The sequence below is a fragment of the Perlucidibaca aquatica genome (assembly GCF_001676655.1).
GTDB classification, from domain to species: domain Bacteria; phylum Pseudomonadota; class Gammaproteobacteria; order Pseudomonadales; family Moraxellaceae; genus Perlucidibaca; species Perlucidibaca aquatica.
Genome location: NZ_LZDB01000002.1, coordinates 1,084,061 through 1,545,433 on the forward strand (window position 1 = coordinate 1,084,061; position 461,373 = coordinate 1,545,433).

424 protein-coding genes, 6 tRNA genes, 3 pseudogenes and 1 riboswitch (2 of these 434 only partly in view) are annotated in these 461,373 nt (G+C 55.9%); of the genes and pseudogenes, 150 read left to right on the plus strand and 283 right to left on the minus strand.

All coding sequences use genetic code 11. The features are described from left to right. The 19 genes from A8710_RS08830 to rpsB all read right to left on the minus strand — a co-directional run. Positions 1-667, minus strand: partial view of an ATP-binding protein gene (locus A8710_RS08830; RefSeq protein ID WP_068859774.1) — the 5' end (the start) only. Its footprint begins 1,961 nt before the window's first position; the window shows 667 of its 2,628 coding nt (coding positions 1-667); the start codon lies at positions 665-667; the stop codon falls past the left edge of the window. 107 nt (positions 668-774) lie between these two features. Further along, positions 775-2,136: a tRNA lysidine(34) synthetase TilS gene (tilS, locus tag A8710_RS08835; protein ID WP_068859776.1), complete on the minus strand. Its 1,362-nt coding sequence runs from the start codon at positions 2,134-2,136 to the stop codon at positions 775-777. After that, entirely contained in the window at positions 2,133-3,095 is a 963-nt protein-coding gene (locus A8710_RS08840) for an acetyl-CoA carboxylase carboxyltransferase subunit alpha (protein WP_068859778.1), read from the minus strand. Before A8710_RS08840 ends, tilS begins: the two co-directional genes overlap by 4 nt. A gap of 79 nt (positions 3,096-3,174) precedes the next feature. Beyond that, on the minus strand, positions 3,175-6,636 hold the full coding sequence (dnaE, locus tag A8710_RS08845; RefSeq protein WP_068859780.1) for a DNA polymerase III subunit alpha: 3,462 nt from the start codon (positions 6,634-6,636) through the stop codon (positions 3,175-3,177). After that, positions 6,633-7,265: a ribonuclease HII gene (gene rnhB, locus A8710_RS08850; RefSeq protein WP_068859782.1), complete on the minus strand. Its 633-nt coding sequence runs from the start codon at positions 7,263-7,265 to the stop codon at positions 6,633-6,635. The genes dnaE and rnhB overlap by 4 nt, the downstream gene beginning before the upstream one ends. After that, entirely contained in the window at positions 7,262-8,446 is a 1,185-nt protein-coding gene (lpxB, locus tag A8710_RS08855; RefSeq protein WP_068859784.1) for a lipid-A-disaccharide synthase, read from the minus strand. Before lpxB ends, rnhB begins: the two co-directional genes overlap by 4 nt. A gap of 8 nt (positions 8,447-8,454) precedes the next feature. Further along, positions 8,455-9,231, minus strand: a complete 777-nt coding sequence (gene lpxA, locus A8710_RS08860; RefSeq protein WP_068859786.1) for an acyl-ACP--UDP-N-acetylglucosamine O-acyltransferase — start codon at positions 9,229-9,231, stop codon at positions 8,455-8,457. Beyond that, positions 9,228-9,665, minus strand: a complete 438-nt coding sequence (gene fabZ / locus A8710_RS08865; RefSeq protein WP_068859788.1) for a 3-hydroxyacyl-ACP dehydratase FabZ — start codon at positions 9,663-9,665, stop codon at positions 9,228-9,230. The genes lpxA and fabZ overlap by 4 nt, the downstream gene beginning before the upstream one ends. Position 9,666: 1 nt before the next feature. Beyond that, the gene (gene lpxD / locus A8710_RS08870) at positions 9,667-10,689 is read right to left on the minus strand and encodes a UDP-3-O-(3-hydroxymyristoyl)glucosamine N-acyltransferase (protein WP_068859790.1); all 1,023 of its coding nucleotides are present in this window, start codon (positions 10,687-10,689) and stop codon (positions 9,667-9,669) included. 24 nt (positions 10,690-10,713) lie between these two features. Further along, entirely contained in the window at positions 10,714-11,235 is a 522-nt protein-coding gene (locus A8710_RS08875; protein ID WP_068859793.1) for an OmpH family outer membrane protein, read from the minus strand. A 4-nt stretch (positions 11,236-11,239) separates the two neighbouring features. Then, the gene (gene bamA / locus A8710_RS08880) at positions 11,240-13,585 is read right to left on the minus strand and encodes an outer membrane protein assembly factor BamA (protein WP_068859794.1); all 2,346 of its coding nucleotides are present in this window, start codon (positions 13,583-13,585) and stop codon (positions 11,240-11,242) included. Positions 13,586-13,603: 18 nt separating this feature from the next. Continuing rightward, positions 13,604-14,965, minus strand: coding sequence for an RIP metalloprotease RseP (gene rseP, locus A8710_RS08885; RefSeq protein WP_068859796.1), 1,362 nt, complete (start codon positions 14,963-14,965; stop codon positions 13,604-13,606). 1 nt (position 14,966) lies between these two features. Then, the gene (ispC, locus tag A8710_RS08890) at positions 14,967-16,166 is read right to left on the minus strand and encodes a 1-deoxy-D-xylulose-5-phosphate reductoisomerase (protein ID WP_068859798.1); all 1,200 of its coding nucleotides are present in this window, start codon (positions 16,164-16,166) and stop codon (positions 14,967-14,969) included. Between the two features lie 6 nt (positions 16,167-16,172). After that, positions 16,173-17,000: a phosphatidate cytidylyltransferase gene (locus tag A8710_RS08895; RefSeq protein ID WP_068859800.1), complete on the minus strand. Its 828-nt coding sequence runs from the start codon at positions 16,998-17,000 to the stop codon at positions 16,173-16,175. Continuing rightward, positions 16,993-17,769, minus strand: a complete 777-nt coding sequence (gene uppS / locus A8710_RS08900; RefSeq protein ID WP_068859802.1) for a polyprenyl diphosphate synthase — start codon at positions 17,767-17,769, stop codon at positions 16,993-16,995. The genes A8710_RS08895 and uppS overlap by 8 nt, the downstream gene beginning before the upstream one ends. Positions 17,770-17,775: 6 nt before the next feature. Then, positions 17,776-18,330 (minus strand): ribosome recycling factor, encoded by a 555-nt coding sequence (frr, locus tag A8710_RS08905; protein WP_068859804.1) that lies wholly within the window; start codon positions 18,328-18,330, stop codon positions 17,776-17,778. 36 nt (positions 18,331-18,366) lie between these two features. Next, positions 18,367-19,089 (minus strand): UMP kinase, encoded by a 723-nt coding sequence (pyrH, locus tag A8710_RS08910; protein WP_068859806.1) that lies wholly within the window; start codon positions 19,087-19,089, stop codon positions 18,367-18,369. Positions 19,090-19,190: 101 nt separating this feature from the next. Then, positions 19,191-20,069 carry a translation elongation factor Ts gene (gene tsf, locus A8710_RS08915; RefSeq protein WP_068859808.1) on the minus strand — a complete coding sequence of 293 codons (879 nt, stop codon included), beginning with the start codon at positions 20,067-20,069 and terminating at the stop codon, positions 19,191-19,193. A gap of 182 nt (positions 20,070-20,251) precedes the next feature. Next, positions 20,252-20,995, minus strand: coding sequence for a 30S ribosomal protein S2 (gene rpsB, locus A8710_RS08920; protein WP_068859810.1), 744 nt, complete (start codon positions 20,993-20,995; stop codon positions 20,252-20,254). A 209-nt stretch (positions 20,996-21,204) separates the two neighbouring features. On the opposite strand from rpsB, the gene map reads away from it, so the two are divergent. Genes map through A8710_RS08955 form a run of 7 tightly spaced genes read left to right on the plus strand, consistent with a single transcriptional unit; the run spans position 21,205 to position 29,604 of the window. Beyond that, positions 21,205-21,999 carry a type I methionyl aminopeptidase gene (gene map / locus A8710_RS08925; RefSeq protein ID WP_068859812.1) on the plus strand — a complete coding sequence of 265 codons (795 nt, stop codon included), beginning with the start codon at positions 21,205-21,207 and terminating at the stop codon, positions 21,997-21,999. Further along, a complete protein-coding gene (locus A8710_RS08930) occupies positions 21,996-24,602 on the plus strand; it encodes a [protein-PII] uridylyltransferase (RefSeq protein ID WP_094078684.1) in 2,607 nt (868 codons plus the stop codon). Before map ends, A8710_RS08930 begins: the two co-directional genes overlap by 4 nt. After that, entirely contained in the window at positions 24,602-25,798 is a 1,197-nt protein-coding gene (gene dapC, locus A8710_RS08935) for a succinyldiaminopimelate transaminase (RefSeq protein ID WP_068859814.1), read from the plus strand. The genes A8710_RS08930 and dapC overlap by 1 nt, the downstream gene beginning before the upstream one ends. 42 nt (positions 25,799-25,840) lie before the next feature. Beyond that, positions 25,841-26,665, plus strand: a complete 825-nt coding sequence (dapD, locus tag A8710_RS08940; RefSeq protein ID WP_068859816.1) for a 2,3,4,5-tetrahydropyridine-2,6-dicarboxylate N-succinyltransferase — start codon at positions 25,841-25,843, stop codon at positions 26,663-26,665. Positions 26,666-26,693: 28 nt separating this feature from the next. Further along, positions 26,694-27,608: a sulfate adenylyltransferase subunit CysD gene (gene cysD, locus A8710_RS08945; RefSeq protein WP_068859818.1), complete on the plus strand. Its 915-nt coding sequence runs from the start codon at positions 26,694-26,696 to the stop codon at positions 27,606-27,608. After that, entirely contained in the window at positions 27,608-29,266 is a 1,659-nt protein-coding gene (gene cysN / locus A8710_RS08950) for a sulfate adenylyltransferase subunit CysN (protein WP_068859820.1), read from the plus strand. The genes cysD and cysN overlap by 1 nt, the downstream gene beginning before the upstream one ends. Next, the gene (locus A8710_RS08955) at positions 29,266-29,604 is read left to right on the plus strand and encodes an ArsC/Spx/MgsR family protein (RefSeq protein ID WP_068859822.1); all 339 of its coding nucleotides are present in this window, start codon (positions 29,266-29,268) and stop codon (positions 29,602-29,604) included. The genes cysN and A8710_RS08955 overlap by 1 nt, the downstream gene beginning before the upstream one ends. Positions 29,605-29,613: 9 nt before the next feature. Here the strand turns inward: A8710_RS08955 and A8710_RS08960 are convergent, their stop codons facing one another. Then, a complete protein-coding gene (locus A8710_RS08960; RefSeq protein WP_068859823.1) occupies positions 29,614-30,126 on the minus strand; it encodes a TIGR00645 family protein in 513 nt (170 codons plus the stop codon). Positions 30,127-30,209: 83 nt separating this feature from the next. Here A8710_RS08960 and A8710_RS08965 point away from each other — a divergent pair, with 83 nt between their 5' ends. Then, positions 30,210-30,914 carry an SIMPL domain-containing protein gene (locus A8710_RS08965; RefSeq protein ID WP_068859825.1) on the plus strand — a complete coding sequence of 235 codons (705 nt, stop codon included), beginning with the start codon at positions 30,210-30,212 and terminating at the stop codon, positions 30,912-30,914. 22 nt (positions 30,915-30,936) lie between these two features. Here the strand turns inward: A8710_RS08965 and A8710_RS08970 are convergent, their stop codons facing one another. The 8 genes from A8710_RS08970 to A8710_RS09005 form a co-directional block, all read right to left on the minus strand. After that, the gene (locus A8710_RS08970; RefSeq protein ID WP_068859827.1) at positions 30,937-31,398 is read right to left on the minus strand and encodes a DUF6882 domain-containing protein; all 462 of its coding nucleotides are present in this window, start codon (positions 31,396-31,398) and stop codon (positions 30,937-30,939) included. Beyond that, entirely contained in the window at positions 31,395-32,129 is a 735-nt protein-coding gene (gene pdxJ / locus A8710_RS08975) for a pyridoxine 5'-phosphate synthase (protein WP_068859829.1), read from the minus strand. Before pdxJ ends, A8710_RS08970 begins: the two co-directional genes overlap by 4 nt. After that, positions 32,126-32,857 (minus strand): DNA repair protein RecO, encoded by a 732-nt coding sequence (gene recO, locus A8710_RS08980; RefSeq protein ID WP_068859831.1) that lies wholly within the window; start codon positions 32,855-32,857, stop codon positions 32,126-32,128. The genes pdxJ and recO overlap by 4 nt, the downstream gene beginning before the upstream one ends. Positions 32,858-32,883: 26 nt before the next feature. After that, positions 32,884-33,843 (minus strand): GTPase Era, encoded by a 960-nt coding sequence (gene era / locus A8710_RS08985; protein ID WP_082968763.1) that lies wholly within the window; start codon positions 33,841-33,843, stop codon positions 32,884-32,886. After that, positions 33,830-34,555 (minus strand): ribonuclease III, encoded by a 726-nt coding sequence (gene rnc, locus A8710_RS08990; RefSeq protein WP_068859833.1) that lies wholly within the window; start codon positions 34,553-34,555, stop codon positions 33,830-33,832. Before rnc ends, era begins: the two co-directional genes overlap by 14 nt. Then, the gene (lepB, locus tag A8710_RS08995) at positions 34,552-35,379 is read right to left on the minus strand and encodes a signal peptidase I (protein WP_068859835.1); all 828 of its coding nucleotides are present in this window, start codon (positions 35,377-35,379) and stop codon (positions 34,552-34,554) included. Before lepB ends, rnc begins: the two co-directional genes overlap by 4 nt. A 31-nt stretch (positions 35,380-35,410) precedes the next feature. Then, entirely contained in the window at positions 35,411-37,198 is a 1,788-nt protein-coding gene (lepA, locus tag A8710_RS09000; protein ID WP_406609603.1) for a translation elongation factor 4, read from the minus strand. Positions 37,199-37,305: 107 nt separating this feature from the next. After that, positions 37,306-38,718, minus strand: a complete 1,413-nt coding sequence (locus tag A8710_RS09005; protein ID WP_068859839.1) for a DegQ family serine endoprotease — start codon at positions 38,716-38,718, stop codon at positions 37,306-37,308. Between the two features lie 210 nt (positions 38,719-38,928). Between A8710_RS09005 and nadB the strand changes: the two genes are divergently transcribed. Continuing rightward, positions 38,929-40,578, plus strand: a complete 1,650-nt coding sequence (nadB, locus tag A8710_RS09010) for an L-aspartate oxidase (RefSeq protein ID WP_068859841.1) — start codon at positions 38,929-38,931, stop codon at positions 40,576-40,578. On the opposite strand, the gene A8710_RS12580 is transcribed toward nadB, so the two are convergent. Continuing rightward, positions 40,470-40,913: a YgfX family protein gene (locus A8710_RS12580; RefSeq protein WP_406609595.1), complete on the minus strand. Its 444-nt coding sequence runs from the start codon at positions 40,911-40,913 to the stop codon at positions 40,470-40,472. The two genes, nadB and A8710_RS12580, sit on opposite strands and share 109 nt — an antisense overlap. Before the next feature lie 40 nt (positions 40,914-40,953). Beyond that, the gene (locus tag A8710_RS09015; RefSeq protein ID WP_068859843.1) at positions 40,954-41,211 is read right to left on the minus strand and encodes an FAD assembly factor SdhE; all 258 of its coding nucleotides are present in this window, start codon (positions 41,209-41,211) and stop codon (positions 40,954-40,956) included. Positions 41,212-41,310: 99 nt separating this feature from the next. On the opposite strand from A8710_RS09015, the gene ygfZ reads away from it, so the two are divergent. After that, positions 41,311-42,282 carry a CAF17-like 4Fe-4S cluster assembly/insertion protein YgfZ gene (gene ygfZ, locus A8710_RS09020; RefSeq protein ID WP_068859845.1) on the plus strand — a complete coding sequence of 324 codons (972 nt, stop codon included), beginning with the start codon at positions 41,311-41,313 and terminating at the stop codon, positions 42,280-42,282. Here the strand turns inward: ygfZ and A8710_RS09025 are convergent. From A8710_RS09025 to A8710_RS09060, 8 genes are all read right to left on the minus strand, one after another. Next, complete coding sequence (locus tag A8710_RS09025; RefSeq protein WP_068859847.1) at positions 42,265-43,413, minus strand: enoyl-CoA hydratase/isomerase family protein; 1,149 nt, start codon at positions 43,411-43,413, stop codon at positions 42,265-42,267. The two genes, ygfZ and A8710_RS09025, sit on opposite strands and share 18 nt — an antisense overlap. Before the next feature lie 12 nt (positions 43,414-43,425). Beyond that, positions 43,426-44,106: a uracil-DNA glycosylase gene (gene ung / locus A8710_RS09030; protein WP_068859849.1), complete on the minus strand. Its 681-nt coding sequence runs from the start codon at positions 44,104-44,106 to the stop codon at positions 43,426-43,428. Positions 44,107-44,111: 5 nt separating this feature from the next. Continuing rightward, on the minus strand, positions 44,112-44,768 hold the full coding sequence (locus A8710_RS09035) for a TetR/AcrR family transcriptional regulator (RefSeq protein WP_157686374.1): 657 nt from the start codon (positions 44,766-44,768) through the stop codon (positions 44,112-44,114). A gap of 107 nt (positions 44,769-44,875) precedes the next feature. After that, positions 44,876-46,039 (minus strand): OmpA family protein, encoded by a 1,164-nt coding sequence (locus A8710_RS09040; protein ID WP_068859853.1) that lies wholly within the window; start codon positions 46,037-46,039, stop codon positions 44,876-44,878. 125 nt (positions 46,040-46,164) lie between these two features. Continuing rightward, positions 46,165-46,971 carry a MerR family transcriptional regulator gene (locus tag A8710_RS09045; protein WP_068859855.1) on the minus strand — a complete coding sequence of 269 codons (807 nt, stop codon included), beginning with the start codon at positions 46,969-46,971 and terminating at the stop codon, positions 46,165-46,167. Between the two features lie 40 nt (positions 46,972-47,011). Continuing rightward, positions 47,012-47,275, minus strand: coding sequence for a YkgJ family cysteine cluster protein (locus A8710_RS09050; protein WP_082968764.1), 264 nt, complete (start codon positions 47,273-47,275; stop codon positions 47,012-47,014). Positions 47,276-47,369: 94 nt separating this feature from the next. Next, positions 47,370-49,544, minus strand: a complete 2,175-nt coding sequence (locus A8710_RS09055) for a 3-hydroxyacyl-CoA dehydrogenase NAD-binding domain-containing protein (RefSeq protein ID WP_068859859.1) — start codon at positions 49,542-49,544, stop codon at positions 47,370-47,372. Between the two features lie 50 nt (positions 49,545-49,594). Next, positions 49,595-50,806, minus strand: a complete 1,212-nt coding sequence (locus A8710_RS09060) for an acetyl-CoA C-acetyltransferase (RefSeq protein ID WP_068859861.1) — start codon at positions 50,804-50,806, stop codon at positions 49,595-49,597. 211 nt (positions 50,807-51,017) lie between these two features. Between A8710_RS09060 and A8710_RS09065 the strand changes: the two genes are divergently transcribed. Further along, complete coding sequence (locus tag A8710_RS09065; RefSeq protein ID WP_068859863.1) at positions 51,018-51,326, plus strand: DUF962 domain-containing protein; 309 nt, start codon at positions 51,018-51,020, stop codon at positions 51,324-51,326. Positions 51,327-51,335: 9 nt separating this feature from the next. Here the strand turns inward: A8710_RS09065 and nqrM are convergent, their stop codons facing one another. The 11 genes from nqrM to yaaA all read right to left on the minus strand — a co-directional run bounded on the left by nqrM (position 51,336) and on the right by yaaA (position 61,263). Further along, the gene (nqrM, locus tag A8710_RS09070) at positions 51,336-51,572 is read right to left on the minus strand and encodes a (Na+)-NQR maturation NqrM (RefSeq protein WP_068859866.1); all 237 of its coding nucleotides are present in this window, start codon (positions 51,570-51,572) and stop codon (positions 51,336-51,338) included. 12 nt (positions 51,573-51,584) lie between these two features. Further along, positions 51,585-52,619, minus strand: a complete 1,035-nt coding sequence (locus tag A8710_RS09075) for an FAD:protein FMN transferase (protein WP_157686376.1) — start codon at positions 52,617-52,619, stop codon at positions 51,585-51,587. Continuing rightward, the gene (gene nqrF, locus A8710_RS09080; protein ID WP_068859870.1) at positions 52,612-53,850 is read right to left on the minus strand and encodes an NADH:ubiquinone reductase (Na(+)-transporting) subunit F; all 1,239 of its coding nucleotides are present in this window, start codon (positions 53,848-53,850) and stop codon (positions 52,612-52,614) included. Before nqrF ends, A8710_RS09075 begins: the two co-directional genes overlap by 8 nt. 15 nt (positions 53,851-53,865) lie before the next feature. Further along, the gene (nqrE, locus tag A8710_RS09085) at positions 53,866-54,483 is read right to left on the minus strand and encodes an NADH:ubiquinone reductase (Na(+)-transporting) subunit E (RefSeq protein WP_068859872.1); all 618 of its coding nucleotides are present in this window, start codon (positions 54,481-54,483) and stop codon (positions 53,866-53,868) included. Positions 54,484-54,495: 12 nt separating this feature from the next. Continuing rightward, positions 54,496-55,170, minus strand: a complete 675-nt coding sequence (locus A8710_RS09090) for an NADH:ubiquinone reductase (Na(+)-transporting) subunit D (RefSeq protein WP_082968765.1) — start codon at positions 55,168-55,170, stop codon at positions 54,496-54,498. Further along, positions 55,170-55,955 carry a Na(+)-translocating NADH-quinone reductase subunit C gene (locus tag A8710_RS09095; RefSeq protein ID WP_068859876.1) on the minus strand — a complete coding sequence of 262 codons (786 nt, stop codon included), beginning with the start codon at positions 55,953-55,955 and terminating at the stop codon, positions 55,170-55,172. The genes A8710_RS09090 and A8710_RS09095 overlap by 1 nt, the downstream gene beginning before the upstream one ends. Continuing rightward, on the minus strand, positions 55,948-57,183 hold the full coding sequence (locus tag A8710_RS09100) for an NADH:ubiquinone reductase (Na(+)-transporting) subunit B (RefSeq protein ID WP_068860726.1): 1,236 nt from the start codon (positions 57,181-57,183) through the stop codon (positions 55,948-55,950). Before A8710_RS09100 ends, A8710_RS09095 begins: the two co-directional genes overlap by 8 nt. Positions 57,184-57,216: 33 nt before the next feature. After that, positions 57,217-58,551 (minus strand): Na(+)-translocating NADH-quinone reductase subunit A, encoded by a 1,335-nt coding sequence (locus tag A8710_RS09105; protein WP_068859878.1) that lies wholly within the window; start codon positions 58,549-58,551, stop codon positions 57,217-57,219. Positions 58,552-58,726: 175 nt separating this feature from the next. Next, positions 58,727-60,175, minus strand: a complete 1,449-nt coding sequence (locus tag A8710_RS09110) for a glyceraldehyde-3-phosphate dehydrogenase (protein WP_264753538.1) — start codon at positions 60,173-60,175, stop codon at positions 58,727-58,729. A 42-nt stretch (positions 60,176-60,217) separates the two neighbouring features. Beyond that, positions 60,218-60,481 (minus strand): DUF1244 domain-containing protein, encoded by a 264-nt coding sequence (locus A8710_RS09115; protein ID WP_068859882.1) that lies wholly within the window; start codon positions 60,479-60,481, stop codon positions 60,218-60,220. Beyond that, positions 60,478-61,263 (minus strand): peroxide stress protein YaaA, encoded by a 786-nt coding sequence (yaaA, locus tag A8710_RS09120; RefSeq protein ID WP_068859883.1) that lies wholly within the window; start codon positions 61,261-61,263, stop codon positions 60,478-60,480. The genes A8710_RS09115 and yaaA overlap by 4 nt, the downstream gene beginning before the upstream one ends. 131 nt (positions 61,264-61,394) lie before the next feature. On the opposite strand from yaaA, the gene A8710_RS09125 reads away from it, so the two are divergent. The 4 genes from A8710_RS09125 to A8710_RS09140 are packed head-to-tail and all read left to right on the plus strand — an operon-like array spanning position 61,395 to position 65,452. Continuing rightward, complete coding sequence (locus A8710_RS09125; RefSeq protein WP_068859885.1) at positions 61,395-62,282, plus strand: MBL fold metallo-hydrolase; 888 nt, start codon at positions 61,395-61,397, stop codon at positions 62,280-62,282. A gap of 30 nt (positions 62,283-62,312) precedes the next feature. After that, positions 62,313-63,686: an ABC1 kinase family protein gene (locus A8710_RS09130; protein ID WP_068859887.1), complete on the plus strand. Its 1,374-nt coding sequence runs from the start codon at positions 62,313-62,315 to the stop codon at positions 63,684-63,686. A 6-nt stretch (positions 63,687-63,692) separates the two neighbouring features. Further along, positions 63,693-64,847, plus strand: a complete 1,155-nt coding sequence (locus tag A8710_RS09135; protein WP_068859889.1) for a GGDEF domain-containing protein — start codon at positions 63,693-63,695, stop codon at positions 64,845-64,847. 20 nt (positions 64,848-64,867) lie between these two features. After that, positions 64,868-65,452: a TMEM175 family protein gene (locus A8710_RS09140; RefSeq protein WP_068859891.1), complete on the plus strand. Its 585-nt coding sequence runs from the start codon at positions 64,868-64,870 to the stop codon at positions 65,450-65,452. Positions 65,453-65,481: 29 nt separating this feature from the next. On the opposite strand, the gene A8710_RS09145 is transcribed toward A8710_RS09140, so the two are convergent. Beyond that, a complete protein-coding gene (locus A8710_RS09145; RefSeq protein WP_264753539.1) occupies positions 65,482-65,982 on the minus strand; it encodes a hypothetical protein in 501 nt (166 codons plus the stop codon). A 154-nt stretch (positions 65,983-66,136) separates the two neighbouring features. Here A8710_RS09145 and A8710_RS09150 point away from each other — a divergent pair, with 154 nt between their 5' ends. Together A8710_RS09150 and A8710_RS09155 are read left to right on the plus strand one after the other, a co-directional pair. After that, positions 66,137-67,294 carry an acyl-CoA dehydrogenase family protein gene (locus tag A8710_RS09150; RefSeq protein ID WP_068859893.1) on the plus strand — a complete coding sequence of 386 codons (1,158 nt, stop codon included), beginning with the start codon at positions 66,137-66,139 and terminating at the stop codon, positions 67,292-67,294. A 179-nt stretch (positions 67,295-67,473) separates the two neighbouring features. Continuing rightward, entirely contained in the window at positions 67,474-69,303 is a 1,830-nt protein-coding gene (locus A8710_RS09155; RefSeq protein WP_068859895.1) for a long-chain-acyl-CoA synthetase, read from the plus strand. Positions 69,304-69,340: 37 nt separating this feature from the next. Here the strand turns inward: A8710_RS09155 and A8710_RS09160 are convergent, their stop codons facing one another. The 3 genes from A8710_RS09160 to A8710_RS09170 all read right to left on the minus strand — a co-directional run bounded on the left by A8710_RS09160 (position 69,341) and on the right by A8710_RS09170 (position 71,754). Then, positions 69,341-70,315, minus strand: a complete 975-nt coding sequence (locus A8710_RS09160; RefSeq protein ID WP_068859897.1) for an alpha/beta fold hydrolase — start codon at positions 70,313-70,315, stop codon at positions 69,341-69,343. 15 nt (positions 70,316-70,330) lie between these two features. Next, entirely contained in the window at positions 70,331-70,984 is a 654-nt protein-coding gene (locus tag A8710_RS09165; protein WP_068859899.1) for a ParA family protein, read from the minus strand. An 89-nt stretch (positions 70,985-71,073) separates the two neighbouring features. After that, entirely contained in the window at positions 71,074-71,754 is a 681-nt protein-coding gene (locus A8710_RS09170; RefSeq protein ID WP_068859901.1) for a glutathione S-transferase family protein, read from the minus strand. Positions 71,755-71,875: 121 nt separating this feature from the next. Between A8710_RS09170 and A8710_RS09175 the strand changes: the two genes are divergently transcribed. Both A8710_RS09175 and A8710_RS09180 read left to right on the plus strand, forming a co-directional pair. Next, a complete protein-coding gene (locus A8710_RS09175; RefSeq protein ID WP_068859903.1) occupies positions 71,876-72,352 on the plus strand; it encodes a PaaI family thioesterase in 477 nt (158 codons plus the stop codon). Further along, on the plus strand, positions 72,349-72,759 hold the full coding sequence (locus tag A8710_RS09180) for a PaaI family thioesterase (protein ID WP_068859905.1): 411 nt from the start codon (positions 72,349-72,351) through the stop codon (positions 72,757-72,759). Before A8710_RS09175 ends, A8710_RS09180 begins: the two co-directional genes overlap by 4 nt. 12 nt (positions 72,760-72,771) lie before the next feature. On the opposite strand, the gene A8710_RS12105 is transcribed toward A8710_RS09180, so the two are convergent. After that, entirely contained in the window at positions 72,772-73,524 is a 753-nt protein-coding gene (locus tag A8710_RS12105) for an endonuclease (protein ID WP_227513006.1), read from the minus strand. Positions 73,525-73,766: 242 nt separating this feature from the next. Here A8710_RS12105 and A8710_RS09190 point away from each other — a divergent pair, with 242 nt between their 5' ends. From A8710_RS09190 to A8710_RS09200, 3 genes are all read left to right on the plus strand, one after another. Further along, a complete protein-coding gene (locus A8710_RS09190; protein ID WP_068859909.1) occupies positions 73,767-74,603 on the plus strand; it encodes a hypothetical protein in 837 nt (278 codons plus the stop codon). Positions 74,604-74,681: 78 nt separating this feature from the next. Continuing rightward, positions 74,682-75,731, plus strand: coding sequence for an HlyD family secretion protein (locus tag A8710_RS09195; RefSeq protein ID WP_068859910.1), 1,050 nt, complete (start codon positions 74,682-74,684; stop codon positions 75,729-75,731). Next, complete coding sequence (locus A8710_RS09200; RefSeq protein ID WP_082968769.1) at positions 75,731-77,314, plus strand: DHA2 family efflux MFS transporter permease subunit; 1,584 nt, start codon at positions 75,731-75,733, stop codon at positions 77,312-77,314. The genes A8710_RS09195 and A8710_RS09200 overlap by 1 nt, the downstream gene beginning before the upstream one ends. Positions 77,315-77,318: 4 nt before the next feature. On the opposite strand, the gene A8710_RS09205 is transcribed toward A8710_RS09200, so the two are convergent. After that, the gene (locus A8710_RS09205; RefSeq protein WP_068859912.1) at positions 77,319-77,984 is read right to left on the minus strand and encodes an enoyl-CoA hydratase/isomerase family protein; all 666 of its coding nucleotides are present in this window, start codon (positions 77,982-77,984) and stop codon (positions 77,319-77,321) included. A 66-nt stretch (positions 77,985-78,050) separates the two neighbouring features. Between A8710_RS09205 and A8710_RS12530 the strand changes: the two are divergent. Continuing rightward, positions 78,051-78,212: pseudogene (locus A8710_RS12530) on the plus strand (GIY-YIG nuclease family protein); the annotation flags it as partial. Between the two features lie 16 nt (positions 78,213-78,228). On the opposite strand, the gene A8710_RS12535 reads toward A8710_RS12530, so the two are convergent. From A8710_RS12535 to A8710_RS09220, 3 genes are all read right to left on the minus strand, one after another. Next, positions 78,229-78,924: a TetR/AcrR family transcriptional regulator gene (locus A8710_RS12535; protein WP_068859913.1), complete on the minus strand. Its 696-nt coding sequence runs from the start codon at positions 78,922-78,924 to the stop codon at positions 78,229-78,231. Positions 78,925-79,003: 79 nt separating this feature from the next. Further along, positions 79,004-79,843, minus strand: coding sequence for an SDR family NAD(P)-dependent oxidoreductase (locus A8710_RS09215; protein WP_068859914.1), 840 nt, complete (start codon positions 79,841-79,843; stop codon positions 79,004-79,006). 78 nt (positions 79,844-79,921) lie between these two features. Then, positions 79,922-80,335 (minus strand): DoxX family protein, encoded by a 414-nt coding sequence (locus A8710_RS09220; RefSeq protein ID WP_068859916.1) that lies wholly within the window; start codon positions 80,333-80,335, stop codon positions 79,922-79,924. Between the two features lie 116 nt (positions 80,336-80,451). On the opposite strand from A8710_RS09220, the gene A8710_RS09225 reads away from it, so the two are divergent. After that, positions 80,452-81,348, plus strand: coding sequence for a LysR family transcriptional regulator (locus A8710_RS09225; RefSeq protein ID WP_068859918.1), 897 nt, complete (start codon positions 80,452-80,454; stop codon positions 81,346-81,348). Between the two features lie 44 nt (positions 81,349-81,392). Here the strand turns inward: A8710_RS09225 and A8710_RS09230 are convergent, their stop codons facing one another. Continuing rightward, positions 81,393-82,166: an SDR family NAD(P)-dependent oxidoreductase gene (locus A8710_RS09230; RefSeq protein WP_068859920.1), complete on the minus strand. Its 774-nt coding sequence runs from the start codon at positions 82,164-82,166 to the stop codon at positions 81,393-81,395. Positions 82,167-82,560: 394 nt separating this feature from the next. On the opposite strand from A8710_RS09230, the gene A8710_RS09235 reads away from it, so the two are divergent. Next, entirely contained in the window at positions 82,561-84,432 is a 1,872-nt protein-coding gene (locus tag A8710_RS09235) for a DEAD/DEAH box helicase (protein WP_068859921.1), read from the plus strand. Here the strand turns inward: A8710_RS09235 and A8710_RS09240 are convergent. The 4 genes from A8710_RS09240 to A8710_RS09255 form a co-directional block, all read right to left on the minus strand. Beyond that, complete coding sequence (locus A8710_RS09240) at positions 84,335-85,705, minus strand: WS/DGAT/MGAT family O-acyltransferase (protein ID WP_068859923.1); 1,371 nt, start codon at positions 85,703-85,705, stop codon at positions 84,335-84,337. The two genes, A8710_RS09235 and A8710_RS09240, sit on opposite strands and share 98 nt — an antisense overlap. 88 nt (positions 85,706-85,793) lie before the next feature. After that, the gene (locus A8710_RS09245; RefSeq protein ID WP_068859924.1) at positions 85,794-87,410 is read right to left on the minus strand and encodes a zinc-dependent metalloprotease family protein; all 1,617 of its coding nucleotides are present in this window, start codon (positions 87,408-87,410) and stop codon (positions 85,794-85,796) included. A 90-nt stretch (positions 87,411-87,500) separates the two neighbouring features. Continuing rightward, positions 87,501-89,165, minus strand: coding sequence for a hypothetical protein (locus A8710_RS09250; protein WP_068859926.1), 1,665 nt, complete (start codon positions 89,163-89,165; stop codon positions 87,501-87,503). Positions 89,166-89,296: 131 nt separating this feature from the next. Beyond that, positions 89,297-89,815: a YqiA/YcfP family alpha/beta fold hydrolase gene (locus tag A8710_RS09255; RefSeq protein WP_068859928.1), complete on the minus strand. Its 519-nt coding sequence runs from the start codon at positions 89,813-89,815 to the stop codon at positions 89,297-89,299. Positions 89,816-89,903: 88 nt separating this feature from the next. Here A8710_RS09255 and A8710_RS09260 point away from each other — a divergent pair, with 88 nt between their 5' ends. Next, positions 89,904-90,131, plus strand: a complete 228-nt coding sequence (locus A8710_RS09260; protein ID WP_068859930.1) for a hypothetical protein — start codon at positions 89,904-89,906, stop codon at positions 90,129-90,131. 213 nt (positions 90,132-90,344) lie between these two features. Here A8710_RS09260 and A8710_RS09265 read toward each other — a convergent pair whose 3' ends face one another. The 10 genes from A8710_RS09265 to A8710_RS09305 form a co-directional block, all read right to left on the minus strand. Beyond that, positions 90,345-91,286: a nucleotidyl transferase AbiEii/AbiGii toxin family protein gene (locus A8710_RS09265; protein ID WP_198341646.1), complete on the minus strand. Its 942-nt coding sequence runs from the start codon at positions 91,284-91,286 to the stop codon at positions 90,345-90,347. Further along, positions 91,273-91,872 (minus strand): hypothetical protein, encoded by a 600-nt coding sequence (locus tag A8710_RS09270; protein ID WP_068859933.1) that lies wholly within the window; start codon positions 91,870-91,872, stop codon positions 91,273-91,275. The genes A8710_RS09265 and A8710_RS09270 overlap by 14 nt, the downstream gene beginning before the upstream one ends. A gap of 225 nt (positions 91,873-92,097) precedes the next feature. Further along, complete coding sequence (locus A8710_RS12115) at positions 92,098-92,208, minus strand: JAB domain-containing protein (RefSeq protein WP_082968770.1); 111 nt, start codon at positions 92,206-92,208, stop codon at positions 92,098-92,100. Then, the gene (locus A8710_RS12490; protein ID WP_264753530.1) at positions 92,205-92,339 is read right to left on the minus strand and encodes a hypothetical protein; all 135 of its coding nucleotides are present in this window, start codon (positions 92,337-92,339) and stop codon (positions 92,205-92,207) included. The genes A8710_RS12115 and A8710_RS12490 overlap by 4 nt, the downstream gene beginning before the upstream one ends. A gap of 112 nt (positions 92,340-92,451) precedes the next feature. Then, complete coding sequence (locus A8710_RS09275) at positions 92,452-93,459, minus strand: ketopantoate reductase family protein (RefSeq protein WP_068859934.1); 1,008 nt, start codon at positions 93,457-93,459, stop codon at positions 92,452-92,454. A 281-nt stretch (positions 93,460-93,740) separates the two neighbouring features. Continuing rightward, positions 93,741-94,700 carry a ThuA domain-containing protein gene (locus A8710_RS09285; RefSeq protein WP_082968771.1) on the minus strand — a complete coding sequence of 320 codons (960 nt, stop codon included), beginning with the start codon at positions 94,698-94,700 and terminating at the stop codon, positions 93,741-93,743. Further along, complete coding sequence (locus tag A8710_RS09290; protein WP_068859940.1) at positions 94,700-96,406, minus strand: GMC family oxidoreductase; 1,707 nt, start codon at positions 96,404-96,406, stop codon at positions 94,700-94,702. Before A8710_RS09290 ends, A8710_RS09285 begins: the two co-directional genes overlap by 1 nt. Beyond that, positions 96,399-97,448 carry a gluconate 2-dehydrogenase subunit 3 family protein gene (locus A8710_RS09295; protein WP_094078685.1) on the minus strand — a complete coding sequence of 350 codons (1,050 nt, stop codon included), beginning with the start codon at positions 97,446-97,448 and terminating at the stop codon, positions 96,399-96,401. Before A8710_RS09295 ends, A8710_RS09290 begins: the two co-directional genes overlap by 8 nt. Before the next feature lie 39 nt (positions 97,449-97,487). Then, the gene (locus A8710_RS09300) at positions 97,488-97,871 is read right to left on the minus strand and encodes a hypothetical protein (RefSeq protein ID WP_068859944.1); all 384 of its coding nucleotides are present in this window, start codon (positions 97,869-97,871) and stop codon (positions 97,488-97,490) included. A 34-nt stretch (positions 97,872-97,905) separates the two neighbouring features. Next, positions 97,906-100,869 carry a parallel beta-helix domain-containing protein gene (locus A8710_RS09305; protein ID WP_068859946.1) on the minus strand — a complete coding sequence of 988 codons (2,964 nt, stop codon included), beginning with the start codon at positions 100,867-100,869 and terminating at the stop codon, positions 97,906-97,908. Between the two features lie 134 nt (positions 100,870-101,003). Here A8710_RS09305 and A8710_RS09310 point away from each other — a divergent pair, with 134 nt between their 5' ends. Beyond that, positions 101,004-101,942 (plus strand): LysR family transcriptional regulator, encoded by a 939-nt coding sequence (locus A8710_RS09310; RefSeq protein WP_068859950.1) that lies wholly within the window; start codon positions 101,004-101,006, stop codon positions 101,940-101,942. On the opposite strand, the gene A8710_RS12495 is transcribed toward A8710_RS09310, so the two are convergent. Further along, positions 101,932-102,054 carry a hypothetical protein gene (locus tag A8710_RS12495; protein WP_264753531.1) on the minus strand — a complete coding sequence of 41 codons (123 nt, stop codon included), beginning with the start codon at positions 102,052-102,054 and terminating at the stop codon, positions 101,932-101,934. The genes A8710_RS09310 and A8710_RS12495 overlap by 11 nt on opposite strands. A 144-nt stretch (positions 102,055-102,198) precedes the next feature. Here A8710_RS12495 and A8710_RS09315 point away from each other — a divergent pair, with 144 nt between their 5' ends. Next, positions 102,199-104,601 (plus strand): neutral/alkaline non-lysosomal ceramidase N-terminal domain-containing protein, encoded by a 2,403-nt coding sequence (locus tag A8710_RS09315; protein WP_068859952.1) that lies wholly within the window; start codon positions 102,199-102,201, stop codon positions 104,599-104,601. 282 nt (positions 104,602-104,883) lie between these two features. Here the strand turns inward: A8710_RS09315 and A8710_RS09320 are convergent, their stop codons facing one another. The 7 genes from A8710_RS09320 to A8710_RS09350 form a co-directional block, all read right to left on the minus strand. Beyond that, on the minus strand, positions 104,884-105,558 hold the full coding sequence (locus A8710_RS09320) for a TetR/AcrR family transcriptional regulator (RefSeq protein WP_068859953.1): 675 nt from the start codon (positions 105,556-105,558) through the stop codon (positions 104,884-104,886). Positions 105,559-105,734: 176 nt separating this feature from the next. Beyond that, on the minus strand, positions 105,735-106,529 hold the full coding sequence (locus A8710_RS09325; protein ID WP_068859956.1) for an SDR family NAD(P)-dependent oxidoreductase: 795 nt from the start codon (positions 106,527-106,529) through the stop codon (positions 105,735-105,737). 30 nt (positions 106,530-106,559) lie between these two features. Then, positions 106,560-107,210 carry a carboxymuconolactone decarboxylase family protein gene (locus tag A8710_RS09330; protein ID WP_068859958.1) on the minus strand — a complete coding sequence of 217 codons (651 nt, stop codon included), beginning with the start codon at positions 107,208-107,210 and terminating at the stop codon, positions 106,560-106,562. Continuing rightward, entirely contained in the window at positions 107,207-108,091 is an 885-nt protein-coding gene (locus A8710_RS09335; protein WP_068859960.1) for an SDR family NAD(P)-dependent oxidoreductase, read from the minus strand. Before A8710_RS09335 ends, A8710_RS09330 begins: the two co-directional genes overlap by 4 nt. Before the next feature lie 131 nt (positions 108,092-108,222). Continuing rightward, positions 108,223-110,718, minus strand: a complete 2,496-nt coding sequence (locus A8710_RS09340) for a CoA transferase (RefSeq protein WP_068859961.1) — start codon at positions 110,716-110,718, stop codon at positions 108,223-108,225. 210 nt (positions 110,719-110,928) lie between these two features. Further along, positions 110,929-111,390 carry a hypothetical protein gene (locus A8710_RS09345; RefSeq protein ID WP_157686378.1) on the minus strand — a complete coding sequence of 154 codons (462 nt, stop codon included), beginning with the start codon at positions 111,388-111,390 and terminating at the stop codon, positions 110,929-110,931. A 285-nt stretch (positions 111,391-111,675) separates the two neighbouring features. Then, a tRNA-Ser gene (locus A8710_RS09350) sits at positions 111,676-111,766 on the minus strand. A gap of 172 nt (positions 111,767-111,938) precedes the next feature. On the opposite strand from A8710_RS09350, the gene A8710_RS09355 reads away from it, so the two are divergent. The 5 genes from A8710_RS09355 to A8710_RS09375 all read left to right on the plus strand — a co-directional run bounded on the left by A8710_RS09355 (position 111,939) and on the right by A8710_RS09375 (position 118,616). After that, positions 111,939-113,828 (plus strand): potassium transporter Kup, encoded by a 1,890-nt coding sequence (locus A8710_RS09355; RefSeq protein ID WP_068859965.1) that lies wholly within the window; start codon positions 111,939-111,941, stop codon positions 113,826-113,828. A 23-nt stretch (positions 113,829-113,851) separates the two neighbouring features. After that, complete coding sequence (gene modA, locus A8710_RS09360; protein WP_157686380.1) at positions 113,852-114,622, plus strand: molybdate ABC transporter substrate-binding protein; 771 nt, start codon at positions 113,852-113,854, stop codon at positions 114,620-114,622. Positions 114,623-114,630: 8 nt separating this feature from the next. Continuing rightward, positions 114,631-115,317, plus strand: coding sequence for a molybdate ABC transporter permease subunit (gene modB, locus A8710_RS09365; RefSeq protein ID WP_068860732.1), 687 nt, complete (start codon positions 114,631-114,633; stop codon positions 115,315-115,317). 99 nt (positions 115,318-115,416) lie between these two features. Further along, positions 115,417-117,255, plus strand: coding sequence for a long-chain-acyl-CoA synthetase (locus A8710_RS09370; protein WP_068859969.1), 1,839 nt, complete (start codon positions 115,417-115,419; stop codon positions 117,253-117,255). Then, positions 117,252-118,616, plus strand: coding sequence for a WS/DGAT/MGAT family O-acyltransferase (locus tag A8710_RS09375; protein WP_068859971.1), 1,365 nt, complete (start codon positions 117,252-117,254; stop codon positions 118,614-118,616). The genes A8710_RS09370 and A8710_RS09375 overlap by 4 nt, the downstream gene beginning before the upstream one ends. An 11-nt stretch (positions 118,617-118,627) precedes the next feature. Here A8710_RS09375 and A8710_RS09380 read toward each other — a convergent pair whose 3' ends face one another. Both A8710_RS09380 and A8710_RS12270 read right to left on the minus strand, forming a co-directional pair. Continuing rightward, entirely contained in the window at positions 118,628-120,454 is a 1,827-nt protein-coding gene (locus tag A8710_RS09380) for an ABC transporter ATP-binding protein (protein WP_068859974.1), read from the minus strand. 91 nt (positions 120,455-120,545) lie between these two features. Beyond that, a complete protein-coding gene (locus A8710_RS12270) occupies positions 120,546-120,704 on the minus strand; it encodes a hypothetical protein (RefSeq protein ID WP_157686382.1) in 159 nt (52 codons plus the stop codon). Positions 120,705-120,824: 120 nt separating this feature from the next. Between A8710_RS12270 and A8710_RS09385 the strand changes: the two genes are divergently transcribed. The 4 genes from A8710_RS09385 to A8710_RS09395 all read left to right on the plus strand — a co-directional run bounded on the left by A8710_RS09385 (position 120,825) and on the right by A8710_RS09395 (position 123,749). Next, positions 120,825-121,325 carry a YgjP-like metallopeptidase domain-containing protein gene (locus A8710_RS09385; protein ID WP_068859976.1) on the plus strand — a complete coding sequence of 167 codons (501 nt, stop codon included), beginning with the start codon at positions 120,825-120,827 and terminating at the stop codon, positions 121,323-121,325. An 87-nt stretch (positions 121,326-121,412) separates the two neighbouring features. Further along, complete coding sequence (locus tag A8710_RS12345) at positions 121,413-122,000, plus strand: ferredoxin reductase (RefSeq protein WP_198341647.1); 588 nt, start codon at positions 121,413-121,415, stop codon at positions 121,998-122,000. A 48-nt stretch (positions 122,001-122,048) separates the two neighbouring features. Next, positions 122,049-122,528: a flavin reductase family protein gene (locus A8710_RS12350; RefSeq protein ID WP_198341648.1), complete on the plus strand. Its 480-nt coding sequence runs from the start codon at positions 122,049-122,051 to the stop codon at positions 122,526-122,528. A gap of 12 nt (positions 122,529-122,540) precedes the next feature. Further along, positions 122,541-123,749 carry a fatty acid desaturase family protein gene (locus tag A8710_RS09395; protein WP_068859978.1) on the plus strand — a complete coding sequence of 403 codons (1,209 nt, stop codon included), beginning with the start codon at positions 122,541-122,543 and terminating at the stop codon, positions 123,747-123,749. A gap of 70 nt (positions 123,750-123,819) precedes the next feature. Here A8710_RS09395 and dcm read toward each other — a convergent pair whose 3' ends face one another. Continuing rightward, a complete protein-coding gene (gene dcm, locus A8710_RS09400) occupies positions 123,820-125,106 on the minus strand; it encodes a DNA (cytosine-5-)-methyltransferase (RefSeq protein WP_068859980.1) in 1,287 nt (428 codons plus the stop codon). 236 nt (positions 125,107-125,342) lie between these two features. Between dcm and A8710_RS09405 the strand changes: the two genes are divergently transcribed. Further along, positions 125,343-126,650, plus strand: coding sequence for an MvaI/BcnI family restriction endonuclease (locus A8710_RS09405; protein WP_068859982.1), 1,308 nt, complete (start codon positions 125,343-125,345; stop codon positions 126,648-126,650). Between the two features lie 67 nt (positions 126,651-126,717). Here A8710_RS09405 and A8710_RS09410 read toward each other — a convergent pair whose 3' ends face one another. Continuing rightward, positions 126,718-127,644: a metal-dependent hydrolase gene (locus A8710_RS09410; RefSeq protein WP_198341650.1), complete on the minus strand. Its 927-nt coding sequence runs from the start codon at positions 127,642-127,644 to the stop codon at positions 126,718-126,720. Positions 127,645-127,753: 109 nt separating this feature from the next. On the opposite strand from A8710_RS09410, the gene A8710_RS09415 reads away from it, so the two are divergent. Together A8710_RS09415 and A8710_RS09420 are read left to right on the plus strand one after the other, a co-directional pair. Next, the gene (locus A8710_RS09415) at positions 127,754-128,791 is read left to right on the plus strand and encodes an AraC family transcriptional regulator (RefSeq protein WP_068860735.1); all 1,038 of its coding nucleotides are present in this window, start codon (positions 127,754-127,756) and stop codon (positions 128,789-128,791) included. Between the two features lie 68 nt (positions 128,792-128,859). Next, entirely contained in the window at positions 128,860-129,672 is an 813-nt protein-coding gene (locus tag A8710_RS09420) for a hypothetical protein (protein ID WP_082968775.1), read from the plus strand. Between the two features lie 87 nt (positions 129,673-129,759). On the opposite strand, the gene A8710_RS09425 is transcribed toward A8710_RS09420, so the two are convergent. The 18 genes from A8710_RS09425 to A8710_RS09510 all read right to left on the minus strand — a co-directional run bounded on the left by A8710_RS09425 (position 129,760) and on the right by A8710_RS09510 (position 144,734). Beyond that, the gene (locus A8710_RS09425; RefSeq protein WP_068859984.1) at positions 129,760-130,689 is read right to left on the minus strand and encodes an electron transfer flavoprotein subunit alpha/FixB family protein; all 930 of its coding nucleotides are present in this window, start codon (positions 130,687-130,689) and stop codon (positions 129,760-129,762) included. A gap of 2 nt (positions 130,690-130,691) precedes the next feature. Then, positions 130,692-131,438, minus strand: a complete 747-nt coding sequence (locus A8710_RS09430) for an electron transfer flavoprotein subunit beta/FixA family protein (RefSeq protein ID WP_068859986.1) — start codon at positions 131,436-131,438, stop codon at positions 130,692-130,694. A 176-nt stretch (positions 131,439-131,614) separates the two neighbouring features. Continuing rightward, on the minus strand, positions 131,615-132,244 hold the full coding sequence (locus tag A8710_RS09435; protein ID WP_198341690.1) for a TetR/AcrR family transcriptional regulator: 630 nt from the start codon (positions 132,242-132,244) through the stop codon (positions 131,615-131,617). Positions 132,245-132,301: 57 nt separating this feature from the next. After that, positions 132,302-133,096: a TatD family hydrolase gene (locus A8710_RS09440; protein ID WP_068859988.1), complete on the minus strand. Its 795-nt coding sequence runs from the start codon at positions 133,094-133,096 to the stop codon at positions 132,302-132,304. Further along, positions 133,086-134,108: a DNA polymerase III subunit delta' gene (gene holB / locus A8710_RS09445; protein WP_068859989.1), complete on the minus strand. Its 1,023-nt coding sequence runs from the start codon at positions 134,106-134,108 to the stop codon at positions 133,086-133,088. Before holB ends, A8710_RS09440 begins: the two co-directional genes overlap by 11 nt. After that, a complete protein-coding gene (tmk, locus tag A8710_RS09450; protein ID WP_082968776.1) occupies positions 134,105-134,755 on the minus strand; it encodes a dTMP kinase in 651 nt (216 codons plus the stop codon). Before tmk ends, holB begins: the two co-directional genes overlap by 4 nt. A 7-nt stretch (positions 134,756-134,762) precedes the next feature. After that, a complete protein-coding gene (mltG, locus tag A8710_RS09455) occupies positions 134,763-135,779 on the minus strand; it encodes an endolytic transglycosylase MltG (protein WP_082968777.1) in 1,017 nt (338 codons plus the stop codon). Beyond that, entirely contained in the window at positions 135,776-136,591 is an 816-nt protein-coding gene (gene pabC / locus A8710_RS09460; RefSeq protein WP_068860743.1) for an aminodeoxychorismate lyase, read from the minus strand. Before pabC ends, mltG begins: the two co-directional genes overlap by 4 nt. A gap of 17 nt (positions 136,592-136,608) precedes the next feature. Continuing rightward, complete coding sequence (fabF, locus tag A8710_RS09465; protein ID WP_068859990.1) at positions 136,609-137,847, minus strand: beta-ketoacyl-ACP synthase II; 1,239 nt, start codon at positions 137,845-137,847, stop codon at positions 136,609-136,611. Between the two features lie 148 nt (positions 137,848-137,995). Then, entirely contained in the window at positions 137,996-138,235 is a 240-nt protein-coding gene (gene acpP / locus A8710_RS09470; RefSeq protein WP_022956365.1) for an acyl carrier protein, read from the minus strand. Positions 138,236-138,371: 136 nt separating this feature from the next. Then, on the minus strand, positions 138,372-139,121 hold the full coding sequence (gene fabG, locus A8710_RS09475) for a 3-oxoacyl-ACP reductase FabG (protein ID WP_068859992.1): 750 nt from the start codon (positions 139,119-139,121) through the stop codon (positions 138,372-138,374). 27 nt (positions 139,122-139,148) lie between these two features. Then, entirely contained in the window at positions 139,149-140,081 is a 933-nt protein-coding gene (gene fabD, locus A8710_RS09480; protein ID WP_068859994.1) for an ACP S-malonyltransferase, read from the minus strand. Positions 140,082-140,148: 67 nt separating this feature from the next. Further along, a complete protein-coding gene (gene plsX, locus A8710_RS09485) occupies positions 140,149-141,204 on the minus strand; it encodes a phosphate acyltransferase PlsX (RefSeq protein WP_068859996.1) in 1,056 nt (351 codons plus the stop codon). Between the two features lie 8 nt (positions 141,205-141,212). Beyond that, on the minus strand, positions 141,213-141,395 hold the full coding sequence (rpmF, locus tag A8710_RS09490; protein ID WP_068859998.1) for a 50S ribosomal protein L32: 183 nt from the start codon (positions 141,393-141,395) through the stop codon (positions 141,213-141,215). A 57-nt stretch (positions 141,396-141,452) separates the two neighbouring features. Continuing rightward, positions 141,453-141,983, minus strand: a complete 531-nt coding sequence (locus A8710_RS09495; RefSeq protein WP_157686384.1) for a YceD family protein — start codon at positions 141,981-141,983, stop codon at positions 141,453-141,455. A 113-nt stretch (positions 141,984-142,096) separates the two neighbouring features. Beyond that, the gene (gene sppA / locus A8710_RS09500; RefSeq protein WP_068860001.1) at positions 142,097-143,074 is read right to left on the minus strand and encodes a signal peptide peptidase SppA; all 978 of its coding nucleotides are present in this window, start codon (positions 143,072-143,074) and stop codon (positions 142,097-142,099) included. A gap of 36 nt (positions 143,075-143,110) precedes the next feature. Continuing rightward, positions 143,111-143,779 (minus strand): HAD family hydrolase, encoded by a 669-nt coding sequence (locus A8710_RS09505; protein WP_227513007.1) that lies wholly within the window; start codon positions 143,777-143,779, stop codon positions 143,111-143,113. After that, the gene (locus tag A8710_RS09510; RefSeq protein WP_068860002.1) at positions 143,772-144,734 is read right to left on the minus strand and encodes an RluA family pseudouridine synthase; all 963 of its coding nucleotides are present in this window, start codon (positions 144,732-144,734) and stop codon (positions 143,772-143,774) included. The genes A8710_RS09505 and A8710_RS09510 overlap by 8 nt, the downstream gene beginning before the upstream one ends. A gap of 518 nt (positions 144,735-145,252) precedes the next feature. On the opposite strand from A8710_RS09510, the gene A8710_RS09515 reads away from it, so the two are divergent. Continuing rightward, complete coding sequence (locus A8710_RS09515) at positions 145,253-148,177, plus strand: Rne/Rng family ribonuclease (protein ID WP_198341652.1); 2,925 nt, start codon at positions 145,253-145,255, stop codon at positions 148,175-148,177. Between the two features lie 89 nt (positions 148,178-148,266). Here the strand turns inward: A8710_RS09515 and A8710_RS09520 are convergent. The 13 genes and pseudogenes from A8710_RS09520 to A8710_RS09575 form a co-directional block, all read right to left on the minus strand. After that, positions 148,267-148,548: pseudogene (locus A8710_RS09520) on the minus strand (helix-turn-helix domain-containing protein). Continuing rightward, positions 148,538-148,774, minus strand: coding sequence for a hypothetical protein (locus tag A8710_RS12355; RefSeq protein ID WP_198341698.1), 237 nt, complete (start codon positions 148,772-148,774; stop codon positions 148,538-148,540). The pseudogene A8710_RS09520 and the gene A8710_RS12355 overlap by 11 nt, the downstream one beginning before the upstream one ends. Positions 148,775-148,858: 84 nt before the next feature. Next, the gene (locus tag A8710_RS12585) at positions 148,859-149,026 is read right to left on the minus strand and encodes a TRIC cation channel family protein (protein WP_227513008.1); all 168 of its coding nucleotides are present in this window, start codon (positions 149,024-149,026) and stop codon (positions 148,859-148,861) included. Beyond that, a complete protein-coding gene (locus A8710_RS12145) occupies positions 148,956-149,192 on the minus strand; it encodes a TRIC cation channel family protein (RefSeq protein WP_157686386.1) in 237 nt (78 codons plus the stop codon). The genes A8710_RS12585 and A8710_RS12145 overlap by 71 nt, the downstream gene beginning before the upstream one ends. 55 nt (positions 149,193-149,247) lie before the next feature. Further along, positions 149,248-150,279, minus strand: a complete 1,032-nt coding sequence (gene murB, locus A8710_RS09535) for a UDP-N-acetylmuramate dehydrogenase (RefSeq protein WP_227513009.1) — start codon at positions 150,277-150,279, stop codon at positions 149,248-149,250. Next, positions 150,269-150,784 (minus strand): low molecular weight protein-tyrosine-phosphatase, encoded by a 516-nt coding sequence (locus tag A8710_RS09540; protein WP_068860006.1) that lies wholly within the window; start codon positions 150,782-150,784, stop codon positions 150,269-150,271. The genes murB and A8710_RS09540 overlap by 11 nt, the downstream gene beginning before the upstream one ends. An 8-nt stretch (positions 150,785-150,792) precedes the next feature. Beyond that, entirely contained in the window at positions 150,793-151,578 is a 786-nt protein-coding gene (gene kdsB, locus A8710_RS09545) for a 3-deoxy-manno-octulosonate cytidylyltransferase (RefSeq protein ID WP_068860008.1), read from the minus strand. A 10-nt stretch (positions 151,579-151,588) separates the two neighbouring features. After that, positions 151,589-151,789 (minus strand): Trm112 family protein, encoded by a 201-nt coding sequence (locus tag A8710_RS09550; protein WP_068860749.1) that lies wholly within the window; start codon positions 151,787-151,789, stop codon positions 151,589-151,591. After that, entirely contained in the window at positions 151,782-152,816 is a 1,035-nt protein-coding gene (gene lpxK, locus A8710_RS09555; protein ID WP_068860010.1) for a tetraacyldisaccharide 4'-kinase, read from the minus strand. Before lpxK ends, A8710_RS09550 begins: the two co-directional genes overlap by 8 nt. Continuing rightward, complete coding sequence (gene msbA / locus A8710_RS09560) at positions 152,806-154,593, minus strand: lipid A export permease/ATP-binding protein MsbA (protein ID WP_227513010.1); 1,788 nt, start codon at positions 154,591-154,593, stop codon at positions 152,806-152,808. The genes lpxK and msbA overlap by 11 nt, the downstream gene beginning before the upstream one ends. A gap of 9 nt (positions 154,594-154,602) precedes the next feature. Further along, positions 154,603-155,028 carry an ExbD/TolR family protein gene (locus A8710_RS09565; RefSeq protein WP_068860012.1) on the minus strand — a complete coding sequence of 142 codons (426 nt, stop codon included), beginning with the start codon at positions 155,026-155,028 and terminating at the stop codon, positions 154,603-154,605. Further along, the gene (locus A8710_RS09570; RefSeq protein WP_068860014.1) at positions 155,025-155,657 is read right to left on the minus strand and encodes a MotA/TolQ/ExbB proton channel family protein; all 633 of its coding nucleotides are present in this window, start codon (positions 155,655-155,657) and stop codon (positions 155,025-155,027) included. Before A8710_RS09570 ends, A8710_RS09565 begins: the two co-directional genes overlap by 4 nt. Positions 155,658-155,701: 44 nt before the next feature. Further along, positions 155,702-158,065, minus strand: a complete 2,364-nt coding sequence (locus tag A8710_RS09575; protein WP_068860016.1) for a DNA internalization-related competence protein ComEC/Rec2 — start codon at positions 158,063-158,065, stop codon at positions 155,702-155,704. Positions 158,066-158,180: 115 nt separating this feature from the next. Here A8710_RS09575 and A8710_RS09580 point away from each other — a divergent pair, with 115 nt between their 5' ends. Next, positions 158,181-158,738, plus strand: a complete 558-nt coding sequence (locus tag A8710_RS09580) for a DUF2062 domain-containing protein (protein ID WP_068860018.1) — start codon at positions 158,181-158,183, stop codon at positions 158,736-158,738. Positions 158,739-158,741: 3 nt separating this feature from the next. Here the strand turns inward: A8710_RS09580 and A8710_RS09585 are convergent, their stop codons facing one another. Continuing rightward, positions 158,742-159,428, minus strand: a complete 687-nt coding sequence (locus A8710_RS09585) for an ABC transporter ATP-binding protein (protein WP_068860020.1) — start codon at positions 159,426-159,428, stop codon at positions 158,742-158,744. Continuing rightward, positions 159,421-160,656, minus strand: a complete 1,236-nt coding sequence (locus tag A8710_RS09590; protein WP_068860022.1) for a lipoprotein-releasing ABC transporter permease subunit — start codon at positions 160,654-160,656, stop codon at positions 159,421-159,423. The genes A8710_RS09585 and A8710_RS09590 overlap by 8 nt, the downstream gene beginning before the upstream one ends. 109 nt (positions 160,657-160,765) lie before the next feature. On the opposite strand from A8710_RS09590, the gene A8710_RS09595 reads away from it, so the two are divergent. Continuing rightward, positions 160,766-161,488 carry a glycerophosphodiester phosphodiesterase gene (locus tag A8710_RS09595; protein ID WP_068860023.1) on the plus strand — a complete coding sequence of 241 codons (723 nt, stop codon included), beginning with the start codon at positions 160,766-160,768 and terminating at the stop codon, positions 161,486-161,488. Between the two features lie 12 nt (positions 161,489-161,500). On the opposite strand, the gene A8710_RS09600 is transcribed toward A8710_RS09595, so the two are convergent. The 7 genes from A8710_RS09600 to A8710_RS09630 form a co-directional block, all read right to left on the minus strand. Beyond that, a complete protein-coding gene (locus tag A8710_RS09600) occupies positions 161,501-162,364 on the minus strand; it encodes a M48 family metallopeptidase (protein WP_082968779.1) in 864 nt (287 codons plus the stop codon). 48 nt (positions 162,365-162,412) lie between these two features. Then, positions 162,413-163,990 (minus strand): glycerol-3-phosphate dehydrogenase/oxidase, encoded by a 1,578-nt coding sequence (locus A8710_RS09605; protein WP_068860025.1) that lies wholly within the window; start codon positions 163,988-163,990, stop codon positions 162,413-162,415. 100 nt (positions 163,991-164,090) lie between these two features. Next, positions 164,091-164,903 (minus strand): glutamate racemase, encoded by an 813-nt coding sequence (gene murI, locus A8710_RS09610; RefSeq protein WP_068860027.1) that lies wholly within the window; start codon positions 164,901-164,903, stop codon positions 164,091-164,093. Positions 164,904-164,995: 92 nt separating this feature from the next. Next, positions 164,996-165,071, minus strand: a tRNA-Gly gene (locus A8710_RS09615). Between the two features lie 135 nt (positions 165,072-165,206). After that, positions 165,207-165,767, minus strand: a complete 561-nt coding sequence (gene pgsA, locus A8710_RS09620) for a CDP-diacylglycerol--glycerol-3-phosphate 3-phosphatidyltransferase (RefSeq protein ID WP_068860029.1) — start codon at positions 165,765-165,767, stop codon at positions 165,207-165,209. A 42-nt stretch (positions 165,768-165,809) separates the two neighbouring features. Beyond that, positions 165,810-167,657 (minus strand): excinuclease ABC subunit UvrC, encoded by a 1,848-nt coding sequence (gene uvrC / locus A8710_RS09625; RefSeq protein ID WP_068860756.1) that lies wholly within the window; start codon positions 167,655-167,657, stop codon positions 165,810-165,812. Between the two features lie 44 nt (positions 167,658-167,701). After that, a complete protein-coding gene (locus A8710_RS09630; protein WP_068860030.1) occupies positions 167,702-168,340 on the minus strand; it encodes a response regulator in 639 nt (212 codons plus the stop codon). A 119-nt stretch (positions 168,341-168,459) separates the two neighbouring features. On the opposite strand from A8710_RS09630, the gene pbpG reads away from it, so the two are divergent. Next, positions 168,460-169,650, plus strand: a complete 1,191-nt coding sequence (pbpG, locus tag A8710_RS09635; RefSeq protein ID WP_198341654.1) for a D-alanyl-D-alanine endopeptidase — start codon at positions 168,460-168,462, stop codon at positions 169,648-169,650. Here pbpG and A8710_RS09640 read toward each other — a convergent pair. Together A8710_RS09640 and recQ are read right to left on the minus strand one after the other, a co-directional pair. Continuing rightward, positions 169,637-170,245: a M48 family metallopeptidase gene (locus A8710_RS09640; RefSeq protein ID WP_068860032.1), complete on the minus strand. Its 609-nt coding sequence runs from the start codon at positions 170,243-170,245 to the stop codon at positions 169,637-169,639. The genes pbpG and A8710_RS09640 overlap by 14 nt on opposite strands. Before the next feature lie 2 nt (positions 170,246-170,247). Continuing rightward, positions 170,248-172,068, minus strand: coding sequence for a DNA helicase RecQ (gene recQ, locus A8710_RS09645; protein ID WP_082968841.1), 1,821 nt, complete (start codon positions 172,066-172,068; stop codon positions 170,248-170,250). A gap of 86 nt (positions 172,069-172,154) precedes the next feature. On the opposite strand from recQ, the gene A8710_RS09650 reads away from it, so the two are divergent. Continuing rightward, on the plus strand, positions 172,155-172,721 hold the full coding sequence (locus A8710_RS09650; protein ID WP_068860035.1) for a YecA/YgfB family protein: 567 nt from the start codon (positions 172,155-172,157) through the stop codon (positions 172,719-172,721). A 59-nt stretch (positions 172,722-172,780) separates the two neighbouring features. On the opposite strand, the gene trhO is transcribed toward A8710_RS09650, so the two are convergent. Beyond that, positions 172,781-173,695 (minus strand): oxygen-dependent tRNA uridine(34) hydroxylase TrhO, encoded by a 915-nt coding sequence (gene trhO, locus A8710_RS09655; protein ID WP_068860036.1) that lies wholly within the window; start codon positions 173,693-173,695, stop codon positions 172,781-172,783. Further along, positions 173,688-173,999, minus strand: a complete 312-nt coding sequence (locus A8710_RS09660) for a BolA family protein (RefSeq protein ID WP_068860037.1) — start codon at positions 173,997-173,999, stop codon at positions 173,688-173,690. Before A8710_RS09660 ends, trhO begins: the two co-directional genes overlap by 8 nt. Positions 174,000-174,135: 136 nt before the next feature. Between A8710_RS09660 and A8710_RS09665 the strand changes: the two genes are divergently transcribed. Next, positions 174,136-175,116: a fatty acid desaturase family protein gene (locus A8710_RS09665; RefSeq protein ID WP_068860039.1), complete on the plus strand. Its 981-nt coding sequence runs from the start codon at positions 174,136-174,138 to the stop codon at positions 175,114-175,116. Here A8710_RS09665 and A8710_RS09670 read toward each other — a convergent pair. Then, a complete protein-coding gene (locus A8710_RS09670) occupies positions 175,064-176,473 on the minus strand; it encodes a sodium:solute symporter family protein (RefSeq protein WP_068860041.1) in 1,410 nt (469 codons plus the stop codon). The two genes, A8710_RS09665 and A8710_RS09670, sit on opposite strands and share 53 nt — an antisense overlap. Positions 176,474-176,517: 44 nt before the next feature. Further along, on the minus strand, positions 176,518-177,687 hold the full coding sequence (locus A8710_RS09675) for a 4-phosphoerythronate dehydrogenase (protein WP_082968781.1): 1,170 nt from the start codon (positions 177,685-177,687) through the stop codon (positions 176,518-176,520). A gap of 87 nt (positions 177,688-177,774) precedes the next feature. On the opposite strand from A8710_RS09675, the gene A8710_RS09680 reads away from it, so the two are divergent. After that, the gene (locus tag A8710_RS09680) at positions 177,775-178,641 is read left to right on the plus strand and encodes an NUDIX hydrolase (RefSeq protein ID WP_068860043.1); all 867 of its coding nucleotides are present in this window, start codon (positions 177,775-177,777) and stop codon (positions 178,639-178,641) included. Continuing rightward, positions 178,638-180,032, plus strand: coding sequence for an MATE family efflux transporter (locus tag A8710_RS09685; protein ID WP_068860045.1), 1,395 nt, complete (start codon positions 178,638-178,640; stop codon positions 180,030-180,032). Before A8710_RS09680 ends, A8710_RS09685 begins: the two co-directional genes overlap by 4 nt. Here A8710_RS09685 and A8710_RS09690 read toward each other — a convergent pair. From A8710_RS09690 to A8710_RS09705, 4 genes are all read right to left on the minus strand, one after another. Continuing rightward, positions 180,014-180,190, minus strand: coding sequence for a sulfurtransferase TusA family protein (locus tag A8710_RS09690; RefSeq protein ID WP_264753540.1), 177 nt, complete (start codon positions 180,188-180,190; stop codon positions 180,014-180,016). The two genes, A8710_RS09685 and A8710_RS09690, sit on opposite strands and share 19 nt — an antisense overlap. 71 nt (positions 180,191-180,261) lie before the next feature. Continuing rightward, the gene (locus A8710_RS09695) at positions 180,262-181,509 is read right to left on the minus strand and encodes an MFS transporter (RefSeq protein ID WP_068860049.1); all 1,248 of its coding nucleotides are present in this window, start codon (positions 181,507-181,509) and stop codon (positions 180,262-180,264) included. Positions 181,510-181,521: 12 nt separating this feature from the next. Continuing rightward, positions 181,522-182,379 (minus strand): formyltetrahydrofolate deformylase, encoded by an 858-nt coding sequence (purU, locus tag A8710_RS09700; RefSeq protein ID WP_094078687.1) that lies wholly within the window; start codon positions 182,377-182,379, stop codon positions 181,522-181,524. Next, entirely contained in the window at positions 182,376-183,404 is a 1,029-nt protein-coding gene (locus tag A8710_RS09705) for an AraC family transcriptional regulator (protein WP_198341655.1), read from the minus strand. Before A8710_RS09705 ends, purU begins: the two co-directional genes overlap by 4 nt. A gap of 143 nt (positions 183,405-183,547) precedes the next feature. Here A8710_RS09705 and A8710_RS09710 point away from each other — a divergent pair, with 143 nt between their 5' ends. Both A8710_RS09710 and A8710_RS09715 read left to right on the plus strand, forming a co-directional pair. Then, the gene (locus A8710_RS09710) at positions 183,548-183,982 is read left to right on the plus strand and encodes an HIT domain-containing protein (protein ID WP_068860053.1); all 435 of its coding nucleotides are present in this window, start codon (positions 183,548-183,550) and stop codon (positions 183,980-183,982) included. A 7-nt stretch (positions 183,983-183,989) separates the two neighbouring features. After that, positions 183,990-184,745 carry a TSUP family transporter gene (locus A8710_RS09715; protein WP_068860055.1) on the plus strand — a complete coding sequence of 252 codons (756 nt, stop codon included), beginning with the start codon at positions 183,990-183,992 and terminating at the stop codon, positions 184,743-184,745. On the opposite strand, the gene A8710_RS09720 is transcribed toward A8710_RS09715, so the two are convergent. After that, entirely contained in the window at positions 184,742-185,263 is a 522-nt protein-coding gene (locus A8710_RS09720; RefSeq protein WP_068860764.1) for a TrmH family RNA methyltransferase, read from the minus strand. The genes A8710_RS09715 and A8710_RS09720 overlap by 4 nt on opposite strands. A gap of 83 nt (positions 185,264-185,346) precedes the next feature. After that, positions 185,347-186,369: a helix-turn-helix domain-containing protein gene (locus A8710_RS09725; protein ID WP_068860056.1), complete on the minus strand. Its 1,023-nt coding sequence runs from the start codon at positions 186,367-186,369 to the stop codon at positions 185,347-185,349. Positions 186,370-186,475: 106 nt separating this feature from the next. Between A8710_RS09725 and A8710_RS09730 the strand changes: the two genes are divergently transcribed. Further along, the gene (locus tag A8710_RS09730; RefSeq protein ID WP_068860057.1) at positions 186,476-186,865 is read left to right on the plus strand and encodes a DUF4345 domain-containing protein; all 390 of its coding nucleotides are present in this window, start codon (positions 186,476-186,478) and stop codon (positions 186,863-186,865) included. A gap of 12 nt (positions 186,866-186,877) precedes the next feature. Next, a complete protein-coding gene (locus tag A8710_RS09735) occupies positions 186,878-187,807 on the plus strand; it encodes a sterol desaturase family protein (RefSeq protein ID WP_068860058.1) in 930 nt (309 codons plus the stop codon). 24 nt (positions 187,808-187,831) lie between these two features. On the opposite strand, the gene A8710_RS09740 is transcribed toward A8710_RS09735, so the two are convergent. Both A8710_RS09740 and A8710_RS09745 read right to left on the minus strand, forming a co-directional pair. Further along, positions 187,832-188,587, minus strand: coding sequence for a class II aldolase/adducin family protein (locus tag A8710_RS09740; RefSeq protein WP_068860059.1), 756 nt, complete (start codon positions 188,585-188,587; stop codon positions 187,832-187,834). Positions 188,588-188,612: 25 nt separating this feature from the next. Further along, positions 188,613-189,482: a lysophospholipid acyltransferase family protein gene (locus A8710_RS09745; protein WP_082968784.1), complete on the minus strand. Its 870-nt coding sequence runs from the start codon at positions 189,480-189,482 to the stop codon at positions 188,613-188,615. Between the two features lie 296 nt (positions 189,483-189,778). On the opposite strand from A8710_RS09745, the gene A8710_RS09750 reads away from it, so the two are divergent. Then, positions 189,779-190,765 carry a putative solute-binding protein gene (locus A8710_RS09750; RefSeq protein ID WP_068860061.1) on the plus strand — a complete coding sequence of 329 codons (987 nt, stop codon included), beginning with the start codon at positions 189,779-189,781 and terminating at the stop codon, positions 190,763-190,765. Between the two features lie 35 nt (positions 190,766-190,800). On the opposite strand, the gene mmsB is transcribed toward A8710_RS09750, so the two are convergent. The 3 genes from mmsB to A8710_RS09765 are packed head-to-tail and all read right to left on the minus strand — an operon-like array spanning position 190,801 to position 194,452. Then, a complete protein-coding gene (gene mmsB / locus A8710_RS09755) occupies positions 190,801-191,709 on the minus strand; it encodes a 3-hydroxyisobutyrate dehydrogenase (RefSeq protein WP_068860063.1) in 909 nt (302 codons plus the stop codon). A 51-nt stretch (positions 191,710-191,760) separates the two neighbouring features. Beyond that, a complete protein-coding gene (locus A8710_RS09760; protein ID WP_068860065.1) occupies positions 191,761-192,921 on the minus strand; it encodes an acyl-CoA dehydrogenase family protein in 1,161 nt (386 codons plus the stop codon). Positions 192,922-192,952: 31 nt separating this feature from the next. Next, positions 192,953-194,452: a CoA-acylating methylmalonate-semialdehyde dehydrogenase gene (locus tag A8710_RS09765; protein WP_068860067.1), complete on the minus strand. Its 1,500-nt coding sequence runs from the start codon at positions 194,450-194,452 to the stop codon at positions 192,953-192,955. 82 nt (positions 194,453-194,534) lie between these two features. Between A8710_RS09765 and A8710_RS09770 the strand changes: the two genes are divergently transcribed. From A8710_RS09770 to A8710_RS09790, 5 genes are all read left to right on the plus strand, one after another. Continuing rightward, the gene (locus tag A8710_RS09770) at positions 194,535-195,467 is read left to right on the plus strand and encodes a LysR family transcriptional regulator (RefSeq protein ID WP_068860069.1); all 933 of its coding nucleotides are present in this window, start codon (positions 194,535-194,537) and stop codon (positions 195,465-195,467) included. 140 nt (positions 195,468-195,607) lie between these two features. Beyond that, positions 195,608-197,389, plus strand: coding sequence for a hypothetical protein (locus A8710_RS09775; RefSeq protein ID WP_068860070.1), 1,782 nt, complete (start codon positions 195,608-195,610; stop codon positions 197,387-197,389). Positions 197,390-197,525: 136 nt separating this feature from the next. Beyond that, positions 197,526-198,644, plus strand: coding sequence for an S-(hydroxymethyl)glutathione dehydrogenase/class III alcohol dehydrogenase (locus A8710_RS09780; protein WP_068860071.1), 1,119 nt, complete (start codon positions 197,526-197,528; stop codon positions 198,642-198,644). 7 nt (positions 198,645-198,651) lie between these two features. Then, complete coding sequence (gene fghA, locus A8710_RS09785; RefSeq protein WP_094078705.1) at positions 198,652-199,485, plus strand: S-formylglutathione hydrolase; 834 nt, start codon at positions 198,652-198,654, stop codon at positions 199,483-199,485. A gap of 62 nt (positions 199,486-199,547) precedes the next feature. Next, positions 199,548-201,203, plus strand: a complete 1,656-nt coding sequence (locus A8710_RS09790) for a DUF4394 domain-containing protein (RefSeq protein WP_068860074.1) — start codon at positions 199,548-199,550, stop codon at positions 201,201-201,203. Between the two features lie 81 nt (positions 201,204-201,284). On the opposite strand, the gene A8710_RS09795 is transcribed toward A8710_RS09790, so the two are convergent. From A8710_RS09795 to A8710_RS09810, 4 genes are read right to left on the minus strand one after another with little or no spacing between them, the layout of a single operon-like run. Further along, the gene (locus A8710_RS09795; RefSeq protein ID WP_068860076.1) at positions 201,285-202,352 is read right to left on the minus strand and encodes a mechanosensitive ion channel family protein; all 1,068 of its coding nucleotides are present in this window, start codon (positions 202,350-202,352) and stop codon (positions 201,285-201,287) included. Positions 202,353-202,396: 44 nt separating this feature from the next. Next, positions 202,397-203,251, minus strand: coding sequence for an alpha/beta fold hydrolase (locus A8710_RS09800; RefSeq protein ID WP_068860078.1), 855 nt, complete (start codon positions 203,249-203,251; stop codon positions 202,397-202,399). Then, complete coding sequence (locus tag A8710_RS09805) at positions 203,248-204,150, minus strand: acyltransferase (RefSeq protein WP_406609605.1); 903 nt, start codon at positions 204,148-204,150, stop codon at positions 203,248-203,250. Before A8710_RS09805 ends, A8710_RS09800 begins: the two co-directional genes overlap by 4 nt. Positions 204,151-204,177: 27 nt before the next feature. Then, positions 204,178-205,374 carry an L-dopachrome tautomerase-related protein gene (locus A8710_RS09810; protein ID WP_068860082.1) on the minus strand — a complete coding sequence of 399 codons (1,197 nt, stop codon included), beginning with the start codon at positions 205,372-205,374 and terminating at the stop codon, positions 204,178-204,180. A gap of 171 nt (positions 205,375-205,545) precedes the next feature. Here A8710_RS09810 and A8710_RS09815 point away from each other — a divergent pair, with 171 nt between their 5' ends. After that, a complete protein-coding gene (locus A8710_RS09815; RefSeq protein WP_068860084.1) occupies positions 205,546-206,328 on the plus strand; it encodes an SDR family oxidoreductase in 783 nt (260 codons plus the stop codon). Here A8710_RS09815 and A8710_RS09820 read toward each other — a convergent pair. The 10 genes from A8710_RS09820 to A8710_RS09865 form a co-directional block, all read right to left on the minus strand. Further along, a complete protein-coding gene (locus A8710_RS09820) occupies positions 206,305-207,219 on the minus strand; it encodes a CDGSH iron-sulfur domain-containing protein (RefSeq protein ID WP_082968785.1) in 915 nt (304 codons plus the stop codon). The two genes, A8710_RS09815 and A8710_RS09820, sit on opposite strands and share 24 nt — an antisense overlap. 171 nt (positions 207,220-207,390) lie before the next feature. Then, positions 207,391-207,467 (minus strand) — tRNA-Arg (locus A8710_RS09825). A gap of 92 nt (positions 207,468-207,559) precedes the next feature. After that, positions 207,560-207,650 (minus strand) — tRNA-Ser (locus A8710_RS09830). A 67-nt stretch (positions 207,651-207,717) separates the two neighbouring features. Beyond that, positions 207,718-208,245, minus strand: a complete 528-nt coding sequence (locus tag A8710_RS09835) for a chalcone isomerase family protein (protein WP_068860088.1) — start codon at positions 208,243-208,245, stop codon at positions 207,718-207,720. 110 nt (positions 208,246-208,355) lie between these two features. Continuing rightward, on the minus strand, positions 208,356-208,568 hold the full coding sequence (gene csrA / locus A8710_RS09840; RefSeq protein ID WP_068860090.1) for a carbon storage regulator CsrA: 213 nt from the start codon (positions 208,566-208,568) through the stop codon (positions 208,356-208,358). Between the two features lie 155 nt (positions 208,569-208,723). Beyond that, complete coding sequence (locus A8710_RS09845) at positions 208,724-209,950, minus strand: aspartate kinase (protein ID WP_068860092.1); 1,227 nt, start codon at positions 209,948-209,950, stop codon at positions 208,724-208,726. A gap of 59 nt (positions 209,951-210,009) precedes the next feature. After that, positions 210,010-212,643: an alanine--tRNA ligase gene (gene alaS / locus A8710_RS09850; RefSeq protein WP_068860094.1), complete on the minus strand. Its 2,634-nt coding sequence runs from the start codon at positions 212,641-212,643 to the stop codon at positions 210,010-210,012. A 123-nt stretch (positions 212,644-212,766) separates the two neighbouring features. Next, the gene (locus tag A8710_RS09855) at positions 212,767-213,354 is read right to left on the minus strand and encodes a regulatory protein RecX (RefSeq protein ID WP_068860097.1); all 588 of its coding nucleotides are present in this window, start codon (positions 213,352-213,354) and stop codon (positions 212,767-212,769) included. Beyond that, complete coding sequence (gene recA / locus A8710_RS09860; RefSeq protein WP_068860098.1) at positions 213,320-214,369, minus strand: recombinase RecA; 1,050 nt, start codon at positions 214,367-214,369, stop codon at positions 213,320-213,322. Before recA ends, A8710_RS09855 begins: the two co-directional genes overlap by 35 nt. A gap of 91 nt (positions 214,370-214,460) precedes the next feature. Then, positions 214,461-214,961, minus strand: coding sequence for a CinA family protein (locus tag A8710_RS09865; RefSeq protein ID WP_068860101.1), 501 nt, complete (start codon positions 214,959-214,961; stop codon positions 214,461-214,463). A gap of 137 nt (positions 214,962-215,098) precedes the next feature. On the opposite strand from A8710_RS09865, the gene A8710_RS09870 reads away from it, so the two are divergent. From A8710_RS09870 to fdxA, 7 genes are all read left to right on the plus strand, one after another. Then, positions 215,099-216,256, plus strand: coding sequence for an iron-containing alcohol dehydrogenase (locus A8710_RS09870; RefSeq protein ID WP_068860103.1), 1,158 nt, complete (start codon positions 215,099-215,101; stop codon positions 216,254-216,256). Continuing rightward, entirely contained in the window at positions 216,256-217,410 is a 1,155-nt protein-coding gene (locus tag A8710_RS09875; RefSeq protein WP_068860105.1) for an iron-containing alcohol dehydrogenase, read from the plus strand. The genes A8710_RS09870 and A8710_RS09875 overlap by 1 nt, the downstream gene beginning before the upstream one ends. Positions 217,411-217,424: 14 nt before the next feature. Continuing rightward, positions 217,425-217,892 (plus strand): acyl-CoA thioesterase, encoded by a 468-nt coding sequence (locus A8710_RS09880; protein ID WP_068860107.1) that lies wholly within the window; start codon positions 217,425-217,427, stop codon positions 217,890-217,892. Further along, entirely contained in the window at positions 217,889-219,340 is a 1,452-nt protein-coding gene (locus A8710_RS09885) for an NAD-dependent succinate-semialdehyde dehydrogenase (RefSeq protein ID WP_068860109.1), read from the plus strand. The genes A8710_RS09880 and A8710_RS09885 overlap by 4 nt, the downstream gene beginning before the upstream one ends. Positions 219,341-219,494: 154 nt before the next feature. Then, on the plus strand, positions 219,495-221,666 hold the full coding sequence (gene katG / locus A8710_RS09890; protein WP_068860111.1) for a catalase/peroxidase HPI: 2,172 nt from the start codon (positions 219,495-219,497) through the stop codon (positions 221,664-221,666). A 184-nt stretch (positions 221,667-221,850) separates the two neighbouring features. Beyond that, entirely contained in the window at positions 221,851-224,448 is a 2,598-nt protein-coding gene (gene mutS, locus A8710_RS09895; protein WP_068860112.1) for a DNA mismatch repair protein MutS, read from the plus strand. 76 nt (positions 224,449-224,524) lie between these two features. After that, positions 224,525-224,848: a ferredoxin FdxA gene (gene fdxA, locus A8710_RS09900; protein WP_068860113.1), complete on the plus strand. Its 324-nt coding sequence runs from the start codon at positions 224,525-224,527 to the stop codon at positions 224,846-224,848. A 668-nt stretch (positions 224,849-225,516) separates the two neighbouring features. Here the strand turns inward: fdxA and A8710_RS09905 are convergent. Together A8710_RS09905 and A8710_RS09910 are read right to left on the minus strand one after the other, a co-directional pair. Beyond that, entirely contained in the window at positions 225,517-227,130 is a 1,614-nt protein-coding gene (locus A8710_RS09905) for an ATP-binding protein (protein WP_068860114.1), read from the minus strand. 2 nt (positions 227,131-227,132) lie between these two features. Next, complete coding sequence (locus A8710_RS09910; RefSeq protein ID WP_068860116.1) at positions 227,133-227,843, minus strand: response regulator; 711 nt, start codon at positions 227,841-227,843, stop codon at positions 227,133-227,135. Between the two features lie 535 nt (positions 227,844-228,378). On the opposite strand from A8710_RS09910, the gene A8710_RS09915 reads away from it, so the two are divergent. The 7 genes from A8710_RS09915 (at position 228,379) to A8710_RS09945 (ending at position 239,138) form a co-directional block, all read left to right on the plus strand. Then, positions 228,379-231,246, plus strand: a complete 2,868-nt coding sequence (locus tag A8710_RS09915) for a ribonucleoside-diphosphate reductase subunit alpha (RefSeq protein WP_068860118.1) — start codon at positions 228,379-228,381, stop codon at positions 231,244-231,246. A 24-nt stretch (positions 231,247-231,270) separates the two neighbouring features. After that, a complete protein-coding gene (locus A8710_RS09920) occupies positions 231,271-232,599 on the plus strand; it encodes a ribonucleotide-diphosphate reductase subunit beta (RefSeq protein WP_068860120.1) in 1,329 nt (442 codons plus the stop codon). 5 nt (positions 232,600-232,604) lie between these two features. Beyond that, positions 232,605-232,913, plus strand: a complete 309-nt coding sequence (locus A8710_RS09925) for a hypothetical protein (protein WP_157686388.1) — start codon at positions 232,605-232,607, stop codon at positions 232,911-232,913. Between the two features lie 165 nt (positions 232,914-233,078). Beyond that, complete coding sequence (locus tag A8710_RS09930) at positions 233,079-233,957, plus strand: SMP-30/gluconolactonase/LRE family protein (RefSeq protein ID WP_157686390.1); 879 nt, start codon at positions 233,079-233,081, stop codon at positions 233,955-233,957. A gap of 281 nt (positions 233,958-234,238) precedes the next feature. Next, positions 234,239-235,201, plus strand: coding sequence for an efflux RND transporter periplasmic adaptor subunit (locus A8710_RS09935; protein ID WP_157686392.1), 963 nt, complete (start codon positions 234,239-234,241; stop codon positions 235,199-235,201). A gap of 12 nt (positions 235,202-235,213) precedes the next feature. Beyond that, positions 235,214-238,273 (plus strand): efflux RND transporter permease subunit, encoded by a 3,060-nt coding sequence (locus A8710_RS09940; RefSeq protein ID WP_068860129.1) that lies wholly within the window; start codon positions 235,214-235,216, stop codon positions 238,271-238,273. Positions 238,274-238,334: 61 nt separating this feature from the next. Next, the gene (locus A8710_RS09945) at positions 238,335-239,138 is read left to right on the plus strand and encodes a tRNA threonylcarbamoyladenosine dehydratase (protein WP_227513011.1); all 804 of its coding nucleotides are present in this window, start codon (positions 238,335-238,337) and stop codon (positions 239,136-239,138) included. 80 nt (positions 239,139-239,218) lie between these two features. Here the strand turns inward: A8710_RS09945 and A8710_RS09950 are convergent, their stop codons facing one another. The 17 genes from A8710_RS09950 to rpsP form a co-directional block, all read right to left on the minus strand. Next, entirely contained in the window at positions 239,219-240,610 is a 1,392-nt protein-coding gene (locus A8710_RS09950; RefSeq protein WP_068860133.1) for an NAD(P)(+) transhydrogenase (Re/Si-specific) subunit beta, read from the minus strand. 12 nt (positions 240,611-240,622) lie between these two features. Continuing rightward, positions 240,623-240,985, minus strand: coding sequence for a proton-translocating transhydrogenase family protein (locus tag A8710_RS09955; protein WP_082968788.1), 363 nt, complete (start codon positions 240,983-240,985; stop codon positions 240,623-240,625). 14 nt (positions 240,986-240,999) lie between these two features. Then, a complete protein-coding gene (locus tag A8710_RS09960; RefSeq protein ID WP_068860135.1) occupies positions 241,000-242,130 on the minus strand; it encodes a Re/Si-specific NAD(P)(+) transhydrogenase subunit alpha in 1,131 nt (376 codons plus the stop codon). Positions 242,131-242,390: 260 nt separating this feature from the next. Continuing rightward, positions 242,391-242,675: a hypothetical protein gene (locus A8710_RS09965; RefSeq protein WP_157686394.1), complete on the minus strand. Its 285-nt coding sequence runs from the start codon at positions 242,673-242,675 to the stop codon at positions 242,391-242,393. 105 nt (positions 242,676-242,780) lie between these two features. After that, complete coding sequence (locus A8710_RS09970; RefSeq protein WP_068860138.1) at positions 242,781-246,302, minus strand: thrombospondin type 3 repeat-containing protein; 3,522 nt, start codon at positions 246,300-246,302, stop codon at positions 242,781-242,783. Positions 246,303-246,318: 16 nt separating this feature from the next. Continuing rightward, the gene (locus A8710_RS09975) at positions 246,319-247,446 is read right to left on the minus strand and encodes an OmpA family protein (protein ID WP_157686396.1); all 1,128 of its coding nucleotides are present in this window, start codon (positions 247,444-247,446) and stop codon (positions 246,319-246,321) included. Between the two features lie 147 nt (positions 247,447-247,593). Beyond that, on the minus strand, positions 247,594-249,126 hold the full coding sequence (gene lysS / locus A8710_RS09980; protein ID WP_068860142.1) for a lysine--tRNA ligase: 1,533 nt from the start codon (positions 249,124-249,126) through the stop codon (positions 247,594-247,596). Between the two features lie 12 nt (positions 249,127-249,138). Next, positions 249,139-250,234 (minus strand): peptide chain release factor 2 gene (prfB, locus tag A8710_RS09985; protein WP_157686398.1). Its coding sequence is split into 2 segments (ribosomal slippage): positions 249,139-250,170 and positions 250,172-250,234, totalling 1,095 coding nucleotides; the frame shifts between segments, so codons are not numbered across the junction. Between the two features lie 77 nt (positions 250,235-250,311). Next, positions 250,312-252,063, minus strand: coding sequence for a single-stranded-DNA-specific exonuclease RecJ (recJ, locus tag A8710_RS09990; RefSeq protein ID WP_068860146.1), 1,752 nt, complete (start codon positions 252,061-252,063; stop codon positions 250,312-250,314). Between the two features lie 74 nt (positions 252,064-252,137). Beyond that, positions 252,138-253,289 (minus strand): threonine synthase, encoded by a 1,152-nt coding sequence (gene thrC, locus A8710_RS09995; protein WP_068860148.1) that lies wholly within the window; start codon positions 253,287-253,289, stop codon positions 252,138-252,140. After that, positions 253,286-254,599, minus strand: a complete 1,314-nt coding sequence (locus A8710_RS10000; RefSeq protein WP_068860150.1) for a homoserine dehydrogenase — start codon at positions 254,597-254,599, stop codon at positions 253,286-253,288. The genes thrC and A8710_RS10000 overlap by 4 nt, the downstream gene beginning before the upstream one ends. Positions 254,600-254,702: 103 nt before the next feature. Next, the gene (locus A8710_RS10005; protein ID WP_068860153.1) at positions 254,703-255,440 is read right to left on the minus strand and encodes a DsbC family protein; all 738 of its coding nucleotides are present in this window, start codon (positions 255,438-255,440) and stop codon (positions 254,703-254,705) included. An 81-nt stretch (positions 255,441-255,521) separates the two neighbouring features. Continuing rightward, a complete protein-coding gene (gene xerD / locus A8710_RS10010; protein WP_406609606.1) occupies positions 255,522-256,430 on the minus strand; it encodes a site-specific tyrosine recombinase XerD in 909 nt (302 codons plus the stop codon). 147 nt (positions 256,431-256,577) lie between these two features. After that, positions 256,578-256,949, minus strand: coding sequence for a 50S ribosomal protein L19 (gene rplS, locus A8710_RS10015; RefSeq protein WP_068860157.1), 372 nt, complete (start codon positions 256,947-256,949; stop codon positions 256,578-256,580). 156 nt (positions 256,950-257,105) lie between these two features. Then, positions 257,106-257,855, minus strand: a complete 750-nt coding sequence (gene trmD, locus A8710_RS10020) for a tRNA (guanosine(37)-N1)-methyltransferase TrmD (RefSeq protein WP_068860770.1) — start codon at positions 257,853-257,855, stop codon at positions 257,106-257,108. A gap of 42 nt (positions 257,856-257,897) precedes the next feature. Then, positions 257,898-258,437 (minus strand): ribosome maturation factor RimM, encoded by a 540-nt coding sequence (gene rimM / locus A8710_RS10025; RefSeq protein ID WP_068860159.1) that lies wholly within the window; start codon positions 258,435-258,437, stop codon positions 257,898-257,900. A 2-nt stretch (positions 258,438-258,439) separates the two neighbouring features. Beyond that, positions 258,440-258,688, minus strand: a complete 249-nt coding sequence (gene rpsP / locus A8710_RS10030; protein WP_068860161.1) for a 30S ribosomal protein S16 — start codon at positions 258,686-258,688, stop codon at positions 258,440-258,442. A 121-nt stretch (positions 258,689-258,809) separates the two neighbouring features. Between rpsP and A8710_RS10035 the strand changes: the two genes are divergently transcribed. Continuing rightward, a complete protein-coding gene (locus tag A8710_RS10035) occupies positions 258,810-259,703 on the plus strand; it encodes a DMT family transporter (RefSeq protein ID WP_068860163.1) in 894 nt (297 codons plus the stop codon). Here the strand turns inward: A8710_RS10035 and A8710_RS10040 are convergent. The 7 genes and pseudogenes from A8710_RS10040 to ffh form a co-directional block, all read right to left on the minus strand. Further along, complete coding sequence (locus tag A8710_RS10040; RefSeq protein ID WP_068860165.1) at positions 259,633-261,267, minus strand: ArnT family glycosyltransferase; 1,635 nt, start codon at positions 261,265-261,267, stop codon at positions 259,633-259,635. The genes A8710_RS10035 and A8710_RS10040 overlap by 71 nt on opposite strands. Further along, positions 261,264-262,211 carry a lysylphosphatidylglycerol synthase transmembrane domain-containing protein gene (locus A8710_RS10045; RefSeq protein WP_082968790.1) on the minus strand — a complete coding sequence of 316 codons (948 nt, stop codon included), beginning with the start codon at positions 262,209-262,211 and terminating at the stop codon, positions 261,264-261,266. Before A8710_RS10045 ends, A8710_RS10040 begins: the two co-directional genes overlap by 4 nt. After that, on the minus strand, positions 262,211-263,065 hold the full coding sequence (locus A8710_RS10050) for a decaprenyl-phosphate phosphoribosyltransferase (protein ID WP_198341656.1): 855 nt from the start codon (positions 263,063-263,065) through the stop codon (positions 262,211-262,213). The genes A8710_RS10045 and A8710_RS10050 overlap by 1 nt, the downstream gene beginning before the upstream one ends. Before the next feature lie 24 nt (positions 263,066-263,089). After that, positions 263,090-263,698 carry an HAD-IB family hydrolase gene (locus A8710_RS10055; RefSeq protein WP_082968791.1) on the minus strand — a complete coding sequence of 203 codons (609 nt, stop codon included), beginning with the start codon at positions 263,696-263,698 and terminating at the stop codon, positions 263,090-263,092. Continuing rightward, complete coding sequence (locus A8710_RS10060; RefSeq protein WP_068860171.1) at positions 263,695-264,429, minus strand: SDR family oxidoreductase; 735 nt, start codon at positions 264,427-264,429, stop codon at positions 263,695-263,697. Before A8710_RS10060 ends, A8710_RS10055 begins: the two co-directional genes overlap by 4 nt. Further along, a complete protein-coding gene (locus A8710_RS10065) occupies positions 264,429-265,751 on the minus strand; it encodes an FAD-binding oxidoreductase (protein ID WP_068860173.1) in 1,323 nt (440 codons plus the stop codon). The genes A8710_RS10060 and A8710_RS10065 overlap by 1 nt, the downstream gene beginning before the upstream one ends. Before the next feature lie 129 nt (positions 265,752-265,880). Further along, positions 265,881-267,257 (minus strand): annotated as a pseudogene (gene ffh, locus A8710_RS10070) (signal recognition particle protein); the annotation flags it as partial. 133 nt (positions 267,258-267,390) lie between these two features. On the opposite strand from ffh, the gene A8710_RS10075 reads away from it, so the two are divergent. Continuing rightward, positions 267,391-268,203, plus strand: coding sequence for a cytochrome C assembly family protein (locus tag A8710_RS10075; RefSeq protein ID WP_068860177.1), 813 nt, complete (start codon positions 267,391-267,393; stop codon positions 268,201-268,203). Positions 268,204-268,240: 37 nt separating this feature from the next. Next, positions 268,241-269,104 (plus strand): transporter associated domain-containing protein, encoded by an 864-nt coding sequence (locus A8710_RS10080; RefSeq protein ID WP_068860179.1) that lies wholly within the window; start codon positions 268,241-268,243, stop codon positions 269,102-269,104. Here the strand turns inward: A8710_RS10080 and purT are convergent. The 4 genes from purT to A8710_RS10100 form a co-directional block, all read right to left on the minus strand. After that, positions 269,094-270,308, minus strand: a complete 1,215-nt coding sequence (gene purT / locus A8710_RS10085) for a formate-dependent phosphoribosylglycinamide formyltransferase (RefSeq protein ID WP_068860181.1) — start codon at positions 270,306-270,308, stop codon at positions 269,094-269,096. The two genes, A8710_RS10080 and purT, sit on opposite strands and share 11 nt — an antisense overlap. Further along, on the minus strand, positions 270,305-270,514 hold the full coding sequence (locus tag A8710_RS10090) for a DUF1289 domain-containing protein (RefSeq protein WP_068860183.1): 210 nt from the start codon (positions 270,512-270,514) through the stop codon (positions 270,305-270,307). Before A8710_RS10090 ends, purT begins: the two co-directional genes overlap by 4 nt. Positions 270,515-270,597: 83 nt before the next feature. Further along, positions 270,598-271,119: a gamma carbonic anhydrase family protein gene (locus A8710_RS10095; protein ID WP_068860185.1), complete on the minus strand. Its 522-nt coding sequence runs from the start codon at positions 271,117-271,119 to the stop codon at positions 270,598-270,600. Positions 271,120-271,145: 26 nt separating this feature from the next. Beyond that, entirely contained in the window at positions 271,146-271,760 is a 615-nt protein-coding gene (locus tag A8710_RS10100) for a CoA pyrophosphatase (RefSeq protein ID WP_068860187.1), read from the minus strand. A 58-nt stretch (positions 271,761-271,818) separates the two neighbouring features. On the opposite strand from A8710_RS10100, the gene A8710_RS10105 reads away from it, so the two are divergent. The 3 genes from A8710_RS10105 (at position 271,819) to A8710_RS10115 (ending at position 275,018) form a co-directional block, all read left to right on the plus strand. Further along, positions 271,819-272,355 (plus strand): NUDIX hydrolase, encoded by a 537-nt coding sequence (locus tag A8710_RS10105; protein ID WP_068860189.1) that lies wholly within the window; start codon positions 271,819-271,821, stop codon positions 272,353-272,355. Between the two features lie 118 nt (positions 272,356-272,473). Further along, positions 272,474-273,781: an acyl-CoA dehydrogenase family protein gene (locus A8710_RS10110; RefSeq protein ID WP_068860191.1), complete on the plus strand. Its 1,308-nt coding sequence runs from the start codon at positions 272,474-272,476 to the stop codon at positions 273,779-273,781. Positions 273,782-273,812: 31 nt separating this feature from the next. After that, positions 273,813-275,018, plus strand: a complete 1,206-nt coding sequence (locus tag A8710_RS10115; protein WP_068860193.1) for an acyl-CoA dehydrogenase family protein — start codon at positions 273,813-273,815, stop codon at positions 275,016-275,018. A gap of 65 nt (positions 275,019-275,083) precedes the next feature. On the opposite strand, the gene A8710_RS10120 is transcribed toward A8710_RS10115, so the two are convergent. Continuing rightward, positions 275,084-276,808, minus strand: coding sequence for a neutral/alkaline non-lysosomal ceramidase N-terminal domain-containing protein (locus tag A8710_RS10120; RefSeq protein WP_068860195.1), 1,725 nt, complete (start codon positions 276,806-276,808; stop codon positions 275,084-275,086). Between the two features lie 55 nt (positions 276,809-276,863). Beyond that, on the minus strand, positions 276,864-278,261 hold the full coding sequence (locus A8710_RS10125) for a flavin-containing monooxygenase (RefSeq protein ID WP_068860197.1): 1,398 nt from the start codon (positions 278,259-278,261) through the stop codon (positions 276,864-276,866). Positions 278,262-278,378: 117 nt separating this feature from the next. Between A8710_RS10125 and A8710_RS10130 the strand changes: the two genes are divergently transcribed. The 3 genes from A8710_RS10130 (at position 278,379) to A8710_RS10140 (ending at position 280,720) form a co-directional block, all read left to right on the plus strand. Then, entirely contained in the window at positions 278,379-279,431 is a 1,053-nt protein-coding gene (locus A8710_RS10130) for an AraC family transcriptional regulator (RefSeq protein ID WP_068860199.1), read from the plus strand. Continuing rightward, positions 279,428-280,132, plus strand: coding sequence for a Crp/Fnr family transcriptional regulator (locus A8710_RS10135; protein ID WP_068860201.1), 705 nt, complete (start codon positions 279,428-279,430; stop codon positions 280,130-280,132). Before A8710_RS10130 ends, A8710_RS10135 begins: the two co-directional genes overlap by 4 nt. Before the next feature lie 93 nt (positions 280,133-280,225). After that, positions 280,226-280,720 (plus strand): Mpo1 family 2-hydroxy fatty acid dioxygenase, encoded by a 495-nt coding sequence (locus tag A8710_RS10140; RefSeq protein ID WP_068860203.1) that lies wholly within the window; start codon positions 280,226-280,228, stop codon positions 280,718-280,720. On the opposite strand, the gene A8710_RS10145 is transcribed toward A8710_RS10140, so the two are convergent. The 3 genes from A8710_RS10145 to purL all read right to left on the minus strand — a co-directional run bounded on the left by A8710_RS10145 (position 280,717) and on the right by purL (position 286,095). Then, entirely contained in the window at positions 280,717-281,742 is a 1,026-nt protein-coding gene (locus A8710_RS10145; RefSeq protein WP_068860205.1) for an AraC family transcriptional regulator, read from the minus strand. The two genes, A8710_RS10140 and A8710_RS10145, sit on opposite strands and share 4 nt — an antisense overlap. A 102-nt stretch (positions 281,743-281,844) precedes the next feature. After that, positions 281,845-282,159, minus strand: a complete 315-nt coding sequence (locus A8710_RS10150; RefSeq protein WP_068860774.1) for a Nif3-like dinuclear metal center hexameric protein — start codon at positions 282,157-282,159, stop codon at positions 281,845-281,847. A gap of 27 nt (positions 282,160-282,186) precedes the next feature. Continuing rightward, on the minus strand, positions 282,187-286,095 hold the full coding sequence (gene purL / locus A8710_RS10155) for a phosphoribosylformylglycinamidine synthase (protein ID WP_068860207.1): 3,909 nt from the start codon (positions 286,093-286,095) through the stop codon (positions 282,187-282,189). 279 nt (positions 286,096-286,374) lie between these two features. Here purL and mltF point away from each other — a divergent pair, with 279 nt between their 5' ends. From mltF to A8710_RS10180, 5 genes are all read left to right on the plus strand, one after another. Continuing rightward, complete coding sequence (gene mltF, locus A8710_RS10160; RefSeq protein ID WP_068860209.1) at positions 286,375-287,802, plus strand: membrane-bound lytic murein transglycosylase MltF; 1,428 nt, start codon at positions 286,375-286,377, stop codon at positions 287,800-287,802. A 33-nt stretch (positions 287,803-287,835) separates the two neighbouring features. Beyond that, the gene (locus tag A8710_RS10165) at positions 287,836-289,281 is read left to right on the plus strand and encodes an alanine/glycine:cation symporter family protein (RefSeq protein ID WP_068860211.1); all 1,446 of its coding nucleotides are present in this window, start codon (positions 287,836-287,838) and stop codon (positions 289,279-289,281) included. 103 nt (positions 289,282-289,384) lie between these two features. Further along, positions 289,385-290,518 carry a succinyl-diaminopimelate desuccinylase gene (dapE, locus tag A8710_RS10170; protein ID WP_068860213.1) on the plus strand — a complete coding sequence of 378 codons (1,134 nt, stop codon included), beginning with the start codon at positions 289,385-289,387 and terminating at the stop codon, positions 290,516-290,518. A 188-nt stretch (positions 290,519-290,706) separates the two neighbouring features. Further along, complete coding sequence (locus tag A8710_RS10175) at positions 290,707-291,591, plus strand: sigma-70 family RNA polymerase sigma factor (protein ID WP_068860215.1); 885 nt, start codon at positions 290,707-290,709, stop codon at positions 291,589-291,591. Positions 291,592-291,621: 30 nt separating this feature from the next. Continuing rightward, positions 291,622-291,698, plus strand: a tRNA-Arg gene (locus A8710_RS10180). A gap of 5 nt (positions 291,699-291,703) precedes the next feature. On the opposite strand, the gene A8710_RS10185 is transcribed toward A8710_RS10180, so the two are convergent. From A8710_RS10185 to A8710_RS10230, 10 genes are all read right to left on the minus strand, one after another. Then, on the minus strand, positions 291,704-292,378 hold the full coding sequence (locus A8710_RS10185) for a protein-L-isoaspartate(D-aspartate) O-methyltransferase (protein ID WP_068860216.1): 675 nt from the start codon (positions 292,376-292,378) through the stop codon (positions 291,704-291,706). Positions 292,379-292,428: 50 nt separating this feature from the next. Continuing rightward, complete coding sequence (surE, locus tag A8710_RS10190) at positions 292,429-293,199, minus strand: 5'/3'-nucleotidase SurE (RefSeq protein ID WP_068860218.1); 771 nt, start codon at positions 293,197-293,199, stop codon at positions 292,429-292,431. Continuing rightward, positions 293,180-294,271, minus strand: a complete 1,092-nt coding sequence (gene truD / locus A8710_RS10195) for a tRNA pseudouridine(13) synthase TruD (protein WP_068860220.1) — start codon at positions 294,269-294,271, stop codon at positions 293,180-293,182. The genes surE and truD overlap by 20 nt, the downstream gene beginning before the upstream one ends. After that, a complete protein-coding gene (ispF, locus tag A8710_RS10200; RefSeq protein ID WP_068860222.1) occupies positions 294,264-294,761 on the minus strand; it encodes a 2-C-methyl-D-erythritol 2,4-cyclodiphosphate synthase in 498 nt (165 codons plus the stop codon). Before ispF ends, truD begins: the two co-directional genes overlap by 8 nt. Beyond that, positions 294,758-295,465 (minus strand): 2-C-methyl-D-erythritol 4-phosphate cytidylyltransferase, encoded by a 708-nt coding sequence (gene ispD / locus A8710_RS10205; protein ID WP_068860224.1) that lies wholly within the window; start codon positions 295,463-295,465, stop codon positions 294,758-294,760. Before ispD ends, ispF begins: the two co-directional genes overlap by 4 nt. Beyond that, on the minus strand, positions 295,465-295,932 hold the full coding sequence (gene ftsB, locus A8710_RS10210; protein WP_068860226.1) for a cell division protein FtsB: 468 nt from the start codon (positions 295,930-295,932) through the stop codon (positions 295,465-295,467). The genes ispD and ftsB overlap by 1 nt, the downstream gene beginning before the upstream one ends. Before the next feature lie 2 nt (positions 295,933-295,934). Then, positions 295,935-297,230 (minus strand): phosphopyruvate hydratase, encoded by a 1,296-nt coding sequence (eno, locus tag A8710_RS10215; protein ID WP_068860227.1) that lies wholly within the window; start codon positions 297,228-297,230, stop codon positions 295,935-295,937. Positions 297,231-297,286: 56 nt separating this feature from the next. Continuing rightward, the gene (kdsA, locus tag A8710_RS10220) at positions 297,287-298,150 is read right to left on the minus strand and encodes a 3-deoxy-8-phosphooctulonate synthase (RefSeq protein WP_068860230.1); all 864 of its coding nucleotides are present in this window, start codon (positions 298,148-298,150) and stop codon (positions 297,287-297,289) included. Between the two features lie 40 nt (positions 298,151-298,190). Further along, positions 298,191-299,822: a CTP synthase gene (locus tag A8710_RS10225; protein WP_068860233.1), complete on the minus strand. Its 1,632-nt coding sequence runs from the start codon at positions 299,820-299,822 to the stop codon at positions 298,191-298,193. 203 nt (positions 299,823-300,025) lie between these two features. Then, positions 300,026-301,387: an OprO/OprP family phosphate-selective porin gene (locus A8710_RS10230; protein ID WP_068860235.1), complete on the minus strand. Its 1,362-nt coding sequence runs from the start codon at positions 301,385-301,387 to the stop codon at positions 300,026-300,028. 333 nt (positions 301,388-301,720) lie between these two features. Between A8710_RS10230 and A8710_RS10235 the strand changes: the two genes are divergently transcribed. Next, a complete protein-coding gene (locus tag A8710_RS10235) occupies positions 301,721-302,404 on the plus strand; it encodes an outer membrane protein (RefSeq protein ID WP_068860238.1) in 684 nt (227 codons plus the stop codon). 42 nt (positions 302,405-302,446) lie between these two features. Here A8710_RS10235 and A8710_RS10240 read toward each other — a convergent pair whose 3' ends face one another. From A8710_RS10240 to A8710_RS10280, 9 genes are all read right to left on the minus strand, one after another. Continuing rightward, the gene (locus A8710_RS10240; RefSeq protein ID WP_068860242.1) at positions 302,447-303,658 is read right to left on the minus strand and encodes a molybdopterin molybdotransferase MoeA; all 1,212 of its coding nucleotides are present in this window, start codon (positions 303,656-303,658) and stop codon (positions 302,447-302,449) included. Between the two features lies 1 nt (position 303,659). After that, complete coding sequence (moaB, locus tag A8710_RS10245) at positions 303,660-304,196, minus strand: molybdenum cofactor biosynthesis protein B (RefSeq protein ID WP_068860244.1); 537 nt, start codon at positions 304,194-304,196, stop codon at positions 303,660-303,662. A gap of 30 nt (positions 304,197-304,226) precedes the next feature. Further along, the gene (gene moaA, locus A8710_RS10250) at positions 304,227-305,231 is read right to left on the minus strand and encodes a GTP 3',8-cyclase MoaA (protein ID WP_198341657.1); all 1,005 of its coding nucleotides are present in this window, start codon (positions 305,229-305,231) and stop codon (positions 304,227-304,229) included. Next, positions 305,228-306,085 (minus strand): nucleoside triphosphate pyrophosphohydrolase, encoded by an 858-nt coding sequence (gene mazG / locus A8710_RS10255; protein WP_082968794.1) that lies wholly within the window; start codon positions 306,083-306,085, stop codon positions 305,228-305,230. The genes moaA and mazG overlap by 4 nt, the downstream gene beginning before the upstream one ends. Next, entirely contained in the window at positions 306,082-308,358 is a 2,277-nt protein-coding gene (gene relA / locus A8710_RS10260) for a GTP diphosphokinase (RefSeq protein ID WP_068860248.1), read from the minus strand. Before relA ends, mazG begins: the two co-directional genes overlap by 4 nt. 28 nt (positions 308,359-308,386) lie before the next feature. Then, complete coding sequence (rlmD, locus tag A8710_RS10265; protein WP_068860250.1) at positions 308,387-309,766, minus strand: 23S rRNA (uracil(1939)-C(5))-methyltransferase RlmD; 1,380 nt, start codon at positions 309,764-309,766, stop codon at positions 308,387-308,389. Between the two features lie 51 nt (positions 309,767-309,817). Beyond that, complete coding sequence (locus A8710_RS10270) at positions 309,818-310,645, minus strand: 3'-5' exonuclease (RefSeq protein ID WP_068860252.1); 828 nt, start codon at positions 310,643-310,645, stop codon at positions 309,818-309,820. Continuing rightward, positions 310,642-311,562, minus strand: a complete 921-nt coding sequence (cysM, locus tag A8710_RS10275) for a cysteine synthase CysM (RefSeq protein ID WP_068860254.1) — start codon at positions 311,560-311,562, stop codon at positions 310,642-310,644. Before cysM ends, A8710_RS10270 begins: the two co-directional genes overlap by 4 nt. A gap of 105 nt (positions 311,563-311,667) precedes the next feature. Next, positions 311,668-313,536 carry an alpha/beta hydrolase gene (locus A8710_RS10280; protein ID WP_198341658.1) on the minus strand — a complete coding sequence of 623 codons (1,869 nt, stop codon included), beginning with the start codon at positions 313,534-313,536 and terminating at the stop codon, positions 311,668-311,670. 215 nt (positions 313,537-313,751) lie between these two features. Here A8710_RS10280 and A8710_RS10285 point away from each other — a divergent pair, with 215 nt between their 5' ends. Beyond that, positions 313,752-316,010, plus strand: coding sequence for an ATP-binding protein (locus A8710_RS10285; RefSeq protein WP_068860257.1), 2,259 nt, complete (start codon positions 313,752-313,754; stop codon positions 316,008-316,010). A gap of 1 nt (position 316,011) precedes the next feature. Here A8710_RS10285 and A8710_RS10290 read toward each other — a convergent pair whose 3' ends face one another. Together A8710_RS10290 and A8710_RS10295 are read right to left on the minus strand one after the other, a co-directional pair. Continuing rightward, positions 316,012-316,779 carry a 3-hydroxyacyl-CoA dehydrogenase gene (locus tag A8710_RS10290; protein ID WP_068860259.1) on the minus strand — a complete coding sequence of 256 codons (768 nt, stop codon included), beginning with the start codon at positions 316,777-316,779 and terminating at the stop codon, positions 316,012-316,014. Between the two features lie 101 nt (positions 316,780-316,880). After that, positions 316,881-318,224 (minus strand): deoxyguanosinetriphosphate triphosphohydrolase, encoded by a 1,344-nt coding sequence (locus A8710_RS10295; RefSeq protein WP_068860778.1) that lies wholly within the window; start codon positions 318,222-318,224, stop codon positions 316,881-316,883. A gap of 104 nt (positions 318,225-318,328) precedes the next feature. Here A8710_RS10295 and can point away from each other — a divergent pair, with 104 nt between their 5' ends. Beyond that, positions 318,329-318,967 (plus strand): carbonate dehydratase, encoded by a 639-nt coding sequence (gene can, locus A8710_RS10300; protein WP_068860261.1) that lies wholly within the window; start codon positions 318,329-318,331, stop codon positions 318,965-318,967. A 27-nt stretch (positions 318,968-318,994) separates the two neighbouring features. Here can and A8710_RS10305 read toward each other — a convergent pair whose 3' ends face one another. Together A8710_RS10305 and A8710_RS10310 are read right to left on the minus strand one after the other, a co-directional pair. Continuing rightward, on the minus strand, positions 318,995-319,657 hold the full coding sequence (locus A8710_RS10305; RefSeq protein ID WP_198341659.1) for an OmpA family protein: 663 nt from the start codon (positions 319,655-319,657) through the stop codon (positions 318,995-318,997). 84 nt (positions 319,658-319,741) lie between these two features. Continuing rightward, a complete protein-coding gene (locus A8710_RS10310; RefSeq protein WP_068860263.1) occupies positions 319,742-320,119 on the minus strand; it encodes a SirB2 family protein in 378 nt (125 codons plus the stop codon). Between the two features lie 145 nt (positions 320,120-320,264). Between A8710_RS10310 and A8710_RS10315 the strand changes: the two genes are divergently transcribed. Continuing rightward, on the plus strand, positions 320,265-320,759 hold the full coding sequence (locus A8710_RS10315) for a DUF1289 domain-containing protein (protein ID WP_082968795.1): 495 nt from the start codon (positions 320,265-320,267) through the stop codon (positions 320,757-320,759). Here the strand turns inward: A8710_RS10315 and A8710_RS10320 are convergent. The 4 genes from A8710_RS10320 to A8710_RS10335 all read right to left on the minus strand — a co-directional run bounded on the left by A8710_RS10320 (position 320,738) and on the right by A8710_RS10335 (position 323,876). After that, positions 320,738-320,822, minus strand: a tRNA-Leu gene (locus A8710_RS10320). The two genes, A8710_RS10315 and A8710_RS10320, sit on opposite strands and share 22 nt — an antisense overlap. Before the next feature lie 79 nt (positions 320,823-320,901). Then, the gene (locus tag A8710_RS10325; RefSeq protein ID WP_068860265.1) at positions 320,902-322,140 is read right to left on the minus strand and encodes an NADH:flavin oxidoreductase/NADH oxidase family protein; all 1,239 of its coding nucleotides are present in this window, start codon (positions 322,138-322,140) and stop codon (positions 320,902-320,904) included. Positions 322,141-322,209: 69 nt separating this feature from the next. After that, the gene (locus tag A8710_RS10330) at positions 322,210-323,055 is read right to left on the minus strand and encodes a lysophospholipid acyltransferase family protein (protein ID WP_082968796.1); all 846 of its coding nucleotides are present in this window, start codon (positions 323,053-323,055) and stop codon (positions 322,210-322,212) included. An 11-nt stretch (positions 323,056-323,066) separates the two neighbouring features. Next, positions 323,067-323,876 (minus strand): GNAT family N-acetyltransferase, encoded by an 810-nt coding sequence (locus A8710_RS10335; protein WP_157686399.1) that lies wholly within the window; start codon positions 323,874-323,876, stop codon positions 323,067-323,069. A gap of 125 nt (positions 323,877-324,001) precedes the next feature. On the opposite strand from A8710_RS10335, the gene A8710_RS10340 reads away from it, so the two are divergent. After that, positions 324,002-324,799: a sulfite exporter TauE/SafE family protein gene (locus A8710_RS10340; RefSeq protein WP_068860267.1), complete on the plus strand. Its 798-nt coding sequence runs from the start codon at positions 324,002-324,004 to the stop codon at positions 324,797-324,799. Between the two features lie 11 nt (positions 324,800-324,810). On the opposite strand, the gene ppc is transcribed toward A8710_RS10340, so the two are convergent. Next, the gene (ppc, locus tag A8710_RS10345; RefSeq protein WP_068860269.1) at positions 324,811-327,501 is read right to left on the minus strand and encodes a phosphoenolpyruvate carboxylase; all 2,691 of its coding nucleotides are present in this window, start codon (positions 327,499-327,501) and stop codon (positions 324,811-324,813) included. Positions 327,502-327,603: 102 nt separating this feature from the next. On the opposite strand from ppc, the gene A8710_RS10350 reads away from it, so the two are divergent. From A8710_RS10350 to A8710_RS10365, 4 genes are all read left to right on the plus strand, one after another. Continuing rightward, positions 327,604-328,710 (plus strand): GGDEF domain-containing protein, encoded by a 1,107-nt coding sequence (locus A8710_RS10350; RefSeq protein WP_068860271.1) that lies wholly within the window; start codon positions 327,604-327,606, stop codon positions 328,708-328,710. A 174-nt stretch (positions 328,711-328,884) separates the two neighbouring features. Continuing rightward, complete coding sequence (locus A8710_RS10355) at positions 328,885-329,100, plus strand: hypothetical protein (RefSeq protein ID WP_198341660.1); 216 nt, start codon at positions 328,885-328,887, stop codon at positions 329,098-329,100. Positions 329,101-329,175: 75 nt separating this feature from the next. Continuing rightward, positions 329,176-329,673 carry a YchJ family protein gene (locus A8710_RS10360; protein ID WP_068860273.1) on the plus strand — a complete coding sequence of 166 codons (498 nt, stop codon included), beginning with the start codon at positions 329,176-329,178 and terminating at the stop codon, positions 329,671-329,673. 30 nt (positions 329,674-329,703) lie between these two features. Next, on the plus strand, positions 329,704-330,885 hold the full coding sequence (locus A8710_RS10365) for an acetyl-CoA C-acyltransferase (RefSeq protein ID WP_068860275.1): 1,182 nt from the start codon (positions 329,704-329,706) through the stop codon (positions 330,883-330,885). Between the two features lie 20 nt (positions 330,886-330,905). On the opposite strand, the gene A8710_RS10370 is transcribed toward A8710_RS10365, so the two are convergent. The 7 genes from A8710_RS10370 to A8710_RS10400 all read right to left on the minus strand — a co-directional run bounded on the left by A8710_RS10370 (position 330,906) and on the right by A8710_RS10400 (position 337,787). Next, complete coding sequence (locus A8710_RS10370) at positions 330,906-331,796, minus strand: patatin-like phospholipase family protein (RefSeq protein ID WP_068860277.1); 891 nt, start codon at positions 331,794-331,796, stop codon at positions 330,906-330,908. A gap of 8 nt (positions 331,797-331,804) precedes the next feature. Continuing rightward, positions 331,805-332,656 (minus strand): TatD family hydrolase, encoded by an 852-nt coding sequence (locus A8710_RS10375; protein WP_068860279.1) that lies wholly within the window; start codon positions 332,654-332,656, stop codon positions 331,805-331,807. Then, on the minus strand, positions 332,656-333,432 hold the full coding sequence (locus tag A8710_RS10380; protein ID WP_068860280.1) for an RsiV family protein: 777 nt from the start codon (positions 333,430-333,432) through the stop codon (positions 332,656-332,658). Before A8710_RS10380 ends, A8710_RS10375 begins: the two co-directional genes overlap by 1 nt. Next, on the minus strand, positions 333,432-335,021 hold the full coding sequence (locus A8710_RS10385) for a peptide chain release factor 3 (protein WP_068860282.1): 1,590 nt from the start codon (positions 335,019-335,021) through the stop codon (positions 333,432-333,434). Before A8710_RS10385 ends, A8710_RS10380 begins: the two co-directional genes overlap by 1 nt. A 68-nt stretch (positions 335,022-335,089) precedes the next feature. Continuing rightward, entirely contained in the window at positions 335,090-335,539 is a 450-nt protein-coding gene (gene rimI, locus A8710_RS10390) for a ribosomal protein S18-alanine N-acetyltransferase (protein ID WP_068860283.1), read from the minus strand. Then, the gene (locus A8710_RS10395) at positions 335,536-336,243 is read right to left on the minus strand and encodes a hypothetical protein (RefSeq protein ID WP_068860285.1); all 708 of its coding nucleotides are present in this window, start codon (positions 336,241-336,243) and stop codon (positions 335,536-335,538) included. The genes rimI and A8710_RS10395 overlap by 4 nt, the downstream gene beginning before the upstream one ends. Next, positions 336,243-337,787, minus strand: a complete 1,545-nt coding sequence (locus A8710_RS10400) for a 2-isopropylmalate synthase (protein ID WP_068860287.1) — start codon at positions 337,785-337,787, stop codon at positions 336,243-336,245. Before A8710_RS10400 ends, A8710_RS10395 begins: the two co-directional genes overlap by 1 nt. A gap of 159 nt (positions 337,788-337,946) precedes the next feature. On the opposite strand from A8710_RS10400, the gene A8710_RS10405 reads away from it, so the two are divergent. After that, the gene (locus A8710_RS10405) at positions 337,947-338,654 is read left to right on the plus strand and encodes a hypothetical protein (RefSeq protein ID WP_068860289.1); all 708 of its coding nucleotides are present in this window, start codon (positions 337,947-337,949) and stop codon (positions 338,652-338,654) included. A 29-nt stretch (positions 338,655-338,683) separates the two neighbouring features. Here A8710_RS10405 and A8710_RS10410 read toward each other — a convergent pair whose 3' ends face one another. The 3 genes from A8710_RS10410 to A8710_RS10420 form a co-directional block, all read right to left on the minus strand. Continuing rightward, positions 338,684-339,385, minus strand: a complete 702-nt coding sequence (locus A8710_RS10410) for a hypothetical protein (RefSeq protein WP_157686400.1) — start codon at positions 339,383-339,385, stop codon at positions 338,684-338,686. A 196-nt stretch (positions 339,386-339,581) separates the two neighbouring features. Then, complete coding sequence (gene groL / locus A8710_RS10415; protein WP_068860293.1) at positions 339,582-341,216, minus strand: chaperonin GroEL; 1,635 nt, start codon at positions 341,214-341,216, stop codon at positions 339,582-339,584. Between the two features lie 63 nt (positions 341,217-341,279). Next, positions 341,280-341,570 (minus strand): co-chaperone GroES, encoded by a 291-nt coding sequence (locus tag A8710_RS10420; RefSeq protein WP_068860295.1) that lies wholly within the window; start codon positions 341,568-341,570, stop codon positions 341,280-341,282. Between the two features lie 186 nt (positions 341,571-341,756). On the opposite strand from A8710_RS10420, the gene A8710_RS10425 reads away from it, so the two are divergent. From A8710_RS10425 to A8710_RS10440, 4 genes are all read left to right on the plus strand, one after another. Next, positions 341,757-343,034, plus strand: a complete 1,278-nt coding sequence (locus A8710_RS10425) for an AmpG family muropeptide MFS transporter (RefSeq protein WP_068860297.1) — start codon at positions 341,757-341,759, stop codon at positions 343,032-343,034. A gap of 135 nt (positions 343,035-343,169) precedes the next feature. After that, the gene (locus tag A8710_RS10430) at positions 343,170-344,444 is read left to right on the plus strand and encodes an OmpP1/FadL family transporter (protein WP_068860299.1); all 1,275 of its coding nucleotides are present in this window, start codon (positions 343,170-343,172) and stop codon (positions 344,442-344,444) included. 172 nt (positions 344,445-344,616) lie between these two features. Then, positions 344,617-346,245, plus strand: coding sequence for a 3-(methylthio)propionyl-CoA ligase (locus A8710_RS10435; protein ID WP_068860301.1), 1,629 nt, complete (start codon positions 344,617-344,619; stop codon positions 346,243-346,245). A 73-nt stretch (positions 346,246-346,318) separates the two neighbouring features. Next, positions 346,319-346,636, plus strand: a complete 318-nt coding sequence (locus tag A8710_RS10440) for a septal ring lytic transglycosylase RlpA family protein (RefSeq protein WP_068860303.1) — start codon at positions 346,319-346,321, stop codon at positions 346,634-346,636. A gap of 94 nt (positions 346,637-346,730) precedes the next feature. On the opposite strand, the gene A8710_RS10445 is transcribed toward A8710_RS10440, so the two are convergent. Genes A8710_RS10445 through A8710_RS10460 form a run of 4 tightly spaced genes read right to left on the minus strand, consistent with a single transcriptional unit; the run spans position 346,731 to position 353,465 of the window. Beyond that, positions 346,731-349,067: an efflux RND transporter permease subunit gene (locus A8710_RS10445; protein WP_198341661.1), complete on the minus strand. Its 2,337-nt coding sequence runs from the start codon at positions 349,065-349,067 to the stop codon at positions 346,731-346,733. A 15-nt stretch (positions 349,068-349,082) separates the two neighbouring features. Further along, positions 349,083-350,030 (minus strand): WD40/YVTN/BNR-like repeat-containing protein, encoded by a 948-nt coding sequence (locus A8710_RS10450; RefSeq protein ID WP_068860305.1) that lies wholly within the window; start codon positions 350,028-350,030, stop codon positions 349,083-349,085. A gap of 26 nt (positions 350,031-350,056) precedes the next feature. Further along, positions 350,057-351,412 (minus strand): DUF1329 domain-containing protein, encoded by a 1,356-nt coding sequence (locus A8710_RS10455; RefSeq protein ID WP_068860307.1) that lies wholly within the window; start codon positions 351,410-351,412, stop codon positions 350,057-350,059. A gap of 22 nt (positions 351,413-351,434) precedes the next feature. After that, entirely contained in the window at positions 351,435-353,465 is a 2,031-nt protein-coding gene (locus A8710_RS10460) for a DUF1302 family protein (protein ID WP_082968800.1), read from the minus strand. 195 nt (positions 353,466-353,660) lie between these two features. Continuing rightward, positions 353,661-353,864, plus strand: a riboswitch (cobalamin riboswitch). 115 nt (positions 353,865-353,979) lie between these two features. Between A8710_RS10460 and A8710_RS10465 the strand changes: the two genes are divergently transcribed. Both A8710_RS10465 and A8710_RS10470 read left to right on the plus strand, forming a co-directional pair. Further along, the gene (locus A8710_RS10465; RefSeq protein WP_068860311.1) at positions 353,980-355,800 is read left to right on the plus strand and encodes a TonB-dependent receptor domain-containing protein; all 1,821 of its coding nucleotides are present in this window, start codon (positions 353,980-353,982) and stop codon (positions 355,798-355,800) included. A gap of 14 nt (positions 355,801-355,814) precedes the next feature. Next, the gene (locus tag A8710_RS10470; protein WP_068860313.1) at positions 355,815-356,366 is read left to right on the plus strand and encodes a cob(I)yrinic acid a,c-diamide adenosyltransferase; all 552 of its coding nucleotides are present in this window, start codon (positions 355,815-355,817) and stop codon (positions 356,364-356,366) included. A 7-nt stretch (positions 356,367-356,373) separates the two neighbouring features. Here A8710_RS10470 and A8710_RS10475 read toward each other — a convergent pair whose 3' ends face one another. Next, positions 356,374-356,940: a C40 family peptidase gene (locus tag A8710_RS10475; RefSeq protein ID WP_082968845.1), complete on the minus strand. Its 567-nt coding sequence runs from the start codon at positions 356,938-356,940 to the stop codon at positions 356,374-356,376. A gap of 141 nt (positions 356,941-357,081) precedes the next feature. On the opposite strand from A8710_RS10475, the gene A8710_RS10480 reads away from it, so the two are divergent. Then, positions 357,082-358,131 (plus strand): hypothetical protein, encoded by a 1,050-nt coding sequence (locus A8710_RS10480; RefSeq protein ID WP_068860318.1) that lies wholly within the window; start codon positions 357,082-357,084, stop codon positions 358,129-358,131. Next, positions 358,128-358,772, plus strand: coding sequence for a pyridoxamine 5'-phosphate oxidase (pdxH, locus tag A8710_RS10485; protein WP_068860320.1), 645 nt, complete (start codon positions 358,128-358,130; stop codon positions 358,770-358,772). The genes A8710_RS10480 and pdxH overlap by 4 nt, the downstream gene beginning before the upstream one ends. Here the strand turns inward: pdxH and A8710_RS10490 are convergent. After that, positions 358,769-359,527 (minus strand): Nif3-like dinuclear metal center hexameric protein, encoded by a 759-nt coding sequence (locus tag A8710_RS10490; protein WP_068860322.1) that lies wholly within the window; start codon positions 359,525-359,527, stop codon positions 358,769-358,771. The genes pdxH and A8710_RS10490 overlap by 4 nt on opposite strands. A 101-nt stretch (positions 359,528-359,628) precedes the next feature. Here A8710_RS10490 and A8710_RS10495 point away from each other — a divergent pair, with 101 nt between their 5' ends. After that, complete coding sequence (locus tag A8710_RS10495) at positions 359,629-360,756, plus strand: trypsin-like peptidase domain-containing protein (protein ID WP_068860324.1); 1,128 nt, start codon at positions 359,629-359,631, stop codon at positions 360,754-360,756. Between the two features lie 4 nt (positions 360,757-360,760). Here A8710_RS10495 and hisC read toward each other — a convergent pair whose 3' ends face one another. From hisC to A8710_RS10545, 10 genes are all read right to left on the minus strand, one after another. Further along, complete coding sequence (gene hisC, locus A8710_RS10500; protein WP_068860326.1) at positions 360,761-361,834, minus strand: histidinol-phosphate transaminase; 1,074 nt, start codon at positions 361,832-361,834, stop codon at positions 360,761-360,763. Next, positions 361,831-363,153 carry a histidinol dehydrogenase gene (hisD, locus tag A8710_RS10505; RefSeq protein ID WP_068860328.1) on the minus strand — a complete coding sequence of 441 codons (1,323 nt, stop codon included), beginning with the start codon at positions 363,151-363,153 and terminating at the stop codon, positions 361,831-361,833. Before hisD ends, hisC begins: the two co-directional genes overlap by 4 nt. 66 nt (positions 363,154-363,219) lie before the next feature. Continuing rightward, entirely contained in the window at positions 363,220-363,864 is a 645-nt protein-coding gene (gene hisG / locus A8710_RS10510; RefSeq protein WP_068860330.1) for an ATP phosphoribosyltransferase, read from the minus strand. Further along, entirely contained in the window at positions 363,861-365,135 is a 1,275-nt protein-coding gene (gene murA, locus A8710_RS10515) for a UDP-N-acetylglucosamine 1-carboxyvinyltransferase (RefSeq protein WP_068860332.1), read from the minus strand. Before murA ends, hisG begins: the two co-directional genes overlap by 4 nt. A gap of 28 nt (positions 365,136-365,163) precedes the next feature. Then, positions 365,164-365,415: a BolA family protein gene (locus A8710_RS10520; RefSeq protein WP_068860334.1), complete on the minus strand. Its 252-nt coding sequence runs from the start codon at positions 365,413-365,415 to the stop codon at positions 365,164-365,166. A 12-nt stretch (positions 365,416-365,427) separates the two neighbouring features. Then, positions 365,428-365,733, minus strand: a complete 306-nt coding sequence (locus A8710_RS10525) for an STAS domain-containing protein (protein WP_068860336.1) — start codon at positions 365,731-365,733, stop codon at positions 365,428-365,430. Further along, on the minus strand, positions 365,730-366,407 hold the full coding sequence (locus A8710_RS10530; protein WP_068860338.1) for an MlaC/ttg2D family ABC transporter substrate-binding protein: 678 nt from the start codon (positions 366,405-366,407) through the stop codon (positions 365,730-365,732). Before A8710_RS10530 ends, A8710_RS10525 begins: the two co-directional genes overlap by 4 nt. A gap of 28 nt (positions 366,408-366,435) precedes the next feature. Then, a complete protein-coding gene (gene mlaD / locus A8710_RS10535; protein ID WP_068860340.1) occupies positions 366,436-366,945 on the minus strand; it encodes an outer membrane lipid asymmetry maintenance protein MlaD in 510 nt (169 codons plus the stop codon). Continuing rightward, positions 366,945-367,727, minus strand: a complete 783-nt coding sequence (gene mlaE, locus A8710_RS10540; RefSeq protein ID WP_068860342.1) for a lipid asymmetry maintenance ABC transporter permease subunit MlaE — start codon at positions 367,725-367,727, stop codon at positions 366,945-366,947. The genes mlaD and mlaE overlap by 1 nt, the downstream gene beginning before the upstream one ends. 1 nt (position 367,728) lies before the next feature. Further along, positions 367,729-368,532 (minus strand): ATP-binding cassette domain-containing protein, encoded by an 804-nt coding sequence (locus A8710_RS10545; protein WP_068860790.1) that lies wholly within the window; start codon positions 368,530-368,532, stop codon positions 367,729-367,731. 152 nt (positions 368,533-368,684) lie between these two features. On the opposite strand from A8710_RS10545, the gene A8710_RS10550 reads away from it, so the two are divergent. The 10 genes from A8710_RS10550 to yjgA all read left to right on the plus strand — a co-directional run bounded on the left by A8710_RS10550 (position 368,685) and on the right by yjgA (position 375,896). After that, positions 368,685-369,656 carry a KpsF/GutQ family sugar-phosphate isomerase gene (locus tag A8710_RS10550; protein ID WP_068860344.1) on the plus strand — a complete coding sequence of 324 codons (972 nt, stop codon included), beginning with the start codon at positions 368,685-368,687 and terminating at the stop codon, positions 369,654-369,656. Next, the gene (kdsC, locus tag A8710_RS10555; protein ID WP_068860346.1) at positions 369,656-370,189 is read left to right on the plus strand and encodes a 3-deoxy-manno-octulosonate-8-phosphatase KdsC; all 534 of its coding nucleotides are present in this window, start codon (positions 369,656-369,658) and stop codon (positions 370,187-370,189) included. Before A8710_RS10550 ends, kdsC begins: the two co-directional genes overlap by 1 nt. Before the next feature lie 2 nt (positions 370,190-370,191). Further along, positions 370,192-370,749 carry an LPS export ABC transporter periplasmic protein LptC gene (gene lptC, locus A8710_RS10560; protein ID WP_068860348.1) on the plus strand — a complete coding sequence of 186 codons (558 nt, stop codon included), beginning with the start codon at positions 370,192-370,194 and terminating at the stop codon, positions 370,747-370,749. Next, complete coding sequence (gene lptA, locus A8710_RS10565; protein ID WP_082968802.1) at positions 370,733-371,293, plus strand: lipopolysaccharide transport periplasmic protein LptA; 561 nt, start codon at positions 370,733-370,735, stop codon at positions 371,291-371,293. Before lptC ends, lptA begins: the two co-directional genes overlap by 17 nt. Next, positions 371,290-372,015 carry an LPS export ABC transporter ATP-binding protein gene (lptB, locus tag A8710_RS10570; protein WP_068860352.1) on the plus strand — a complete coding sequence of 242 codons (726 nt, stop codon included), beginning with the start codon at positions 371,290-371,292 and terminating at the stop codon, positions 372,013-372,015. The genes lptA and lptB overlap by 4 nt, the downstream gene beginning before the upstream one ends. Next, the gene (locus A8710_RS10575) at positions 372,015-373,484 is read left to right on the plus strand and encodes an RNA polymerase factor sigma-54 (protein ID WP_068860354.1); all 1,470 of its coding nucleotides are present in this window, start codon (positions 372,015-372,017) and stop codon (positions 373,482-373,484) included. The genes lptB and A8710_RS10575 overlap by 1 nt, the downstream gene beginning before the upstream one ends. A 213-nt stretch (positions 373,485-373,697) precedes the next feature. Further along, positions 373,698-373,985: a ribosome hibernation-promoting factor, HPF/YfiA family gene (gene hpf / locus A8710_RS10580; protein ID WP_068860356.1), complete on the plus strand. Its 288-nt coding sequence runs from the start codon at positions 373,698-373,700 to the stop codon at positions 373,983-373,985. Between the two features lie 170 nt (positions 373,986-374,155). Beyond that, positions 374,156-375,031 (plus strand): RNase adapter RapZ, encoded by an 876-nt coding sequence (rapZ, locus tag A8710_RS10585; protein ID WP_068860358.1) that lies wholly within the window; start codon positions 374,156-374,158, stop codon positions 375,029-375,031. After that, positions 375,024-375,299 carry an HPr family phosphocarrier protein gene (locus A8710_RS10590; RefSeq protein WP_068860360.1) on the plus strand — a complete coding sequence of 92 codons (276 nt, stop codon included), beginning with the start codon at positions 375,024-375,026 and terminating at the stop codon, positions 375,297-375,299. The genes rapZ and A8710_RS10590 overlap by 8 nt, the downstream gene beginning before the upstream one ends. 60 nt (positions 375,300-375,359) lie before the next feature. Continuing rightward, positions 375,360-375,896, plus strand: a complete 537-nt coding sequence (gene yjgA, locus A8710_RS10595) for a ribosome biogenesis factor YjgA (protein WP_068860362.1) — start codon at positions 375,360-375,362, stop codon at positions 375,894-375,896. 16 nt (positions 375,897-375,912) lie between these two features. Here yjgA and A8710_RS10600 read toward each other — a convergent pair whose 3' ends face one another. From A8710_RS10600 to A8710_RS10630, 7 genes are all read right to left on the minus strand, one after another. Next, a complete protein-coding gene (locus tag A8710_RS10600) occupies positions 375,913-376,737 on the minus strand; it encodes a carbon-nitrogen hydrolase family protein (protein ID WP_068860364.1) in 825 nt (274 codons plus the stop codon). Then, the gene (locus A8710_RS10605; protein WP_068860366.1) at positions 376,734-380,441 is read right to left on the minus strand and encodes a YhdP family phospholipid transporter; all 3,708 of its coding nucleotides are present in this window, start codon (positions 380,439-380,441) and stop codon (positions 376,734-376,736) included. Before A8710_RS10605 ends, A8710_RS10600 begins: the two co-directional genes overlap by 4 nt. An 18-nt stretch (positions 380,442-380,459) precedes the next feature. Next, on the minus strand, positions 380,460-381,935 hold the full coding sequence (gene rng / locus A8710_RS10610) for a ribonuclease G (RefSeq protein ID WP_068860368.1): 1,476 nt from the start codon (positions 381,933-381,935) through the stop codon (positions 380,460-380,462). Positions 381,936-381,943: 8 nt separating this feature from the next. Next, entirely contained in the window at positions 381,944-382,531 is a 588-nt protein-coding gene (locus A8710_RS10615) for a Maf family protein (protein ID WP_068860370.1), read from the minus strand. Positions 382,532-382,533: 2 nt separating this feature from the next. Continuing rightward, on the minus strand, positions 382,534-383,007 hold the full coding sequence (gene mreD / locus A8710_RS10620) for a rod shape-determining protein MreD (RefSeq protein WP_157686402.1): 474 nt from the start codon (positions 383,005-383,007) through the stop codon (positions 382,534-382,536). Continuing rightward, positions 383,000-383,884, minus strand: coding sequence for a rod shape-determining protein MreC (gene mreC, locus A8710_RS10625; protein ID WP_157686403.1), 885 nt, complete (start codon positions 383,882-383,884; stop codon positions 383,000-383,002). Before mreC ends, mreD begins: the two co-directional genes overlap by 8 nt. Before the next feature lie 168 nt (positions 383,885-384,052). Next, positions 384,053-385,090 (minus strand): rod shape-determining protein, encoded by a 1,038-nt coding sequence (locus A8710_RS10630; RefSeq protein ID WP_068860795.1) that lies wholly within the window; start codon positions 385,088-385,090, stop codon positions 384,053-384,055. Positions 385,091-385,301: 211 nt separating this feature from the next. Here A8710_RS10630 and gatC point away from each other — a divergent pair, with 211 nt between their 5' ends. Genes gatC through A8710_RS10650 form a run of 4 tightly spaced genes read left to right on the plus strand, consistent with a single transcriptional unit; the run spans position 385,302 to position 389,312 of the window. After that, positions 385,302-385,589, plus strand: a complete 288-nt coding sequence (gene gatC / locus A8710_RS10635; protein ID WP_068860374.1) for an Asp-tRNA(Asn)/Glu-tRNA(Gln) amidotransferase subunit GatC — start codon at positions 385,302-385,304, stop codon at positions 385,587-385,589. A 25-nt stretch (positions 385,590-385,614) separates the two neighbouring features. Beyond that, positions 385,615-387,081 carry an Asp-tRNA(Asn)/Glu-tRNA(Gln) amidotransferase subunit GatA gene (gatA, locus tag A8710_RS10640; protein WP_068860796.1) on the plus strand — a complete coding sequence of 489 codons (1,467 nt, stop codon included), beginning with the start codon at positions 385,615-385,617 and terminating at the stop codon, positions 387,079-387,081. A gap of 13 nt (positions 387,082-387,094) precedes the next feature. Further along, complete coding sequence (gene gatB, locus A8710_RS10645; RefSeq protein WP_068860376.1) at positions 387,095-388,549, plus strand: Asp-tRNA(Asn)/Glu-tRNA(Gln) amidotransferase subunit GatB; 1,455 nt, start codon at positions 387,095-387,097, stop codon at positions 388,547-388,549. A 4-nt stretch (positions 388,550-388,553) separates the two neighbouring features. Further along, positions 388,554-389,312 carry a hypothetical protein gene (locus tag A8710_RS10650; protein WP_068860378.1) on the plus strand — a complete coding sequence of 253 codons (759 nt, stop codon included), beginning with the start codon at positions 388,554-388,556 and terminating at the stop codon, positions 389,310-389,312. 3 nt (positions 389,313-389,315) lie between these two features. Here the strand turns inward: A8710_RS10650 and A8710_RS10655 are convergent, their stop codons facing one another. The 8 genes from A8710_RS10655 to bioB form a co-directional block, all read right to left on the minus strand. Then, positions 389,316-397,742, minus strand: coding sequence for a Calx-beta domain-containing protein (locus A8710_RS10655; RefSeq protein ID WP_068860380.1), 8,427 nt, complete (start codon positions 397,740-397,742; stop codon positions 389,316-389,318). Positions 397,743-397,893: 151 nt separating this feature from the next. Next, positions 397,894-399,672 carry an acyl-CoA dehydrogenase C-terminal domain-containing protein gene (locus A8710_RS10660; protein ID WP_068860382.1) on the minus strand — a complete coding sequence of 593 codons (1,779 nt, stop codon included), beginning with the start codon at positions 399,670-399,672 and terminating at the stop codon, positions 397,894-397,896. A 119-nt stretch (positions 399,673-399,791) separates the two neighbouring features. After that, positions 399,792-401,579, minus strand: coding sequence for an acyl-CoA dehydrogenase C-terminal domain-containing protein (locus A8710_RS10665; RefSeq protein ID WP_068860384.1), 1,788 nt, complete (start codon positions 401,577-401,579; stop codon positions 399,792-399,794). 236 nt (positions 401,580-401,815) lie between these two features. Next, positions 401,816-402,511: a dethiobiotin synthase gene (gene bioD / locus A8710_RS10670; protein ID WP_068860386.1), complete on the minus strand. Its 696-nt coding sequence runs from the start codon at positions 402,509-402,511 to the stop codon at positions 401,816-401,818. 33 nt (positions 402,512-402,544) lie between these two features. Continuing rightward, positions 402,545-403,324: a methyltransferase domain-containing protein gene (locus A8710_RS10675; protein WP_068860388.1), complete on the minus strand. Its 780-nt coding sequence runs from the start codon at positions 403,322-403,324 to the stop codon at positions 402,545-402,547. Positions 403,325-403,351: 27 nt separating this feature from the next. Continuing rightward, complete coding sequence (gene bioH, locus A8710_RS10680) at positions 403,352-404,167, minus strand: pimeloyl-ACP methyl ester esterase BioH (protein ID WP_082968805.1); 816 nt, start codon at positions 404,165-404,167, stop codon at positions 403,352-403,354. After that, on the minus strand, positions 404,164-405,366 hold the full coding sequence (gene bioF / locus A8710_RS10685; RefSeq protein WP_227513012.1) for an 8-amino-7-oxononanoate synthase: 1,203 nt from the start codon (positions 405,364-405,366) through the stop codon (positions 404,164-404,166). The genes bioH and bioF overlap by 4 nt, the downstream gene beginning before the upstream one ends. A 7-nt stretch (positions 405,367-405,373) precedes the next feature. Then, positions 405,374-406,432: a biotin synthase BioB gene (bioB, locus tag A8710_RS10690; RefSeq protein ID WP_198341662.1), complete on the minus strand. Its 1,059-nt coding sequence runs from the start codon at positions 406,430-406,432 to the stop codon at positions 405,374-405,376. A gap of 3 nt (positions 406,433-406,435) precedes the next feature. On the opposite strand from bioB, the gene A8710_RS10695 reads away from it, so the two are divergent. The 3 genes from A8710_RS10695 to A8710_RS10705 all read left to right on the plus strand — a co-directional run bounded on the left by A8710_RS10695 (position 406,436) and on the right by A8710_RS10705 (position 409,277). Next, on the plus strand, positions 406,436-407,194 hold the full coding sequence (locus tag A8710_RS10695) for a ComF family protein (RefSeq protein WP_082968806.1): 759 nt from the start codon (positions 406,436-406,438) through the stop codon (positions 407,192-407,194). Between the two features lie 113 nt (positions 407,195-407,307). Further along, a complete protein-coding gene (gene corA / locus A8710_RS10700) occupies positions 407,308-408,258 on the plus strand; it encodes a magnesium/cobalt transporter CorA (RefSeq protein WP_068860392.1) in 951 nt (316 codons plus the stop codon). Beyond that, on the plus strand, positions 408,255-409,277 hold the full coding sequence (locus tag A8710_RS10705) for a M14 family zinc carboxypeptidase (RefSeq protein ID WP_068860394.1): 1,023 nt from the start codon (positions 408,255-408,257) through the stop codon (positions 409,275-409,277). Before corA ends, A8710_RS10705 begins: the two co-directional genes overlap by 4 nt. 6 nt (positions 409,278-409,283) lie before the next feature. Here the strand turns inward: A8710_RS10705 and A8710_RS10710 are convergent, their stop codons facing one another. The 6 genes from A8710_RS10710 to A8710_RS10735 are packed head-to-tail and all read right to left on the minus strand — an operon-like array spanning position 409,284 to position 417,570. Further along, positions 409,284-410,321, minus strand: a complete 1,038-nt coding sequence (locus A8710_RS10710) for an MBL fold metallo-hydrolase (RefSeq protein ID WP_068860396.1) — start codon at positions 410,319-410,321, stop codon at positions 409,284-409,286. After that, positions 410,311-413,385: an efflux RND transporter permease subunit gene (locus A8710_RS10715; RefSeq protein WP_068860398.1), complete on the minus strand. Its 3,075-nt coding sequence runs from the start codon at positions 413,383-413,385 to the stop codon at positions 410,311-410,313. Before A8710_RS10715 ends, A8710_RS10710 begins: the two co-directional genes overlap by 11 nt. Positions 413,386-413,388: 3 nt before the next feature. After that, positions 413,389-414,495 (minus strand): efflux RND transporter periplasmic adaptor subunit, encoded by a 1,107-nt coding sequence (locus A8710_RS10720; protein WP_068860399.1) that lies wholly within the window; start codon positions 414,493-414,495, stop codon positions 413,389-413,391. A gap of 52 nt (positions 414,496-414,547) precedes the next feature. Beyond that, on the minus strand, positions 414,548-414,985 hold the full coding sequence (locus A8710_RS10725) for a copper chaperone PCu(A)C (protein WP_068860401.1): 438 nt from the start codon (positions 414,983-414,985) through the stop codon (positions 414,548-414,550). Between the two features lie 33 nt (positions 414,986-415,018). Next, positions 415,019-415,624 carry an SCO family protein gene (locus A8710_RS10730; protein ID WP_068860403.1) on the minus strand — a complete coding sequence of 202 codons (606 nt, stop codon included), beginning with the start codon at positions 415,622-415,624 and terminating at the stop codon, positions 415,019-415,021. A 2-nt stretch (positions 415,625-415,626) separates the two neighbouring features. Continuing rightward, positions 415,627-417,570, minus strand: coding sequence for a lytic transglycosylase domain-containing protein (locus tag A8710_RS10735; protein WP_082968808.1), 1,944 nt, complete (start codon positions 417,568-417,570; stop codon positions 415,627-415,629). Positions 417,571-417,689: 119 nt separating this feature from the next. Here A8710_RS10735 and miaB point away from each other — a divergent pair, with 119 nt between their 5' ends. After that, entirely contained in the window at positions 417,690-419,096 is a 1,407-nt protein-coding gene (gene miaB / locus A8710_RS10740; protein ID WP_068860407.1) for a tRNA (N6-isopentenyl adenosine(37)-C2)-methylthiotransferase MiaB, read from the plus strand. Here the strand turns inward: miaB and A8710_RS10745 are convergent. Then, positions 419,049-419,435, minus strand: a complete 387-nt coding sequence (locus A8710_RS10745) for a type II toxin-antitoxin system HicB family antitoxin (protein ID WP_068860409.1) — start codon at positions 419,433-419,435, stop codon at positions 419,049-419,051. The genes miaB and A8710_RS10745 overlap by 48 nt on opposite strands. After that, positions 419,432-419,683 carry a type II toxin-antitoxin system HicA family toxin gene (locus tag A8710_RS10750; protein WP_068860411.1) on the minus strand — a complete coding sequence of 84 codons (252 nt, stop codon included), beginning with the start codon at positions 419,681-419,683 and terminating at the stop codon, positions 419,432-419,434. The genes A8710_RS10745 and A8710_RS10750 overlap by 4 nt, the downstream gene beginning before the upstream one ends. Positions 419,684-419,826: 143 nt before the next feature. Here A8710_RS10750 and A8710_RS10755 point away from each other — a divergent pair, with 143 nt between their 5' ends. The 3 genes from A8710_RS10755 to A8710_RS10765 all read left to right on the plus strand — a co-directional run bounded on the left by A8710_RS10755 (position 419,827) and on the right by A8710_RS10765 (position 422,030). Then, a complete protein-coding gene (locus tag A8710_RS10755; protein WP_068860413.1) occupies positions 419,827-420,612 on the plus strand; it encodes an alpha/beta fold hydrolase in 786 nt (261 codons plus the stop codon). A 332-nt stretch (positions 420,613-420,944) separates the two neighbouring features. Then, complete coding sequence (locus tag A8710_RS10760) at positions 420,945-421,370, plus strand: hypothetical protein (protein ID WP_068860415.1); 426 nt, start codon at positions 420,945-420,947, stop codon at positions 421,368-421,370. Between the two features lie 18 nt (positions 421,371-421,388). Beyond that, positions 421,389-422,030, plus strand: coding sequence for a hypothetical protein (locus tag A8710_RS10765; protein ID WP_068860417.1), 642 nt, complete (start codon positions 421,389-421,391; stop codon positions 422,028-422,030). Positions 422,031-422,205: 175 nt separating this feature from the next. On the opposite strand, the gene A8710_RS10770 is transcribed toward A8710_RS10765, so the two are convergent. From A8710_RS10770 to A8710_RS10795, 6 genes are all read right to left on the minus strand, one after another. Beyond that, a complete protein-coding gene (locus A8710_RS10770; protein ID WP_068860424.1) occupies positions 422,206-422,835 on the minus strand; it encodes a HEPN domain-containing protein in 630 nt (209 codons plus the stop codon). Positions 422,836-422,837: 2 nt separating this feature from the next. Then, positions 422,838-423,866 carry a DUF262 domain-containing protein gene (locus tag A8710_RS10775; protein ID WP_082968810.1) on the minus strand — a complete coding sequence of 343 codons (1,029 nt, stop codon included), beginning with the start codon at positions 423,864-423,866 and terminating at the stop codon, positions 422,838-422,840. Between the two features lie 401 nt (positions 423,867-424,267). Then, positions 424,268-424,477, minus strand: a complete 210-nt coding sequence (locus A8710_RS10780) for a tautomerase family protein (protein WP_068860428.1) — start codon at positions 424,475-424,477, stop codon at positions 424,268-424,270. A gap of 11 nt (positions 424,478-424,488) precedes the next feature. Beyond that, positions 424,489-425,412 carry a glutathione S-transferase family protein gene (locus A8710_RS10785; RefSeq protein WP_068860429.1) on the minus strand — a complete coding sequence of 308 codons (924 nt, stop codon included), beginning with the start codon at positions 425,410-425,412 and terminating at the stop codon, positions 424,489-424,491. Positions 425,413-425,427: 15 nt separating this feature from the next. Then, complete coding sequence (locus A8710_RS10790) at positions 425,428-426,219, minus strand: TrmH family RNA methyltransferase (protein ID WP_068860431.1); 792 nt, start codon at positions 426,217-426,219, stop codon at positions 425,428-425,430. A gap of 32 nt (positions 426,220-426,251) precedes the next feature. Then, a complete protein-coding gene (locus A8710_RS10795; RefSeq protein WP_094078688.1) occupies positions 426,252-427,241 on the minus strand; it encodes an alpha/beta hydrolase in 990 nt (329 codons plus the stop codon). A 161-nt stretch (positions 427,242-427,402) separates the two neighbouring features. Between A8710_RS10795 and A8710_RS10800 the strand changes: the two genes are divergently transcribed. From A8710_RS10800 to lnt, 4 genes are read left to right on the plus strand one after another with little or no spacing between them, the layout of a single operon-like run. Then, positions 427,403-428,449 carry a PhoH family protein gene (locus A8710_RS10800; RefSeq protein WP_068860433.1) on the plus strand — a complete coding sequence of 349 codons (1,047 nt, stop codon included), beginning with the start codon at positions 427,403-427,405 and terminating at the stop codon, positions 428,447-428,449. Further along, the gene (ybeY, locus tag A8710_RS10805) at positions 428,446-428,985 is read left to right on the plus strand and encodes an rRNA maturation RNase YbeY (RefSeq protein ID WP_082968811.1); all 540 of its coding nucleotides are present in this window, start codon (positions 428,446-428,448) and stop codon (positions 428,983-428,985) included. The genes A8710_RS10800 and ybeY overlap by 4 nt, the downstream gene beginning before the upstream one ends. After that, entirely contained in the window at positions 428,985-429,815 is an 831-nt protein-coding gene (locus A8710_RS10810) for an HlyC/CorC family transporter (protein WP_068860435.1), read from the plus strand. The genes ybeY and A8710_RS10810 overlap by 1 nt, the downstream gene beginning before the upstream one ends. 21 nt (positions 429,816-429,836) lie before the next feature. After that, the gene (gene lnt / locus A8710_RS10815) at positions 429,837-431,351 is read left to right on the plus strand and encodes an apolipoprotein N-acyltransferase (protein ID WP_068860437.1); all 1,515 of its coding nucleotides are present in this window, start codon (positions 429,837-429,839) and stop codon (positions 431,349-431,351) included. Here the strand turns inward: lnt and A8710_RS10820 are convergent. Continuing rightward, a complete protein-coding gene (locus tag A8710_RS10820; RefSeq protein ID WP_068860439.1) occupies positions 431,331-432,326 on the minus strand; it encodes a CobW family GTP-binding protein in 996 nt (331 codons plus the stop codon). The genes lnt and A8710_RS10820 overlap by 21 nt on opposite strands. A gap of 109 nt (positions 432,327-432,435) precedes the next feature. Between A8710_RS10820 and A8710_RS10825 the strand changes: the two genes are divergently transcribed. Then, positions 432,436-433,377, plus strand: a complete 942-nt coding sequence (locus A8710_RS10825; RefSeq protein ID WP_068860441.1) for a TIGR01777 family oxidoreductase — start codon at positions 432,436-432,438, stop codon at positions 433,375-433,377. Positions 433,378-433,386: 9 nt separating this feature from the next. On the opposite strand, the gene zigA is transcribed toward A8710_RS10825, so the two are convergent. Next, positions 433,387-434,607: a zinc metallochaperone GTPase ZigA gene (zigA, locus tag A8710_RS10830; protein ID WP_068860443.1), complete on the minus strand. Its 1,221-nt coding sequence runs from the start codon at positions 434,605-434,607 to the stop codon at positions 433,387-433,389. Positions 434,608-434,857: 250 nt separating this feature from the next. Here zigA and A8710_RS10835 point away from each other — a divergent pair, with 250 nt between their 5' ends. Genes A8710_RS10835 through A8710_RS10850 form a run of 4 tightly spaced genes read left to right on the plus strand, consistent with a single transcriptional unit; the run spans position 434,858 to position 439,252 of the window. After that, positions 434,858-436,090, plus strand: coding sequence for a TolC family protein (locus A8710_RS10835; protein ID WP_198341663.1), 1,233 nt, complete (start codon positions 434,858-434,860; stop codon positions 436,088-436,090). Beyond that, positions 436,087-437,289, plus strand: a complete 1,203-nt coding sequence (locus tag A8710_RS10840) for an efflux RND transporter periplasmic adaptor subunit (protein WP_068860447.1) — start codon at positions 436,087-436,089, stop codon at positions 437,287-437,289. The genes A8710_RS10835 and A8710_RS10840 overlap by 4 nt, the downstream gene beginning before the upstream one ends. Then, on the plus strand, positions 437,289-438,035 hold the full coding sequence (locus A8710_RS10845) for an ABC transporter ATP-binding protein (RefSeq protein ID WP_068860449.1): 747 nt from the start codon (positions 437,289-437,291) through the stop codon (positions 438,033-438,035). The genes A8710_RS10840 and A8710_RS10845 overlap by 1 nt, the downstream gene beginning before the upstream one ends. After that, positions 438,032-439,252, plus strand: a complete 1,221-nt coding sequence (locus A8710_RS10850) for an ABC transporter permease (RefSeq protein WP_068860451.1) — start codon at positions 438,032-438,034, stop codon at positions 439,250-439,252. Before A8710_RS10845 ends, A8710_RS10850 begins: the two co-directional genes overlap by 4 nt. A gap of 19 nt (positions 439,253-439,271) precedes the next feature. On the opposite strand, the gene A8710_RS10855 is transcribed toward A8710_RS10850, so the two are convergent. After that, complete coding sequence (locus A8710_RS10855; protein ID WP_068860453.1) at positions 439,272-440,036, minus strand: YdcF family protein; 765 nt, start codon at positions 440,034-440,036, stop codon at positions 439,272-439,274. Positions 440,037-440,111: 75 nt separating this feature from the next. Here A8710_RS10855 and relB point away from each other — a divergent pair, with 75 nt between their 5' ends. The 6 genes from relB to A8710_RS10885 all read left to right on the plus strand — a co-directional run bounded on the left by relB (position 440,112) and on the right by A8710_RS10885 (position 445,738). After that, complete coding sequence (gene relB / locus A8710_RS10860) at positions 440,112-440,312, plus strand: type II toxin-antitoxin system RelB family antitoxin (RefSeq protein ID WP_068860454.1); 201 nt, start codon at positions 440,112-440,114, stop codon at positions 440,310-440,312. Continuing rightward, a complete protein-coding gene (locus A8710_RS10865) occupies positions 440,290-440,574 on the plus strand; it encodes a type II toxin-antitoxin system RelE/ParE family toxin (RefSeq protein ID WP_094078690.1) in 285 nt (94 codons plus the stop codon). Before relB ends, A8710_RS10865 begins: the two co-directional genes overlap by 23 nt. A 152-nt stretch (positions 440,575-440,726) precedes the next feature. Then, positions 440,727-443,342 carry a leucine--tRNA ligase gene (leuS, locus tag A8710_RS10870; protein ID WP_068860461.1) on the plus strand — a complete coding sequence of 872 codons (2,616 nt, stop codon included), beginning with the start codon at positions 440,727-440,729 and terminating at the stop codon, positions 443,340-443,342. Between the two features lie 29 nt (positions 443,343-443,371). Beyond that, positions 443,372-443,902: an LPS-assembly lipoprotein LptE gene (locus tag A8710_RS10875; RefSeq protein WP_068860462.1), complete on the plus strand. Its 531-nt coding sequence runs from the start codon at positions 443,372-443,374 to the stop codon at positions 443,900-443,902. Further along, entirely contained in the window at positions 443,899-444,921 is a 1,023-nt protein-coding gene (gene holA / locus A8710_RS10880; protein ID WP_068860464.1) for a DNA polymerase III subunit delta, read from the plus strand. Before A8710_RS10875 ends, holA begins: the two co-directional genes overlap by 4 nt. Positions 444,922-444,937: 16 nt before the next feature. Continuing rightward, the gene (locus tag A8710_RS10885; protein ID WP_068860466.1) at positions 444,938-445,738 is read left to right on the plus strand and encodes an acyl-CoA thioesterase; all 801 of its coding nucleotides are present in this window, start codon (positions 444,938-444,940) and stop codon (positions 445,736-445,738) included. On the opposite strand, the gene A8710_RS10890 is transcribed toward A8710_RS10885, so the two are convergent. Together A8710_RS10890 and A8710_RS10895 are read right to left on the minus strand one after the other, a co-directional pair. Next, complete coding sequence (locus tag A8710_RS10890) at positions 445,707-446,216, minus strand: hypothetical protein (RefSeq protein ID WP_068860468.1); 510 nt, start codon at positions 446,214-446,216, stop codon at positions 445,707-445,709. The two genes, A8710_RS10885 and A8710_RS10890, sit on opposite strands and share 32 nt — an antisense overlap. Next, the gene (locus A8710_RS10895; RefSeq protein WP_068860470.1) at positions 446,216-447,331 is read right to left on the minus strand and encodes an META domain-containing protein; all 1,116 of its coding nucleotides are present in this window, start codon (positions 447,329-447,331) and stop codon (positions 446,216-446,218) included. Before A8710_RS10895 ends, A8710_RS10890 begins: the two co-directional genes overlap by 1 nt. 162 nt (positions 447,332-447,493) lie before the next feature. Here A8710_RS10895 and A8710_RS10900 point away from each other — a divergent pair, with 162 nt between their 5' ends. The 8 genes from A8710_RS10900 to A8710_RS12540 are packed head-to-tail and all read left to right on the plus strand — an operon-like array spanning position 447,494 to position 455,364. Continuing rightward, positions 447,494-448,750 carry a glutamate-5-semialdehyde dehydrogenase gene (locus A8710_RS10900; RefSeq protein ID WP_068860472.1) on the plus strand — a complete coding sequence of 419 codons (1,257 nt, stop codon included), beginning with the start codon at positions 447,494-447,496 and terminating at the stop codon, positions 448,748-448,750. A 27-nt stretch (positions 448,751-448,777) separates the two neighbouring features. Beyond that, positions 448,778-449,437 (plus strand): nicotinate-nucleotide adenylyltransferase, encoded by a 660-nt coding sequence (gene nadD, locus A8710_RS10905; RefSeq protein WP_068860473.1) that lies wholly within the window; start codon positions 448,778-448,780, stop codon positions 449,435-449,437. Then, entirely contained in the window at positions 449,434-449,805 is a 372-nt protein-coding gene (gene rsfS / locus A8710_RS10910; protein ID WP_068860475.1) for a ribosome silencing factor, read from the plus strand. Before nadD ends, rsfS begins: the two co-directional genes overlap by 4 nt. Continuing rightward, positions 449,805-450,272 (plus strand): 23S rRNA (pseudouridine(1915)-N(3))-methyltransferase RlmH, encoded by a 468-nt coding sequence (rlmH, locus tag A8710_RS10915; protein ID WP_068860477.1) that lies wholly within the window; start codon positions 449,805-449,807, stop codon positions 450,270-450,272. Before rsfS ends, rlmH begins: the two co-directional genes overlap by 1 nt. Before the next feature lie 33 nt (positions 450,273-450,305). Next, on the plus strand, positions 450,306-452,204 hold the full coding sequence (mrdA, locus tag A8710_RS10920; RefSeq protein WP_068860479.1) for a penicillin-binding protein 2: 1,899 nt from the start codon (positions 450,306-450,308) through the stop codon (positions 452,202-452,204). Further along, the gene (rodA, locus tag A8710_RS10925; RefSeq protein WP_068860481.1) at positions 452,204-453,352 is read left to right on the plus strand and encodes a rod shape-determining protein RodA; all 1,149 of its coding nucleotides are present in this window, start codon (positions 452,204-452,206) and stop codon (positions 453,350-453,352) included. The genes mrdA and rodA overlap by 1 nt, the downstream gene beginning before the upstream one ends. 12 nt (positions 453,353-453,364) lie before the next feature. Beyond that, a complete protein-coding gene (gene mltB / locus A8710_RS10930; protein WP_068860483.1) occupies positions 453,365-454,402 on the plus strand; it encodes a lytic murein transglycosylase B in 1,038 nt (345 codons plus the stop codon). A 17-nt stretch (positions 454,403-454,419) separates the two neighbouring features. After that, positions 454,420-455,364, plus strand: coding sequence for a septal ring lytic transglycosylase RlpA family protein (locus A8710_RS12540; RefSeq protein ID WP_068860484.1), 945 nt, complete (start codon positions 454,420-454,422; stop codon positions 455,362-455,364). A gap of 9 nt (positions 455,365-455,373) precedes the next feature. Here the strand turns inward: A8710_RS12540 and A8710_RS10940 are convergent, their stop codons facing one another. The 4 genes in view from A8710_RS10940 to A8710_RS10955 are tightly spaced (at most 52 nt apart) and all read right to left on the minus strand, a layout consistent with a single transcriptional unit that may run on beyond the window. Beyond that, on the minus strand, positions 455,374-456,174 hold the full coding sequence (locus tag A8710_RS10940; protein ID WP_068860485.1) for a crotonase/enoyl-CoA hydratase family protein: 801 nt from the start codon (positions 456,172-456,174) through the stop codon (positions 455,374-455,376). A 52-nt stretch (positions 456,175-456,226) separates the two neighbouring features. Then, positions 456,227-456,553: a nitrite reductase small subunit NirD gene (nirD, locus tag A8710_RS10945; protein WP_082968813.1), complete on the minus strand. Its 327-nt coding sequence runs from the start codon at positions 456,551-456,553 to the stop codon at positions 456,227-456,229. Positions 456,554-456,573: 20 nt separating this feature from the next. Then, positions 456,574-459,123: a nitrite reductase large subunit NirB gene (nirB, locus tag A8710_RS10950; protein ID WP_068860487.1), complete on the minus strand. Its 2,550-nt coding sequence runs from the start codon at positions 459,121-459,123 to the stop codon at positions 456,574-456,576. Then, positions 459,120-461,373: the 3' portion of a nitrate reductase gene (locus tag A8710_RS10955; protein WP_082968814.1), read on the minus strand. Its footprint extends 488 nt past the window's final position; 2,254 of the gene's 2,742 nt are visible here — the last part of the coding sequence; its start codon lies beyond the right edge, outside the window — the gene reads right to left on this strand; the stop codon is at positions 459,120-459,122. The genes nirB and A8710_RS10955 overlap by 4 nt, the downstream gene beginning before the upstream one ends.

The following is a 461,373-nucleotide window of genomic DNA, read 5'->3' on the forward strand; positions in this document are numbered from 1 at the left end:
CTGCAAGACTGGTTTGCAAAAACACCACAACAACAATGGCACTGGCGGTGACTAATGGTACACCCACCGTCGTGAGTCGCGATCGCCAAATGTCTCTGGGCTGAGCAAAAAAGATAAACATCAAAGGTGCAGCGATCAAGACACCGATGGAGTCGCCTATCCACCATGTCCACATACTAAAGGCGAGTTGCTGATGATCCATGAGGCCGGCGAAGTACAGCACTAACGGACCTAAGCTCGCGCTAATTAAACAAGACAGGGGCCCGCCAATGAGCAAGGTCCTGAATATGGCGTGTTCATCCACAAGCGCATTCGGAAAGCCCACAAATCGGCGGATTAAGTAACTAGCAATACTGCATTGCAAGGTTGTGCCCAGGGCTATGCCTGATGCCACCACTACGTGACTGCTATTGAGGTCCGCAAGACTGCTTACGGCGATGGTGAGGTTAAGAACCGTTGAGCCTAAAAAGACGCCCCATAACAGCGGGTAACCCCAAATGAGTACAGCTGCTAGGGAAATACCGACAGGGGGAAATATCGCAGTGGCAAATCCTGGCGGTATGGCTAGAAGAAGAGACAAACGGCCAATAACGAGGTAAGCCGAAGCCAGCAATAGAACGGCAACCAGCGTTCGAAGACTCCCCTGATTAAAGGCTGCTTTCAACATGCCCACCTTCTATGGCGTTAGCAAACGGAATGAGGTTATTAGCTTTTGATTATGCGGAATGCCACTGACCAGCCTAGGCTAGATTTGTTGCCTTGAGGTAAGTTTTGTTACGCGACGAGGGCGTGAGATGGCCACACTTGACCGTTAGGCAGGACTACACAAACCAGTATTTCATCGGCCCAAATACAGGCGATAGCTTGTCGCTGCCACGGTGGAATAGCCTGCTCTTGGCACCAGTGCTTAAGCAGGACATGATGCAAGCGACCTGCCGGACGCCAGCGTTCGCCTCCCTGCCTCGGCGCAATGCGCCATTGACTCTGCCAAAGCGGGTGATGCACCGCGAGACTAACGGGCAACCAACGTCGCCCTGCCCAGCTCAGTTCCTGCTGAGGATTAAGCCACCGGATGCCTTCGGGTAATTTGATCAAATCCGCGTCACGAATCAGATAAATTTGCCCATGGAAGCGACGCAATGACTGCGTAGCCCAGTGCAATACCGGATTGGCATCGTGGCGTGCAAGTAGTAGCTCGGCATGGACACGGGGCCAATAGGCCACAGGCAAAGGCCTCACCCCATGTAAGCACAACCATCGACTCAGCACGGCCTGAAGACTGGCCGCATCTAGTGCTAATAAGGCTTCAACAGCTAACGTGTCTTGTGATGGCTGCGTCGTTAACCAAATGTCCGCAAGTGAGTTTAAGGCCTGTGCTTGCTGCGCCACCTGTGCCGCACTGCGCGCCAACAGTGCCGCCGCTTCCGGCCAGCGAGATGTTAAGAGCGGCAAAACCTGGCCGCGCAACAGTGTGCGATCGAAACGTGCATCCTGATTAGCCGGATCTTGCACAGGCTGCAAAGCGGTCAGTGGCAGATGAGGCGCATGGCTATGGCAACACGCGACCGCACGGGGCAACCAGCGTGCGATGGTCTGCCGCGGCAAGGCCAGCCATGGACGCCAGCGGGCAATCTCAACAATCGCGCCTGACGACCAGGCGCTCACCTCCGCCATGCCCGACAATCCCTGCAAGCCCGCACCGCGCATCAGCCGCAATAAAAGCGTTTCCGCTTGATCATCCTGATGATGCGCCAGCAGTAGCGCCTCATGGGGCGCCATGGCTTGAGCCAAGGCGTCATAGCGAGCTTGTCGCGCCGCTGCTTCAACACTGGCCTGTTGAGCAACTCGCACGTGAAGTACTTGGCAGCACACGTTAACGGCAGCGGCTTGCTGAACCGCTTGTTCAGCCCAGCGGTCAGCATCAGCGTGTAAGCCATGATGAACATGCAGCGCGCGCAGGTCATAGCCGAGCTGAGGGGCAAGCTGAGCCGCAGCCAGTAACAAGGCTAAGGAGTCCGGGCCGCCACTCAGCGCTACGACTAGGCTGTTAATGGTGGGCGAATCTTTTCGACGCGCTTGCAAGAAACCTTGCAAGGCATCGAGGGGATGTTGGGATTGGTCGTTGCTCGCGCTCAAGCGATGGGTTGCGTGTTGCCGTAGCTCATCAGTCGCTCGTAGCGTCGATTGAGCAAACTATCGTGATCCAGCGTACGCAGCTTTTTCAGCTGACGCAGCAAGGCTTTACGCAGGTTGTCGGCCATCACATCCATGTCGCGATGAGCACCGCCCAGCGGCTCCTCCACCAGCTCATCAACAAAGCCCAGCGTGCGTAGACGCGTGGCGGTGAGATTCATGGCCTCGGCAGCTTCGGGGGCTTTCGCCGCAGTTTTCCAAAGAATAGAGGCGCAGCCCTCGGGTGAGATCACGGAATAGGTGCTGTATTGCAGCATCATCAGGCTGTCACAGACGCCAATAGCAAGCGCACCGCCGGAGCCACCTTCACCGATGACCGTGGAAATAATCGGCGTTTTCAGGCGCGACATCACCGCCAAATTACGCGCAATGGCCTCACTTTGGCCGCGCTCTTCCGCGTCAATGCCGGGGTAGGCACCGGGCGTGTCGATGAAAGTGAAAATCGGCATGCGGAAGCGCTCGGCCATCTCCATCAAACGCAGGGCCTTGCGATAACCCTCGGGGCGCGGCATACCGAAGTTGCGCTTCACTTTCTCGCGCACTTCGCGACCCTTTTGATGGCCAATGACCATGACCGGCTCGCCGAGAAAACGCGCCGTGCCACAGACCAGCGCGGCATCATCAGCAAAGGCACGATCGCCGTGCAGTTCGTCGAAATCGGTAAAAATGCGCTGAATATAGTCCAGCGTGTAGGGGCGTTTGGGATGGCGCGAGAGTTGCGAGACCTGCCAGGCGCTGAGGTTGGCAAAAATATCTTCCGTTAACTTCAGGCTCTTGGTGCGCAAGCGCGCCACTTCATCCTCAATATTGAGGCTGGTACCAACGCCAACGACGCGCAGGCCTTCAATTTTGGCTTCCAGCTCGGCAATCGGTTGTTCGAAGTCGAGGTAATTCGGATTCATGGTTGAGTCCTAGGGGTAATGGCTCGAGTGTAGCGGCATGTCGGTCTGCAATAAACCCTCATAAACGCAAGTTGCAGGCTCAATACAGCACCTGCACACCGGTGCCGTCCAAGCGCTGGCGCAGGCCGCGCAGCAAGGCATCAGACAAGTTCACGCGCCAGGCGCTACCGCCCTGCAATAGGGCATGAGCGGCAGGATGTTGCACGCGGAAGCGCAGACTGGCGCCGGATTGATCGGGCGCGGCGCGATGCGCCTGCAGCCATTCGGTGAGTTCATGCACGCCACGCAGACCAAGGCTGACCGGCAGCGTCAGCTCCAGACCCTTGCAATACTGATTGCGCGCCTGCGCCAGCGGCAGAATCTGCTTGGCCACGACCTTAAGCGCGCCCGCGTATTCATCCATAGACACCTCGCCTTCGATGACCAGCACGCCCTCGTATTGCAGCAGATGCCGCACCTGCTCCAGCATCTCACCGAAAACGGTGACTTCGACGCGACCGGTGCGGTCATCGAGCGTGAGGAAGGCGCGACTGCCGCGCTGACCCTTGACGATGCGATGCGCCAGCAGCAGGCCGGCAATGGTGGTGTTCTGACCGCGCCGAGTCGGCTGCAGATCGGCCAGACGCACCTGCACGAAGCGGCCCAGCTCGCTCTCGTACTGATCGATAGGATGGCCGGTGAGGTACAGGCCCAAGGTTTCCTTTTCGGCCTGCAGGCGCTCATCGTCGGTCCACGCCAGCGCATCCGACCACTCACCGGCTGGGCCGGCCTCGTGGACATCGCCAAAGAGATCGACCATGCCGATGTCGGCATTGCGCGCTTGCTGCTCGGCGGCGGCCACAGCGGCTTCAATCGAGGCCATGAGAATGGCGCGATGCTCGCCCTGCTCATCGAGCGCACCGGCGCGGATCAACGCTTCCAGCGCACGCTTGTTGAGGCGCTTGAGATCGACGCGACGGCAGAAGTCGAAGAGGTCCGTAAAGGGCCCACTCTCAGCGCGCGACACCAGCACTGACTCGATCGGCCCCTCGCCCACGCCCTTGATCGCGCCGAGGCCGTAGACGACCTGGCCCTGATCATTGGCCTGAAAACGGAAATTCGAATAGTTCACCGCCGGCGGCAGGATCTTCAGACCCATGGCCCGGCACTCTTCAATGAAGGTGACGATCTTGTCGGTGTTGGCCATTTCCGACGACAGCACGGCAGCCATGAATTCGGCGGGATAGTTCACTTTCAGCCACGCCGTCTGGTACGACACCAGCGCATAGGCAGCCGAGTGCGACTTGTTGAAGCCGTAGCCGGCGAACTTTTCCATGAGGTCGAAGATGCCGCCGGCCTGATTGGCATCGACGCCACGGCCGCCGGAGCCTTCCATAAACTTGACGCGCTCCTTGGCCATCTCCTCGGGCTTTTTCTTGCCCATGGCACGACGCAACATATCAGCGCCGCCCAGCGAGTAGCCGGCCAGCACCTGCGCGATCTGCATCACCTGTTCCTGATACAGAATGACGCCGTAGGTGTTCGCCAGCACCGGCTCCAGCTCGGGATGCGGGTAAGCCACATCGGCGCGACCATGCTTGCGGTTGATGAAGTCGTCGACCATGCCGGATTCGAGCGGGCCCGGACGATACAGCGCCACCAGCGCCACCACGTCTTCGAAGCGCGACGGCTTGAGCTTCTTGATCAGCTCCTTCATGCCGCGTGATTCGAGCTGGAACACGGCGGTGGTCTTGCCCTCGGACATGAGCTGGTACGGGCGCGGGTCATCGAGCGGAATGCGTTCGATGTCGATGGGCGCTTCGCCTCGGCGGGCGCGCTTGGCGTTGATGTCTTTCAGCGCCCAGTCGATGATGGTGAGCGTGCGCAGGCCGAGAAAGTCGAACTTGACCAGACCGACGGCCTCGACATCATCCTTGTCGAGCTGGCTGACCCACTTGCCTTCGTCGTCGGTGTAAACCGCCGTGAAGTCGGTGAGCTTGCCCGGTGCAATCAGCACGCCCCCGGCATGTTTGCCCACACCACGGGTGATGCCTTCGAGCTTGAGCGCCATCTCCCAGATTTCCAGCGCATCCTCGTGATCGCTGAGGCCCGGCGTGCTCAGCAGCTCCTCCAGCATCGGCTCCTGCGCCCGCGCCTCCAGCAGCGAAATGCCGGGCGTGAACGGAATCATCTTGGAGATGCGGTCGGCCAGACCGTAGGCTTTGCCGAGCACACGCGCAACATCGCGCACTACGGCCTTGGCCGCCATGGTGCCAAAGGTGATGATTTGCGACACCGCCTGACGGCCGTACTGATTGGCCACATATTCGATGACGCGATCGCGGCCTTCCATGCAGAAGTCGATGTCGAAGTCGGGCATCGACACACGCTCAGGATTCAGGAAGCGTTCGAACAGCAGGTCGTACTTGATCGGGTCCAGGTCGGTAATCAGCAGGGAATACGCCACTAACGAACCGGCACCCGAACCACGGCCCGGCCCCACCGGCACACCGTTCTGCTTGGCCCAGCGGATAAAGTCCATGACGATGAGGAAGTAGCCGGCAAAGCCCATCTGATTGATGATCTGCAGTTCAAAATCCAAACGCGCACGGTATTCGGCCTCAATTGCGGCCATGTCCGGGCGCTTGGGGTCAAACAGCTTGCCCAGCCGGAAAGTCAGGCCTTCATGCGACAACTGGGCAAAGTACTCGGCCATGGTCATGCCCGGCGGCACCGGGAAATCGGGCAGATAGCTCTTGCCCAGCGTCAGCCCGAGGCTGCAACGCCGGGCAATTTCCACCGTGTTCTCGATGGCCTCGGGCAGGTCGGCAAAGAGCTCGATCATCTCTGCCGGCGACTTCAGATACTGCTGGTCGCTGTACTCGCGCGGCCGGCGTGGATCGCCGAGCACATAGCTCTGGGCGATGCAGACACGCACCTCGTGCGCCTCATACTCTTCCTGCGCGATGAAGCGCACATCATTGGTCGCCACCACCGGGCACTGGCAGCGCTCGGCCAGCGCCACAGCCGCATGCAGGTGGTCTTCATCACCTTCTCGGCTGGTACGAATCAGTTCTAAATAGACTCGGGATGGGCACAATGCCAGCCAACTGCGTAACAGGCGATCGGCCTGGGATGCATCGCTGCCAAGCAAGGCCAGACCCACATCGCTGCCGCGGCCGAGCAGAAAAATCAGGCCGTCATGTTGGGCATTAATCCAGCGCCGCTGCACGATAGGTCTACCCTGCTCCTGGCCCTCGACAAACGCGCGCGAAATCAGCGCGATGAGGTTTTTGTAGCCCACCTCATTCATCACCAACGCGGTCACGAGCGAGAGGCTTTCACCGTCCCGGACCACCATGTCGGCACCAAAAATCGGTTTAATGCCTTTGCCCTGCGCGGCTTTATAGAACTTCACCAGACCATAAAAATTACTACGATCTGTCATCGCCATCGCGGGCATGCCAGCGGCAGCGCACGCCTTTACGGCAACATCAATACGCACGATAGAGTCGAGCAAAGAAAACTCGGAATGAACGCGCAGATGCACAAAGGCCGTCATGATTTACTCGAAAGCGAAAGCAGCGCCCTGACAGGCGCGAAGGAGCGACGATGTTCAGGCAATGGCCCTAGGCGTTGCAAGGCCTCGAGATGCGCTGGCGTCGGATAGCCCTTGTGTTTGGCGAATCCATAACCAGGATGTTGAAGTTCCAGTGCCTGCATCTCAGCATCACGCGCCACTTTCGCCAAAATACTGGCCGCACTGATGGCGGGCACTGTGGCATCACCTTTAACCACCGCTTGAGCTGGCATGGGTAAAGGGGGGCAGCGATTGCCGTCAATCAGCACTGAGGTTGGCGTAATCGGCAACGCAGCCACCGCCCGCTGCATGGCCAGCATGGTCGCCTGCAAAATATTGATTTGGTCAATTTCCGCCGGCTCGGCACGGCCCAAGGCCCAGGCCAGCGCCCGCTCACGGATTTGCTCGGCCAGATGCTCACGCTGTGTAGCGCTGAGCTTCTTAGAGTCGTTCAAGCCTGAAATAGGACGTGCTGGGTCCAAGATCACTGCGGCGGTCACGACGGCTCCAACGAGTGGCCCACGCCCTACCTCATCGACGCCGGCCAGTAACAGGGCATTCGGGTCTGGGGCGAAAAAATCGCTTTGCCATTGGCTCGCGTGACGACTCATGGCGCCAGGCGACTCGACAGTAAGCGCGCAATAGCCGCCGCCCCCGTGGCGCTCGCATCCTGCCGCAGGGCAAGGTGCAGTGCGTCATAGGCAGCTAAGGTTGTTCGCACCTTATCCGGCGAGTTAAGCCACTCGGCAGTCTCGCGGGCCAAGTTTTCTGGGGTGGCTTGGTTTTGCAGCAATTCAGGCACTAATCGACGGCCAGCCAGCAGATTAGGCAAACTCACGAAGGGAATTTTCACCAACCATTTCGCGATGAGCCAGGTCAGCCAATGCAAGCGATAGGCGACGACCATGGGCTTTTTCAGAAGCAGGGCTTCCAGCGTGGCGGTGCCCGACGCCAGCACAATCACATCCGCCGCCGACATCACCACGCGCCCCACATCGTTCCCAATCTGCTGATCAAAAATCGTTATGGGTAATGCGTCATGGGCCTCAACGGCGGCGCGAATTTGTTCGCTGCGCTCCGCATTAATGGCCGGAATCAGGAAGTTAAGCGTCGGAAACTGCGCATGCAAAATCTTCGCCGTCGCCAATAGCAGCGGTAGTAGGCTAGCCACTTCCCCACGACGACTACCCGGCAACAACGCCACGGTTGCAGCACGCTCGGATGCCGTCGAAGGCAGCCCGAGACGGACTTGCGCGGCCATCGCATCTGGCACGAGTGGCAAGGTATCCGCCAGTGGGTGCCCAACAAAGACCGCCGGAACGGCGTGTTTGTCGTAGAAGGCTTTTTCAAATGGCAGCAAGCACAACATCAGATCGACGCTGGCGCGAATGCCCTTGACCCGTCCCTGACGCCAAGCCCACACGGATGGGCTGACATAATGGATGGTGGGGATACCCGCGGGTTTGAGTGCGGCGGCGATGCGCAAATTGAAATCGGGGGCATCGATACCAATAAAGGCATCAATTTTTTCTGCTTGCAGGCGCTCGATCAGCTGGTCGCGAACCGCAAAAAGCTCGCGTAAACGCCCTAACACCTCAACCAAACCCATGACCGACAATCGTTCCATGGGCACTAAGGTTTCAGCACCTTCGGCCAGCATTTGTGGGCCAGCGATGCCAATAAATCGGGCATTCGGAAAGTGAACTTTCAGGGCTCGAATGAGCCCTGCACCAAGGAGGTCGCCTGAGGCTTCACCTGCGACGATGCCAAAGACCGGTGTCGCCGACGACATGGTTACGTTTATCGGATGATGCCGCGCGTAGAAGCGCGCAGCGAGTCGATAAACAATTGAACCTCAGGCGCTTTGGATGCCAACTCTGCTAAAGGCGCATAAGCGTCATCTAGATTTAAGCCATCCCGGTAAACCGCTTTGTAGGCCCGGCGCAGTGCGTTAATGGTCTCCGAGGACCAGCCTTTGCGCTTCATGCCCTCGAAGTTCATGCCGCGTGGAATCGCCGGATTGCCACTGGCCATGACATACGCCGGAACATCTTTAAACAACGTCGTGCCACCACCCAGCATGGCATAAGAGCCAATTCGGCAGAATTGATGAATGCCTGAATTGCCCCCAACGATCACGCCATCACCAATCACAACATGACCTGCAATACCGGCATTGTTGGCAATAATGTTGTCATCACCGATCACGACATCATGAGCAATGTGGCTATTCACCATAAGCAAATTGCGTGAGCCAATTTTGGTCAGGCTCTTGTCTTGAATGGTGCCACGATGCAGCGAGCACGCTTCGCGAATGACGTTGTCGTCGCCGATTTCAAGTCGCGTGGGCTCACCCCGATACTTTTTGTCCTGGCAATCTGCACCCACCGAGGCGAATTGATAGATACGGTTGCGCTCGCCAATCCGCGTCGGACCAGAGATCACCACATGAGGGCCAATCCAGGTGTCGGCACCGATCACCACATCGGCACCAATGACAGAATAAGGGCCAATTTCAACACCCTCTGCGATGTCAGCTCGAGGGTCAATAATCGCAGTCGCGTGGATAAGGCTCATATCACTTGTTCCGCAATTAGCAGGTCGGCACTGGCGGCTAGTTCGCCATCAACCAGGGCACGACACGAAAATTTATAAATATGGCGACGACTTCCCGTCATCGTGGCTTCCAACACTAAGCGATCGCCGGGGATGACCTGACGCTTAAATCGCACATTATCAGCGCCTGCAAAAACATAAAGATGGCCGGACTCAGGGCTTTTGTTGTGGGTATAAAAGCCTAAGACCCCGGCAATCTGCGCCATGGCTTCAATCATTAACACGCCAGGCATGATGGGCTTGCCAGGAAAGTGCCCCTGGAAAAAATGCTCGTTAATGGTGATGTTCTTGAAACCCACAATATGCTTGCCAGCTTCCACTTCAGTGACACGGTCAACCAGCAAAAAGGGGTATCGCTGCGGCAGATAATGCATTACCTGCTCAATAGTCATCATGTTAAGTCTTCTCCAAGACGCGAACTCGCTGCGCTAACTCATCTAAACGACGCAGGCGCACCGCCATTTTCTTCCAGTTATCGGTGCTGTCAAAAGCCGTTCCGGACGAATAGGAACCGGGCTCACTAATGGACTTTGTGATCATGGTCATGCCGGTGATTTGCACGCCATCGCAAATTTCAATGTGCCCGACAATGCCAACACCACCCGCTAAAATACAGTGCTTGCCAATCCGGGTGCTGCCCGATACACCACAATTAGCTGCGATAGCGGTATGGGCACCAATAACCACGTTATGGGCAATCTGAACCTGATTATCAATAATCACACCGTTGTGGATTTCTGTGTCTTCTAACGCGCCACGGTCTATCGTGGTGTTCGCGCCAATATCCACGTCATCACCAATTACAACACGACCTATTTGGGCGATTTTCCGCCACACACCGCGTTCATTAGCGAAGCCAAAGCCATCACCACCAACAATCGTACCCGCGTGAATATTGACACGGTCCCCGAGCACACAATCGTGATAGATCACGACATGGCTACGGATACGACAATTTGCACCGATGTGGACGCGAGCATGAATCACCGCACCCGCCTCAATGACTGTGCCCTCGCCGATCACGGCGCCTTCACCAATAACGGCTAACGGCCCGATGCATGCGCTCGCTGGTACTTCAGCACTCTCAGCAACCACTGCACTGGCATGGACGCCCTGAGGTAACGTCGGGGTTCTATCGAAGCGATGAGATAGGGTCGCAAAAGCCACATAGGGATTGGGCAGAAACAGCGCTGGCCCCGCAAAGTCGCCCTTATCTTGGGCTCGCATGAGCACAGCACCCGCTTGAGTCGTAGCCAACAAAGGGCGATAGCGAGGGTTTGCTAAGAAGCTCAGCTGATGCGACTGAGCATTTTGCAAGGTTCCCATGCCCGTAATGAGATGCGCTGGATTCCCTTGCAGCTCAGCTCCTAGCTCATGCGCTAGCTCGCCAAGCGTGATGCTCATGTGAGGAGTAGTCATTGCTGCGAGCTCCGCCTAGCCTACTTATTTGGCTGCGTTCAGACGATCAACAACCCGCTTAGTCAGATCAAGATCCGGATCAACATAGATCACGCCACGACGATCTAAGATGACATCAAAATTGCCCGATTTGCGCATCTCGTCCAGCACGCTTTGCATACTAGGCAAGAGTTTATTTAAGAGGTCCTGCTGAGCATCCTGCGTGCGCTTTTGCACTAGTGTCACCAGCGAATTGAATTCGTTGGCTTTTTGATCCGCTTGCTCACGCAAGGCTTTCTTATCGCGCTCACTCATGGCGGCAGCTTCTTTCACAAACTTCTCTTCCATGGCTTTGATGTCTTTACGCAACTGCTCCAGCTTGTCGCGTTGTGGCTTCATGTCCGTCGCCAATTTTTCCTGAGCGGCTTGCGCTGCATTGGTCGCCAAAATAGCCGCCTCACGGTCTAAAACCGCAATGCGTGTTGGGGCATTGGCAGCCGCCGCCAAAGACATTGCAGACACAGACACTAGGGCAATAGCGCATAAGACATTACGAACGGTTTTCATCAGATCAGAATCCTTGTCCAAGAGAGAACTGGAAGGCTTGAGTATCGTCGCCATCCTGAGTATTTAAGGGCTTTGCCACCGCAAATGTTAATGGCCCGATGGGCGTGATCCAAGACAGGCCTACACCCACGGAGTAACGTAAATTACCCAAGGAAGGCTTGTAGTCTGTGGTGGAGGTTGCCTTCGCATTGGTATCGAAAATATTACCCACATCGAAGAACGCCAAGGTGCGAATTTTGCTCTTGTCCTCGATAAACGGCACGGGGAAGATTAACTCCACACCACCCTCGACTTGCACATTACCGCCAATCGACTCCGACTCCGGCAGCAGGACCGCTGGGTTAGAGAGTGACAGACGCTGGCTGCGCGGGCCCATCGAGTTGTCACGGAAGCCACGGACCGAGCCGAAGCCGCCACCAAAAAAGTTACGGTAGAACGGTAAGCTGCTACCACTGATGGCGTCGCCATAACCCAAACGCGCGTATCCACGTCCAACCCAGTCGCTGCGAACGGGGAAGTAGCGCTGAGCGTTATAGGTCAGCTTATAAAAACTCACATCACTGCCAGGCAGGCCTAACTCCATCGCTACCGATTGTGATGCACCAGCCGTAGGGAAAGTGCCACGGTTCAGGGTATTTCGCGCCCAAGAAGCCGTGCCGGTATAGGTCATCAAGTTATTGCCATTTTCATTGGTGAATTTGAAAACGGCCTCAGACGGATTCACACCCAAACTGATTTTCGTTTGGTCAATACCCGCCGAGAAGCTGATGGTTTCTGTTTCATCAATCGGATAGCTAAAACTGATGTTTGCGCCCAAGGAATCTGTCGAGTAATTGCTGATGTTTAAATCATCGAGCTTGGTCTGACGCAGATAGAAGTTATAGCCACGGCTAATCCCTTCTGGAGTGAAGTAGGGGTCCAAGAAGGACACATTGTAGGCATCACGCACATCCGAGCGGTTTAAACCAATAGAGACGCGGTTACCCGTACCCAAGAAGTTGGTTTGGCTAACATTGGCGCCGAAGACCAGACCCGCATTCTGTGAGTAACCCAAGCTTGCACTGATCGAGCCAGAAGCCTGCTCCGTAACGGCCACATTTAAATCGACTTGGTCCGTGGTGCCTGGCACGCGGGCGTTTTCAACTTTTACATCGCTGAAAAAACCTAGGCGCTGCAAACGAACCTTAGAAAGATCAATTTTCTCTGCCGAAGCTTGTGCCCCTTCGAATTGGCGCATTTCACGACGAAGGACGCTGTCATCCGTTTTTAGATTGCCCGTGAAATTAATTCGGCGTACCGACATGACCCGATTAGCATTGACGTAGAAAACAATTTTTGCGGTTTTCGTTGCGTCATCCAGCTCGGGCACGCCTTGAACATCGGCCAGCAAATAACCATCACGACCTAAACGACGCGTAATGATTTCGTTGGTGAGCGTCACCACTTTTTGTGAGTAAACCTGACCTGGCTGTGCCAATAACAGGTTTTTCAATTCCGATTCAGGTACCGGCAAGTCGCCCGCCAAGCGTACATCACCGACTTTAAAGGGTTCGCCTTCGCTCACGTTAATATCAATATAGACTTGATCTTTGTTTGGCGAGAGCGTGACTTGAGTCGAGTCGACGCTGAATCGTAAGTAGCCACGATCGAGGTAGAAAGAGCGCAGGGTTTCGATGTCTGCTGTTAACTTTTCACGCGAATACTTGTCGTCACCATAAATAAACGACAATAAATGCCTGGATTGGAGCTGTAGCTGCTTAAGCAGTATGGGGTCCTTAAATACCGTATTGCCATTGATGCTAATACGCTTAATGCGAGCCGTATCACCTTCTTTAATGGTAATGCTGATGCCCACTCGGTTACGCGGCAATGGCTTGGCTGTTGCCGTCACTGTTGCGCCGTAACGACCTTGTGCTGCGTACTGGCGCTGCAACTCCAAACGCACCTGATCCAAGGCGGCACGCTTAAACACTTCGCCCTCACTCAGGCCAATGGTTTTCAAACCTTTCAACAAGTCTTCCTTATTGATGGATTGGTTACCGCTCAGCTCAATCGTCGAAATACTCGGACGTTCAACCACGCGCACAATGAGCGCATCGCCGTCCCGCAATGCCTGAACATCCTCAAACTGGCCCGAAGCAAAAAGTGCTCGCACCAAGTCTGCACTACGCTCATCGGTCACCGTTTCGCCGGCGGCAAACGGTAATAAGGCATAAACGCTGGAGGCAGATAAGCGCCCTAAGCCTTCCAAGCGAATGTCTTTAACGACAAAGCTGTCAGCATGTGCAGAGACGCTGGCAATGGCCAGTGCAAGAGGCAATACAGCCAAAGAAGGCCAGTTACGTGTCATGTGAGCAGTCATCCAAAATCAAAACAAGCGACGAATATCGTTCAATATAGCGAGCAGCATGACACTGCCCATCAGAGCGACGCCAACGCGCAAGCCCATCAACTGCACCGCCTCGGGAAGAGGCCGGCGAAATATGGCTTCAATCGCGTAATACAATAAATGACCACCATCCAAAACAGGGATGGGGAGTAAGTTCAGTACGCCCAAGCTCACGCTAAGTAAGGCCATGAACCCCACCAGGGACTCCCAACCAATACTCGCACTGTGACCCGCTACTTTCACAATAGTTATGGGGCCACTGAGTGAATCCATACCAATCAAACCGGATAGCATCTTGTACAGGGAAGTCAGCGACAAGGCTATGATTTGACCTGTTTTATCGAATGCCTGAAGCAGCGCCGCTATCGGTGCGAGAGCCCGGTCGCGTTGATACTCCGGCGGAATATGAATCGGTGCGTCAATCACGCCAACGCCCAAGCGACCGACGGGTTGACCAGAGAACTCGTGCGTCAGGTCGGGAGTCACGGTGAGCACCAGTGGTGAGCCATTGCGAACCAATTCCCAGGTCATGGCGTGATCGGGATGCTGCTGAATTTGCTCGACGACCTGCTGCCAGTCCGACACGGCAACACCATCAATGCGTTCAATGCGGTCGTTAATCGCCAATCCGGCTTTGTCGGCGGGACTGGCTGATTCGACGGCGCCAATGACCGGTGGCATGGGTGGCATCCACGGCACAAAGCCCAGTGCGCGGAAGGGATCTTGGGTGCTGTCGACTAAATATCTATCCACCGTAATAAAGCGTTGCTGCGCTTGCGTGGCACCTTGCGGCAGGACATTGACCGTCAAAGTGGTGCTGTCGCCAATGTATTCAACTAATGCGTAATTGGCTGATTCCCAATCGGGAACTTTGCGGGTGTTAATGCTTAACAGCTCATCCCCAACGTTTAAGCCAGCCATGGCCGCGGGCGAATCCGGCAGGACTTTGCCAACAATGGGACGCAAACTTTGCCCAGGCTGCAAAAACAGTACCCAATACAGAAGCACGGCAAAGATCAGGTTGATCAACGGGCCGGCGGCAACAATCGCCATGCGCTTGCCCACAGATTGCCGGTTAAATGCTTGAGACTTCAGGCTCTCTGGAACGTCCGCTTCGCGTTCATCAAGCATACGAACAAAGCCGCCGAGCGGGATGGCCGCCAGTCGATACTCCGTTCCATCCCGCGCTGTGCGCTGCCACAGGGCCGGCCCAAATCCGATGGAGAAGGTGAGTACTTTCACGCCGCAACGTCTCGCCACCCAAAAATGGCCAAACTCATGGATGGCAATAAGTGGCCCCAAGACGACTATTCCGGCAAGCAGGACATAGAGAAACTGCATATCAGCCCTCTCCTGTTTTAGACAAATAATGTGCCACGATGGCATGTGCTCGCTGGCGTGCCTCAGCATCGGCCGCCAGAATAGTAGCCAATTCCTCTGCGGCTGACACCGGAATTTCATTCAGGACTTGCTCAATCACACGAGCAATCCCCAGGAAATCGAGTTTGCCGGCCAAAAAGGCCGCCACAGCCACTTCATTCGCGGCATTCAACACGGCCGGATGCGTACCGCCCGCCGTCATCGCTTCTTTCGCCAGGCGTAAGCACGGGAATCGCTGCAAATCGGGCGCCTCAAAAGTCAGCGCGGTTAGCTGTGCAAAATTTAAGGCCGGCACGCCCGATGCGATGCGTTCCGGCCATGCCAGCGCATGAGCAATCGGCGTGCGCATATCGGGCTGACCCATCTGCGCCAGCACCGAGCCATCGGCGTAGCACACCATGGAATGAATCACACTCTGCGGATGCACCACCACGTCGATCTGATCAGGTCGCGCTGCGAACAACCAACACGCCTCAATAAACTCTAATCCCTTGTTCATCAGGGTCGCGGAGTCGACAGAAATTTTCTGACCCATGGACCAGTTTGGGTGCTTTACCGCCTGTGCTGGGGTGACTGACTGCAACTGCTCTACGCTAAATTCACGAAAGGGACCGCCAGATGCCGTCAGAAGCAACTTGTCGACACCCACAGCGGTCAGCCCCTGTGCATGGTTAGGTGGCAAGCATTGGAAAATTGCATTGTGCTCTGAGTCGATAGGCAGCAAGGTCGCACCATGCTCGCGAACGGCGCGCATGAACAAAGCACCCGACATGACTAGCGCTTCTTTATTGGCCAGCAAGACCCGTCGACCGGCCTTAACCGCTGCTAACGTGGGCAACAGGCCCGCAGCACCAACAATAGCCGCCATCACGGTGTCCGCTTCCTCAGCGACGCGCGCCAGTGCAGCCTCCCCGACTAAAACCTCAGTGGCGTTAGCGCCGCCTTGCAGTTTTTCACGCAGTAATAATGCGCTCGCGTCATCCGCCACCACGGCATAAACCGGATTAAACGTCAGGCACAACTCGCTCAGTTCAATGACGCGACTAAACGCCGTGAGTGCATACACGCGATAACGTTCGGGGTAGCGCGCCACGACATCCAGCGTACTGCGGCCGATAGAGCCGGTTGCGCCCAATACAGTGAGTGTTTGCAAGGCTGTCATCGGAAATTAGAAGCCGCCCGCCAGCCACCAACCCGCGAGGAATACGGGCGCGGCAGCGGTGATGGAGTCGATGCGATCGAGCGCGCCACCGTGTCCAGGAAAAATCTTACCGGAGTCTTTAATGCCCGCACGACGCTTCACCATGGACTCGAACAAATCCCCGAGTACTGAAGCAAGAACCGTCGTTGCCGAAACCACGGCAAAAAGTAAAAACTGCAGACCCGCTAACTGAAGATTAAACGCCACGACAAGCATAATGATCGACGTGGTCACGAGGCCGCCATAGAGGCCTTCGCGGGTTTTAGCAGGACTCACCGAGGGAGCCAGTTTGACCTTGCCAAAACGGCGACCGGCGAAATACGCACCCGTGTCTGCGCCCCAAACCAGCAGCAGCACATACATTAACCACCAGGGTGATTGGCCGTGCAGCTGCACGAGGCCAGCCCATGTTGGCACCAACAAAAGCAAGCCAATCAACAGCATCAAAAACGGGCGATCCCAGCGTTGAGCATCGCCGGGGTAGCGACGCACCCAAACCAAGGCCACCAACCAAAACAGCGCGGCGCCGGCCATGAGCGGCCCTAAGGCATTGACGCCCGCTGCATCAAAGCTCAGTGCCTGCGGCTTAACCCCATACATGGCTGCTGCCACGAGACCGACAAAGCCAAGGCGAGCAAGCAAGGCCGACACTCGCATCATCGCCGTCCATTCCCAGGCAGCCGCTAAGATAATGGCCGAGGCAAAAAGTGGGAACGCTGAGGCTACACCGCCAAAAACGCACCACAACACCACGGGTAAAAGAAGAAGTGCCGTTATGACGCGTTCTTTAAGCATGAAGGGCCTCGATTTGTTCTGATGTTCGGCCAAAGCGGCGTTGCCGCTGTGAAAACTCGTTTAAGGCAGCTTGCAGCTGATCATGACCAAAGTCTGGCCACAAGGCATCGCTGAAATAATATTCCGCATACGCGGACTGCCATAAAACAAAATTACTAATACGAAGCTCGCCACCCGTGCGAATCATAAGATCCACCGGCGGCACATCCGCCAGTTCGATATGTTCTGCAACCCGTGCCGGCGTAATGTCTTTAGGCGCCAATGTTCCCGCGGCAACCTGCTCAGCAAGACGACGCGCCGCTTGGGCCATGTCCCACTGTCCACCGTAATTGACGGCAATCACCAGCGTCATACGCGTATGCGACTGAGTCAGCGCCTCAGCTTTTAACATGCCGGCTTGAAGCTCTGCCGAGAAGGCACTGCGGTCACCGATAAAGCGCAAACGAATACGCGCCTTGTTCAGTTCCTGAACGCGAACCTCTAGTGCCATGAGAAAGAGCTGCATAAGCGCAGCGACTTCGTCAGGCGGACGACGCCAGTTCTCGCTGGAAAAGGCAAACACCGTGAGCACTTCAATTCGCGCTTTTGCAGCCAGCTCGACCACATTACGCAGCGCCAGCTCACCAGCACGATGACCCTCCGTGCCCGGCAAGCCGCGTACTTTTGCCCACCGATTATTGCCATCCATGATGACCGCCACATGGCGTGGCAAGGCATGGGTACACGCCTCCGCATCTGGCGCTGAACTACTCGGCTGGTCTTGATCCATGGCCCATCAAACCTGCATGAGTTCGGCTTCTTTTGCCGCCAGCAGGCGGTCCGCCTCAGCAACAAAGCGGTCGGTAATTTTCTGGATGTCGTCTGTGCCGCGACGCTCGTCGTCCTCGGAAATCTCTTTTTCCTTGGCCAACTCTTTAATATCGCCAATGACATCGCGACGAATATTACGCAGAGCCACGCGTGCGCCTTCGGTTTCGTTTCTCGCCAACTTCTGCATGTCGCGACGAGTTTGTTCGGTCAACGCCGGCAACGGCACGCGAATCACGTCGGTGGTGACCGGATTTAGGCCGAGATCCGAGTTACGAATGGCTTTATCAATAGCGCCCACCATGTTGCGCTCATACGGCTGCACAATCAGTGTTCGCGAGTCATCCACATTGACGTTAGCCACTTGCATGAGCGGAGTGTCTGTACCGTAGTAAGGCACCATCACGTCTTTCAACATGGACGGGTGAGCACGACCTGTACGCACGCGAGAAAACGCTTGCTCCAGGGCATCCAAGGTTTTTTGCATACGGACTTCACAGTCCTTTTTCAGATCATTGATCATGAAAACTCCAAACAACAATACGGTCGAAAACTAAAATTAACGCGTCACCAACGTGCCTTCAGACTCACCCACCACAAGGTTCAGCAAGGCACCGGTCTTATTCATATTAAAGACACGCAGTGGCATGTTGTGGTCGCGGCACAGGCACATAGCGGTCAAATCCATAACGGCTAGTTGCTTAGTCAGCACTTCATCGAAAGTAATTAAATCGTACTTGGTGGCGCTGGGGTCTTTCACCGGGTCGGCACTGTAGATGCCATCAACCTTCGTTGCCTTGATGACAATATCGGCATTGATCTCAATGCCCCGCAAGCACGCAGCGGTGTCGGTGGTGAAGAATGGATTGCCGGTACCAGCCACAAAAATACAGACATCGCCACTTTGTAAATGTCGAATAGCAGCGCGGCGATCGTAATGATCAACCACACCACTCATGGGGATGGCCGACATTAAGCGAGTTTTGATGTTGTTGCGTTCTAGGGCATCACGCAGGGCTAAGCCGTTCATCACGGTCGCCAGCATGCCCATGTGATCACCAGCCACTCGGTCCAAGCCAGCCTGTTGCAGCGCTGCGCCACGGAACAAATTGCCGCCGCCCACTACAATGCCCACTTGCACACCAATACCGACGAGCTGACCCACCTCCAGCGCCATGCGCTTCAGGACTTTAGGGTCAATGCCAACATCGGCATCTCCAGCTAGTGCCTCACCCGACAATTTCAGCAGAATGCGCTTGTGCGCGAGACGTTGATCAGTCATTAGCAGGGCCTCTTTAAGGGTTTTAGATTGTTGGCAAGCTTACAGCAAAAAGGCCTCATTAAGAGGCCTTTTGCAGACAGTCAGTGATGACTGGCGACGACTTACTTACCGGCAGCAGCAGCCTGCGTAGCGGCCACTTCAGCAGCGAAGTCAACTTCTACTTTTTCAATGCCTTCGCCGACTTCCAGACGCACGAACTTGGTCACTTTTGCACCGGCCTTAGCCAACACAGCGCCCACCTTCTGTTCTGGGTCGATCACAAAGCCTTGCTCAACCAGGGAGACTTCACCACGGAACTTAGCGAGAGCGCCCTGCACCATTTTTTCAACGATGTTGGCTGGCTTGCCGGATTCAGCCGCCTTAGCTTCAGCAATTTCCTGCTCTTTCGCGAGCACTTCAGCAGGAATTTCGTCTGCATTAACAACCAGTGGGTTTGCTGCAGCTACGTGCATAGCCACTTGCTTACCGAGGTCGATGTCGCCACCTTCGAAAGCAACAACCACACCAATTTTCAGGCCGTGAACATAGGTGGCCAGCTGAGCGCCTTCAACCAAAACGGCGCGACGAACTTGGATGTTTTCACCGATCTTCTGTACCAGCAGTACACGAGCCTCTTCAACGGTGATGCCGTCGTAGTTCAGCTCAGCAATCTTGGCTACATCGGTTTCGCGGGCAGCCAGGGCAATGCCGGCAACCTTGTTGGCGAAAGCGGAGAAGTTGGCATCACGAGCCACGAAGTCAGTCTGGCAGTTCACTTCCAGCGCGATAGCCACACCAGCATCGCTAGCCAGAATGATGGCGCCATCAGCGGCGATGTTGCCCGCTTTCTTAGCGGCTTTGGCCTGACCCGACTTACGCAGGTTATCAATAGCCAGCTCGATGTCAGCACCGGCTTCAACCAATGCCTTTTTGCATTCCATCATGCCGAGGCCAGTACGCTCACGGAGTTCTTTTACGAGGGCGGCGGTTACGTCTGCCATGATTAAATCCTCACAGTGTGTTCAATAAAAAAGGCCTCCGCCTGACGGCGTCGACCAAAAAAGGGATGTTTCAGCAGCGCAGAAACATCATCTGAAACAAAAAACCATCTGAAAAAAGGGGCCTAAGCCCCTTTCTTCATCTATCAGCCACTCAAAAGCACGAAACTAAGTGCCTTCGAAAATTACTCAGCAGCGGCAGCGACTTCAACAAAACCGTCAGCTTCGCGACCACCGGTGGTGGCAGCGAATTCACGACCTTCGATGATGGCATCAGCCATCGAACCGACGTAGAGGTGAATAGCGCGAATGGCGTCATCGTTACCAGGGATCACATAATCCACACCCGTTGGGTTGGAGTTAGTATCCACCACACCGATCACGGGGATGCCCAGCTTACGCGCTTCGGCGATTGCAGTGGCTTCGTGATCAACGTCGATAACGAACATGGCATCGGGCAAGCCGCCCATGTCCTTAATGCCGCCCAGCGATTTTTCCAGCTTTTCCATTTCGCGAGTGCGTTCCAGCACTTCACGCTTGGTCAGCTTGGCGAATGTGCCGTCAGCGAGCTGAGCTTCCAGATCTTTCAGACGCTTGATCGACTGGCGAATGGTCTTCCAGTTGGTCAGCATGCCGCCGAGCCAGCGGTGGTTAACGTAGGGCTGACCAGCGCGAGCGGCGTGCTCAGCAATGATCGGCGCTGCCGCGCGCTTGGTGCCAACAAAAAGAACCTTGTTCTTCTGGCTGGACAGACGGTTAACGAAATTCAGGGCATCATTGAGCGCTGGAACAGTGTGTTCCAAGTTGATGATATGGATCTTGTTGCGGGCGCCGAAGATGTACGGGGCCATTTTGGGGTTCCAGAAGCGAGTCTGGTGACCGAAGTGAGCGCCGGCTTGCAGCAGCTCACGCATGGTGACTTGTGCCATGAGAGTTTCTCCAGTTGGGTTATGGCCTCGCAACAGCCCCAATTACCAACTCATTTTTCTCAATGAGCACCCGGTAATCGTGTCGACTGTTGGTCGGATTTAAAAATACACACTTCGTATGTTTGCCGAAATGCGGCGCGCTTTATACCATAGGCGACTTCTAAACCTCAACCACTGCGTGAATTCGCAGGGTTCGTCCGGGACATTGCATGAGCACGCTGATTAAGACCGCTGAAGAAATCGACAAAATGCGCGTGGCTGGCCGCCTCGCCGCTGACGTACTCACCATGATTGGTGAGTACGTCAAAGTCGGTGTCAGCACTGAGACACTGAATCAGATCTGTCACGACTACATCGTCAATGTTCAAGGCGCTATTCCGGCGCCACTGAATTATCGCGGTTTCCCGAAAAGCATCTGCACGTCGGTGAATCAGGTCATCTGTCATGGTATCCCCAGTGACAAGAAAATCTTAAAGGATGGCGACATCATCAATGTCGATGTCACGGTCATTAAGGATGGCTATCACGGTGACACCAGCAAAATGTTCTTTGTTGGGCAACCTTCCATCTTGGCGCAACGACTGGTTCGCGTAACGCAAGAGTGCTTATACAAGTCATTGGCGTTGGTTCGTCCTGGCTGCACGTTGGGCGACATCGGTGCCGTCATTCAGCAACATGCACAAGCGAACCGCTATTCAGTGGTACGTGAATACTGTGGTCATGGCATTGGCAAAGTGTTCCATGAAGAACCACAAATTCTGCATTACGGTAAAGCGGGTGAAGGCATGGCACTGCAAGCAGGCATGACCTTTACCATTGAGCCTATGATCAATGCCGGTTCGCACCACACGAAATTGCTGCCCGATGAATGGACCGTAGTGACCAAAGATCACAAGTTATCCGCGCAGTGGGAGCACACCATTCTCGTCACGGATACGGGCGTCGAAATTCTGACCGCACGCCCCGAAGAAGACTTTACGTTCCTGACCGAGCGTGCCGCATGAACACCTCCCCTTCAGACAAAACCAGTCTGAAAGCAGCGCAGGCTGAACTCATTGAGCGCTTCAAGGAAGGCCGTGACATTCGTCTCTTAGTGCGCGAATGGGCCAATGCCATTGATGATGTCTTGCGCCAAGCCTGGGTCAATCTGGGCTTAGATCAGTTTAATGATCTTGCGCTGTTGGCTGTGGGCGGCTATGGCCGTGCTGAGCTTCATCCGGCATCGGACGTGGATGTGTTGATACTGCATGACGGTGCAGAGCTGCCCACGGGCGCCGAGGAAGCCGTTAGCCAGTTCATCACGCACTTGTGGGACTTGGGGCTGGACATCGGCTCCAGCGTGCGTTCGCTCTCGGACTGCGTGCGGCTGGCGACGGAAGACATCACCATCGCCACCAACATCATGGAATCGCGCACGCTGGTGGGTGACGAGCGCCTGCGTCGCGACATGCAGCGCCTGACCGGACCGGATCGCTTGTGGCCGGGAAAAGCCTTTTTTATTGCCAAGCGCGATGAACAAATTGCGCGGCATGCCAAGCACAACAACACCGAATACAACCTGGAGCCGGACCTCAAAAACGCACCCGGCGGGCTGCGCGACATCCAAACCATTGGCTGGGTCGCCAAGCGCCACTTTGGTGCCGATACGCTGCGTGATTTAGTGGCGCATGGCTTTATAACCGAGGCCGAGTTTGTTGAGCTAGATGAGTGTCAGTGCGTACTTTGGCGCATTCGATTCGCGCTCTACATCGTCAGTGGTCGCAGCGATACGCGTGTGCTTTTCGACTACCAGCGACGCATGGCCGAGCTTTTTGGCTATGGTGATAGCCAGGCTAATCGCGGCGTCGAGCAGCTGATGCAAGACTATTACCGCGCGGCCATGCGCATTTCCATGCTTAATGAAATGCTGCTGCGCTACTTCGACGAAGCCATTCTGGGCGAAGACGAAAGCGCTCCCGTGGTGGCGCTCAACAGCCGTTTTCAATTGCGTAATGGCATCATTGAAGTCACCTCCGAAGACGTGTTTAAGCGCTACCCTTCGGCCCTGCTAGAGATTTTTGTGCTGCTGGGTGATCACCCTGAAGTCACTGAAGTTCGCGCCAGCACCATTCGCCTGATCATGCAGCATGCTGTGCTCATCGATGACAACTTCCGCAACGACATTCGAAATAAGTCCTTGTTTATGGAGCTGTTGCGCTGCCGCACCGCCCTGTTTTCCTCGCTGCGCCGAATGAAGCGTTACGGTATTTTGGGCCGCTACATTCCGGCTTTTGGCGCCATCATCGGCAAAATGCAGTACGACCTCTTCCACATCTACACGGTGGATGCGCACACGCTACTGGTGCTGAAGAACATGCGTCGCTTCCGCTACCCCGAAGTGGAGGAACGCTTTCCGGTCGTCGCCAAAGTCGCCAAGAATCTGCCAAAAATTGAGCTGCTCTACATCGCCGGCTTGTTTCACGACATCGCTAAGGGTCGCGGCGGCGATCACTCTGAGCTGGGTGCAGTGGATGCTCATGACTTCTGCATTGAGCACGGCCTTGGCAAGTGGGATGCCAATTTGGTGGCCTGGCTGACGCAGCAACATTTGGTCATGTCGGTGACGGCGCAGAAGAAAGATGTGTCTGATCCTGATGTCATCAACGAGTTCGCGAAGAAAGTCGGCGACATCGTGCACTTGGACTATCTCTACGCGCTCACCGTGGCCGATATTTGCGCCACCAACCCCACGCTGTGGAACTCCTGGCGCGCCTCGCTATTACGCCAGCTCTACACGCAGACCAAGCGCGCACTGCGTCGCGGCCTGGTGAATCCGATCGACAAGCAGGAGTGGATCATCGAGAACCGCGCCTCGGCGCTGGAGCTGCTCGAAGATCAACAGATCGGCAGCAGCGAAGCCGAAGGCGTGTGGGACAGCCTCGGTGACGACTATTTCCTGCGCGAGTCGGCAAAAGACATCGCCTGGCATACCACGGCGCTGCTGCGTCACGGACCGGATGCCGGGCCACTGGTGCTGGTGCGCGAAAACCATAGCGAGCCCTACGATGGCGCCACGCAGATCTTCGTCTACACCCGCGACCTGCCGAACCTGTTCGCCGCCACCGTGGCCGCGCTGGATCAACTGCACCTGACGGTCATGGATGCGCGCATCATCACCTCGAACAACGGCTTTTCGCTGGACACCTACATCGTGCTCGACGAAAACGGCGACCGCATTGCCGACAGCTCGCGCTTAGCGCATATCGGCAACGAGCTGCGCCAGAGTCTGGCGCGCCCGGATCAGTTCCCGGTACTGGTACAGCGCCGCCTGCCGCGCCAGCTCAAGCATTTCGATGTGCGAACACAAGTGAATTTGAGCAACGATCTGGTGCATCAGCGTACGGTGGTTGAGGTCATTACGCTCGACCGTCCTGGCCTGCTGGCGCGGGTCGGACGCATATTCATGGAGCACGGCGTTAACTTGCAGAACGCGCGTATTGCTACCCTGGGTGAGCGTGCAGAGGACGTGTTCTTTCTCACGGACGCCGCTCAACAACCGCTTTCCGATCCCGAGCTTTGCGAGCGCCTGTGCGCCGCTTTGCGCGATCAACTGGACCAGACCTCCTGATGAATCCTGAATTGTCGCTGCTGCATCCCTACCCGTTCGAAAAGCTCGCGACCTTGTTCAAAGGCCATACTGCTCCAACGCAGCTAAAGCCTATTGCGCTGTCCATCGGCGAGCCCAAGCATGCTTCGCCGGCCTTCGTGGCAGATGCCATCGCCCGCCATATTAGCGGCCTGTCGAACTATCCGACCACGCTGGGCCTGCCGGTGCTGCGCGAAGCTATCGCCCAGTGGCTGACGCAACGCTTCGGCCTGAAAGCAGTGGATGCCGGCACGCAGGTACTGCCGGTCAATGGCACGCGTGAAGCGCTGTTTTCGTTCACGCAGGCGGTGGTTAATCGCAGCGTGAGTGAGCGGCCGCTGGTGCTTATGCCGAATCCGTTCTATCAAATCTATGAAGGCGCCGCCTTGCTCGCCGGCGCCGAACCGGTGTTTCTGCCCTGCACTCCTGCCACCGGTTTACAACCCGACTTTGATGCCGTGCCCGACTCAGTCTGGGCGCGCACGCAGCTGCTGTTCATTTGCACGCCGGGCAACCCCACGGGTGCGCTGCTGAGCATGGCCACGCTGCAAAAGCTGATTGCTCTGAGCGACCGCTTCGGTTTCGTCATCGCCTCCGACGAGTGCTATTCGGAAATTTACTTCGATGAAAGCCTGCCACCCGTGGGCTTATTGCAAGCCTGTGCTGAGCTCGGACGCGATGATTTTAAGAACTGCGTGGTCTTTCACTCTTTATCAAAACGCTCCAACCTGCCCGGCCTGCGCTCCGGTTTTGTCGCGGGCGATGCTGCCGTGCTCAAGCAATATCTGCGTTATCGCACCTATCACGGCTCCGCCATGCCGGTTCAGCATCAATTGGCCTCAACAGAGGTCTGGCAAGATGAGGCCCATGTGAGGGACAATCGCGCCCTTTATCGCGACAAGTTCGCGCGCGTGCTGGCCATACTGAATCCGGTCCTGCCACTGCAGATGCCCGAAGCGGGTTTTTACTTTTGGGCACGCACGCCGGGCTCCGATGAAGATTTCGCCCGCGAGCTGCATGCACAGCAAGCCGTTACCGTGCTGCCCGGCCGCTATCTGGCTCGCACCGGCAGCGATGGCCGCAACCCGGGCGAAGGTCATGTGCGGATGGCGTTGGTTGCCAGTGTGGCGGAGTGTGTTGAGGCCGCCGAAAGAATTCGATCCTTTCTTCAGAAGTGATTCTTGGGAAGTGATTTTTGTTTTGCCTGATTGGAGAGAGTCATGTCGCTTGCCACGTTTATTGAAGACGCCTTTGAGCGCCGCAACGAATTTTCGCCGAAGTCGGCCCCGCAGGATGTGCGCGATGCGGTCAACGAAGCCCTGACGCTGCTCGATAGCGGCGCCGCTCGCGTTGCCGAAAAGATCAATGGCGAATGGCAAGTCAACCAGTGGCTAAAGAAAGCCGTGCTGCTGTCGTTCCGCTTAAATGACAATGTGCCGATTCCTGCCGGTGGCGGCATGCAGTTCTACGACAAGGTGCCGACCAAGTTCGCTGATTGGACGCCGGAGCAATTCGCGGCCAGCGGCATCCGTGTCGTACCGCCTGCAGTGGCCCGTCGCGGCAGCTTTATTGCCCGCAACACCGTGCTGATGCCGTCCTATGTAAACATCGGCGCCTTTGTGGATGAAGGTTCGATGGTCGACACGTGGGCTACCGTCGGTTCCTGCGCGCAAATCGGCAAGAACGTGCATCTCTCGGGTGGCGTTGGCATCGGTGGCGTTCTCGAACCCCTGCAAGCCAACCCCACCATCATTGAAGATAATTGCTTCATTGGTGCGCGTTCGGAAGTGGTTGAAGGCGTTATCATTGGCGAAGGCTCGGTCCTATCCATGGGCGTGTTCATCGGCCAATCAACCCCAATCTACGATCGCGAAACCGGCGAAATCAGCTACGGCCGCGTGCCTGCTGGCTCAGTCGTGGTGGCTGGCTCGCTGCCCCGCGACAATGGCCGCTACAGCCTGACCTGCGCCGTCATCGTAAAGAAGGTCGACGCCCAGACCCGCAGCAAAACCAGCATCAACGAACTGCTCCGCATCGCGGACTGACACTGTTTCTTAAAGAGGACACGCGCGCATGTCGCTCCCCGAACACCGCATGACTCACCTCAAGGCACTTGAGGCTGAGTCCATCCATATCATTCGCGAAGTTGCCGCCGAATTCGACAACCCGGTCATGATGTACTCCATCGGCAAAGATTCGTCTGTGATGCTGCACCTGGCGCGCAAGGCCTTTGCGCCGGGCAAGCCGCCGTTTCCACTGATGCACGTGAACACGACGTGGAAGTTCAAGGAAATGATCAGCTTCCGTGACCGCATCGCACAGGAAGCGGGTATGGAGCTGATTTCGCACACCAATCCCGATGGGCTGGCGGCGAACATTAATCCCTTCGATCACGGCAGCTCGAAATACACCGACATCATGAAGACCCAGGCGCTGAAGCAGGCGCTGGATCAACATGGCTTCGATGCCGCCTTTGGTGGCGCTCGCCGCGATGAAGAAAAGTCACGCGCCAAGGAGCGCGTCTACTCCTTCCGCGACAAGAACCATCGCTGGGACCCGAAAGTACAGCGCCCGGAGCTGTGGAACCTGTACAACGGCCGCATCAACAAGGGCGAGTCGATCCGCGTGTTCCCGCTGTCTAACTGGACCGAGCTGGACATCTGGCAATACATCTACCTCGAAAACATCGAGATTGTTCCGCTGTATTTCTCGGCCGTGCGCCCGGTGGTTGAGCGTGACGGCATGCTGATCATGGTTGATGACGAACGTCTGCCCCTGCGCGAAGGCGAAGTGCCGATGATGAAATCGGTGCGCTTCCGTACCCTCGGCTGCTACCCGCTGACCGGCGCGGTAGAGTCCGACGCCGCCACCTTGCCGGACATCATTCAGGAGATGCTGGTCACCCGCACCTCCGAACGCTCCGGGCGCGCCATCGACCACGATGAATCGGGTTCGATGGAGAAAAAGAAACGCGAAGGATATTTCTAATGATCATCGAACGTATCGACAATATTCAGGACTACCTGCACCAGCATGAACACAAGGACATGCTGCGCTTTATCACTTGCGGCAGCGTAGATGACGGTAAATCCACGCTGATCGGCCGCCTGCTGCACGACTCGAAGATGATCTTCGAAGACCAGCTCGCCGCCATCACCCGTGACAGTGTCAAGCACGGCACCACCGGCGAAGTCGTGGATCTGGCGCTGCTGGTAGACGGCCTGCAGTCCGAGCGCGAACAGGGCATCACCATCGATGTGGCCTACCGCTTCTTCGCCACCGACCTCCGCAAATACATCATTGCCGACACCCCCGGCCATGAGCAGTACACGCGCAACATGGCCACCGGTGCATCCACCGCCGATGTCGCCGTGTTGCTCATCGATGCCCGCTACGGCGTGCAGGTGCAGACCCGTCGTCACAGCTTTATTTGCTCGCTGCTGGGTATTCGCCACTTCGTTATTGCCATCAACAAGATGGACTTGGTTGGCTTCAGCGAAGCGCGCTACAACGAGATTAAGGCTGAATACGAAGCCTTCGTGGCCCAGCTCAATGTGCCGGACGTGCGCTATGTGCCGATGTCGGCCCTGAAGGGCGAGAACGTGGTTCACCAGAGCACGCAAATGCCTTGGTACACCGGTACGCCGCTGCTGGAGCTCATGGACACCCTGCCGATTCAGCGCGTCGTGCCCTTGGGCAAGCTGCGCCTGCCGGTGCAGTACGTGAATCGCCCGAATCTCGACTTCCGTGGCTTCTGCGGCACGCTGGCCGCCGGCAGCGTGAAGCCGGGCATGGCGATTAAGGCCCTGCCGTCTGGCAAGACCTCCACGATCAAATCGATTGTAGTCTGGGAAGGCGAGATCGCTGAAGCCCATGCGGGCCAGGCCATTACCGTCACGCTCAACGACGAAATCGATATCTCGCGCGGTGACATGATCATCGCCGCCGATGACGACCTGACCATGAGCCATGCCTTCCTCGCACACATCGTGTGGATGCATGAGCAGCCACTGACCGTGGGAAAAACCTACGACTTCAAGCTGGGCACCACATTCACCTCGGGTCAGATCACGGAAATCGTGCATCAGATCGACGTCAACACGTTGGCCACCAGCGCCACCGATTCGTTGCCGCTCAACGGCATCGCGCTCTGCCGCGTACAGCTAACGCGTGCCGTCGCATTCGACAGCTACGCACTGAGCAAGGCTACGGGCAACCTCATCGTCATCGACCGCCTCAGCAACATCACGGTGGGTGCCGGTATGGTGCAAGAGCGCGCCAAGACGCTGAGCGACATCGAGCAACTACCCGCCGTCACGGCTGCTGCACGTGCTCGTCGCCTCGGTCATTCCGCATTGAAACTGGTGGTGGAAGCCAGTGGCGCGCGTGAGTTAGCTGAGCTTATTGAGCGCGCGCTCTTCCAAGCGGGCGCATTGCCAGTGGTAGCCAATGCTGACGATCAGGCCATAGAGGCGCTGCAAGCAGCGGGCCTGCTGGTGATTGTGGCGGATGAAGTGGTTGGCGAGCGCAGCCTGCGCATTCGTGGCAGTGCCGAAGCGATTGCACCTGTACAGCTGGCGAAGAGCAATAGTGAAGCGGCTGAGCAGGTGCTGAAGCTGCTGCGTGAAAAAGGACTGATGGGCTAATGCTGCAAATCTGCGGCATCAAAGCCTGCGACAGCATGAAGAAAGCCTTCGCCCGTCTCGATGCGGCGTGCGTTGCTTATGCGTTTCAGGACTTCAAAAAGATGCCGCCGAGCGCTGAGCAGATTTCGTTCTGGTTAGCGCATCTGCCCGCTGATCAGTTAGTGAATCGCCAAGGTACAACGTGGCGCCAGCTCTCTCCAGAAGCGCAAGCTGCGCTGTTGGATAAAGCGGCGCTAACGGCCTTGCTCATAGCCAAGCCCAGCCTGATTAAACGCCCCCTGCTCATACACAATGAGCAGGTGACGGTGGGTCTGAACTCCCCGCTATTGCCTGCGTAATAGCCCCGATTAGTGTGACTTTTTGGACTTGTTAATCATCCAGTCAGTCGCCGCAATAAAACCTGCCGACACCACCAGTACCATGTGAATAATCACTTCCCATTTCAGGGTGTGCTCAGAAATATTGCCGGCATCAATAAAGCTACGCAGCAAATGAATCGACGAGATGGTGATCAGTGCCATGCCCAGCTTGACCTTCAGAACACCGGCATCGACATGCGCGAGCCACTCCGGTTGGTCACGATGATCCTGCACATCTAAACGACTCACGAAAATTTCGTAGCCGCCAATAATCACCATCACCAGCAAGTTAGCGATCATCACCACATCAATGAGCGACAGCACATTGAGCAAGATGTCGTCTTCTTTCAGGATGCCGAGGTTAATCGTGAGATCCCACAGCTTGAGCATGAACTTGTAGGAATAGATGCCCAAGGCCACGATCAAGCCGAGATACATCGGCAACTGCAACCAACGGCTCCAGAAAATAAAACTACCTAACGCTTTCGTTGTATTACTCATGTCATCCTCCAAGACGTTGAAGCGTATTCTACGAAGCAACTGTGCGATCGCACAGGCCTACACGTAAATGGAGTAACGATTTCATGACGCAAAACACGCTTAAAGCCTGTGTACTCGCGATGACACTGCTGAGCACTGCCAATGTAGCCCTAGCCTCAGATCATCAAAGCCCCCGTAACCGCGTCGATTTTCAAACGGAAGTGAGCCAAGTTCTGCCCAATGACCTGATGCGCGCCACGCTCAGCATCGAGTTATCCGATAAAAATCCGGGCCAGCTAGCCCGTGCCTTAACTCAGGCTATGAACGAGAGCCTGGCCAAGGGCCGCAACTTCAATACGGTTAAATTAGCCTCCGGTAATCAACAAAGCTGGCCGGTATATAACGACAAACAAAAATTAGAGAGCTGGCGCGGTCGCGCTGAGCTGAACCTGGAATCTAAAGACTTTAAAGCGGCGGGCGAGTTGCTTAGTCAGCTACAAGACAAGCTGCAACTCCAAGGCTTGAACTTCGTGGTGTCGGAAGAAACCCGTTTGGCTGCTGAGAAAAAACTCACAACGGATGCGATTGCTGCGTTCCGCGAGAAAGCCGATGCCGTTCGCCAAGCCTGGGGCGCGAAGAGCTATAGCCTGGTACAAATGAACCTTGGTAGCAGCGGTGGCGGTGGTGGCTACCCTCGCCCACCCATGATGATGATGAAAATGGCTGATGCCGCACCCGCTGCAGAAATGGCCGGCGGTGATAGTCGTGTTTCAGTCAATGTAAGCGGCAGCATTGAGTTAAAGAACTAAGCGCGGTGGGCTGGAGGAGGCGTTAAATCAATGCCTCTTCCAGCGCCAAAAAAAGCCAGGTGTCACGATTGGGGGCACGATAGCATCCCACGGCATCCAGGGACGCTACAGCCGCCGCAGCCAGCTCCCAGGCCATGGTGTCATCGGCTGTAAATGCCTCACCATCAGCAAAGCAGTCATAGTCTGTTTGTTCGCGCAATGCCTTCAAGCGCTCAGCACGCTCTCGCGCTGTCTGCGGTAACTTGGCATTCGCCCACGCCCACTTCCATGTCTCTTGCGCGCTGGCATACGTACCAATCGGCGTCACACGGAAGCGCAGTTGCTCACGGCCATCTTGCGTGAGAAAGCAGAGCACGGATGAGTCCTGCTCCAATTGCCAGCGACTAAAACGATCTAGGCCAAACTGACTTTGTAGAAGTGCCTGCTTGGCTTGCAGCGCCTGCGCGCAATCGGCAATAAAAACCTCGAATTGCTCTTCGTTCATCGGCTGCGACGCGCCTCCTGCATTAAGTCTTTCATATCACGCACCGCCGTGGCCAAGCCGCTAAACAAGGCGCGTGCAATCAGTGCATGACCAATATTGAGCTCATGAAATTGGGGCAAGGCGGCAATACGCGCGGTGTTGTGAAAATTCAGGCCATGACCTGCGTTCACCACCAATTTACCGTGGGCATATTCTGCAGCCAATCGAATGCGCTCGAACTCATGTTCAATTTCTGCCGGATCTTCAGCGTCCGCATAGGCGCCGGTATGCAGTTCAATCGTGGGGGCTCCGGCACGAATCGCCGCGTCAATTTGTGACGGCTCGGGGTCAATAAACAAGGAAACATCCATGCCCTGCCGCCCCAAACGCTGGCATGCGGCTTGAATGCGAGAGAAGCCGCCCACCACATCAAGGCCGCCCTCCGTGGTGAGTTCTTCGCGCTTTTCCGGCACGAGGCACACATGTTTAGGGCGGATGATTTCAGCGAACGCCAGCATGTCTTCCGTAACAGCCATCTCAAGATTCATGCGTGTTTGCAGCACCTCAGCGAGGATGCGCACATCCCGCTTTTGGATATGGCGGCCATCTTCACGGGGATGCACAGTAATGCCATCAGCACCATGCTCTTCGGCAATGAGCGCAGCGTGCACCGGCTCTGGATATCGCGTCCCGCGCGCCTGACGCAGCGTGGCAATGTGATCAATATTGACGCCGAGGTATAACGGACTCATGGTGTACGCTCCTGTGCTGGCTTAACCATAGCAGCAAATAAATCACGACTTTTTAATGGCTTACCCGCAAGAAGAGGCTCTAGCGCCAAGCGATACAGCCACTTTGCTAAACGCCTGCGGTCGGGTGTATCCAGCGTGTCTGCGGCAACTGCCATGATATCGCCCCCTAAACAAGCGCCCGATTGCCCATCGCGAGCCGGCAGCCAACCCTGCTCGGGATAAAACTGATAATACTGGTCTGCGGCCAAAGGCTGCTGAGTGTCTGCCTGATGCGTCTGGCTGGCGACTTGGCCCATGGTGTCGAGCAGCTGTCGCTCAAAACGGCGCAAGACAGGCTCTATGCCCCTAACCTCCGGCTCGACAAGCTCACTTAACTCGCCAATAGCCCCCGCGTAGGCCACAAAAAGCTCCGGTTGCGGCAATTCACGGGGCAATAGGCGCACCAGCAGTTCATTCAAATACAGTCCGGAAAACAAGGCGGGGCCGACGAGATTCAAGGCCGGACCTGCAGCTTCGTGAGCAAGAATTTGCTTGAGTTCGCCGGTGCCTGCCAACTGCACAAAGTAGGGTTGAAACGGGGTTGGCACGACACGGCCCTTGCTCCGCGCTCCGCGCAACACCGTTCCGACTCGACCCAGCTCAGGCAGTAGCCATTCTGCCAACACGCTGGTTTCGCGATACGCGCGTGCGTGGAGCAAATAGGCAGGCTGCCAAGCTAGTTCACGCATGGCTGCGGAAAGACCTCGGTGGCAACTTAGAGATCACCATAGCCCAAGCTTTTCAGAGCGCGCTCATCATCGGACCAGCCGCCTTTGACCTTGACCCACAGCGACAACATGATCTTGCTGTCGAACAGTTTCACCATATCGAGACGCGCCTCGGTGCCGATCAGCTTCAATCGCTGGCCGCCATCACCAATAACGATTTTCTTCTGACCGTCACGCTCCACCAGAATGCAGGCGGAGATACGCAACAACTTGCCTTCTTTCTTGAACTCTTCAATTTCAACCGTGATCTCGTAAGGAATTTCTTCACCGAGCTGACGCATGATTTTTTCGCGCACCAGCTCGGCCGCGAGAAAACGCTGCGAACGATCCGTGATCTGATCTTCATCGTAGAACGGCGGCGAGAACGGCAGACGTTGGCCCACGGCTTCGTGCAACTTGTCGAGGTTATGGCCCTTCAGTGCCGATACCGGCACCACTTCAACAAAGGGTAGGCGTTGCGACAACTGCTCGATATGCGGCAGCAAGGCGGCCTTGTCTTCGATGGTATCGACCTTGTTAATGACCAGCAGCACCGGCACATTGACCTTTTGCAGCTTGGTCAGCACCAGCTCGTCATCGGGCGACCACTTCAGGCCGTCGACCACGAACAGCACCACATCCACGTCCTTCAGAGCCGAGGTCGCCGCCTTGTTCATGTAGCGGTTAATCGCCTTGCGCTCTTCGCCATGGATGCCGGGCGTATCTACATATATCGCCTGTACCTTGTCACGCGAGACAATACCCAGCATGCGATGACGCGTGGTCTGCGGCTTGCGCGAGGTAATCGCCAGCTTCTGCCCGAGGATGTGATTCAGCAGGGTCGACTTGCCGACATTCGGCCGCCCAACAATGGACACATAGCCACAGCGATAATCGCTGGGCACCGTGTTCGCAGGATCGGCAGCCGAGCCCGAAAAGAATGAGTTGATGATGTCATCGGATGCCATTTTTTTGCCCTGCTCCCAGTTCCAGCACGGCCAGCGCAGCGGCGGCAGCCTGTTGTTCAGCGACGCGTCGGGTGACGCCCTCGCCTTCCGTAATAATGTCTTGATGTGCGGTCAGCGCACTCGCGGCGAGCAGACAACGCACCTGAAAATGTTGCTCGTGCGCCTCGCCGGTGACGCTGACCAGCTCGTAAGTCGGCAGCGCCAGCTTGCGCCCTTGCAGAAGTTCCTGCAGCCGACTCTTGGCGTCCTTGAGGGCATCGCTGGCTTCAATTCGCAGCAAACGCTCGCCATACCAGCGTCGAATATGCGCCTGCATGTCCGGCATCGCCACCCCGTCCAAATGCATGGCGCCGATGATGGCCTCGACCGCGTCGGCCAAGGTCGAATCGCGACGATAGCCGCCACTCTTCAGCTCACCCGAACCCATGATGAGGAACTCACTCAGCTTCCATTCATGCGCCAGAATCACCAAACTTTCTTCACGCACCAGCGTTGCTCGCAAGCGCGACAAACGGCCTTCGTTCTCGTCTGGGAACTGCTGGTATAGACAATCGGCGATGACAAAATTAAGCAGGCCATCGCCCAGAAACTCGAGGCGCTCATTATTGCGCTTACCCGAGATACTGCGATGCGTTAGCGCCAGCTGCAACCAAGCCTCATTTTGGAACTGATAGCCCAAAATGCGCTGGAGGCGCGCTAATGGCTGCGTCACTCAATGCTCCCGTTGCGATCAAAGACCGGTAGGTTCAAGCCCGGCTTTTTGTGCATCCAAATGTAAAACGCCTTACCCACAATCAGGTCCTCGGAAACGGGGCCCCAGAAACGGCTGTCGTTAGAGTTATCGCGATTGTCGCCCATCATGAAATAGTGGCCGGCCGGCACGGTGTAAGACCAATCACCGCCGGTAGGCTCACGCCCAATTTCTTCACGCGTGGTATGAACTGCGCCAAAGATGTTTTCGCGCCAGACCTGTTGCCATGGCTCAATTGCCGGCTCTTGCGACAGTAATTCGCGTTTAGCCTCAACTCCATTAATAAAGAGTACTTCCTGGCGACTTTCAATGAGATCGCCAGGCAGGCCAACCACACGCTTGATGTAGTTCATATTTGGACTGGCCGGAAACTTAAACACCATGACCTCGCCGCGCTTGGGCAGATCAACGGGCAAAATCACGGTGCCCAAGACCGGCAAACGAACGCCATAGGCAAATTTGTTAACGAGCACGTAGTCGCCAATTTCTAGCGACGGCAACATGGACCCTGAAGGAATTGTAAACGGCTCCGCCAAGAATGAGCGCAGCACCCACACAACCGCCAGCACCGGGAAAAAGCTGTGCGCTGTTTCAAACAGCCACGGTTCCCGCAGCAATTTTTGCTCAGCATCCGCCGGCAGCGTCGCACCTTGTGCTGCTGCCGCCGCTTGAGCTGCTTTTAGTCGTCGCTGACGAATTGGTTTCAGCGCAGAGGCATCAAAACCCCACAGCAAGCCCGTTATTAATACGGCTAAGGTCAGCACCAACGAAAAATCAATATCCATGACCGCTCCCGCGCCTGAGGCGTGGACTTAGTTAGACTTTCAAAACCGCCAGGAAGGCTTCCTGTGGAATCTCCACATTGCCGACCTGCTTCATACGTTTTTTACCTTCTTTCTGCTTATCCAGCAGCTTGCGCTTACGGCTGACGTCGCCGCCATAGCACTTGGCCAAAACATCTTTACGCATGGCTTTTACGGTCTGACGCGCGATGACCTGAGCGCCAATAGCCGCCTGAATCGCCACATCAAACATCTGACGGGGAATCAGTTCTTTCATTTTTTCCACAATGATCATGCCGCGATAACGCGCATTCTCGGTATGGCAAATCATAGCCAGCGCATCAACCCGCTCGCCGTTAATTAAAATATCCACGCGGGCCAAGCTGGCAGGCTCAAAGCGGCTGAACGCATAGTCCAAGGAGGCATAGCCACGCGAACATGACTTCAACCGGTCAAAGAAGTCGAGCACGACTTCACCCATAGGCACGTCATAGGTCAGCGCCACTTGTTTGCCATGAAAGAGCATGCTCTTCTGCGTGCCGCGACGCTCCTGACACAGCTTGATGACATCGCCGACATACTCCGGCGGCACCAAAATATGACACTCGGCAATCGGCTCACGGAACTCTTCAACCGAACCGGTGTCCGGCAGCTTCGAGGGGTTGTCGACGTACAGCGTCTCGCCCTTCTTGGTAATGATCTCGTAGATCACGGTCGGTGCCGTGGTCAGCAAGTCGAGGTTGTATTCACGCTCTAAGCGCTCCTGCACGATTTCCATGTGCAGCATGCCGAGGAAGCCGCAGCGGAAGCCGAAGCCCAGAGCGTCAGACGATTCCGGCTCGAAAAACAGCGCCGAGTCATTCAGCGTGAGCTTGGAGAGTGCGTCGCGGAACGGCTCGTAGTCATCCGAAGTGATGGGGAACAGTCCGGCGTAGACCTGCGGCTTGACCTTCTTGAAGCCAGGCAGCATATCCACATCGGGTGTGCCGATCAGGGTCAGCGTATCGCCCACCGGAGCGCCGAAAATGTTTTTGATGCCGGCGATGACAAAGCCGACTTCACCAGCATGGAGACCGTCCGTTTCGCTGTGCTTGGGGTTAAACACACCCACGCTAGATACCAGATGGCTCTGGCCGGTGCTCTTCACCAGAATCTTGTCGCCTTTTTTCACGCGGCCGTGCTTCACGCGCACCAGCGAGACCACGCCGAGGTAGTTGTCGAACCAAGAATCAATGATTAGCGCTTGCAGTGGCGCACTGCGATCCCCGACAGGGGCAGGAATGCGCTGGATCAGCGCTTCCAACACATCAACAACGCCCAAGCCGGTTTTGGCCGAGCACTGAGGCGAATCAATGGCCTCAACGCCAATAATTTCTTCAATTTCTTCGCAGACACGATCGGGGTCTGCCTGCGGCAGGTCGATCTTGTTGAGCACCGGCATCACTTCCAAGCCCTGCTCGATGGCCGTGTAGCAGTTGGCTACGGACTGGGCTTCAACGCCCTGAGCCGCATCCACGACCAACAAGGCCCCTTCACACGCGGCCAGCGAACGGCTGACCTCATACGAGAAGTCGACATGGCCTGGGGTGTCGATGAAATTGAGCTGATAGGTCTCACCATCGATTTTCGAGGTGTAATACAGCGTGACCGAGTGGGCTTTAATGGTAATGCCACGCTCACGCTCAAGATCCATGGAATCAAGCACTTGTGCTTGCATTTCACGATCTTCCAGACCGCCGCAAATCTGAATAAATCGATCGGCCAGCGTCGATTTGCCGTGATCAATATGGGCGATGATAGAGAAATTGCGGATGTTCTTAATTTCGGACACAGCGACTCAGCCAGAATGTTTCTGCAAGGGGCGCATAGTGTAGCCGATTCGCCCCGCCCCGGCGAAAACCTGCGGGGCGGCAGCGAAATTACTTCGATTTATCGCGAGGCATCCTGAGGTTCAAGCTTCAATGCCAGAATTAAGGTGCTGCCCCGACGCAAAATCGCCACGGGTACAGTGACCCCCGCATTGAGCTTACGGGCTGCCGCAACAAACTCACGCGCACTGGTGATGGCTGTGCTGCCCAAACGGGTAATCACATCGCCATTACGCAAGCCGGCATCGGCACCCGAGCCTTCGGCCACCTTAACAACCAAGGCCCCGCCTGCAAGTTTCAGAGAGGCTTTTTCCGACTCCTGCAAATCGCGCAAGGTCAGGCCTAAGCGCGACAAATCCGGGCTAGCCGCTTTGGTAGTTGCTACTTGCTCTTCCGGGATAGGCTGAACTTTCACTTGAAGCTGCAAGGCCTTACGGTCGCGCACAACCATAAGGGGATAGGTCTCACCCACTTTGGCGCGACCAATAGCTTGCGGCAGCTCGGCCGCGAGGTTAATCGCCAGACCATTGAACTGCGTAACCACATCGCCCGATTTCAAACCCGCTTTGCCGGCCGGAGAATCGGCCTCAACGCTGGCAATCAAGGCACCTGCTGGGCGCTCTAAGCCATAAGCATCGGCCAACTCTTTGGTCACTTCCTGAATGGAGACACCCAAGTAGCCACGACTGACCTTGCCCTTATCCTGTAGCTGGGCAACCACTTCCATGGCCACATCAATAGGAATCGCAAACGAAACGCCCATGAAGCCGCCGGAGCGGCTGTAGATTTGCGAGTTCACGCCAACGACCTCGCCGGCCGTATTAAATAAGGGGCCGCCCGAATTACCAGGGTTAATGGCCACATCGGTTTGAATAAATGGCACATAGGCTTCATTGGGCAGGGCACGGGATTTGGCGCTGACAATGCCTGCCGTCGCGGAGTAATCGAAGCCAAATGGTGAACCAATCGCCAGCACGGGATCGCCCACACGAAGCTTGGAAGGATCACCGATTTTCACCACCGGCAAATTAGTGGCAACAATCTTCAGCAGGGCAATGTCGGAACGCGGATCGGTGCCGATGACTTTCGCCTCAACCTCACGACGATCACTCAGGCGCACAGTAACCTTGTCTGCATCATCAATCACATGGTTATTGGTCAGGACATAGCCTTCATTGCCGATGATAAAGCCCGACCCAAAAGACTGCTTGTTTCGTGGTTGCTGAGGCTGTGCTTCCAGACCGTAAAAGCGGCGCAGTAGCTCCTGCATTTCATCCGCGCCAGACTCCGTCGGCTTCGCCTTGGACGTCGCACTGATGTTGACCACGGCCGGACTGGTACGCTCAACGATATCGGCAAATTCAGGCAGGGCCGCCTGCGCACTTTGCGGTACCAGCGTGACCGAGGCAGCCAACAGACAAGCCGCGAAGAGGTTTCGGTTCAATGTAGTCAGTTGCTTGTGTAACAAGGCCATGGATTTTCCCTCGATTCCTTCAAACGAAAAAGCGATCGCTAATGATTAGTCTCGGAACGACAACGCTATGAATACAATTAGGCTGACAGCAATGCTATTCAAGTAGAGATTGTTTTTGTCGTCCACCTGTCAAATCGGGTCAGCGTAATTCAGTCCCATACTATGGCATCATCGCTTTTTCATGACAGCCCTCTGGAACTTCTCCGCGCTATGACTTCATCGTTTGAGCATGATGTGCTCATTATTGGCAGCGGCGCCGCCGGCCTAACGCTAGCCCTGCAACTCGACGCCACGCTGCGCATTGCTGTGCTGTCCAAAGCCGAGCTTACCGAAGCCAGCACCTACTATGCCCAAGGGGGCGTTGCTGCCGTTCTAGACGCAACCGATTCGACCGACAGCCATGTTCAAGACACGCTCATTGCCGGTGCCGGTCTTTGCCATGAGGATAGCGTCAAACTGACGGTAGAAAATGGTCCCGAAGCCATTCGCTGGTTGGTTGATCAGGGCGTCGGTTTCACCCTCGATGAAACCGAGCATCTGCACCTCACCCGCGAGGGCGGCCACTCGCACCGCCGCATCATTCACGCAGACGATGCCACGGGCAGAGCCATTTCCACCACCCTCGTTGAGCGCGTCCGGGAATGCGCTCACATCGACCTCATGGAAAACCGGGTCGCTGTGGAGCTGATCACGACGCAAAAACAAGGCTTAGACGGCGAGAATCGCGTTATCGGGGCCTATGTTTTGAACAAGGACACGGGCGAGGTAGAGGTCTGCCGCGCGCGTTTCGTTGCACTCGCTACCGGCGGTGCTAGCAAGGCTTATCAGTACACCAGCAACCCCGACATTGCCACCGGTGACGGCATTGCCATGGCGTGGCGAGCCGGCTGCCGCGTCGCCAATATGGAATTCAACCAATTCCACCCCACCTGCCTCTATCACCCGCAGGCCAAGTCATACCTCATTACCGAAGCCATGCGCGGGGAAGGCGCCCTACTGAAACTACCGGACGGCACGCGCTTTATGCCGCGCTTCGATGAGCGTGCCGAGCTGGCCCCGCGTGACATCGTGGCTCGCGCCATCGATTTCGAGATGAAGCGCTTAGGCATCCGCTTCGTCTACCTCGATATCTCGCACAAACCAGCGGACTTCATTACCGGCCACTTCCCGAACATTTATCGCAAATGTCTGGAATACGGCATCGACATCACCAAGGAACCAATTCCGGTGGTGCCCGCAGCGCATTTCACCTGCGGCGGTGTGATGGTCAATCACCACAGTGAAACCGATATTGCCAACCTCTATGCCATTGGTGAAACCTCGTTTACCGGCCTGCACGGTGCCAATCGCATGGCCAGTAACTCGCTGCTGGAGTGTTTCGTATTTGCCATGGCGGCGGCCCGTGATATCCGAAGCAAGCTAGCGCACACGGCAGCACCACCCAGCGTGCCCGCCTGGGATGCCACGCAGGTGCGCGATCCCGACGAGGATGTGGTGATTCTGCATAACTGGGATGAATTGCGGCGCTTTATGTGGGACTTTGTCGGCATTGTACGCACCACCAAGCGACTGGAGCGCGCATTGCACCGAGTGCTGCTGTTACAGGCTGAGATTGAGGAGTATTACAGCCACTATCGGGTGTCGAGCAACCTCATTGAATTGCGTAATTTGGTCATGGTCGCCGAGCTCATCATCCGTTGCGCACTCATGCGTAAAGAGTCCCGTGGCCTGCATTACACCTTGGATTATCCTCAACTCAGCGCTGTACTGGCCGACAGTATTTTGTCGCCCGAAGAGCCCTCGCGGCGACGCCAGCGTAATGACACGGAAAATCGGCGCCAGTCCTCTGCGCTAAGCTGATCGGCCCAAATCACCACACGCCAGCGTTGCCCTGTGCGGCGTGTGGTTGGCTCAGCATCAACAGCCAGCGTCATCAACTCCTGCCAACAGAGCACCACAAACCCAGGCGTGAGGCGAACAGGCCCGTACATCTCGGCAAAATGCACGGCTCCGGTGTCCAGCTGCAAACGCCAGCCCTGAGGCGTGTGCTGGAATGTCTGGATCGGCCAGGAAGTTTGCCGGTTACTGAGCTGTATAAACGCTAGCAACGGCCACAACAGAACTAACGCAAACCCAACAGCGACGGGCGGATGACTTTGTAATGCAGTACAGCCTGCAAGCACTGCCAAACCCATGCGCCAGAACGTCAGCCCACGCGATGGCTGTAACCTAAACTCAGCGTGCCAGACGTTGCAAGATACGCGCGACGATGCGCTGATGACCTGCGTCTTCGGGTTGAAGATATTGCATAAGCCACGCCAGAAGATCGACGTCCTCTTCCTCCAAAAAGCGTGCAAATAGCGCTTGCTCCTCAGCATCCAGGCCAAGATAGTGCTCCTCCATGAACGGTTCAAGCAGCACATCGAGCTCTTTCAGGCCCCGTCGGCACTGCCAGCGTAAGCGTTTCTCTTCTTCCGTAAACGGCCGTGTCATGAAATTCTCTACCCCAATCGGTTAAGCACGGCATTATAGAGCTTGTATTTAGCACCGTGATCCCCATTTCACCAATCTATCCGTCGCTAAGGAGCCGTCATGTCCAGTTCGCTTGTGTTTACCTCACCTTCCGTTGAGGTGCTTGCAGCCCAGGCCGCCCTCCAAGCACAAGATGATCTTGTCTTAACGCTGCCTTGGCGCGCCCTTGCGATTGTGGGTCCGGATGCCGAAACCTTTTTACAAGGCCAAGTCACTACAGATATTCGTGAAGTGTCTGCGGCACAGTCTCGCCTTGCCTGCTTACTAAACCTCAAGGGCCGCGCCCAACTCAGTGGCCGCTTACTGGCTTGGCCAGAGGGCTATTTGCTCATCCTGCCAGCTGAACAGTTTGAAGCGGCGCGCTCACGCTTAGCGAAGTACGGCGTGTTTTCGAAAGTCACCCTGAGTGAAATCGCCCTTCGCATACAAGGCGTGCTGGGACGCGGCGCTCAGAATCGCCTCGCCAGCCTAGGCTTGGCGCTACCGGAGTTGCCCGCCATCGATCAAGGTTGCTCAGGTCTCGAACTTCCCATTCGCATCCGACTTCCAGGCCTCACCCGTGGACTGCTGCTAAGCTTGGCATCGGATGCTGCGCCGCTAACCGATACGGCTACGTCCTCCGAAGCGGCTGCGGTCTGCTGGGATTCAGCCAGCATTGTCGCCGGCGAGTGGATCCTGGCAGCAGCAGAAACTGAACTGTTTCAGCCGCAGGAGATGGATTATCACGCGCTTCAGGGCGTGAGCTATCAGAAGGGCTGCTACTTGGGTCAGGAAATTGTGGCGAGACTCTATTTCCGTGGACAACTTAAAACCGAACTGAGTGCATGGCAATGCGAAAGCGGGCAAGAATCGCTGACGGCCGGCATGGGCCTAGTCAGCGAAGATGGCTCACGAGTAGGTGAAGTCATTCGCGCGGTCGCTCAGGGCCATCAGCAGTGGTTAGTGCTGGCGCAAACCAAGCGTGAGCTGGTGGCCAAGCGCCTGGATGCTGACGCCCAATCTGTGTTGAAGCGTCTACCCTTCACGCGCTAATGGATCGCGTGAGCCAAACGTCTCTTCGAGATCGGCCAGCGGCTGCGTCATGCCCGCCGGCATCGCGTAATGTGCGGCCAACCACTGCGGGCTAACATCGGCCAACTGTGCCGGCTGCCAGTGCGGCGACTGGTCTTTATCAATTAAGAGCGCACGAACGCCCTCCGGAAAATCTGGGTGGCGTGCACATTGGCTGGACAATATCCATTCCGTGCGGAAAACCTCTGCGAGGCTTAGCGAGCCCGAGCTCTGCCATTGCTGCCAAATCAACGCAGCACTGGTTGGTGAGCCCGAGCGATAGGCTTGCACCGCTTTAGCTAACCAGGGCTCCTCAGGCAACGCTGAACGCCATGCGGCATCCAGCGCATTAAGATTCTCATGGTCAGTTAATGCCGTAATGGCATCCGCATGTTGCTGCAAGACACCCCCAACCAGTGTCGGCGATGGCAAGTGAGCCAAACAGGTCGATACCAGCGAGAAGGCGCTCTCGGTTGTCCACGCCTGATTGAGCAGTTCACTCAGCAATTGAGGCCATGCTTCGGAGCTCAGTGCATGACTGGCCAAACCTAAAGCCACGGCATCACTGGCTCCAAATTGACACGCCGTGAGCCCCATAAAGAGTCCCACACGCTTGGGTAATCGCGACAGGTAATAGCTTCCACCCACATCCGGAAATAGCCCAATGGTGATTTCCGGCATGGCCATGCGCGTTGTCTCTGTGACCACGCGAAAACTGGCACCCAACAAGAGCCCCATGCCACCCCCCATGACAACACCGGTCCCCCACACCAACAGAGGCTTAGGAAACTCTCGAATGGCATAGTCGAGTCGATACTCACGAGCAAAGAAGTGGGCCGGGTAATCGGCATCACCCTCTCCCGTCCGCGCATGCTGCGTGAGCGCACGCACATCACCGCCGGCACAAAATGCCCGCTCACCTCGACCCCGCAGCAGCACCGCCACCACACGATCATCCGCAGCCCACGCCTCCAGCTGCGGTAGCAGCACATCAACCATGGCGAGTGTCAGCGAATTCAAACTACGTTCGGCATCCAAGGTGGCAACGGCAATAGAGTGGCCAGACGCCGTAGCTAACAACTCAATGTGTACAGGTGCTTCACTGACATGCATTGCAAAGAATCCTTATTCGGGTAATGACCAATCAATTTGGGCTTGATGCTGAAGTTGCAACCAAGCGTTTGCTTGCGAAAAGTGTCGACAACCAAACCAGCCACCGCGATTCGCAGAGAGCGGTGAGGGGTGGGCAGCACTTAAAACCAAATGACGTTGTCGATCAATCAGTCGGCCTTTTTTTTGTGCGTATGCGCCCCAGAGCATAAAAACCAGTCCCGCGTGGCGCTGATTTAACTGTGCAATCAGGGCATCGGTAAATCGTTCCCAACCCAACTTCTGATGCGAACCCGCCTCGCCCGCTCGCACGGTCAAGACACTGTTCAGCAGCAAGACCCCTTGAGACGCCCAATAAGATAAATCGCCCTGGCGTGGCTTGGGCAGCGCGAGATCTGCACTGAGTTCAGAAAAGATATTGCGTAAGGATGGAGGTAAGACCTGCCCACGGGATACCGAAAAACTTAAGCCATGCGCTTGGTTCGGCCCATGATAGGGGTCCTGCCCCAAAATCACGACTCGCACATGCTCAGGTCGGGTCGCGGCTAAGGCGGCAAATACCTGGCATGACGGGGGGTAATGAATAATGCCTGCCTGGCGCTCATGTGCCAGTACTTGCTGCAGCTCAACCGCGTAGGGTTGGCTCCATTCTTCTGCCAGTAACGTCTGCCAAGAATCGGGAAGTGCTAAGACCATCGCCCTCACCAAAGCCCTTTCAGCTGATACGCCACTGCATCCCGAATCCAGTGCGGAGACACCGTGGCACTACCCTCGATAAGCCCTTCGTACTCGATGCGTCGCATCGTTGCCAGCATGGAGCGCGCGGCCTGCTCTGGCTGGCTTACCGGCAAAAGCGCCAACCACGGCAGCATGAGTCCAATCCAACGGCGAATGACTTGCCTAACAGCCACTTGCAGGCGAGGCTCTTGAATGGCGGCGTACCAAAAGGCGTACTCAAGCTCTACCTGAGCGCGATGCTGTTGCAGCCGTACATCTATGTAGTTTGCTGCAACCTCCAGCAAAAGCTCATTACTGAGCGTGTCATCATAGGTTTCGCCCGCACGTTCGGCGGCACGACGTTGCTCTATGAAATCCAGACGCTGCTGTTCAACTTGACGCCAGAACGGAATGGCAAATCGCTCGATCGACTCTTCGGCAAATAATTCAAAGCTTTGGACTAACAAATCCTGAATATCTTTGAAGTAATAGGTCGTGGCCGATAAAGGCACATTGGCTGCCGTAGCGACTGCGCGATGCCTGACCCCACGCACACCATCGCGCAAGATGACATCCCACGTTGCCCGCAAAATGGCGTCACGCCGCACTTCACCGCGTTGTTGGCGCACAACTCCATTCATAGGGCACAACCTGTCTTGCATGAGTGTGTGAGGCGCGAAGCATAGCCTGTCTATTGTCAGAAACAAAAAAGGGCCGATTAGGCCCTTTTTTGATGTCTACCGCACCATTACTTCTGGATGCGGAACTCAACGCGGCGGTTCAACTCACGACCTTCCGCTGTCGCGTTTGTAGCGACAGGACGCGATTCGCCGTAGCCAGCAGCTTCCAGACGCGAAGCGTCGATACCGTAGCCCACGAGGTAGTCACGCACTTCATTGGCACGGCTACGGGAAAGCTTCATGTTGTAAGCGTCGCTGGCAACACTGTCGGTATGACCGGAAATGCTGATACGAGCGGTGCTATCCGAACGCAAGAACGCAACAACGTTTTCCATCAAACGCTGAGCATTTGCAGTCAAACGCGCTGAGTTGTTCTCAAAAGTGATATCGCGAATAGTCAATGTCTGCTCAACCACACAGCCGTTGCCATCCACACGAGCACCCTTCAGGGTGTTAGGGCACTTGTCGCGCTCATTAACCACGCCATCACCATCGTCATCCACGCTAACGGGAACAACTTCTGGAGCGGGAGCGGGAACTTCCTTGATCACAATGCGCTCAACAGGGACTTCCTGAATGACGATCTTTTCAACCGGCACTTCAACCTGAACTTCGCGAATCACAACTTCAGGCTCTTTCGCTGGTGCACTGCCCAGACCCATTTCCAGACCTAAGCCAGCACGGAAATCCGTTTGGCCTTCTTGGAAATCATCATAAACGGCACGGACTTCGCCACGTAAGCGCAGGTTATCGAAACCAAAAATGGATTTGGTGAAACCGAGGCCGACGTTCAAGTACGGGGTTAATTCGTCATCCTTAGTACCAGCGATATCGTTATAGACACCACCGCCACCAACAATCAGGAAAGGTGTGAATTCAGAGCGCTGACCAAACGCGAAGTGGAAATCAACACCACCACCGGTTTGGTAGTTGTCGGTGCCAAACTTACCCGTTTCAATGGTGTCACCGAAAAACTGGCCTTCTACCCACAGGTTGCTGCTCAGACGGTGACCAACACCGGCTTGGTAACCAATGCTCGTGCCATCGGCACCACGCGACTTATCTGCTTCCAGATAGAAAGCACCAAAATTGACGTAATTATCGTAGCTGGTACCGGTTTCTGTTGGTGCTTCAGCATGTGCCGAGAAAGCAGCGCCTGTCATAACAGTGGCCAGCAAAACGGACTTAACCGCAGCGGCTGCTGGCGACAGAGAGAATCGTGATGTACGCATGAGAAAACCTCTTTAACAGAATATGGTTAGTACAGCCATTTTAAACTTGTGTGAAGATTACCGGAATTTACATAGGGTTAAACACCCTGTTGCAATAAACCTACAAAAAAACCGATAGAACGCCACTAATCTTTACGATCTCTTAGGCCGCCGAAAATAGCATCCATTCGCTCACCTAAATGTCGCTGAATCGCTTTTTCCATGGCAATAGCCACTTCAGCAGCCACCGCCATATCGGCCAGAGGACGTAAACGCCACACGACCTCTGCCATTTGCGGCACTTGCTCAACCGTGGGTGTTTGCGTTCCCAGAGGCTCAAACACATGCTTTACGACCAGTTGAACCAGACTATTCGCCACGGCCTCAACGTTGGCTCGCATGCCCCCAAGCAGTTCGAACAATGATGAAATAGGCACGCCCAGCTTCATCAGCTCCAGTCCGGCATTAAACAACCGCGGACTGGGCACACGAAACCGAGGGCCATCAACTTGAATCAAATTTAATTGAACCGCACGCGCAAGAGCCTCAGGTGTCATTTGCCGCCCAAACAGCGACATAATTTCTGAAAGCTCATAGTAAGCCGGCACATCTTCTGACCACGGCGTGGTTAAGGCCTGCTCCAAACCGAGCAATTGGCGAAGGTCGTGGCCTTTTTCCCAAGACTCAATTAATTCGGCAATATTTCCTAAACTATAACCACGAGAAAGCAGCGGACCAATCACGCGCAGTCGGGCCAAGTGTGCAGCGGAGTAAATTCCTGTGCGTCCACGAATTTCAGGGGGTGGAATGAGGCCTTTGTCCTGATATGCACGAACATTACGCACGGTCATCTGTGCGGCCTGAGCCAACTCATCGATCGTATATTCAAGCGCGACTTTATCGGAAGTTCGATTCATCGCAGCAGCCAGGAGTTCCTGGTCGGAAGCCGTCATTACCCACTGTCTCGTTGCATACAGAGAGGCACACTATACCTCAGAGTTTGTCCGGACGGGTTGCGCTTTCCAATGCATCTAACCAACGAATGGCGGCAGCCGACGAATCACCACACATTTCTGGGCTGGCTTGCAGGCTGCGGCAGACGGCAGGTCGTGAAGGCAGCCCAAAGAGCATACATAAGCCCTGCTCCGTGAGCTGAATACAGCGTGTTCCGGCAGGTTTGCCGAGGGGCATTCCTGGAATTGGGGTAGAGATGGAGGGTGCGATACAGCATGCGGCACAGCCCGCGCGACACTCCATGATTACTTCTCCGGAAAAATTCGATTTTAGCGGATATTCAGGACCAATAAAAAAGCTCGGAACCAGTCCGAGCTTTTTTATTCCACCTTCGTAATTACTCGAAGGTTTTTCCAGCTGCTGCCATGTCACGCAACAGTTGTGGCGGCGTGAAACGGTCGCCATGCTTGGCGGCCAGCGCATCGGCACGCTGAACGAACTCAGCAACACCAACGTAGTTGATGTACTGCAGTACACCACCTGTCCACGGAGCCATACCAATACCGAAGATGGAGCCAATGTTGGCATCGGCTACGGAGGTCAACACGCCTTCTTCGAAACAACGGGCCGACTCAATTGATTGGCGGTACAGCAGACGCTCTTTCAGCTCTTCGAATTCCGCCTCATCAATTTGCACCTTCTCGGCTTTCGTGAAGTGCTCTGCCAAACCTGGCCAGATGGTCTTCTTGCCACCCTCTGGATAGTCGTAGAAGCCCTTACCGGTGCGCTTACCGTTGCGGCCAAATTCGTCCATGAGACGATCAATGACGGCTTCGGCAGGATGTGCAACCCATGCAATACCTTCTGCCGCGAGATCTTTGATGGTCTGCACACGAACTTTACGACCCAGCTCCATAGTGACTTCATCGGTCACCGCCAACGGACCTACTGGCATGCCCGCCTGCAAGCCGGCCTGCTCGATGGTCATGGGGTGGTAGCCCTCGCCCAACATGGCGATGCCTTCATAGGTAAAGGTACCGAAGACACGAGAGGTGAAGAAACCACGCGAGTCGTTAACCACGATGGGTGTCTTGCGAATTTGCAGAACAAAATCGAAGGCCTTAGCCAGCGCGGCATCCGAGGTCTTTTCACCACGAATGATCTCAACCAACGGCATTTTGTCGACTGGCGAGAAGAAGTGCAGACCGATGTAGTTCTCTGGCTTCTTCGAGGCTTGCGCCAAGCCCGTGATAGGCAATGTCGATGTGTTCGAGCACATCAGCACATCCGGCAGGGCATTGGTTTCCGCCAATTCGGTAGCTTTGGCTTTGATGGTGCGATCTTCAAACACCGCTTCGATCACCATGTCGCAACCCTTCAGGTCGGCATGATCATTCGTGGTTTGAATCAGCGCCAGTGTGGCTTCCGCTTTAGCTGCATCGAGTCGACCCTTGCTAACGCGCTTGTCGAGCAAGCCCTTGCTATAGGCCTTACCCTTTTCCGCAGCTTCCCGTGTTTGATCCAGCAATACGACTTGGATACCCACGGAGGCCGCTACATAGGCAATACCCTGCCCCATCATGCCAGCGCCGAGAATACCGACTTTAGTCGCCTTCCATGCAGGATAGGTCTCTTTGCACGGACGCGAACCCCCGCCATTGATCTTTTGAAGATCAAAGAAGAACGCCTTAATTTGGTTCTTCGCTTGCTTACCGCAGGCAAGATGGATGAAGTAACGATGCTCAATTTTCAGGGCATTATCAAAATCAACCTGCGCACCCTCAACGACAGCCGACATGATGGCTTTTGGCGCGGGGTAGTTAGCATTCTTGATCTGCTTACGCAGGTTGGCGGGGAATGCTGGCAGGTTCATGGCCAGAGCGGGAGTTGATGGTGTACCGCCTGGCATTTTATAGCCGGACTTATCCCAAGGCTGTTGCGCCGACGGGTTCGCTTTGATCCACGTGCGTGCCTTGGCCAGCATGTCGTCGGTGTCGGTCGCCAGCTCATCAATCAAGCCAGTGGACTGAGCCTTTTCGGCCTTCATGCGCTGACCCTGCATGAGTACATTCATGAGGGCGTTCTGAATGCCGAGCATGCGAGTAACGCGGGTCAGACCACCACCACCCGGCAGCAGGCCGAGGGAGACTTCTGGCAGACCGAACTCGGCTTTAGTACCGCCAATGGCGATGCGGTGATGGGTCGCGAGCGCGATTTCCAATCCGCCGCCCAGCGCCGTGCCATTCATGGCGGCAACTACGGGCTTACCCAAGGTTTCCAACTTGCGTAACTGACCATTAATTTCGATCAGCTCAGCCTTCATCGCGTCTGCGTAGGCTGGTGTGGCTTGGATCAGCAGGCGAAGGTCGCCACCAGCAAAGAAGGTTTTCTTCGCGGAGGTCACGATGACGCCAGCAATGTTCGCTTTTTCAGCGTGCAGACGGGCAACGGCCTCGCCCATCGACTGACGGTACAGCTCGTTCATGGTGTTGGCCGACTGGTTAGGGTCGTCCAGGGTCAGGGTGACGATGTTGTCAGCGTCTTTTTCCCAACGAATGGCGCTCTGGCTCATGGTCTTTTCTCTCAAATCCGATGATGGGGGTCGAATGCGGCAGGCCGCACTCAGACGCGTTCAATGATGGTGGCGATGCCCATGCCGCCGCCGACGCAGAGCGTGCAGAGGGCGCGTTTTAGGCCGCGACGCTCGAGTTCATCGAGCGCAATTTGCACGATCATGCAGCCCGTAGCACCGAGCGGATGGCCCATAGCAATGGAGCCGCCATTCACGTTAGTGATGTCATGCGAGATGCCCATGTCTTTCATGAAGCGCATGGCAACGGCCGCGAAGGCTTCGTTGATTTCCCAGAGATCGATGTCATCCACCGTCAGGCCGGCTTTGGCCATCGCCTTGCGCGCCGCTGGAGCTGGGCCGGTGAGCATGATGGTAGGGTCAGCGCCGCTCACGGCGGTGGCGATAATGCGTGCACGTGGCTTGAGGCCAAGCTTTTTGCCGGTGGCTTCGTTGCCAATCAGCATCAAAGCGGCGCCATCGACGATGCCCGACGAGTTAGCGGCCGTATGCACATGGTCGATCTTCTCAACCCAGTGGTACTTCTGCAGCGCCACAGCATTAAAGCCACCCATCTCGCCCATCATCATGAATGAAGGCTGCAAACCCGCTAGCTTCTCAACGCTGGAGTCCGGCTTGATGAACTCATCTTCCGCCAAAACAACTTGGCCATTAAGGTCTTTCACCGGCACGATCGAACCCTTGAACCAACCCTGAGCACGTGCATTGGCGGCACGCTTGTTGGACTCAACGGCGAAGGCGTCTACATCGGCGCGACTGAAACCCTCCAAGGTGGCGATCAGATCTGCACCAATGCCTTGCGGCACAAAGCCCGTTTCCAAGTTAGTGGCAGGGTCCATGGCCCAGGCACCGCCATCGGAGCCCATGGGAATGCGCGACATGCACTCCACACCACCAACAACCACCAGATCTTCAAAACCCGAGCGGATCTTCATCGCGCCCAGGTTGACGGCTTCCAAACCCGAGGCGCAGAAGCGATTGAGCTGAACGCCAGCCGTTTCATGTGGCCAATGCGCGGCCAGTGCCGCTGTTTTTGCCACGTCCGCACCTTGATCACCCACAGGCGTGACGCAACCCAGAACCACATCATCAACGTGGTGTTTGATGGCTGCGCCGTTACGTTCTTCCAGCGCGTGCATCAGACCGACAATCAGGTCCACGGGCTTTACAGTGTGCAACGAGCCATCCTTCTTGCCTTTACCACGCGGCGTACGCACGGCATCAAAAATCAGGGCTTCCGACATGGTGGAATGTCCTCTACTGGTAAATGAGAAGTTCATGACTTTATAGTCATTTAAGCGAGGCAGACTTTGGCGTGACAGGCCAGATCACGCAATGACATGAGCTATCAAGCGCACTGACGAAAAGGTTCACGACTTGGCAAGCAGAGGCGACTGAGTTACAACGCTGTCGCGTGTTGACGTATTCGATGGAATTATCAGAAGAGGCCCGCCCATGAGCAGCTCCCGCTTTACCAGCTTTCGCGAGTTTTACCCCTACTACCTGCAAGAGCATAGCAACCGCACTTGCCGACGCCTGCATTTCGTGGGTACTACGCTCGTCATTAGCATTGTTGTAACCGCCGTGACGACCGGGCAGTACGCTTGGCTCTGGGCCATTCCCGTTGCGGGATACGGTTTTGCGTGGCTCGGTCATTACGGCTTTGAGAAAAACCGACCTGCCACCTTTAAGCACCCGTTCTATAGCTTACTAGGCGACTTTGCCATGTATCGCGACATTTGCTTAGGTCGGATTAGCTTTTAACGCGGCGCATTATTTGGCGACATCCCGCCCTAGCTGAGCGGCTCGCGAGCTCGTGCTTGTCCCTTCGTTATTCTCACAACGGTTGGGGTCGTCGCCGCAGATAGGGCACTCGCCATCACGCAAACCTAATTTATTTAGCCCGCCGCAGGAGCCCTTAATGGGCTCACGTCCGTTCATCACGCCCACGGCCATACCCACGATCACGAACAAAATAAGTACGAAGCAAACTATGGCCGTGGTCAGCATGCGGAAACCTCGTTATGGCTTAAGAAAAGGCGCAAAGGCCGTAGAGTATCGTGTGTTAAAACCCTGATCACTACGCTCAACAAAATACGCGGCAAGTCCGCGCTTTTCCGCTAAGGCCAAGCCTTTGTCAGGGCCCAAGACATTCAGTGCAGTCGCCCACGCATCGGCCAAGGTGTCATCCCGCGCATCCGGTGACACCACGGTCACCGATACGCCCCGGTGCTGAATTGGACGGCCGGTGGCTGGATCGATGGTATGCGAATAGCGCACCCCATTCTCTTCAAAATAGTTGCGATACGAGCCCGAGGTTGAAATTGCTGCCCCGCTGGGCAAGTTCAGAACTTGCAGGGGACGACCGCTACCATCGGGTTGCTCAATCGCCAGTCGCCACGCTTGACCATCCGGCCGCTTACCTTGGGCACGCAAACTACCGGCGATGCCTACCAGATAGTCCTGAATACCTAAGGCCTCTAGTGTGGCAGCCAAATCATCAACACCCGCACCTTCGCCCACGGAGGATAGGTCCATGGTCACTGCGCGCTGCTTCATCACTCGGTCAGCATTTACCGAAAGAGCCACATTGCGCCAGCCCATACGTGAGCGCGCCTGAGCGATATCCGAATCCGATGGAACTCGGCGCGGCTTACTTTCAGCACCAAATCCCCAGAGGTCTACCAATGGCCCAACGGTGACATCGTAACGACCGTCTGTAGCTTCACTGACTTGAAGTGCTCGCTGTAAGGTTCTGCCCAAGAGTGGGCTCACCGGCTGCCACGTCTGTAATGGCGCGGCATTCAAGCGCATCAACTCGGTGTCTGTTTGATAGGTGGAGAGCACAGCATTGGCTGCATCTAAGCGGGCTTGCATTTGCTTTTGTAGGGCGGTAGCCGTCATGCCATTTGGCAGCTCAGCCACTTGGACCTGCCAACGCATGCTGTAAAAAGCGACGCCAGAAACCGCGATGGGCGGCGGCGGATTACTGCAACCGGCCAACAACGCCAGTATCAGTAAGAAACCCGCACGCAACCCGTGCAACGAATTAACCACCAAAATCATCAAGCAGGATGTTTTCGCGATCTACGCCCAAGTCCTCAAGCATCTTGATGACAGCCGCGTTCATCATGGGTGGACCACACATGTAGAACTCGCAATCTTCGGGCGCAGGATGATCCTTCAGATAGTTCTCATAGAGCACGTTATGAATAAATCCGGTCATGCCCGTCCAATTATCTTCAGGCTGGGGCTCAGATAGCGCGAGATGCCACTGGAAGCTTGGGTTCTCAGCGGCCAGCTGATCGTACTCATCGACGTAGAAGGTTTCACGCAGCGAACGCGCGCCATACCAAAAGCTGATTTTGCGCTTGCTCTTCAAGCGGCGCAGCTGATCGAAAATGTGCGACCGCATGGGTGCCATACCCGCGCCACCGCCAATAAAGATCATTTCGGCTTCGGTATTTTTGGCAAAGAAATCACCAAACGGGCCGAAAACCGTGATCTTGTCACCGGGCTTGAGGGAGAAGACATAGGACGACATCTTGCCAGGCGGAATTTCGTTGAGCTGACGTAGTGGCGGCGTAGCGATACGAATATTGAACTTTAAAAGACCCTTCTCATCCGGGTAGTTCGCCATGGAGTATGCGCGAATGGTGGTTTCGGTGGTCTTGGATTTAACGCTAAACAGATTGAACTTTTCCCAATCAGCGCGGTATTCCGGCTGAATGTCCATGTCTTTGTATTCGCATTCGTAAGGTGGAATTTCCAATTGCACATAACCACCGGCACGGAAATGCACATCCTCACCTTCAGGGAGTTTGAGCGTCAGTTCCTTAATAAACGTAGCCACGTTTTCGTTAGAAATGACTTCGCACTCCCAACGCTTCACGCCAAAGAGCTCTTCATCTAGCTCAATGTCCATATCTTGCTTAACTTGCAGCTGACACCCTAAGCGCCAGCCTTCTTTAATTTCACGCTTGGTGAAATGCGGCTCCTCGGTTGGCAAAATGTCGCCACCACCCGACTTCACTTTGACTCGGCACTGGCCGCAAGAGCCACCACCACCGCAGGCAGACGACAAGAAAATCTTCTGATCGGCCAAGGCACCTAAGAGCTTGCCCCCGCTTTCAATTTGAATGCGTTTTTCGGCATCGCCGTTGATGTCGAGAACCACATTTCCAACGGACACTAATTTGGCACGAGCGCCCAAAATCACTAATACCAAGCTCACCACGATACCGGTGAACATCAGCATACTGAGTAGCAGAATATATTCGGTGGACATGACCTTCCCCTCTCCTTAGAGCTGTATGCCAGAGAACGACATGAAGCCCAGCGACATCAGGCCCACGGTAATAAACGTAATGCCCAAGCCCTTTAGACCGGCAGGCACATCACTGTATTTCAGCTTCTCGCGAATACCCGCCAACAGAGCAATAGCCAGCGCCCAAGAAAAGCCCGCGCCAATGCCAAAGACCACACTTTCTGGCAAGTTGTACTCGCGCTGCTGCATAAACAAAGCACCACCTAAAATGGCACAGTTCACGGTAATCAACGGTAAGAATATGCCCAGCGCGTTATAAAGCGACTGAACATACTTATCGAGAAACATCTCCAAAATTTGCACAAAGGCCGCGATGATGCAGATGTAGACCATGAGCGCGAGAAAGCTCAAATCCACACTGTCGGCGTCGGTCATTCCGGTCCATTCAAGGGCGCCGGCTTTGAGCAAATAGTTAAACGCCAAGTTATTGATCGGCATGGTCAAAGCCATGACCACGACCACGGCGATCCCCAACATGATGGCCGTTTGAATTTTCTTGGATATGGCTAAGAATGTGCACATGCCTAGGAAGAAGGCTAGCGCCATGTTCTCAATAAACACTGAACGCACAAAAAGACTGATGTAATGTTCCATGATGGCGCTCCGTTAATGCGTCTGCTGTGCCTTGGAATTCGGCGCAATGCGGAACTCATCTTTTTCTTGTTGCTCAGGTTTCCAGCTGCGTAATGCCCAAATGATGAAGCCGATCAGGAAAAACGCTGACGGCGGCAGCAACATTAAGCCATTGGGTAAATACCAGCCGCCCTGCGAAATGGGTAGCAGTACCGGCAGCCCAAACCATGTGCCCGCGCCAAAGATTTCGCGAACGGTGCCAACAACCAACAGCAATGCCGAATAACCTAAGCCATTCCCCAAGCCATCCATAAAGCTTCGGCCCGGGGGATTTTTCATGGCATAGGCCTCGAGCCGACCCATGACAATACAGTTGGTAATGATCAAACCAACGAACACCGACATCTGCTTCGCAATGGCTGGCGAAAAGGCCTGCAAAAATTGATCAACAATAATCACCAGCGATGCCACCACCACCATCTGCACGATGATGCGGATCGCATTGGGAATGAAGTCGCGAATCATGGAAACAAACAGGTTGGAAAACGCCGTCACCACCGTCAGGCCGATAGACATGGCCAAGGCTGTTTTCATGTTGGCGGTGACCGCCAACGCCGAGCAAATCCCCAACACCTGAAACACTACGGGATTGGTATTGAGAATGGGCTGAACCAAAATGTCGCGAATGCTTTGCTTATCGGACATCATCAAACTCCTGTCTCGCGAACTTTGGCTAGAAACTTACGGAAACCTAAGTCCCCCAACCAAAATTGGACTAAATGCGTAACACCATTACTGGTCAGCGTGGCGCCCGATAGGGCATCGACTTGATGCACCGCTTCCGGTTTTTCCAAGTTCACGCCCTTGTGTAAAGCCAGCACCGGTGAGCCCTGCTGATCGGCATACACTTGCTTGCCAGACCAACTCGCTTTCCACGCGGGATTATCAACCTCTCCGCCCAAGCCTGGCGTTTCTGCATGCTCGGTAAAGGTAATACCGGCAACGGTATTGGCATCGCTCTTCAGCACGAGATAGCCATACAGCGTTGACCACAGGCCATAGCCGGAGATCGGCAGAACCAAGCGCGAGGCTTTACCATCCGGGCCACGCAGCACATAAACATCGGCTTCCAAAGCGCGCCGCTTAAGACCCGCAATGTCCTGCTCAGGCGTGAGTGCAATGGATCTCTTGGGATCACGCGTGGCTTTACGTTGATCGTAAGGATCATCGAGAGTCAAACGACGATACGCACCGGTATCCAAGTCGACCAAATAACGCTCTAAACGGGCAAACTCGCTTTGGACTTGTGCAGCGCTGCCCTCCCCTTCAGCCAATATACCGACTGCCGACAGGATCTTTCGCTGCTTATCTAACGCACGGTTCACTTCTTGTATCGGCTTTAACAGCGTGACGGCAGCAGCCAGCGCAATCGAACACACGACCGAGAGAACAACGGCGACCGTAATGGTTCGGGCATTGGATTCATTAGACATTTCGTGCTGCCCTCCGCTTAATGTTGGCTTGAATCACGAAATAATCGATGAGTGGCGCGGTCAGGTTGGCGAACAAAATGGCCAGCATCACCCCTTCCGGATACGCCGGATTCACGACACGAATTAACACCGTCATGATTCCAATCACAGCACCAAAAATCCAACGGCCCGTGTGCGTCATGGCCGCAGAAACAGGATCGGTGGCCATAAACACCATGCCGAACGCAAAGCCGCCGAGCACGAAATGCCAATACCAAGGCATCGCAAACATCGGGTTGGTATCTGAGCCCACCGCATTCAGGAGGAGAGACGTCGCCATCATGCCCAGTAAAACGCCTGCCATGATTCGCCAAGAGGCCACACGGGTGGCCAACAAAATAACAGCGCCGATCAGAATGGCGGCGGTGGAAACTTCACCCACCGAACCGGGGATGGCACCGATAAACGCATCGAACCAGGTCAGCGGCTGCAAACCACTTTCGCCAATACGTTGGATATTTTCGTAACCTGACGCACTGGCCTGGCCCAGCGCGGTTGCGCCAGTAAAGCCATCAATGGCCTGGCCCCAGAGACTCGGATTAGCGGCGGTCCACACGGTATCGCCAGAGAGCTGTGCCGGGTAAGCAAAAAACAAGAATGCACGACCTGCGAGCGCCGGGTTGACAAAGTTTTTACCGGTGCCGCCAAAGACTTCCTTCGCCACGACCACGCCAAAGCTGATTCCAAGCGCCACTTGCCATAAAGGAATGGTTGGCGGGCAAATCAAGGCAAAGAGCACGGAGGTGACGAAAAAGCCTTCATTCACTTCATGTCCACGCTTTTGGGCAAACAGCACTTCCCAGAAACCGCCAACCACAAAGGTGACCAAGTAAATAGGCACAAAGTAGGTCGCGCCATAGATCAGACAGTCCCACCAGCTTTGATGGTCAAAGCCTGCCACTAAACTAATCACTGCCACGCGCCAGGCTTCTGTGAGCTGATCTGGGCTGGCCCCTTGGGCATTTGCCAAGAGCAACAACGCTTGATTTCCGACGTTCCACATCCCCAGCAGCATGGCGGGGAACGTCGCGGCCCAGACAATAATCATGATGCGTTTCAGGTCAATAGAGTCCCGCACATGCGCAGCCGCATGAGTGACTTTTTTCGGGCTGTAGAAAAAAGTATCAACGGCTTCAAACAACGCCGCCCAGCTCTCATGCTTTCCGCCTTTCTGAAAGTCAGGCGCCATGTCTTCTAATTTATTTTTTAGCCAGCTCAAGGCTTAGCCCTCCTTTTCAATGCTGGTTAGCACATCGCGCAGAATGGGCCCGTACTCATATTTACCCGGACAGGCATACGTACACAGCGCCAAATCTTCCTCATCCAACTCTAAGCAACCTAAAGCCTGAGCTTGATCGGTATCGCCAATTAACAAGCTACGCAGCAGCTGTGTCGGCAAGATATCCAGAGGCATAACCTGCTCATAAGTGCCAACAGGCACCATGGCTCGTTCCGAGCCGTTGGTACTGGTCGTTAACGGAAACGTTTTTCTTAGGAATTTACCGAGGTACAGATTGAGCACTGAACTGCGATGTGTGCCGGGACGGAAATAGTGCAGCAACTCGCGCTCGCGCCCCTCAGCCAAGGCCGAAACTTGCAAGTGGTAGCGCCCCAAATACGCCTCGGCACCCTGCGCATGACGTCCCGACAAGACTGAGCCCGAAATCACTCGGTTTTCGCCGGGCGCCAACTCACCCGCAGTCAATTCAATTAAGCAAGCGCCCAAACGCGTTTCCACCAAACGTGGACGCTGCACAACTGGGCCCGCTAGGGAGACAACACGGCGAGTGTCTAATCGCCCGGAAACGAATAAACGCCCGATCGCAATCACATCCTGATAGTTCAGGTGCCAAACCGTGCGAGACGCAGAGGCCGGCGATAAAAAATGAATATGGGTGCCGACGAGTCCTGCAGGATGAGGTCCGGCAAATGACTCTACAGCTGCCGGCCCCGTGGCGAATGTCGCCTCGGGTGAACGCACCAGCCATACCTTTTGGGTGAGACGAGACAGGACCGTCAGACCATCGACAAAGGCTTGCTCAGCTTGTGCAATCACCACTGCAGGATCAACCGCCAGTGGGTTGGTATCCATGGCGTTAACAAAAATCGCGGTGGGCTCCGTTCCCGGCACGGGCACCTTACTAAACGGTCGCGTCCGCAGAGCAGCCCATAGACCCGATGCCAGTAGCTGAGATGTCACCTGGCTCGTATCGAGTGTTGCCAGTGCTGCACGATCGTAGGCCGTAAATGCCACGGACTCGGTGTTGCTCTGATCAACATCAATAACCAAGGAAATAAATGCTCGTCGTGCGCCACGATGAATGGCGCGAACTCGCCCGCTGGCGGGTGCGGTAAAAATCACATCGGTATTTTTCTTATCCGAAAACAACGCCTGCCCTGTGATAACGGCATCGCCTTCAGCCACTTTCATGGTGGGTTGCAGGCCGGGAAAATCTGCTCCGAGTACCGCGACGCTGTTGACTTGAGCAATCTCTGTCAGCATTTGAGCTGGCGCACCTGCTATGGGCAGGTCCAGCCCTCGCTTGATTTTAATCATGAGTTATTCCACAGCGAGTCATTGTTTTGTACGACCAACGAAGTACCGCGCGCAAGCCGATTCCTTCGACAGCATATCGTCTGGATTATAGTGAAATGCAGCGTCATGAAAAGCAAAACGGGAGCCGAAGCTCCCGTTTTTAGACCAGCTGCACAACGCCGGAATCAGGCTTGCCTCAGCCCTCAATAGGCAGATGCAGGTAGTGCGTGCCGGACACTTGCTCAGCAATACGCATGACCTGACAGCTATAACCCATCTCGTTGTCGTACCAGACATAGAGGTTAGCGCGATTGCCATTCACGATGGTGGCTTGGGCATCAAAGACACCTGCCGAACGCGACCCGATAAAGTCCGACGACACCACTTCCGTGGAGTTCGTATAGTCGATCTGGTCCTGCAGATTGGAGTGCAGCGAGACCTGACGCAGGAACTCGTTGATCTCTTCCTTGCTCGCGGCCTTTTCCAGCGTCAGGCTAAGAATAGCCATGGACACATTCGGCGTCGGTACGCGAATCGAGTTACCGGTGAGCTTGCCGAGCAATTCCGGCAGCGCCTTGGCCACGGCCTTGGCAGCACCGGTTTCGGTGATGACCATGTTGAGCACGGCGGAACGACCACGGCGATCAGCCTTGTGGTAGTTGTCGATGAGGTTCTGGTCGTTGGTGAACGAGTGCACAGTCTCAACGTGGCCAGACAGAATACCGAAGTGGTCATTCATGACCTTGAGCACCGGCGTGATGGCGTTGGTGGTGCAGGACGCGGCAGACAGAATGGTGTCGGCATCGGTGATGGTGTCGTTATTCACGCCATAGACCAGGTTCTTGATGGTGCCTTTGGCGGGTGCCGTGAGAATCACACGGGTCACACCGGGACAGGTCAGGTGACGGCCAAGACCGGCGTCATCCTTAAGCTTGCCGGTATTGTCGATCAGCAGCGCGTTGCTGATGCCATACGCGGTGTAATCAATCTCTTCCGGCTGCGAGGCGTAAATCACTTTAATGAAGTTGCCGTTGGCGATGATGGCTTCGTTTTCCTCATCGACCGCGATGGTGCCTTCGAACGGACCGTGGATGGAGTCACGACGCAGCAGCGACGCACGCTTCTGCAGATCGCCATCGGTAGTTTTGCGCACAACGATGGCGCGCAGACGCAGACCGCCCAGATTGCCGGCTTTCTCAATCAGCAAACGCGCCAGGATGCGGCCAATACGACCGAAGCCATAAAGCACAACATCGCGTGGCTCGCCCTGCGGCGTTAAACCAATGCCCGGCTGCACAGCAGCGGCAACAAAGGCGCGCAAATCGCTGCCATTGCCGTTTTCACGGTAATCAATGGCGAGCTTGCCGATATCAATCTCACAGGTGCCCACATCCAGCGATGCAATGATTTCAAGGATAGGGAAGGTATCGACCACCGACAGATCACCGGCAATCATACGGACGCGACGGTGGCTCTTGAGGATTTGAATAACCGAACGATTGACCAAGGAGCGACCAAAAACCGTCACCACGACGTTGCGCTCGCGGGCTAGGCGGCCCAGCACCGGAATCATAGACTCGGCAATGGCCTCACGGTTTTTCCAGCGACCAAAGTGGTCGGCTTGCAGGGCTTTAATGGTTTCCACGGACACGGTCAATTCCTCGTAAAGCAAAATTAGGGCGCGAGTTTAAGGCTTTTGGTGGGCTGCCTTCCAGTCCTCATAGGGCATGCCATACACCTGCTGACGAGCGGCAGCATCCGATAAGGCGATTCCTTGCTGCTCGGCTTCCGCTCGAAGCCACTTAGACAGGCAGTTACGACAGAAGCCCGACAAGTTCATCAAATCCATATTTTGCACGTCGGTGCGCGCCTGCAAATGCGCTACCAAACGGCGAAAAGCAGCCGCTTCAAGTTGCTGCTGTTGCTCGGCAGTTAAGGCTTGAAAGCTCATGGCGATACTCCTTCGCGACGTGTAAATACAAGGGTTTGGCCCGAGCTAAGGGCGCTATTAAAGGCATAGCCGTCCACGTCAAAATCGCGCAGATCGTTAGGTTGGCGAACATCGTTTTGTAACAGCCATGCCGCCATACGGCCCCGGGCCTTTTTGGCAAAAAAGCTGATCATTTTGTATTGGCCACTTTTTTCGTCTTTAAACTGTGGCGTGTAAATCGTGGCATTTAATTTTTTTGGCTGAACCGAACGGAAGTATTCATTTGAGGCCAAATTGATTAACACATCATCGCCCTGCTCTGCCAACGCCGCGTTCAATGCCTGCGTAATACGTTCACCCCAAAAATCGTAAAGCTGCTTTCCTCGCGGATTCGGCAGCTCAGTGCCCATTTCAAGTCGATAAGGCAACATCAGGTCCAAGGGCCTTAACAGCCCATACAGCCCCGATAAAATGCGTAAATGCTGTTGTGCACGCGCTAATTCAGCGGCACTCAAACGCGTCACATCCAGACCGGTATAGACATCACCCTTAAAAGCAAACAGCGCCGGTCTCGCCTCAGGCTCGGAAAATTCCTGATGCCAAGTCTGAAAGCGCGCCACATTGAGTGCAGCCAGCTTGTCCGAAAGCGACATCAGTGTAGCCACTTGCGCAGGCGTGTAATCGCGCAAAACTGCCACTAACTCAGCAGAGTCGCTTAGGAAGCCTGGGCGTGAAGTCGCTAAATCAGCAGGTAAGGGCGACTCATAATCCAGGGTTTTGGCAGGCGAAATCACGGTAAGCATGGTGGTATCTCAGCAGGCACATCGATCAAGTCGATAAAATTAGCCGCTAGTATAGAGGCCTGACCTGCGCTGCCAACGCTACGCTGTGATAAAAGCGCAGCATGAATTTCAAATTGCTGTTGAGATAACCCATGACACCCAGCGCTACCGATGTTGCCACTCAGCACGATGTGACTATTTCGCCCGGTGTTGCCGTAGCGCTCAGCCCTCGCGTCACCCGGATAACTGCGCCTAATGCCAGCATGATGACGGGTCCCGGCACCAACAGCTATTTGCTGATTGGCCAAGACAAGGTGGTCTGCGTTGATCCCGGCCCTGCAGACGAGCAACACTTCTCAGCGCTGATGCAGGCAGTCGCCGATAGTGGCAAGCCACTGACCCATATATTGTTAACGCATACCCATCGTGATCATTCGCCGGGGTGCTCCGCGCTGGTCGCTGCAACCGGGGCTCTGGTCTTTGGCATGGCGCCTTTAGCCAGTGATCCCAGCCAAGACCGTGACACTGAGATTAATCACACCCTTCAAGACGGGGATTGCTTTCAGGACTTGGGATGGCCGTTACACGTCATCCACACGCCCGGCCATGTTGAAAACCATCTTTGTTTTCATGCCCCCGAAGATGGCTGGTTAATTACCGGCGACCATCTTATTCAAGGCTCAACTGTGGTCATCATTCCGCCTCATGGCCGCCTTGGAGACTACCTAGCGTCACTGCGTAAGCTACTGCCCTTGCAGCTGACCGCATTATTGCCGGGCCACGGGCGCGTCATGGCAGATGCCAATGCTGTTATTAACGGCACACTGGCGCACCGGCAGCAGCGCGAAGATAAAGTCCTGCGCTGCCTGACGCATAGCCCCCAAGCTCTCGCTGACCTGGTGCTGACGGTGTATGACGATGTTGCACCCTGGCTGCATGGTATCGCCAAGTACAGTCTGCTGGCTCACCTCATTAAGCTCGCCGAAGAAAATCGTGCGACGGAAAGCGCCGAAGGCTGGCAAGCAGTTCAGGTAAACTAGACCGAAGATTTATTGCACAGGAAAGCTTGCATGAGCGATGACCGCTTAACTCGTCTCAAAACAGGTGCGTTTGAGCGCCGCTTCTCCATTGCCAAAGCCTCACTGGTGGCTGGGTCGCGCATGGCCGCATCGGCGGCTGGCTCGCTCTTTGCCGCGCCAGAAGACCGTGCCAGCACTCGCCGTAAAGCCCTTGGCGAACAGGCCGAATACTTAGTGGGAGAGCTCGGCAAACTCAAAGGCAGCGTGGTCAAAATTGGTCAGATGATGGCGTTGTATGGCGAGCACTTTCTGCCGCCCGAGATCACCACGGCGCTGCATAAGCTCAACGACAGCACCACGGCATTAGAGTGGTCCTCGTTGGAACCGTTGGTGCGGGCTCAGCTGGGCAGCCGTTTCAACGAACTCGACATCAATCCCGAGCCGCTAGGCGCTGCCTCACTGGCGCAGGTGCATCGGGCACGCCGTCGCAGTGATGGCGCCGAAATGGTACTGAAAATTCAATACCCGGGCGTGGCTGAAGCCATCGACAGCGACTTAAATTTGGTCACCCAAATGCTGCGGCTAACCCGAGCCGTGCCACAAACACGCGAGTTCGACGAGTGGCTAGAAGAAGTTCGCATGATGATGCATCGCGAAGTGAACTATCCGCTGGAAGCAGAAACCACGCGGCTTTTCCGAGAGTTTCTGAAGGACGACCCGCGTTTTGTGGTGCCGAAAATTTTCCCCGAATACTGTGGTGATCATTTGTTGGTGATGTCGTTTGAGCACGGCGTACCCGTTAACAGCGACGCCGTACTTAGCCTGCCAGCAGCGCGTAAAAATGCGCTTGCTATCGCAGCCTTAGAAATATGCTGCCAGGAAGTGTTCCAGTGGGGCCAGATTCAAACAGACCCCAATTTTGGCAACTACCTCGTGCAAATTTCTGTGGATGCCAACGCCCAACCCGACCGTATTGTGCTGCTGGACTTCGGCGCTGTGCGTGACTTCCCTGCCGACATTCTCGACCTGGCTCGCGGCATGACCCGTGCGGCTTTTCATGCCGATCGTGATGCCATGAAGGCCGCCATGAAAGGCTATCGCTTTTTCGACGGCATGAAGCTCGGCACATTGGAAGGCTTTATTGACCTTGCCTTTCTGGCCTTTGAGCCCTTCGCTGAAAGCAGCAAAGTACCTCGTGAGTTGCTTAACGCCGAGGGCGCTTATTGCTGGGCTAAGAGCAAGCTACATGTTCGCGCGACCTCAGCAGCAGCTCGCTCCGCAGCGACGCGGCATTTCACTGTACCGCCCAAAGAGTTCATGTTCCTTAGCCGAAAACTCATGGGCGCTTACACCTTTATGACGGTCATGGACGCCGAAGTGAAAGCCCGGGATTTGCTGTCTAAGTATGTGATGTCTGGGAGCTAAACCATCATGCTGCTGAACCGGAATCTGCGTCTGCGCCTCGCTGCTGCCTTGGAGTGGAGCGCCGTAGACAAATCGCTCGTTCTGATCGCGCTGCTGATTCCGTTGTATTTTCAGTACATTCTCTGGTCGCTGTATGTGCTGAATCGCACCGATAGAGACGCCTTGATTCATGTCGATGTCGTGCATTTTTTCATGGTCGTGGAAGCCTGGCTGATTCTCGCTGGCATTGGCCTTGCCCTAGTTGGCGTGTTATTGCGTCGCCGCTGGCCCAATTTGCTGCTGTATCAATACGTGACACTACAGTTCTATGCCCTGAGCTTAGTGTTGATGAGCTACTCCATCGGCACCCTGTCGTTCTGCGCTGGCGTGGTGCTGCTGGGCGGCCCTATTTTTGGCTTCATCTTGCATGATCGCCTCCCTGTGTGGCTGGCCTTCATCACAGCATTATTCGCGATTGTTGGGCTGAGCTATGCCAGTGTCTTTGGCTATATTCCTTATGCTCCGGTGCGGATGGTGTCGACTGATCAGGCCAGCGATTTGTTCTGGATGAACAGTACGCTTTTCTTTGCCGCGCCATTTTTGGCTTTCCTCACCTTAATGGCCGATCAAATGCTGGCTTGGTGGCGGGTACGCGAGGAACGCATCCATCAATTGAGTCGAACCGATGCCCTAACCAACCTGCATAATCGCCGCAGTATTCTAGACTTGTTAGACCAAGAGCTTGTCCGCATTCAGCGCAAGCCTATCCCGCTCTCCGTTGTTATTTTGGATCTCGACCACTTCAAAAAAGTGAACGATACCTGGGGCCACCCCATGGGCGACCGTGTCCTGCAAATAGCAGCTCGTGTTCTCCGCGAGACCCTGCGCGAAAGCGACCATGTGGGCCGTTATGGCGGCGAAGAGTTCATGCTGATTTTGCCCGACACGCGCCAGGCTGATGCCCTGATCGTACTTGAGCGTTGCCGCCAGCAGCTTACGGCTGCTGACGTGATAACGGACAACCAAACCCGCTTACAGGTCACGGCTAGCTTCGGCCTAGTCTGTCAGGACAAAATGCCGCTGCTGGCTTCTCAGCAACTGATTCAACATGCCGATGAGGCACTGTATGCGGCCAAGGCCAATGGTCGCAATCGCATCGAAGTACATGCGCTGGTCGCTTAAGACATAGAACGGAAGTCATCATGGGCAAGACACGTCTCGAAGCATTCAGTGATGGGGTTCTGGCCATCATCATCACCATCATGGTGCTGGAGTTGAAAGTACCGCATGGCGCCGATCCGACAGCACTGCTACCGCTGATCCCGGTACTGCTGAGTTATGTTCTGAGCTTCGTCTATGTCGGCATTTACTGGAACAATCACCATCACATGCTGCACGCGACACGGCACGTCAGCGGCGGCGTTTTGTGGGCGAATCTTCACCTACTGTTCTGGCTGTCGCTGATTCCGTTTGCCACCGGCTGGATGGGTGAGAATCATTTTGCCGCCGCGCCGACGGCACTTTACGGCTTCACGCTGATGATGGCGGCCATCGCTTACTGGCTCCTTGAAAGCATCATCATCTTGTCTCAGGGCCGGAACTCAACACTGGCCGCTGCCGTCGGCAAGGATGTCAAAGGCAAGCTATCGATACTGCTCTACCTGATCGCGATTCCTGTCGCCTTTGTCCAGGAATGGATTGCCGGAGGCATCTATGTTTTAGTGGCGTTGATGTGGCTGATCCCCGATCGCCGTATCGAGCGCGCACTGCTCAAGGATAGCGATTAAGCTATCTTCAGATCAGACCAGACGAAGCACTAGAGCAGTCGCTGAAACAACCCTGCCACCAGTACCCCTGCGCCGAGAATTTCAACTACGGCCAACACACCCATAAAACCGTGCAGCAGCCAGCCCGGCAGCGTAAAGCGACCGAGGCGATGCGGCTTTGCCAACTGGTTACGGGTGTCATTGAGCCAGCCGTGAATGAGGTAGGTAAACACGGCCGCAAAGAAGAACAGGATGGGGCCGGTGGTGGCCAGCCAAGTGACACACACCGACCACGGGCTCAGCACAGCCATCGCGGCCATTAATAAAGCGGCAAAGGCATAGAGCAGGGATGCCCGGTGTGCAATGTCTACATAGTAAGGCGCTCTCGCCTGCGGGCTTTTGGCAATCGCTAGGTACTTCCAAAGTCCGGTCAGTAGGCCTGTCATAAATAAAACACCCGCCGAAAGCAGTGCAATACGCACACTGCTTTGGTGGGGTGCTGCCCATGCCAAGGCGTCCACACCAGGAGTCAAAATGGGTTGTAAATGCATATTCACGTTAGCTAACACAGTGCCTCCAAAATAATCCGTTTGAGCTTTTGCAAAAAAGTTCGTCACCGTCTATGTTACGCGTGACTTTACGGTCAGCGCGAATCCGACCGCGCCTTCAAGCATAAATAGCCGGCGTTTTTTAAGGACTTTTATCATGCGATTTACCGAAGAACACGATGCACTGCGTCGCACTGCCCGCCAGTTTGTTGAAAACGATGTCAATCCGCATGTGGATGAGTGGGAAGAAGCCGGTCGCTTCCCCGCTCACACCTTATTTAAAAAGATGGGTGATCTGGGCCTGCTCGGTATCTGTAAGCCCGTTGAGGATGGTGGTTCGGGTCTGGACTACTCCTACAACATGGTGGTGGTCGAAGAATTAGGGCGCATTGGTTGTGGCGGCATTCCCATGGCCATTGGCGTGCAAACAGACATGGCAACCCCGGCCATTGCCCGTTTTGGCTCGACTGAACTGCGCGCTAAATTTCTACGCCCGGCCATTGCTGGCGACATGGTCGCTGCAATCGCGGTGAGTGAAGTCCACGCGGGCTCCGACGTGGCTGCCATCAAAACGCGCGCCGTTAAAGATGGCGATGACTATGTCATTAACGGCTCGAAGATGTGGATCACCAACAGTTTACAGGCCGACTTTTTTTGCTTGCTGGCCAACACCAGCGACGAAGGCCCCTACAACAATAAGTCGCTGATCATCGTGCCGTCGAAAACGCCGGGCATCTCGTTCTCTAAGCCCATCAACAAACTCGGCCAGCGTAGTTCCGATACGGCGCAAGTATTTTTTGATGACGTGCGCGTACCTCAAACCCATGTGATTGGCGGCGAAGGTATGGGCTTTATGATGCAGATGATGCAGTTCCAAGAGGAACGTATTTTCTGTGCGGCCAGCGCGCTAGGCGGGCTGACGAAGTGCATTGAACTCACCACGGACTATGCCCGTTCGCGCATGATCTACGGCAAGCCGCTGCTAGATCAACAAGTGGTGCATTACCGTTTGGCGGAGCTACAAACGGAAATTGAATGCTTACGCGGTCTCGTGCACTCGGTATGTGAGCAACATGTGGCTGGTGAGAATGTCACCATGTTAGCGTCTATGGCCAAATTAAAATCGGGCCGATTAATGCGCGAAGTCACCGACAGTTGTCTGCAGTACTGGGGCGGCCAGGGTTTCACTTGGGATAATCCGTTGGCTCGCGCCTACCGCGATGGCCGTCTCGCCTCCATCGGCGGTGGCGCCGATGAGGTCATGCTCGGCATCATTTGTAAGCTCAACGGCACCTTGCCGAGTAAAAAACGCTAATGATCCACGCGGGTCAGCGTTAATTCTGACTTTGACCCGCGTCACTCGCCTGTCAAGTCTTGCGAGACTTGTGTTGCACAGTTAAGTTACCCACACGCAACAGAGCGCCTACAAGCGCTCTTTTTTTTGTTTGTGCGACCGCTGTGACAGGTCGCCAAGTCTGCCGAGGACACGCCCCAATGGCTCAACATCAAGACGTCATCAGCCCATTTGATTTTCTGCGAAAAATCCCTGCGCTCGCGCTAAAAGCACCCCGTATGGTGCGAGGCCTGATGATGGCCAATAGCACCGACAACACAGAAACCGTGGGTTTAGCTTGGGCCATTGAAAAAGCCACCATGGAAAACCCCCATGGCGTTGCCATTTATTACCGCGACTGCAAAGTGACTTATGCTGAACTCAATCAGTGGTCCAATCGCATTGCACACTACTTCTTAGCCCAAGGCCTGCAAAAAGGCGACGTAGTTATTGTACTGATCGAGAATCGTCCAGAACTGCTCGCTACAGTTGCTGGCTTGGCGAAAATCGGCGTTGTATGCGCCATGGTAAACACGGCACAAACCGGCAAGGTACTCACGCACAGCGTGAACTTGGTTAAACCCAAACGCATTATTGCCGGTGCCGAATGTGTGCAAAACCTGATTGATGTTCAGGGCTCGTTAGACGTCGATACAAAAGATTGCTTCTGGTTGGCCGATGCCGACACTCGCACCGAAGTCGGTACAGCACCCAACGAATGGCACAATCTCGCTATCGAACTGCAGGGCTGCCCTAGCTACAACCCGCCCACCACCAAAAACACCTTCCGCAAAGATGGTCTGTTCTATATCTACACCTCTGGCACCACCGGCCTGCCCAAAGCCGCCGTGTTCAATCACGGCCGCTGGATGAAGGCATACGGCGGCTTTGGCTTCACCTTCAACCTCGGCAAAGACGACGTGCTCTACGCAACGCTGCCCTTCTATCACGCCACGGCCATGGTGGTTTGCTGGGGCTCCGTGTTGGCCGGCAATGCCGGTATCGCATTACGTCGTAAGTTCTCGGCCAGCGAATTCTGGGATGACTGCCGCAAATTCAATGCCACCGCCATCGGCTACGTGGGCGAGCTCTGCCGTTATCTGCTGGAGCGTCCAGCCAGCGCCGCGGATCGTCAGCATCAAGTCCGCAAAATGGTCGGTAACGGCTTGCGTCCCAATATTTGGGGCGGCTTTAAGGACCGCTTCGGCATCGAAGAAGTCGCAGAGCTCTACGCCTCGTCGGAAGGCAATGTGGGCTTTACCAACATCTTTAACTTCGACAACACCGTCGGTTTCTCGCCTATGCCCTACGCACTGGTGAAATACGATAAGGATGCCGAAGCGCCCGTACGCGACAAAAAAGGCCGCATGATTAAAGTGAAGCGCGGTGAGATCGGCCTGCTGATCGGTGAAATTACGGATAAAACACCGTTTGATGGCTACACCGATCAGGGCAAGAACAGCTCCTGCATCTTCACCGATGTCTTCACCGCCGGTGACAAGTACTTCAACACCGGCGACCTCATGCGTGAAATCGGTTTCCGTCATGCCCAGTTCGTTGATCGTACTGGCGACACTTTCCGCTGGAAGGGTGAAAACGTTTCAACCACTGAAGTCGAAAACATCATGACTGCCCACCCTGACCTCGCCGAGGCGGTGGTTTATGGCGTGGAAATCCCTAACACCAACGGACGCGCAGGCATGGCTGCCATCACGCCACACGCCGGCATGACGACGGATTTTGCAGGGCTGTATCAGCACCTGAAGCGTGAATTGCCCGGTTATGCCGTACCGGTGTTTCTGCGCGTAAAAGCCGCCATGGAAACCACGGGCACGTTCAAATATCAAAAGGCTGGTCTGAAAAAGGAAGGGTTTGACCCCAGCCAGTGCAGCGGCGAGGCCGTGTATGTGTTGCTGCCAGGCACTACAGCGTATGCCCCGTTAGACGATGCGATGTTTGCCGACATCTTGGCCGGCAAGTTCCGCTTCTAAAGCCATTCATGCCGCATCGCGACAAGCCACTCCCTGTTTAGGTGGCTTGTCGCCAATGTTGCCGCAGAATTCGCGCCGTTACGCGCGGCACTTCGACCATGGGTAAATGACCAATGCCGTTCAGAATGGTCACGTTCGCATGGGGTATCAGTCGCTGAAAGACATCGCTACAGCTCACATGCAAGACCTTATCGTCCCGTCCCCAGATCACCTGCGTGGGAGCAACCACACTGGAAAACGCTGGCAGCTCTGGGTCAGGGCTCAGCGCCAACAGCTGGCGAAACAAATGCTCATTCACGTGTCGTCGAGAAATTAAATCGCTAGACATCGCAGGGGCCATGAGGGCCGCGAGCCAGCGACTCGACATGGTCATCCTCAATAAATCAAAAACGCCTTTAAGATTATGGGCAATCAAGCCATTGCGCCCTTGCAGCAAACCCAGCTCAAACGGCGTGTGCTCCTTGCCGGCTACCCCAGCAGCATTCATGAGGGTCAGCGAGCGCACGAGATGTGGATAGCGGCCAGCCAATAATCCACTCACCCCGCCACCCATCGAGCTACCGACAACATGCGCAGGCCCTGATACCGCAGCGGCCAGCCAGGTCGCCACGCGACTGACTTGCTCATCCATGCCATAACGCGCATCTGCATGAAACTGGCTTTCCCCCCAACCGGGCAGATCTAGGACAAACACCTGGTAACGCTTTGCCAAGAACGGTAGAAGCGGCAACCAGTTTTCCTTGCTGGCGCCAAAGCCATGCAAGAGAACGACTGACTCTCCGTCTCGATTGCCGCCTTGTAGCCAGACTAAACGATGACCATCCACCCGCATGTGCTGCTGCACCATGCCCGTCACGGTGCCATGTAAGCGATTTAATAAGGGCAATAAACTCCGGGTTCGCCAACTCTGCACGCGCTCTAGCTTCGGAATTCGGCCCTTAGCCAAATACACGGGCGCCACTTCAATAATGAACTCGCGCTCAATACGCTGGGTCAACTCGGTGATGGGCAAACGCGGCACTCCTGGTCAGTCGAGCTTTAGCTGTTGCTTTAACTCTTGGTAAAAAATGGCGAACTCTGCGCTAGCTTTTGCATCGCTCCACTCGAGTACAGATAGTCCACGCCCTAATGCCTCTACATACGCTGTGCGTTGCCCTAAACGGGACTCCAATTCCTTTGCCCGCAATAGCCCAGCGGTATCCGCTAAAAACTGCTCTGTTGCCTTACTCGTCCGTAGGCGATTCCAGACCAGCCGGGCTTTTAAGCGTTTACTGGTGCGCTTTCCTTCGCGAATGGCCTCCATCAGTTGCTCAGTCGCCCAGACATCAGCGGCTGAGGCCGTTAGGGGCATGACGACCAAGTCGCTGTAAGGCAAGACTTCACGCAGGTATTTAAGACTGCGCGGCGGTAGATCTATCACCACCACATCGCATTCACTCTCTAAGCGCTCTGCGGCCAACGCCAACTCATTAACCGATGACGCGGTGAGGACCTCAAAAGCTGGCGTATTGCTTTGTTGAGTCTGACGAATCGCAGCCCAGCGTGCCGAAGTGCCTTGCGGCATATCGGCATCAATTAATCCGGTGTGGAACTCTTGCGACAGAGCGGCAACCAGATTGGTCACCACCGTACTTTTTCCGGCTCCCCCTTTCAGCTGAGCAACGGAAATAAACTTGGCCATGGGTGCTTCTACTCGATATTCATAATGAACTGAGTCTAGTCAAAACCAACCCAGAATACTGTTTCAATTTAATGACAAACGAATCGTTTTTAAGCTTGGGCCTTAAGCCATTGAGCCAAACGTGGGTGCTGCAAAATGGTTGGCCCCATGCGCTGGCTGGTTCGAATAACCTCGGATAGCTGAGTAGCCACTGCGATATCCGCAATGGTTCTGCTTTCACCCACTAACCAGCCCGTGGCGGCTAGAGTGACTTCGATGCGCGCCAAATGACGGTGAAACTCAGCCTCTACATCCTCGCTGGACACACGGCCCAAGCCTTGAAAGTACAGCATCGCTTTCAGAGCTGTTTTTAACATCGGCTTCATCACCATGCGTTCGTAGGTGGGGCGGCCCAACATCGCAACATCTACCGCCGCATTTAAAGCCACCGGGTCATTGACGCGAAAATACACTTCGTAAAAGTACAACAGCTCATCAGACCAGTCTTCCCATAGCTCGACTTGCGCCTTTAGCAGTGCGTTGTCGGGGTAAAGACGCGGCGCATCTGGATAGGCTTCATCTAAATATCGCGCAATACGCGTACTGTCTTGAATGCGTAAGCCATTAATATCCAACACCGGCACTTTGCCGACTTTGCTCAGCCCTTGCACTTTCGCTGCCAGAGCGCCGTTGTAATTAACCGCCTCAAATGCAATGCCCTTATAGCTCAACGCTTTTGCCACTTTTTGACAAAACGGTGAAATCTCCCACTGGTGCAAGACTACGGTCATATCGATTTACTCATGTGAAAATGAAAGCGTTCACTCAAGATTAGTCGAAATCCAATTGATCACGCGAGTACCGAGTCGCGGTAAAATAGCCTGACTTTCGGCAGCCCGCAGCGGAGTTCACATGAGTCTGCCTTTACCGGTTAAAAACCCAGCACTGTTTAATGATATTGCCCACTGGCTTTGCCATATCCCCCACAGTCGAGTATTGCAAATCGAATTCGTTCAAGGAGAACGAGGCAGGGCTACGCTTCGCCTGCCATACCAGGAGCGGCTCGTTGGCGACAGTCGAACCGGTGTGCTGCATGGCGGGGTGATTACGACCCTGATCGATAACACGAGTGCACTCAGCATCTTCTCGTTACTCGATGAGGTTAGCGGCTACCCCACGCTGGATTTACGGATTGATTATCTACGGCCCGCCACACCGGGCCTTGCTGTCTATTGCACGGCTGAGTGCTATCGCATGGGGCGGGAAATTGCCTTTACGCGGGCAACGGCTTATCAGGAAGGTAACACTCAACCCGTAGCCTACGGGGTCGCTACGTTTATGCGACGCCGAAGCTTTAAAGGGGAAGCTGTACAAGGAGTCACGCCATGAGTCAAAGCACTCAATTAAGCCCAGAGGCGTTACTGGACTTCTCCCCATACGCGCGCCTAATTGGCATGAAGCTCACTGTAATGGACGGCGATTTGCGCTTTTTCTTACCGTTCCAACAGGACAATATTGGCAATGACCAACTGCCGGCATTGCATGGCGGCCTGATCGGCGGCTTTATGGAGATGGCCGCCATCATGCATTTGCTGTGGATTCGGGAAAGCCATGCTGTGCCACGAACAGTCGATTTCTCCATTGACTATTTGCGCCCCGGACTTGCCCGCGAACTCTTCGCCAGTTGCAGCGTGACCAAGCATGGCCAACAAATTGCCAATGTTCAGGTCAGTGTTTGGCAGGACACTCCCGAAAAGCCTGTTGCCGTTGCGCGTGCTCATTTTCTCTTGGACTAGCGCGCTCTTAATTTAGCGCGCGCCAACACGAACTGCGGCAAGTACTGAATCACATTGCTGGGCAACAAACGGGTTACTCACACCCGTTTTTTTCGCAATGACCCGATTGCGAATGCACTCTTTCGCATCCACCGGGTCTTGGCGTGACCATGCCGCAAAGAGCTGCTCACGCTGTTTAGACAGCGTTAAGCCATAACGCTGTCTAAAGTAAAAATACGTGCGTGCCGCATTGCCACGAAAGCTGGGGTTTGGCATGAACACATTCGTTTTAAAATCCACTCGCGATGGACAATGTCCATAGCCCACGCCCTGCTCTCTGGCCAACATCCCATACTTTAGATTGCCGCGATCGCCATTCACCTCACCCACCACGGGCACCAGGTTATGAGGATCGCCTTCCATCGCAGCAAAGATAGCGTCCTTGGCACTACAATTTTTGCGCCCGCCTTGCTGCCAGCATTGACGCTGTTGCCCAAACTCGGACGCAGGTACGACGTGCTCCCATTCAATCCGGCTGGCTCTTTCAGCGTTCTTTCGGGGGATGTATCCACAACTCTCCCAATCCACTAACCATTTTTTTCCAGACGCCGTTATTTTGCAGCCACAGTACTCATCTCGATCGCCAGGTTGGTGTACAGACTGCTTCAAAAACTGCTTTGCTTCCCGAAATGTCATGCCATCTGGCTTAGGGTGATTTCCGAATGCAAACACATGAAGGGGCAACAAAAGGACACAAACAGCCAGTGTGACTTTGGACTTTAACAACCTCATTACCGACACCGCCTAAAAGCGGCTAATCTTAGCTTAACTTAATTAAAATCAATGCTTTAAATTTGATCAGACAGTAAGGATTAGTAAAAAATACAACTACCAAAGCCCGCTAAGGGAGGCTCACTATTAACAAAACTACAACGAAAAACCTATCTCTCCATTAACGAATCCATTTTACCCATTAGACTTGCGTGTTAAATTTCGTCGTCAATTACAAAAAGAAACGGAAAACACACATGTTTAGTAAAAAACTGTCAGTTTTGATGTTCTGCGCCCTACTCGCCGGCTGTGCCAGCGATGAAGTTGGCGATACCAATCCCACAACACCCCCTCCCGCAAACGAGCCTGAACCCAGTGGTCCTGCAGTACCAGACCAAATATCTGCATTGCTTGACCCAACTGCCCTTTGTGCCATTCCAACATTAGGCCCAGCGCTCGTTTCAGCTGCTGGCTCTAGCTGCGATGACGCGGGTGGCGGTGGCGGCGGCAGCCCCACGGACATGCTTGACCCAGCTGCATTCTGTGCCATTCCGGGTATTGGCCCGCAGCTAGCCTCCGCAGCCGGCGCAAGCTGTGGCGGCGGTGACGGTGGCAGTGGCGGCGACAGCCCACTGCCGGTCGGTCCTGACCAACTGTGTGCTATTCCAACCCTGGGCCCACAATTGGCAAGTGCATTAGGTGCAACGTGTGGTGGCGGTGGTGGTGGTGGTGGCGGCGCACCTGCACTTCCTGAGCAACTAGACCCCGCAACGCTCTGTGCCGTGCCAGGCATCGGCGCTCCTCTAGCTGAAGCTCTAGGCGCAAGTTGCGGCGGCGGCGGTGGTGGCAGTGGCGTACCAGACATTGCTGCTCTGTGTGCTATTCCAGTGCTTGGCCCAGCGATTGTTGATGGCGCCGGCGGCACCTGTGGTGGTGATAGTGGTGGAGCGCCTGCATTGCCAATCCCAGGTGGCTTGCCTGTTCCCGGCGGCTTACCTTCCCCAGGTGGCCTCCCCATTCCAGACCCTTCAGCATTGTGCGCACTCCCCGTGCTGGGGCCAATTCTGGTGGGTTTAGCGGGATCCAGCTGCTAAGATCCGTTCAGTGCTACGTAAAACGGGGAGCCCATGGGCTCCCCGTTTTTTTATGAGAGAGAACGAGGAAGCCCCCATATGACCGACCAAAACGCTCCAACCTCCAAAGTACGTCAACGTCTGTTTTTGTTGGCAGTGTTACTTTTAGGAGTGGGCTATCTAGGTCATGCCACATGGTTCAATGCTCATTATGTTGAAACGGACAATGCTCAAATTGGTGCAGATATCGCCCCCATCTCATCGCGCATGAGTGGCTTTGTGACACGGATTCTTGTGCGAGAAAATCAACCGGTGAAAACAGGAGATTTACTCGTTACCTTGGACGATCGTGATGCCAAAGCACGTCTGGCCCAAGCTGAGGCCGAGCTAAAATCTGTGATGACACTAACGGGTCAGCAAGGCCAAGCGCTATCACAGCTGCACAGTGTTTCGGCTCAGTCGCAACAATCTCAAGCTGTCATGGCCCAAGTCCGAACAGAGCAAGAGCAAGCTCATCGTGAATGGGAGCGAGCGCGTTCACTATGGCAACAAGGCTTGATTAGCCAACAAGCCGTCGATCAAGCCGAAACTTTGGCGAAAACGACTGCAGCTCGACTTCAGGCCACACGCGCAGGCGCTGCCGCCTCATTGGATCAAGTGAGTGTTTCACGCGCCTCATTACGTGGCGCCGATGCAAAGCTACTCTCGGCTCAGGCCAGCCGCGACTTAGCGGCCAACCAACTCGCTGACACCCGAATCGTCGCGCCTTTTGACGGGGTAATTAGTCGCAAAACCATTGAGCCAGGGCAGTTCATGCAGCCGGGTCAACCCATGATGAACTTAGTTGGGCAAGACCGTGTTTGGCTGGTGGCGAATTTAAAAGAGACCGAATTGACTGATGTGTCCATTGGTAACACGGCAGAATTCACCGTCGACGCCTACCCGGATGCAGTTTGGCAAGGCACCGTAGAGTCCATTAGCCCTGCAACGGGCGCAAAGTTCACCTTACTGCCGCCCGATAACGCCACGGGGAATTTTACCAAAGTGGTTCAACGCATCCCGGTTCGCGTCAGCGTATTGCCAAAGCAACACCCTGGCTTAGCCTTAAGAGCCGGCATGAGTGCTGTTGTCACGATTAAAAAGTCTTAATGACTATGGCGATCGGCGCGCGCGAATTCACTCCAGAGCAGATATACAGCAACCGTCACTGGATTGCGTTTACGGTCACGCTTGCGGCCATGATGGAGCTACTCGACACCTCGATCGTGAATGTTGCCATCTCTCAGATCATGGGCAACTTGGGCGCTACGCTTGAGGAAGTCACTTGGGTTTCCACCGGCTATATCGTAGCGAATGTGATTGTGTTGCCGTTGTCTGGCTGGTTGTCGAACTATTTTGGTCGCCGCAATTACTTCATGGGCTCAATTATTCTGTTTATTGTGGCCTCGTTTTTTTGCGGTAATGCCAGCACCTTAGAGTCATTAGTCTTTTGGCGCATTGTGCAAGGACTAGGGGGTGGCGGCTTAATAGCCACGGCGCAAGCCAGTATTTACGAAGCCTTTCCATCAAAGGAACTGAGTGCCGGCATGGCCATTTTTGGCCTTGGCATCATGGTCGGCCCTACCTTAGGCCCCACCGTGGGTGGCTACATTACCTATCACAGTTCATGGCCATGGATTTTCTACATCAATCTTCCCTTTGGTCTTATTGCGCTACTACTCGCCAACCACTACTTGCCCAACTCCCGCTTTAAGCAGGCGATTCATCGCATTGATTGGGTAGGCATTCTATTGTTGGCTGTGGGCATTGGCGCCTTGCAAATCATGCTTGAGCGCGGTGAACACCAGCAGTGGTTTGATTCAGGTGAGATTCAATGCCTCGCTGCACTCACGATTTTCTCTTTAGTTGGCTTCATCTGGCATGAGCTGCATACAGACCACCCTGTGGTCGACTTTTCGCCGTTAAAAGATCGTCAATTCAGTGCCAGCCTTATTTTCTCCTTTGTGTTGGGAATGGCGCTTTTCGGTACTATTTTTTACCTGCCCTTATATTTGCAGTCGCTATTGAATTACAACGCCTGGGAAACCGGATTAGTCATTCTGCCCGGCGCTATCTCCAGTGGCGTCACCATGGCCGTCATGGGCAAGACCCTGACCAAATTACAGATCGATTTACGCTGGATTGCCATTCTCGGCGTCGTGATTTTTGGTATTTCCATGTACCAGCATCAAACCTTTACCACGGAATCTGGCCATGCTGATTTCTTCTGGCCATTGATTTGGCGTGGTGTTGGTTTAGGCATGCTCTTCGTTCCGCTGAATGCACTGGCCATGGCGCGCATTGCGCCCGAGCAAATTGCTGGGGCAACGGGCTTATATACCCTCATCCGTCAGCTCGGTGGTTCGGTGGGTATCGCTGCAGCCGCAACGCAGTTCACCCATCTACAAGCAACTTTCAAAGCAGACATTAGCCTTTCGGTCAGTGAGTTCTCACAAACTACTCGCGACTATGAATTTCTAATGCAGCAACTATTAGCCAGTAAGGGCATTAATTACGCCGACATACCCGAGACCATGCACCGACTGTTGGACGCCCAAATGACGGCACAAGCCTCCATGATCGCGTTCGAGCACCTATTTTCGCAGTTTAGTTTGGCGTTAGTGTTGGCCCTACCCTTGCTGTACTTCATGCCCACCGCCAAAAACTTAGATCGTTTTGGCGGAGATCATTGAGGGATTAAACGAAGGCTTCAAAGGCGGAGCGCCAGCGGCGCTTTATCACGGCATAGGTGGCGCGATCTTTTCCAGCCAATTGCTGCGCCATTGCCATGGCGCTGGGTAGCACCTCAGACTCGGACACTGCCGCATCAATAACGCCTCGCTGAAGGCACTCCTCGCCCCCCCAAGCCGCGGCCGTAACCGCCATGGTCCACGCCGACTGCGCATTAGGCAGCAACTTCACAATGGCATCCATAATGGGTGTGAAGGGCAACTTAATGTCGACTTCTGGGAAGCAGAAACGCCCTCGATCAGCCCGCATCACCCGAAAGTCACCTGTGGCCGCTAATAGAGCGCCACCCGCATACGCGTGACCGTTGATGGCCATGACCACCGGCACCGGGAACCTCGCCATACGCAATAAGAACGCATCAAGTTTTGGCACAAAGGTATTCAGTAGGTACTCAGGGCCATGACTCGCAAAGATCCCTTCCAAATCAATACCATTACTGAAAAACTTAGGGTCGGCGCTCGTAATGACCAGCGCAGCAGGGCCAGCGCTCGTTTCCACGGTATCGAGGGCTTGGTGCCATTCGGCTAGCGAGGCATCATTGAAACGGTTGTCGCCTTGCGTCATGGTAAGCAGCCAAACAGCTCCTTCGCGACTTAATTGCACAGCACTCATGGGCAGCTCACTTTGTCAGATTTATTGATACACGATAGAAAAACAGTGCCAGCTATAACAGCAGAAGTGACTTGGTATGTCTATGTATTGGCTTGTCAAAATGGGCGTTTGTACACAGGCATCAGCACAGACCCTCAGCGCCGTTTTCAACAACACCTTAGCGGGAAAGGGGCGAAGTTCACTAAGGCCAATCCACCCGTCGCGCTATTGGGATCAGACCGATGCTTGTCGCGTAGTGATGCCCTTAAGCGGGAGTACGCGCTGAAGCAGCTAACAGCGCCTGCAAAGCGGAAACTTGTTGCTCACTGGGCTGAGACTGCGCAACCTCAGGCGGCAGAACTTGCTGCAAATAACCCACCACCGCGATAGATGCCTGTTGAATAATTTCCTCGGATATTTCACCTTGGCGATAATAGCCATACTTCATCAAGGAGAAGGCCAGCTCGGTGATAATAGTGCCCACATCGGGAGCGGCTGTTAAAGCCACGGGCGGGCTTGCTGTGGCATATATTACACGCAACTCATCGCCAATATTTTCAATGGTCACTTCTTGAGCCAAGTAGGTTTCACGACTCATAGGCCAGCCTAAAATCAGGATGCCCGCCACAGGATTTCGGTTGTAATACTGAGACGCTGCCTGCACGAGCAGAAACGTAATTTGACGCCAATGAAAACCCTTTAATGCCGAACCGCCATGTTTAACTTCTTCGGCGACTCGACTTAAATGCTGCTCTGCAATGGCGGCAAAGAGTTGATGTTTATTGGCATAGAATTGGTACAGGCTGGCTCGGGGAACACCAGAAGCCTCCGCAATATCCGGAATAGAAACCTCCTCCGGATTACCTGCTAATAACAGCTGCTCTGCGGTTTGCAAGGCACGAGCAACACGCTCCTGTGTGCGAGCTTGAGCGGGCTTGCGTAGTCTGGGGATTGCTTCCATGTCGTATCTGCTTATGTTTTAAGCATGGATACTGCAATACGAAAGTAGCCTTGGCTAGCCCCATAACCACAATTGTCAGCTACCACGGCACGGATTCATTGGCCCAATCAAAAAATCCCCCGCTGCTTTCCGGTCCACGCGCTCGTAACACCGCTAACAAATCCTGAGCCACACGCTCTTTAGTGAAGAGTTTTTCTGGCACAACATGGGCGCTGAATGGTTTCGAAAGATCTGTATCTGTGGTTCCTGGATGCAACACTAAAACCGTCGCTAAGGGATGTGTTCGGGCCAGTTCAATAGACCACGTTTTGAGGAATTGATTTTGTGCTGTTTTAGCCGCGCGATAGCTGTACCAGCCTCCCAGTTGATTGTCGCCAATCGAGCCGACGCGGGCAGATAACGAGGCAAAGCAAAACGCATGCTGTCGCGAAATTAACGGTAATACGGCTTGTGCGAGCAGAATGGGTGCCCAGGCATTCACGGAAAAGCTGCGCATCACTGCATCCACCCGTATTTGTGACAGGGCCTTCTCAGGACGCAGTGCCGGTTGGCTATCCGTCGCAGGCTCGTGCAACAGACCCGCCGTATTCACTACCGCGCGTAAGGTCGGTGTTAGCGACTTTAGCTGTTGCGTGAGTGTGGCAAATGCTTCGGCATTCGCCATATCCAAGGTCAGCAAGGCAAGTTGCTGTGGATGCTGACGTTGCAATGCCTGTAACGCTTCTGCACGTTGAGGGTGGCGGCAGGCCGCAAGCACGATTAGGGGCTTATGGTTAGGCGAGCCCAGCAATACTTCAGGCTTACTCAGCAGCGCTTCAACCATGGCATAGCCAATGCCGCGCGAAGCGCCGACGACCAGAACAACGTCCGCAGCGTCTGGGCTAATGGGCGATACAAACTCAGGCAGGCGGTGAATCATGGTGGACACTCTCGTCTATTAATTCAACAAGAGTGCCCCACTGAAACGAATTGGCTAGTCTACAAACACTGTCATAGATCAGTCTTTATCTAGCGACGGAGCTCCGGCACCGGTTCGCACAAATGCTAACAAACCACCGGCAATCGCGAGATTTTTCATCAGCATGATTTGATTCGTTTGGTCCGGAGCACCATGAAACATAAACCCGGTGACGACACAAAACCCTGCCAATAAGCCCGCAACGAGGCGCGCTTGTAGACCTAGTAACAACGCGATACCACCGCCGAGCTCAAGAGCAATGACCAACGGTAGAAATGCACCTGGCACATGCATCGCTTCCATATAGGATTGCGTTCCGGCATAGCCGATTAGCTTGCTATAACCCGCGCCAATAAAAATGAGCGATATCAGCGCTCGCGAAAACACGGCAAGCAGCGCATTTAATTGCGGCTGAGCAACGAGGTTACTGATGGTTTGTTTAATTGAAATCATTGCGATGCACCTCTTGGGAAAGTGAGTACAGCCTAAACCCAAATTAGACCCTTGCCGAGTAGGACAATTGGCAATTACTGTTGCCATTAGCGCAACAATAGGGAGTAGGCCTGATCATGAACTTAAATGACCTCAGCGTGTTTATCCGCGTCGTGGAAGATGGCAGCTTTACTGCAGCGGCTGACCGCTTAGGCGTACCGAAATCGACACTCAGTCGAACCTTAAACCGTCTGGAAACTCACCTTGGGGTGCGTTTGTTGCAGCGCACTACCCGCAGCCTCAGCCTCACTGACGCGGGACGGCAGTTTTACGATCGTGTTCGCCACAATCTAAACCAGTTGGCTGATGCCGAACGCGAGTTGAGTGAGTTCCAAGCCAGTCCGCGAGGACACTTGCGCATCACCATGCCGGTTGAACTGGGCATGCGTTTTATGGGGGAGATTACCGCCGAGTTTATGCAGCGATACCCCGAGGTGAGCCTAGAAGCTGATCTTTCTGGGCGTGTCGTGGATCTTGTCGAAGAAGGCGTAGATCTTGGCCTGCGCATTGGCGCATTCAATGATGCCCAGCTCATTGGCCGCCGCTTGGGACAGCTAAATGGTCGATTTTTCGCCAGCCCCCACTACCTCGCTCAGCACCCTGCCCCGACCGATATCAGCGAACTCGCGTCACACAGTTTCGTACTCTTTCGACAGGCTAGAGAAAATACCGTGCCATTAGATGCTGGGCGGGAGCCAGTAAATGTGCGCTTAACTGGTCGACTCAGCGCCAATAACGCGCTGATGCAAATGGATGCCGTCATTGCCGGCTTAGGCATGGGCTTACTGCCCGGGTTTATTACCGATCAAGCGGTGGCCAATGGCCAACTCGTGCCGGTATTGCCGAATGTACGCGTACGCATGGGCGACCTGTGGGCGATGACACCCAGCCGCTTACATATGTCATCGGCATTGCGTGCGTTTATTGATTTTGTCGCCGAGCGCGTGAGCCAGCACCCTTGGTTTAGGGATTGAGCCCCTCAAGATGAGAGGCCCAATCCGGTGCCCAAGCTGTGGACTTAAGCTTTAAAACCAATGCTATGAGCCGAAATCGCATTCACGATAAATCGGGGCGAAAGGCGCACGGTGAAGGCCATAATTTTCATTAATAAGCGATGCACGGAAATACCGCGTTTTGCCTTGAGTGACTCGTAGGCATAGTCCGCCAGTTTGTCGAGCGACGACAACATGGGCCAGCGAAAAGCCGCCGAGGCTTCTGCATTCGCAGCGGAAGCAAAGCCAGTATCCGTGGGGCCAGGGCAGAGGGTAGTCACGCGCACGTTTTTACTACGCAATTCATAGTTCAGCGCATCCGAGAAACTCAGCACATAGGCTTTGGAGGCGTAGTACACGGCAGCACCCGGTCCCGGCATAAAACCAGCAATAGATGCCACATTGAGAATTTGACCGCCACCCTGGGCCGCCATGCGACGCGCAAAGGCATGGGCCAGCGAGGTCAGTGTGGCCACATTCAGCTGAACCATCTGATTTAAGCGCTTGATATCTGCGTCAATAAACGTACCAAATTCACCAAAACCCGCGTTGTTAATGAGCATGTCTACACGACGATCACCCAGTTTTTCAACCAATTCGAGGGCCGCACCTTCGTAACCCAGATCCTGCCCTATCACATCGGCCTGAATGCCATGTCGTTGGTTCAGGTCGTTTGCAATTGCCTGCAACTTGTCGACGCTTCGGGCAACCAAAATGACGTCGTGACCATCGGCGGCAAGCCGCTTGGCCAACTCAAGTCCGATACCGTTTGATGCCCCTGTAATCAATGCTGTGCTCATCGCGCCAGTCTCCTAAGTTATTAGATATCAACGGCTTCCAGCCACTGTATTGGATGGTTATGCCATGGTTTATGCTGTAGTTCAAAACTGGAACAATAGTACCAATACAGCCTATCGGCCACAACGACCACTCATCTGAAGTATGACTTTTGAGCTGGATTTTTACGCGCACTTGAAAATAGCCCTCGCTTTTCATCTCCGACATCCGTATAGTTCGCCCCGCTGCAGACGCAGCCCTTTTGTTGCCCGCCTATTATGTGCTGTCCCGGTTCTTACACCGGCTCGCAGCCTGCTCTGGTCTGGTTGGCGACGATAAATCCGTCAGCCACCGCCGTATCCCGTCGGTTTGCTGTTTACCCATACTCACCGCGGGTTACCCGCGAGGATCAGTCCTGTGTCTTTGACTTTTACAGACCTGGCGTTGCATGACGCCCTTTTAGCCGCCCTTAACGAAGCTGGCTACACCGAACCCACGCCAATTCAGGCGCAAGCTATTCCTATCGCCATGAGCGGTCGCGATCTCATGGCATCGGCTCAGACCGGTACCGGTAAGACCGCAGCCTTCCTGCTGCCTGGCCTCCACCGCTTAACCATGACGCCAGGCGGTAAGGGCAAAGGCCCGCGCATTCTGGTGCTGACCCCAACGCGTGAACTCGCTCGTCAGGTCGAATCCGCTGCCATGGTTTACGGCAAGCGCCTGAAGACCCGTACCGTCAGCATCCTCGGCGGCATGAACTACCAGCAGCAGCAAAAAGCGCTGATGCGCCCAATTGATGTCATGGTTGCCACACCGGGCCGCCTGCTCGATCTGATGAACCGTGGCCAGATCACGCTGGATCGCGTTGAATTGCTGATCCTCGACGAAGCTGACCGCATGCTCGACCTCGGCTTCATCGATGATGTTGAACTGATCGCTGAAAAAGCACCTGCCGAACGCCAAACACTGCTGTTCTCGGCCACGCTGGAAGATCGCATTGCAACCCTGGCAGCGCGTGTCATGCGCAATCCAGAACGCCTGCAGATCAGCTCGCAGCAAGCCAAGCATGAAAACATCACGCAAGGTCTGTATTTCTGCGACGACATGGAACACAAGAAAGCCATTCTGCTCAAGCTGCTGGCTGACCCCGCGGTAAACCAATCCGTTGTGTTCACCGCAACACGCCGCGACGCAGAAGTGCTGTCGATTGAACTGGCCAACTTCGGTCTGTCCACCGCTGCCCTGCACGGTGACATGAAGCAGCCTGCGCGTAACCGCACGCTTCGTGACCTCAAGAACGGCATGGTGAAGTGCTTGGTTGCCACCGACGTTGCCGCTCGCGGCATCGATGTCGTCGGCATTAGCCACGTATTCAACTTCGACCTGCCAATGGTTCTGGAAGATTACGTTCACCGCATCGGCCGTACCGGCCGCGCGGGTCGTACCGGCACCGCCGTGAGCCTGGTGAATCGTCGTGACCGCGGTAAATTACAACGTCTGGCTGCTTACACCGGCAACGCCATTCCAGAATTGACCATCCCAGGCATGGAGCCACGTCCAGCACCAAAGTACCGTGACAATGGCGGCGCTAGCCGTCCTGCCGGTGGTGCCCGTCGCGACAACGGTGGCCGTCCAAGCTATGGCGATCGTCCTGCCTATGGTGACCGTCCAGCCCGTACCGACAGTCGTCCAAGCTACGGTGACCGCCCTGCCTATGGCGATCGTCCAGCACGTACCGACAGCCGCCCAAGCTATGGCGACCGCCCAGCCTATGGCGATCGTCCAGCCCGCACCGACAGCCGCCCAAGCTACGGCGACCGCCCAGCCTATGGCGATCGTCCAGCCCGTACCGACAGCCGCCCAAGCTACGGCGACCGTCCTGCTTACGGTGATCGCCCAGCGCGTACCGATCGTCCAGCCTACGCTGCACGTCCCGTTGTAGTGGATGGTGAATTGAGCGGCAACATTGCCGGTGCCGCGACGCACGAACGCTCAGCGTTTGATCGTCAGGCTCTGCGTGGCGACCGTCCGATGCACCGCAGTGCAGCACCGCGCCCACAAGGTGACCGCCCAAGCTATGGCGACCGCCCAGCTTACGGTGATCGTCCAGCCCGTTCGGCCGCACCTCGCCCACAAGGCGACCGTCCAGCGTATGGCGATCGCCCAGCACGTCCAGCCCGTGCAGAAGGTTTCAGCGCAGACCGCCAGCGACCTCAAGCTCGTGTATTCCGTGCTCCAGATAGCCAAGCAGGCGCTGCATCGAAGGCAAGGTTCGACGACAAGCAGTAAGCCCAAACTCTAGCTGATCAACATAACTCGTCAGGGTTATGTTGAGCGCGACTTGATCCACCGGTATGGATACCGGGTATTGTCCGGTCAAGCGCGCGCCGTTCCAGTACAAGGGCTCCTTCGGGCCCGGCACATTGGAAATGATCACGTTGAAGGCTCGCAGACGGGGCGCCAGCCCCGTCAGCAGATGTAATCCCGCCGGCGCCATCATCAGCGCCGTGTAGTTCAACAGCTCCGCCGAACTCATGCTCTTGTAGCGCGTTTTAGCCTCTTGTACCGAGGCTTTGACGCGCTCCAGGCGCAGCGTCGGGTCTGCAACTTCCGTTCCCAAGTTAGCCAAGATCATCGCGATCTGGTTACCCGTCTCGCTATCATCCGTTCGTAACGACACCGGCACCATGGCAATCAACGGCTTGTCTGGCAACGCTTGCTGACTAATCAAATAGTTACGCAACGCACTTCCGCACACGGCCAACACCACATCATTGAGCGTGCAGCCAAAGACTTTTCCAATCGCCTTAAAGCGCTCCATGGGATAGCTCTGCGCAGCGAAACGGCGTGAGCCGGTAATATCGCTATTAATAATGCTGGCCGGAGCGTTCATAAACGGCACGAAATTAGGGTCGCGTTGAGATTTTCGGGCAACTTTGGCGATCTCTTTCACGACGGCAGGCATGGTAGCGAGCTGCTTACTAAAGCCCGAAGTCATGCGAACTGCGCCGGTGGCTACATCAATCGGGTTGGGCAAACCGGCGGGCTTGCGGCGCGGCGGCATGGCCCAAATAGGTGGCAGGTCACGGGCGTCAATATCTGCAGAGAGTGCGCGACTGCCCATGCGCATCGCTGAAATACCATCAAACAAGCTGTGATGAATTTTGGTGTAGAGCGCGAAACGACGACCCTGAACACCTTCAATGAGATGCACTTCCCACATCGGGCGCTGGCGATCCATGAGGTTACTGTGGGCGGCGGACACATAGGAAAGCAGTTCGCGAATACGCCCCGGCTTGGGTAATGCGCGATGACGAAAGTGATGTTCCAGGTCAAATTGCGTATCGGTTTCCCAGAAATATTGGCCGAAACGGCGTACTAAGCGCTTGTTAAAAGGGTGCTGCGGCTCATTAAACGTGCGAAGGTGCTCCACGAGGTCGCGGATATAACGTGGGCCCGCATCTTCGGGAAAATTAAACAGCTGTAGGCCAGCCACATGCATAGGCTGCTGGCGTTTTTCCATCCATAAGAACAGTTGATCGGCAGGAGAAAGCGGGGTCATGGGTTTGCCATCCGTCTTGTTTAGTAAACATTGTCAGCACACACCGTGCCAAATAATTACCCAAGACTACCCCGCCACTTTCCGCTTGTCAGCGTTTAATCCACTCCTGTGCGGACCACGTTATGGGCAGCCCACTCACCGAATCCACACCCAGCAGCGTGAGCTGAAGTGCATTGAGATCGCCCAAATCAGCAAAAAATGGCCCCTGCGTTAGCTCGGGTGCATCGGCAATCACGGCAGAATAGACAGGAACGGCCGTTATGCCATTTGCCGCCGTTACTTGCAGCGAGGCGTTCGTGACACGAAGTGTGGATGGCGTGAAATCCACCGGCCGCAGCTGCCAGCGTTCACCTTGACGGGTAATTTTCAGCCACTGGCTACGCGAGCCGGCCTCCTGCGTACCCATGCGCGCACTGCCGCCGGCACGATAGTTTAACGCCGCCACATAGCCCCGATCTGAGCTCCACTCCTTGGCACAGTACGACATAAGATCGCCAAACTGAGGCTGCCCCGAGCCATTTAATCGCTGACTAGAAAAGTAGAACTTACGTGTCGTGTCATAGCCTGCACCCCCGCCCAAACGTCCATCGGGATAGAGTCTAGGGTCGGTGTCCGTTGGGCCGCCACACGCCGCATGATTCAGATTGAGCAAATGGCCATACTCATGAGCCACCGTTAACGCTCTGAAATTTAGCCAGTGATTGGCGCCATACGCGGATATCTCGGCAAAGTCATCGGTCGCACTGACCGATTGCGCCAACATAGAGACCCCACCCACATACGCTATCCCCACCACTTGGCCCGTGGCTGAACGGAAAGTAAGGTTATTCGGGAAAACACCGAGGCATTTTGGCGCTGTTCTGGCACTGTTTTGGGCGCCATTGCGTCGCGCACATTCATCGTCCAGCTCCGATAGCACCGCCTGCATGGTCAGGAACGATTCCTGCCCAGGAGTCAGAAAACCTAAAACCGATTGATTTAGCGAAGGCGGTGCAAATGCGGCCTCTGTTTTCAAAGTGAACGCGGTAATGGGATGCAGCCTAACCATCAAATCCGCTAGGTCAGCGTTATTCGTGACGAAGCCGTTCTGCCCTTTATACGTCAGGGGAATTACGCGGATCGTCTCTGTCAACGAGGATTTCACCGGCAGTCGGAGCAAACGATACGTTCGGTCTGCTTCAGCTTCGCTACGGCCTTGATCATCATCAAAGACAACCGCCACTGCACTCCCCGGCTCAATCAGATTTGCCGGAATGGTTGCGTAATACGCAGAGTTTAGGGTTTGCCGATCAACCGCCGTGGGGATTGAGCCGGGACTGGTAAGGGCTATGCGGGTACAGCCTCCGGCGTTCGAGACCAACATATACGCACGCGAAGGTGAAGCAGATGCACTGGTTGTGAGTAAATCCACTCTTGCTAACACAGGTTTGTTTGCAATCAGCTGCGCATTGGTTGCTGACGCATCGAACTCGGCTGTTTGCACCCAGCTCACCCGATCAATGCGTCGACCATCATTACGGGCCGCTGACAGCACTTGAGTAAATGGGCACGTTGCGTTGATTTGTTGAGAACGACCATCGCCGGAAATGGTTTTATCTGACTGTAGCTGACCTTGATTCGCCGCTGGAGAACCGCCGCCGCCTCCGCCTCCACCACAAGCGCTGAGTAACAAACCCAGAAGCACGACAAGGCCGCGTGAATGCATGATGAATCTCAGTATAGTTTTTATTACTGAAGATTCTGGCACAACACGACAGCCCTGAATGCCTATACAACTCGCTAATTTTTGTAACGCTCAACGGGCTGGAATTTCACTGCCAGACCATAACATTAAGCGCTCGCCCGCCTTGAGAACCTCAAGTTGTGTGACCTGACGACTCCCTACATCCACATAATAGGGGCCCTGATTGAGTGCCGGCATGTCGGACACCACCGCTGAATACAGGGGTAGAGTCGTTGGCTGCTGGTCACTGCTCACCGTTAAGGCCAGGTCTGATATTTGCAACGTGCTGGGTGCAAAGGCCACCGGACGAACTCTCCACACCCCATTCAGCTGACTAATCTTCAACCATCGCTCGCTCGCATCTGTCATGCGTGCCGCGGTTTCATTGCTCGCGCTGCGATAACCCATGGCGGCCAAATAGCCTCTGTCGGAGGTCCACTCTTTGCCACAGTAGGACATTAAATCGGCAAATTGAGGCTGGTTATTACCGTCCAAACGCGTGCTTGAAAAGTAAGTATCTCTAGCCTCATCCCATCCAGCACCACCATTCAGGCGGCCATCGCTATATAGCCTAGGGTCAACACCGCCCGCTCCCCCGCAAGCTGCATGATCTAAATTGAGCAGATGACCATACTCATGCGCCAAGGTGAGTGCGCGATAGTTCACCCAGTGACGACTGGCATACGGGCTGGTAATCGTATTGTCGTCTGTGTTTAAAACCTGCTGCGTGAGCATGGTTATGCCGCCGACATAAGCGAGCCCAACCACTTGGCCCGACCCGGAGCTTGGCCTGAACGAGATGGTGTCCGGGAAAAAGGCAATGCACTTTGGCGCCGTTCGGGCTGAGCGCTGGCTGCCGTTGAGTTGTGCACAATAGTCGTCTACCTCATCCAACACGGCGGTCATCACACTAAGTGAGGCCACACCCGAGGAAAGTAAATTATTGACGGTAATGCTTAGGATAGATAACGGCGCGGTGGTCGTGACATTGGCCGCGCTGATGGGATGCATTCGAGTCAGCACTTGACCAATATTGGCACCACTTACCGAGGCTGTGGTGCCGAGAATACGCAAGGGGATCAAGCGCACAGTTTCAGTTTGGGCTGCCGCTACCGCAGGTAAAAAATACCGATACGTCGCGTCCGCTTCGCTAGCCGACCGGCCGCCCGCTTCATCAAACACCACCGATACGCCCATGCCAGGCTTAATTTTGTTGGCAGGAATTGTGGCGACAAACGCATTACTCAACGAGTCTAAGGAGACCGACGTGGGTACATTATTGGGGCCAGCCAGCGGATAGCTCGTGCAACTGCTTGTGCTTGGGTCATAGACCCTCAACTCTTTAATTGCAGGTGCACTTCTCACACTATTGGCCAGAAGATCCACCCGCACTTTCACGGTTTTCCCCCCCGCTAAGCGGGTATCACTTTGGCTAGGGTCTAACGCTACCGTTTGCAGCCAGCGCACCTGCTCAATTCGCAAGCCGTCATTGCGCGGCGAGGCAATCGACTGCGTAAAGGGGCAGTTGGTATTCACCGTGCGCGCCGTTCCATTCGAATTCATCGTCATGGACACCGGAACAGATCCCGAACCTGAGCTTGGTGTTGAAGGAGAGCCTGTACTGCCATCGGCACTAGAGCCACCTCCGCCACCGCCACCGCCACCGCCACCGCCACAGGCCATCAGTACACACGCCAAAGTCAAATAACCAAAACCGTGCTGTTTTTTTAGGCGCATGCTTGCAAATCCTCTCTGGGGCTCCTTTAGCTATCGACCGCTGGGAAGACCAATTGAGCAGGGTTTTGCAGCAAGTTGTTACGCGTTTGTTCTGAGAGTTAGATGCCGTGTAAGCCCGTGTCTGGCCCGTGTCAGTTCAGCACTTTCTGACGCAGCCAATCCGCGAGAAACGATGAAATTAACTCGATACTTTTGTGCAGCGGATGATCATCCTCCGTGACCAATAGCGGGCATTGCCAGGCCTCCGCAGCTCGTAACGAATGAGCTAAGGGCACCACCTCATCATGACGGCCATGGACAATCCGTACCGCGTGACCACGCAATCGCTGCGCGGGTCTTGTCAGGGGATATCCCGGCAAATCAAAGGCCGGGCACAGCAAAAAAACCCCTTCAATACGCAGGCTTGACGGCGCCAGCTCGACAGCTCGGGCAGCAACAAAGCCCCCCAAGCTGGACCCCACCAACCGGATCGTTTCTCCGGCAGGCAGCAGATTCAGTAAGTATTGAGTACGTTGCTCCGGATCGGGCATTCCCCGAAAATCAGGCGCTAACGTACTCCAGCCCAGCGCTTCAGCTACGCGCCGCAGAGCCTGAATTTTCAAGCCATCCGGCCCACTCTCTAAACCGTGCAGAAAAACAACTATCGACATTTGTTACACCTAGTACACAGACCCAAGACGAGATGGTGACAGATCATACCGTCATTGGTTACCTGTCTAATGAAGGGGCAAGCAGAGTATGCAAACAGGAATTCGAGAGCGCTGGCTACTGCTCTGCATTACGCTCTTGGGCAGCGGCATCATTATTGGCAGTGAAGTAAATCGCCTGCCCCCTGAGCCTCAACTGAGTCTGAGTGAGTACTCTGACAGAGCCAATACCATTCCAGATGAGCCAATGGCACTAAAACCGCCGCATGATGCCAGCCAAGTAATCGCTAAAGTCACCCCGGTTTTGGAAACGCTGTAACTCAGCCGTGCTGGCTGGGCAGCTTAATATACTGGCCACAAAAAAGCCGTTTTCTCAGCCCAACTAGGCCAGGAAAACGGCTTTTTTATTTGGGCAATTTAGCGGTGATAAAAGGACTCACTAGCCATTTAAAATCAATAGCTTGAACACATTTATTGCAAATATACCAACAAAAGTTCTTACATCAAGAACTGAGAAATTTTCTGCATTTCCTCAGAGTCTCTGGATGTTCGCCTGTATTCGGCCAATCACCTCGTCGAACAGCGGCTGCCCCTGATAGTAAAGCGCGGCACTTTGCTCATACGCCTGCCGGAAGCGATCTCGCTCCACCGGATCAGCCAGAAGGAACGCCGAATTGTTCGCAATGACCAGCTCATCGCCCTGGCGAAACCGCTGCGCCTTGCGGTCCTCATAGGTGGGCGTACCAATAAATGCCTGAACCTCATCAAGCGCTAATAGGCAGTACAGATCGTAGTAATGGCGCATGAAATTCTTCGGCAGCACCGTGCTGCCCAACTGCATACGGTACTTCGTGGATACCGTCTGCAACTTCTCCACGAATGTGTGCGTGGGTGCGTAGCAAGGAACATCCTGTGCACGATTATCGGTGATGGCCACTCCTGCCCTCGTTGCTGCCTCCCAAGCCCAGGACGATATCGTCATTGGCTGGTTGGGCGTCGTGTCATCAAAGCCGAGCTCGAGCAGAATGCCATCTTTCACACCACCCAAGCTGCCAGCACGGGCCTGATAGATCAGTCGGATGCCCGCGCTGCGCAGCTGTGGCAGATCATCAAATCCGGTATCGCGGATCGCTTGCTCAATACCGGGAATTTGAATGCTTGTGGCGGTCTCTTCGTAAAACGCCCGACGACTCTCCACATGAGCCAGCTTGCTGTGGTTGCGCCCATACTTCACATCTTGGACCGGCTGCGGCTCGATCCGGAGATCAATATCTTCCGAGAAGCGATGTATGACTCCATAGCCTTTCGACAGCGATGTACCGCCTTTCAACTCGAATCGAAAGCCCTGCTGCTGCAAGCCCCAGAGGCAATGCATGATCCAGTAGTCCTTTTCGACCAGAACCGGATCAAGTCCGCGCTCCGCAGCGACCAAGCTGAGCAAGCCTTCAAAGTCGGGATGATCATGCAGCAGCACGGCATGCTCCTTCGAGTCGCTTGCGTGTCGCCAGATTGCCATAGGCACGCAGCGCCTGACTCAAACCATCGCTATTCAGCTGCTTCGCCTTGCTTTCCGCACGTGCCCAGACAGCCGATACATCCTCGGCCAGCTCATCCACATTGTTGAGCAGATCCACAAACAAGAACTCCGTGGACAACATATGCGGAAACCTCGGCTTCACCCGAAAGTCGAACTCACGATTGCCCAGCCTGAATTGCCCATGCCGCTTTCGGTTGTAGACGACCGTGCGGTTGTAGAGCTGCGTCGTACCCAATCCAACCGTGTTGTAGGCCGAGGGAGAGAACAGCAGGAAGTCATCATCCTGCAAGAAGCCGCGAACCAGCTCGTCATCGTCAGGAGGCAGGTCGCCAAAGACAGACTTGCGGGGTGCGTAATAGAGCCCTTGCGCCAACTTCTTTAAGTCTCCCGCTTGCACCAATGCCTGCAGATGCCGATCTACCGCGTTCGACACTGCTGTCAGGTCGGCGCGACGATAGACACGACCCGGCTCCAAAGTTCTTCGTACCTGCTCCAACGCACTGCAGTGAGCTTGATTGGCCATGACGCATGATTTCTCATTGAGGTTTCATGCACTCAGAATAACAGGTTGAACAATGCGCGACCACCACGACAGCAACATCTGGTAATCCCCTCAAAAAACCATTTGCTTTAACTGATCTAGTTTTTCTATCTAATCCCAAATTTCTTAGGAACTCCGAACGAGAAATGTGACGCCGTTTTAAGTCAATTAAAACTAGCTCCTCTGGACTGGTAATCCCCCTTGGGCTCAGATGAGCCCTTCTTCCGCAAAAGACACTGTCTGCCGCCCACCGACCACGATGTGGTCGAACACCCCAACTTCCAGCAGCGCCAGCGCGCCCTTCAGGCGCTTCGTCATATGACGATCCACTGCATATTGATGTCGTTGACCTGACGCGCAGCTTCTAGGATTACCACGGATGGTGCCGGTACGTAGTCACCGTTTGCGTCACGAACGAGGAGTGTGTTTTCAGCCATGAGATTGAACATGGTCTTTCTCCGACCTGCAGGCGGATTGATCGAGAACGGCGTGCTACGGTACATGGAACAGCAAGGCCGCCCCACAACACGGCGCTGTTGCGCAAATACCTCTCAGAAGCAACTACCCCTTTTCCAAACGACTCAGGACACTCGCATCGTGTATGGCGTGCCAATCCGCTTGAACTGGCACCAATTGACCGCGCAGCACCTCAAGAGCCGGCGTAGGCACGCCGTAGTACTTCCCAAGACGAATATAAGAATCTAGCATCAGGAGAGTTTGCTTTCTGACCTTGCTGAAGTGGTAACGCAACTGACTTTCCAGATCGAACGGCAGTAGCTGCCTGATCAAGGGTAAAAGTAGCTTCCAGACCAGTGGCCTCAGCAGAGGCTTGAGCAGACGGACATCAGCGCCAGCATGCTTTTCAGCCACTGCCAGCGCTTCGCGGGAAGCATCCAGGCCCACACCAAAAACTGAGCTGGCCGTAAAGCCGCTCAAGCGCCACGCGTTGAGCTCCAAAGCCGCAATCAGCGGCTGCATCATGGCTGGGGCACCCGCAGCCGCTTTATCAAAATCAGGCACCACTTTCGCAGTCATTCCGCCCGCCTTGAGCGCAGCAACCACAATACCTACACGCTGCGCCTCGCCACCGAACAGGCCTGGTGCCAACGGCGGCAGGTAATAGGCCATGCCCTCAGGACCGGTGCAGCCAGGCAATGGCGAATAATAGCTGATAAAGGTAATCAGTCCCTGCACAACCTGCTCAGCCGGCACATGTGCTCGCACATAGTCGATATCCTCGATATCCGGCTGCAAGCAGATCACCGTGGCCCCACCCACGGATGCAAGAATACGGGTCGCCAGCTCTCCGCGCATGGCATCCGAAGGCAGTGCCAGCCAGACTTGATCCCAGCGCTGAGCGGCGACTGCTGCAGGCTCAGTGAGCAGATTAAAGCCGCGAAAATCCTGCAACTGGGTGCGCCAGCGGCCAAGGCGATACAGCGTAGTGCCGCTGCTCAACGCCTCAGCGTATTGGGCCTTCACAAAGAAACTCACCTCATGGCCACCCTGCGCCAGATACCATGCATAAACCTGCCCGACCGCGCCCGCGCCAACCACCAGAATTTTCATACTTCATGCCCTTTCATATTATTGAGCCGCACGACTATCCGAGCGGACGCACCGAAATACCTAGCAGGTCAGTGACCTTGCCATCTAATGTGCTTGTAGTATCGGGAAGGGGTCGCAGCACCCAAACAGGCCATTGCGCAACAGCGGTGCCCAAAACTCAACAGAAAGCACGCTGTCACTAACAATAAAAGCCCAGTTATTCTTGTTTACATACATAGCAACCGTCCCCAAGAGCTTTTTCATGGCTTTATTATTCTTTGCAATCGCAGTGAGCGTGAACATCAATAATCAAGCACACTGGTTGCACTAAATGATGGCCCTTCGTTTGGCTCAGCTAATGGGCCTATCTCTCGCGGCCTGCAATCCGCTCTTATACGCCGTGTTGCAGTCAAGATGCCGCCCAGCAAATGCTGACGAAAGGCAGGGTCGCTATATAAGGCTTCATCATGTCCTAAAGCGGTATACCAAGAGCGGCCGCCGAAATTATCATGGCACCAACTCATCGGGTGATCATTCATGACGCCTGTTCGGCCGCCTGGAAAATACGGCCCCGGAGGGATATTTGTCGTATTAGGATCGGGGTTATATGTACTTTCGTCGATGCTAAGCAGAACTCGAACCTTGCCGCGTGGGTTTGTCAAGAATGAGTAAAATTCGTCCGTTACACGCCAGCGCGCAGGCAGATGCACGGTGGCAGGGTGCTCTGCCGCTTCGCGAATGAACTCTGCTTCCTGAATGCCAAAAGTTTGCCCCTCATTATTCAACCCAGGAGGCCAGACGGGATGACTCGCGAAATATGCACCAACCAGCTCGCCATAATAAGGCCAGTCATGCTCCGTATCAGATGCCGAGTGAACACCCACATAGCCTCCACCCTTAGAGATATAGCCTTCGAAGGCTTTTTGCTGCTCCTCATTCAGAACATCTCCCGTCGTACTTAGCCAGAGTACGGCCGCATACTTGGCGAGATTGACCGATGTGAAGGCTGTAGGGTCCTCCGTATGATCTACCGTAAAGCCATTTTCAGCTCCCAGTTGCTGTACCGTTTGTACGCCAGTTTCGATGGAGACATGCCGGAAGTCGGTTGTACGAGAGAACACCAGAATACTGAACGAGCCCGCCCTCGCTGATGTTGCTTCCTTTTCATGGCTGCTACCGCAGCCAACAAGGCCGACGGCCATGGGCAGAAAAAGCAGACACAAGACAATGCCTTTGCGGACTTCTAGCATCTTGGATTTCATTAGGTTAGCCCCTGAGCAATTGCACGAGCAATACGCAGAGAGTTGGCGAAAATTGTCAGTGTGGGGTTGAAGCCAGGAAAAGTCGGAAACAGAGAGGCATCGATAACATGCACATTATCGACATCATGCAATCGCCCCCAGCGATCACACACACTCGTTTCAGGGTTATCACCAAAGCGTGCCGTGCCAGCATGGTGAAAGCCTTTATAGGCATCGTCGGAAAGCAAGGGAGCAGGTATCACCGCAGCGCCGGTCGCCCCCGGTGTGGCCTGCAACATAGCCAAGAGTTTTGGAGAGAGATATGCAGCGGCAGCTTTTTCATGCGCATGCGGAGACCATGTCACCCGAGGAACGGGTACGCCGCGCCAATCCCGAATATTGGGGTCCAAGTCAACCCGATTAGCCGCCTGTGCAAGGTCTTCTCCGACAAACTGTATGCCTGCAAGCGTTCTACGCGTGATAGAAACTTGCATCGCTCTTTTGTGCGCTTCGCCAGGTGGAATCCCGAGGCCTGCATAAAAATAGGCCTCTTCCATCAGCGTCATTGATCCCCCTACCTGAATCAACCCTCCCTTGATGTACGGCACACCCAAAGCAGTTACTTCCGGACCTGTGAAGGGCCCCACGAGGTCGTCGATCTCTACGGGCGAACTTTGCATCCGAGAAGACTGCGGATCTCGCACCATCTGAGCACCGCCAATAATAAAGGTATGGAACATCATGTTCCGCCCCACCTGATCTGATCGGTTTCCGAGCCCTGTGGGATGGGCCGAGTTCGCGGACAACAACAATAAGCGCGCCGTCTGAATAGGGCTGGCCGCCAGCAGAATTTTGTCTGCCGTAATACGGCGCTCGATCCCATCACGATCAAAGTAATGCACATCTGTTGCACGCCGGCCATCAGCGGTAGTAGCGATTCGGGAGACCAAAGCCCGTTCAATCACCTTGACTCGCCCAGTAAGCACCGCTGGATTCAGATACGAAACCATGGCATCGCCACGGGCATTGATCGGGCAGCCGAAGGATGAGCACAAACCACACGAGTTACAGGCAGGTCGCCCGTCAAATGCAATGGAATTGACCGCAGACGGATAGGGATATGGGCTCCAGCCCACATTTAAAGCACCTTGAGCCAACAAGCGCGCCGAAAAGGCCGTTGGATTTGGCGGCATCACGAACTGCCCACTACGAGGTGCTTGTGCCAAGGTTTTTGCGGGCATCTTGGTAACATCGCCCTGTACCCCAACCGTACGCTCTACTTCATCGTAAAACGGGGCAAGATCGTCATAGCTTATGGGCCAGTCTGCGACTTGTGCACCATCAACCGGACCGAGGTCAGAAAGCTGCGTGAAGTTATGCTTCCAGAAGCGCGGGAACTTCGCGTTGTAGTGCAAGGATGTGCCGCCAACAGCTGCGCCTAGAGAGACATGTACGCCTTGAGTTGTACGCGCCATGCCTGACTCAGCCTGGCTCTGCGTGCGTCCGGTAATCGGCTCAAGTTGCGGCAGGGGAAACCCAAAGGTACGCACAACTTTGATTTCATCGCTGGAATACAGCGTCTGCAAGTCACGGCTTTCGACTTCCCCAAAGCCAGGGCGCAAGTTGCGGCCGCGCTCCAGAACCGTGACGGACCATCCTTGCCGTGCCAACTCATGTGCAGCAATGCTGCCGGCAGCACCAGAACCAATAATGATTGCCTCAGGCATTTTTATTCTCCCAACGAAGGATTGCGCTGCTGTTCAAATAAGGCTCCAGACTTGCCCGCAGACGCGCAAGTGACCCTTGTGCATCGCCGATCATCCCTGCAGCGCCTTCAGCAGACATCAGCAGTAAAGGCAGAGGCAACGCTGAAAAGTCAATTGGCAAGCTTTTAGGGACGGCTGTGGCCACTGCCTGTTGTTTCTTGGAATTGCGGCCATAAGACGGAGGCAGCAATGTATCGATGAGGAGAGGCGTATCACTGTTGACTACTTGAGCATCGGTGTATCCGCGAGGCTGCACATCACCCTCAAAGTCATTCGAGGTCCAGCCGACCAAGTTCTTATTGCCGCCATACTCTGGTGCTCCGTACATCGCATTCAGCGTTGCCGGGAAAGCCACATCCACCAGTGCTTGAACTTCGTTATCAGTCACATCGAACACAATGAGATCGCGCGCGATAGCAGGCAGGTCTGCAAATGTCCCACCGCCAGCAGCTTGCGCACGCATCTCAAGATGCGCCAATCCTTCGCGAAAAATTTGTTGCAAACCTTTGACGGGCCCATTGACTTCGCGCTCTTGGAGCCCTTGCGACCCTTCAATTACGATACGCCAAGCCAACTCCTCATACGCGTCCAGCGGTATGAAGCGTGCAAAACCATTATCCATTGCGCCGCCACGATCTGAAAATGGCGCCCCAGCATAGATTAAAGGCGGGTCCGTCAGAAAAGCGGCCAAAAAAGCATCGATAGCAACATCACACTCCGCATCTACTGCTCCCGGCCTGTCTCCACCAGGGATTAGCCTATCCACAAAGGCGCGTAATGTTTTCCGTTCATCGGCAGTGAGAAAGCGGCCATAGGGCGTTGGAATAGCCGGGCCGAACATGTCTGCAGCTGCCCGTCCTAATTTACGGGAGGCAGGCAAACAGCCAGAAATAGGTAAAAGCCAAGCGCTTATGAGCACAGCACCAGCAACTTTAAGTACCGTACGGCGCGGAACTATAGGGTTAGCGTTGATGCCGCCAAAATCATCGTGATTTGAATTCATTTTTAGAGTCCGCCAGACGGTAGTCGGCAAATGGGTAAGCTATGCCTTCACGCTCGACTTTTTCTGCCGCAACGCCCGTGCCGTCCAGAGCGCACCAGCAGCGTCATAAATAGCAACGCCGATGAAGGCCAAAGGCAAGCTCCCCTGCGCGACCATGATCAGCCAGGCCAGGGTCAAGCCGCTTCTCACCTGTACCGAGAAGCGCGCAAAATCCGGGTCTTCAATGAGCGCGAAGCGGAGGTAGTAGTAGCCAAATGCAGCCGCTAGAACACCAATAACCCGAAGCAGCAACACGGAGCCTTCAGGCAAGCCAAGCAGCTCGGCATGAAGCTGCGGCAATAACAGCATGCCTACACCGCCCACAAGCTCGGCAATACCAAAATAAAAAATCGTGTGTGCAAAGGTACTGTTGAATCTTGGCATGCGCTTTTCTCCAGGCGGCCCAAAGTCGGGCCTGTTAGTGTTTAGTAGCTGACTTTCTGGCGGCGGTCGTTGGCGTTGTCGGCACCGGAACAGCCGACGGCATCGTGCTGCTTGAGGAGCCGCAATGATTAGCAGCAGGGTCCGCGAAGATACCCACGCTGTTATTGACCCACTGAGTCAATAAAGTAACCGCTTCAGGTTGCATGACGGTGCGCCCTGCAGGCGGCATCCGCTTACCGGGCTCACTTGACGCTACACGACCGACCAAGATGGACTTTGCTGCATCACCTGGCTGGATATCGTAAGGGCCTATCTCTGCGGCTTTGCCAGCGGCGATGGGGGGCTTGCAGATGCCATGGCTTGCACCCATGGGCTCCACAAATGAATCCAGTTTCAGGCCAGAGTTCTGAGCATTACCGGCAACATTATGGCAATGCATGCAATTCACCTCCAGAAAGGCACGCGCACGCTTATGGATATCTGCCGGTGAGTTCGGTGTTTCGCCCGTGCTCCCGGGCACATTGAATTTGGGCATTTTCTCCAGCGTGCCAGGGTCGCCCGGCAAATCCAGCAGGCCCTTCATTTGCATATAGGCCAGCTGATTCATGGTGCCGCTAGCATCCGGATAGGCGTAGTTCTTGTTGAGATTTCGCACTTTGGGGCCAATGGGCGGCGCACCTGCCTCTAGGTCATCGCCGTTGTGGCACAGAATGCAGGCACCCGCATTGGGAATTCCGTATTTCTCAACGCTGCCCTGATAGTGCAAGCGCTTGCCCGTGGCATCGACAGCCGCCGGGTCGCTGTCGTCATAGTTGTATGTTGTCTTTCTGGTAGCCCCTTCAATACGCAGGACGGCCTGGCGACTGCCATCTGCCGATTTGACCCACTCGTAAGCCATGCCTACCCAACGAATGTGGCCATTGCTGCCTTGACGCTTGATCAGCAGACGAGTCTCCACAACCTCTTCATTAGCACCGTCTTTGAAGGTGAATGTCTTGGCAAGAACAGTCCCCACCGGGAATTGCAGCGTCGCGGTCAGGCAGTCAAAAATGTTGAGGGTTTCGCACTTCTTGTGATCTTGAAAGATGGCCTTCTGAGGGCGACCGGAGTCATCGGGCGGCAAGAACAGAAAGCGATACTTCGAGGAGTAATCAGAGAAAAGTGCCGTATTCAGATCATAAGGGATACCAAAGCCGCTAGCGTCTTTGCGCGGCTCCGCAGCATCCTTGAACAGGCCGTATTGCTCCAAGCGTGGACAATTGTAGCTTCGCAGGGCCGCGTAATTAATTTGACCCGGCTTGCCTTTTCCGCACACAGCCGCAATGGTTTGATCGGACGGCCGGGGATCATTGCCTGGATTCGGCGTAAATCTGCCAAGCTGTGGCGTGAACTCGGGCAACAGCTTGGCCTCGACCGTGGGGCAATCCATCGGCTTGGTGGTGCTGACGGGCATCAGGTTGTTGGGATCTGTGATATCCGAGCTGGTGAAGTTAAATCTGACGAAGTCGCTAACCAGCAATCCGTTCAGGCCGCTATTAATGAACTTGTTGTTATTTTCAATGCACATGCCGTTTTGCGGCTTTTTCAGCGTACCGTCTGCCTTGAATTTCCAGGTGTTGTATTTGCAGGTAGGAATCGGGTCGAACTGGTAGAAATTGGGGCGCCCACGCTCATCCAGGCGAGGCTCAGGCCGGGTTGTTTCCTTGGGATTTGGCTTATCCAGCGGGATGCCGTCACGATCAACCGGCATGATGTCGCAGGCACCGCTCGAACCGGGTGAATCCACAGCACCATCCCAGAGAATATGCCCTGAGCGGCCCGCATTTTTCAGCTGCACAATGGCCACCAGTAGCGACGCATTTTCGCCCAGACAAGTCACATCCTGACCGAGTGCCGGCAATCCATAAGGGCCACGACAAGTACTGCGTGACAAATCTACCTTCTGAGGGTCGTAGCCATTGTCTGTAAATTTGTTATTGGCGACATGAATGCCTTCGGGGAAGAAATCATAATTTTTGGTGGGCTCATTAGGGTCAAACAAACCGTAATTCATGATCAGCAAGCCAGCGGTCTTGTTGTCTTTGATGTCGTTATCCACAACCTCGACTTGATCAATGGAGTGAACCACCATGCCAAGGCCGCTAGGGGACTGACCTAAAATGCCAAAGCCGAAATTGGGCACATTGTTACTGTAGGCCTTATTGCGATGAACCTTGTTTTTCTCACCAAACTGCGCCCGACCCGGCAGGTCAAAAATGTAAAACCCGGCGGTATTGTCGTGCGCTATGTTGTCGACAAACTCAGCTCGGTAGGTATTTTCAAACTCGAAGCCGGCCACATTGTGAAAGGCTTCATTTCGACGAGCCAGAATGTCGCTCGATTGGCCAATATAAACACCCGCGTCCGATGAGCCGATAGCAACACTATCCTCAATCAGGATGTGGCGACTGAGCACCGGGTAAATGGCATACGCACCATTTTTCTTCCAAACATTCGGGCTATTGATGAAATTAGGCGATACCGGGTCGGCAACACTCCAGCCCACCTTGATCTTGCGCAAGGTCACATGCTTCGAGCGGAAGACGCGCAGGCCATTGCCAGGGGCATCATAGAGCGTGAGATTTTGCACGGTAATGCCGTCAACATTGTTGATGCTGATGCCATCTTGCGCAGGACTGTCTTTGAACGACAGGATGGTTTTATCCAAGCCTGCGCCTTCGATGGTGATGCCGCGATTACCTGTCATGACCAAGCCCGCATCAAACTCGAAGCTGCCCGCACAGAAGCGAATCGTGTCACCTTCGCGAGCCTCGAAAAACGCAATAAGTGCCTCTTTTTGTGCACTCTCGCCAGGGCAAATGGTGAAGATTTTGGCTGCCCCTTCCTCAGAAGAGAGGTCAGCAGCATCATTCTTGTGGGAAGACTTCGAGCAACCGGCTAACGCACAGGCTAGTGTCAGGGCCAGGCCAACATTCAGCCAGAATCGTGATGTATTCATATGCGAGTCTCAAATACCGTTGTGTCGAGCCTTGTTAGCCCGCTAGGAGGCTTTACTAGGCATTTACAGTGCATAGCTTTTAGTGATAAATCTAATTGATGTTTTTTATCAATAAACATTGATGGCATGAATGCATGAGCCAGCCGACATCCATAGACTTGAATTTGTTCCGTGTCTTTGAGGTCATTTACAGAACAGGTGGTTTGACGACGGCAGCGACGGAGCTGCACATCACGCAGCCTGCTGTCAGCAACGCGCTATCGCGACTGCGGGAAAACTTTGACGACCCCCTGTTTGTGCGGCAAGGCCGCCGAGTCGTCCCTACGCCCCTGGCACATCAGCTGGCTCAGGAAATCTCTGGTGCGGTTCAAGTACTCCATGACAGCGTGCTGAAAGGTCAGGACTTTGATCCCAAAACATCGACCCGCCGTTTCTTGATTGGTATGCGTGATCCCTTCGAGATTGCATTGATGCCGACCTTGATGGCCGAAATTCAGCGGCAGGCCCCGCTCCTAAAAGTGCACAGCAACTACTTTGTCCGTGATCAGATGTCTCGCTTGCTTAGTGCTGGCGATCTTTCTTTGGTGATTGATATCTCACTACCGACCGGGAACGATATTCTCAAATGTCCGTTGGTCGAAGATGTATTTTGCGTGGCGATGCGCCAGGGGCATCCGTTGAGCCTGCAGCCACTGACATTAGATCGCTATCTGGCCGCACGGCATATTACGGTCTCTAACAGCTCCTCCGGGCAGTCATTGGAAAAGTTCATCCTCTCCAGCCAAGGCATCAATCGTGTCATCGCGATGCAGACACAGCACTACTTTGCCGCCTGCCAGATCGTGGCGGAGTCTGATTTAATATTGACGCTATCGAAGGCGGTCGGGCACTGGTCGTCCCAATTTTTTCCGTTGACCATTATGGAGTTGCCGCTGAAATTGCCCGCCATCAAGGTGGCAATGTACTGGCATAAAAGTGCCGACTCAGATCCTGGCCATAAATGGCTGAGACTACATGTCGAGCGCTTGTTAAAGGCTCAATTCAAGGCTGCACATGCTGTGGTTATTGAATAGCAGCAGACGGTATGGATGGCGAGTCAGAGCTGAGCAGGAAGCGTTCGGCTAGCACCTGCATGGCTTCGCGCTTCTCCCCGAAGAAATAACTGAGCAGCGCCAGCCAGATCATTTCGCCGGTCAAACCAAACAGACAGAGAGCCTCCTGCCTTGGGTGCAGCAAAGTAGACAGACACCAAAGGAACTGATAAGTTCCTTTGGTGTCGGCAGGTGCTCGCTCACCTCGATAAAACAATAATATTTGGAATACAGGATTATGCAGTCACTACTATTTCCTCGATTCACGGCACTGGCTGTTGTGCTTGCACTTTCTGGCTGTGGCGGCTCCTCGAGCTCATCCGCGCCTAACAGCGCAGCTGCGAATGAGAGCGCTGAACTTCAACTTGCCACAGAATGCCTCGCCAGCAGCCCTTGGTTAAAGTATGGCGAAGATCTGTTCCAAACTTCTCCTAAGCCGGTACCAAGCGCAGCCGCGACTGGGCCGGTCAGTTCATTTCGTCAATGCCAAGGTAGCACCGAATTCTTGTTTGCCGCTGGCAAAGCCGATATCACCGGGGCCGCCGCCGGTAAAATTATGATGGGCGTAGAAAGCTCCTCCGTGTACACAACGGGTGTTCAGATGCGCCAGTTCGCGCGTACCTTCATTATTGCCTCTCCCTGCAATGGTCGGCGTGTGTTGTTGATGCTGACCGATACCCTCGCGGTGTTTGAGGCACAGCGTCAAGCCGTACTGGATCGCATCGCCGCCGACCCGGTGCTCAGCAAGCTGTATGGTCCAGACAATGTTATGTTGAGCGCTACGCATAACCACTCAGGCCCCGGCGGCCAGTCACACTCTCTCGAATACATCGCACTGCGTGGCGGTCATGACCCGCAAGAATTTAAGGTCACTGTCGACGGCATGTTCCGGTCCATTCAGCAGGCACATAAAAATCTGGTCGCACACCCAGAAAGTGGTCGTATCCGCCTCAATCAGGGCGAACTGCTAGGTGCCAACAAGAATCGTGCACTGCCCGCCTACAGCTTTAATACTGAGGCCGAGCGCAAGCAATATGTCGATGTTGCGGGCAATGAAATCAGCACCAATCGACTGATGACGCTGCTGCGCCTTCAACGCGACAATGGCAAAGAAGTGGGCAGCCTGAATTGGTTCGCAGTACACCCCACATCGGACTATCACCTCAGAAACGGCCAACCGCTACCCAACAGCAGTGACAACAAAGGCTATGCGGAGTATCTGTTTGAGCGCTTTAAAGCATCGCCCGCCGATTCGGCCGAGCCCTTTGTTTCAAGTTTTATGCAGTCAGAGGCGGGGGATGTCTTTTCTTTCTTATATTTCGACAACCCCGAATTGCTAGCCAAGAAAGAAATTCATTTACCACCCAACGAACCGTCTCGACTCACTGTTGCCAACGGGCAGGCACAGCTCAACAAGGCATTGGCGTTATATGCGGGCGCGCAGGACCAATTGAGCGGCCCCGTGGACTACCGTTTTAGCTGGGTGAAAATGGACTCGGTAGAGGTGACCGACCCTGAAATTTTGGCGTCGCTCATGCATCCCACAAAAATGGATGCCAACCCCAAGCGCACCTGTTCAGCAGCGTTGGGCGTATCCTTCGCAACGGGTGGAGATGGCAGAGCACCTGGGGAGCCGGGCGGCACCACACCTGCGGGGATCACTTGCAGTAATCCAGATCTCGTAGCCGGTCTGATTGCCGACCTCAAAAACCTTCCGAACGGCACATTGCCCGGACATACGCTTGCCAATCTCGTCGGCTGTAATCTTAAGGCAGTTCCCGGCCTTAATCTTATGTGCCACGCAGAAAAACCCATTGTGTTACCGATTGGCTCACCGGTGAGTGCCACCCCCAAAATACTGCCGTTTCAACTGATTCGACTGGGTAACTTGGCAATTATTGGCCTGCCCTGGGAAACTACCACCATGGCCGGTCGCCGCCTGCAAAAAACCGTTTTAGACGTGCTTAAGGCCGATGGCGTGGACTATGTTGTGATTTCCAGTTTGACCAACGCCTACACGCAATACCTGACTACCCGCGAGGAGTATGCCCAGCAACAGTATGAAGGGGCCTCAAACGTGTTTGGCCCATGGACACTTGCCGCTGTGCAGCAGGAGTTTCGTCGCCTTGCACTGGATATGCGGGATGCTCGTGCAAACGATGTGGGACCTACTCCTCCACGCACTAAGCCACTGCTGACTCGCATCTTGCCGCTACAGGGCACCGACATAGCGCCGCCTGGCTCATCATTTGGTGCTGTAGTGACCGATGCCAATGCCAGTTACAAGCCCGGCGACACAGCCCGCGCCGTCTTCCAAGCATCGAGCCCGAATGCTGACCTGAAAACCGAGAGCAGCTTCTTGTTCGTTGAACGCAAACGATCAGACGGTACTTGGGCAAAAATTGCGGTAGATGCGGACCCTGAAACGACCTTTAACTGGAAATCAGATACTCCTGAGTCACCGTTTAATCCCAACTTTACTTCTGCTGCCGAAATACTGTGGCGGATTCCACGCAACACTGCGCAGGGAACCTATCGCATCCGCTTTGAGAGCGTGGCTAATCAGGCAGGTCGGTTGTCGCCGTATACGGGGCAGTCACGCGAGTTTGTAGTTGCAGGACCGGTGGCGAGATGCCCTTGATGGTGGCGTCTTAAGGCGCGGGACCTCAGAGGCATTGAGTTAATGGGGTCCCCCCAGTGGCTATACCAGTCACAGGGGATACCCCAGTCAGGATCTTCTGACGGCGGCACACAGCGCTGTAGTCAGGCACTAGCCAGTCAAGCAAGACGGACAGAGGGCCTCTGGCCTTGAGGCCAGCGTTGTAGTCTTCTCAGTTGATGGTGCTATATCGAGCGGGAGCGGGCTGAGTCATGGTGTGTAGGCTACCGATGGCTGCAGTTATGCAACAGCGTCCATTTGAACTCAGTCAGCGCCCTGCACAAACGCACTTTTTGCGAGCATTAATGTCGATAGCGCGCCTGACAGAGCCTCTTTTTGCGAAGCCAGCGAATGAATTCCGGTCGGCGCTTGCAGGGCTTGCAGTAAAAACCCCATGATAAAACCGACAACCGCCTGCGCATGAGCCTCTGTCATCGGGTGCCATTTCGGGTTTGTCGCACTGACTTCACGACAAGTATCCACCATGAGCTCGGCCAGGCTTTTCCGAGCCTCGATATGGTGGCTTAAGGTTGCGCTACTCACCGAGAATGCTTCTGTCACGAAAATACGCACTTTTGACCCCATGCGAATCCAGGTGTCAATCAAGGCGCTAGTGATGCAGAACATGCGCTCTTCATGCGAAGTATCCAACCGAATACTGTTTTCAATGGCCTTTCTCTGCTCATCGATCAGTTCGTCATATATCGCCAGAAAACACGCTTCCTTGTCGGCAAAATATGTATAGAACGTGCGCTTGGCGGTGCCCGCCTGGGTTGTTATATCCTCAATTCGTACTGAGGCATATCCATGTTGGCTCACCAAGTTGGCCATCGCCTCCAATAAACGCGGACGCTGTGAGCTCATCACGGCACCACGACTCTGGCTGCTCCGCTCCTCGGGGAGTTGCAACTGGGCGTTGGCAACAGTCATTTTCGGCATTGCAAAAGCTCTTGAGTAGCAAATAGAAGTTATTTTCAAGCTTACTGCATCCAGTGCTTAACGGAAGCACTTCGCGCTACCAGCCCAAGCAGAACGCAGAACGCAGAACGCAGCGCCATAACCCGTATAGTAATCGATGCAAGAGCCAATGCCATGAATGGCTGAATTTTACAGCCTCACAAAATTCCAGACTTAGCCACCCGCTCAATGATCCAGCGCTGCAGCACTTTCGGCTGCAAACGCCCCAGCGTCACCAGCGCACGATTGGCCAGCCCATTCACATGCATCGGGCGGCCCGTCATGCACGCCACATAGCCTTCCTGCGCGACCTCCTCCGCCGTCATGTTCCGAACCAGCGGCACACTCATGGACTTGCCCCCATCCTTGGCGATCATCTCAGTCTCGGTAAAGCCGGGGCACAGTGCTGTAACCGTCACGCCCCGACCTTTCAGCTCGATGGCCAGCGCCTCGGAAAACGACAGCACGAAGGCCTTGCTGGCGGCGTAGCTGGCTAGATACGGCACCGGCTGGAAAGCCGATGTCGACGCCAGATTGAGCACACGACCCTGCCCGCGTGCCAACATCTCCGGCAAGAAATGATGCGTCAACGCCATGACAGCGCCGATATTGACCTGCAACAGCTGCTGATGACTGGCCAGCGGCGTCTCCCAGTACGGCCCCTCAAACAGCAAGCCGGCGTTGTTGACGAGGATGTCCACGGTCAAACCACGCCGCAGCACCTCGGCATGCAGCGTCTCGGCGGCATCCATCACGCTCAAATCTTGGGCGATGACTTCGGCTTGAATACCATGTTGCGCGCTCAGTTCATCCGCCAGCGCCCGCAATTTGCCGAGGCTGCGCGCCACCAGAATCAGGTCATGGCCGTTGCCGGCAAATTCACGCGCCAGGGCGGCACCAATCCCCGTGGAAGCCCCGGTGATCAGCGCGGTACCGCAAAAGGGTTTGTTCATGCCAGAGACTCCAGTTCTGCCAAGGCAGTTTCAAGGTGATCGAGCATGCGCTGCACACCGGGGATGGATCGGTGCAGCGGCCAGCACGCCCTCTAAGCGCGTATCCAGCGGCAGGCCGGTACTGTTAAGCACACCAGCGAGCATCTCGTAATGACCGATCAGCATCACCACTTCCAGCAACAAACGCGGGCCATAATGTGCTTCCAGCACGGCCCAACTGGCATCGCCAATCATGCGCTCATGATGAAACTCGTCGCAGGCCTGCATCAACGCCTTCAAGTGCGGCTCCCAACCCGGCGCATCGCCCCCCAGAGGAATACGCGCGATATCTTCGGCGCTGACACCAGCACGCAGACCGATGTCCACATGCTGGCCCCACTCGTAACGCGAACGGCAATTCCAGCCCACACGCAAGATGACCAGCTCCGTATCACGGCGATCAATCTGGCCATAGGGCATCATTTGCTTGGCAAACATCAGCCAGTTCCAGAACAGGCGGAAATTACGCATCAACATGAGAAACAGGTTGGATGCCTCCAGCTTGCCGACTTTGTTGATCACGCGCATAAGCACGCGCTGGGCGCGAGTCGAGGTTTCCGGGGTCAGCGGCGCCAGGCGCACGCGGCCCGGTGATTTCCAGCCGCCGGGTGGGGTCAGCTGTTCCAGCAAGGGCGTTGTCATTTTTCTTCTCCTTGGGGGGTATGGGTTGAGTTTGTAGCGACCAAACGCCCCAGTCCGAACTCGCGGCTCAGGCGAGCATCCAGAAAATCTGTGGGTACTAGCTGTTTTGCCAACGGCAACAGCGTGCTGCGACGACCAAAGCGAACAACCGAGCGTGGACGCTCTGCCAAGACCTCGGTGAGCATACGCTCGGCAAAGTCTTCGGCCGACATCGCGCCTTCCTGCGACGCATCGGCACGCGCCAGAATGCCATCAGCCACCGGTGCATAGCGCGAGTCCGCGCGCAGGCCGGCACTGGCAGCCTGCGCCGCAGCAGCGCCGAAATCAGAGCGAATGCCGCCTGGCTGCACGGTGATCATGCGAATGCCGAAGGGTTTCAGCTCCATGCGCAGAGCGTCAGAAAGGGCATGCAAGGCGGCCTTGCTGGCACAGTAAGCCCCGGCAAACGGCGTGGTCACCAGTCCGGAAATGCTGCCGATGTTGACGATGCGACCCTGCCGGCGGGCGATCATGCGCGGTGCCAGCGCCTGGCAAAGCGACACGATGGCAAAAACATTGACCTCGAACTGGGCGCGCAAACGCTCAGGGGCAATTTCCAGCACCGGTGCGATGGCACCAAAGCCGGCGTTGTTGATGAGTACATCCGGACCAGTGCCATCAGCGTTCAAGCGCGCTACCAGCTCCGCAATGTCAGTAGCCGAGGTCACATCCAAACGCTGCGTGCGCAGCCCCAGCGCAGCCAGATCGGCCAGCGCCGCCGTATCGCGATCAGTGGCGTAAACAATGTGACCACGCGCATGCGCATTCAGCGCCAGCGCACGGCCTATGCCGGATGCAGCACCGGTAATGAGAATGACAGAAGTCGTTTTGATTGCAGACATGATGGCAGCGTCTCAGTTTTAGTTGGCAGAAATAATGGAGCAACTAAGCCCCTTCCGAGCCTGCACCTCCAGGGCGGTAGCGATCCAAAGGGATCAACATAGTAGGCTCCAATAAAGGGCAAGCTCTCGCACTAGCTCGGCAGATAACTCTCAAGCCCCTGCCAACTTTCCACCAGCACACCCGCAGACTGTAATCGCGCTATATGTTCAGGACTGCACCCCGCTTCCTGCAGCACACTGATGCTGTGTTGGCCCGGCCGAGGTGCATAATCAAGTCGGCGGCGCTCAGCCTTGTCGAAGCGCAACCAGCTCGCCTCCGGGCAAACATAGGCCTCACCTGCTGGATGTTGATGGTCACTGATACGCCCCGAGTGCTGAACCGGCGCCATCACGCTGCCACAAGGCTCCGCCGTGCTAGCCGTGAGTCGAAGTTCTCTTGCGGACACCACGCGCTGTGCGAGCAGATTCTGCCGGCCCAGCCAGACGATTGCATCGTCAACTGACCGCTTGGCGATATGCCGCGTTAACTCCGCGATAGCGTTTTCGTCAGTGAGTAGCTGATCTGCTATTTTGCGCCGAGGGTCTCGCCCCACATGCACCCAACCATCCCGTGCGCGGTACAAGCGATTAAAGGCACCGACGCCACGAGCGGCAAGACCCGTGGGCGATAACTGATCAAGATTCGATATCTGCGGCAACTGCACCCAACCCGCCGTTCGAACCAGCGAGGTTCGCGTGGTGATATGGCTGTCGCCAGTACTTCGCGCGACCAGCCCAATCAGAACACTGAACGCAGCGGCATAACCCGTAAAGTAGTCGATGCAAGAGGCAATGCCATGAATGGCGGGCGTGTCGTCTCCGCCAAAGCGTTTCATGATGCCCGACAAGGCTTGAATCACCGGGTCATAGGCGGGTCTATCTTCCCAGCCGCCCGGCAGAAAGCCACCAAAAGCGGTTACGGCAGTCACAATGGTTTTGTTATTGATGGCATGAACCTGGTGCGGGGCCACCCCCATGCGCTCTGCTTGCGCCGGCAGTTTGTTGTAGAGCAACACATCGCTTCCAGGAATCAGCGTGTGAATCGCCGCTTGCCCTTCCGGTGTATGCAGGTCTAACGCCAAATCACGCTTCCCAGAGTTCACCTCCATACCCAGCAACAAGGCCATACGAGGCCCCATGCGCGGATTCACCGCACTAATATGAGTCACCTCCGCGCCAAGCTCGGCCAATGTGCGTCCCGCAGAAGGCCCCGCAATCACATTCGCCAAATCTAATACTCGAATGCCTTTCAGTGGCGCAGGCAAGGTCATCAGCTCGTGCTGAGTACCTATTTTTGGCTCAAATTTTCTAGGCTCGGACCATGCATCGCCAGCGCTTTTGGCAGACTTATGGATACTAAAACTATCTTTAGTGGATGAGCGCTGACTTTCAATATCCACCTGAGGTGCAGGCTGAATGGCCCGAACACCCGCAGGATCATCCTTATTAATTAGAACGCCGTAAGCAAGCATCGCGGGCATATTTGCCCACTCTTTTGTACTGCATTGCTTAATTGCAGGAACACCCGCTTTAGCCAGCCGATCAGCCCAATAATGCGCAGAATTCGTCGCAAATCGCTCAGCCAGTAACGCCATAACACGCCGCCATTTTCTGGATGACCCACGGTAAGCATTAATATTATTTTTCGTTGGTGGAATATCCAGCACATTTCCAAAAGCAAACCCTAGCGCGGCCACCTCAACTTTCAGACTCGTTGCCTCAAGCAGCTTTTCAATATGATTGGCGTTATCAATAGCACATAAAAATAACAGCTCACCATCCGCGCATCGGTAGTTTCTAAAAAGCGGCGGCAACATACGATCCACAACGCCATGCACCTGGTTGGCGCACCATTGCGGCAGTGGGATTTTCCCTATCCGGTTTAACAGCTGCCGCGATATGGGCGGGGCGTTGTACCTGGCCGGCTGATCCTTCACTTGATAAATCACGCCGGCAGCTGCCGACATGGCTGCGTCTAAAAGTGGCACTTCGATACGATCGCCCGCGCCATGCTGCTGGCGCGCATAAAGCGCCGCCAATGCAGCAATCGCAGCCCAGAGCCCTGCATATACGGAAGGGAGCGGCAAAGCCGTATACGTTGGGGGCAAGTTAAATGCGGCCCCTCCTACCGAGAGATCGGTAAAGAATCCACAAGCAGCACTAATGGTGCTGTCCCACGCTGGCTGATCTGCACGCGGATCATGTCGGCTATAACCGGGTATCGACAGGTAAATGACGCCAGGATTAATTTTTGCAATAGCGTCATAACCTAGCCCCAGACGATCCATAACACCGGGCCGAAAATTCTCCACGATGATGTCGCAGCTAGCGGCTAGCTCTCGCACCTTACTCAGGTCTGCTGTATTTTTCAGATCGGCTTTCAGCCGTTTTTTACCCCGGCATAGTGCTTTCTGAGTATTTTCATCCCAAACAGGTGCGCCAGGTCTTTCAATCTGAATGACCTCCGCCCCTTGATCGGCTAGAAAAACGCTGGCCAAGGGGCCAGCGATATAGTGGCCAAAATCAAGAACTCGCAAGCCCGACAACGCGCTAGACTTATTAGCGCTCCCATGTTTCAGATCACTCATTGAATTATTCATGGGCAGGACGACACTGGGCCGGACAAATCAAAAGCACTGGAGATGCCATATATTTTTTCCAACGAGAACGTGAATGACTAAACTGCATGCACATACCGGAATCGATAGGTGCCTGATGGTGTATTTGGGGAATATTCAATACCGCCTCTGCCGTGGAATACAGGTCTGCAACCTGTCGCAAATCAATGGTTAAAGGACTTAGCATTGGTGAATTCCGCCTAACACCTGCGCTGGATCTTCCTTGCCAAAGCCACTGGTATTGGCGACCACCCCTGTGATGTCGGTGATCCCAGAGCCGAACCTGAATTGGTTGTTATTACTGAATATCGCGGCTTGCCCTACCGGTGGTATATCTACTTCAAGCCGATTACCCGGCGCATCGATGCCAGCGCCTACAGCCAAATAAGGGCTCTCTGTATAACAGTGCTCCTCTGCTGTACTAGCGGTATTTTTATGTGCGCCCTGAACAACCGATGGGGCGTCTTCTTTGCAGGCAACGAGGCTGCTAGTGGCCGCAATAAGAGCAAACAGCCCTATTTTTTTAATTGTTACTGCCATACGTTTACTCTGCTTCTCATCTGAAAACACACGCAGTGAGGGTGATGACAAGTTGGCTAAATTTTCTCCGTCAGGGTAGCGACGACGAAAGGGAACTGTCAAGTTCCTTCTCGTGTTTTAAACATTTCGCACGTAGAACGTTTTTATTTGCAGATCGCTACAGCTAAATCCATGACATCCTGCAGGCGCTTGGTGATGTGCTCATCCGCTTCACTTGGCTCCGGATGAATGGAGGGATTACCTGATAACGATCCATTATTAACTGTTCATTTAATGAACAAATAATTGAAATATCTTTTTGGGGGGTCGTTTTGGGGGTCGGATTGATTTTTTGAGGCTTTAAAAACAAAAAAGCCCTGAAATATCAGGGCTTTAATGAATTTTATTTGGCGGTGAGAGAGGGATTCGAACCCTCGATACGGGATTACCGTATACACGCTTTCCAGGCGTGCTCCTTCAGCCACTCGGACACCTCACCGTAGCGCTGAAGCATTGCACTTCAGCGGCGCGCAATCCTAGCGGAAGGCGTTCTGCAAGGCAAAGCCTTTTTGCGATCGATGTGCTTGGCTATCTCGCCGTGGGCGGTGTTAAAATCGCTGCCCGCAAACGAGGTCGCTAGCAGTGCAACTGCTCGCACATTGAGGAACTGTATGCACGCTGAGTCATCTGGCTCATCCCGCCTAAAACACCAGGCTGCACTTACAGCAGGCGCGCTTGGGGTTGTTTTTGGCGACATCGGCACCAGCCCTCTCTACGCTTTGAAAGAATGCTTTCACGCTGCTCACGGCCTCGCGCTAAACGAAGCGAATGTGCTGGGCATTCTGTCGATGATTTTTTGGTCCATGACCATCATCGTGTCCATTAAATACATCGCCTTCATTATGCGTGCCGATAACCGCGGCGAAGGCGGCATCATGGCGCTGCTGGCATTGGCGCTACGAGCTCAATACCGTCACCCTTGGCTGCGCCCTTTGCTTATTGGCATTGGCTTGTTTGGCGCGGCACTGTTCTTCGGCGATGGCATGATTACACCCGCCATTTCCGTGTTGTCGGCCGTGGAAGGTTTAAAGGTGGTGTCGCCCGGCCTTGAGCCGTTTGTTTTGCCCATCACCATCGCTGTATTGATTTCCCTGTTTCTGATTCAACGCCATGGCACGGCGTCTATTGGCGCTTTTTTTGGCCCGATCATGATGGTTTGGTTTAGCACGCTGGCTGTGCTTGGCCTCTACAACGTTCAGCACAGCCCAGAAGTGCTACAGCTCGTTAATCCGGCATGGGCCATCAGCTTCGCCCTCGAACACCCCGTTGCCGCCTTTATCGCTATGGGTGCAGTGGTGTTAACCGTGACCGGCGGCGAGGCTTTGTATGCCGACATGGGTCACTTTGGCCGCAAACCCATTCGCCGCGCGTGGTTCTTCTTAGTCTTTCCCGCGCTACTGCTGAACTATGCCGGTCAGGGCGCACTGCTACTGAGCGACCCAACGGCCATTGAAAATCCCTTCTATCGATTAGTGCCCGACTGGGGTCTCTACCCCCTCATCGTGCTATCGACCATGGCTACTGTGATTGCATCGCAGGCCGTCATTTCCGGCGTGTTCTCAATTGCGCGTCAAGCCATGCTGCTGGGCTACCTGCCACGCTTTGAAATTAACCACACCTCCGACCGTGAGATGGGCCAGATCTACATCCCCTTCTTCAATTGGACGCTGCTAGCCACCATTATTCTGCTGGTACTGACCTTCCAATCCTCCAGCAATCTGGCCTCGGCCTACGGCATTGCGGTGACCATGACCATGATCTGCGATGCCTTGCTGCTTCTGGTGGTGGCTCACAAACTGTGGGGCTGGCACCCGGCATTAGCGGCCGCCGTGACCCTGCCCTTTTTGGTCGTCGACTTCATTTTTTTTGCCGCCACCTCGCTGAAAGTTTTCCAAGGCGGTTGGTTCCCCCTACTCATTGGCGCATCGGCCTTTTTCCTGATGTCTACCTGGAAAGCGGGGCGCGAAATTCTCAGTCATCGCTTAAATGCGGAGACCATGCCGCTAAAGCTGTTTGTGAATAGTATTGGTGCCAGCGCGGGCCAAACGGTACCGGGCACGGCGGTGTTTATGACTGGCTCACATCACTACGTGCCGCATGCCCTGCTCCACAATATGAAGCACAACAAAATCATCCATGAGCGTAATGTTCTGCTCACGTTGATTACCCGCGATGTGCCTTTTGTTGACGATAATGAGCGCGTCATCATCGAGCGTATTGCCCATGAGTTTTATCTCGTAACCGCGGCTTATGGCTTTAAAGAGCAGCCCGATGTGCCCGCGTTGTTTGCACTGTGCCAAGCCCAAGGCCTGAAATTCGACATGATGGACACCAGCTTCTTCGTGTCTCGTGAGCGCATCATCGCGCATGGTCGCCACGGCATGTCGCGCTGGCGCGAGAAGATCTTTGTGGCCATGGCGCGCAATGCGGTTTCTGCCACCGACTTTTTCCAAATCCCCACCAACCGGGTGGTGGAAATGGGCACGCAGGTCGAGCTCTGAAACGATTATCTGTGTGCTGTCTGGTGGCATGCCTCTGGTTGCCGCCAGCTCAAGGCAGCGAGGTATTTATCGCTGCTGCGTCCGATCTGGTGTATTGCCTGGACGAGCTAAACACCGCCTTTAAGAAAACCGCCCCGGGTATTCGCCTTCGCAGCACCACCGGTTCATCGGGTAATTTCACCGCACAGATTCGCCATGGTGCACCCTTTGATGTACTGCTTTCCGCCGACGCCCTTTACCCAAAAGCGCTGATTGAAAGTGGAGATGCCGTTGCCACTTCGTGGACACCCTATGCCGTTGGGCGACTTGCGCTATGGACCGCTCGTACTGATTTAGACCTTCAGCAAGGATTGTCCGTTTTAGCTCAGCCGGAGGTGCGGACATTTGCCGTCGCAAGCCCAGACCACGCACCCTATGGACGTGCCGCGCAAGCAGCGCTGACCCAGGCCGGGCTGTGGCAGTCCCTCAGTAAAAAGCGCGTGATGGGCGATAATATTGTGCAAGCCCTGCAGTTTGCACAAACCGGTCATGCCGACGTGGGTGTTCTGGCGCTATCGTTAGTTTTATCCCCAGCGATACGCGATCAAGGTCAGTTTTATTTACTACCGGACGGCAGTTACCCACCCCTGAATCAGGTCGCCGTGGTCACACGCAAAGGTCGGCAAAATGCAGGCGCACACCGCTACGTGAAATGGCTGGTCAGCCCACAGGCCCAAGCCATATTTTCGCGCCATGGCTTTTTAAGCCCCGGCCACGTACCGGCGCCTCCGGCAAGCCCGAAGCCTATGCCATGACAAACCTCTTGGATTTATCCCCTGCGCTTTGGCAGGCCCTGTTCTTAACGCTGGGTTTGGCCACTTGCACCACCCTTATTCTCTTGGTGATTTGCATTCCGTTGGCCAATTGGCTGAACACGCGTCAAGGCCAGTGGGTGCTTTTACTGGAAACCCTGCTAACACTGCCGATTGTGCTGCCACCCACCGTCATCGGTTTTTACCTATTGCTCGCTATGTCGCCCCAGTACGGAATTGGCCAATGGTGGCTCACGCATGTTGGCCAGTCCTTGTCGTTCTCTTTTGTGGGTTTGGTGGTGGGCTCTGTGATTTACAGCTTGCCCTTCGCCTTACAACCCATTCAAAACGGGTTTCGGCAAGTCCCCAAACTCCTGCTAGAGGGTTCAGCGGCACTTGGCGCGAAACCTCGGCAAACCTTCTGGCGCATAGTTCTGCCTTCTGCGCGCGGCGGCGTCATTGCTGGAGCCTCACTCAGCTTTGCTCACACGCTGGGGGAGTTTGGCGTGGTGCTGATGCTGGGTGGCAATATCCCTGGCGAAACCCGCGTAGCCTCCATCGCGTTGTTTGATGAAGTTCAGCAATTGAACTATGCCAGCGCTCACACCTACTCGCTGTTGTTGCTGATCATTTCCTTCACGCTGCTGCTGTTGATTACCTGGCTGCAACGCCAACATTTGCAACGCATCCGCTATTGAGCGGATAGCCACTGCCATCTATCTCGCCAAAGAAGTCAGGCGTCTAATTTGTGGCAAACTGGCTGAACTCCTTCTAAGACTCTTACAGAGAGCTATGCCATGTGCGCATCCTCCACGTCAAACGCCCCTGAAGCACCCAAAAAAGTCGGCCTGCGCGACATTGCACGCGGTGCGCTGCAAGCCCTACCGGATCTCATCACCCTCAACAAAGGTTTGTTTGGACTGGCCACGCTGAAGCCCGATAGCAAGCTCTCCATTGGATTAGTCCTTGAGCGCTGGGCTAAACAAACGCCGCACGCCATTGCCGTGCGCTGGCAAGATCAGCAATGGACTTATGCCGAGTTTAATAGCTGGGCCAATCGTCTTGCCGCCAGCTTTGCCGCACGCGGCGTGGGTTATGGCGACACCGTGGCTATCCTCGCGGAAAATAGCCCGATGCAACTGGCCTGTGTAGCCGCTGCCGTGAAACTGGGTGGCATTGCTGGCATGCTGAACTATAACCAACGTGGTGAAACGCTGAGCCACAGCATCGGGCTAGTGAAGCCAAAAGTGCTGGTACTTAGCGCTGAATGTCGTACGGCGCTGGAATCTACTCCGTGCTTACCCGGTAGCGGCATGACCTTCTTCTGGACCGGTGGTGATACTCATGCTCCAGCGCCCGAAGGCTATATCGATCTTGACCGAGACAGCGGCCGCCAACGCAGCATCAACCCGTCCAGCACGCGCCAAGTCATTGCCCGCCAGCCCTGCTATTACATCTTCACCTCCGGCACCACCGGCATGCCCAAGGCCTCGGTAATGACGCACTACCGCTGGCTAGCCTCTATGGCCGGTGTTGGCAACGCCACCATGCGCCTGAAGTCGGACGACATTTTCTACTGCTGCCTGCCGCTCTATCACAACAATGCACTAACCGTGGCTTGGGGCTGCGTGCTCTCGGCCGGGGCCACGCTGGCGATTGATCGCAAGTTTAGCGCCAGCCAGTTCTGGGATCGCATCCGCCATTACGACGCCACCGCCTTTACCTACATTGGCGAGCTGCTGCGCTACCTGCTCAATCGCGATCCCTGTCCTCGCGATCAGGATCATAGGGTTCGGTTAATCACCGGCAACGGCCTGCGTCCGGAAATCTGGCAGCAGTTCCAGAAGCGTTTCGGCATTGAGCGAATTTATGAGTTTTATGGCGCGAGCGAATCCAACATCGGCTTTATCAATGCCTTTGGTGTGTCTGAAACCGCTGGCTTTTCGCCCCTGCCATTTGCCATCGTGGAGTTTGATGCCGACAGTGACGAGCCGGTGAAAAATGCCAAGGGCCATCTCGTGAAAGTGAAGAAGGGCGGCGTGGGACTGCTCATCAGCGAAGTCAGCGAGCGCCGCCCCTTTGATGGTTACACCGACCCGGCCGCCGGCGAAAAGAAGCTACTGCGCAATGTCTTTAAGCAAGGCGACTGCTACTTCAATACGGGCGACTTGGTGCGCGATCAGGGCCTGCGTCATATCCAATTCGTTGATCGTGTCGGTGATACCTTCCGCTGGAAAGGTGAGAATGTGGCCAGCACCGAAGTCGAAGGTGCGCTAGCGCGCTTTGACAGCATCGAACACGGCGCGGTGTATGGCGTGAACGTGCCGGGTTGCGATGGGCGCGCCGGCATGGCGGCCATCACACTTAAAGCGGGCCACTCGCTGGATGGCTCAGCACTGGCCCAACATCTCACGGGCACCCTGCCCGCCTACGCCGTGCCGCTGTTCATTCGCGTGCAGGCCGCGCAGGAAACCACGGGCACCTTCAAATACCGAAAGGTCGAGCTCAAGCAGGAAGGCTTCGACCCAGAGCGCATCAGCGAACCTCTCTTCGTGCTTGTAGACCGCGCTCGCGGCTATGAGCCACTCACTCACGATGTCCATCAACACATTCAGAACAAGAGCATCAAGTTATGACGCCGCTATCCCCGCAAGACCAAATGTTCCTGCTCGTTGAGCGCCGCAATCAGCCCATGCATGTGGGTAGCCTCATGCTGCTGTCGCCGCCGCCGGATGCCGGACCAAACTACGCGCAGGAGCTAGCGGACTGGGCGCGCTCGTATACCAAAGCACAGCCGCCCTTTAACCAATTGCTGACGTACAAGCTCGGCCTGCCGTTCTGGATTGACGACGCCGAATTCGATCTTGAAGCCCATTTTCACCACATTTCGCTGCCGAAGCCGGGCCGCATCCGTGAGCTGCTGGCGATTGTCTCCAAGCTGCATAGCGGCGTTATGGATCGCGCCAAGCCGCTCTGGGAAATCTATATTATTGATGGCGTGGAGGATGGCCGCGTTGCCGTCTACAGTCGCATCCACCATGCGCTGGTCGATGGCGTGGCGGGTATGCGCATGTTGCAGCGCAGCATGTCGCCGGACCCGTCCGTTCGTGACACCGTGCCGTTCTGGGCCATCCCGCCGCGCAAGCGCGCACCGGCCGACGGTGTTGTGGCGCAGGTCGCGCAGCCGATCTCTAAGGCCGCAAAATTTGCCGGCATCCTGAAAGATCAGGCAGCCACCTGGCCCACCGTGGTTCGCGAAATCTACAAGTCCATTAAAGCGCGCAGCTCGGATGCCGACTATGTGTCGGTGTTTCAAGCCCCGCGCACCATTCTCAACCAGCCCATCAGCGCCTCGCGTCGTTTCGCTGCGCAATCGTGGCATTTGCCGCGCATCAAAGCCGCTGCCAAGCGCCACAACGCCACCCTCAACGACATCGTGCTGGCCATGTGTGCGGCCGCCGTGCGCAAATACTTGCTCGAACTCAACGCCCTGCCCGACAAGCCCCTGGTGGCCATGGTGCCGATGTCACTGCGTAAAGATGACTCCGAGGGCGGCAATCAGGTCGGTGCGGTACTGGCCAACTTGGCGACACATCTTGCCGATCCGCTTGAGCGCCTCGACGCCATCGCGCGCTCGGTGCAGAACAGCAAAGATCGTTTTGCCACCATGAATCAGCTGGAAATCATGAACTATGTCGCCACCGCCATGGCGGTCAGCGGCATCAATATGGCGACCGGCATCGCGCCGACCTGGCAGGCGTTCAACATCGTGGTGTCGAATGTGCCGGGCCCGCGTGAAACGCTGTACTGGAATGGTGCCAAGCTGGAGGGCATCTACCCGGTGTCCATCGCCATGGATGGGCAAGCCACCAACATCACCGTGGTCAGCTATGCCGAGAAGTTCGAGATCGGCATCATCGCCTGCCGTCGCACGCTGCCGCACATGCAGAAGCTGCTGCAGTATCTGGAGGACGGCCTCGTCGAGCTCGAGGCCTGATCCATCTACAGCTAGTCAGCCTCCAAAAAACCACCGGACTGACGCGCCCACAGCTGCGCGTACAGTCCGCCGGCCGCGACCAGCTCGGCATGCGTGCCGATTTCCACGATGCGGCCCTGATCCATCACCACCAGCCTGTCCATCGCGGCAATCGTGGACAGCCGGTGGGCGATGGCAATCACCGTCTTGCCAGCCATGAGTCGATACAGGTTCTCCTGAATCGCCGCCTCCACCTCTGAATCCAGCGCCGAAGTCGCCTCGTCGAGAATCAGGATGGGTGCGTCCTTGAGCATGACGCGGGCAATGGCAATGCGCTGGCGCTGACCGCCGGAGAGCTTGACGCCGCGCTCGCCGACATGGGCATCGAGGCCTTGTCTTTCCTTGGCATCGTGCAAACCGGCAATAAAGCCATCGGCCTGAGCGCGCCTAGCCGCCGCCAGCACCTCCTCGTCGGAAGCGTCGGGTTTGCCGTAGCGAATGTTGTCGCGTACCGAGCGATGCAGCAGCGAGGTATCCTGCGTGACCATGCCGATTTGCGCGCGCAGTGAGTCTTGCGTTACCTGAGCGATGTCTTGCCCGTCGATGCGAATCGCGCCCCCTTCCAGATCGTGGAAACGCAGCAGCAGATTGACCAGCGTCGATTTACCCGCGCCTGAACGCCCGACCAAACCGACCTTTTCACCGGGCCGGATATGCAGCGACAAATCCTCGAACACGCCGGAGGCCTTGCCATAGTGGAAGCGCAAGCGATCAAACACGATGTCGCCAGCCTGAATCATCAGCGCGGGCGCACCCGGCACATCCTCAACACGATGCGGCCGGGCAATCGAGCTGATGCCGTCCTGCACGGTGCCGATATTCTCAAACAGGGCCGACACTTCCCACATGATCCATTGCGACATGCCAGACAATCTCAGCACCAGTCCCAGCGCCACGGCAACGGCTCCCACGGCGATTTGCTTGTCTAACCACAGCGATAACGCCAGCCCGGCCACCGACAACAACAACACGGCATTGAGGCTATACAGCGTGACATTGAGCTGCGTCACCAGTCGCATCTGGCCATGCACACTGACCATGAATTCGCCCATGCCTTCACGGGCAAAAGACGCCTCTCGCTGGGCATGCGAAAACAGCTTCACGGTTTGGATATTGGTATAGCTGTCCACGATTCGGCCCGTCATTAGCGAGCGAGCGTCCGCTTGGCTTTGTGACACTTGGCTCAAACGCGGCACGAAGTAACGCAGCATGAGTAAGTACAGCATCAACCAGGCCAACAGCGGCAGGGCCAAACGCCAATCAGCGCTGGCGATTAAGACCACCGTGCCAATGAAATAGACCACGATGTAATTCAGCACATCAATGAGCTTGATCACGCACTCGCGCACCGCCAGCGCCGTCTGCATCAGCTTGGTGGCGATGCGACCGGCAAACTCGTCCTGATAGAACGCCATGGACTGGCGCAATAAATACCGGTGCACCATCCAGCGGATGCGCATGGGGTAATTGCCCATGAGGGTCTGATGATTGAGCAAAGAATGCATAAAGGTCATGACCGGCAGCGCCAGTACCACCGCCGCCATGCCTATTAGCGGCCAACGCTGCGTGGCCCAGAATGTCTCGCGCGACTGCTGCGACAACCAATTGACGATATCGCCCATAAACCCGAAGAGCCAAACTTCGGCCACAGCAATTAGCGCCATGAGAATGGCCGATGCCGTCAGCCAAGGCCAGGCACCCCGTGTGTAATGCAGACAGAACGCCACCAACGTGCGGGGCGGCTCTTGCGGCTCTTCCGGCGGAAAGGGGTCCAGACGACGTTCAAACCAAGCAAACATCAGCGCTACTCAAAACAGTTAGACGCGCCATCATAACGGAGGCGAACTGGTCGTCACTGCCACAAAATTGAATAATGCCAGTGACTTTACGCTACTGATAATCCCACCAGCCTAAACGAGCCCGTTGCTCCTCCGTCAGCACCTCCATCATGTCCTCTCGATCCAGTTCATCAATGAGTTTAAAAAGTCCTTTCATGAAACAGATGCAAAGGCAGAATTTGGCATCGATAATGCGCGTCAGCGGTAACATGGGGCACCTCACTTGGCCTTAGCCCGTCAATGTTTTGACGGATTTTCAGGGCACTCTGTAAGTGCTGTTGCATAGGCAATGCCAACTTCGTGAAAGCCACCCCAAAGAGGACTTTTTAGCATGTCGAACCCGGACTGGCGCTATCTGAGCGGATACCCAGAACCCTTGCTGGCGAAAGTCGCTGGCCTGATTGAAAGCCGTCAGCTGGGTGACTATCTGATCCGAAAATACCCGGAGCGCCACACCATCCAGTCCGACAAAGCGCTGCATGCCTATGTCACCGAGCTGAAGCAGACGCATCTGCGCAATGCCCCGGCGATTGACCGCACCTGCTACGACAGCAAGCTCGATGTCATTCAGAACGCGCTCGGCCTGCATACGCGGCAATCGCGCAACCATGGCGGCCGCCTGCGCAGCAGCCGCGAAATTCGCATCGCCTCGCTGTTCAAAGCCATGCCGCCGGAGTTTCTCAAGATGATCGTGGTGCACGAACTCGCGCATCTGAAAGAACTCGATCACAACAAGGCCTTCTACCAACTTTGTGAGCATATGGCACCCGGCTACGCCCAGCTCGAATTCGATTTGCGCCTGCACCTGACCTGGCAGGCTCTGCCGAGCTGAAGATCAAGCCGCTAATCGGAAACAAACACCTGCCACGCTAGCGATGTGCTATCAAAATGACCATTAGGTCAGCATGAGACGCGCCGCATGGAACCGAATCAGCAATCCCCGCAAGGCAGCCTGTTCGGACGCCTGAGCTACTTCACCGACATGCTCGCCTGGCCGCTGCGCACCTCGCATTATCTGGAGCTGGTGAATCCGCTGTGGACCACGCATGCGCTGCAGGCGCGTGTGGAAAAGGTCTGGGATGAAACCCGCGATGCCCGCACCCTGACCCTGCGCCCCGGCCTGAACTGGCGTGGCCATCGCGCTGGCCAGCATATCCGCGTCGGCATCCCGGTTGGCGGCATGCACTACACCCGCACCTACACCATCTCGTCGCCACCCGAGCGCGATGACGGCTGTATCACCATCACCGTCAAGGCACATCCAGGCGGCCGCATCTCCTCGCATCTGGTGCGCCAGATCAAAGTCGGCAGCTATCTGCCCATCGGCCTGCCGCAAGGCGACTTCACCCTGCCCGATGCCACCCCGGTACGGCCGCTGTTCATCAGTGCCGGCAGCGGCATCACACCGGTCATGAGCATGCTGCGCAGCCTGATCGCGCGCGACCGCCTGCCGCACAGCGTGCACATCCACTACGCGCCGCATGACTACGATGTGATCTTCGGCTAGGAGCTGACGGCGCTAGCCGAGAAACACCCGCACTACCGGCTCAAGCTCGTGTTCACGCAGGAGCTGGGCGGACAGCCCACCGGCAACAACCGCTTCACCGTCGAGCAGTTGCAGTCGCTGTGCCCGGACTGGCGTCAGCGCGAAGTCTATGCCTGCGGCCCGGCCTCGCTGCTTGCCGCCATCGAAGCCCATTGGGAAAGCGCAGGACTGTCACGGCATGTGCACCTTGAGCGCTTTCGAGCTGCATTCAGCGAAATCCCAGCGGATGCCACCGGCGGCAAGGTCAGCTTCGCCCGCAGCTGCCTCACGGTCGATGCCGACAGCGCCACCAACCTGCTGCGCGTCGCCGAAGACGCCGGCCTGAACCCGACCCACGGCTGTCGCATGGGCATCTGCCATACCTGCGATGCCACGCTGAAATCCGGCTGCGTGCGCGATCTTCGCAACGGCAATGTCATCAACGAAACCGGCCAGCTCATCCAGATCTGCGTCTGCGCCGCCGCCGGCGACTGCGAAATCGACCTCTGAGGGAGCGATGCCATGAAGACTCATACCCTGCCTGTTGCCCTCAACGACGCCGAGCTGGAAGAGTTCGGCCGCGAGATGGACGCCATCCGCGAAGACACGCTCGACGCCCTCGGCGACAAAGATCGCAAGTACATCCTGCGCGTCATCAAGCTGCACCGGAGCATGGACTTCGTGTCGCGCATGATCATCTTCGCCGGCCTGTTCTTTCACCCGCTCTGGCAGCACGCCTGGGCCGGCCAGACCACCATGCTCAGTTTGTTCGGCATCGGCACGCTCATGCTCGGCCTGGCCAAAATCCTGGAAAACATGGAGCTCGGCCACAATGTGCTGCACGCGCAATGGGACTGGATGAAAGACCCGAGTATCCACTCCAGCACCTGGGAATGGGACAACACCTGCCCCTCCGACACCTGGATGAAGTCGCACAACATCGTGCATCACACCTGGACCAATGTCGTCGGCAAGGATCTCGATGTCGGCTACGGCGTGCTGCGCGTCACACCGCTGCAAAAATGGAATCCGCTGTTTCTACCGCAGATGATCTATGTCTTTTTCATCATGATGCTGTTCGAGTGGGCCGTGGCCCTGCACGACGACCATGTTGACGAGTGGATGCGCGGCAAGCGCAGCTTCAGCCAGACCGCCTCGGTGTTCGCCAACATCGGCCGCAAGATGTGGCGCCAAGCGCGCAAGGACTATATCGCCTGGCCGCTGGTTGGCCTGCTGGTCGCCATCCCGATCCGCCTCAGTGGCTACATCCCTGTGCTCGGGCCGACACCAGACATCCTGCCCGAGGTCTTTCTCTATGTGTTGCTGGCCAATGTCGTGGCCAACCTGATCCGCAATGTCTGGGCCTTCACCATCATCTTCTGCGGACACTTCCCGGAAGGCACCTACAACTTCACCGAATCCCAGGTCGAAGATGAAACCCGTGCGCGCTGGTATATCCGGCAGCTGCTCAGCTCCTGCAACATCAAGGGCAGCCGCACCTTTGACCTGTTCGCCGGCAACCTCAGCTATCAGATCGAACACCACCTGTTCCCGGACCTGCCCAGCAGTCGCTACCCGGAAATCTCGCAGCGCGTGCAGGCGCTCTGCTCACGCTACGACCTGCCCTATAACAAAGGCTCGCTGACGCGCCAGTTCGGTACCACGTTGATCAAGCTCACCCGCATGTCGTTTCCTGGGGGGTCGACGGAGCAGAAGATTGCTAGGGCTTGAGAGATAGAGAACAAACTCTTCAGGCCAATTCTTTTAACACCGCTGCAGTTGGGAGTAGCTTTCAGCCAACTTAGGCCGCGACAGCCTCACTCTCCGCTGCCGACATCTGCACCAGCAGATCAGGCTGAACCACATTCAGCTCATGCTCAACGATGTACGGTTGCATGATGCGAGCAACTTCTTGGAAAGCCAGCATGACAACCGAATTGCCAAACTGCTTGTAGGCACGCGTGTCAGAAACCGGAATGCGGAAGCTGTCCGGGAAGCCCATGAGGCGCGCGCACTCTCGGGGCGTCAGCCGGCGCGGGTTCAAGTCATAGCCGCGATCCACGAGGATTTCCGAGCCATCCTTGTAATAGCGTGCAGACAATGTGCGCGACACCGAATCAGGGCCGACTAAGCCGTAACCGAAGCCATTACCCTTCGCTCGATGCTTGGCGGCATAACCCTGCAAGAAGCTCCACAGCTTGTCGCTGAGGATGTACTTGTCATTGACCCGACCTTCCTCGTGATTGAAAAAGCGACTGGCATCCCATTCCAGCATCGGTTCGGTGCCATCCATCTTATGCAGGATGTCCTTAATGCGCTGCGTACCTTTTGCTGGCAGCTGCAAGGCATCCCACGCAAACGGCACCGGCTCACGAAAACCCACCATCACAATGCGCTCACGATGCTGTGGCACAAAGTGCTGACCATCAATGACACGGAAATGTAGTTGATAGCCCAGCTCTTCGGTCAAGACGCGGCGAATGACATCAAAGGTTCGGCCCTTGTCGTGCGACTGGAGATTTTTCACATTCTCCAGCAGAAATGCGCGTGGGCGCTTTTCCTTGATGATGCGAGCGACATCAAAAAACAGCGTCCCTTGGGTTTCATCCGAAAAGCCGTGAGCACGCCCCAGCGAATTCTTTTTGGATACCCCGGCAATCGAAAACGGCTGGCAGGGAAATCCGGCCAACAGCACATCATGATCCGGGATATTTTTTTCGTGAATCTGCGTGATGTCGCCGTTCAGAGGATGCGCATTGCCCGGATAGTTGGCCTGATAGGTGCGCTGCGCATAAGTATCCCATTCGCTGGTGAAGACGCACTCGCCACCTATTGATTCGAAGGCCATCCTCAAGCCCCCGATGCCGGCAAAGAGATCGATGAACTTGAAATCACCGCCGGATTTCTGCTCACCCCACGGCAGCAGCAGTTGCTTCAGGCTCTCGACCAGATAAGGGCGTGGCTCTGTCTCACGCAACTCCCAACGCCGCACCGTACCAACATTAACTTCCAGCGCTTCGGCCAGTTCCTTGTGCTTGTAGTAGCAAAGCGCTTCCTTCAGATAGTGATGGACTAGATCGTTGCTCATATTGCGCTCCAACATATATTTCGCTGGGAAATTTTTCTGCATTCTGCGCGGTTAGTGTCACAAAAACAATCGTGAAATACAAAATAACTGGCCATAAAAACAGTATCTCAGCTTCAAAAACCAGACAAGCGGCAAAGATCAGGATGGGCACTTGACCTCGCGAGGCCGGCTCATATAAATCTGACCAATTGCCAAGGAAATCTCCATCGGCGCTAGATCATCTAGGAATCGTGGACATGCTTCAGGACTTACGTGCACTTCAGGTGCGCTTCGAGCAGCTAGGTGTACGCGAGATTCTGTGCAAGCAACTAGCCGAGAATGACAACAGCAAGCAACAGGTGTACTTGGGCGGAAATTTCGATGTTCTGCAAATGCTCCCGTTCGAGAACATTGAAAGCTGCTTAGGTGGCAAAAAACCCAACTACAAGGCACGCCTCCAATTTTATTGGCTTGACGCCAGCGGTCAGCCCCATCAGGCACCTCATACCCAGCTGATTCTGTATCCACAATATCCAGAGGTCAGGCTCTCTGGCTTTCTTCAAGGCTGTAAGTTCGCGCCAAACGAGCTAATGCGCCCCATTCCCGGAGAGAGTCGGCAATACAATAATGGCCCCGACGGACGGCTGCTATTTCTTGGAGTAGCGCTAGACAGAAAAATTCATGCTTTTCTGGCACCTGCTAGTAGCCTTATTACAGCGGAGTTTCTTGCCAATAACGAAAAAGGAAAGTTTCAGACACAGGGGGTCTTCAAGCTGATTCAGGCTTCGACTACTGACACACGGATATTGCTGCTCAAGTCACTACGGGATATTCACGTGGCAGGCTGGCATGCCTCTATCCGACTGAACTCGCAAGGACTTGCGATACCTTATCTAGCCAAAAACGGTGGTGGCTACACGCTGGAAGCCCTACTAGGGATTATCCCAAATGGACGCTCGGAACCTGATTTCATGGGCTGGGAAATAAAGGGACATAGTTCAGATCGAATAACCTTGATGACTCCTGAGCCAGATGCTGGATTCTACGGAGAGCATGGCGTTCAGGCATTTGTCAGGCGTTTTGGCCGTCCAACTGGAAATGACACGCTTTACTTTACCGGTCTGCACAAAGTGGGACAACGGAACGCAACGACTGGATTAACGCTGATGCTGGATGGCTATAACCCAGTCAAACGAGTTATCACTCATGTCAGTGGTGCAGTACATCTGCTGACGGATAACGGGGTACCTGCTGCAACATGGACATTCGAGAAGCTGCTAGCGAAATGGAATCGGAAGCATGCCCAAGCAGCTTATGTCAGCTATGAATCAAATGGTTCTAGTTCGCCAGAATTTCACTATAAAAGTCCTGTACATCTTGGGCAGGGAACAGACTTCATCCGCTACTTAGAAGCGTTGCATCATGGGGCGGTTGTCTACGATCCCGCCTCCAAAGTCACTGATGAAAGCACTAAGTCGCCAAAAACCAAGGCGCGAAGCCAGTTCCGAATTTCATTCAGCAAACTCGCCAGAATGTATAAAGACTTCAGCTCATATGACCTCTAAAGCCAAAAAAAGCCGCCCTGACTCACATCAGGGCGGCTAACCGTTCCCGCAAAATCTCAGCAGTCGCTCAATGAAGCGACTTGCCTTTCAGCAGATGATTCATCTCGCCATCGGCACCAAACAGCTTCTCGCGCCATTCGGTCACCAACGCCTTAGTGTCGTGGTCGTTCGGGTGGAAGTCCGGACGGAAGAAGTCGAGGAACTTCGGCAGCAGACGCGTCATGCGACCCTGACGACCGAACAGCGCACGCATACCCTTCACGTTGTCACGCACATTAAAGAGCTGACCATCGGCAGCGAGCAAACGACCTGTGGCATAGGTCATCACAGCACCCAGCACCGCCGTGGTGATGACCATGGTGCCGGCACGAACCACATAGCTACCACCGGTCTGCTCATAGACATCCCAGGCCACGGCCTTGTGCTCGGTCTCTTCCAGCGCATGCCACATCCACAGCGGGCGAATGTCTTCATGCGCGCTCATGTGGTGATCGACTTCAGCCAGCAGCTGCTCACCGAGCAAGGCGGTGAAATGCTCCAAGCAAATGGTCGCGGCCAAGTTGAGTCGCGGGTGAATCTTCGCCACCGTATCCAGCAGCAACTTGAGTTGCGCTTCAAGTTCGGCGGCAGGCAGCTGCTTATCGTTAATAAACTGATTGAGCACCTGGTGGCCCTGCGTGTGCAGCGCTTCCTGACCAATAAAGCCGGAAATACCCGCCTTCAAATTTTCATCCGTAATTTGGTCACGGTAATGACGCACCGCTTCCACAAAGAATTGCTCACCTTCCGGCAGCAACACCGAGAATGCCGACCAGAAATAGGTCAGGAACGGGCTGTCGGCATACCAGTAGCCCGCCTTGGACTGATCAAAGTTCATGGCAACGCGGCGTGGTGGAATACCCACCTTAGCACCCAGTGGCTGACGCGGAGCATCCGACAAAGGCATAGTCGTCGCGGCAGCAGTGGTAATAGCAGTGGTGTTCAGTGAAGTCATTTTGCCTCTCCAGATAAATACAAATAGGGCAAGACGAACTCTGCCTTTGACCCGAGGCCAGTAGCAGGTTATTTTGGGACAACTTCTTATCCTTATGTGCCATTCACTGATGTCACGATCTGCTGCTGATACCACCCCAGGCCTACCTGCCGCCTATGCGCTGTTACTGCTCGATGTGCTGAAACGCTGGCAAATACCTGAAGAGACGCTGCTGGCGCCCTATGGTCTTGACCGGCAACAGCTCACTTCGCCAACGACGCGCATTTCGCTAGAAATCATGAATGGCCTTTACGAGCAGGCCTTAGCGCTAACTAATGAGCCGGGCTTGCCGTTCTACATGGGTATGCAAATGAAGCTGTCTAGCCACGGCTTTATCGGTTTTGCTGCCATGACTGCCGATACCGTGGCGCAAGCCCTGGAACTGGTAGAGCGCTTTATTAGTCTGCGCATCATGGGCTTTGCCATACGCGTGGTTCGTGAAGGTGACACCGCACACCTGTACCTTGAAACCGCACTGACCCAGCAACCCTTGCGTGATACGGCGGTGGCGGCGCTCATGGTCGGTTTGGGGCAAATGGCGCAGGTCATTACCGGTGAGACGCTGTTTGGCGAAGCCGACATCGATATCCCGGAAAACCCGCGCTACGAGGAGTTTCGTTATATTTTGCCGGCACAAATCCGGTTTGGTCAGTCTTGCAACCGCATCTCCTTCGATGCCAGCTACCTTGACCTGCCCCTGGTCATGGCCGATGCCGCCTCCATGCAACTGGCGGTAGAGCAATGCGAACGTGAGCTGGTCGCTATCGGCCTGCATAACCGTTTTGTACGCCAAGTGCGTGAGCTGATTTATCGGGAAGATGAAGGCTTTCGCGGCGTCGAAGCAGTGGCGAGCGACTTACACATGTCGGAGCGCACGCTGAAACGCCAGCTGGCGCTCGAAGGCACCACATTCACTGACATTCTCGAAGACTTGCGCCGTCAAAAAGCCATCTTGCTGCTAGACGACCCTCGCCAGAACCAAGAGCGCATTGCCGAACAACTCGGCTACTCCGATGTGGCCAACTTCAATCGCGCTTTTAAGCGCTGGACCGGCACCACACCCGGTCTGTACAGACGCAATCCGTCGGGTATCCCGTCGGGCAGTTAGCCCCGCACCCTGCCCTCGGCGGATTCGCTTGTGTATAACTCCCTAGACACACGAAGAGCGAATGCATCATGGCAGATGAGAAGAAATCCAGCCCGTTGAACCAGGCCTTTGGCCTTGCTGGCTTGGCCGCTGGCACCGCCCGCGACCTCGCTAAACAGGCCCTAGGCTCAACCGTGATAGGCGTTCAGGATGTCGTCGGGAAAGCCTCTCAGGGCACTCGTGATACCGCACTGGCTCTGGCACAACGCTACCTGCGCCACTCCACACTGACCCTGCCTCTACCCGAAGCCCTGCTCAACCAGCAGATTCGCGCTCGCCTGAAAGACAATTCGCACATCGACTACATTCAACTGGACTGTTCACCCGATCGCTTCGATATCAAACTCGACGGCCATTTTCAGCGCATGGTCTACACACTCACGCTGTCCGTCTTGGTTAAAGAGTGCCAGCTCACGGGTGACACGCCCTTCATGCGCTTCCAGCAGCTCGATCAGGCTCTTGATGTGCAATGGCGACAAGCGCCGATGCTGGTGAACTGGGCCACCCGCCATCTTGGCCAGAGCGCATTTCAGCTCGCCAGTAAACTGCCCTTGCCATCGCTCACGCAGCAGATCGTCAGCCATATTCCCGGCTTGCATCGCGAAGGCATCAAACAGTGGCGACTGAATCTGGCCGAGGCCGGCATGATCGATTTTCTCAACAATCGTTCCTGGTTCATGGATAAACTGGTCAGCCTCGGCGATCGCAATATCCTGCCCGGCCTAAACCTGTTGCAGGAAAGTCAGGAGTGGTTGCAGCAGCTGGTCAATCAGATCGAGGTCAAAGAATTGAGCGTGCAGAGTGGCCGACTGGATATGAAAGTGGGGCTGCGCGCTAGCTGAACCCTTGCGCTGCAACACCGTCGCCCATGAAAAAGGCCGCCCCGGTTACCCGGAGCGGCCTTTTCGTCAGCGTAGATTAGTGGTCGATTAGACCAGCTTTTCCAGCTGCGGAACGAGGTCGAACAGATCGCCCACGATGCCGTAGTCGGCAACGGAGAAAATCGGCGCTTCTTCGTCCTTGTTGATCGCAACGATCACCTTGGAGTCTTTCATACCGGCCAAATGCTGGATGGCACCGGAGATGCCCACGGCGATGTAGAGCTGCGGCGCGACGACTTTACCCGTCTGACCGACTTGCATGTCGTTCGGCACGAAGCCGGCGTCAACAGCGGCGCGCGAGGCACCAACGGCAGCACCAAGCTTGTCAGCCAGGGTGTAGAGGATCTTGAAGTTGTCACCGTTGCCCATGCCGCGGCCACCAGAAACAACAATCTTGGCACCGGCCAGCTCTGGACGATCGAGCTTAGCCAGCTCTTCGTTCACGAACGAGGACGTGCCAGCGTTCTGAGCGGAAGCAACGGCCTCGGTCGATGCCGAACCACCGGTAGCAGCAACGGCGTCGAAACCTGTTGGGCGCACGGTGATGACTTTGATGCTGTCCGAGGACTGCACGGTTGCGATGGCGTTGCCCGCATAGATTGGACGCTCGAAGGTGTCAGCCGAGATCACCTTGGAGATTTCCGAAATTTGCGCAACATCCAGCAGTGCAGCGACGCGTGGCAGCGTGTTCTTACCGTTGCTGGTAGCAGGCGCCAAAATGTGGCTGTAGCCCTTGCCCAGCTCGGCTACGAGCAGCGACACGTTTTCAGCGAGCTGATGCGCATAGGCGGCGTTGTCAGCAACCAATACCTTGCTCACGCCAGCGATCTGTGCAGCAGCGGCAGCAGCAGCGCTACAACCGGAGCCAGCAACCAGCACATGGATGTCGCCGCCAATAGCCTTGGCCGCAGCAACCGTGTTCAGCGTGGCGCCCTTAACGGCGGCGTTGTCGTGTTCAGCAATAACAAGAATAGCCATGATCAGATCACCTTCGCTTCGTTCTTCAGCTTTTCGACCAGCTCTTCGATGGTCTTGACCTTGATGCCAGCGGAACGCTCGGCCGGTGCTTCAACCTTAAGAGTCTTCACACGCGGGGAAACATCAACGCCGTAATCCGCCGGGGATTTCACATCCAGGGGCTTCTTTTTAGCTTTCATGATGTTTGGCAGCGAGGCATAGCGCGGTTCGTTCAAGCGCAGGTCGGTGGTGACCACTGCTGGCAGAGCCAGCTCAACAGTCTGCAGACCGCCGTCAACTTCACGCGTTACTTGCGCTTTATTGCCATCGACCTTAACCACGGAGGCGAAGGTGCCTTGAGCGTAACCGGCCAGCGCAGCCAGCATCTGGCCAGTCTGGTTGTTATCACCGTCAATGGCTTGCTTGCCCAGAATGACCAAACCAGGTTGTTCCTGGTCGCAAATGGCTTTCAGCAGCTTGGCAATGGCGAGAGGCTCGGCATCAGCCGTTTCAACCAGAATGCCGCGATCAGCGCCGAGGGCCATGGCCGTACGCAGCTGCTCTTGAGCATTGGTTGGACCCACAGACACCACCACGATTTCAGTGGCAATGCCCTTCTCTTTCAGACGCACGGCTTCTTCGACCGCGATTTCGCAGAACGGGTTCATCGCCATTTTTACGTTGGCGAGTTCAACACCCGTCTTGTCCGCTTTCACGCGAACTTTTACGTTGTAATCGACAACGCGTTTGACAGCTACCAGAACCTTCATGGAATCCTCAGCTTACATTGATGAACGAATAAGAGTTCAGCCAGAGAACTCAGCCAGCACCATTGCACCGGTGGAGTCCCCTAAAAGGCTGGCTATCTTGCCGCCTGAGGCCGTTCCGGTCAATAACCGCACGGCACTTCAAGCCTGACATATATGCCTTTGACGGCGATATCACATTAACTGGACATGCCCAGCACGCGCTTATTGCCCATGCGAACAGCCACATTCAGCAGAAAATCGAGGAAAGGCTCTTGCTCACCGATGAAATCAGCGTAGAAGCTGGACTTCGTTAGAGCCGAAGCTCCGTGCGCCAGCGCCCACGCCGCGGCGATATGGTATTGCGGTGGCACATCGGCCAATTTGCCCGCTTTAATCTGGCCACTCACCATCGCGCAGAGCTTTTCAAAGTTAGCGGCGCGAATGGCGTGCAATTTTTCCATCAGCGCTGGCACGACCTTATCGGCGACGAGCTTGCTTTCTAGGCGATCAAACAGCAGGTATTGGTCTGCATCGCGGACGCGAAAGGTAAAGTATTCGCGGACCAGCGATTGTTTGTCTTGCGAGATATCAATACGGCGAAAAAGATCGGCCAAGACTTCTTCGTAGCGAATCATCAACAACAAATAGATCTCGTTTTTCGTTTCGAAGTGCTTATAAATCGTGCCTTTGCCGATGCCCACTTTGTCCGCAATCATTTCCACGGTGACTTTGTCTTCACCGTACTCAATGAATAACTCTTGCGCACAATCCAGAATGGCTTGCTCACGTTGACGAAACTCACGGGCTTTTTGCGTTGCTCGCGCCAGATCAGTCATTTTTGCTCCTCATTCACCGCCGGATCGGCGATATATCAAGACGGAAGTTTAACTTGCCAGCGCACGTATCGGTAGCGTGTCCAGACGAAACGCGGCCTGATAATTGCGCGTCGTAGCCTCCGCTAGAGCGTCCAAACTCAGCCCCCGCAGCGCCGCAATATAGGCTGCCGTGTCCGCGAGAAACGCCGGCTCATTGGGTTTGCCACGATTGGGGGCGGGCGCCAGATACGGCGCATCGGTTTCAATCAATAAGCGGTCCAGCGGAATACGCTTGGCCACGTCTTTCAGCTCCAATGCTTTCGGGAACGTCACAATGCCCGAAATGGAGATGTAATAACCCAGATCCAAAGCGGCCTTAGCGGTGGCCCAATCTTCGGTAAAACAGTGCATGACCGCCCGCTCGGCACCTTCATGACGCATCTGTGCTAGCACATCGTCCCGCGAATTGCGGGTGTGGATAATCAAGGGCTTGCCGGTGCGCTTGGCCACTTCAATATGGGTTGAGAACAAGGCCTGCTGTGCTTCGCGGGTCGAGACATCGTGGAAGTAATCGAGACCGGTCTCGCCGATGCCAATGACTTTCGGGTGCTGCGCCAGTGCCAGCAGCTCATCTACCGTGGGCTGATGCGAGTGCGTATGGCAGGGGTGCACGCCCACCGTGGCATAGACATCGTCATGGGCTTCCGCAATGGCACGAATCTGATCGAATTTTTCCAGCTCAATGCTGATGCACAGGAAGTGCCCAACACCGCGCGCACGCGCCGCATCCAGCGCCGCATTTAAGGAACCGCCGTGACGATCGAGCTTTAAGCAGTCGAGATGGCAGTGACTATCAACCAGCATGTGAACCTCGTTTTTGACGCGTTTCTCGACCCCAGTGCAACCAAAGGCCTTCCAGAATAGCTTGCGGCTGCACGCTGGTGCCCAGCAGGCGGCGCGCCTCTACCACTTCATACAGCGTATTAAGCAATGCCTGTGCCGAAACGGCGGCCAGTAACGCGGCCATATCCGTACGCAAATCACTGTGACGCGTGGGATAGTCGGCAACCATCGCCCCCGGCACCGCATCGTCGAGCAGGCTTTGCCATGCTAAGGCCTGTTCATTGGCGTCAAGCTTTTGCCAGCGCTGTGCAGCTTGCAGGGGCATTAGCCGAGACTGTGCGACCGCCAGCAAATCCACCAGCAGATCGGCGCGGGCAGAAAACCACGGCTGCGTCTGTAGCGCTGCAGCCGCCAGCGGCGCACCCCGCGCCAGCTCCAATAAAGTTTCCGTCATTTCCGGCGGTTGCACCTGTGTGCTGAGCCACGCCAGTGCCTGTGCCGGCGCGGGCAAAGGCATTGGCAGTAATTGGCAACGACTGCGAACGGTCGGTAACAGGGCGGCGGGCTTGTCGGTCAGCAGCAAAAATAAGGTATCGCGCCCTGGCTCTTCCAAGGTCTTGAGCAAGGCATTGGCGGATGCGGTATTCAAAGCATCCGCCGGCTCGATCACAACAATGCGTTGACCACCCTGGCGATGAGCCGATTGCGTAGCGAACTCCACCACCGTGCGGACCTGGGCAACTTTGATAACTTTGCTGGCCTTAGCGCCCTTTTCATCGTCTTCATCGGGACTGACCCAGAGTAAGTCGGGGTGATGGCCTGTACTCAGTAATTGGCAACTACGGCATACGCGACAAACGCTGTCGGCACTGGGCTGTTCGCATAACCGCCAAGCGGCAAACTGGCGAGCAAAATGGGCCTTACCCAAACCTTGCGGAGCTGCCAGCAATAACGCATGCGGCAGACGCTTCTGCTGACTTAAATGGCAAAGCGATTGCCACAAACCCGCTTGCCAAGGATAGATGGCGCTCATGTGGCGGACCCCGTCATTTCTGCACAGTAAGCGCGCACAATGGCCAGTACATCTGTCTGCACAGCCAGCAAGGGCTGGGCGGCATTGATGCAGCGAATGCGTTGCGAGTCGGCCTCAGCCCGCGCCAAATACCCCACGCGCACTCGCTCAAAAAAATCTACATGCTCTTGTTCAAAACGATCCAAGGCGGCGCGGGCACGTGCGCGCGCCATGCCCTCGGCAACCGGCATATCTAAGAGCAAGGTCAAGCCCGGCTGACGCCCTTGCAGCAACCAACGCTCAAGCACGGCAATATCAGCCACAGGTAAGCCACGGCCTGCACCTTGGTAAGCGTAGGTGGCATCCACAAATCGATCGGACAATACCCAAGCGCCTCGCTTCAGGGCCGGCAGGATCAGGGCGTGCCAGTGCTGGGCGCGTGCCGCAAATAATGTGAGCAGCTCGGCCGAGGGCGTAACAATTTCTTCACGCGGCGTCAGTAATAAACTGCGTAATGCTTCGGCGTAAGCCGTGCCACCCGGCTCCCGAGTCACCACCACCTCATCACCAGTAGCGCGCAAAAAGTCTGCGATGGCAGCGATTTGGGTGGATTTACCCACGCCTTCGCCACCCTCCAGGGTGATAAAGCGGGACATCAAATCAGTCATGAATAGCTCAGCGTTGGTAGCGGTTAACCGCGCGATTATGCTCGGCGAGCGTGGCCGAAAAAATATGGCGGCCATCACCGGTGGCGACAAAAAATAAGGCGTCGCCCTCGGCTGGATGCAGTGCGGCATGAATGGCAGCGCGGCCTGGGTTAGCAATAGGCGTGGGCGGCAACCCAGCACGACGATAGGTATTATACGGAGTGTCTTCGCGCAAATGCGCCCGCGTGATGTCGCCTTTATAGCGCTCACCCACGCCGTAAATCACGGTGGGATCGGTCTGCAAGCGCATCCCGACTTGCAAGCGACGAACAAATACGCCTGCAATCTGCGCCCGTTCTTCGGCCACACCGGTCTCTTTCTCAATAATCGACGCCATGATTAAGGCTTCGTAGGCATTGTTATAGGGCAAGCCAGACTCACGTCCTGCCCACTCTTCCGCGAGAATCCGTTTCTGCCGCTGATACAGCCGTCGCAAAATATCCAGATCGCGCTCACCCTCTTCAATGACATAGGTGTTAGGCGCAAATAAGCCCTCCGGATGCTTCTCCTCCGCCCCAATGGCGGCCAGTATTTCTGCATCGGTCAACGAGCTCATGGCTTGGCGCACATCTTCGCGATCCGCTAACTTTTTACGTAAATCCCTAAAGCGCTCGCCCTCAATAAGCACCAATGGCTGCGTGCCATCGGGTGCTTCGGCCAAGCGCTGAACCAGTTGATCCAGTGTCATGGGCGGGCGTAAGACGAAAACGCCAGACCGCAGCACTTCCTCACCGGGCCGGAGCATGAGCCAGACACGCAAGCTCATCGCAGACGTAATAAAACCTTGCTCTGCCAATTGTTCAGCCACATGGATCCAGCTGCTGCCGCGCGGCACTTTCAGGCGATAGCCCTGAGGGGGTAATTCAAATGATTGCAATACGGTCCGATAAAGCAGGATCGCCAACAACACGAGCACCACCCAAAACAGTCTTAAGCGACGGGGGGTGCGAGGCGCGGGCGTTTTCCGTGATCGGGCAGCATTCATTCAGGGGCAAACCAAGGGGCGATGTGAGCTTGGCATTGTCGGGTGTATTCGCCCACAGGCCAAGCCCGTTCGCGATAAGTGGCAACCGGCCAAATGCCCATCACGCTGTTGGCAAAAAACACTTCATCGGCGGCCAGTAGGTCTGAGGGGGTCAACGTGGCGACTTCCACCGGCAAAGGAGCATCTGCCAGCAATGCCTCACGCAATACACCGGCAACGCCACATTGAGTGACTGGTGGGGTCAGGAGCACGCCTGCGCGAATCATGAACAGGTTAGAAAAAACACCCTCCACAACTTCGCCGGCTTGATTGCATACCACCAATTCCTGGCATTGCGGCTGTGTTGCCAGAGCATCTCGCAATAGAACCTGCTCCAGCCGGTTACTGTGCTTAATGCCTGCCAATGCGGGCTGCGAGGCCAGGGCAAAGGGTGCATCCGCGACCCGAATGCCCCACTGAGTATATTGCGCGGGATACTGGGGCCGCTCATGCCAGCTTAAGGCAAAGCCCGGCGTTATCACGGAGGGAGACTGATAACCGCGCCCCCCTCGCCCACGCGTGACTTGCACACGCAAAATACCTGTCTTGCCAGAGGCAAGCGCGTAAGCGATTCGTTGCGGCCAGCTCGCGAGAAAGGGAATGCCGAGCTGTAAGCAGCCTTGTTGCAAACGCTGTAAATGCCCCGCCAGCAAGACGCCTCGACCCGCTTCTACCCTCAGCGTTTCAAACAAGCCATCACCATAGGCGATGCCACGATCATCTGCCGCCCAATGCGACACGGCCTCATCGCCATACCAAATGCGGGTCGTCATGCTGGCGCTGAGCTGGCTCACAGGCGGCGAAACAGCAGGCTGCCATTCGTCCCGCCAAAGCCAAACGAATTCGACAGCACCACGTTCATCTTCATCGCACGCGCTTTATGCGGCACATAATCGAGGGTACAGGCAGGATCTGGATGGTCTAAATTGATGGTGGGGGGCGCGATTTGGTCACGCAGCGCCAGCACACTGAAAATCGCCTCCACACCGCCAGCAGCACCTAATAAATGCCCCACCATTGATTTCGTCGAGCTCACGGCGAGTTTATCGGCATGAGCGCCAAACACCTGCAGAATAGCTTGCGATTCGGCTACATCACCGGCCGGGGTCGATGTGCCATGGGCATTGATGTAATCCACCTCGTCCGGACGAATACCGGCATTTCGCAAGGCATTGGCCATTGCAGATGCAGCACCGGCACCATTTTCTGGCGGCGCCGTCATGTGAAACGCATCGCCACTCATGCCAAAGCCAATGAGCTCGGCATAAATGCGCGCACCGCGAGCTAGGGCATGTTCATACTCTTCCAACATAAGCACACCGGCCCCATCACCCAGCACAAAGCCATCACGGTCTTTATCAAACGGTCGACTGGCCAGGGTTGGGTCTGAGTTACGGGTCGATAAAGCCCGTGCTGCTCCAAAGCCCCCGAGACCAAGCGGCGTAGAGGCTTTCTCCGTACCGCCAGCGAGCATGGCATCAGCGTCTCCGCTGGCAATTAAGCGCGCGGCCAAACCAATGCTATGCGTTGCCGTGGTGCACGCGGTGGTCACCGAAAAGTTAGGCCCCTTCAGGCCATGGCGGATCGATAACAGACCCGCCGCCATATTGATAATGGAGCCCGGCACAAAAAACGGCGAGATTTTACGCGGCCCGCCTTCCAACAAACTACGATGCCCGTCTTCAATGGTGGTCAGACCACCAATACCTGAGCCCACCGCCACGCCCACACGATCGGCATTCAACTCGGTAATGACCAGTCCTGAATCCAGCAGCGCTTGTTGACCCGCAGCTAAACCGTATTGAATAAACTCATCTACCCGGCGAGCTTCTTTTGCCGGCAAATAGTCTTCCACGACAAAGTCCGTGATGGTGCCGGCAAACTGGGTGGAGAAGGCCGAGGCATCAAAATGATCAATCGGACGAATACCACTTTGGCCCGCCAGAATACCCGCCCATGTTTTTTCAACCGACGAGCCCAAAGCCGTCAACATGCCTAAGCCAGTGACCACTACACGCCGCGACATCATGACAAATCCCCTTGCACCATTTAACCAACTCGCATCATGTTACCAATTCGTGACGACTAGATGACCATGACAACAAGACTGAAATCCACTAGGCATAAAAAAACCGCAGATACGCCAAGCGCACCTGCGGTTTTTTTTACAGCAGCAATTACTGCTTGCTGTGCGCGGTCACGTAATCGATCGCGGTTTGAACTGTGCTGATTTTTTCAGCTTCTTCGTCTGGAATCTCAGTTTCGAACTCTTCTTCCAGTGCCATGACCAGCTCAACGGTATCCAGCGAATCAGCGCCCAGATCGTCGACGAATGAGGCTTCGTTGGTCACTTCTTCCAGCTTAACGCCCAGTTGTTCAGCGACAATTTTCTTGACGCGCTCTTCGATCGTGCTCACGTTTATCTCCTTTGATGTCGGACTGCCGACAAGTCGCCGCAAGTGTATTGAAGCGTCCCGTAGGTGGCAAGCTCCGCCTGCCCAGCAAACCGTAAGTAGTTATTTCAAGTGAATAGGTAATGGATGACTGGCCGGTCTAGGCCATGTACATGCCGCCGTTTACATGCAGTGTCGTGCCTGTGATGTAAGCCGCACGCTCCGATGCCAAAAAAGCCACCGCTTCTGCAATGTCCTGTGGCTGACCCAAACGCCCTGCGGGCACCTGCGTCAACAATTTCTCCCGCTGCGCTTCAGGCAAGGCCTGAGTCATATCGGTTTCGATAAATCCCGGCGCAATGGCATTCACCGTGATGTTACGCGATGCAATTTCAGCGGCTAAAGCCCGCCCAAACCCTTCTAGCCCGGCTTTAGCAGCGGCGTAATTCGCCTGACCGCCATTACCCATGGAACCGACCACCGAACTGATGTTGATGATACGACCCCAGCGCGCCTTGGTCATGCCCTTCAAGCTGGCCTTGGTGACACGGAAAATGGCCGTCAGGTTCGTATTAATCACCGACTGCCATTCCTCTTCCTTCATGCGCAGCATGAGGTTATCTCGCGTGATACCGGCATTGTTAACGACGATAAGCGGCGCACCAAATTCTTCCGAAATTTGCGCTAACACGGCCTCAATGCTGCTCAACTCGGCAACATCCAGCACCACGCCACGACCCGGAATGCCAGCCTCTGCTAATGCCTGCGTAATGCTGGCCGCGCCCGCGTCCGTGGTTGCCGTGCCAATCACGGTAGCACCTTCGCGCCCCAAGGTTAGTGCGATAGCACGCCCAATGCCGCGTGTTGCGCCCGTCACCAGGGCCACCTTATCGTGTAATGACTTTTCCATCAGGCCATCCTTAATTTAATGCTCAGTCTATTCTGTCAGCGCCAAAGCCGCTTTTAGACTTTCGGCGGACTCCACCGAGACGTGCTCGGCCTCTTTAGCGATGCGTTTATTCAGACCCGTCAGTACTTTACCGGGGCCGCTTTCTATAAATCGCGTCACGCCCTGCTCGGCTAACCACTGCACGCTTTGCGACCACAAAACCGGGCTATGCAGCTGCGCGATCAGGGACGCCTGCAAAGCGACGGGGCCCGCCTCAATTCGCGCGGAAACATTCTGTACAACTGGTATGACGGGCGTATGAAAGGTCAGTGACTGTAGATGCGCAGCCAGTTTCTCGGCGGCTGGCAACATCAGCGCGCAATGGGACGGCGCACTCACCGGCAAGGGCAGCGCACGCTTAGCACCGGCTGCCTTACACGCAGCCATGGCGCGATCCACGGCGGCGGCACTCCCCGCAATAACCACTTGCCCTGGAGAATTAAAGTTTACAGCCGACACCACCTCGCCTTGAGCGGCCTCAGCACAGGCGGCTACCACCTGCGCATCTTCGAGCCCGAGAATAGCCGCCATAGCGCCCTGTCCCGCAGGCACGGCGGCTTGCATCAAGCGACCGCGCTCGGCGACTAACTTAACGCCATCGGCTAAGGACAAAACCCCAGCTGCCACTAACGCGGTGTACTCACCCAAGGAATGTCCTGCCACGTATTGAGGCTTGGCCCCGCCCTGCGTCAGCCACGTACGCCAGACCGCAATGCCAGCTGTGAGTAGTAACGGCTGGGTATTTTCCGTCGCATTAATTTCTGCTTCCGGACCCTGCTGAGCTAGCAACCACAAGTCCTTACCCAATGCCGCCGATGCTTCGGCGAAGATCTCTTGAACCGTTGGAAACTCTGCTGCTAAATCTGCCAACATGCCGATGGCTTGCGAACCCTGACCGGGGAAAACCCACGCCGTTGTCATCAAGAAATCCTTGCGAAGTAAATCGGAACAGTACTGAGGTTAGCCTAAAAGCGCGCGAGAAGTCGCCCTAGACCGCCTCAACTGGCGATTCTGTGGCCAATAAAAGCGCCTTTTTGGCGTGTTCAGCTGCGCTGAAGTGGCGCGCAAGCAGCGCAGGAATATCCTTTTCAACTTCTTTAATGGCGACTCGCAACGCTTGAGCGAAAGAGTCAATTTGAGCGCTGCCATGGCTCTTCACTACAATGCCGGTGAGCCCGACCAGGCTGGCACCGTTATAGCGGCCCGGGTCCATTTCCTGCTTTAAACCCTTCCAAATGGGGTAGGCCAACAGTCCCAGCAGCTTCGTTAGCCAGTTGCGATTAATTTGCGCCTTAATCATAGCCGCCATCATTTTCGCCACACCTTCGGAGCTTTTCAGCGCGATATTGCCGACAAAACCATCGCAGACCACCACATCGGCATCGCCGTGAAAAATGCCATCGCCTTCTACATAGCCGATGTAATTTAGGGAAGACGCCCGCAACAGTTCATGCGTGGCTTTAATGAAGTCATTGCCCTTAATTTCTTCTTCACCAATGTTGAGTAAGCCCACGCGAGGTTGGTCATGGCCATCTAAGGCTTGCGCCACGAGTGCGCCCATTTCAGCGAATTGCAACAAGTGGTGCGGCTCAGAGTCGACATTGGCACCCAAGTCGAGCATGTGGACATGGCCCGTTTGTGTCGGCAAGGCGGTCATAATGGCAGGACGATCAATGCCAGCGTGCATTTTCAGCACAAACCGACCGATGGCCATGAGCGCGCCGGTATTGCCCGCAGACACGCAAGCTTGAGCCTGGCCGTCGCGCACGGCATTTATAGCCAGCCGCATCGAGGATTGCTTTTTATTGCGCAAGGCCACAGAGACCTTGTCACTCATGGTGACAAATTCCGTGGTGTGAACGATCTCAATGCGAGCGCGAGGCGTAGAAGCACTGAAGGCGATGAGCGGCACTATTTGTGCTTCATCGCCTACCAGGAGGAGATGCAGGTCAGGCTGTTCAGCCAGAACCTGCAATGCGGCGGGGACAGTAACGGAGGGACCGAAGTCACCGCCCATCACATCCACCGCCACGGTGATACGCATGGCGCGTATCAGGTCTCGTCTTTCGCGCCGAACAGTTGGTGACCACGGTAGAAACCGTCTTTGGTCACGTGGTGACGACGGTGCAATTCACCCGTGGTTTGATCGACGCTGAGGGTCGGGCCATTCAGGGCGTCATGCGAACGACGCATGTCACGACGGGAACGGCTCTTTCGGTTTTGTTGAACGGCCATGGTCTACTCCGGCACTTACACTGGTTGGCTGCGTCACCGCAGTCGGGTTAAATCACATTACTCCGTGTCTGACGGCTTCAAGCCAGCCAACACACGAAACGGGTTTTCTTTTTTCGGCATGGGCTCGTCGTCGGCTTCCGGCAACACTGTCAACGCCGCTTGCGGTTGACAGTCTTCATGGCGCGCCACTAAAGGCAACGACATGATGAGCTCATCTTCTATGAGTTCGAGCAGATCGAGTCGATCGTCCTCAAACACCACATAATCATCGTCTTCGCTGAGCCGATCGGCATACACCTCATCGTTCAGCAGAAACACATTCACATCCGCCTGAAGCGGAACAGTCACCGCGTTCATGCAACGCTGGCAGGTCTGCTCAACCGTTGCCGTGATGACACCGCGCACATTAGGCACACCGCGTGCGTCGCGATGAAACTTTAACTGCACACTGACCTCACCCGCGTCACCTAGGGTGACTTCGCGTAAACGCTTGAACGCTGCCAGCGGCGTACGCAACACCAGCTGTGCAGACTGTTCGGCCATTTTGCCGGGATCAACATAGTGCGGCAACATAGTGTGCGGCAACATAGTTTGCGGCAACAAAGTGTGCGGCAGCAACTGCGGCGAATGGGTCTTTGACATAGGCGCGGGATGATACGGACTCACCCGCGCGCTGTCAAAGGAAAAGCGCTCGTTGCCCGCTACTGTAAACGCGGAGCCTGCGAGGTTTCCGTCACGGATTGCTTGAAGGCCGCCCCAAGAGATTTACCGAGCTGACTGCCCAAGCGGCGCAACACGGAATCCAGTGGATTTTGCACCTCTGTATAGTCAACCAGCGTTTCGTGCTTAACCACATCCCGGGCGACGGAGGCCACAGAGCCCACGGCATCCGCTAGACCCAAGGCAATGGCTTGATCACCGCTCCAGAAGTAACCCGAAAAGAGATCCGGATTATTACTTAACCGCGCACCACGACCGGCTTTCACCGCCGTAATAAAGTGACGGTGAACGGCATCGAGAACACTCTGCACATGCTCACGCTCTACCGGATCCACAGCCCGAGCGGGGCTAAGCAGATTTTTATGCTCGCCAGCGGTCAGCGTGCGATCCTCAACCCCGAGCTTCTGCAGCAAGTTGGGCACACCAAAGCCCGGCATAATCACGCCAATGGAGCCGACCAAACTGGACGGATTTACAAAGATTTTGTCGGCAGCCACGGCAATGTAATACGCCCCAGAAGCGCCGGTATCGCCAATGACAGCGTACACCGGCGTATCGGCATGCAATTTACGCAGGCGGCGAATCTCGCGATACACCTCGTCGGCCTGAACCGGACTGCCGCCAGGGCTATCAATACTCAGCACAATCGCCTTAGCTTCTGTGCTCTCGAATGCGGCGGCGAGCGAGTCGTTAATGCTTTGAGCATTCGCTGGGCTATCGCCAGCAATTTGGCCGTTAATAAACACTACCGCGGTGTGAGGACCGAATGCGCTCGAGGTGCCGGCTTCATCTTTTAAATAGCTGACTGCCAAAGCTGCAATAATGACGAGCAATAATGCGCGACGCAGCCAGCGCCAGCGCGCACTGCGCCGACGATCATCGAGATCCGCCTTAATAAAGGACTCAATGAGCGCCCAGTCTTTAGGCTCTTGATTTCGATTACCCGTCCAATCCGACATGCAAAACCCCTTCTCAATGCTAAAACGTTTAAATGACTATAACGCAGCCAGCGTGGATGCCAGCTCAGACATATCCTGACAAATCGCAATCGGCGAATGCTCTGCAAGCCGCTCTGCGCTATGAACGCCATAGCTCACACCAATGGATGGCATGCCTAAGCGCTGCGCCATTTCTAAGTCATAGTGCGTATCGCCAATCATCACCGCGCGCTCCAAGGGCACTCGCAACTCCAGTAGCAGCTCCTTGAGCATGAGCGGATTGGGCTTGGAGGCCGTTTCATCAGCACAACGTGTGGCACTGAAATACGATGACCAACCGGTGTGCGCCAGGACACGATTCAAGCCCGCTCGACTTTTCCCTGTGGCCACGGCTAATTGACGCCCCGCGCCACTTAGCTGCTGTAACAGTGCCTCTGCACCCGCATAGGGCTGACTATGCCCACCCACGCCCGTAACAAAGTGATGCGCATAGCGGTGACGCAACGCCTCTCGCTCAACTTCGGGAACTTGTGGAAACAATACTTGCATGGCTTCGGGCAGGCCCAGGCCAATAATGTCACGCGCAGCCGCATCACTGGGCTCTGGCACACCTAAATCCAAGGCTGCTAGCTTTACGCTGCGCACAATTTGCGCCAGCGAGTCCATGAGCGTGCCGTCCCAATCAAAAATTACTAAATCAAAGCGAGAACTGTTGCGATCAAGCACGGCGTAACACCTCTAAACCACGTTCAAAGTCTTCATCAACATCCGCATGTAGCGATAACTTTTTTCCCGAGGGCAGGGTCAAGCGCAGATCTCGTGCATGCAAAAACAGTCGCGACAAGCCTTTCGCTTTAAAACGTGCGTTAACGTCGTCGCGACCATACTTATCATCCCCTACCAAGGCATGACCCAAATGCTGAGCATGAACACGGATTTGGTGGGTTCGGCCGGTGAGCAGATGCGCTTCAACCAAGGTGGCATCGGCAAAACGCTCCAAAACGGTAAAGACTGTAATAGCCGTTTTGCCATCCCGGGATACGCGCACGACCGCTTCGCCATTCGGGCTTTCAACCTTTAACAGTGGCGCTTCAACGCGATGCTTGGCCCCGCTTAAGCGCCCGGATAACAGCGCGACATAGCGTTTATCCATCTGGCCATCGCGAAGCTGTGCATGTAGCGCTCGCAACAAGGCGCGATGCCCCGTCACCATGGTCAAACCCGAAGTATCCCGGTCCAGGCGATGCACGAGCTCTAACTGCGCTGTCGCATCCGGCCTAAGCGACCGTAGCGCCTCAATCAGACCAATGGAGATACCACTGCCGCCATGCACGGCTAAACCCGCCGGCTTATTTACGACTAATAAATGGTCCTCATCGTGAACAATGCGGCTTTTCAGGAGTTTTTGCAGGCTGCTGGTCGGGCGCGCAGCTGGCTTTTCTTCACTCATGCGCAAGGGCGGCACGCGTATCACATCGCCAGCCTGCACCCGATAATCTGCTTTAGTGCGGCCTTTATTAACCCGCACTTCACCTGTGCGAACAATGCGGTACACCAACGTACGGGGCAGTCCCTTGAGTGCGGTGATGAGATAGTTGTCGAGACGCTGGCCTGCATAAGCCTCATCTACCGTGAGCATTTTTACGGCCGGTGCGTCGGGAACGTGCGGTAAATCTGACATGAACTGTCCTGTATTAATTCCGGGCCATTGGCCTTGACGGAAGATGACTGCTATATTAGCGAGTCGCTTGCCATTGAAGACCGTTTGTCGATGGCCGCATGATAAAGCAAAGCGACTGCTGCTTGGCAGGAAACGCAACTGAGCTGAGTCCCTGTGACGACGATATTTTGTCGCTCAGGATGACCGCCGCCCCATGCACCTCCGCCACCCAGCCCCCGAGGCGACGACTCTGTCGCCAGAATAAAACCTCGCGCCGCATCGTGATTTTGCGCGCAGGCAAGAATTTTAAAGCGGCTCTGATCTCGTCATTTTGATCAGGTCACCAGCGGTAAGCACCCGAGTCGGACACCCCGAACCCGTGCTTCTCGCTCACAACAGAATTAAGGATGACACGTAGAGCCCACTTGGCTTGGCGTGTCCGAGATTGAAAGCGCATCGATATGATGCCTTTTTTGCTGTTGCCGCGGCTTGCTTGCGGGCACCCGATGTGGGGCATAACCCCATGGGTAGACCCACACATGAAACGCATGTTGATTAACGCGACACACAACGAAGAAATTCGCGTCGCTATGGTAGATGGCCAACGCCTCTATGATTTTGACCTTGAACACCGCGGCCGCGTGCAGAAAAAGGCCAGCATTTTCAAGGGTCGCGTCACCCGCATTGAACCCAGCCTCGAAGCCGCCTTCGTTGATTTTGGTGGCGATCGTCACGGCTTCTTGCCGCTGAAAGAAGTCGCTCGCGAATACTTCCACAAGACGCCAAAAGAAGCCGGCGGCCGCATCACCATTAAAGATGCGCTGCAGGAAGGCCAAGAAGTCATCGTTCAGGTGGAAAAAGAAGAGCGCGGCAACAAGGGCGCTGCCCTATCGACCTTCATCTCGCTGGCCGGTCGTTACCTCGTGCTGATGCCGAACAACCCGCGTGCCGGCGGCATTTCGCGCCGCATCGAAGGTGAAGAGCGTCAGGAACTGAAAGACGCTCTCAACGCCATCAACATCCCCAACGACATGGGCGCGATTGTTCGCACGGCAGGTCTTGGCCGCAGCGCCGAAGAACTGCAGTGGGATCTCGACTACCTGATGACGCTGTGGACGGCGATTCAGACCGCTGGCAAAGAAAAGACCGCGCCCTTCCTGATCTTCCAGGAATCCAACGTCATTATTCGTGCCGTTCGTGACTACCTGCGTCAGGACATCAACGATGTACTGATCGACAACGAAGCCGCGTACAACGAAGCCATGGCCTTCGTGCAGCAAGTCATGCCGCACTACCAAACCAAGATCAAGCTCTATAAAGATTCGGTGCCGCTGTTTAACCGCTACCAAATCGAAAGTCAGATCGAGACGGCATTCCAGCGCGAAGTGAAACTGCCATCGGGCGGCTCCATCGTGATTGATCCGACCGAAGCCTTGGTGTCTATCGACATCAACTCCTCGCGCGCCACTAAAGGCAGCGACATCGAGGAAACCGCACTCAATACCAACCTCGAAGCGGCCGACGAAATCGCGCGACAGCTGCGCCTGCGCGACAGCGGTGGCCTGGTCGTCATCGACTTCATCGACATGACGCCACCTAAGCACCAGCGCATGGTTGAAGACCGTCTGCGTGATGCCTTGGCGATGGATCGTGCTCGCATCCAGATCGGCCGCATTTCCAAGTTCGGCTTGCTCGAGCTCTCGCGTCAGCGTCTGCGTCCATCGCTGGAAGAAGCGACAGGCCTTGTCTGCCCTCGTTGCAACGGCACTGGCGTGATCCGCGATGTACGCTCGCTGTCGCTGTCCATCATGCGTCTGATCGAAGAAGAAGTACTGAAAGACCGCACGGCGCAAATCAACGCGTCGGTGCCTGTCTCGGTTGCCACCTTCTTGCTCAACGAAAAGCGCAAAACGCTGGCCGATCTGGAAGCTCGCAGCAAAGTGCGCATCCTGATTTTGCCGAACCCGCACATGGAAACGCCGCACTACGAAGTCACACGCCTGCGTGATGACCAAGTCGAAGAAGGCGATGAAGATATCGCCAGCTTCAAGATGGTAGAACGCATCCAGCCACCCGCCCTTGAAGTCGTGCTGGAAGCCGTTGACGGCGACGCGCCTAAGCGTCAGGTCGCTGCGGTACGCAATATCCAGCCACAGACGCAAGCGCCTGCGCCACGCGAACAGCAACCCCGCGAAGCACAAGCTCCTAGCCGTGACACCGGTGCCGCACGCGATACGGCCAGCCGTGAAATCGGCGGTGGACGTCAACAACGCCCAGGTCAGTCCGGTCGTGGTGCACCTGCCGTGGTGGTGGCACCCCAGCCTACAGGCTTTATGGCTTGGCTAAAGGGCCTGTTTGGCGTCAAGCCAGAGCCGGTGCCAGCACCACAGCCAGAGCGTCGCCCCATGAACTCACGCGGCAACGCACAGGGCCAGGGTCAGAACCGTCCGCAACGTCAGGGGCAAGGCCAAGGCAGTCAGGGCAATCGCAATCCTCGCAATGGCGATCGCAACGGTGATCGTGGCAACCGTCAGAACCTGGAAGTGCAGTCCGTTGGCGGCCGCAGCCAGATTGATAAGCCACTAGAAGCGACTCCCGCCGTTGCGCCTGCAGAGCGCGCACCGCGTCCGCCCCGTGAGCGTCAGCCGCGCGCACCACGCCCACCGCGTGAAGCAGTAGCGATTGATGAAACACTGGTTAACGAAACGGTCGTTGTGGCTGAAGATGCCGTTGTCGGTGAAGCGGGTGTTGCACCAGCTGTAGCAGCCGAAGGCGGCGAGCGTCGTCGTCGCAACCGTCACCCTGCGCGCCGTCAGCGTGGTCCGCGCGAGCGCGACCCACAGGTGCTAATCGATGCTGGCCTGCCCGTGCCGGGTGAGACGCTGGGTGATGCAACTGTAGCTGGTGAAGCTGCAGCGGATGTTGCTGTAGAAGCAGCTACCGTGGACGTTGTATCGACTGTTGCTGCCGAAGTTGTTGTCACTGAAGTTGCTGCCGAAGCGCCAGCAAGTGCTGTTGCTGAAACGATTGCCCTCGTGACCGAGACAGCTAAACGCGAAACTGCAGCACCTGAAGTCGCCGTTGAAGTAGCGCCGGAACAGGTCGTTGAAGTTGCCGCAGATCAGATTGAAGTCGCGGCTGTTGCCGAGGTTGATCCGGCTCCAGTAGCTGAAGTTGCTGCTAATGCAGAGCCAGCCACGCCAGTGGTAGAAGCTGTTGCCGAAGTAGTGATCGCTGAGGCGGCTCCGGTTGTTGCAGAAGCTCAGGCTGAAGAAGCTGCGCCGGCTGCTGAGCTTGTTTCAGAAGCCGTTGCTGTCGAAGAAACTGCCGCTGACGGCTCTGACGAAGGCAAAGCACCACGCCGCGCCAGCAATGACCCGCGTGTCCGTCGTCGCCTACAGCGCGAAGCCGAAGCTCGTGCCAAGGCTGAGCAAAAAGCTGAAAACGAAACATCACAAGGCTGATTAGCTTGATGTGAAGTGAAAGCAAGAAGCCCCAGTTATGGGGCTTCTTGCTTTCAGGGGCTTGGTGGCGTTACTAGGACAGCCGCAACTCAGCCATGCAACTCGCGCAACACTTCGGGATGTGCCACGGCCACACGCAACAGCGTTTTCGCCGCACCGTTAGGCTCACGCCGACCTTGCTCCCAGTCTTGCAGCGTACGCGCAGACACACCCTACAGGCTGGCAAAATCCTGCTGAGAAAGCCCGACCTGCGCCCGTGCTTCTGCTGCTGCCGACAGTTTAACCTTCGTCTCACGAGCAGCCTCACCACGCTTCATTTGGCGAACCGACTCAAGTAAGTCCTGCTGGAATTTCTGCATTTCAGATGACATCTTCGACTCCTTGTTTCAGTTCCATCAGGAACGAGGTAGGCAAGTTGTCGAACTTGCCTTTCGTATACACGACAAGCAACCAAATCGTCTCATCGCTGACATTGAAGTAGATGACTCTCGCACCGCCGCTTTTGCCTCGGCCTGAATAGGTCTTGAGAGTAGGCAGCTGTAGATCGAAATTGAAGGCAGCCAATCGCAACGCAATAATGACGAATACGCGCATCACAAACGAGGCTTTTTCCGGGACTTCTGCCCGACAAAGTAGCAAATGCGTCGTAATTCCAGCGATAGCCGCCGTCGCGTAGATATCTTACCTGAAGATAAAGGGAACCTGATTTGTGAGAATGTCGCGAATAACGCCACCGCCAACACCCATTAATGTGCCCATGAGCACAATTACCATGGCATTACACCGCGCCTGAAGCTCTAGACATAGCAAATAATGCCTGCCCGAAAGTATCGGCAACCAGCACGGCATTTAGCGGGACAGGCAGCACGTGTATCCAGACAACCGGACGGCGATTGAGCTGCAGGTCACGCAATGTTCCACCACCGATGACGGCAACAGCCGGAATGATGCAGCTTGAGTCCAGAAATGACGGCGGCAGGCGCGCCACTAGCGGCAAAAACAGCAATGTCGGCAAGATCGAGAATATAAAGCAGCCTAATCATTGAATGACCTCGAGACTCTTCCAAACATCATCGGCCCCAAATCACTGGCTCCTGCTCCAGCACCACCCCAAACTTATCCAGCACACTGGCGCGAACATCTGCCGCTAACTGCAGTAATTGTGCGCCTGAACCTCCGCCACGATGAATCAGCACCAAGGCCTGCCTATCATGAACGCCTACAGCGCCTTGATTGCGACCCTTCCAGCCTGCCTGCTCGATAAGCCAGCCCGCTGCCAATTTCACACCAACCGTCTGCGGATAGCTAACCAGGCCGGGAAACCGCAGGCGCAGCTCATCCGCCTGCGTTACCGGCACCACCGGATTTTTAAAGAAACTGCCCGCGTTACCTAATTTAGTCGGATCTGGCAGCTTGCTCTGACGAATAGCAATGACTGCATTAGCAACAGCTCTCGGCGTCACTTGGACAATACCAAGTCGTTCAATTTCGCGACGTATATCGCCATAATCGAGACGTATCGTGGGTTTTCGCGACAATAAGAAGCGAACTTTCGTAATAATGTAGCGACCCGGCGCCCGCGACTTAAACAGACTGTCACGATAAGCAAAGGCGCACGCCGCAGCCGCCAATTCCACTCGCGCGCCCGTCAGTCGATCAATCGCCGTCAGCGAATGCATCACATCCGCTATTTCAACTCCATAGGCGCCAATGTTCTGAACAGGCGATGCACCCACTGAGCCCGGAATCAGCGACAAATTTTCCAGCCCCGATAAACCCTGAGCGATAGTCCACTGCGTAAAGGCATGCCAGTTTTCACCCGCACCAGCCTCAACTAGCACAGCATCTCCGTGCGTAGACAAGACTTGCCGCCCCATCAGGCAAGGCTGAATCACCAGCGCCGGCACATTGCCTGCCAACACCAAATTACTGCCGCCACCCAAAATCTCGACGGGCATACGCTGTGCCGTAACCGAGCGCAACACGTGCAAGAGAGCCGCTTCATTACTGACTTTCGCGAGAAACCGCGCGCGTGCCGGCAAGCCCAAGGTATTGAATCGGGTGAGATCGGCATTTTCAATAAATGTCAGCTCAGCAGCCACAGCCAAATACTCCCTGCGTTTTCAATAATGAGCGTAATAGCTGCGTACACGCCGTTTCGACCTGATCTAAGACCTGCTCGAAGCCCTCAGCACCGCCATAGTAGGGGTCTGGAACATCCCCCCCCTGCAGCTCGGGGTGATGGTCGAGCAGTAACGATAAACGTGCCTTGGCTGATTCGCCTGCCTGCAAGCGGAGGTGCTTAACGTCGGCTAAATTGGCCGCATCCATCGCGATAATGTGGTCAAAATCGGCGAAATCTTCTACTTTCACTTGTCGCGCTCTCAATGCCGACAGGTCATATCCACGCACACGCGCATGCTGCTGTGATCGGGCATCCGGAGCTTTACCCTCATGCCAGGCTGCCGTGCCTGCCGAGTCCGCCTGAATCAAACTCTGCCAACCGGCCTGCTCCACTTGGCGCATAAATACCGCCTCGGCGGTGGGCGAGCGACAAATATTCCCTAGGCAAACAAACAGGACACGGACAGGCTTTTCAGTGCTCACGCGAGACGTCACACCGACCGAGAAGCGAGCTGCGCGGCCATGACGACACGGACACGATCCAGATCGGCCTGCGTATCAACCCCGGGCGGCAACTCAACGGCTGCCACACCGACATGAATCTTCACGCCTTGATATAACGCGCGGAGCTGCTCCAACGCCTCAACTCGCTCGATCAGTGCCGGTGGCCACGACACATAGTCATGTAAGAAGCCGACGCGGTAAGCATAAATACCGAGATGGCGCAGATAAAGCGACAGCGCTTCGGGCGGGAGCTGTTCACGACTCTGCGCAAAAGCATCCCGCGCCCAGGGCATGGGGGCACGGCTGAAATAGAGCGCGTGATCACTCGCATCGCGCACAAGCTTGACGATATTCGGATTAAACAGTTGCTCGGCGCTATGAATGGGCTCGGCTAGCGTGGCAATGCTCGCGGCCGACGCTTGCATGAGGTTTTCCGCCACCTGATTGATAACCGCGGGCGGAATCAGTGGTTCATCGCCCTGCACGTTCACCACGATGTCATCGGCAGCCCAACCAAAATGCGCCGCCACTTCCTGCAAACGATCGGTGCCCGAGGGATGATCCGCACGGGTCATCACCACCGGCGCGCCCAGCTCGCGCAATACCGCCTCGATGCGCGGGTCGTCGGTGGCGACCACCACATCACTGGCTGCACTTTGCAGAGCGCGCTCGTAAACATGCACCACCATGGGCTTGCCGCAGATATCGAGCAAGGGCTTGCCGGGCAAGCGACTGGAGCCAAAACGAGCAGGAATAACGACACGAAAGCTCATGGTAAGCTCCTTAGAAGCTGCCGCGACTGGGCGGTAAGGTTTCATCCAGCGTTAAGCGGCGAGCCTCGCCTTCCAACATGACGGGAATACCTTCACGAATCGGAAATGCCAAGGCATCGGCTCTGCAGATCAATTCGGCTTGCTCCGGGACATACTGCAAAGGCCCTTTGCATAGCGGACAGGCCAAGATCGTGAGTAATTTTTTATCCAACATGAGGCTTTCTCCAAGTGGCTAGGCGCTGTGTCAGTGCCTGCCAAAAACTGTCGGGCAGAATAGCCTGAACCGGCACATACCAGCTATTAGGCGGCGCAATTTCGGCGCATTTCACCGCATCTTTTTCCGTCATAACCACGAGTGCAGGCGGGCTAAACTGCAAATCCTCGGCGCTGTAGGCGTGGTGATCCGGAAAGGCATGTGGAATAGGCTGAAAGCCCTGCTCCGCAAGCAAGGCAAAAAAGCGCGGTGGATGACCAATGCCGGCAACGGCATGCACATGACCGGCTGTTGGCACGGGCAGGGACGGGTTAACACCCACAGGCTGCCAAGGTGCAGCCTGAAGCGACAGGGTTACGGCGGATGCGGGAGCGGCTCCCGAAGCACGCCAAGGGCCGTTTACCACCACGAAGTCGACAGTTTCTAATCGCGCTAAGGCCTCACGCATCGGGCCGGCGGGTAAACGCCAAGCTGAACCGAATCCGCGCTGCCCATCCACGACGGCAATTTCGATATCCCGTGCAAGGGCATAGTGTTGTAAGCCGTCATCGCAAATCACCACATTGCAATCACTGGTCGCGAGTAAATGCTGCACACCACGGGCACGCAAGGGGTCAATCACCACCGGTGCCTGTGAACGACGCGCCAGCAAGAGTGGCTCATCGCCCACCTTGCTAGCACAAGCATCCGCCTCTACACGCTGGGGATACTGCGCGCCTTTACCGCCATAACCGCGACTGACAATGCCGGGTCGCCAGCCTTGCTGACGAAGTTGCTCTACCAACGCTAGGGTGAGTGGTGTTTTGCCGGTGCCACCAACCGAAATATTACCGACCACAATGACCGGCACCGGAGCCCGCCAAGCACGAAGCCCGCCCCAGCGATAAGCCAGCCGGCGCAGGCCAGCCACTGCCATAAAGAGCCAGGCCAGCGGGATCAACAAGGCAAACAGCAAATGCCCTTGATACCAACGTTCTGCCCAGTTTTTGGGCGACGCGACAGAGTCCTTAGCCTCAGGCGGCATGGCCACCCGTATCCTCTTCACTAAAGTGACGGCTATGCAGCTGGGCATACATGCCTTCACGCGCCAGCAACTCACGGTGCGTGCCCTGCTCAATAATTTCGCCGGCATCCATGACTACGATCCAATCGGCGTTTTCAATGGTGGACAAACGGTGCGCAATCACAAGGGTTGTGCGCCCTTCCATGACTTTCTCTAAGGCGGCTTGGATATAGAACTCTGACTCATTATCGAGCGCGCTTGTAGCTTCATCGAGAATCAGGATGGGGGCGTTTTTAATTAATGCGCGTGCAATCGCCAAGCGTTGGCGCTGCCCTCCGGATAGCTGCACACCATCTTGACCAATTCGCGTGTCATAGCCGTTGGGCATGGCTCGAATAAACTCATCGGCAAAGGCCATTTTAGCCGCCTCAACGACCGCTTCATGAGGCAAGTCACGGAATGCGCCATAGGCGATGTTGTTGCTTACCGTGTCGTCGAAGAGGATGACTTTTTGCCCCACGGAGGCAATTTGCTGGCGTAACTCACTGATGGGGTATTCATTGATGGGATGGCCATCAATCAAAATCTCGCCAGCTTGCGCATCATAAAAACGCGGCAATAAATTCACTAAGGTGGTTTTACCGGAGCCAGAGCGCCCCACAATGGCCACGGTCTGCCCGGCCTTGACCGTCAATGAAAAGTCTTTCAAGACAGGATGGTTGGGCTCATATGCAAATTGTACATGCCGAAATTCCACATCGCCCTGCAAGCGCCCGATGGCCCGCGTGCCACCCGAAGGCTCTGCAGGCTCATCTAGCACTTCAAACACAGATTGTGCTGCGGCAATGCCACGCTGCAGCTTTTCATTGACTTCAGTCAGCGATTTGATGGGCTTGGCCAACAGGCCAGCAGCGGTGATGTAGGCAATGAACTCGCCTGGCGAGGTGCCCTGCATGATGTCCGGGCGTAATGCGACCCAAACTACGCAGGCCATTGCTATCGACATGAGGAGCTGAACCAAGGGTGTACTTACCGCACTGGTCACCACCATTTTCATGCCTTGGCGTAAATTCTCCTGAGAGGCTCTATTGAAACGCCCCAGCTCAAACGGCTCGCCACCATAGGTTTTGACCACCTGATAACCCGTGATGGTTTCATTGGTAATGTGATTCACATCGCCCATGGTGTTTTGCATGCGTTTAGCCAGCTTACGGAAACGCTTACTCGCCGTGCGTACCAACAGTGCGGCAAACGGCCCCACCAGCAACAGTGACAACGACAGACGCCAGTTGGTGTAGAGCAAATAGCTAAACAGGCCAATCACAATCGCGCCTTCGCGAACGATCGTTTTTAGCGCCTCGGTGGCGGCCGCGGTGACTTGCTCAACGTTATAAATGAGTTTCGCGGCGATATGGCCGGGCGAGTTGTGGTGATAAAAACTGGCCGGCAACTTCAGCAGCTTGGTAAACAAGTCCATACGCAGGGCATACACCACATGGCGCGAGACCATGGACATGTAGTACGTGCCAATAAATGAGCCCACGCCGCGAACAAAGAAAATGCCCACGATAAGGAAAGGAATCCAGTCTTTAGCGGTCTGATCTTTGTTCTGAATGGAATCAATAATGTATTTCAGTAATTGCGCAGATGCCCACTCAGTTTGCGCATTGATGATAAAACCCACCACGGCGAAAGCAAAAAACTTCCAATAACGCCGGGTATAGCTCAATAAACGCTTATAAGACTCCCAGCTTGTGGCGGGCATGGTTGGTGGTGCGGCAGTCACTTCAGTGGTCATGAAAAAGCCTTATTGCGATGGCGGCTTGGCATCACGCGCGCCAATGCCCAGAGAACGAAAACCCAGCTGACCGGCAATATCCATGACGGTAACCACGGCTTGATGCGGCGCCTGACCATCGGCGGAAATAACAAACGGCTGGTCACGCTGATTGCCGGCTGCTGATTCAATTGCCTGACGAATATCTTCAGCCTTCGTGGAAGCCAAGGGCTGACCATTGATGGCGTAGTGACCACGAGAATCTATGGAAACCTCCAACGCCTTGGTGACCGGCTTGCTCGCGCCAACATCCGCCTGCGGTAATTGAATTTGCAGCTTGCCCGTCTTGGCAAATGTCGTGGACAGCATGAAGAAAATGATCAGGAACAGCAGGCAGTCAATCATCGGCGTGAGATTGAGCTCCAGCGGATCTTGCGTGGGACGGCGAAGTTTCACGCGCCACCTTCACGAATATCGACTTCACGATCGCCATGCAGCATGTCCACCAGTTTCACGGCTTGTAGCTCCATGTACACCACCAGCGATTGGATATGACGGAAGTAGTACCGATGCATGATCATCGCTGGCACAGCAACAGCAATACCTGCTGCCGTTGTCACCAAGGCTTTGGAAATACCCCCGGCCAATGCCGTGGGATCGCTAATGCCGCCACTGGTCACCACCAAAAAGGCTTCAATAATGCCCACCACGGTGCCCAGCAAACCCAGCAACGGGGCAATCTGCGCGATAGTACCCAGCAGTGTTAGATGGCGCTCCATCTCATGCACAATGCCAGATGCCGCATCCTCGATGCTTTCTTTCATGATGTCACGACCGTGGCGAGCATTAATCAGCCCCGCGGCTAACAGGGCGCCCAGCGGTGAACCGGCTTGCAGCCTAAGCAATGCCTCCCCTTTGAGATCGCCACTTTGCAATTGCGTCCACACGTCCGCGAGCAAATGCTTAGGCGCGATGCGACTGCTGCGCAGTGTCCAGGCACGCTCCAGAATAATAGCGAGCGCCAATACCGACGCAATGAGTAGTGGCAGCATGAGCCAGCCACCGGATTTCATCATTTCCCACACAGGGCACACTCCCAAGGGCTAAGCCCAATTCCGATGCGGGTACTCTACGGGAACACGTGAAGTGCGCCAAGGCTTGCGCGACCTGCGGCACTATGTTCTGGCCAAAGCCAATAATGCGCTTGTTGTACTCGCCAGCGCTGAACATCTGGCCAAGGCTGGGCTGGCACGACGTCATATTGGAGTGCCCCAGTAGCATCGCTACGCCAACCGTGTATGCCCCGCTCCTGCAATCGGTGCAACACCGCTTTTGCCGGATGCTTGAAGCGGTTGCGATACCCCACCGCAGCAATGACCTCCTTTGGCTGAACCGCATCAAGCAACGTGGCCGTGCTGGAGGTTTTGCTGCCGTGGTGACCCAACACTAACAAGTCGGCCCTTAAATGCTGCACCGGGGTTTCTGCGACCAACTGCAGCTCTGCCACGGCCTCTATATCGCCCATGATCAAGACCACGTGCTTACCCGCTTGCACTCGCAGTACGCAGGACTGATTGTTGTCACCGGCAACGGTACTTTCTGGGTAGGGCCAAAGCACATCAAATTGCACACCGTCCCAGAACCAGCGTTGCCCTGCCCTGCAAGGCGTATGACGCGCGGGCGCATCCAGCGCCAAAGGCCAAACACCTAGCACTTGCTTCACAGGCAAGGCCGCCAACACACTGGCGCCGCCACCGGTGTGATCCAGGTCATCATGACTAAAAATCAAGCGATCGAGAGACGTGATTCGCGCCTCTCGCAAGGCCGGCAAAATCACGCGAGAGCCTGCATCGGCAATGGGCCCAAAGCTGGGCCCGGTGTCATACAGCAGCTGATGATGCCGCGTCTGTAACACCACCGATAAGCCCTGACCCACATCGAGTAAGGTCATACGCACAGCCCCCGTGGTCGGTAACAGCTGCGGCCAAACCACCCACGCGAGTGGAAAAATAAGCCACAGCCGACCCGGCATGGCCCGTGGCATCAGCACGAGCATCATGACTAGCGCCAAGCCCCACGCACTGCCAGAAGGCAAGGCAAATGACTGCCACGCGCCGGGAAGCGCTGCCGCCCAGTCCAATACATTGATTAGCTGCTGCATCAGCAGGACGGACAAGCCCCAACAGGCAGCCATTAGCGACGGCCAAGGCCAGCACACCAAGCCCAGCATGCTTAAAGGCACAACGGCGAAGGTAATAAGCGGAATGGCGATGAGATTGACTGGAAAACTCACCCACGAAACGCGACCAAAAATGGCTATGGACAAGGGCAACAAGCCCCATGTTGCGAGCCATTGGGCGCGCAAGGCAGCCCGCCATCCGCCTTCTTCGCCCAAGGGCATGCCAGCGGCCATCAACAGCCCTACCGCACCAAACGATAGCCACAGCCCAACACTGTGAACCGCCAAGGGATCCCATAGCAGCACAACGGCCAGCGCCGTCATCCAAATCTGCGGCCCGCTAAACTGACCCGGCAGCCAGCGCATCAACAAAATTACCGCCAACATAAACAAGGTGCGCTGTGCAGGCACTTCGGCGCCCGCCAGCAACACATACGCTGCCGCCACCAGCCAACCGACTAGACCGCCCAGCCGCAGCGCCGAGCAATACTTTGCGGCAGTAGGTGTTCGGCGCCACAGGCTCTGAAAGAGATATCCACTTAGCCAGGCAACTAAAGTGATGTGCACACCCGAAATGGCAACTAAGTGCGTGACCCCAGTGCGCGCATAACGCTCCCATGCCGACGGGCTAATGCCCACGCGGTCACCAGTGAGCAAGGCCAAGACGGTCCCTGCGGCATCCTGTTGAAGCGGAAACTCAGCGAGTAAGCGCTGACGGATCTGCCATCGCCAAAGATCAATGGACGGTGTAGCACGCGCTAAACGCTGGCCGTCACGCAGCCAACCTGTGGCTGATACACCTTCGGCGTGATGCCAGCGCTCCACGTCAAATCCACCGGGATTTTGCAGGCCGTGAGGCCGCTTTAACTTGACTTGAATACGCCAACGCTCGCCCGGTAAAGGCATCGCGTCGGCTCGCCAGCTCAGCTGCCAAAGTGCTTCTTTATGAAGACATTCCGTAGGATTTGACTGGACGTAATCTGGCTGAAATCGGAAGCGAACCCCGAGCGGTTCTGCCGGCTCAGGCAAACCGACTATGACGCCATTCACCGTCAGCAGTTGCCCCTCACAGGCTGTAGGAATGCGTGTGTCCAGTTGTAGTCGTGCCGCCTGAGTCGCGCACAAAATGCCCAAGCTCAAGGCAGCACAACCGGCCAATAGGCGTTTGGGCTGAAAACACAGGACGACTAACGCCAGCAACGCGCAGCCTATGGTCAGTTCTGAGGGAGGCAATGTCGACCAAAACCACAAACTGAGATGCCCGAAAATCCAGCCCAATAAACATGCGGTACTCAAGCGAATACTGACTCGCACAGCCACACTCCTTGTGACATCGCAAAACGGATCCCTAGCGTTGTTCGCCTGCTCGTGTTGCTTTAGTCAGTGTAGACTAGCCCCCCTGCTCTCGCTTGTTGGAAGCTGCTTTACCATGCCAAAAGCCCTGATTCGCCGCTATTTGCCCTCACCCGACAAAATCCGTGCGCAAAAATCTTTGGGCTTTTTGCGGCATCGATTAGGCGACCCCAGTGTTTGGCATCTCAATCGGCGCTCTGCTTCTTTGGCCATGTTTTGGGGCCTGTTTTTTGCTTTTATGCCCATGCCATTTCAAATGGTGCCCGCCACGCTAACGGCGCTGGCTCTTCGCATTAATTTGCCTATGGTGTTGGTGCTGACCTGGCTGACCAACCCCATTACTATCCTGCCCTGTATGTATGTTGCTTACGCTATGGGCAGTCTGATTTTGGGTGTGCCTAAGTTGAGCTGGTCAGATATGGATGGCTTATTCAGTGCAATGATGTCGCTAGAGTCCAGCTCAACCGCAAGCAGCGCGAACGCGCCACTCAAACCCTTTCTGGTCGGGACCATCGTCATGGGCGTTGGGCTGGGCAGCCTCGGTTATCTGGGGATGCAGGTGTATTGGCGCTGGCATGTTGCCAAACAATGGCAGGCACGCTCCGCTCGGCGCGCGCTGACGCAGCGCACTTAAGGTCTACTCTGAGGCCACGAGCTGGCCTTGCTCCAAGCGCAGGCGTCTGTCCATGAGCGAAGCTAAGCGCTCTTCATGGGTGACAATAACAAAGCTAGTTTCTAAGTCCTTGTTTAGCGACAAAATCAGGTCATGAATTTGTTCAGCGGTATCTCGATCGAGATTGCCGGTAGGTTCATCCGCTAACACCACCGCCGGTTGGGTCACCAGCGCGCGCGCTAAGGCCACACGCTGACGTTCGCCACCTGAGAGTTGCGCTGGGGTATGTCCGCCACGATCTGCCAAGCCCACACGCGCCAACAAGTCATCTGCCCGCTGCTGTGCCTCGCGTACCGACAGGCCACCGATGACACACGGCAACGCCACATTTTCACGTGCGGTAAACTCTGGCAGCAGATGATGCAGCTGATAAACAAAGCCTACATGTCGATTACGCAACTGGCTCCGCTTCGCTTCGCTGGCATGGCTAAAGGGCTCACCGAGCAATTGCACGACGCCTTGTGAGGGCTGTTCTAAACCACCCAATAAATGCAGCAGCGTGGTTTTACCCGAGCCCGAGCGCCCTACGATGGCAACACATTCGCCCCGCTCAATATGAAAGGAGACGCCGCGCAAGACGTCGATGGCTTGCGGGCCTTCGCGAAAACATTGACTCAGGTTTTCTGCGCTTAACACCCACGAATTACTCATAGCGTAACGCCTCCGCCGGCTGAACGCGCCCTGCTTGATAGGCGGGATATAAGGTGGCGAGGAAACTCAAAATAAAGGCGGTGATACTGACCCAGACCACATCACTGATCACCAGCTCGGTCGGCAGGTAGTTCACAAAATAGGCATCAAACAAATGTACCCCGGAGACCCGCTCATAAAACGCCGCCAGGTCACTGACGGTGAGGGATAAGGTCACACCCAGCAGCATACCCGCCAGCGTCCCACCCAATCCGATAGCCGTGCCTTGCACCAGAAAAATACGCTGAATCATGCGCGGGGTTGCCCCCAAAGTCCGCAGAATGGCGATATCCGAGCGCTTGTCATTAACCACCATGACCAAGCTGGACACGATGTTAAAAGCTGCTACTGCAACAATCAGCAGCAACAGTAAAGACATGATGGTCTTTTCCATTTTAATTGCGTTGAACAAGCTGCCCTGGGTTTGCGTCCAGTCATTGCCGTAGAAAAAGGGCGGCAACTTAGCAAGCAAGCGCTCGTTAATGGCGCGGGCCTGAAACAGGTCATCGACCTTTAAACGCACGCCTTGGACCTTGCTACCAATGCGTAAGAGCTTGCCGGCATCGGCATAGTGAACATAGGCAAGTAAGCCATCGACCTCAGCACCGACCTTGAATATTCCCGTCACGGTGAAGCGTTTGAAGCGCGGAATAACGCCCGCCGCACTGATCGTCGCCTCGGGCAACACCAAGGTAATGGGGTCGCCCACGGCCACGCCGAGGCTATTCGCCAGTTGTTGACCAAGTACGATGCCAAAATCCCCATCGCGCAAGGTGGCCATGCTACCTTGCACCATGAAGTCGTGCAGGATAGAAACCCGCTGCTCACGCGTCGGCTCAATGCCCGTAATCATGGCACCGCTGACTTGGCCATTCGCCGTCAGCATGCCTTGAACTTGCGTCATGGGGGCCGCTGCAATGACACCCTCGGTGCTCTCGGCAATTTGTACGAGCTTAGGCCAGTTTTGCAGAGGCTCACTCGACGTAATGGTTGCTTGTGGCACCATGCCGAGAATGCGTTGCTTCAGTTCGCGATCGAAGCCGTTCATTACCGACAGCACGGTAATCAAAACGGCTACGCCCAACATCAATCCAATCATGGAACTGAGTGACATGAAGGAGATGAAGCGTTCGCGGCGGCGAGCACGCGTATAGCGCAGCCCGATAAAAACAGAGAGTGGTTTAAACATGATGGTGGCGATTAGACCACAGCTCCTGATCAGCGTCACACGGCTTTAACGAAGATAGCTACACTATAGTTCACGACGCAATGATCACTTTCAACGGTTGATATTATAGATGCTCATTATTGGACACCGTGGCGCTCGCGGCGAAGCGCCGGAGAACACCCTGAGTGGCTTCCGACACTTACACAATTTAGGTGTCCGTGCGGTGGAGTTTGATATCCAAGTCAGTGCCGACAACGAGCTGGTGGTGATTCACGATGCCGATGTGCAGCGCACCAGTCTCGGCTCAGGCAGCGTGCATGATCTGACCGCACGGGCGCTTTCAGATCTCGATGCCAGCCATAAGCATTTCCCGCAATGGCTCACACGTGAAGGCATCCCCCGGCTAACCGACGTGCTGACCCTGCTGGCTGACTTCACCCACATCGAATTGGAAGTGAAAGCTCGAACCCCAGAACATGAGGCGGTGGTTCGCGAAAAGCTACCACAGCTTTGGGATCAACATCAGTTGGCAGGACGAGCACGGACCACGTCGTTTAACCCCCGATATTTACAGAGCATGCTGATAACAGCGCCCCACATTCCTCGCGGATTCTTATTCGAAGCAGACTTTGCCGGTGATGCCATCCAATTGGCGCAAGCCGTGGGCGCCAGTTCGCTAGGGCCGCATCACAGTCGCTGTTCGGCTGAATTGGTGGCCCAAGCCCATGCAGCTGGCTTATTGGTATCCACGTGGACGGTAAACGATGCCGACCGAGCCCATGCGCTGGCTGAGATGGGCGTCGATGGACTAATTACCGACATCCCCACTCAGGCGCTGAGCTGGTTTATTTAATCGGCAACGACCTTAGCGAGCTGCTGTTCTAGGCACCATCATGCGGGTAGGTGCAGGCTGACGACGCGCTTGTTCATAGAGCGGCATGACCTTCGGAATAGCGGCCTGTAAATTGGCAATACGCTCGTTGCTCGAGGGGTGGGTACTGGTAAACGAACCTTGGCCGCCCCCGGTGGCTTGTGCCATTTTCTGCCACAAGCTGACCGAGGCATTGGGGTTATACCCGGCTCGCGCTAGCAACTCTAAGCCCATGATATCGGCTTCAGACTCTTGGCCACGGCTGTGCGGTAACGTTAGTGCGAGCTGCGCAGCGACCTGCACCATCTGCCCCGTAGAGGCCGACATCCCCGTCATGGCTCCGAGCAGACTCAAACCAGTTTGCTGAGCATAGGCCTGCGACATACGCTCACGACCATGTTCGCGAAGCGCATGCGCCATTTCATGACCCATGATGGCGGCCACTTCGTCATCGGTCAGCTTGAGCTGATTGATGATGCCGGTGAAGAACATGATTTTCCCGCCGGGCGAGCAATAGGCATTGAGCTCATTGCGCGTCTCGAGATTCACTTCCCACTTCCATCCGGAAGCATCCTGTCTAAACACGGCGACCTGCGGAATCAAACGGTCAGCAATACGGCGAATACGCTCGAGGTTAGCCTTATCGGTATTTAAAGAGTTTTTGCCACGGGCTTTCGTCAGTTCAGCCTGGTAGGACTCTAACGCCATGGCATCGACTTGACTGGCAGGCAACAGCAGGAGCTGCTGACGCTTAATGCCCGTTGCCCCCTGCTGAGTCGTTGTGGTGCATGCGCTCAGTGTCATCAGAAGCGCCACCGGCAGCAGCCAGGTGCGGGTCATTTGCAGTGTTAAGGTCATTGGTAAAGCTCCTGAAAAAGTCACTGCTTTACGCCACGCGCATGGGCGTTAAGCGCTTGGCAAGTAATAGTAACGCTGCCAAATGTCACTATAGCGTACACGCTCCTGCGAAATTTGATCTGTGGACCAGTTCAACTCTTCAGCCAAAATCTTATCTAACGCGGGGATAGCATCTAACCCCCCCTGCGGCAGCAACAGTCCCAGCCGGACACGACGCAATAACAAGTCATCCAGATGCACCACTTGCTCGTGACGACAGGCCCAACGCAGCTCTGCCACCAAAGTTTGTGTATCCGCCACGGGCGTCATTTCATCCGCCGGCATTTCTGTCAGGAAAGCACGCGTGTGAATGCCTAAACGCGAGACAAGTCGTGCAAAAACATTCTGCGCCATGCCGACAGGAGCAGCACCAGGGTTTGGCGCTGAAAATACGGCGAGTCGCTTATCGTTAACGCGGATGCCGAGGTAAGGGGCTGCTAGCTTTAAGGCATCCAAGGCAATTAAACGGAAGGTCGTGAGCTTGCCACCGGTCACGGTAATTAAGCCCTGATTATCCCAGACACTGTGACTACGACTTTCCTTTGAGGGGTCGCTACCGTCTCCGGCACTCACCACGGGGCGCACGCCCGACCATGTGGAAATAATGTCCTCGACGCCTAGGTTTGCATCGGGAAATTGGGCATTCGCGCCACGCAACATGTAGTGCATTTCATCCACATTGAGCACGGCCTCGATGTCCATGTCTGTGCGGTGATCCAAGTCCGTGGTGCCAATAATGGTTCGGCCTTCCCACGGGTAAGTGAATACCACACGGCCATCGTCGGGATGGTGAGAGATGAGCGCTTCGGTTAAGGGCAGACGCTGAGCAGAGATAACCAAATGGCTGCCACGCAGCGGACGCACACGCACCTCGTTGACCAATTTCTGGCGCAAGCGATCCGCCCACGCGCCGGTGGCATTGATCACACACTTGGCGCTAACCACGGCATGCTCGCCCGATACACGATCCTCCAGGCGAAGCCCCGCCACGCGACTACCGGCCATGACGAGATCTGTGGCTTTGATGTAGTTGAGTGTGGTCAGGCCTTCAGCCACCGCTTCATCAAGCACTCGCTGCACCAGTCGCGAATCGTCGGTGAGCGCATCGGTATAACGTGACGCGCCCTGCAAGTTATCTTGGCGATGACCGGGAATACGTTGCAAGAACGCAAGGCGTTTAAAAAACTTGTGATCACGCACACCGGCCAGAAAGTTATAGGCCATCACCAGTACTTGGAATGGCCAACGCCCGGGGAAAACACCACGATAATGCGCAAAGAAATAACCCATACGCTCCACTAAACCCGGCGCCTCACGCAACAGACGTTCGCGCTCGGTGAGTGAGTGCCACGTTAGGCGTATCTCGCCTTGAGCGATATAACGCAGGCCGCCATGGACCATTTTCGAGGATCGACTGGAGGTGCCCCAGCTATAGTCCGTTTGTTCGATCAGTAAGGTTTTCAGCCCCAGACGCGTTGCTTCGCGAGCAACACCCACGCCAGTAATACCTCCACCAATGATGATCAAATCCCACAGATGATGGGATAAAGACTGCCATTGTTGCTGACGAACATCTAAAACCGACATGCGTAACCTACCCAAAATGAGCGTGCGAAAAGGATCGCTATATTAGTGCTTTAAAGCCGACAAATCAGACGAACGAACGACTGACAAGTCAGGCGCGCGTTTACCAGCGCACTTGCTCTAATTGCGTAAGCTCTCGGCCCAAGAAACGCCCGCCTACGGTCTGGAAGCGCAGCGGCACATCCGTCACTACATAGCGATATTCCGGCTGCTGACGTTGCGGGTTATGCATATCCATTTCAGTGAGCACGCGCGCCGTTTGCTCCGCAATGGTGATGGCCGAATCCACCAGCTTAATGCCAGGGCCAGCCACATCTTGCAGCAAGGATTTAAGCAGAGGGTAATGAGTGCAGCCCAACACGAGGGCATCAATCGATTCAACAAAAACGGGTTTCAAATACTCTTTGGCGGTCAGGCGGGTGACCTCATGATCGAGCCAGCCCTCCTCCACCAGAGGCACAAACAGCGGGCAGGCCTGCGAGTACACATGCAAATCAGGATTCAGCGCATGGATATTGCGCGCATAGGCATTGGAGTTGATGGTGGTCGGCGTACCAATCACACCAATGCCCTTGCGACTGATGTCCACTGCTGCACGCGCACCCGCATCGATCACATCCAGCACCGGCACCGGTGAGCGCTCGCGCACGGCATCGCCAGCCACGGCCGCCATGGTGTTGCAGGCGATGATGAGCAGTTTGACGTCGCGCTCCAGCAGATAGTCTGCGATCTGCGTGGTGAAGCTGCGAATGGTCTCCACCGACTTCACGCCATAGGGCACGCGTGCGGTATCGCCAAAGTAAATAATATCTTCGAAGGGCAGTCGCTCCATGAGCGCGCGCACCACGGTCAGGCCGCCAATACCGGAATCGAAAACACCAATCGGGGAACGGGCGGAGCGCTTGGGTGCGGGCATCGGAGCAAATCCTGTGGACGTCATCAGCATGATCGTTGTGACCAAACGCAGGATAGCAAAACGCCGACACAATGGTCGGCGTTTCGGATAATTGGAGCGGGAAACGAGACTCGAACTCGCGACCCCGACCTTGGCAAGGTCGTGCTCTACCAACTGAGCTATTCCCGCTTACTGCTTTGGCAGCCGTCTCATTGGCAGTGAGCTAACGAGACAGGGGCGCATTGTAGGTTGCCAACACCGTGTGTCAAGCACAGGTCGCTGCTATGCGTGCTAACTGCACAAATTTACGCCAAAGCTGCGCACTTAATCGGCTTGTCGTAAGGAGGGCCAGGCGGCGGCCAAGTAAATACACATCGACCACAAGGTTAAAACCACCGACACATACAGCAGACCCCACGCCAAGCCCATGAGATGAGGTTCATTCCAAAGCAGGCCAGTAATCGCCACCATTTGTGCGGCCGTTTTCCATTTGCCAATTTGGCTGACGGCCACTTGTGCCCGATGGCCAATTTCCGCCATCCATTCGCGTAAGGCTGAAATGGTGATCTCACGCGAAATAATGACAATCGCGGGCACCACCATAAAAACATGAGGGTTCCATTCCACTAACAAAATCAGTGCAGCCGCGACCATGAGTTTGTCGGCCACCGGATCCAGAAAGCGGCCAAACGCGGAGCCTTGATTCCACATGCGGGCTAAATAGCCATCCAGCCAGTCGGTAATCGCCGCAAACGCAAAAATAAACGCAACAATTTCATTGCGATAGGCAATTGGGGCATAGGCCACGATGAGCAAGACGGGGATCAACGCCACTCGCGAGACAGTTAAAATATTGGGAATGTTCCACAGTGGACGTGCAGACAACACCGTCTCCTCGGGTAGTGAGTAAGCGACTATCCCGTAACTTTAATGACTGTGCAAGGCAGCATAGATCGTCTGTGCCAAAGACTCGCTAATCCCAGCTACCTTGGCGATATCGCGTGCGCTCGCCCGCTGCACTTCCTGTAAGCCGCCAAAATGCTGAATTAAGGCTTTTCGGCGAGCAGGCCCCACACCTTCAATGCTTTCCAATGTTGACGTTTTACGCGCTTTATCTCGGCGCTGACGGTGGCCAGTAATGGCGAATCGATGGGCCTCGTCACGAATTTGCTGAATCAGATGTAGCGCCGGCGAGTCGGCATTGAGCGATATCGTATCGCCATCAGGAAAGTGCAACGTCTCCAGTCCGGGTTTGCGCCCCTCCCCTTTGGCAATACCAATGAGTTGCACACCGCTAACACCCATGCTGATACCTAAGGTGTCGAGCACCTCAATGGCCTGCGTGAGCTGGCCTTTGCCCCCGTCAATAAAGAGAATATCGGGCAGGCTGCCCTCTCCCTTAACCAATCGACTGTAACGTCGAGTCAGTGCTTGGTGCATCGCGGCATAATCATCTCCGGGGGTGATGTCTTCGATATTAAAGCGACGGTAATCGCTCTTTTTCGGGCCTTGGCCATCAAATACCACGCAAGACGCCACCGTGGCTTCGCCCATGGTGTGACTAATGTCGAAGCATTCCATGCGTGTGATCGGCGCTTCACGCTCTAGCAGCGATTGAAGCGCTGCAAAGCGTTTCGCGATGTGGCTGCGATTGGCCAAACCGGACATTAATCCAGCGTCGGCATTGCGCTGCGCCATCTCAACCCACGCCGCTCGTGCCTCGCGTACCCGTGACTTAATCTCCACATCGCGGCCGTATTGCATCCGGATGGCATCGGCCAAGACCTCAGCGCCGGGCAGCTCCACCGACGTGATGATCTCGCGCGGCAAATCGCGACCGCCCCCCTCAGACAAAGCCCCCTGCAAATAGAACGAAGGCAAAAATTCCTCGAGAATGTCGGCCGGTGCCGTTTCACCAAACACTGCGGGTTGATACGCCTTGGTACCGAGCACGCGTCCCTCACGTACAAACAGGACCTGCACACACACGCCACCCGGCTGAGCTGCCACGGCAAAAACATCGACAGAGCCCACATCCTTAAGCACGAATTGCTGCTCTTGCACCCGGCGCAGAGCGGTGAGCTGATCGCGATAGACCGCCGCCTGCTCAAAGGCCATCGCCTCCGACGCCATACTCATGCGCGCAATCAGGTCTTCGGTCACTTCTTCGTTGCGACCCTCAAGAAAACGCCGCGTGTTGGTGACATCACTGCGATAGTCTTCCGCACTGACATAGCCCACGCAGGGCGCACGACAGCGCTGGATTTGGTATTGCAAACAGGGTCGTTCGCGGTTGCGGAAGGTACTGTCGTCGCACTGGCGCACTTGAAACAGCTTTTGCAACAAATTCAGACTGTCTCTAACTGCCGTTGAACTGGGAAATGGCCCGAAATAACGGCCGGCTTGCGAGCGCGTGCCGCGATGAAAAGCGATACGCGGCCATGTATCGCCTTCGGAAATAAACACATAGGGATAGCTTTTGTCGTCGCGCAACAAGATGTTGTACGGCGGCTTCAGCGATTTAATGAGCGTCTGCTCAAGTAGCAAGGCTTCGGTTTCTGATGCTGTAATGGTCACTTCAAGATGATGAATGCGCGCAACCAAGGCCTGTGTTTTTGGACTTGAGACCTGCTTCAAAAAATACGAGCTGACACGCGACTTCAGGCTTTTGGCTTTGCCGACATAGAGTACGCCGCCATCCTCAGCCAACATGCGATAAATACCGGGCTTCACCGGCAGCGTACGAATAATCTCTTTTAATTGCGTTAAGCGAATATCGTCATCGCCACGAGGTGGCAGGATGGATACGTCAAGATCACTCACAACATCACGCCAAACTGAAGCGCCAATCGCGCCAACGCCATATCGTTATCGACCCCCACTTTTTGCAACAAGCGCACGCGATAAGTACTGATGGTTTTGGGGCTAAGGCACAGTTGTTCCGCTATATCCTGAACGCGCTTCCCACTGCTCAGTGCCGACAGCACCTGCATCTCGCGCTCCGACAACTGATCGAAGGGGTTCTCTGCCTGATTTGGCACATAGGGTTGTAAGGCCAGTTGCTGCGCCAGATGGGGACTGATATAGCGCTTGCCGATAGCGGCACGGCGAATGGCCATGACCAGCTCATCTAGCTCCGCGCCTTTACTGATATAGCCAGTGACACCTGCTTGCAAAAGTCGCGCTGGCCAAGGGCCTTCATCGGTCACACTGAGCATAACAATGCGCACATCCGTGGCCTGTTTCAGAAGACGCAATGCCGCTTCATGCCCGCCCATGCCAGGCATATCTAAATCCAACAGCAACACGTCTGGCGCGTCTTCTTTTACGCGCTGTAATGCCTCCTCACCGGAGGTTGCCAGCCAAAGAATTTCAATGCCAGGAACATCTGCCAACAAATGCGACAGGCTGAGGCGAATAAGCGCATGATCATCAACTAAGGCGACGCGAATGCTCATATTTTTCTCAATACCAAACGGACGTTTTCAACCAGCATCACGCTATCTTAACGACTTGCACTTGTGTTAAAAATATATCACTCGCAATTCGTCGTAACGGCCATGACCAAAGAGGCCCTATGTCGTACGCTGCTGAGCAACTCTTGGATAAGCTGCGGGCTTTTTTATATCCCTACTTTTCAGCTTATCTGGTCATTATTCGTAAAGGTTTTTCGCCCATGTTTTCTATCTCTTTGCGCCTCGCCCTGCGTAGGCTCAACCGCTTTGTTTTATCGCTATTACTCACGCTAGCCGTGGCCATGCCTGCCGTCGCCATTTCCCCAAATGCCGAAGCCGCCACATCCTCTAAATCCGCCCAAACCACCAAAGCTAAAAAAGCTGCTGCCAAAAAGCTCGCCGCGAAGCGTGCTGCCGCCAAGAAACGACTGGCTGCGAAGAAAAAGTCATCGCGTACTAAGCAAGTGGCTAAGACTGCTGCGGTTGCCGCTGCCGCATTAACAGCAGCCGAGTTAGCCGCGCAAGAGCGACGCCAAGCTCCGGCTGAAATTCACAATAGCGTGAATATTCCGCTCGATGTGCAGTCCCGCGCTGCGCTCATCGCCAATGCCAAAACAGGCGAAGTGCTCTATGGCAAAAATTACAATCAAACCATGCCGATTGCGTCGATCACCAAGCTAATGACTGCCATGGTGGTGCTGGATGCTGGGCTGGACATGAACGACCCTGTCACCATCACCCAAGACGATGTGGATACCCTGCGGCATACCCACTCTCGGCTTAGCGTAGGAACCACCCTAACGCGTGCCGACATGATGCTGATTGCACTGATGGCCTCGGAAAACCGTGCGGCGGCTTCCCTTGCACGCAGCTATCCAGGCGGCACTAAAGCAGCCATCACCGCGATGAACCGCAAAGCCGCCAAACTGGGCATGATGCACACACGCTTTTTTGATGGCACCGGCCTAAACGGCGACAACATCTCTACGCCAGGTGACTTGGTCAAACTGGTGCAGGCAGCCTATCGCTATGCCGATATTCGAGCCTTCTCGACTGCTCCCAAATATGAAGTGAATAGTCGCGGCCGACTCCTGCAATACAAAAACACCAATACCTTGGTGAAAGAACCCGAATGGGATATCGGCGTATCGAAAACCGGCTTTATCAATGAGGCGGGCCGTTGTTTGGTCATGATGGCGCGTATTCATGACATACCCGTGGTCATTGTGCTGATGGACTCTTGGGGTAAGTACACGCGCATTGGTGACGCCAATCGCGTCAAGCAATGGCTAGAGCGCGTTAAAGGGGCTTAATACGGCCCGCGAAGGCCGTGAGCGCTTTTTTCTGCGACGGCCAGTCTGGATTCACATGGCTTTGCAATGCATAAAATGCAGGGCCGTGATGAAACTCATGTAAATGACAAAGCTCGTGGTAAATCACATAGTCAATGCACGGCATTGGCATGTGCATGAGCAGCGTATTAAGGGTGATATCGCCCTTCAAAGAGCAACTACCCCAGCGAGAGCGCATGCGTCTGAGCTTAATCTGAGTGGGTATCCATCGCGGGCCTAACGCCTTAGCGATAGCCATACAACGTGCTGGCAACAGCTCTAGCGCTTGTTCTCGCTGCCATTGCTGCCATTGCAGTTCGCTGCGTATATGAAGCGGTAGCGCCTCGCCCAAATGCCACCACACGTCTTCGGTCACGTTTTCCGTTTCTTCGCAACGCCGCGCTGCAATTTCCGCTAAATGCTTGTTGATCCATGCCTGCCGACTCACTACAAACGCATGAATTTCCGTGGTGGGCATGCGTAAAGGGGCGCGCACCTGCACCAGACCATCGCGACGAATTTGAATCGCCAAGGTGCGCCGAGCACTGCGAATCAAGGCATATTCAGGGCAGCTCATGGTTACACCATGGCATCAACGTGCTGCCGAATCACTGCAAGGAAGTCATCACCGTAGCGACTGAGCTTGCTGTCACCTATGCCTCCAATGAGGCGCATTTCATTCAGACTGAGGGGCATATGCTCGACCATGGCCATGAGCGTGCTGTCATGGAAAATCACATAGGGTGGCACACCTTGCGCTAGGGCTAACTCACGGCGCAGGGCGCGAAGTCCAAGCCACAAGGGTTGATCGGCCGCGTCTAAGGTTTGGCTAGCGCGGCTGGCTGTCGAACTGCGACGTTGCGCCGTGAGCGTGTCTTTATCTTGGCGCAAAGCCAAACTCACCTCGCCCTTCAGCAGAGGCCGACATTCGGGCGCAAGCCTTAAGGTACCAAAGCCTTCCCCATCAACCAGCAACAAGCCCTTTGCCAGAAGCTGTCGGAACAGGCTGCGCCAACTTTTAAGGCTTAGGCTTTGGCCTTGACCAAACACGGCGAGCTGCTCATGTTGATTCGCCAGAATACGGTCGCTACGTTTCCCGACTAACACCTCCACCACATATTCCACGCCATAGCGCTGGCCGGTGCGATAGACCGCCGACAACGCCATCCGTGCGGGCTCGGTGGCATCCCAAGTCGCTACCGGCTCAGCGCAAATATCGCAGTGGCCGCAGGGCTTGGGCATGTGCTCATCGAAGTAACGCAATAAGAGCTGGCGACGGCAATCCGTGGTCTCGCATAGCTGCAGCATGGCATCTATGCGTCGGCGCTCATGGCGCTTGTGCTCTTCACTTCCTTCCGATTGCGCCAGCATTTGTTGATGCTTAATCACATCCTGCAAGCCATAGAACAGGCAGACTGTTGAAGCCAAACCATCGCGACCCGCACGACCGGTTTCCTGATAGTAGGCCTCCAAACTTTTCGGCAAATCCAAGTGCGCCACAAAGCGTACATTGGGCTTGTCGATGCCCATGCCGAAGGCAATGGTAGCCACCACAATCACCCCTTCTTCGCGCAGGAATTTGGTCTGGTTGGCTTCACGCTCGTGGGCCGGTAAACCGGCGTGATAAACCACCGCCGGAAAGCCGCGCGCCTGCAAGGCCTCGGCGACTTTTTCGGTCTTCGCACGAGAAAGGCAATAGACAATCCCGGCATCCGACGGGTGTTCACGCTTAATAAAATCGGTGAGCTGCTCTAGGGCATTTAGGCGCGGCAGGATGCGATAAAAAATATTGGGACGATCAAAGCTGCTGAGATAGACCTCAGCGTTTTCCAGTCGTAAGAGACGCTTAATATCGGCGCGCGTTCGCAGATCAGCTGTTGCGGTCAAGGCCAGTCGAGGCACTTGCGGGAACTGCTCAGCCAGCACAGACAGGCCCAGATAGTCGGCGCGGAAATCATGCCCCCATTGCGATACACAGTGGGCTTCGTCGATGGCAAATAATGAGATGGGTGTGCGCTGCAAAATATCTAGCGTACGCGCGGTCACCAAGCGCTCGGGGGCCATATAGAGCAAGTCGAGACTGCCATCGAGCAATTGCGACTCAATGGCTCTGGCCTCATAAGCGTCCAGCGAACTGCTCAGATACGCTGCGCGAACGCCCAGCTGCAATAGCGTCGCGACCTGATCCTGCATCAGCGAAATGAGGGGTGATATGACAATGGCCGTGCCTGGGCGCATTAACGCCGGCACCTGATAGCACAACGACTTACCGCCGCCGGTCGGCATGAGCACCAACGCATCCTCGCCGCTAGCCACTCGCGTCACAATGTCGGCTTGCTGGCTACGGAAATCGTCATAGCCCCAAACATGCTGTAAGACCTCGCGGGCCTGAGCCAGCAAATCACTTTGCAGGGACTTCATGTAGGAAACCTCACATTCCATTGCGCTGCCGCACTACAATCAGCCTCATAGTCCTGGAGAACATCATGCACGAACAATACGCCCTGCCGACTGGCACCCTGAATGCGTTGGAAGACTTTCTCGATAGCGAAGCGAATGAACACGGCTTGGATTTTCATGGTGCTCACGGTTTTCTCACCGCGATTACCGTGGGCCCGCGTGGCAAGCTCGACACCGATGCGTTTGCCGCCTTTTTCGAAGATGAGGCCAGCAGCATAGATGCCGGCCAATTGAGCGCGCTGAAGCAGCAACTCGAAGCCTGGCAGAAAAGCATTCATGCCGTGCTTTACCACGGCTCCCGCTTGGAGCTGCCCTGCCCGCTGATTGCCGATCCGGATGAACCCAACAGCCTGAGTGACTGGTGTGTAGGTTTCATGGAAGGCCTGTTCTTGGATGAAGACCGCTGGTACGCCGGCAACGAAGACGACATTGCTGATCTGACCCTGCCCATGGTCGTGCTGTCGGATTTGATCGAAGACGATGACCTGCAAACGCTGCGACGCGACAAGAAGCTGCTGAAAGACATGACGGCATCGATTCCAGATCTGATCACCGAGCTGTATCTGCTGTTCCACGCGCCCGCTAACCCCTGAGTTGTTGTCGACTACGTTGCACTGACACGACGCAACACGCCGGGCCTTGCCAGCAAGCCTCACTTGCGCAGGCCCGACGCTCGCTCAGCCGCTAGTTTCTTCTGCAGTTTACGCTCGGCAAATCGCGCCTTCTGCTGCTCACTCAAACTGTCATGACACGCCGGGCAACTAATCCCCTCTTCATAGCCAGGCGCGAGCTTATCTTCAGGCGTAATGGCACGACGACAGCCATAGCAAAGCTCGGCTACACCCTCGGCTAAGCCATGAGTCACGCCCACACGCTCATCAAAAACAAAACACTCGCCCTGCCACAAACTGGCTTCGGCTGGCACTTCCTCGAGGTATTTCAGAATGCCGCCTTTAAGGTGATAGACCGTCTCAAAACCTTGCTGGCGCATATAGCTCGATGCTTTTTCGCAACGAATGCCCCCCGTGCAAAACATCGCGACCTTTTTGTGTTTCGTCGGATCTAACTGCTCCGCCACGTATTGCGGGAATTGACGAAAGGTTTGCGTTTTCGGGTCAACAGCACCCTGAAATGTACCAATCGCGACTTCATAATCGTTGCGGGTATCAATAACGATAACCTCAGGGTCTTGGATCAGCGCATTCCACTCGGCGGGATCAACGTACGTACCAACGACCGCCGTGGGATCCACAAACGGAACGCCCAACGTCACAATTTCCTTTTTCAGCTTAATTTTCAAACGGACAAAGGGATGTCGGTCGCTGAGCGATTCTTTATGTTCTAGCGCCGCTAATCGAGGGTCTGATCGTAACCACGCCAAGACGGCATCGATACCGGCGCGGGAACCTGAGATCGTGCCGTTCACACCTTCTTGCGCTAACAGCAACGTGCCGCGAATCCCTTGCGTCTCACAGAGTGCGAGCAAGGGGGACTGCATTTCACGGAAATTGTCTAAACGCGCAAAGTGATAGAGCGCAGCCACCACAAACTGCGACGACTCAGTCATGTTTACTGCCCCCCATGCAAGCCGGACTAGCCGGAGCTGCGCCAACCTGAGCCCACTCCTCCGGGGTGTACACATGCAGCGCTAGCGCGTGCAGGCCTTGGGCCATCTCCGTTTGAGTCAGCGCGTAAACCTTCTGATGCCTAGCCACCGCCCGCAGGCCCACGAATGCCGCCGAGACTAAAGTGACCTTGTAGTGGCTTTCGGTGGCTGGGCCACCATGGTTATGGGACTCATTTTCGACTACAAGAAAGTCAGGATTAAACGCTTGCTGCAGCACGCTATGCAGTCGGGCTTGGCGGGACATGAAAGGCTCCACTGAAAAGACATCGGCGCGAATTATAGAGGCTGAAATCAGTGACCGCTTGCAAATGCGTTAATTCGCGCTAAACTGACCCTGTTTATTACATAACTTTTCTTATTTAACTTTTATGAGTAATAAAATGTCCCACTTTAAACTGACTCCGGAACAACGGGCAGCCTTGAATACCAAGTCAAACTGGCGTGGCAGCCTAGAGGTTGGCAAAGATTGGAGCTTAATCCTGCTAGCGTTTGCGTTAAGCCTGCTCTGGCCTCACCCGCTCACCTTTGTGGTCAGCCTATTGCTGCTGGCTGCGGCACAAGCTGGTTTCGCCATCTTGCAACACGAAGCAGCCCATCGGTCTTTATTTGCGTCTGCAAAACTCAATGATTTTATTGGCGAATATCTGTGTGCTCAGCCCATCCTGCAGAGCATGCCGGGCTATCGTGCCTATCACATGACCCATCATCGCCTAGCCGGTACCGTAGACGATCCAGATCTCATCATGACGGAACAATATCCCGTCGCGCCCAGCAGCCTGAAACGCAAACTATGGAGAGATGCGTCAGGCCTCACGGGTCTGAAGTCCGTGCTAGGTTTAATGGGCATGGCCGCTGGTTACTGGCGATATGAATTAACGGGTCGTGTGGTGCGTGTTGAGCCAGCGCCCCATGGTGTCTCAGGATATCTCGCCGCTTTTATCCAGAATAACGGACACATAGGACTGCTTTGGCAAGTCGTCATGGCTGCCACGCTCAGTGCACTGGGAAATGGCTGGCTCTACCTGCTTTGGCTGACCGCATTCATCTTCATTTTGCCGATTTGCATGCGCATTCGCCAAATTGCCGACCATGCCGTTGTGGCCGAACCACTTAGCACGAACCCGTTACTTCATGCCCGTACGTCCAATGCACGCTGGTATGAGAAGCTGTGGTTCGCGCCGCATAACGAGCACTATCACTTAGAGCATCATTTCATGCCAACCGCGCCGTGCTGGAACCTGCCTAAGCTGCACGCCATCTTGGCAAAAGAAGGCGTGATTCCCGCAGAGAATCAGTCGGATCGCTTGCTCAGCATTTTGCAGCGCGCGACCACCACGAACCCAGCAGCATTGCCACAATAGCCGCAAATAAGCCCGCCAGCTGTGGCGGGCAAATCCCTTCAGGGGCGAACGCTTCCAAGCTTAGCCATACGGCGATACCCGCCACCATGGAAGACAATGCCCCGATTCGATTTGCATATCGCCAGTAAATACCTGCTGTGAGCGGAACAAAGGCCGCCACCAATGTCACCTTGTAGGCATTCTCAACCATCTCAAAAATGCTGGCATCAGAACGTACGGCAAACCACGTAATTAACACGCCGAACACAGCCACGACGGTGCGCAGCATCCACAAAAATTGACGGTCGCTTTGTTCTTTCAACAACGGCTTGAGCAGGTTCTCGGTAAACACGGTTGATGGCGCCAGCAAGGTGCCTGATGCCGTGGACATGATGGCCGACAGCAAAGCGCCAAAAAAAAGCACCTGCATAATTAACGGCAAATCCGTTTGAATAAAGGTGGGTAGGACTTGTTGCGCATCTACTGCAATGACGCGACTAACCATATCCGGATCAATCACCACGGCGGCATAGGTTAGGAAAATGGGCACCATACAGAACACCAAATAGCCCACACCGCCTAGGATAGATCCCGCCACGGCAATGCCTTCAGTTTTCGAAGAGTTCATGCGCTGAAATACATCTTGCTGCGGTATTGACCCTAGCGCCAAGGTAACGAATGCCCCGACAAAGGCCAGAACCGCGGGCAAATTCCACTCCGGCCAAAAGCCCTCAAACTTCCCCGCCGCTCGCGCATGCTCCACAACGACCATGGCACCGCCCGCTTTATCTGCCACTACCCAAGCAATAATTAACAGGGAAATAATGATCACCAGCATTTGCACGAAGCTAGTGATAGCCACCGACCACATGCCGCCGAACATCGTGTAGAAAACCACAATCGCCGCACCAATCATGATGCCCTGATCGTGGGTGATGGCACCTTGACTCAGACTGCTGAAGACCACGCCCAGTGCAATAAGTTGCGCCGATACCCAGCCCAAATAGGACAACATAATGGCGGTAGAGGCGATGACTTCAGCTTCGCGGCCATACTTTTCCCGGAAGAAATCGCCAATGGTGAGCATGTTGCGGCGATACAACGCTCGTGCGAAAAACATCCCGGCAAAGATCAAACAGAATGCTGCACCAAAAGGATCCGCCACGATGCCGCCAATCCCGTCCTGCAAAAAAGTGGGTGGCGCGCCCAACACCGACTCTGAACCAAACCATGTGGCAAACATGGTGGCGGTCACTATGCTTAGCGGCAGACTGCGTCCAGCGGATACGAAATCCCGCGAGTTGTGGACACGCAAGCTGGCCAGCAAGCCAATTGCAATGGATACCACCAAATAACCAATAACAAATGCGCTCAGCATGGACTCAGGCTCCCAACAGAGAGGACACGAAAATTTTGCGAATGCTAACAGCAGAAACCGAGCGCGATAAGCAACTTACGCGACGTTTCATCGCTTACTGTTTGCAAGCGATGTGCCGGAAATTCGCGTCGAACCGGATAGTGTTTACGCAGCGCATCAAAAGCCGTGCTGGGGTGACTTTCATGGAGCGACGCCCGAAGGCGTTCATCATCTCCAGCTTGATCCACGAGTTGCGCCGTTAGCGCATGCAAATCGGCCTCTGTGTCACCCGTCATGGGCCACGTCAGGGTCTCGGCTCCGATCGTAGGCAGAACATTCTGCAGTGAGCCCGCCAAGGTCAAACCTTCGTGCGCTGCAGCCGCCTGCACAATTTGCCAGGTCCCACGCCATTTGCCTTCTAAACTATGGCCGGCAATATGGGGACTGGCGTAGCGCACTAAGGCCAGCACATCGGGTCGAATGTGGGGCTCTCCTTCCCAAACATCTAACGCCACCACGCGGCCGTTCTGCTGCAGGTCTTGGAGCAAGGCATCGTGGTCAATGACTGCGCCGCGCGCCGCATTGAATAACCAGGCACTGGGCTTCATTTGCGCCAATGCGGCCTGATCAAACAGATGAAATGTTGGGAATTGACCAACTTTCGTCAGGGGCGTGTGGATGGTAAAGATATCGGCCGTCGCCAATAACTCAGCCCAACTCACCGGTTGTACACGGCCATGCACGGGCCATGCATCTGTGCCTATTAGTGGGTCATAGGCAATCACGCGCAGGCCGAGGGGCAACATCAAGTCAGCGACCCAGCGGCCCACATGGCCCAGCCCAACAATCCCCAAGACCTTGCCCGCCAAATGCTGTTGCTGCTCTTGTGCAAGACGCAGGCACAGGGTCAACACCCACTCGGCGACCGCGCGCGCATTGCAGCCTGGCGCAGCCGACCAGGCCATACCCTGCTGATTCAGCCAAGGGATGTCCAAGTGGTCCGTACCAATGGTTGCAGTACCCACAAAGCGCACGCGGCTAGCCGCCAGCAAGCCCGATGTGACAGGGGTTATTGAGCGCACAAATAACCAATCTGCCTGTGCCACATCGGCTGCTGTTAGCTCGCGACCGGGGCGACGCACAACCCGGAAGTCAACGCCGGCAATCTGCGCGCAGCACGCCTCAACGCCGGGCATGTTGTCATCGGCAACGACCGTTATTTGTTGGCGCGACATAACGCAAACCTCATGGCGAAAACGCAAGTATGCCACCTCACTTTGCTACACTGCAGGCCTCGTTTCGGCAGACATGCAGGTTTTTCCATGGCGGCACCTCTCGCGGCACAGATCATGTCTTTCTTACAACAAGAGCCGCGCTTTCAGGCCGTCAATGAATTGCGTCTTGTGCTGGATGGCGAGGCAGTCGGTTGGGTCCGGCCTCGGGTCGCTGAAGCGCTCTATGCGCTTGATCGCCCGCGTGTCCGAATTAATGGCCGTGAGGTGCTGCTGTCCAGTGATGGCAGCCATGACCACCGCAGTGCGCTTTTGCAAACCTATGCAAAGGCCATGAAACAACAAGGACTGCTGCAAAATTGGCGCGATGAAGCCATGCAATTAACCCGGCACGGGCAGGTCTTTTTAACCCTAGAGCGCGCCGCGTTTCGAACCTTCGGCCTGCAAACGCCCTCCGTGCATCTCAATGCGTGGGTAGCCACGGTGAATGGTGCTGAGCTGTGGGTCGCGCGTCGCAGCAGTCATAAATTCGTGGATCCCAATAAGCTCGACAATCTGGTTGGTGGCGGCTTGTCTGCCGGTGAAAGCATCGCCACAGGCCTAGCGCGTGAGGCCTGGGAAGAGGCGGGTTTATCGCTCAAGCATCCACCCGCGCCCTTTCATTTTTTGCATATTCATCGCCGCATCCCTGAAGGCGTACAAGATGAATACGTGGCCGTGCATGATCTGTGGCTGCCCGCCCACCTTCAGCCGCAAAACCAGGATGGCGAAGTGGCCAGCTTGGAACGCATGAGCATTCCCCACGTTCTGCAACATCTCTTAGCCGGTGAGTTCACCTGGGATGCAGGATTAGTGGTTCTTAGCGGGCTCTTGCGACAACGCTATTTTGGCGCCGATAGCGCCGCCATTTCGCAGGAATTGGGCCGCCTAGGCTATGGATCATTGAGCGTTTTATGAGTCGCCACACCGTGTCATGGCAGCAAGAACTTAAACTATTGGCGGCGTTAACCGGCCCTATTCTGATCAGTCAGTTTGCCCAGGCGGGCTATGGCCTGATAGACACCATTATGGCGGGACAGCTGTCTCCCTTGGATCTGGCTGCGGTGGCCTTGGGCGCCAGCATTTGGCTGCCGCTGTATCTGCTAACGACTGGCACCCTGTTAGCCACCACCACCTTAGTCGCCGAAGCCAGAGGCGCTGAGCAGCCCGAACGCATCGCCATCATCACGCATCAAGCCCTTTGGCTGGCTGCACTCGTGGGCATGACCGGGCTGCTACTGATTCAAGCCTCGCCGCCCTTATTGGGCTGGATGGGCATGCCCGACCATTTGCATGCTGAAACCGCAGACTATCTGTACGGCGTGTCTTGGGGCATGCCGGCGGTGGCTTTCTTTTTCGTGCTGCGTTGCTACTGCGAAGCTCAGGCCAGGCCCTTACCAGTGACACTCATTAGCTTGCTGGGCCTCGGCCTGAACGTGTTGGCAAACCGCTTCTTTATGTACGGCAGCGACAATTTCTTGGGTTGGACCGTGCCCGCCATGGGTGGTGCAGGTTGCGGCTGGGGCACAGCGGTGGTGATGTGGTCGATGACCTTAGTACTACTGGCCTACGTGTTGCTGACCAAGGCTTTCTCAAAGACGCGCTTGCTCACCGTGTGGACACCACCACATGTGCATGAAATTTTGCATATCGCCAAGCTGGGCTTTCCAATCGGACTCGCCATTTTCTTTGAAGTCAGCTCGTTTGCGCTGGTCGCCATCTTAGTCAGCCCCACCGGCGAGATCGCCGTGGCTGGCCATCAAATTGCGCTGTCGGTCACCTCGGTTATTTTCATGCTGCCACTCAGCCTGGCGTTAGCCCTGACGATTCGCTGCGGTCATCATTATGGCGCACAGAATCTGGCCGCACTGCGCCTGACCCGTCGCGTTGGACTGACCACGACAACGCTCATGGCCTGTGGCACCGCACTGATGTTACTGCTGTTGCGAGAGCCCATCGTGCGCTTCTACAGCACAGACCCTGCGGTTGTCGATTTAGCGGTTCAGCTGCTGTTGTTTGCGGTGGCCTATCAGATCGTCGATGCCCTTCAGGTCGGGGCGGCGGGTTGCTTGCGTGGCATTCAAGATACACGCAGCCCGATGCAGCTCACCTTGCTGGCCTACTGGGGCGTTGGCATTCCTTTTGGTTACATCGCGGGCAGCACCGATTGGCTGGGTCAGGCATGGGGGGCGCAAGGCTATTGGGCCGGCTTAGTGCTCGGGCTTGCGGTGGCGGCTTGGCTGCTCAATCGCCAACTGAGTTTTCGCTTGGATAACTTGCCGTTTAGCGCTCAGCCCTTACGCAGCTGATAGCGATACAAACCGGGCTCCGGCTCATCGGCGAGCACCAAGTGATGCCCTAGGAAGTGGCAAAACTTCGGGATGTCCCGCGTGGTGGATGGGTCGGTCGCCCAAATCCATAAGTGCTCACCGCTGGCCAACTCGCGCACTCGTTTGTGCAGCATCATCACCGGCTCAGGGCAATTCAGCCCGCGCGCATCCAACCACGGCTCATTTGCTAAAGGCGTCTCTAGCACCGTTAACCTCCTGACCGCAGCTGTTCTGGTTCGCGAGTGAATCGCCAGGCAGGCCAAAGTAAGGCGATGCCAGCAAGTCCGCTAATTAAAAAGTGCTGGGCATATCCAATTTGCTCCACGAGAAAGCCCGCAGGCAAATAAAACATGCCGCCAAACAGCGCCAACAAGCTGACCTGCAACGTAAAATCCACACCGGCATGGGCTTGGCGGGCGCGATCCATGACCGCCGAAAGCAATGCAGCCATCGCCATACCGCCCATAAAGTGCTCCACGGCATTAATGGTGACTACCGTAGTGGTGGGCGACAGGCCCAACACACCCATACCTGAGGCTGGCAAGGCGTAACAAGCGAAGGTACAGGCCTGCAGAAAACCAAACCCGACAATGGCCCGACGCCGTCCCCAGCGTTCCGTTAACCAGCCGCCCAGCAACGCTCCGGTAATGGTCGTGACGGAGCCCACCATGCTTACCTGCAGGCCCATTTGCGATAAGGAAATGCCCATATCCACCATCATGGGCTTGACCATGGCGGAGCCCAAGGACTCTGCGGCCTTATAGGTCACCAGCACCCAAATCCAGCCCTTGATTTCAGGGCGCTGAAAAAAGCTACGCCAGGCCGAGCTGTAGGGCTCACGCGAGGCCGCAGCGGCCTCCGGCAAAATCGTGGGTTCGCGTAAAAATAAGACTGGCAACAACAATAAACAAGAGATGGCAATGAGGCCACCAAAGGCCGATTGCCAGCCCCAAGTATCTAATACCACCAACAACAAGCCGCCGCCCACGATAATACCGACGCGATACGCCGAGACCTGAATGCCATTACCTAGGCCGCGCTCGTGAGCACCCAAGATACGAACGGCCAAACCATCGGTGGCAATATCTTGCGTGGCCGCAAACAAGTTCACCAGAAACAACAAGGCAAACAAGGTGTAAACGCCACTGGGCTCGCGCAGAGACTCAGGATTGAAACTGGCCATGACCACCAAAACGGCAATCAAGCCCAGGTTCATGGGCAGAATCCAGCTCCGGCGATAGCCTAGGCGTGGCCAATAATAGCGATCCACCCAGGGTGACCAGAACACCTTCAAAGCCCACGGAATGGCCAACAAACCGCTCATACTAATCAGCGACAATGGCGCATCGTAGGTGCGCATGATGGCCGGCAGTGCCTGCGTATACACGCCAAAAGGAACGCCTTGAGCCAGGTATAAGCACAGCAATAAACCCAGGCGTGAGGGCAATGAAGTCATTGGCTGCTTCCGTTAGGCAAAAACGATGGTCTTGTTGCCGTGCACCAGAATGCGATCTTCAAGATGCCAGCGTACCGCGCGCGCCAGGACTTGGCGCTCCACGTCTTGGCCCATTTCACGCAGGGTCGGCACTTCATCACGATGCGACACACGTTCTACATCTTGCTCAATGATCGGGCCTTGATCGAGATCTGCCGTCACATAGTGCGCGGTGGCACCGATCAGCTTCACGCCTTTGTCATACGCTTGCTGGTAAGGGTTAGCACCCACAAAAGCCGGTAAAAAAGAATGATGAATATTGATAATGCGGTGCGGCCAGCGTGCGGTGAAATCGGCACTGAGAATTTGCATGTAGCGCGCCAACACAATCAAATCGACACCGCCGAGCAACTGCTCGATTTGCGTTTCCGCCTCGACCTTGGTTGCTGCCGTGACCGGAATGACATGAAACGGCACACCGAAACTTTCCACCGACGTGCGTAAGTCCTCGTGATTACTGATCACCGCCACGATGTCGCAGGGCAAGGCGCCACGCGACCAACGCCAGAGCAGCTCCATCATGGCGTGGTCATGCTTGGATACCAGCACCGCGACTTTTTTGCGTTCTGCGGCATAGCTGATGTGCCACTTCATGCCATAGCGTGCCGCCACAGAAGTCTGGAAGGCCTGCTCTAAGGACTCACGGTTTAAGCTCAAATTACCGGTTTGAAACTCCAAGCGCATGAAATATGTGCCGCCTTCGGGAGCGGTCGCATGCTGATCGAGATCGGTAATGTTGGCACCGTGGTTATACAAAAAGCTCGAAACCGCGCTGACGATGCCCGGCGCATCCGGGCAGTTAATTAACAGGCGTGCGGTGGTGTCGGTCATGATTCAGGGGTTTCCAATAACTGGCGTCGGCAGGCGGCCGGGGTCATACCTGTCCATTGCTTAAAGGCGCGATGAAATGCACTGGCTTCTGAGTAGCCCATCATGAGGGCAATCTCGTCAATGGAAAGTGTGGGTTTAGCGAGATAAAAACGCGCCGCTTCTTCGCGCATTTTATCCTTAATGATTTGATAGCTGGTGCCTTCGTCCTTTAAACGACGACGCAAGGTTTGCGGCGTGAGATTGAGTCGCTGGCAAATGTCCGTCAGCTCAGGAAACTGATTGCCATACTCCCGCCCCAGCAGACTACGCACACGATCCGATAAACGTTCTGGTCGCGCTTGGCCGCCAATAATGCGCGCCAGCGAGTCTTTCAGAAAATGCGACAACGACAGGGTGTTTTGCGCCAGTGGCAAGGTCAACCAAGCTGCGGGAAAGCGAATGACATTCGCCTCCATGCCGTAGTTCACCGGGCAGCGAAACAGCTTTTCAAACTCCTGCGAGCTGGGCGGGGCATCGAAAGCAAATTCAATAACGAGCGGATCTAGCCGTCGCCCCACTAACCAGCTCCAAAATCTCACTGAGACAAACGCCATGACCTCATACACCGTCACGGAAAACTCCGAGTCTCGTCGCACTTCAAAATACACATGGCCTTCGTTATTGACGATCTCGAAGCGCGTTTGCACCGGCGTTTCGAAGAGCTCATAGAACGCCACCGAGCGCCGTATCGCTTTCTCTAAATTAATACAGTTAATGACCGCATAGGCCATCATGGCAAAGCTGCCGGGCTTGGAGCGTCCCGTACTGGCCAAGCCAATAAACTCATCGCCAATTTGCTGCATAGCGGTTTGAATCAGACGTATCAGCTGCGCACTGCTAATGCTGGCATGGGCGTCTTCCAGAAGCGCTGGATCAAGCCCTGAGAGGCTAAACAGCTCCGCCAGCGAGGAGCCTTGGCGCACAGCACCCGCCAGCAGGCGCTGCACATAGGCAAGACTCAAGGTGTTGGCGGGGCGCATCGACATCAGGTATCCGACTCGGCAGAAATGTGGGGCGCTAAAATAAGCTGGCGCAAGGGTAACAAAAGCTGGCGCAAGCTGCATGCAGGCTCGCTACACTGAGGATATTACTTGTACGCCCTGATCTTTGGACTATTCGGAGCACGCTCATGTTTCAGCTTCACCCTCGCCTCGCCGCCGACACCTTTCATCTCGGTGACTTCCCGCTCTGCCGAGTACTGCTCATGAATGATGCGCAATACCCGTGGCTGGTGCTGGTTCCTCGTCGTGCCGACCTGCGCGAAGTCCACGAACTCAGCGAAGCCGATCAGCAACAGTTACTGCGGGAATCGTCTTGGGTCAGTCGTCAGCTCGACGAAGCCCTTCAAGCGGAAAAAATGAATGTTGCCAACCTCGGCAATGTGGTTAGCCAATTGCACTGGCATGTGGTGGCCCGCTTTGTCGATGACCCGGCCTGGCCAGCGCCAATCTGGGGCAAGCACCCGGTCGTGCCTTACACCCCAGAAGAGCTGAAAGAGACATTGGCTATTTTGCGTGCAGCGTTGCCAGCGCAGGGCGATGTGACTTTGGAATGGGCGGTCTAAACAGGTCATGCAGTCGCTCTTGGCACTGCCCGATGGCCTAGCACTCAGCCATGCCATCCTGCTCGTCATCAGCGCCGGCTTTACTTCGGCACTGACGGCCGGGCTAGGCATTGGCGGAGGCGTGCTGCTGCTCGGCATCATGGCTTTTCTCGTGCCACCGGCAGCGCTCATACCACTTCATGGCGTGGTGCAAATTGGCTCCAATGTTGGCCGTACCTGGATCATGCGCGAGCACATCCGACCCGTGATTGTCTGGCCGTTCGCGGTCGGCGCGCTGGCGGGGGCATTCGCCGGGGGCAGCGTTGCCCGCGAACTCCCCGCACACCTCCTTAACCTGGCACTGGCTCTGTTCATTCTCTACGCGGTCTGGGGGAAGTGGCCGACTTTGAAGGGCAAGACACAACAGGCAGGGCTCTGGGGCGGCGGCATTAGCATCAGTTTTATCAGCATGTTTGTTGGCGCTACGGGACCGCTGGTCGCCGCGCTGATGAAAACGCAGACGCTGGACCGGCAGCAGCACATGGCCACGTTTTCGGCCTGTATGAGCCTGCAGCACGGCCTAAAAATCATCGCCTTTGGTTTTTTCGGCTTTGCTTTCGGCACCTGGATGCCACTGCTGCTGGCCATGATCGCCAGCGGATTAATCGGCACTTGGCTGGGTGAGCGCTGGCTCGCAGGTCGCAGCGAGGACGGCTTTCAGCAAGGCCTGAACTGGCTGCTCACCGCAATGGCTGTGCATCTCCTCTGGCAGGCACTTGCCTAACGATCGGCCTTCACCACCAAGCGATTATTCACATCGCGACTGGTTCGAACGCGCTCGAGATGGTCGATGGCGTTTTGCTGTTTAGCCAGCCGGTCATAGAGCAGTACATTCACCGTCGCCGCCAGATTCATGCAACCTATGGTCGGCACATAAACCACGGCATCGGCGGCATCTATCAGCGCTTGATCTATCGAGCCATCTTCTGGGCCAAACACATACAGCGCATCTGATGGGTGTTGGAATGCCGGCAACGGCGTCGCGCCTTCAGCCAGTTCAACACACACTAACGTCTGCCCAGACTGCTGTTGCGCCAAGAGCGACGCCACGCCGGTTAAGGCAATGGTGTCACTGCGTCGCTTGGTATCCAGTTGATACTTCGCGGCACGTTCAAAACGTGTGCCGGTGTAATACACCGTGTCCACGCCATAGCAACCTGCCGCCCGTAAAACCGCACCGACATTGTCCGGGCTTTTCGGATTGATCAGGCCAATAACCGCGCGCTCACCAGCCTCGACAATTGAAGGCTCAGCAGCTATCGGCAGCGGTCGTCGACCGCGCTTGATACGGCCCTCGGGTGAGCTGGATTTGATGGTCAAACGCGTCAAGGTGAGTTCCCCAGTAATTGTGTTTTGCGCCAACGCATCGGCGACTCCCCTGCCCACTCCCTGAACGCCCGTGAAAACACACTCTGCTCGGCGTAGCCCAACAGCAATGAAATCTCGGGCAATGACAGTTGCAGGTCACGCAAATAGTCTTTGGCCAGCTCGAAACGCAGTGTATTCAGCACCTGCTTGTAACGCAGCCCACGTTCCTGCAATGCGCGGTATAGCGAGCGCTCAGACAAGCCCATGCGTGCCGCCACGATGGGCGCCTCGGGTGGGCCATCCTGAAGCACCGCAACAATCTGGCGATGCAATTCCTTTAGCAGCGAATCCGGTTCGGGCAATGCCTGCAGCATCGCTTCTGCTTGCTGCTCGAGCAGCCCGGTCAGGTGAGGGTCCTGACTGTTGATGGCTAAGCCCATGACCTCAAGCGGCATATGCAACGCTGAAACCGAGCTATTGAAAACCACCGGGCAGCCGTAAAAAATCGTGTAAGGCGATGGGTCGGCAGGCGGCGGGTGCGGACTGTATACCGCCGTCAGGCGGACATCACTGCGGCCGGTGAGCTGGCGGGCAAAACCACACAGACCCGCAGAGACGACATCATCTGAAAGCAGGGTGGACTCACGCTCACCCTTGCCCCAGCCAATCACGAGCGTGTCATTTTGTTGACTAATCAACGAGGGCGCGAGGTTATGCAACAGGGGCTGAAATCGGCTAAAGCGAAACAGCGCTTGGCCAAGGGTTTCGCTGTACATGGCGAGGTAGCCGAGCACGCCAATATGATGCGGTTGAGCACAACGGCCTATTTGCAACCCAAGTGCCGGCTCATCCGGACACGCCTGTTCAATCTCTTCCAGCAAGGCCCACCAAGTGGTAATGGGAAAGCGTGATCCTTGAGCTAATTTAGTTAAACGTTCACGCAACACCGGTAACGCCAAACGTCGCTGGTCGAGAAAACAGACGAGCAAATTCGCGATAGAGGCGGCGACATAAACGGAAGCGTCAGATGAGTTTTGCATTTGGCAGACTATGTCAAAAAGCGTCTTAAAGCGTCAAGACAGCTGGCCATAAAGACGACATGATGCGTCGTGTAAAAGAAACCAAAAAACCACGAGGCACACCATCATGGAAAAATTCACGCAAGGTTTTCTGCTGCTCTGCGGCCTGAGCTTTCTGCTCATTGGCGCCAACACATTTTACGACCCTTTAGCGGCGATGGCGCCGGTCGAGCTCAACATCAACACCGTGAGTGCACTGAACGAATTGCGCGCAAATTACGGCGGCTTGCAGATCGGTATGGGTTTGTTTCTGCTAGCTGGCTTGTGCTGCAAAACCTATCTGCGCCCAGCCTTACTGGCGCAAGCGCTCATTGTCGGCGGCCTGGTCACGGGTCGCCTCATTAGTGTGGCAATTGATGGCCAACCGAATGCGTTTATACAGGGGCTGATCGTGCTCGAAAGTATCACTACCCTCCTCTCTTGGGTGTTGTTTAACCGCCTTTCAAAAGCCGCTTAAAGGAGACTTCTCATGACGGAACTACTGCAACCCCTCATGCCGTTTTTACACAGTATTTTTGGCCAGGATGTGGATTGGAAGCAGGTCTTCCTGATCGGCATGACGCCCCTATTTCTGCTCGCCTTTATGATTGAGTTTGTGGTGCAAAAGCAGCGCGGCCATCACGCCAGCTTTCCCCCCAAAGAAATCATCGCCAACTTATCACTCGGTGCCAGCTACCAAGTCTTTGAGGGTGTGATGTGGCTACTGCTCACAGGGGGCATTTTCGCCTGGGTGTTTAACCACCGCCTGTTCGACATCCCGGTCAATGGCTGGACCATCCTGCCGATTTTCGTGGCGGTAGAATTCAGCTACTACTGGTTCCATCGCACCTCGCACCGCGTGCGTTGGTTCTGGACAGCGCATGTGCCGCATCACAGTGGCGAGACCATGAACTTTACCAATGCCATGCGGCAGAGCCTGCTAAACGCTTTTGTGGGTAGCTTCGTGTTTTACCTACCGCTGGTCTGGCTCGGCGTGCCGCCAGCCGTGGTCATGTTCTGCTTAGCCGTTGACTTGGCCTACCAGTATTTCGTGCACACAGAATCCGTCGGACGCTTCCCGAAGTGGTACGAATACCTCTTTGATACGCCGTCCAACCATCGCGTTCACCACGGTCGCAACCCGGAATACATCGACAAGAACTACGGTGGCGTGCTGATCATTTTCGATCGGATGTTCGGCACTTACGCCGAGGAAAAGGCCAAGGTCGAGTACGGCATCACTCAGCAGATTCGCTCCTATAATTTCTTGGTGCTGAATGTGCACGAAATGGTGGATATGCTGCGCGATGTCTTCTCGCCCGGCCCGTTGGGTCAACGCCTGAAGCACCTGATCATGCCGCCGGACTGGCAACGCCCCGGTCACAAACCGGTGCGCACCTGGGAGACCGAGGAACGCTAATTAGCCTCCTCGTCACTGGCTTTTTCAGCTGCGATAGCCCGGATCTAGCTTCTCGACCTTGCGCAGCAGCGCCGGCCAGGCAAAGGCACCGCCCATGCCGCCGGTCTGTACGCGCATAGCTTCGGCAACACCAGCAACGATGCGCGGGTCCACCGAAATCAGCTCGCCGCCGGCTTGTGCCGCGAGCTGAATCTGGCAAGTGCTCTCGAACACATACATATTGAGAAACGCATCCGCAATGCTGGCGCCGCAGGTCAGCAGACCGTGGTTGCGCAGCATGAGGAAATTCGCGGCACCGAGATCCGCCTGCAGGCGCGGCTTCTCATCCGGCCGAAACGCCACCCCTTCGTAATCGTGATAGGCCAGCGACGCCAGCACAAAGGTCGATTGCTGCGAGATCGGCAGCACGCCCGCCTTCTGCGCACTCACCGCCACACCGGCACGCGTATGCGTGTGCAGTACACACTGCACATCTTCACGCGCCTCATGTACCGCACTATGAATAACAAACCCGGCCGGATTGACCGGAAACGACGACTCGCTGAGCTTGTTGCAGTACTGATCGACTTTGATCAACGAGGACGCCGTGATTTCGTCAAACATCAGGCCATAGGGATTGATGAGAAAATGATGATCCGGTCCCGGCAGTCGCACCGAAATATGCGTGAATACCAAATCGCTCCAGCCATAGGCAGCCACTAAGCGATAGCAGGCAGCCAGATCACACCGCAGCTGCCATTCCTCGGCGCTGACCTGACCTTGTAGTGATGGTAGGTCCATAAGTACTCCTCTTAATGCCTGCCGCTCAGTCTTGTAATGGCGCCAACCAGCGTCGCCAAGCCGGCCATTTAGGTTGGTCTATTTGGCGCTGCACTTGCAGCTGAGCCATCAAACTATGAATGGCACGTTCGGTCTGATCGCGCACAGCCCACAGACTGGACTGATCCACCGCCTCGGTTTGCCAAGGCGCAGTCGAAATGCGTTCGCCAAAGGCAAAGTAAAAGGGTTGTGGGCGAGGTAACAGGGTCGGGCCAATGCCCTTTACCACCGGCGAAAGCAGATCACCATCGCGCACTAATTTGTTCAATCGGCCGCCACGATCCAGCCACTGCCAAAGCGTTGAGCTGCGCACATCATCGGCATCAAGAACAATCTCGTAGCTCTCGTTAGCGCCCACGGACGCAAACGGAATAATGTCGTAGCCATGCTGGATAGCGAGACGTGCAAAGCCTGTGCGTTGTTTCCAAATCACTTCATATCGGTCGGATTTACGGCGATTCACTTCACGCGCGCCGCCGGGAAAGACCAGTATGGATTCGCCACGCCGCATTAGTTCACTGCAGTTCTCGGGTGTGCCCTCTACCCCGCCGTAATCTGTCACGGCCTGGCCCCAGCCGGGAATTCGAAAATGTAGGTGATCGCCCAGTGAACGCGGCAGCACGCCGTAATGCGTGTAGAGGTGATCCAGCATGAGACCAGCATCAATGCTAAAAAGCGCATGATTGCCTACAAACAAGGCCGGACGCTTTAGGTCCAAGCTGTCTAAGCCATAAAATTGTGGGCTAAACCACGCTCGCATGGGCGCCATCAGGCGATGTAATTTCTTTGCTGATGGCGCCTTAAAGTCGCCAAAAGCTTGCTGCGCCAGTTGCTCAGCACGGGTTAATCGAGCCATGTACCACCTATTCCGTCAATCATCCTGATTTGAAAAACTTATCCCCGACTGCTGTGGACAAGTTCGTGGGAAAGCTGCCGTGAACCGCCTGTATGCCAGTAAGCACAAGGGATTCCAAGTTTTGTTTGAATTTTCGGCAATTGTCTACTAATTCAACGGTCACCGATTTTTGACCCCAAATGACTGCTTAATTTCTGCACATCGCTAAGGTCATCTCACTGAAATCATCCTACAATCGCCAACACAATAAGACCTAGCAGTTTGTTTAACTGCACCTAAATTCTGGGATGAATTAGATGAAAATAAAAACACTCGCCGCGTCGGCTCTTTTGGCCATCAGTAGCAACTCGATGGCAGGCCTGTACTGCGTATTTGATCCCTTGGGCGCTCAAGGGCCTGCATTTGAAATTGCTAAAGACTTCGCCTTGGTTGCCAAGCAATGGAAAATTCCGCTCACGTTAAAAGCCTATACGGACGAGCGCGTCGTTACTGAAGACTTCAAAGCCGGTCAATGTGATGGCATTGCGGTCACGACATTGCGTGGGCGTCAGTTCAATCATTTTGTGGGTAGCTTAGATTCGATTGGCGCGGTGCCTACCTACAAGCATTTGCGCATTGCCCTGCAAGCGATTGCCAGTCCACAAATGACCCCCGCAATGACCTCGGGGCAATACGAAGTGATCGGTGTCGCTCCCTTGGGCGGGGCCTACATCATGGTCCGCGACCGCAACATCAATTCCATTGAGAAGGCCGCCGGCAAAAAAATTGCCGTGCTCGACTTTGACAAGTCACAAGCCAAAATGGCTCAGCAAATGGGTCTGCAACCCGTGGCGTCTGACATCACCAGCTTTGCCCCAAAATTCAACAACGGGCAGGTCGATATCATTGCGGCACCGGCCATCGCCTATAAGCCATTTGAGCTCTACAAAGGGCTTGGCACCACCGGCGCGGTGTATCGCTTTCCGCTGATTCAAATGACCGGCATGATGATTATCCGCAAGGACAAGTGGCCCGCTGATTTCGGCGCCAAGGCTCGTGCCTATTCACTCACACAGCTCGATCGCGCCGAGCTCATCGCTAAGCAGTCTGAAGATACGATTCCGGCAAACTACTGGATGGAATTGAGCGCAAACGACAAAGCCCGCTACGTGGTCATGATGCGTGAATCACGACTGATCCTCACGAAGGATGGCACTTACGACGTGAAGATGATGAAGCTACTGAAGAAAGTACGCTGCAAAATCGATGCCTCAGCCGCAGAGTGCTCGGACAACGCGGAGTAACGCTGCCCCGCCGCACAAACAGTTGAGCGCTGCCCTTACGCAGGCTTCTTCTGCAAGAGCCGGATGATGCTGGAGAAGTCCAGCGCACCGGCACCGCTGGCGCTGTGTGCGGCATACAGGTTACGCGCTAAACCACCCAACGGAATGGCCGAGGCACTGGCCAGCGCAGCCTCTTCGGCCAGACCCAAGTCTTTCAGCATCAGATCCGTACCAAAACCGCCGCTGTAATCCCGCGATGCCGGTACGCCTGCCATCACACCCGGCATCGGGTTGTATTTCTCCAGCGACCAGTTGCCACCCGAACTCTGCTTCATAATTTCCGACAACACCGCTGGATCTAGCCCGTTGTTCACGCCCAGCGTCAGCGCCTCCGCCGAGCCGATCATGTGGATGGCCAGCAGCATATTGTTGCAAACCTTGGCGACCTGACCGGCACCGCTATCGCCGGCATGGAAGATGTTTTTACCCATGGCCTGCAATAAGGGCTGAGCAGCGGCAACACTATCTGCTTCACCACCCACCATGAAGGTCAGCGTGCCAGCAGCGGCACCGGCCGTGCCACCCGATACCGGCGCATCAATCATGGACAGTCCACGGGCCTGCGCCGCTGCCGCAACCTTGCGCGCACTCGCGGGTGCAATGGTGCTGCAGTCGATGATGCGCGTGCCCGCGGGCAGGCTCGCCAGCAGGCCAGCATTGGCCGCGCCATCACCAAGGTAAAGCCCTTCCACATGGCGACTCGCGGGCAACATGGAAATAACAACCTGAGCACCGACTAAGGCATCACTCGTTGTCGCGGCAACAGACACACCCTCAGCGGCCACCCTGGCTCTCGCATCGGCCGACAAATCGACAGCCGTGACCTTGAAGCCGGCCTTATGCAGGTTTACGGCCATCGGGCCGCCCATGTTGCCGAGACCGATAAAAGCGATAGTGGTTGTCATGTCTGCTTCCTATTCCAAATTCTGTTAATTCAACGACCGCGTAGCGAGCGATCAGCGAATGCTGTCGGGGGCATCCGCTTCGAGCATGCGGCGCGCAATGATGACGCGCATGATTTCGTTCGTGCCTTCCAAAATTTGATGCACACGGGCATCACGCAGCAAGCGCTCCAGCGGGTAGTCGCGCAGATAGCCATAGCCGCCATGAAGTTGAAGCGCCTCATTACAAATCTGAAAGCCAGCATCGGTGGCGAAGCGCTTGGCCATGGCGCAATACGTTGTGGCATCTGCTGCACCGGCATCGAGCTTGCTCGCGGCCAAGCGAATCATCTGCCGCGCCGCCACCAACTCGGTGGCCATGTCCGCGAGACGAAATTGCAGGGCCTGAAAGTCCGCCAGCTTTTTACCGAACTGCTGACGCTCGCCGAGATAGCGTTGCGCCGCATTAAACGCACCTTGCGCGGCACCGACGGAACAGGTGGCGATGTTGATGCGCCCGCCGTCCAGCCCCTTCATGGCGATGCGAAAGCCTTCGCCCTCTTCGCCCAAGCGATTCGCCGCCGGCACTCGCACCTCATCAAAAAAGATGGCGCGCGTGGGCTGACTGTTCCAGCCCATCTTGTCTTCCTTCTTACCGTAGCGAATGCCCGGCAGATCGGCAGGCACGGCAAAGGCGCTAATGCCTTTAGCGCCTGCCACGCCCGTACGCGCCATCACCACCAGCATGTCGGTACTGCCCGCGCCGGAGATAAAGGCTTTCGAGCCCTTCAGCACATAATCATCACCTTCACGGCGAGCGATGGTTTTCAGGTTGGCGGCGTCTGACCCCGCATCGGGCTCGGTCAGACAGTACGACGCCAGTTTTGAGCCCGAGGTTAGCAACGGCCCCCAGTGGGCTTTCAAGTCCGCTTGGCCCCAGCCGCAGAGCATCCACGTCGCCATGTTATGGATGGTGAAGAAGGCTGCTGTGGACGGGTCTGCTGCCGCCAACTCCTCAAACACGATGGCTGAATCCAGTCGCGTCAGCCCGAGGCCACCCTGCTCTGGCGGTGAGTACAGACCGCAGAAACCGAGTTCGCCGCCCTGGCGAAACACCTCAATGGGAAAATGCGCTTCAGCGTCCCAGCGTGCCGCGTGAGGTGCCAGCTCACGCGCAGCGAAATCGCGGGCCAGCTGCTGGAAAGCGAGCTGGTCGTCGTTCAGGTCAAAGTTCACAGTCGCAAACCCTCTCGTTCAAATACGCCTATCAGCGCAGACTGATGGTGGTATTAACGGTGCTCACCGCATCTTCATCAAACCAGCGCGTGGTGATGGTTTTCGTCTGGGTATAAAAAAGCACGACCTGCTTGCCGTAGGGACCAAGGTCACCGAGCTTGGAGCCACGCGAGCCGGTAAAGGAGAACAGCGGTACCGGCACCGGAATAGGCACGTTAATGCCGACCTGACCCACATCAATTTCTTCTTGGAAATGACGAGCAGCGCCGCCGGAGCGGGTAAAAATGCCAGTGCCGTTACCGTTGGGATTGGCGTTGATCAGGGCAATGGCATCGTCGAGCGTATCAACCTCAACCACGCACAGCACCGGCCCGAAGATTTCTTGATCGTAAATACGCATGCCTGGCTTCACACCAGCAAACAATGTCGGGCCAATAAAGTTGCCCGATTCAAAACCCGGCACCGCAGGTTGGCGGCCATCGAGTACGAGGCGCGCGCCATCTTCAACGCCAGTAGCAATCAGGCTTTCAATTCGCGACAGTGCAGCACAGGAAATAACCGGACCAATCTCTACGCCCTTGTCATGGCCAGCACCTACTTTAAGCGTGGTCGCACGCTGAGCAATCTCATCAATCCACTCACGCGCTTCACCGACCAGCACCACCACCGACGACGCCATGCAGCGTTGACCAGCAGCGCCAAAACCCGCCCCTACCAAGGCGTTTAGCGTTTGCTCTTTGGGTGCATCCGGCAGCACCACGACGTGATTTTTAGCACCCATCATGCACTGGGCACGTTTGCCGGCCAGCGTGGCACGGTTGTACACATGTGTGCCCACACGGGTTGAGCCAACAAAGGAAATCGCCTTGATATCCGGGTGATCGCAAAGGCCATTCACAATGTCCTCGGCACCATGCACCACATTGAGCACGCCCGCCGGGATACCCGCCTCAACGGCTAACTCGACCAGGCGCATGGTGCTCATCGGGTCCTGCTCGGATGGCTTGAGCACGAAGGTGTTGCCACAAGCAATCGCCATCGGGAACATCCACAGCGGAATCATGGCCGGGAAGTTGAACGGCGTGATGCCGGCGCAAACGCCCAGTGGTTGTTGCAGCGTATAGGTGTCCACGCCATTCGCGACGTTATTGGCCATTTCACCCATCTGCAGGCTGCCAATATTGGCCGCATGCTCAACCACCTCAAGGCCACGGAAGATGTCACCTTCAGCATCGGCCAGGGTCTTGCCCTGCTCGGCGGTGAGGATGGCCGCCACTTCGGACATGTTTTCCCGGATCAGCTGCTGATACTTCAAGAAAATACGCGCACGCGCGCCGATGGGCGTTTTGCGCCAGCTTTTAAAAGCCGCTTTCGCCGAGGCCACAGCTAATGCCAGCTCTTCCGGCGTGGCCAGTGGCACCCTCGCCAACACCTGCTGCGTAGCTGGATTAACGACATCGCGCCATTGCGTGGTCTTGGACTCAACAAACTCGCCGTTGATAAGCAGCTTGACGGTAGGAATAGAGGTCATGAGGGTCTGCCTTGAAAATAGGATGGAGCTGAGCATATATAGGTTAAAATGCAATATGAACCCGCATTGATCCATATTTGATATGCAAAAAAACATAAAGCAACTGAACTGGGACGACCTTCGCATTTTTCTCGAGGTCGTTCGCACGGGCACTGCCAGCGCCGCCGCCAAGCGCCTCAGCGTTGACTACACCACCGTGGCAAGACGCATCCGTGCGCTGGAAGAAGCGATGGGCGCGTTGCTCTTCGACAAGTCGCGCAGCACGGGCTTTACCCTCACGCAAGACGGCCAGCAATTAGTCAGTCACGCCGAAACCATGGAAGGCGCGATGCAGGCGGCGGGTGAAGCGGTATCCGGCACCGGTAGCGCCTTGGCGGGACATGTTCGCATTGGTTGCACGGAGGCTTTTGGCACGTATTTCGTGATCCCGGAGATGGTCAGTTTTCAAGATCGCTACCCCAACATCTCGATTGATGTGCTCCCCGTTCCTCACTTTGTCAGCTTGTCGCGACGCGAAGCAGACATTGCCATCACTTTGGAGCGTCCGGCGCGCGGCCCTTACATCACCAGCAAACTGTGCGACTACCAGCTAGGGCTATACGCCACACCAGAGTACCTAGCTAACCACTCCCCCATTCACAGTCGCGCAGACTTAAACGACCACCGGTTTGTTAACTATGTGCAGGACTTAGCCTTTAGCGCTCAGCTACTTTATCTCGATGAAATTGCGCCAAACGCCGTGAGCACTTTGCGTAGCACCAGTGTGCTCGCGCAACATCAGGCGGTGCTACAAAGTCGCGCATTGGCTATTTTGCCTTGCTTCCTAGCAGATGACGATCCTCGGCTTAGTCCCGTTCTCGCCTCAGAAATACAACTCACACGGCAGTTCTGGATGTCTTATAGCGAAGACTTACGACGACTCAAACGTATCACAACCGTTGCAAGTTATTTGAGTGAGCGTGCCCGTGCTAGCCAAGAACGGCTGCTGGGAGCTCACGCAACCAAGTGCACATAAAAAATACAAACAAACAACAGAACCGACAAACGGTAGGTTTTTGTCTACGTATAACCAAGGCACAACCCAACATTAGTCGAGTTGTCATATTCATTATGATTTACTGCCAAGGCCGATCCTCCCTGTAGAGATGCCTTGCTATGAACTTCAAAAAAACCTTACTGGCTAGCAGCTTATTTTCTGGGATTGCGCTCGCTGGTTTCAGCTTGAGCAATTTCACTTTACCCGGCCTGACACCCCCGAATGCAAATTCGCCCCTTTCAGGCGTGACAAATCTTTTCTCCCTGCTAACCGGCGCTAAACCTGCGCCAACAAATCCGGGGCTGCCAAACACCTTACCGACGCTGCCAGACTCCGGCGAGTCACCCTTTGAAGTACCTAGCCAACTAGACCCCACTGAAGTGGCCGCCACGTTAACGGCGATTGCCATGGGTCAAAAAATGCCCGATGAGATTCTGCTCGAGGTCATTCGTTTCATTACCGAGTTTGGTCCACAGGAAGGTGAGCCCCAAACTCCCGAAATGATCGCGTTGGGTGAGCAGCTGAGTGAGTTCTTGATGACGGCTGTTAATCGGGCAGGCCTGCCTACCGAGCAATTGCCAGCCGCACCTGCACTGCCGACTCCTCTGCAGCCGGGCAACCAAACACCCTCGCTACAAACCCTTTTTCAAACGTATGGCTTAGCGACCACGGCCGCCTATTTAGTGGCAAGCTATGGCGTGCCTGACCTTGCACCTTGGGTCATTCCACATAACATTCGCACACTAGACACCTACACGCGCACCCGGACAGAGCGCGTGACGACGGGCCAAGTCTTTACGCCGTTCCTCACCACGAATGTAGCGGTAGGCCAGCAATTCACCATTAGCACCACCCTCGATCTGGACTTACTCATTTCAACCGCGCTAGATCAACATGGTGTCACCGACACGCTGGCAATTCATGCCCCCACGTCGCTGACGTTAGATATCACCACAACCTGTAAGACCATTACAGCAGCCTTCTTAGGTCGCCGCTGCAGTCAGTTCACGGTAACGCCCACGACGCGCAGTAATGACAAAGTCATCGCCGAGAATGCCAGCTATACCTTTGCCTACCCGCTAAACGCAGGCCAATTCCCCACGCGTGCAACTGCGATGGATATCTTTCAAGTTGCCTACGATGCATTGGGCCGCCTGCATAGCCAAAAACCTCGAGAACTCATCGCCGCCAGCCCCTTTGCTCGCATTCCCGGCTTTGAGCCCTTGGTGCCCGGCACTGGCTTAGCGGACCTTTCCACACAAGCGCCTGCGGTCAACTTCTATGGTGCACAAGTCAGCCAAGGGGCACTAACCGACACACTGGTGACATCATTAATCAACCCAGCACTGAGTGCACTCACCAAAGAAGGCTTAGATCTTCGTCGCGTCAGTGGCGGCACCAGCCCTTTACCGCTTCCTGGCTCAGCCAATGGATCCATCAACGACAATCAATTTGGCACCGATAAGCTGCTCGATACTCGCTTTGGTCCAACCGCTGGCTACCGTGTTAATGAAATTCGCACGGGTAAAATCAACATCATGGCCGTTCGCTGGCACAATTTCGGCACGGAAACACTGGGTCGCTCTGTGGACGACCTCACTGGACGTATTCCGGGCTTACCTGCCGAGCTAAATGGTGCAGCCGCTGCGCTTAAATCCAGTCCTGCAAGCTTTTACTATGATGTTCCGAAAGGGAAATATGTCTTTGGCGATGAGCGTGTCGCTGGGACTGATAGCGTCAGAGCCTATGATTATGCACTCGCGGGCACACTGCCCACGGTTACTCTCCCACCCCGCCTGCCCTCGGCAGAGCAATTGCAGCAAATCGCTACAACACTTCAGGGTCTAGCGAGCGGAAACACGGGGGAACTAGAAATCCCAGGATTAGGCGTCACCCCCTAATTCAGCCCGTTATTCATGCAGAAGCCCGCCAAATGGCGGGCTTCTGCATTTTGACTAAGTGACATCACAACACTGAACTTGCTACTTTGTAGCCAATATTTTAATTCGTTGTACACCTGCCCTTGGAGCACACCCCATGAAAACCCGTGCCGCCGTAGCCTGGAAAGCCGGTCAGCCGCTGACCATTGAAACTGTCGACCTCGCTGGCCCAAAAGCGGGTGAAGTGCTGGTCGAAATTCGCGCCACCGGCATCTGCCACACCGACTACTACACGCTCAGCGGTGCCGATCCCGAAGGCTTGTTCCCGGCCATCCTCGGCCATGAGGGTGCCGGCGTGGTGGTCGATGTAGGCCCCGGCGTGAAGTCGCTGCGCAAGGGCGACCATGTCATTCCGCTGTACACGCCGGAATGCCGCGAATGCAAGTTCTGCCTGTCGCAGAAGACCAACCTCTGCCAGGCCATACGCAGCACGCAAGGTCGCGGCCTCATGCCCGATGCCACCTCGCGCTTCTCGCTGAATGGCCAGGACCTGTTCCACTACATGGGCACGTCCACTTTCTCAAACTACATTGTGGTGCCGGAAATCGCGCTCGCGAAGATTCGTGAAGATGCCCCTTTCGACAAGGTCTGCTACATCGGCTGCGGCGTCACCACCGGCATCGGTGCCGTGCTGTTCACCGCCAAAGTCGAAGCGGGTGCAAATGTCGTCGTGTTCGGTCTCGGCGGCATCGGCCTCAATGTCATTCAGGGCGCGAAGATGGTCGGCGCCGGCAAGATCATCGGCGTCGACCTCAACCCCGAACGCGAGAAGATGGCACGCGAGTTCGGCATGACCCACTTCCTCAATCCGAAGGACATCGCCGCGGCCGGCGGCAACATCGTCGATGCCATCGTGCAGCTCACCGACGGTGGCGCCGACTACAGCTTCGAGTGCATCGGCAACACCCAGGTCATGCGCGATGCCCTGGAATGCACGCACAAGGGTTGGGGCCGCAGCATCATCATCGGCGTCGCGGAAGCCGGTGCCGAGATCAGCACGCGGCCGTTCCAGCTCGTCACCGGGCGCAAGTGGGAAGGCTCAGCCTTCGGCGGCGCGCGCGGCCGCACCGATGTGCCGAAAATCGTGGACTGGTACATGGAAGGCAAGATCAACATCGACTCGCTGATCACCCACAAGCTCAAGCTCGAAGACATCAACGAAGGTTTCGCACTGATGAAGCGCGGCGAGTCCATCCGCTCCGTGGTGGAGTTTTAAGGTGGTCGTGACGACGCGCAGCACGCACGCCTGCTTCGGCGGTGTGCAAGGTTATTACGAGCATGATTCGGCGGTGATTGGCCTACCCATGCGCTTTTCGGTATACCAACCACCGCAAGCCCTCCATGAAAAGGTCCCCGTGCTGTTTTACTTGGCCGGCCTGACCTGCACCGAAGAGACCTTCATGATCAAGGCCGGCGCCCAGCGCCTGGCCGCTGAGCTCGGCCTCATGCTGGTAACCTGCGATACCAGTCCGCGGGGCGCGGGCATTGCCGGTGAAAGTGAGAACTGGGACTTTGGTGTGGGCGCAGGTTTTTATCTCGATGCTATGGTATCCCCTTGGTCAACCCACTACCGCATGGAAACCTATGTGAGCGAGGAGCTGCGAAGCCTGATCCTGAGTCATTTTCCCGCGGACGCTGAGCGCGTCGGCATCTTCGGCCACTCCATGGGCGGCCACGGTGCCCTCACCTTGGCACTCAAACACCCTGAACGCTATCAATCGGTTTCCGCCTTCGCACCCATTGCCGCGCCCAGTCAATGCGCATGGGGGCAAAAAGCCTTTACAGGCTACTTAGGGGATAATGCTGCCGCCTGGTCGGCACATGATGCTTCAGCTCTCATTGCTGCAGGTCACCGCTGCCCGCCGCTACTGGTTGACCAAGGCCTAGCCGATCAGTTCTTGCCACAACTGCATACAGACTGCCTCGAAAAGGCCTGCCAAGCGGCCAACCAACCCCTAACGCTGCGGCGGCACACCGACTACGACCACGGCTACTACTTTATTAGCACCTTTATTGCCGATCATCTGCGACATCATGCCAACCAGTTAAAGCGCTAAGCGTTTCGGTCAAGATGCCGTTACACTCATGCGCAAGTTTGTGCCCAATCCGGAGCCTTTAGATGCATCTTTTTTCGTTTCCCCGCGTATTGCTGATCACCGCCGCTAGCGCTGGCCTGGCCGCCTGTGGCGGCAATGCGCCCACGCTTACCGTGCCCGTGTCCGCTCCGAATGCATATTTACTCACCACCGACGACAGTATTGTGGGTGTGGATTTGGACAGCATGGAATTCGCCCGCAGTGTTCGGGGCATACCTCGTGCAACAACGGCCAGTGCCACGCCAAATCCACAGGCTTTAGAACCTAATGAAGTTATTCAAGATATTGATTATCGGAACTCGGAAGGAGCACTCTACGCCCTCACAAAAACGGGCACTCAAGGTCGTATTATTCGGATTGACCCTAATTCCGGCACCTTTATTCGACTTAGCACACTAGTCTCGGATGGCACTACAACCCAAATTGCACTCACCGATACCAGCTACACCATTGACTTCAACCCAGTCGTCGATCGACTGCGTGTCATTGGCAGCAATGGCGCTAACTTGCGAGTGGATGTCAGCACCGGCGATACCGCAACAGATTCAAATATTGCTGCCGGCAACACCATTACCGGTGCCGCGTATGAAGATACTTTCACTAGCACCGGCCGCGGTACTCGCCTGTTTACGCTGGATAGCAGTACCACCAATGACCGCGTTAACCTTCAGAACCCACCTAACGACGGAACTCAGTCTGACCCAAAGAGTCTGTTAGGCAGCACGAACGTCGACAGCATCGATGGCTATGACATTAACCCCGTGAATAACGCCGGACTTGCTTTACTCACCGTGGGTGGCGCACAGCAGTTCTACAACATCAATCCAGGTGTCAGCGGCGCCGCTAACGCAGCTACATTTTTCGCCGCACCGCCCAGACTGACCGGCAGCATTAAGTACAAGGCGTTTACCTTCATTACCACGGCCAACCCAACAGTCACCGCACTCACCAGTAGCAATAAAATTCACACTTTCCGCGCCAATCAGCCAAACGATGTCAGTAATGCCGCAGACCTTAGCGGCTTGGCAATGGGCGAAAAGGTTATTGGCATTGACTTCAGACAATCCGACCGCACGCTCTATGCCTTGTCTGATGCCAGCAAAATCTACTCTGTTGCCACTAATGGGACACTTACCAACGTGAGAACCCTGGGAACGCCACTCAATGGCGCCACGCAATATACTTTAGACTTCAACCCGCTCACACCAACAACGGGCTCAACGCAGAATCGCCTTCGTTTAATTGGTGCCGATCGTTCAAACGCGGTTGTTAACGTAGAAGATGGTGTTGTGAGTGGGAATAGTGCTGTCACAGGTACACCGGCACCCGTTGTGAAAGCCGCTGCTTACTTCAATAATTTCCGCACCAGTACCGTGACCAGCCTATTGGTGATTGATCGCGCGAGCAGTTCACTGAATACGCAAGATTTCTCCACGACAACATCGCAAGGCGCATTAACCCGACTTTCTACCCTTGGCATCACCTTAGACAGTACCAGCCCTGTGGGTTTCGACATCTCCGGTCGCAACAACGAAAACCAACTGCTCATGGCACGCACAGCAGCCAGCGGTAACTTCTCGCTGTATCGCGTCAATACCTCAGCCACCACCAGCCCTCTGACGCTCGTTGGAACTCTTGCGAACTCCAGCGACTTTATCGATATCGCTATTCGTTTCTAAGTCACGCTCATACAAAAAAGCCCACGCCTTCGGGACGTGGGCTTTTTTGTATCTACAGGAGACCTCGGTGAATTTCAGTGCTTACCGAGACACTGGCTTTAAAGCCCCAGGGGCTAGCGCGGCCGCCGAATGAGACAACTCAATACCCGCCTCTTGCAGTCGCTCGAGCAACGCCAAGTTCACCTGCTGCTGTGCATCCATGCTGAGCTGGAAGTCTGGATTGGTCATCCAATACACCACTTCAAACTCGAGAGCCGATGAACCAAACGCTTTGAAATGTGCGCGCTCAAAACGAGCCTGCGGCACGGTCGCCACAATGTCCCGCAGTAGCGCGGGAATGGCTGCCAGTAGCGCGGGAGAAGTTTCGTACACCACCCCGAAATTGAACAACATGCGTCGTTCGGTCATGCGCTTGAAATTACGGATGCGTGTTTTCAGCAGGTCACTGTTGGAGATAATGATTTGCTCACCCGTGCTGCTGCGCAGGCGCGTGGTTTTCAGGCCCACATGTTCAACACTGCCGGTGAACGAGTCCACGGTAATGACATCGCCAATCACAAACGGCTTATCAATCACAATCGATAACGAGGCAAACAGGTCGCCCAGGATGTTTTGCATGGCTAATGCCACCGCAATACCGCCCACGCCCAAGCCCGCCACCATGGCTGTTACGTTGACGCCAAGGTTATCCAGCATAAACAGGACCAAGAAGGTCCACAGCAAGACGCGACCGACAAAGCTGATCGCAGCAAGGCTAGTCGCGGCGGCTAAATCTCGGCTCATGCTTTGACGGCGATAATGTTCAATCCAGAAATTGAGTGCGCCGCTCAGCCATAAACCCAGCTGCAAAAAGCCCGCAATGGTGGCGACTTTAATCAAGACATGATCAATACCTACGGGCAAATCAAGGTAGCGTGTACCCGCCAGCAAGGTCACCCCAAACACGAGGAGTTGCTTGGTGTAACGCGCCATCGCAACAATTACATCGTCCATTTTCCGGTGCGATGTACGTGCCACTTTCGCTAAGCGATGCTCAATGAGCCACTTCAGTACGCCCACAAACAAATTGATGCTCAGCGCCAAGCCAAGCGCCGTGCTCCAGTCGCGCAGGCTATTGCCTTGCCAGATAAATTCCAAATCCACCATCATGAAAAATTCCTAAGATAAAACGCGAGCGCGTATCGCCAGCGTGGCTAATCAGCCCAATGTTGTGTCAGTGCCTGCAATACCTGTTCAGGCATTTCGACTTGAGGGAAATGGCCGCAGGGCAGCTCGGTTACTGGCCGCCCAGGCAGCAGTTCCCGGAACCGCGCCACCATATGTGCGCCCGATACGGGATCGTGTATGCCATCAATCAGGCTCAAAGGCACCAGCGTGTGTTGTAACGCCCCCACCCATCGAGTGCGTTGACGTTGGCGCTCGCGAATGTACTGAATATGCTTATGAAGCAAGTGCTGGCCCTGCTGGCGAGACATCAGCGTCCAATAGTCTGACAGCTCTTGAGGCGTCGGCTGTGTATTGGGCCCAAACACTTCTGCCATGCCCTTGCCGAAGCGTTTTGCACTGCTTAAGCGCGCCACCCAAGGCCCCAAGGGGGTGAGCAACAGACGTTGTAAGGGGCGCATCCGGTGCGCTTCGGGAAACAGTCCGCCATTGAGCAAGCACACACGTGTTAGTTGAACAGGCACCGGCCCTTCTAGTTGACGTGCCAGCCAGGCCTGCGTGATGGTGTTGCCCACATCGTGTGCCAGGATTCTGACCTTCGTGATGCCCAGCGCACTCAATACAGCCCAGGTCCGCTGCAAATGCGCGCCAATGGTGTAGTCACCCTGTCGGGGTTTATCTGAAAAACCAAACCCGAGTTTGTCGTAGGTAATGACGCGATAACGTTTGGTTAGTGTCGGCCAAATTGCCTGAAAGTCCCACGAGCTGGTTGGAAAACCATGCAACAGGAGTAAGGGTTCGCCTTCACCAGCCACGCGAAAAAACACGCGGCCGTCATTCAGCTCCAGGTAATCCCCACCCTGCTCCCACTCATGTAGATTCATGATGACGAAGCCTCCCCTGCTTCCCGTAACAACTCGCCAATGCGCTGATCTTTAGCCTGCCAAAGTTGCGCGACCCAAGTATGGAACTCGGCACGGTATTTGGGGTCATTCTCATAATCACCCTGATAAAAGGCATGCGGCAGCGTAATGGACTTCACCTCCACAATCACCCGTGGCACACGACCTGCCAAGAAATCCCACAGACCTTTTGAGCCATCGGGATACACGATAGTGATGTCTAACAGCGTGTTAATACGCTCCCCAAACGACGTCATGGCAAAGGCTAATCCGCCCGATTTCGGCTTCAATAAATAGCGATACGGCGATTGCGTGCGCGCGTGCTTCTCTGGGGAAAAGCGTGTGCCTTCCAGAAAGTTCAGCACCAGCACGGGTTGAGTTTTGAACTTTTCACAGGCTCGGCGCGTGGTTTCAATGTCCTTACCTTTTAGGGCCGGATTTTTGGCCACTTGCTCTCGCGTGTACCGTTTCATAAAGGGGTAATCTAAACCCCACCACGCCAGGCCCAGTAGCGGCACCCAAATCAATTCCTGCTTCAGGAAGAACTTGAAAAATGGCGTTTTGAAACCAAAAGCCTTCATCACCACCACAATGTCATTCCACGATTGGTGATTAGCACACACCAAATATTGGCCCTTGGGGTCAAGGCTTTCGGGCAAGCGGATATCCCACTTCACACGCATAAACACGGCAATAAACAGGGAGTTAAAAAACGCCCAGATTTGCGCACACTTGGAGGCAAAACGAGAGCACAGATTTCGCCACGCGCCAATGGGAATCAGCAATCTCAGAATAACGGCTATGTAGATTGGAATAACCCAAAAGGACACATTAACGATCATCAGCAGCAGCATAAAGAGCGCTTGTAGCGGGCGTGGCAACCAAAACAACATGACCTATCCTCTCAGTTATTGCCCGGGCACGCCCTCAGTGCCGGGCTTGAAACGAAATATGCGATACGGCGCTTGCTCACGCATATGAGACTTACTGCGCAACATCTGATCCGGGATGGCCGAGTCAGCCACATAAAGCCAGCCATCTGGCCCAAAAGACAGGGCATCCGCCCAGCGCAAGCGCTTCAAATCTTGCACCACTGTGCTGAGCAAGCCCGCGGGCGTCATCTTCATGACGCTGCCATGCTCTACATCGGTGATGAAAATATTATCGTTACGATCCATAGACAAGCCATCATTCAATGGCTTGCGACCCAGGGCTTTAACTTGCAACGCAGCCTGCCCAGCCTCTTCACGGCGAAGCGCCGCAGTAGGCACACTGAATAAGGTGTCATGCGCCATGGCGCCGTAGACCAAAAACTGGTCATTTTTACTGATGGCGATGCCGTCAATGCCGGGCTTCAACGTAAACAGCCCACCCAGCCAAGACATCGTTTTAGTGGGGTTTCGAATAATCCACGATTGCGGCATGACCGACGGATCTTGGTCCAGCGCACGCCAGGCATCACCCGACTTTAGATCCACCATGACCAAGCCGGGTGTGTTTCGCAGGAAGCTCACATCGGCAATATAGGCCATGGTACCCGTTGAATTGACCTGCAAGTCCTGCAAAAAAGAACCCTTAGGTGCCACATCCGACTTCAGCGAAAAATCCTTTAACACCTTGCCCGTTTTGATATCAAAACCCAATAAACGGGGCTGACGAAACCCATGCTGACCATGATCGATGGTCCACAAAGTACCGCGAGCATCAATCACGACACCCATTACCGCGTCGAATAAATCGGCCTGAGCAGCCTCCGATGGAAAGGCACGAATGCGGCCATCCGTTTCACGCACCAGAAGTTTATTGCCTGAAGGACGCGACTCCGGATGTACCGTAAAAAATACGCGTCCAGTCGCCGATACCGCGAGATTCCCCAATGGCTCGGGGTAGGCCAAAACCTCCTCAAGCACTGGCATATTCGCGGCAGGCATCGTCAGGTCTGGGTAGGGCTTGCCACCACCAAAGCGCAAGTAGATAGCGCCAATCACCAAGGCCAACACCACAATGGCGAGTAATGCCCGTTTTTTACCCACCCCACTGCGAGCTGATCGATATCGACTGCTACTTTGTCGAACTAATAAACGCTGATCGGCCTTCTTCAACATAGGGACTGCTTCCTGAGGCGATACATCATTAAACGCTCATGGCGCTAAGCATGAACGCAAACTAACAGAACTTGCAGGTCATTTTGTCATATTTGGTCATTTTCAAGCACTTACCCATGTGTATGCTCCAGATATCGCCTCCTTAATCAGGCATTTCTCGAGAAAATCGTTATGAGCTTATCGTTGTTTGATTTGACTGGCCAAACGGCTTTAATTACCGGCGGCTCTCGTGGGCTCGGTCTGCAAATGGCTCAGGCACTTGGCTCGGCGGGCGCGCGCATTATGCTCAGCTCGCGTAAAGCCGCAGACCTAGCCCAGGCCACCGAGCAGCTCCGCGCTTCCGGCATTGATGCCGACTGGATAGCGGCCGATGCGGGCGACCCCGACAGCATCGCTCAACTGGTGGCCGAGTCATTGCGACGACTGGGGCATATCGACATCTTGATCAATAACGCCGGAGCAAGCTGGGGTGCAGCCGCCAGCGAGCACCCGCTATCCGCGTGGGATAAAGTCATGGATCTGAATGTGCGTGGCTACTTCCTGCTGGCACAAGCTGTCGCGCGAGACAGCATGATTCCCCGCCGCCAGGGTCGCATCATCAATGTAGCGTCTATTGCGGGTCTCGGCGGAAACCCGCCGTGGATGGAAACCATTGCCTACAACACCAGCAAGGGCGCTGTGGTGAATTTCACCCGCGCGCTCGCCTGCGAGTGGGGACAGTTTGGTATTAACGTGAATGCCCTTGCCCCCGGATTCTTCCCGAGCAAAATGTCCCAAGGACTCATCGAACGCGTTGGCAGTGATGCCATGGCAAAGCAGGCTCCCCTCCAGCGCTTGGGCGATGAGCAGGACTTAATGGGCGCTACCTTGCTATTTGCCAGTGCCGCCGGCAAACACATTACCGGCCAAATTCTGGCGGTAGATGGCGGCTTAAGTGCCGTCGTGGGGGCTTAGCCCCCTGAGCGCAGTCAATAGCGGTGTCAGTACCCGTTCCCTCACCACCGGGTGTTGACGCTCGACCGGATAGCAACGCACCAAGGCCAAGTGATCCACGCCCTCGACCTTTGCTAAAGCGATATTTTCTACTTGAGTTGCCACGCTGCTAGGCAAGGCATTCCCCCGTGATGTTGGGTCGGTCCCTAAGCGGTCTGCGTGGGAATAAATATTGAGCAGTGTGTGAATATTGCGGGGGATTCGACGCACCGGAAACGCCCACTGCGCCGGATGCAAGCGCCCCAACCCACCTGCGGCAATGCTCACCAACACATCCACATTCAAACCACGAGTCGCCAGCACCTTAGCCACTTTAATGACCTGAAAACCACCTTGGCTATAACCCACCAACGCGATCTGACGGCCCTGCGCTTTGGCGACTTGCAGGAAATCGGCAACCACCCGAGGTGACGTGTTATTGCTAAATAGGCTAGCGTCTTCAAAGCCGGCCTCTCTCAACCAACTTAAGAGATGCCTAGCCATGTGCTGGCCTGCCAAAAGGCCATGAATCAACACGACTCTGGGTGCCCGGGTGTGCGCCGCGGCATCAGACATCCACACGATTTCCTGCTCCATTCTTGGCAATTCAGACTCCTGTATTTTGCGCTGATAGAGTTCATTTAAACGATTATGCGCAGCATCACAGTATGGCGGCTGGCGTGTGAACTTACAGGTACAGACCCAGTCCAGTTGCGTGCGTTTAGGGGTGAAAATGAGCGGCTTCCAAGACGTGCCCGCGTGGCTGCCATCACAAAAGGGCTGGCGTTGAGATAGTCCGCAACTACACCATGCGTACTGCTGACCGACTTGTAGCGAGACCAACGCAGGTTCAATACAGGCGACCACGGGCATTACAGGCAATTGGGATGAATCCTGCACATGCTCTGGGACATAGTGCTGTACAGCGGAAAGGACTCGCGAGGCATGACGATGTTTTTTTATTCCCAACACACTGTTCGTCATGCGCACTCCACCCAGAAAGACAAAAGGGCTAACCGTTGCCGGTTAACCCTTTGTTTTATATGGTGCGCCCAGAGAGATTCGAACTCCCGACCCCCAAGTTCGTAGCCTGGTGCTCTATCCAGCTGAGCTATGGGCGCATTGCTGAGGCCGCGTATTCTATGGATCGGCCTCGGTATCGTCAAGCTGATGTTGCTTGAAATTCAAACACTCAGAACAACTTACGCGATGATGGCGGAGAGTAAGGGATTCGAACCCTTGAGGAGCTTTTGGCCCCTACTCCCTTAGCAGGGGAGCACCTTCGGCCTCTCGGTCAACTCTCCATCAAGGCGGCGATCATACAGACGCAAACGCGACTTGAAAAGGCTGTGACGCTGTAATTTCCACCACTTAACGCTTTTGACCATGCTGTGACAGCAATTGTTTACGCATTTCAGGTTCAGACGATTTGGTACCCAACCAAATATTGAAGAACTGCTGGGTGAACTCCGCATCCTTGACTTGACCAATACGCTCCAGACCCCGATAGAAAACAGCTTCTCCCGCACTCGTTCTAACCGCAGTCAATTCGCTACCGGCTTGTACATCAGGAAATATCGAGGCCATCTGGCGCTGCCAAAGCGATAAGTTTTTCTCATTGATGTAGCCCTGTTTGCGCATTTCCTCCACGCTACGCTGAGCAATCTTGTTGCCCTCAAGGGCCCGTAAATAGCGCAAGCTCAGCACAAAGGGCTTATCCGGATGATACTGGCCCTTAGGTGCATACAGTGTGGCGTCGTAGACTTTGAACAACAGCACCGTTAAGCGCGCCTTTCCGACGACTTCTGGTTGCTCTAGCACCTGTTGAGCCAGCGTCATATTGGCTTGCGCACCACCCGTGAACATCAGTAATACCAAGACTTTTAACCACTGAGACATCGCACCACCCTTTTGCTTATGTTCGGAAGCCCTTAATAAACATATAACGGAGATGGACACCATTAAACAAAAAAGCCTCTACAAGAGAGGCTTTTTCAGTCACTAAGTACTTAGTAGTTACCCACGTCGTCCTCGAGGCTACTGGCTTCGCCAGGATTTTTTTCCTGCTGTATGCGCTGATAAATCTCTTCACGGTGCACAGCCACATCCTTCGGCGCGTTCACACCAATACGAACTTGGTTGCCTTTAACGCCCAAGACGGTAACCGTTACTTCATCGCCAACCATCAAGGTTTCGCCAACACGGCGGGTCAAAATCAACATGTCAAACTCCAAGATAAACGGACTGAACAAGTCCAAAAATGTTTGGGCTGGGCGCGGAGTCCGCCTCCAAAAGCCCTAACGATAGCCTTAGCTATCGCGGTGGCTTGGGACGCTCCTTCGCCCATGACACATCCCGCCAACCCATTGCAGCGGCTTTAGGCCGCTGGCGCATCCAAATCAAACGCGGTGTGCAGTGCACGCACAGCCAGCTCTAAATACTTCTCTTCAACCACCACAGAAATTTTGATTTCCGAGGTCGAAATCATCTGAATGTTAATGTTTTCCTTTGCCAAGGTGGCAAACATTTTGCTCGCAACACCGGCATGAGAGCGCATACCCACACCCACGAGCGAAACCTTACAAATTTTGTCGTCGGCAATGAGTTCGCGAGCGCCAATATCGTTAGCGACCGACTCGAGCACAGCCACGGCTTTCTTCATGTCACCACGAGCCACGGTAAATGTGAAGTCCGTTGTACCATCGGCAGACACATTCTGTACGATCATATCGATTTCGATATTGGCATCGCCAACTGGACTCAAGATGCGCGACGCAATGCCGGGGGTATCTGGCACGCCACGCACCGTCAGCTTGGCTTCGTCACGGTTAAACGCAATCCCGGAGATGACCGGCTTTTCCATATCGTCCTCTGCATCAACAGTAATCAAAGTACCGCCGCCCTCACCAAAGCTGGAGAGTACGCGCAACGGTACATGGTATTTGCCGGCAAATTCGACCGAGCGAATCTGCAGCACTTTCGAGCCTAACGAGGCCATTTCGAGCATTTCTTCGAAGGTAATGGTCTCGAGACGGCGGGCTTGCGGCACAACACGTGGATCCGTGGTGTAAACACCATCCACGTCCGTATAGATCTGGCACTCATCTGCCTTTAACGCAGCAGCCAGAGCCACACCAGTTGTATCTGAACCGCCACGCCCCAAGGTAGTGATATTGCCTTCAGGATCAACGCCCTGGAAGCCCGCCACGATGACCACGCGACGCGCATCTAAATCAGCACGCATGCGAGCATCGTCAATCGCCTCAATACGCGCTTTATTAAACGAGCTATCGGTTTTGATCGCGACTTGCGCACCCGTGTAGGAACGCGCCGGCACACCGCGCTTCATCAGTGCCATCGCCAACAAGGCAATGGTGACTTGCTCACCGGTGGAAACCATCATGTCCAGTTCGCGGGGCTCTGGCTCTGGCGAAATCGCCTTCGCTAGACCGATCAAACGATTGGTCTCGCCGCTCATCGCCGACAGCACCACGACGAGGTCATGGCCTTCGTCGTACCAGCGCTTCACACGCTCGGCCACAGCCTCGATACGATCTGTCGTGCCTACTGACGTACCACCGTATTTTTGAACAATTAGTGCCATTTCTTTAATCCGTAACTCAATGACCTTTCACAAGGTCGCTTAAACCATGACGAAGGCGCTTAGTTCACGCGCTCATTCACAAACTGTTTCACCGAAGCCAAGGCCGCAGGCAGCGCACCCACATCCGAACCGCCCGCCATGGCCATATCTGGACGACCACCGCCTTTACCGCCGACCTGAGCCGCCAAGTAGCTCACCAACTCACCAGCTTTCACGCGAGACATTACGTCGGCACTCACGCCAGCGGCGAGGCTCACCTTGCCATCCTGCACCGTCGCCAACACCACAACCGACTGACCGAGCTTATTGCGTAACTGATCGACCGTATCGCGCAAGGATTTCGCATCGGCACCGTCAAGTACAGAGGCCAATACCTGAACTTGACCCACTAATTCCGCTTGATTCACTAAATCATTACCGGCAGAAGCCGCCACTTTCGATTTCAGTTTATCCAGCTCTTTCTCTAACTCACGCTGACGTTCGAGTAACTGTCGCACTTTTCCGGCGACAGAATCACGATTGCCCTTAACGGCATCGGCCAGTTCCAGCAGCGTTTGCTCACCGGCATTCAACCAGGCCAACGCGCCTTCGCCAGTTCGAGCCTCAATACGACGCACCCCTGCAGCTACACCCGCCTCAGAAGTAATTCTCAACAGGCCGATATCGCCTGTACGTGCCACATGAGTACCGCCGCACAATTCCACAGAGAAGCCCGCCTCGCCCATGGTCAGGACGCGAACGACATCGCCATATTTTTCGCCGAAAAGCGCCATGGCACCTTTTGCACGGGCAGTATCAATATCCGTCACATCAGTTTCTACGGCGGTATTGGCCAAAATTTGACCATTCACACGCGCTTCAATTTGGCGCAACGTTGCTAATGGAATGGCTTCTGGATGCGAGAAGTCAAAACGCAGATAGTCCGCACAAACCAATGAGCCCTTTTGCGTGACATGCGTGCCTAATGTTTCGCGCAATGCCGCATGCAGTAAATGAGTGGCGGAGTGATTACGCGCCGTGGCCACGCGCAAATCCGCGCGCACGTCTGCCGCTAAAGTGTCGCCAACCGTCAACACACCTGCGGTAATCATGGCCTGATGCAAATGATGTGCGCCGGCTTTTGTGGTGTCCTGCACTTCGGCCACTACTGATGCATTACGCAAATAACCCACATCGCCCGCCTGACCACCAGACTCTGCATAGAAAGGGGTTTTATCTAGGATGATCGCGACCTGATCGCCGACATTAGCTGATGTTACTGATTCACCGCCGACATATAGCGCACGCACCTGCAAAGCATCGGCTTGCGTAGTGGCATAACCCAAGAACGTGGTTTCGCCATCCAGCTTAATGAGTGTGTTGTAGTCCATATCAAAGCGCGAGCTAGCACGAGCGCGCTCACGCTGCGCCGTCATAGCCGCCTCAAAACCGGCAAGATCCAGCGTGAGATCGCGCTCACGGGCAATATCACCGGTGAGATCGACGGGGAAACCATACGTATCGTAAAGGCGGAATACGGTCTCACCTGGAATCACGCTGCCTTTAAGACCGGCAAGATCTTGATCCAGGATGCGCAAACCTTGCTCCAGCGTGCGAGCAAACTGCTCTTCTTCTTGCTGAAGCACACGAATAATGGTGGCCTGCTGAGCTTGTAACTCCGGATACGCGCCGCCCATCTCCATGACTAACGCCGGCACGACACGATGGAAGAAGGTGCCGGTAGCGCCTAACTTGTTACCGTGACGGCAGGCACGACGAATAATGCGGCGCAGGACATAGCCACGGCCTTCGTTCGACGGCACCACGCCATCTGCAATCAGGAATGAACACGAACGAATGTGATCCGCAACAACCTTGAGCGATGCCTGATTATCGTTGGCACAGCCAATGGCCTCAGCGGCCGCCTTCAACAAGGACTGAAACAGGTCGATCTCATAGTTCGCATGCACATGCTGCATAACGGCTGAAATACGCTCCAACCCCATGCCGGTATCCACACTGGGCGCGGGCAACGGATGCAGTACGCCATCCGCCGTGCGGTTGAACTGCATAAACACGTTGTTCCAGATTTCGATAAAACGGTCGCCGTCTTCATCGGGGGAACCGGGTGGGCCACCGGCAATGTCGGCACCGTGATCGTAGAAAATCTCTGTGCAAGGACCGCAAGGACCGGTATCGCCCATCGCCCAGAAATTGTCAGAAGCGTAAGGCGCACCCTTGTTGTCGCCTATACGGATGATGCGCTCAGCCGGTACGCCAATGTCGTTTTGCCAAAGCGCATAAGCCTCGTCATCACTGGCATAGACCGTCACGGTGAGCTTATCTTTTGGAATATTGAGCCATTGCGGAGAAGTCAAAAACTCCCACGCATAATGAATGGCATCACGCTTAAAGTAGTCACCAAAGCTGAAATTACCGAGCATTTCAAAGAAGGTGTGATGACGCGCGGTGTAACCGACATTTTCCAAGTCGTTGTGCTTGCCACCCGCACGAACACACTTCTGAGACGACGTGGCACGGGTATAGGCCCGCTTGTCCAGGCCGAGGAAACAATCCTTGAATTGGTTCATGCCCGCGTTGGTAAACAGCAGCGTCGGGTCGTCATGCGGAACCAATGAGCTGGACGCTACTCGGGCATGCCCTTTTTGCTCAAAAAAACGAAGGAATGCTTCGCGGATTTCAGCGCTTTTCATGTACCGCTCCGAACCAATCAACCTGACGACCACCGAATTGCTATGCACATGCAGCCACAGCAGGCAAAAGACCGGCGATTATAACGACAGAATTCTTGTGTTCGCAGCAAATCTGGATGAATTTCAGCAGTCTTCGTTTAGATCAACTAGCTGTCCTTCATCGGCATCGTTATCGATCCGTTGATTTGCGCTTAAAGCTAGCTTCATAGCGGTAAGTGCTTGCCCCATCGAAAAACCGCGATACTGCAAAAAACGTATGTATCGTGCCTTATCCTTCATGTCTTGGGATAATTCCGTGCCAAAACGTCGCAGCAATAGATCGAGTGCGCGCTGCTCCCAATCGATATCGGCAGTTTGCTCGATGAGTGCCGGATGCTCGGCATCTAAACCACGCTGTTGTAACACTTGTTTGATTGAGCGCTGACCACGCCCACGCAGCAATTGCGTCCTGACGAGAGACTCCGCGAAACGGTCATCGCTTTGCAGGGAGTACTCAACCAATCGGCTTAGCGCATCCTCAATTTGTTCTTGCGATGCGCCAAACTGGCTAAGCTTTTGGATTAGCTCCGTACGACTGTGCTCTCGCCGCCCTTGCAGCGACAGCGCTTTGTTCCAGACCTGCTGGGCTGTGATAACGATGGGTTCATCGTTATCACTAGCACCAAAGCCTACCCGCTTAGAAGCCGGCTTCTTCGAAAACGCCCGGCTCATCTGCATCCTCCGGCACTGCCGTTACAGGCCCAATGAGCTGATCTCGAATTTGATCTTCGATCACCTTGGCAATACTGGGGTTTTCAATCAGGTACTTACAGGCATTGGTCTTGCCCTGGCCGATTTTGTTGCCTTGGTAGGCGTACCAAGCACCGGACTTATCAATGAGGCCCAGTTTGACGCCCAGATCAACAATTTCGCCTTGGCGATTAATGCCTTGGCCGTAAAGAATTTGGAACTCAGCTTCTTTGAATGGAGGCGCCACCTTGTTCTTAACCACTTTTACGCGGGTCTCAGAACCAATCACTTCCTCACCTTCTTTCACTGCACCAATGCGACGAATGTCCATACGAACCGAGGCATAGAACTTCAACGCGTTACCACCCGTCGTGGTTTCTGGGCTGCCGAACATGACACCGATTTTCATACGGATTTGGTTAATGAAAATGACCAAGCAATTCGAGCGCTTGATGTTGCCCGTGATTTTGCGGAGTGCCTGCGACATGAGTCGAGCCTGCAAACCCACGTGCATGTCGCCCATTTCGCCTTCAATTTCAGCACGCGGCGTTAGCGCGGCAACCGAGTCGATGACGATGATGTCGATGGAGTTTGAACGCACCAACATGTCTGCAATTTCTAGCGCTTGCTCGCCGGTATCGGGCTGGGACACGAATAAATCTTCGGTGTTAACGCCCAACTTAGCCGCGTACTGCGGGTCTAAGGCGTGTTCAGCATCAATAAAGGCAGCGGTACCGCCAGCGCGTTGGCAGGCTGCAATGACTTGCAACGTCAGGGTCGTTTTGCCCGATGATTCCGGACCGTAAATTTCAACAATACGACCTTTCGGCAAACCCCCAATACCCAGCGCAATATCCAGACCTAAAGACCCGGTGGAAATGGCGGGAATGGCGCCTGAAGCAGGCTGGTCACCCAGACGCATGACGGAACCTTTACCAAATTGCTTTTCAATTTGCGCCAGTGCCGCATTCAGTGCTTTTTGCTTGTTATCGTTCATCGGCGTTTCCTCTTTAGTCTGGCGGGAAGCCATGCTTAATGTTTTCAGTCAGTGTGGGGCCTAACGGCCATTACTGTTCTTTCGTACAGTATTATGGCATAGGGTCTGCGACTTCGCTACCGCACAAGGACTTAATTAATTCAGTCAGCGCCAAAACGACTGTTTGCTCACGAATTTCCCTGCGATCGCCCGCAAATAATCGGCAAGTGGTTTGCGTTCCTAGCTGACTAGCCCAGGCCAACCAAACTGTGCCTACGGGCTTATCCCGACTGCCGCCGCCAGGCCCTGCTACACCACTAACAGCTATCGCCCAGTCCGCCCCTGCACGTGCTCTGGCACCTTCAGCCATCGCCGATACCACGGCTTCACTGACGGCTCCATGGGCCTCAATCAGCTCGGGCGCAACGCCTAGTTGTGAGGACTTAGCTGCATTGCTGTAGGTCACCCATCCCTGACCAAACCAAGCCGAACTGCCCGCAATACGGGTTATGGCCTCAGCAATACCTCCGCCGGTACAGGACTCTGCCGTCGTGACCTGCAAACCTCGCTGTTGCAATGCTTCACCACACTGTTGAGCTAATTCGGTCAGCACGTTTTATCCTCAAGAGTTGTCGCGTAGAAGCGCACAGTATCGCCAAAAACAGTATGCTCGGCAGTTCATTATTCATTCTACACACGCTCATCTGGTGAGCTATTTCATCCGAATTTCAGATTAAAAGAGAGACACCTATGCTTAATTTCAGCTATCGCAACCCCGTCAAAGTCGTTTTTGGTGCAGGTAGCATCGCGCAGTTAAGCAAAGAAATTCCGCAAGATGCCCGCGTGCTCATTACCTATGGCGGTGGCAGCGTAAAGACAACAGGGACACTGGCTGAAGTGCATGCCGCACTCAGCACGCAGACCGTTTTTGAATTTGGCGGCATCGAACCTAACCCGAGCCTGGAAACCATCCAGCGCGCACTTGCCGTGGTGAAAGCAGAACGCATCGACTTCATTCTTGCGGTGGGCGGCGGTTCGGTAATGGATGGCAGCAAGTTTCTCGCCGCGGCCGCCTGCTACGAGGGCGATGCGCTGGAACTGCTGCACAGCCGAGGCCGCAAAATTACCGGCGCTTTACCACTGGGCGTGGTCGTGACATTGGCCGCCACCGGCTCAGAAACCAATAACGGTGGCGTTCTCACGCATCTCGCCACGCACACCAAATTAGCCTTCAGCCACCCGCTGCTGTTTCCGCGCTTCGCCATCATGGATCCCGCCAAAACGCTAACCCTGCCGGCGCGACAAGTCGGTAACGGCGTGGTTGATGCCTTCGTGCATGTGGTCGAGCAATACCTGACGTATCCGGTCAATGCCAAGGTGCAGGACCGCTTCGCCGAAGGCCTTCTGCTGACACTTATCGAAGATGGCCCGAAAGCCTTGTCAGAGCTAGATAATGTCGAAGTTCGTGCCAACCTAATGTGGGCCGCCAGCCAAGCACTTAATGGCCTCATTGGCGCCGGCGTGCCGCAGGACTGGTCTACACACATGATCGGCCACGAGTTGACCGCCGCGCACGGCATTGATCATGCACAAACGCTGGCCATCGTGCTGCCGGCGATGTTGCAAGATCAGCGCGAAGCCAAGCACGACAAGCTCGTGCAGTACGCCGAGCGCGTGTGGAATTTGCGCGACGGCAATGCCGATGAGCGTATTACCGCCGCCATCGCCAAGACCCGTGACTTCTTTGAAACCATGCAGGTGCCGACGCGACTCTCTGCGTATGGTGTCGGCGCAGAGCATCTCGATCATCTCGTCGGGCAGCTGCAGGCGCACGGCATGATCAAGCTCGGCGAGCGTCAGGCTGTCACGCCCGAGGTCTCGCGCCGCGTCTTGGAGGCAGCACTCTAATGGCGATTTCATTCAGCTTCGAAACCAGCCCGCGCATCCTCTGCGAACAAGGCAGCGCCAGCCGTCTCGGCACACTGGCCGCCGAGCTGGGCGCACGCCATGTCTTTATCGTGACCGACCGCTTTCTGCATGACAGCGGTCTGACGGCTTCGCTGATCGCCGGCATGCAGGCTGCGAGCATCAGCTTCACGCTCTATACCGATGTCCTCGCTGATCCGCCCGAAGCCAGCGTCGAAGCCGCCGTGGCTGCTGCTGTGACATCCGGTGCCGATGCCGTGATCGGTTTTGGCGGCGGCAGCTCCATGGATACCGCCAAGCTGGTCGCCCTGCTCGCCCGCTCGCCGCAGACGCTGGCCGACATCTATGGCCCCGGCCTCGCCAAGGGCCCGCGCCTGCCGCTGATTCAAGTGCCGACCACCGCCGGCACTGGCTCGGAAGTCACGCCGATTTCGATTCTGACCACGCCCAGCGACGAGAAAAAAGGCGTGGTATCAAGCCTGCTGTATCCGGACATTGCCGTGCTCGACAGTACGCTGACACTGGGCCTGCCCGCCGGCATCACTGCCGCCACGGGCATTGACGCCATGGTGCATGCCATCGAGGCCTACACCAGCAAGCACAAGAAGAATCCGCTGTCAGATGCCCTCGCGCTGCAAGCCCTGAAAGCCCTGCACGACAACATCCGCATCGTGCTCAAGGACGGAAAAAATGCCGATGCCCGCGAAGCCATGCTGCTCGGCTCGCTGTTTGCCGGCATGGCCTTCGCCAATGCGCCGGTCGCGGCCGTGCATGCGCTGGCCTATCCGCTCGGCGGGCACTATCACCTGCCTCACGGCCTGACCAATGCGCTGGTGCTGGCACCGGTGCTGGCCTTCAATCAGCCCGCCGCCGCGCGTCACTATGCCGAACTCGAACGCCACCTCGACAGCTCCGCCAGCGGCGATGACCAGGTCGCCTCCCACGCCTTCATCCGACGCATGACTGCGCTGGTCGGCGAGATGCCGTTCGACCAGACCCTGCGTGGCAACGGCGTGCCGGAAGCCGACCTGCCCATGCTCGCCCGCGATGCCATGGCCGTACAGCGCCTGCTCGTCAACAACCCGCGCGAGGTCAGCTACGACGACGCGCTCGCCCTTTACCAAGCCGTTTACTGAGCCGCTTACCGATCATGTCAAACCCACTGAAATCGCAAGCCCGCAGCGACTACGCCCACTTCCTCAGCATCCCCACACGCTGGATGGACAATGACATCTACGGGCATGTCAACAACGTCAACTACTACAGTTTTTTCGACACCGCCGTGAATCGCTATTTGATTGATGCCGGTGTGCTCGATATTCACAACGGCAGTACTGTCGGCTTTGTGGTGGAAACTCAGTGCCAGTATTTCGCGCCGATTGCCTTCCCGGACACAGTCCACGCAGGCATCCGCGTGGCGCAGTTGGGCAACCGTAGCGTACGCTACGAAGTCGGTCTGTTTCGCAATGACGACTCGACGCCAGCCGCCGCCGGCCATTTCGTGCATGTCTATGTTGATCGCGCCAGCAACCAGCCGGTGACCATCCCCGACCATGCCCGTGCTGCTATGCAAGCACTGGTCCTGCCCTTGCCTGAAATGCCGGGAGCACCCTCATGAACGCCCTGATCCGCCAGCAAGCCTTTATCAACGGCGAATGGCGCGATGCCGATCACGGCGGCCGCCACGCCGTGCACAACCCGGCCACCGGCGAGCTGATTGCCGAAGTGCCCGACATGGGGGCCGACGAAACCCGCGCTGCCATCGCTGCCGCCAACGCCGCACTGCCAGCCTGGCGAGCACGACCGGCCAAGGAACGCAGCAACCTGCTGCGCAAATGGTTCGATCTGGTCATGGCCAATCAGGAGGCGCTGGCGCAACTGATGACTGCCGAACAAGGCAAGCCGCTGATGGAGGCCCGTGGCGAAGTCGCCTACGGCGCCTCCTTCATCGAATGGTTCGCCGAAGAAGGCAAGCGCGTCTATGGCGAGACGATTCCAGCGCCCAGTGCTGACCGCCGGCTCATCGTGCTGCGCCAGCCGGTCGGCGTCATCGCCGCCATCACGCCGTGGAATTTCCCGGTCGCGATGATCACGCGCAAGGTCGCGCCGGCACTGGCCGTGGGCTGCACCGCTGTGGTCAAACCCGCCGAAGCCACGCCGCTCTGCGCACTCGCGCTGGCTGCGCTGGCGCAGGAAGCCGGCATTCCCGCCGGCGTACTCAACATCGTCACCACCGCCCGCCCCGCTGCCGTCGGTGATGAGCTGACGCGCAACCCGACGGTGCGCAAACTGTCGTTTACCGGCTCCACCGGCGTCGGCAAACACCTCATGGCCGCCTGTGCCGGCACGGTGAAACGCCTGTCGCTGGAGCTCGGTGGCAACGCCCCGTTCATCGTGCTGGATGACGCCGACCTCGATGCCGCTGTGTTCGGCGCGCTCGCCTCGAAGTATCGCAACGCCGGCCAGACCTGCGTCTGCGCCAACCGCTTCCTCGTGCACAGCAGCGTCTACGATGCTTTCGCGGCAAAACTGCACGCCGCCGTCAGTGCCTTCAAAATTGGTGATGGTGCCAGCGATGGCACGCAGATCGGTCCGCTGATCAACGCAGCCGCCGTCGCCAAGGTCGAGCGTCTGGTCGATGCCACCGTCGCGGCCGGCGCCACCTGCACGCTCGGCGGCCAGCGCCATGCGCTCGGCGGCAACTTCTATGCCCCGACGATCCTGACCAATGTCAGCGCCGACATGCCCATCGCCGTCGAAGAAAGTTTCGGACCTGTAGCGCCCCTCATTCGCTTTGAAACTGACGATGACGCCGTGCGCATCGCCAATGCCGTGCCCGCGGGGCTGGCAGCCTATCTTTACGGCAATGACCTGAAGCGCGTCTGGTCAATTGCCGAGCGTCTGGAATACGGCATGGTTGGCATTAATGAGGGCATCATTTCGAATGAAATGGCTCCATTTGGCGGCATGAAAGAATCCGGGTTGGGGCGTGAAGGCTCACACCATGGCATCGATGAGTTTTTGGAAATGCAGTACCTGTGTTTGGGGGGGATGGCGACGCGCTAATGGCGCGTACCCATTCTTATTTATAGTTAAAAGCTATTGTTAATACATAAAAATCAAAATTTAAACTTTACAGCTAGCGGTCAATAATGCTTTATGACCCCCACGATCAAGGGTCATTTACACAGCAGCTCTCCTCATTTACCGGAGTAACAACATGACCGAATCTCAACAAGGAACGTCTGGCAAATGCCCTGTCAGTCACGGGGCAAATAGCCAACACAGCAACACTGTCATGGCATGGTGGCCCGAATCTCTAAACCTCGACATCCTTCATCAACAAGACGAAAAAACAAATCCGCTAAACGGCTACGACTATCGCGAAACCGTTAAAACACTGGATGTCGCTACGCTGAAACAAGACCTTACAGAATTGATGACCACTAGCCAGTCATGGTGGCCAGCTGACTGGGGCCATTACGGTGGGCTCATGATTCGTATGGCATGGCATGCGGCGGGCACGTATCGCGTCGCCGATGGTCGGGGTGGCGCAGGAACGGGAAACCAACGTTTTGCACCGCTTAACTCCTGGCCAGACAATGGCAACTTAGATAAAGCACGGCGCTTACTTTGGCCCATCAAAAAGAAGTACGGCAATCAGATTAGCTGGGCCGATCTGATCATTTTGGCGGGCAATGTGGCTTATGAGTCTATGGGCTTCAAAACCTTTGGTTTTTCGTTTGGCCGAGTCGATATTTGGCATCCTGAAAAGGACATTTACTGGGGCGCAGAAAAAAACTGGCTTGCCCCGACAGGTAGCGAAAATAGCCGTTACTCCGGGGAACGCGAACTCGAGAATCCGCTAGCCGCCGTCATGATGGGTCTTATTTATGTCAATCCAGAAGGTGTGGATGGCCAGCCGGACCCGTTAAAAACAGCTCAAGATATGCGTACAACCTTTGCCCGCATGGCGATGGATGATGAAGAAACGGTGGCGCTCACTGCAGGCGGCCACACCGTGGGTAAAGCACATGGCAACGGCAATCCCACCGAACTTGGCCCCGAGCCCGAACGCGCCAGTCTCGAAGAGCAAGGCCTAGGCTGGAATAACCAGAAGGGCCGCGGTATCGGCCGTAACACCGTCACCAGTGGTTTGGAAGGGGCTTGGACTACCAACCCAACCCAATGGGACAACGGCTACTTTAAGCTGCTCATGGGCTACGACTGGGAGCTCACGAAGAGCCCCGCTGGCGCTTGGCAATGGCAGCCCATCAACATCCGTGAAGAGGACAAGCCGGCGGATGTCGAAGACGCCTCCATCCGTCAAAACCCGATCATGACCGATGCCGATATGGCACTGAAAATGGACCCGGCCTACCGTAAAATCTCGGAGCGATTTGCCCAAGATCAGGCCTACTTCTCCGATGTCTTTGCGCGGGCTTGGTTTAAGTTAACGCATCGCGATTTAGGGCCAAAATCCCGTTACATCGGCCCGGAAGTTCCAGCAGAAGAGTTGATTTGGCAGGACCCCATTCCTCAGGGCAACCCTAGCTATGATATTTCGGCCGTGAAACGCGAAATCACTGCTGCCGGGCTGTCTATTGCCGATCGTGTCAGCACGGCATGGGATAGCGCGCGCACCTTCCGCCAGTCTGACTACCGAGGCGGCGCGAATGGCGCACGTATTCGCCTTGCACCGCAGAAGGATTGGGTCGGCAATGAGCCCGAACGCTTGGCTCGCGTTTTGAGCCACTACGAAAGCATTGCCGCCGCAACAGGCGCCAGTGTGGCGGATGTGATTGTGCTCGCCGGAAACTTGGCCATTGAAGAGGCTGCACAAGCTGGCGGCGTCAGCATCAGCGTGCCCTTCCATCCGGGCCGTGGCGATGCCAGTCAGGCCCAAACGGATGTGGAGTCCTTTGCCGTGCTTGAGCCACTCGCCGATGGCTTCCGTAACTGGCAGGAGCAACACTTTGCGGTTAAGCCTGAAGAGCTATTGCTGGATCGTGCTCAGTTAATGGGTCTTACCGCCATTGATATGACACTACTCGTCGGCGGTTTACGCGTACTGGGCACCAACCATGGCAATACAAGCCACGGGGCATTTACGGACCGTGTTGGGGTGTTGAGCAATGACTTCTTTGTCAATCTCACCGATATGCGCTTCAGCTGGAAACCTACAGGTCGCAATAGCTATGACATCGTTGATCGCGCTTCAGGCAGCGTGAAATGGACGGCAACGCGCGTTGACTTAGTCTTTGGCTCCAACTCCGTACTAAGAGCCTATGCCGAACTCTATGCCCAAGACGATAACCGCGAAAAATTCATTCAAGACTTTGTTGCTGCTTGGAGCAAAGTGATGAATGCAGACCGATACGATCTCCAATAACCCGAGAAACCCACCGCTGTGGCTAATCAGAGCCTGGTTAGTCACAGCACCACCCTCGCTTAGCTCAATACATCCCGCCTCTCTATGTAAACGAGGCACTTCACACCTCGTGCCAGCTTTGAAAAGTAAGCCATAATGCTAGCGTTCAACGCCTTAGCCGCTTAACCAACAGTTGCCTTGTCACATGGATAATATCGCCAACGCCGACCACACCCCGATGATGCAGCAATACCTGCGCATCAAGGCCGAACACCCGAACGAGCTGGTGTTCTACCGCATGGGCGACTTCTATGAGTTGTTTTTTGATGATGCTAAGAAAGCATCCCGCCTGCTCGATATCACGCTGACCCAGCGCGGTCGCTCTGCGGGCGAGCCCATTGCGATGGCCGGTATCCCGTATCACGCCGCAGAAAACTACATTGGTCGCCTGATCCGTCAGGGTGAGTCCGTCGTCATCTGTGAGCAAGTCGGCGAGCCCGGCGCGCAGAAAGGCCCCATGGAGCGCCAAGTCGCCCGAGTGGTCACACCGGGCACGGTCAGCGATGAAGCCTTTCTCGAAGAGCGTCGCGATACCTTGCTGGGTGCCGTCTGCAGCTTGAAAGGAAGCTGGGGGCTAGCCACTCTGGACATGGCCAGCGGTCGCTTCCGTGTGCAGGAACTCAACAGCATTGAGTTGCTGCAAGCCGAACTGGCACGACTCAGCCCTGCCGAATTGCTCTATCCCGAAGATGCGCCTTGGAAGAGCCAAATCAGTGACTGTCGCGGCTTGCGCGCACGCATGCCTTGGCACTTTGAGCATGAGTCAGCGTATCGCCAGCTCTGCCAGCAATTTGCTGTGCATGACCTGCAAGGCTACGGCTGTGAGCTCCTGCCAGCGGCCATCACAGCCGCCGGCGCACTGCTTGGTTATGCTCGCGAAACCCAACGCTCTGCGCTGCCTCACCTGCGCGGCCTCAGCGTAGAAAATGCCCGCGATACCTTGCAGATGGATGCCGCCACGCGCCGTAACCTGGAGCTGACACAAAACCTGCAAGGTGAAAATCAGGCGACGCTGGCTGCCGTCATTGACCAAACGCGCTCGCCCATGGGCAGCCGCTTGCTAAGGCGCTGGTTACACCAACCTATCCGCCAGCGCGACACCCTGCGTGCTCGACAGCAAGCGATCAGCGAATTGCTCGATCTTCAAGCCTGGGATGAGCTCGGTGACTGGCTCGCCAACGTCGGCGATGGCGAACGCATTCTCGCGCGAATTGCCTTGCGCACCGCGCGCCCGCGCGATTTGGCTCGTCTCCGCGACCTCTTGGCACTACTGCCGGCCATCAGCGGCTGGTTGCTGCCGCAAGAATCGCAGCGCTTACGCGAGCTACGGACGGCAATTCGACCTTTCCCTGCGTTGGCGGATACCCTGCGCCGCGCGCTGGTTGAAGCGCCGCCGGTGGTCTTGCGTGAAGGCGGCGTACTCGCCGACGGCTTCGATGCCGAACTCGATGAACTGCGTGGCATCAGCACCCACGCTGGCGACTACTTGATTGCGCTAGAAACTCAAGAGCGCGAGCGCTCGGGCATCGCTGGCTTAAAAATCGGCTACAACCGTGTTAGTGGTTACTACTTCGAGCTGTCACGCGCGCAGGCCGAACAAGCACCCGCACATTTCATTCGCCGCCAAACCTTGAAAAATGCTGAGCGTTACATCACGCCCGAACTGAAAGCTTTCGAAGACAAGGCACTGTCGGCCTCTGCTCGAGCGCTCGCCCGCGAAAAGCTGCTGTATGAAACCTTGCTCGACACCATCGTAGATGAGCTGCAAGCGCTGCAAGCCCTTTGCGAAGCACTGGCCGAACTGGACGTGCTGTGCTGCCTAGCGGAGCGCGCCCATAGCCTGAATTGGGTTTGCCCTGAGCTCAGTGAAACGCACGGACTCGCCATCCAGGCTGGTCGCCATCCGGTGGTCGAGCGCATGTTGACGACGCCGTTCACCGCCAATGACCTCACGCTGGCACCGAATCAACGTATGCAAGTCATTACTGGCCCCAACATGGGCGGTAAATCTACCTACATGCGTCAAACCGCACTGATCGTCTTGCTGGCTCATATCGGCAGCTTTGTACCCGCCAGTGCCGCCGTCATCGGCCCCATTGATCGCATCTTCACCCGTATCGGTTCTTCGGATGACTTAGCCTCTGGCCGCTCCACCTTTATGGTTGAGATGACTGAAGCCGCTAACATCTTGCACAACGCCACCCCAGACAGCTTAGTCATCATGGACGAGATCGGTCGGGGCACCAGCACCTTTGACGGTTTGTCGCTAGCCTGGGCCGCAGCCGAATTTCTGGCCAGCGAGCGCCGCTCGCTGACCTTGTTTGCAACACACTACTTCGAGCTTACCGCGCTAGCCGATCAGCTCGATGGCGTCATCAATGTGCATTTGTCTGCGGCCGAACATGATGGTCATGTGGTCTTTCTGCACAGCGTCAGGCCAGGGCCCGCTAGTCAGAGTTATGGCTTGCAGGTGGCGCAGCTCGCGGGCATACCAAATCCTGTTATTCAGGCCGCTCGTCACAAGTTGCAGCAACTTGAGTTCCAAAGCGCGGCGATGAAAGGTGCACAGCCTTCGAGTCAGCCCGAAAGCCCTGCCCCCATGGTTGCGGCAAGCCTGCAGCCAGACCTCTTCGCCACACGCTTTCCCAGCGATGTGGAGCTACGTTTGCGCGATGTAGACCCCGATGGTCTGACCCCGCGTGAGGCTCACGAATTGATTTATGCATTGAAACAGCTGCTCTAAGCCTCGCGCTCAATTGCCAGCGTGAGGCGCGGGCAGTAAACTTGCCGCCATTAAAATGCGCCCAGAGGCTTAAGACATGGCATTTGTCGTTACTGAAAACTGCATTAAGTGCAAATACCAAGACTGCGTAGAAGTCTGCCCTGTCGACTGCTTCTACGAAGGCCCTAACTTTTTGGTGATTCACCCAGACGAGTGCATCGATTGCGCGTTGTGCGAACCCGAATGCCCAGCCAATGCGATTTTCTCGGAAGATGAAGTCCCTGCGGACCAAAAGCAGTTCATTAAGCTCAATGCCGAACTCGCCGAAATCTGGCCAAACATCACTGAAATTGGTGAGCGCCCAGCCGATGGTAAAGAGTGGGATGGCAAGCCAGGCAAGTTCGCGCTACTTGAGCGTTAATGATTATCAGCTTTAGCCCACACTAAAACTGAAATCTGTTAAAAACAAAAAAGAGCCCTAAGGCTCTTTTTTGTTTTATCGTCTCAACGATTAAATGGGTCTGCACCAACCATCCTAGTATTCCTTGGCGCTACAGCTTCCCTAGCCAACGACCGCAAACCTAGACTCCTCCTTGAGTCAGCCCATCCACTGGCTGTCCTACATGCTAAAGAGTTTTTCAACTCCTCCCTGCACACCCAGCCAGCTTGGCCGAGCCTACTCATGAGCTGCTCACATCCTGTGTGCGGCTCTCCTTGAGTTGAGTGAGCTTAGCGAAATTGAGGCACGGCTCAAGCGCAATAATTCGCTCAATAAATACACAAAAGAAACAAAAGATATGATTAACAGATACATAGAAGAGGAGTACGGAGTGCGCCCGTGAGATTTTCAGGAAAAGCTGACAGCCAATGTAGGACTAGGACTACACGCCAAGCTGCAGCTCGGCGTCAATCGCAGGTAAAAAAAAGGGGAACACAGCCTGTGTCCCCCTTAAAAACGCGATAAGCACGCTACCATTCATTCAACCTAAGAATGCGATGTGTACATTCATAGGATGAGAATAAGAGTTTATTTGCGCTTTAAAATATGACAGTTGTTGGATAATTGTGGTGTTTTGTAACTGGCGCCAATTAGATACGTTTTTTGGGCCAGCGCATGATGAAAGCAGCGCCACCGAGGTCAGCACTTTTCGATACGTGAATATCGCCCGCAAACCAAAATACGATTCGATTCACAATCGACAAACCCAAACCATAGCCCCCTGTGCTTCGCGTACGGCTATCGTCTAAACGGGTGAATGGCTCAAACACACGGCTACGCTGATCTTCCGGAATGCCTGGACCATCATCCTCAACCAGCAACACCGCGCTATCTCCGTCCAGACGACACGTCACCCGCACTACACTGTCGGCATAACGCAGCGCATTGCCCACCAAGTTCTGAATCACTCGATGCATATACCGCGGCACGGCGTCCACCACTAAGGTGTCCGGCACCATCACTTCCAATCGAGCCGGCTTCCGCAGGGCCTCCGTTTCGCGCTGAATACGCTGCATCAGAGCGACCATGTCCACTGGCTCAAAAGCAAGGTCAGGCGTGCCCTTTTCGAGGTTGGCATAGGTCAGAATCTCGTCAATTAACTGATTTAGCTGAGCAACGTCTTCATCTAAGCGCTCCAACTGCTCGTAGCGGTCTTCAATGTCATTGCTTTCAGCCAACATTTCCATACCAAAACGAAGGCGTGCCAGCGGTGTTCGCAACTCATGCGAAACCGCCTGAGTCAATTCGCGCTGGGCATCCAATAGTCGTTGTATATGGCCCGCCATTTGGTTCAGTGTAAGACCTAGACGGCTAATTTCGTCGCTGCCTTCCATTTCCACACGTGCCGACAAGTCCCCTTCACGAATGCGTGCTAGCGTGGCCTCAATGGTCTGAATACGCAGTTCGAATATGTGAATAAGCCCGTAGGAAGCCAGTGTAATCAGCAACAGCGCCAGCACCGACGCCATAATGATCAATGACACCGGGATGGCTTCAAACAGCTCCATTGGGCCTAGGCGTAATAGTTTTCCGGGCGTGGTCTGACTCGGCGCATACACCGTAATGGCGGACCGTCCCGAAGCGGTAAGCTCCTTAAAACGCACCACGATTTCATCTTGACGCAAGCGACGCTGCTGCTCGCTATCTAAACCGGCTTCATCAAACGGCACCAAGCTCATGGGAAAGCCGATATAGGGTGCCATCGTGCGCAAACGCACATCTTCCTGCTCGGGATAGTTCGAAAGGTCTTCGAGATAGAAAATGGCGGCAGCGCGGGCTTGTTTTTCGCCAATACCCGCCAACTCGGACTCTAGGTAAACCGCAGGCCCAGGCCTCGGCACCTTAATCCATATTTGATTGCGATTATCATCAACAGGATGAGCAATCGCTAAGCCGCGCTTAATGCGCTCTTGCTCATGCTCGGTCGGCTTAAATGGCAGCTGGCTGATTAAGCGCAGGGGCGTACCCAATAGGGCCTCAGCATCCTGCAGCCACAAGGGAATACTGTCTTCACTTTGGCGGGCCACAGCGATGGCTGTGATGTGGTAGAGCGCGGTGGCCATACCCTCGGTATAGCGTTGGGCGCGCTCATTATTGATGTAAGTCAGTGCGCCATAAGAGGCCAAACCTACCACCACAATGACCAACAGCATGCCACCGTAGATCGTGGCGAAAATGCTGTTGGGCTTAAAGCGACGCCACATCCTCAGACGGTGCCGCTATCTTTCACAAACAAATAACCCTTGCTACGGACGGTCTTAATCATGCGAGGGCTATCGGGGTCATCGCCAATTTTGGGGCGAATTCGCGAGATACGCACATCAATAGAACGGTCTTGGCCATCATATTCAATGCCGCGCAACTGCGTGAAAATGTCTTCGCGTGACAGGATACGGCCTGCGTTGGAGGCCAGCAGCCAAAGCAAGTCGTACTCAGCGCTCGTGAATTCAACCAACTCTTCTTTCAATGCAACCGAACGTGCGCCGTTATCAATAACCAACTCGCCGAATACCAAGCGCTGGTTGCCCGTTTCCGGCTTATCGTTACGACGCAACTGGGCACGAATTCTGGCCAGCAAAACACGGGGCTGAACGGGCTTAGGCACATAATCGTCTGCACCCATCTCTAAACCCAAGACTTGATCCATGTCGTCGGTTCGAGCCGTGAGCATGATGATGGGACGCGAGTAATGACTGCGCACTTCACGACAGACCGTGAGGCCATCAGCGCCTGGCAACATCAAATCCAGCACAACTAAATCGGGCTGCTCGTCGGTAATGCGTCGAATGGCACGCAGGCCATCGCCTTCAATGCTCACTTCCAGACCGTTACGAATCAGATACTCCTGAGTCAACTCGGCCAAGCGCTGGTCATCTTCAACAATCAAAATACGATGTGGGGCTTCATGTGATGACATTCAGCTAACTCCTTTTCACCCAGTAGTTGTTATGAAACTTATTATTAGTTGCACATGTAAGTCATGCTAAATGCGTACGAATTTTGTTGTGACTATACGGCATGACTGCACGCGACCCAAGCCATCATCAGCACTGACACATAACACTACATCTTGTGGTTTACCGCAAGCCAACACAAAAGCGTCCAATGTTCACGCTTATCTACTCTCTATGACCAACAAAGGCACAACTTACTCACAGAGTTATCCACAGAACGCCTTTGACTAATCCGCTATATGGTGGCTACACACCTATAGCAACCACTATATCTTGCGTTGACCTAAAAAAAATAGTGGACAAGCTAACGCGGTTCGTCCGATCATGCGTCGTGGAAATAAGCCCTGTAAGAAGCTAAAACCACGCGTGATTCGTGCCAAAAATACAACGAATCAGAACAAAGAACACACAATATCTAGGGTCTGGCATTGCTGCCAACCCAGAATCGATAACTCGATCTTCTGTTACGAAGATCACTCATTTGTGTCGAGGACTCTCATGCAAGCCGACATTTTTGCCGAAACACCTGCTGCAAACGCCCATTCGGCCACCCCCAATACGCTTGGCCAGAACGCCACAGCGCCGGGCCAACTACGCGTCATCAAACGTAATGGCACCGTGGTGGGCTACGACGACAGCAAAATTGCGCTTGCTATTAGCAAAGCCTTTTTAGCGCATGAAGGCAGTGCCGCCGCGAGCTCGAGCCGCATTCATGAAACGGTCGCGCAACTCACCACACTGGTGAGCTCCACGTTCAAGCGCCGTATGCCTACCGGTGGCATGGTTCACATTGAAGAAATTCAAGACCAGGTAGAACTGGCACTCATGCGCTCCGGCGAACAGAAAATTGCGCGTGCTTACGTCTTGTATCGTGATGAGCGTTCGCGTGCGCGTGACGTGTTGGCGCCTAATAACGTCAGACATCACCCCACGCTACATGTGCTAAAGGCAGATGGCAGCCGTGAGCTGCTGGATCTGGGTCGCTTAGAAGCGCTGGTGAGCAATGCCTGCGAAGGCCTCAGTGGCGTGGAGTCGTCCGCCATTGTCGAAGACACCCTACGCAACCTCTTCGATGGTGCTCGCGAAGCCGACATCAACAATGTGCTGGTGATGTGCGCTCGCGTCATGATTGAGCAAGAGCCCAACTACACCTACGTGACTGCACGCTTGCTCATGGATCACCTGCGCGCTGAAGGACTGTCCTTTATGGGTATTGCCGAGTCGGCCACCCAAGGTGAGATGACCCAGTACTACCCACAAGCCCTACCCGTATACATCCAGCGCGGCATTGAGCTGGAACTGCTGGATCCGGCATTGGCCAGCTACGATATGGCCCGTCTGGGTGCTGCGTTAAAGCCTGAGCGCGACTTCCAGTTCACCTACCTTGGCCTGCAAACGCTGTACGATCGTTACTTCTTGCATAGCAATGACGTGCGCTTCGAACTGCCACAAATTTTCTTTATGCGTGTGGCCATGGGTCTCGCCCTGCGTGAGTCCGGCGACCGCGAAGCTCATGTCATCGAGTTCTACGACTTGATGTCGAGCTTCGACTACATGGCGTCTACACCCACACTGTTTAACGCGGGTACTTTGCGCCCACAGCTGTCGTCTTGCTACCTGACCACCGTTCCCGATGACCTCCATGGCATCTACGGCGCTATTCAAGACAACGCTATGCTCTCGAAGTGGGCTGGCGGCCTCGGCAACGACTGGACCCCCGTGCGTGCGCTCGGCGCCTACATTAAAGGCACCAACGGCAAATCACAGGGTGTAGTGCCTTTCCTTAAGGTCGCCAACGACACGGCAGTTGCCGTGAACCAAGGCGGCAAGCGCAAGGGCGCGGTCTGCGCCTATCTGGAAACTTGGCATCTCGATATCGAAGAGTTCGTCGAACTGCGTAAGAACACCGGCGATGACCGTCGCCGTACGCACGACATGAACACCGCCAACTGGGTTCCCGATCTGTTTATGAAGCGCGTCTTCGACAACGGCACGTGGACATTGTTCTCACCGTCCGACGTACCGGACCTGCACGATCTGTACGGCAAGGCCTTTGAGCAGCGCTACAGCGAATACGAGCAGATGTGCGACAACGGCCAAATGCGTTTGTACAAGCGCATTCAAGCGCAAGACTTGTGGCGCAAAATGCTGTCCATGCTGTTCGAAACTGGCCATCCTTGGATCACCTTCAAAGATGTGTGCAACCTGCGCTCACCACAGCAGCATGTTGGCGTTGTGCACTCGTCGAACCTGTGTACTGAAATCACGCTGAACACCAACAAAGACGAAATTGCCGTCTGTAACTTGGGCTCGGTGAACCTGGTCAATCACATCTCCGCCGATGGCCTAGATCAGATCAAGCTGCGTCGTACCGTGCGTACAGCAGTACGCATGCTCGACAATGTGATCGACATTAACTACTACGCCGTAGAAGCGGCACGTACCTCGAACCTGCGTCACCGCCCGGTCGGCCTGGGCATCATGGGCTTCCAAGACGCGTTGTACGCACAGAAGATTGCCTACGCCAGCAACGATGCCGTGACTTTCGCGGATCGCTCCATGGAAGCCATTAGCTACTACGCCATTGAAGCTTCCTGCGAGTTAGCTGCTGAGCGTGGTCGCTACTCGACCTTTGAAGGCTCGTTGTGGAGCCGTGGCATTCTGCCCATCGACTCACTGTGGGCGATTGCCGAACACCGTGGCGCTCAATATGTGGAAGTGGACTTCAGCCAGACACTGGATTGGGCAACGCTGCGTGAGCAGGTGAAGACCGTCGGCATGCGCAACTCCAACGTCATGGCGATTGCGCCGACCGCCACGATCTCGAACATCTGCGGCGTATCGCAGTCAATCGAGCCGACCTACCAGAACCTGTATGTGAAATCGAACCTGTCGGGCGAGTTCACCGTGGTCAACCCCTACCTCGTGCATGAGCTTAAAGCACGCGGCCTCTGGGATGCTGTCATGGTCAACGACCTCAAGTACTACGAAGGCTCGGTACAGAAGCTCGATCGTATCCCTGCCGACATGAAGGCGATTTACGCCACCGCGTTTGAAATTGAACCGCGCTGGTTAGTGGATGCCGGTTCGCGTCGCCAGAAGTGGATCGATCAGGCCCAGTCGCTGAACCTGTACTTGGCGGAAGCCTCAGGCAAAAAGCTCGACATCACCTATCGCATGGCGTGGTACCGCGGCCTGAAAACCACGTATTACCTCCGCGCCATTGGTGCCACCGCGTCCGAGAAATCGACGGTTTCGGATGGCGCGCTGAACGCCGTGAAAGCACAAATTGAAGAAATGGTTGAAGCCGCGCCAATTCCACTGGCTTGTTCAATCGACAACCCGGACTGCGAAGCCTGTCAATAAGCGTAGTCTTAGAGGAGTTAAAACATGATTAGCTGGGATGATTTTAATGCGGACGAAAAGCCCACTACGAAAGCACAAACTACGCCGGCAGGAACTGCGCAAGCAGCTGCGCGCGTCACAGTTGCGCCGGCACCAGCAATGGCACCTGCTCAACCAGCCGCAGCAGAACCTGCCCTTCGTGGACTTGAGGCACCTGCTGCCATCGTCACTGCGGCAATCCAACGAGTAGAGGCTGACGCCCGCGTAGCCGAAGAAGGCTCGGCTCATGAGCGTGCAGCGGCAGCACTCGCGGTGCTGGATGCCACGCCTGGCCTGGAAGACCTAGGCATGGGTGCTGGCCGTATCAGTGTTGACGACAAGCGCATGATCAACTGCCGCTCCGACCTCAACCAGCTGGTGCCGTTCAAATACGAATGGGCTTGGCAGAAGTACCTCGACGGCTGCGCCAACCACTGGATGCCACAGGAAGTGAACATGTCGAAAGACGTGTCCATGTGGAAGTCCAACGATGGCCAGCTGACCGAAGATGAACGCCTGATCGTCATGCGCTCGCTGGGCTTCTTCTCCACCGCCGACTCGCTGGTGGCGAACAATCTGGTGCTGGCGATCTATCGTCTCATCACCAATCCAGAGTGCCGTCAGTACATTCTGCGTCAGGCATTTGAAGAGGCAATTCACACCCATGCCTACCAGTACTGCATCCAGTCGCTGGGCATTGATGAAGGTGAAGTCTTCAACATGTACCGCGAAGTGCCCAGTGTCGCGCGCAAGGCAGCTTGGGGTCTGAAGTACACTCAGAGCTTGAGCGACCCGACCTTTAACACGGGCACCGTGGAGGACGACCAGCGCTTGCTGCGCAACCTCGTGGCTTTTTATTGCGTACTTGAAGGCACGTTCTTCTACTGCGGCTTTACCCAGATCTTGTCCATGGGGCGTCGCAACAAGATGACCGGCGTCGCCGAGCAGTTCCAGTACATCCTGCGCGATGAGTCCATGCACGTGAACTTCGGCATCGATGTCATTAACCAGATCAAGATTGAAAACCCGCAGCTGTGGACCAAGGCCTTCCAGCTCGAAGTCACACAGATGATCTTGGAAGGGACTCAGCTGGAAGTTGAATATGCGCGTGACACCATGCCACGCGGCGTACTCGGCATGAACGCGGCGATGATGGAAGAATATCTGCAGTACATTGCTAACCGTCGTTTGGTGCAATTGGGCTTGCCAGAACAGTTCCCGGGCGTAAAGAATCCCTTCCCGTGGATGTCTGAAATTATGGACCTCCGCAAGGAAAAGAATTTCTTCGAAACCCGCGTCACCGAGTATCAAACGGGTGGCGCTCTGGCCTGGTAATTGTCATGAATAAACGCGTGTTGGGGTTGCTGGGACTTATGGGGCTGGTGGTTGTCGGCTCCTTCGCTTGGCATCGCCAACACGCGCTTCCGCAAGAAGCCGCTAACCAGGGTACGGCGGCAGCGAAAGCGTTGCCGGTTAGTGCCGACACACTGGCGCTAGAACTAGAGTCCATTGAGGCGATCAAAGCCGATAATGCTGACTTGGAGGAGCGTATCGAAGCTCTGCGCCTGCAACAGGCCGATGCCGACAAACTCATCGCACTAAAAGCCGCTCGTCTGGAGTCGCTGGAAAAACCGCCTCAAAAGCCCTAAATTTCAGATCGGTCAAAGACTTAGGTCGCTTGCTGCGCCAAGGACATACGTGTGTTTCGACTCTTCCTGTGTTTCACACTGCTTTTACCGCCTTTGGCGCATGCCACGACGCTCATCAATCCTAAAACATGTCAGCGAATAGCCACGGGCCCAGGGCCTGACGATATGACGCTGCAAGCCACGGCGACCCCGAGAATTATTTTCTCCAGTCACGACCGTCGGAACTTTCGCAGTCATGGCAACCTCTATGCCCTTGCGCTAAATAGCGACAAACCCCTGCTTTTGCAGCGCTCACAAGAGCCTGAAAGTTTTATTCTGCGACCCCATGGGCTAGATCTCATCCAACGCAACGGACGCTGGTGGTTGTATGTCATTAACCACGATAAGGATCTGTTCAGTGATCGCCATACCTTGGTCATTTATGAACTCGTCGGCGACACCCTCATTTTCCAAGAGTTACTCCGTAGCCCCTTGCTGTCTGCACCGAATGATGTGGCCGTGGCAGACAACGGCGACGTCTATGTCACCAATGAGCGCGAAGATGGCTCCAGCATTGCCGAACTGATCTTTCTGCAACGCAAGGGCTATGTGGCGGTCTATCGTCCGAACATAGGATGGCGTGTCGCTGCCGACGATTTTGCTGTCGCCAATGGCATTCTCATTCAAGGCAATACCGTGTGGATCACCCAGACGTTAGGGGAAGGCCTTCGTCGCTATCAGCGCGCGCCAGATGGTCGCCTCGTGCAACAAACATCCTTGGGCAATTTATCCCTGCTCGATAGCATTAACCTGGCCGACAACGCTCACTTTATTGTGCCCTCCTACCCGTCTCTGCCCAGTGTGCTTTTGCACTGGCAGTTGCCTGGCCAACGCTCCCCCACCAAGGTCTATGACGTAGACCCAGAGACCGGTCGCGGCAGCCTGTTATTTGCCGATGATGGTTCCACCATCAGCGCTGTCAGCGCTGCCCTGCCTGTGAAAAACCAACTGTTCCTGAGCCAACTATTCGACAGCTTTATTTTACGCTGCCCAATGACGCCCTAACGCATCGCCGGTACAGGCCGAAAACCCGCCACAGGCAAAGTTTGCTACTGGGCGAGTGACCCAAATCGCCATGACTCTCGTCAGATTTCCCATAAAACATACTGATGAGTATGTTATGTTCGGGTCATCAGAATGACTGCTAGGTATGACCCATGCTCTCTCACGGCCGCATGCACGACACTCGTGCCAATCACACTCGCCCTTCTCACCTTTTATTGATGGCGACGCTCATAGCATCCAGCGTATTTTTTATGACCGGCTGCAGCAACGAGGTAACGCCAGTGGCAGCACCCGCCCAACCGGTACGTGTTGTGGTCGTAGGTCATGACAGCAGCGCCCATACCGACGTTGCAACAGGCTTGGTTGGCAGCCAAGAAGAGTTTCGTCTCGGCTTTAAAACGGGCGGCTTGATTAGCCGTATGCTGGTAGAAGCTGGCGATAGCGTGAAAGCGGGTCAGACGCTAGCCACGCTAGATACCACCGAGCTTGATGCGCAAGTTCGCCAAATCAGTGAAAGCTTGAGTAAAGCCAAGCGCGATGCTGTCCGCGCTGAAACGCTTTTCAAGCAAGGCGTGTTGGCAGAACAAGCGGCTCAAGATGCACGCACGCAAGTTGCCATGATGGAGTCCAATTTAAGTGCTGCTCGCTTCAATCGTCAGCAGGCCGTCATTGTTGCGCCAGCCAATGGCGTGGTGCTGCAGCGTCTCGCCGAAGCGCGTGAAGTGACCGCACCCGGTACGCCAGTGATGGTCGTGAGTCGTGCCGATCAAGGCTGGGTGCTGCGTGTTGGGCTAAATGATCAAGCCGCAACACGCGTCAACGTGGGAGATGGCGCCCTAGTCCGCATCAATGCCTATCCGGGCCAATCCTTCAATAGTCGTGTGAAAGAGGTTGGGGCAGCCACTGACCCTCGCACCGGCACGATTACCGTGACTTTGGCACTCCCTTCGATTGCAGGCGTTAAGTTCATTGCTGGCCAAGTCGGAGAAGCCCAACTGTTATCGTCGAAAAGCTCGGGGCAGCAGCTCACTGTGCCACTCGGCGCCGTGCTTGAAGGGCAAGATAAAAAAGCCAAGGTCTACATTGTGGATGCGCAAAATAAGGCTCAACAGAACATCATCGACGTGGGTGCCATTCAAGATGATCGCGTGATCGTCACCGCGGGCTTAAAAGCCGGGCAGCGGGTCGTTAGCGAAGGTGCAGCCTGGCTGAATCCCGGCATGCCTGTTCGCGTCTTACGGTAATCGGAGCCGAACATGCGTTTAACCGCCTTCTCCGTACGTAACTTCCAATTCACACTGGTGATGTTCGCGCTGCTCATGGCGCTGGGTTGGCATACCTGGAATAACATCCCACGTGGCGAAGACCCCACGTTTGCCATCCCCGTGGTCACCATTGTGGCGGTCTATCCCGGTGCCGACCCGGCCGACATGGAAAAGCTCGTTGCTGACCCGATTGAAGATGCCATCAATCGTATTGATGACATTAAGAATATTTGGAGTGATAGCGAGAACGGGCTAGCCGTGGTGCGCGTCGAATTCGATTGGAGCAAAGACGCCGAAAAGAAGTACGACGAAGCCCTCCGTGAAATCAATGCGGTACGCAGCAGTCTACCTGCTGACTTAAAGTCACTGCAGGTGATGAAGGCCAGCCCTGGCCTAGTGAATATTTTGCAGATGGCCTTGATCGGCCCGAATGGTTCGCCACGGGAAATGCGCGAGATCGCTGAAAATCTGCAAGATCGCTTAGAGCAGGTTAAGGGCGTGCGTGACGTGGAAGTTTGGGGTCTGCCTAATGCCGAGGTTCAAGTCGCCCTAGATTTGAGCAAGCTGGCGCAGTACCAAGTGCCGGTCAGCCGCGTTGCTCAGATTTTACAAAGTGAAAATCGCAATATTCCCGGTGGCGCCATTGAGGCCGGTAGTCGTCGCTTCAATATTCGTACGACCGGTAGTTACACATCGCTCAGTGAAATCGCCGACACCGTGATCGCCAGCAATGGCGGCCGAATTTTGCGTTTGAAAGATGTGGCCAGCGTGAGCTGGGATTACGCCGAAGAAACCCATCGAACGCGATATCAGGGTCAGCAAGCACTGTTCATTACGGCCAGCCAAAAAGATAACCAGAACATCTTTGTGGTGCGAGACGCGCTGATTAAGGAAGTCGATAGCTTTCGAGAAAAACTGTCGCCCAACTACCGCTTAGAGGTCGGTTTCGACCAATCGAAAAATGTCCACAATCGCTTAGGCCGCCTTGCTGCTGACTTCATCATTGCTATTGGTCTGGTGCTCATCACGCTACTCCCCCTAGGGCTGCGCGCTGCCGGCGTAGTCATGGTGTCTATCCCGCTGTCGCTGGCGATGGGCATGTCCATGCTCTACTTTGCGGGTTTCTCGCTCAACCAGCTCTCTATTGCAGGCTTTGTTTTAGCCTTGGGCTTGTTGGTGGACGACTCCATTGTCGTCGTCGAAAACATCGCCCGCTTTATGCGCCAAGGCTATAGCCGCACACAGGCCGCCATCAAAGCCACGAATCAAATTTATCTGGCGGTGTTGGGCTGTACAGCCACCTTGCTGTTTGCCTTTTTACCGCTGTTTTTCCTGCCCGAAGGCGCGGGTAAATTTATTCGATCTTTGCCCGCTGCCGTGTCGTTTACGGTACTGGCCTCATTTTTCGTTTCGCTAACCATCATTCCATTTCTTGCCAGTCGCTGGCTTTCGCCGGAAGAGCACCCTGAGGGCAATAAACTGCTGCAAGCGGTCATGCGCGGGATTCATACGGTGTATCGCCCCCTACTGGGCTGGGCCTTATCGCACCCGCGAAAGACCTTAGGGATGGCTTTTGCAGGCTTTCTCGCGACGCTGCTTTTAGCTCCGCAGCTTGGCATGAGCCTGTTCCCGAACGCCGATGTACCGCAGCTGCGCATCTCCGTGGAGGCGCCTGATGGCACCAGCTTGGAGCGCACAGATGAAGCCGTTAAGTACGTTGAGCAGTATTTGCTCAAGCAACCGGAGGTGGAGTCGGTCTTTGCCAACGCAGGTCGGGGCAATCCACGCATTTTCTACAATGTGTTTCCGCGTGAAACGCGCGCCAATATTGGCGATGTCTTTGTCATTTTGAAGCAGTATGACCCCGATACCACACCCGACTTCTATGTGCGCCTCAGACGTGAGTTAAGCAATTACCCAGATGCTCGTATCATCGTTAAACCGTTTGAAAACGGCCCGCCAATTGACGCACCGATTGCCATTCGCTTAATTGGCCCCAGCATCGAAGAGTTACGCAGCTTAGCGTTGACGGTGGAAAAACAGCTCAATGCCCTACCCGGCACACGCGACGTGGTTAACCCCGTTCGCTTGTTACGCACAGACATTGATCTGGGCATCGACACCACCAAAGCCTCACTGTATGGCATTAGCTCACAAGACATTGACCGTACCGTCCGTTTGGCGATTGCCGGCGAGAGCATAGGCAAGTTTCAGGAAGACGACGGCGATGAGTTTGACATCACCTTACGCCTACCTTTGGAGGACGGGCATGCGCGCCTGAGTAACCTAGACAAGGTCTATGTAAACACACCCAGTGGTGCAGCCATTCCACTGAGTCAGCTCACACAACCGACCTTCGTGGCAGCGCCTAACTCCATTCCACGCTACCAACGCCAGCGTGCCGTCACCGTCACCTCTTATGTGAAAGACGGTTTCAACACGGAAAAGGTCACGAATGAGCTTGTCAAAGAATTGGAGAAGCTCGAATGGAAGGCAGGCTATAGCTATAAAGTAGCCGGCCAAGTAGAAGCACGCCAGGAGAGCTTCGGCGGAATTGAGACCGCCGCCTTGGTCGCTGTATTTGGCATCTTGGCCGTGCTGATTCTCGAGTTTGGCAACTTCAAAAGCACTGCGATTGTGGCCGGCGTCATCCCATTAGGGGTCATGGGTGGCTTAGTCGCGCTGTATTTGGCCGGACTGTCAGTTTCCTTCACCGCCATGATTGGCTTTATTGCCTTGATCGGCATTGAAATTAAAAACTCAATCTTGCTCGTCGACTTTACTAACCAACTTCGAGAGGAAGGACGAACATTGATGGAGGCAATCCAAGAGGCTGGAGAAATCCGCTTCCTGCCTATTTTGCTAACCTCCATGACAGCCATTGGCGGCCTAATGCCCTTAGCACTCCAGGGCTCTCCCCTCTATGCACCACTGGCCTGGGTCATTATTGGCGGCCTCATTTCATCCACCTTCTTGGCTCGCCTCGTCACACCCGTCATGTATTTATTGATGGCCCCACCCGTTGTTAACCGTAAAGGTAACGGCGACTAAACTCACGCCATCCCGATCGCCCCGCCGCTATACTGCGCGGGTCGATCGGAGCCCGCTCACCATGAATACCTCAGCACCCCACATCCCCTCCCCCCCAATGCCATCCGAGGACGATTACGATCGCCGTTTCGCCGGTGTTGGCAGAGTCTACGGTGATGCTGCGCTCCAGCGATTTGCAGAAAGCCATGCCGTGGTGGTTGGTCTTGGCGGCGTTGGCTCTTGGGTGGTTGAGGCCTTAGCGCGCAGCGCTATCGGCCAGCTGACCTTAGTCGATCTGGATGTTGTGGTGGCCTCTAATGTGAATCGCCAACTGCAGGCCACCAGCGAGCACTTTGGGCGTGGCAAAGCGGAAGTTCTGGCCGAACGCGCACGCAGTATCAATCCCCGACTTCATGCACGCATCGTGGATGACTTTCTCACCCGCGAAAACGCGCCCGACATACTCACGCCACAGCCTGACCTTATTTTTGACTGCTGCGATGATGCTAAAGCCAAGCTCACACTGGCTCTGCATGCGCGGCGACATCGTAATGTGCTGATAGTTTGCGGCGCAGCAGGTGGCAAAATGGACCCCACACGCTTAAGCGTTGAAGACCTCTCCCGCACCGAGCAAGACCCTCTACTCGCACGGCTGCGTAAGCGCCTGCGCAAACATCATGGCTACCCCGAAGAGCCGGGCAAGTCGTTTGGCATTACCTGTATTTATTCCGATGAGCCCATCACAGAGCCCGCTGCAGGAGTCTGCGATAACGCCGGGCTGAATTGCGCGGGTTATGGATCACTGGTGACGGTTACTGCCAGCATGGGCTTGCTCGCGGTTAGTACGGGCTTGAAGTTGTTGTTGCGGAGAAGCAAGAGAACTTAGTGTCATCAAGTTTAATGTACGAGCCTACCCATAAAAAATGCCGGCATGAGCCGGCATTTTCTTGATCACAGTAGCAGCCCTTAGTGGCCGCCACCGGTCACGCCTTTCACCATATCTTCCAAGACTTTCTTAGCGTCGCCAAAGACCATCATGGTCTTGTCGAGGTAGAACAAGTCATTGTCCAGACCGGCATAGCCGGTTGCCATCGAACGCTTAATCACCATGACGGTACGTGCACGGTGCGCTTCCAGAATCGGCATGCCGTAAATTGGCGACGCGGGATTGTCTTTAGCGGCGGGGTTAACCACGTCGTTAGCGCCAATCACCAACACCACATCGGTCGATGCGAAGTCACTGTTGATTTCGTCCATTTCACAGACGTCTTCATAAGGCACATCGGCTTCAGCCAAAAGCACGTTCATGTGGCCTGGCATACGACCCGCAACGGGGTGGATGGCATAACGCACATTAACGCCTTTTTCCTTCAGTACGGTTGCCAGTTCTTTCACGGCATTTTGGGCACGCGCTTGTGCCAAACCGTAGCCAGGTACGATGACAACCGAGTCGGCATTAGACATCAAGAAGGCAGCGTCGTCGGCCGAGCCGGAGCGGTGAGTTTTCTCGGTGCCATCACCTGCATCAACCGCAGCGCCTGCGCCAGCGCCGAAGCCGCCAAAGAGCACGTTCAGCAAGGAACGATTCATGGCATTACACATGACGTAGGACAGAATGGCGCCCGAAGAGCCGACCAGTGAACCGGCGATGATCAGCATCGGGTTGTTCAGTGTGAAACCGATACCAGCCGCAGCCCAACCCGAGAACGAGTTCAGCAGCGAAACCACCACTGGCATGTCGCCACCACCGATCGGGGCAATCCAGATAAAGCCGAAAGCCAGCGCCAAGGCTGTCATCGCGTAGAAGGCATTGAGGTCTTCGGAGACGAAGTAGACCGAACCAAAACCAATCATGCTCAGGAACAACGTGGCTTGCAGTGGTTTTACCCAAGCGCCGCTGACCGACTTGGCCCATTTCTTGGCGGCCAGCTTGCCGTATGCAAAGACCGACGCTGTGAAGGTGATAGCACCCACAAAGCAGCCCACAAAAAGTTCAAAGCGATGCAAGGCATCGTGGTGAACGCCTTCGTGCAGGACCGCAGCCACAGCGATACAAACTGCTGACAGACCGACCAGCGAGTGCATCATCGCAACGGTTTCTGGCATTTGCGTCATGGGCACGGTGCGAGCACGATGCAAGCCAATCACAGCACCGGCAATCATGGCGCCAATGATGAGGCCGAGCACAGGATTCGGAGCCAAGAAGAACGTGGTCAGAATGGCCAGCGTCATGCCGATCATGCCGTAACGGTTACCCATAATGGCTGTCTTTGGACCAGACAGGCCACGCAGGGTCAGAATAAACAGTACAGAGCCGACGAGGTAAAACCAATCAGCGTATTGTGCAAAAGCAGTCATTCGAGTCGCTCCTTACTTCTTCTTTTTCTTGAACATATCAAGCATGCGTTCGGTCACGGCAAAGCCACCGAAGATGTTGATACTGGCCAAGAAAACGGCGAAAGCGCCCAAGAGGCTGGTAGGTGTAATGGTTTGCAGCGCGGCGGGATCGCTGCCACTGGCAACGGTTTGCAGCATGGCGCCGACAATGATGATGCCCGACAGCGCATTGGTCACGGCCATCAGCGGCGTGTGCAAGGCGGGTGTGACGCCCCAGACCACGTAGTAACCCACGTAGATGGCCAGGATGAAAACCGTGAATGTGCTGACAAAAGGCACACTGGTGGCGTGTTCGGCGATTTGCTGAACCTGCTCGATGTTGACGATGTCTTGCATGACGAAACTCCTGATCAGTTCGGCTTCTTGTAGATGAGTGTGCCGGCATCGACGATCAGCGTCGGCCTCACCATGTCATCTTCGCGATTGAGCACAATTTCACTGGTTTCCTTGTTATGCATGGGCGCAAGGAAGTTCAGCAGGTTGCGCGAGTAAAGCGCCGAGGCTTCAGTCGCCACGAGAGCCGGAATATTGCCGATGCCGACGATGCGTGCACCATTTTCGGTGATCACGATTTCATCCAGCTTGGAGCCTTCGACGTTGCCGCCTGAGCTCACTGCCATATCGATGATGACCGAGCCCGGCTTCATCTTGGCGACAGTTTCAGCCTTGACTAGCACCGGTGCCTTGCGACCCGGAATCTGAGCCGTGGTGATGACAATGTTGGCGTTGGAAACGGCCTTGTCGACCACCGCAGCCTGATCGCGGATGTATTCAGGCGATGGCTGCCAGGCGTAACCGCCAGTGCCGAGGGCTTTCGCCTTCTCTTCATCGGACATCGGCACATCCAGCCAGCGACCGCCGAGCGATTCGACCTGCTCTTTGGCAGCTGGACGCAAATCGGACGCTTCAACCACAGCACCCAGGCGCTTGCCGGTAGCGATGGCCTGCAGACCGGCAACACCGACACCCAGCACAACAATACGCGCCGGCTTAATGGTGCCGGCAGCGGTCATCATCATCGGGAACAGACCGGCATACTCGTTAGCACCGAGCAAAACGGCCTTGTAGCCGGCCAGGTTGGCCTGCGACGACAAGATATCGGAGCTCTGGGCACGCGTGATCCGCGGAATCAGTTCCATCGCTACGCAGGTCAGACCGCGCGCAACATAGGCATCCAGGTTGTCGTTCTGATGCGGCGCAAACGCCGCCAGTACCGTGGCACCTTGCTTGATCAATGCGGTTTCGTCCGCACTGGGAGCCGCCACTTTCAGAATGATGTCGGTATTCAGTGCTTCGGCGGCGGTAGCGACCACTTTGGCACCAGCAGCCTCATAGGCCGCATTGGTGCAGCTCGATGCCAGGCCGGCACCACTTTGCACGAGTACTTCACAGCCCATGGCTGCAAACTTCTTCACGGTCTCTGGTGTTGCAGCGACACGCGTCTCGCCAGCCAGAGTTTCCGCGGGGATACCAATCTGCATGGTTCGTCCTCTTCAATCGATAGATCAACCACTAACCATTAAGGCCAGAGGCAGCGATTACTCACCAGAGCAAGGGTTTTGCTCTGCGTAAACCGGCGAATTGTAAGTCATCTACTACGACTTTTGTCGAGAGCGCATAAGAAGTTTGTCATGAAAAGACGATATGAAATGCTAACCAGAATGATGCCGCCTGAGACGCGTTGAGTCAGATTGCTCATACACTCAACGAGCTCAGTCTAGCCACATTGAGCGAAATGGCTCTATCGCAAAACCGTCCTAGCTGCACGTTGCAATTTGACTAGGTTAGTCAGAACCTGCCAAATTAACCACCCATATGCCACATACAAAGGTAAGCTACCTAATCCAAGCTTTTCAGCAACCAGCCCCAGATAAAACGCCAAAATAATGACGGCCAATCGCATCAATATGTTTTTAGCTTGTGCGCGCTCCTCAGACGCTGCTGGGTAATGCCACAAAAAATACACGGCTGCAAAAATAATCAGCAACATGATCGGCGGCCAAAAAAGCATAATAAACATGGCCACATATAGTGCCTGCAACTGTCGTATGTACCTGTAATTCATAATCTTTTATTCCAATTAAACGAAAAGGCCTCACAGAGGAGGCCTTTTCGTGTTTCTACATCACCATTAACCCAATGGCGCTGGCAATCCACCACCCAGCAAGCCGGTTAGTGGAGCCAAGGCATTGGTCAATGCGGTTGGATCTGTAGGCAAACCACCACCTAACAAATCAGTGAGCGCAGCAGGATCTGTTGGTAAACCGCCACCCAGCGCATCAGCCAATGGGCCCAGCACCGTATCCAATGGCGTGCCGGTTGGTCCCGTACCACCACCAGTGCCACCACCGAGCAAGTCAGTCAGCGGTGCCAGTGCATCCGTCAGAGCACTTGGATCCGTGGGTAAGCCGCCGCCCAGTGCATCAGCCAATGGGCCCAGCACCGTATCCAATGGCGTGCCAGTTGGCCCCGTACCACCACCAGTGCCACCACCGAGCAAGTCAGTCAGCGGTGCCAGTGCATCCGTCAGAGCACTTGGATCCGTGGGTAAACCGCCACCCAGCGCATCAGCCAATGGGCCCAGCACCGTATCCAATGGCGTGCCGGTTGGTCCCGTACCACCACCAGTGCCACCACCGAGCAAGTCAGTCAGTGGTGCCAAGGCGTTGGTCAGATCAGTTGGGCCCGGCAATCCGCCGCCAGTACCAGGACCATCGGAATTGAGTAAATCATTAACTGAACTACCCAAGAAGCTCAGAGGCGTATTAACAAGTCCACCTGTTATCGCATTCGACAATGGATCAGCCAAAGGGCTTAGTGGGCCAGTTAGCGGCACCAAAGCTTGGCCAATTGGCTGAGTAATGGCTGCTAACGGATTATCCTCCCCGTTTGAAGGCAGCGCGTCAGTTAGCGGGCCAAGCAACAGGTCCAAGGGAGTTCCTGTTGGACCATTGCCACCGCCTGTACCACCACCTAATGCGTCAGTTAGCGGGCCAAGCAATAGATCCAATGGCGTACCTGTTGGGCCATTGCCACCGCCTGTACCGCCACCTAATGCATCTGTTAATGGATCAAGCAACAGGTCCAATGGTGTACCTGTAGTACCACCCGAACCACCACCGCCCGTTGAACCCGTACCCGCCAATGGCAGGCCACCGGTTACACCAACCGTGGTGAATTGCGAGCACACATCGTGAACACGTAACTGCTCGAGCAGATCCACAGAAATACCACCCGTGACCGTCAACTCAATCGTGTCGAAGGTATTGACTGGACGGAAACCAATCAGGCCACGGGTTTCGCCATTCACAGGGCTGAGGCTGAGTAAGTCCAGTGCAAAACCATAGCTCGCTGGGTCAGTACTTCCGCTAGTCAATACACCAGCAGGATCACCCAAAGTGCTACGCGATTCCACCGCTTGCGCAGGCTTAGTGCTGTCATAGACACGCATGGTGACATTACGGAACAAGCTCAGGTCCAGCGTGCCGCCCGGGATTGCTACCTCCAAGGCAGCAATTGAGCCCGCAGCTTTAACCGCATTGAGCTTGATACGTACACCCACCTCACCCGTCAACGCATTGGTAAACAAGCTATCGGGTAATGTGACCGCATTATTAATGGTGGCAAACGTTTCCTTATTGCCATCCGCAGCCGCTGTCGGGTCATTCACATTGCATAAGCCCAAAGGCTGACCCAATGCGCCCGTCAAGGTGCACAGACCGCCCGTAATGATCGGCTCAACAGTACCCGACTCATAAGCAGAGCAAGCGAGCTGATCTACTGGCGTATCCACGCAAGGGTTTACGGTTTGATCTGGATTCGCGATCAAATCGCAATTGTCAGTGGCATCTGGAACATTGTCGCCATCATCGTCAGTGTCACAAATATCACCTAAACCATCGCCATCGGTATCTACCTGGGAAGGGTTGGGGTTATTAGGGCAGTTATCACCGCCGTTATCACCACCACCGCCAGTTGTATCAGGCACACCGTCATCGTCGCTGTCACCGTCACAATAACGGCCATCGTTAATCAGGTTGCCTTGGGCATCTTTGGCCGTTGCAGGATTGAACGGACACACATCCGCAGCGTCTAGGAAGCCATCATTGTCATCGTCGGTATCGCAGGCGTCGCCACCTTGATTAGCAGCGATTGCAGGGCGCGTCGGGAATGGGTTACCCGTCATTGCAGGGGTGTCACCATCGCTATCCGCTTGGTTCGCATTAGCAACTGCTGGGCAGTTGTCAAATGCATCGGTCACACCATCCTTGTCGCTATCCCGCGAGCACACACGCGGATCATTATCCGGGTTCGGAACATTCGGGCAAGAATCCGCCGAGCCCAGCAGGCCATCGCCATCGGCGTCGTCCTGGCAGGCATCACCCACACCATCTTTCGCCAAATCAACTTGATCTTGGTTGAACGTGAACTGACAGTTGTCGGCACGTGTCACACGATCATTGGCCGCTACCGCAGCACCAACACCATCTACTGGCGTCTTACCCGGCTGCCAATCCAGCACACGATCATTATCATCATCTTCGTCACAGGCATCGCCACCGCGCTTGCTCGCATCAAAGAGGAAGTTGCCATTTGCATCTTTGGCATTATCTGGCGTTTGCACTAATACGCGAGACTGACCATTGACTACAACCGTGCGAGCCGTGGCATCAAAATCAGCTTGATCTGGGTTGGAGAAACTTGGGCAATTATCAACCGTATCGAGAACGCCATCATTGTCGTCATCGTCGCAAGCATCGCCTACGCCGTCGCCATCCACGTCATCCTGTCGACCATCGTTATTACGATCGCCATCTCGACGGCTGCCATCAAAGGGTTGGCCCGCAGCAATGATGCCATTAGGTGTGGCTAAGCAATTGTCGTTTGCGTTCGTCACCCCATCGCCATCAATGTCTTCGCTCTGATGAATGTCGCAGACATCGCCTTTTCCATCGCGGTCCAGATCGGCTTGATTGGGGTTCGCGAGTAAGCGGCAATTGTCAGCAGGGTTATCAATGCCATCGCCATCGATATCCGAGTCACAGGCATCACCCAAGTTATCATTATCGCTGTTTTGCTGGTTGGAATTAGGAACAGCCGGGCAGTTGTCTACCGAATCGGTAAAACCATCGCCATCAGTATCTGTTGGCAAAGGCGGTGTTACTGCACCTTCACAGGCATTACCAATGCCGTCTGCATCGGAATCGACTTGATCCGGATTGGGAACGAAATCGCAGTTATCACCAACATCTTTACCATCTGTCCCGCGAATAACAACGTCATTAATACCGTCATTATCATTATCAAGATCACAGAAGGTACCGCCCATGGCGCGCTCTGCAGCGGTCAAAGGCGCATCGCCAGCTTTAACAACTCGTTGCTTCGAGGTGCCATCCGGGTTAGTACCATCGCCATCAATGATGTCGCGGTTATCGAAAGGCAATGTGTTTTTGTCGTTCGGGCACAAGTCTACCCTGTCGCAAACACCATCCTGGTCGGTGTCAGCATCGCCACCCGTACACGACGTAATGACTTGAGGAGCTGGCGGGTTAGAACCCGATGCATTATTTTTTGCGTCATTACAGCCCGTCAGCGTCAAGGCCGAAGCCAACGCCAATACGACTGCAGGGACCGCTGATTTAAGCAGGTGCATAAGCTTGCTCCGCTAGTTAGTGGGTCGCAGAGGCGACAAGAAGAAATTCAACACGGCGGTTTTCGGCGCGACCACCATCCGTACTATTGCTAGCGATCGGCAAAGTCTCACCCAACCCAATAGCCTGCAAACGATTCGCCGTCACACCACGCTGGATCAGTGCCGCTTTTACGGCCTCAGCACGGCGCTTAGACAGGGACAGATTGCTGGCATCTTTACCGACGCTATCCGTATGGCCTGCAATCACTGAACGCATATCAGGTTGTTGCTTGAAAAATTCTGCACTAGCGTCTAGCAGCGATTGTGACTCCGGTTTGATCGTGGCTTTATTGGTGTCAAACACAATGTTCTTGAGCACCAATGTCTGCGTAATCGCACAACCATTATTGTCGGTGCGCACATCCGTTAATGTACTAGGGCATTTGTCGAAGGCATCCGAAATACGATCACCGTCACTATCGGGAGGCGGGACCTCTTTGATAACCTCAACTTCCTTAATTGTTGGCGCAGCGCCATCGACTGCAGCCACCGGCACCAACTTCTCCACTTCGACAATTTTTTGTACTTCGACGATTCTCTCAATTTCCACGACCTTTTTACGGCCTAGCGGAATTTCAATCCCTGCTTGGATGGTCCCATCGACATAACCATCTTGCCATTCATCATAATTCGCACCCACTTCAACACGACCGCGAACAAACTCACCGAATCCGCGCGTCAAGCCTGCGCCTAAATAGCCCGTAAAGCCGGTCTCATCTTCGCTATCAGGAATGATGTCGTTACGCGCCAAGCCCAATGCCGCCTTCACATAAGGCGTTAATTCGTCTCGATTCCCCCACGAGTACATCAACCCCGCAGTCAAATCATGGCGAAAAAAGCTAGAAGAAATGGCTTTAGGCGTTTTGAACGTACGGGTTGTCGCCCCAAGCTCCAAATGCCAACGATTACCTTCAGCACTCAGGGGGATACCGACTGCACCGGCAAAACCATTACCATTTTCAACCAATGCGCGCTGACTATCGGGACTGCCGTAAAGTGCACCCATGTAAACATGATAAAGGCTCGATACTGGCTGTGCAGCGGCTGCTCCAACTGGAATCCCAGCTAAAACAATGGGCAACAACCATATTTTTGTAATTTTCATGAAACAACCCATCCTTAAATTAGCAATACGCAATATAAATCATTTGTTTATTTACTAAGTATCAATTTTGTTACATGGACGCATCGATTTTTAACAAATTATCAACCAAGAATTTGAGTTCTTGTGTAAACGAATTTAATACTTCGTTTACACCTCCGGTCGCATATGCGGGAACAAGATCACATCCCGAATGCTTGGCGAGTCCGTAAACAACATCACCAGACGGTCAATACCAATGCCCTCGCCTGCTGTCGGCGGAAGACCGTACTCGAGCGCACGGATGTAATCGGCGTCGTAATGCATGGCTTCGTCGTCACCCGCATCCTTTTCACGCACTTGTTGCATGAAGCGCTCAGCTTGATCTTCCGGATCGTTCAGCTCTGAGAAGCCGTTGGCGATCTCACGTCCGCCAATGAAGAACTCGAAGCGGTCGGTGATGAATTCGTTGTCATCGTTACGGCGCGCCAGCGGCGAGACTTCGGCCGGATATTCAGTGATGAACGTCGGCTGGCGCAGCTGCGTCTCCACCGTCTCTTCGAAGATCAGCGTGTGCAGCTTGCCGATGCCCCAGATCGCCTTCACTTGCATCTTCAGCTGCTCACGCACGACCTTGGCGGCCTGGTCGTAGTCCCAGAGCTGCTCGCGGGTCAGGTGCGGGTTGTACTTGAGGATGGAGTCGACCATGGACAGGCGTTCGAACTTCGAGCCGAAGTCATAGACCTCACCCTGATACGGCACCATCGTGTTGCCGAGAATGTCTTGCGATAAGGTGCGCAGCATGTCTTCGGTGAGGTCCATCAGGTCGCGATAATCTGCGTAGGCCTGATAGAACTCAATCATGGTGAATTCAGGATTGTGACGCGCTGACACACCTTCGTTACGGAAGTTGCGGTTGATCTCGAACACGCGCTCGAAGCCACCCACGACCAGACGCTTGAGGTAAAGCTCGGGCGCGATGCGCAGAAACAACGGCATGTCGAGCGCATTATGGTGCGTGTTGAACGGCTTGGCGGCAGCGCCACCGGGGATGACATGCATCATCGGCGTTTCGACTTCCATGAAGTCGCGGCCGGCCATGAAGCGGCGGATGCCTTCAATCACTTGCGAACGAATGCGGAAGGCACGACGAGTGTCTTCACTGACAATCAGGTCAACGTAGCGCTGGCGATACTTCATTTCTTGATCGGCCATGCCGTGGAACTTGTCCGGCAGCGGACGCAGACCTTTGGTCAGCAAGCGCAAGCTTTCCACATGCAGTGATAGCTCGCCCATTTTGGTCTTAAAGACATAGCCCGTGGCACCGAAAATGTCGCCCAAGTCCGTCTGCTTAAAGGCCGCGTACGCCTCTTCACCAATGGCATCCCGCGAGATATAGAGCTGGATGCGACCGCCCATGTCTTGAATGGTGGCAAAGCTGGCCTTACCCATGACACGCTTCAGCATCATGCGGCCGGCAATCGAGAAGGGATGCTTTTCAGCCTCAAGCACTTCAGGGGCGACGTCGCCAAATCGGGCGTGCAAATCCGTAGCCAGTGCGTCGCGACGGAAATCGTTAGGAAAGGCTTGGCCCTTCTCACGAATACCCGCGAGCTTTTGTTTGCGCTCGGCCATGAGCTTATTAACGTCGGCAGCTGGGGCGTCCGCTGCTGCGGTTACGGGCGTGTTCTGGTTATCTGTCATGGTCGTATCCGCTTACAGGCCCATCTTGAGCGAGGCTTCGATGAATTCGTCGATATCACCGTCAAGCACGGCGTTCGGGTTAGAGTTTTCGATGTTGCTGCGTAAATCTTTCACGCGAGACTGGTCGAGCACATAAGAACGGATCTGGTGACCCCAACCAATATCAGATTTCGTGTCTTCTAGCGCTTGCTTAGCCGCGTTACGCTGCATCACGGCGAGCTCGTAGAGACGAGCACGCAGCATCTTCCACGCGCGATCGCGGTTAGCATGTTGCGAACGCTCGTTCTGACAGGCCACGACCGTGTTGGTCGGTACGTGGGTGAGACGCACGGCCGAGTCGGTTTTGTTGATGTGCTGACCGCCGGCGCCGCTGGCGCGGTAGGTATCGGTACGGACATCCGACGGATTGATGTCGATCTCGATGTCATCATCAATTTCTGGCGATACGAACACGGCCGAGAACGAGGTGTGACGGCGATTGTCGGAGTCAAACGGCGACTTGCGGACTAGGCGATGAATGCCCGTCTCAGTACGCAGCCAGCCAAAGGCATAATCGCCTTCGATGCGAATGGTCGCGGACTTAATACCCGCAACCTCACCATCCGACACTTCCATGACCTCGGTCTTAAAGCCCTTCTTGTCGGCCCAGCGCAAGTACATGCGCAGCAGAATACTGGCCCAGTCCTGCGCCTCGGTGCCACCGGCCCCGGATTGAATATCAATAAAGCAGTGATTGGCGTCCATTTCGCCGGAAAACATGCGGCGGAATTCGAGATCGGAGAGCAGTTTGTCGAGATGATTTAGCTCGGCTGTCACATCATCGAGCGTGCCTTCATCGTCCTCTTCTACGGCTAAATCCAACAGGTCTTTGGCGTCGGTTAGCCCCTGCGTGAGTTGGTCAATGGTGAGTACCACCCCTTCCAACGCACTGCGTTCACGACCAATGTCTTGCGCCCTTTTCGGGTCATTCCAAATGCTAGGATCTTCGAGTTCGCGCAGGACTTCTTCCAAACGCTCCTTCTTCAGATCGTAGTCAAAGATACCCCCGGAGCGACTCGGTACGCTCAGTGAAGTCTTTGATTCGGTTCAGGTAGGGGTTGATTTCCATGGGGTACACGCCAGCTGGGTTTCAAAGCGCGCGATTGTAGCCGATTCCCTGCAACGACGCATGTTCACATGGCGCTGTTATGACAACGCCTGCAGGTCCTCGATTCTCAATTGCAGCGTCTCCATGCCACGGAAGAAATTCAGATCCAGACGGTAAGCGAGCTTGACGCGCTTGCACGCTGCGTTCGGCCAAAGCGCGCGATCAATATTAAAGGCGATGCCATCAAAGATGCGATTGGAGTCGGGGTGACTCAAGCTGAGCTTGAGGTGCTTATCTTTCAGCAGTCGCTGATCCAGCAGCAAAAATTCGCCTTCAAACAGCGGCTCGGGAAAGGCCTGACCCCACGGGCCCGCATCTCGCAGCAGACGCGCAGTCGTTTCCGTAAAGTCAGCCGGTGCAAGTTCACCGTCGGTGAGCAAGACTGCCTCCAAATCGGCCTCATCAATCCAATCTCGGAGGACTTCATCGAAGGCCTCACGAAAGGCGGCAATGCTTGCACCCGGCAAGCTCAGGCCCGCAGCCATGGCATGGCCGCCAAACTTGGTTATCAAGCCCGGATAACGCGTCGCCACGGCATCTAACACATCCCGAATATGTACGCCCGGAATCGATCGCGCCGAGCCTTTAAGCTCCGCAGGCTGTTCACCATAGGCCGGCGCTTGCGCGGGGGCAAACGCGATGACCGGACGGTGATAACGCTCTTTGATGCGACCCGCCAAAATGCCAATGACGCCCTGGTGCCAGTGCCGGTCGTAAAGCACCAAACCATGCGGAAGTGTATCGGCTGTAAACTTTAGGGCATTGAGTGCCGCCATGGCCTCATTCTGCATGCCACCTTCGATGTCACGGCGTTCCTGATTGAGCGCATCGAGCTCGCCCGCCATGCGTAACGCAGCCGCCGGCGAGTCGGTAAGCAAACAGAGAATGCCCTCGGCCATGTCATCCAAGCGCCCCGCTGCATTGAGTCGCGGGGCCACGACAAAGCCCAAGTCAGTGGCTTGAAGACGCGCCGGATCACGCTCCGCGACTTTCAACAAGGCCGTGATGCCTGGGCAGCAACGTCCTGCCCGAATACGCGCCAAACCTTGCTGAACCAGCAAACGATTATTGGCATCGAGCGCAACAACATCCGCCACCGTGCCTAGCGCGACCAAATCCAAATAATCGGCCATGTTCGGCTCGGTTAGACCCTGTTCGGAAAACCAGCCGGCAGCGCGTAAGCGCGTACGCAAGGCGGACAACACGTAAAACACGACGCCAACACCGGCCAGATTTTTGCTCGGGAAATTGCAGCCAGGTTGATTGGGATTGACGATGGCATCCGCTGGCGGCAGGGTCGAACCCGGCAGGTGATGATCGGTAATGAGCACTCGCACACCCGCTGCCTGAGCGGCAATAACGCCTTCGTGGCTGGCAATGCCGTTATCCACGGTAATGATGAGTTGGGGCTGCTTCTCGGCTAACGCCAAGGCCACGATGCCCGGCGTAAGTCCATAGCCATAAGTAAAGCGATTGGGCACAAGAAAGTCGACGTGCCGCGCCCCCAATGCACGCAGCGCACGAACGGACAATGCGGTGCTGGTTGCGCCATCGGCATCAAAATCGCCAATGATGAGCAGACGCCATTGCTCACGCAGCGCACGTTGCAGCAGATCCAGAGCCGCCTCTAGCCCCTGCAGCGCGCTGGCTGGCTTCAATGCGGCCAAGGTCTGGGCCAACTCATCCGACGATTGCACCCCACGCGCCGCATACAAACGCGCCAGCAAGGGATGCACGCCAGGGAGGGCTGATGCAGCACTGGCACGGCGACGCCACACTTTGGTCGTCATCTCAGCGCTCTCCGAAATTCATCTTCGCCATAAAAAAAGCCGCCCGCAGGCGGCCTTGAGCAGGCAGGGATGCGTTAAACACCCATGGTCTGCAGGATGCTGTCGCGCACTTGATCCAGCTTGGCATCAATGGTCTTAAGCACGGCACTGGCGCACTGGCCAATTGCAGTGTCAGGATCCTTCAGGCCATTGCCGGTCAATGTGCAGACAATCACCGAGCCTTCCGGAATCTTGCCGCTCTTAATGTCACGCAGCGCACCGCTGAGTGATGCCGCTGATGCAGGCTCACAGAAAATTCCTTCCGACATGGCCAGCAGACGTTGGGTGTCGAGAATTTCTTGATCGGCCAGCTCGTCGAACCAACCGCCCGATTCTTTCATCACGGTGTGCGCCTGCGCCCAACTCTGTGGGTTACCAATACGAATCGCAGTGGCTACGGTTTCCGGATTAAGCACGGGTTCGCCACGCACAAAGGGAGCCGAACCTGCGGCTTGGTAGCCCACCATTTTCGGACGGCCCGTGGTGATCGGGGCTTTCGGGTAACGGCAATCTCCATCGCAGAAGGCGCAGGAATCCGTGACTTTTTGACCGATCGGCGTGGAGGACTCACAGTAGCCAATCCAATGCGCGGTGATGTTGCCCGCATTACCAACAGGCAGGCAGTGATAGTCTGGTGCGCGGCCCAGCTCTTCCACAATTTCAAATGCTGCTGTTTTCTGGCCCTGCAGACGGAACGGGTTCACCGAATTCACGATAGTGACTGGGGCTTCGTTGGCCACTTGCTTGACCAGCTCCATGCCATCGTCAAAGTTGCCGCGAATCTGCAGCGTGATGGCACCGTACATCATGGCCTGAGCAAGCTTACCCATGGCGATCTTGCCTTCCGGAATCAGCACGAAAGCTTTGATGCCGGCGCGCGCGGCATAGGCCGCCGCAGCCGCAGACGTATTGCCCGTGGACGCACAGATCACAGCCTTAGAGCCCGCTTCCACAGCCTTGGTCACGGCCATGGTCATGCCACGATCCTTGAATGAGCCCGTGGGGTTCAGACCTTCGTACTTCACGTAGATTTCAACATTCTTGCCGATTAAGGCTGGAATGTTCTTCAGCTTCAACAGCGGCGTATTGCCCTCGCCCAGCGAAATCAAACGCGTATCTGCACTGACCGGCAGGCGGTCACGGTAGCGGCTGATGAGGCCGGTGTAGCGATTGCCTAAAGTGGTCATGCCAAAGTCTCCAAACGAATACGGGTCACGGCACCAACGATATCGCTCAGTGCTTCCAGTTCGGCGATGGCGCGGTTCATTTCACGCTCCAATACCGGGTTAGTCAGAATAATTACGGGGACAGCGCCCTCGGCCTGCACCGGCTTTTGCACAATGGCTTCGATGCTAATGCCACGACTGCTGAGAATGCGCGTGACATCGGCAAGCACACCGGGCTTGTCTTCGGCTTGCAAGCGCAGGAAGTACGATGTCACCACCGACTCCATGGGCAAAATCGGGGTGGCAGCAATGGCTTGTGGCATAAACGCCAGGTGCGGCACATTGGGCGAAGATTCGGCGGTCAGCGAACGCACCAAATCCACGATGTCTGCCACTACCGCCGAAGCGGTTGGACCAGCGCCCGCGCCGGCACCGTAATACAAGGTTGCGCCCACCGGATCGGACTGCACCAAGACAGCATTTTTTACGCCATGCACATTAGCAATCAAACGCTCGGCCGGAATCAGCGTGGGGTGCACGCGCAGCTCAATGCCATCCGCGGTACGACGCGCAATGCCGAGATGCTTAATGCGATAGCCCAGCTCTTCGGCATACGCCACGTCGTCACGCGTGAGCTGGGTGATGCCTTCAACATAAGCCTTGTCGAACTGCAGCGGAATACCAAACGCCAGCGAGGCCATGATGGTGAGCTTGTGCGCAGCATCAATGCCTTCAACATCAAACGCCGGATCCGCTTCGGCATAGCCCAGCGCCTGTGCTTCCACCAGCACGTCGGCAAAGTCACGGCCCTTGTCGCGCATTTCGGTCAAAATGAAATTGCCGGTGCCGTTGATGATGCCGGCCAGCCAGTCCACCCGGTTCGCTGCCAGACCTTCACGCAGCACCTTAATGATGGGTACGCCACCCGCAACCGCCGCTTCAAAAGCGACATAGACACCCTTGGCTTCGGCTGCGGCAAAGATTTCGTTGCCATGCTCGGCCAGCAGCCACTTGTTGGCGGTGACCACATGCTTGCCGTTGGCAATCGCCTGCAGCACGATTTCACGCGCGGTAGTGGTACCGCCAATGACTTCCACCACGATGTCCACGGCCGGATCATTAACCACGGCAAAGATATCGTTGCTGACGGTGATACCAGCCAATTCCAGACCCGGCTTGTCACGACGAATGCCGACATGCGATACGCGAATCTCGCGACCGGTGCGGCGCGACAGTTCTGCCGCATTGTCACGCAGCAAGTTCAAGGCGCCACCACCGACGGTACCGAGACCGACGATACCGACATTGACCGGTTTGTTGAGAGCGTTCACGACACCACCTAAAGAAGCTAATGAGCCAGCAACAAGGCGTTGCCGGCCCGAAAAATCAAGGCGCGCATTATAACGGCGAACGCGCGTTTGTCGAACCGCCCGCTTAGTTCAAACCTAGGCGTTGCGCAGCTTGCTTAGCGGTTAAATAGCCGCCCAATTGCCGGCCTTTTTCATCAAAAATGGCTGGCGTGCCGGTAACGCCCATTTGCTGGCCGAGGGCGTATTGCTCTGCGATGGGGGCTTTACAACCCTTGCGTGCCGCTGGCACGGGTTGGCCCTGCTTGGCCATGGTCATGGCTTGCTCTGGGTTGCTGGCACACCAAATACTGGCTAACTCAGCGCCGGTTCCCGCATTAGCTCCCACGCGCGGCAGGTCTCTGGGGTACGCCAAATAGCGCACTTCGATGCCCATTTGATTCATCGCAGGCACTTCCTGATGCAGCTTGCGGCAATAGCCGCAGTGGGTATCAGTGAACACCGTAATCACGGCTTTAGGCTTGCCATTTGCTGGAAAAACAACTGCTTGACGCTTATCAATGGCGCGAATTAAACCCACGCGCGCACTGGCCTGAGCCTGTTCGGTCAGGTTCACCACTTGCTTGCCCTTGAGCTGCAATAACTCACCTTGTAAGACAAATTGACCGTCAGCACTCACGTAAACCAACGCGCCAGGAATCGATACTTCATAAAAGCCCGGCAACGCGGCCGGTTTAATCGATTTAATGTCTGTGCCGGGCACTGCTTGCTGCAACTTGCTCCGAATGACGTCTTCTGGGCCTGCAAAGGCGACACCGGCCGTAACAACAAGCCATAGGGCAAACGTGGTTTTAAACAGGCGCATTGGCTTGTCCTCTAAAATGAAATATGGCCAACAGGGAACGAATTCTTGGGGGCTAGAGCATACGAGAAAGTCCGGCCAGCGTCAGCCTCTTGGGTGGTGCTGAGCATGCAGTTCTTGCAGACGTTGTCGAGCCACATGGGTATAAATTTGCGTGGTGGATAAGTCGCTATGGCCCAGCAATAGCTGAATCACACGCAAATCCGCGCCATGATTCAATAAATGGGTCGCAAAAGCATGGCGCAAAGTATGCGGCGATACCGACGCTGAAATAGTGGCTTGCAGTGCATAACGCTTAATCAAATGCCAAAAATTTTCACGGGTCATGGCACTGCCGCGCTGAGTAATAAATAACGCCGGGACCGTGCCCTTAAGCAGCTGCGGCCTAGCCTCATCTAGATAACGCTGCAACCAATTCGCCGCGGTTTCTCCAAGGGGCACTAGGCGCTCCTTGCTGCCCTTACCCATCACCCGTAAAAACCCGCCGCGCAAATTCACCGCCGCTAACGGCAGGCCTGTCAGCTCGCTGACCCGCAAACCACAGGCATAGAGCAGCTCCAGCATGGCCTTGTCACGCAAGCCCAATGCCGTAGTCACATCGGGCGCGGCCAACAGCGCATCCACATCTGACTCGGATAAATCCTTGGGCAAGGGCCGACCTAAGCGTGGGCTATCCAGACCAATGGTGGGGTCTTGAGTCGCCTCACCGCGCGCCAGCAAGCCACGCCACAAATGGCGTAAAGCAGACTGCAGACGCGAAACGGAGCGCGGACTCTTGGTCATCACTTCTGGGCTGGCCAGATAGGCCGCCAGGTCGTCATGGCCTAATGCCAGCAAATCACGCGGCGCGACCCAGGTTGCCAGCGCGGCGGCATCACTGAGGTAAGCCTTGCGGGTATGCTGGCTCAGGCCCTCAGCGGCGAGCTGGTGACGAAAACTGGTCAGCACGCGCTCGGAGGCGCTGGAAATCTCAGGGGGATCAATGGCATTTATCATGCTGGCAGTCTAACGCATCCCATTCAGTGCTTGGCATGGGCATAAAAAAACCGCTCACGGCTTGCACCGGAGCGGTTTTTCATGCTGATGCTGTACCGCGTTGGCAGCACAGCAGGCGTGCCGAATAAGGTCCTTGCGGAAGCCTTATTTCGGAGCGCGCGGAGCCAGCTTTTCTTTGATACGTGCCGACTTGCCGGAACGATCGCGGAGGTAGTACAGCTTGGCGCGGCGAACATCACCACGACGCTTCACTTCGATGCTCGAAATCACCGGGGAATGGGTCTGGAACACACGTTCCACGCCAATGCCGTTGGAAATCTTGCGAACGGTGAAAGCGGAGTTCAGGCCACGGTTTTTGATCGCAATAACCACGCCTTCGTAGGCCTGGAGACGCTCACGGTCGCCTTCCTTTACTTTCACTTGCACAACCACGGTGTCGCCTGGGGCGAAAGCCGGGATATTGGTTTTCAGCTGGGCATTTTCCACAGCTTGAACTAACGGGTGCTTACCACTCATGTTACTTCTCCGACTACCCCTAACCAGAGGCTAAGCGCATGGTTTAGGGTGCTACCAGATGCCTGTCTGACCCGGCGGCTCATGGCCTGACACGGGCGGCATCTAACCTGGAACGCAGAGGCTAAGGCGCATGCGGTCCCCTCGAACTTCGCTGGCTCAGGCGTTGTCGGCTTGATCCAGCAAGGTACGTTCTTGCTTGCTCAACGTGCGACCCACGAGTAAGTCGGGGCGTCGCGCACGTGTACGCAATAAACTTTGCTGCAAGCGCCAGCGCTTAATCGCCGCATGGTCGCCACTGAGCAGCACCGCCGGAACACTCTCGCCGTCGTACACCTCAGGTCGGGTGTAGTGCGGGCAATCAAGCAATCCGTCGGTAAACGAATCTTCTATGGCGGATGCCTCGGTGTTCAACACACCCGGCAGCAACCTCGCCATCGCATCGATCATGACCATGGCCGGCAACTCACCGCCAGACAGCACATAGTCACCAATCGACCATTCCGCATCGACTTCACGCGCAATGAGGCGCTCGTCGATGCCTTCGTAACGGCCACAGAGCAGAATTAAACCTTGCTCGCCGTGGCTTGCCACCAATTCCTTAACACCCGCCTGGTCAAGCTGACAACCTTGCGGTGACAGGTAAATCACCAGTGCCTGCACACCCAGCCCTGCGGCTTCGGCTCGCGCTGCAGCAATGGCACGACGCAGCGGCTCAATCAGCATCACCATGCCGGGGCCGCCACCATAGGGACGGTCATCGACACGGCGATAGTTATCCTCGGTAAAGTCACGAGGATTCCAGCTCGCCAGCGTGAGCTTGCCAGTGGCAACGGCTCGTGCTGTTACACCCGACTCGCTGATGGCCCGGAACATGTCCGGGAACAAAGTGATGAGGCCTACCCACATGGCACTGCCCTCTGCCATCCAAGCCTACATCAGCCCGTCGGCTTAAAATTCAGGATCCCAATCCACCGTGATGCATTTCGCCTCGCGATCAACCTTGAGCACCACCTGATCCACCCAGGGCAATAACCGCTCTTGATCATCCACGCTGCCATCACAGGCCTTCAGCACGATGACATCGTTCGCGCCGGTTTCCATCATGTCATCAACACAACCGAGCAAAACACCTTGCTCGGTGATCACACGCATGCCCATCAGATCCGACCAGAAGTATTCGTCAGCCGCGAGGGTCTGCAAGGCAGATTTCGGTACCCAGATGGTGGCACCGATCATCAGGTCGGCCGAGTTGCGGTCTTCACAACCGGCAAATTGGGCGACTAGACCCTTGCCTTGGGCACGATGGTCGGCCAGTACGACCTTCGCCAGCGTGCCAGCACGATCCAAATACCAAGGACCGTACGAGAAAATATTGGCAATGGGCTCGGTGCGGGACATTACCCACACCCAGCCCTTGATGCCGTAGGCGGTGTGCACATGGCCGACCTGAATCAGGTCATCGCGCGAGGGCAGCGCCGCCTGAGTCATGTTCAAGCAGCCTTCTGGGCTTCCTTGACCAACTGGGCAACGCGCTCGGAAGTCTGAGCACCGTTGCTGATCCAATAGGCCAGACGTTCCATGTTCAGGCGCAGACGCTCTTCCTGACCACGGGCAACCGGGTTGAAGAAGCCAACGCGCTCGATGAAACGGCCATCACGGGCATTGCGGCTGTCGGTGACAACGATGGAGTAGAACGGACGCTTCTTGGCGCCGCCACGGGCGAGACGAATGGTGACCATGGGTCGTTTCCTTTATTTGGGTTTCTGTGGTCTTTCGGTCCGTGCAGGCGCCACAGAAATCGACCTAGCACGGAAGGTCGCGTATTGTACGCACTTCTTCCGCTCAAGACCAGTCCACCCCATGCACTACCAAGCTCCCCAACAGTCCCTGTTGCGAGGCCTAGCGCTACTCACGCTTTCGGCCCTGCTGTTCTCCGCTATGGGCGTGCTCATCCGCCTTGCCTCGCACACCGTGAATAATGAAACCATCGTATTTATGCGCAGTGTGGTGGGATCCATTTTACTGTTGCCGCTGCTGGCCGTGCATGGCACTGCCCTGCTGAAAACCTCGGTTCCTTGGAAGCATGCCTGGCGCGCAGTGGTGGGCCTCGCCGCGATGTATGGCTTCTTTTATGCCATCGCGCATATCCCGCTCTCCAGTGCGATGGTCTTTACATACTCTTCGCCTGTCTTTATTCCGCTGGTAGCTTGGCTATTTTTGAAAGAGGCGATTACGGCACGCATGATGATCGCGGCGACGCTCGGCATGGCCGGCGTGCTCATGGTCTGCAAGCCCGAGCTGGCCGGCAACGGCTGGATATTAATTGTGGGCATCAGCTCCAGCTTACTGGCCTCTATGGCCTTTGTGACCGTGCGTTCCCTTTCCACCACCGAGCCGACCACGCGCATCGTGCTGTACTTCAGTTTGTTTTCGGCCGGCATCTCCGCCATTCCCATGCTTTGGGCCTGGCACCCACTAAACGCCTATGAGCTTTTGCTGGTAACAGGCGTGGGTTTGCTCGCCACCTTGAGTCAACTGGCCATGTCGAAAGCCTATGCATTAGCACCCGCCGGCAAAATTGGACCGGCGGCTTATTTAGCCATTGTGTTTGCTGGCCTATGGGCCTGGATATTGTGGGGCGAAGTGCCCGATCAACTCGCTGTGATCGGCACCGTGATCATTTTCACGGCGACGCTGTTGTGTTTACCCCAACGCCAATCGCAGCGGCCGCCGGAGCCACTGGCGGAGCAGTAAAGTAGCGCTCAGTTACCGGACAGCTCGCCACCGGCAGCCAGTCCGGCGCTGTATAGAACTTATCTCGCACGGGCACTAGCACCTGAGACCAATAGCGCGCGTAGTTAAAGCCCTCTCCCAACGCGAAAACATAGCGTTGGCCATGAAGGCTCACGTTCACAGTGCGAACTTGCTCAAACCATGCCGACACCGCCGCCAACTCGGCGGGGCGCTTTAAGTAAATCAAAATGGATCGCCCATCGAGGGCACGGAAATCAGTCCAGAAGTCATCTTGGCGGGCATATTTTGATCCGGGCCCAATGACCATGACCGGCTCTTTAATCTGATACGACAACACAGAGGCCCAGGTATAACCCCTCGCCGCGACGGGCAAATTTGCAGCTTGCGCAGGGCTTAGCCCTGCCTCTTTAACGAGCTGATCTCTCGCCGCAGCCAACAGTGCCGGCGCCTCGGTAGCGGCCAGCAAATCCTTTGCCACTTTCGGCTGATGCTGCCAAACGCTGTAGGGCACCAACAAAATCGCGAAAATCACCACAACATGTGCGGCACTGAGCCAACCCATCCAACCTAACCAGCGCTGCCATTGCGCTACCGGCGTTGAAAACAGCGCCATGAGCACCATGGGGTAGAACCACAAGACCCAATGCAGGCCGATGGTTTTTTTCAAACTCACGACCAAAAAGCCCACGAGCGCAGTCAACACAATCACACGGGCCAGCCGAGCGCCTTCAGCAATCTCTGCGGGCAATGCAGGCGACGTCCGCCAGCTACGCCACCAGGCCAGGGCCAACGGCGGGATTACCACATACGCCATCATGGCCAGATACGTCAGCATATCGGCCCATTGAATGCCGACCTCGCCACGATTGCGATTGACCAAGTTAAACAGGAGGTTGGCCCAGCAATGATTGAGGTTCCAGTACAGATTGATCAAACCGAAGGGAATCGCCACCAGCACGAGCGTCATGCCCAAACGCCAGAGGAGACGATTCACCGCAAAGAAGTAAATTAAATAGGCCAGGCCTAGAAAAACGGCAAAGTATTTCGACAGAAAGGCCAGCCCCAAAAACACCCCTGCAAGCGCCGCCCAGCCATAGGACGTCGCTGTGTGCCCCGTTGAGCGGGTGGGCGAAGCATGTCTAAGCGCTTGCACAGCCGCAAAGCTGGACGCTGCAGCAAATAGCATGCAGCCGGTATCGGTCAGCGTAAACGCGAAAATGAGACTAAGGGGGCTAAACAAAAAGACCAGCGCAAGCAGCCGCGCCTTTTCAACATCAAAACGTTGCCACTGCGCATATAGCCCGAGGGCGATCAGCAGCTCGGTCAGAATGCCCGGCAGTCGGACCATCACAGGGTGTTCAGAGACCTGCAGCATCAGCCACGTCATCCAGCCCGCCATGGGTGGATGGTCGTAATAGCCGTAATCGAGATGGCGTCCCCACAGCACGAAATACGCTTCGTCACCGGTCATCGGTAGCAGCGCTGCCAGGACCAACTTGATGAGCAGCGCCAGACACACGCCCTGCCCCAGCGACAGACGTGACAGCCAAGCAGTTCGCGTCATGCCTTAACCTCTGAGGCCGAATGAGTGGGCAGTGCCATCACCGAAATCACACCCAGTAAGACGGCGAACCATAAAGTCGCTAAGCGGATAATCACCGTGGCGGCAATGGCTTGAGGCAAGGGCATGCCCTGCAGCACCAACAAGCCCGTCATGGTGGCTTCAGTGCCCCCAAGGCCGCCCGGCAAGAAGCTTAACGCGCCCACTAACATAGCAAAGCCGTACACAAAGAGCGCGAAGCTCAATGAAATATCCGGTTGCAGGCTGTGCAAAATCAAGTATGCACCCACGCCTTCCCCCAACCACGCAATGAGGGTTAGGCCTTGTGCCTGCCATAACAAGCGACCGCGCCAGAAGGGTCGACTGCTGGCCGCCACATCGGACAGCCAGATCAAACCGGGCGAGTCATGGCGCCAGTGCGCAAACCGACGCAGTAATTGCTCTGGCAGGGGTGTACGCAACACGAACAGACCACCGATTAACAACGCAACCAGGACTGCAAAGTACGCGACACCACCAGGCAGATGCGTAAAGCCTATTGCCGTCAGAGCCACAATCGCGACTAAGTCGGCGAGGCGCTCACTAAAAAACATGGCGGCTGAATGGTGGTACTGAACGCCATAGGGCTTAAGAAAGAGACTGCGAATTAACTCTCCGGCTTTGCCTGGCGTGGTTGTCAGCGAGAAACCCGCAAAATAGATGCGCAGATTGGTCATCCGTGAAATCGGGTGATGATCGCGCTCCAAGTACAAATGCCAGCGCTCCGCTCGGAGCAGGTAATTCAGCAACGATAAGGCTAAAGCCGCAAGCATGGGCCACAGACCAATTTGCTGAAAAGCCTGTAGCACGTCCCGCCAGCCAGACCACAACGCAAACCCCAAATAAGCCAAGGCACTTAAGCCAATAGACCACCAGAGCAGGCGTTGCTGAGTCGAGGAAAGTGTCATTAGGCCACCATGTACAGCGTGACTAAAAACCATAGGCCGCCGGCAACGAGAATGTGGCGATCATTCAAGAGGTCACGCGAAGGATCACCACCTCCGGTCTCTTGATGCAGCAAAAAGAGATACCGGAAGCAGGCGTAAATCACAAACGGCACCGTAAACAACAAATCATCGGTATCGTGAATTCGACGCACGTCCACATCCATGGTGTAGAGGCTGTAGCTGAGAATCATGCCCGTACAGGTAATGCCAATCAGCTTATCGAGTAGCTCAGCGCTGTAGTCCCCCAAGACTTTACGATGGTCAGCGCCGTGTCCGCGCATTTCCAATAATTCGGCTCGGCGCTTAATAAAGCCCAGAAAGAGGGTTGCCCAGAGGCCACAGAACAGCAGCCAATTTGAAGGGGGAATATCTACCCCATCGGTTCCGGCGAGAATACGCAGCATAAAGCCTGCCGAAATACAGAAAATATCGAGCAAGACAATCTGCTTCCAGCGCAGGGTATACGCCACGTTCAGCAACAGATACGCCAAGACATAGCCCGCTACAGGCGGATTCGCTGTCCACGCCAACAGCAATGAAGCTGCTGCCAGCACCACACCCAACAAGCGTGCCTGCTGCTCGCTCACCGCACCTGAGGCAATGGGACGAAAGCGCTTCGTGGGATGCAGTCTATCCTCAGCAACATCATGCAAATCATTGAGCACGTAGACGGTGCTGGACGCCAAGCAGAAGGCGGCGAATGCTAACAAAACTGCCTGCACCAACGCGGGCTCGCTCCAGCCATGGCCAAAGATCAAGCCCATGAACAGGAAGCCATTTTTGACCCACTGATGCGGGCGCATGAGCTTCAACATAAACACCATCCTAATAATTGTTATTTAGCGCCACGGCTTAAAGTGGGGTTGCTCGGCCAGTGCCAGCATGTCGGTATCGCCCGAGCTATCGCCATAGGCGGCAATAATGCGTGGCTGATTAAAGTGCGTCAGAAGTCGGCGTGCCTTTTCTGGCCCGTAGCAGTTGGGTGTCGCCAACTGGCCGGTATAGCGCCCCAATGCATCCACAGCCAACTCAGTGGCTAAAACCGTCTCAAAACCTGCGTCTCGCGCCCAAGGCCTTAAGTACAGCCCTAAGGTCGCGCTCACCAATACACAGCAATGCCCTTGCTTTAAATGACCATGCAATTTGGCAATACCTTGGGGCCGCAAGGTCGCTGGGATTTTTTCCCGAGCAAAGCGCTCGGCTAAGGCCTCCACTTCATTTACACGGCGCCCCTGGAGATAGACCTGTAGTACGCGGATTTTGGCGGACTCATTGTCTTGCAAGCGCAACACATAGCAGAGCAACGTGGGCAGGCACTTCAGGAACGCCCAGACAAATTTTGGCCATGGTGTGACAAACGCAAGAAATCGAAAAAACGACTCGCCGTGCGTGAGGGTGCCATCAAAATCAAACGCTGCCACAACCGGATGCTTGACCAACACCGTCATAACTTGAGTCTCTTAAACACCACCTCGGGCACGTGACGAATAATCAGCAAAATCAAACGCCAGAATCCCGGGATATAGACCTCATCCCGCCCCTTATCGCTAGCGGCAACAATTTGCTGACCCACCCAAAACGGGTCCGCCACGAGAAAAAGACCCGGCAAGCCAAAAGTCATGCGGGTATCAACGAAGCCAGGCTTCACTGTGAGCACGCTAACACCAGAGGCAAATAAGCGATTACGCAAGCCCGCCAGATAAATAGCGAATCCCCCTTTGGCGGCGCCATACAGATAGTTGCTTTGACGACCACGATCGCCAGCAACGGAGCTGATGCCCACAATAAAACCGTGTTTGCGTTGCTCGCAGACATCAGCGAAGGCATTAATTAAGGCTACGGGGCCGGTGAAATTACGCTGAATCACCTGCAAGGCAGGCGCGCCATGGCGCATGGTTTCGTTATCGGGCATCCATCCCGCAGCGCACAGTAGGCCATCAATTTGACCATAGGTTTCTTGTAGCTCGGCCAGCCAACTTTCACGCGGAGTCGTCTCATCTAGGTCTAAGGCCACCACTTGCGCGGCGGTGTTAAAGCGCACGCGGATATCCTGAGCCAAACGTGCGAGCTCAGCATCATCACGCCCGGCCAAGAGCACGCGCTGCCCTTGTGCTGCCCATGCAAAGGCACAGCCACGCGCCATCGCGGAGGTCGCACCTACAATCAGAATCTGGGTCATCAGCACATCTCCAAACGACGGCCCAGTGCCGACACAAACAAACCTTCTGGATCGAGCTGGCTGCGCAATTCGCGCCACGCATCGAGTTGCGGATACATACGCGGCAGTGAAGAGGCCGCCAGTCGTGCGTCTTTAGCCAAATAGACTCGACCACCATGATCCAGCACCACAGCGTCTAGTGTGTCGAGCAAGGCCAAGGTGTCGTGTCGCAGGGGCAGATCTAACGCGAGGGTGTAGCCGGGCATGGGGAAAGACAGCAGACCTGAGCCGGCCGCGCCAAAACGCTTAAGCACCGCGAGGAAGCTGGCATTACCCGATAAGCTCAGACGCGTCAGCACAGCCTCTAGGCCCTTGGCCGCTGTTTCCGGTGGCAATACAAATTGGTACTGCACGAAGCCCTTTTTACCGTACAGACGATTCCACTGCTGGATACCGTCCAATGGGTAGAAGAACGGTGCCAAATCACAGCGGAATGCCTGTTGCTTGCGGCCCTCCCAACGGTAATAGCCGGCGTTAAAGGCTCTTACTGTATAGCGATTCAGGGCGAAGCCCGGCAGGTCAAAAGGCATCTTAAGCTTGGCTGCTTTTGGGCCACTCGACAGTGCGCCTTCGGCATGATGGCCGCGCATAAACACCGATCGGCCGAGGTTTTTACCGGATGCCAGGCAATCAATCCAAGCCACCGTGTACTCGTCGTCCAGCTCTGCCGACTCCATCAGCGCAAAGGCTTCCGCCAAGTTCGCCGCCGGGCGATGCTGTACTTGCATCTCGGCTGAGGGAATGCGCTTCAGTTGCAGCGTCACCTCGCCAATGATGCCCGTCATGCCCATGCCACCCACCGTGGCCCAAAACACGGACGGATAAAGATCGGCAGAACAGCGCAAAACGCCCTGCGGCGTAAACAGCTCGATTTCTCGAACAAAGGCGCTAAAGCTACCCACATGATGATGGTTCTTGCCATGCACATCCGCCGCGACCGCACCGCCTAGGGTGACGTAGCGCGTGCCCGGAGTGACCGGCAAAAACCAGCCCTGCGCCATGACCACCTGTAAAATTTCATCCAAGCTCACACCGGCCTCGGCGGTCAGCAAGCCGCTCTCGGCATCAAAGGCAAGGAATCGATTCAGACGCGTCATGAGCACAGTCGTGCCGGAGGCGCTGATCGCAGCATCGCCATAGGCTCGCCCATGACCTCGCGCAATTGCCGCCTGCTGGGCTAGACCAACCAGCTCGACGTAACGATCTGGCCGGGCCACTTGCGCAGCCACTTGAGGGTATCGGCCCCAGCCCGACAAGCTTTGTTTTACGGTATTTATTGTCATGTATTAGCGCTTCTTGAAGCCGGGCGGCAACATGCCCCCCAGACCGCCGGGAAAGCCCGGGCCGCCCAAACCGGGCAATCCACCTTTTGCACCCCCCATGCCGCCACCGACTCCACCGCCGGGGGCACCCATGCCGGGCATGCCATCCATCATGCCAGGCGGCAACTTACCCGCCAGACCCTTCATCATTTTCATCATGCCGCTGGGGTTGGCGAATTTTTTCATCATCTTCGCCATTTGTTCATGCTGCTTCAGCACGCGATTCACGTCCTGAATTTGCGTGCCCGAGCCATTTGCAATTCGGCGCTTACGCGAGCCATTAATCAGCTCTGGCTTGCTGCGCTCTGCTGGCGTCATGGATTGAATGATGGCTTCCATGCGCTTCATTTGCTTTTCCGGAGCGCCGCCAGCCATTGCCTGCTGAACGGCCGCCGCATTCATGCCCGGCAGCTTATCCATGAGACCCGCCATGCCGCCGAGATTACGCATTTGCTGAAACTGTTCGAGCATGTCTTGCAGGTCGAAGCCCTTGCCCTTTTGCAACTTCTTGGCCAGTTTCTCTGCCTTGTCCTTGTCGATCTTGCGCTCGACTTCCTCGACCAGCGACAGCACGTCGCCCATGCCGAGAATACGCTGAGCGATACGATCCGGATGGAACAGCTCCAGCGCATCCGTCTTTTCGCCGACACCGATGAACTTGATGGGCTTGCCGGTAATAGCTCGCACCGACAGCGCCGCACCGCCACGGGCATCACCGTCGGCTTTGGCAAGCACCACGCCGGTCAGCGGCAACGCATCATTGAAGGCTTTTGCGGTATTGGCGGCATCTTGGCCGGTCATGGCATCGACCACGAACAGCGTTTCAATCGGGTTGATAGCCGCGTGCAGGCGCTGAATTTCAGCCATCATTTCTTCGTCGATGGCGAGACGGCCAGCGGTATCGATAATCACCACATCGGCAAACTTGAGCTTGCCCTCGGCAATCGCTGCACGGGCAATCGCCACCGGGTCCTGACTCAAATCGGAAGGGAAGAAGCCCACGCCGATGTCGTTGGCCAAGGTTTCCAGCTGCTTAATCGCGGCCGGACGATAGATGTCGGCGGATGCCACCAACACCGACTTCTTTTGCTGCTTTAAGTATCGAGCCAGCTTGCCTACCGTGGTGGTCTTACCCGCACCCTGCAAACCGGCCATCAGAATGACGGCCGGTGGCAACGTGGACAGATTCAGGCCTTCATTCGCCTCGCCCAGCGTGCGCACCAGCTCTTCATGAACAATTTTGACAAAGGCCTGGCCCGGCTGCAGCTGCGTCAAAACCTCCTGACCCAGTGCCGATACCTTAATGCGCTCAATAAAATCTTTTACGACGGGCAGCGCAACATCTGCTTCCAGCAAAGCCATGCGCACTTCGCGCAAGGTATCTTTAATGTTGTCTTCGTTGAGTCGAGCGCTGCCGCTAATGGCGCGCAGACTGCTACTGAGGCGCTCGGTTAAATTATCGAACATGAGATTAGAAGTTCCACCAACGCCGGACCGGCCGGCAACATGTGGTTGATTATAGACAGGCTCGTTGCCTAGCGCACGGCCGCGCGCTTGTGCCAAACTGTTGTTTCTTCAGATCACCCGACGACCTGCTGTCATGGATGTGTTACCCGCCAGCCTTGCCTTAATTGCCACGCTGCTTTATCTCAGCGCCAGTGCCTATGTTGCACGCGCTATTGCTCGCCAACAAAGCCCTGAACGCGGACCGCTAATTGGCCTGCTCAGCACAGCGTTACTGCTGCATGGCATCGTCATGCACGAAGTACTGATTCAACCGGGCGGGCTGTTTTTTGGCCTCGCCACCATCGCCGTGCTTCATGGCTGGCTGCTCGCCCTGCTGGCTTTACTCGTGAATGTCTACCGGCCAGTGCAGGGTATTTTCCTTATTGCTATGCCGTTAGCCGCCATCGAGTTGGGTCTAGGGGTCCTAGGCCATGAACCGAATGCGCGAAGCACGGCATTCACCGCCATGATGCAGGGGCATATTTTGCTCTCGTTGCTGGCCTATAGCGTGCTTAGCATTGCCGCGCTTCAGGCGCTCTTGGTGTTCGCTCAAGACCGGGCACTGCGGCGTCATCGTCGCGGCATTTTGATGGCTTTGCCGTCCTTACAGACCATGGAAAACATGCTGTTTGAGCTTATCGGTATTGGCATGGTGCTGTTAACACTCGCCATCGGCACCGGATTTTTTGAGTTAAACAATCTCTTTGCCCAGCATGTAGCTCACAAAACTGTCCTGTCGCTGATGGCGTGGGCTGTCTTTGCGGGCTTACTGGCTGGCCGTTTTTGGCGAGGCTGGCGCGGCCGCACCGCTGTGAAGTTTACGCTGGCGGGCTTTGCTCTCTTATTGCTTGGCTTTGTTGGTTCGCAAGCAGTTATCGAACTCTTGTTAAACCCCAGTGCCCCTTAACCAGCGCCCTTTAAATGGGGCCCCTTAAGTCATGTCCATGTTGATCGTTTTATTAACGGCGCTTGCCCTGCTGCTTTGGCTACTTAAGCGCAACCCACGCTGGCTATCGCATTTAGCCTCGCGCATTGCAGGTCGCCTGAATCGTCGCCCTGCGATTCGTCTCTGGGTCGTTCGACTCATCGGCCAGCTGCTGCTGCCCGACTTGCACCGGCGCTTATTACTGGGCTTATTAGAGTTGGATCGCTGCACTGTCAACGACATCATGATTCCACGCCAAGCCGTATCCGGTATTGACTTAGACGACGACCTCGACACCATTCTGCAGACCTTACGCACCACCCAGCACACCCGTCTGCCGGTGTATCGCGGTGATTTAAACCACACGGCGGGCATATTGCACGTACGCAACGCAACGCGCTTTCTCGGTCGCAGCGAGTTTAATAAGGCGGATATTTTGCAATACTGCCGAGCGCCCTATTTTCTGCCCGAACGCACGCCATTACCCGCACAGTTGCTGGAGTTTCAGAAACTGAAGCGGCGCTTGGGTTTAGTGGTGGATGAGTACGGTGACGTCCAGGGCATCATTACCCTAGAGTCAATTCTGGAAGAGCTGGTGGGCGAGTTCACCACGCGCGCGGCCGACAAACACCCCGACATCACCCCGCAGAAAGATGGCAGCTGCCTCATCGACGGCACGGCCAGCCTGCGCACGATCAACCGTACCCTGGGCTGGAACTTACCGACGGAGGGTCCACGCACCCTGAACGGTCTTTTGCTTGAACAGCTAGAGACCATTCCAGAGGCGCCTGTTGGCTTACGAATCAGCGACTATCAGCTCGAGGTGTTGCAGCTACGCGGGCATTTGATTAAGTCTGCCCGCGTGTTGAAATTTAGACCGTGACGTGAATCTGGGCGATCACCTGGCGAGCCGCAGAACGGGCGGCTTCAATGTCCGCTCCTTTCGCCAGCGCCACACCCAAGCGGCGCTGACCGGCGACTTCAGGCTTACCAAACAATTTCAAATCGGTATCGGGCGCAGACAAGGCCTGCGCCAAATTGCCAAACGTCATCTCACGCGAATGCCCTTCCACTAGCAATACGCAAGATGCCGTTGCGCCCTGCTGACGAATGACCGGAATCGGCAAATCTAAAATCGCGCGAGCATGCAGGGCAAATTCAGACAGGTTTTGCGACATCAGCGTGACCAATCCGGTGTCATGCGGACGCGGCGACACTTCGCTAAACCAGACCTGATCACCCTTCACAAACAACTCCACGCCAAACAAGCCATGCCCGCCCAAAGCCGCTGTCACTTTTGCTGCCATGTCTTGCGCGGCCGCCAAGGCGTGCGCAGACATGGGTTGGGGCTGCCAGGATTCGCGGTAATCACCGGCGACTTGCAAATGCCCAATAGGGTCACAAAATGACGTCGTGGTACCGCCCTGACCATCCGTGTGACGCACCGTCAGCAAGGTAATTTCATAGTCGAAATCAATAAAGCCTTCCACGATGACGCGTCCAGCTCCGGCACGCCCCCCCTCCTGAGCATAATCCCAGGCGTATTGAATGTCGGCGGCTGTGCGCACCACACTTTGGCCTTTGCCCGAAGACGACATGATGGGCTTGACCACGCAGGGCATACCCACCTGTGCAATACCGGCACTAAACGCGTCAATGTTCTCGGCAAAAATAAATGGTGACGTGGCCAAGCCTAGCGTTTCTGCCGCTAAGCGACGAATGCCTTCGCGATTCATGGTGAGCTGTGCTGCACGCGCTGTTGGAATCACTCGCCAGCCTTCGGACTCTAATTTGACCAGCTCATCGGTGGCGATGGCTTCAATTTCAGGCACGATCAACGCGGGCTTTTCCAGCTCAATCACACGTCGTAGGGCGGCGCCATCGAGCATGGAAATCACATGGCTGCGATCCGCCACCTGCATGCCCGGCGCATTCGCATAGCGGTCCACTGCAATCACCTCACAGCCCAATCGCTTCAACTCCAAAATGACTTCGCGACCCAACTCTCCCGAGCCCAGTAACATGACGCGCGTAGCTGTGGCGGAAAACGGGGTGCCCAACGGGGTGCCCAAAAGGGGAAGCGTCATGATGGCTGCTCCGGTTGCAGAGAATGAGGCGCAGCCTGTTGGCGGCGTTGCAGTTGTATGCGGGTGAGGATTTTGCGTTGCTGCGTGCGACTCAACAAGCCCCAACTGCGAATCTCGGCCATGCTGCGCGCACAACCGAGGCAAATATCGTCGGCATTTAATTTACACAAGCCAATGCAAGGCGATAGTGACGGTTGCGGAGACATGAATGCGCTCTTGGTGTAAACAAAAACGCACCCTAGCAAGTGTTGAAAAAAACACCAGTAGACGAAGCTCGTTCAGCCAACCGTTATTCCTGAACGCTTAACTCGCGCTGAAAGCGCTTGGCGTTTTCCACGTAATGCTGCGCACTGAGCAATAACATTTGACGCTGGGCTTCATCCAACTGACGCACAACTTTCCCAGGGGAGCCCACCACCAGCGAGTAATCCGGAATTTCTTTACCTTCCGGAATTAACGCCTGCGCACCAATAATGCAGCCTTTGCCGATTTTAGCTCCGTTTAAAATCACGGCTTGGATGCCGATTAATGAGCCCTCGCCCACCGTGCAACCATGCAGCATCGCCTGATGCCCAATGGTGACATTGGCGCCGATGGTCAGCGGAAAGCCGTAGTCGGTATGCAGCACTGCGCCGTCCTGCACATTGCTATTTTCACCGAGGGTGATGAGGTCACAATCCCCCCGTACAACGGCGTTGAACCAAACACTGGCATTTTCTTCCAGCACCACCGAGCCCACGACCGTCGCATTATCCGCGATCCAATGTGCGCCTTTGGCCTCTACCCGCCGATCACCCAACTGATACTTCATATACGCATCCTCACCCATAAAACCGATTACTTTTGTGGCACCAATACCCCGGGCAGGATCGGTGGCCAAGGGTAGTCAATGGCATGGTCAAATCCCTGCCGCATGAACTCGACCAGCATATAGGCCGTCAAACCCCAGATGATGTAACCGTCATAGCGGAAGCACGGCACCACCAAATCGATACCTCGAAAATTGATGCGATGGTCTCGCGCCGGCTTTTGCTCAAAGAAAAACCGCAGCGGCACACGAAATAGACTTTCAACTTCGTCGGGATTGCCGATCAACGCGGGTTCATCGCGCACCCAGCCCACCACCGGCAACACTTTGATGCCACTTTTCGCACGAGCCGGCTTGAGCGCACCCAGAATTTCTACGCAAGCACGCGGCAAGGCGACCTCTTCCTCACTTTCGCGCAGTGCCGTATCGGTCAGCGAAGCATCACTGGCATCGCGCTTGCCGCCGGGAAAAGCGACTTCGCCGGCATGCGAGGTCATGTGCGTCGGCCGCCGCGTGAGCAGTACTTCAGGCTCGCCGCTACCGGTAAAAATGGCAATAAGCACCGCCGCGTCGGCACCATCTAAGGGTACCGCTTGATCGGCGAGGTTTTGTCGTAGTGTCGTGATCTGTGAATGCTGAGTCATCCTGCGATGATACACAGAGCGCCATGTATACTGCACGGCATCAGTTGGGAGCCTGCGTATGAATTTTTGCAGTCACTGTGGTCATGCCGTTGAGCATCGTATTCCGGATGGCGACAGCCGCGAGCGAGCGATTTGCCCGAGTTGCCACACCGTGCACTATCAAAATCCAAAGATTATTGCCGGTTGCCTACCGATTTGGGGCGATCAGGTCTTGCTTTGCCGCCGAGCCATTGAGCCGCGCTACGGCTACTGGACGCTGCCCGCCGGCTTCATGGAGAACGGTGAGACGGTCGCCGAAGGCGGAGCTCGTGAGACTTGGGAAGAAGCCGAAGCCAATGTCACCGACCTGCAGCTCTACACCATCTTCAATATTCCTTACATCAGTCAGGTCTATATGTTGCATCGCGGCCTGTTGGTGGGCGGCCAGTACGGTGTCGGCAGCGAGTCACTGGAGTGTCGCCTGTTTAACGAAAGCGAAATTCCTTGGGATGACCTCGCCTTCCCGTCGGTGAAAAAGACGCTGCAGCATTATTTCCGCGATCGCTTAACGGGTGAGTTTCCGATTCATGTCGAAGACCTTCGCCCGCGCAGCTGACCCAGCGGTCAAAATGACTGAACTTTTAGTCACGAGAGTCAACGCGACGCCCTAATTTCTGTGCATGATGCCTACCGACCTCGGACTTCTCAGTCCGTCTGTATCGTTAGGAGTCATCATGAAAATAGGAAAATTGCAGGGTGTAGGCATTGCGGCTCTCAGCCGTTTTGCTCAGTCCGACTTGGCTGATCAGCTCAAACTTCGTAAACCCGTAGAAAAAATCCTCTATCGAGGCAGCAAGGCCGGCTTCCAATTAGCCGGAGCCGCAGCCCGCGCCTTTGGGCCTGCAAAATCCACTTCTGGCAAGCAACGCCTCCCTGGCACAGCAAGCAGTGGATTGTTTGACCTTAGCCTGAGTGACGAGCAACTCATGATGCGGGAAACGCTGCAGCGCTTTGCCAGCGAAGCACTGCGGCCCGCGGCTCACGATGCCGATCACCATGTCGCTTTTCCGGCTGAGCTCAGAGCGCAGGCTATGGAGCTCGGCTTAGCCTATTACGCCGTTCCAGAAGCACTGGGGGGTATCGCTAGCGAGTCCGCCATCGTGACGCAAATGTTGGCCGCCGAAGACCTCGGCCACGGCGACTTCAGCTTAGCCAGTGCCTTACTCGCTCCGATTGGTGTTGCCAATGCGCTCACCCGTTGGGGTACTGCGGCACAACAAGCCCAATACCTACCTGCTTTTGCCGGTGAGCAACCGCCAGTAGCTGCCATTGCGGTAAATGAAGCCGTCGTTCTGTTCAATCCTCAGCAGCTCGCCACCAAGGCAGAGCGCGTAGCCAATGGCTATGTGTTGAACGGCGAAAAGTCTTTGGTCATTGCAGGTGCTTCTGCAGAATTACTGCTGATTGCGGCAGAACTGAATGGTAAGCCGCAAGTATTTATTGTGACCGGTGGCACACCCGGCTTGAGCTTTAATGAAGATCAGGCTATGGGCATGAAAGCTGCTGAAACGGTCAAGTTACGTCTCGACCATGTGGAAGTCGATGACTCTGCATTGCTCGGCGACGGTGACTTCGATTACCAAGAGTTTTTGGATTTGGGCTACTTAGCCTGGTGCGCGATTGCGACCGGTACAGCGCAGGCCGTGCTCGATTACGTCGTGCCTTATGTCAATGAGCGCGAAGCGTTTGGTGAGCCCATCTCACATCGTCAGGGTGTCGCTTTCATCGTGGCCGATATGGCGATTGAAGTGGATGCTATGCGCATCATGACCTGGCGCGCGGCGGCGCTCGCCGAAGCCGGAAAACCCTTCCATCGTGAAGCCTACTTGGCTCGTTTGCTCTGTGCCGAAAAAGCCATGCAAATCGGTACCAATGGCGTGCAGTTACTCGGCGGTCATGGTTTCACCAAAGAACATCCGGTAGAGCGTTGGTACCGCGACCTGCGTGCTGTTGCTATTCAGCACGGCGGCTTGCACCTGTAACCAGCCCTGATCACGCATTGGAGTCATTAGAATGAATCTCGAAAATCCAAAGAAATTCGCCATGCTCGTTGAGCAGGCAAAACAGGTAGCCGACAATTTTTATCGTCCTATCTCACGCAAATATGACAAGGCGGAGCATGCCTATCCAAAAGAATTGGACATGCTGGCATCGCTATTGGATGGCATGAACGAAGGCTCGTCGGAAGCCACAGGCGCAACCAGTGCCAGTAAACGCCCTAGCAGCGATGGTGATACCGGCGTGCGTAATAGCGGTAATTTATCGGCCGCGCTGGGCGCGATGGAACTGTGTCGCGGCGATGTCGGTTTGCTGCTGTCGATACCACGCCAAGGCTTAGGCAATGCGGCGATTGGCGCCGTTGCCAACGACGAGCAATTAGCCCGATTTAAAGGGAAATGGGCAGCCATGGCCATCACTGAGCCCAGCTGCGGCTCTGACTCTGCTGCCATCCGTACGACGGCGGTGAAAGATGGCGATGACTACATTCTTAACGGTGAAAAAATCTATGTCACCGCCGGCGCTCGCGCTGAATGTGTCGTGGTGTGGGCGACTCTGGATAAGTCGCTCGGTAAAGCGGCCATCAAATCGTTTGTGGTGGAGCACGGCACACCAGGTATGGAAATCACACGCTTGGAGCACAAGCTAGGCATTAAAGCCTCCGATACCGCCGCCATTCTCTTCACCAACTGTCGCGTACCCGCCGCCAACCTGCTGGGCTCGCCAGAAATCGATTTGAAGAAAGGTTTCGCTGGTGTCATGGAGACCTTCGACAACACGCGCCCCCTCGTTGCAGCCATGGCGGTGGGTGTTGCCGCAGCCTCCATCGAACGTTTGAAAGAATTACTGGCCGGTCATATTGATGCCAACTACGGCACCCTACCGCTCAATGCCTCCCATGCAGAGGCCACGCTGTATCGTTTGGAAGCGGAATGGGAAGCGGCTCGCTTGCTTACCTTGAAAGCTGCGTGGATGGCCGACAACAAGCGTCCGAACTCAAAAGAGGCTTCCATCTGCAAAGCTAAAGCAGGCCGTGTTGCCAACGAAGTCACGCTGAAATGCGTAGAACTGGCGGCCTCTTTAGGCTATGGCGAAGATGAGCTGCTGGAGAAGTGGTCGCGCGATTCCAAGATTCTCGACATCTTCGAAGGCACGCAACAAATTCAGCAGCTCATTATTGCTCGTCGCGTGTTGGGTAAAAGCTCCGCTGAGTTGAAGTAACAGGCTCTGCCATGCCAATGGGGGCAATGATGGATTCGGGCTACGGATGCCCGAATCCATCATCATCAACTTCGTGGTGAGAGGTTGCTGCGCAAAGCGAGTTCGGCTGCTGGTGGTTGCACCGGGCGAGTTTTGCGGTCGTGGGTGCGAAGCGGATCATCTTTCAGAAGTTCGTCAGCGAGGTGCGCAAATCGGGTCTGAAAGGCGGCTAGCGTCCATTGCCCAAAAATGGTGTGGCCGCCTTCGTAGGCCTGCTCCTGGTACTCCTCGTTCGTGGTGACATAGCCCATGTAGTCATTGCAATAGGTGCAAATCAGCACCTGCTCAATGCCACGCGGCGCTAGTCGCTTCATCACCGTGTCCAGTAAGCGACGCCCTGCCGTCGTGGTAAATTCACCAGGACAGCAAACCAAGGCCAACTGGCCCAGAATGATGATTTGCAGCGGCAATACGGTCGGCACTAAGGCACTCTCGTTGACTGCGCCGATCCGCGCTTGGCGCTTAAGTTCAGCCACCAATGGGTCTACTGCATCTGGCAAACTCAACTGCATGAGTGGCAGTCCCAGCGCCTGCTTACGGCCCGACTCCATGAGAATATCTTTAGGGCCCTGCACGGCATACAGGTGTTGGTAGTACTGACGCTCAGACGGCGACAGTCGTGACAGAGGACTCATCCGCCAGCGGCGCAGCATGCGTGCACCTGCGCGCATGACAGCGGCCAACGGCGGTGCCACACCCAAGCCATCAACTGGCGTGCCGGCAAAAAACGAAACGCCATGACAGGGATCGCTAGTCCATGCTTGCGTCTCCCCATTGGCCATGGCCGGATCTGCATGCACCGATGAAAAATCGACATAGGTCAGTACGCTATCAATCGCACCGATAATCTGTTGTTGATCGGGAGCCGCCACTATCGACAACGCCAACTGACTTTGATGACGCCCATTCTCGGCGGCATAAACATACTCTGCGCGACCCGTCAGCTGCTGGCGTCGCTTCAATGCTTGCGGGCCGTGATAGTGCGGTGACACATCTCCCGCCGTGCCCTGAGCAAAAATCGCCACCGCACCGCTCGCTCCGGACGCCATCAGCTGCTGCTCCGCTTGGGCTGCGGCATAGCCTTTGTTGTCACCATCATGACGATCCAGCGAATTGCTGAGACACGTGGCATGCACACCAAACAGCGAAAGCAAGGATTGCACCTGCCCTGCACGGCTAAGCCGCAGCACCTGCATTTGCCGCTCCAGCGCCTTATGGTTTTCGCCTTCGCGATAGCGCGGCACGTCAGGGTTACGATTCCACGCGTTTAGCGAGCGATTCCAAGCGACTGGCACCGCCTCATCAAAGCGCGCTGAGGCCAGACTCAGCTCGGTCGGCGCGGCACTCTGCCAAGCCTCAACCACCGAATCCACCGTGGCCACAATGACCGCTTCTAGGTGTTCAGGCACAAAACCGGGCGTGACTAAGTTGTAGAGCACATCATGGCTGCATCCGCCCGGGCCGGAATGCGTGTGGGTGCAGGTCAAAACAAAACCTGCTTCGTTAAACTGTTCACCGAGGTGCTGCTGTAGGCGTTCGACGGCACCGGCGCGCATCGCCTGAGTCACATAGCCCAGATCGAGGCAACAGAAAATCGCAGCCTGGCCCTCGGCATCTTTTAGGACTAACGATCGCGCATAAAGCGGGGTCTCTTGGCCATAAGCACGATGGCCCGGCTGACCAAAACCATGCATCGCATAACCGCGCGGACTGATGCCAATTTCCTGCTTGTTCCATCCCGCCTGATACATATATTGCTCCTGTGTCTGTCAGCGCAAATCAACTCTGGTTGACCATGGTTTTAAATCAAGCAGAAATCTTGACGGGCATGCCGACCTGCGGACGAACCCTGTCGAAAAAGCCTGGTACGAGCTCAGGCCAGCCCATCCGGACGCGCAATTTCTCGATGTATTTCTTGTAGGCATGAATCTCGATATAACCCTTGGTCCGGTCGGACTCGACGAACTTTATCCCACCAGACAAGTCCGGTCGGTCTTCCCGAAGATGCCGCTCGAATACCCTGGCGTTGTCGGGATGGTGCTCCTGGTCATGCAGATAATTAGCCACCATCTGTGACACGCGGTCGAAGAGCGTATAGGCACTGGAGTTGGTCTCCAGATAGCCCACGCCAAACAGATTCTTGTGCCTGGGGTTAAAAGCCGTCAGGTTCAGCTTCGGCCTGCCACCATCCCAATCAAAATAAGCTTCCGGCACATACGGGATGGCCATGTTGTAGCCCGTGGCGTACAGCACCAGATCAATCTGCTCACGCGATCCGTCCGCGAACACCACGTCGTCACCGTCGAAGCATTTGACGTCACCCTTGGCCTTGATGTCGCCATGCTGCAGGTAATGCAACAGCTGCGAATTGAGCAGCGGGTGAGTCTCGAAAAGCTTGTGGTCCGGCTTGGGCATGCCCGTGCGCGAGGTATCGCCCAGAACCATGCGCAGCAGCAGGGTCATTGCAGGTCGCTGCAGCCACATCGGCAGCTGCGGACCGTTATTGGCAAACTCATCCACCGGAATGCCGAATACATGCTTGGGAATGAAATGGTAGCCACGCCGGACGCTGACAAAAGCAGCATCCGCATTCGCGGCCGCATCACAGGCGATATCGGCACCCGAGTTGCCCAGCCCGATCACCAGCACACGCTTGTTGCGGAACTCGTCGGCATGCTTGTAGCTCACGGAATGGCGAATCTCGCCATTGAATGGGCCTTCATGACGCGGCAGACGCGGATGCCAGTTCGTTCCCGTAGAGCACACCACCGCTCGGTAACGCCGTACCTCCCCGCCAGAAAGTCTGACTAGCCAGGACTCGCCATCCTTTTCGACATGCTCGATGGCGGTCTGAAAGCAGATCGCATCATACAAGCCGAAAGCGCGCGCAAAGCTGCGGGTATAGGCAAGAATCTGACGGTTCGACGGATAATCCGGATACTCGTCCGGCATCGGAAAGTCGTAGAAGCCCGAGGTATTTCGCGAGGAGATGAAATGCGCCGAGTGATACATCGGCGAGCCCGGATTGCTCAGATCCCAGATACCACCGACATCGCTGTGGCGCTCGAACTGCTCGTAGGGAATGCCGAGCCGCTTCAAGGCTCTGGCTACACTGAGGCCGGCCGGACCGGCACCAACAATGCAGACCGCGCTCGAGCGATCAGTGACCTGACTCTGTAGCTCAGACACCAACAGGGAAGACATAGCGATTTACTCCAAAAAATGCATTGCTGATGCTGGAGATTCAAACAAAACGCCCTGCTTGCTCATAAGGGTCATGCAGGCCAGAATGGGGGGAAAACCGGACACATCAGCTTGCCCATGCTCCAGGATGACCGACGCCTTACAGAAACCATCATCCCCACCTTTGTCATCGCGGGGCTGGTGGATCACGCCCATGCCAAAGGTCTGGAGCCGGAAGCCTGGTTCACAGGCCTGGGGCTGACGATTGCGAATGTACAACAATCAGAAGCGCTGATCTCCTTCCGCCAGGCAGCTACCATTATTCGCCGGGCCTTGCGGGCACTGCCATCCGAGCCCTTGGGCCTGCATGTAGGATCGCGCGATGCACTGGTTTCATTTGGCATGCTGGGTTTTGCCATGCTGTCGAGCAGTAATGTTCGGGAAGCATTTGCGACCGGGCTGGAATATCACCTGGCCTCTGGCAGCCTGATGGACTTGGAGGCCGAAACAACGGCTACGGAGGTCACGCTACGACTGCACGAGCGCTTCCCTGACCCGGAGCTATTGCCGTTTCTCTGCGAGGAGGTTTTTGCCAGTATAGTTGCCATCATGCGGATGATGCTGGGTAATGACATATCACCGCTTCGTGTCGAGCTGAGCTACCCGCCACCGCCGTATGGCGCTGCTTACCAACGATTGTTCAACTGCCCTGTACGCTTTGATAGCAACGCGAATCGCCTGGTACTCCCTGCCGCGCTAATGGATCGCCCACTGGCCACGCACAGCGCGGCAAGCCATGCTGTTGCGCTGGCTGCCTGTCGTCGGCTGATCGAGCCCGCTGCGACGACTCAGGATGTAATCAGCTCGGTGGAAAATCTCCTGCGCGGGAAGCTGCGTCAGCGGCCATCGATGGCTGATATCGCCGGCTGGCTCAACATCACGGAACGTACCCTGCGTCGTCATTTGACTGAGGCCGGGCAGCGCTTCAGCGCCATTCGTGATCGTGTCATGGAGCAGCGAGCCCGAATGCTGCTTATTGACTCCACGCTACCAATCACCAACATTGCGGAAGAGCTTGGTTTCAGTGACGCGCGCGACTTTCGTCGGGCATTTCGACGCTGGACAGGCATGGCGCCGAGGCATATTCGGCAAGCACGATCAAACACTGAAGCAGGCGTAAGCGCTCGATGACTCCGGCAACCGACATCCCCGCCAAATACCGCGAACGCCTGCGCGCCGGCCAGTGGTTTCAGAGCCTGACGCCTCTGCTGCAAGATCTGCTGCTGGCGCACATGTCGATACGCCCGCTCGCGGCTGGCCAGCGCCTATTCGCGCGCGGCGACGCCGCCGACGGGCTTTATTGTGTTGCCGATGGCGCCATCAAGCTCACCGGCAGCGCGCGTGATGGCAAAGAAGCCATTCTGGCCATCATCGAATCGCCGAGCTGGTTTGGTGAGATTGCCGCCTTCGATGAGCTGACGCGAACGCACGATGCATGGGCCGACGAGCCGACTACGCTGCTGCACATCCCAGCCGCAACGCTGAACACCCTGCTGGCTCAGCACCCTCTGCTCTGGCATGCGCTCGGCCTGCTACTGAGCCACAAAATTCGCCTCGCCTTTTTGGCGCTAGAGGAGCTATCACTACAGCCACCTGCGAGCCGTCTGGCTCGACGATTACTCATGATGGCGCGGGGCTATGGCGAGCTGGAAGGCGTCAGCAAGCGCGAGATCCGTGTGCCACAGGAGCAGCTCGGGCAAATGTTGGCGCTATCGCGACAGACCGTGAATCAACTACTGCGTCAGCTTGAAAGTCATGGCGTGGTGCGCCTTGGCCGGGGCGGCATCGAAATTCTTGATCTGGCGCAACTGGAGACGCTGGCTGACCTCTGATAGCCGCCTGATTGCGGCTTGTGTCGGCCAGCCGACGCTGACAAAGGCATCGATACGCAATACTGCTGTCGCACTCAAGCCTTGGAGACAGCCATGAAAACCCTCGTACAACATCTCGCGCAATACGCCAGCTACCATCGCAATCCGCGCAACGTCATCACCCACATCATTGGCATTCCCATTATTGTGATTTCCGCCGCGGCCCTACTCGCCAAACTCGCGCTAACGGTCAACGGCGTCACACTATCAGCCGCCATGGCCTTAGCCGCCGCCAGCATCGTGTTCTACCTGCGTTTAGATATCGGACTGGGCTTGATCATGGCAGCGTTGATGACAGGCAGCGTAGTCATCGGCACGCAAATCGCGGCACTGCCGACGCAAGAATGGCTCTTGATCAGTGTCGGTAGCTTCGTGGTGGGCTGGATTATTCAGTTTATCGGCCATTACTTTGAAGGGCGTAAACCGGCCTTTGTGGACGACATGAGTGGTTTAGCGATAGGCCCGCTGTTTGTCACGGCAGAGGTCTTGTTCCTGCTGGGCCTGCGTCGCGAGCTGCGTGACGCCATGCTGCAAGACCAGCAGCCCTAAGCGGACTCAAGCCCTGCGCGCTCTTCCCGCTTGCGCTTGCGATACTCGATCGGCGTTTCATTGGTCCAGCGTTTGAAAGCACGATAGAACGTGCTTGGTTCGGCAAAACCGGTGAGGTAAACGATCTGCTCAATGCTCTCGTCCGTGCGTGCCAACAGGCGGCGGGCGAGACGCGAGCGATAGTCCGCCAGAACATGATTGAAGCTGGTACCTGCATCTTCCAGCTCGGTACGCAACCGTCGAGCCGGCATGCCGATTCGCTGTGCCACGGCTTCAAGTGTGGTGTTACCCGACTCCAAGCTTTCGCCAATTGCACGCTTGACCGCACCGACCAGATCGAGTCGCGCCAGCTCAGCGAGCTTTTCGTTCGCCATTTTTTCATGCAAGCGCAGCAGGCTTGGCTCTGCATGCCAAACCTGATGCTGCAATACCGACGGATTAAAGTAGACACGATTTTCACGACAACCCAAGGTCACGGGGCAACCGTACACTCGCAAATATTCCTCAGGCGGAGCGCCTTCAACATGGGTGAAATGCACCGCCAATGGCTTAAAGTGACCATCGGTTAGCGACCCAAAAAAGCGGATCACGCCCATCACCAAGGCTTCGGCAAAATGCCGCATCTTGGCAGCATCAGCGATATCCGCGAGATAGCATTGCTCACCGTCTAGGACGAGACGAGACGTAATGGCGTCGCTCAATAAGCGTTGATAGGCCAAGGCACGCTGCAAGCCTTCCCCAAAGGTCGGGCTGGACGAGATTAAATACTCCAGCACTTGGCCACGATACACCGGCAGATTTTCACCTAAGTGCAAGCCGATATGCGGATCGCCCGATATTTCCTCTAAGGCTCTCCAGAATCTCGCCTGACCCGCAAACGGCGTGCGTTCCGGCGACTCCACATCCAACCACGCCGGGGAAACACGCGCCTGCAGCAGAATGGCATCCACGGGCAAGCCAGCCTTGAGCATGGCTTGATAGGCGAGACGGAGGAGAATGGGCGCATCGGTGCGCTCAGTCATACGAGAAATATCCTTGGTCTGCTGAAAGGTATGACTAGCAGTTGGCCCTTTTTACCGTGAAAACTGGCATTTGGGCAACCTGAAAGGCAACAATAACCAGACTTAATCGGTATTGATGAGCGCCACCACATCAAATGCAGGCGTTTCATAGGGATGAGCCGCTTTTAATGCGGCCACCACCTCGGTAAGCAGGCTGCGAGCCAAGACCATCTCAACTCGGTATTCCGCCACTGACTCTTGCACACCGACAGCGCCCACAAAGGGCTGCGCGCCGGGCAAGGCGCGAAACTGGCCCTCGCCCAGCACCTGCCAGGAGCAGCGGTCATAGCCACCGAGCCGCCCGGCCCCAGCGGCAAAGAGCGCATCTTTGATCGCTTCGAGGTGGCTGGCCGGCACAAAGACCGTGAGCTTGAACAGGTCGCTCAGCCTGTCTGCCACGAAAGGTCAGCCGACGAACTGACGGGCGTTGCGGAACATGCGCGCCCACGGACCGTCTTCCAGCCACTCGTCCGGACGCCAGCTGTGCTGGATGGCGCGGAACACACGCTCCGGATGCGGCATCATGAGGGTGGCACGGCCGTCGGCCGAGGTCACACCGGCGATGCCGAACGGCGAGCCATTGGGGTTGAGCGGATACTGCTGCGTACGCTGGCCCTGGCCATCGACCCAGCCGAGCGCGACCAGGCCGCTGCCAGCCAGTGCCTGCAAATTCTCAGCACTGTCATGCGCGCGACCTTCGCCATGCGCGACGGCAATCGGCATGTACGAACCGGCCATGCCGGCGAGGAAGATCGACGGCGATGCCGGCACTTCCACCAGCGCCGTACGCGCTTCGAAGACTTCGCTGCGGTTGCGCACAAAACGCGGCCACAGATCAGCGCCAGGAACCAGCTCTTTCAGCTGCGACAGCATCTGGCAGCCGTTGCAGATACCCAGCGAGAAGCTGTCCGGACGCGCAAAGAAGGTAGCGAACTGATCACGCACGCGCTCGTTGAAGAGCACGGTCTTGGCCCAGCCGCCACCGGCACCGAGCACATCGCCGTAAGAGAAGCCGCCGCAGGCGACGAGGCCTTTGAAGCTGGCAAGATCGACGCGGCCGGCAATCAGGTCGCTCATGTGCACATCAATGGCGGTGAAGCCGGCGAGGTCGAAGGCAGCCGCCATTTCGACATGACCGTTAACGCCCTGTTCACGCAGGATGGCCACGCGCGGACGCACGCCGCTGGCAATGAACGGTGCAGCGATGTTGTCGTTGAGATCGTAGCTGAGCTTGACGCTCAAACCTGCCTGTTCCGGAGCAGCAGGGTTTGCCAGCGCAGCAAACTCTTCCTGTGCGCAATCGGCGTTGTCACGCAGCGCCTGAATGCGATAGCTGGTTTCCGCCCAGAGCTGCTGAGCCTTGGCGCGAGCCAGCGTGAGCAGCTCGGCACCGGCTTTGACGAAGTGCAGCGTGTCATCGCCAGTGAGCGTGCCTATGGCGTGGACATGACCGGCCAGCGTGGATCCATTGAAGGCCTGCTGAACGGCCGCGACATCCGCATCGCGTACTTGCACGACCGCGCCCAGCTCTTCGCTGAACAGCGCAGCCAGCGTGTCCTCACCTAAACCGGTGAGATCCGCGCAGATGCCACTGCGACCGGCGAAAGCCATCTCCGCCAGCGTCGCGAACAGACCGCCATCGCCACGGTCGTGATAGGCCAGCAATTTACCGGCCACATTGAGCGCCTGAATGCCGTCGAAAAAATCCTGCAACAGCGCCGGGCTGTCCACATCCGCCGGCACCGAGCCGGTCTGGCCATAAACCTGTGCCAGCGCCGAAGCGCCGAGACGGTTCTGGCCGCGACCGAGGTCGATCAGCAGCAGTGTGGTCGCGCCCTTATCGGTGCGCAGCTGCGGCGTCAGCGTGTAGCGAACATTGCTCACCGGCGCGAAACCGGTAACCACCAGCGACATCGGCGAGGTCACGGCCTTCTTCTCAGCGCCATCCTCCCAGACCGTGCGCATGGACATGGAGTCCTTGCCGACCGGAATGGTCAGATTCAGCGCCGGGCACAGCTCCATGCCGACCGCGTAGACGGCATCAAACAGGTCTTCATCCTGCTTGCCGGCACCCGCCGCCGCCATCCAGTTCGCCGACAGCTTAATGTCGGAGAGCTTGGCGATACGCGCCGCCGCAATATTGGTAATGGTCTCGCCCACGGCCAGGCGGGCCGAAGCCGCCGCATTGAGGATAGCCACCGGCGTGCGCTCGCCCATCGCCATAGCCTCGCCGGTCTCGGTCTTGAAGCCGGTCGCAGTGACGGCGACATCGGCCACCGGCACCTGCCAGGGGCCGACCATCTGCTCGCGGGCAACGAGACCGGTCACCGAGCGGTCGCCGATGGTGATGAGGAATTGCTTGGACGCCACCGCCGGCAAGCGCAGCACGCGCGCGGCAGCATCGGCCAGCGTGATGCCCTCGGCATTGAAGGCCGGCTGCGCCAGCGCCTTGCGCTCGAAGCTGCGCTGCATCTTCGGCGTCTTGCCGAGCAGTACCTGCATGGGCATGTCGACCGGGTTGTTGCCGAACTGCGGGTCAGCCACAGTCAGGTGGCGTACTTCTGTCGCCTCGCCTAGCACGGCAAACAGCGCCCGCTCGCGCTCACAGATGGACTGGAACAGCACCAGGCTGTCCGGCTCGATGGCCAGCACATAGCGCTCCTGCGCCTCGTTGCACCAGATCTCCACCGGTGCCATGCCCGACTCCAGGCTGGGGATGGCACGCAGGTTCAGCGTCGCGCCGAGTTCATGATCGTTGACCAACTCCGGCATCGCGTTCGACAAACCACCGGCGCCAACATCGTGAATCGCCACGATGGGGTTGTTTGCACCCATGCTCCAGCAGGTGTCGATGACTTCTTGCGCGCGCCGCTCCATCTCCGGGTTGTCGCGCTGCACCGAGGCGAAATCGAGATTCTCGGCGCTGGCACCGCTGGCCATCGACGATGCCGCGCTGCCGCCGAGACCGATCAGCAGCGCCGGACCACCGAGCACGATCAGCAGATTTCCGGGCTGAATCGTGTTCTTCTGCACATGATCTTCACGGATGTTGCCGTAGCCGCCGGCAATCATGATGGGCTTGTGGTAGCCCGCCACTTCCGCACCATTAATGCCGTTCACGGTCATCTCAAAGCTGCGGAAATACCCGCACAGCGCCGGACGGCCGAATTCGTTGTTGAACGCCGCGCCGCCGAGCGGGCCATCAATCATGATGTCCAGCGCGGTAACGATGCGGCCGGGCTTGCCATACGGCCTTTCCCAGGGCTGCTCGAAACCGGGAATATTCAGGTTCGATACCGTAAAGCCGGTGAGACCCGCCTTCGGCTTGCCGCCGCGACCGGTCGCGCCTTCATCGCGAATCTCACCGCCGGAACCGGTGGATGCGCCGGGGAATGGCGAAATGGCGGTTGGGTGGTTGTGCGTTTCCACCTTCATCAGGATATGCACCGGCTCTTGGCTGAAGCCGTAGGTGGTGTCGCCGCCGACGCGGTAAAAGCGCTCAGCATCGTGACCGACGATCACCGCCGCATTGTCCTTGTAAGCGGAGAGGATGTCGGTGCTGTAATTCTCGTAGGTGTTTTTGATCATGCCGAACAGCGACTTGGGCGCCGGCTTACCGTCGATGGTCCACGAGGCATTGAAAATTTTGTGACGGCAATGCTCGGAGTTCGCCTGCGCAAACATCATCAGCTCGATGTCGTTGGGGTTGCGACCGAGCTGGGTGAAGTTGTCGACCAGATAATCGATTTCGTCCGGGCTAAGCGCGAAGCCCTGCTCACGATTGGCGCTCACCAGGGCTTCGCGACCACCGCCGAGAATATCGACCGAGGCCAGCGCGCGCGGCGCTTCATGCGTGAACAGCACGCTCGCGGCTTCGGCCGAATCAAGAACTACTTCCGTCATGCGATCGTGCAGCTTCGCGGTCAGTGCTTGCCATTCGGCGGCGCTCAGTGCTTCGGCACCGGCCAGCCAGTAGGCCGTGGCGCGTTCAATTCTGCGCACATCGGTCAGCCCAGTATTGCGCGCAATATCCGTCGCCTTCGATGACCACGGCGAGATCGTGCCCGGACGCGGCACCACCACGGCGAGACGACCGTTGTCCAAACCATCCGCAGCTTCCTTATCCGCAGAGAGGGCATCGCCATAGGTCAGCAATGCCTGAAGCTGCGCCGGGGCTTCACTCAACTCAGTCTCAACCAAATGCAACCAGCGGGCACTCAGTGCCGTCAGTGCTGGGAAGTCGGCTTGCAGGTCTTGCAACAGGCGGTTTTGACGAAAGACAGACAGCGCGGGCGCGCCAGACAAAATCAGCATGGATGGTCTCGCGGAGCATCGGAAGGAATAAAAAGTTGCGCATATTGTAGCGAAAAACCACTCGTTTCGGGCAGCGACTTTGGGCATTCATCGTGAAAGCATCGCCTCTTCAATCGCCCAAATTGTCCGACAATCAATCACATCTCATCTGACCTGCCTAGACAAGCTCCGTTGCGCTGACTAAAGTTCAACCAACTGCACTCCGATGGGTGCGCCAAAGCCAGGTCATAGATGACTAACGCCCGTTCCAAAAAGCGCCTGCGACCGCATCGGAAACTGATGCAGCAGCTGCAAAGACTGAATTCACGCCACCTCCGCGTGACGCTAGGCTTATCTTTGGCGGCCGGTAGCATGGCCCTGCAACCCTCGCTCAACACCTTGCAGCAAGTTCGCAATTCGGGCGAATTGCACTTAGTTGGTGTCAGCAGCCCCACCACGTTCTATCAGCGCGATGGCAATGTGCACGGCCTGCAATTTGAATTGGCCCAACAATTTGCCAATGAACTCGGCGTCAAGCTAGTCATTGACCCCGTCAACGATGATCAACAAGTCTTACACTCGGTGCGTCGTAATCACGCGCAGTTAGCGTTAACCGTTCATGCCGCGCACGACCAGCGCTTGAACCGTTTGCGTGTCAGTGCACCGCTGGTTGAGCTTGAGCAACAATTAATTCAACGCACAGATCGCTTCCAGCCAACCTCTTTAGACGACTTGCGCCAGAGCACCATTGCGGTCATTGCGGGCAGCAGTGAAGCGAAACGATTACGCAGTGCCCTTGCCGATGTTGAAGGCGTTCGCCTCGTGGAATTCAAGGAAGGCGACGGCTTGGACCTGCTCACCCTGCTAGACCAAGGCAAAATTGATTACGTCGGCATGACCGATCAGGAATTCGACGCTTATCGCCCCTTATTCCCTAATCTCCGTGACGGCTTGTCGTTTGCTAAGAGCGACGCCGTGGCATGGGTATTCTTAAAATCTGCCGACGAAAGCTTGTATCAGGCAGCCCAAAATTTTTTAACACGCAAGCAGTCTGACGGCACACTGGAGCGTCTCGCAGCTTTTTATGGCACCGGCGATGCCTTTAATCGCTATGGTGCAAAAAGCTTCCAAAAAGATATTTCCGTCAGGCTTCCGCGATATCAGCGTGAGTTTGAAAAGCAAAGCGCGCAGCACGGTTTGGATTGGCGTTTATTGGCCGCCATCTCCTACCAAGAATCTCACTGGGATCAGAACGCGATTTCCCCGACCGGCGTACAAGGCCTGATGATGCTGACGCAAGACACGGCAAAGCTAATGGGGGTTAAAAACCGCACGCTACCTAAAGACAGCATCCAAGGTGGCACCGCTTACTTCAAGCAAATCTTGTCTAAGCTCCCGGCCAGCGTGCAAGAGCCTGACCGTACTTGGATGGCATTGGCAGCCTATAACATGGGCCCTGGCCACATGATCGCTGCGCGCAAACTCACGCGCAAACTGCAAGGCGACCCCAACAGCTGGCTAGACGTTTCCCGCAACTTAGTGAACTTAGCGCAACACAATCGTGCAACTGGCAAGCCAGCTCCCGATGTGAAGCAAGCTTTGCACTATGTTCAACAGGTCCGTCGCTATTATGATGCGATCGCACTGAATCATGATGCCGAGCGCGATCAACAGCGTGTGGCTCAACTCGATTACGATATTACCCTGCCGGGCCGACTCACCCAGTGAGCCTTTAGCCCGCAGGCACTTTAAGGAGTCCCTGTGAGCTTAGACGCCCAAATCAATGCCGCTATTGCGCCGGTATCTGATGCCATTTCATCCACCCTGTTCTATCCCATCGAGCTTGCAGGCACACCCTTCCCCTTGATTCTGGGCTGGTTAGTCATCGCCAGTTTTATTTTCACCGGCTATTTTGGCTTTCTACAGTTACGCGGCTTAGGCCATTCCGTTCGACTCATTCAAGGCAAGTACCGCGCAAAAAATTGCGACGCTGCTGGTGAGGCTTCGCACTTCCAAGCCTTGTCCATGGCCTTATCTGGCACGGTTGGTTTAGGCAATATTGCCGGGGTTGCCGTTGCTATCAGCATTGGCGGCGCAGGCGCGACTTTTTGGATGATTCTTGCCGGCTTCCTCGGCATGGCAACGAAGTTTGTCGAATGCACCTTGGCCGTGAAGTACCGCAATGAATACCCCGATGGCAGCATCTCGGGCGGCCCCATGTACTACCTCACCAAAGGACTTGCCCAACGCGGCATGGGTACGTTTGGGCGAGCACTGGCCATTCTGTTTGCGCTCTGCTGTATTGGTGGATCCATCGGTGCCGGCAACATGTTCCAAGCCAACCAGTCGTTCCAACAAGTGGTCAATGTCACGGGTGGCAGCGGCAGTTGGTGGGCAGATAAAGGCTGGCTGTTCGGTCTTATTATTGCTGTCGTCCTTGGCTGCGTCATTATTGGCGGCGCTCGATCCATCGCGCGTGTTGCCGAAAAAATTGTGCCGTTTATGGTGCTGCTCTACGTCAGTGCAGCGCTGTTCGTTATCGCCAGCAACATCGAACATATTGGCTATGCCGTTCAACAAATTTTGGAAGGCGCATTCACCAGCGCAGGTGTCACGGGCGGGGTGCTGGGCGCACTGATTCAGGGCTTTAAGCGCGCCGCTTTCTCTAACGAAGCAGGCATAGGCTCAGCCGCCATTGCTCACGCAACGGCACGCACCAAGCACCCAATCAGCGAAGGCTATGTGGCCTTGCTGGAGCCCTTTATTGACACCGTAGTGATTTGTACCATGACCGCCCTCGTGATCATTATCACTGGTCGTTTGGATAGCGAACTCACCGGCGTTCAGCTCACCTCCGATGCCTTTGGTAGTGCTGTTTCCTGGTTCCCCCTGGTGCTGGCGGTTTCGGTGGTCATGTTTGCCTTTTCTACGATGATTTCTTGGTTTTACTACGGCCTTAAAGCACTGACCTACATCACCGGAGAAAGACCCGGCGTGGAGCTCGCCTTTAAATTATTTTTCTGCTCCTGCGCCGTCATCGGCAGCAGCATGAGCTTAGGCCCCGTCATAGATTTCTCAGATGCCATGATTTTCTTAATGGCCATCCCCAATATTATTGGACTGTATATTTTGATGCCCGAGGTGAAACGCGACCTGAAAATTTATCAGGCTAAATTGCGCTCGGGCGAAATCGCTCGCACGCGCTGAAGCAGTCCTTCTCTGTTTAAGCTTTCGCCGTGGTTTGTCGCATGACGCCTCGGCGTAAGCTCGCTAAACTCTCACCCTCTTTGAATTGACTAGCTGGCTACTCATGACGCTTTCGCCCACCCTAAAGTTCACCCTCGACCTCATCCGCGAGCCTTCTGTTACGCCTTTTGATGCCGACTGCCAAACCCTAATGATTCGCCGTCTGGAAGCGATTGGGTTTCGTATTGAACGCTTACGTTTTGGTGACGTGGATAACTTCTGGGCGCGTCGTGGCGATCAAGCGCCGGTATTTTGCTTTGCCGGCCACACCGATGTCGTACCAACCGGCCCCATCGAGCAATGGAAGATTCCACCATTCGAACCGCGCATTGAAGATGGCATGTTAACGGGCCGTGGTGCTGCTGATATGAAGGGCTCATTGGCGGCAATGGTCGTCGCATGCGAGCGCTTTGTTGCAGCGCACCCCGATCATCGGGGCTCTATTGCTTACCTCATCACCAGTGATGAAGAAGGTGTGGCTGTCGATGGCACGGTGCGCGTGGTTGAAACGCTAGAGGCTCGCCAAGAGAAAATTGATTGGTGCTTAGTCGGCGAGCCCTCCAGCACGGCTCAAGTGGGCGATGTCATTAAAAATGGTCGCCGTGGGTCACTGGGCGGCATTCTCACCGTGCATGGCCGCCAAGGCCACGTCGCCTATCCTCATTTGGCAGACAACCCGATTCATCGCGCCCTGCCCGCCCTAGCTGAGCTAGCCGCGGAAACCTGGGACCACGGCAACGAGTTTTTCCCGGCCACGAGCTTCCAGATTTCCAATATTAACGCAGGCACGGGCGCCAATAATGTGATTCCAGGTGACTTGGAAGTGGTGTTTAACTTCCGTTTCTCCACGGAGCTGACCGAGACACAATTACGTGAACGTACAGAGTCGGTTTTGCAGCGTCATGGCCTGAATTACACACTGAACTGGAAGCTCAGTGGCCATCCCTTCCTGACCCCTCGCGGTGATTTAGTGGATGCTGCGGTGACTGCCATTAAGCAGGTAACCGGGCGTGATACCGAGCTTTCCACCAGCGGTGGCACATCCGATGGACGCTTCATTGCCCCGACTGGCGCACAGGTTGTTGAGCTCGGCCCAGTCAATAAAACGATTCATCAGATTAACGAATGTGTCAGCGCCAACGACCTCGATACGCTGACCGATATCTATGAGCAACTGCTGAAAAAACTCCTCGCTTAAGCAAGACTGAATGAAGGGAAATGGATTTCCCTTATAGGCAAAAAGCCTTCTGAACATCGCTTTTTGTACACCCTTTGTCTAGCACATACACATCATCACTAGCGAAATCCGTGTTCCTTTGCTTCCTTTCAGCCGATATAAGCCAAGACGTAAAGGCTGAATTTACGTCATAGATCAGGGATGATGATATGAGCTCACTTAATGCAGCAGGGTCCGCTGCTGCCTTTAACTATTACCTTCATGATGTAAATCAGCACCCTCTCCTCAATGCAGATGAGGAGCATCAGCTCACGCTAGCGATGAGACGAGGCGATATCGCTGCCCGAGACCGCATTATTGCGAGCAATCTCCGCCTAGTTATTCATATTGCAAAACGCTACCAACGAAGCTACGGCTATAAAAGCTCCTTAAGCCTGGATGACATGGTGTCGGAGGGCAATTTAGGTTTAATACACGCCGCCGGTAAGTTTGATCCTAGCTTGGGCTTTCGTTTTTCAACTTACGCCACACATTGGATACACGAGACCATTCGGCGCAGCATGATGAATAAATGCCGATTAATTAGATTGCCAGTGCATATCGCTAAGCGCCTGAATATTTACTTAACCGCGCAAAAGCGGCTCAATCAAACACATTATCGAACAGCCACAGCAAGTGATATAGCCAAACAAACCGGAGACACATCGCAATGTGTCCGAGAGCTGCTTATATGGGACCAAGCCACCTGCTCTTTACAAACACCCAGCGAGGATGGGCACAGTCAGTGGCAAGACAATCTGATTGACAGTAGCAGCTTGACGCCCGAAGAAACGCTGGAGCGCGAAGACTTAACGTTTCATTTACAACGCTTTATTGCCCAGCTGAAACCCAGAGAGCAATTCATTTTGATGGCTCGCTATGGCATGGGTGGTCGTCGCCAAGAAACCACCTTAGATGTCATAGCAGCAGAACTAGGCGTGACGCGTGAACGCATTCGACAGATTCAATTGCATCTGCAGCGGCAACTAAAAGTCTGGTTAGAAGAAGCGGGTTATGATGCCAGTTGCATCAATGACGTAGGAGAGTCGCACTGACTAGGCTAGAATTGCGGCCCTGCGTAACATGCCTTCGTAGCTCAGTTGGATAGAGCGGCCCCCTCCTAAGGGGCAGGTCGGTGGTTCGATTCCACTCGAGGGCACCAGTGATTTAGTGAATCACGCCACCTAACATCGGCACAAAATGCGCGGGCTCAATCACCTCTTGCTGCAAGCCTTCGGCTGTTCGACGGACACGCACCAATGACTGTTGCTGCCCTGCCCCAACGGGCAGAATCAAACAGCCACCCACTGCCAGCAAATCCGTCAGCGTGCTAGGCACGCCCAGGGCTGCGGCTGTACCGATGATGCCATCATAGCCGCCCTCACCGGGCCAGCCGCCCAAGCCATCCGCATGACGGAAGCGGACATTGTTGAGGCCTAGACTACCGAGACGTTCGCGCGCTTTATCTTGCAGAGGCTTAATGCGCTCGACGGAATGAACCATGGCCACGAGCTGAGCCAAAACGGCAGTTTGATAACCTGAGCCGGTTCCGACTTCGAGCACCTTACGACGCGGGCCATCGGCTAATAGCAGCTCAGTCATACGCGCGACGCTGTAGGGCTGAGACAAGGTTTGGCTATGGCCGATGGGCAGCGCGGTGTCTTCATAAGCACGGTGTGCCAACGCCTCATCGACAAACAAATGACGAGGCGTTTGACGCATCACGTCGAGCACGCGGGTATCCCGAATACCTTGAGCCATCAGGCGGCTAATCAAACGCTCACGGGTACGCGCCGAGGTCATCCCGGAGCCTTGAAGATCAATTGAAAGGCCTGAACTCATGTCATCATTATTCTTAAGAAACGTCTATTTTGGACTCTAGCACGAGCGCACTAAACTGCACCAACTTTAGCAAGCCATTGGCTCAGCATTACAGATGAGCGTCGGCAGGTCATGTCACTCTCGAGCGCCGTCACGCTAATAAAGCCTTCTTTGATCGCGTGAAAATCGGTGCCATCGGCATCATCACTAGGCTCGCCGGACGGACCAATCCAGTAGACATCTTGACCTCGAGGGTCACGCAGCTTCAGTACAGGTGGACTAGGGTTGCGATGGCCCAGACGCGTCATGGCAAAGCCTTGATGAGAGGACAGCGGGCCTTCAGGCACGTTTACATTGAGCAAGCAGCGCGGCGGCAGGGCCAAACTAGACCATTGCTGCAATAGCTCCCCCGCTCGAATAGCGGCTGGCCGATAAGCATCAATACCTAAGGACTTGGCTTGGCTGGCCACCAAGGACACCGCCATAGACGATTTTCCCGTAAAGCGGCCTTCTAATGCGGCCGCGACGGTACCAGAATAAATTACGTCATCACCCAAATTAGCACCGGCATTAATGCCCGACACAATCACATCAGGCACAAAGTCCAGTAGCCCATTGAGCGCAATATGAACGCAATCGGCGGGCGTGCCATTCACCGCAATAAAACCATTGGCGAGTCGCTGTGGGCGTAATGGACGATCCAAGGTGAGCGCACTGGAAAATGCACTGCGCTCTATGTCTGGCGCCACCACGGTGACCTCGCCGAGCGTGGCCAGCACCTCGGCCATGGCCAACAAACCCGGCGCAAAAACGCCATCATCATTACTCAGCAGAAATCGCATCGAGCTGCCCTTCTTCTAATACCGCCAGCGATTGCAGCACGCTGGTCGCGAATGCACCAGCGGTCAACGCAAACTCAATCACTAACGTGTCGGGTGAAGTCCACTGCCACTGCGGTGCGCGTAAGCGAAGCCTGAGCGCACGTCGTTGGCCTGGAATACGCAATGCCGCCAGGTCATCACAGGTCGTCTGCCATGGCGCTAACGTCTGCTGTTCTAACGCGAGTGCCTCCCCGGATATCACCGAAGTGCCGTCACCCGGTAGAGGGCCGGTGGGATGCAACTCACCTCGGGCTAAGCGCGGTCCAATGTCAGCATCCAATACATCCGGCGTAAATAACGCCGAGCGACCATCTAACTGCAAAACATCACCGGGCAAACAGCTAGCCCATGTCTTGTTGCGCACACGCTCTGCCAAGACTTGATTGAATAAGGCTGAGCGAATCGCAGACATCCACAAGTTTTCGCGATTATCGCGCCGACGAGCTCGTCCCGAGCGGCGACTGGCTAGCAGCGCCAAACCCTGGCCGATATTTCGTCCGCCATGACCAAATCGCTGCGGTCCGAAGTAGTTGGCAACACCTTCAGCGGCGAGGAGGTTTAAGCGTGTTTCGATGTCAGCGACATCCCCTCGAACGTCACGTAGGGTGATGCGAAATTGATTGGCATCGTGGACACCTCTGCGCAATTTGCGCGCGCCTCGTAGCGCACGCAGAACACGATAGTCGCCATTGTCGGTACTGATCCACGCATCATCCAATGGCCACATAGCCGGGGTGTGCACACTGAACCACTGGCGTGTTAATGCTTGCCTATCCTTCATGCCAGAAAAGCTAACGAGAGCAGCAGATACGTCGAGACGCGCAGCCAGTTCGCGGGCCGCCGCATCGGTATTCATGCCCCGCTTCTCGACCCACAGCCACAAATGCTCGCCTTCGCCGGTGGGCTCGAAGCCCAGCACTTCTTCCACCACAAAATCTTCGGGATGCGCTTTCAGTCGCACCTGAGCCACGGGCTCGCCCCACGGCGACGGGCAAGGGCCCGAGGTTAATATTGGCGCTTGAAGATCACTCATTGCAGGTTGGCCACAACATCACCACAGCATGAGCCTCAATACCTTCGCGGCGGCCCACAAAGCCTAATTGCTCGGTGGTGGTGGCTTTCACGCTCACTTGAGAGGGTAATACATTGAGATCATCGGCTATGCGCTCACGCATCAGTGCAATATGAGGTGCTAGCTTGGGGCGCTCTGCCAACACGGTAATGTCGACATTACCCACGCTATAGCCTTGATTTAAGACCAGGGTATGAACATGCCGGAGCAGTGCGCGACTATCCGCTCCGGCATAGGCCTGATCAGTGTCGGGAAAGTGCTTACCGATATCGCCCAATGCCAAAGCGCCCAATAGTGCATCGGCCAACGCATGTAGCGCCACGTCACCATCGGAATGCGCGATCAGGCCTTGGTCATGCGCAATGTTCACGCCGCCTAATGTGACCGAGTTCCCTTCACCAAACTTGTGCACATCAATGCCATGACCGACACGTGGAAATAATTTACTCACGACAACGCTCCCGTGCGTAGTTGCTCCGCTAACAGCAGTTCTGCCAGAGCCAAATCTTCAGGAAAGGTGATTTTGATATTGTCCCGCGCGCCCTCAACCAACTTCGGCTGATAGCCCAGATGCTCCATCGCAGAGGCTTCATCTGTCACGATGGCGGCCTCGCTTTTAGCTACTAAGAGTGCCTGCCGTAGCGCATCGAGTCGGAACATTTGGGGTGTTAAGGCGTGCCAAAGCTGCTCACGATCCACGGTGGCGACAATACCCTGAGTAGAACCCCGCTTCATGGTGTCCCGTACCGGACTGGCCAAAATGCCCCCGACAGGATCCTCTTTCAATGCCGACATGAGCTGCCGGATATCGGCCGGGCGCACTAATGGCCTTGCAACATCATGCACCAGCACCCAATCCGATGGCGCGGCTCCTTGAGTCTGCAGCGCGTTCAATCCTGCCAGCACCGAGTCCATACGCTCACAACCCCCGTGCACAAATTGCAAGCGCTGCGGCTGTGCGTAGGGCAACTCATGCGCCTGATGATCTTCAGCAGAAATCGCCACCACCAACCGCGACAACTCCGGCATCGCTGATAAGCGATCTAGGGTATGCGTTTGAATACAGCTACCCGCGAGGGCTAAGTACTGCTTAGGCACGCTAGTGCCAAAGCGTTTGCCAACGCCGGCAGCAGGGATTACCGCATGAAACGCCATTAAGGCTGACCCGAGGGGATGGGAGAACTTGGCGTCAGTGGCGCCACCGTGACCGGCTTTAAGTCGGAGGGCGGCGTTACCACCGCTTTTGTTGCCAGGGCTTTTTGACCGGAAACATGAGCCGGTGTGGCCGGCTTGGGCGTCGCGTTATCAGCGGTGATTGAACCCGCCAGTGCCTTGCCCGTCACCAGATAGAACGTCTCATCGTCCTTAATCATGCCCAAGTCGAGTCGGGCTCGCTCTTCAATGGCGGCCTGACCATTTTTCAGGTCATTCACTTCTGCCTCTAATACGGCATTCCGCTGACGCAGAATGAGATTTTCAGCCTGTTGAACGGCAACGGACTGTTTAATGCGATGCACATCAACGATGCCGCCCTCGCCAAACCAGAGCTTAAACTGCAGTACTAAAAAGACGCCCGCTGCCAGCCACAACAGTAAACGACCGAGGCTGGAAGTGGGCGTCATGCTTAGTTAAGACCCTTGAATTCGGCCTTGCCGCGATACGGAGCGCTGTAGTCCAGTTCCTGCTCGATACGCAACAGCTGGTTGTACTTGGCGACGCGGTCGGAACGGCAGAGCGAACCGGTCTTGATCTGGCCTGCGCCGGTGGCAACAGCCAAGTCGGCGATGGTGGCATCTTCGGTTTCACCGGAGCGATGCGAGATCACCGTGGTGTAGCCGTTGGCCTTGGCCAGGTAGATGGCATCCAGCGTCTCGGTCAGCGAGCCGATCTGGTTGAACTTGATCAGGATCGAGTTACCCACGCCCTGATCAATGCCCTTCTGCAGGATAGCCGGATTGGTCACGAACAGGTCATCACCGACGAGCTGAATGCGGTGGCCGAGCTTATCGGTAAGAATTTTCCAGCCAGCCCAGTCGGACTCGTCGAGGCCGTCTTCGATGGAGATGATCGGGTAACGGTCGCAGAGACCGGCCAGGTAGTCGACGAACTCGGCCGAGGTGAAGGCTTTGCCGCCCTCGCCTTCAAGCACGTACTTGCCATCGTGATAGAACTCAGAGGCTGCACAGTCCAGCGCTAACATGACATTTTCGCCAGCCTTGTAGCCGGCCAGGCCGATAGCTTCAACGATGACCTGCAGCGCTTCTTCGTTGCTGCTCAGGTTGGGCGCGAAGCCGCCTTCGTCACCTACGGAAGTGCTCAGGCCACGCTTCTTCAGCACGCCTTTGAGGGCATGGAAGATCTCGGCACCGCAGCGCAGCGCTTCAGCAAACGAGGTGAAGCCAACGGGCTCAACCATGAATTCCTGGATGTCGACGGTGTTGTCAGCGTGCTCGCCGCCGTTGATGATGTTCATCATCGGCACCGGCATGGTGAACTGGGTGTTGCTGCGCAGCGAGGCGATGTAGGCGTAGAGCGGCTGGCCCTTGGCCTGGGCAGCGGCCTTGGCAGCAGCCAGCGAGACCGCGAGGATGGCGTTGGCACCGAGGTTCGACTTGGTCTCAGTGGCATCGAGCGCAATCATGGCGTGATCGAGACCGGCCTGATCGAACACGCTCTTGCCGACCAGCAGCTCGCGGATCGGGCCGTTGATGTTGGCGACGGCATTGAGCACGCCCTTGCCGAGGTAGCGCGACTTGTCGCCGTCACGCAGCTCCAGCGCTTCGCGCGAGCCGGTGGAGGCGCCGCTGGGTGCCGTGGCGCGGCCCATCATGCCGTTGTCCAGAATCACATCGGCTTCAACCGTGGGGTTGCCGCGCGAATCCATGATTTCACGACCGCGAATATCTACAATGATCGCCATGCTAAATGCTCCAGTTCATGCAAAAGGAAGCCCGCACACAGCGGGCAAAAATCAAATTAGTGGGTGTCCAACACGGGCAGGCTTTTGACCAGATCATCAACCGCCTTGACCTGACTGAGGAAGCCTTCGAGCTGTGACAGGCGCAGCGCGCAGGGGCCATCGCACTTGGCCTTTTCCGGGTCCGGGTGTGCCTCCAGGAACAGACCTGACAGCTTTTGCGTCATGCCGGCCAGCGCCAGCTCGGTCACTTGCGCACGACGACCGCCAGCGGCGTTCGGCAAGCCGCCCGGCATCTGCAGAGCATGCGTCACATCGAAAAATACCGGGTAGTTGAACTGCTTCATGATGCCGAAGCCGAGCATGTCCACGACCAGGTTGTTGTAGCCGAACGACGAACCGCGCTCGCAGAGAATGAGCTTGTCGTTACCGGCCTCTTCGAACTTGGACAGGATGTGACCCATCTCTTTCGGTGCCAGAAACTGCGCTTTCTTGATGTTGATGAGCGCGCCGGTCTTGGCCATGGCCACCACCAGGTCGGTCTGGCGAGACAGGAAGGCCGGCAGCTGGATGATGTCGCAGACTTCGGCGACCGGCTGGCACTGATACGGCTCGTGCACATCGGTGATGATGGGCACATTGAAGGTTTTCTTGATCTCTTCGAAGATCTTCAGGCCTTCATCCAGACCGGGGCCGCGATAGGAACTGACCGAAGAGCGGTTAGCCTTGTCGAAGGACGCCTTAAACACGTAGGGAATGCCGAGCTTTTGCGTGACCGTGACATAGGTCTCGCAGATCTGCATCGCCAAGTCGCGTGACTCCAAGACATTCATGCCGCCAAAGAGCACGAAGGGCTTGTTATTGTTCATTTCGATCTGACCCAAACGGATCGTTTTTTGCGTCGAAGCGTTCTGCTGTGTCATCACGGCGTCCTTTTTAATTATGCGATTGCTTAGACGTTATTCAGGCCTTACCTGCATGCGTCAAGGCTGCGCCGATAAATCCCGAAAACAAGGGATGACCGGTACGTGGCGAGCTGGTGAACTCAGGGTGGAATTGGCAGGCTAGGAACCACGGGTGGTCAGGGATTTCGACCATCTCAACCAACGACTTGTCAGCGCTGAAACCGGAAATGCGCAGGCCAGCGGCTTCCAGCTGCGGCAAATAGGTATTGTTGACTTCATAACGGTGACGATGACGCTCAGTAATGCTGTCACTGCCATAAGTTTTGTGCGCCAGTGTGCCGGGCACCAAATGGCAGAGTTGCGCGCCCAGACGCATGGTGCCACCCAAATCGGACTCGGCATCACGGCGCTGCACATCACCGGTTTCGGTTTTCCACTCGGTGATCAAGCCAATGACCGGATGCGCACACCCAGCCTTTAATTCACTCGAGTTTGCATCGGCCAGGCCAGCCAGATGACGAGCATACTCAATGACCGCCACTTGCATACCCAAGCAAATACCCAAATAAGGTACGCGATTCTCACGGGCAAACTTAACGGTGGCGATCTTCCCTTCGGTGCCGCGATCGCCAAAACCGCCTGGCACCAGGATGCCATCGACATCCGCCAGCGCGCCGGTGCCATCCTGCTCGATCGATTCGGCATCGATGTAGCGAATCTTGACCTTGCTCTTGTTCTGGATGCCTGCGTGCAGCAAGGCTTCGTTGACCGACTTGTAGGCATCGGCCAGCTCGACATATTTGCCGACCATGGCAATGGTGACTTCGCGCTCCGGGTTGAGCAGGCCGTCCACCACTACATCCCAGTCGCTCAAATCAGCGACTGGCGCGCTCAGACCGAGGCGCTCGATGACGAAATCATCCAGCCCCTGCTCGTGGAAACGGCGCGGAATTTGGTAAATGCTCTTAGCATCTTGCGCGATGATGACCGCACGCTCTTCGACATTGGTAAACAGCGAAATCTTGCGCTTAGACTCGTTCGGCACCGGATGTTCAGAGCGGCAAATCAAGATGTCTGGCTGCAAACCAATCGAGCGCAGCTCCTTCACCGAGTGCTGCGTCGGCTTAGTTTTCAGCTCTCCAGCCGAGGCGATGTACGGAATCAGCGTCAGGTGCATCAGCAGCGAACCCTGATAGCCCAGCTCGATGCGCATCTGGCGCACGGCTTCCATGAACGGTTGCGACTCGATGTCACCTGCGGTACCACCGATTTCGACGATGGCGATGTCATGCCCGCGCGCACCTTCACGCACGCGCTGCTTGATGGCATCAGTGATGTGCGGAATGACCTGCACCGTGCCGCCCAGGTAGTCGCCACGACGCTCTTTCTGCAGCACATCGAGGTAAATGCGGCCGGACGTGAAGTTATTCTTCTTGGTCATTTTCGAATGACGCAGGAAGCGCTCGTAATAACCAAGGTCGAGGTCAGTCTCGGCACCATCGCTGGTGACAAAGACTTCGCCGTGCTGATACGGGCTCATCGTGCCCGGATCGACATTGATGTATGGGTCCATCTTGATCATGGTGACCGAGAGACCACGAGCTTCCAGAATGGCGGCCAGCGAGGCGGCGGAGATGCCCTTGCCCAGCGAAGACACCACACCACCAGTGACAAAAATGAATTTGGTCATGAACTTTCCAGACAGCTTGCGTGATCACGGCGCACCCGCCGAAAGCAGGTACAAAGACGGGACAGGATGTTATCACGCGCCGCGAAAAGACGGGAGACGGGGCGTCGTTTTGATGCGGAAACTACGAACACTCGACAAGATACAAACAGAAAAAGCCCCGAAGGGCCTTTTCTTTACAACCGTTACAACATACTCAGCTGAACTTAGAAGTTGTACTGAGCGCGGGCAGTGATTGCTGCTGCATCTAACTTTGTTGTCGAAGTTTCGGCCTTACCATCCACGTACTCCACCATGAAGCGTGTGTTTGGTGTTGCATAGTAGTTAACACCCAGTGCGAAATAAGAGGCCTCTGGACGTGTTGCAAGGTCTTTGTTCTCGATCTTGTCAAAACGAGCCTTGAGCTCAATTGCACCTTCTTCACCATTCAATTTTGGCGACTTGAAAACGCCTTTTTTGAAATCGTATGGCTTGGTGTGATCTGTCAAGAAAAAGCTCGCTTGAACGTAGTAAGCATCTACATCTTGGTCAGGCGTGAAAGGAGCAGTACCCAGCGTATCCTTGAACGTCGACTTCACGTACTCGCCCTGCATATAAACACCACCAAAGCGTGCCGCCAATTCTGCTGCAACAGCTTCCTGTTCATTAAAAACGCTGGCTGTGATTAGGTTGCCGCTACGGAGTCCATTTTCACGACCAACAACACGAACGTTTTTGCTGGTTGTGTTGGTTTCGAAATTGTCCTGAGTCGCGCTCACGCCAATGTGAACGAGATTGCCATTAGAACGGACTGGAACCACGAATCCACGCACGTTGTAACCAAGACCCTGAGTTTCACGATCAGCTGCAGAGCGTGGCGTGTAGAGAGCAGCACCGTAGCCGTAGCCTTCACCTGAGCCATCTAAGAACACACCCGTTGTGAACTGGTTGTTGTAGATACCAGTAGCTGTTGCGTAGGAGCGCTCCATGAAAGTGATTTCATTAGAGCTAGTCAGTTCTTCCATGCCACGATATGGCTTGGCCTGACCGATACGCAGGTTGTGATCGCCAAGCACTTTACGACCGATCCATACTTCACGGAAACCTTCGTTGGCTTTGGTGCTTGGCGCAGTTACCGAGGCACTGTTGACAACAGTTACGACATTTGAACCCGTAGGGCAACCATCACCAGGAACGTCAGTAGCTGGAGCTACGACTGGACCGCAGGCTTGGGTAGTGGTAGTGGTTAAAACCCCACCGCTAGTAAGCTCTTCCGACGACGAAGCAAAGTCATTTTCAAACTTAAAGTTCCAGTCGTATGCCTTACCTTCTAAGGTTACGCGAGCACGGCGGAAGAAGAATTGGCTGTTAGATTTTTGTGCCGCAGCACTGAAGCCTGAATTTTTCTGCTCTTCACCGGTGTAGAAGTTGCCATCAAAATGAATACGGCCACCGAGCTTAGCTTCGAAGTTGCCATCATCCGACTTGATCTGGAAACCACCCTTGGTAGTAGCAGTATCGGCCATGACCGGGGTGGCCAGACCAGCAGCGGCGATCGCCAGCGCTAACGATTTGATTACGAGTTTCATAGTTCTACCTCAATCATTGAGCAAATAGTGTCGACCGACGCCGGCCGTACCCGCACAGCTCGATAAGAGCCTTGCTTTTGGGTTGGGCGTAGTATTAGCAGCAAAAATGACAGCTCCGCGTCAGTAATGTGACGAATTGATGACATTTACGATGGTTTACAGGCATCGAAACTATTTTTAAGGCGCATTGCTAAGATTATGACCACTCAGTCTCAATTTTGATCCGTTTATCGCATTTGTTTCAAAGCTGAAACAAATAATGTTGCACTTTTGTCTGGCATACGCGAAAAATTGTGCACCACCGACGTGCGTGGCTAGCCCGAGGAAAACAATATGCTGAAAAAATTTCTGGCGTTAAGCACCTTAGCTTTAGCTCCCATGACCGCCTTTGCCGGCGGCTCTATCGATCTGTTCTACATTGACAATGATGCTGAGGCTGAAATTGCCACCGCTCCACAAAAATTTAAGTTTGACGGCAGTGGCTACGGCGTTCGTGGCAAAGCCGAGCTGGGCAATGGCTTTTCCATGATTGCGATGCACCAAAGTTCCAAATTGAAAAACGACCAACTTGCTGGCTTTATAGGCGGCTCGCAAAAGCTCAATGAAACGCGTATTGGCCTAAGCTACAGCCACAAACTCAATGATCAATTCAGCGTCACCGGTAGCCTTGAGCACACCAATGTGGGTATCGATATCACCAAAGATCTAGGGGTCGGCGCCACGTTAAATGGCTATGCGGCCACGGTAGGTATTAATACCAATGTCATGGCAAACACCAACGTTTATGCTTCCATTGGTTATTTGAACGCGGGCAAACTCGCCGACAAGCGTGTGGATGGTTTAGAGTACACAGTCGGTGCTTCCTATGATGTCACTAAGAACTTCGCCGGTTTTGTTGAGTATCGTTTGACTGATCTCGAGCGGAAAGCCGGTGGTGTCGCCCCTTTCATTGGCCCTGTACCTAAAATTGAGCTTGAACTCGACACCCTCCGTATTGGTGGTCGCTACACGTTCTAATAAGCTGACTGATTGACGAACGGGCTACTTTGGTAGCCCGTTCTATTTTACGGGGATAAACGCCACCGACTGTCCGCGCATCACCGTCGTATTAGCTTCCACTACAGCAAATCCATCCGACCATGCCGCAGACGTTAATGCGCCACTCCCTTGCTGGGGATGCGGAACGACGCGTTGATTTCCATCAGCATCTGATACTACTTTTACACGCAAATATTCACGACGACCTTGCGCTTTAAGCTGTTCGAACCCAGCGGGCAAAAACAGGCTTAATGACACTGCTGGGTCGCCTTGCAAGGCGCGAATAAAGGGGAGCGCGAGAATATGGTAAGTCACCCAAACCGATTGGGGGTTACCGGGAAGCCCTAGGATGGGCACGCCTTGAATGTCTCCGAACGCCAGCGGCTTGCCCGGCTTAATAGCGACTTTCCAAAGATTCAGTCGACCTAAACGCTCAACGGCTGCCCGAAGATGGTCTTCTTCACCCACCGAAACACCCCCGGTGGTCATCACTAGGTCTGCTCCTCGGGTTACCGCTTGCAATAAGGCCTGCTCGGTTGCCGCCAAGGTATCCTCGGCCACAGGCAATGAAACCAGCGAGCAACCGTATTGTTTTAACAAGGCAGCCAACATCGCTTCATTACTGTTATAGCGCTGGCCTGCCGCCAAGGCGTTTCCCGGCGCCACCAACTCGTTCCCTGTGCATACAATCGCCACAGTTAACGGCATTAATACCTTAACGTTCGCCATGCCGACAGAGGCCAACAAACCTAACTCGGCCGCGCCCAATCGAGTTCCCGCCGCTAACAACAAACTATCCCGGGCAATATCTTCACCGGCCTCACGAATGTTGGCACCCCGTCGAGTTGCGGTCAAAAACTGAACGCGGCCCTGGCTCTCGTCACAGTTTTCTTGCATTTCAACGGTGTCTGCACCTTCCGGTATCACTGCGCCCGTAAAAATCCGTGCCGCTGTACCCGGCAATAAGGGCATAGGCGCCACGCCAGCAGGGATACGCTGACTGACCACAAGTGACTCGGCTGCCAGCGCATCTGCCCAGGCAAACGCATAGCCATCCATCGCGCTATTGCGCTCGGGCGGGACAGGAATAGGCGCCATGATATCGTGCGCCACTAGGCAGCCGAGGGCATCAAGCAACGGCAGTGACTCTGTTCGTACAGGCGCTGACTGCCGATAAGATGAACCTGCAGCCGTGAGGTGAGTTAACGCCTCATCAACCGACATGAGCGCCATGTCAGCCTCGCGTATCGCAGGCAGCAACAGCCGTCTTGAGGTGCGGCACGAGATTGCAGGGGCGATGACGATTGTCGAGCTGGCTGCTCAGGATGCCCTCCCAGGCCGTGCGGCAGGCACCCGTGGAGCCGGGCACGCAGAAGATGGCCGTGCGATTGGCCAGCCCGGCCAGGGCGCGCGATTGCAGCGTGCTGGTGCCGATCTCCAGATACGAAATATGGCGAAACAGCTCGCCAAAACCGTCGATGCTCTTGTCGAGCAGCGGCAGGATGGCTTCCGGCGTGCTGTCGCGCCCCGAGAAGCCGGTGCCGCCGGTGAGGATGACGGCCTGCACATCGTCGCTGGCAATCCACGCCGAGACCTGCGCGCGAATCTGGTAGATGTCATCCTTGACGATGGCACGGGCGGCAACGACATGCCCGGCCTGCTGCAGCTGCTCGGCGAGATACTGGCCGGAGGTGTCCGTGTCCAGGCTGCGCGTATCGGATACGGTGAGCACGGCGACTTGCAGCGGCACAAAGGATTTTTCAGTGCTCATTACGGCTCTCTTTTCAGATTGAAGGCGGCCTCAGCCGCCGGTCATGTTCATGAATCGCACAATCTGCGGCTCGCCGGCAAGATCAAATTCGTGGCGCTCGGGCTTGCGCAACAAGGCCAGGCGAATCATGTCGGCCAGCTCGGCATCGCTGGCACCGGCACGCAGCGGCGCACGCAGGTCGAGGCTGTGCTCATGCCCCAGGCAAAGCAGCAATCGCCCCTCGGCGGTGAGACGCACGCGATTGCAGTCGCCACAGAAATTATGGCTGTGCGGCGAGATGAAACCGAGCCTCGTTTTGCTGCCAGCCACACGATAATAGCTTGCCGGGCCACTGCGATGATCCGCACCTTCAGGCTCGAGTACATGTTGTGTCGCGATCATAGCGCGCAGGGCATCGCTGGTGAGTAGCGTTTCGGCACGATCATGATCATCGATGACGCCCAGCGGCATCTCCTCGATGAACGCCAGGTCGATGCCCTTGGCCAGCGCAAACGCGACCAGCGCCAGCACATCCTGATCGTTGCGGCCCTGCAGGATGACGGCGTTCAGGCGGATGCGCGGGAAGCCGGCAGCGATGGCGGCATCAATGCCGGCGAGCACATCGGCCAGCTCGCCGGTGCGGGTCATGGCATGGAAGCGGTCGGGATCGAGACTGTCCAGACTGATGTTGATCTGCTGCAGGCCGGCCTGACGCAAGGCCACGGCCTGCCCGGCAAGACGGGCACCGTTGCTGGTCATGGCCAGGGTGTCCAGCCCCGGAATCTGCGCGACCTGGCGCACCAGATCCGTCAGCCCGCGCCGTACCAGCGGCTCGCCACCGGTGAGACGGATCTTGCGCACGCCCAGCCCCACGAACACCCGCGCCAGCCGCTCGATCTCCTCCAGCGACAGCACCTCGCTGCGCGGCAGGAACTTCATGTCCTCACTCATGCAGTAGACACAGCGGAAGTCGCAGCGATCCGTCACCGACATGCGCAGATAGCGAATCTCGCGTTGAAACGGATCGATGAGCGCGGTCGCTTTTAGTTCAGTCACAAGCCGGCCTTCTTGGCGTCCTGCCAGAGCGCTTCCATGTCGTCGAGGCTGGCATCGGCCAAGGCAACAGAGCGCGCCTTGAGCTGCTGCTCAATATGACCGAAACGGCGGCGGAACTTGGCGATGCCACCGAGCAGGGCCTGCTCGCTGTCTACCTGCAAATGGCGGCCGATGTTGACGCAACAAAAGAGAATATCGCCCAGCTCGTCCTGCAATTCGGCTTGCGGCAGCTGCTCATCCAGCGCGGCTTCCAGCTCGTCAATCTCTTCACGCAGCTTGGCGATGACGGCACGCGGATCGTGCCAGTCGTAACCGACCTCGCTCGCCCTCGCCTGCAGCTTCTCCGCGCGCAGCAGTGGCGGCAGGCCGGCACCGACCTTGTCGAGAAAGGCCGCCGGTGGCAGCTCGCCGCCGTGGGCAGCGGCCTTCAGAGCCTTTTCCTGAGCCTTGATCACGCCCCATTGCGCACTCACTTCATCGGCCGTCAGATCCAGCCGCGGCAGATCCAGGCGGCCATCGCGAAAAATATGGGGATGCCGGCGCTCCAGCTTTTCGGCGATGGACAGCGCCACCGCATCGAAATCGAACAAGCCCTGCTCCTGCGCCAGCTGCGCCTGAAACACCACCTGCAAGAGCAGATCGCCCAGCTCCTCGCGCCAGTCGGCCGAGTCGCCACGGGCAATGGCATCGATGACCTCGTAGGCCTCCTCGATGGTATACGGCGCCAGCGTGGCCGGGGTCTGCGCCAGATCCCAGTTGCAGCCCTGCTCGGGGTCACGCAGACGCGCCATGATCTGGATCAGGCGCTGCAAGGCCGGCGTAGCCGCCAAGGCAGGCAGATTTACCAAGGTCATTCCTGCCCCCCGGCCCGGTGCTCGGTCAGCCGCCGGGCCTCCGTGATATTGGGCAGCTGCTCGATGCGTGTTAACACGCGCGAGAGCTTCGACAGCCCCGGCACTTCCAGCGTCAGGCGCATGGTCGCGGTGCCATCCTGCTTGTCGGACTGGGTCTGCACACCGATGACATTGACCTGCTCGTTAGCGAGCACGGCGGTGATGTCGCGCAGCAGGCCGGTGCGATCCCAGGCGCGCACCAGAATATCGACCGGATACGCCCCGGTTTCGCGCGCCTGCCACTGCACATCCACCGTGCGCGCCGGCTCGTCCTGCGCCAGACGCAGGTACTCCGGGCAGGCACGGGCGTGAATGCTGACGCCGCGCGTGTGGGTGACGAAGCCGACAATGGGCTCGCCCGGCACCGGCTTGCAGCAGCCGGCGATTTGCGTGAGCAGATTGCCCACGCCTTCAATGGTGATGGCCGAGCTGGAATCGGACTTGCGCGTCGGCCGCACCGGAATCTCGGGCAGCGCCAGCTCCTGCTGCGCGGTCTGATCCAGGCCGTCGGTCAGGGCGTGGGTAATGCGCGCCAGCGGCAGGTCGCCGCCACCGAGCCCGACCAGCACATCGTCGCCGGTTCGCACATTGAAGCGCGGCGCGATGCGCTCCAGCTCGACCTTCGACAGCGACATGCCAAGGCGGCTGAGCTCGCGCTCCAGCAGCGCCCGGCCCTCGGCCAGATTGCCTTCACGGTCTTGCTGCTTGAACCAGTGCCTGACCTTGGCCAGCGCCCGCCCGGTGCCGAGATAGCCCAGCGACGGGTTCATCCAGTCGCGACTCGGCGTGCCGCCGCGCTGAGTCATGATGTCGACCTGCTCGCCGGTCTGCAGCTTGTAGGTCATCGGCACGATGCGGCCGTTGATTTTCGCGCCTCGGCAGCCGTGCCCGACCTCGGTGTGGATGTGATAGGCGAAGTCCAGCGGCGTAGCACCGGCCTGCAAATCAATCACATGGCCGTCACGCGTGAACACGTAGATGCGCTCGTCGTGGATGGCCTCGTTAAAATGCACGGCCATATCGTCGAGACGCTGATCGCCGATGTCGTCCTGCCATTCCAGCACTTGCCGCAGCCAGGCGATCTTGTTCTCGTAGCGGGCATCGGCCTTGGACGACTTGCCTTCCTTATAGGTCCAGTGTGCGCACACGCCCAGCTCGGCTTCCTGATGCATGTCGTGCGTGCGGATCTGCACTTCGATCGGCTTGCCGGACGGCCCGATCACGGCCGTGTGCAGTGAGCGATAGCCATTCTCTTTCGGCGTCGCGATGTAATCGTCGAACTCGCGCGGAATATGCTTCCACAGCGAATGCACCACACCGAGCGCGGCATAGCAGTCGCGAATTTCCGGCAGCAGCACGCGCACAGCACGCACATCGTAGACCTCATGGAAGCCGATGCCCTTGCGCTGCATTTTTCGCCAGATCGAGTAGATGTGCTTGGCCCGTCCGCTGACCTCGATCACGCCCATGCCCATGCGTTCGAGGTTGTCGTGCAGGGTCTTGATGATCTGCTGGATGTAGCCGTCGCGATCCAAGCGCTTCTCGTCGAGCAGGCTGGCGATCTGCTTGTAGGCTTCCGGTTCCAGATAGCGGAACGACAGATCCTCCAGCTCCCACTTGATGTGGCCGATGCCGAGGCGATGCGCCAGCGGCGCGTAGATGTCGAAGATTTCCCGCGCCACGCGGCGTTTGCGCTCGTCGCTGGCTTCCTTCAGCTCGCGGATGGCAAACGTACGCTCGGCGAGCTTGATCAGCGGCACGCGCACATCGTCGATCATCGCCACCAACATCTTGCGAATGTTGTCGAGCTGCTGCTCTTCGGTGCCGACCGTGCGGTGGTCCGGGTTGATCAGCCGACTGATGGCCGCCATGCGCAGCACGCCATCGATCAGCGTGGAGATGTCTTCGCCGAAGTCTTTCTCGATACGCTTGAGTGTGACCTTGCCCTCACGCACGGCGCGATAGAGCACCGCCGCCATCAGCGAATCCTGATCGAGATTGAGCTCGGCGAGGATGTCGGCCATGGCCAGACCGGTGAGGAAGCTCGACGTACGTGTCATCCACACGTTGTGCTTGGCGAGGTTTTCGCGATCGAGCTGCTCGGCAAACTGGCAGGCGCGCAGAAGCTCGTCGGGCTCGTGCAACTCGACCTGATCTTCAATGCGGGACAGCCACACCGCGAGATCGACGCTGCCGTCGGCTCGGGTGGGATAATCTGCGCGGACTTTTACCATCTTGCTCGCCTTGCCCTAAATGCGCTTTTCAAATACCGCGCTTTTCAAAAACAGCAATCGACTCCACATGCGTGGTGTGCGTGAACATGTCCATCACACCGGCCTGCACCAGATCATAGCCGGCCTTGTCCATCTCGCCGGCATCACGCGCCAGCGTAGCCGGGTTGCATGACACGTATACGACACGCTGAGCACCGAAGCGGGCCAGGTGCGGAATCACTTCCAGCGCGCCACTGCGCGGTGGATCAATCAAAATCTTGTCAAAACCCTGGCTCGCCCACGGCTGCTCGGAGAAATCCTTGGTCAAGTCCTGAGCATAGAACGAGACATTGCCCAATCCGTTGGCACGCGCGTTCTCGTAACCGCGCTGCACCATGGCATCCACGCCCTCAACGCCAACAACCTCGCGAGCCCGCGTGGCCAGTGGCAAGGTGAAGTTGCCAAGGCCACAGAACAGGTCCAGCACGCGGTCTGTTGGTTGCGGGTCGAGCAAATCCAGTGCCAACTTCACCATGCGCTGGTTGATACCCGCATTGACCTGGGTGAAATCGTTGGGGTGAAAGGCCATGGCCAGGCCCTTGCCCGTGGGTGCCATGAAGTCGAGCAGCTGGTAATGCAGGCGATCCGTGCCATCGACGGGCCAGATGCGATGCACGGTGTCGTAGTTACCCGGCTGCAGATAGCACTGCCAGTTGCGCTCGGCACAGAAGTCGGTCAGCGCCTGCACATCCGCCGGGACCAGCTCCACGAGATTGCGGAAAATCAGCGCCACCGACGGCAGGCCATCGAGCTCATCGCCCGCCGCCACTTCCACCTGGGCAATATGATCCCGCGCGGCCAGGCCGGCAATGAGCTGCTTCAGCGGCGTGATGCTCTGGCCCAGGCGCGGATCCATGACAAAACAGGCATCGAGATCGGCCAGATAGCTGGCCTGACGCTCGCGGAAGCCGACCAGCAGCTTGTCTTTCTTGATGACGAAACGCACGCCAAGACGCGCCTTGCGGCGATAGGAATGATCCGGCGAGGTCAGCGGCGGCAGCCAGGTCTGCGGCTTGATGCCGCCGAAATGCCGGAGGTGATCGACCAGCACAGTCTGCTTGAAGGCAATCTGCGCGGCCGGGTCCATGTGCTGCAGCGAGCAGCCGCCACAGACGCCGAAATGCGCGCACGGCGGCGTCACACGCTGGGCCGACGGCGACTGCACGCTGAGCACCGAGGCCTCATCGTATTTCTTGTGCGTGAAGGTGACCTGCGCGGTGACCTGCTCGCCGGGCAGGGCGCCATCGACAAAGACGATCTTGCCATCGTCACGATGCGCAATGCCGCGCCCCTCGTGGCTCAGACGGTCAATGACCAGTTCAACGGGCGGCATGGCTCGCAGTTTTTCACGCTTGTTGGTTCGGGCCATAACAGACTCTTGCTGGTAACGAAAAGGGTAACGGGCACACGGCCCGTCACATCAGGAATTGATGGGGTGATTCAGCGGCAGATCAAGGCTGGGCAGCGCCGCCTGAGCCGCATCCCAGTCCGCCAGAAAGGCTTGCAGATGCGGCATCGCCGAGGCTTGCAGCAGCTCGCGCACCAGACCCAGCTCAGCATCCAGCCCGGCCTTGTCGAGCTGGCCGCGCATGAACTGGAAGCGCAGCCAGACCAGCCAGGTGTTGAGCACATCGGTCTCGCAATACTGGCGGATCTTGCTCAGCTCGCCGGCCAGAAAAGCCGGCCAGACCTGGCTGCCGTCCATGCCGGCCTTGCCCGGAAAGCCGAGCAGCGTCGCGACCTGATCCAGCGGCTGCACGGCGCGGGCCTGATAGCCGGCAAGCAGGTCCATCAGGTCGGTATGACGCGAGTGGAAACGGCCGAGGTAGTTGTTGAACTTGGCCTCGCGGTTGTGCTCGCCCTGATCCCAGTAGCTCGGCGCCTGAATACCGTTGATCAGTGCGCGATAATGCAGCACCGGCAGGTCAAAGCCGCTGCCGTTCCACGACACCAGCGTCGGCTGGGTCTTCTCCAGACCATCGAAAAACCGCTTGATGATCTGCGCCTCGCTTTCCGACTCGTCACCCAGCGACCAGACCTTCACGCCATCACGCGAACGCAGCACCGCGGAGATGCAGACCACGCGCTGCAGCGAATGACGGATGAAGTCGGAGCCGCCAGTTTCCTGCCGACGCAGCTTGAACAGCGCCTCGCCGGCAGCCGCATCATCCAGCCCGTCCAGGCCATAGAGGCGACGGCCGCCGGCGATGTCGGGCACCGTCTCGATGTCGAACACCAGCGTATTCATACCGGCTCCGTGTATACGCCAGTGGACAGGTAGCGGTCGCCACGATCACAGACAATGGCCACAATCACGGCATTCTCCAATTGCTTCGACAGCTCCAGCGCCGCCCACACCGAGCCGCCCGACGACACCCCGCAGAAAATGCCTTCTTCGCGTGCCAGCCGACGCATGGTCGCCTCCGCTTCGGGCTGGGCGATATCCATCACCCAATCCACGCGAGAACGATCGAAGATGGTCGGCAGATACGCCTCCGGCCAGCGCCGGATGCCGGGAATCGCCGCACCCTCGCAGGGTTGCAAGCCGACGATCTGCACCGCCGGGTTCTGTTCTTTCAAATAGCGCGACGTGCCCATGATGGTGCCGGTCGTGCCCATGGAGCTGATGAAATGCGTGATCGTGCCCTGCGTCTGCTGCCAGATTTCCGGACCGGTGCCCCTATAGTGCGCCAGCGGATTGTCGAGGTTGCCGAACTGGTTCAGCACCACGCCCTGGCCTTCGCTTTGCATGCGCATGGCCAGATCACGCGCGCCTTCCATGCCGTCTTCCTTGGTGACCGAAATCAGCTCGGCACCATAAGCCGCCATGGCATCTTTGCGCTCCTGGCTCTGGTTCGCCGGCATGATCAGCTTCATCTTGTAGCCCTTGATTGCTGCCGCCATCGCCAGCGCAATGCCGGTATTGCCAGAGGTTGCCTCGATCAGCGTGTCGCCGGGCTTGATGTCGCCGCGCCGCTCGGCCTGCTCGATCATCGACAGCGCCGGGCGGTCCTTGACTGAGCCGGCCGGATTATTTCCCTCCAGCTTCACCAGCACGATATTGCTGGTATTGCCGGGCAGGCGCTGCAGGCGCACCAGTGGCGTGTTGCCCACGGTATCGGCAATGGTGGCATAGCGAGGGGGCGAACCGGGAAAATCGCTCATTGCGCGCAGGCTCCAGAAGGTGATGGCGGATTGTAAAGACAAAGCGCCCGCTGACCAAATGGCCAGCGGGCGCTTTGCAAGCGTCGCTGAACGTGTCGTTAGCGGTTAAAGGCCAGGAATGGGCAGGCCGCCACCTGATGCACTGGGCGAAAGACTGGGCAAGTCACCCAACAAAGGTAGTTTGACCGTGCCACTGAGGGTCACGATAGCAGTGCTCAAATCGCGGGAGCTCGTGGCGATAAAGGTCGGGCTATTCCCGTAGACCAGTAGCACCAGCTGGTCGCCGGCATGAATTCGCTCTGCAACGCCCACCATGTCCACATCAAAGTCGCCAAAGCCGCGCAAAGGCATGACCTGATTGTCAATCAACTCCGGCACGACCGGAATTTTACCGCTCGCCGATGCGGTGATGATGCCCAGCCCCACAAAAACCGTGCTATCGCAGCTACCCAATCGCAGCAATGGCTCCTGAGCCTTCTGACACAAGGCATCCAAGGCCTCTACACCTCGACCTACCTTGACCTTCAATCGCGGAATGCCCGCCAGCACATTCGTACCCTCTGCTACGCCGGTCAACGGCACAATCGTGGGCACTAGTTGCGCCAAGGTCACCGGGACCGGCAAACCGCCGGGCAGGGCCACTGGAAACTCCGTACCACCGACAGTGACTTGAGGCACTGCCACGGCATCTTTTTGCGTGAGCGACAGGCACACATTTTTACCCGACGGAATTGCCGAATCGGCATTGCCCTTGCCCAGCAGCTTCTCGTTGAACCAGGCCAATGTGGCCGCTGTCGCGTCTACCGAGCCGCAGTTACGACTCAGCGGCAAAGCTTGGATCTGGACGGCTTGCGAAACCAAGCCAACATCTGGCGACAACGCCCCATGACCGGTTTCGTAACTCAGGAGACGGACATCACCGCCACCGCGCTGCAAGCATTGGTAGTTGTGATAAGCCTCGTTGAAGTTAAACAGGTGATCACGCATCCCTTGGAAAATCAGCGCATCCACTTTTTGGAAGCGCTTCAACGGTGAGCGGCTGATGGAGAACACGCCAGACGTGAGCGGAATATTGGTGGCCAAAGGCGCCAGCACATAGCTAGAGCCATCAGCCGTTACGCCCTTCATGTCGCTATAGCCTTGGCCACAGAAGTACGCGGGGGAATGGGCGGCAAACTGAGGCAATGCATCCGCAGGAAAGACCCCGGTTGCCACACCATCGAGTAAGGTGGCGCGAATAAACGGGTCCTGGCGACCCTGCGTTAAAGCATCCCCCGCACCGGCCAAAAACAACGCCCAATAACTCTTCACCACATTGCCGGGATTCAGGCTGTAGGGAAGATCGTTCCACGTAATTTCCGGCACTATGGCATCCATGCGCTGGCTGGGGTCCGTCTCCCAGAGCAGCATCTGATAACCGCCACCGTAGCTTCCCCCGATGCCGCCGAGCAATAAGTTGCCGTCGCGATACTTCAGGAAGTCGAGGTGCTGTTCTGCCCAGTCAACAATGGCAACCAGATCCTGCCCTTCAAAGGCCGGGTCCATGACACGCACCGTACCGCCGGATTCACCATGCCCGCGCTGATCAATACTGATGACGGCATAGCCTGCTTTCGTCAAATCGCCAATGGGCGCACCAAAAGACAAGGGCGACTGGCCGCCGCTCTTATCGGTTTGGCGAGAGCCTGAGTAACCATGCCCTTCCAAAATCAGCGCATGCTTCTCGACGCAGTTCAGGGTGTCCGGCTCAAACACTTGAAATACGATGCTCTCGCCATCAACCCGGGAAGGGATTTCAACACGATACACCTGACCCGCGACGTTTTTAGCATTAGAGCAGGAGGCCGGCTTAACACCCTGCGCCGTACCCAAAGGCAAGTCACCCCGCTGACGAGCCTGTGTACTCGAACCCGAAGAACCCGTTTCACTGGTGCCACACGCTGTCAGCAGCGCGGCCAAGGAGGTGGTTAGCATGACTAATCGAAAAAATGCAGGTATTTGGCGCATAACATCCCTAAAGACGAGGCTTACGTAGCCTCAAAACAGTTGTAATTGTTGACTTTTGTTTTTGTCAGAATGAGGCACATTGTGCCTTTTTTTGCTCAAAAAGCAATCGCATGCCCCAGCCAAGATCGGCATGATAGTCTTACTTTTAACTCATCAATTTTTACCCGCCAAGGAGCGCCCGGATGTATCCGTGGACCCTGCATCACCGCCTGTTATTTGCTTTTTTGTTGCCTGTGGCGGCCTTATTGCTGAGCCTATCTTGGGCAATCAGCTCGCACTACCAAGACGATTTATTGGCACGCTATCAACACAGCAAGGACATCACGCTGCACAGCACAGCAGAAGTCTTGAATCGATCCATCCTGAGCAGCAGCGAACTAGAGGCCTTCCTAAAGCTCGGCCTACGGGATGACTCCATTCGTCAAATCAGTGTGCTCAGTCCCGCAGGAAGGCTCATCAAACAAGTCGGGCAGAGCCAGGTCCGTCTACCCATGATTGAGCAACTCAATCGGGTAGATCCCGCGCAGGCTAGCTTTGCGATTGACGGCGGAGCCCAAGAGGTTCGCCAACTCGATGATGGTCGCTGGTTGGTCCTCGAAGCCTCCCAGCAAGTGATTAGACTCGCGTTTTACGAGCGACTCGTCCAGTACATCGCCCTTAGCATGGCACTCTTACTGGTGCTGGCCATCCTGCTATTACTGTTCCTTCGGCAAACGTTGTTGCCGATCAATCGCTTTGCAGTTGCGCTTAACCACCCGGAAAGAATCACGCCGAAGCAACATGCCCAGGCCAAGCGAATTTGGCCCGAATTGGTGAGCTTCCTAACGCGCTACTACTTCAAGCAGAAGACCGCCATCGAGCAGCTGGTTCAAGACAGTGAGCACACCGAAGCAGAACTTCGCGAAACCTTGGATGCCATTGAACGTCAGAACATTGAGCTGCATGCGACCCGCCGCAGTGCGCAGGTGAGCAACCAATTAAAGTCAGAGTTTCTCGCCAATATCAGTCATGAAATTCGTACGCCGCTAACCAGCCTACTAGGGTTTGCGCGCTTACTCGAACGCAGCTCGCTATCCGCTTTGCAGCAACAACATGTGCAAGCACTGTCCCGTTCTGGCGAGCACCTGTTGGCCATTTTGAATGACCTGTTAGATCTATCCAAAATTGAAGCGGGACGTTTAGTACTGGATGAAACGCCGGTTCAACTTGGTAGCCTGTTAAGTGACAGCACCGCCATGCTTGCGCCCCTATTAGGCGACAAAGCCGTGGAAATTCTCGTGGATGTCGATGCGAATTTACCCGAGTCCGTGTTGGGGGACCCGCTACGCTTGCGTCAGATCATGACCAACCTAATAAGCAATGCCATTAAGTTTACGGCTCGTGGGCAAATCCTAGCGCAACTGAGGTTATTGGCCGAAGAAGCAGGCCGCGTGCATTGTCAGCTCAGCATAAGCGACACTGGCGTTGGTATAGATCCCAATCGATTACAGCGATTGTTTGAGGCCTTCGAGCAAGCGGACACATCCACCTCTCGACACTTCGGCGGCACAGGCCTGGGGCTCACCATCACCCGGCAACTGGTTCAGATCATGGCTGGAAACATCTCGGCGGTCAGTGAGATCGGCAAGGGCTCTACGTTTACGGTGACGTGGTGGGCATCTCGCGACCCCTTCTTCCATTCGGCGCTGGCAAATCCACAAAGCCACACGCAATTGCACTATAACCAGCTCGCCAGCGACCCGATTCGCGTGCTGGTGGTGGATGATCACCCCGCCAACTTACACCTCATGCAGGTCTGGTTGAGTGAGCTCGGTATTCGTGTAGAGACCGCCGAAAACGGCGCACTGGCCATTGAGAAAGCCGCAGGCGCTATCTTTGATCTGATCTTCATGGACATTCAAATGCCCATCATGAATGGCCTAGAAGCGGCTCAATGCATTCGTGCCCAAGAGCGTGGCGGCCAACGTGTTCCCATCATTGCGCTCACTGCCCATGCATTGAGCTCCGAGCGCGAATTTTGGCTGCGCAATGGCATTGATGACTACCTCAGCAAACCTTTAGATGAGAGTCAGCTCAACCACATCCTGCAGCAGTGGACACGGTTTATCAGCGCGCCTTTGGCGACGATTGATTGGCCTGAGGCCGAGCGACTCGCTGGCGGACGTCGTGATCTGGCGGAAAAGCTCATTGCCACATTGGCCGAGGATATGCCGTTGGCTCGTGAACAACTTCAGCTGGCTCGTGATACGCAAGATGCCGACGCGTGGCGACGGGCCGTGCATCGACTACTCGGTGCCTGCCGATACACCGGTGTGCCGGCATTACGCGCCAGCTTGGAGGCTGCACTCAACTTACCGGAAGGTTTTTTGGATGACCGTTTACAGCAGCGCATTTTGCAAGAAATGGATGCGCTGCTGCAGGCGGCTAACGAGAGAACTTAATTCAGCGCGGTGCCATACGAATGGCGCCATCAATTCGAATGGTTTCGCCATTCAGAAAGGCATTTTCGACGAGCTGAATGGCGAGCAAAGCGTACTCTTCGGGATAGCCTAAACGCTTAGGGAACTGCGTCATTTCAATAAGCGGCAGCTTCACGCTATCCGGCGCAGCGTTCATCAGCGGCGTGTTGAAAATACCCGGAGCGATGGTGTTTACACGCACACCCACACTGGCTAAGTCACGCGCTAACGGCAAGGTCATACCCACCACGCCACCTTTGGACGCGGAGTAAGCGACCTGACCAATTTGGCCATCAAACGCCGCCACGGATGCGGTGTTAATAATGACGCCGCGCTCGTTGTCGGCATTGCCTTCGTTTTTCGCCATTTCAGCAGCAGCTAAACGTGTCACGTTAAAGGTGCCGATGAGATTCACCGTGATGACTTTATTGAACACGTCGAGCGAGTGCGGGCCATTCTTACCCACCGTACGCATAGCGCTACCAATCCCGGCACAGTTTACCGCCACATGCACACCGCCCCACTTGCTCGATACCTCGGCAAGTGCGGCTTGAACAGACGCCTCATCCGACACGTTGACCTGACAAAAGTGACAGTTTTCACCCAGCTCGGCTGCCACGGACTGACCGACGTCCACATTCAAATCAAAAATAGCGACTTTTGCGCCTTTATCGAGAAAGCCTTTGACCGTGGCTAGACCTAAACCTGAAGCGCCACCGGTCACGATGGCGATTTTATTTTGCAGCTGCATGAAGCACTCCTAAAAAATGACTATTGAGTCGCGCCGGTGAGCATAGCACTCCAAACAACCCGTTCAAGTCGGCTCTGAGGATTTCCTCAACACAAAAATGCTTACAGAATACCCACACCTGATATGTCTCGGGCTAATCGAGCCGCGTGGTTATCGGTCATACCACCCACAAAGTCGAGCACCTGCAAATAGCCTTCATAGAGCGATAAACCTGGCACTAGTGAGCGCGGCAACAGTGCTAACTGTGTGTGCTGACGATGACTGAGCGCTGCCGCACCTTGCAAGCAAAAAGTGCGCACCGCAGGAATCAGCGTATCGAGCAAGACCGCCAAACACGGATATGCCGCAATCTCGGTGACGACCTTGCTGCGGTGCCGATAAATTTTATCGCTAGCAAGCTGCTTAGCCGCGACCAACGTATCGCGCACTTCTGGGCTGGCTCCGGCAATCAAGTCTTTTAACGGCAATTCGCCGGCCAGCAATGCATCGTGATGCCGCATAAAGGTGTCGGCCAAATCCTTCACACAACGACCCACCATGGTGCCGCGCAAGGCGGCTGCGTACTGACGGGGCTCGCGAATTTGCCAGACCTTGTCCGGGTCCACGATGGGCGCCAACAAGCGTTCAAACTCATGCAGATCGAGTATGTCCATTTCCACGGCATCCTCTAAATCAACAATCGCATAACAGATGTCGTCAGCAGCCTCCATGAGATAAGACAACGGATGCCGAGCCCACTGCTCCGGCCCACGCACGGGAAGCCCTAGGGCTTCAGCCACGGCACGAAAATAGCTCAGTTCAGCTTGATAGACATTGAACTTGCCTCGCTCAGGACAGGTTTGAGCGGTCCACGGATACTTCACCAAAGCCCCGAGGCTTGCCGCCGTCAATCGCATGCCGCCTTCGCCCGCATACATTTCGAGCGATGTCAGCAGGCGCAGGCCATGCGCATTACCTTCATAAGTTTGAATATCGTGACGCTGAGCCACGCTTAAGCCTTCAAGCAACTGCGTTCGCTCAGGCTGCGCGAACCAATCGCGCAGAGCGTATTCGCCGGTATGACCAAAAGGCGGATTGCCCAAATCATGAGCGAGACACGCCACTTGCACGATGCCACCAATATCAAAGGGGGTGGCTAAGGGTGGCAAGAAGCCACCTGCTTGCAGCATGGCGCCGACACGGTTGCCTAAGCTGCGCCCCACACTAGCGACCTCCACACTATGCGTCAGTCGGTTATGCGTATGGTCATGCAGGGCTAGCGGATGCACCTGTGTTTTGCGGCCGAGACGACGGAACGCGCTGGAAAACACCACCCGATCATGGTCAATGTGAAACTCTGAGCGCAGCCCTGCCGTGCCATCAGCACTCGCAGCCGCATGCGTGGCGAGTATGTGGCCCTGCTTGATTTTGAAACGCTGCGTAGACAGTAATTGTGTCCAATTCATGCGTTGCCCACCCTCAGCTCTCAGCACCATATTCCTACTCCTTAGAGACGTCTGCATGATGCCATGGCTATGGCATACTCGCGCACATTCGCTGGGAGACAGACATGCTAGAAGAGCTATTTCGCAATAATCGTGAATGGGCAGATGCCGTTAAAGCGCGTGACCCCGAGTTTTTTCAGAAGCTTGCCCAACAGCAAACACCGCAATTTTTATGGATAGGCTGTGCGGATAGTCGCGTACCCGCGAACGAAATCATGGGCTTGCTACCCGGTGAAGTGTTTGTTCATCGCAATGTCGCCAATTTAGTCGTGCACACCGACATGAACTGCTTATCGGTACTGCAATACGCCGTCGATGTGTTGAAGGTTAAGCATATCCTGGTCACGGGACACTACGGCTGTGGCGGCGTTAAAGCGGCACTGGAAGACCAAGAGTTTGGTCTGATTGATAACTGGTTACGTCACATTAAAGATATTTATCGACTCTATGAGTCCGAGTTTCAGGGGCTAGATGCCCAGCAGCGATTCGATCAACTCTGCGAACTGAATGTGGTCGAGCAAGTCGCCAACGTCTGCCACACCACGATTATTCAAAATGCGTGGAAACGCGGCCAAGATGTGTCAGTTCATGGCTTTATCTTTAGTATCGAAGACGGCATCCTTCGCGACCTCGGCGTGCACTTTAATGCAGTGAATCAACTTCCGCCGATTTACCGCATGATGCCAAAAAAAAGCGCGCCCTAAGGCGCGCTTTTTTTTGGCATCAGCTCATTACTGCTGCGTAGGATTGATACGAATTTCAACGCGACGATTCTGAGTACGGCCCGCCTCGCTGCTGTTATCCGCAATCGGTTGTGTCTTACCAAAACCAACGGCTGACACACGACCCGATGCCACACCACGATTGACTAAGTAGCTGGCCACCGAGCTCGCGCGATCCTGCGACAATTTCTGGTTGTAAGCAGCATCGCCTTGGCTATCGGTATGGCCGCTAACGGTAATCGTCGTGTCTTTGTACTCTTTCAGCACGTCAGAAACAGCATCTAGTACCGGGTAAAAATCAGCACGAATGCTTGCCTGTGCCGTTGGGAAAGTGATGTTGCCTGGCATGATCAGATTGATAGCGCCGGTGTTTGGGTCACGTTGAATGCCCACACCCACCCCCGCTAAACGATCACGCAGTTTCTTTTCTTGCACGTCCATGTAGACGCCGGCACCGCCGCCAACAACGCCACCAATGGCCGCGCCCTGACCGCAACGCTCGTTACGTTCACCACGCTTAGTGGTGGCAGAGGCAATGGCGCAACCTGCTGCTGCACCAATGATGGCGCCATAAGCGCCCTTGCTGACTTGACGCTCACCGGTATACGGATTTGTGGTACAACCCGCCAGAACCAATGTGCCCGCCATTGCTGCTGTCATTAAAATACGCATGTAAATCTCCAAAAAAAGGTTGGATGCCTTCTGGCATCCCTCATCGCGTCAGAACGACGCAAAGTCATAAGCGTTGACACGACATCAACCCAAAAAGCCCGCAGGCACTTTGGTCACGGCAACGCTGACCAAGAACCCGTAGGTTAACAGAGCTAAGGCCATCATCACTAATTGCATTGAGCGCGTCTTTGCCCGCTTGAAGGCGACAACCCCCAACGCAATAAAAATAAACAAGCAAACTAGCTTGGTCAGTACCCACGCTGGCATGCTGCCGAACAACGCCACCATGATTAGGCCCGTGACGAGTACACCGAAACTGAAGGTATGAGCCAACAAGGTAGGCACTTTGCCGTTTTGTGCCGGCGGACGCGTTAGCATCAGAAAGGCACGCCACAAAAATAAGCCGCCCACGGCCAGCACTAAAATAGCGTGCAGCATTTTGACTAAAACATAACTATCCATCACCCAATCCCCTGTGGAAAAAACCAAGTTGCTATCTCACCGAGTCGTCGGCGGTATGTCAAAGCATTTGCAACATTTGTAGACCCGCAGATTGAATCAAATTTGCTATCGTGTGCCACACGTTTTGGCTTGCGAGTGCTCGCCCATGTTGTTTCGCTCAGTTCCAACGCCCTGCATCGGCATTTGCTCCACCACCTACGGTGATACAGTTTGCCGTGGGTGTCGCCGATACTTGCCTGAAGTGATTGAATGGAATCGTTACAGCGATCACGAGAAGCGCTTAATTTGGCAGCGTTTGGACGGCTTATTGCAACAAATCATGCCGCGCTACTTTGAGATTTTCGATGCGGAGCGTCTGCGTCATGAACTGCAAAGCCGTCGCATCCCTTTCCGTGAGGAAGCCAACCACTGGACTTGGTTGCAACAACTACTCAAAAACATGGCACGACAGATTCAGGACTTGACCACGTTTGGGGTAAGGCGATTGGATCACAGCGGGCTAGATTTATTCAGTTTGCGCGAAAGCATCAATGCCGAGCTGCATATGTTGGCGAGTGCCTATTACGAAAGGGACTTGTTGAGGGCGCAACAGTTAGCACAGGCAGCTAACAAAAAAAGTGGTGCGCCAGAGAGGACTTGAACCTCCACGCCTTGCGGCACCAGAACCTAAATCTGGCGTGTATACCAATTTCACCACTGGCGCGATGAAGGCGGCGAACTATACCGAGTTTGCCGCCTTTTTGGCAACGCCTTACATCATCAGCGCCTGCTAAATTGTTGCATTAGCTCGCGCGTAAGCGACGCGTTTTTAGGGTGCCACGCATATTCGTCAGCATATTGGTCAGCAGTGACCACAATGCGGACTCCTTGGGCTTGGGCTCTTCGCCGCGACTCATGCGGTGGAGTTGACGCACGTACCACATGACCTCCATCAGGGCCATATCATCAATTTGCTTAATGCCAGTACTAATCATTTTTACACGATGACGGGTTTCTTCGCCCGCCAACAAACGCTTAGACGCGTCAGGCTCAATACATAACGGACGCCCAAGACCGACCACATCCATCGCGCCCGAGCCCAGCGCCGCATTCATCGCAGTGAGCGTACGGAAACCACCCGTGACCATTAATGGCGTGGTGATGTGCTGACGAACTTTCTCAGCAAACTCCAAGAAATAAGCCTCACGCTCCACGGTGCTGGTTTTTTTACCCGCCATCGCCGGCGCCTCGTAGGTGCCCCCAGAAATCTCAACTAAATCAATGCCTACTGCCGCTAAAGCCTGAATCGTCGCCAAGGATTCTTCTTCGGTAAAGCCACCGCGCTGGAAGTCCGCCGAGTTCAACTTAATACCAATGGGGAAATCCGGACCAACCGCATCACGCATGGCTTGATAGACCGCCAAGACAAAACGGCGGCGATTTTCTGGCGTACCACCCCAAGCATCCGTTCGAATGTTGTGCTTAGGCGACAAGAACTGACTCACTAAGTAGCCATGCGCGCCATGAATCTGAACGCCATGAAAGCCGGCCTGCTTTACCACGCCAGCAGCACGGCCAAAACGCGCAATGATGTCGAGAATTTCAACGTCGGTTAGCTCACGAGGCGTCGTGAAAAACGCCTGCATTTGCTTACCGAAGGGAATGGCTGAGGGCGAGACATTTTCACGGTTCAGGCCTTTCGGTGATTGCTTGCCGGGATGGTTGATTTGCGCCCAGAGTTTACTGCCATGACTGGCAACCCCCTCGGCCATGGCTTTCAACAAGGGCAGGTCACGATCGTCTTCAATAACGACGTTGCCCGGCTCACCCAAGGCGCGACGATCAATCATGATGTTGCCGGTGATGAGCAAACCGGTACCACCCTTCGCCCAGCGCTCGTAGAGACGCACTAAAGCCGGTGTGACGCGGTTATCCATGGTACCTAGGGTTTCACTGAGTGCCGACTTGGCCAGACGATTAGGCAGCACGCTGCCATTCGGTAAGGTGAGCGGTTGTGCGAGTAAGTGCGCTGCGGAAGCCATCGCTGCGTCTCCTAAATAAGCTGCGAAAAGTGGCAGCAGCCTATTTCAGACAGCAGATATTGTCAAAAATTATGCGGCTTTGACGGAGGGATGATCACCTCGGCTCGGCGGCTGTTCCGACCCATGCAAATCACGCAGTGTTTGCCCCATCAGTAACTCGAAATGCTTGGCTAGCGCGCTAGCATCACGCGTGCCGGCAGCTTCCGATGGCAAGCAGTGCACGATGACGCGTACCGGCTCGCCGGCCAGCAAATTCAGCAAATGCGCGGTTAGCTCATCGTCACCAATATAGGGCGCTAATGGATGAAGCTGACCATTGGCTTTTTGATAGCAAATCACCAACGGCTGGATAGGGCATTGACTGGTGCTGGCCGCTGTAAACAGCTTGGCAAAAAACCGATTCACGCTAAAGCCATCGGTCGTGGTGCCTTCCGGGAAAAACAGCACACGTTTACCTTCGCGCAACGACCGCACCATTTCGTGGCTGACACGATCGGCATCGCCGGAACCCCGCTGAATAAACAGAGTACCCGCGGCCTGTGCGAGATGACCAATAATCGGCCATTTCGCGACTTCCGCTTTAGATAAAAAGCGTAAGGGCCGAATCCCACCAATCACGGGAATGTCCATCCAGGAAACATGGTTACTGATCCACAAAGCGCTTTCTTCAACCGGAGCACCTTGGACCGTAACGTGTAAGTTCAGAACGCGACAAAACCCGCGCAGCCACCAAGCAATGACAGGACGCTGCCACACCGTGAAGCGAACGAAGAACATGCCAATGAGCAGTGCCAGGACAACACCAAAGAGCAAGTAAGTCACTACGGCAACTAAACGCACGAGTACTTTAAACGACATGGCAGGCCTGACCACAATGGCAGGATGTTGATAACGATTGCGCGGCGCTCTGCTCACAGGAACTCATCTTAGGCTGTCTTCAGGAACCGTTGAGCATAACGCCCCGCCATCGCTTGTACATCCATGAAAATGAAAACATCTGCACAATTAAATTCTGGATCCCAGCAGGCCTCGCCACCAATTTTGCAGCCCATGCGTAAGTAAGCTTTCAATAGCGGTGGAACGCTCACAGCACCGGTACCGGCCGCCGACAGCATGATTTCACGGCTAGGGCTGACGCGCAGTTCATCGCCCACAAAGTGCTTTTCACGTAACGTTGGCATCACGCTGGCCAAGGTGGTGCCACCATCGGCCAAGCTAATGCTGGCGCAGCCAATGAGCAGATTAAAGCCTTCACGCATTAAATAATCCGACAGGGCCGACCACAGCACCGTGATAGCCGCACCCGAACGATAGTCTGGGTGAACGCAGGTGCGGCCCACTTCCAAAATACGGCCGTTGTAATTTTTCAGCGCCCCCAGGTCGAACTCTTGCGCCGAGTAAAACCCGCCCGCTAAGGCCGCTTGCTCGCTACTCAACACACGCGTGGTGGCGATCAGCAGATCATTAGCCACGTCATAGACATTTAAGTGCAGGCAAAAATCATCGTAGGCATCTACATCCAGACCATCAAACGCAACGCCATATTCAGCACCAAAAATTTCAGCGCGCAAGCGTTGCGCGGCCGTTACCATGCCAGTATTCGTGGCAAAGCGCGCCTCTAAGCGTGGCTTCTGACGCAATGGCGCAACCTGTTCTGTGGCATAAGTTGCCCGCGTGGTTATGGCCTGAGCATTCGTGGGTGCTTGCTGAGCATTCATCATCTGTGGGCTCGTCATCTGTGTTTTCATACGAGCACTTTGCCTAGGACAAATGCCAGTCCCGTGACAACGGGATGACATTTTGGTGAAACTCACCGCCCCTGAACACCTTGAGTCGTAGCATCTACTGGAGAGATGACAGCATGTTGACCAGCCTGGCGATCTTCGCGGCAACCGGTGCATTAGCCGGCTTTTTGGCCGGTTTACTGGGCATTGGCGGCGGCATGGTACTGGTGCCTGCACTGATTTTTTGTTTCCACGCGCAGGGCATCTCGCCCACCGTGCTAACCCATTTAGCCGTCGGTACGTCGCTGGCCAGCATTGTGCTGACGTCGATCAGCTCTGTTCGCACGCATTACGCCCAAGGTGGCGTGGATACTGGGTTATTCAAGAAATTCGCCTTAGGCCTGGTGATTGGCTCGCTCATTGGCGCGCAAATTGCCCATGCCCTCCCCGCACGCACCCTGCAAATTATCATTGGTGTTTTTGCCGTGTGGACGGGTCTGAAGATGTTTCGCGGCAGTAAACCGGTTGAGACCATCGCTCCCACACCTCAACCTGCTGAGTTGCATGCGGTGGGCGGTTTGATTGGCGTGGCATCGGCCATATTTGGCATTGGCGGTGGCAGCCTGATGGTGCCTTACTTAGTCAAGCAAGGTGTGGCGATGCGCCGCGCCGTTGGCACCGCAGCCGCCTGCGGCTTCCCCATTGCTGTCGCGGGCATGATCGGATTTATCTTCAGTGGCTGGGGCCTGACAGAGCTCCCTGCTGGCAGCACAGGCTATATCTACTGGCCCGCGCTCGCCGGCATTGCGTTGACCAGCATGTTTGCCGCCCATGCCGGAGCCGTGATGGCCCATCGCATCCCTGCGCAACAACTAAAGCGCGCGTTTGCTGTTTTATTAGTCCTAGTTGGCCTACGTTTCTTAGCTGGGCTATAGCGCTTCGCGCATCAGCCCGTATTCCGCATGCCCGCTGCGATGCCCGTCATCGTCACCATCAAGGCGCGATCATGCTGCAACACCTCCGCCGAAGGATGCTCGGAGGTCAGCGACCTGCGTCGCTGCATCAGCTCGGCCTGTAGCCAGTGCAACGGCAGCAAATAGGGTGATCGCAACCGAATCGATTGCGCCAAGACGGCGTTACGCTCTGCCCAACTGGGCCCCGCTTGCAGGCGTTTGAGCAATTCAATGAGCTCGCCATGCTGATGGCGTAAACGCGCACCCAACTGCTGCAAAGCCGCGTCTTGAGTGAGCGTATTTTCGTAATGCTGGGCGATCGCTTTGTCAGACTTCGCCAGCACCATCTCCAACATATCAATCAAGCTAGCAAAAAATGGCCACTGCTTCAGCATGTCCTCTTGCGTAGCGGAAGACACCGTCTGAAGCGCTTGCGCCACGCCCAACCATGCCGGCAGCATGAGTCGAATCTGTGTCCAAGCAAAAACCCAAGGGATAGCCCGCAAGGAGGCAATCCCGCCACCAACCTGACGCCTCGCTGGCCGAGAACCCAAGGGCAGCAATTGCAACTCAGGCTCGGGGGTGACGATCCGCAGGTATTCAATAAAATCCGGATCATTGCGTAGCTGATCCCGATAATGCTGCATGGACACCGCACTAAGTTGCGCCATGGCCTCACGCCAAGACGGCTGAAGCTGCGGCGGCGGCATCAGCACGGTCTCCAGCGTCGCTTTCAAGTAACCCATCAGGTGATGCTGGGCGACTGCGGGCGAGCCAAACTTCATGCGTATCATTTCACCTTGCTCAGTGACTCGTAACGCGCCTTTCACGGAGCCCGGCGGCTGCGAACGCAATGCCTGATCGGTGGGCGCCCCTCCGCGACTCACGCTGCCACCCCGCCCATGAAAAAACACCAGTTTGATGCCAGCCTCTGCTGCCAGCGAGGACAGCGACTCTTGGGCTTGATACTGCGCCCAAGCCGCCGCTAAAAACCCGGCATCTTTCGCTGAGTCTGAGTAGCCAATCATGATTTCCTGCTGGCCCTGAATACAGTCACGATAAATGGGCAGCGACCACAACGCCTGCAAGCAAGACGGCGCCCGCGCCAAGTCATCATAGGTTTCGAACAAGGGCACGACGCGCAATGGCCGCTGACTGTCAGCTTTGCGCTGTAAGACCATGACCGCCAACACATCACTGGGCTGATGCGCCATCGAAATCACATAGGCGCCAAGTGCCTCAGCTGGCTGCGTAGCGAGCATTCTGAACGTCGCCAGCACCTCCCTCACCTCATCACTAAACGCCGCCTCGGCTTCAGCGGATAACGCCGACAAGGGCAACAACGGTCGTGGACTCGCTAATTCCTGCAACAAAAATTGTTGCCGGCGCGCCTCGTCCCAGGCGTTGTAGTCGCCCAAATCCAAATATTGCGTAATAGCCGCCAGAGCATCGGCATGACGCGAAGACTCTTGGCGGATGTCCAGGCGCAGCAAGCCAAAGCCGAACAGGGAAACTCGCCGCAACGTATCGGTTAGGCCGCCATCGCAGAGCAGACCTAGCCCTGCGGCATGTAAATCGTCATGGCAAAGCTGCATATCCGCGCGCAACTCTGCTTGGGAAGCATAGGGCTCGGCCATGGAACGCTCGGTAAGCGACACCAGCTCGCTCTGCCCCAAGGCCATGAGCGTGGCAGCCTGGGTTGCCTGCAAGCGTTGACGAATATGCTTAAGCCAATCCCGATAGGGCTCGCGGGAGGCCTCCCCTACTTTTGCGCGCAGCGCGGCGCCACAGTGAGATAAAGACAAATCAGAACGCAGGGTATCCACATCACGCAGATACAAGTCGCAGGCCATCCAGCGCGCTAGGGCAATCACTTCTGCTGTCACTTGGTGGGTCACAAAGGGGTTGCCATCACGATCGCCACCCATCCAAGAGCTCATACGGATAGGCGTCGCGTCAAGCGCAATGCCATCCCCTAACTCCTCACGTAAGCAGGCATCAAACTCACGCAAGCAGGCGGGTAGCGCTCGCCAAATGCTGTTTTCCACGGTGGCAAAGCCCCACTTAGCTTCGTCCACCGGTGTTGGCCGCTGGCCGCGAATTTCATCCGTTTCCCAGGCGGCAACAATTCGGCGACGTAATCGTCCCCACTCCCCGGCCTGCTCACTAGCCGTCAATTTTGATTCGTGCAAATTGGCCAAAATGTCGGCAATTTCATCCTGCTTTTGCATGAGCGTGCGGCGCGTTACTTCCGTGGGGTGCGCGGTGAGCACCAGTTCAATGTTTAATTGCCCAACGGCTGACAAGATTTGCTCTCGTGACATCCCCTGCGCCAAGGCGCGGCGCAGAACCGCCCGCAAACCATCTGCAGCCGTGGGCGTCATGGCCTGTCGACGTAATCGAATGGGATGATATTGCTCGGCGATATTGGCCAAATTTAAGAAATGACCAAAGGCTCTCGCCACATTACGCAGCGTATCGGCATCCGCTTGTCGAAGAAATTGCGACAGCTGGGTATGCGCTTCTACATCACCTTGAACCGCTCGCTGCGACCAGAGTCGTACTTGCTCAACTTGCTGAAAAAAGGGTTGGCCCGACTGAACCTGAAGCACTTCACCTAAGAGCTGCCCTAAGCGCCGGACATCATCCCGCAGGGGCTCTTCGCGTTGGCTAGTTAATGTCATCGTTACTCCCTTCAGCATCGATAGCAAATAGGTATACTGGGAAACAGTGTAGCCGTTGGCTCACAACTGATTTGATCGGCCAGCCTTGAGACTACCACCCGCATGACCGCCTCAACACACTCTCTGCGTCACACTTTTTCACGCCTTGATCCGCGCTTAGTTCCCGTGGTCATGGCCATTAATGAACAGCGCGCTTTGCGCTTAGTCGCGGCACTCTGTCTTGCCATTTATGCGGTGCTTTTACAGGGCGGCCTGCTGGCATCATTAACGGTTTGCCTACTGGTGATCGTTGGCTACGCCGTCTTGCAGAGCATTTTTTCGATTCTTGAAGCCCGCATCCTGCCTCGCACCTGGCTCTCAGTGTTCATTACTGCACTGGATCTTGCCTTGTTAGCCTGGCAAATGGGAAATGACCCGCTCGCCAGCCTGCCAACCGCTACCTTAAGTGTTTTAGTCCTCGGTTTGGCGGCCTTACGTTGGCCACTGAAAGCCCAAGCAGTGACCTTCACCCTGATTCTGACCATCGCAATTCTGAGCACTGTGTGGCGCACACAAACCCATCTGCAATATTCGTGGACATCCGTCGCGACCATTGGCTTAGCCAGCATCATTTTGATGTCGCTGGTAACGGTCATGACCCAACTAGCACGTCAGCACTTCAATACCAGCCTAAGCGCTCCCGGCATTGACGCCAGCACGGGGCTATTTAATCGCCCCACGCTCTATGCCGCCGCCGAATTACTCATGCCCTTGATGCACCGGCAGCAGCAACCACTGACATTGCTCTATATCGTCATTGAACCTACCGGCCTCGCACCAGGCCGCGAACCCAGTCTGGCCTTACAAAATGATCTGTGTCGCGAGTTCGCCGAGATTGCTCGAAAGCGTCTAAGAGGTAGCGACATTCTGGTGCGTTATAGCCCGCTGGAGTTTGTCTTTTTGTTGCTGGACTGCCCCAGCAAACAAGCCGATCCGATTGCTCACTACCTCCAAGAAAGTTTTCATGCCTCACGCGTGCATCAACAAAGTCCGGCCACCGCTCACATTGGTGCCACGTGGCTACCCAGTGAGCCTATGGCGCTGGATCAACTGCTCTATCAATTGGATGAAGCCATGGCGCGGGCACGACAAAGTCGAATTGGGGTTTCGGGCGCCATCTACACCGATCCCGAACAAGGCCGCATGGGTCACCAGTTAAGTGACCGTTAAGGTCACAACAGGACAAGTGGATGATGTTGTCGGACAAAATCGGGGTGCAAAGTCAAAAAACCAGTGCTATTATGCGTTCGTCTGATGTTAGCCAATAGTTCGCCGCAATGAATTATTGAACGGCATCAGACTGGAAATAGACTAGTCCAGTCCAACCTAAGAGAGAATTTTATCATGATGATCAAGAAAATCGCCGTTATGGCCGCTGTTGCCGCTGCTCTGACCATCGCTGGTTGCGCAAAGAAAGAAGAAGCTGCTGCTGTTGAAGCTCCAGCTGCTGAAGCTGCTGTTGAAGCCCCAGCTGCCGAAGCTGCTCCAGTTGAAGCTCCAGCTGCTGAAGCTGCTCCAGCTGCTGAAGCTGCTCCAGCTGCCGAAGCTGCTGCTCAGTAATGAGCTGAGGCCTCGGCCTCAACAAAAAGGGGTGCTTCGGCACCCCTTTTTCATGCCCGTTTTTTGGAGAATGACATGTCCTGCCCTTGTGGTTCCGGTAACCCACTAGAATCTTGTTGCGCCCCCATTATTGCCGGCGCCCCTGCGGCCACTGCCGAAGCCTTAATGCGCGCTCGCTATACCGCCTACACGCAACACAATATTGATTTCATCGTGGCCTCCACGCACAAAGACGGCATGGAAAACAGCGATTTAGAGGCGATGCGCGCTTGGGCCGAACAGGCCGACTGGCAAGCCCTAGAGATTATTCAGGTAGAAGCCGGTGGCGAACAAGACAAACGGGGTCTGGTAGAATTCAAAGCGCATTACGACATGGGCGGTGTTAAACACCATCATCATGAAGTGTCCGGCTTTTTACGCACAGACAAAGGCTGGCAATTCCGCGATGGCGAAGTCCTTCATAGCGGACCATCAGAAAAACCCAAGCCCATTGTTAATGAAGTTAAAATTGGCCGTAACGACCCCTGCCTTTGTGGCAGTGGTAAAAAATACAAGAAGTGCTGCGGCGCCTAATGCGTCCCCAGCTGGCATTCGGAGAGAAACATGAGTCACGATCCAATCGTCATTGTTAACGGTGCTCGCACCCCTATGGGCGGCTTTCAGGGCAACCTGAGCAGCGTTACAGCAACTACACTGGGCGCCATCACCATTCGTGAGGCCCTGAAGCGCGCTGGCGTGCAACCTGAACAGGTTCAAGAAGTGATCATGGGCTGCGTATTGCCCGCTGGCTTGAAGCAAGGCCCGGCACGTCAATCCGCATTAGAAGCCGGAATTCCCGCTGCAGCGGGTGCAACCACCATCAACAAACTGTGCGGCTCCGGCATGAAAGCCACCATGCTGGCACACGACCTGATTGCGGCCGGCACGAATGACATCATGGTCGCCGGCGGCATGGAATCGATGAGTAACGCGCCCTACATTCTGCCCAAAGCTCGCTCGGGCTACCGCATGGGTCATGGTCAAGTCATGGATCACATGTTCCTCGACGGCTTGGAAGACGCTCGCACGGGCCGCCTCATGGGCTCCTTTGCACAAGATATGGCTAACACACTGGGCCTGGGCCGTGCCGATATGGACGCCTTTGCCGTTGAGTCCCTGCGTCGCGCCAATGCCGCCATCGCCAACGGTGATTTCAAAGCCGAAATCGTGCCCGTGCCCGTCACCACACGCAAAGGTGAAGTACTGGTCGACACGGACGAACAGCCCGGCAACGCCAGCCCAGAAAAAATTCCAACCCTGAAGCCTGCATTCGCTAAAGACGGCACTATCACTGCCGCCAACGCCTCGTCGATTTCCGATGGCGCATCGGCACTGGTGTTAATGAAGGAAAGCAAGGCGCGGGAACTGGGCCTGCAACCTTTGGCCCGTATCATCGGCCACTCAACTCAATCGCAAGATCCTAGCGAGTTCACCATCGCGCCGGTGGGAGCTTTTGCCACGCTGTTTGCCAAAACGGGTTGGAGTGCAGATTCGGTAGACCTGTTCGAAATTAACGAAGCGTTTGCGATGGTCACCATGGCCGCGATGATGAAGCACAACATTCCGCACGAGAAGGTCAATGTCTACGGTGGTGCTTGTGCCCTGGGCCATCCCGTTGGTTCGACTGGCTCTCGCATTATCCTCACGCTGATTCACGCGCTAAAGCAACACGGTAAAACCCGTGGTGTGGCCGGCCTGTGTATCGGTGGGGGTGAAGCGGTTGCGATGGCTTTAGAGATTATCTAAGCCGTCACCTGCTGTGGCACTCACGGTGCCACAGCATTTAACTCTGCACGTTTCTTCGCGATCGCCGCTAGGATGGCCGGCAACTTGGCTTGAGCGGCTCGCTCGCCTTCCAGCAAACTTCGGTGTTTGCTTTCCAGTTCCAGCGTACCCACACCCAGCACCATCGGTTTAATCACCACATCCGCCAGCGGCAATTCACGGTTAATCGCCTGCTGCCCCATGATGTTGATGGTTTGGTCCAGTAACGCCCATGCTGAACGCGTTTGACCCGCCGTTGGCCGTGCCGAAATATCCACCGCAATCACTACATCCGCGCCCATATCGCGCGCCGTTTCGACCGGAATGGGGCTAACCAACCCACCGTCTACATACTCTTTTCCTGCAATGGTGGCCGGTACAAACACATTCGGAATACTGCACGACGCGCGAATTGCCTGGCCGGCGCTTCCACGCGTAAACACGACTTTACGACCGCTATCGGCCTCGGTTGCCACGGCAGCAAAGCGAATCGGGAAGTTCTGAATGGGCTGTTGGTTGACCTGCACATTAATGTAGTCCTGAAGCTTCTGACCGAGCAAAAAGCCTTGGCGACTCAGCGTTAAATCGCGCACATCGCTCTCTTCCAAATTCAGCGCCAACTGCTGTAACGCAAAGGGACTGAGGCCGCTGGCATAGAGCCCGCCCACGAAGCTTCCCGCACTGGTCCCCACCACCAACTTGGGGCGAATACCATGCGATTCCAACACTTTAATCACGCCAATATGCGCAAAGCCCTTCGCTCCACCGCCACCTAGCACCAGAGCCACAACCGGCTCGCGTGTAGGCTTGACCGGCGCAAGGGGAGCCTGCTGGCAGCTCGTCAGTAGCATCACTGAGACTAAGACTAAGCATCGGTTGATCCCAAAAAACATGTTCGTCCTCACATCAAATTAAGCCGCGCCTGCAAATGCAGTGCGGTCACGGTATTGCTAAAAAACTGGGCTGCTAACTCGGCCTCGGGCAGTCCACGCAACTGCGCAAAAACGGTTAGCACCGAGGGCAAAAACGCCGGGCTGTTTCGTACTCGCTCACCCGGTTGGCGAGCGCGCCCATCACCGTGCACATAACTATGCCCATAAGGTATAAGGTCCGGCGCATCGGTTTCCAACACAAAGCTATCTAAAGGCAACTGCGTCGCCACCGCATGCAGACGCTTAGCCTGTGGCCAGGTCAGCGGCCCGCCCAAGCCCAAATGCATGCCAAGCGCACGATACTGCCGAGCCTCCTCTACGCTGCCGGAGAAGGCATGCACAATACCGCCGTGCCGATGCCCAACGCGCTTCAGGGCGCGGCAGATATCCGCATGACAGCGTCGCGCATGAATAATGACCGGCAAATTCGAATCGCGAGCCAGGTGCAATTGGGCTTCAAATAACGCGACTTGCTTAGCCCAGTGCACAGGTTGGCTCAGCTCGGGCAAAAATTTATCCAGTCCGATCTCACCGACTGCGACCACCGCTGATTGCTTAAGCGCCGCACTCAAGCGCTGCAAGTCGTCATCCTGATGCTGGGAAAGATAGACCGGGTGCAACCCAAGCGCTGGCAGCAGGCAGGGCCAATCATTGTGATGAGCCTGCCTTTGGCACAGCGCCAGCAAACTAGGCCAGCGTTCCGCCACATAAGCGGGCACAACGATATGACTCACCCCCTCCGAGCGTGCGGAGCGCAGAACATCGTCACGATCGGCGTCGAACTCCGGCGCATCAATGTGGCAATGGCTGTCGAAGAGCATCAGGGCTTGGGCAAGAATTCCGGCTTGAAAATGCCGGTGAGGCGTGCATAGGGAATCACCAGCTCAGGGGTACCCATTGAGTAAGGCCCTAAGGCATACGGCTGATATTTTAGGACTAACCCAGTGGGTAAAAGCGCCAGCACATCGGTCTTATCAAACGGCCAAACATCCGCCAGCGACTTAGCATCCGGCTGCCCGGCCAGCCAGCGTTTATGTGCCAGTTTGGCCTCCTGCCAAAACGCGGCTTCTTGGGCGGGCAATAACAAGTCCTTCAACGTCAGCACACGCTGTAATCGAGTGTCCCAATTCAGCGCGGAAACCACATTCGTGCCGTGAGCCCCACCGGTGTAGGTGTAATTATCAATATCAATCACGACGATGTGGCCAATACCCGACACTTGCTGCGCCCGAATAATTTGCTGCCAGGGTTCATGAAACTCCGCAGCCTCTTTCATGAGGGTCTTAGCCATGGCCAGGACACGCTGCTCGGCCGTTGGACCTACCGGCGCATCAATGACCGTTAGAAATGCGTCGGTTAAGGCTGGAGATTTAGGGAATTGCAGCGCCTCCAAATCAAATTCCGCACACCGCTCAGAACAAGCCGGATCCCTGAGCTTTAGACGCAGTGGTTTAGCGGGCAACTCCGGGGCTGTGCTAACCAGAGCGGGCTTCGCTGGCGCTGGTAAGGTCGCTAAAGCGGGTGTTTCAGGCTGCCACTGCCACCAGCCCAAGCTGGCCAGTAAAGCCACCCCAATCAGTCGCAGCGCGTAGGGCATTAGTGCTCTCGGGTCGGTGAAAAAACAATGTCTGGATAGCGTTCTTGCATGATCTGCAAGTTCACCCGTGAAGGCGCCAAATAGGTCAAATAACCACCGCCATCCAAAGACAGCTGGTCGTGCGCCTTCTTCTTAAACTCTGCCAGCTTGCGTTCATCGTCGCAATGAATCCAACGCACGGTGGAAACGTTCACCGCCTCGTATACGCACTCCACTTTGTACTCTTCCTGGAGTCGGAACGCGACCACATCGAACTGCAGCACACCGACTGCGCCGAGGATGAGATCGTTGTTGATCTGCGGCATAAAGACCTGCGTCGCGCCCTCCTCCGACAGCTCCTTCAAGCCTTTCTGCAATTGCTTGCTCTTCAGCGGGTCACGCAGACGCACGCGGCGGAACATTTCCGGCGCAAAGTGCGGGATACCAAGGAACTGCAACTTCTCGCCTTCAGTGAAGGTGTCGCCGATTTGAATGGTGCCGTGGTTGTGCAGACCAATGATGTCGCCAGGCCAGGCCTCTTCCAAGTGGGCGCGTTCGCCGGCGAGGAAGGTCAGCGCATCGGCTACACGAACCTCTTTACCCAGACGCACATGCTGCATCTTCACGCCCTTTTGATAGCGCCCGGAACAGATGCGCAAAAAGGCGATACGGTCGCGATGTTTGGGGTCCATGTTTGCCTGAATCTTGAACACGAAGCCGGAGAAAGTCTCTTCCGTAGGCGCAACTACGCGTTGTGAGGCCTTGCGCGCCAAGGGCGTCGGTGCCCAATTCACAAAACCGTCGAGAATGTGATTGACGCCGAAATTGCCCAGTGCGGTGCCGAAAAAGACCGGCGACAGGCGGCCAGCCAGAAAATCATCAAGGTTAAAGCTGTGACTAGCACCCTGCACCAGCTCCAGCATGTCGCGCAAATTCGCAGCATCATCGCCCAGCGTGGCGTCGGCATCTGGATTATTCAGGCCATCAATCGTCTTATCTGCGATCAACTCGGAGCCATGCCCCTGCTGATACAAGTAGTAGCGGTCTTCTAAGAGATGGTAGACGCCCTTGAAGTCGCGGCCACAGCCAATCGGCCAGGTAACGGGTGAGCACTTAATGCCCAGTACACTTTCAATTTCATCCATCAGCTCAATGGGGTCACGAATCTCGCGATCGAGCTTGTTCACAAAGGCAATAATCGGCGTATCGCGCAGACGACACACTTCCATCAATTTGATGGTGCGATCTTCCACGCCCTTACCGCCGTCAATGACCATCAGAGCCGAGTCGACCGCTGTTAGCGTGCGATACGTATCTTCCGAGAAGTCTTCGTGGCCTGGTGTGTCGAGCAGGTTAATGGTCGCGTCTTTGTACGGGAACTGCATGACCGAGGTGGTGATGGAGATACCGCGCTGCTGCTCCATCGCCATCCAGTCCGAAGTTGCATGGCGATCGGACTTGCGCGACTTTACCGTTCCAGCGACCTGAATGGCCTTACCCCAGAGCAGTAACTTCTCGGTAATGGTGGTCTTACCAGCGTCAGGGTGAGAGATGATGGCGAAAGTACGGCGCGAAGCGACTTCGGCAGCGAGTTGTTCGGTAAAGGACATGAGCGTTCAGCACTGAATTCGGAATGGACAGATTATACGGCGCTGCGCATGGAATGGGGCAGAAAAGCTCAGCCCATACCCGTAGAGCATGCCATCAACAGGGCATCCTCTTTACCTTCGGGGCCGTCGTAATAATTACGCCGCAAACTGAGCTCGTTATAGCCCAAGGATTGGTAGAGCGAAATCGCCGTGACATTCGATACCCGGACCTCAAGAAACCAGATTGTCACGCCGGAAACTAAAACCTCATCCATGAGTTGCCGTAGCAATTCGCGGCCCAAGCCCTTGCCGCGATGCGAGGGGGCAAGGGCGATATCGAGCAGGTGAGCCTCATCCAGAATGCGCTGCACAAAGGCAAAGCCGATTACCGCGCCATCCTGCTCCAGCACATAGGCCACATGATTTTGCAGCGACTCCTGCAAGCCTTTCATGGGCCAGGGTGAGGGATGCGACACTTGCTCAATGGCAAAGACCTGCGCGAGGTCATCCGGGGTCATGATGCGAAGCGTGTTTTTCATGAGGCTGACTGAGGCTCACTCAATTGCTGCCAAACCTGACGCTTGGCCAGCGGGCTCGCGAGCAACTGCTTTAAGCTAGGCAACAAACGATGTGGGCGCGTCACAAAAGGCGCCAGGGCCTCGCCAAATACCCACAAACGCACTTGGGGTTGTATCTGCCGCTTCAACCACGCCGACAGCATGTCACGCGCCGTATCAGCATCATCCCCTAACAAACCCTTTACGGCGCGAGGCCAAATAAAATCAGGCTCAGCTTCGCCCGGGGTCCACGCCAGTGCGCGCTGAATATTGCGCCAGAGCTGCTGTTCGGCAGGTGCCAAGTTCAGCACTTCACCGGCAACAACATCTGGAAACTCACCCAAATCGAGCAAGACAAAGCCCTGCTCGCCCAGAGGCATGAGTCGGCAGGCAAAGCGCGGCACAGGCGTGGCTGGAGTTACAGGCTCAACCACTACCTCCGGCGACGTAGGACGCACCGGCTCTGGGGTTACATCCACTGCTTTAGGGCGTAGAACCGGATCGGGTAGCACCAATCGACTCACTGGGCTGGCACTGATTGGAGTTGCCGGCACAGGCTCTACCCATCGCTCCACGATCTCGCTGACAGCCGCGCCGGGCAACACGCGACGCGCTTGGAATAAAGGAATGCCCAGCGCCGCGAGGTATTCGCGACGGCGGCCTTCAGTGAGCGTGGTTTCTGGCATCAAATCGCTTCAGCCTGCGGGTGCGCGCGATCGAGGCCGCTGCGTAATAAGTTCAGTGCATTCAAATAGGCCTTCGCACTGGCGATGACGATATCGGTATCGGCACCATGGCCATTAATAATGCGGCCAGCCTGACTTAGGCGCACGGTCACTTCGCCCTGGGAGTCGGTGCCGCTGGTAATGGCGTTCACCGAGTACAGCTCCAGCGTGGTGCCGGAATTGGCCACAGCCTCGATAGCACGGAAGGTTGCATCGACCGGACCGGAGCCCGTCGCCGTCACCGGCTTCTCAGCGCCATTAACCGACAGCAGCAATTTAGCTTCGGGTAGCGTGCCGGTTTTCGATGTCACTTCCAGTGTGACCAACTTGAAAACTTCTTCGGCGTTGGGCTGCGCATCAGAGACTAAGGCGTGAATGTCTTCATCGAAAATTTCATGCTTCTTATCCGCCAGTTCCTTAAAGCGAACAAAGAGCTGGTTCAGCGTATTGTCGCTGCCAACCGGAATGCCGAGCTCATCTAAGCGAGCCCGGAAAGCCGCACGCCCTGAGTGTTTACCAAGCACCATTTTATTGGCATTCCAACCCACGTCTTCGGCGCGCATGATTTCGTAAGTTTCACGATGCTTGAGCACACCGTCCTGATGAATGCCCGATTCGTGCGCAAAGGCATTTGCCCCGACGATGGCTTTATTCGGCTGCACCGGAAAGCCGGTAATGGACGACACCAGACGAGAGGCCGGCACAATTTCAGGCGTCCAAATGCGTGTACTGACCGGGAATAAATCCGCGCGGGTATTCACCGCCATCACAATTTCTTCCAGCGCGGCATTACCGGCACGCTCACCAAGACCATTGATGGTGCACTCCACTTGGCGCGCACCCTGCAAGACGGCGGCCAGCGAGTTAGCCACCGCTAAACCTAGGTCGTTATGGCAATGCACGGAGAAAATTGCTTTGTGCGCATTCGGAATGCGCGTCAGTAGTTGTCCAATGAGGTCGCCGTACTGACCTGGAATGGCATAGCCAACCGTGTCTGGGATGTTGATGGTGCTGGCACCGGCATCAATCGCCGCCTCAATAATACGGCAGAGAAAATCCACTTCCGAACGTCCGGCGTCCTCGCAAGAGAACTCCACATCATCGACCAGATTGCGCGCGTACTTCACCGCGCGCACGGCATTTTCCACCACCGCGTCTGGCTCTAGACGCAGCTTGTACTTCATGTGAATCGGTGAGGTAGCGATAAACGTATGGATGCGGGCAGCATTGGCCGGCTTTAGCGCCTCGGCAGCCCGGTCAATATCCTCAGCACGAGCACGAGACAGCGAACAAATTCGCGAGTCCTTTACCGCCGCTGCGACCGCGCGCACCGCCTCAAAGTCGCCCTGTGAGGCCACCGCAAAGCCTGCTTCAATGACATCCACTCGCATGCGCTCCAATGCTTTGCCGATGCGCACTTTTTCTTCCAAAGTCATCGAAGCGCCGGGGCTTTGCTCGCCATCACGCAGGGTGGTATCAAAAATAATTAGCTGATCTTTGCTCATCGCACTACTTCCTTAATCCGGTGATGCCCGTGGGCAACAGCCTTCTATTATTCGCCAGTTTGACTGTACTCGGCCAGCCACAAAAAAGAACGCACCAAGCCCTTCCATCACCGCGAATTATTGGTATTGTGCGCGGCTGTTTTTACACAAGGAACGTGCATGAGCCTCCCCCTGCCTTGCGTGGCATACGCAACCACTCCAGAACTGCAATCTCAGGTATTCCGGCTACATGAAGCGCTGCAAAGTGGCGTACGTGCCGACCAAGCTAAGCTGGCGACTCGTCTCATTCAGGACGCCGCGCATGAGCTCATCACCACGTTTTTCAGCGAGCTGATCACTCACTTGCAACGGGCCGGCGATGTGCCTGCTTATCGCGAAGCGGCCAGCATGGTAAGCGAGATTGCCGACAAGCTGACGCACTATCTGGGTTGGGCATCGGCGTTTTTTAGCAACGAGCGCATAAAGCCGGCGGTCAGTCATTATCACGCCATGATGCTGCAACGCCCAATGCAGGGCAGCATGCAACCGGTCATCGCATTTGCTATTCCCGCAGAGCTGGCCCAGCGCTTGGAGCGACTACTGACGCCACTCAGCCAAGGGCAAGCCGCAAGTGCACACGAAGGTATCGAAGCGCTTATCGAGGTCATCGATATCGCCCTGCACGCGCTGCTCATCAAGCCTAAGCAGCTGATGAAGTTCAACTTCGTGGTGGACAAGACCCTAAATGGCGTCATTTCCCTCACGCAAACCTTATCCTATCGTAGCCTACGCAAAATTGCCGATCAGATGCCCGCAGCGCATCAACCGGTGCTCGCTCAGCACTTGCAGCAATTAGTTCAGACCGCCAGCCAGGCCCAAGCAGCCTAAGAAAACCGCCTGAGCCGAGCTGTCGCGACTCAGCGCGGCATCTCGCGAAACAGGAAGCTTTCCAGATGATCCGCGACCGGCACGAACATCGGTCGCGGCAGGAACTGACCGAGCTTGCGAAGACTGCGATTCGACAGCGCCAAGGTCACTGAAATCACGCCATTTAGGGTCTTGTCCACCACGAAGTTGAACTTCATGCGCTGCTTTGGCACATAGAGCAACGGCTCCAGCGCCTCATCAATCACGCGTATCAAAATCTCGATGCCGGCCTTGGCATCCGGTGCCGAACCATCACGCAGCGCATCCAACGAGGCCTTCGCCTCAGCAGCCAACCCGGGGCTGATGCTGAAGGCCAGATGCGCCAGCGGCACACCCTCCACCGGCAGCGGTGTCATCAGCGAGCGATAATGCGACACCACGGGAGCCAGACGCTCATTGCTGAAGAAGCCAGTAACCCAACCCAAGTAATGACGCAGCTTACCCTTAATGTCTTCGACCACCGCCACTGCCTCACGGAACACCGGCGAACCGGGGTCTTTGGCTTGCAGCGAGAGCATGAGCTGACCGAAGAAAGCATCAATTAAATCGCAAGATGCTTCGGTGATGAGCTTGCCAGCCAGTTCCGCCTGCGACTCTTTCACGCGTTGCTGCAGTGCGTTATCGAGTGAGGCCACGGCATCGGGTAATGAGTCAGAAATACGGCAAGCAATAAACGGAAGAGTTAACGGCACGATAAAATTACCTATGAGCAAAGATAGGACAAACAGTAAACGAATACGCACTCGCGGGGTACGCTGAGATGACCACAAAAGCAGTCATTACGGCGAATGCCTTGGGCGGCTCACTCGCGGGCACGACCCTTTTGAACGCCCATAAAAAAGCCCGGAACGAATCCGGGCTTTTCAATACAACCTATCGGTCGCGTTTTTACATCATGCCGCCCATGCCACCCATGTCCGGCATTGACGGGGCTGAACCCTTATCTTCCGGTGCATCAGTGATCATGCATTCAGTGGTCAGCATCAGCGCAGCAACCGAAGCGGCGTGCTCTAGTGCCGAGCGCGATACCTTGGTTGGGTCCAAGATGCCCATGGCCAGCATGTCGCCATACTCACCCGAGGCGGCGTTGTAACCGAAGTTACCCGAGCCTTCCTTGACCTTGTTCAAGACCACCGACGCTTCTTCACCGGCGTTGGTCACGATCTGGCGCAGTGGGGCTTCCATGGCGCGACGCAGGATGTTGATACCGGCAGTTTGGTCATCGTTATCGCCCTTGAGGGTTTCCAAGGCTTTCACCGCGCGAACCAAGGCAACACCACCACCCGCAACCACGCCTTCCTCAACCGCTGCACGTGTGGCGTGCAGGGCGTCGTCTACGCGGTCTTTCTTTTCTTTCATTTCGATTTCGGTGGCTGCGCCAACCTTAATCACGGCAACGCCGCCAGCAAGCTTAGCAACGCGCTCCTGCAGTTTTTCTTTGTCGTAGTCCGATGTGGCTTCTTCGATCTGCATGCGAATTTGCTTCACACGGGCATCGATTTCATCCGACTGGCCGGAGCCATCGATAACAGTGGTGTTTTCTTTCGATACGATGACTTTCTTGGCATGGCCCAGATCGTTCAGCGTAGCGTTTTCCAAGCTCAGACCGACTTCCTCAGAAATGACGGTTGCACCGGTCAGGATAGCGATGTCTTGCAGCATGGCCTTACGACGATCGCCAAAGCCTGGCGCCTTCACGGCACACACCTTCACGATGCCGCGCATGGTGTTTACCACGAGTGTCGCGAGTGCTTCGCCTTCAACGTCTTCAGCGATCAGCAGCAACGGCTTGCCCGACTTGGCTACGCCTTCCAGCACCGGAATCAGTTCGCGGATGTTGGAGATTTTCTTGTCCACGAGCAGGATGAACGGATTGTCCAGCTCAGCGGTCATGGTGTCTTGCTTGTTGGCGAAGTAAGGGCTGATGTAGCCACGATCGAACTGCATGCCTTCCACGGTGTCCAAGCTGTCTTCAAAGCCCGAGCCTTCTTCAACCGTGATGACGCCTTCCTTGCCAACCTTCTCCATCGCTTCAGCGATCAGGTTGCCAATGGTCGTGTCGGAGTTGGCGGAAATGGAGCCGACCTGAGCAATAGCCTTGGTGTCGGTGCAGGGCTGCGAGTTCTTCTTGATCTCGGCCACGGCTACGCGAACGGCTTTGTCGATACCGCGCTTCAGGTCCATCGGGTTCATGCCGGCAGCAACAGCCTTCATGCCTTCGTTGAGGATAGCCTGAGCCAACACGGTTGCCGTGGTGGTGCCATCACCGGCGATTTCGGCCGTCTTGGAAGCCACTTCCTTAACCAGCTGAGCGCCCATATTTTCGAACTTGTCTTTCAGTTCGATTTCTTTGGCCACGGACACGCCGTCTTTAGTGATGTGCGGCGCACCAAAGGACTTATCAATCACCACATTGCGGCCTTTAGGGCCGAGGGTTACTTTCACGGCGTCAGCCAGGATGTTTACACCAACAATCATGCGAGCACGGGCGCTATCGCCAAACTTTACTTCTTTAGCAGCCATTTTCTTTTTCCTCTAATAAGTTTCATTCAACACGAGCAGGCTTTGCCTGCCCACCGGCGACACTCAGGCTTCGAGTACCGCGAAAATTTCGGATTCTTTCATCATCAACAGCTCTTCGCCGTCGACCTTAACGGTGCTGCCGGCATACTGACCGAACAGAACTTTGTCGCCCACTTTCACGTCCAACGGGCGAACATCACCGCTTTCTTTGATAATGCCGTTGCCTACCGCAACAACCACACCTTGCGATGGCTTTTCTGCGGCCGAACCCGGCAACAAAATACCGCCAGCCGTCTTGGTTTCTTCTTCAACGCGACGAATGACTACGCGATCGTGCAAAGGACGAATTTTCATCTGAACCTCCTAGGTTTGTTGCAAAAAAGGGGTGTCGGCTTAATGCACCGACTTGTCATCACTAATGGGGGATGGAATACCGCCCTTCAAGGGCAAATCGATAAAAAAATGCAATGTCGCGACCGATAGGGTCGCTGTTGACCGGCGGACTCGCTAGAGTAGCGTCAGCCGATCAGAGAAGTCGCCATGTCAGCCGACCGTTCCACCTCATTTTTTCACGCATTCACCCAGCCTGCCGCACTGACCTTATTTTTGTTTGGGTTCGCATCCGGGCTCCCATTCCTGCTTGTCGGCGGCACACTTTCGGTGTGGCTAAAGGAAAGTGGCGTTTCACTAGAAGACATCGGCCTCATCAGCTTGGCCGGTCTGGCCTATGCCTTTAAGTTTGTATGGGCACCCTTGGTGGATCGCTTTCGTCTCCCACTCATAGGCCGCCTTGGCCAGCGGCGTAGTTGGTTATTTGCGGCGCAGTTGTTGCTCGCCCTAAGCCTGATCGCCATGAGTATGGTGACGCCAATGGGCTCGCTCAGCAGCTTCGTCATGATTACGGTAGTAGCCGGATTTGCTGGCGCCACACAAGATGTTGTGGTTGATGCCTATCGCATTGAAATCGCCCCTGCCGAACAACAGGGCGCCCTCGCCGCGACCTATACCCTAGGATACCGTTTAGCTCTACTTGTATCGGGCGCATTAGCTTTGCTGTTAGCGGACCACCTGCCCTGGGCGCTTATTTATCAACTCATGGCAGCGATCGTGGCGCTCGTCCTCTGTGTCACGCTCTGGGCACGCGAGCCTGAACGCCCAGCAGTGATTGCAAGCCATGAGGCCTTTTGGCCTGCGCTCGCACACAGCGTCGTTGGCCCCTTCAAGGACTTCTTTTCGCGATATGCCGGCGGCCTAGGCTTAGCCTTGCTGCTCTTTATTGGCCTGTTCAAAATCTCCGATCAAATGCTCGGCGTCATGGCACTACCTTTCTACTTAGACTGTGGCTTCAGCAAAACGCAAATTGCGGCCGTGTCGAAATTGTTTGGCGTGTGGGTAGGCATTGCCGGCGCATTTCTGGGGGGCGCCGTGGTGGTTCGCTGGGGCGTGCACAGGACTTTGCTAGTCGCCATGCTATTGGGCGCGATCAGTAATCTGCTGTACTTATTACTCTCTCAGTACCCTGCCAACGTGAATGTCTTTGTTGCGGTGATTGGCGGCGAAAATCTGTCCGGAGGGTTTTTAGGTGCCGCCGCAGTGGCGTGGCTTTCCAGCTTGGTCAACCAACATTATACCGCGACTCAATATGCCCTTTTCAGTTCGTTAGTCACGCTACCGGGCAAATTAGTCGGTGGTTTCTCAGGCTTTATGGTGGCCGACATGAGCTATAGCGGCTTCTTTATTTTCTCCACGGTTGCCGTCATACCCGCGCTGATCCTGTTCGCTTGGATAGTGCCTCGTCTGCAGCAGCGCACAAGATAAACCTTGCCGTTCGTCATTTGTGACAGCCAACTGTCTGGATAGACACAATTCATAAACAAAACGTTATACAACTTCCCTCGAGTGCGCCGCTTTGTATCAATAGGCTACGCACACCACTAAGAAAGAGGGAACACCATGAAAATCAAACAACTAGCACTGGCAATCTTTTCCGCCAGCGTTGCAGGAAGCGCACTAGCCGGTGGCTTCTCACTTTCCGAACAAAGCGTTTCCGCCATGGGCACTGCTAATGCGGGTCGTGCCTCGAATGCGCAAGATGCTTCTGTCGTTTTCAATAACCCAGCCGCGATGCATCAACTGAAGCAGGCACAGTTCACGCAAGCCGTCGCGTTTATTGATGCGCAGACGAAGATCAAGAATGTTACCGCTCCGTTTGGCGGAACGAACGATGGCGACATGGTGCCGCACACCTTCATTCCTTCCGGCTACTTCACGTCGGGTGACAAGGGTGGCTGGGCCTGGGGACTGGGCGTGTATGGCAGCTTTGGCTTGAAAACCAATTACGAATCCACGTTTGCAGGACGCCATCTCGGCGATAAAAGCTCCGTCAAAGTCACCACAATTCAGCCGGCGTTCAGCTACCGTATCAATGACAAGGTCAGTGTCGGTTTCGGCCCGACCATCAATCGTGTTGATGCCTTGCTAACGAAAAACGTCTCCTCTGTGCCAGATATCAGTCCCGCTCCAGGCGCTCAGCCAGGTACATTGCTCGGCACGAGCTCCCTCGAAGGCGATGACTACGGCTACGGCTACAATCTCGGCATTCACTCCGTATTGGATGAAAACACATCCGTAGGTGTTGTTTATCGCTCCAAGGTCAAATACAAGATTGACGACGGCACACTGACAACGACTGGAACAGGCGCTCCGATTGGCCCAGGTGGCGCCATAGTCGGTGGTGCTGGCACTTACACAGCAAAGACCGGTCTGTCCACACCGGAAAGTGTAGAGCTCGCTCTTACACATAAGCTTAATGCCAAAAGCACCATTCATGCGGGTGCTGCTTGGACTCGCTGGAGCCGCCTGAAGGAGCTTTCCATTCAAACATCGAACCCACTTGTTGGTACAACCGTCGAAACCTTCAATTGGAAAGACTCCGTTGGCTACTCAGTTGGCATTACCCATCAACATTGCGAAAAAATCGAACTTCGTGCCGGCCTGGCCTACGATAACTCCCCGGTTGCACCAGCAGATCGCGGTGTTCGTCTGCCTAGCGCAGATCGTCGTATCGCAAGCATTGGTGCAGGCTACAAGCTCAGCCCGTCACAGACAATTGACGCCTCCTATACTTATGTAGATGAAGAAACTGCAGAGGTGCGCACCCCAGCCTACTCTGCCGACTTCCACAACCGCGCCAGCGTGTATGGCCTGCAGTTCACGCAGAAGTTCTAAGCGCTTTAATAAGTCCGCTGAACGTTGCAAAAAGCCCGACCACGTGTCGGGCTTTTTGCTTAAAGCGAGTTTTGCAGACTGTTCAGTCATGGCGGTCCTTGCAATACTCCAGAACAGCTAAAAACAATTTCGTCGCTGCTTCCTGCCAGCGCAAAACTGACCGGAGACCGTCATGCAAGGCCAGATGCAAGAACGCCCCCTGCTTATTTCGCAACTCATTGACTTTGCCGAACGCTTCCATGGCGATGGTGAAATTGTCAGTCGGCGCGTGGAAGGCGACATACACCGATACACCTATGCAGATGCCGCGCTGCGCTCTCGCCAAGTCGCCAATGCACTGGATCGCCTGAGTGTTCCTATTGGCGAGCGAGTGGGCACTTTGGCGTGGAACGGTTACCGCCACTTTGAGCTTTATTACGGCGTTTCTGGCAGTGGCCGTGTGCTCCATACCATCAATCCCCGCCTGCACCCTGAGCAAGTCGCTTGGATCATCAATCATGCGGAAGACGAAGTTGTCTGCTTCGACCTCACGTTTGCGCCCATCCTCAAAGCCATCCACACCCATTGCCCGAAAGTGCGGCAATGGGTGGCTCTGTGCGACGCCGATGCACTGCCCAGCGACACCGGCATCCCGAATCTAATCAGCTACGAATCGTGGATCGCGGGTGAGGCCACAACCTATGCTTGGCCTGAGCTTGACGAAAGCGTCGCTGCCTGCCTGTGCTACACCAGTGGCACCACCGGCAACCCCAAGGGCGTGCTCTACAGCCATCGTTCCAGTGTGCTGCATGCGTACGCAGCCGCCATGCCTGATGTGATGTGCCTGTCCGCGAAAGACAGCGTGTTGCCCGTAGTGCCGATGTTCCACGTCAATGCGTGGGGCATCCCCTACACAGCCGCCGCAACAGGCTGCAAGTTGGTCTTTCCAGGGCCCGCCCTCGATGGCAAGTCCATCTATGAGCTGCTAGAAGCCGAAAAGGTCACCTTTGCTGCGGGTGTTCCCACCGTCTGGCAGATGCTGCTCGGCCACTTACAGCAGAACAATTTGCGCTTCAGCACCTTGCAGCGCACCGTCATTGGCGGCTCGGCTTGCCCACCTGCCATGATCCGCATGTTCAAAGACACCTATGGCGTCACCGTATTACATGCTTGGGGCATGACCGAAATGTCTCCACTGGGCACGCTCTGCACGCTCAAAAACAAGCACCTGTCCCTGTCGGCAGATGAACAACTCAAAATCCTCTGCACACAAGGCCGCCCCGTTTTTGGTGTCAGCATGAAAATCGTTGATGACGAAGGCCGTGAATTACCGCATGACGGCAAGGCACAAGGAGAGCTGCTAGTCAGCGGCCCGTGGATTGTGCGCTCCTACTTCAAAGGCGAAGGCGGTGACCCACTGATCGACGGCTGGTTCCCCACCGGCGATGTCGCCACCATCGATGCCGATGGCTATTTGCACATTACCGATCGCAGTAAAGATGTGATCAAGTCAGGCGGTGAATGGATTAGCTCTATTGATGTCGAGAACATCGCCATGGCGCATCCTGCGATTGCGATGGCCGCCTGCATCGGCATGCGCCACCCCAAATGGGATGAGCGGCCAATTGTGGTTGTGGTAAAGAAGCCAGGGGCCGATGTGGCACGCGAAGAGCTGCTGAAGTTCTACGAAGGCCGTATTGCGAAGTGGCAAATTCCAGATGACGTCGTTTTTGTCGATGCCATTCCCCTGGGCGCTACCGGTAAAATGCAAAAAGTGAAATTGCGCGAAGAGATCGCGGGATACACCTTACCAGGGCTATAAAACCAAGATGAGACACTCACCCAGTTACACCTTGTTAGCTGTTTTCTGGGTGAGCGCACTCAGCTCCAGTGGCATGATGGCCTCAGAACCGTCGGCCTCGCCCGAAGTCGGATTAGCCTCATGGTATGCCGATTCAATGCAAGGCAAGCGCACAGCCAGCGGTGAGCGCTATAACAAGTTGGCGCTTACCGCTGCTCACCGCACACTGCCCTTGGGCAGCTATGTAATGGTGAAAAATTTACGCAACGGACGCAGTGTGCGCGTCAAAATTAATGATCGCGGGCCTTTCCACCGCTCACGCGTCATTGACGTGTCCAGAGCTGCCGCTGAGCGGCTTCGATTTATTCAACAGGGTCACACCCGCGTCAGCATTACGCCCGAATCTCCGTAAGCTCACACCCCGATTTTCAGCCACAAAAAAGCCCTACGACTTCCCAAGCTGCTAAACAGCAACTCGACAAGGCGTAGGGCTTTTATATGTCCGCTTAGGCGGACTTTTTGTCTTTCACCAAGAACGCTGCAAGCGCTGGCAGAACGAAGATCGCGCCGAGCATGTTCACCATGAACAGGAACGCCAGCAGGATACCCATGTCAGCCTGGAACTTCAGTGCCGAGAATGCCCAAGTACCCACGGAGATGCTCATCGTGACTGCGGTAAACATGGCCGCTGTACCACGCTGTTGCAAGGCTTTATGGAAGGCATCCTGCAGCGACTCGCCATCGGCCAGCGAGTGCTTCATGCGCTCGAACAGGTAGATGCCGTAGTCCACGCCCACGCCCACACCCAAGGCAACCACGGGCAGCGTCGACACCTTCAGACCAATGCCCAGCGTCGCCATCAGCGCGTTACAGAGCACGGCCACAATCGCCAGCGGCACAACGATGCAGAGCACGGCAGCCACCGAGCGGAACTCAGCGTAGCAGAGCAAGCTGATCGAGGCGAAGAGCAGAATCAGCATGATGACTTCGGCTTCATCCACGGCTTCGTTGGTCGCAGCCATTACACCAACCGGGCCACTCGCCAACTTGAAGTCGATCTTCTTCTGCGGGTTCGCCGCCACATAGTCCTTAATTTCTTGGATGATGTGGGTGATCGATTCACCTTGGTGATCCTTAGTAAAGATCAGCACCTGCATGGCGCTACAGTCGGTGTTGAGCAGGCCGGTGCCGGTATCGATTGGTGTTACTGCTTGAGCCAGCACATCGCGGTTACGCGAGTGTACGCGCCAGCGAGGGTTACCCTCGTTCCAGCCCGCATTGACGACCTTGGAGGCGCCAGCCAGCGAGATCGTGCCCTGCACACCATGCACGTTCTTGATGTGCGCTTCGAAACGATCAACTGCGTCCATGACCTCGAAGTCTGTACAGGCACCATCGATATTCTTGCCCTGCACAATGACCGAGAGCAGATCCACGCCAATCGAGAAGCTGTTAACAATGGCATTGATGTCTTGATTATACACCGAGTCATCACGCAGTTCGGGAATACCCTTACCGAGGTCGCCAGTCTTCATGTCACGCGACTTGATGGCGGCACCGGCGAGCAGCACCGCCGTCACCGACAGCACAACAATAGCCGCCTTCGGGGTTGCAAATACCTGAATGCGCTTCCACAGCCACTCGCCACGATCTTCGCCGCCCTGCTTGCGCAGCTTCTCGGTTTCCGCAGGAGTTAACTTCAGGTAAGACAGCAGAATGGTTAGCAACATCTTGTTGGTGACGATCATGACCGCCACGCCCAAGCTCGCGGTTACCGCCAGTTCACGCACGATATCAATGGCGATGTAGATCATCACCATGAAGCCGACAGCATTCGCTAACAGCGCCATTGCGCCCGGAACAAACAGGTTGGAGAACGCACTCTTAGCGGCACTAAAGCCGTCCGAGCCCGCAACCACTTCCATTTTCCACGCATTGGTCATCTGTACTGCGTGACTAACACCGATGGAGAAGATCAGGAACGGCACAAGAATGGATAGCGGATCGATACCAAAGCCGATCAGCGGCAGGATACCGAGCAGCCAGACCACAGGCACAAAAGCGCAGATCAGCGCCAGACCCGTGAGCTTGGCCGAGCCGGAGTACCAGAGCAGCAAGAGTGCCGTGATAAAGAACGCCACCACGAAGAACACCAGCACGCCGGCAGCACCTTCAGCGATGTCACCTACAGCCTTGGCAAAACCGATGATGTGGACGCTGACCTTGTCATTACCGTACTTGGCACGAATCGCTTCGAGCTTCTTGGCCACGGCTTGGTAGTCGAGTTTCTCGCCCGTGTTGGGGTCCACTTCGAGCAACTCAGCGCTCACCATCGCGCCCTTGAAATCGTTGGACACTAAGCGACCGACATGACCGGACTTGAGCACGTTTCCGCGCACCAACTCCAAGTCTTCGGGTGTGCCAGAGAAGCTGGCCGGAATGACGTTACCGCCGGAGAAGCCCTCTTCTACTACTTCAATAAAACGCACGTTTGGCGTGAACAACGACGTGACCGTCGGGCGATCAATGCCCGGCAAGAAGAACACTTCATCCGTCACGCCCTTGAGCGTCTTCAGAAATTCAGCGTTATAGATGTCTTGGCCATCTTTGGTACGCAGTGCAATCAATACACGGTTAGCGCCACCGAATGTCTTTTGATATTCGGTGAAGGTCTTCATGTAAGGGTGTTCAAGCGGAATCATCTTGGCGAAGCCAGCATCCACGCGTAACTGCGACGCTGAAATCGCGAGCAGAACCGTAATGGCAGCAAATAAGCCGAGGAAAAACTTGCGTCGTCCGAACAGCAGATCAGACAACGACTGCACAAAATTTTGCATCTTCATGGTCATTAATCCTGATCAGTTCGTGGCAGCAGCGTGCAGGCCTTTTTCGCCAAACACATCCGCACCGGTAGCCGTTGGCAGTACCGATGACAACATGGGGCGACCCTCAACCTTGGTATTGGTAAAGGTCTGTGCGCTGTCGCGGCTGATCAGCAGCTCGCCATTTTGTCCAGCCACCAACACACGCCCATCCGCAGCAACGGTTGAGCCAAACAGCGAGGTGGTGATAGGCACTGCGACTTCAACAAAGGACGCGCCATTGTCGTCACTGCGTAGGAGCTTGCCACGCATGCCATACATGATCACTTGGGTGCCGCCCAAAGGCTGCACACCGAAATAGGAACCGGCATAAGGTGAATCCACCTTCTGCCAGTTAGCACCAGCATCCGTTGAGCGCAGGATCGTGCCGGCTTCGCCAGCAATCATCAGCGTGCCATCGGCCAATTTGGCAATCGCATTCAAATGACGATCCTCACCTTCCGGCAAGATAAAACGGGACGTCCACGTCGCCCCGCCGTCTACAGTTTCCAGGAACAAACCGTAAGCACCAATCGCAAAAGCACGAGTGGCGTCCAGTTGCACTACGTCGAAAATCGGGGTTTCTGCAGCCGCATCGCTGAAGACTTGCTTCCACGTTTTTCCGGCATCTGTGGTGCGCAAGATCACCTGATCGTGACCCACAGCCAGACCCTGTTGCGCATCTAGGAAGTGCACACGCGTCAGCGTCGATTCCGTAGGTGACTTCACCGCCAGCCACGGCGACTTGGCATTAGCCTGACGAAAAATTCGCCCACGCTCACCAACAGCCACGCGCGCATCACCGACGGATGCTGCCGACATGATCATGGTGGTCTCAATGCGCACCTCAGTGGCTGGCTTAGGCTCACCTGTGCGATGCGCAAAGGCATAGCTCAGAATGACGGCTACAAAAGCCAGAAACAGTGCCGGAACCGCTTTCGACATAGTGATCTACTCTTTTATTTTAAGGTTCAACGGGTGCCAGCACCGCGCAAGCTCGACGGAGAGAAGTCGGAGGCATCGCGGTTGGTACGGACATATACCGTGGACTCTTCGTTGGTCATACCCATGGCCAGGAATCGGCCGGACTGCAGATCGTGATGCACTTCCACGCCTGGGCCAATACCTGGAATGTCGTAGAACTGTTGCGAATGCTGCTCAGCCACACGCCAGAGTTGGCCGCGAGCATCGTACTTGTCCACTGCCAGGATGTTCCAAGAATCTTCATCGATGTAGAAAGTACGACGATGGTAGATATGGCTCGTGCCCGACTTCAGCGTGGCATCCACCACCCAAACACGATGAAGCTCATAACGAGCATGCTCTGGGTTGATGTGGCCAGGACGCACGATGTCAGCAATTTTCAGTTTGCCGCTGTTTAGGCGATAGCTGTTGTATGGAACATAGATTTCTTTCTTACCCACCAGCTTCCAGTCGTAACGATCGGTCGCACCGTTGAACAGGGTGAAGTCATCGTTAGTACGCAGACCATCGGCAGCCACACCGGGGTTGTCATAGGCCACGTTGGGCGCCAAACGAACACGACGCTGGCCTGGGTTGTATGTCCATGCCGAACGAGGGTTAGCAATTTGGTCAGCGTATTCATGCACGAGCAGAATCTGGCCAGCCAAACGCGCTGGCGCTGTAACGGTCTGCATGAAGTTAGTGACCTTGTTCTTTTCGCGCTGTGCTTCCGACTTCTTCAAGTTGTTGTAATGGAAGTCGTAGGAGTACTCGAAACGCACAGGGGTGTAATCGCCTTCGCGAGTCACAGCCACCTGCGTGGTGTTGATATCAAAGGTATCGCCACGATAAGCCACAATGTGGTTCCAAATCGGCTCAACACCTGTTTTTGGAATGGGGAAAGGCACGCCAACCGAAGTGCCGGTGAAGCCATTACCACCACTGACCAAGTTCACACGCGTTGCGTTCGCTTTGGACGCATCGTAAATGGCTTTCGGGTAACCCGCGCTACGTTGAGTCGGGTACACCTTCATTTTCCACGTTGGGTATTTCTTCAACAAAGCCTGTTGGCCCGGGGTCAAATTGGCCGCGTATTGCGCCATGTTGCCCGCCGAAATTTCAAACTTTGGCTTATCGCCGGGATAGGGATCGGGGTAATGGCCACCGGGCTTGAATCCAGCCACCGGCGTGGTGATACCACCCGTCCACGCAGGAATCGTACCTGCAGCATTGCCGGCCTTCTCTGCACCCATTGGGGTCAGATCCGCACCCAGACGCGCGGCTTCAGCGCCAGAAACAGCGGCCAGTGCATTTGCACTGAGCGCCATCATGGCAGCTGTTAACAGGAGGGGTTTGAGGTTCATAGAAAACTCCACGTTGTTTTAATTAGAATGAATAGCTCAAGCTGGCCGCAACAAAGTCACGATCGATGCTTGGGTTGGCGATACTTTCGAACTCTTTGGATTGACCACTCGGCAGCGCTGTGGGGCCAGTTGGCAGCGAACACAATTGATCCCCAGTTGCTACGGGCAACCCGGGAATCCCTGTGAGTGGGCCGACTGAGCTGGTAAGCCCAACAGTGCAGTCGACACCCTTAAAGACACGGCCACCAAAGAAGTTGGTGTACGCGATGTCAAAGTTCCAAGCTTGGTTATAGGTGCCGTTTAAGCCCAGTGAAACAGCCTTCACATCTTCCGTGAAGAACTGGCTGACCCCTTTCACGTCGTGAGAAAAAACAATACGAGGCAAAAGGTTCACGCCGGCAAATGCATCGGTGTACTCAAAACGAGAAATTAAACGATAGCCAAAGGATGACTTAGTGGCATAGCCCTCGTCACCCGGCTGCACAGCGCCATTCGCAACCAACGGGGTTGGATAATTCAGTAACACCCGATTCTGAGCGGAGGGTAAATACGTAGCTGGACCCGCAAACTTCAAGTTATCTGGCAGATCCTGAAAAAAGTAGGCCGCTTCTGCCAGCAAAATAACTTGCTCAGCACCGAGTAAATTGGGAATAGATTTTGTACCCGTGAACTGCACCTGATGCGCTTCTACCCGCTTAAAGCCTGTGATCTTTTCGCCAGGCCCTTTAGCCGCACCATTAGAGTCCGAAGGCACATCGCTCCCAAAACCGGCTTGGTTTGGCAAGCCGAGAGCAGCCAAGGTTAGCTCCACCGTGGCTAGCTGAACAGGCAGATTGGGGCGATAGGAATATTCACCCTGCAGAGCAATCCCAAAGGGTCCCGGGGTATTCATACTGACACCAAAAAGTTGAATATCTTCAGGATATTCTGCAAAAACACTGGCTTTAGTAGCGTCTCGCTGACTTGGCACACAATTCAGCGCCCCGCCCGGCGGCGGATTCTTACACGGAGCTTGCAGGAGGCTCGCTAACGGCAAGCGTGAGTGGTAATTAATACCGTAGAGCGCCATTTCAGAGTTATTGAACCACGGCAAGAAAAAGCGCAAAGCACCGCCAAACTGACCATCATCACGCGCATAGCGATCTGGACCGCGCGGAATAGTAGAATTCTCTATAGCAGCACTGCCGTGAGCATTATCTGGCGTGCGTCCAAAGCCGGTGAAGCTTTGCGTGCCGCCCGGGCTGAATACGTCAGTCGAGCTGAAGAATGTTCCCAGCGGATCAATTCGGAACGGCTCAAACTTGAACTGATTAAACAATTCCAGCGAAATGTTGTCGGTTATTTGCTGTGAGATATACAGCAGAGGAACTGGAATAAAGGCTTCTTTCAGCTCAGCTCCCGGCGTACGTAGGCGCGTCAAATCCACCGGGTTGATGACGTTAATGCCCCCCTGAATCAGCGTGCTTTCACCCCAACTCAACACTTGACGACCCAAGCGGATATTCATGGTCTTACCAGCGATGTCGAACTGCGTACGGAAATAGGCGTCAAACAATTCCGCATCAAAATCTAAGCGCTTATGCGGAATGATACCCAGATCACGCTCAGTCGCGGCTTCGCCACTGAATTCAGGGCTGCTTAAGCGGAAACCGAAATCTTTATTGGCCGCTGCGATGTCAGTGAAATAGCCAAAGCGAGCAAAAAAGCCTGTATCGCCGTAGGAGATATCAAAATCGTGGCTACCCTTCAGTACGCCCGAAAAAACCTCACCCTTCTCATAGTTCAAGTTGCCATTGTCTTCATTGACGCTACGCGAAGTACCGCCATTCACAATGCCCACAATACGCTTGTCCGGATCTTGTGTTCGCACAGACACACCGGCGGAGAAAGTTGAGTCAAAGGTAATCTTGCCCTCCCCGTCTGCAAAGTCCACAGAGCCCGCGTGAGCTATGGGGAGCATGGCGGCTAGAGCAATAGCGAGTGATAACTGGCGAGGAGCAAATTGATGTGTGCAAAGACTAGGCGTTATGGAAGAGAGATTTCGCTGCAGCATAGCGCACCCTTAATTGTTGTTTTTGTGTAAATTAAAAAGCAGACTTATCTTTTAAACTTTTCACGCGCATCACGCAAGAAGGCAACACAAATTTGCAACAAGTTGTTCAATTAAAAAGCATTTTAGACCTATAAAGCGCTGCGCAATTCGACCTTTGTTGAGTTTGTGTATTGGACATTCCTTTAGCAAATCGCCACAATTTCACCGTTCTTGAGTGTCCAGCTTAAACGCTGGTCTGCCTATGTGCAGACGGGAAGTTGGTGAAAGCCCAACGCTGCCCCCGCAACGGTGACCCTGGTAAACGTGCTCATCCGCCACTGTCTTTTGATGGGAAGGCGAGCACCTGAGGCAACTAGCCCGCCAGTCAGCCCGGAGACCGGCTCAAGTACATACGGCCAGCGCGGTGGGCGCTCATTCCGGAGCATGTGCTTGCCTTTAGGGCAGGCGCAGTCTTCGTGCTGGCATTTCCCGAACGACTGTTTGCGGGGATGCAGACAGCATTGAGACATGACAGATGAAGTTTTTACCTTTCGCCTTAGCACCCGTGGCACTAGCCATCTCCGTATCTGCCCACGCTACAGACACCACTTCGGCCCTAAACGAAGTCGTGGTGACAGCCAGTCGTGCTGCTGAAAACACCTCGGAAATTTCTGCCAGTACAACCGTCATCACTCGCGAGGACATTGAAGCCCGCCAGTCGGTTTCTCTCGCACAGCTTCTATCCTTGGCAGGTGGCATTGATGTCGCGTCAAATGGCGCTCCCGGCGCATCCACTTCAGTATTTATGCGTGGCACTAATTCCAATCATGTTTTGGTATTGATTGATGGCGTGCGCGCAAACACTGCCAACGATGGGCGCTTTGATTTCTCCTTGCTTCGCCCAGAAGATATTGATCGCATCGAAATCGTACGTGGAGCACGTAGTGCTCAATACGGCTCCGATGCCATTGGTGGCGTCATCCAGATTTTCACGCGCAAGACCAGTCGCAACTTTGTCGCTATTAAAGCGGGTAGCTTTAAGACGCAAGAGCTTCAAGCCGGTGTAGGCATTAGCAAGGACCTTGACTATTTGTCACTAACGTCCAGCTATGCAGATCTCGACGGCTTCTCTGCACGCAAGGCACCATCCAACCAAGATCGCGATGGCCAACACAGCAAAAGCGCACAAATTAATGCCGGCAAGCAACTGGGTGAAAAATCCATGTTGCAATTCAATGCTATTTATCAAGATCGTCAGGTTGAGTTCGACCAAGGCCTCTCGGACGAACAACTCAGCAATGCTCGCGTCGCCTTCAGTCACGCCACCACGGCGAATTGGCAGCAAACCCTCGAGCTAGGCTACAACCGCGTTGAGCGCGACAACACATTAGACGCTAGCCGCTTGCAAGGTTCTTGGGTAACCCAAGTCAACTTGGGCAAGGCTGGCAACCTCATTGCTGGCATTGACTATCAGCAGGAAGAGATCAATACAGGCGATTTTGGTTACGACAAAACCATTCAAAGTCATGGTGGCTTTGTCACGATTGAGTCCACGCTTCAGAAGTTAGGTATTAATGCCAGTGCACGCCGCGATGAGCATGAGCGCTTTGGTGGGCATAATACCGGCAGCCTAACACTGACCTATCCTGTGGCCAATAGCTTGCGCGCTTATGGCACTGTGGCCTCTGCATTCAAAGCCCCAACCGCCGAACAATTATTTTCATTGGGCTTTAATGGCTTCTGTGAAGAAGATGGCGATTTTGATTTTGATGACTTTGGCCCTTGCTTTGTTGGTAACCCAGCGCTTCAACCTGAAAAATCCAAGCAACGTGAACTAGGTCTTCGCTGGCAAGTCGCCCAGCAGCACACCCTCACTACGAATGTTTATGACAACGAAATTCGTGGTCTGATCACCAATGATTTTGCCTTCCCCAACAACTACATCAACCTCAATCGTGCACGCATTAAAGGAGTTGAACTCACGGCACAGGGTAAACACGGCATCTTTAACTACCAAATCAATGCCAATAGTTTAAAAGCCAAAGATGATAATGGTGACGACCTGCTCCGCCGCCCGCGTGGCGGACTTAATGGACTGTTTATGCTGCAGCCAAGCTCACGCTGGAGCGTGGGCACGGAAGTGATTGCACGTAGTCATGCTAAAGACTTTGGCAACTCTGGCATCGAGCGCGTACCCGGCTATACCCTCGTCAATTTGCTCGGCCAGTGGAAAGCAACGCCCCAACTGACATTGGGCCTTCGTGCCGACAATGTGACGGACAAGCAATATGCTCAAGTGATCGGTTTTAATACGGCCGATCGCAGCGGCTATGTCACCGCACGCTACTCGTTCTAAGCAGGATCATCCTCATGGGCAACCGCCTTTCCAAAATCTATACCCGCACAGGCGATGATGGCAGCACGGGGCTAGGCGATGGCACCCGCGTTAGCAAGGATGCCATTCGCGTCGAGGCCTATGGCACGGTGGATGAAACCAACGCTCAGGTGGGCTTACTGCGTGCAGGGTTGACGGCAGAACATGAGGCGCAGGTCATGCTGGAGCATATCCAGCATGACTTGTTCGATGTGGGTGGCGAGTTGTGTATTCCAGGCTATACGCTGGTGACGCAGGCCTACATTGAGCGACTGGAAACGGCGATCGATGCCATTAATGCTGACTTGCCCGCGTTGAAGGATTTCATCCTGCCAGGCGGCTCGTTGCCGGCCGCTCAGGCCCATGTGGTGCGGACCATTTGTCGCCGAGCTGAACGGCGCACGTTCACGCTGAGTCAGGTGGAGAGCATTAATCCGTTAGCGCTGCAGTACTTAAATCGCTTGTCTGACTACTGCTTTGTGCTGGCTCGACAGCTCGCACGAGAAGGCGGTGGACAGGAAGTGCTCTGGCGCAAACGCAACACATAGCGCTGACTTACTGAACACGCTGATTCGTTGGCGTGTTCACGTAGGAGTGCAAGTTACCGTCGTCGGTAAACAGTCGCCGAGCCCTGTCGTAATAACGCATCCAGTAACGGTTATCGAGCTTATCGATCTGCACATTCTTGCCCGTTCGTGGCGCATGCACAAAACGATCTTCACCAATGTACACACCCACATGATTAATGCGGGACGACTTACCTAAGCGGAAAAACAGTAAATCCCCAACAACCAGCTCGCGGGTTGTTACATCTCGCCCCGCCAAATTAGCCATTTCAGCGGCTGTTCTTGGCAGCGTAACCGTACTGATGTCGCGATAGATGTACTGCACGAGGCCGCTGCAATCAAAGCCGGACTCGGGCGATGTGCCACCAAACTTATAAGGAGTGCCCATCAGTGTCAGCGCCATCATGGCCATATCGTCTGCCGCTGCCGGTGGCACAGCCACGCGCAAAGAGTCTGCTGGGTCTTTATCCGTAAAATAGGCAAAAGGGGCTGCTATTGCACCGGTGCTGAATAATGTGAAGGCAAGCAATAAGCGCCCAAGCCAAAGTTGAATCATGCGGCTGAACTCATTTTTATCGTGAATAAATGCAGCATTCCGTGCTGAATGGATCATGTTATTTCAAAAAGGACGCCTAAGGTCAACCATTCGTTGACCTCGGTCAGTGTTTCAGCATGGATTTTGCTGGTTCAACCCGTTATGTTGCGCATCAGTTTGCTGTTCTCGGAGTACACCATGCATCCCATCGCTCAACAACTTATGAACGCTCAACTCCAATTTGTTTTAAAGGAGCTTTCGGGCGATGCACTCAGTGGGCACTTGCAAAATGAGGCTAACGCCTACTGCGACTTGCTCGAGCGCATTTCAGTTCGCCAGTTGTTTAGCGAAGAGGTCATTGCTGGCTGGATTGGGCGCAATATTTTGGGCTACGAGCCTACGGAAGCGCTTCGCCAACAAGCGGTAATGTTAGTGGAGATGGGGCTTAACAACCCTAATCATCAGCAAATGCCCATGCGCCAGCTGATCAACCGCCAAATTTACGACTTTATGGTGGAACGCCTTGTGTCCCGCCCGGCGCTGCGGAGTGAAGTCATTCATTCGGTCTTGGGTAGCCCGATTTACCATCGCATGCTGTCTGATTTGCTCTTTCATGCCATCCAAGATTACCTACTCACAGAGAACCCCCTGTCTCGGAACGTGCCCGGCATGTCTTCGCTGCTGAAGGCTGGCAAAGGCATGATGGGCAAGATCGGAAATCTTGAGCAGACCATGGCAGCCACGCTGAAGAAATATCTGCAAGCGAATGTGAAGTCGACTGCTGCCTTCAGCGAGAGCTTAGTAAGCAAAGCGCTGAATGAAGATCAACTGCGCGCCTTTGCCGATCAGTTGTGGCCACACCTCGAAGCTTTTGAGCTGGGTCAAGCCAGCCGTCATCTAGAAATTGAAGGCCTGAGCTACATGGCGATGGTGTTTTGGAATCAGATTCGACAGACCGATTTCATGCGCCAGCAAGTGGCCTATCTGATTAAAGGCTGGTATGCGCACGCGGGCGACCAAAAGGCCATGGACGTTTTGCTGAGCCTAGGGATTACGCGCAAACAGATCGTACGTGAAGTGGTTGCCGTGGGCACGCCGCTGGTAAATGCCTGGGTGGAGTCAGGTTATTTCGAACGTCGTATTGCTGAACACCTCGAGAGTTTCTTTAATTCACCCGAAACCACTGCTTTGCTCTCAGGATCTCCCGAATGACCTCAACGAATTTAGCCGACATCCGACTTGATTATGGCTTACGCGGCCTAAGCCCAGAGGATTGTCATGCAGATCCGCTCATACAGCTTCAAGCGTGGCTAAATGAAGCACTGAGCGCTTCTGTACAGGAAGCCACCGCCATGAATTTGGCGACTGTGAGCCCAGAAGGTCGCCCGAGTTCGCGCATCGTTTTACTTAAAGGCGTAGACGACGGGCAACTGTGTTTCTTTACGAACTACCTGAGCCGAAAAGGTCAGGAGCTGGCAGAGAGCCCCTTCGCCGCGGTGACCTTTTTCTGGCCCGAATTAGAGCGTCAAATTCGCGTGGAGGGACGCATTGCACCGCTGAGTGCCAGTGCCTCTGATCAGTACTTCGCATCGCGCCCTTACGCCAGCCGGATTGGCGCTTGGGCCTCTGCACAAAGCCAGCCACTGACACACCCCGACGCATTGCGTACCCGGGAGCAATCGTTGAGGGAGCAATACCCCATCGATGTGCCACGACCACCGCATTGGGGCGGCTATGGCCTCACCCCTGATCGTCTGGAGTTTTGGCAGGGCCGACCCAGTCGCCTGCATGATCGCGTGCTGTATTTACCGGATGGCAAAGGTCACTGGCAACGCAGCCGCCTGCAACCTTAAGCCGGGTTATCGATATCGATAAATTGGTGGGTGAGCCCCAACTCTTTCGCACACCAATCGCCTAAGGCCTGAACGCCGTAACGCTCACTGGCATGATGACCCAACGCCCAATAATGCAAGCCGGACTCTCTCGCCGCATGCACTGTTTGTTCAGATATTTCGCCACTTAAGTAAGCGTCAACACCCAGGGCAATGGCTTGATCAATAAAGCCCTGCGCCCCGCCGGTACACCACGCAACACGCGAAATGGGTTTATCACTGCCCGCAATATGTAAGGGCTTTCGTTGCAACACGCGCTCGATGTGCGCGGAGAAATCCGTCGCCGACAGCGGGCTAGCAAGCTCACCGACATCACCTACGGCACGGGCATCATCGGGAAAGAGCGGGCCATTTCTGAGCAGCCCAAGGCGCAAGGCAAGTTGCGCGTTATTACCCAGCACGGGATGTGCATCCAGCGGCAAATGATAGGCCAGCAGCGAAATGTCATGCGCTAACAACTTCGCTAAACGACGACGCTTCATGCCGGTGACTTCAGGGCGCTCACCTTTCCAGAAGTATCCGTGATGCACCAAAATCGCATCAGCATTAAACGCGATGGCGGCATCAATCAAGGCTTCGCTAGCCGTCACCCCCGTAACAATTCGATTAACCTCAGCTCGCCCCTCGACTTGCAAACCATTAGGGCAGTAATCATGAAACTTCTTCGCTTGAAGTTGGTCATCGAGTGCTCGTACAAACGCGTTAAGTTGCATCATTAACCTCTGTGCTGCCCACTTGTTAGTAACCCAGTGCAGCCCCATATTGAATTCAGTGTTTTTCACCTGAGCAAAACCTCAGGCTCTACAGGAGTGTTGATATGCGTGTGGCAAACGCCCTACCTTGGCTCGCGCTTGCGGGTGTCGTCGGCTATATCTCTTGGCATGATAGCTGGCCTAGCCGCGTCGCGCCGAACGATCCTCGGCTGGCACAAGAGTTTGCCCTGCCCAGTCATACGGCAGCAAGCTCGGGCCCTATTTCCTATGCCCCCGCTGTGAATCGTGCCGCACCTGCCGTGGTGAACATTTACACCACACAAAAAGTCAGAACGCTGGCGCATCCGCTGCTCGAGCATCCGTGGTTTCGTTTTCACGGCGAACAAATCCCGCGCGAAAGAACGGCATCTAGCCTGGGCTCAGGTGTGATTGTGTCGAGTGATGGCTATATCCTGACCAATGATCATGTCGTTGCCAGTGCCGACAGCATTGTTGTTGCACTCAGGGACGGCCGAGAGGTCAGCGCCAAAGTCATTGGCACCGACCCCGACACGGATTTGGCCGTACTGAAAATTGAGCTCGATAAGCTGCCGGTATTACCGTTCAAAACATCGGCAAGTGCCGTGGGCGATGTGGTGCTGGCTATTGGCAACCCGTTTGGCGTGGGGCAAACGGTAACCCAAGGCATTATCTCTGCCATCGGCCGTAGTGGTCTGGGTATTAATACCTATGAGGACTTTATTCAAACCGATGCCGCCATCAATCCCGGCAACTCCGGTGGCGCTTTAGTGGATGTCAGCGGCAATCTCTTGGGCGTAAATACGGCGATTTACTCACGCTCAGGCGGCAGCATGGGCATTGGCTTTGCCATACCCGCCCCTTTAGCTAAACAGGTCATGCAAGACATCATCCGCCAAGGCCATGTGGTGCGCGGCTGGTTAGGCATTGAGATCGCCGGCAGTGCAGACATGGGCACAGCGCAAAACCCTCAGCCCATTATTATTGCCGGGGTGATGCCGAATGGACCCGGCGATAAAGGTGGCCTGCAAGCTGGGGATGAGCTGAAGAAAGTGATGGGCGAAAAAGTCATTAGCGCCGACCAAGTGATTCGGCAGATTGCCGGACTCAAGCCCAATACCACCGCCGACATTGATGTCTTGCGCGAAGGCAAGCTGCGCACACTTAAGGTCACTATGGGTGAGCGCCCCAAGCAGCGCAGCCGAGAGCAATGAGACGTTAAGCCAGAATCGTCTCTAACGCCGACAAGAGCGCCCGATGCTGATCGGGCGTGCCTATCGTAATGCGCAAGAAGTCTTCGATTCGCGGCAGCTTAAAGTGCCGCACCAATACCGCCTGCTCGCGCAAAGCCTGAGCCAAATCAGCGCCACGATGGTTAGGGTGGCGTGCAAATACAAAGTTCGCGCCCGAAGGCAGCACATCAAAGCCCAATCGCTGAAGTTTCAATTCAAGCGAGTCACGCTGCATGATGACCATTTGCTGCATCGCTTCAAAGTGAGACTTATCTTCAAACGCGGCTTGTGCACCCGCCAGCGCCACTCGCCCCAAGGGATACGAGTTAAAACTGTTTTTGATGCGCTCCAGTGCTTCAATCAAATGTGGCTGACCCACAGCCAGACCCACACGCAGGCCAGCTAAAGCCCGCGATTTTGAAAGCGTCTGCGTGACCAATAAATTGTCGTAGCGCCCGACCAGGCTCACCGCACTCTCACCACCGAAGTCGATATAGGCCTCATCAACCAGCACAACAACCTCTGGGTTCGCTTGCAGGATTTGCTCAATCGCGAGCAAAGGTAATAAGCAACCTGTGGGGGCATTCGGGTTAGGAAAAATCACGCCGCCGTTCGGGCGGGCATAGTCCGTGGGGTCAATCTGGAACTGAGGGTTTAAGGCCACCGTTTCATAGGCGATGTGATACAGACCCGCATAGACCTTATAAAAACTATACGTGATGTCTGGAAACAGCAACGGCTTATCGTGCTGAAACAGGCCATGAAAGGCATGCGCAAGGACCTCATCCGACCCATTACCCACAAAGACCCAGGACTTATCTCCGCCCTGACTCGCCAGATCAAAATAGTCTGCGATGGTGCTTTTCAGCTGATCGGCATTAGGGTCCGGGTATAAACGTAAGTCGTCGCCGACGGCGGCCTGCATGGCCGCTAAGGCGCGTGGCGATGGCCCAAAGGGATGCTCGTTAGTATTGAGCTTCACCAAATTGGCAATTTTTGGCTGCTCACCCGGCACATATGGGACGAGATCACGTACGAAGGGGCTCCAAAAGCGGCTCACGACTTCACCTCCGCATCATCCGGCAATAAACGATACTCGGCGGAACGCGCGTGGGCCGTCAGGCCTTCGCCACGCGCCAGCACGGACGCCACCTTGGCCAAGGTGGACGCTCCGGCAGCCGAGCAGCCAATCAAGCTGCTGCGCTTTTGGAAGTCGTACACACCCAGTGGTGAAGAAAAGCGTGCCGTCCCAGAGGTCGGTAAGACGTGGTTAGGGCCAGCACAGTAGTCACCCAACGCTTCCGGGGTAAAGCGCCCCATGAAAATAGCCCCGGCATGGCGGATCTCCGGCAGCAGCGCTTCCGGATTAGCCACGGAAAGTTCGAGATGTTCCGGCGCAATCCGGTTAATGAGCGCTAAGGCATCGGCCTCATCACGGACTTGGATGAGCGCGCCTCGTTCTGTCAGCGAAATACGTGCGATGCCCTCGCGCTCAAGGGTCGGCAATAGCCGCTCAACTTCAGCAGCAACGGCATCAAGGAAGTCGGCATCGGCGCTGAGCAAAATCGACTGCGCCTGTTCGTCATGTTCGGCCTGCGAAAAAAGATCCATGGCGATCCAAGCCGGGTCGGTTTTGCCGTCGCAATAAATCAAAATTTCCGACGGCCCCGCAATCATGTCGATACCAACTTGACCAAATACCTGACGCTTGGCTGTAGCAACATAAATATTGCCCGGGCCAACAATCTTATCCACGCGCGGCACGGACTCCGTGCCATAAGCTAAGGCTGCAACGGCTTGCGCACCGCCAATGGTAAATACCTGATCAACACCGGCGATCCAGGCGGCGGCCAGCACCAACTCATTCACTTCGCCACGCGGCGTAGGCACACACATCACGACTTCCGCAACACCGGCCACTTTCGCAGGGATGGCGTTCATCAGCACCGATGAGGGGTAAGAGGCCTTGCCGCCTGGCACATAAATCCCAACGCGATCCAGTGGCATGACTTGCTGCCCAAGCACTGTGCCGTCTGCCTCGGTGTATTGCCAGGAGCCCTGGCGTTGGTGCACGTGATAACGGCGAATGCGATCGGCAGCGATGGTCAGCGCCTGCTGCTGCTCAGGTGGCAAGCCGTTATAGGCTGCCTGTAAGCGTGGCAATGGAATGCTGAGCGCAGCCATATCGGCCACCGCGACGTGATCAAAACGATTGGTGTAATCGACGACAGCGGCATCGCCCTCGCGACGAACACGGGCGATCACCTCATTGACGGTGGCTTGCACGGCTGCGTCGGAGACGCCTTCCCACGCCAGCAGTTGATCCAGCGTGCGACCAAAATCAGCATCTTGGCTATTGAAGCGTTGCATTACCGACATGTCGTTCCTCATCGTATTCTGCCGGACCCACGGCCCGGCATCGTCACGACGGGGCCGACGGTGGTCTTAGGCGTGGGCAACTTCTCGGCGGGTTACCGCAGCCTGAAGTTGATCGACCAAAGGTTGAATTCTAGCTTGTTTCAGTTTCATCGCCGTTTTGTTCACGATCAATCGCGAGCTCACCGGCATAATTAATTCTAGGGCTTCTAGGCCGTTTTCTTTCAGCGTCTTACCAGTGTCCACCACGTCCACGATGCGGTCCGCGAGGTCCATGATCGGCGCCAACTCCATCGAACCATACAGCTTAATGATTTCGACTTGCTCGCCCTGCTCGGCATAATAGCGCTTGGCGACGTTGACGAACTTGGTGGCCACACGCATACGCCTAGCCGGTTTCGTCGCGCCGACCTTGCCAGCTACCATGAGGCGGCAGCGGGCGATCTGCAAGTCGACAAGCTCGTACATACCTTCTGCGCCATGCTCTACCAGCACATCTTTACCCGCCACACCGATATCTGCCGCGCCATTTTGCACGAAGGTGGGCACATCGGTGGCGCGCAAGATAACGATCTGCACGCCCTCTTGTGTGGTGGGGAAAATCAGCTTGCGGCTCTTGTCCGGATCTTCCAGCAACTCAATGCCGGCTTCGGCGAGCAAGGGCAGGGTGTCCTTGAGAATACGTCCCTTCGAGAGGGCAATAATCAAGCTCATCGACCGCTCCGCGAAGAGATGCGACGCAGGTCAGCGCCCAAGCCAACGAGCTTCTCTTCCAGACGCTCATAACCACGATCCATGTGATAGAGACGATCAATGACCGTGCTGCCTTCGGCAGCCAAACCCGCCAAGACCAGTGACATCGACGCGCGTAAGTCAGTGGCCATCACAGGAGCCGCCATGAGCTTTTCCACCCCGGTAATGATTGCGGTGTGGCCATCAACAGCGATCTTGGCACCAAAGCGGCTGAGCTCAGGCACATGCATGAAGCGATTTTCGAAAATGGTTTCGCTGATCGTGCTGACGCCCGTTGAAACTGTATTCAGCGCCATGAATTGCGCCTGCATATCGGTTGGGAAGGCGGGGTGAGGGGCCGTACGGAAGCTCACCGCTTTTGGGCGACGACCTTGCATATCCAGCTCAATCCAATCGGCGCCAGTATTAATGTGCGCACCCGCTTCCTGTAGTTTCAACAAGACGGCATCAAGCTGAGTAGGATCCGCCGCTGTGGTACGGACGCGACCACCGGTGATGGCACCAGCGCAAAGATACGAGCCGGTTTCAATTCGGTCTGGAATGACATTGTGCTGGCAACCATGCAGCGCCTCAACGCCACGCACCACAATGCGATCACTGCCGGCACCTTCAATGTCCGCACCCATGGCGATCAAGATATTCGCCAAGTTAACGATTTCGGGTTCGCGTGCCGCGTTCTCGATAATGGTGGTGCCTTCCGCGAGGGTGGCCGCCATTAGAATGTTTTCAGTGCCGCCGACTGTGACCATATCGAACACGAGGTGCGCACCCTTCAGGCGACCATTCACTTTGCCGTGGACGTTGCCATTCTCGACGCGAATTTCTGCGCCGAGCTTTTCCAATGCCTTGAGATGCTGATCCACCGGACGCGAACCAATCGCGCAGCCGCCGGGCAACGACACTGTGGCTTCACCATAACGCGCCAGCAAGGGGCCCAATACCAGAATGGAAGCACGCATCGTGCGCACTAACTCATAAGGCGCCACGGCACTGGTGAGCGTACGTGCGTCAATTTCGACTTGATTATTATCGTGCATGGTCACGGTAACGCCCATGCAACCCAAGACTTGCAGAATCGTGGTGACGTCTTGCAGATGAGGCACATTGCCAATGTGCACAATGCCATCCGCTAACAGAGGGGCCACCAAGAGCGGCAATGCCGCATTTTTTGCACCAGAAATACGGACATCGCCGCTTAATGCGCGACCGCCGGTAATCAATAATTTATCCATGAAGCGCCGCCTTAAGAATGTTTAAAAATCAGCCGAATAACTTCATCTTGCGCCACTCTTCAGGCGTCAAGGTTTGCATGCTGACGGCGTGAATGGCGCCACTGGCAATATGCGTCTGCAACGGCGCGTAGACAAGCTGCTGCTTCGCCACTGGTCGGAGGCTTTCAAACGCCGGATGTACTATCGTGACGGTGAATTTACCGCCATCGCCAGTGACCGCAATGTGTTGTGCTTCAGGAATGGCAGCAGTCAGCAGGGACTGAATTTCGGCAGCGTTCATCGGAACTCGTTATTAAGTAGGCGTAAAAACAGGGAGTAGATTGCTGGCTTGCAGAATCGCATGCAAGCGTGTGGGAATGGCTCGGAGAGTCAAGGTCTGTTGACGTTTGGCAGCGGCGCGGCGCCACGACATGAGCACCGCTGCCGTCACGCTATTGCCGGTGGTTAGGCCAGACAAGTCACAGATGCAGGGGCCGGCGGCCAGATCGGCAATAAGCGCCAAGCCTTCGGCCTCACACTGCCCCGCATTCGCGCTATCCACCGCGCCACTCAGCACGAGGCCATTGCCATCTGTTAGGCGTGACACAACAGCCGTCATGATTTGGCCTTTACCACATCGATGGTTGCTGCATCGGGCGACCATGCCGTAATGGCCTTATCCAAATTGCCAGCCGATTGCTCAACCACATCCGCGAAACGTTTGCGGAAGGTCAAACCTAAGTTCAAACCATTAATGATCAAATTGCGTGCCTTCCAAACACCGGAACCATCACGAACCATCTGGAAGGTTACAGGCACCATCGTGCCGGACTCCAGCGTGACCTCAACATCCACTTGAGCGCGATTCATATCAGCACCCGGCGTGTAGGGCTTCACCACAATTTTCTGATTGTTATAACCCGCTAAGCCATTGGCGTAGGTGCGAATCAAGCTCTGTTTGAACGTCGTGGCAAATCGATCCCGCTGCTCTGGGCTAGCCTGACGGAAATACTGCCCCATGACACCACGGGCAATGCCCGGAATATCGACAAACGGCGTAATGTTTTGATCAACAAGTGCCGACAGCGCAGCCGGGCTCTTCAGTAGCGCCTTACGCTCTTTGACGATACGCGCAACGAGGTTGTCGATAGATTTTTGCACAACGACTTGCGGGTTCGCCTCCGGCGCATTCACCACCGCGGCTACTGATGCAGAGGCATTCACCGCAACCGCCGCAAACGCTGGTGCAGCAATCACACTGGAAACAATCATCAAACCCATTAAACGCTTCATAACATAGTCCTTTAAGTAACTTCAGGCATTAAAACGCTGCATCTGCCGAATCGGCTGACGCTTCTGGCGCTGCCTTTGGAGCTTCCGTGGCTTTATTGAACAGGAATTTACCAATCAAATCTTCCAGCACTAAGGACGATTGCGTTTGCTCAATACGACTACCTTCTTTCAAAAACGTGTCGTCGGCACCGGGCGTCAAACCAATGTATTTCTCGCCGAGCAGGCCGGAAGTCAAAATAGCGGCAACCGCATCGGTGCTGATGTCATTGACTTCACTATTAATGGCCATCTCAACGCGGGCCTGCTGCGTCTTAGCATCCAAAGTGATGGACTCGACGCGACCGACACTCACGCCAGCAATAGTGACTTTGGCGCGCTCGGTGAGGCCGCCCACATTCTGAAATAGCGCATGCACACGGTACGACTCTTTGCTGGTCTCGCCGGACAGGCCGCTGACTTGAATGGCCAGAAACATCAGCGCGCCAAACGCCAGTAGTAAAAAAGCACCCACCAGCAACTCTAGGGATTTAATGCGCATCAGACGCCTCCAAACATGACAGCGGTGAGGATGAAATCCAGTGCCAACACCGCTAAAGATCCATAAACCACCGTACGCGTCGTGGCACGTGAAATGCCCTCGCTGGTGGGCTCGCAATCGTAACCCTGGAAGACAGCAATCCAGGTCACAGCAATACCGAAGGCCAAGGCCTTGATTAAGCCATTCAACACGTCATCAATAAACTCAACCGACTGCTGCATATTGGCCCAGTAGGAGCCTTCAAAAATGCCCAGCCAGTCCACGCCGACCAAGCGTCCGCCGAGGATGCCCACCGCCGTGAAAATAGTGGCCAACATGGGCATGGTCAGCACACCGGCCCAGAAGCGTGGTGCAATGATGCGACGAAGAGGGTCGACACCGATCATTTCCATACTGGACAGCTGCTCGGTGGCTTTCATCAGGCCAATCTCCGCGGTCAGCGCCGATCCCGCGCGACCCGCAAAAAGCAACGCGGTAACCACCGGCCCAAGCTCACGGGTCAAGGTCAGTGACACCAACGTACCCAGCGCTTGCTCACTGCCGTAAGTAATTAAGATGTTGTAGCCCTGCAAGCCCAGCACCATGCCAATAAACAAACCCGACACGATAATGATGACCAAGGACAACACGCCCACGGCGTAGATTTGCTGAATTAATAACGGTATGGCTAAGCGCCAGCGCGGCCAGCACACCAACGCCTGCCAAAGAAAGACGGACGCAGCGCCGATTGTTCTCACCACATCTAAACCACGAGCACCCAGTGCCTGCACACGCGTCAGCATCTCAAGCTCCCAGCACGTCAGCCCAAGGCTGCGATGAATATTGAAAGCGCACGGGGCCTTCTGCGCTGCCGTTGAGGAACTGCTGAATAAAGGGCGACTCCGATGCGCGCAGTTGATCCGGCGTGCCTTCTCCCACGACGGCACCATTGGCCAATACGTAAATGTAGTCTGCAATCGACAGGGTTTCCGAGACATCATGCGAGACGATCACGGAGGTCAAATCGAGCGCCTCACGCAGAGTACGAATGAGTCGCACCAGCACACCCATAACCATGGGATCTTGGCCGGCAAAAGGCTCGTCGTACATGATCAAATGCGGGTCAAGCGCAATCGCGCGTGCCAGCGCCGCACGGCGAGCCATGCCACCGGATAGCTCCGCAGGCATCAGCTGCTCCGCACCCCGCAGACCAACAGACTCCAATTTCATCAAGACAATATCGTGAATCAGGCTTTCACTCAGTTGAGTGTGCGCGCGCAGCGGGAACGCCACATTTTCGTGTACGGTGAGATCACTGAACAATGCGCCGGACTGAAAGAGCATGCCCATGCGGGCGCGTAGCTTAAAGAGGTCATCGCGCGAAAGTGCCGGCACATTCTGACCATCCACCCAGACCTCGCCGCTGTCCGGTCGCAGCTGACCGCCGATAAAGCGCAGCAGTGTGGTTTTGCCACAGCCTGAGGGCCCCATAATGGCCGTGACTTGGCCGCGACGAATGCGAACATTGACGCGGTCAAAAATAACGCGATTTCCACGACTAAAACTGAGGTCGCGAATATGGACGAGGTCGCTCAACGCATCTGCCATGGCAATAATTTCTAGCCAATAAAGGCGCGCATCATAGCACCGGATCTTTTTCGGCGGAATCAAAGCGTAGGGCTGGTGACAAGCCCTTGGCTTGGCCATAATTACCTGACAGAGTTGGCACTGAATTTGTATGGGCTTCTAGGATAAATGCCATGGGTAATGTCGATTTTGTCGGAACCGGCCAGCGCGTGCTGCAGGTCGAGCTGAATGCTATTGAGGCCCTGCGGCCACTGATTGGTGACGATTTCCGCCGCGCCTGCGAACTGCTCATGGCCTGCAAGGGCCGCGTCGTCATCACCGGCATGGGCAAGTCCGGTCATATCGGCAACAAGATCGCCGCCACCCTCGCCTCCACCGGCACGCCGGCTTTTTTCATGCACCCCGGTGAAGCCAGTCACGGCGATCTCGGCATGGTCACCGCACAGGATGTAGTGGTCGCTATTTCCAACTCCGGCGAAGCCCACGAAATTCTCGCCATCATCCCGGTCATCAAGCGTCTGCGCGCCAAGCTCATCAGCATCACGGCGCTGGCCGATTGCAGCATGGGCCGTCATGCCGATGTCGCGCTGACCATCGGCAAGTCGCCGGAAGCCTGCCCGCTCGGTCTGGCACCAACTTCATCCACCACTAATACGCTAGTACTTGGCGATGCCTTGGCCGTGGCGCTGCTGGAAGCACGCGGCTTTACAGCCGAGGACTTTGCGCTGTCGCACCCCGGTGGTGCGCTCGGCCGCCGCCTGCTGCTGCTGGTCGATGACATCATGAACAAGGGCGAGCAAGTGCCCATCGTCGCGGTCGGCACGCCGATTCGCGATGCCTTGCTGGAAATCACGCGTAAGGGCCTAGGCATGACCACCGTGGTCGATGCCAATGGCAGCCTGGTCGGCCTCTTCACCGACGGCGACTTGCGTCGCACCATCGACCAGAATCTCGACATCCGCATCACGCCCATCGAACAAGTCATGACGCCAAACTGCCTGACCGTGCCCGCCGGCATTCTGGCCGCACAAGCACTGGCTGAGATGGAAGCGCGCCGCATCAATGGCGTGGTCGTGGTCGATGCTCAACGCCGCCCGCTGGGTGCGGTCAACATGCATGGTTTCCTCAAGGCAGGAGTGGTCTGATGCTCTCGGTTCGTATTAAAGAGAAGGCCGCACGCATTCGCTTGCTGGCGCTGGATGTGGATGGCGTACTTTCGGATGGTCGTTTGTATTTCGCCGAAGACGGCCAAGAACTTAAAACCTTCGATACCCAAGATGGCCACGGCATCAAGATGCTGCAGAGCGCCGGCATCGAAGTTGCCATCATCACGGGCCGCACCACCGCCCTCGTTCAACGCCGCGCCGCCAACCTGAAAATCAAGCATCTCCTGCAAGGGCGTGAAGACAAATTGGTGGCGCTGAAGGAGCTCATTACCGAGCTGGGTTACGAACTGGACGAAGTGGCTTACGTTGGCGACGACTGGCCAGACCTGCCTGCGATTCTCGCTTCTGGTCTCGGTGTAGCGGTCGCGAATGCACACAGCGAGCTTAGGACACGCGCCGACCATGTGACCACCCTCACCGGCGGGCGCGGGGCTGTTCGCGAAGTCTGTGACTTGTTGCTGCATGCGCAGAATCGTTATGACACGGCGCTTGCGCCCTATTTGGCCATCTAATTATGGATATTCGCCCACTGCTGCAATTATCGACGGTGCTAATTGCAGTGAGTGCCGGCGCCTACTATGGCTGGGGCGGGCTGACGGCTGACAATGTTGTTACAGACAACAGCGGCAAACCGGATTATATCGTTGAGCAAGTGCAACTCTGGCAAACCGACAGCAAAGGGAACTTATTAAGACGCATGCAAGGTGAGCAACTAACGCATCACCCCGCTCCGGAACGCTTTCATTTAACGCAGCCGGATATCCAGCTTTACAGCAATGGCCAGCTGCTTTGGCGCCTGACCGCCAAACAGGCGGATAGCCCGAATCCTGCCAGCGATATTTGGCTGTCTGGCCAAGTGGTTGCGCAACGATTACTGAGTCAAGAGCCGTTGCGTTTGGAGACCTCGCGCCTGCATGCCAACCCTAAGGCCAATCGATTTGATAGCCCCGAAAAAGTCACGGTCATTAGCCCGAAAGGAAGCATTTCAGGCATTGGTATGAGCACGGATTTGCAGGCCAAATCTGTCGAATTAAAATCTTCTGTAGAGGTTCGCTATGCCCCGTCTTACTAAGGTTTGGATGCAAAAACTGGCCGCTCTATTGCTCGTAGGTTGCGCTGCCAATACCGCCTTAGCGCTGCCCGAAGATGCTCAGCAACCCATTCAAATCACTGCCGACAATGCGCGCTTTGACGAAAAGTCAGGTGAGGCCATTTATCGCGGCAAAGTTCAAATTGTGCAGGGTACGCTGCGGGTAAACGGCGACTCACTGACCCTTAAAGTCGATGCCGAGGGCAACCTCTTAAATGCACGCACTTTGGGCAAGCCTGCGCACTATGAGCAAAAAACGGACCCCGCCAAAGGCTTAGTCAAAGCGGATGCGAACGAGATTATTTTTGATAACACCACCGGCGTGATCACGCTGTTGGGCAATGCCATTTTGCGCCAAGACAATGCGAGCTTCAGCGGCCCCCGTATCGTTTACTCCACGCTGCGTAAACAAATTGAAGCCACGAGCGACGCCAGTCAACGCGTACAGCTCACCTTTCCGCCCTCGGCTCGCAACAGCACTAAAACACCCTCGCCTACCAGCAGCAATGGGAGTGCGAAACCATGAGCATCCTGCGTGTGGATGGTTTGGCCAAAAGCTATAAAGGTCGAACCGTTGTTAAAGATGTGAGCCTGGCCGTGGAAAGCGCGCAAATTGTTGGCCTACTCGGCCCTAACGGCGCGGGAAAAACCACCAGCTTTTATATGATTGTGGGCCTCGTCCCCATGGATAACGGTCGCATTCGCCTCGATGACGAGGATATTTCGCACCTGCCCATGCACGGTCGCGCCCAGAAGGGCATTGGCTATTTACCCCAAGAGGCGTCCATTTTTCGCAAGCTCAGCGTGCAAGACAATATTTTAGCGATTTTGGAAACACGCAAAGACCTAGATAAAGCCGCTCAGCAAGCCAAGCTTGAGTCCCTGCTGGCTGAGTTTCATATTGGCCATATTCGTACCAACCTTGGCATGAGTTTGTCTGGCGGAGAACGCCGTCGTGTTGAGATCGCACGCGCACTCGCCAGTGACCCGCAATTTATTTTGTTGGATGAGCCTTTTGCCGGAGTCGATCCGATTTCGGTCGCCGATATCAAGGGCATCATCATGCACCTAAAGCAGCGCGGCATTGGCGTTTTAATCACCGACCACAATGTACGCGAAACGCTCGATATTTGTGAAAAGGCCTACATCGTTAGCGCCGGCGTTGAAATTGCCGAGGGTACACCCGCTGAGATTTTAGCCAATCCATTGGTACGTGAAGTCTATCTTGGGGAGCAGTTCTCACTGTGATGAAAATCGGGCTCCAGATGGGGCTAGGGCAGCACCTCACCATGACGCCGCAGCTTCAGCAAGCCATTAAGCTGCTGCAGCTGTCTACACTTGAGCTTCAACAAGAGGTTCAAGCGGCGCTCGACAGTAATCCCCTGTTAGAGCTTGATGACGGATCTGATGCATCCTCCGATCCCATCACTCAGGTAACTGCCGGAACGCCCGAAACGGTTGATGCGGCAAGCCAGACTTTAGACCTAAACCTGCAAAACGACCTTCCCAACGAATTACCCGTTGATACCGCTTGGGACGATATTTATGCCGGCACCAGCGGCAGCGGCGGTGGCGACAGCCTCGATGAAGATGGCGATCCCATTGAAAGCCGCAGTGCTCTGGCTGAGACGCTGCAAGATCACCTACGCTGGCAGCTCAACCTCACGCGCTTTTCAGACCTCGATAGGCTCATTGCTGAAGCCATTATTGATGGTCTCGATGCGCGTGGCTATCTCACCGTCAGCTTAGAAGAGCTGGCGGCTACAGCCCTGCATTGGCGTCAGCAAGAAGCTGAAGAAGATGAAATCATTGCTGTTCTACATCGGGTGCAGCAATTCGATCCTCCCGGTGTCGCCGCCCGCAACCTAGCCGAATGTTTACTCATTCAGCTCGGACAGCGTGATGACGCCACCCCCGGACTCGCCGACGCTCGATTGCTTTTACGCGATCATTGCGACCGTCTCGCCAATGGCGATTTAGCGGGCATGATGCGCCTCACAAAGCTCAGCGAAGCGGCGGTGCATCGGGCACTTAAGCTTATCCGCGAACTCACGCCGCACCCCGGTGAAGGCTGGGCGAGCGCCGATGACAAGGCCCTCATTCCGGACGTAGTCGTACGCAAAATGAATGGCCGCTGGCGTGTCGAGCTTAACCCTGACGCAGCCCCACGACTGCGCGTTAACAGTGGCTATGCCTCTATGCTGCGTCGTGCCGACAGCACCCGTGACAACCAATTTATTCGCGATCATCTGCAGGAAGCACGCTGGCTCATCAAGAGCCTGCAAAGCCGCCACGAGACCTTACTTAAAGTCGCCAGCTGCATCGTGGAGCATCAACGGGGCTTCTTAGACGATGGCCCGGTTGCCATGAAGCCCTTGATTTTGCGCGACGTCGCCGATGAAGTGGGCTTGCATGAGTCCACCATCTCACGCGTCACGACTCAAAAGTTCCTGCATACACCGCGCGGCTTGTTTGAGTTGAAGTACTTTTTCTCCTCCCATGTGAGTACCAGTGCCGGTGGCGAGGCCTCATCCACGGCTATTCGCGCCATGATCAAACAACTGGTTGCGGCCGAAAATCCGAAAAAGCCACTGAGCGACAACAAAATTGCTGACCTTCTTCAAGCGCAAGGTATTGAAGTTGCAAGACGCACCATCGCCAAGTACAGAGAGTCACTCAATATCGCCTCATCGAGCGACAGAAAACGCTTGCTTTAAGCCCTTGGCCCTATGCTAGAGTCAAGGCATACCGGTTGTTGAATGTAGTGAAGTATGTACCGTGTCACTCAGTTTTAACTGGGGACCTCTGCTTCCATCCTCGACAGGCCGCCCGGACACCTTGGCTGCAAGGCCACTCTGCCCGTCCGACCCGCTGAACGCTGGAAGCTCCGGCCCCCGCTGTCGTCACCCACGAAAGCGAGGAAGCGTCTCATGCAGATGACCATTAGTGGACACCACGTTGAACTCACCAGCGCGCTGAAAGACTACACCGCCAGCAAGCTGTCTAAGGTCGAGCGACACTTCGACCACATCACCAGTATGCAAGTTATTCTCAGCGTCGATAAGCTGGTCCAAAAGGCCGAGGCCGTCATCCGAACGTCGGGGGCAAAGCTCTTTGCCATCGCCGAATCTGAGGACCTCTATGCAGCCATCGACGCACTGTCGGATAAGTTAGACCGACAAATTGTGCGACACAAAGAAAAGCACCAGATGCACTGAGCCTTATCCCGGCACTTGCAACTGAACTGCTTACCATCGAATGCCCAGCCTATGCTGGGCATTTCTGCGTTACAGACCCTTGTTTTTAGGTTGATGACCACTTTGTCACTTGCCAACCGTCAGTATCGCCACGAGGATAGAGCCATCCCTTTTTGCGACTGGTCCAATTCATGAAACTCGTCATTGTTAGCGGACGATCAGGCTCAGGTAAGTCCACCGCGCTCCATCAGCTCGAAGACTTAGGCTATTACTGTGTCGACAATCTCCCCGTGGCCTTGTTGCCAGAGTTGGTGGCGAGCTTTCGTGACGATGTTGAAGAGCGCCCAGTCCGTCTTGCCGTTGGCATTGATGCGCGCAACCGTATTCGCGACCTCAGTCGCTACGAAAGTATTGCGCTACAGCTGCATGAGCAAAACTGCGACCCGGAAATCGTTTTCCTCGATGCGCGTGATGATATTTTGCTGGCCCGCTTCAGCTCTACCCGCCGACGCCACCCCCTGAGTAATGCCGAACGCTCCCTTGAGGAGGCATTGGCCTACGAACGCGAACTGCTGGAGCCCTTGGCTCAGCGTGCGGACTTACGTGTTGATAGCAGCGCCTTATCCGTTCATGACCTGCGCGAAGCGCTGAAGCAGCGACTAGAGCCTGTCACCTCGGCACACCAGGCCGTACAGATTCAATCTTTTGCGTTCAAACATGGCGTTCCGCTAGATGCCGATCTGGTGTTCGATGCCCGTTGCCTCCCCAATCCACACTGGGAAGCCGCTCTTCGCGACTTGACCGGGCGGGACCCCGCCGTCATTGAGTATTTATCGGGTCAAACCTTGGTTGAAGCGCTGTATTCAGATATTTATCAGTTTTTGCTGCGCTGGGTACGCGAACTCCAAGCCAGCGACCGCAGCTATGTCACGGTCGCAATCGGCTGCACTGGCGGGCAACATCGCTCGGTCTATCTTGCCGAACGTCTATTTGCCGCCTTACGAGAGGATTTGCCGAATCTACAACTACGCCATCGTGAGTTGAGTCGCCGAGGCCAGCATGGCTGAACACCATCTGACCGTGGATATTATTAACAAGCTAGGTTTGCATGCTCGTGCTGCTGCGAAGTTGGTGGAAACCGTCGCCCCTTTTAAATCCACGGTCCGGATTGGTCGTGGTGAGCGCTTAGTGGATGCTCGCAGCATCATGGCACTACTGATGCTGGGCGCGGGCCAAGGCTCACAACTCCAACTGCATGTCGCAGGGGATGATGCCGATACCGCCGTGGCCGCCGTGCAAAGTCTGCTCGCAAGGCGTTTTGACGAAGCCGAATAGGCGCAACCTTGCTATCATCCACGCCGTTCCAGCCCATGCCCGCGGCTGTTGGAGAGCGTCATGAGTGGCTACTTTACCCCGCAAGATGATTATGAAGATTTTGGTCCGAGCAAAACCGACCAGAAAAAATCTTCTGATCGCTTGCAAGTGCTGGGCGAACGCTTAGCTGAAATGAGTGAAGCGCAGCTTAAAAAGCTTCCGCTAGAAGACGCCCTGCTGAAAGCCCTGCTCGACTTCAAACGCATCAAGGCTCATGAGGCCATTCGCCGGCAGCGTCAGTACATTGGCAAATTAATGCGGCAAGCGGATGAAGCAGCCCTGCTGGCGGCACTCAACCCTCTGCGTAACCCGGCTTTACAGCGACAACTAGACCTATTGCTTGCACGCCTTATTACCCACGGCGATGAGCTGCTGGGCGAAGTCATGACACGCTTCCCTGCCGCTGACCGACACACGCTACGCACGCTGGTTCGCTTGGCACGAAAAGAAGTGGTTAGCACCGAGGCCGCTGGGATCACTGAGATAAATGAGACGACGCGTCCTGCTCGCCATAAGCTGTGGATTTACTTACGCGAGCTAGCGGCGCTAGCCATGTAATAGGATGGCACTTAGCTCAATCGCGACGATGCTGCTCCACCGGCATTCGTCGCCTTAATTCATGCTGCTCACTCGCATCGTACAACGCCGTAACCAACCCTTCGCCCGACTCATGGCGCTCCGCCAGAACCTCACCCCACGCATTGATCACTTGGCTATGACCCCAGGTTTTGCGCTGCTCACTATGCTGCCCACCCTGACCTGCCGCGATGACCAAACATTGATTTTCAATCGCACGGGCACGCAACAGTACTTGCCAATGCGCCTCGCCGGTGACTGCGGTAAACGCGGCAGGCACCACTAAGATATCCGCGCCTAAGCGACGCAGATGTCGCGCTTGCTCAGGAAATCGCAGGTCATAGCAGGTCAGCACACCGACACGTCCAACGGGTGTTTCGATCAGGGCGATATCATCGCCGGGCTCAAAGGTGGCCGACTCTTGGTAGCGACCTTGCGCGTCTGGCACATCAACATCGAAAAGATGGCGCTTATCGTAGCGTCCCAGCAAAGCACCATCAGGGCCAAAAACCAGTGTTGCACTGCGTACCCGACCATCAGGTACTGTGACACCATCAGGGCGCTGTCTGAGCGGGAGCGTGCCGGCGATTAAGGTCAGTTCATGCTGCCGCGCTTGTTCGGACAACCACGCCATGATGAGCTGAATCTGCCCTGCCTCAGCCAGCTGCGCTGCTGCACCAAAAATGGCGGCATTCTCGGGGATTAGTAACAGCTTTACGCCTGCATTAGCCGCTTGCGCAAAGCCGCGAGCTAAACTGGCCTGATTATTGGACCACTCCGAGCTACTCACCATTTGCCAGGCAGCAACGCAAGCCTTATTCATGGCTTGGGATCCGTTGCTGCATCCGACTTGGGCAGGTTCGCCGGCAACGACTCCAAAGCCTCATCGTCAACAACCAAGTTCTCCCAACTACCACTGACCCGATAGCGAACTGAGGTGAGTTTTGCCAGCTGCTTATCCAATAAAAGATCGGCCGCAACTAAAGCGCCGCCCACAATGGGGCCCGCCAAAAAGCCAGCAAGCACCGGCACAGCACTACTGACGGGAACACCCACACGCAACTGCTGATCTAAAGTTTGATTATTGAGATTGACCCAACCACGCCCGCGAATCTGTACCGTAGGCCCTTCTAAATCGAACTGTGCAGGCTTGAGCACCCCTTGATTGAGGTCCGCCTTCACCATAATTTTGTCGTAATTAATGCCTTTGCGCGTGATATCGGTGAAATCGAAGCGCAGGCGTCTTAATAAATTACTGGCGTTAATCAGGCCAAAAATTCGAGTCGCTAAATTGACACCACTCACTTCTTTTAAACGTCCCTGCTTCAGCGTCGCCGTCACATTGCCTGAACTTTGATTAAGGCTGAACTCGTTGGGAGCGCCGGGCCAAAACAACTCACCGCCAGCCTCTAAGGACTCACTACTCAGGGCATTGGCAACACCCATTTGGGCCATGACTTCACCGATATCTTTCGCTTCAAGCTGCCCCTTTATCTGCGTCATTTTTTCGCCTTGCAGACCCCATGTGGCACTGCCTGAAAAATTCAAAAGCGGCTGCTTGAGCGTTAATGGCGAAAGCAGCCATGCCTGATTTTGTTGTTGCAACACCCCAGACACTTCGGTCACCGGCCAATTAGGCCAGCGCGCAGGCTGCAAACCTTTCAGCTGCAAGTCCCACGCGCTATCAATTTTCGTGGCCCTAATGCGCGTATTGGAAAAACTCTCGTCACCTAATTGCAACGCGTCTGTTTCCAGATTGATCTGATGCAATGCTGGCAATTCCGCCGTCATGGATTTTCGACCCGGCAAGGTCAATACTGGTTGTGCGATAAAATCTTGCCACGCGGAAAGGTTCACTTTGGCGACGCGCAAATCGGCAGAAATACCGCTCTGACTGGGCCAGGCTAAACCAGGTACACCGTAGCGGATTAATGCGCGTTGAATCCCACCATTTTTGGTGACGACACCCATGCGCAGGTCATTCCCCAGCGTCACACTGGCCTTGTGCTCTGGCGCTTGGCCGAGTGTTGTTTGGTAGCGCATCGGCAGAGGAGTGGCCGCCAACTTGCCCAGAGGCGCGGGCAACAGAATTTGCGTGCCCACCAGGCTACTATTGATTTGCAAACTACTTAACCCGGGTGCCGAGACAGGCAAATTCACCTGCACATCAGCCACTGAGCCACCTCGGGCGTAGCGCAAAACATCTACGCCAGACCAACGACCTAACGCCGCCATATCAATGGGTGCTTGAACAAATACTTTTTGCTGCCACCACTGCCCACGACGCTGTTCACCGCGCAATTGGATGGTCACTGGTTTTTGCCAAAGAGCTGCCTGCAGAGATGACGCATCCAAGCCTTGCTGACTATCAAATCGAAGAGCGCCTTTAACCTGTTCAAATCGCAGATTCTCCTGCGCCAGCTCAATGACTGCGTTATTCAGTTGCGCATCTACTTTCACCGCGGTGGTGCCTGATGACAACGGCACGGAAAGGGTCAAACGAGCCTGCGCAGGACCAGACAATGCCAACCGCTCAGCCACCCCGGCAGTCTGTTTCTTTAAAGGCGACTCGGCTAATAGCTTATCGACATCCGTTAAATCCAGCGCTAGGTCTGCGTTAATGGATAACACGGGGCGGTGAAGATCCGGAATGTCAGCGAGCAGATTTTTGGCCTGAGCAGAGAGTATGTTGCCGCGCTCACCGCGCACGGTTAAGCGCTGCCCAGAAATATCTACGGTAGCATCTAAGCCAGAGAGCACGGGCCAGCCCGGTACGTAGTCTAGGACCGCGTTCTTGAGCTTGAATTGCATATCCAGACGGCCGCCCTTTGGGCCGCCGTAAAGTGGGCCGATATGAACAAAGCTAGCCTGCTCAATGTCTCCCGATGTCAGCGACTTTTTGAGCCAGGCCAACGTATTGGCGCCCGCTGAATGCCACGGCACATAGCGATACGCACTAGCCAATTTGGCATTGCGTAGGCCTGCGAGTAGCTCCAACTGACCTTGGCCTGGATTCTTGTCCGGCAGGCGCAACGCAAACTGAGCATTCGCTTCGGCATCGGCATTCACTAGCTTTAACACATCACTATCGATATGCCATAAGCCCTCTCGATGCTGCCAGCGCATCCCACCCTGCAGGCTATCTACCGCGATCGGTTCGCGAAAGACCTCGGGCAGCAACAATCGAGCTTGGCGCGTATCGAAATAAACCAGCCCTGTGCGGGTACTTGTTCTTAACCACCCCGCCATGCGCTCGAAGCCAGGGCGCTTGCCCTGAGGCTTGACACTGAGTGCTTTAAACTCCGCTTCTACACGCTGAAATTGCCACCCTGCCTGCGTCTTATCTAGCTGCAGATGAAGCCGTGGTAAGACGCCTTGCGGCTGCGCCTCTGCCAATTGATCCGCCAGCCGCTGGGGAAGCAATTTCAACTGTAGGGCATGAGCTTGTAACTGCGGCAGAACCATACGAGCCGCCGCAATAGTCATTTTATCGGGTCGTAAATCGACCGCAAATCGGCGCAACGGCAGCGCCAATCCATTGAGCTGACCCGCCAGATCATCGCCCGCAAATGTCCAATTATCTGCGTGATGCGTCATGTTCAGCACACCGCTCAGCCCGACGATGCTCTGCTCCCCATGTGCGGGCAACGCAACCGTAGCGTCAACGTTATTGAGCGCGACCGATAGCGTGCGCGGAGCGCCACCCTTGCTCCCCAGCCAGAGCTTTATATCACCCTGCTTTAATTGCAAATCACTGACTGACGGTATCGGCCAAATGGACTTAAGACTGTTAAGCCAAGGCTGCCAAGCCGATAGCGTGTTCATTTGCACATATAACTGCCATGGGCTGACACGCCATGCCATTGGGTCTTGCCCCATGACCAGCAGAGCTTGCTGCTCTACGTCACTACCGGCCAGTGTAAAGCCCACTTGAAGACGGTAATCCGACACGGCATTAAATTGGGTTAAGTGCAGCTTTTTAAGGGTCAAACGGGGCTGGCCAGAAACCTGCCAATGCAATTGGTTATCTTCTAGCGTCAACCCGGGCTGAGCCAAAAGCCAACGCAACCCCTTCAAGGCATTCGCCGGATCAGACTGCTTTAAACTGGCGAACTCTTTCACTTGAATACTGCCGTCCGGGGCAGCCAACAACGTCACTTGCAGCCCTGAAAGCGTGGTGCGTAATCGTGGACTGAGATCGAGCAAGGTCGCCCACCAGTCTGGCGTTGTCGACATGGAAGGAATGGTTAAGAGCACTTGCTCAGGATGAGCGGGATCGCGCAGCGTAATGTTTTTGACGGTGAGCACAGGACTTAATTGGCGCCAATCGCCCGCTAACGTACCGATACGAATATCTAAGCCGGATTTAGCACTTAACCAGTGTTCAACATGTTGCTTTTGATCACCCACATAAGGCATGAGTTCACGACCCAAGCCCACCACTAAGGCAAGTGGGATGAGCAGAGCAGCCAATACCATTAAGCTGCTATGCAATACACGATCTAAGCGCGACACCGTGTGTGTCACTCGCTCAACTCACGCGCGTTAGAGCAAAACCACATCGTACTGCTCCTGGTGATACATCGCCTCGACTTGGAAGCGTATGGGCTTACCCACAAAGTGCTCCAGATCCGCCACCGCCGCAGACTCTTCGCCCAGCAACCGATCTATGACACGCTGATTGGCCACGACAGAGTATCCGTGAGCGGCATCATAGGCCCTCGCCTCCCGCAGAATCTCTCGAAAAATCTCAAAGCAGACAGTTTCCGCTGTTTTCACAGTGCCACGGCCCGCGCAGGTCGGGCAGCTCTCACATAACAAATGCTCTAGCGACTCCCGGGTACGCTTGCGAGTCATCTCCACCAACCCTAACTCGGAGACTTGCGTGATCTTCGTTTTAGCATGATCACGGCTGAGCATTTTTTCCAGCGAGCGCAAGACCTGACTGCGGTGATCTTCTTCCTGCATGTCAATAAAGTCGAGGATGATGATGCCGCCCAAGTTGCGCAAGCGCAGATGTCGGGCAATCGCGTGCGTCGCCTCTAAGTTCGTTTTGAACACGGTGTCTTCGAGGTTACGTGAGCCGACGAACGAACCGGTATTCACGTCCACCGTGGTCATGGCTTCGGTCTGATCAATAATCAGATAACCACCCGACTTCAGCAGCACTTTGCGCTGCAAGGCTTTCTGCAAATCGTCTTCGACATTATATAAATCAAAAAGTGGGCGCTCTCCGGGGTAGTGCTCTAAGCGCGACTCCAAGCCCGGCACAAATTCGCGCACAAACTCAATCGCCTTGGCATAGGTTTCACGAGAGTCTATGAGCACCTTCAACACGCTGGCGCCGACAATGTCGCGCAAGGTGCGCAAGGAGAGCGGCAGCTCCTCATAAATCAAGGCTGGGCCATTGGTATAAATGGCTCGCTCGCGAACATGACGCCACAGTTTGAGCAAAAACGCCATGTCGTGATCAAGCTCAGCATCATGAGCGCCTTCAGCAACCGTGCGGATGATAAAGCCGCCACCGAGCTCATCGGGAGATGTCTCTCGCAAGCGACGAATCCACTGCTTTAAGCGCTCACGCTCGGGCTCATCTTCAATCTTTTGCGACACGCCAATTTGGTCGCTATAAGGCATATAGACGAGGTAGCGCGAGGGAATAGACAAGTCCATGGTCAGCCTGGCCCCTTTGCTGCCCATCATGTCTTTCATGACCTGAACAGTAACGGACATGCCGTCATGCATGCATTCTTGGATGGTTTGTGGGCGCAGGCCTTTGGGTGCAATGCGCACCTCATTGATGTGCAAGAATGCTGTACGCTCTAGGCCAATATCAATAAAAGCAGCCTGCATTCCCGGCAAGACCCGAACGACTTTGCCGCGATAAATATTGCCGACCAAACCGCGTTTTGCCGTTCGCTCAATAAACAGCTCTTGCACTACGCCATTCTCAATCAGAGCGACACGCGACTCCATGGGCGTGACATTGATTAAGACTTCATCCGTGCTGAGGGTGCGCATAGCACTCCTTAAGGCCAAAGTGGAAAATTCGCGTCTCGCAGTAAGGCGGCTGTTTCAGCCAATGGCAAACCCACCACGTTGCTATAACTGCCTTCTATGCCGCGAATATATAACGCAGCTCGGCCCTGGATGGCATAAGCACCCGCTTTGTCTTGTGGCTCACCGGTATCCCAATAAGCCTTTTGGTCTGCTTCAGGAATGCCGGCAAAGTCCACACGTGTGCTGACGACACAATACGCTGTCTTTCCAGCATGCCAGAGAGCAATGCCCGTCAGTACGCGATGATCATTCGCCGTGAGGTGCCGCCAAATCCGCTGGGCATCGGCGAAGTTTTCTGGTTTGGCTAGGATTTCACCACCGGACACGACTGTCGTATCCGCCGCTAAGACCCAGATGGGCTCATGGATATGAGCAAGCCGAGCAGCCACCGTTTCGGCTTTTGCCTTGGCCAAACGAAGCACGTAGTCGCTGGCCGACTCGCCTGCCTGCAGGGATTCATCGACATCCGCAGGCAAACAACGCGCGGTGATGCCAATTTGGCGAAGTAAGTCTGCGCGCCGAGGAGAGGCCGAGGCCAAATACAATCCGCCCGGCATGATTAACGCTGCGTCCAGCGGCGCAAAGACAGCAGCACCGTTGGCCAGATTAAGGCGCTGGCTGCGGCCGGGAGGAAGTAGCTCAGATCCGTCGGCACTTCGCCGCGCACAGAAAGCACGGCATAAGTGAGCGATCGCTCGAGCAGAATCAATAAGAAAACCAAGGCAGTGGTTTGGCGCACCGAAAACACGCCCGACCAACGCTGCGTCATGCGGGTGACATAAATCACCAACACCAGCGCGAGGGCATGCAGACCCAATGGGCTGGCTAGAAAGGCATCAAGCAACAGGCCCATCACCAAGGCAAACCACAGCCCCACCCAGGAAGGCGCATGCATGACCCAAAAAATCAGCACTAACATGACCCATTCCGGCCGCCACGCTTGCAGGGCATCAGGCAATGGCAAAATGCTCATCAGCAACGCGGCCGACAAGCTCCAAATAATCGCCAGGAATGGGCTTCGGGGATTAGCCACGGGGCACCTCGGGGGCGACTGGAACAGAGGGGGCACTGACGGCGGGAATCGTTGCATCCGCGGCCGGAATAGGCGCGCTGGTCGCAACCGTTGGACGCTCAAACAAGGCGAGCAAATAGCGGCTGCGATCGAGAGCGGCCACCGCTCGCGCAGAAACTTCAAGGAATTGCTCGCCCGGCACTTTACGGATACGCGTCACGACCCCAACGGGATAGCCTGCGGGAAAATCTTGGCCTAGCCCCGAAGTCACCAACAAATCGTCTTTCTTAATATCGGCCGTTTCCGGCACAAACTGCAGTGACAACTCTTCTGGATCGCCCGTGCCACTTAAAATCGCGCGTATACCATTGCGGTTAATTCGAACGGGTACCGAGTGCTGACGATCGGAGATCAACATAATGCGAGCCGTCTGCTGCCCGACAAACTGAACGCGACCCACTACACCGCGCGCGTCCAGCACCGGCTGTCCTTTATACAACCCTGCCTCAGCACCTTGATTAACGATGAGCACATGATGCGTCGTATCGGGATCAACACCGATCACCTCGGTGACTAAAACACGGCTTTCAATGGACTCCGCTGCCACGGTTAAGCCACGCAGCCTGGCATTGTCATTACTCAAATAGGAGAGCTTTTGAACACGAGCAGCCAGCACTAAGTTAACCTGACGTAACTGCGCATTTTCCCGCTTTAGTGCCGCCCCCATTCGAATGCTATCCGCCGCTTCTTCAAACGCGGTGCTAGGCAATGCAATCGCCAAATACACAGGCTCTACCAAGCTGTAGAGCTGGCGCTGCAGTGAGGCAAGCCATCCCCATTGCAGGCTGTCACCCACAAGCAACGCCACAGAAAGCGTTAGTGTGGCGACAATATGCACTCGATCGCCGCGCTGGCGAGTAAACAACGAGTTGTCGATGATGGCCTCCCGAAGGCACCGTAAAGCGTTGTGTTTTTATACACGGCCTAGCCACAGAGACAAGCCATGTCTTCAACGAAAATATGAAAAAGCCGGCACATTGGCCGGCTCTTAACACCCAGCGACGACTTAGTCCTGGAACAACATGTCGTAGGCGATATTGTCGATAAACTCGAGTGCACGACCGCCGCCACGAGCGACGCAGGTCAGTGGGTCTTCCGCTACAATCACGGGAAGGCCAGTTTCTTTGGCCAAGAGCTTGTCGAGGTCACGCAACAGCGCGCCGCCACCGGTTAGCACCATGCCACGCTCTGCGATATCCGCGGACAACTCCGCCGGCGTTTGCTCCAGCGCGCTCTTGATGGCCGTCACGATGCCAGCCAGTGGGTCCTGAATAGCGCCCAAAATTTCATCGGAGTTGAGCGTAAAGGTGCGTGGCACGCCTTCAGCGAGATTACGGCCACGGACTTCAATTTCACGCAGCTCGCCACCGGGGAAAGCCGTACCAATTTCTTGCTTGATGCGCTCAGCTGTGGCTTCGCCAATCAAGCAGCCATGCTGACGACGAACATAGGACACGATGCAATCATCAAACAAATCGCCACCGATTCGTACCGAGTCGGAATACACCGAACCCGACAGCGAGATCACGGCAATTTCAGTGGTACCACCACCAATATCCACAACCATGGAGCCACAAGCCTGTTCAATCGGCAGGCCTGCACCAATGGCAGCAGCCATCGGCTCTTCAATCAAGCGCACTTCGCGTGCACCCGCGCCCAGCACGGACTCGCGGATGGCACGACGCTCAACCAATGTCGACTTGCAAGGCACACAGACCAGTACACGAGGACGCGGCGGCATAAAGCCTGTGTCATGCACACGCTTGATGAAGTACTGCAGCATTTTTTCGGTGACTTCAAAGTCAGCAATCACGCCGTCTTTTAAAGGACGAATAGCGGCGATGTTTCCCGGTGTACGGCCCAGCATACGCTTGGCATCCATACCCACTGCCACGACCGTTTTGGTGGCGCCCGACGTGCGAATCGCAACGACAGATGGCTCATCCAGCACGATACCGCGCTCAGGCACATAAACCAGTGTGTTAGCGGTACCGAGATCGATAGCGAGGTCGGTGGAGAACATCCCAAGAAGGCGTTTAAACAACATGAGCAATTCCGATTTGATGAGCGCGTGGCGCCGCGCAAAGAAGCCTAGCCTGCAACAGAGGTGTGACAAGCGTTAAAGTGCTGCTAGGTTAAACAAAGAGACCATTTTGGACAAGTTCTGTTCTGTGATAACTTGCGTTCTTTAATGCACTCGCAATCCTTTATGGCCGCCCGCAAACGCAGGGCGGCATCGTCTGGAGTTCGCCCTCATGGCCCTGACCACCGATCAGGTGGCGCGTATCGCCCATCTTGCCCGTTTGCAACTGCCCTCTGAAGAAAATGTGCGCGTCACAGACAGTCTTAATAACATTTTGGGGCTGATCGATCAGCTTCAGGCGGCCAATACCCAAGGCATTGAGCCCATGGCGCATCCTCTGGATGCCACTCAGCCCCTGCGTGCAGACCGCGTAACCGAATTAAATCAACGAGATACTTATCAAAGTATTGCCCCCGCCGTTCAGGATGGGTGCTACCTCGTGCCCCGCGTCGTCGAATAATTTAGTAGTAGAAACCGCTATGACTTTGCATACCCTAACGCTTGCCGACCTAGCCCTCGGACTGGAGCGTCGCGATTTTTCCAGCGTGGAACTGACGCAGCATTTCCTTGATCGCATTGCGCGCTATGACAATCCCGCTGAAGGCGGCCTCAATAGCTTCATCACCGTCACCCCAGAGCCTGCACTCGCCCAAGCAGTGGCCGCCGATGCCGCACGAAGCAGCGGTACAGCCAGCCTGCTCAGTGGCATTCCGCTCGCTCAAAAAGATATTTTCTGCACCCAGGGCGTGAAAACAACGTGCGGCTCGAAAATGCTCGAGAGCTTCATTTCGCCGTACAACGCTGAAGTCATTAGCCGCTGCGACGCGGCCGGCCTGGTCATGCTCGGCAAGACCAACATGGACGAGTTCGCCATGGGCTCGTCGAACGAGACCTCCTACTACGGGTCGGTGCAGAACCCATGGGATGTCACCCGCGTGCCCGGCGGCTCCTCCGGCGGCTCCGCTGCGGCGGTAGCGGCACGCCTTGCTCCGGCGGCATCCGGCACCGATACCGGTGGCTCGATTCGCCAGCCGGCGGCACTGTGCAACCTCACCGGCCTCAAGCCCAGCTACGGCCGCATTTCGCGCTGGGGCATGATTGCCTTCGCCTCCAGCCTCGATCAGGCCGGCCCGATGACGCAGACCGCCGAAGACGCCGCCCTGCTGCTGCAGGTCATGGCCGGGCACGATGCCAAAGACTCGACCTCGATTGATCATCCGGTGCCGGATTATCGCGCCAGCCTCAATGATTCGCTGCAAGGCCTGCGCGTGGGTCTGCCCAAGCAATTCTTCGGCGATGGTCTAAATGCCGACACCGCAGCTCTGATTCACGCCGCCATCAAGGAGATCGAGAAGCTCGGTGCCACGGTGGTGGAAGTTGACCTGCCCAACAGCGGGCTGTCGGTGCCGGCCTATTATGTGATCGCGCCTGCCGAGTGCTCGTCGAACCTGTCGCGTTTTGATGGCGTGCGCTTCGGCCATCGCTGCGAAAATCCAAAGGATCTCGAAGACTTGTATAAGCGCTCGCGTGCCGAGGGCTTCGGTGCCGAAGTGCGTCGTCGCATCATGATCGGCACCTATGCGCTGTCGGCCGGCTACTACGATGCCTATTACCTGCAGGCCCAGCGCGTTCGTCGCCTGATCAAGCAGGATTTCGACATCGCCTTCCAGCACTGCGATGTCATCCTCGGCCCGACCGCACCGGAAACGGCGTTTGCACTCGGCGCCAAGCAGGAAGATCCGATCGCGATGTATCTGCAAGACATCTACACGATTGCCACCAATCTCGCCGGCCTGCCCGGCATGAGCATTCCGGCCGGCTTCGTGCGCGGCCTGCCAGTGGGACTGCAACTGATCGGGCCTTATTGGAGTGAGTCTCGCCTGCTCAATGTGGCGCATCGCTATCAGCAAGTGACTGACTGGCACCGCCAGCTGCCCACCGCTTTCGCTTGAGGAAACACGGATAATGACTTGGGAAATCGTCATCGGGCTGGAAGTGCATGTTCAGCTCAACACACAATCGAAAATCTTTTCTGGTAGTTCCACCACGTTTGGTTCAGAGCCGAATACGCAGGCCAGCCTCATTGATCTGGGCATGCCGGGCGTATTACCCGTGCTTAATGCCGAAGCCGTTCGCCACGCTGTCCGTTTCGGGCTGGGTATTGAAGCTGAGATTGGTCGTCACTCAGTATTTGCGCGTAAGAATTACTTCTACCCCGACCTGCCCAAGGGCTACCAGATCTCGCAGATGGATCACCCCATTGTGGGCAAGGGTCACATCGACATCACACTCGATGACGGCACGGTAAAGCGTGTTGGCATTACCCGTGCGCACCTCGAAGAAGATGCTGGCAAGTCGCTGCACGAGAACTTCTCTGGCATGACCGGCATTGATCTCAACCGTGCCGGCACGCCGCTGCTGGAGATTGTTTCTGAGCCGGACATGCGCTCGGCAAAAGAGGCCGTGGCCTACGCCAAGGCCATCCACGCGCTGATCCGCTACCTCGATATTTCCGATGGCAACATGGCGGAAGGCTCTATGCGCTGCGACTGCAACGTGTCCATCCGCCAGCCCGGCCAGCCCTTTGGCACGCGCCGTGAAATTAAGAATGTGAACTCGTTCAAGTTCATCGAAAAAGCCATTCAGGCCGAAGTGCTGTGGCAGATGGACGAATTGGAGTCGGGCCGTTCCATCGTGCAATCCACCGTGCTTTACGATGTCGCCAAGAACGAAACGCGTGCCATGCGCAGCAAAGAAGAAGCGAACGATTACCGCTACTTCCCGGACCCTGACCTGCTGCCCGTCATCATTGATGACGCCACGCTAACGGAGATTCGTGCCAGCCTGCCTGAGCTACCAGCGGCCAAGCGTGCCCGCTTTGAAAGCGAACTGGGACTGTCGCCGTATGATGCGGGCGTACTGGTGGCGAGCCGCGACCTCTCAGCCTATTTTGAGGCCACGATGATGGCCGCCGGCGGCGTCTCTGCTGCAAAAGCAGCGGCTAATTGGGTCAGCGGTGAATTGCTCGCTGCACTTAATCGCGCCGAGTTAGAGATTGTCGACTCACCCGTTTCGCCGGAACAGCTGGGTGGCTTGATTTTACGTATTACGGACAACACCATATCAGGTAAGATTGGCAAACAAGTATTTGCCGCACTGATGGCAAAGGAAGGCGCTAGCGCCGATGAAATCATTGCAACGCAAGGCTTAAAACAAGAAACCGACACCGGCGCTATTGAGGCCGTTATTCGGGAAGTCATCGCGAGCAATGCTGCACAAGTTGAGCAATACCGCGCCAGTGACGAAACCAAACAAGCCAAGTTATTCGGCTTCTTTGTGGGACAAGTCATGAAGGCATCGCGCGGCAAAGCCAATCCAGCAGCGGTAAACGATTTGCTTAAAACCATGCTGATGAGCTGAAGATATGAAGCAGGCACCCCAGCCCTCGCTATCGTTTTTACTGATTTCTAGTGCCATTGCACTGACGCTGACCGGCTGCAAAATGAGCCCGACGGCGACGAAGCCACCGGCCTCTCCAAGCTATCGCTTTAACGCGAGCGCTGAGAGCCCGGCGTTCATTGGTAGCAACGGCTTCCAGCTTGGCCAACTCGACAGTTTGCTAAAAAACAGCCAACAAGCGAATGCGCTAACCCTGTTCGTGGGTGCAAATACCGCGTTGAAACAAGGCCGCCTCGTGGATGCAGGCCTGCTCTACCAGCAAGCACAAGTACGCCGCCTGACTGACCTGCAACGCTACCCCGCTAAACCTGACGCGCAAGCGGACGTAAAGACGGTCAATCGCCTGAAAGCTAACGTCAGTGCAGCGTTGGGGCCCAAGTTACTCGATAAGCCCAAACTCTATGGGCAGATCGCCCAGCGCCTAGCGCGCTGGCGCTGCGATACCGCGCCGGGCTACAAGCCTAGCTGGCAATTTACGCGCATGGCCCCATCCGTGACGTGCACTAGCTTTCAGCAGCAAAAAGTTCGGCTGATGCGCGATCTGTCGGTGCTGATGATGCGAGAGGAATATGCCAGCGCGGCACAGCTCGCGGAGTACTATCAAAATAGCTCTAGCTCAGTTCGTGAACTGGCAGGCCTGAAAGAGGGCTATGACCGGGCTTTGGCCACCATGCGCAACATTGAGCGTAAACAAAAGCGCGTCGGGTTATCGACGCGCTTTTAAAGCTTACTGAAACTGCGATAACCAACTCAGGGCGCCACTACGGCGCCCTGTTGTCATGGGCTCTTGCCGCGCCGCAGGAGACGATGGAAGTGGTGGTGGCGTCATGGGCACAACAATCGCGACCAGTGGCACTCGAATGATATTGGCGTAGGCATCACCCACATTACGCGGCTGCGTTGTGGGCACCATGAACTGCCATTGCTCACCATCGACCTCTGTGGAAGTCAGCGGCAAGAATGCATTGTCACTGTCATGGGTTGCAAAGTAGTGAATGCCGTTTGCGCCATAAACCCCCTGCTGCTCCTCACAATCCACTTTCTTATTGCCGTTCCCGCCTCGCTCGATCGCATCGTTTAGCGCATAAGCGGCCAGAACCCGAGCATCGGCACTGGACTCACCCGGCCATGGCCGCTTAACGGGGTCATCCCCTGTGCCATCATCCAAGCAGGCATCATCACGGTAGTAGGGCACGACCAAGGGGTTAGCCAAAGACGTAGCTCCCTTCAAGGCAAAGGTATACACCAGAGAGCCACTATTGCCTTTACCGGAAATTTGCTCCCAATTATTGAAGGCCAAGGGCAAATTAAAGGTCGGATCAGCCGCATCCAGGAACAACGGGCAGCGACCTTTTGCATCCGGAGGGCGTGGGCCATCGGAGGTCATGCACTGACCTGCCACCGGCGTAACCGAATCGATTTGACCAAGGTCATCGTTGATACCATCCACCGGGACCCCTTGCGGGCGCAGGGCAGTAAAGTAACGACCGGGCTCGACACCATTGGCTCGCTCAGTGGCCGTGGGCAACATGGTATTTCGGTTGTAGTCCCAGCTGGTGTAGAGGCCATCGGGCGGAATGGGATGCACACGAATTCGGTAGCGATACGACACGGCATCGCGATAGAACGTTTCCGTTTTCGTGACGTTCGTGCCCGAGTCCGCGCCCCACACTTCTCGCATGCAGCGCACCGGTCCGCAACGCTCGCCCAATAAGGTCGAGTTTGCTTCCCAATTGACTTGCTCATCCTCAAAGCCCACCAAGGAGATGGTGGAGTCTGGGGATTGCTGGAAGGCGCGGCCTTTCCAACGATCAATTAGATCGGGACGGGTGTCTTTCAGGGTGGCCCAATCCGGTTTAGCAATGCCGGGAGCCTTGATACGAATATCGCGCACCATCCAACGACCCGTGGCTTCCCAGCGGTAGGTATCCGTTTCAACCACCAGGCCATCACGCGGGAAGCGATCGGTAGAGGCGACCGGCGTTCGGCCGTCACGACAGACCGAGCCTTTGCGGTTGGGACCGTAGTTGGTATTACTCGAACCGAGAATTTCTGGGTCCTCGGGCGTGTAGAAGCTACGATCAATCCATTGATCGGCATTGGCACTGCGTAAATAACGCACATAGGTAGACTTGCTTTTAAAGCTCGAGCCACCCGCCTGCCTCACCACATAGACCACTCGCTCAGCCTGAGGGTCCGCCACATCTTGCAAGCGCACCATCTGTACCTGAGTCGCCTTGCTGGGTGACTCACCGATAGGGGCCATCGTGCCCGCATCACTGGCCATAAAGACGACTTCATCATCGTCATCTAAGGCGGCAATCGGGTCTTTCTTTCCGGCGGGATACGCTGCCTTACAGGGGTTATTCGGCGCATTTTCCGCGGCCCAATTTTCGCTATCCCAAGCATAGGTCAGCTCGGGGTCTGTGCCCGAATAAACCGAAAACGACGAGCCGGCGTTCGCTAAAAAGAAGGGGAACTTTTCATCGACTTGCACCGGAATTTCTTCAAATGCACTTCCTGTCCATTTGTAGGCCGCGACTTCGTCTACGGGCGTACCCAGTGGCAAGGCCTGACCTGCCGCCGGGTATAGCATCATGCCGTTATGGGCATCGCGTACTTCGCCGATTTTCAGGGGATCTCGAATCGCATTCAGGGCCGCTAACGACTCGGTCTCGCCCGACTGCCCGGTAATGTTTGCGCCCGAAGGGAAGGGGTAGCCCTGCCCCTGTGCCGCTGGAGATGACCATCCCGGCAACTGCGCGCCGGTCAGTACCACCGCTTCCACGGAGCGTGCAGGCTTGATGGCGGCCACAGCCGACACCGGATCATCTTGCAAGCCCAGGAAGCGGCCTATGCCATCAAGCAAACGCTCGAACATGCCCTGCGGGTCCGGTGCCGCCGATGCGGCACCGGCGATGGCCGATGCGGGGCCATCATCACCACTGAAGGCATCTGCTAATGAACCGCCAAACTCGGTGAAGGCAAACTGACCTGCATCCATAGCCCCGGCAAAATCGCCGTTGACCAGAGCCGCAATGACCGTATTCAAGTTGGCTCCGAACTCCGCCACAGCGCCAATGATGCCGCTTCCGTAACCGGCTTCTGCAACCTCGTTGCTTGGTGGGGTATTGGACGGCGGCAAGGGCGCCGCATCACCGGTAAACGACACGCCGGCACCATCCATCTGTGGACAGGCTTGCGGTGTGGCCAACAGGTCCGTATAGACTAAGCGGCCGTCAGTTCGTAAGAATCTGGCCTTTTGACAGCGGCCAATAATGGTATTGCGAGGGTACTCATGTGGATCAAAATCATCGGCATTGGGTGGCCTATTGTCTTCTGGTGGAATCGCCGTTTTACCTTCGTCATAGATGATGATTCCGGAACCGGCAATGCGCTGACGGTCGGCATAGCCGGCTTCATCGAATAACGCCAAACCGGCCAATGGGCTGGCATCGGGGTAACGCAGCGTCAGGACATCTGCACGACTTGCAAAGCAGTGTTTTACATCACCGGAACACTGGTTGGGTCGTTTAAAGAAGACATCCGCGCCCTCTACACCCATGGTGCGCGCCATGACTTCGGCACTTATCATGGTGACCTGATGATCTGCAAAACCCGGTGTTAGCAAAATTTTCTTTGCTGGCAATGGCTTACCATCCAAACCGGGCAAGCTGTGATTAGGCGTACCAAGCACATGGCTACGGCCAGCAACCGTTATGGTCCTGCCCACACCATCCCCCAGATTCTGGGCGTAGCCGTTGTTTTCAGAGCGATCCCATAGCATCTGAATCAAACTCAGCCCTAATTGCTGATCGATGGGGTTTTGATAGGCCGCATACATGAGTCGGGCATAACCATCAAAGTCCACACTGCGTTGCAACAGGGTGCTGTAGTTCATACCGGGCACGCCCAATACGCCGCGATGGATGTCTGGCGACACGGCAACGACCACGCCACCGTCAATGCCACCCTGACTATTACCGTCGTAGAAGACTTCACGGTTATCAATCAGCGGACGGCCATCGGCACTGCGGAACGCGGGGTCAGCGATAAAGCCATCCTGCGCTTTCAGCAAACGCCCCATCACCACAAAGTTCAAGATGCCCTGCTGAACGCGGTCCGACAGGGTTGGAAAGCCTGACAAATCGAGCAAGAGTGTGGCGGCATTGGCCACATCAGCAACGCCGGACATACCGACCCAATCCGTGGCACAGAAGGTGTAGTTATGCTCGCCACCAAAGCGACGTAACTGACCCTGACCGATCTCGCCGCGACTCCCGAATAAGCCATGCCCATAGAGCGAGACACGCGAGGGCTTAACGACCATTTGAGTGTCGCTGCCACTGCTTCGGCTGCCCGAGAATGCTGCGCGAGGAATATGGCAGGTGAATGGCACGCTGACGGTCGGCTGTGCGGGGAAGGGCTTGGGCGTCTCATAGACACCGGGGTTGGGTGTGCCAAACCAGAATTTGCCGCCCACCTGTCTGTCCACATCACCTTGACCGGTATTGCTCACGGGACGATCAATAAAATTCGTGACCGTCATCGTGCCGTTAATCACACGGGCGATGCAGTTTTCGGTGGCGCCGCCATCACGACAGTCACCGGCACTGGCCACATAGGGCTGATCTACCACGGAGGTGATGGTGAAGTCTGGCGTACCCGCCGCCAGCGCTTGGTCACGCATAGCCACTAACCGGCCCGTCAAGCTGCGCTCACTCGCCACGGTAAAGTCCCAGGCACTGTAGAGCGACTTAGGATCAATGCCGGCCTTGTTTTTCAGGGTCAGCATAATGTCGTCCAGTGCGGCACAACGCTGCGCTACCGCCGGCAATTGCCTCAGCGGGCTATCGGCTTGATCACGACATAAGTTGAAGCCGGGTGTGGAGGCAATGAGCTTGCCGTCACTATCACGCAACTTACGCAGCGCCACGATATAGCGGTGACCATTTTCAAAGTTGATGCCCGGACGAATGATGAGCAACGGCCCGGGGTCGCTGGTGGGGTCATTACCATCCCGCGCATCGTTAATGGGCTTGGTGGCGCCATTGCAGCCTGAACGGAAAGTCTGCACGGCATTGGTAATGTCATCTTGCCCACCCAAGTCCGCCAAAGTTTGAAGCGGCGCGGGAATATCACAGGACGTGTAGCCGGTAATATTGGCATCCAACTCCGCCCAAACTAGGTGCGGCTTATTGTCGGTCACGTCATAAACCACAATGGCCGAATCAGGATGCAAGCTATTTTCCATGCGCTGATCAAAGCCGGGCTTACCGATTCGAGGCACTGGTACGCCGACAGCCGCCGTTTTGTCTAAGCTCAGGCCGGGCACGCGAATGAGCAGTGTTTGGCCTGGCGAAAAACCATCGGCACGATTTTGATCGGCAGGATCAATCGGTTTTCCCGCCACATTGCGTGGCATGGCCAGCGGGTTAAAGTTCACTCGCAGGCCCGTTTCAGTTTCTCCCGCTTGGGTGAAATGATTGTTCGGGAATGGCAGCAAGCAATTGGCTGGATCAATAAAATCACAGCCCCGCGCCGATGCGTCCAACACATCGGTCAGCAACGTTAGATCGTTCGCACTGGCACCGCTGGGCGCTGGAGTTCCACCGCCACCGCCACCACCCGGAGCATCTGGAAGCTCAGGAAGCCCTGGAATACTACCGCTACCTTCGGCGAGTGCATCAAACACCGCGCAGGCAGGCTCAAGTGGCCCAGCGACGGTGTGGCAGCCCTCTGCCAAGAAATTAATCCCGTCTTTGAAGCCGCCCAACAATCCTTCGGGAAGGCCGAGCAGCTGCATGAGTCGATCCTGACCCACGCCGACAATACAACTACCAAAGTCCATCGCGATTTGGCAGTCGGTAATGGCGGGCGGCAACAAGGAAGGGTTCGGTGGCTCTACACCAAATAAGGGGGCATAGGCCTGAGCCCGCAATAACGGCGCGGTTAATGGGCCAAGCGATACGAACTCTTCATAGGCCGTGCCGGGCACTAGCAGCCCTGTTCCGCCCGAAGGGTCTACGTAGCTAAACTCTTCTTCCGGAATAATGTAGCCAAAGCTGTTATGCGTCAGCCCGAGTAATAGCGTGTGGCGCTCAGGCTTGGCCTGCGTTAGCGGCGAGTCATTGGCCAATCGACGAATCATCTGGCCATAGGTGTTCGTGGCCTCGCCCGGAATAGTGACAATTTCCAAACGATTTTTTGCAGCACTGGTGGCATCGTCCGTACCCAAACTAATACGACTGACGAGTGTTCTGGCCACCGGAGCCGGCTGCGGCAACTGATTCTGCACCGCCTCAAACTGGGCCACCGCGTCTGCTGGCAACTGGTCAAAGCCGGGAATATCGTCCTTGGGGACTTGGCTAAACTGGTAGTAGCCGTTGAACTGACTCATCAGCCCCAGCGCCACAAACAGGGGGTTGGAAACGGGAAGCACCGCTTCTTTGTGGGCGACCGTCATGACGGGATCAATCGCGACCGAGTTACTGGCTAGATAACTAAAGGCTTTGGCTGCTAAGGCCTTGCCGCGCGACTTAACGCGGGCATACTCCGTGCTGCCTTCAGTGGGTCCGCCAGGGGATGCATCAGCAATCGGGCCGTTAAAATACAGGCCAGTCGATTCAAAACGCTCCTCCAACGCTTCGGTGACGCCGATGGGGTAGTCCGGATGAGGGACTCGCACCACCGTATTATCAGGCAACTTGTAATCGTCATTGCCGATGGATGTTGGGTGAGCCGCATACTGCATCAGGCTGCCCACTAACTGCTCACTCTCGCTGTCCGTGTCATCAGCCTTTGCCATCAGCAGGGTAACGGCGGGATCGGCTTGATGCTGTGCTTCATCACGATATTTCGGACGGCGATAGTTATTGAATTCGTCTGCATCACCACGTGCCATGCTCAGGCGAGCCGGGCGACTTCTGTTGATGGCCAAGGTAGTGGCTCGTTCTACGCCTCCGACTAAGGCTTGTTGTCGCCAGCTCTCAGGCACCCCACCCCACAGACCTTGCAAGTCAGCGCCCGCGTGCGAGTGAGTTTGTCCAAAGAGGACATTGCGCGTAGGAATACAGAGGTTCATTTCGCAGCTAGCGCGATTCACCGCAGCCTTAACGGCATCTTGAATTAAGTTACCGGCACCAATGGCATCGAGGGTGACGAAGGCGATGCGCTCCGATGTTTTCGGATCCAACAAGACCATGACACGGACATTGATGTCATCCACGCAGGTCGCCGGATTGCGATTCGTCGCGCTAATTTCCGGACTGAAACACCGCGCTCCCGCAGGCGGATTGGATACGGGCAGCGGTGGCTCACCGGCACGAACTTCCGGCAGTGGGCCATAGCCCGGCAGCAGCTTAAAGGGCCCAAAGCCGTAACCGCCTAAGTGGAAGAACTGCAGACGCGTGCCACCCGCGTAAGACTCCACTTCACCTGCAATCTGCGAATTCGTGGGTGTTGCAACGGCTTTCGCGCTGCCGACTTGGAATAGCTTTAATGCTTCATCATTTTTCAGCTGAACCGTTGCGGACTTCTCCGCTTGGCCTACTAAGTTAGCCACAACCGCAAAGGACTCATCGCGCTCTTCAAATAGATCACCCTTAATCGTGATCGGTAATAGCACAGAGGTCGCACCCTTAGGCACCATCACAACAGCATGCGTGATCGACTCAAAGTCGGCACGCTCACCCTGACTCCGCGCACTGCCAGGTGCAGTGCGATAGTGCAGTTCCAGCACACGATCCGCCGCCTCAGACAACGTCGCTTCTACATTCGCGACACTGCTGCCATTTCCCTCGGCAATCGACAGGTTTTTCAACGACAAGGTTGGCAGGGTTTCAACACGGTCATCGTCTTGAATGGTGATGGTAGCCGGCGAGCCATTCACCTGAACGCCCGCATCGACAGCCGTTACCGCCAGGCTGAAGCTTTCGTCGGTCTCAACCAGAGTGTCTTGAACTACGGTGATCGGAATTTGGAAACTCGTGACCTGAGCCGGAATGGTCAGCAGCGACTCGGTACGCACAAAATCTTCGCCTGCTTTTGCGGTGCCGTTTGTTGCCATCACGCGAATACTTAATGCTCGGTCTAGCTGCCCCTGACGCAGTAGCGTCACGAACGTGTCACCCGCACTTTCGGGCAATGTCGCGGGCGCCAGCGTGAGTACCACGGGGGCACCCACGGTATCGTCATCTAAGATGTCGATGTTAATCACCGTCGATGGCAAGGTGGCATTGCTGGGTGAGCTCAGCAAAACCGTGAAACGTTCATTGGCTTCGGCTGCGCTGTCGCCACGAACGGTGACAGGAATACGCTGCGTGACATTTCCAATCGGGAAAGTGACCGTGCCACTGGTCGCCACATAATCGCTGCCCGCACTGGCGGTGCCGGCGACCGTTTCAAAATTGACCGTGACGATTTTGTCGCTGGCTGCTGAGAGCTTTAGCTCCACCAGCACCTCATGATCTGACGACCCTTCCAGCACCGATAGAGTCGACAATGTAGGGGAAATTACCACCGGATCTGTCGCACATAGGCCATCGGGATCTTGGTTGTTTTGAATATCCTGCTCGCTACACGCCAAATGCTTTCCAGCCACTTCAGCCGTGACCAAGCTGCGGTTTTTCGACTGCAGGTAACCCATGAGTTTAGGGTTTTCAGCCGCCAGATTTTCTGGCGCCACATTGAGCTTCACTTCAGTAATTTGCTCGCCGGCGGGCAACTTACTCAAGTCCTCCTGCGCGGCACGCAAATCAATCCCATTGGCGGTGTTTTTATCGGCATCCAGCGTTTGGAGAATGCGTGCGAGGTTAAGCACGCGACGATCATCGAGCGCAGCGCCGGGAAAAATATCCCGGGGCGTCATGATGGCCTTAGCCAAAATCGGGCCATCACCTAAAGGCAAGTTGGGCATTAAGGAAAAGCGCGCCTGACTACCTGGGCGGTAAAGGAAGCGGCCCGCACTATCGGTTTGACCCGATGCAGACTCTGTTTGATAGAACAAACCTTGCACGGGGCTATCAATAAATCGCCCGGTCTGATTTCGGTCTTGGGTAGTGACTTCACTGCAACCCATTATGGCGAGCGATAGCGATGCTACCGTGGCAAATGCTGAAAAAGGCGTGCGTGCAAGACGAGTAATGGCAAGCATAGGTCGATCCACTTATTATTTTTATTGTTACTTTGTGTAATTTTTTGATTATGAATCGTTACACCAAACCCCCTTCAAGGCAAGGTTTCATTAGGCCCGGTAACAAAAAACCCGCCGTAGCGGGTTTCCTGTTTCAGCAGGGATGAAGGGCTTAGAAGCTGGAGGCTTCCAAGGCCATCATCATGTCTGAGCCGGCCTTCAATGCACTCACACGCGCCTTCAACTCGGGCAGTAAGCGTGCAAAGAAGAAACGGGCCACGACTAATTTGTCGGCATAGAACGCACCCTGCTGCTTCCCAGCGGCCTGCGCCATGAGCAGCCACATGTGGGCATAGCAGAGCAATCCAAAGGCATGAAGGAAGTCCACCGACGCACCACTGATTTCATTGGGCTGCGTACGTGCAACCGAGAGAATCCATTCGGCTGCCGAGGCAATGTCATTGGCCGCTTCAGCCGTAGCTTGGGCAAACCCTGTCAGCGCCGCATCCTGCTCAGTCGCCGCGACCAACGCACGAACTTCCGCTAAGTAGGTGTTGATGAACGCACCGTGGTTGCTCACCAGCTTCCGACCCACCAGATCCAGCGCTTGAATACCGTTTGCGCCTTCATAGATTTGTGCAATGCGGGTATCACGAACTAACTGCTCCATGCCCCACTCACGCACATAGCCATGACCGCCAAAGACTTGTTGCGCTTCAACACAGGCATCAAAGGCTTTATCGGTGAGGAAGGCCTTAGCCACGGGCGTCATGAGCGCGACGATATTGGCAGCAGCCGCTTTCTCATCGTCGTCGGTGCTGTATTTGGCGAGATCGAGATACTTCGACACATACATGGCAAAGCAACGACCGGCCTCATTGTGGGCACGTACTTTTAACAGCATACGACGCACATCGGCGTGTACCAGGATGCTGTCGGCGGCTTTTTCCGGTTGCTTAGCGCCGGTTGCAGAACGGCCTTGAATACGGTCTTTCGCGTAAGCCGCCGCATTCTGATACGCCACTTCGGAGGCACCAATGCCCTGCAAGCCCATCGACAGGCGCTCGTAGTTCATCATCACGAACATGGCAGCGAGGCCTTTGTTCACTTCGCCAACCAGCCAGCCTTTTGCGCCATCAAAATTCATCACGCAAGTAGCCGAGGCTTTGATGCCCATTTTATGTTCGATATTACCGGCAGATACCGCATTGCGTGCGCCTACCGAGCCATCGTCATTCACCAAGAACTTGGGCACCAAGAACAACGAGATGCCTTTCGAGCCGGCGGGAGCGTCGGGCAGTTTGGCCAGCACCAAATGAATGATGTTCGACGTGAGGTCATGCTCACCGCCGGTGATGAAAATTTTCGTGCCCGAAATTTCGTAGGAACCGTCGGCCTGAGGAATGGCTTTAGTCTTGATAATGCCTAAGTCGGTACCGGCGTGTGGCTCGGTTAAACACATGGTGCCAGACCACTCGCCCGAATAAATCTTGGGCAGATAGCGCTCATTAAGCTCATCACCGGCATGCTGCGACATCGATAACGCCGCACCAATGCCCAGCAAGGGATACAGAGCAAACGACGGGTTAGCACCAAAGAGAATTTCTTCGGTCATGACCGTGACCATTTTAGGCATGCCCTGACCGCCCCAGCGCGGGTCGGCACCCAAGCCTATCCAGCCGCCTTCGCCATACTGCTTGAAGGCATCTTTGAAGCCGGCGGGCGTGGTCACGACGCCATTGTTAAACGTTGCACCCTCTTCATCGCCACTGCGATTCAGCGGAAAAACTACGTTCTCGTTGAACTTGGCCGCTTCTTCCAAAATCGCGTCTACGGTGTCGCGATCCACTTGTTCCGCCAGTGCAGGCAAGCGCGCCCACAGCTCGCTAGCCTGAAAAACCTCGTCGAGGATAAAGCGCATGTCGCGCAGCGGAGCCTTGAAAACTGGCATAGTAAATCCCTCTCAGCTAAGGCGCCTGACTCAGCCAGCGCGCCGCAATTTAATCTGAAGTGAACAGACAGAAGCCCGCGAATGCGGGCCTCTGTGTACCACGAGTGCTAAATCCGACCTTAGAAAGCGAAGGCTTCGGCGTCCAACTGCATGAGCACATCAACGCCGCCGTCGATGATATCGGCGTGCGACTGGGTGCGCGGCAGGATCTTCTTGAAGTAGAACTGCGCGGTCTTGATCTTGGCTTCGTAGAAGGCCTTGTCGCCTTCACCCGCTGCGATCTTGTCCTGTGCAACCTTGGCCATCCAGGCCCAGAGGTAACCCAGCACCACATAGCCCGAGTACATCATGTAATCGGTAGCAGCTGCACCGGCTTCATTCGGGTTAGTCATGGCCTTCATGCCGATCTTCATGGTCAGATCGCCCCACTCTTTATTGACCTTGGCAAGTGGGCCAGTGAACTCGGCCATCGCAGCATTGCCCGCTTCTGCTTCGCAGAGCTTGTGCACGAGCTTGGTGAAGTTGCGCAGCATAGCGCCCTGAGTCTGCAACACTTTACGGCCGAGCAAGTCCAGCGCTTGGATTTGGGTGGTGCCTTCGTACAGCAACGCGATACGCGTATCACGAACGATCTGCTCCATGCCCCACTCGCGGATAAAGCCGTGGCCGCCATAGATCTGAACGCCGTGGTTAGCCGCTTCGTAACCGGTTTCGGTCAGGAAGGCTTTGGCGATTGGTGTCAAGAAGGACAGCAGTTCATCCGCCTTTTTCTTGGCTTCATCATCCGACGAACCCTGAAGTACGTCAGTTTGAGTGGACAGCCAGTAGCAGAGCAGACGACCGCCTTCAGCAAAGGCTTTCTGAGTCAGCAACATTTGACGCACGGCGGGATGCACGATGATCGGGTCCGCTTCCTTTTCAGGGTTGGCTGGGCCAGTCAATGCACGCATGGCCAGGCGATCACGCGCATATTCCAGTGCGCCCTGGAAAGAGCCTTCAGCCGCAGCCAGACCCTGAACGGCAGTACCGATACGCGCGGTATTCATGAAGGTGAACATGCAGTTCAGACCACGGTTTGGTGGGCCGATCAGGAAGCCGATAGCACCGTCAAAGTTCATCACGCAGGTTGCGGAAGCCTTGATGCCCATCTTGTGTTCAATAGAACCGCAAGCCACGCCATTGCGCTCGCCGCTCGGCATGAACTTCGGCACGATGAACAGCGAAATGCCCTTGGTGCCCTTAGGGGCATCTGGCAGGCGCGCCAGCACGATGTGAACGATGTTATTGGCGAGGTCGTGCTCACCGGCGGAAATGAAAATCTTGTTGCCGGTGATGGCATAGGAACCATCCGCGAGTGGCTCAGCTTTGGTGCGAATCAGGCCGAGGTCGGAACCGGCGTGCGATTCGGTCAGGCACATGGTGCCGGTCCATTCGCCGCTGATCAGCTTGGTCAGATAGACCTCTTTCTGTTCCGGCGTGCCATGCGCTTCAACGGTATTAATCGCGCCGTGCGACAGACCGGGGTACATGCCAAAGGACCAGTTTGCGGTGCCCATCATTTCGCTTAAGGCAACACCGACAGTCGGTGGCAGGCCTTGGCCGCCGTGCTCAACTTCAGCCGACAAAGAACCAAAGCCGAGCTCAACGTACTTGGCATACGCTTCTTTAAAGCCCTTAGGCGTGGTCACAACACCGTTGTCAAAATGGCAACCTTCTTCGTCGCCAGAACGATTGATCGGGGCCAGCTCGCCTTCACAAAACTGAGCTGCGGCTTCCACAACGCTGTCGATCAGCTCGCGATTCGTGTCGGCAAACTTAGGCAGGCCGGCGTAGAAATTTTCCAAACCCAGCACGTCGTGCATAACAAACTGCATGTCACGCTGCGGAGCTTTATATTGAAATGCCATGTTGAGTAACCTCAGTAATGAATGGGCAATGCCCGCTAACTAATCTGGCGAAGTGAGCCACCGCGAGAAAACAGACCCGACTCGGCTTCGACAAGGTACTGAAGTGTAGTGAATAAAAGGTAGTCAACCCAGCCCATTGTGTGACTGATGGTTCACGACTTACAACCCTTGCCACTACTCGCTTCAGACTGCATTTTTCGCTGATCGATGACACACCGCACTAGGACAAATACTGCTCAGCTTAAAGTCGGCAACGAGAGTGCCGTTAAGTTCAGTGTCTGCGCCCGATCAGACGGGGTAGCTGCAGGCTGCCAAGGCACAATGCCGAGACAGGGTGCGGGCAACAGGCTGTTTAAAGTCGCTAGGTTATCGGCCGCGTGAGGCCAGTCTGCTGCGAGATGATTACCCACCCAACCTGCCAGCTTAAGGCCATCACGTAAAATCGCTTCCGCTGTCAGAATAGCGGCATTCAAGCACCCAAGGCGCAGGCCCACCACTAAGATCACCGGCAAGTTGAGCTCTTTTGCCACGCTCGACAATAACTCGCGATCATTAATCGGCACGCGCCATCCGCCCGCACCTTCCACCAGCGTGAGCTGAGCGCGACGACTCAAGCTACCTCGCACATACCCGGTGAGCTGGGCGGCCGTGATGCGACGATTCGCCAGGCGCGCGGCAATATGCGGCGAGCAGGCCTCTGGCAAGGCCACCGGATTGACCTCATCGTAAATCAACTTGGGGGACGTGCTGGCAGCCAGCAGCGCAAGGGCGTCGGAATTACGCAACCCGTCTGCGGTCATCTCACAGCCTGCTGCAATAGGCTTCAGGCCAAGGGTGCTATAGCCCTGCGCGGATGCGGCATGAAGCATGGCCACCGCCACGGTGGTTTTACCCACATCGGTATCGGTGCCAGTGACAAAAAACGCGGGCATATTGCCTCCTAACTGAACGCGCTGGGTTTAGCGCTAGGCCTGTAAATGAATACGCCACACTTCATAGCGCAACGGGATGCCTCGCGATTCTCGTGCGGCCTCCAATCGCTGCTGCAACTGCTGCAAGGCTTGCCGAGGTGACACGCTTGCACGGACGGTCGTGGGCCGCTGAGCCGTTACGCCTAACTCCCTGAGCGTGCTCAGCCAAGCGGACGGTGAATCATGAAACTCCTCATAGGTCTCAATCTCTGCCTGCCGCAAGGTCCACGGCGAGACCTGCAATGCTCGTTGCCAATCCGCCAGTGGCAACAGGGACGCTCCCGCTCCACTGGCAGCCCCGCGTGCCGACAAACTGCCCGCCACGGGAATCACGCAAAAGGCGTGGCCACCCGGCGCACACACCCGATGCAGTTCATTCAGTGCTTGTGAGGGGTCATCACACCAGTGCAAGGCAAAGTTGCTCAGCAGGATATCCATAGACGACGACGCAAAGGGCAAAGCTGCCGCGTCCGCGCAGACCTTGAAGACCGACGCATGAGGTGCCGATTTTACGCTGTGTAACATGCCCTCACTGAGATCCAAGGCATACATCGTGGCCAAGTCCAAACCCGCTTGTTGGTGCAATTGCTGAATCAACCAGCCCGTGCCACAGCCCACATCCAAAATACGTAGCGATGGCGATGCCGCGTGCAGGTGCGGCAGCGCCGATAACAACAGGCGCTGGGCGCTTTGCTGCTGCAGTTGCGCGAGGTCGTCATAGCGCGAGGCAGCGCGGTCAAATCGACGCCTTAACAGCTGCTGCCAGGCAGTCATATCAACACCCTTGCATCGCTCATCCGACTAGCCAAGCTGCGCCACCAAAAACGGCATGGCATGCGCTAAGAAGGCGTCAGGCTCCGCTAAAAAGGGCACGTGGCCGCTCTGCGCCAATACGCAAATGGCCGTCGGCTCCAGCGCAGGCTTCAGCTCTGCCAACGCCTGCGCCAGCGCTGCCGGCACCAGCACATCGTTTGCGCCCAGCAGCGCCATCACGGGTTGCGTTAATCGACGGAAGTCATCGCGCACATCCAACTCGGACAGCAGACGCAAGCCGCCGCGCAAGGCTTGAGGGGCGGGTAAACCCTGCAAATACACAATCTCTTGCAGAAAGCGGATGTCCTCTTTCATGCGCTGAGAGCCCCGGCATTGCAACGACAAAAAGCGAATCAGGGTGCCTTCTGGGTCTTCATCATAAAAGTCACGGAATTGCTGAAACTGCGACGCGGCCATCGCCGCCGTCCAGCCTTCGCGCTGCACAAAGCTGGGGTTGGTCGCCACCAATAACAGCGCCTTGACCCGCTGTGGATGGCGAGCGGCAATGGCTGTGGCAATCTCGCCGCCCAGCGACCAGCCCATCCACACGGCAGAAGCCGGCGCAACCGCCAGCACCAGCGACATCACATAGTCCAGATCGTAATCGCCTCGGGGTAACGGGCTGCGGCCCATCCCCGGCAGATCAATGACGGTGACTTGATAATGCGCGAGCAGAGCCGGCACGATGGGGTCCCAGACGACCGAGTGCAGGCCCCAGCCATGGAGTAGCACCAAGTCCGGAGCCGCTGCACCCGCAGGGCCGGTGCAGGCATAGGTGTCGTGGTAAAGCACTAACGCCGTCATGTAGTCATCTCGGTTGCAAATTCGGGGGCCAGCTCAGCCATGGCTAAGAGCAGCGAGGCCAGCGCGGCATCGTCATGACTGGCCGATAACGTTAGGCGTAAGCGCGCCGTGCCAGCGGGAACCGTGGGCGGGCGAATGGCGCCCACCCAGAAGCCGCGCTCGACTAGCGCTGCACTCAAGGCCAAAGCGCGCTCAGACGAGCCCATGTGAATCGGTTGTATGGGCGTGGCACTGTCCATCAAGGTCCAGCCTTGAGCCTGAAGCCCAGATCGCAGTTTGGCCGTTAGCGTCTGCAGACGCTCGCGGCGCCAATCATCCGCACGCAATATGCGCAGCGCATGGCGCGTGGTTTCCGCCAGAGCCGCAGGCAGCGCCGTGGTGTAGATCGCCGTACGCGTGGTCTGCTGCAACACATCCATCAGTAACTTAGGGCCAGCGGCAAAAGCGCCATAAACCCCAAAGGCCTTGCCTAAGGTGCCAATGCGCAGCGGGACAGCATTGGCCGGCAATCCCAGATGATCGATGCTGCCGCGTCCTTGCGCACCGAGCACGCCGAATGCATGTGCCTCATCGAGCATGAGCAGGGCATCGTGCTGCTGGGCGCAGTGCACCAGCTCGGCCAGCGGTGCGAGATCGCCGTCCATGCTGAACACGCCATCACTCACAATCAGTCGTCGCCGAGCGGGGTTATCGCGGAGTCGTCGCTGCAGATCCGCAACATCACCGTGAACATAACGCTGATGATGAGCACTGCTAGCGAGGCCACCATCCAGCAACGAGGCGTGATTTAAGCGATCCTGAAAAATGGCATCGCCCTTACCGGCGAGTGCTTGCAGCACACCAACATTAGCCAGATAGCCATTCCCAAAGAGCAGCACCGACTCCACGCCAAGCCAGTCGGCCAGCTCTTCCGCCAGTGCCTCATGGGCTTGGTGATGCCCACAGACCAGCCCTGCCGCACCTGCCCCCACGCCCAGCGTGCGAGCGGCATGAGCCAAGGTCTCAGCCAGTGCCGGCTCATTGGCCAGGCCAAGGTAATCATTGCTGCAGAAGTTGTGCAGCCAACGCCCCTCGACTTGAACTAACGGCCCTTGCGGCGACTGCAAGGGCCGTTTCACGCGCAACAAATGCTGCTCGCGGCGTGCCGTCAGCGTGTCCTGCAGCCAACCTTGCCAGTTCGGTGAAAGCCCTTGTGTCACTCGCGGCTCAAACGCGAACAGCGTCGGCCATGGCATCTCGCCACAGCGGCTGGGCAACCGGCTTCACGCTAGGCATTTGGGCGGGCTGCGTGATGGCCTCTTCTACTTTGGGCGTGAGCCCCAAGCGCTGAAACAATTTGCGATCCGCCTCTGCTTCCGGGTTAGCCGTGGTCAGCAGTTTCTCACCGTAGAAAATGGAGTTGGCACCCGCCAAGAAACAAAGCGCCTGCTGCGATTCCGGCATGTTTTCGCGACCTGCCGATAAGCGCACCATGCTCTTCGGCATGAGAATGCGCGCCACGGCAATAGTGCGCACAAACTCGAAAGGATCCAGATCGTCTACATCCCCTAATGGCGTGCCGGCAATTTTCACCAACTGATTAATGGGCACCGAGTCCGGGTGCGCTGGCAAGGTGGCCAGCTGTGTGAGCAGCCCCACACGATCCTCACGGCTCTCGCCCAGCCCCACGATGCCGCCGGCACACACCTTCATGCCCGCATCGCGCACATGCGCCAGGGTATCGAGGCGATCTTGGTAGCTACGTGTGGTGATGATTTGGTTGTAATGCTCAGGGCTGGTGTCGAGATTGTGGTTGTAATAATCAAGACCCGCTTGGGCGAGTTGGCTGGCCTGCCCACTGTCTAGCATGCCCAGCGTCATGCAGGTTTCTAAGCCCAGTGCTTTCACCTGCTTCACCATTTCAATGACATAGGGCATGTCTTTTTCCCGCGGACTGCGCCAGGCAGCGCCCATGCAGAAACGAGACGCGCCCTTCTCCCTAGCATTTTTCGCTTCTTGTACTACCTTCTCTATTGCTAGCAATTTTTCTTTATCCAGGCCGGTGTCGTAATGGCCGGACTGCGAGCAGTACTTGCAATCTTCGGGGCAAGCACCGGTTTTAATGGAGAGCAAGGTGCTGACCTGCACGGCATTGGCGTCGAAATGCTGACGATGCACCTGCTGAGCCTGAAACAGCAGGTCGTTGAAAGGCAGCTCAAACAGGGCGCGCACTTCGGTGCGAGTCCAATCATGGCGAAGGTCGGAACGACTCAGGGATGAGGTCATGGCATGAAAACTCAGGTGGCTCAAAAGCAATGGCCGATTCTGGCGACACTGGCGCGCTATCGTCAACTTGCATCAAGCAAAATTATTGACAATATGAGAGGCAATCAGTGTTTACTGTGCTTACAACCCGCTCAGAGTCGCTGCCTTTGCTCAGGCTGCCTAGGCGATTTACCCTGGCAAGAGCGGGTTTGCGAGCGTTGTGCACTGCCTTTGCCCACCACGTCAGCCGCCAAGCAGTGCTTTGATTGCCAAAGCGCCCCACCCCGCTGGCAGTCGGCTCAGGCGGTTTTCCACTACCAGTTTCCCATTGATCGGCTAATTGCGGCGTTCAAGTATCACCATCAACTGGCTTTAACCGATCTGTTTGCCGAGCTCATGGCAGCGAAACTACCACCGCTGCCTGAGCACGCGCTGATAGTGCCTGTGCCCTTGCACCCCGATCGTTTACGCGAACGAGGCTACGATCAAACCTATTTGCTCGCACGCGCCATCAGTCGTCGCAGCGGACTTGCTTGCGATGCCACCTCGCTGAAGCGAACGCGCGATACCGCCATGCAAAAAAACCTTCATCGCGACGACCGACTATCCAATCTCCAAGGCGCATTCTCCTGCTCGGGCCAACGCCTTTGTCATCGCCCCATTGTTCTGGTGGATGATGTGATGACCACCGGAGCCACCCTATCCGTCATCAGCGACGCGCTACTGAATCAGGGCGCAGAGTCCGTGCATACGCTGGTCATTGCGCGCACACTGCCTGCCTGAGCTGATATGACCTGACCGCATTCATCTGCTTGTCACTCATTCAGCATAATGTGGGTAGCTAGTGCCGGCGCGGCATTGCTAAAATGCGCCAACACTTGGGAGATGCACCGTTCATGCTGATGGCTTTTACCCTGAACAAGGGCCTGCTCGAACCGGTTGCTATTAACGCGGCTGAAGACCTGGTTGCTGACATTCTCTGGGTTGATCTGATCAACCCCAGCGCCGAAGAGCGCGAGTGGGTTCGCACGGCCTATAGCCAAGAATTACCCAGCATCGATGACCTCTATGAAATCGAGGCGACCTCTCGATTCTATGAAAACGATGACGGCCTACACATCAGCTCCTACTTCCTGAATTACGCCGACCAATCGTCTACCAACATCTCTGCCGCCTTCGTGTTCAACGGCGATCGTCTGTTCACGCTACGCGAAGAAGAGCTGGCCGCGTTCCGCCTGTTCCGCCTGCGCGCGCGCAAGGGTCTGGTCAACATCAGCAGCCCGAAATCCATTCTGATCGGCCTGTTTGAGACCAAGGTGGAGAATCTCGCCGACATGATCGAGCGTATTGCCGCCGATCTCGAAGTGACCAGTTCGCAAGTGCTCGGCAATGCCGAAACCGACGACATGGAATCGCTGCTGACCGAGATCGCGCAACAAGAAGACATCATCGGTAAAGTGCGTATTTCCATGGTCGATTTGCAGCGCATGCTTTACCTGCTGCTGCGCTCGGGCATGCTCAATGCCGACCTCAGCGAGCGTCTGCGCGACATCATCCGAGATTCCGAATCGCTGATCGCTCACACCTCGTTTCTGTTCGACAAGATCAAGTTCTTGCTCGACACCACGCTCGGCTTCATCAACGTCAACCAGAACAAGATCATCAAGATTTTCTCGGTGGCCTCGGTGGTGTTCCTGCCGCCGACCATGATCGCCAGCATCTACGGGATGAACTTTCGCTTCATGCCTGAGCTGGACTGGCATGGTGGCTACCCCTTCGCCATCCTGCTCATGGCGCTGTCGGCGGTTACGCCTTTCCTCTACTTCAAGCGCCGCAACTGGCTGTGAACCACCTCGCCAACAGCCCTGAGTTGTTGGCACTCGATGCCCTCATCGATAAGGCCGGTTCGCGGCTGGTCAGTGAAGTCGTCACCCGCATCGAGGTGGATGGCCATAGCTTGCCGCTGTGGTGCCTGAGCCTGGGCAATCGCAGCCCGGATGTTCCGGCCATCGGCTTCTTTGGCGGCGTTCATGGCGTGGAGCGCATCGGCAGTCAGGTACTCATTGCCTACCTCGGCAACCTCGTTGAACGCCTGCAATGGGATGTCACCCTGCATGACCTGCTAACACGGCTGCGCCTGGTTTTCATTCCCATCGTGAATCCCGGCGGCTTTCTGCGAGGTACGCGAGCCAACCCGGCTGGCGTGGATCTGATGCGCCATGCGCCGGTCGAGGCCGATGGCGATGTGCGCTGGCCGCTCGGTGGTCAACGCCTAAGCCCACATCTGCCCTGGTATCGCGGCGCGCTCGGCGAAGCCTTGCAGCCGGAAGCTGAGGCCGTGTTCAAGGTCGTGCGCGAGCGTCTGCTGCCGCATCGCTTTTCCCTGGCAGTGGACTGCCATTCCGGCTTCGGTTTTCGCGATCAGCTCTGGTTTCCCTATGCCCGCACGCAGCAGCCGCTGCCTCATCTAGCCGAAGCCGAAGCCCTGCGCGCGTTGTTCAATCGCACCTATCCCCACCACAGTTTTTACCTGATGGAGCCACAGTGCCTGAACTACACCACACACGGCGACCTCTGGGATTTTCTCTACGATGAAGCCCGTCAGCAGCAGCCGGAAAAGCTGTTCCTGCCATTCACGCTGGAGCTGGGCTCTTGGGCTTGGATGAAGAAGAATCCGCGTCAGCTGCTGGACCCGATGGGGCTGTTCAATCCACTGCTACCGCATCGCCATGAGCGCGTGCTGCGCCGTCATGTCACGCTGTTTGATTTCCTGCAGCAAGCCTGTGTGTCGCATCGCAACTGGCTGCCGCAGGGGGCCGAAAGAGTGCTGCACGAACAGGCGGCGATGGCGCGGTGGTTCAGCTGAGCTGACTCAAACCCGCAGCGCACTGCCCTCTTTCAACACCGCAAACGCGGCCGATGCCACGCCATGCGTCTTTAGCGCTTCCTGCAAATCCAATACCGGCTGATCTATCGCCTCGTCAGTCAGCTGAAACGTATTGAAATGGATCGACAGCGAGCGCCGAGCGCCGAGATCGACATGGGCACGCACGGCATCATCCGGGTTCATGTGGACCGGGCCCATGAACCAGCGCGGCTCGTAGGCACCAATCGGCAACAAGGCTAGGCGCGGTGCGCCGAGGCGCTCGCGGATTTCGGCAAAGTGCGGGCCGTAGCCGGTATCTCCAGCAAAGAAGCATCCACCAGACTCGCTGCTGACATACAGGCCGCCCCAGAGTGTGCGATTGCGATCACGCGCACCGCGTCCGGAGAAATGCTGGGCCGGTACAAAGTGAATCGTCAGCGGCCCCAACTCGACGCTTTGCCACCAGTCGCATTCGCTAACGCGCTCGATGCCGTGCTGGCGCAGCACCGCACCCACGCCGAGGCCGGTCACGATCAAGGGTTTATCACGGCGGGCAATCCACATCAGCGAACGCACATCGAGATGGTCGTAATGATCGTGGCTGAGCAGCACCGCGTGTATGGGCGGAAGCTCATCCAAACGCAGGCCGGGATTACGCACGCGACGCGGGCCAATCTGACGCAGCGGACTGACGCGGTCGGACCAGACCGGATCGGTGAGCAAGTTCCATGGGCCGATCTGAATCAGCACGGTGGCGTGATTGACGAAGGTGACCTGCCAATCATCGAGACGCGGACTGAAGCAGGCCGGCGGCAGCTGCGCCGGGTCGTTATGCTGCCACTGCGGCCACTCAGCGGGTTTGCGGGTTCGCACCCAGCGCAGCGCGTCACGCAGACCATGCCCCGTACGAAGCCACGGATTGAAGAAACGGCTGCCATTGAAGTGGTCATTTTTAGCCAGCGGCAGACGCGGCTGACTCAGCACATCTAAGCGCTCTTTCAGCGGCTTTAACAACGCTTCGGCTGGATTTTTCTCATGCGCCACGACGCTCTCCTGAAGTCCCGCGTGCACTCACCAAGAGGTAAACCGCAGGTACCACAAACAAGGTAAACAAAGTACCCAAACTCATGCCGCCTACAATCACCCAGCCGATGGGATGACGCGCCTCAGCGCCTGCGCCGGTGGCGAACGCCAGTGGCAAAGCGCCTAGCACCATGGTCGCCGTAGTCATCAATACGGGGCGCAGACGCTGCACCGCAGCATCCAACACAGCCTGCGCTGGCGCCACGCCCTGATCACGCAACTGGTTGGCAAACTCCACGATGAGGATGCCATGTTTGGTAATCAGCCCTACCAGCGTAATCAGGCCGATCTGGCTATACACATTCAGGCTACCGCCAGTGAGCCTCAGCGCCAGCACAGCACCGAGCATGGCCAACGGCACGGTGAACAGAATCACAATGGGGTGTTTGAAGCTTTCAAACTGTGCCGCCAGCAGCAAATAAATAAACAGCAAGGCCAGCACAAAAGTCATCGACAGCGCGCCGCTGGCGGCGAGGAATTCGCGGGTCGGGCCACTCCAGTCGGTGCTCACCAGCGGATCAGCCAGCGCCTTCGCCGCCTGCTCCATAAACACCACGCCCTCGCCCTGCGAATAGCCATCGGCCAGGCTGGCCGAGATGGTGGCACTGCGCAGCTTGTTGAAATGCCCCAGCGATGACGGGCTGATACTTTCGCTGACCTGCACCAGATTGCTGAGCGGGATCATCTCGCCGCTACTCGCTCGCACGAACAACTGCGCGAGCTGGTCGGGCTGCCGGCGCTGATCATCTTCGATCTGCACCAGCACATCGTATTGCGAGCCATCGCGCTTAAACGTGGTCACCGCTCGGCCGCCGAGGAAAGACTCCAGTGCGCGGCCAATTTCAGCGGCACTCACACCCAGCCTCGCCGCCTGATCGCGATCAATTCGAATAGACAGCTGCGGCTTGTTGAGCTTGAGGTCGGAGCTGACATTGGTCAGGCCGGGATTGTCATTGGCCTGCGCCATGAGCTCGTTGACGACGCGACTCAAGGTCTCGTAATCGGCGCTGGTCTGCACCACAAACTCAATGGGGCTGCTGCGATTACTTTGCCCCAGCGAGGGCGGAAGAATGGGCGCAATTTGCAGGCCGGGGATGCTGCCAAGCTTGCCCGCCAGCATTGGAGCGATGTCCTGAACCTTGCGCTCGCGCTCCTCCCAGGGCTTGAAGCGGTTGAAGCTCATGAAGCGGGTTTCGTCCGGGAAGCCGATGATCATGAAGGTAGAAGCCCATTCCGGCACGGCCTGCATCACGCCCTCGACCTGCTGCGTGTAGCGGCTGAGGTAGGCCGGCGTCGAGCCTTCCGGCGCGGAACCGGCAGCGATGATGATGCCGCGATCCTCGATCGGAGACAGTTCCTTTGGCAGCGCCGTGAGCAAAAACACCGCCAGCCCGAGCAAGCCCAGCGCACCCACAACGACTGTCTTGCGCCAGGGCAGCAGCCGGATCAGCGCCTGCTGATAGCCTTGCGTAATGCCATTGAGACCGCGCTCGATGGCCTGCGACCAGCGCGGCGGCGTGCCATGCACAGGCTTTAAGACCCGCGACGCCATCATCGGCGACAGCGTCAGCGCGCAGAAGCCGGAGACCAGCACCGCCGCCGCCAGCGTCAGCGCAAATTCGGTAAAGAGCTTGCCGGTACGACCCGTGGTAAACGCCAGCGGCGCGAACACGGCCACCAGCGTCAGCGTCATCGCCATCACGGCAAAGGCAATCTCGCGGATGCCCTTGATGGCGGCGTCTATCGGTGCCAGCCCCTCTTCGATATGGCGATAGATGTTCTCCAGCACCACGATGGCATCGTCCACCACGAGCCCGATGGCGAGCACGAACGCCAGCAGCGTCAGCGTGTTCAGCGAGAAGCCGAAGATCTGCATGAAGACCATCGCGCCGAGCAGCGAGACCGGGATGGTGACCAGCGGAATCAGCGTGGCACGGGCGCTGCGCAGGAACAGAAAGATCACCAGTACCACCAGCAGCGTGGCCTCGATCAGCGTCTGCGCAACATTGTGAATAGAGGCGTCGATGAATACCGAGGAGTCGTAGGCCAGCTTCAGGCTCATGCCCTCGGGCAAGGCCGCGCGGATTTCCGGCAGCGCTTTAGTCACCGCCTGCGACACCGTGAGCGGGTTCGCCGTGGACAGCTTGATGATGCCGATGCCGACGCCCTCGACGCCGTTGAAGCGCGTAGTCCGGCGCACATCCAGCGGGCCGACCTCGATACGCGCGACATCGCCGAGACGCACCAGCAGGCCGTTACTGTTACGCAGCACGATGGCAGCAAACTGCTCGGGCGTATTCAGGTCGGTCTCGGCCAGCACTGAAAACTCACGCTGAGCGCCTTCGATGCGTCCCGACGGCACTTCCAGGTTCTGCGCTCGCAAGGCTGCCTCCACATCCGCCGGGGTCAGGCTCTGCGCGGCCAGGCGCGAGGCATCCAGCCAGATGCGCATGGCAGGGCGGCGCTCGCCGTTGAGGCGGATGTCGGCGACGCCGGGCAGGGTCTGCAGGCGATCCTTGATGACGCGGTCGGCGACCTGGCTGATAGCCAGCGGTGACTGCTGTGCTGAAGCAGACTGCGTGTCTTTGTCGGCAGAAAGCGCCAGCCAGATGATGGGATTGGCGTCGGCTTCGGCCTTGCTGATGCGCGGCTCATCGACCTCTTCCGGCAGTCGCTGGCGTACTCGCGCAACACGATCACGGACATCGCTGGACGCACTGTCGATGTCACGATCCGGATTGAAGGTCAGCGAAATCTGCGTGGACTCGGCGCGACTCGTCGAGGTCATGAAGTCGATGCCTTCGATGCCCGATAGTGAGTCTTCCAGCACCTTGGTCACGGTCGATTCGATGATGGCAGCGCTGGCGCCACGATAGTCGACCTGCACGGTCACCACCGGCATGTCGATATTGGGATACTCGCGTACGGTCAGGCGGTCGAAGGCCATCGCCCCTGCCAGCATGACCAGCAGATTGAGCACGGTGGCCAGCACCGGCCGGCGAATGCAAAGTTCGGAAAAGGACATGCGTCAGCGCCCTGCTACGGGCTGATCCACATAGGGAATGGCGCGCACTTTTTGGCGCGGCTTGGGCAGTTTGTTCTGCCCGGAAACCACCACCGCATCGCCTAGCTTCAGGCCAGAAACAATCTCACTGAGACCCTCCTTACGCTCACCCACTACCACCTGCGTCAGCACGGCTTCCTCACCCTCTAGGCGATACACCACCTGACGCCCGCCCTGTGGAACGATGGCCTGATCCGGCACGAGCAGAACCGTTCGTGGCTGGGCTTGCAGGAAGCGCACTTGCGCACTCAAGCCTGGCTGCAATTTGCCGGCAAGATTCGCCACCAGCACGCGCACTTGCTGAGCCCTCGCGGCGCCATCGAGGGAGGGCTCCAAGGCCTGCACCTGACCGCTCACCGCCAGATTATTTAAGGCGGGAATAGTGGCCAATACCGTTTGGCCGACTCGCAGGCTGGATGCCTCGCGCTCCGGCACCGACACATCCAGCTTCATGGGTGAAAGCGACACCAAGGTCACCAGCGCCTGACCCGGTTGAACCAGTTCGCCCGGGCTGAACTGGCGCAGACCGGCACGGCCATCGAAGGGTGCCAGCAAGCGTGTTTTACTCAATGCCGAACGCGCTTTGTCCACGGCGGCTTGTGCCACTGCCGCCTGAGCCTGCAAACGCTCCAACTCGTTGGTTGCAATTAAGCCCTCGGCCGCCAAGCTGCGCGCCCGAATTAAATCCGCTTGAGCCAAGGTCGCATTGGCTAAGGTTTGGTTTAACTCGGCCCGAACTGCCGAATCATCGAGCTGAACCATGAGCTGGCCGCGCCGTACCGCAGCGCCTTCTTGGAAACCCAAGCGCGTGACCCGACCAGCCACCTCTGGTCGCAAGGCCAAGGACTCATTCGCCCGCAGGGTTCCCAAGGTGGCGAAGCTCGATTGCCATGCGTCACTTCGCACGGGCAGCACTTCAACACTGGCCGGCGGCCGCTTTTTGGCGCCCGCAGGGGCATCTGAACCAGCATCTGAACCGGCAGGCTGACAGCCCGCCAAAAACGTCAGGCAAATCGCCATGACGGGCAAGGACGAACTTAACTGAAGAGACGAAGCAAAACCCAATCGCATGACCACATCCTGATGCTCAGCCGCGAGCTCAAATAAAAACCTAAACCCGTGATTAGTCACTCGCCCGAACGATCGCCGTCACACGCAGTTTTTTCCCCGAAGCTAAGGTAAGGAAAATCGGCACTTTCATGCCCACACGCAGGGGCTGCTTAAGCTCCAACAACATCAAATGACTCGCCATGGGCGCCAACTGTGTCGTGATGCCGGCTGGCAATTCGGGCCGCAGTCGCTGCGTCATTTCCATGCGTCCGTGCTCATGGCGCATGTCGTGCCACTCCACGCGCCCAGCCATCGGGCTGGCCATCGCCACAATATGATCGGCCGACTTACCCGTATTCGTCAGTGCCACAAACGCAGCGGCTACCGGGCTCTGTGGCGGCACTTCGCGAATCCAGGCTTGCTCTGCCAGAATCGCCGCCGACGCATTCGCACTCAGCACCAGCAACAGGCTGGCAATCCAACCCCTTCCTCGATTAACGCACACAGTCATGACAACTCCATGATGACGGCCCAAGGCCGGAAATCAGCGCTCATCCGCCTCACGCTGCAGTAATTGAATCGCCTCAACAATCATGGCAACCGACGCCTGCTGATCAAAGAGCTTACGGGTCTGGCCTTGGCCATCGATCAAATACAAATAGTCACTGTGACTGACCGATACTGGCTCGCCCGGCGCCGACAACACCACTTGCGCGCCGTATAAGCGCTGCACTGCCGCCAGCGTGGGCAGGTCGCCCGTTAACCCCACGATTCGCGGATCGAAGTAGCGCACATAATCGCCCAAGACCTTACCGGCATCCCGCGCGGGGTCCACACTAATCATGATCGGTTGAAGCAGGTTCGCCTCCTTACCCAGCGCCTTAAGCACCGCGCGATAACGCGCCAAGGTCATGGGGCAAACATCGGGGCAATGCGTAAAGCCAAAGCTGAGCAGCACGAATCGGCCACGCCATTCACTGAGCTGGCGCGAGCGACCGGCATCATCCTGCAACTCAAAATTGCCGCCCAAGCGCAACACCGGCAACACTTCCGCAGGCTCGGAATAGGCTTTCTTAGCCCAGACCGCGACCCCGACCAGCCCCGTGGTAATGGCCAGCACAAACGCAAAAATACGAAAAACCGATGTCATGCCTAAGGCCCCTCAATGACCGTGGTGGGGCGCGGCGGAATATCACCCAGACGCGCACTCAAACGCGTCTCACCCTGCCCCAGTGCGCGCGCGTAATGCACCGCATTGGTCATGACTTTCTTGGCGTAGTCCCGCGTTTCCGAGAACGGAATACTTTCGATATACCGCGTGGCCTCTAGCGGGGTGTCACTTTGCCACTCGCGAGCCCGTCGCGGCCCAGCGTTATAGCCCGCCGTCGCTAACACCGGATGCCCCAACTCCTCTAGCACATGGCTTAAGTAGAACGTGCCCATGCGAATATTGTGCTCCGGGTCATTCACCGCCTCTGCTTGATAGGGCACGCCCAACTTATTGCTGATCCATTGCGCCGTGGTGGGCATGATTTGCATCAAGCCACCGGCGCCCACCACCGAGCTCGCGTTCGGCACAAAGCGACTTTCCTGACGCATCAGGCCATAGACCCAGGCGGAGTCCAGCGAGCGTTCTTCACTCAGCGTCAGGGCTAATTCGCGATACGGCATGAGGTAGCGCAGGCGCACCGCCTCCACGCCAGACACCTGCTCAGCAGCATAAATCGCTCGGTCATACCAACCCACGTCATTAGCTGCCTGAGCCGCCGCTAGCACCAGCGATTGATCGGCCTGCTTAACCGCCCAATTAAATTCATTCACCGACTCCCACCGCTGCCCCAAGGCGCGCAACGCGAACGCTCGCTGGAATCCGGGCGACTTCGCTAGGCGGTCGGCGTCGGCTTTCGCTGTCATCACACCGGCTGCGATGGCGCGGTGCGATGTATCGCCTACCCGCTCAGCGGCCAGTAGGCCGTAGTAATCGTCCTCATTAGCCAGGTGCAAGAAAATATAGTGAGCAGCGCGCTTCTGACCTAGCTCGTTGCTGGCAACGCCCTGCCAATACAGCCACGGACGGCTATCCTGCAAACCTGCAGGCAAGGCCTGATACAGCGTTTGATACAGCGTCCAGCCCCCGAAACGAACACTTAAACGCAGACGATTTTCACGATGATTGTCTGGCCAGAATGCGGCTTCGCTGCGCTGGAAATACGTTTCGCTGTTTGCATTGAAGCTCCGCGCTGCGGCCAGGGCGACGTGTCGCCAGGCCACTGGTGCTTGCTCGGCCAGCGCCTCGGCTTGTGCCGTTAATTGCGTACTCGCAGCGGCGAGATCCAGGCGAGCCCAACGGCCATAGGCATAGGCCACCAGCTCGCGCTGCGCCCTATCGCTCACATCGGCCTTGGCAATAAACGCAGCTGGGTCAGCTTGCAACGCCTTCAGTGCATCTGCCGTTAAATCGCCCCCCAAGGTTTGCATTAAATGCCGCGCCAAACCGGCCGCATTCGCCTCAAGCGCCAGGCGTAAGCGCAGCCAAACATCTTCGCTCGTAATCACGCCCTGCGCTTGCAGAGCAGCCTGAACTGGCGAACAGGCGCTGGGCAAGTCTTTAGACGTCAGCCACAACGACGATCGCAAAGCCTTGGCCTCGGGGCTGGGGATGCGCTCGTTATTGGCGAGCACAGACTGCCAATAGAGGCATTGCAGCTCCAGCTCGCTGGGGTCTTGTAAACGCGCAAACTGCTGACGAAACGTTGCCCATTCGCCCTTTTTGGCCAATTGACGCAGCCACTCGCCACGCAGTTTTTCGCTGAGAAAATCACGCTCATCCCGGGCAATAAAAGCCTCTATAGCCGCGCTGTCGCTGTCTTTTGCCTGCCGCCACAACTGCCAAAAATCCGCGTAAACCGCCAAGGTCGAATCCGCCATGGCGACTTTGGCCTGACTTAAAGCAGCCTCGTCTCCGGCACGAAAAGCGGCGCGAGCATTGATCCATTCGGCATCATTGGCACGCGCCATCGTGGAGCCAGTCAGTGAAAAGGCATAAAGCGCCATCAAACACCACGACTTCAGGGGACGCTGGGCGGATATCGTCATTGTATTTCCTCAACATGGAACGGAATGGAGGCCGTTAACGCACTCAGCGTCGCGCCTCCACGCGCTTTCAAGCATACCTGTATAATGACGCGCTCAGGCTAAATCGGTAGTACTGCAACATGGCAAAAAAGCTCTATATCGAATCCCAAGGCTGCCAAATGAACGAGTATGACTCGTCACGCATGGCAGACTTATTGGCGAGCTCGCACGGCCTAACCCGCACCACCATACCGGAAGAAGCCGATGTGCTTCTGCTCAACACCTGCTCCATTCGTGAAAAAGCCCAAGAGAAAGTGTTCTCCGAACTAGGCCGCTGGCAGCGCATGAAAAACGCACGCCCCGACCTCGTGATTGGCGTGGGAGGCTGCGTCGCCTCCCAAGAAGGCGAGGCCATTCTTGAGCGCGCCCCTTATGTAGACATGGTATTCGGGCCGCAAACCCTGCATCGCCTGCCGGACATGCTGAATCAACACCTGTTGCAGCAGCGCTCGCAAGTTGATGTCAGCTTCCCTGAAAATGAAAAGTTCGACTTTTTGCCCGAGCCCCGCGTGGAAGGCCACAAAGCCTTTGTGTCCATCATGGAAGGCTGCTCCAAGTACTGCTCGTTCTGCGTGGTGCCTTACACCCGTGGCGAAGAAATTTCGCGACCTTTTGATGATGTCATTACCGAAGTCGCACAGGTCGCGCGTCAAGGCGTTCGTGAAGTCACGCTGCTGGGCCAGAACGTGAACGGCTATCGCGGCGAGCACCATGAAGGCCACCTCTGCTCCTTCGCGGAACTTCTGCGGGCCGTTGCCGCCGTGCCCGGCATTGCTCGCGTGCGCTACACCACCTCGCACCCGCTGGAGTTTAGCGATGAGCTCATAGCCGCCCACGCCGAGGTTCCCGAGCTGGCCGCGCATGTGCACTTGCCCGTGCAAAGTGGCTCCAATCGCATCTTGGCGGCCATGAAGCGCAACCATGAAATTAGCGTGTACCGCGACATCATCACCCGCTTAAAGGCCGCTAAGCCCGGCATTTTCATTAGCTCAGACTTCATCATTGGCTTTCCCGGCGAGACCGATCAGGACTTCCAAGACACCATGGATCTCATCGAGTTCGTGGAGTTCGACCATTCCTACAGCTTTGTTTACTCGAAGCGCCCGGGCACGCCTGCAGCGGAAATGGCCGACGACACACCCGATTCGGTTAAGAAAACGCGACTGAATATTTTAAAGACGCAAATTGCGCGCAATACCGGCCTAAAAACCGACGCCATGATGGGCACTGTGCAGCGTGTGCTGGTGGACCGCCCGTCCAAGCGCTACCTCGGCTACCTCGTGGGCATTGCAGAAAACACCCGCTGGATTCATTTCCCCGGCGATGCCTCGCTGATTGGCCGCTTCGCCGATGTGCTCGTGGATGGCATCGAATCCATCAACGCCCTGCGCGCCGGTGCGCCGCTGTGGGTGGAATCGGATGCCGAAGCACAGGTCGGCTTAGGCCTGCCCAGCGGACGCATTCCGCTCTGGCACGAGGCGCGCTGAGGGCCTGAGTGAAATCTGGCGCTCAATGGCTCGTCGAGCGAAATCATTGAGCGACACCCCCGCCTCTCGCGCCGCAATTACCGCCTGCATGTGCAGCTCATGCCCCACCCGCACATTGAATGACCCCTTGCAGGGTGTATCTGGCGTTTTGCCTTGCTGCTCGCAGGTCGCCAGAAAGTCATCCACGGCAGCTTGAAAGGCCGCGACCAGAGCAGGCACCGTCTCCGCCTCATAGCTCACCAAGGGCGCAATGAACTCGAGCTTGCCATAGAGACAGGCATCTTCCGGGCTGGCGTCGATAGAGCCGTAATAGCCTTTGTATTGCATCAGTTTTGTCATGAAATCAGACCTCCCGAGCGCAGCTTTTCAATCAGCTGTCGCCGCACATATCGTTTCAGCTCGTTGCCTGGATGAGGCTTGTGCAGGCTCAACAAGTGGTCAGGATTGCCATTATCAAACTTGACTCGCGAACCCGCGCCTTCGTGCTGCACATAGCCCAACTGCAACAATAACGCTCTCAGCTCCTGCCAAGTAAATGCCCGCTCAACATCCAGCAGTCGTTGCTGCAATTTTTCTGATTTGGTCATGTTGGCTTCCTGCCATAGCAACCATTATTAGTTGCAATAATTTATTATTGCAATGCCATCACAAGAGTTTAGACAACGATTCCGCAGCTCGCCCGGAAATAGCTACTATCCACTCCATCATTAACTTTAACATCGAGCCCTCCATGCCATTCGCCCACACCGCCAACGCCCGTGTTCACTACACCGTCGAGGGCAACGGCCCGGCACTGATGCTGCTGCACGGCACCGGCGGCGACGGCTTCTCGCACTGGGGCCAGTTGCTCCGGCACCTCACCCCAACGCACACCGTGATCTGCCCCGACTATGCCGGCTCCGGCCAAACCACCGACCTGAACGAAGCCCTTCAGCTTGACGAGCTGGTGACGCAAGTCATTGCCGTGGCCGATGCCTGCGGACAAACCACCCTCGATTTAGTTGGTTATTCCTTGGGCGCAGTCATTGCCGCAGCACTCGCAGCGCGGCACCCCCAGCGGGTGCGCTCGTTGGTGCTGGTCGCCGGTTTTGCCGGTGGAACTGACAGCCGCAGCGAACTGCAATTTGGACTGTGGCGCGAACTCATCGCGAGCGATCACACCCTGATGGCACGCTTTATCTTGCTCACCGGATGCAGCCCGCAGTGGCTTAACAGCCAACCCACCGCCGTGCTGGAAAAGCGCGTTGCGGCCATCGTGAAATTCACGAACTGGAACGGCATGGCACGCCAGGCCGACCTCGACGCCCGCGTGGATATTCGGGCCGAGCTGGCGCAGATTCAGGCGCGTACGCGGGTCATTGTGGGCCGTGAAGATCAAATGGTGCCCAGGGCACTGTCACAGGTTTTGGCTGATGAAATTCCCGGCGCAACGCATAGCGTGATCGATGCCGGGCATTTGATACCGATGGAGCAGCCGGTGGAATTGGCGAGGGTGATTGCGGAGTTTGTGGGCTAGGTTTGAGTGATGAGGGCGGTTGGATTATTTAACGAACTGGTGAGCTTATTAGGGTGGTGGAAGCTTGGGTGAAAGTCAGCTTTCGACCCGAAGTGGACAGATTGGACTTCGATGTTGTCATTGGCGATTGCCAGAGTTGCTCAGCGCTGGCATGCTCAAACAGTGGAATTTTTGCAGTATTTTTCGGCAATGAGTGCTGTGTCAGGTTTTTAATCCGTTGAAACGGCTGAAGTCTTTCCTCGCCCTTCGATGTTATGCAGCAACCAAAACCTATTACACAGCAGTGATTGCTGTATAAACCCAGTTAGATCTGTTTAACGAGAACTGAGTACATGCAAATAGTGTTGAAAGAACTCATTGCACGGTTACCAGTCCGTGCACTTATGTTGATCGTTGGTTTTGTTCTCGCTTGGATCGCTGGATTAACCGTTGCTGGCTTAGTTACTCACCGAGCAGTTGAGTTTTTCCCGCCAAAGATTGGTTCTGATCCAATCCTCCAAAAGGAAATTGCCGCGCTCTCTGCCGAGGTAAAGCAACTTCACGAAAGAGAGCTTGTATATAGAAGTCAATTATTTTCTGCCCAACAGAAAGCGATGGACGAATTGATTTCAATTAGAAGGAGTATTTCTTACGGCGAGAGTGAAGCCAAGAGCAACATTGAAAAATATTCAGAACTGCTGAAGAACGAAGATGAGAAAATCATCAAGGCCATCGAAAATCTAAATGTAAAGGTCTCGTCAGTTGAAAAGCAGCTCTAACCATGCGGTCGAGCGGACATGCGCGAAAAGCCGCCCAGTCCGCTCACTTCCACGTTAGGCATCTGTATGAGCGAGGCTAAGTACCTTCGAACCAGCGAGCATGTGGAAGCCTTACGTTCACTGGAATGGGCAGCACGGCTGGCAAAGGAGTTAGCACATGATCCCTACTGCTGGAAGTGGGTGCTGATTTCACTCCACAACGCAGCCCAAGGGTTCATGGTCCTAGCGCTGTGGAACGGAAATGGTCTTTTAGCCATGCCGGACAACTTGGCAGCCAAGTGGCTCAAGACTTACCGTGAAGAAAAGCCTCTTCCCGATGACAAGCTCGATAGGTTTCTCAACCTATATGCGAAATGCAAAGCACCGGAGAACTTTAACTACTGCGGTACCGTTGCGTTTAAATCTACAGCGGCACAAGACGCAAGCTTCGAAAGCCTCAATGATTTCCGAAATGAATTCATTCACTACACACCCAAAGGTTGGTCTTTGGAACTCAACGGCCTTCCCGTACTGGTGAAGGATGTTCTTGACCTTATACAGTTCTTCAGCTGGCAAACAACGGCCATACTATGGCATGAGCCCAGCCATAAAATACGTATCCGATGGGCGTCTCGTTCTCTTCGCCGAACTATGGCTGCACTGAGCGCGACATATGCCTAACTCGGCGTTCAACAGGTACGTAAATCCTTTGCTTTACAGTTCGTTAACTTGGGTGTTGAGTTTCTACTTCTGACCGAATCCGGCCAGGAGCAGACCGTCAGCACCCAAAGCAAGCGATACCAGAGAATTTTAGGTACGGAAGCCATGGCTATTTTTGGCGTCCGCTCGACTCAAATTAGGCAGTTTTGCGCACAATTTCAGCGCTTAATTTGAAGCTCTGCACGAGGCATGCATTAACAATAAAATCAATATATTCAATTAATTTTCTAATATAAATTTTTATGTCCCCGAGAGATATATCAGATGCATCATCATTGTGATGAACAATATTATTTCGCCGAGTCACTATTGTTTGAATGGCATCCTTCCAAAAATCCCACTGGTCTTTTTCATCCCCCAAATCTATGCCAAACAAAGCCAAGGCATCTTTCGTTTTGTATACGTTACCAGAAACCAAGTCGTCGATTTCTTTTTTGGTCATTTTTACGCTCAGTAGACTCTTGGCGAGCGCCAATTCGGGTTTTTTCTTTATATTAAATCGCCACTCTAATATTGCAGCCGGAATCGAGATAGAAGAAAGCCTCGCATCGATCTCATTAGCTAACTCAAAAATTATTTCCTTGATGCACATTTCCAAGTGAGCACATGCTGAAATAAGAAATGATTTAGTGAAAAAATTGACGTTATCAGTTATCAGTGGTATTTTATTTTTATCATCGATAACTGCTAGCTCTGTTTGTTTAACCATTGCCTCGAGCTCAAGCAGCCCATCCTTGAATGCCCCAGCCCCTTTATTCAAATCCATGATCACACCACTATCGGCTTGAGAATTTTCTCCCAGAGCTCTCGGCGCTTTAAAATCGAGATTTTATTTTGAATTCCGCCAGAGAGTGTTTTTTGAAATTCTGGCTTCTTGCAAAGCTCCCGAAACGCTTCTTGAATTTTTGCCTCCTTTCCTTTAATTTGAGTCTTCTTGTATTTAGAGAGGCTATTCATTAGCAAGTCGTAATGAACTATGCTTTGACGGGGTTTGTTTTTTGTTGTATCAGCGAAAACGGTTTCTCCGAATACCTGCTGGCAAATTTCAATTGTGCAGTTAAAGGATGACTTTAATTTGGCAATTTTTGCCTCTGAGGCGTTCGAATTTTCTCTCATGTATGAATCGAGAAATTTCGAGAGTCGGCCTTCATAGCTAGCAAGGTCATCCCGTAGGGCGAAGAATCGCAAAACCAACTCTTCTCCCTCCCTTGAGTCTTTGGTTGTATTTCCGAAGTCGGAGATGATCGGCGTAATTGCAAGCTCAAGCAATAGATTGTTAAGCGGGCCAGGATATATGGCGTGCCGAATCTCTTGGTCAGACAACCTAACTGCGCCTTGATTTAGCCTTGAGAAAATTTCTTGAATTAGATGCTCTGGATTTTCTTTTCTGAGAATAATGCATCGAATTGTGGTTGCCTCTAATTCTGCCCGATGCCCTCCCAGCTGAGAGAACTTTTTCCCCTCTAGCTCTTTGAAAGCCGTTAATCCTTCAAGAGCGAATTCGTCATTAAAAAACTTCTGAATTGTAGTAAGGCGCTGCACACCATCAATTACAAGATGAGTCCCGTCTAAATTTTCTGCAAAATAGCATGCCGGAAGAGGGATTCGCATTAAGCATGATTCTATAAATCGCGAGGCTCTCTCCCATCCCTCTCTGTCCCATTTATACTTTCTTTGGAAGTCTGGATCTAGTTTCAGCTTTGTTGGGTTCGAGCTAATTCGCGCAGAAAGCGTCTCAAATGGATAATCGATAGGGTAAAGGTTTAAAGTCTTTTCCGTAGGGCTTGATTTTGTCATTTTTTGCCTTTGCCTATGATTAAGGAAGATTTTATTTATTCAAGTAAAGAGACGGAATTTTTGTAGTGACGTCTAAGTTAAATTTGAGGTCAAATCTACTAAGTAGAAAGCACCGTGACGTGACAAGCCTTTAGGATATAAAATTTTTTTAAAAGCAAGCATTGCACTCCCTGCCATCTAGTTCAGCCCACCCTGCTCTGTGGGACTATTTATACATCGCACATTGACAATCTAAGGATGGAATTGCATGACTCATTAGCCATTCTAGCTTTGTATAGTGCTTATCATGACGAACTTACTGTCATATAACAACTTGGTTGAGCAACCTCATTCGTCCGCTTCGGGTCGAAAGGAGTCAGCCCTCGCCCGAAATCTTTACGCATACCCAAAAGCTTTCACGCTTATTTTAAAGCCGCCTGTTTCCGTAGCTCCGTCACCTGCTCACCACTAATGCCCCAGTTATCAGTATTCACCTCGTCAATCACCACCACGGTCGTGGCGGGGTTTTTATTCAGCACGTCCTGAAGCAATTTCGTTACACCGTGAATGAGCGCGGCCTTCTGCGCTGGGGTCACGCCTTCGTCCGTCACTTTAATGTTTACGTAGGGCATAACAAGAACTCCTAGTGGCTCTCTGCAACGTCACGCAGCGCGTAGCCGGTTTGTGGGAAATGCACATGCAAGGTGCCCAAATCTGGGGTTTCGCGGGCGATGATCCAGCGCGTAGGGGTAACGCCAACCAAGCGGCCAACCGTGGCATCTCGGGCATAGTCGGATGGCGCGATGCTAACCCGCTGCCCGATCTTTGCGTCTTGCTGATGCTCCACCGCGATAGCGCGAGGCGTGGCATCGCGAGCGATCTTGAGCGCCTGCCCGGCACTGATTTCTGTTCGATGCCCCTGCCCGACAGCCTGCAACCTGTGCATCCAGGCCATGACCAAAGGATAGGCTTTCAGCGCCGGCCATTCGGCCACATCGCGAGCCATCCAGAGACTGTGGTAGGTCGAGAAATCGGCGTAGGTCGCTTGCTGGCCGAAGAGATAGGGCTGCTGTTGCAGACGCTGCTCCGTGGCCGCCAGATGCGCCTGCACGCGCTGTTTGGCCTGACGCGGATTACCCGCCTTGACCTTGGCTTTGGTACCGATGCGAATACGATCGACAAAGAAGCCGACAAAGTCACGGACCGACATCGTGGCGAGCATCTTGCGGGCGGCGGTCAGCGTGGCCGATGCGGTCAGCACATCCATGAACACATACAGGTCGGTCGCGTTCGCGTAGGCCTGAGTGGCACCGTCTGCCGACTCCAGCGCCAGTTCCGGCATACCGCTCAGCGCAGCGATTTCACTGGCGATGACGCGGCTGTCGCAGAAGATGTCAGCACCGATCTGCGCCACCGGAATCTTGCGATAGCCACCGGCCAGCGCCGCCAATACGGGGCGGGGCGGCAGCTCGCGGGTGATGCACGACTGCCAGGGCAGATGGGCCGTGCCGAGCATGGCGCGAATCTTTTCCGAGAAGGGAGATAATGCGTAGTGGTGCAGGATCATGGTTGTTTCTCTCAATTAGCCTCTTCGCCAGCCATCCAGCAAAATCCCCGTCGCCACGCCGGCATTCAGCGACTCCGCCTGACCAAAGCGCGGAATGGTTAACCGCCGTGTGAGCAGCGCTTGCACCTCCGCGCTCAGGCCATGCGATTCATTGCCAATGACCAGCACCGCACCTGCCGTTTTCGCCACGGGCTGGCGCAGGCGATGGGTATTCTCGCCGTCAAGCACCGCCCCTAATACGTCAGCGCCCTCGGCGCGGGCCTGCGCGAGAAAGTCGGGCAGTTCGCGCACCAGCAGCGGCATCCGCAGGAACGAGCCCATGCTGGCGGCAATCACTTTCGGTGCCTGCCATTCCGCCGTGGTGGGTGAGCACACCACTTGCGTCACGCCATACCAGTCGGCCAAACGCAGAATGGTGCCGAGGTTGCCGGGGTCGCGAATGTCGTCGAGCACCAGCGTTAACTCGCCCGCACGCAAAGCCTGCTGCGGCCAGGCGCGCTGGCCGGCAATGGCGAGTGCGCTGTCGTTGCTTTCAAAGGTGCTGAGACTGGTGAGCAAGCTGGCACTCACTTCGTGCAAGCGCATGCCGCGACGCGCGGTGGCATCCCGCAGGTCTGGGGCTGCTTCGTGGCTGGCGTAAACGGCAAGAACAGGCCAGTCGGCGGCGAGTAGCTCGGCCACACTTTTGCCTCCCTCCACGAGGAAGGCATTGTGTTCGCGACGACCTTTTTTGCTGTGTAAATCACGCACGCGCTTTTGTTCAGCGCGGGTGACTTCAGGGGCTTTTTGCTGGGCAGGTGAGTTCATGGCGCGATGCTACCTGTTTGCGCCATTCGCCGTCACGCCGCGCGTGCTTTTCTCTGCACGTCTACACCGCGCACAAACTCGCGGATATGCTCGAATGCACTGCGGCCCTCGGGCAATATCGCGGCGAAAATAGGGAACACATGCGGCATGCGATGCCACTCTTCGTAGCGCACCGGCACGCCCGCCGCTTGCGCGCAGGCCGCCAGACGGCGCGAGTCATCACGCAGCACCTCGGTACTGCCCACAATAATGAACATGGGCGGCAGGCCGGTGAAGTCGCCATGCAGCGGCGAGACCAAGGCGTCGTAGGGGTCACGGTCGCGTAGCAAAAACTGCGACAAGGTTCGCAGCGTCGGCGCAGGAATCATGGGGTCGCGGCGTTCGTTATCACGAATGGAGGGCGACTCGCAGCTCAGGTCCGTCCACGGCGAAATACAGATGGCTGCGCTGGGCAGTGGCAGGCCGCGATCACGCAAGGTTTGCAGCAGCACAAGAGTGAGATGGCCGCCCGCCGAGTCGCCACCCACCACAATGTCTTCACCGGCATAACCCCGGTTGAGCAAGTACTCGTAGGCTTGCACGGCATCATCGCGCCACGCTTCAAAGGTGTGCTTGGGGGCCAGGCGATAATCAATGGCCAGCACCGGACGCTCCAATGCCCGTGAGGTGCGCCAGGTGATTTGACGGTGCATGGCGGCAGCCCCAAAGAAGTAGCCACCGCCGTGCAAGTACAACGCGACCTGTTTTGATTTCACCGCTTCGGGCGCGCACACCCACTCGCCTCGCACTTCTGGCGTCAGCATGGGGGTGATGCTGACGTTTTTGGGCAGGTGCGACAGCACCGCGCCGGTCATGCGGAAAATGCGCCGAATATTCATCATGGATTGCGGGGAGTAGGCCGCCATGGTTGCCAACGGGCGAATCGACAGCGATAAGGCCCAGCCCAACGTAGACGCCTGAGCGCTAATCAAATGACGAGGACGATCAATTTGATCCGGAGCAGCATTCGCAAGTGTCGGCATGGATGAGTCCTCTTGTTATATTTTTATGACCGCAAAGTCATTGCGCCGACAGTATCAGACCCAACATTCGTCTGTCACGGATCTGTTTATGCAGCCGGTTATGACGCTTCCCGCACTTTCAGTTATCCTGCATTCCTTTACGGCCTGAGCCCCACATCACTTTGAATACCCCGACGACCAGTCACCGCAAGTTGCCCTTAACGCCCGAAGACCCACGCCGTTTGGCGTTGCTTTGCGGCGAAATGAATGAGCACATCAAATTGATTGAGCAGCGCTTACAAGTGCAAATCAATCAGCGCGGGTATTCCTGTGTGGTGCACGGCGATGAGCCCGCGGCACGCCTGGCGGAAGAAGTGTTGTTGCGCCTCTACGACGAAACGGAAACCAGCAATACCCTCGCCCCCGAGACCGTGCATTTGGTCTTGCAAATTGCGCTGAGCCAACTCGCCGATAACGCCTCGGCCACGCCCTCCTCCGGGCATCAGGCACGACGCACGGCAATCGTGGCGGAAGGTCTTGATGACGGCCCGGTGCTCATCACCAAAAAAGGCTCCATACGCCCGCGTGGTGTGAATCAACGACGCTATGTTGAGCAAATTCTGAGTCACGACATTAGCTTCGGGGTGGGGCCTGCTGGCACGGGTAAGACCTATCTAGCGGTTGCATGTGCTGTGGATGCGCTGGAGCGCGACCAGGTTCGCCGCATTTTGTTGGTGCGCCCTGCGGTTGAAGCCGGCGAGAAGCTGGGTTTTTTACCCGGCGATTTGTCCGAAAAGATCAATCCGTATCTGCGCCCGCTCTACGATGCACTCTACGAAATGCTCGGCTTTGAGCGCGTGGCCAAGCTCATTGATCGCGAAGTGATTGAAGTGGCTCCGCTGGCGTATATGCGGGGCCGCACGCTAAACCATGCCTTTATTATTTTGGATGAAAGCCAAAACACCACGCCGGAACAAATGAAAATGTTCTTAACGCGCCTGGGCTTTGGCTCTAAGGCCGTCATTACCGGCGACATTACCCAAGTGGATTTACCGCGTGGGCAGCCGTCTGGCTTATCGCAAGCCTTGAAAGTGCTAGAGGGTGTGGATGGCATTCACGTCACGCACTTTGCCTCCCGCGATGTGGTTCGTCATCCGCTCGTCATGCGCATCGTGGATGCTTACGAAAAGTGGGACGCGAAGCAGCCCCCGCGACCGGAGCGAACATGAGCTTGGACCTGTGGCTGGATATTGATGAGACGCTGCTGAGCCGCTCCGAGCTCATCGCCAGCCTGCCAAAAGAAGCCGATTTTCAGGCCTGGGCAGACGCTACGCTGCGTGCCGCTGGCCGCTCCGAGCAGTCGGTAAGCATCGATATTCGAATTGTGAGCGAAGCCGAAAGCCAGGCGCTGAATCGTGATTACCGGGGCAAAGACAAGTCGACCAATGTGTTGTCTTTTCCTTCCGACCTACCCCCTGAGCTAATCGCCGAGCTGGAAGAAATTCCTTTGGGCGACCTTGCCATCTGTGCCGATGTGGTTGCTCGTGAAGCCGAAGAGCAGGGCAAGTCACTGCAGGCGCACTGGGCGCATATGACCGTTCACGGGGTCTTGCATTTGCTCGGCCACGACCATATTGAGGCAGCAGATGCTGCCTGTATGGAGCCATTAGAAATCGCCATTTTGGCCACGCTGGGCTGGGAAAACCCCTACGATGACGAGCCCAGCGATACCCCCACTTTAGTCACACCAAGGGAACTACCGTAATGAACGAGGGCGACAGTCCGAAATCCTGGTTAAGCCGACTCACCGATGTGTGGAGCGACGAACCGGAAACGCGTGATGATCTGATTGCCGTGATCCGTGATGCTGCCAAGCGCGGCCTGATGGATGTTGAAGCGCTGCATATCATTGAGTCCACGCTGCAGGTTTCGGAGCGGCAAGTCCGCGAAATCATGATCCCGCGCGGCCAGATGGTGGCTATTCGCAGTGATGATGAATTACGTGAGTTTCTACCAGGCCTGATCGAGTCTGCACACTCTCGTTTTCCGGTGCTGGCGGCCGACAACCCCGATGAAGTGCTGGGCATTCTCTTTGCGAAAGACTTGCTAAAACTCATCCTTGATGGGCGCGACCGCATTGCCCTGAAGGATTACCTGCGCCCCGCGTTCTATGTGCCGGAGTCGACTCACCTCGACAAACTCATCCGCGAGTTCCGCAGCAAGAAGAGTCACATGGCGATTGTGGTTAACGAATACGGCGGCATTGCTGGTCTGGTTACCCTCGAAGATGCGCTGGAGCAGATCGTGGGCGAGATTGACGACGAACACGATTACGAAGACGACGAAGACGTGCTGATTCGCGAAACCGGCCCAAAAGAATGGGTGGTGAAGGCGCTGACGCCAATTGCCGACTTTAACGAGCACTTTGGCAGCCGCTTCAACAACGACGACTTCGATACCATCGCGGGCATCGTGATCAATGGTTTTGAGCGCCTGCCGGAAAAGGATGAGCAGATCGTGTTGGAACGCTGGAAATTCACCATCCTCGCCGCGGATTCGCGCACGATACGTCTACTCAAAGTAGAACCCAGCTAACCAGCCCACGAGCCTCGCCCCATGTCCCGTTTGTCTCAACTCATGCACGCCGTGCGGCCAACGCCGGCGGCATTTTGGCTGGCACTGATCGCCGGTGCGCTCATGCCCTTGGCGCTCGCCCCCTTAACGTGGTGGCCGGTAGCTCTGCTGGGCATTGGCCTGCTCGCCGACTTGCTGGAGGGCCAAAGCCCTCGCCGTGCCGCAAAAACCACCTTCCTGTTTGGCTTCGGCCTGTGGTTGCACGGGGGTAGCTGGCTGGTCGTGTCCATGCATGACTTTGGCAATACCTCATGGCCGTTGGCACTGGCGTTGTTGACCTTTGTGGCTGCCTTAATGGCGCTACTCTTTCTTCCGCTGGGTTGGCTCTATGCCCGCTTTAAATTGGACAGACTGGCCTGGCTGACCTTACCGGCGCTCCTCGTGGTGGGTGAGTGGCTGCGCAGCTGGGTACTCACGGGCTTCCCGTGGCTCATGACCGGCTATGGTTTTATCGACACCCCCATCGCGGGTTGGGCGCCCTTGTTTGGCGTGTATGGGGTGAGCTTGGCGGCCGGCATTACCGGCATTGCCCTGTTCAAGATCGTGCGGGAAGGCAAAAAGGCCTATTTGCCTTTAGTGACCTTGGGCGTGATTTGGATAGGCGGCGGCCTACTCAACCCTATCGCGTGGACTCAGGTTGACCGTAGCCAGGCCATGTCGGTCAGTTTGGTTCAGGGCAATATTCCGCAAGAGTCCAAGTGGGCGTTGGAGTGGCGCGACAAAACCGTGAAAATCTATCGCGACTTGTCTGCACAGGAGTGGGGTCGCGACATCGTGCTGTGGCCAGAAGCGGCCATCCCCATGTTTGCGCATGAGGCACAGGATGTACTCGCGGACATCGAAAATGATGCCCTTAAAAAAGGCTCAGCTTTCGTCACGGGCATCCCTTACGCCACTTGGAACAAGGAGCGCACGGGCGTGCTGTTTTACAACAGCATTGCCGCCATGGGCGATGGCTTAGGCCTGTACCACAAGCAGCAATTGGTCCCGATTGGCGAATACATTCCCTTTGAAGACTGGCTGCGCGGCGCGATTCCATTTTTTGATTTGCCCATGTCGAGCTTTACCTGGGGCCCCAGCAAGCAGGCGCCGCTACTCGTTAAGGCGCAGCCCATGGCCCCGTTTATTTGCTATGAGATTGCATACCCTGAGTTGGTTCAGCGCCTCTCTAAACCCGCGGCCTTCCTCACTACCATCAGCAATGACGGCTGGTTTGGTCGCTCCATTGGCCCAGATCAACATTTTGAAATGGTGCGTATGCGCGCTAAGGAAACCGGGCGCTATATTCTTCGCGGCACGAATAACGGCATCACGGCCATTATTAACGACCAAGGCAAAGTAGTGACTCAGGCGCCACGTTTCGTTACCGCCGTGCTTCGTGGCGAGGTCTATCCCGCGCAAGGCTTCACCTTCTGGCAACGCTTCGGTGTGCAGCCGATTTTGGCCCTGTGCGCCCTCTTATTGGTCGCGGGCCTGCTAGTCAGTCGCCGCCGCTAAGTCTGACTCGCTGATGACTCGACAGGCCAGTAAAGCCTGTTCGAGCTCCGGCCAATCCAGCTCGCTTAAGCTGATGATTTCCACACGATTATCCGCGCGATACTCTGAGCTTTTAATGCTCAGATCCTGTCCGGTCGCATTAAAGAAAACCCAACCTTGATCGGTGTGGAATACCCCCTTAACGCGCTCTGCCACTCGCCACGACAATAAGATGGTGAGTAAAGGGTCGTGCTGGAACTGCCAGCTTGGGGGGAAAATCCAGCCGCCCACGGCTTGGCCCTGGCGCTGCTCGTGGTAGTGAAATGGCGGTGTTTGCGGTGGCAGCTCCACGGCTTGGGCTGAAGCTGCTGGCCGCAAATGCAGCAGAGAGCGTCGCACGGTGACGGGTGTTTTCAGCGGCGCATCCAACCACGCCAAGGCTACCTGCCCCGGCTGTGCAAATTGCAGCGGCTTTTGGCGTTGCTCAGCCAGCGCAATGGCCTGCTCGCGAGCGTCGTCACTAAGCACGTCCGCCTTGGTAAACACCAATACGTCGGCCACATCGATCTGCGCGTTAAACACCTCATGTTCGGTAAAGCGCGGCTCACTGAGCTGCCTCGCGTCAATGGCGCAGAGCGTTGCGGCGGGCTTCAAATAAGCCTGCCAATGCGGCTCACGCAACATCTGCAAGAGTTCACTGGGATGCCCCAGACCCGTCGGTTCAATGAGTAAGCGCGTGATGCCGGGCTCGGCAATGACCTGGCCCAAAGCAATTTGCAGGGGAAGATTTTGCGTGCAGCAGATACAACCACCGGGAACTTCTCTTAGCCACACACCAGACTTCGCCCAGGCCACCTGATCAATACCTATTTGACCAAACTCATTCACAATAATGGCCCAGCGCTCATTAGCGGGCTTAAGAGCCAGCAGCGCCGAAATTAAGGTGGTTTTACCGGCGCCTAAAAAGCCAGTGATGACCTGGGTGGCAATCGTCATATCACCCTTCTGAGTTCTGCATGTGTAAACATCACGCCCTGTCCCCTTCCCTATTTTCTCTGGCTGTCGCTAGACTGGCCTCATTCTAAAACGCCAAAGCGAAGACGCCATGAATATTCTGCTCACCGGAGGCACCGGCTTTATCGGCAGCCTGTTGTTACCAACGCTGCTTAACCCCAGCGAATACGGCGCTAGCCATCGCGTTACCGTGCTAACGCGTCGCCCCGCAAAATTCGCGGTGAAGCATCAGGATGCCATTATTGCCGGCCACCTTCGTGTCATTGGCACCCTTGCGGAACTGACCCCCGAAGACCGTTACGACGCCGTGATTAACCTTGCGGGCGAAGGCATTGCCGACAAGCCGTGGACCAGCCAACGCAAGCGCGATTTGTATGACAGCCGGTTCACGCTCACCGAGTCTCTGGTGACATGGATCGCCAGCGCGAAATCCAAACCCGCCGTGCTCATTTCTGGCTCCGCCATAGGCTGGTACGGCAGCCAAGGCGATAAAGTGTTGGAAGAAGGTGCCTTACCTCATGTCGAATATGTCCACGAACTCTGCCAGAGCTGGGAGCGTGCTGCAGCCGCAGCCGAAGCCCACGGCGTGCGCGTTTGCCTTCTGCGAACCGGGGTTGTTGTGGGTGCCGGCGGTGGCTTTTTACGAAAGCTACTGCCGCTCTTTGGCTTAGGCATCGCGGGCCCCTTAGGCACCGGCCAGCAATACCTGTCGTGGGTATCGCTGACCGATATCGTGCAGATTATCTTGCGATTACTTCACGATACGTCGCTCAACGGTGCGTTCAATGCCACGGGGCCTCGGCCTGTTACCAATGCCGAGTTCACGCAAACGCTGGCAAAGCTGCTTCGCCGCCCCGCATTTATTCGATTGCCCGCCAGCGTGCTGAAATTGGCCATGGGCGAAATGTCTACGCTGCTGCTAGACGGCCAGCGCGTTATCCCTAGCCGCCTGCTGCAGGCAGGCTATGAGTTTCGCCAAGCGAGTCTAGAAGAGGCTCTGCGCGCCGCACTCGGGCAGCGCAGAACCCCATAACCCTCGCACTCAGCTCGGCTTTTTTAACAGCCATTGCGGGAAGGGGTCCGACAGCGCAGCCCAGGCTTCGGGCCCCATCTGCATTTCAGCATCGGTGAGTAGGCAGGCATCAAGTATATCTATGGCATTTTTCGTATCCAACGACTGGCCAATAAACACGATCTCTTGTCGGCAATCGCCTACCTCAGCATCCCACTCGGCCAAGATTGCTTCGCGCGAGGCCTCGTCTTCCGGCCAGTGCTCCGGCGCGACCGAGGCCCACCAATGACCTGCCGCACCGTAATGCAAAATCCCGCCAGCCTGTGCAATCTCACCCGCTGCTTCATAACGGCTGGCGAGCCAGAATAAGCCCTTACTGCGTAGCAAGCGTCCACCGCCCGGCCACGGGGTGTGAAGAAATTGCCAAAAGCGCTCGGGGTGAAATGGGCGGCGCGCTCGGTACACAAACGACTCAATGCCATACGCCTCTGACTCCGGCACATGCTCGCCACGCAGCTCAGCCAACCAACCTGCCGACTGGCTAGCTTGCTCAAAATCAAACAAGCCCGTGTTAAAGACTGCGTCGTTATCTACCCGACCTTGCTCAATCGGAATGATGCGGGCGCTACGATTTAAGTGCCTTAGCACGGCCATCAAGGCCTTTAAGTCATCTGGAGACACCAAGTCGGTTTTATTCACCAAGATGATATTGGCAAACTCGACTTGCTCCGTGAGCAGGTTGCTCACATTGCGAATGTCCTCATCATCGGTGGTCGCGCCGACGTCGAGGAGCGTATTGGCCGCCAAGTATTCCTGTGGAAATGACAGGGCATCGACGACGGTCACTAAGGTGTCGAGTCGCGCTAAGTCCGACAGCGAAACACCGAGTTCATCCCGGAACGTAAATGTTTCAGCCACGGGCAAAGGCTCCGAAATACCGGACGATTCAATCAAGACATAATCAAAGCGCCCAGCCTTGGCCAGCTCCGCCACCTCAATCAACAGGTCCTCGCGCAAGGTGCAGCAAATGCAGCCGTTAGACATTTCGACCAGTCGCTCCTGCCCCTGATGCAATGCCCCCTGCTCTCGAATCAAGCGAGCATCAATATTGATTTCATTCATGTCGTTGACGATCACCGCCAAGCGCAGCGAGCGCTGCTGTTCAAGCAGATGCTTAAGCACGGTGGTTTTGCCCGCGCCTAAGAATCCAGACAACACGGTAACGGGCAAACGACTATCTGAAGGCTGCATGCACTTCTCCGGTAGATATTGTTACCTTATAACATATCACATCTGACCTGATTTTTCCGCGTTCATTGCACCAGTTGCGTCAACGCGCACCCCCTCATAGCGTCTGTTTATGCTCAACGTACCCACACGCGTGCTAAGGTTTCGCTATTACACACTGAGGTTCACCATGCGGCTCGCCACTATCTGCCTCCTACTTACATCGAGCCTAAGCTGGGCCACTGCCCCCGCACCCCTGTCGCCTCCGGCCGAGATGAACCTGGCTCAATTTATTGATCGTAGTCTCAGTGCTAATCCGGACACGCGCGCGGCCTGGCAACGCAGCCGCAGTCAAATCGAGCGTGTCGGCATCGCTCGCTCGGCCTATTACCCCACCCTGGATGCCACTGCCAGCATCGGCGAGTCGTTCGGCGATAGCGCACTGCCCGGCGCTGATCCGCAAACGCGTTTAGCCTTGAGTAGTCAGTGGCTACTCTGGGATTTTGGCGGCCGACGCGCCAATCTCGACAGTACCCAGCAAACCTTGGCGGCCTTACAAGCCAATCAAGATCGCCTGAGTCAATTGGTGGCTCTAAACGCCGTGCAAAGTTGGTTCAATCACCTCAGTGCAGGGGCACGCGTCACGGCTGCAGCCAGTTCACTACAAGCCGCCGAAGAAACCGCGAAAGCCGCACGCCAGCGTCAGCAAATCGGTGTAGCCACGCGGGAAGATGAACTCCAAGCGGAAACCGCCTTAGCACAGGCGCGACTGATACTGATTCAACGCGAAGGCGAACTTGCTGCCAGTGCGGGCCAGTTAGCGATAGTGGCGGGATACCCGGCAGACACGGTGATTCGCCTGGATTTTCGTGAGCAGGAATTAGACTTGTTAAGGCAACAAGCAAGCGCTCAGCCTCCCCAGCTTTCACAGCTGATGACGCTCGCGCAAACGCGTCGGCCTGACCTTATTGCGCAGCAGCGACGCTTGGACGCGAGTCAGTCCGAGCTGGATCGCATTGCCGCTCAGGCTAGGCCCTCGCTCACACTCAGTGCCACCACCGCCAGCGACCGCAATGAACTCAGCCAACGCGACGGTGGGCAGCTGGCACTCACCGCGACGCTCCCGCTATTTACCGGCTTTCAGCAACGCCATCTAAACGCCTTGGCCGCCTCGCAACGCACCGAGCAAGACATTGAGTTAACGCGAATTCAGCAGCAGGTGAGCTTAGATGTTTGGTTAGCGTGGCAGCAATTGAACACCGCACGAGCGCGTATCGATGCCACCGACAGTCTGCTCACGGCCGCCACGGAATCGAATCGTGCCGCCCTCGCCCGCTATCGCGCCGGACTCGGGAATTTACTCAATGTGCTGACGGCGCAAAGCAACCTGGCTGAAGCGCAACAACAACACGCAACCTCTCGATTTGATTTTGCCAGTGCCCGCCTGTCGTTGGCGCAAGCCAGTGGCTTACTGGTGCGCGACGCCACTTTGGAGATGCATCCATGATCGCTTTAACGCCGGCTCGCCGACGCTGGTTAGGCGCAAGCCTTGTCGTTTTCCTGGTGCTCGCCATCGGGCTAAAAGCCTGTGGCGGGGGCGATGATGGTCTGCGTTATCGCAGCGAAGCCGTCGATCGCGGTGACATTTCGCAGCGCGTCGCCGCCAACGGCCAACTCAGCCCGGTCACGCTGGTGTCGGTAGGCACACAGGTATCCGGCATCGTGCGTTCCTATAGCGCCGACTTTAATGATCGTGTGGAGGCCGGCCAGATACTGATGCAGCTCGATGACGACCTCTTGCAAGCACAGCTCACGCAATCGCGCGCCAACCTCACCAGTGCCCAAGCCTCCCTCGCCCTGGCACAAAGCAACTGGTCACGCATACAGCCCTTGGCTAAAGAAGGCTTTGCCTCCTCGCAGGAGTTAGATCAAAGCCGGCAAGCCCTGCGCGAAGCCGAGGCCCGTGTCGCGCAGACCCGTGCGCAAGTGCAACGCGATCACGTCAACCTCAGCTACTCCGTGATTCGTTCGCCGGTCTCTGGCGTGGTGGTACTGCGTGCAGTGGATGTTGGCCAAACCGTGGCCGCCAGCTTTCAGACGCCCGAGCTGTATAAAATCGCCAAAGATCTGCGTGAAATGGTGATTGATGCCTACTTTACCGAGTCCGACATTGGCGACATTCGCGTGGGTCAGGCCGCGCAATTTCGCGTTGATGCCTACCCCAATCGCAACTTTGATGGCGTGGTAAAACAAGTTCGGCTCAACCCGAAAACTGAACAAAACGTCGTGACCTATGCCGTTGTCATTGCCGTGGAAAACCCCGATCAAATCCTGTTACCGGGCATGACGGCCTACGTCACCATTAACACCCAAAGCAAAAAAAATGTTTTGCGTGTACCTACCGCTGCCCTGCGCTTTCGTCCTCCAGAAAATGCCAAGTTAGTGCCGCAGGACAACGCTGAGCCAGCCAAGGCTGCCGACACCAAACCCTCACCCAAAGCACGCGGCACGCGCCAGCAGGGCAAAGTGTGGATTCACACGCCGGAGGGCTTAAAAGCCGTCCGTGTTCGCCTTGGCATTACCGACCGTCAGTTCACCGAAATTACCGGTGGCACGCTAACCGTTGGCGACAAGGTGGTGATTGAACAGGCGCTTAGCTCGGAAGAAATCGCCAAAAAGGGCATGAAATTCCGGATGAATGATTGATGACCATCGTCATCCGACTGCAAGGCTTGGTAAAGGACTATCCCAGTGGGCTGGGGCCGGTGCGTATTCTGCATGGCATTGACTTGCTCATCGAGGCTGGCGAATTTGTGGCGGTGATGGGGCCCTCTGGCTCCGGCAAATCCACTCTCATGAATATTCTGGGCTGTCTCGACAGTGCCAGTGGCGGCGACTTTGCGCTGGCAGGTCAAACAGTTAATACACTCGACACCAATGCCTTGGCCGATCTTCGTAACCGCTACATTGGCTTTGTTTTTCAGGGCTTCAATTTATTGCCGCGCAGCACGCTGCTAGACAACGTGGCGCTGCCGCTGATTTATGCCGGCGTGCCCCTCGCTGAACGCAAACAACGCGCTGCCGACATGCTCGCCAAAGTCGGCTTGGGTCAGCGCCTAAACGCCCTACCCGGGCAAATCTCCGGAGGTCAGCAACAGCGTGTCGCCATCGCTCGCGCGCTGGTGAATCGGCCCGCCCTGATTCTGGCCGACGAACCCACCGGCAACCTCGACACGCACACCAGCGACGAGATCATGCAGCTGTTTAAACGCCTTAATCAGGATGAAGGCATCACCTTGGTCTTAGTCACCCATGAGCCGGATATTGCGGCACATGCCTCGCGCTTAATTCGACTCGTGGATGGCCACAAGGCGTGGGATGGCGACACCGCCACAGGCCTTATGGCGGCATCGCACAGCAGCACGATGCTAACTGAGGGCAGCACGCCATGATGCTCGTCATGCTGCGCGAAGCCTTGCTCGCGCTCAAAGCCAATCGCCTGCGCAGCTTCCTGACCATGCTCGGCATGATCATTGGCGTCGGCTCGGTCATTGCCATGCTTGCTATTGGTCAGGGCGTGCAAGCGCGTATTGAACAGTCCATCAAAAGCATGGGCTCGAATCTGTTCATCATTCTGCCCGGCGCCACCAGCTCGAACGGTGTTCGGACCGGTTTTGGCAGTGCGCCCAACCTCACGGTAGAAGATGCCACGGCACTGAAAAACACGCGCCATGTCATTGCCGTGGCGCCGGTTGTGCAGTCCAACGCGCAGGTGATTTACGGCACACAGAACTGGAACACCACCATCATTGGCAGCAACGCCGACTACTTCGGCTTACGCGACTGGGTGGTAACGTCCGGCTATGCCTTTGATACGCCTGAGCTGCAATCGGCGGCGCAGGTGGCACTGATTGGCCAGCAAGTCGCCAGCAATTTGTTTGGCGACAACGACCCCATTGGCGAGACGCTGCGCATTCGTAACGTCCCGTTTCAGGTTATCGGCGTGCTGGGTAGCAAAGGCCAAAGCCTCGATGGCCGCGACCAGGACGACACCGTCGTCATCCCCATCACCACCGCGCAGCGCAAGCTCTCCGGCAGTCGCTTTCGCAACTCCGTGCGCTTAATTATGGTGCAGGCGGAAAGCGAGGCGGTGATGCCACAAGTCGAACAAGACCTGCGCGATCAATTGCGTCAGCGCCATCGCCTCAGTGCCGAGGCAGAGGATGACTTTACGCTGCAAAACCTCACGGCCATTGCCAAGACGGCGGCCGAAACCACCGCCATTTTGTCGCTGCTGCTGGGGGCCATCGCCGGTATTTCCCTGCTGGTGGGCGGTATTGGCATCATGAATATCATGCTGGTGTCGGTGACCGAGCGCACCCGCGAGATCGGCATTCGCATGGCTATCGGCGCACGGCCAAACGCTATCCGCATGCAGTTTTTGCTGGAGGCAATCTTAATTTCACTGGTGGGCTGTTTCATCGGTGTTGGCGTTGGCATTGCGGGGGCCTATGCCGCAGCAATGGCCTTTGAGCTGCTGGTAATTGTTACCCTCAGCTCCATGCTGCTGGCCTTTGGCGTGGCGGCCGCGATTGGGGTTTTCTTCGGCTTCTATCCGGCCAATCGTGCCGCTAAATTGAAACCGATTGATGCGTTGCGGTATCAGTAAGCGCGGCCAAGGTGCTCAGCTAGCGCAGCGAGTCTCGCGCCAAACCCAGCCACTCGTGTAGGGCGCGACGGCTATGAGCCAAAGACTCATGCTGCGGCGTCCAGCGCTCAACGACGCTGTAACCTTGCGCTTCTGTAGTGAATTGAGTGGGTGCTGCCAGCACCGTGAAGCCAGCGCGCTCGAAGACTGTCACCGCCCGTGGCAAATGGCTGGCATGACTGACCAGCACAATCTGGCGGATACCCAACGGCAACAAAATCGCCGCGCTCAGCTCGGCATTCTCGGCGGTCGTTCTCGATGCCGACTCCAGCCAGCGCACCGGCACGCCAAAGTCCTCGCGCAGGCTCTCCGCCATTAATTCAGCCTCCGGCCGCTGCGTGTTCAGCGGCATGCCGCCTGTGACCAGAATCGGCAAGCCCGATTGGCGCTGCGCCCGCGCGGCATAGCGTAATCGCACCAATACCGCCGGGCTGGACACATCCTGCCCCGCAAACTCGGGCGCCCGGGGCGAACGGCCGCCGCCCAACACAACAATCGCGCCATAGCCAGCCGCCTTTAGCTGCGTCAGATCCGTGAGCGGCTGCACGCGAGCCTCCAGGGGGCGCGCTATCCAAGCACTGCCCATCGGCGTAGCCAGCAAATACATGGAAGCGATAGCAAGCACAGCCAGCCCCGTGGCGCTGTAGCGATGGCCGCGCCAGGCCAGAAAAAGCGCCAGCAGAGCGAGCAGACACTGAAGGCCCGGCGGTAACAGCACGAGATGGATGAGTTGGGTCAGGATCATGGCGGCGATTCTATAGCGCTTTTCGCTTCCATCACGAATCGGCTAATATCTGAGCACCAGTAAAGGTAACCCACCATGAATGCAAAGTTATCCCCCATGGTTTCCGAGTTTGAAACCGACGAGCAAGCGGCGAGCTATGACCGCTGGTTTAGAGCACAAGTGGACGCGGGACTGAACAGCACCAAGCCTCTGCTAACCCACGATCAAGCGATGGATCGCCTTGATGCACAACTCACCGAGCGAAGGATCGCCCGTGCAAAGAATTCGCTGGACTGACGAAGCATCCACTGACTTGGTGGAAATCATTGATTACATCGAGCAACGCAATCCCCTAGCTGCGACTGATCTTCACCAAGAAATTGTTCAAGCTGTCGAGGGTCTGCCCTCAGGCCCGTTCCTGTTTCGCGCTGGACGCGTCCCCGGAACGCGTGAGTGCATCGTGCATCCCAATTACCTGATTGTTTATCGCATCGGCGTTGAAACGATTGATGTGATCCGCGTATTGCATGCTAGGCAAGCGTTTCCCATCAACTCATGACGGGCCAAGCACAGCAAAGATGGTCGATATAATCTCCATCGCTTGACCGCTAACCATGGTACTCACAACTTCTCTATACTTGGCCCCCTATCGCCAGCCGCCCCACAGATTGTCTGCCCACGGCCCCTGGCAACACAAAAGACTTGAGCACCATGCAAGAACAGTATCAACCGAATGCGGTGGAAGCCGCCGCCCAGACCGAGTGGAACCGTGCCGACGCCTTTCGCGCCGATGACAACAGCAGCAAGCCACGCTACTACTGCCTGTCCATGTTCCCCTATCCCAGCGGCAAGCTGCACATGGGCCATGTGCGCAACTACACCATCGGCGATGTGCTGGCGCGCTACAAGCATCTGAACGGTTTCAATGTACTGCAGCCCATGGGCTGGGACGCGTTCGGCCTGCCCGCCGAAAATGCCGCGATGAAGAATCAGGTTGCGCCCGCCGCGTGGACTTACGCCAACATCGATTACATGAAGACCCAGCTCAAGTCGCTGGGGCTGGCCATCGACTGGTCACGCGAAGTCACCACCTGCAAGCCGGACTACTACCGCTGGGAGCAATGGCTGTTCACCCGCCTGTTCCGCAAGGGCGTGATCTACAAGAAGTCCGGCAATGTGAACTGGGATCCGGTGGATCAGACCGTGCTTGCCAACGAGCAGGTCATCGACGGGCGCGGCTGGCGTTCCGGCGCGCTGGTAGAGAAGCGCGAGATCCCGATGTACTACTTCGGCATCACGCAATATGCCGATCAATTGCTCAATGACCTAGACCAGCTCGACGGCTGGCCGGAACAGGTCAAGACCATGCAGCGCAACTGGATTGGCAAGAGCTTCGGTGCCGACATCCAGTTTGATTACGATGTCGCCAGCGTCGGCATCGATGGCCAGCTCAAGGTCTACACAACACGTCCGGACACGCTCATGGGCGCGACGTATGTGGCAGTGGCTGGCGAGCATCCGCTGGCTGTGCGTGCGGCCGCCGGCAATACCGAACTGACCGCCTTCATCGCCGAATGCAAGGCCGGCTCGGTCGCCGAAGCCGACATGGCGACGATGGAAAAGAAGGGCATGGCCACCGGCCAGTTCGTCATCCACCCGCTCAATGGCCGCAAGCTGCCGGTGTATGTGGCCAACTATGTGCTCTGGGGCTATGGCGAGGGCGCGGTGATGGCCGTGCCGGCGCATGACGAACGCGATTTCGCGTTTGCCAACAAGTACGCGCTGCCGATTGAGCAGGTCTACAAACCCGCTAACGGCGACAACAGCTTCAGCAGCACAGACTGGCAGGGCTGGTACGGCGACAAGACCGGCCTAGTCACCGTCAACAGTGGCCAGTACGACGGCCTCGACTTCTCTGCAGCCTTCGACAGCATCGTCGCCGCACTGGAGGCCTGCGGCCACGGCGCCCGCAAGACCCAGTTCCGTCTGCGCGACTGGGGCATCTCCCGCCAGCGCTACTGGGGCTGCCCTATCCCCATTATTCACTGCCCTTCGTGCGGTGATGTACCGGTGCCGGATGACCAGCTGCCGGTCGTGCTGCCCGAGCATGTCGTGCCTGACGGTGCCGGCTCGCCGCTGGCGCGCATGCCCGAATTTTACGAGACCACCTGCCCGACCTGTGGCGGCGCTGCCAAGCGTGAAACCGACACCATGGATACCTTCGTGGAGTCGTCCTGGTACTACGCCCGCTATGCCTCGCCGCAGTGCGACACCGGCATGGTCGATGCCAAAGCCGCGCAGCAGTGGCTGCCAGTGGATCAGTACATCGGCGGCATCGAGCACGCCATCCTCCACCTGCTCTACGCGCGCTTCTTCCACAAGCTCATGCGCGATGAAGGCCTGGTACAGGGTGACGAGCCGTTCAAGAATTTGCTGACGCAGGGCATGGTCGTGGCCGACACCTTCTATCGCGAGCAAGACAACGGCGGCAAGGACTGGATCAACCCGGCCGACGTCACGCTAACCCGCGATGACAAGGGCCGTATCACCGGCGCTCTGCTCGCTGCCGACGGCCAAGCGGTCATCCACGGCGGCATGGAGAAGATGTCGAAGTCGAAGAACAATGGCGTTGACCCACAGTCGCTGATTGACCAGTTCGGTGCCGACACCTCGCGCCTGTTCATGATGTTTGCGGCCCCTCCGGAGCAGTCTCTGGAATGGTCCGATGCCGGCGTGGAAGGCGCGAATCGCTTCCTGCGTCGTCTCTGGAAACTGGTACACGGCCATCTCGCCAAGGGCGCTGTGCCGGCGCTGGACACGGCCGCGCTCACTGCCGACGAGAAGGCACTGCGCCGCAAGCTGCACGAAACCATCACCAAAGTGGGCGATGACTACGGCCGCCGCCTAACCTTCAACACCGCGATTGCCGCTGTGATGGAGCTGCTCAATGCCGTGCAGAAACTCGATGCTCAGCAAGGTCAGGCCTTGGCAGTTGAGCGTGAAGCGCTGCACAGCGCCGTGATCTTGCTCGCGCCCATCGTGCCGCACATCAGTCACGCCCTGCTGCAAGCTTTTGGCAATAGCGATGGTCTGCTCAATGCACGCTGGCCCGAGGTCGATGCCAGTGCACTGACTCGCGACAGCCTGACGCTGATGATCCAGGTTAACGGCAAGTTGCGCGGCCAGATCGAGGTTGCTCCCGATGCCGATAACGCCAGTATCGAAGCCGCTGCGCTGGCCAACGCCGATGCTCAGCGCACCATTGCCGGCGCACCGGTGAAAAAAGTGATTGTGGTTAAGCAGAAATTGGTCAATATCGTCGTTTGAAAATACTGGTCAACCGTGGAGTACACCGTATGCGCCTAGTCTGGCTTAGCCTGCTGACCCTCGCCCTGAGCGCCTGCGGTTTCCACCTGCGCGGCCAGTTCACGCTGCCGCCGTTGCTACAGCCCATCGCTGTGGCCAGCACCGTGCCGACCCTAGAGGGTCGCGTGAGTGCGGGCATCCAACGCATGGGTGGCGTCATTTCAGCCGATGCGCCGATGCAGCTGCGCATCACCCGCGAAACCATCACACGCCAAACCAGCACAGTAGACCGCCTCGCGAAAGCGGCGGAATACACGCTGTTTTATGAGCTCACCTACCAGCTTAAATACGCCAGTGGTGTACCGGCACAGCCCGAGCGCTCCATCCGCTTGCGCCGTACCTACCAATTCGATAACACCCGTATTGTGGGTAAGTTCGATGAAGAAACAACGCTGCAGGAAGACATGCGCCAGCAGGCCATTGCCCAATTGCTGACCCAGTTGTCGCGCACCCAAGCCAGCGAACTTTCACCCGATGCGACGGCACTGCCAACACCACAGGCCCAGCCCACACAACCATGAAGTTGCGCCCGGAGCAGTTGCAGCGACATCTCCTAGACGGCCTGCAGTCTGTTTATGTGCTCTGTGGCGATGAACCGCTCCTGCTGCAAGAAAGCACGGACTTAATTCGTCAGGCCGCCACTAAAAACGGCTATAGCGAGCGCCAAGTCCACGCGATTGAGCGAGGCTTTTCTTGGGATGCCCTGATCGCCGACAGCCAAGCGCTATCGCTTTTTGCCGAACGCAAACTGGTGGAGCTGCGCTTTAGCGGCAAGCCCGACGCCGCCGCTGCCGACGTCTTAATCGACTTTGCTCAGCGCCCGCCAGAAGACACGCTATTGCTCATCACACTGCCCAAGCTTGATGCGGCAGCGCAGAAGTCGAAATGGTTTACGGCACTGGATAACCATGGCGTTCAAATCACCGTCTACCCCGTCGATGCCAGCGCCCTGCCCGGCTGGCTGAGCCAACGCGCACAAAGTTTGGGCCTGCGGCTACCGACCGAGGCCCTGCAATTACTCGCTGACCGCACCGAAGGCAACTTGCTCGCCGCAGCGCAGGCCTTAGAAAAACTCCGCCTACTTAGCGATGGCAATGACATCAGTTTCGACACAGTAGCCAGCCTCGTGAGTGACAGCACGCGCTACTCGGTTTTTGATTTAGCCGATGCCGTCTTGATGGGCGATGCCAGCCGAGCGGCACGACTTCTGCTCGGCTTAGAAAGTGAAGGTCAAGCCGAGTCTGTTGTGCTGTGGGCCTTACAAAAAGACCTGCGTGCGCTCACCTTAGCGGCAGAACAAATGAGCCAAAGTGGGCAGCAGGCACTGTCTTCACAGGCGCTTAATCAACTGGGCTTTTGGGCCAAGCGCCAAGGTCCGGCACAGCAAGCGTTACGCCGCCTTTCGCTGATTCGACTGCAACGCCTAACCAGCGGCGTTATCGATGTGGACAAAGCCATCAAAGGGCAGTCGCCCGAACGCGCCTGGGACGCCCTGCTGCGCTTAACCATGGCCATGGCGGGCCGCCCTCTTTTTGTCTGATCTTCGGAGCTGCGCTATGTCGTTCGCCTCACTTTTACAGCCCTTGCAGCAAAAAGCCGGCGCCCAACAAACCCTGATGATTCCACCGAACTGGGGACAAGGTCGCGCAGCTTATGGCGGCTTAGTCGCCGCGTTTCTGCAAAGCCACTTAGATGCCGAGCAAAGTGAAGGCCGCCCACTCAGAGCCGCCCAAATTGCCTTTATTGGCCCTGCAACAGTCGGTGAGGCCCAGATCGAAAGCCAACTATTACGCACCGGTAAATCGGCGCTGCAAGCCGACGCTCGATTGCTGCAAAACGGTGCTGTGGTTGCGACATTACAAGCGACGTATGGTGCAGACCGCAGCTCGCAACTATCAGAGCCAGCCCCTCAACGGCCCAGCATGAAAGCGCCTGAAGACTGCCCTGCGCTGCCTTACATAGCCGGCCTTATGCCAGAATTCACCCAGCATTTTGATATGCGTTGGAGCGAAGGCGGCCTACCCTTTAGCGGACATGAAAGCGGCAACATGAAAGGCTGGATTCGTTTTCGAGAGGGCGAGGCCATTGATCTGAACCCCGCTTGGGTACTGGCCTTGGTGGATGCGTGGCCGCCTGCGGTAGTGGCTCGCTGCAGCGGACCCGCCAACCTCAGCACCATGACTTGGGCTGTCGGTTATCGCCCTATTAAAGAGACTATCAATGCGCAGGGCTGGTGGGCTTATCAGGCCGACACCATCAGTTGCAGTGAGGGCTATGCCCATATCCGCTCAACGCTGTGGTCGCCAGCCGGTGAGGTCGTGGCGCTTAGCCAGCAAACGGTGGCGGTATTTTACTGAGCGGCTCTTCGCTCAGGTTACGCGTTAATAAGCGCTTCAAATACTCCACAAACTCCGGGTCTTCGCCACGGAGCAAATCGGGCAGCGCCTGCCGAAAGTCTGGGCGTATGCACCATTCCTGCAAATAGTCTTCCCACGATGACCATCGCCGCTGCTGTTTCGCCGCCATGTCATCTTCGTATAAGAGTAAGTAGGCACGTTCAAACAGCGACACCAACATGGTGAAGATGATGCGCTTACGCTCAAGCTGCTCCTCATCCAAGCCTTCTGCCTGTTGCAGGGAGAATAATTTGAGATCGGGATTTTCCAGTGCGATTTTCAGGAAGTCTTGGTAGTTGTCGGACAGTAATTGGAAAACCTCTTCCTCTTCGTTTTCCCGCTCCTTGCGCTGCTCATACAAGAACACGGCTATCGCCAAGGGCAAACCCACCACGGTCACCACATAGCTCAGTAATTCCCACACCTCTAGGGCCGACATCACATCATCTCCGTGGCAACAAACCGAGCCAAAACCTGATCGCCCTGCAACAACTCTAATTGATGACCGACCTGGCGATACTGTTTGGACTCGCGCAGCACCTCCATCAGGGCACGCTCCTGCTGCGCCATGGCATCACGACAATACGCTCGTGTGCTGCTCATTCGGCTCAAACTGAGCTTGTTATCACTAAGCTGCCAAGTGCCCTGCAAACGATTGCAGCCGGTGGTGCCCGTTAAGCGCCCCCCTTTGCGCAGGCGAATATGCGCAGCCTGACCCAGCACGGCTTCTTGGGCAGAAACTCCCTTAACGCTGCTCAGTAGCCACACGGTTTCTTGTAGCGGTTGTGCCGGCGCAATCGGCCCCTGAGCACAGGTTTCATTCGGCCAAAAACGTTCGAACGCGGTGATATTCAACGCGCGCTTTACCGACGACGACTTCGCTGTGGGTTCTTGCCATTGTGCGGTGAGCGCGGCCAGCACGGGCCCTCGGGCGCGGCGATCAGCAGGAACCGTTTGAATGTGTTGAAGCATTTTAGCGGCCGCTGGTGAATCCGCTAAGGGCAATACTTGCGCGCTAAGGCATTCGGTGATCATCGCCTGAGCCCCCGAATTAGCCGGCTCGGAATACAGGGCCAGCAAGCGCATTTCGTCACTGATCAAATCGGGCTTGGGCTGTCGTTTCAGCACGTATTCACGAATCGAGACGATGTCATTGCCTTGCTCATCAAGCATGACTAAGTCACCTTGCGGCAGAAGCCGAAACTGCCGCTGGCTAGCGCCTTTTAAGAGCAGCCGACGCGCATCGCCCAGCGTTGCTGACCAGCGCCCAACATCGTAGAAGCGCTCCTCGGCACCGCCCTTGCTTGCCACGTATGACTCGCGCAGGCGAAAAAGCCCATCCGGGAATAGCGTGACCGCGAGCCAGCGCTCACTGCAACCCGGACAAGACACTTCCCCTACCCACGTTTGCACGTGCTCCGAACGTAAGTTCTTGCCACCCCCACCGCTCTGTAAGGCACAGCCTGAAATCCCGAGCACCAGCCATGCCAATACCGCCCAATAACGGAGGCTAGGTAATCGCTTGGGGAGACTGATTAAGGGGGCTGAGTTCATGGCTGCTAGGCGATAGCGTTCGCTCTTATGGGTTTATCGTGTTGTTCTTGCGTTAAAACTGTCATGCACTGCATACACTGTAAAGTAATGTTCTGTAAATGCACGCGACAGCGCGGGCAGGCTCGCTATAATCTGACCTTAACTAATTTCGGAACTCATGGCATGGATATCGTTGCCTACATGCGCAGCCTTGGCGCTGCCGCCCGCCAGGCCTCACGCGTCATCGCTCGCGCCAATACCGGTGCCAAGAACGCTGCCTTACAGGCCATTCACGATGAGCTGCTACGCGACCGCGCCAGCGTGCTCGCCGCCAATGCCCGCGACATGGCCGCCGGGGAAGCCAGCGGCCTCGATGCCGCGCTGCTCGACCGCCTGGCGCTCGACGATGCCCGCTTCGACGGCATGCTCGAAGGCCTGCGCCAGGTCATCGCCCTGGCTGACCCCATCGGCGAGATGACCGACTTCACCTACCGCCCTTCCGGCATCCAGCTTGGCAAAATGCGTGTGCCGCTCGGCGTCATCGGCATCATTTACGAGTCGAGGCCGAATGTGACGCTGGAGGCCGCGTCGCTGTGCCTGAAGTCGGGCAATGCCACCATCCTGCGCGGCGGCAGCGAAGCGCTGCAAAGCAATAACGCCATCGCTGCCTGCATTCAGCGTGGACTCGAGGCCGTGGGCATGCCACGCGCCGTGGTGCAGGTCGTAGAGACTGCCGATCGCGCCGCTGTTGGCCAGCTCATTACCCTGCCCGAGTTTGTCGATGTCATTGTTCCCCGTGGCGGCAAAGGCTTGATCGAGCGCGTCTCGCGTGAAGCCCGTGTGCCGGTGATCAAGCACCTCGACGGCAATTGCCATGTCTTCCTCGATCGCGACGCTGATCCGGTCAAGGCCGAGCGCATCGCCATCAACGCCAAGACGCACCGCTACGGCGTCTGCAACGCCATGGAAACGCTGCTGGTGGATGCCCCCGTGGCCGCTGCGATGCTGCCTGGCCTCGCCGCCGCCTATCGTGCCAAGGGCGTAGAACTGCGCGGCTGCGCACAAACCCTGGCGATCATTGGCGATGGCATCGCGGCCAGCGAAGACGACTGGTACACCGAATACCTGGCGCCCGTACTGGCGATCAAGATCGTCGATGGCGTCGATGCCGCCATCGCGCACATCAACCAGTACGGTTCGCACCACACGGATGCCATCGTCACCGAAAACTACACGCGGGCGCGCCAGTTCCTCGCCGAAGTCGACTCCAGCTCGGTCATGGTCAATGCCTCCACGCGTTTTGCCGATGGCTTCGAGTACGGCCTCGGCGCCGAAATTGGCATTTCCACCGACAAAATTCATGCGCGTGGCCCGGTCGGCCTGGAAGGCCTGACCTCGCAGAAGTGGATCGTCTTTGGCGATGGCCAGATTCGTGGCTGATACCGCTGCTCTGCTCGCTGGGCGCGCATGATCCTGCTCTACGGCGGCTCCTTCGACCCGGTCCATCGCGGCCATGTCGATACCGCCCGAGCGGCAGCCGCCGCGGTAAACGCCTCGTCCGTGGTCTGGATACCCGCCGCGCTATCGCCGCTAAAGGCGGGCAGCGTGGCCTCTGGCGAGCAGCGCCGCGACATGCTGCAACAGATGCTCGTCGAGACTGCCGAGCCTCACTGGCAGCTCGATGACAGCGAACTGCAGTCAGCCCCACCGTCCTACACCATTCACACGCTGCAACGCTGGCGCGCCCACGTCGGCCCGACGTTGCCGCTGGCTTTCCTGATGGGACGCGATAGCCTGCTGCAGCTACCGCGCTGGAAGGATTGGCAAAAACTCACGGATTACGCCCATCTGCTCATTGCCCGTCGACCCGACTGCGATGCGCCACTCCCTGAGCCCTTGAAAATTTGGTTGGAAAATCGACAACTTAGCGACCCTAAGCTGCTACAATCGCGACCCTTCGGCAGCCTCGTGCTGCTTGATACTCCGCTGCGACCCATTTCCAGCACCGACCTGCGCGCATCCTTGGCTGACCAACGGCAGACCGAAGACTGGCTGATGCCCGGCGTGCGGGACTATATTGATCAACACGGCCTGTACCGTGAACCGGAGAACCCGGCATCCTCATGAATGCTCTCGACAAAGATACGCAACACCTCTACGAAGCCGCGTTCAACGCGCTGGCCGACCTCAAAGCACAAAACGTGGTGACACTCGACGTGCGCCCGCTGACCAGCATGACTGACATCATGATCATTGCCAGCGGCACGTCCACGCGCCATGTCAAAGCACTGGCCGATGAAGTGCAAGTGAAGGCAAAAGCAGCTGGCTTTATGCCCGTCGGCATGGAAGGCGAGAAAGAAGGCGAATGGGTGCTGATCGACCTCGCCGGCGTGATTGTTCACGTCATGCTGCCCGCGACGCGCGCGCTCTATGATCTAGAACGCTTATGGGGCTCCCAAGGCGCTCGCTCGGCACCGGACTTTTCCGCGGAATAATGAAGATTCGACTGATCGCCGTCGGCACGAAAATGCCCGACTGGATCAATACCGGTTTTGACGATTACGCCAAGCGCCTCACCGACGATGTGCGCCTCGAAGTCGTGGAAATTCCGGCCGGTAAGCGCGGCAAAAACGCGGACATTATCCGGCTCACCGAGAAAGAAGGTGAATCTCAGCTGGCGGCCATCGGCAGCACGGATCGCGTCATCGCGCTAGAGGTCGGCGGCAAAGCGCTGAGCACGGAAGAATTATCTAAAATGCTCGGCATTTGGCTGCAGGAAGGTCGTAATATCAGCCTGCTGATTGGCGGGCCAGAAGGCCTGTCACCAGCCGCCAGTGCCCGTGCCGATCAGCAGTGGTCACTGTCGCGCCTGACCTTGCCGCACCCCTTAGTGCGTGTATTGCTGGCAGAGCAGCTGTATCGGGCCTGGACACTGTTAAAAGGTCACCCTTACCACCGTTAGTAATTTGCACTGGCCACTGGGCCAACTGGCGCTATGACCACACCTGAAAAGCCCGAACGCATCACGCTAAACGATCAGCAGAAAGAGTCCTCGCTGTATCGCTCCCGCGCCTCTTTGGCTGGCATGATCGTGCTGAGCTTGTTTTCACTGCTCTTGGTCCGCTATGGCTGGTTGCAGTTAGTTCAACACGAAACCTATCTCACGCTGTCCGAAAATAATCGCATCCACCTCGAGGCCATCTCACCGCCTCGTGGCTTTATTTACGACCGTAATGGCGTGCTGCTGGCCGATAACCGCCCCGTTTTTGCGCTGGTCGTGAATCGCCAAACGGCCGGCGATCTCGACACCTTAATTGCTCGCCTCAAGCCCGTTCTGCAACTCAGCGACGAAGAAGTGGTGCGCTTTAAGAAACGCTTACGCGTATCCCGCCGGTTTGACTCAGTACCCATTCGCTCCCGCCTGAGCGAAGAGGATTTAGCCCGCTTTTCAGAGGCACGCTACGACTTCCCCGGCGTCTCCACCGAGATTGAGATTTCGCGCTACTACCCCTACGGCGAGCTCTTTGCGCATGTTATCGGCTATGTGTCCCGCATCTCTGAGCAAGAAGAAAAGACACTGGACCCAGCGGTTTATGAAGGCACCAATTTAATCGGCAAAATCGGCATCGAGAAGTATTACGAGTCGGCGCTGCATGGTCGTGTGGGCTATCAGCACGTTGAAACCAATGCCTATGGCAAACAGATTCGCGTCCTCAAGCGCACACCGCCAGTACGTGGCACGGACTTACGACTCGCCTTGGACGTAAAGTTGCAGCAAATCGCCCACGAACAATTAGCCGGGCGGCGCGGGGCTATTGTCGCGATTGATCCGCGCAATGGCGGTGTACTAGCGTTTGTCAGCAATCCAGGCTTTGACCCCAACCTCTTTGTGGGCGGCATTCCCGGCGCACTCTATCGCGGCCTCCGAGATCATGCCGACCGGCCGCTCTACAATCGTGCGCTGCAAGGGACTTACCCGCCAGGCTCCACCATCAAGCCCCATGAAGGCCTGGGCGGGCTGCACTATGGCCTGGTGAATTGGGAATATCGCATTTCCGACCCCGGCTTCTTCAGCCTGCCGGGAGACTCGCATCGATTCCGCGACTGGAAAAAAGGCGGTCATGGCATAGTCGATCTAACACGCGCCGTGGAAATTTCCTGCGATATCTATTTTTATCAGCTCTCTGACCGTATGGGCGTGGACCGCTTTCACGACTGGATGTCGCAGTTCGGCTTTGGACACAAAACCGGAATCGATCTGGTCAATGAAAAATCCGGCACGCTGCCCTCCGTGGCTTGGAAACGCAAACGCCTGAAAGCGCCGTGGTATCGCGGCGAAATGATGTCGGTCGGTATTGGCCAAGGCTACTTTACTGCCAGCCCCCTGCAAGTGGCTTTGTCCACGGCCATCATCGCCAACAAGGGTCATCACTTGCGCCCACAAATGGTCATGAGCAGCTCAGGGCCCAATCCAGTCGTTATTGAGCCTCAACCCAATACGCGAGTCGTCTTCAACGGCATGCCCGAGGATTGGGACAAGATGCACGAAGCCATGCGCCGTGTGGTTCATGGCAGTGGTACCGCGACCCATCTGGCACGCAAAATAACCGGCTACGAAATGGCCGGCAAGACCGGTACAGCGCAGGTCAAAGGCATTAAGCAAAACGAAAAATACGATGAGTCCAAACTTGACGAACGTCACCTCGATCATGCGTGGTTCATGGGCTTTGCACCCGTGGTCAATCCCACCATCGCAGTTGCGGTTATCGTAGAGAATGGCAAGCATGGCAGCACAACCGCTGGCCCCATCGCCAAAGCCCTGTTTGATTACGAAGTCATGGGGATTGTCGCGCCACCGCCCATCAGTGAATACGCCGACGTGGTAACAGAATAATGACTGAACAACAAAATCGCTTTCTTCGATCAGCGCCCAGCACCGGTGCTGAATTCAGCAAAGGTAGCGATGTCTGGTCCAAGCTATACATTGACCCTGTACTCGGCTCTTTACTCGCCCTATTAGCCTTACTGGGTTTAACAGCCCTTTACAGCGCCAGCGGCGCCGATCTCGACATGACCCTTAAGCAGGCCTCAAGCATGCTGATTGGCACCGTCGTCATGCTCACGTTTGCACGCATCCCGCCCAGTACCTATGCCTATATTTCGCCTTGGTTTTATGGCTTTGGCATCTTATTGCTGATTGCTGTCGCGCTGTTTGGCGACATTCGTTTAGGCGCCCAACGGTGGTTGACTATTCCTGGCGTCACCAGCGTGCAACCTTCAGAGTTTTTGAAGCTGGCAATGCCTATGATGGCTGCCTGGTTCATTTCATCACGCCCTCAACCCCTGAATATGAAGGATGTTGGCATCTCCTTAGTATTGATTATGCTGCCCGTTGCATTGATTGCTGAGCAGCCAGACTTGGGCACCTCGATTTTGGTCTTTGCCAGCGGCTTCTTCGTGCTCTTTTTGGGCGGCTTACCCTGGCGTTTTATGGCGACATTAGCCGGTAGCTTTGCCATTTTGGCGCCCATTGGCTGGGGTTTTCTGCACGACTATCAACGCCGTCGCGTACTCACCTTATTCGACCCTGAATCTGACCCGCTCGGAAACGGCTGGAACATCATTCAATCGAAAACCGCCATTGGCTCTGGTGGCACCTTCGGCAAAGGTTGGTTAGATGGCAGTCAATCTCACCTGCACTTCCTTCCCGAAGGCCACACCGACTTCATTATTGCGGCTTACAGCGAAGAGTTCGGCTTTATTGGTGTCATCTTATTAATGATGATTTATACCGGCATCCTGATGCGGGCCTTTCAGATCGCAACACAGGCGCAAACGTCGTATGGTCGCCTGCTGGCTGGTGCCATCACGCTGTCATTTTCTGTCTATGTCTTTGTCAACGTCGGCATGGTCGGCGGCATTTTACCTGTAGTGGGTGTACCGCTTCCGTTTGTCAGCTACGGTGGCACCGCCATTATTACGTTGATGTCTGGCTTCGGCGTGCTGATGTCCATTCATGCACATCGCAAACTCATGGGTTAAGAGGGAACACGAATGGCAACTTGGTGGCACGGCGCACTCGCCGCATTTGGATTTTTGACCAGCACATCACAAGCCGGTGACTTCTCACAGTATGAAGAGCTCAGTGCCCTGATTGAGCAACTCGAAGCGGACAAGATTTATGCCCCGGGCGAACTATCCAAACTTTTTGAGCAAGTGAATCGACAGCCTAAGGTCTTGGAGTCGATTGCACGTCCGGCAGAAAAGAGTAAGGAGTGGCGCGACTACCGCCCCATTTTCATGACCGAATCACGCCTCAGCGATGGCTTGGTTTTCTGGGACACTTATCACAAGGAGCTGGCACGGGCTGAAAGCGCAACTGGCGTGCCCGCCAGCATGATCTTGGCCATTCTGGGCATTGAAACGAAGTACGGTTACAACAAAGGTAGCTACCCGGTCATTGAGTCTCTGGCCACCTTAGGGTTTGACTACCCGCCGCGTGCACCTTTTTTCCGCAAGGAACTCAAAGAGTTTCTGATTCTGACCAAACAAAACGGCATGGATCCGCTGTCCATTCAAGGCTCATATGCCGGGGCCATGGGCTTCCCACAGTTCATGCCGTCGAGCTGGCGCAATTTGGCCGTAGATTTTGATGGCGACAGCCGCATCGACCTGATTAACAACCCGGTCGATGCCATTGGCTCCATCGCGAATTACTTTAAAGGCAACGGCTGGCGCCCGGGCGAGCCCGTGGCAGCTCGCGCTCGCCTAACCAGCCAAAATTACGATACCGCCACCAGCACGGAATTGAAGGCCGTGAGCACACTGGCGCAACTAGCTAATCAAGGTTTATTGCCACGCGATCTGGCCAATTTGCCCGGCAATACCCCGGCGTCAGGTATTCGCTTACAAGGGACGAACGGCGGCGAATTCTGGATTGGTTTTAATAACTTCTATGTGATTACGCGGTATAACAGAAGCATCCTATACGCGATGGCCGCACTGCAGCTTTCGCAGGCACTCGATGCCGCAAAACAAGAACGAGACCAGGTTGCCGCCAGTGCAACGTCAGGAGTTAGTCTCCTGCCCTGAGTTTCGCAGGAGGTTGCATGCAATTCCGTTTTATTAACGCGCTGCTAGCGTGTGCTATCCCCACACTGTGCAGCGCTGCGGTGATGGCAGATGACCTGACTCCTGCGCAAATAGCTGAGCTTATCGGCACCACACCCGCCGCCACCGACGGCCCAAATGCCGCGTTGAATTGGCAACAATGGGGCGCAGCAGAAGCAGCAGCGCAAGCCATTGTGGACGCCCCTGTTGAAAGCTGGGGAATCCTGCCCGACGTACAAGCGGAAGCCCACGACGATCTAGACGCGCTAGTTGAGCGCGATGAGATTCGCAGAATGTGGCGCGCGCTCGGCACGCAGGGAGAAATGTATCGCATCAAGCGTTTAGTCGTTGGCCGCCCCCACGTTGGCGAAGCGTCGTGGTATGGCCCCGGCTTTCATGGCCGATTAACGGCAAGTGGTGAGCGATTCAATATGCATGCCTTGACCGCTGCCCATCGCACCCTGCCGCTACCCAGCTACGTGCGAGTCACGCATGTCGGCAATGGCAGAAGCACCATCGTGAAAATTAATGATCGCGGCCCTTATCATGGCAATCGCATCATTGATTTATCGTATGCAGCCGCTCAATTACTGGGCATTAAAGGCAAAGGCCGTGTTTCCTTAGAGCCGGTAACAGGTGAGGAGCGAGAGGGTAGCCGACGTGCGGGCGTCGCCTTGAATACCGCCCCTGCGTATCAATTAATGCTGGGAAACTATGACGACACGCACGCAGCCCAATTGCTACAAGCGAAGCTGATGAAGCGCTTACCGATGGGCATCCCCGTGAGTTTGTCGGTAAGCCCGGCGCCTATAGAGGCTCACCGGGTCATTGTTGGGCCGTTAGCGACTAGTCTCGATGTGCAACTGTTAGTGCGCAGCATCCGAGCATCGCGCATGGATTTCGCCGAAGAGCCCCTTCGTATTGATGCACTAAAGCTTCAGTAACAACGCGCTTTAGCAGTTAACCTTACGCGAACCGTAGGTCGATGGCTGCTTGGTTTGTGCGGCCTTGACCGCCTGCTTTTGATTGCGACCTAGCAATAAACGCAACTGATACCAACGCTCCAAGCAAAACGCTTTATTCACCGATGCCGGCCACGCACGCTGGAACAGAAATTTGGTTGCTGCCACGGAGTCCGGCGAGCGCGTAGTAATTTCCGTGACTAAGGCATGTGCCGCCGCTAATGGGTCTGCATGTGTTTCCGTTACTAAACCATAGGCTTTGCCCTGCTCAGCAGAAAAAACCTCCGCCGTCATCGACAGTTTCTTGGCTACATCCAAGGGCATCACTTCACGAAAGCTAACCGTACCGGACATATCGGGAATGAGGCCCCACTTGGCTTCCATGATGGACATTTCACAGTCTGGCGTGGCGAAACGGAAGTCGGCTGCCAGCGCGATTTGCACGCCAGCGCCATAGCAACGACCGTGCATGACGGCAATCACGGGCACTGGAATACGACGCCAAACCCAGGCCACTTCTTGAAAGTTATTGGTATTGCGCCAGAGTGGGCGAAGGAAGTTACTGAGCATTTTCGTCGGCTTTTTCATGAAGCCCGGAATGTCTAGACCACTGCAAAAGCTAGCGCCCTCGGCGCGAATAATCACCGCTCGAATGTCGCGATCCTTGCGGAGCTCCTGCCCTACGCGAATCAATTCAGATAGCGTATCGATACCAATCGCGTTGTGCTTTTCTGGACGCGCCAGAACGACTTCTACCCAAGACCCTTTATGCTCAACACGAACTGGTGACATGGCTCAGACCCTACTCAGGAACATTAGGGAGCTGAGCCTATCAGTCCTTGGCTTAGTCGACTATGACCAAAACTTCACCGTCGCGCTCAATCACGGCGAATGTCGCAATCGTCACTGACTCATCCTCTAAGCAGGCTCCGGTGAGCAGGTCAAAGTGCTGCTTGTAGACCGGCGATGCAACAACCGCACGCCCCTGCAGACTGCCGGTAATACCCCGAGACAAGACATTGGCTTGCGAGAAGGGATCGAAGTTGCTGACGCCATGCAGCGAGCCATCACGTAGGCGGAAAATGGCCACTTGCTTGCCATTTACCAACGCCGCGACACCAACACCAGCCTGAACCTTGTCACTCGTACATACCGCAACAGCGTGTTCCATATTCATTTCCTTAGCGGCACTCATAACGACACCGTCGCAATTCGATCAACCGCTTTTTCGGCGGGCGTGGCGGGGCGAATTTGACCACGCTCTTCAACAAAAACGATGTTGTCATCGGGCACGTCGGCAGCATTGATAAAGCTGTTGAAGCGGGCACGCAGTTCAGGTGTTTCAACGGTGGTTTTCCACTCACACTGGTAGGTGTCGGCCACAGCCTGCATGTCCTTCTCCAGCTCATCAGCCAAGCCGAGGGAGTTCTCAATCACGACTTGCTTCAGGTAGTCGAGACCACCCTCCAAGTTTTCGCGCCAAACACTGGTGCGCTGCAGGCGATCAGCGGTACGGACATAGAACATCAGCACGCGGTCAATGTACTGCACCAGCGTGGCCTCATCGAGATCACTGGCAAACAGCTCGGCGTGACGTGGACGCATGCCGCCGTTTCCACAGACATACAGGTTCCAACCGCGTTCAGTGGCAATCACACCGATGTCTTTGCTCTGTGCCTCAGCACACTCACGGGTACAGCCGGACACACCAAACTTAATCTTGTGCGGGGAGCGCAGACCCTTGTAGCGGTTCTCTAAGCGCACGGCTAAGCCAACTGAGTCGCCTACCCCGTAGCGGCACCAGGTGGAGCCCACGCAAGACTTCACCGTACGCAGCGACTTGCCGTAGGCATGGCCGGTTTCAAAGCCGGCAGCAATTAACTCTTCCCAAATCAGCGGCAACTGCTCAACACGCGCGCCAAACAGGTCCACACGCTGGCCGCCGGTGATCTTGGTATACAGACCATATTTCTTCGCCACCGAACCCACCGCAATGAGGCCATCCGGCGTGACTTCACCTGCTGGCATACGCGGCACGACCGAGTACGTACCATCTTTCTGCAAGTTGCCGAGGAAGTAATCATTGGTGTCCTGCAAACCAGCGTGGCTAGGCTTGAGGATGTATTCATTCCACGTCGAGGCCAGAATGGACGCCGTGGTGGGCTTGCAGATATCACAGCCCTCACCCGTGCCATGCTTTTCCAGCAGCTCGTCAAAGGTCGTGATTTTTTCGACTTTAATCAGGTGAAAAAGCTCCTGACGCGAGTAAGCGAAGTGTTCGCAGAGGTCTTTCTTAACCTCAATGCCTTGCTTAGCCAGCTCGCTTTTCAGAATTTGGCCGACCAAGGCGGTGCAACCCCCACATGAGGTGCCCGCTTTGGTCAGGGCTTTTAGCTCGCCCAGATCGCAGGTTCCCGCTGCAATCGTGCTGCAAATCATGCCCTTGCTCACGCTGTTGCAAGAGCAAATCTGAGCCGTGTCTGGCAAGGCGTCGGCACCCAGCGCCGGTGCGCCGCCTGCGCTTTCGGGCAGAATGAAACTTTCCGGGTTAGCGGGCAGCGTCATTTCATTGAGCATGAGCTGCAGCAAGGTGCCATAGGCCTCGGCCTCGCCAATCAGAATCGCCCCCAGCAGCTTCGTTTTGTCGGCAGACACCACGAGCTTTTTGTAGATCTCAGCGGCTTCATCCACATAGGTGTAGGCCAGCGAGCCAGGCGTCGCGGCATGGGCGTCGCCAATGGAGGCCACATCAATGCCCATGAGCTTGAGCTTGGTGGACATGTCTGCGCCACGGAAGGCGCTTTCTGTTTTGCCCATGATGTGATCGGCAGCAACTTGGGCCATCTGATAGCCCGGCGCGACTAAACCGTAGATACGGCCACTCCAGAGCGCGCACTCACCAATCGCATAGATATCGGGATCGGAGGTTTGGCACTGATCATTAATCACGATGGCGCCGCGCTCACCCATAACCAGCCCGCACTGACGCGCCAGCTCATCGCGGGGGCGAATGCCGGCGGAGAACAGAATCAAGTCCGTTTCCAGCGAGCTGCCATCCGCAAAATTCATGGCATGACGGGCGCTTTTGCCATCGACAATTTCTTGGGTATTTTTGCCGGTATGCACGTGCACACCGAGGGCTTCAATCTTGCGACGCAGCACGCGGCCACCGCCGTCATCAACCTGAACCGCCATCAGTCGCGGGGCGAACTCCACCACATGCGTTTCTAAGCCGAGATCGCGCAGTGCTTTGGCCGCTTCCAGACCGAGTAAGCCACCGCCCACCACCACGCCAACTTTCGATACGGCTGCGCCGGCTTGGATGGCTTCTAAGTCTTCAATGGTGCGGTAGACCAGGCAATGCTCGCGATCTTTGCCGGGCAGAGGCGGCACGAAGGGGAAGGAGCCCGTAGCCAGTACCAGTTTGTCGTAGGCCACGACTTCGCCACTGGCCACCGTGACTTGCTTGAGTTCACGATCAATGGCGACAGCTTTTGTGTTCAGGTGAAGAAAGACGCCGCTGTCGGCAAAGAAGTTGCCTTTAACCAGACTCAGGTCCTCTGCGGTCTTACCACTGAAGTAGGCCGACAAATAAACGCGGTCATACGCTGCTCGTGGCTCTTCAGCCAGTACCGTGACTTCAAGCTCAGCAAAGCCGGCACTATCTTCCACCAGTTGTTCCAGAAACTTATGGCCAACCATGCCATTACCGATAACAACGACGCGCTGTTTGTGACTCATGATCCTACTCCACACGTGGCCAGAATATTTTTCAATTCCGACTGACAAGAACCGCAATTTGTACCGGCCTTTAAACAACGGCCAATGGCAGCAACACTTTCCAGACCCTCAGCGGCGATGGCACGACGAATCGTTTTCTCACCGACACTGAAGCAAGCACACACGGTGCGTCCCACATCGCTCGCGGGGTCCGAGGGCCGGCCTGAGAGCAGGCCCCGACGCATCAAATCATCAACGGGTTGGCCCAATTGGCCGCTAAGCCAGGACCGCTCGGGTACGGCATCGGTTTGCGTGGCCAAAACCAGCACCGCATGCAAGCGACCGTCCCGAATCTCCGCACGCCGATACAATCCGCGTGCCAAGTCTGAATATTCCAACCATTCAGCGCCCGTTAATGGCAGCCAGCGATCCGCCAGTACTTGCAAATCAGTGACTTGGCTACCGGCCAATTCATGCCGCCAGCCGTGCTCGCCGCGAATAGACACGGCATAGTCCGTTTCCGGTAGCTCAGTGTCTTCCACATGCAGCCAAAAGCCCTGCCAGGCGGGCTGCCAAGGCATCACAGCAACGGGCGTATGCTTGTTTTCAGGCTGGCCGGAGTACGGGTCCGTAACAGGATTGACCAGTGGCCCGACTCGACCCTGCGTGCTAAGCGCACCAGTCCAGTGCATCGGCACGAAAACGGTGCGCTCCTGCTGACCGCTATGGCACTGCACGCGCGCCAACATCTGCCCCCAGCGAGTACGGAGCTGTGCCAGCTCGCCGTCACGCAGACCATGGGCCGCTGCATCGCGAGGGTGCATCTCAACAAAAGGCTCGCTGATGTGCGCCAGCAACCTCGGCGTTAAGCCCGTGCGTGTCATGGTGTGCCACTGGTCGCGAATACGGCCGGTGTTAAGCACAAAGGGATATTCCGCGCAGGTCGGGTTGTGGGGCGCTTTGGGCTTCACGGGTAATAAGCGCGCCTTACGGTCCGGCGTAAAGAAGCCGCCGTCAGCAAACAATCGCGTTTGACCATCCGGGCGGCCTAAGCGGACAGGCCATTGCACGGGCTGGAGCGTGTTGTAGCGCTCGTTATCCAAGCCCGCCAAGGCGCTGATGTCAAAGTCGCGCAGAATGGCATCGGGCGCATTCTCAAAGCCCGACAAGGCCGCGTGTTCTGCAAATACCTCCGCTGCGCTCTCATACGGGAAGGCCGCCTCATAGCCCAGCGCCTGAGCCACGCGGGTGACGATCCACCAGTCCGGCATGGCCTCACCGGGCGCCGGCAAAAAGCCGCGCTGACGGGAGATTCGGCGCTCGGAGTTGGTGACGGTGCCATCCTTCTCACCCCAGCCACGAGCGGGCAGCTTGATGTGGGCCAGGCGATTGGTGTCGGTGTCGGCTATGCAGTCGGAGACAATGACGCACTCAGCACCTGCCAGCGCCGCTTTTACGCGATCAGCATCCGGCATGGACACCACGGGGTTAGTACCCATGATCCAGATCAGCTTGATGTTGCCGCTGTGAACCGCCTCGAACAGGTCGACCGCCTTCAGGCCGTTGCTGCGGGCAATTTGTGGTGCCTGCCAGAAGCGCTGCACGAGGTCGAGATGCGCCGGGTCGGTTAGCTCCATATGCGCGGCGAGCTGGTTGGCGAGCCCTCCCACTTCGCGGCCGCCCATAGCATTGGGCTGGCCCGTCAGTGAAAATGGGCCACTGCCAGGCTTACCAATACGGCCCGTGGCGAGATGGCAGTTGAGCAGGCTATTCACCTTATCGGTGCCCGCGCTGGACTGGTTCACGCCCTGCGAATACAGCGTCAGACTGCGCGGCGTATTGGCAAACCAGCGATAGAACTGGGCGATGGCATCTTCGTCGAGACCGGTGGCATCGGCCACTTGCGAGAGCTTACCGGCGCTCGCCTTGGCCTCAGCCAGCGCAACGCCGAAGCCGGTGGTGTGCTGCGCCAGATAGTCGTGATCGATCACGCCTTGCGCCGCCAGATATGCCAGCAGGCCATTAAACAGCCACACATCGCTGCCGGGCTTCAAAGGCAAATGCAGGTCAGCAATGTCGTTGGTCGCCGTGGCGCGCGGGTCAATATTGACGATACGCAGCTCGGGCCGACGCAGCTTCTCGGCCTTAATGCGCTGGAACAGCACCGGATGACACCAGGCCGTGTTAGAGCCTGTCAGCACGATGAGATCCGCTAACTCAAAGTCTTCGTAGCTATTCGGCACAGTGTCGGAGCCAAAGGCACGCTTATGC

Coding starts and splice junctions, on each gene's coding strand:
- A8710_RS08840 (WP_068859778.1), bottom strand. CDS start 3,095: ATGAATCCGAATTACCTCGACTTCGAACAACCGATTGCCGAGCTGGAA.
- dnaE (WP_068859780.1), bottom strand. CDS start 6,636: ATGACGGCCTTTGTGCATCTGCGCGTTCATTCCGAGTTTTCTTTGCTC.
- rnhB (WP_068859782.1), bottom strand. CDS start 7,265: ATGAGTCGTCACGCGAGCCAATGGCAAAGCGATTTTTTCGCCCCAGAC.
- lpxB (WP_068859784.1), bottom strand. CDS start 8,446: ATGTCGTCGGCGACACCGGTCTTTGGCATCGTCGCAGGTGAAGCCTCA.
- lpxA (WP_068859786.1), bottom strand. CDS start 9,231: ATGAGCCTTATCCACGCGACTGCGATTATTGACCCTCGAGCTGACATC.
- fabZ (WP_068859788.1), bottom strand. CDS start 9,665: ATGATGACTATTGAGCAGGTAATGCATTATCTGCCGCAGCGATACCCC.
- lpxD (WP_068859790.1), bottom strand. CDS start 10,689: ATGACTACTCCTCACATGAGCATCACGCTTGGCGAGCTAGCGCATGAG.
- A8710_RS08875 (WP_068859793.1), bottom strand. CDS start 11,235: ATGAAAACCGTTCGTAATGTCTTATGCGCTATTGCCCTAGTGTCTGTG.
- bamA (WP_068859794.1), bottom strand. CDS start 13,585: ATGACACGTAACTGGCCTTCTTTGGCTGTATTGCCTCTTGCACTGGCC.
- rseP (WP_068859796.1), bottom strand. CDS start 14,965: ATGCAGTTTCTCTATGTCCTGCTTGCCGGAATAGTCGTCTTGGGGCCA.
- ispC (WP_068859798.1), bottom strand. CDS start 16,166: ATGACAGCCTTGCAAACACTCACTGTATTGGGCGCAACCGGCTCTATC.
- A8710_RS08895 (WP_068859800.1), bottom strand. CDS start 17,000: ATGCTTAAAGAACGCGTCATAACGGCACTTCTTCTTTTACCCGTGGTG.
- uppS (WP_068859802.1), bottom strand. CDS start 17,769: ATGGATCAAGACCAGCCGAGTAGTTCAGCGCCAGATGCGGAGGCGTGT.
- frr (WP_068859804.1), bottom strand. CDS start 18,330: ATGATCAATGATCTGAAAAAGGACTGTGAAGTCCGTATGCAAAAAACC.
- pyrH (WP_068859806.1), bottom strand. CDS start 19,089: ATGACTGATCAACGTCTCGCGCACAAGCGCATTCTGCTGAAATTGTCG.
- tsf (WP_068859808.1), bottom strand. CDS start 20,069: ATGGCAGACGTAACCGCCGCCCTCGTAAAAGAACTCCGTGAGCGTACT.
- rpsB (WP_068859810.1), bottom strand. CDS start 20,995: ATGGCACAAGTCACCATGCGTGAGCTGCTGCAAGCCGGCGCTCACTTC.
- map (WP_068859812.1), top strand. CDS start 21,205: ATGAGCACGCTGATTAAGACCGCTGAAGAAATCGACAAAATGCGCGTG.
- A8710_RS08930 (WP_094078684.1), top strand. CDS start 21,996: ATGAACACCTCCCCTTCAGACAAAACCAGTCTGAAAGCAGCGCAGGCT.
- dapC (WP_068859814.1), top strand. CDS start 24,602: ATGAATCCTGAATTGTCGCTGCTGCATCCCTACCCGTTCGAAAAGCTC.
- dapD (WP_068859816.1), top strand. CDS start 25,841: ATGTCGCTTGCCACGTTTATTGAAGACGCCTTTGAGCGCCGCAACGAA.
- cysD (WP_068859818.1), top strand. CDS start 26,694: ATGTCGCTCCCCGAACACCGCATGACTCACCTCAAGGCACTTGAGGCT.
- cysN (WP_068859820.1), top strand. CDS start 27,608: ATGATCATCGAACGTATCGACAATATTCAGGACTACCTGCACCAGCAT.
- A8710_RS08955 (WP_068859822.1), top strand. CDS start 29,266: ATGCTGCAAATCTGCGGCATCAAAGCCTGCGACAGCATGAAGAAAGCC.
- A8710_RS08960 (WP_068859823.1), bottom strand. CDS start 30,126: ATGAGTAATACAACGAAAGCGTTAGGTAGTTTTATTTTCTGGAGCCGT.
- A8710_RS08965 (WP_068859825.1), top strand. CDS start 30,210: ATGACGCAAAACACGCTTAAAGCCTGTGTACTCGCGATGACACTGCTG.
- A8710_RS08970 (WP_068859827.1), bottom strand. CDS start 31,398: ATGAACGAAGAGCAATTCGAGGTTTTTATTGCCGATTGCGCGCAGGCG.
- pdxJ (WP_068859829.1), bottom strand. CDS start 32,129: ATGAGTCCGTTATACCTCGGCGTCAATATTGATCACATTGCCACGCTG.
- recO (WP_068859831.1), bottom strand. CDS start 32,857: ATGCGTGAACTAGCTTGGCAGCCTGCCTATTTGCTCCACGCACGCGCG.
- era (WP_082968763.1), bottom strand. CDS start 33,843: ATGGCATCCGATGACATCATCAACTCATTCTTTTCGGGCTCGGCTGCC.
- lepB (WP_068859835.1), bottom strand. CDS start 35,379: ATGGATATTGATTTTTCGTTGGTGCTGACCTTAGCCGTATTAATAACG.
- A8710_RS09005 (WP_068859839.1), bottom strand. CDS start 38,718: ATGGCCTTGTTACACAAGCAACTGACTACATTGAACCGAAACCTCTTC.
- nadB (WP_068859841.1), top strand. CDS start 38,929: ATGACTTCATCGTTTGAGCATGATGTGCTCATTATTGGCAGCGGCGCC.
- A8710_RS12580 (WP_406609595.1), bottom strand. CDS start 40,913: ATGGGTTTGGCAGTGCTTGCAGGCTGTACTGCATTACAAAGTCATCCG.
- A8710_RS09015 (WP_068859843.1), bottom strand. CDS start 41,211: ATGACACGGCCGTTTACGGAAGAAGAGAAACGCTTACGCTGGCAGTGC.
- ygfZ (WP_068859845.1), top strand. CDS start 41,311: ATGTCCAGTTCGCTTGTGTTTACCTCACCTTCCGTTGAGGTGCTTGCA.
- A8710_RS09025 (WP_068859847.1), bottom strand. CDS start 43,413: ATGCATGTCAGTGAAGCACCTGTACACATTGAGTTGTTAGCTACGGCG.
- ung (WP_068859849.1), bottom strand. CDS start 44,106: ATGGTCTTAGCACTTCCCGATTCTTGGCAGACGTTACTGGCAGAAGAA.
- A8710_RS09035 (WP_157686374.1), bottom strand. CDS start 44,768: ATGAATGGAGTTGTGCGCCAACAACGCGGTGAAGTGCGGCGTGACGCC.
- A8710_RS09040 (WP_068859853.1), bottom strand. CDS start 46,039: ATGCGTACATCACGATTCTCTCTGTCGCCAGCAGCCGCTGCGGTTAAG.
- A8710_RS09045 (WP_068859855.1), bottom strand. CDS start 46,971: ATGACGGCTTCCGACCAGGAACTCCTGGCTGCTGCGATGAATCGAACT.
- A8710_RS09050 (WP_082968764.1), bottom strand. CDS start 47,275: ATGGAGTGTCGCGCGGGCTGTGCCGCATGCTGTATCGCACCCTCCATC.
- A8710_RS09055 (WP_068859859.1), bottom strand. CDS start 49,544: ATGAGCCAGAGCGCCATTCGTTGGGAAAAAGACGCTGACAACATCGTC.
- A8710_RS09060 (WP_068859861.1), bottom strand. CDS start 50,806: ATGTCGGAAGCCCTGATTTTTGATGCCGTGCGTACGCCGCGTGGTAAA.
- A8710_RS09065 (WP_068859863.1), top strand. CDS start 51,018: ATGAGCAGCTCCCGCTTTACCAGCTTTCGCGAGTTTTACCCCTACTAC.
- nqrM (WP_068859866.1), bottom strand. CDS start 51,572: ATGCTGACCACGGCCATAGTTTGCTTCGTACTTATTTTGTTCGTGATC.
- nqrF (WP_068859870.1), bottom strand. CDS start 53,850: ATGTCCACCGAATATATTCTGCTACTCAGTATGCTGATGTTCACCGGT.
- nqrE (WP_068859872.1), bottom strand. CDS start 54,483: ATGGAACATTACATCAGTCTTTTTGTGCGTTCAGTGTTTATTGAGAAC.
- A8710_RS09090 (WP_082968765.1), bottom strand. CDS start 55,170: ATGATGTCCGATAAGCAAAGCATTCGCGACATTTTGGTTCAGCCCATT.
- A8710_RS09095 (WP_068859876.1), bottom strand. CDS start 55,955: ATGTCTAATGAATCCAATGCCCGAACCATTACGGTCGCCGTTGTTCTC.
- A8710_RS09100 (WP_068860726.1), bottom strand. CDS start 57,183: ATGGCGCCTGACTTTCAGAAAGGCGGAAAGCATGAGAGCTGGGCGGCG.
- A8710_RS09105 (WP_068859878.1), bottom strand. CDS start 58,551: ATGATTAAAATCAAGCGAGGGCTGGACCTGCCCATAGCAGGTGCGCCA.
- A8710_RS09115 (WP_068859882.1), bottom strand. CDS start 60,481: ATGAGCTTTCAAGCCTTAACTGCCGAGCAACAGCAGCAACTTGAAGCG.
- yaaA (WP_068859883.1), bottom strand. CDS start 61,263: ATGCTTACCGTGATTTCGCCTGCCAAAACCCTGGATTATGAGTCGCCC.
- A8710_RS09125 (WP_068859885.1), top strand. CDS start 61,395: ATGACACCCAGCGCTACCGATGTTGCCACTCAGCACGATGTGACTATT.
- A8710_RS09130 (WP_068859887.1), top strand. CDS start 62,313: ATGAGCGATGACCGCTTAACTCGTCTCAAAACAGGTGCGTTTGAGCGC.
- A8710_RS09135 (WP_068859889.1), top strand. CDS start 63,693: ATGCTGCTGAACCGGAATCTGCGTCTGCGCCTCGCTGCTGCCTTGGAG.
- A8710_RS09140 (WP_068859891.1), top strand. CDS start 64,868: ATGGGCAAGACACGTCTCGAAGCATTCAGTGATGGGGTTCTGGCCATC.
- A8710_RS09145 (WP_264753539.1), bottom strand. CDS start 65,982: ATGCATTTACAACCCATTTTGACTCCTGGTGTGGACGCCTTGGCATGG.
- A8710_RS09150 (WP_068859893.1), top strand. CDS start 66,137: ATGCGATTTACCGAAGAACACGATGCACTGCGTCGCACTGCCCGCCAG.
- A8710_RS09155 (WP_068859895.1), top strand. CDS start 67,474: ATGGCTCAACATCAAGACGTCATCAGCCCATTTGATTTTCTGCGAAAA.
- A8710_RS09165 (WP_068859899.1), bottom strand. CDS start 70,984: ATGGCCAAGTTTATTTCCGTTGCTCAGCTGAAAGGGGGAGCCGGAAAA.
- A8710_RS09170 (WP_068859901.1), bottom strand. CDS start 71,754: ATGACCGTAGTCTTGCACCAGTGGGAGATTTCACCGTTTTGTCAAAAA.
- A8710_RS09175 (WP_068859903.1), top strand. CDS start 71,876: ATGAGTCTGCCTTTACCGGTTAAAAACCCAGCACTGTTTAATGATATT.
- A8710_RS09180 (WP_068859905.1), top strand. CDS start 72,349: ATGAGTCAAAGCACTCAATTAAGCCCAGAGGCGTTACTGGACTTCTCC.
- A8710_RS09190 (WP_068859909.1), top strand. CDS start 73,767: ATGTTTAGTAAAAAACTGTCAGTTTTGATGTTCTGCGCCCTACTCGCC.
- A8710_RS09195 (WP_068859910.1), top strand. CDS start 74,682: ATGACCGACCAAAACGCTCCAACCTCCAAAGTACGTCAACGTCTGTTT.
- A8710_RS09200 (WP_082968769.1), top strand. CDS start 75,731: ATGACTATGGCGATCGGCGCGCGCGAATTCACTCCAGAGCAGATATAC.
- A8710_RS09205 (WP_068859912.1), bottom strand. CDS start 77,984: ATGAGTGCTGTGCAATTAAGTCGCGAAGGAGCTGTTTGGCTGCTTACC.
- A8710_RS12535 (WP_068859913.1), bottom strand. CDS start 78,924: ATGGAAGCAATCCCCAGACTACGCAAGCCCGCTCAAGCTCGCACACAG.
- A8710_RS09215 (WP_068859914.1), bottom strand. CDS start 79,843: ATGATTCACCGCCTGCCTGAGTTTGTATCGCCCATTAGCCCAGACGCT.
- A8710_RS09220 (WP_068859916.1), bottom strand. CDS start 80,335: ATGATTTCAATTAAACAAACCATCAGTAACCTCGTTGCTCAGCCGCAA.
- A8710_RS09225 (WP_068859918.1), top strand. CDS start 80,452: ATGAACTTAAATGACCTCAGCGTGTTTATCCGCGTCGTGGAAGATGGC.
- A8710_RS09230 (WP_068859920.1), bottom strand. CDS start 82,166: ATGAGCACAGCATTGATTACAGGGGCATCAAACGGTATCGGACTTGAG.
- A8710_RS09240 (WP_068859923.1), bottom strand. CDS start 85,705: ATGACCCCGCTTTCTCCTGCCGATCAACTGTTCTTATGGATGGAAAAA.
- A8710_RS09245 (WP_068859924.1), bottom strand. CDS start 87,410: ATGCATTCACGCGGCCTTGTCGTGCTTCTGGGTTTGTTACTCAGCGCT.
- A8710_RS09250 (WP_068859926.1), bottom strand. CDS start 89,165: ATGCGCCTAAAAAAACAGCACGGTTTTGGTTATTTGACTTTGGCGTGT.
- A8710_RS09255 (WP_068859928.1), bottom strand. CDS start 89,815: ATGTCGATAGTTGTTTTTCTGCACGGTTTAGAGAGTGGGCCGGATGGC.
- A8710_RS09260 (WP_068859930.1), top strand. CDS start 89,904: ATGCAAACAGGAATTCGAGAGCGCTGGCTACTGCTCTGCATTACGCTC.
- A8710_RS09270 (WP_068859933.1), bottom strand. CDS start 91,872: ATGGCCAATCAAGCTCACTGCAGTGCGTTGGAGCAGGTACGAAGAACT.
- A8710_RS12115 (WP_082968770.1), bottom strand. CDS start 92,208: ATGACGAAGCGCCTGAAGGGCGCGCTGGCGCTGCTGGAAGTTGGGGTG.
- A8710_RS12490 (WP_264753530.1), bottom strand. CDS start 92,339: ATGTTCAATCTCATGGCTGAAAACACACTCCTCGTTCGTGACGCAAAC.
- A8710_RS09275 (WP_068859934.1), bottom strand. CDS start 93,459: ATGAAAATTCTGGTGGTTGGCGCGGGCGCGGTCGGGCAGGTTTATGCA.
- A8710_RS09285 (WP_082968771.1), bottom strand. CDS start 94,700: ATGAAATCCAAGATGCTAGAAGTCCGCAAAGGCATTGTCTTGTGTCTG.
- A8710_RS09290 (WP_068859940.1), bottom strand. CDS start 96,406: ATGCCTGAGGCAATCATTATTGGTTCTGGTGCTGCCGGCAGCATTGCT.
- A8710_RS09295 (WP_094078685.1), bottom strand. CDS start 97,448: ATGAATTCAAATCACGATGATTTTGGCGGCATCAACGCTAACCCTATA.
- A8710_RS09300 (WP_068859944.1), bottom strand. CDS start 97,871: ATGCCAAGATTCAACAGTACCTTTGCACACACGATTTTTTATTTTGGT.
- A8710_RS09305 (WP_068859946.1), bottom strand. CDS start 100,869: ATGAATACATCACGATTCTGGCTGAATGTTGGCCTGGCCCTGACACTA.
- A8710_RS09310 (WP_068859950.1), top strand. CDS start 101,004: ATGAGCCAGCCGACATCCATAGACTTGAATTTGTTCCGTGTCTTTGAG.
- A8710_RS12495 (WP_264753531.1), bottom strand. CDS start 102,054: ATGATCTGGCTGGCGCTGCTCAGTTATTTCTTCGGGGAGAAGCGCGAA.
- A8710_RS09315 (WP_068859952.1), top strand. CDS start 102,199: ATGCAGTCACTACTATTTCCTCGATTCACGGCACTGGCTGTTGTGCTT.
- A8710_RS09320 (WP_068859953.1), bottom strand. CDS start 105,558: ATGCCGAAAATGACTGTTGCCAACGCCCAGTTGCAACTCCCCGAGGAG.
- A8710_RS09325 (WP_068859956.1), bottom strand. CDS start 106,529: ATGAACAAACCCTTTTGCGGTACCGCGCTGATCACCGGGGCTTCCACG.
- A8710_RS09330 (WP_068859958.1), bottom strand. CDS start 107,210: ATGACAACGCCCTTGCTGGAACAGCTGACCCCACCCGGCGGCTGGAAA.
- A8710_RS09335 (WP_068859960.1), bottom strand. CDS start 108,091: ATGTCTGCAATCAAAACGACTTCTGTCATTCTCATTACCGGTGCTGCA.
- A8710_RS09340 (WP_068859961.1), bottom strand. CDS start 110,718: ATGAGTGATCTGAAACATGGGAGCGCTAATAAGTCTAGCGCGTTGTCG.
- A8710_RS09355 (WP_068859965.1), top strand. CDS start 111,939: ATGCACGCTGAGTCATCTGGCTCATCCCGCCTAAAACACCAGGCTGCA.
- A8710_RS09370 (WP_068859969.1), top strand. CDS start 115,417: ATGTGCGCATCCTCCACGTCAAACGCCCCTGAAGCACCCAAAAAAGTC.
- A8710_RS09375 (WP_068859971.1), top strand. CDS start 117,252: ATGACGCCGCTATCCCCGCAAGACCAAATGTTCCTGCTCGTTGAGCGC.
- A8710_RS09380 (WP_068859974.1), bottom strand. CDS start 120,454: ATGTTTGCTTGGTTTGAACGTCGTCTGGACCCCTTTCCGCCGGAAGAG.
- A8710_RS12270 (WP_157686382.1), bottom strand. CDS start 120,704: ATGTTACCGCTGACGCGCATTATCGATGCCAAATTCTGCCTTTGCATC.
- A8710_RS09385 (WP_068859976.1), top strand. CDS start 120,825: ATGTCGAACCCGGACTGGCGCTATCTGAGCGGATACCCAGAACCCTTG.
- A8710_RS12345 (WP_198341647.1), top strand. CDS start 121,413: ATGGAACCGAATCAGCAATCCCCGCAAGGCAGCCTGTTCGGACGCCTG.
- A8710_RS09395 (WP_068859978.1), top strand. CDS start 122,541: ATGAAGACTCATACCCTGCCTGTTGCCCTCAACGACGCCGAGCTGGAA.
- dcm (WP_068859980.1), bottom strand. CDS start 125,106: ATGAGCAACGATCTAGTCCATCACTATCTGAAGGAAGCGCTTTGCTAC.
- A8710_RS09405 (WP_068859982.1), top strand. CDS start 125,343: ATGCTTCAGGACTTACGTGCACTTCAGGTGCGCTTCGAGCAGCTAGGT.
- A8710_RS09410 (WP_198341650.1), bottom strand. CDS start 127,644: ATGACTTCACTGAACACCACTGCTATTACCACTGCTGCCGCGACGACT.
- A8710_RS09415 (WP_068860735.1), top strand. CDS start 127,754: ATGTCACGATCTGCTGCTGATACCACCCCAGGCCTACCTGCCGCCTAT.
- A8710_RS09420 (WP_082968775.1), top strand. CDS start 128,860: ATGGCAGATGAGAAGAAATCCAGCCCGTTGAACCAGGCCTTTGGCCTT.
- A8710_RS09425 (WP_068859984.1), bottom strand. CDS start 130,689: ATGGCTATTCTTGTTATTGCTGAACACGACAACGCCGCCGTTAAGGGC.
- A8710_RS09430 (WP_068859986.1), bottom strand. CDS start 131,438: ATGAAGGTTCTGGTAGCTGTCAAACGCGTTGTCGATTACAACGTAAAA.
- A8710_RS09440 (WP_068859988.1), bottom strand. CDS start 133,096: ATGCTGGTTGATAGTCACTGCCATCTCGACTGCTTAAAGCTCGATCGT.
- holB (WP_068859989.1), bottom strand. CDS start 134,108: ATGAGCGCCATCTATCCTTGGCAAGCGGGTTTGTGGCAATCGCTTTGC.
- tmk (WP_082968776.1), bottom strand. CDS start 134,755: ATGACTGATTTGATGTCCCGCTTTATCACCCTGGAGGGTGGCGAAGGC.
- mltG (WP_082968777.1), bottom strand. CDS start 135,779: ATGAATGCTGCCCGATCACGGAAAACGCCCGCGCCTCGCACCCCCCGT.
- pabC (WP_068860743.1), bottom strand. CDS start 136,591: ATGACGACCCGCATTTGGTATGGCGATGAGGCCGTGTCGCATTGGGCG.
- fabF (WP_068859990.1), bottom strand. CDS start 137,847: ATGATGTCGCGGCGTGTAGTGGTCACTGGCTTAGGCATGTTGACGGCT.
- fabG (WP_068859992.1), bottom strand. CDS start 139,121: ATGGAAAAGTCATTACACGATAAGGTGGCCCTGGTGACGGGCGCAACA.
- fabD (WP_068859994.1), bottom strand. CDS start 140,081: ATGACAACGGCGTGGGTTTTCCCCGGTCAGGGTTCGCAAGCCATCGGC.
- plsX (WP_068859996.1), bottom strand. CDS start 141,204: ATGCGTATCACCGTGGCGGTGGATGTGATGGGCGGTGACTTCGGTCCC.
- rpmF (WP_068859998.1), bottom strand. CDS start 141,395: ATGGCCGTTCAACAAAACCGAAAGAGCCGTTCCCGTCGTGACATGCGT.
- A8710_RS09495 (WP_157686384.1), bottom strand. CDS start 141,983: ATGTTGCCGCACACTATGTTGCCGCACTATGTTGATCCCGGCAAAATG.
- sppA (WP_068860001.1), bottom strand. CDS start 143,074: ATGTCGGATTGGACGGGTAATCGAAATCAAGAGCCTAAAGACTGGGCG.
- A8710_RS09510 (WP_068860002.1), bottom strand. CDS start 144,734: ATGTCAGATTTACCGCACGTTCCCGACGCACCGGCCGTAAAAATGCTC.
- A8710_RS09515 (WP_198341652.1), top strand. CDS start 145,253: ATGAAACGCATGTTGATTAACGCGACACACAACGAAGAAATTCGCGTC.
- A8710_RS12585 (WP_227513008.1), bottom strand. CDS start 149,026: ATGCCGTGCTGGTTGCCGATACTTTCGGGCAGGCATTATTTGCTATGT.
- kdsB (WP_068860008.1), bottom strand. CDS start 151,578: ATGAGCTTTCGTGTCGTTATTCCTGCTCGTTTTGGCTCCAGTCGCTTG.
- lpxK (WP_068860010.1), bottom strand. CDS start 152,816: ATGCCGCCTGAGGCTAAGGACTCTGTCGCGTCGCCCAAAAACTGGGCA.
- msbA (WP_227513010.1), bottom strand. CDS start 154,593: ATGACCACTGAAGTGACTGCCGCACCACCAACCATGCCCGCCACAAGC.
- A8710_RS09580 (WP_068860018.1), top strand. CDS start 158,181: ATGCCAAAAGCCCTGATTCGCCGCTATTTGCCCTCACCCGACAAAATC.
- A8710_RS09585 (WP_068860020.1), bottom strand. CDS start 159,428: ATGAGTAATTCGTGGGTGTTAAGCGCAGAAAACCTGAGTCAATGTTTT.
- A8710_RS09590 (WP_068860022.1), bottom strand. CDS start 160,656: ATGTTTAAACCACTCTCTGTTTTTATCGGGCTGCGCTATACGCGTGCT.
- A8710_RS09595 (WP_068860023.1), top strand. CDS start 160,766: ATGCTCATTATTGGACACCGTGGCGCTCGCGGCGAAGCGCCGGAGAAC.
- A8710_RS09600 (WP_082968779.1), bottom strand. CDS start 162,364: ATGACCTTAACACTGCAAATGACCCGCACCTGGCTGCTGCCGGTGGCG.
- A8710_RS09605 (WP_068860025.1), bottom strand. CDS start 163,990: ATGTCGGTTTTAGATGTTCGTCAGCAACAATGGCAGTCTTTATCCCAT.
- murI (WP_068860027.1), bottom strand. CDS start 164,903: ATGCCCGCACCCAAGCGCTCCGCCCGTTCCCCGATTGGTGTTTTCGAT.
- A8710_RS09630 (WP_068860030.1), bottom strand. CDS start 168,340: ATGAGCATTCGCGTCGCCTTAGTTGATGATCATGCGCTTATTCGCCTC.
- pbpG (WP_198341654.1), top strand. CDS start 168,460: ATGTCGTACGCTGCTGAGCAACTCTTGGATAAGCTGCGGGCTTTTTTA.
- A8710_RS09640 (WP_068860032.1), bottom strand. CDS start 170,245: ATGAGCTGCCCTGAATATGCCTTGATTCGCAGTGCTCGGCGCACCTTG.
- A8710_RS09650 (WP_068860035.1), top strand. CDS start 172,155: ATGCACGAACAATACGCCCTGCCGACTGGCACCCTGAATGCGTTGGAA.
- trhO (WP_068860036.1), bottom strand. CDS start 173,695: ATGACTGAGTCGTCGCAGTTTGTGGTGGCTGCGCTCTATCACTTTGCG.
- A8710_RS09660 (WP_068860037.1), bottom strand. CDS start 173,999: ATGTCCCGCCAAGCCCGACTGCATAGCGTGCTGCAGCAAGCGTTTAAT.
- A8710_RS09665 (WP_068860039.1), top strand. CDS start 174,136: ATGTCCCACTTTAAACTGACTCCGGAACAACGGGCAGCCTTGAATACC.
- A8710_RS09670 (WP_068860041.1), bottom strand. CDS start 176,473: ATGCTGAGCGCATTTGTTATTGGTTATTTGGTGGTATCCATTGCAATT.
- A8710_RS09675 (WP_082968781.1), bottom strand. CDS start 177,687: ATGTCGCGCCAACAAATAACGGTCGTTGCCGATGACAACATGCCCGGC.
- A8710_RS09680 (WP_068860043.1), top strand. CDS start 177,775: ATGGCGGCACCTCTCGCGGCACAGATCATGTCTTTCTTACAACAAGAG.
- A8710_RS09685 (WP_068860045.1), top strand. CDS start 178,638: ATGAGTCGCCACACCGTGTCATGGCAGCAAGAACTTAAACTATTGGCG.
- A8710_RS09690 (WP_264753540.1), bottom strand. CDS start 180,190: ATGATGCTGCACAAACGAGTGCGCGAGTTGGCCAGCGGTGAGCACTTA.
- A8710_RS09695 (WP_068860049.1), bottom strand. CDS start 181,509: ATGACTTCATTGCCCTCACGCCTGGGTTTATTGCTGTGCTTATACCTG.
- purU (WP_094078687.1), bottom strand. CDS start 182,379: ATGACCGACACCACCGCACGCCTGTTAATTAACTGCCCGGATGCGCCG.
- A8710_RS09705 (WP_198341655.1), bottom strand. CDS start 183,404: ATGTCGATGCGCCCCGCCAACACCTTGAGTCTTGCCTATGTGCAGCGC.
- A8710_RS09710 (WP_068860053.1), top strand. CDS start 183,548: ATGTTTCAGCTTCACCCTCGCCTCGCCGCCGACACCTTTCATCTCGGT.
- A8710_RS09715 (WP_068860055.1), top strand. CDS start 183,990: ATGCAGTCGCTCTTGGCACTGCCCGATGGCCTAGCACTCAGCCATGCC.
- A8710_RS09725 (WP_068860056.1), bottom strand. CDS start 186,369: ATGCAAAACTCATCTGACGCTTCCGTTTATGTCGCCGCCTCTATCGCG.
- A8710_RS09730 (WP_068860057.1), top strand. CDS start 186,476: ATGGAAAAATTCACGCAAGGTTTTCTGCTGCTCTGCGGCCTGAGCTTT.
- A8710_RS09735 (WP_068860058.1), top strand. CDS start 186,878: ATGACGGAACTACTGCAACCCCTCATGCCGTTTTTACACAGTATTTTT.
- A8710_RS09740 (WP_068860059.1), bottom strand. CDS start 188,587: ATGGACCTACCATCACTACAAGGTCAGGTCAGCGCCGAGGAATGGCAG.
- A8710_RS09745 (WP_082968784.1), bottom strand. CDS start 189,482: ATGGCTCGATTAACCCGTGCTGAGCAACTGGCGCAGCAAGCTTTTGGC.
- A8710_RS09750 (WP_068860061.1), top strand. CDS start 189,779: ATGAAAATAAAAACACTCGCCGCGTCGGCTCTTTTGGCCATCAGTAGC.
- mmsB (WP_068860063.1), bottom strand. CDS start 191,709: ATGACAACCACTATCGCTTTTATCGGTCTCGGCAACATGGGCGGCCCG.
- A8710_RS09765 (WP_068860067.1), bottom strand. CDS start 194,452: ATGACCTCTATTCCTACCGTCAAGCTGCTTATCAACGGCGAGTTTGTT.
- A8710_RS09770 (WP_068860069.1), top strand. CDS start 194,535: ATGCAAAAAAACATAAAGCAACTGAACTGGGACGACCTTCGCATTTTT.
- A8710_RS09775 (WP_068860070.1), top strand. CDS start 195,608: ATGAACTTCAAAAAAACCTTACTGGCTAGCAGCTTATTTTCTGGGATT.
- A8710_RS09780 (WP_068860071.1), top strand. CDS start 197,526: ATGAAAACCCGTGCCGCCGTAGCCTGGAAAGCCGGTCAGCCGCTGACC.
- A8710_RS09790 (WP_068860074.1), top strand. CDS start 199,548: ATGCATCTTTTTTCGTTTCCCCGCGTATTGCTGATCACCGCCGCTAGC.
- A8710_RS09795 (WP_068860076.1), bottom strand. CDS start 202,352: ATGATGGTGGATTTGGAATTTATCTGGCAAGGCAATAGCCTGCGCGAC.
- A8710_RS09800 (WP_068860078.1), bottom strand. CDS start 203,251: ATGAATCTACATGAGTGGGAGCAGGGTGGGGATTACCTGGAGCTGAAT.
- A8710_RS09810 (WP_068860082.1), bottom strand. CDS start 205,374: ATGTTGAAGAAGGCCGATCAGCGTTTATTAGTTCGACAAAGTAGCAGT.
- A8710_RS09815 (WP_068860084.1), top strand. CDS start 205,546: ATGAGCTTATCGTTGTTTGATTTGACTGGCCAAACGGCTTTAATTACC.
- A8710_RS09820 (WP_082968785.1), bottom strand. CDS start 207,219: ATGCCCGTGGTCGCCTGTATTGAACCTGCGTTGGTCTCGCTACAAGTC.
- A8710_RS09835 (WP_068860088.1), bottom strand. CDS start 208,245: ATGTCTCAGTGGTTAAAAGTCTTGGTATTACTGATGTTCACGGGTGGT.
- csrA (WP_068860090.1), bottom strand. CDS start 208,568: ATGTTGATTTTGACCCGCCGTGTTGGCGAAACCTTGATGGTTGGCGAT.
- A8710_RS09845 (WP_068860092.1), bottom strand. CDS start 209,950: ATGGCACTAATTGTTCAAAAATACGGTGGTACGTCAGTAGGCACGACA.
- alaS (WP_068860094.1), bottom strand. CDS start 212,643: ATGAAAAGCGCTGAAATCCGCGAAGCATTCCTTCGTTTTTTTGAGCAA.
- A8710_RS09855 (WP_068860097.1), bottom strand. CDS start 213,354: ATGAGCCGGGCGTTTTCGAAGAAGCCGGCTTCTAAGCGGGTAGGCTTT.
- recA (WP_068860098.1), bottom strand. CDS start 214,369: ATGAACGATAACAAGCAAAAAGCACTGAATGCGGCACTGGCGCAAATT.
- A8710_RS09870 (WP_068860103.1), top strand. CDS start 215,099: ATGCTTAATTTCAGCTATCGCAACCCCGTCAAAGTCGTTTTTGGTGCA.
- A8710_RS09875 (WP_068860105.1), top strand. CDS start 216,256: ATGGCGATTTCATTCAGCTTCGAAACCAGCCCGCGCATCCTCTGCGAA.
- A8710_RS09880 (WP_068860107.1), top strand. CDS start 217,425: ATGTCAAACCCACTGAAATCGCAAGCCCGCAGCGACTACGCCCACTTC.
- A8710_RS09885 (WP_068860109.1), top strand. CDS start 217,889: ATGAACGCCCTGATCCGCCAGCAAGCCTTTATCAACGGCGAATGGCGC.
- katG (WP_068860111.1), top strand. CDS start 219,495: ATGACCGAATCTCAACAAGGAACGTCTGGCAAATGCCCTGTCAGTCAC.
- mutS (WP_068860112.1), top strand. CDS start 221,851: ATGGATAATATCGCCAACGCCGACCACACCCCGATGATGCAGCAATAC.
- fdxA (WP_068860113.1), top strand. CDS start 224,525: ATGGCATTTGTCGTTACTGAAAACTGCATTAAGTGCAAATACCAAGAC.
- A8710_RS09905 (WP_068860114.1), bottom strand. CDS start 227,130: ATGTGGCGTCGCTTTAAGCCCAACAGCATTTTCGCCACGATCTACGGT.
- A8710_RS09910 (WP_068860116.1), bottom strand. CDS start 227,843: ATGTCATCACATGAAGCCCCACATCGTATTTTGATTGTTGAAGATGAC.
- A8710_RS09915 (WP_068860118.1), top strand. CDS start 228,379: ATGCAAGCCGACATTTTTGCCGAAACACCTGCTGCAAACGCCCATTCG.
- A8710_RS09920 (WP_068860120.1), top strand. CDS start 231,271: ATGATTAGCTGGGATGATTTTAATGCGGACGAAAAGCCCACTACGAAA.
- A8710_RS09925 (WP_157686388.1), top strand. CDS start 232,605: ATGAATAAACGCGTGTTGGGGTTGCTGGGACTTATGGGGCTGGTGGTT.
- A8710_RS09930 (WP_157686390.1), top strand. CDS start 233,079: ATGACGCTGCAAGCCACGGCGACCCCGAGAATTATTTTCTCCAGTCAC.
- A8710_RS09940 (WP_068860129.1), top strand. CDS start 235,214: ATGCGTTTAACCGCCTTCTCCGTACGTAACTTCCAATTCACACTGGTG.
- A8710_RS09945 (WP_227513011.1), top strand. CDS start 238,335: ATGAATACCTCAGCACCCCACATCCCCTCCCCCCCAATGCCATCCGAG.
- A8710_RS09950 (WP_068860133.1), bottom strand. CDS start 240,610: ATGACTGCTTTTGCACAATACGCTGATTGGTTTTACCTCGTCGGCTCT.
- A8710_RS09955 (WP_082968788.1), bottom strand. CDS start 240,985: ATGCAAGACATCGTCAACATCGAGCAGGTTCAGCAAATCGCCGAACAC.
- A8710_RS09960 (WP_068860135.1), bottom strand. CDS start 242,130: ATGCAGATTGGTATCCCCGCGGAAACTCTGGCTGGCGAGACGCGTGTC.
- A8710_RS09970 (WP_068860138.1), bottom strand. CDS start 246,302: ATGCACCTGCTTAAATCAGCGGTCCCTGCAGTCGTATTGGCGTTGGCT.
- A8710_RS09975 (WP_157686396.1), bottom strand. CDS start 247,446: ATGAAAATTACAAAAATATGGTTGTTGCCCATTGTTTTAGCTGGGATT.
- lysS (WP_068860142.1), bottom strand. CDS start 249,126: ATGACAGATAACCAGAACACGCCCGTAACCGCAGCAGCGGACGCCCCA.
- recJ (WP_068860146.1), bottom strand. CDS start 252,063: ATGACGACCAAAGTGTGGCGTCGCCGTGCCAGTGCTGCATCAGCCCTC.
- thrC (WP_068860148.1), bottom strand. CDS start 253,289: ATGACCACTTTAGGCAATCGCTACACCGGCCTCATCAGCCGCTACCGT.
- A8710_RS10005 (WP_068860153.1), bottom strand. CDS start 255,440: ATGCGCCTGTTTAAAACCACGTTTGCCCTATGGCTTGTTGTTACGGCC.
- rplS (WP_068860157.1), bottom strand. CDS start 256,949: ATGAGTGGTAAGCACCCGTTAGTTCAAGCTGTGGAAAATGCCCAGCTG.
- trmD (WP_068860770.1), bottom strand. CDS start 257,855: ATGTGGGTAGGCCTCATCACTTTGTTCCCGGACATGTTCCGGGCCATC.
- rimM (WP_068860159.1), bottom strand. CDS start 258,437: ATGACTCAGGCGGCGCTGCCCTCGCGCGATGACCTGATTCAGGTCGGC.
- rpsP (WP_068860161.1), bottom strand. CDS start 258,688: ATGGTCACCATTCGTCTCGCCCGTGGCGGCGCCAAGAAGCGTCCGTTC.
- A8710_RS10035 (WP_068860163.1), top strand. CDS start 258,810: ATGCACTACCAAGCTCCCCAACAGTCCCTGTTGCGAGGCCTAGCGCTA.
- A8710_RS10040 (WP_068860165.1), bottom strand. CDS start 261,267: ATGACGCGAACTGCTTGGCTGTCACGTCTGTCGCTGGGGCAGGGCGTG.
- A8710_RS10045 (WP_082968790.1), bottom strand. CDS start 262,211: ATGACACTTTCCTCGACTCAGCAACGCCTGCTCTGGTGGTCTATTGGC.
- A8710_RS10050 (WP_198341656.1), bottom strand. CDS start 263,065: ATGTTGAAGCTCATGCGCCCGCATCAGTGGGTCAAAAATGGCTTCCTG.
- A8710_RS10055 (WP_082968791.1), bottom strand. CDS start 263,698: ATGACGGTGTTGGTCAAGCATCCGGTTGTGGCAGCGTTTGATTTTGAT.
- A8710_RS10060 (WP_068860171.1), bottom strand. CDS start 264,429: ATGACCCAGATTCTGATTGTAGGTGCGACCTCCGCGATGGCGCGTGGC.
- A8710_RS10065 (WP_068860173.1), bottom strand. CDS start 265,751: ATGACAATAAATACCGTAAAACAAAGCTTGTCGGGCTGGGGCCGATAC.
- A8710_RS10075 (WP_068860177.1), top strand. CDS start 267,391: ATGGATGTGTTACCCGCCAGCCTTGCCTTAATTGCCACGCTGCTTTAT.
- A8710_RS10080 (WP_068860179.1), top strand. CDS start 268,241: ATGTTGATCGTTTTATTAACGGCGCTTGCCCTGCTGCTTTGGCTACTT.
- purT (WP_068860181.1), bottom strand. CDS start 270,308: ATGACGCTTCCCCTTTTGGGCACCCCGTTGGGCACCCCGTTTTCCGCC.
- A8710_RS10090 (WP_068860183.1), bottom strand. CDS start 270,514: ATGTCTCCGCAACCGTCACTATCGCCTTGCATTGGCTTGTGTAAATTA.
- A8710_RS10095 (WP_068860185.1), bottom strand. CDS start 271,119: ATGAAGTATCAGTTGGGTGATCGGCGGGTAGAGGCCAAAGGCGCACAT.
- A8710_RS10100 (WP_068860187.1), bottom strand. CDS start 271,760: ATGACTCAGCATTCACAGATCACGACACTACGACAAAACCTCGCCGAT.
- A8710_RS10105 (WP_068860189.1), top strand. CDS start 271,819: ATGAATTTTTGCAGTCACTGTGGTCATGCCGTTGAGCATCGTATTCCG.
- A8710_RS10110 (WP_068860191.1), top strand. CDS start 272,474: ATGAAAATAGGAAAATTGCAGGGTGTAGGCATTGCGGCTCTCAGCCGT.
- A8710_RS10115 (WP_068860193.1), top strand. CDS start 273,813: ATGAATCTCGAAAATCCAAAGAAATTCGCCATGCTCGTTGAGCAGGCA.
- A8710_RS10120 (WP_068860195.1), bottom strand. CDS start 276,808: ATGTATCAGGCGGGATGGAACAAGCAGGAAATTGGCATCAGTCCGCGC.
- A8710_RS10125 (WP_068860197.1), bottom strand. CDS start 278,261: ATGTCTTCCCTGTTGGTGTCTGAGCTACAGAGTCAGGTCACTGATCGC.
- A8710_RS10130 (WP_068860199.1), top strand. CDS start 278,379: ATGCTCCAGGATGACCGACGCCTTACAGAAACCATCATCCCCACCTTT.
- A8710_RS10135 (WP_068860201.1), top strand. CDS start 279,428: ATGACTCCGGCAACCGACATCCCCGCCAAATACCGCGAACGCCTGCGC.
- A8710_RS10140 (WP_068860203.1), top strand. CDS start 280,226: ATGAAAACCCTCGTACAACATCTCGCGCAATACGCCAGCTACCATCGC.
- A8710_RS10145 (WP_068860205.1), bottom strand. CDS start 281,742: ATGACTGAGCGCACCGATGCGCCCATTCTCCTCCGTCTCGCCTATCAA.
- purL (WP_068860207.1), bottom strand. CDS start 286,095: ATGCTGATTTTGTCTGGCGCGCCCGCGCTGTCTGTCTTTCGTCAAAAC.
- mltF (WP_068860209.1), top strand. CDS start 286,375: ATGCAGCAGCTGCAAAGACTGAATTCACGCCACCTCCGCGTGACGCTA.
- dapE (WP_068860213.1), top strand. CDS start 289,385: ATGACGCTTTCGCCCACCCTAAAGTTCACCCTCGACCTCATCCGCGAG.
- A8710_RS10175 (WP_068860215.1), top strand. CDS start 290,707: ATGAGCTCACTTAATGCAGCAGGGTCCGCTGCTGCCTTTAACTATTAC.
- A8710_RS10185 (WP_068860216.1), bottom strand. CDS start 292,378: ATGAGTTCAGGCCTTTCAATTGATCTTCAAGGCTCCGGGATGACCTCG.
- surE (WP_068860218.1), bottom strand. CDS start 293,199: ATGCGATTTCTGCTGAGTAATGATGATGGCGTTTTTGCGCCGGGTTTG.
- truD (WP_068860220.1), bottom strand. CDS start 294,271: ATGAGTGATCTTCAAGCGCCAATATTAACCTCGGGCCCTTGCCCGTCG.
- ispD (WP_068860224.1), bottom strand. CDS start 295,465: ATGGCGTTTCATGCGGTAATCCCTGCTGCCGGCGTTGGCAAACGCTTT.
- ftsB (WP_068860226.1), bottom strand. CDS start 295,932: ATGACGCCCACTTCCAGCCTCGGTCGTTTACTGTTGTGGCTGGCAGCG.
- eno (WP_068860227.1), bottom strand. CDS start 297,230: ATGGCGATCATTGTAGATATTCGCGGTCGTGAAATCATGGATTCGCGC.
- kdsA (WP_068860230.1), bottom strand. CDS start 298,150: ATGACACAGCAGAACGCTTCGACGCAAAAAACGATCCGTTTGGGTCAG.
- A8710_RS10225 (WP_068860233.1), bottom strand. CDS start 299,822: ATGACCAAATTCATTTTTGTCACTGGTGGTGTGGTGTCTTCGCTGGGC.
- A8710_RS10230 (WP_068860235.1), bottom strand. CDS start 301,387: ATGAAACTCGTAATCAAATCGTTAGCGCTGGCGATCGCCGCTGCTGGT.
- A8710_RS10235 (WP_068860238.1), top strand. CDS start 301,721: ATGCTGAAAAAATTTCTGGCGTTAAGCACCTTAGCTTTAGCTCCCATG.
- A8710_RS10240 (WP_068860242.1), bottom strand. CDS start 303,658: ATGGCGCTCATGTCGGTTGATGAGGCGTTAACTCACCTCACGGCTGCA.
- moaB (WP_068860244.1), bottom strand. CDS start 304,196: ATGAGCACTGAAAAATCCTTTGTGCCGCTGCAAGTCGCCGTGCTCACC.
- mazG (WP_082968794.1), bottom strand. CDS start 306,085: ATGACCTTGGTAAATCTGCCTGCCTTGGCGGCTACGCCGGCCTTGCAG.
- relA (WP_068860248.1), bottom strand. CDS start 308,358: ATGGTAAAAGTCCGCGCAGATTATCCCACCCGAGCCGACGGCAGCGTC.
- rlmD (WP_068860250.1), bottom strand. CDS start 309,766: ATGGCCCGAACCAACAAGCGTGAAAAACTGCGAGCCATGCCGCCCGTT.
- A8710_RS10270 (WP_068860252.1), bottom strand. CDS start 310,645: ATGAATACGCTGGTGTTCGACATCGAGACGGTGCCCGACATCGCCGGC.
- cysM (WP_068860254.1), bottom strand. CDS start 311,562: ATGAGCGATTTTCCCGGTTCGCCCCCTCGCTATGCCACCATTGCCGAT.
- A8710_RS10280 (WP_198341658.1), bottom strand. CDS start 313,536: ATGCTAACCACCTCCTTGGCCGCGCTGCTGACAGCGTGTGGCACCAGT.
- A8710_RS10285 (WP_068860257.1), top strand. CDS start 313,752: ATGTATCCGTGGACCCTGCATCACCGCCTGTTATTTGCTTTTTTGTTG.
- A8710_RS10290 (WP_068860259.1), bottom strand. CDS start 316,779: ATGCAGCTGCAAAATAAAATCGCCATCGTGACCGGTGGCGCTTCAGGT.
- A8710_RS10295 (WP_068860778.1), bottom strand. CDS start 318,224: ATGAATTGGACACAATTACTGTCTACGCAGCGTTTCAAAATCAAGCAG.
- can (WP_068860261.1), top strand. CDS start 318,329: ATGCTAGAAGAGCTATTTCGCAATAATCGTGAATGGGCAGATGCCGTT.
- A8710_RS10305 (WP_198341659.1), bottom strand. CDS start 319,657: ATGCGTATTTTAATGACAGCAGCAATGGCGGGCACATTGGTTCTGGCG.
- A8710_RS10310 (WP_068860263.1), bottom strand. CDS start 320,119: ATGGATAGTTATGTTTTAGTCAAAATGCTGCACGCTATTTTAGTGCTG.
- A8710_RS10315 (WP_082968795.1), top strand. CDS start 320,265: ATGTTGTTTCGCTCAGTTCCAACGCCCTGCATCGGCATTTGCTCCACC.
- A8710_RS10325 (WP_068860265.1), bottom strand. CDS start 322,140: ATGGCTTCCGCAGCGCACTTACTCGCACAACCGCTCACCTTACCGAAT.
- A8710_RS10335 (WP_157686399.1), bottom strand. CDS start 323,876: ATGACGAGCCCACAGATGATGAATGCTCAGCAAGCACCCACGAATGCT.
- A8710_RS10340 (WP_068860267.1), top strand. CDS start 324,002: ATGTTGACCAGCCTGGCGATCTTCGCGGCAACCGGTGCATTAGCCGGC.
- ppc (WP_068860269.1), bottom strand. CDS start 327,501: ATGACATTAACTAGCCAACGCGAAGAGCCCCTGCGGGATGATGTCCGG.
- A8710_RS10350 (WP_068860271.1), top strand. CDS start 327,604: ATGACCGCCTCAACACACTCTCTGCGTCACACTTTTTCACGCCTTGAT.
- A8710_RS10355 (WP_198341660.1), top strand. CDS start 328,885: ATGATGATCAAGAAAATCGCCGTTATGGCCGCTGTTGCCGCTGCTCTG.
- A8710_RS10360 (WP_068860273.1), top strand. CDS start 329,176: ATGTCCTGCCCTTGTGGTTCCGGTAACCCACTAGAATCTTGTTGCGCC.
- A8710_RS10365 (WP_068860275.1), top strand. CDS start 329,704: ATGAGTCACGATCCAATCGTCATTGTTAACGGTGCTCGCACCCCTATG.
- A8710_RS10370 (WP_068860277.1), bottom strand. CDS start 331,796: ATGTTTTTTGGGATCAACCGATGCTTAGTCTTAGTCTCAGTGATGCTA.
- A8710_RS10375 (WP_068860279.1), bottom strand. CDS start 332,656: ATGCTCTTCGACAGCCATTGCCACATTGATGCGCCGGAGTTCGACGCC.
- A8710_RS10380 (WP_068860280.1), bottom strand. CDS start 333,432: ATGCCCTACGCGCTGCGACTGATTGGGGTGGCTTTACTGGCCAGCTTG.
- A8710_RS10385 (WP_068860282.1), bottom strand. CDS start 335,021: ATGTCCTTTACCGAACAACTCGCTGCCGAAGTCGCTTCGCGCCGTACT.
- rimI (WP_068860283.1), bottom strand. CDS start 335,539: ATGAAAAACACGCTTCGCATCATGACCCCGGATGACCTCGCGCAGGTC.
- A8710_RS10395 (WP_068860285.1), bottom strand. CDS start 336,243: ATGCCAGAAACCACGCTCACTGAAGGCCGCCGTCGCGAATACCTCGCG.
- A8710_RS10400 (WP_068860287.1), bottom strand. CDS start 337,787: ATGAGCAAAGATCAGCTAATTATTTTTGATACCACCCTGCGTGATGGC.
- A8710_RS10405 (WP_068860289.1), top strand. CDS start 337,947: ATGAGCCTCCCCCTGCCTTGCGTGGCATACGCAACCACTCCAGAACTG.
- groL (WP_068860293.1), bottom strand. CDS start 341,216: ATGGCTGCTAAAGAAGTAAAGTTTGGCGATAGCGCCCGTGCTCGCATG.
- A8710_RS10420 (WP_068860295.1), bottom strand. CDS start 341,570: ATGAAAATTCGTCCTTTGCACGATCGCGTAGTCATTCGTCGCGTTGAA.
- A8710_RS10425 (WP_068860297.1), top strand. CDS start 341,757: ATGTCAGCCGACCGTTCCACCTCATTTTTTCACGCATTCACCCAGCCT.
- A8710_RS10430 (WP_068860299.1), top strand. CDS start 343,170: ATGAAAATCAAACAACTAGCACTGGCAATCTTTTCCGCCAGCGTTGCA.
- A8710_RS10435 (WP_068860301.1), top strand. CDS start 344,617: ATGCAAGGCCAGATGCAAGAACGCCCCCTGCTTATTTCGCAACTCATT.
- A8710_RS10440 (WP_068860303.1), top strand. CDS start 346,319: ATGATGGCCTCAGAACCGTCGGCCTCGCCCGAAGTCGGATTAGCCTCA.
- A8710_RS10445 (WP_198341661.1), bottom strand. CDS start 349,067: ATGAAGATGCAAAATTTTGTGCAGTCGTTGTCTGATCTGCTGTTCGGA.
- A8710_RS10450 (WP_068860305.1), bottom strand. CDS start 350,030: ATGTCGAAAGCGGTTCCGGCACTGTTTCTGGCTTTTGTAGCCGTCATT.
- A8710_RS10455 (WP_068860307.1), bottom strand. CDS start 351,412: ATGAACCTCAAACCCCTCCTGTTAACAGCTGCCATGATGGCGCTCAGT.
- A8710_RS10460 (WP_082968800.1), bottom strand. CDS start 353,465: ATGCTGCAGCGAAATCTCTCTTCCATAACGCCTAGTCTTTGCACACAT.
- A8710_RS10465 (WP_068860311.1), top strand. CDS start 353,980: ATGAAGTTTTTACCTTTCGCCTTAGCACCCGTGGCACTAGCCATCTCC.
- A8710_RS10470 (WP_068860313.1), top strand. CDS start 355,815: ATGGGCAACCGCCTTTCCAAAATCTATACCCGCACAGGCGATGATGGC.
- A8710_RS10475 (WP_082968845.1), bottom strand. CDS start 356,940: ATGATTCAACTTTGGCTTGGGCGCTTATTGCTTGCCTTCACATTATTC.
- A8710_RS10480 (WP_068860318.1), top strand. CDS start 357,082: ATGTTGCGCATCAGTTTGCTGTTCTCGGAGTACACCATGCATCCCATC.
- pdxH (WP_068860320.1), top strand. CDS start 358,128: ATGACCTCAACGAATTTAGCCGACATCCGACTTGATTATGGCTTACGC.
- A8710_RS10490 (WP_068860322.1), bottom strand. CDS start 359,527: ATGATGCAACTTAACGCGTTTGTACGAGCACTCGATGACCAACTTCAA.
- A8710_RS10495 (WP_068860324.1), top strand. CDS start 359,629: ATGCGTGTGGCAAACGCCCTACCTTGGCTCGCGCTTGCGGGTGTCGTC.
- hisD (WP_068860328.1), bottom strand. CDS start 363,153: ATGTCGGTAATGCAACGCTTCAATAGCCAAGATGCTGATTTTGGTCGC.
- hisG (WP_068860330.1), bottom strand. CDS start 363,864: ATGAGCTTGATTATTGCCCTCTCGAAGGGACGTATTCTCAAGGACACC.
- murA (WP_068860332.1), bottom strand. CDS start 365,135: ATGGATAAATTATTGATTACCGGCGGTCGCGCATTAAGCGGCGATGTC.
- A8710_RS10520 (WP_068860334.1), bottom strand. CDS start 365,415: ATGAACGCTGCCGAAATTCAGTCCCTGCTGACTGCTGCCATTCCTGAA.
- A8710_RS10525 (WP_068860336.1), bottom strand. CDS start 365,733: ATGACGGCTGTTGTGTCACGCCTAACAGATGGCAATGGCCTCGTGCTG.
- A8710_RS10530 (WP_068860338.1), bottom strand. CDS start 366,407: ATGAAGCGTTTAATGGGTTTGATGATTGTTTCCAGTGTGATTGCTGCA.
- mlaD (WP_068860340.1), bottom strand. CDS start 366,945: ATGCGCATTAAATCCCTAGAGTTGCTGGTGGGTGCTTTTTTACTACTG.
- mlaE (WP_068860342.1), bottom strand. CDS start 367,727: ATGCTGACGCGTGTGCAGGCACTGGGTGCTCGTGGTTTAGATGTGGTG.
- A8710_RS10545 (WP_068860790.1), bottom strand. CDS start 368,532: ATGGCAGATGCGTTGAGCGACCTCGTCCATATTCGCGACCTCAGTTTT.
- A8710_RS10550 (WP_068860344.1), top strand. CDS start 368,685: ATGGGTAATGTCGATTTTGTCGGAACCGGCCAGCGCGTGCTGCAGGTC.
- kdsC (WP_068860346.1), top strand. CDS start 369,656: ATGCTCTCGGTTCGTATTAAAGAGAAGGCCGCACGCATTCGCTTGCTG.
- lptC (WP_068860348.1), top strand. CDS start 370,192: ATGGATATTCGCCCACTGCTGCAATTATCGACGGTGCTAATTGCAGTG.
- lptA (WP_082968802.1), top strand. CDS start 370,733: ATGCCCCGTCTTACTAAGGTTTGGATGCAAAAACTGGCCGCTCTATTG.
- lptB (WP_068860352.1), top strand. CDS start 371,290: ATGAGCATCCTGCGTGTGGATGGTTTGGCCAAAAGCTATAAAGGTCGA.
- A8710_RS10575 (WP_068860354.1), top strand. CDS start 372,015: ATGAAAATCGGGCTCCAGATGGGGCTAGGGCAGCACCTCACCATGACG.
- hpf (WP_068860356.1), top strand. CDS start 373,698: ATGCAGATGACCATTAGTGGACACCACGTTGAACTCACCAGCGCGCTG.
- rapZ (WP_068860358.1), top strand. CDS start 374,156: ATGAAACTCGTCATTGTTAGCGGACGATCAGGCTCAGGTAAGTCCACC.
- A8710_RS10590 (WP_068860360.1), top strand. CDS start 375,024: ATGGCTGAACACCATCTGACCGTGGATATTATTAACAAGCTAGGTTTG.
- yjgA (WP_068860362.1), top strand. CDS start 375,360: ATGAGTGGCTACTTTACCCCGCAAGATGATTATGAAGATTTTGGTCCG.
- A8710_RS10600 (WP_068860364.1), bottom strand. CDS start 376,737: ATGAATAAGGCTTGCGTTGCTGCCTGGCAAATGGTGAGTAGCTCGGAG.
- rng (WP_068860368.1), bottom strand. CDS start 381,935: ATGCGCACCCTCAGCACGGATGAAGTCTTAATCAATGTCACGCCCATG.
- A8710_RS10615 (WP_068860370.1), bottom strand. CDS start 382,531: ATGCCGGGCGGATTGTATTTGGCCTCGGCCTCTCCTCGGCGCGCAGAC.
- gatC (WP_068860374.1), top strand. CDS start 385,302: ATGGCCCTGACCACCGATCAGGTGGCGCGTATCGCCCATCTTGCCCGT.
- gatB (WP_068860376.1), top strand. CDS start 387,095: ATGACTTGGGAAATCGTCATCGGGCTGGAAGTGCATGTTCAGCTCAAC.
- A8710_RS10650 (WP_068860378.1), top strand. CDS start 388,554: ATGAAGCAGGCACCCCAGCCCTCGCTATCGTTTTTACTGATTTCTAGT.
- A8710_RS10655 (WP_068860380.1), bottom strand. CDS start 397,742: ATGCTTGCCATTACTCGTCTTGCACGCACGCCTTTTTCAGCATTTGCC.
- A8710_RS10660 (WP_068860382.1), bottom strand. CDS start 399,672: ATGCCAGTTTTCAAGGCTCCGCTGCGCGACATGCGCTTTATCCTCGAC.
- A8710_RS10665 (WP_068860384.1), bottom strand. CDS start 401,579: ATGGCATTTCAATATAAAGCTCCGCAGCGTGACATGCAGTTTGTTATG.
- bioD (WP_068860386.1), bottom strand. CDS start 402,511: ATGCCCGCGTTTTTTGTCACTGGCACCGATACCGATGTGGGTAAAACC.
- A8710_RS10675 (WP_068860388.1), bottom strand. CDS start 403,324: ATGACTGCCTGGCAGCAGCTGTTAAGGCGTCGATTTGACCGCGCTGCC.
- bioH (WP_082968805.1), bottom strand. CDS start 404,167: ATGACGGCGTTAGTGCTTTACCACGACACCTATGCCTGCACCGGCCCT.
- bioB (WP_198341662.1), bottom strand. CDS start 406,432: ATGACCTCATCCCTGAGTCGTTCCGACCTTCGCCATGATTGGACTCGC.
- A8710_RS10695 (WP_082968806.1), top strand. CDS start 406,436: ATGAAAACTCAGGTGGCTCAAAAGCAATGGCCGATTCTGGCGACACTG.
- corA (WP_068860392.1), top strand. CDS start 407,308: ATGCTGATGGCTTTTACCCTGAACAAGGGCCTGCTCGAACCGGTTGCT.
- A8710_RS10715 (WP_068860398.1), bottom strand. CDS start 413,385: ATGTCCTTTTCCGAACTTTGCATTCGCCGGCCGGTGCTGGCCACCGTG.
- A8710_RS10720 (WP_068860399.1), bottom strand. CDS start 414,495: ATGCGATTGGGTTTTGCTTCGTCTCTTCAGTTAAGTTCGTCCTTGCCC.
- A8710_RS10725 (WP_068860401.1), bottom strand. CDS start 414,985: ATGACTGTGTGCGTTAATCGAGGAAGGGGTTGGATTGCCAGCCTGTTG.
- A8710_RS10730 (WP_068860403.1), bottom strand. CDS start 415,624: ATGACATCGGTTTTTCGTATTTTTGCGTTTGTGCTGGCCATTACCACG.
- A8710_RS10735 (WP_082968808.1), bottom strand. CDS start 417,570: ATGACGATATCCGCCCAGCGTCCCCTGAAGTCGTGGTGTTTGATGGCG.
- miaB (WP_068860407.1), top strand. CDS start 417,690: ATGGCAAAAAAGCTCTATATCGAATCCCAAGGCTGCCAAATGAACGAG.
- A8710_RS10745 (WP_068860409.1), bottom strand. CDS start 419,435: ATGACAAAACTGATGCAATACAAAGGCTATTACGGCTCTATCGACGCC.
- A8710_RS10750 (WP_068860411.1), bottom strand. CDS start 419,683: ATGACCAAATCAGAAAAATTGCAGCAACGACTGCTGGATGTTGAGCGG.
- A8710_RS10755 (WP_068860413.1), top strand. CDS start 419,827: ATGCCATTCGCCCACACCGCCAACGCCCGTGTTCACTACACCGTCGAG.
- A8710_RS10760 (WP_068860415.1), top strand. CDS start 420,945: ATGCAAATAGTGTTGAAAGAACTCATTGCACGGTTACCAGTCCGTGCA.
- A8710_RS10765 (WP_068860417.1), top strand. CDS start 421,389: ATGCGCGAAAAGCCGCCCAGTCCGCTCACTTCCACGTTAGGCATCTGT.
- A8710_RS10770 (WP_068860424.1), bottom strand. CDS start 422,835: ATGGATTTGAATAAAGGGGCTGGGGCATTCAAGGATGGGCTGCTTGAG.
- A8710_RS10775 (WP_082968810.1), bottom strand. CDS start 423,866: ATGACAAAATCAAGCCCTACGGAAAAGACTTTAAACCTTTACCCTATC.
- A8710_RS10780 (WP_068860428.1), bottom strand. CDS start 424,477: ATGCCCTACGTAAACATTAAAGTGACGGACGAAGGCGTGACCCCAGCG.
- A8710_RS10785 (WP_068860429.1), bottom strand. CDS start 425,412: ATGATCCTGCACCACTACGCATTATCTCCCTTCTCGGAAAAGATTCGC.
- A8710_RS10790 (WP_068860431.1), bottom strand. CDS start 426,219: ATGAACTCACCTGCCCAGCAAAAAGCCCCTGAAGTCACCCGCGCTGAA.
- A8710_RS10795 (WP_094078688.1), bottom strand. CDS start 427,241: ATGCCGACACTTGCGAATGCTGCTCCGGATCAAATTGATCGTCCTCGT.
- ybeY (WP_082968811.1), top strand. CDS start 428,446: ATGAGCTTGGACCTGTGGCTGGATATTGATGAGACGCTGCTGAGCCGC.
- A8710_RS10810 (WP_068860435.1), top strand. CDS start 428,985: ATGAACGAGGGCGACAGTCCGAAATCCTGGTTAAGCCGACTCACCGAT.
- lnt (WP_068860437.1), top strand. CDS start 429,837: ATGTCCCGTTTGTCTCAACTCATGCACGCCGTGCGGCCAACGCCGGCG.
- A8710_RS10820 (WP_068860439.1), bottom strand. CDS start 432,326: ATGACGATTGCCACCCAGGTCATCACTGGCTTTTTAGGCGCCGGTAAA.
- A8710_RS10825 (WP_068860441.1), top strand. CDS start 432,436: ATGAATATTCTGCTCACCGGAGGCACCGGCTTTATCGGCAGCCTGTTG.
- zigA (WP_068860443.1), bottom strand. CDS start 434,607: ATGCAGCCTTCAGATAGTCGTTTGCCCGTTACCGTGTTGTCTGGATTC.
- A8710_RS10835 (WP_198341663.1), top strand. CDS start 434,858: ATGAACCTGGCTCAATTTATTGATCGTAGTCTCAGTGCTAATCCGGAC.
- A8710_RS10840 (WP_068860447.1), top strand. CDS start 436,087: ATGATCGCTTTAACGCCGGCTCGCCGACGCTGGTTAGGCGCAAGCCTT.
- A8710_RS10845 (WP_068860449.1), top strand. CDS start 437,289: ATGACCATCGTCATCCGACTGCAAGGCTTGGTAAAGGACTATCCCAGT.
- A8710_RS10850 (WP_068860451.1), top strand. CDS start 438,032: ATGATGCTCGTCATGCTGCGCGAAGCCTTGCTCGCGCTCAAAGCCAAT.
- A8710_RS10855 (WP_068860453.1), bottom strand. CDS start 440,036: ATGATCCTGACCCAACTCATCCATCTCGTGCTGTTACCGCCGGGCCTT.
- relB (WP_068860454.1), top strand. CDS start 440,112: ATGAATGCAAAGTTATCCCCCATGGTTTCCGAGTTTGAAACCGACGAG.
- leuS (WP_068860461.1), top strand. CDS start 440,727: ATGCAAGAACAGTATCAACCGAATGCGGTGGAAGCCGCCGCCCAGACC.
- A8710_RS10875 (WP_068860462.1), top strand. CDS start 443,372: ATGCGCCTAGTCTGGCTTAGCCTGCTGACCCTCGCCCTGAGCGCCTGC.
- holA (WP_068860464.1), top strand. CDS start 443,899: ATGAAGTTGCGCCCGGAGCAGTTGCAGCGACATCTCCTAGACGGCCTG.
- A8710_RS10885 (WP_068860466.1), top strand. CDS start 444,938: ATGTCGTTCGCCTCACTTTTACAGCCCTTGCAGCAAAAAGCCGGCGCC.
- A8710_RS10890 (WP_068860468.1), bottom strand. CDS start 446,216: ATGTCGGCCCTAGAGGTGTGGGAATTACTGAGCTATGTGGTGACCGTG.
- A8710_RS10895 (WP_068860470.1), bottom strand. CDS start 447,331: ATGAACTCAGCCCCCTTAATCAGTCTCCCCAAGCGATTACCTAGCCTC.
- A8710_RS10900 (WP_068860472.1), top strand. CDS start 447,494: ATGGATATCGTTGCCTACATGCGCAGCCTTGGCGCTGCCGCCCGCCAG.
- nadD (WP_068860473.1), top strand. CDS start 448,778: ATGATCCTGCTCTACGGCGGCTCCTTCGACCCGGTCCATCGCGGCCAT.
- rsfS (WP_068860475.1), top strand. CDS start 449,434: ATGAATGCTCTCGACAAAGATACGCAACACCTCTACGAAGCCGCGTTC.
- rlmH (WP_068860477.1), top strand. CDS start 449,805: ATGAAGATTCGACTGATCGCCGTCGGCACGAAAATGCCCGACTGGATC.
- mrdA (WP_068860479.1), top strand. CDS start 450,306: ATGACCACACCTGAAAAGCCCGAACGCATCACGCTAAACGATCAGCAG.
- rodA (WP_068860481.1), top strand. CDS start 452,204: ATGACTGAACAACAAAATCGCTTTCTTCGATCAGCGCCCAGCACCGGT.
- mltB (WP_068860483.1), top strand. CDS start 453,365: ATGGCAACTTGGTGGCACGGCGCACTCGCCGCATTTGGATTTTTGACC.
- A8710_RS12540 (WP_068860484.1), top strand. CDS start 454,420: ATGCAATTCCGTTTTATTAACGCGCTGCTAGCGTGTGCTATCCCCACA.
- A8710_RS10940 (WP_068860485.1), bottom strand. CDS start 456,174: ATGTCACCAGTTCGTGTTGAGCATAAAGGGTCTTGGGTAGAAGTCGTT.
- nirD (WP_082968813.1), bottom strand. CDS start 456,553: ATGGAACACGCTGTTGCGGTATGTACGAGTGACAAGGTTCAGGCTGGT.
- nirB (WP_068860487.1), bottom strand. CDS start 459,123: ATGAGTCACAAACAGCGCGTCGTTGTTATCGGTAATGGCATGGTTGGC.